The 459,786-nt window shown below is 65.6% G+C and carries 424 protein-coding genes, 7 tRNA genes, 3 rRNA genes, 1 pseudogene and 1 riboswitch (2 of these 436 cut by a window edge); of the genes and pseudogenes, 250 read left to right on the forward strand and 185 right to left on the reverse strand.

Translation table 11 applies throughout. The features are described 5' to 3' along the window. The 3 genes from JVX90_RS01165 to JVX90_RS01175 form a co-directional block, all read right to left on the reverse strand. A protein-coding gene (locus tag JVX90_RS01165) for a 3' terminal RNA ribose 2'-O-methyltransferase Hen1 (protein ID WP_205330668.1) crosses the window boundary here: on the reverse strand, positions 1–938 show its 5' portion. The gene continues 439 nt to the left of window position 1, outside the view; only the first 938 of its 1,377 coding nucleotides appear in the window; the start codon lies at positions 936–938; its stop codon lies off the left edge, out of view. A gap of 153 nt (positions 939–1,091) precedes the next feature. Further along, positions 1,092–2,651, reverse strand: a complete 1,560-nt coding sequence (locus JVX90_RS01170; protein ID WP_205330669.1) for a DHA2 family efflux MFS transporter permease subunit — start codon at positions 2,649–2,651, stop codon at positions 1,092–1,094. Then, positions 2,648–3,121: a MarR family transcriptional regulator gene (locus tag JVX90_RS01175; RefSeq protein WP_205330670.1), complete on the reverse strand. Its 474-nt coding sequence runs from the start codon at positions 3,119–3,121 to the stop codon at positions 2,648–2,650. Before JVX90_RS01175 ends, JVX90_RS01170 begins: the two co-directional genes overlap by 4 nt. A gap of 80 nt (positions 3,122–3,201) precedes the next feature. Here JVX90_RS01175 and JVX90_RS01180 point away from each other — a divergent pair, with 80 nt between their 5' ends. From JVX90_RS01180 to JVX90_RS01195, 4 genes are all read left to right on the forward strand, one after another. Beyond that, on the forward strand, positions 3,202–3,687 hold the full coding sequence (locus JVX90_RS01180) for a glutathione peroxidase (RefSeq protein ID WP_240194001.1): 486 nt from the start codon (positions 3,202–3,204) through the stop codon (positions 3,685–3,687). Between the two features lie 83 nt (positions 3,688–3,770). Then, complete coding sequence (gene purS / locus JVX90_RS01185; protein ID WP_008378528.1) at positions 3,771–4,010, forward strand: phosphoribosylformylglycinamidine synthase subunit PurS; 240 nt, start codon at positions 3,771–3,773, stop codon at positions 4,008–4,010. A 2-nt stretch (positions 4,011–4,012) separates the two neighbouring features. Then, positions 4,013–4,693, forward strand: a complete 681-nt coding sequence (gene purQ / locus JVX90_RS01190; RefSeq protein ID WP_205330671.1) for a phosphoribosylformylglycinamidine synthase subunit PurQ — start codon at positions 4,013–4,015, stop codon at positions 4,691–4,693. Beyond that, complete coding sequence (locus JVX90_RS01195) at positions 4,693–5,985, forward strand: M18 family aminopeptidase (protein WP_205330672.1); 1,293 nt, start codon at positions 4,693–4,695, stop codon at positions 5,983–5,985. The genes purQ and JVX90_RS01195 overlap by 1 nt, the downstream gene beginning before the upstream one ends. A gap of 53 nt (positions 5,986–6,038) precedes the next feature. Here the strand turns inward: JVX90_RS01195 and JVX90_RS01200 are convergent, their stop codons facing one another. Both JVX90_RS01200 and JVX90_RS01205 read right to left on the reverse strand, forming a co-directional pair. After that, positions 6,039–6,236 carry a CsbD family protein gene (locus JVX90_RS01200; protein WP_205330673.1) on the reverse strand — a complete coding sequence of 66 codons (198 nt, stop codon included), beginning with the start codon at positions 6,234–6,236 and terminating at the stop codon, positions 6,039–6,041. Positions 6,237–6,239: 3 nt separating this feature from the next. Next, positions 6,240–6,572, reverse strand: a complete 333-nt coding sequence (locus JVX90_RS01205; RefSeq protein WP_205330674.1) for a GlsB/YeaQ/YmgE family stress response membrane protein — start codon at positions 6,570–6,572, stop codon at positions 6,240–6,242. Positions 6,573–6,773: 201 nt separating this feature from the next. Between JVX90_RS01205 and JVX90_RS01210 the strand changes: the two genes are divergently transcribed. Beyond that, positions 6,774–7,430, forward strand: a complete 657-nt coding sequence (locus JVX90_RS01210; RefSeq protein WP_240194002.1) for a response regulator transcription factor — start codon at positions 6,774–6,776, stop codon at positions 7,428–7,430. 1 nt (position 7,431) lies between these two features. Here the strand turns inward: JVX90_RS01210 and JVX90_RS01215 are convergent, their stop codons facing one another. After that, the gene (locus JVX90_RS01215; RefSeq protein WP_205330676.1) at positions 7,432–7,833 is read right to left on the reverse strand and encodes a helix-turn-helix domain-containing protein; all 402 of its coding nucleotides are present in this window, start codon (positions 7,831–7,833) and stop codon (positions 7,432–7,434) included. Positions 7,834–7,958: 125 nt separating this feature from the next. On the opposite strand from JVX90_RS01215, the gene JVX90_RS01220 reads away from it, so the two are divergent. Continuing rightward, positions 7,959–8,816 carry an NAD(P)H-binding protein gene (locus JVX90_RS01220; RefSeq protein ID WP_205330677.1) on the forward strand — a complete coding sequence of 286 codons (858 nt, stop codon included), beginning with the start codon at positions 7,959–7,961 and terminating at the stop codon, positions 8,814–8,816. 20 nt (positions 8,817–8,836) lie between these two features. Here the strand turns inward: JVX90_RS01220 and JVX90_RS01225 are convergent, their stop codons facing one another. Genes JVX90_RS01225 through JVX90_RS01235 form a run of 3 tightly spaced genes read right to left on the reverse strand, consistent with a single transcriptional unit; the run spans position 8,837 to position 12,357 of the window. Next, entirely contained in the window at positions 8,837–10,132 is a 1,296-nt protein-coding gene (locus tag JVX90_RS01225) for a PQQ-binding-like beta-propeller repeat protein (RefSeq protein ID WP_205330678.1), read from the reverse strand. A gap of 12 nt (positions 10,133–10,144) precedes the next feature. Then, on the reverse strand, positions 10,145–10,801 hold the full coding sequence (locus JVX90_RS01230) for a DUF305 domain-containing protein (protein ID WP_205330679.1): 657 nt from the start codon (positions 10,799–10,801) through the stop codon (positions 10,145–10,147). Then, positions 10,798–12,357, reverse strand: a complete 1,560-nt coding sequence (locus JVX90_RS01235; protein ID WP_205330680.1) for a hypothetical protein — start codon at positions 12,355–12,357, stop codon at positions 10,798–10,800. The genes JVX90_RS01230 and JVX90_RS01235 overlap by 4 nt, the downstream gene beginning before the upstream one ends. A gap of 321 nt (positions 12,358–12,678) precedes the next feature. Here JVX90_RS01235 and JVX90_RS01240 point away from each other — a divergent pair, with 321 nt between their 5' ends. The 3 genes from JVX90_RS01240 to JVX90_RS01250 all read left to right on the forward strand — a co-directional run bounded on the left by JVX90_RS01240 (position 12,679) and on the right by JVX90_RS01250 (position 17,563). Then, positions 12,679–15,225 (forward strand): ATP-dependent Clp protease ATP-binding subunit, encoded by a 2,547-nt coding sequence (locus tag JVX90_RS01240; RefSeq protein ID WP_205330681.1) that lies wholly within the window; start codon positions 12,679–12,681, stop codon positions 15,223–15,225. 179 nt (positions 15,226–15,404) lie between these two features. Then, entirely contained in the window at positions 15,405–16,400 is a 996-nt protein-coding gene (locus tag JVX90_RS01245; protein ID WP_205330682.1) for a hypothetical protein, read from the forward strand. 251 nt (positions 16,401–16,651) lie between these two features. Next, positions 16,652–17,563, forward strand: coding sequence for an SGNH/GDSL hydrolase family protein (locus tag JVX90_RS01250; protein ID WP_240194003.1), 912 nt, complete (start codon positions 16,652–16,654; stop codon positions 17,561–17,563). Positions 17,564–17,620: 57 nt separating this feature from the next. On the opposite strand, the gene JVX90_RS01255 is transcribed toward JVX90_RS01250, so the two are convergent. Together JVX90_RS01255 and JVX90_RS01260 are read right to left on the reverse strand one after the other, a co-directional pair. Continuing rightward, positions 17,621–19,129, reverse strand: coding sequence for an HNH endonuclease signature motif containing protein (locus JVX90_RS01255; RefSeq protein ID WP_205330683.1), 1,509 nt, complete (start codon positions 19,127–19,129; stop codon positions 17,621–17,623). 168 nt (positions 19,130–19,297) lie between these two features. After that, positions 19,298–20,830 carry an acyltransferase gene (locus tag JVX90_RS01260; RefSeq protein WP_205330684.1) on the reverse strand — a complete coding sequence of 511 codons (1,533 nt, stop codon included), beginning with the start codon at positions 20,828–20,830 and terminating at the stop codon, positions 19,298–19,300. Between the two features lie 192 nt (positions 20,831–21,022). Between JVX90_RS01260 and JVX90_RS01265 the strand changes: the two genes are divergently transcribed. The 4 genes from JVX90_RS01265 (at position 21,023) to JVX90_RS01280 (ending at position 24,981) form a co-directional block, all read left to right on the forward strand. After that, positions 21,023–22,063 (forward strand): alpha/beta hydrolase family protein, encoded by a 1,041-nt coding sequence (locus JVX90_RS01265; protein ID WP_205332218.1) that lies wholly within the window; start codon positions 21,023–21,025, stop codon positions 22,061–22,063. 256 nt (positions 22,064–22,319) lie between these two features. After that, positions 22,320–23,267, forward strand: coding sequence for an alpha/beta hydrolase (locus tag JVX90_RS01270; protein ID WP_205330685.1), 948 nt, complete (start codon positions 22,320–22,322; stop codon positions 23,265–23,267). 66 nt (positions 23,268–23,333) lie between these two features. Continuing rightward, entirely contained in the window at positions 23,334–24,146 is an 813-nt protein-coding gene (locus tag JVX90_RS01275) for a mycofactocin-coupled SDR family oxidoreductase (RefSeq protein ID WP_240194004.1), read from the forward strand. A gap of 1 nt (position 24,147) precedes the next feature. Continuing rightward, a complete protein-coding gene (locus JVX90_RS01280; RefSeq protein ID WP_205330686.1) occupies positions 24,148–24,981 on the forward strand; it encodes a mycofactocin-coupled SDR family oxidoreductase in 834 nt (277 codons plus the stop codon). Between the two features lie 160 nt (positions 24,982–25,141). Here the strand turns inward: JVX90_RS01280 and JVX90_RS01285 are convergent, their stop codons facing one another. The 6 genes from JVX90_RS01285 to JVX90_RS01310 are packed head-to-tail and all read right to left on the reverse strand — an operon-like array spanning position 25,142 to position 30,435. Continuing rightward, complete coding sequence (locus JVX90_RS01285; protein ID WP_205330687.1) at positions 25,142–25,999, reverse strand: alpha/beta fold hydrolase; 858 nt, start codon at positions 25,997–25,999, stop codon at positions 25,142–25,144. A gap of 30 nt (positions 26,000–26,029) precedes the next feature. Then, entirely contained in the window at positions 26,030–26,287 is a 258-nt protein-coding gene (locus tag JVX90_RS01290) for a hypothetical protein (protein ID WP_205330688.1), read from the reverse strand. Positions 26,288–26,305: 18 nt separating this feature from the next. Next, positions 26,306–26,674, reverse strand: a complete 369-nt coding sequence (locus JVX90_RS01295) for an SgcJ/EcaC family oxidoreductase (protein ID WP_205330689.1) — start codon at positions 26,672–26,674, stop codon at positions 26,306–26,308. Between the two features lie 28 nt (positions 26,675–26,702). Then, positions 26,703–27,212: a VOC family protein gene (locus JVX90_RS01300; RefSeq protein ID WP_205330690.1), complete on the reverse strand. Its 510-nt coding sequence runs from the start codon at positions 27,210–27,212 to the stop codon at positions 26,703–26,705. Beyond that, positions 27,209–28,885, reverse strand: a complete 1,677-nt coding sequence (locus JVX90_RS01305) for an FAD-dependent oxidoreductase (protein WP_205330691.1) — start codon at positions 28,883–28,885, stop codon at positions 27,209–27,211. The genes JVX90_RS01300 and JVX90_RS01305 overlap by 4 nt, the downstream gene beginning before the upstream one ends. Continuing rightward, positions 28,882–30,435: an FAD-binding protein gene (locus JVX90_RS01310; RefSeq protein ID WP_205330692.1), complete on the reverse strand. Its 1,554-nt coding sequence runs from the start codon at positions 30,433–30,435 to the stop codon at positions 28,882–28,884. Before JVX90_RS01310 ends, JVX90_RS01305 begins: the two co-directional genes overlap by 4 nt. A 200-nt stretch (positions 30,436–30,635) precedes the next feature. On the opposite strand from JVX90_RS01310, the gene JVX90_RS01315 reads away from it, so the two are divergent. Together JVX90_RS01315 and JVX90_RS01320 are read left to right on the forward strand one after the other, a co-directional pair. Beyond that, positions 30,636–32,246, forward strand: a complete 1,611-nt coding sequence (locus tag JVX90_RS01315) for an NAD(P)/FAD-dependent oxidoreductase (RefSeq protein ID WP_205330693.1) — start codon at positions 30,636–30,638, stop codon at positions 32,244–32,246. A 152-nt stretch (positions 32,247–32,398) separates the two neighbouring features. Continuing rightward, on the forward strand, positions 32,399–33,109 hold the full coding sequence (locus JVX90_RS01320; RefSeq protein ID WP_205330694.1) for a PadR family transcriptional regulator: 711 nt from the start codon (positions 32,399–32,401) through the stop codon (positions 33,107–33,109). 46 nt (positions 33,110–33,155) lie between these two features. Here JVX90_RS01320 and JVX90_RS01325 read toward each other — a convergent pair whose 3' ends face one another. The 5 genes from JVX90_RS01325 to kstR all read right to left on the reverse strand — a co-directional run bounded on the left by JVX90_RS01325 (position 33,156) and on the right by kstR (position 38,306). Next, on the reverse strand, positions 33,156–33,956 hold the full coding sequence (locus tag JVX90_RS01325; protein ID WP_008378563.1) for an IclR family transcriptional regulator: 801 nt from the start codon (positions 33,954–33,956) through the stop codon (positions 33,156–33,158). Between the two features lie 261 nt (positions 33,957–34,217). After that, entirely contained in the window at positions 34,218–35,123 is a 906-nt protein-coding gene (bphC, locus tag JVX90_RS01330; RefSeq protein WP_205330695.1) for a biphenyl-2,3-diol 1,2-dioxygenase, read from the reverse strand. Between the two features lie 28 nt (positions 35,124–35,151). Continuing rightward, positions 35,152–36,333 carry a hydroxylase gene (locus tag JVX90_RS01335; RefSeq protein ID WP_205332220.1) on the reverse strand — a complete coding sequence of 394 codons (1,182 nt, stop codon included), beginning with the start codon at positions 36,331–36,333 and terminating at the stop codon, positions 35,152–35,154. 43 nt (positions 36,334–36,376) lie between these two features. Further along, positions 36,377–37,531 carry a Rieske 2Fe-2S domain-containing protein gene (locus JVX90_RS01340; RefSeq protein WP_205330696.1) on the reverse strand — a complete coding sequence of 385 codons (1,155 nt, stop codon included), beginning with the start codon at positions 37,529–37,531 and terminating at the stop codon, positions 36,377–36,379. A gap of 115 nt (positions 37,532–37,646) precedes the next feature. After that, positions 37,647–38,306, reverse strand: coding sequence for a cholesterol catabolism transcriptional regulator KstR (gene kstR / locus JVX90_RS01345; protein WP_205330697.1), 660 nt, complete (start codon positions 38,304–38,306; stop codon positions 37,647–37,649). Positions 38,307–38,431: 125 nt separating this feature from the next. Between kstR and JVX90_RS01350 the strand changes: the two genes are divergently transcribed. From JVX90_RS01350 to JVX90_RS01380, 7 genes are all read left to right on the forward strand, one after another. Continuing rightward, positions 38,432–40,567: an acyl-CoA dehydrogenase gene (locus JVX90_RS01350; RefSeq protein WP_205330698.1), complete on the forward strand. Its 2,136-nt coding sequence runs from the start codon at positions 38,432–38,434 to the stop codon at positions 40,565–40,567. Positions 40,568–40,656: 89 nt separating this feature from the next. Next, positions 40,657–42,864 (forward strand): acyl-CoA dehydrogenase, encoded by a 2,208-nt coding sequence (locus tag JVX90_RS01355; RefSeq protein WP_205330699.1) that lies wholly within the window; start codon positions 40,657–40,659, stop codon positions 42,862–42,864. Next, a complete protein-coding gene (locus JVX90_RS01360; protein ID WP_205330700.1) occupies positions 42,861–43,934 on the forward strand; it encodes an OB-fold domain-containing protein in 1,074 nt (357 codons plus the stop codon). The genes JVX90_RS01355 and JVX90_RS01360 overlap by 4 nt, the downstream gene beginning before the upstream one ends. After that, positions 43,931–44,326, forward strand: a complete 396-nt coding sequence (locus JVX90_RS01365; RefSeq protein ID WP_275889935.1) for a MaoC family dehydratase — start codon at positions 43,931–43,933, stop codon at positions 44,324–44,326. The genes JVX90_RS01360 and JVX90_RS01365 overlap by 4 nt, the downstream gene beginning before the upstream one ends. Then, positions 44,326–45,501 (forward strand): lipid-transfer protein, encoded by a 1,176-nt coding sequence (locus JVX90_RS01370; protein WP_205330701.1) that lies wholly within the window; start codon positions 44,326–44,328, stop codon positions 45,499–45,501. The genes JVX90_RS01365 and JVX90_RS01370 overlap by 1 nt, the downstream gene beginning before the upstream one ends. A 43-nt stretch (positions 45,502–45,544) precedes the next feature. After that, a complete protein-coding gene (locus JVX90_RS01375; protein ID WP_205330702.1) occupies positions 45,545–47,170 on the forward strand; it encodes an AMP-binding protein in 1,626 nt (541 codons plus the stop codon). A gap of 48 nt (positions 47,171–47,218) precedes the next feature. Next, complete coding sequence (locus JVX90_RS01380; protein WP_205330703.1) at positions 47,219–47,569, forward strand: DUF732 domain-containing protein; 351 nt, start codon at positions 47,219–47,221, stop codon at positions 47,567–47,569. Between the two features lie 87 nt (positions 47,570–47,656). Here the strand turns inward: JVX90_RS01380 and JVX90_RS01385 are convergent, their stop codons facing one another. The 3 genes from JVX90_RS01385 to JVX90_RS01395 all read right to left on the reverse strand — a co-directional run bounded on the left by JVX90_RS01385 (position 47,657) and on the right by JVX90_RS01395 (position 52,592). Next, a complete protein-coding gene (locus JVX90_RS01385; RefSeq protein ID WP_205330704.1) occupies positions 47,657–49,282 on the reverse strand; it encodes an ABC-F family ATP-binding cassette domain-containing protein in 1,626 nt (541 codons plus the stop codon). Between the two features lie 603 nt (positions 49,283–49,885). Beyond that, the gene (locus JVX90_RS01390; protein WP_205330705.1) at positions 49,886–51,478 is read right to left on the reverse strand and encodes a VWA domain-containing protein; all 1,593 of its coding nucleotides are present in this window, start codon (positions 51,476–51,478) and stop codon (positions 49,886–49,888) included. 262 nt (positions 51,479–51,740) lie between these two features. Next, on the reverse strand, positions 51,741–52,592 hold the full coding sequence (locus JVX90_RS01395) for an SDR family oxidoreductase (protein WP_205330706.1): 852 nt from the start codon (positions 52,590–52,592) through the stop codon (positions 51,741–51,743). Positions 52,593–52,735: 143 nt separating this feature from the next. Between JVX90_RS01395 and JVX90_RS01400 the strand changes: the two genes are divergently transcribed. Continuing rightward, positions 52,736–53,131, forward strand: coding sequence for a VOC family protein (locus JVX90_RS01400; RefSeq protein ID WP_205330707.1), 396 nt, complete (start codon positions 52,736–52,738; stop codon positions 53,129–53,131). On the opposite strand, the gene JVX90_RS01405 is transcribed toward JVX90_RS01400, so the two are convergent. After that, positions 53,116–53,760, reverse strand: a complete 645-nt coding sequence (locus tag JVX90_RS01405; protein ID WP_205330708.1) for a helix-turn-helix domain-containing protein — start codon at positions 53,758–53,760, stop codon at positions 53,116–53,118. The genes JVX90_RS01400 and JVX90_RS01405 overlap by 16 nt on opposite strands. Then, a complete protein-coding gene (locus tag JVX90_RS01410) occupies positions 53,757–55,301 on the reverse strand; it encodes an MFS transporter (RefSeq protein ID WP_205330709.1) in 1,545 nt (514 codons plus the stop codon). Before JVX90_RS01410 ends, JVX90_RS01405 begins: the two co-directional genes overlap by 4 nt. 117 nt (positions 55,302–55,418) lie before the next feature. Between JVX90_RS01410 and JVX90_RS20660 the strand changes: the two genes are divergently transcribed. Next, positions 55,419–55,553, forward strand: coding sequence for a hypothetical protein (locus JVX90_RS20660; RefSeq protein WP_275889936.1), 135 nt, complete (start codon positions 55,419–55,421; stop codon positions 55,551–55,553). Positions 55,554–55,631: 78 nt separating this feature from the next. On the opposite strand, the gene JVX90_RS01415 is transcribed toward JVX90_RS20660, so the two are convergent. From JVX90_RS01415 to kstD, 3 genes are read right to left on the reverse strand one after another with little or no spacing between them, the layout of a single operon-like run. Further along, entirely contained in the window at positions 55,632–56,063 is a 432-nt protein-coding gene (locus JVX90_RS01415; protein WP_008378601.1) for a hypothetical protein, read from the reverse strand. 14 nt (positions 56,064–56,077) lie between these two features. Next, positions 56,078–56,938, reverse strand: coding sequence for a MaoC/PaaZ C-terminal domain-containing protein (locus tag JVX90_RS01420; RefSeq protein ID WP_205330710.1), 861 nt, complete (start codon positions 56,936–56,938; stop codon positions 56,078–56,080). 1 nt (position 56,939) lies between these two features. Then, positions 56,940–58,637, reverse strand: a complete 1,698-nt coding sequence (gene kstD / locus JVX90_RS01425) for a 3-oxosteroid 1-dehydrogenase (RefSeq protein ID WP_205330711.1) — start codon at positions 58,635–58,637, stop codon at positions 56,940–56,942. 185 nt (positions 58,638–58,822) lie between these two features. Between kstD and JVX90_RS01430 the strand changes: the two genes are divergently transcribed. Continuing rightward, positions 58,823–59,572, forward strand: a complete 750-nt coding sequence (locus tag JVX90_RS01430) for an NAD(P)H-binding protein (RefSeq protein ID WP_205330712.1) — start codon at positions 58,823–58,825, stop codon at positions 59,570–59,572. 25 nt (positions 59,573–59,597) lie between these two features. Beyond that, complete coding sequence (locus JVX90_RS01435; protein WP_205330713.1) at positions 59,598–60,059, forward strand: Rrf2 family transcriptional regulator; 462 nt, start codon at positions 59,598–59,600, stop codon at positions 60,057–60,059. A gap of 38 nt (positions 60,060–60,097) precedes the next feature. Here JVX90_RS01435 and JVX90_RS01440 read toward each other — a convergent pair whose 3' ends face one another. Then, complete coding sequence (locus JVX90_RS01440) at positions 60,098–60,880, reverse strand: VOC family protein (protein WP_205330714.1); 783 nt, start codon at positions 60,878–60,880, stop codon at positions 60,098–60,100. Positions 60,881–61,076: 196 nt separating this feature from the next. Here JVX90_RS01440 and JVX90_RS01445 point away from each other — a divergent pair, with 196 nt between their 5' ends. Continuing rightward, the gene (locus JVX90_RS01445) at positions 61,077–62,513 is read left to right on the forward strand and encodes an FAD-dependent oxidoreductase (protein WP_205330715.1); all 1,437 of its coding nucleotides are present in this window, start codon (positions 61,077–61,079) and stop codon (positions 62,511–62,513) included. Positions 62,514–62,528: 15 nt separating this feature from the next. On the opposite strand, the gene JVX90_RS01450 is transcribed toward JVX90_RS01445, so the two are convergent. Continuing rightward, on the reverse strand, positions 62,529–62,903 hold the full coding sequence (locus tag JVX90_RS01450) for a hypothetical protein (RefSeq protein WP_205330716.1): 375 nt from the start codon (positions 62,901–62,903) through the stop codon (positions 62,529–62,531). Then, positions 62,903–64,069 carry a Rieske 2Fe-2S domain-containing protein gene (locus JVX90_RS01455; protein ID WP_205330717.1) on the reverse strand — a complete coding sequence of 389 codons (1,167 nt, stop codon included), beginning with the start codon at positions 64,067–64,069 and terminating at the stop codon, positions 62,903–62,905. The genes JVX90_RS01450 and JVX90_RS01455 overlap by 1 nt, the downstream gene beginning before the upstream one ends. Before the next feature lie 136 nt (positions 64,070–64,205). On the opposite strand from JVX90_RS01455, the gene hsaA reads away from it, so the two are divergent. The 7 genes from hsaA to JVX90_RS01490 all read left to right on the forward strand — a co-directional run bounded on the left by hsaA (position 64,206) and on the right by JVX90_RS01490 (position 71,555). Then, entirely contained in the window at positions 64,206–65,390 is a 1,185-nt protein-coding gene (gene hsaA / locus JVX90_RS01460) for a 3-hydroxy-9,10-secoandrosta-1,3,5(10)-triene-9,17-dione monooxygenase oxygenase subunit (RefSeq protein WP_205330718.1), read from the forward strand. A gap of 38 nt (positions 65,391–65,428) precedes the next feature. Further along, complete coding sequence (gene hsaC / locus JVX90_RS01465; RefSeq protein WP_205330719.1) at positions 65,429–66,343, forward strand: iron-dependent extradiol dioxygenase HsaC; 915 nt, start codon at positions 65,429–65,431, stop codon at positions 66,341–66,343. Positions 66,344–66,430: 87 nt separating this feature from the next. Beyond that, the gene (gene hsaB, locus JVX90_RS01470) at positions 66,431–67,006 is read left to right on the forward strand and encodes a 3-hydroxy-9,10-secoandrosta-1,3,5(10)-triene-9,17-dione monooxygenase reductase subunit (RefSeq protein ID WP_205330720.1); all 576 of its coding nucleotides are present in this window, start codon (positions 66,431–66,433) and stop codon (positions 67,004–67,006) included. After that, positions 66,997–68,187: a hypothetical protein gene (locus JVX90_RS01475; RefSeq protein WP_205330721.1), complete on the forward strand. Its 1,191-nt coding sequence runs from the start codon at positions 66,997–66,999 to the stop codon at positions 68,185–68,187. The genes hsaB and JVX90_RS01475 overlap by 10 nt, the downstream gene beginning before the upstream one ends. A gap of 32 nt (positions 68,188–68,219) precedes the next feature. Further along, positions 68,220–68,999, forward strand: coding sequence for an SDR family oxidoreductase (locus JVX90_RS01480; protein WP_205330722.1), 780 nt, complete (start codon positions 68,220–68,222; stop codon positions 68,997–68,999). Next, positions 68,992–70,167 carry a sulfotransferase gene (locus JVX90_RS01485; protein WP_205330723.1) on the forward strand — a complete coding sequence of 392 codons (1,176 nt, stop codon included), beginning with the start codon at positions 68,992–68,994 and terminating at the stop codon, positions 70,165–70,167. Before JVX90_RS01480 ends, JVX90_RS01485 begins: the two co-directional genes overlap by 8 nt. 155 nt (positions 70,168–70,322) lie before the next feature. Then, positions 70,323–71,555, forward strand: coding sequence for an Nramp family divalent metal transporter (locus JVX90_RS01490; RefSeq protein ID WP_205330724.1), 1,233 nt, complete (start codon positions 70,323–70,325; stop codon positions 71,553–71,555). A gap of 104 nt (positions 71,556–71,659) precedes the next feature. On the opposite strand, the gene JVX90_RS01495 is transcribed toward JVX90_RS01490, so the two are convergent. From JVX90_RS01495 to JVX90_RS01510, 4 genes are read right to left on the reverse strand one after another with little or no spacing between them, the layout of a single operon-like run. Continuing rightward, positions 71,660–72,748, reverse strand: a complete 1,089-nt coding sequence (locus JVX90_RS01495; RefSeq protein ID WP_205330725.1) for an acyl-CoA dehydrogenase family protein — start codon at positions 72,746–72,748, stop codon at positions 71,660–71,662. Further along, positions 72,745–73,704, reverse strand: coding sequence for an acyl-CoA dehydrogenase family protein (locus JVX90_RS01500; protein ID WP_205330726.1), 960 nt, complete (start codon positions 73,702–73,704; stop codon positions 72,745–72,747). The genes JVX90_RS01495 and JVX90_RS01500 overlap by 4 nt, the downstream gene beginning before the upstream one ends. Before the next feature lie 2 nt (positions 73,705–73,706). Continuing rightward, complete coding sequence (locus tag JVX90_RS01505) at positions 73,707–74,882, reverse strand: acyl-CoA dehydrogenase family protein (protein WP_205330727.1); 1,176 nt, start codon at positions 74,880–74,882, stop codon at positions 73,707–73,709. A 5-nt stretch (positions 74,883–74,887) separates the two neighbouring features. Continuing rightward, on the reverse strand, positions 74,888–75,796 hold the full coding sequence (locus tag JVX90_RS01510; protein WP_205330728.1) for an enoyl-CoA hydratase: 909 nt from the start codon (positions 75,794–75,796) through the stop codon (positions 74,888–74,890). Between the two features lie 49 nt (positions 75,797–75,845). Between JVX90_RS01510 and JVX90_RS01515 the strand changes: the two genes are divergently transcribed. Continuing rightward, positions 75,846–77,240 carry a Fic family protein gene (locus JVX90_RS01515; RefSeq protein ID WP_240194005.1) on the forward strand — a complete coding sequence of 465 codons (1,395 nt, stop codon included), beginning with the start codon at positions 75,846–75,848 and terminating at the stop codon, positions 77,238–77,240. Between the two features lie 18 nt (positions 77,241–77,258). Here the strand turns inward: JVX90_RS01515 and JVX90_RS01520 are convergent, their stop codons facing one another. Both JVX90_RS01520 and JVX90_RS01525 read right to left on the reverse strand, forming a co-directional pair. Next, entirely contained in the window at positions 77,259–77,618 is a 360-nt protein-coding gene (locus JVX90_RS01520; protein WP_205330729.1) for an AraC family ligand binding domain-containing protein, read from the reverse strand. Positions 77,619–77,625: 7 nt separating this feature from the next. Further along, complete coding sequence (locus JVX90_RS01525; RefSeq protein WP_240194006.1) at positions 77,626–78,465, reverse strand: helix-turn-helix domain-containing protein; 840 nt, start codon at positions 78,463–78,465, stop codon at positions 77,626–77,628. Between the two features lie 111 nt (positions 78,466–78,576). Here JVX90_RS01525 and cysD point away from each other — a divergent pair, with 111 nt between their 5' ends. Both cysD and cysC read left to right on the forward strand, forming a co-directional pair. Then, on the forward strand, positions 78,577–79,464 hold the full coding sequence (cysD, locus tag JVX90_RS01530; protein ID WP_240194007.1) for a sulfate adenylyltransferase subunit CysD: 888 nt from the start codon (positions 78,577–78,579) through the stop codon (positions 79,462–79,464). Continuing rightward, positions 79,464–81,329, forward strand: coding sequence for an adenylyl-sulfate kinase (gene cysC / locus JVX90_RS01535; RefSeq protein WP_205330731.1), 1,866 nt, complete (start codon positions 79,464–79,466; stop codon positions 81,327–81,329). Before cysD ends, cysC begins: the two co-directional genes overlap by 1 nt. 76 nt (positions 81,330–81,405) lie before the next feature. On the opposite strand, the gene JVX90_RS01540 is transcribed toward cysC, so the two are convergent. Both JVX90_RS01540 and eccA read right to left on the reverse strand, forming a co-directional pair. Beyond that, positions 81,406–81,693, reverse strand: a complete 288-nt coding sequence (locus JVX90_RS01540) for a hypothetical protein (RefSeq protein ID WP_205330732.1) — start codon at positions 81,691–81,693, stop codon at positions 81,406–81,408. Positions 81,694–81,758: 65 nt separating this feature from the next. Beyond that, on the reverse strand, positions 81,759–83,444 hold the full coding sequence (eccA, locus tag JVX90_RS01545) for a type VII secretion AAA-ATPase EccA (RefSeq protein WP_205330733.1): 1,686 nt from the start codon (positions 83,442–83,444) through the stop codon (positions 81,759–81,761). A gap of 112 nt (positions 83,445–83,556) precedes the next feature. Between eccA and purL the strand changes: the two genes are divergently transcribed. The 7 genes from purL to JVX90_RS01580 all read left to right on the forward strand — a co-directional run bounded on the left by purL (position 83,557) and on the right by JVX90_RS01580 (position 91,309). Then, a complete protein-coding gene (gene purL / locus JVX90_RS01550; protein WP_205330734.1) occupies positions 83,557–85,887 on the forward strand; it encodes a phosphoribosylformylglycinamidine synthase subunit PurL in 2,331 nt (776 codons plus the stop codon). Between the two features lie 113 nt (positions 85,888–86,000). After that, positions 86,001–87,608: an alpha/beta hydrolase gene (locus JVX90_RS01555; protein WP_205332224.1), complete on the forward strand. Its 1,608-nt coding sequence runs from the start codon at positions 86,001–86,003 to the stop codon at positions 87,606–87,608. A 129-nt stretch (positions 87,609–87,737) separates the two neighbouring features. After that, the gene (locus JVX90_RS01560; RefSeq protein ID WP_205330735.1) at positions 87,738–88,421 is read left to right on the forward strand and encodes a DUF805 domain-containing protein; all 684 of its coding nucleotides are present in this window, start codon (positions 87,738–87,740) and stop codon (positions 88,419–88,421) included. Positions 88,422–88,519: 98 nt separating this feature from the next. Further along, entirely contained in the window at positions 88,520–89,602 is a 1,083-nt protein-coding gene (locus tag JVX90_RS01565; protein ID WP_205330736.1) for a diacylglycerol kinase, read from the forward strand. An 85-nt stretch (positions 89,603–89,687) separates the two neighbouring features. Further along, the gene (locus tag JVX90_RS01570; protein WP_205332225.1) at positions 89,688–90,203 is read left to right on the forward strand and encodes a CD225/dispanin family protein; all 516 of its coding nucleotides are present in this window, start codon (positions 89,688–89,690) and stop codon (positions 90,201–90,203) included. A gap of 5 nt (positions 90,204–90,208) precedes the next feature. Next, positions 90,209–90,664, forward strand: a complete 456-nt coding sequence (locus JVX90_RS01575) for a DUF2752 domain-containing protein (RefSeq protein WP_336820157.1) — start codon at positions 90,209–90,211, stop codon at positions 90,662–90,664. Between the two features lie 6 nt (positions 90,665–90,670). Continuing rightward, on the forward strand, positions 90,671–91,309 hold the full coding sequence (locus tag JVX90_RS01580) for a hypothetical protein (RefSeq protein WP_205330737.1): 639 nt from the start codon (positions 90,671–90,673) through the stop codon (positions 91,307–91,309). Between the two features lie 19 nt (positions 91,310–91,328). Here JVX90_RS01580 and JVX90_RS01585 read toward each other — a convergent pair whose 3' ends face one another. Both JVX90_RS01585 and JVX90_RS01590 read right to left on the reverse strand, forming a co-directional pair. Continuing rightward, complete coding sequence (locus JVX90_RS01585) at positions 91,329–91,751, reverse strand: hypothetical protein (protein WP_205330738.1); 423 nt, start codon at positions 91,749–91,751, stop codon at positions 91,329–91,331. 48 nt (positions 91,752–91,799) lie between these two features. Further along, positions 91,800–93,308 (reverse strand): glutamate-cysteine ligase family protein, encoded by a 1,509-nt coding sequence (locus JVX90_RS01590; RefSeq protein ID WP_205330739.1) that lies wholly within the window; start codon positions 93,306–93,308, stop codon positions 91,800–91,802. Between the two features lie 124 nt (positions 93,309–93,432). Between JVX90_RS01590 and JVX90_RS01595 the strand changes: the two genes are divergently transcribed. From JVX90_RS01595 to purM, 4 genes are all read left to right on the forward strand, one after another. After that, positions 93,433–94,290 carry a PHP domain-containing protein gene (locus tag JVX90_RS01595; protein ID WP_240194009.1) on the forward strand — a complete coding sequence of 286 codons (858 nt, stop codon included), beginning with the start codon at positions 93,433–93,435 and terminating at the stop codon, positions 94,288–94,290. Positions 94,291–94,295: 5 nt separating this feature from the next. Then, positions 94,296–94,694 (forward strand): sterol carrier family protein, encoded by a 399-nt coding sequence (locus tag JVX90_RS01600; RefSeq protein WP_205330740.1) that lies wholly within the window; start codon positions 94,296–94,298, stop codon positions 94,692–94,694. Between the two features lie 87 nt (positions 94,695–94,781). Further along, entirely contained in the window at positions 94,782–96,350 is a 1,569-nt protein-coding gene (purF, locus tag JVX90_RS01605; protein WP_205330741.1) for an amidophosphoribosyltransferase, read from the forward strand. Positions 96,351–96,469: 119 nt separating this feature from the next. Beyond that, entirely contained in the window at positions 96,470–97,561 is a 1,092-nt protein-coding gene (gene purM / locus JVX90_RS01610) for a phosphoribosylformylglycinamidine cyclo-ligase (protein ID WP_205330742.1), read from the forward strand. 318 nt (positions 97,562–97,879) lie between these two features. On the opposite strand, the gene JVX90_RS01615 is transcribed toward purM, so the two are convergent. Together JVX90_RS01615 and JVX90_RS01620 are read right to left on the reverse strand one after the other, a co-directional pair. Further along, a complete protein-coding gene (locus tag JVX90_RS01615; RefSeq protein WP_205330743.1) occupies positions 97,880–98,065 on the reverse strand; it encodes a DUF3073 domain-containing protein in 186 nt (61 codons plus the stop codon). A gap of 162 nt (positions 98,066–98,227) precedes the next feature. Next, entirely contained in the window at positions 98,228–99,409 is a 1,182-nt protein-coding gene (locus tag JVX90_RS01620; protein WP_205330744.1) for a folate-binding protein YgfZ, read from the reverse strand. A 23-nt stretch (positions 99,410–99,432) separates the two neighbouring features. On the opposite strand from JVX90_RS01620, the gene JVX90_RS01625 reads away from it, so the two are divergent. The 6 genes from JVX90_RS01625 to JVX90_RS01650 all read left to right on the forward strand — a co-directional run bounded on the left by JVX90_RS01625 (position 99,433) and on the right by JVX90_RS01650 (position 107,049). After that, a complete protein-coding gene (locus tag JVX90_RS01625; RefSeq protein ID WP_240194010.1) occupies positions 99,433–100,278 on the forward strand; it encodes an aminodeoxychorismate lyase in 846 nt (281 codons plus the stop codon). A gap of 155 nt (positions 100,279–100,433) precedes the next feature. Further along, the gene (locus tag JVX90_RS01630; protein WP_205330746.1) at positions 100,434–101,993 is read left to right on the forward strand and encodes a cytochrome ubiquinol oxidase subunit I; all 1,560 of its coding nucleotides are present in this window, start codon (positions 100,434–100,436) and stop codon (positions 101,991–101,993) included. Positions 101,994–102,007: 14 nt separating this feature from the next. After that, a complete protein-coding gene (cydB, locus tag JVX90_RS01635; RefSeq protein ID WP_205330747.1) occupies positions 102,008–103,036 on the forward strand; it encodes a cytochrome d ubiquinol oxidase subunit II in 1,029 nt (342 codons plus the stop codon). Next, positions 103,033–104,742 (forward strand): thiol reductant ABC exporter subunit CydD, encoded by a 1,710-nt coding sequence (cydD, locus tag JVX90_RS01640; RefSeq protein WP_240194011.1) that lies wholly within the window; start codon positions 103,033–103,035, stop codon positions 104,740–104,742. The genes cydB and cydD overlap by 4 nt, the downstream gene beginning before the upstream one ends. Beyond that, entirely contained in the window at positions 104,742–106,403 is a 1,662-nt protein-coding gene (gene cydC, locus JVX90_RS01645) for a thiol reductant ABC exporter subunit CydC (RefSeq protein WP_205332229.1), read from the forward strand. Before cydD ends, cydC begins: the two co-directional genes overlap by 1 nt. A 157-nt stretch (positions 106,404–106,560) precedes the next feature. Continuing rightward, the gene (locus tag JVX90_RS01650) at positions 106,561–107,049 is read left to right on the forward strand and encodes a ferritin (RefSeq protein WP_008378684.1); all 489 of its coding nucleotides are present in this window, start codon (positions 106,561–106,563) and stop codon (positions 107,047–107,049) included. A gap of 59 nt (positions 107,050–107,108) precedes the next feature. On the opposite strand, the gene JVX90_RS01655 is transcribed toward JVX90_RS01650, so the two are convergent. The 4 genes from JVX90_RS01655 to JVX90_RS01670 all read right to left on the reverse strand — a co-directional run bounded on the left by JVX90_RS01655 (position 107,109) and on the right by JVX90_RS01670 (position 110,403). Beyond that, positions 107,109–107,726 carry an FABP family protein gene (locus JVX90_RS01655; RefSeq protein WP_205330748.1) on the reverse strand — a complete coding sequence of 206 codons (618 nt, stop codon included), beginning with the start codon at positions 107,724–107,726 and terminating at the stop codon, positions 107,109–107,111. 368 nt (positions 107,727–108,094) lie between these two features. Next, positions 108,095–108,400 (reverse strand): DUF1416 domain-containing protein, encoded by a 306-nt coding sequence (locus JVX90_RS01660; protein ID WP_008378688.1) that lies wholly within the window; start codon positions 108,398–108,400, stop codon positions 108,095–108,097. Between the two features lie 42 nt (positions 108,401–108,442). Continuing rightward, on the reverse strand, positions 108,443–109,270 hold the full coding sequence (locus JVX90_RS01665) for a sulfurtransferase (RefSeq protein ID WP_008378690.1): 828 nt from the start codon (positions 109,268–109,270) through the stop codon (positions 108,443–108,445). 233 nt (positions 109,271–109,503) lie between these two features. After that, positions 109,504–110,403: a DUF2993 domain-containing protein gene (locus JVX90_RS01670; RefSeq protein ID WP_205330749.1), complete on the reverse strand. Its 900-nt coding sequence runs from the start codon at positions 110,401–110,403 to the stop codon at positions 109,504–109,506. A gap of 89 nt (positions 110,404–110,492) precedes the next feature. Here JVX90_RS01670 and JVX90_RS01675 point away from each other — a divergent pair, with 89 nt between their 5' ends. From JVX90_RS01675 to pstB, 6 genes are all read left to right on the forward strand, one after another. Then, complete coding sequence (locus tag JVX90_RS01675) at positions 110,493–111,194, forward strand: response regulator transcription factor (protein ID WP_205330750.1); 702 nt, start codon at positions 110,493–110,495, stop codon at positions 111,192–111,194. A gap of 125 nt (positions 111,195–111,319) precedes the next feature. Further along, positions 111,320–112,177 carry a mycothiol synthase gene (mshD, locus tag JVX90_RS01680; protein ID WP_205330751.1) on the forward strand — a complete coding sequence of 286 codons (858 nt, stop codon included), beginning with the start codon at positions 111,320–111,322 and terminating at the stop codon, positions 112,175–112,177. Between the two features lie 346 nt (positions 112,178–112,523). After that, complete coding sequence (pstS, locus tag JVX90_RS01685; RefSeq protein ID WP_205330752.1) at positions 112,524–113,597, forward strand: phosphate ABC transporter substrate-binding protein PstS; 1,074 nt, start codon at positions 112,524–112,526, stop codon at positions 113,595–113,597. Positions 113,598–113,599: 2 nt separating this feature from the next. After that, positions 113,600–114,652, forward strand: coding sequence for a phosphate ABC transporter permease subunit PstC (pstC, locus tag JVX90_RS01690; RefSeq protein ID WP_205330753.1), 1,053 nt, complete (start codon positions 113,600–113,602; stop codon positions 114,650–114,652). 1 nt (position 114,653) lies between these two features. Further along, positions 114,654–115,550, forward strand: coding sequence for a phosphate ABC transporter permease PstA (gene pstA, locus JVX90_RS01695; protein ID WP_205330754.1), 897 nt, complete (start codon positions 114,654–114,656; stop codon positions 115,548–115,550). Between the two features lie 3 nt (positions 115,551–115,553). Continuing rightward, the gene (pstB, locus tag JVX90_RS01700; RefSeq protein WP_008378701.1) at positions 115,554–116,330 is read left to right on the forward strand and encodes a phosphate ABC transporter ATP-binding protein PstB; all 777 of its coding nucleotides are present in this window, start codon (positions 115,554–115,556) and stop codon (positions 116,328–116,330) included. 64 nt (positions 116,331–116,394) lie between these two features. Here pstB and phoU read toward each other — a convergent pair whose 3' ends face one another. From phoU to JVX90_RS01725, 5 genes are all read right to left on the reverse strand, one after another. Next, entirely contained in the window at positions 116,395–117,057 is a 663-nt protein-coding gene (phoU, locus tag JVX90_RS01705; protein ID WP_008378703.1) for a phosphate signaling complex protein PhoU, read from the reverse strand. Between the two features lie 76 nt (positions 117,058–117,133). Next, a complete protein-coding gene (locus JVX90_RS01710) occupies positions 117,134–119,392 on the reverse strand; it encodes an LCP family protein (RefSeq protein ID WP_205330755.1) in 2,259 nt (752 codons plus the stop codon). Between the two features lie 83 nt (positions 119,393–119,475). Next, positions 119,476–120,654 carry a tRNA dihydrouridine synthase DusB gene (dusB, locus tag JVX90_RS01715; protein ID WP_205332230.1) on the reverse strand — a complete coding sequence of 393 codons (1,179 nt, stop codon included), beginning with the start codon at positions 120,652–120,654 and terminating at the stop codon, positions 119,476–119,478. An 11-nt stretch (positions 120,655–120,665) separates the two neighbouring features. Then, a complete protein-coding gene (locus JVX90_RS01720; protein ID WP_205330756.1) occupies positions 120,666–121,658 on the reverse strand; it encodes an acyl-ACP desaturase in 993 nt (330 codons plus the stop codon). A gap of 210 nt (positions 121,659–121,868) precedes the next feature. Beyond that, complete coding sequence (locus JVX90_RS01725) at positions 121,869–122,393, reverse strand: nuclear transport factor 2 family protein (protein ID WP_205330757.1); 525 nt, start codon at positions 122,391–122,393, stop codon at positions 121,869–121,871. Positions 122,394–122,670: 277 nt separating this feature from the next. On the opposite strand from JVX90_RS01725, the gene JVX90_RS01730 reads away from it, so the two are divergent. Next, entirely contained in the window at positions 122,671–124,446 is a 1,776-nt protein-coding gene (locus JVX90_RS01730; protein WP_205330758.1) for a serine/threonine-protein kinase, read from the forward strand. Positions 124,447–124,604: 158 nt separating this feature from the next. Then, a complete protein-coding gene (locus tag JVX90_RS01735) occupies positions 124,605–125,264 on the forward strand; it encodes a hypothetical protein (protein ID WP_205330759.1) in 660 nt (219 codons plus the stop codon). Positions 125,265–125,340: 76 nt separating this feature from the next. On the opposite strand, the gene JVX90_RS01740 is transcribed toward JVX90_RS01735, so the two are convergent. From JVX90_RS01740 to JVX90_RS01765, 5 genes are all read right to left on the reverse strand, one after another. Continuing rightward, a complete protein-coding gene (locus JVX90_RS01740; protein WP_205330760.1) occupies positions 125,341–125,973 on the reverse strand; it encodes a hypothetical protein in 633 nt (210 codons plus the stop codon). 32 nt (positions 125,974–126,005) lie between these two features. Further along, the gene (locus tag JVX90_RS01745; RefSeq protein ID WP_205330761.1) at positions 126,006–126,353 is read right to left on the reverse strand and encodes a hypothetical protein; all 348 of its coding nucleotides are present in this window, start codon (positions 126,351–126,353) and stop codon (positions 126,006–126,008) included. A 90-nt stretch (positions 126,354–126,443) separates the two neighbouring features. Then, entirely contained in the window at positions 126,444–126,767 is a 324-nt protein-coding gene (locus tag JVX90_RS01750; RefSeq protein WP_205330762.1) for a hypothetical protein, read from the reverse strand. 283 nt (positions 126,768–127,050) lie between these two features. Continuing rightward, entirely contained in the window at positions 127,051–127,326 is a 276-nt protein-coding gene (locus tag JVX90_RS01760; RefSeq protein ID WP_205330763.1) for a hypothetical protein, read from the reverse strand. A 110-nt stretch (positions 127,327–127,436) separates the two neighbouring features. Continuing rightward, positions 127,437–127,772 carry a WXG100 family type VII secretion target gene (locus JVX90_RS01765; protein WP_205330764.1) on the reverse strand — a complete coding sequence of 112 codons (336 nt, stop codon included), beginning with the start codon at positions 127,770–127,772 and terminating at the stop codon, positions 127,437–127,439. A gap of 139 nt (positions 127,773–127,911) precedes the next feature. Between JVX90_RS01765 and JVX90_RS01770 the strand changes: the two genes are divergently transcribed. Next, the gene (locus JVX90_RS01770) at positions 127,912–128,685 is read left to right on the forward strand and encodes a hypothetical protein (RefSeq protein ID WP_205330765.1); all 774 of its coding nucleotides are present in this window, start codon (positions 127,912–127,914) and stop codon (positions 128,683–128,685) included. Between the two features lie 6 nt (positions 128,686–128,691). Here the strand turns inward: JVX90_RS01770 and JVX90_RS01775 are convergent, their stop codons facing one another. The 4 genes from JVX90_RS01775 to eccCa form a co-directional block, all read right to left on the reverse strand. Then, a complete protein-coding gene (locus JVX90_RS01775) occupies positions 128,692–128,988 on the reverse strand; it encodes a hypothetical protein (RefSeq protein WP_205330766.1) in 297 nt (98 codons plus the stop codon). A 13-nt stretch (positions 128,989–129,001) separates the two neighbouring features. After that, positions 129,002–129,331, reverse strand: coding sequence for a hypothetical protein (locus tag JVX90_RS01780; protein WP_205330767.1), 330 nt, complete (start codon positions 129,329–129,331; stop codon positions 129,002–129,004). Positions 129,332–129,408: 77 nt separating this feature from the next. Next, positions 129,409–130,152 (reverse strand): hypothetical protein, encoded by a 744-nt coding sequence (locus tag JVX90_RS01785; RefSeq protein ID WP_205330768.1) that lies wholly within the window; start codon positions 130,150–130,152, stop codon positions 129,409–129,411. Positions 130,153–130,154: 2 nt separating this feature from the next. After that, complete coding sequence (eccCa, locus tag JVX90_RS01790) at positions 130,155–134,249, reverse strand: type VII secretion protein EccCa (protein WP_240194014.1); 4,095 nt, start codon at positions 134,247–134,249, stop codon at positions 130,155–130,157. A 96-nt stretch (positions 134,250–134,345) separates the two neighbouring features. Here eccCa and JVX90_RS01795 point away from each other — a divergent pair, with 96 nt between their 5' ends. The 9 genes from JVX90_RS01795 to JVX90_RS01835 all read left to right on the forward strand — a co-directional run bounded on the left by JVX90_RS01795 (position 134,346) and on the right by JVX90_RS01835 (position 148,074). Beyond that, positions 134,346–135,665 (forward strand): EsaB/YukD family protein, encoded by a 1,320-nt coding sequence (locus tag JVX90_RS01795; protein ID WP_205330770.1) that lies wholly within the window; start codon positions 134,346–134,348, stop codon positions 135,663–135,665. Positions 135,666–136,091: 426 nt separating this feature from the next. After that, complete coding sequence (locus JVX90_RS01800; RefSeq protein ID WP_240194015.1) at positions 136,092–137,582, forward strand: MinD/ParA family protein; 1,491 nt, start codon at positions 136,092–136,094, stop codon at positions 137,580–137,582. A 57-nt stretch (positions 137,583–137,639) separates the two neighbouring features. Beyond that, complete coding sequence (locus tag JVX90_RS01805; protein ID WP_240194016.1) at positions 137,640–138,848, forward strand: MinD/ParA family protein; 1,209 nt, start codon at positions 137,640–137,642, stop codon at positions 138,846–138,848. Between the two features lie 56 nt (positions 138,849–138,904). After that, positions 138,905–139,591 carry a lytic murein transglycosylase gene (locus tag JVX90_RS01810; RefSeq protein ID WP_240194017.1) on the forward strand — a complete coding sequence of 229 codons (687 nt, stop codon included), beginning with the start codon at positions 138,905–138,907 and terminating at the stop codon, positions 139,589–139,591. 51 nt (positions 139,592–139,642) lie between these two features. Next, on the forward strand, positions 139,643–141,295 hold the full coding sequence (locus JVX90_RS01815) for a DUF4185 domain-containing protein (protein WP_205330772.1): 1,653 nt from the start codon (positions 139,643–139,645) through the stop codon (positions 141,293–141,295). Between the two features lie 247 nt (positions 141,296–141,542). Then, on the forward strand, positions 141,543–141,881 hold the full coding sequence (locus JVX90_RS01820) for a WXG100 family type VII secretion target (protein ID WP_205330773.1): 339 nt from the start codon (positions 141,543–141,545) through the stop codon (positions 141,879–141,881). Positions 141,882–141,934: 53 nt separating this feature from the next. Then, a complete protein-coding gene (locus tag JVX90_RS01825; protein ID WP_205330774.1) occupies positions 141,935–142,243 on the forward strand; it encodes a WXG100 family type VII secretion target in 309 nt (102 codons plus the stop codon). A gap of 115 nt (positions 142,244–142,358) precedes the next feature. After that, positions 142,359–147,458: an RHS repeat-associated core domain-containing protein gene (locus JVX90_RS01830; RefSeq protein ID WP_205330775.1), complete on the forward strand. Its 5,100-nt coding sequence runs from the start codon at positions 142,359–142,361 to the stop codon at positions 147,456–147,458. Between the two features lie 16 nt (positions 147,459–147,474). Next, complete coding sequence (locus JVX90_RS01835) at positions 147,475–148,074, forward strand: hypothetical protein (RefSeq protein WP_205330776.1); 600 nt, start codon at positions 147,475–147,477, stop codon at positions 148,072–148,074. 184 nt (positions 148,075–148,258) lie between these two features. Here the strand turns inward: JVX90_RS01835 and JVX90_RS20665 are convergent, their stop codons facing one another. Continuing rightward, a complete protein-coding gene (locus tag JVX90_RS20665; protein WP_205330777.1) occupies positions 148,259–148,720 on the reverse strand; it encodes a transposase in 462 nt (153 codons plus the stop codon). Between the two features lie 200 nt (positions 148,721–148,920). On the opposite strand from JVX90_RS20665, the gene JVX90_RS01845 reads away from it, so the two are divergent. From JVX90_RS01845 to JVX90_RS01870, 6 genes are all read left to right on the forward strand, one after another. After that, entirely contained in the window at positions 148,921–149,322 is a 402-nt protein-coding gene (locus JVX90_RS01845; protein WP_205330778.1) for a hypothetical protein, read from the forward strand. Between the two features lies 1 nt (position 149,323). Continuing rightward, complete coding sequence (locus JVX90_RS01850; protein ID WP_205330779.1) at positions 149,324–150,256, forward strand: hypothetical protein; 933 nt, start codon at positions 149,324–149,326, stop codon at positions 150,254–150,256. A 188-nt stretch (positions 150,257–150,444) separates the two neighbouring features. Then, the gene (locus tag JVX90_RS01855; protein ID WP_205330780.1) at positions 150,445–152,007 is read left to right on the forward strand and encodes a hypothetical protein; all 1,563 of its coding nucleotides are present in this window, start codon (positions 150,445–150,447) and stop codon (positions 152,005–152,007) included. Positions 152,008–152,107: 100 nt separating this feature from the next. Beyond that, a complete protein-coding gene (locus JVX90_RS01860) occupies positions 152,108–153,055 on the forward strand; it encodes an acyl-ACP desaturase (protein ID WP_205330781.1) in 948 nt (315 codons plus the stop codon). 126 nt (positions 153,056–153,181) lie between these two features. Next, on the forward strand, positions 153,182–154,633 hold the full coding sequence (locus JVX90_RS01865; RefSeq protein ID WP_205330782.1) for a wax ester/triacylglycerol synthase family O-acyltransferase: 1,452 nt from the start codon (positions 153,182–153,184) through the stop codon (positions 154,631–154,633). Position 154,634: 1 nt separating this feature from the next. Beyond that, a complete protein-coding gene (locus JVX90_RS01870; protein WP_205330783.1) occupies positions 154,635–155,126 on the forward strand; it encodes a YfbM family protein in 492 nt (163 codons plus the stop codon). Positions 155,127–155,427: 301 nt separating this feature from the next. Here JVX90_RS01870 and JVX90_RS01875 read toward each other — a convergent pair whose 3' ends face one another. Then, positions 155,428–155,763 carry a hypothetical protein gene (locus tag JVX90_RS01875; RefSeq protein ID WP_205330784.1) on the reverse strand — a complete coding sequence of 112 codons (336 nt, stop codon included), beginning with the start codon at positions 155,761–155,763 and terminating at the stop codon, positions 155,428–155,430. Positions 155,764–155,942: 179 nt separating this feature from the next. Continuing rightward, positions 155,943–157,967 carry an NAD(+) synthase gene (locus tag JVX90_RS01880; protein ID WP_205330785.1) on the reverse strand — a complete coding sequence of 675 codons (2,025 nt, stop codon included), beginning with the start codon at positions 157,965–157,967 and terminating at the stop codon, positions 155,943–155,945. A 66-nt stretch (positions 157,968–158,033) separates the two neighbouring features. On the opposite strand from JVX90_RS01880, the gene JVX90_RS01885 reads away from it, so the two are divergent. After that, the gene (locus tag JVX90_RS01885) at positions 158,034–158,576 is read left to right on the forward strand and encodes a copper resistance CopC family protein (protein WP_205330786.1); all 543 of its coding nucleotides are present in this window, start codon (positions 158,034–158,036) and stop codon (positions 158,574–158,576) included. 4 nt (positions 158,577–158,580) lie between these two features. Further along, positions 158,581–159,459: a CopD family protein gene (locus JVX90_RS01890; protein WP_205330787.1), complete on the forward strand. Its 879-nt coding sequence runs from the start codon at positions 158,581–158,583 to the stop codon at positions 159,457–159,459. 19 nt (positions 159,460–159,478) lie between these two features. Here JVX90_RS01890 and JVX90_RS01895 read toward each other — a convergent pair whose 3' ends face one another. Next, positions 159,479–160,381 (reverse strand): alpha/beta hydrolase, encoded by a 903-nt coding sequence (locus JVX90_RS01895; RefSeq protein WP_205330788.1) that lies wholly within the window; start codon positions 160,379–160,381, stop codon positions 159,479–159,481. Positions 160,382–160,463: 82 nt separating this feature from the next. Here JVX90_RS01895 and JVX90_RS01900 point away from each other — a divergent pair, with 82 nt between their 5' ends. Beyond that, positions 160,464–161,381, forward strand: coding sequence for an alpha/beta hydrolase (locus tag JVX90_RS01900; RefSeq protein WP_205330789.1), 918 nt, complete (start codon positions 160,464–160,466; stop codon positions 161,379–161,381). Here the strand turns inward: JVX90_RS01900 and JVX90_RS01905 are convergent. Then, positions 161,356–164,418 carry an MMPL family transporter gene (locus tag JVX90_RS01905; protein WP_205330790.1) on the reverse strand — a complete coding sequence of 1,021 codons (3,063 nt, stop codon included), beginning with the start codon at positions 164,416–164,418 and terminating at the stop codon, positions 161,356–161,358. The two genes, JVX90_RS01900 and JVX90_RS01905, sit on opposite strands and share 26 nt — an antisense overlap. A gap of 218 nt (positions 164,419–164,636) precedes the next feature. Here JVX90_RS01905 and JVX90_RS01910 point away from each other — a divergent pair. The 5 genes from JVX90_RS01910 to JVX90_RS01930 all read left to right on the forward strand — a co-directional run bounded on the left by JVX90_RS01910 (position 164,637) and on the right by JVX90_RS01930 (position 168,491). Then, a tRNA-Lys gene (locus JVX90_RS01910) sits at positions 164,637–164,709 on the forward strand. Between the two features lie 155 nt (positions 164,710–164,864). Further along, positions 164,865–165,173, forward strand: a complete 309-nt coding sequence (locus JVX90_RS20510) for a hypothetical protein (RefSeq protein WP_240194018.1) — start codon at positions 164,865–164,867, stop codon at positions 165,171–165,173. Further along, positions 165,166–166,578: an amidase gene (locus tag JVX90_RS01920; protein ID WP_205330791.1), complete on the forward strand. Its 1,413-nt coding sequence runs from the start codon at positions 165,166–165,168 to the stop codon at positions 166,576–166,578. The genes JVX90_RS20510 and JVX90_RS01920 overlap by 8 nt, the downstream gene beginning before the upstream one ends. A gap of 144 nt (positions 166,579–166,722) precedes the next feature. After that, a complete protein-coding gene (locus JVX90_RS01925) occupies positions 166,723–167,325 on the forward strand; it encodes an AmiS/UreI family transporter (protein WP_205330792.1) in 603 nt (200 codons plus the stop codon). Continuing rightward, a complete protein-coding gene (locus JVX90_RS01930; RefSeq protein ID WP_205330793.1) occupies positions 167,322–168,491 on the forward strand; it encodes an SLC13 family permease in 1,170 nt (389 codons plus the stop codon). The genes JVX90_RS01925 and JVX90_RS01930 overlap by 4 nt, the downstream gene beginning before the upstream one ends. A 5-nt stretch (positions 168,492–168,496) precedes the next feature. Here JVX90_RS01930 and JVX90_RS01935 read toward each other — a convergent pair whose 3' ends face one another. Continuing rightward, the gene (locus JVX90_RS01935) at positions 168,497–169,564 is read right to left on the reverse strand and encodes a substrate-binding domain-containing protein (protein ID WP_205330794.1); all 1,068 of its coding nucleotides are present in this window, start codon (positions 169,562–169,564) and stop codon (positions 168,497–168,499) included. Between the two features lie 137 nt (positions 169,565–169,701). Between JVX90_RS01935 and JVX90_RS01940 the strand changes: the two genes are divergently transcribed. From JVX90_RS01940 to JVX90_RS01955, 4 genes are all read left to right on the forward strand, one after another. Further along, positions 169,702–170,157 (forward strand): MarR family transcriptional regulator, encoded by a 456-nt coding sequence (locus JVX90_RS01940; RefSeq protein ID WP_205330795.1) that lies wholly within the window; start codon positions 169,702–169,704, stop codon positions 170,155–170,157. Between the two features lie 91 nt (positions 170,158–170,248). Beyond that, positions 170,249–170,321, forward strand: a tRNA-Glu gene (locus tag JVX90_RS01945). Positions 170,322–170,419: 98 nt separating this feature from the next. Further along, positions 170,420–170,493 (forward strand) — tRNA-Asp (locus JVX90_RS01950). Between the two features lie 29 nt (positions 170,494–170,522). Then, positions 170,523–170,596 (forward strand) — tRNA-Phe (locus JVX90_RS01955). A gap of 66 nt (positions 170,597–170,662) precedes the next feature. Here the strand turns inward: JVX90_RS01955 and JVX90_RS01960 are convergent. Continuing rightward, positions 170,663–171,091 carry a DUF4440 domain-containing protein gene (locus JVX90_RS01960; protein ID WP_205330796.1) on the reverse strand — a complete coding sequence of 143 codons (429 nt, stop codon included), beginning with the start codon at positions 171,089–171,091 and terminating at the stop codon, positions 170,663–170,665. Between the two features lie 123 nt (positions 171,092–171,214). Here JVX90_RS01960 and JVX90_RS01965 point away from each other — a divergent pair, with 123 nt between their 5' ends. Beyond that, a complete protein-coding gene (locus tag JVX90_RS01965; protein ID WP_240194019.1) occupies positions 171,215–171,568 on the forward strand; it encodes a helix-turn-helix domain-containing protein in 354 nt (117 codons plus the stop codon). Here the strand turns inward: JVX90_RS01965 and JVX90_RS01970 are convergent. Together JVX90_RS01970 and JVX90_RS01975 are read right to left on the reverse strand one after the other, a co-directional pair. Further along, positions 171,512–172,279 (reverse strand): SDR family oxidoreductase, encoded by a 768-nt coding sequence (locus tag JVX90_RS01970; protein ID WP_205330797.1) that lies wholly within the window; start codon positions 172,277–172,279, stop codon positions 171,512–171,514. The genes JVX90_RS01965 and JVX90_RS01970 overlap by 57 nt on opposite strands. Positions 172,280–172,309: 30 nt before the next feature. Continuing rightward, positions 172,310–172,888 carry a TetR/AcrR family transcriptional regulator gene (locus JVX90_RS01975; RefSeq protein ID WP_205330798.1) on the reverse strand — a complete coding sequence of 193 codons (579 nt, stop codon included), beginning with the start codon at positions 172,886–172,888 and terminating at the stop codon, positions 172,310–172,312. A 212-nt stretch (positions 172,889–173,100) separates the two neighbouring features. On the opposite strand from JVX90_RS01975, the gene JVX90_RS01980 reads away from it, so the two are divergent. Further along, complete coding sequence (locus tag JVX90_RS01980) at positions 173,101–175,797, forward strand: hypothetical protein (RefSeq protein ID WP_240194020.1); 2,697 nt, start codon at positions 173,101–173,103, stop codon at positions 175,795–175,797. 99 nt (positions 175,798–175,896) lie between these two features. On the opposite strand, the gene JVX90_RS01985 is transcribed toward JVX90_RS01980, so the two are convergent. Continuing rightward, positions 175,897–176,502, reverse strand: coding sequence for a CoA pyrophosphatase (locus JVX90_RS01985; protein ID WP_205330799.1), 606 nt, complete (start codon positions 176,500–176,502; stop codon positions 175,897–175,899). Between the two features lie 132 nt (positions 176,503–176,634). On the opposite strand from JVX90_RS01985, the gene JVX90_RS01990 reads away from it, so the two are divergent. The 4 genes from JVX90_RS01990 (at position 176,635) to JVX90_RS02005 (ending at position 180,551) form a co-directional block, all read left to right on the forward strand. Then, positions 176,635–177,186 carry a YceI family protein gene (locus JVX90_RS01990; RefSeq protein ID WP_205330800.1) on the forward strand — a complete coding sequence of 184 codons (552 nt, stop codon included), beginning with the start codon at positions 176,635–176,637 and terminating at the stop codon, positions 177,184–177,186. Positions 177,187–177,290: 104 nt separating this feature from the next. Continuing rightward, positions 177,291–179,009, forward strand: a complete 1,719-nt coding sequence (locus JVX90_RS01995) for an adenylate/guanylate cyclase domain-containing protein (RefSeq protein ID WP_240194021.1) — start codon at positions 177,291–177,293, stop codon at positions 179,007–179,009. Positions 179,010–179,011: 2 nt separating this feature from the next. Then, positions 179,012–179,893 (forward strand): oxidoreductase, encoded by an 882-nt coding sequence (locus JVX90_RS02000; RefSeq protein ID WP_205330802.1) that lies wholly within the window; start codon positions 179,012–179,014, stop codon positions 179,891–179,893. A 28-nt stretch (positions 179,894–179,921) separates the two neighbouring features. Continuing rightward, positions 179,922–180,551, forward strand: coding sequence for an alpha-ketoglutarate-dependent dioxygenase AlkB (locus JVX90_RS02005; RefSeq protein WP_205330803.1), 630 nt, complete (start codon positions 179,922–179,924; stop codon positions 180,549–180,551). 7 nt (positions 180,552–180,558) lie between these two features. On the opposite strand, the gene JVX90_RS02010 is transcribed toward JVX90_RS02005, so the two are convergent. Beyond that, positions 180,559–181,713 carry a pyridoxal phosphate-dependent aminotransferase gene (locus JVX90_RS02010; RefSeq protein ID WP_205330804.1) on the reverse strand — a complete coding sequence of 385 codons (1,155 nt, stop codon included), beginning with the start codon at positions 181,711–181,713 and terminating at the stop codon, positions 180,559–180,561. Between the two features lie 97 nt (positions 181,714–181,810). Between JVX90_RS02010 and JVX90_RS02015 the strand changes: the two genes are divergently transcribed. From JVX90_RS02015 to JVX90_RS02030, 4 genes are all read left to right on the forward strand, one after another. Continuing rightward, positions 181,811–182,785 carry an iron ABC transporter permease gene (locus JVX90_RS02015; RefSeq protein ID WP_240194022.1) on the forward strand — a complete coding sequence of 325 codons (975 nt, stop codon included), beginning with the start codon at positions 181,811–181,813 and terminating at the stop codon, positions 182,783–182,785. Next, positions 182,782–183,843: an iron chelate uptake ABC transporter family permease subunit gene (locus tag JVX90_RS02020; RefSeq protein WP_205330806.1), complete on the forward strand. Its 1,062-nt coding sequence runs from the start codon at positions 182,782–182,784 to the stop codon at positions 183,841–183,843. Before JVX90_RS02015 ends, JVX90_RS02020 begins: the two co-directional genes overlap by 4 nt. Next, a complete protein-coding gene (locus JVX90_RS02025) occupies positions 183,840–184,679 on the forward strand; it encodes an ABC transporter ATP-binding protein (protein ID WP_205330807.1) in 840 nt (279 codons plus the stop codon). The genes JVX90_RS02020 and JVX90_RS02025 overlap by 4 nt, the downstream gene beginning before the upstream one ends. A gap of 65 nt (positions 184,680–184,744) precedes the next feature. Next, a complete protein-coding gene (locus tag JVX90_RS02030; RefSeq protein WP_205330808.1) occupies positions 184,745–185,758 on the forward strand; it encodes an iron-siderophore ABC transporter substrate-binding protein in 1,014 nt (337 codons plus the stop codon). 31 nt (positions 185,759–185,789) lie between these two features. Here the strand turns inward: JVX90_RS02030 and JVX90_RS02035 are convergent, their stop codons facing one another. Beyond that, positions 185,790–187,424, reverse strand: a complete 1,635-nt coding sequence (locus JVX90_RS02035; RefSeq protein ID WP_205330809.1) for a DNA repair helicase XPB — start codon at positions 187,422–187,424, stop codon at positions 185,790–185,792. A 52-nt stretch (positions 187,425–187,476) separates the two neighbouring features. Further along, positions 187,477–189,813 (reverse strand): helicase-associated domain-containing protein, encoded by a 2,337-nt coding sequence (locus tag JVX90_RS02040; RefSeq protein ID WP_205330810.1) that lies wholly within the window; start codon positions 189,811–189,813, stop codon positions 187,477–187,479. A 69-nt stretch (positions 189,814–189,882) separates the two neighbouring features. Between JVX90_RS02040 and JVX90_RS02045 the strand changes: the two genes are divergently transcribed. Continuing rightward, on the forward strand, positions 189,883–190,071 hold the full coding sequence (locus tag JVX90_RS02045; RefSeq protein ID WP_205330811.1) for a hypothetical protein: 189 nt from the start codon (positions 189,883–189,885) through the stop codon (positions 190,069–190,071). Between the two features lie 211 nt (positions 190,072–190,282). Here JVX90_RS02045 and JVX90_RS02050 read toward each other — a convergent pair whose 3' ends face one another. The 3 genes from JVX90_RS02050 to JVX90_RS02060 all read right to left on the reverse strand — a co-directional run bounded on the left by JVX90_RS02050 (position 190,283) and on the right by JVX90_RS02060 (position 192,109). Then, positions 190,283–190,927: a transglycosylase family protein gene (locus tag JVX90_RS02050; RefSeq protein ID WP_205330812.1), complete on the reverse strand. Its 645-nt coding sequence runs from the start codon at positions 190,925–190,927 to the stop codon at positions 190,283–190,285. A 6-nt stretch (positions 190,928–190,933) separates the two neighbouring features. Continuing rightward, a riboswitch (cyclic di-AMP (ydaO/yuaA leader) is annotated at positions 190,934–191,117 on the reverse strand. A gap of 276 nt (positions 191,118–191,393) precedes the next feature. Next, positions 191,394–191,903, reverse strand: a complete 510-nt coding sequence (locus JVX90_RS02055; RefSeq protein ID WP_205330813.1) for a flavin reductase family protein — start codon at positions 191,901–191,903, stop codon at positions 191,394–191,396. Continuing rightward, positions 191,900–192,109 carry a hypothetical protein gene (locus tag JVX90_RS02060; RefSeq protein WP_205330814.1) on the reverse strand — a complete coding sequence of 70 codons (210 nt, stop codon included), beginning with the start codon at positions 192,107–192,109 and terminating at the stop codon, positions 191,900–191,902. The genes JVX90_RS02055 and JVX90_RS02060 overlap by 4 nt, the downstream gene beginning before the upstream one ends. Before the next feature lie 115 nt (positions 192,110–192,224). Here JVX90_RS02060 and JVX90_RS02065 point away from each other — a divergent pair, with 115 nt between their 5' ends. After that, positions 192,225–192,653 (forward strand): cold-shock protein, encoded by a 429-nt coding sequence (locus JVX90_RS02065; RefSeq protein WP_205332237.1) that lies wholly within the window; start codon positions 192,225–192,227, stop codon positions 192,651–192,653. A 69-nt stretch (positions 192,654–192,722) separates the two neighbouring features. Here JVX90_RS02065 and JVX90_RS02070 read toward each other — a convergent pair whose 3' ends face one another. Both JVX90_RS02070 and JVX90_RS02075 read right to left on the reverse strand, forming a co-directional pair. Next, the gene (locus JVX90_RS02070) at positions 192,723–193,316 is read right to left on the reverse strand and encodes a DUF2771 family protein (protein WP_205330815.1); all 594 of its coding nucleotides are present in this window, start codon (positions 193,314–193,316) and stop codon (positions 192,723–192,725) included. 35 nt (positions 193,317–193,351) lie between these two features. Further along, on the reverse strand, positions 193,352–195,244 hold the full coding sequence (locus tag JVX90_RS02075) for an MFS transporter (RefSeq protein ID WP_205330816.1): 1,893 nt from the start codon (positions 195,242–195,244) through the stop codon (positions 193,352–193,354). A gap of 89 nt (positions 195,245–195,333) precedes the next feature. On the opposite strand from JVX90_RS02075, the gene JVX90_RS02080 reads away from it, so the two are divergent. From JVX90_RS02080 to JVX90_RS02090, 3 genes are read left to right on the forward strand one after another with little or no spacing between them, the layout of a single operon-like run. Continuing rightward, entirely contained in the window at positions 195,334–196,104 is a 771-nt protein-coding gene (locus JVX90_RS02080; RefSeq protein ID WP_205330817.1) for a DUF3027 domain-containing protein, read from the forward strand. Next, positions 196,088–198,799: a hypothetical protein gene (locus JVX90_RS02085; protein WP_205330818.1), complete on the forward strand. Its 2,712-nt coding sequence runs from the start codon at positions 196,088–196,090 to the stop codon at positions 198,797–198,799. The genes JVX90_RS02080 and JVX90_RS02085 overlap by 17 nt, the downstream gene beginning before the upstream one ends. Next, entirely contained in the window at positions 198,780–199,394 is a 615-nt protein-coding gene (locus JVX90_RS02090) for a phosphatase PAP2 family protein (RefSeq protein ID WP_205330819.1), read from the forward strand. Before JVX90_RS02085 ends, JVX90_RS02090 begins: the two co-directional genes overlap by 20 nt. Here JVX90_RS02090 and JVX90_RS02095 read toward each other — a convergent pair. Beyond that, positions 199,391–199,639 carry a DUF2530 domain-containing protein gene (locus JVX90_RS02095; RefSeq protein ID WP_205330820.1) on the reverse strand — a complete coding sequence of 83 codons (249 nt, stop codon included), beginning with the start codon at positions 199,637–199,639 and terminating at the stop codon, positions 199,391–199,393. The two genes, JVX90_RS02090 and JVX90_RS02095, sit on opposite strands and share 4 nt — an antisense overlap. Positions 199,640–199,718: 79 nt before the next feature. Between JVX90_RS02095 and JVX90_RS02100 the strand changes: the two genes are divergently transcribed. Further along, positions 199,719–201,164, forward strand: a complete 1,446-nt coding sequence (locus tag JVX90_RS02100) for an NCS2 family permease (protein WP_205330821.1) — start codon at positions 199,719–199,721, stop codon at positions 201,162–201,164. Positions 201,165–201,217: 53 nt separating this feature from the next. Here JVX90_RS02100 and JVX90_RS02105 read toward each other — a convergent pair whose 3' ends face one another. After that, positions 201,218–202,414, reverse strand: coding sequence for a GNAT family N-acetyltransferase (locus JVX90_RS02105; RefSeq protein WP_240194023.1), 1,197 nt, complete (start codon positions 202,412–202,414; stop codon positions 201,218–201,220). Positions 202,415–202,449: 35 nt separating this feature from the next. Between JVX90_RS02105 and JVX90_RS02110 the strand changes: the two genes are divergently transcribed. After that, positions 202,450–203,346: an RNA methyltransferase gene (locus JVX90_RS02110; protein ID WP_205330822.1), complete on the forward strand. Its 897-nt coding sequence runs from the start codon at positions 202,450–202,452 to the stop codon at positions 203,344–203,346. On the opposite strand, the gene JVX90_RS02115 is transcribed toward JVX90_RS02110, so the two are convergent. From JVX90_RS02115 to JVX90_RS02130, 4 genes are all read right to left on the reverse strand, one after another. Next, positions 203,347–204,156, reverse strand: a complete 810-nt coding sequence (locus tag JVX90_RS02115; RefSeq protein WP_205330823.1) for a hypothetical protein — start codon at positions 204,154–204,156, stop codon at positions 203,347–203,349. A gap of 5 nt (positions 204,157–204,161) precedes the next feature. After that, complete coding sequence (sepH, locus tag JVX90_RS02120) at positions 204,162–205,028, reverse strand: septation protein SepH (protein WP_205330824.1); 867 nt, start codon at positions 205,026–205,028, stop codon at positions 204,162–204,164. Positions 205,029–205,196: 168 nt separating this feature from the next. Then, the gene (gene serC / locus JVX90_RS02125) at positions 205,197–206,333 is read right to left on the reverse strand and encodes a phosphoserine transaminase (protein ID WP_205330825.1); all 1,137 of its coding nucleotides are present in this window, start codon (positions 206,331–206,333) and stop codon (positions 205,197–205,199) included. 112 nt (positions 206,334–206,445) lie between these two features. After that, the gene (locus JVX90_RS02130) at positions 206,446–207,114 is read right to left on the reverse strand and encodes a hypothetical protein (protein WP_205330826.1); all 669 of its coding nucleotides are present in this window, start codon (positions 207,112–207,114) and stop codon (positions 206,446–206,448) included. A 61-nt stretch (positions 207,115–207,175) separates the two neighbouring features. Between JVX90_RS02130 and JVX90_RS02135 the strand changes: the two genes are divergently transcribed. The 4 genes from JVX90_RS02135 to JVX90_RS02150 are packed head-to-tail and all read left to right on the forward strand — an operon-like array spanning position 207,176 to position 211,214. Beyond that, positions 207,176–208,636: a PLP-dependent aminotransferase family protein gene (locus JVX90_RS02135; RefSeq protein ID WP_205330827.1), complete on the forward strand. Its 1,461-nt coding sequence runs from the start codon at positions 207,176–207,178 to the stop codon at positions 208,634–208,636. Positions 208,637–208,679: 43 nt separating this feature from the next. After that, the gene (locus tag JVX90_RS02140; RefSeq protein WP_240194024.1) at positions 208,680–209,207 is read left to right on the forward strand and encodes a hypothetical protein; all 528 of its coding nucleotides are present in this window, start codon (positions 208,680–208,682) and stop codon (positions 209,205–209,207) included. A 46-nt stretch (positions 209,208–209,253) separates the two neighbouring features. After that, positions 209,254–209,922, forward strand: coding sequence for a pyridoxamine 5'-phosphate oxidase (gene pdxH / locus JVX90_RS02145; RefSeq protein WP_205332240.1), 669 nt, complete (start codon positions 209,254–209,256; stop codon positions 209,920–209,922). Further along, entirely contained in the window at positions 209,922–211,214 is a 1,293-nt protein-coding gene (locus JVX90_RS02150) for an MFS transporter (protein WP_205330828.1), read from the forward strand. Before pdxH ends, JVX90_RS02150 begins: the two co-directional genes overlap by 1 nt. A 14-nt stretch (positions 211,215–211,228) precedes the next feature. Here the strand turns inward: JVX90_RS02150 and JVX90_RS02155 are convergent, their stop codons facing one another. From JVX90_RS02155 to JVX90_RS02175, 5 genes are all read right to left on the reverse strand, one after another. Next, the gene (locus tag JVX90_RS02155) at positions 211,229–211,852 is read right to left on the reverse strand and encodes a Pr6Pr family membrane protein (RefSeq protein WP_205330829.1); all 624 of its coding nucleotides are present in this window, start codon (positions 211,850–211,852) and stop codon (positions 211,229–211,231) included. 154 nt (positions 211,853–212,006) lie between these two features. Then, a complete protein-coding gene (locus tag JVX90_RS02160; protein ID WP_205330830.1) occupies positions 212,007–212,408 on the reverse strand; it encodes a hypothetical protein in 402 nt (133 codons plus the stop codon). A gap of 104 nt (positions 212,409–212,512) precedes the next feature. Continuing rightward, the gene (locus JVX90_RS02165; RefSeq protein WP_205330831.1) at positions 212,513–213,511 is read right to left on the reverse strand and encodes an oxygenase MpaB family protein; all 999 of its coding nucleotides are present in this window, start codon (positions 213,509–213,511) and stop codon (positions 212,513–212,515) included. 42 nt (positions 213,512–213,553) lie between these two features. Further along, positions 213,554–214,432, reverse strand: coding sequence for a biotin-dependent carboxyltransferase family protein (locus JVX90_RS02170; protein ID WP_240194025.1), 879 nt, complete (start codon positions 214,430–214,432; stop codon positions 213,554–213,556). Next, entirely contained in the window at positions 214,429–215,115 is a 687-nt protein-coding gene (locus JVX90_RS02175; protein ID WP_205330832.1) for a carboxyltransferase domain-containing protein, read from the reverse strand. The genes JVX90_RS02170 and JVX90_RS02175 overlap by 4 nt, the downstream gene beginning before the upstream one ends. A gap of 191 nt (positions 215,116–215,306) precedes the next feature. Between JVX90_RS02175 and JVX90_RS02180 the strand changes: the two genes are divergently transcribed. The 3 genes from JVX90_RS02180 (at position 215,307) to JVX90_RS02190 (ending at position 217,838) form a co-directional block, all read left to right on the forward strand. Next, complete coding sequence (locus JVX90_RS02180; protein WP_205330833.1) at positions 215,307–216,617, forward strand: citrate synthase; 1,311 nt, start codon at positions 215,307–215,309, stop codon at positions 216,615–216,617. A 3-nt stretch (positions 216,618–216,620) separates the two neighbouring features. Further along, entirely contained in the window at positions 216,621–216,986 is a 366-nt protein-coding gene (locus JVX90_RS02185) for an FKBP-type peptidyl-prolyl cis-trans isomerase (RefSeq protein WP_205330834.1), read from the forward strand. 120 nt (positions 216,987–217,106) lie between these two features. Beyond that, the gene (locus tag JVX90_RS02190; protein WP_205330835.1) at positions 217,107–217,838 is read left to right on the forward strand and encodes an enoyl-CoA hydratase; all 732 of its coding nucleotides are present in this window, start codon (positions 217,107–217,109) and stop codon (positions 217,836–217,838) included. A gap of 167 nt (positions 217,839–218,005) precedes the next feature. Here the strand turns inward: JVX90_RS02190 and JVX90_RS02195 are convergent, their stop codons facing one another. Further along, complete coding sequence (locus JVX90_RS02195) at positions 218,006–219,328, reverse strand: D-arabinono-1,4-lactone oxidase (protein ID WP_205330836.1); 1,323 nt, start codon at positions 219,326–219,328, stop codon at positions 218,006–218,008. Then, a complete protein-coding gene (locus JVX90_RS02200) occupies positions 219,325–220,569 on the reverse strand; it encodes an alanine racemase (RefSeq protein WP_205330837.1) in 1,245 nt (414 codons plus the stop codon). The genes JVX90_RS02195 and JVX90_RS02200 overlap by 4 nt, the downstream gene beginning before the upstream one ends. Before the next feature lie 124 nt (positions 220,570–220,693). Here JVX90_RS02200 and JVX90_RS02205 point away from each other — a divergent pair, with 124 nt between their 5' ends. Genes JVX90_RS02205 through JVX90_RS02215 form a run of 3 tightly spaced genes read left to right on the forward strand, consistent with a single transcriptional unit; the run spans position 220,694 to position 224,491 of the window. Continuing rightward, entirely contained in the window at positions 220,694–221,791 is a 1,098-nt protein-coding gene (locus tag JVX90_RS02205; protein ID WP_240194026.1) for an MBL fold metallo-hydrolase, read from the forward strand. Then, the gene (locus JVX90_RS02210; RefSeq protein WP_205330838.1) at positions 221,788–224,289 is read left to right on the forward strand and encodes an HAD-IC family P-type ATPase; all 2,502 of its coding nucleotides are present in this window, start codon (positions 221,788–221,790) and stop codon (positions 224,287–224,289) included. The genes JVX90_RS02205 and JVX90_RS02210 overlap by 4 nt, the downstream gene beginning before the upstream one ends. Before the next feature lie 19 nt (positions 224,290–224,308). Then, positions 224,309–224,491, forward strand: a complete 183-nt coding sequence (locus JVX90_RS02215) for an antitoxin (RefSeq protein WP_205330839.1) — start codon at positions 224,309–224,311, stop codon at positions 224,489–224,491. 1 nt (position 224,492) lies between these two features. Here the strand turns inward: JVX90_RS02215 and JVX90_RS02220 are convergent, their stop codons facing one another. After that, positions 224,493–225,086 (reverse strand): DNA-3-methyladenine glycosylase, encoded by a 594-nt coding sequence (locus tag JVX90_RS02220; protein WP_205330840.1) that lies wholly within the window; start codon positions 225,084–225,086, stop codon positions 224,493–224,495. On the opposite strand from JVX90_RS02220, the gene JVX90_RS02225 reads away from it, so the two are divergent. Beyond that, positions 225,064–225,501, forward strand: a complete 438-nt coding sequence (locus JVX90_RS02225) for an SRPBCC family protein (protein WP_205330841.1) — start codon at positions 225,064–225,066, stop codon at positions 225,499–225,501. The two genes, JVX90_RS02220 and JVX90_RS02225, sit on opposite strands and share 23 nt — an antisense overlap. Before the next feature lie 118 nt (positions 225,502–225,619). Then, entirely contained in the window at positions 225,620–226,573 is a 954-nt protein-coding gene (locus tag JVX90_RS02230; protein ID WP_205330842.1) for a hypothetical protein, read from the forward strand. Positions 226,574–226,609: 36 nt separating this feature from the next. On the opposite strand, the gene JVX90_RS02235 is transcribed toward JVX90_RS02230, so the two are convergent. Together JVX90_RS02235 and JVX90_RS02240 are read right to left on the reverse strand one after the other, a co-directional pair. Next, positions 226,610–229,819: a hypothetical protein gene (locus JVX90_RS02235; protein WP_205330843.1), complete on the reverse strand. Its 3,210-nt coding sequence runs from the start codon at positions 229,817–229,819 to the stop codon at positions 226,610–226,612. Beyond that, a complete protein-coding gene (locus JVX90_RS02240) occupies positions 229,812–231,158 on the reverse strand; it encodes an SWIM zinc finger family protein (protein WP_205330844.1) in 1,347 nt (448 codons plus the stop codon). Before JVX90_RS02240 ends, JVX90_RS02235 begins: the two co-directional genes overlap by 8 nt. 114 nt (positions 231,159–231,272) lie before the next feature. On the opposite strand from JVX90_RS02240, the gene JVX90_RS02245 reads away from it, so the two are divergent. Continuing rightward, complete coding sequence (locus JVX90_RS02245) at positions 231,273–232,745, forward strand: NAD-dependent succinate-semialdehyde dehydrogenase (protein ID WP_205330845.1); 1,473 nt, start codon at positions 231,273–231,275, stop codon at positions 232,743–232,745. A gap of 50 nt (positions 232,746–232,795) precedes the next feature. On the opposite strand, the gene JVX90_RS02250 is transcribed toward JVX90_RS02245, so the two are convergent. Further along, positions 232,796–233,749 (reverse strand): alpha/beta hydrolase, encoded by a 954-nt coding sequence (locus JVX90_RS02250; RefSeq protein WP_205330846.1) that lies wholly within the window; start codon positions 233,747–233,749, stop codon positions 232,796–232,798. A gap of 90 nt (positions 233,750–233,839) precedes the next feature. Between JVX90_RS02250 and JVX90_RS02255 the strand changes: the two genes are divergently transcribed. The 3 genes from JVX90_RS02255 (at position 233,840) to cobF (ending at position 235,577) form a co-directional block, all read left to right on the forward strand. Next, entirely contained in the window at positions 233,840–234,406 is a 567-nt protein-coding gene (locus JVX90_RS02255) for a TetR/AcrR family transcriptional regulator (RefSeq protein WP_205330847.1), read from the forward strand. Between the two features lie 328 nt (positions 234,407–234,734). Beyond that, a tRNA-Arg gene (locus JVX90_RS02260) sits at positions 234,735–234,807 on the forward strand. 2 nt (positions 234,808–234,809) lie between these two features. Continuing rightward, positions 234,810–235,577, forward strand: a complete 768-nt coding sequence (gene cobF, locus JVX90_RS02265) for a precorrin-6A synthase (deacetylating) (protein ID WP_205330848.1) — start codon at positions 234,810–234,812, stop codon at positions 235,575–235,577. 2 nt (positions 235,578–235,579) lie between these two features. Here the strand turns inward: cobF and JVX90_RS20670 are convergent, their stop codons facing one another. Together JVX90_RS20670 and JVX90_RS02275 are read right to left on the reverse strand one after the other, a co-directional pair. Next, the gene (locus JVX90_RS20670; RefSeq protein ID WP_205330849.1) at positions 235,580–236,464 is read right to left on the reverse strand and encodes a DUF4189 domain-containing protein; all 885 of its coding nucleotides are present in this window, start codon (positions 236,462–236,464) and stop codon (positions 235,580–235,582) included. A 95-nt stretch (positions 236,465–236,559) separates the two neighbouring features. Next, complete coding sequence (locus JVX90_RS02275) at positions 236,560–237,300, reverse strand: 3'(2'),5'-bisphosphate nucleotidase CysQ (RefSeq protein ID WP_205330850.1); 741 nt, start codon at positions 237,298–237,300, stop codon at positions 236,560–236,562. Between the two features lie 39 nt (positions 237,301–237,339). On the opposite strand from JVX90_RS02275, the gene JVX90_RS02280 reads away from it, so the two are divergent. Beyond that, on the forward strand, positions 237,340–238,212 hold the full coding sequence (locus JVX90_RS02280) for an Fpg/Nei family DNA glycosylase (RefSeq protein ID WP_205330851.1): 873 nt from the start codon (positions 237,340–237,342) through the stop codon (positions 238,210–238,212). Between the two features lie 27 nt (positions 238,213–238,239). On the opposite strand, the gene JVX90_RS02285 is transcribed toward JVX90_RS02280, so the two are convergent. Beyond that, the gene (locus tag JVX90_RS02285; RefSeq protein WP_205330852.1) at positions 238,240–239,424 is read right to left on the reverse strand and encodes a DUF4185 domain-containing protein; all 1,185 of its coding nucleotides are present in this window, start codon (positions 239,422–239,424) and stop codon (positions 238,240–238,242) included. A gap of 137 nt (positions 239,425–239,561) precedes the next feature. Here JVX90_RS02285 and JVX90_RS02290 point away from each other — a divergent pair, with 137 nt between their 5' ends. Continuing rightward, entirely contained in the window at positions 239,562–240,299 is a 738-nt protein-coding gene (locus tag JVX90_RS02290; RefSeq protein WP_205330853.1) for an SDR family oxidoreductase, read from the forward strand. Positions 240,300–240,341: 42 nt separating this feature from the next. Further along, positions 240,342–242,030: a glucose-6-phosphate isomerase gene (pgi, locus tag JVX90_RS02295; protein WP_205330854.1), complete on the forward strand. Its 1,689-nt coding sequence runs from the start codon at positions 240,342–240,344 to the stop codon at positions 242,028–242,030. An 82-nt stretch (positions 242,031–242,112) separates the two neighbouring features. Here the strand turns inward: pgi and JVX90_RS02300 are convergent, their stop codons facing one another. Continuing rightward, positions 242,113–242,424 (reverse strand): chorismate mutase, encoded by a 312-nt coding sequence (locus JVX90_RS02300; RefSeq protein WP_205330855.1) that lies wholly within the window; start codon positions 242,422–242,424, stop codon positions 242,113–242,115. A 101-nt stretch (positions 242,425–242,525) separates the two neighbouring features. On the opposite strand from JVX90_RS02300, the gene JVX90_RS02305 reads away from it, so the two are divergent. Then, the gene (locus tag JVX90_RS02305; protein ID WP_205330856.1) at positions 242,526–244,325 is read left to right on the forward strand and encodes a hypothetical protein; all 1,800 of its coding nucleotides are present in this window, start codon (positions 242,526–242,528) and stop codon (positions 244,323–244,325) included. Positions 244,326–244,370: 45 nt separating this feature from the next. Beyond that, positions 244,371–246,896, forward strand: coding sequence for a UvrD-helicase domain-containing protein (locus JVX90_RS02310; RefSeq protein ID WP_205330857.1), 2,526 nt, complete (start codon positions 244,371–244,373; stop codon positions 246,894–246,896). A 90-nt stretch (positions 246,897–246,986) separates the two neighbouring features. Here the strand turns inward: JVX90_RS02310 and JVX90_RS02315 are convergent, their stop codons facing one another. Beyond that, a complete protein-coding gene (locus JVX90_RS02315; RefSeq protein ID WP_205330858.1) occupies positions 246,987–247,925 on the reverse strand; it encodes a M23 family metallopeptidase in 939 nt (312 codons plus the stop codon). A 240-nt stretch (positions 247,926–248,165) separates the two neighbouring features. On the opposite strand from JVX90_RS02315, the gene sucC reads away from it, so the two are divergent. From sucC to JVX90_RS02350, 7 genes are all read left to right on the forward strand, one after another. Beyond that, positions 248,166–249,329: an ADP-forming succinate--CoA ligase subunit beta gene (gene sucC / locus JVX90_RS02320; protein WP_008379081.1), complete on the forward strand. Its 1,164-nt coding sequence runs from the start codon at positions 248,166–248,168 to the stop codon at positions 249,327–249,329. Between the two features lie 12 nt (positions 249,330–249,341). Next, positions 249,342–250,244: a succinate--CoA ligase subunit alpha gene (sucD, locus tag JVX90_RS02325; protein WP_205330859.1), complete on the forward strand. Its 903-nt coding sequence runs from the start codon at positions 249,342–249,344 to the stop codon at positions 250,242–250,244. Between the two features lie 82 nt (positions 250,245–250,326). Beyond that, the gene (locus tag JVX90_RS02330) at positions 250,327–250,851 is read left to right on the forward strand and encodes a hypothetical protein (protein WP_205330860.1); all 525 of its coding nucleotides are present in this window, start codon (positions 250,327–250,329) and stop codon (positions 250,849–250,851) included. Then, positions 250,844–251,293 (forward strand): RDD family protein, encoded by a 450-nt coding sequence (locus tag JVX90_RS02335; protein ID WP_205330861.1) that lies wholly within the window; start codon positions 250,844–250,846, stop codon positions 251,291–251,293. The genes JVX90_RS02330 and JVX90_RS02335 overlap by 8 nt, the downstream gene beginning before the upstream one ends. A gap of 109 nt (positions 251,294–251,402) precedes the next feature. After that, the gene (locus tag JVX90_RS02340; protein ID WP_205330862.1) at positions 251,403–252,122 is read left to right on the forward strand and encodes a DUF5336 domain-containing protein; all 720 of its coding nucleotides are present in this window, start codon (positions 251,403–251,405) and stop codon (positions 252,120–252,122) included. A gap of 3 nt (positions 252,123–252,125) precedes the next feature. Then, positions 252,126–252,770: a TetR/AcrR family transcriptional regulator gene (locus JVX90_RS02345; protein WP_205330863.1), complete on the forward strand. Its 645-nt coding sequence runs from the start codon at positions 252,126–252,128 to the stop codon at positions 252,768–252,770. Positions 252,771–252,843: 73 nt separating this feature from the next. Further along, the gene (locus JVX90_RS02350; RefSeq protein ID WP_205330864.1) at positions 252,844–254,331 is read left to right on the forward strand and encodes a cellulase family glycosylhydrolase; all 1,488 of its coding nucleotides are present in this window, start codon (positions 252,844–252,846) and stop codon (positions 254,329–254,331) included. 395 nt (positions 254,332–254,726) lie between these two features. Here the strand turns inward: JVX90_RS02350 and JVX90_RS02355 are convergent, their stop codons facing one another. Further along, positions 254,727–258,272 (reverse strand): indolepyruvate ferredoxin oxidoreductase family protein, encoded by a 3,546-nt coding sequence (locus JVX90_RS02355; RefSeq protein WP_205330865.1) that lies wholly within the window; start codon positions 258,270–258,272, stop codon positions 254,727–254,729. A gap of 229 nt (positions 258,273–258,501) precedes the next feature. Between JVX90_RS02355 and JVX90_RS02360 the strand changes: the two genes are divergently transcribed. From JVX90_RS02360 to JVX90_RS02415, 12 genes are all read left to right on the forward strand, one after another. Continuing rightward, entirely contained in the window at positions 258,502–260,079 is a 1,578-nt protein-coding gene (locus tag JVX90_RS02360) for a carboxyl transferase domain-containing protein (RefSeq protein WP_205330866.1), read from the forward strand. Positions 260,080–260,102: 23 nt separating this feature from the next. Next, a complete protein-coding gene (locus tag JVX90_RS02365) occupies positions 260,103–262,187 on the forward strand; it encodes a biotin carboxylase N-terminal domain-containing protein (RefSeq protein ID WP_205330867.1) in 2,085 nt (694 codons plus the stop codon). Between the two features lie 115 nt (positions 262,188–262,302). Further along, on the forward strand, positions 262,303–263,451 hold the full coding sequence (locus JVX90_RS02370; RefSeq protein WP_205330868.1) for an acyl-CoA dehydrogenase family protein: 1,149 nt from the start codon (positions 262,303–262,305) through the stop codon (positions 263,449–263,451). Then, on the forward strand, positions 263,448–263,936 hold the full coding sequence (locus tag JVX90_RS02375; protein ID WP_008379062.1) for a MaoC family dehydratase: 489 nt from the start codon (positions 263,448–263,450) through the stop codon (positions 263,934–263,936). Before JVX90_RS02370 ends, JVX90_RS02375 begins: the two co-directional genes overlap by 4 nt. Before the next feature lie 6 nt (positions 263,937–263,942). Further along, positions 263,943–264,776 carry a CoA ester lyase gene (locus JVX90_RS02380; protein ID WP_205330869.1) on the forward strand — a complete coding sequence of 278 codons (834 nt, stop codon included), beginning with the start codon at positions 263,943–263,945 and terminating at the stop codon, positions 264,774–264,776. Positions 264,777–264,795: 19 nt separating this feature from the next. Further along, positions 264,796–266,457, forward strand: a complete 1,662-nt coding sequence (locus tag JVX90_RS02385) for an AMP-binding protein (RefSeq protein WP_205330870.1) — start codon at positions 264,796–264,798, stop codon at positions 266,455–266,457. Beyond that, a complete protein-coding gene (locus tag JVX90_RS02390; RefSeq protein WP_205330871.1) occupies positions 266,454–268,388 on the forward strand; it encodes an acetoacetate--CoA ligase in 1,935 nt (644 codons plus the stop codon). The genes JVX90_RS02385 and JVX90_RS02390 overlap by 4 nt, the downstream gene beginning before the upstream one ends. A gap of 110 nt (positions 268,389–268,498) precedes the next feature. After that, on the forward strand, positions 268,499–269,470 hold the full coding sequence (locus JVX90_RS02395) for a DUF5336 domain-containing protein (protein WP_205330872.1): 972 nt from the start codon (positions 268,499–268,501) through the stop codon (positions 269,468–269,470). A 22-nt stretch (positions 269,471–269,492) separates the two neighbouring features. Then, the gene (locus tag JVX90_RS02400; protein ID WP_205330873.1) at positions 269,493–270,926 is read left to right on the forward strand and encodes a DUF6350 family protein; all 1,434 of its coding nucleotides are present in this window, start codon (positions 269,493–269,495) and stop codon (positions 270,924–270,926) included. A gap of 178 nt (positions 270,927–271,104) precedes the next feature. After that, positions 271,105–271,737, forward strand: coding sequence for a phosphoribosylglycinamide formyltransferase (gene purN / locus JVX90_RS02405; protein WP_205330874.1), 633 nt, complete (start codon positions 271,105–271,107; stop codon positions 271,735–271,737). Next, a complete protein-coding gene (purH, locus tag JVX90_RS02410) occupies positions 271,734–273,299 on the forward strand; it encodes a bifunctional phosphoribosylaminoimidazolecarboxamide formyltransferase/IMP cyclohydrolase (protein WP_205330875.1) in 1,566 nt (521 codons plus the stop codon). Before purN ends, purH begins: the two co-directional genes overlap by 4 nt. 3 nt (positions 273,300–273,302) lie before the next feature. Next, on the forward strand, positions 273,303–274,052 hold the full coding sequence (locus tag JVX90_RS02415; protein WP_205330876.1) for a sulfite exporter TauE/SafE family protein: 750 nt from the start codon (positions 273,303–273,305) through the stop codon (positions 274,050–274,052). 78 nt (positions 274,053–274,130) lie between these two features. Here the strand turns inward: JVX90_RS02415 and JVX90_RS02420 are convergent, their stop codons facing one another. Genes JVX90_RS02420 through JVX90_RS02430 form a run of 3 tightly spaced genes read right to left on the reverse strand, consistent with a single transcriptional unit; the run spans position 274,131 to position 276,165 of the window. After that, entirely contained in the window at positions 274,131–274,850 is a 720-nt protein-coding gene (locus tag JVX90_RS02420; protein WP_205330877.1) for a hypothetical protein, read from the reverse strand. After that, positions 274,847–275,782, reverse strand: a complete 936-nt coding sequence (locus JVX90_RS02425) for an ABC transporter ATP-binding protein (RefSeq protein WP_205330878.1) — start codon at positions 275,780–275,782, stop codon at positions 274,847–274,849. Before JVX90_RS02425 ends, JVX90_RS02420 begins: the two co-directional genes overlap by 4 nt. Continuing rightward, entirely contained in the window at positions 275,779–276,165 is a 387-nt protein-coding gene (locus JVX90_RS02430; RefSeq protein WP_205330879.1) for a GntR family transcriptional regulator, read from the reverse strand. Before JVX90_RS02430 ends, JVX90_RS02425 begins: the two co-directional genes overlap by 4 nt. A 95-nt stretch (positions 276,166–276,260) precedes the next feature. Here JVX90_RS02430 and JVX90_RS02435 point away from each other — a divergent pair, with 95 nt between their 5' ends. From JVX90_RS02435 to JVX90_RS02480, 10 genes are all read left to right on the forward strand, one after another. Then, positions 276,261–276,641 (forward strand): YchJ family metal-binding protein, encoded by a 381-nt coding sequence (locus tag JVX90_RS02435; RefSeq protein WP_205330880.1) that lies wholly within the window; start codon positions 276,261–276,263, stop codon positions 276,639–276,641. A gap of 85 nt (positions 276,642–276,726) precedes the next feature. Further along, a complete protein-coding gene (locus JVX90_RS02440; RefSeq protein ID WP_205330881.1) occupies positions 276,727–277,080 on the forward strand; it encodes a metalloregulator ArsR/SmtB family transcription factor in 354 nt (117 codons plus the stop codon). Next, on the forward strand, positions 277,077–277,568 hold the full coding sequence (locus JVX90_RS02445; protein ID WP_205330882.1) for an SRPBCC domain-containing protein: 492 nt from the start codon (positions 277,077–277,079) through the stop codon (positions 277,566–277,568). The genes JVX90_RS02440 and JVX90_RS02445 overlap by 4 nt, the downstream gene beginning before the upstream one ends. Then, positions 277,565–278,134 (forward strand): TIGR03086 family protein, encoded by a 570-nt coding sequence (locus JVX90_RS02450; RefSeq protein WP_205330883.1) that lies wholly within the window; start codon positions 277,565–277,567, stop codon positions 278,132–278,134. The genes JVX90_RS02445 and JVX90_RS02450 overlap by 4 nt, the downstream gene beginning before the upstream one ends. Before the next feature lie 251 nt (positions 278,135–278,385). Continuing rightward, on the forward strand, positions 278,386–279,198 hold the full coding sequence (locus JVX90_RS02455) for an ABC transporter permease (protein WP_240194139.1): 813 nt from the start codon (positions 278,386–278,388) through the stop codon (positions 279,196–279,198). A gap of 5 nt (positions 279,199–279,203) precedes the next feature. Continuing rightward, positions 279,204–280,274: an ABC transporter substrate-binding protein gene (locus tag JVX90_RS02460; RefSeq protein WP_205330885.1), complete on the forward strand. Its 1,071-nt coding sequence runs from the start codon at positions 279,204–279,206 to the stop codon at positions 280,272–280,274. Next, positions 280,255–281,082, forward strand: coding sequence for an ABC transporter ATP-binding protein (locus JVX90_RS02465; RefSeq protein WP_205330886.1), 828 nt, complete (start codon positions 280,255–280,257; stop codon positions 281,080–281,082). The genes JVX90_RS02460 and JVX90_RS02465 overlap by 20 nt, the downstream gene beginning before the upstream one ends. Positions 281,083–281,110: 28 nt before the next feature. Continuing rightward, a complete protein-coding gene (locus JVX90_RS02470) occupies positions 281,111–282,082 on the forward strand; it encodes a TauD/TfdA family dioxygenase (protein WP_205330887.1) in 972 nt (323 codons plus the stop codon). A gap of 39 nt (positions 282,083–282,121) precedes the next feature. Next, complete coding sequence (locus JVX90_RS02475; RefSeq protein ID WP_205330888.1) at positions 282,122–283,561, forward strand: magnesium chelatase; 1,440 nt, start codon at positions 282,122–282,124, stop codon at positions 283,559–283,561. Further along, the gene (locus JVX90_RS02480; RefSeq protein ID WP_205330889.1) at positions 283,551–285,521 is read left to right on the forward strand and encodes a VWA domain-containing protein; all 1,971 of its coding nucleotides are present in this window, start codon (positions 283,551–283,553) and stop codon (positions 285,519–285,521) included. The genes JVX90_RS02475 and JVX90_RS02480 overlap by 11 nt, the downstream gene beginning before the upstream one ends. A gap of 2 nt (positions 285,522–285,523) precedes the next feature. Here JVX90_RS02480 and JVX90_RS02485 read toward each other — a convergent pair whose 3' ends face one another. The 3 genes from JVX90_RS02485 to JVX90_RS02495 are packed head-to-tail and all read right to left on the reverse strand — an operon-like array spanning position 285,524 to position 288,905. Beyond that, positions 285,524–286,366, reverse strand: coding sequence for a transglutaminase family protein (locus JVX90_RS02485; protein ID WP_205330890.1), 843 nt, complete (start codon positions 286,364–286,366; stop codon positions 285,524–285,526). Further along, positions 286,363–287,319: an alpha-E domain-containing protein gene (locus tag JVX90_RS02490; protein WP_205330891.1), complete on the reverse strand. Its 957-nt coding sequence runs from the start codon at positions 287,317–287,319 to the stop codon at positions 286,363–286,365. Before JVX90_RS02490 ends, JVX90_RS02485 begins: the two co-directional genes overlap by 4 nt. After that, positions 287,316–288,905 (reverse strand): circularly permuted type 2 ATP-grasp protein, encoded by a 1,590-nt coding sequence (locus tag JVX90_RS02495; protein WP_205332243.1) that lies wholly within the window; start codon positions 288,903–288,905, stop codon positions 287,316–287,318. Before JVX90_RS02495 ends, JVX90_RS02490 begins: the two co-directional genes overlap by 4 nt. Before the next feature lie 98 nt (positions 288,906–289,003). On the opposite strand from JVX90_RS02495, the gene mug reads away from it, so the two are divergent. Both mug and JVX90_RS02505 read left to right on the forward strand, forming a co-directional pair. Further along, positions 289,004–289,567 carry a G/U mismatch-specific DNA glycosylase gene (gene mug, locus JVX90_RS02500; RefSeq protein ID WP_205330892.1) on the forward strand — a complete coding sequence of 188 codons (564 nt, stop codon included), beginning with the start codon at positions 289,004–289,006 and terminating at the stop codon, positions 289,565–289,567. A gap of 37 nt (positions 289,568–289,604) precedes the next feature. After that, on the forward strand, positions 289,605–290,552 hold the full coding sequence (locus JVX90_RS02505) for an endonuclease/exonuclease/phosphatase family protein (protein ID WP_205330893.1): 948 nt from the start codon (positions 289,605–289,607) through the stop codon (positions 290,550–290,552). Positions 290,553–290,560: 8 nt separating this feature from the next. Here the strand turns inward: JVX90_RS02505 and JVX90_RS02510 are convergent, their stop codons facing one another. After that, on the reverse strand, positions 290,561–291,493 hold the full coding sequence (locus JVX90_RS02510; RefSeq protein WP_205330894.1) for an AEC family transporter: 933 nt from the start codon (positions 291,491–291,493) through the stop codon (positions 290,561–290,563). Positions 291,494–291,667: 174 nt separating this feature from the next. On the opposite strand from JVX90_RS02510, the gene rpmF reads away from it, so the two are divergent. The 4 genes from rpmF (at position 291,668) to JVX90_RS02530 (ending at position 297,266) form a co-directional block, all read left to right on the forward strand. Continuing rightward, entirely contained in the window at positions 291,668–291,841 is a 174-nt protein-coding gene (gene rpmF / locus JVX90_RS02515; RefSeq protein WP_008379013.1) for a 50S ribosomal protein L32, read from the forward strand. A gap of 192 nt (positions 291,842–292,033) precedes the next feature. After that, positions 292,034–294,205 (forward strand): choline BCCT transporter BetT, encoded by a 2,172-nt coding sequence (betT, locus tag JVX90_RS02520; RefSeq protein WP_205330895.1) that lies wholly within the window; start codon positions 292,034–292,036, stop codon positions 294,203–294,205. Continuing rightward, positions 294,202–295,707 (forward strand): aldehyde dehydrogenase family protein, encoded by a 1,506-nt coding sequence (locus tag JVX90_RS02525; RefSeq protein WP_205330896.1) that lies wholly within the window; start codon positions 294,202–294,204, stop codon positions 295,705–295,707. Before betT ends, JVX90_RS02525 begins: the two co-directional genes overlap by 4 nt. Continuing rightward, complete coding sequence (locus JVX90_RS02530) at positions 295,707–297,266, forward strand: GMC family oxidoreductase N-terminal domain-containing protein (protein WP_205330897.1); 1,560 nt, start codon at positions 295,707–295,709, stop codon at positions 297,264–297,266. Before JVX90_RS02525 ends, JVX90_RS02530 begins: the two co-directional genes overlap by 1 nt. 10 nt (positions 297,267–297,276) lie before the next feature. On the opposite strand, the gene JVX90_RS02535 is transcribed toward JVX90_RS02530, so the two are convergent. Then, positions 297,277–298,050 (reverse strand): SDR family oxidoreductase, encoded by a 774-nt coding sequence (locus JVX90_RS02535; protein WP_205330898.1) that lies wholly within the window; start codon positions 298,048–298,050, stop codon positions 297,277–297,279. Between the two features lie 145 nt (positions 298,051–298,195). Between JVX90_RS02535 and JVX90_RS02540 the strand changes: the two genes are divergently transcribed. The 7 genes from JVX90_RS02540 to JVX90_RS02570 all read left to right on the forward strand — a co-directional run bounded on the left by JVX90_RS02540 (position 298,196) and on the right by JVX90_RS02570 (position 305,127). Then, positions 298,196–299,110, forward strand: a complete 915-nt coding sequence (locus JVX90_RS02540; protein ID WP_205330899.1) for a diiron oxygenase — start codon at positions 298,196–298,198, stop codon at positions 299,108–299,110. Then, the gene (locus JVX90_RS02545; protein WP_205330900.1) at positions 299,110–300,684 is read left to right on the forward strand and encodes an FAD-dependent oxidoreductase; all 1,575 of its coding nucleotides are present in this window, start codon (positions 299,110–299,112) and stop codon (positions 300,682–300,684) included. Before JVX90_RS02540 ends, JVX90_RS02545 begins: the two co-directional genes overlap by 1 nt. Positions 300,685–300,734: 50 nt before the next feature. Then, the gene (locus tag JVX90_RS02550) at positions 300,735–301,424 is read left to right on the forward strand and encodes a response regulator transcription factor (RefSeq protein WP_205330901.1); all 690 of its coding nucleotides are present in this window, start codon (positions 300,735–300,737) and stop codon (positions 301,422–301,424) included. Beyond that, positions 301,425–302,867, forward strand: coding sequence for a HAMP domain-containing sensor histidine kinase (locus JVX90_RS02555; protein ID WP_240194027.1), 1,443 nt, complete (start codon positions 301,425–301,427; stop codon positions 302,865–302,867). It begins immediately after the preceding gene. Positions 302,868–302,946: 79 nt separating this feature from the next. Beyond that, on the forward strand, positions 302,947–304,398 hold the full coding sequence (locus JVX90_RS02560; RefSeq protein ID WP_205330902.1) for a trypsin-like peptidase domain-containing protein: 1,452 nt from the start codon (positions 302,947–302,949) through the stop codon (positions 304,396–304,398). A 17-nt stretch (positions 304,399–304,415) separates the two neighbouring features. Next, the gene (locus JVX90_RS02565) at positions 304,416–304,982 is read left to right on the forward strand and encodes a molybdenum cofactor synthesis domain-containing protein (protein ID WP_205330903.1); all 567 of its coding nucleotides are present in this window, start codon (positions 304,416–304,418) and stop codon (positions 304,980–304,982) included. Continuing rightward, on the forward strand, positions 304,972–305,127 hold the full coding sequence (locus JVX90_RS02570; RefSeq protein ID WP_205330904.1) for a hypothetical protein: 156 nt from the start codon (positions 304,972–304,974) through the stop codon (positions 305,125–305,127). Before JVX90_RS02565 ends, JVX90_RS02570 begins: the two co-directional genes overlap by 11 nt. Before the next feature lie 61 nt (positions 305,128–305,188). Here JVX90_RS02570 and JVX90_RS02575 read toward each other — a convergent pair whose 3' ends face one another. The 3 genes from JVX90_RS02575 to JVX90_RS02585 all read right to left on the reverse strand — a co-directional run bounded on the left by JVX90_RS02575 (position 305,189) and on the right by JVX90_RS02585 (position 307,510). After that, entirely contained in the window at positions 305,189–305,857 is a 669-nt protein-coding gene (locus JVX90_RS02575) for a biliverdin-producing heme oxygenase (protein ID WP_205330905.1), read from the reverse strand. A gap of 123 nt (positions 305,858–305,980) precedes the next feature. Continuing rightward, positions 305,981–306,775, reverse strand: coding sequence for a large-conductance mechanosensitive channel protein MscL (gene mscL, locus JVX90_RS02580; RefSeq protein WP_205330906.1), 795 nt, complete (start codon positions 306,773–306,775; stop codon positions 305,981–305,983). 96 nt (positions 306,776–306,871) lie between these two features. After that, entirely contained in the window at positions 306,872–307,510 is a 639-nt protein-coding gene (locus JVX90_RS02585; protein ID WP_205330907.1) for an SAF domain-containing protein, read from the reverse strand. 113 nt (positions 307,511–307,623) lie between these two features. Here JVX90_RS02585 and nhaA point away from each other — a divergent pair, with 113 nt between their 5' ends. After that, positions 307,624–308,874: a Na+/H+ antiporter NhaA gene (gene nhaA, locus JVX90_RS02590; RefSeq protein WP_205330908.1), complete on the forward strand. Its 1,251-nt coding sequence runs from the start codon at positions 307,624–307,626 to the stop codon at positions 308,872–308,874. A gap of 132 nt (positions 308,875–309,006) precedes the next feature. Here the strand turns inward: nhaA and JVX90_RS02595 are convergent, their stop codons facing one another. Beyond that, positions 309,007–310,563, reverse strand: a complete 1,557-nt coding sequence (locus tag JVX90_RS02595) for an alanine/glycine:cation symporter family protein (protein WP_205330909.1) — start codon at positions 310,561–310,563, stop codon at positions 309,007–309,009. 170 nt (positions 310,564–310,733) lie between these two features. Here JVX90_RS02595 and JVX90_RS02600 point away from each other — a divergent pair, with 170 nt between their 5' ends. After that, the gene (locus tag JVX90_RS02600; protein WP_205330910.1) at positions 310,734–310,997 is read left to right on the forward strand and encodes an FmdB family zinc ribbon protein; all 264 of its coding nucleotides are present in this window, start codon (positions 310,734–310,736) and stop codon (positions 310,995–310,997) included. A 23-nt stretch (positions 310,998–311,020) separates the two neighbouring features. On the opposite strand, the gene JVX90_RS02605 is transcribed toward JVX90_RS02600, so the two are convergent. Together JVX90_RS02605 and JVX90_RS02610 are read right to left on the reverse strand one after the other, a co-directional pair. Continuing rightward, on the reverse strand, positions 311,021–311,380 hold the full coding sequence (locus JVX90_RS02605; protein ID WP_205330911.1) for a hypothetical protein: 360 nt from the start codon (positions 311,378–311,380) through the stop codon (positions 311,021–311,023). Positions 311,381–311,385: 5 nt separating this feature from the next. Then, positions 311,386–311,973: a 5-formyltetrahydrofolate cyclo-ligase gene (locus JVX90_RS02610; RefSeq protein ID WP_205330912.1), complete on the reverse strand. Its 588-nt coding sequence runs from the start codon at positions 311,971–311,973 to the stop codon at positions 311,386–311,388. A 76-nt stretch (positions 311,974–312,049) separates the two neighbouring features. On the opposite strand from JVX90_RS02610, the gene JVX90_RS02615 reads away from it, so the two are divergent. The 6 genes from JVX90_RS02615 (at position 312,050) to JVX90_RS02640 (ending at position 317,297) form a co-directional block, all read left to right on the forward strand. Continuing rightward, complete coding sequence (locus tag JVX90_RS02615) at positions 312,050–312,979, forward strand: UTP--glucose-1-phosphate uridylyltransferase (RefSeq protein WP_205330913.1); 930 nt, start codon at positions 312,050–312,052, stop codon at positions 312,977–312,979. Between the two features lie 73 nt (positions 312,980–313,052). Continuing rightward, entirely contained in the window at positions 313,053–314,357 is a 1,305-nt protein-coding gene (gene glp, locus JVX90_RS02620; RefSeq protein WP_205330914.1) for a gephyrin-like molybdotransferase Glp, read from the forward strand. A 29-nt stretch (positions 314,358–314,386) separates the two neighbouring features. After that, a complete protein-coding gene (locus JVX90_RS02625) occupies positions 314,387–315,046 on the forward strand; it encodes a GNAT family protein (protein ID WP_205330915.1) in 660 nt (219 codons plus the stop codon). Between the two features lie 149 nt (positions 315,047–315,195). After that, entirely contained in the window at positions 315,196–316,359 is a 1,164-nt protein-coding gene (glpR, locus tag JVX90_RS02630) for a gephyrin-like molybdotransferase receptor GlpR (RefSeq protein WP_205330916.1), read from the forward strand. Positions 316,360–316,428: 69 nt separating this feature from the next. Further along, positions 316,429–316,608, forward strand: coding sequence for a hypothetical protein (locus tag JVX90_RS02635; protein ID WP_205330917.1), 180 nt, complete (start codon positions 316,429–316,431; stop codon positions 316,606–316,608). Beyond that, positions 316,608–317,297: a hypothetical protein gene (locus JVX90_RS02640; protein WP_205330918.1), complete on the forward strand. Its 690-nt coding sequence runs from the start codon at positions 316,608–316,610 to the stop codon at positions 317,295–317,297. The genes JVX90_RS02635 and JVX90_RS02640 overlap by 1 nt, the downstream gene beginning before the upstream one ends. Here the strand turns inward: JVX90_RS02640 and JVX90_RS02645 are convergent. Genes JVX90_RS02645 through JVX90_RS02655 form a run of 3 tightly spaced genes read right to left on the reverse strand, consistent with a single transcriptional unit; the run spans position 317,291 to position 318,714 of the window. Beyond that, positions 317,291–317,428 carry a hypothetical protein gene (locus JVX90_RS02645; RefSeq protein WP_205330919.1) on the reverse strand — a complete coding sequence of 46 codons (138 nt, stop codon included), beginning with the start codon at positions 317,426–317,428 and terminating at the stop codon, positions 317,291–317,293. The genes JVX90_RS02640 and JVX90_RS02645 overlap by 7 nt on opposite strands. Positions 317,429–317,468: 40 nt before the next feature. After that, positions 317,469–317,978, reverse strand: a complete 510-nt coding sequence (locus JVX90_RS02650) for a CGNR zinc finger domain-containing protein (protein WP_345891086.1) — start codon at positions 317,976–317,978, stop codon at positions 317,469–317,471. 52 nt (positions 317,979–318,030) lie between these two features. Continuing rightward, the gene (locus JVX90_RS02655; protein WP_205330921.1) at positions 318,031–318,714 is read right to left on the reverse strand and encodes a TetR/AcrR family transcriptional regulator; all 684 of its coding nucleotides are present in this window, start codon (positions 318,712–318,714) and stop codon (positions 318,031–318,033) included. Between the two features lie 70 nt (positions 318,715–318,784). On the opposite strand from JVX90_RS02655, the gene JVX90_RS02660 reads away from it, so the two are divergent. Then, complete coding sequence (locus tag JVX90_RS02660; RefSeq protein WP_205330922.1) at positions 318,785–320,308, forward strand: M28 family peptidase; 1,524 nt, start codon at positions 318,785–318,787, stop codon at positions 320,306–320,308. Beyond that, positions 320,305–321,465, forward strand: coding sequence for a lipase family protein (locus tag JVX90_RS02665; RefSeq protein WP_205330923.1), 1,161 nt, complete (start codon positions 320,305–320,307; stop codon positions 321,463–321,465). Before JVX90_RS02660 ends, JVX90_RS02665 begins: the two co-directional genes overlap by 4 nt. Before the next feature lie 81 nt (positions 321,466–321,546). Here JVX90_RS02665 and JVX90_RS02670 read toward each other — a convergent pair. The 6 genes from JVX90_RS02670 to JVX90_RS02695 all read right to left on the reverse strand — a co-directional run bounded on the left by JVX90_RS02670 (position 321,547) and on the right by JVX90_RS02695 (position 327,475). Continuing rightward, positions 321,547–321,619, reverse strand: a tRNA-Ala gene (locus JVX90_RS02670). 467 nt (positions 321,620–322,086) lie between these two features. Next, positions 322,087–322,854 carry an HNH endonuclease family protein gene (locus JVX90_RS02675; RefSeq protein ID WP_345891087.1) on the reverse strand — a complete coding sequence of 256 codons (768 nt, stop codon included), beginning with the start codon at positions 322,852–322,854 and terminating at the stop codon, positions 322,087–322,089. Positions 322,855–322,889: 35 nt separating this feature from the next. After that, a complete protein-coding gene (locus tag JVX90_RS02680; protein ID WP_205330925.1) occupies positions 322,890–324,569 on the reverse strand; it encodes an alpha/beta hydrolase in 1,680 nt (559 codons plus the stop codon). Next, on the reverse strand, positions 324,566–324,859 hold the full coding sequence (locus JVX90_RS02685; RefSeq protein WP_205330926.1) for a hypothetical protein: 294 nt from the start codon (positions 324,857–324,859) through the stop codon (positions 324,566–324,568). Before JVX90_RS02685 ends, JVX90_RS02680 begins: the two co-directional genes overlap by 4 nt. 143 nt (positions 324,860–325,002) lie before the next feature. Continuing rightward, positions 325,003–326,454, reverse strand: a complete 1,452-nt coding sequence (locus tag JVX90_RS02690; RefSeq protein ID WP_205330927.1) for an FAD-dependent oxidoreductase — start codon at positions 326,452–326,454, stop codon at positions 325,003–325,005. A gap of 7 nt (positions 326,455–326,461) precedes the next feature. Beyond that, positions 326,462–327,475, reverse strand: a complete 1,014-nt coding sequence (locus JVX90_RS02695) for a diiron oxygenase (RefSeq protein ID WP_205330928.1) — start codon at positions 327,473–327,475, stop codon at positions 326,462–326,464. Positions 327,476–327,655: 180 nt separating this feature from the next. Here JVX90_RS02695 and JVX90_RS02700 point away from each other — a divergent pair, with 180 nt between their 5' ends. After that, entirely contained in the window at positions 327,656–329,392 is a 1,737-nt protein-coding gene (locus JVX90_RS02700) for a cation:proton antiporter (protein ID WP_205330929.1), read from the forward strand. 41 nt (positions 329,393–329,433) lie between these two features. On the opposite strand, the gene JVX90_RS02705 is transcribed toward JVX90_RS02700, so the two are convergent. Further along, positions 329,434–329,718: a hypothetical protein gene (locus JVX90_RS02705; protein ID WP_205330930.1), complete on the reverse strand. Its 285-nt coding sequence runs from the start codon at positions 329,716–329,718 to the stop codon at positions 329,434–329,436. Positions 329,719–329,897: 179 nt separating this feature from the next. On the opposite strand from JVX90_RS02705, the gene JVX90_RS02710 reads away from it, so the two are divergent. Together JVX90_RS02710 and JVX90_RS02715 are read left to right on the forward strand one after the other, a co-directional pair. Next, positions 329,898–330,764 carry a universal stress protein gene (locus tag JVX90_RS02710; RefSeq protein WP_205330931.1) on the forward strand — a complete coding sequence of 289 codons (867 nt, stop codon included), beginning with the start codon at positions 329,898–329,900 and terminating at the stop codon, positions 330,762–330,764. After that, positions 330,761–332,041: an MFS transporter gene (locus JVX90_RS02715; RefSeq protein WP_205330932.1), complete on the forward strand. Its 1,281-nt coding sequence runs from the start codon at positions 330,761–330,763 to the stop codon at positions 332,039–332,041. Before JVX90_RS02710 ends, JVX90_RS02715 begins: the two co-directional genes overlap by 4 nt. On the opposite strand, the gene JVX90_RS02720 is transcribed toward JVX90_RS02715, so the two are convergent. Next, positions 331,977–333,524 (reverse strand): phospholipid carrier-dependent glycosyltransferase, encoded by a 1,548-nt coding sequence (locus JVX90_RS02720; protein ID WP_240194140.1) that lies wholly within the window; start codon positions 333,522–333,524, stop codon positions 331,977–331,979. The genes JVX90_RS02715 and JVX90_RS02720 overlap by 65 nt on opposite strands. Before the next feature lie 224 nt (positions 333,525–333,748). Between JVX90_RS02720 and JVX90_RS02725 the strand changes: the two genes are divergently transcribed. Next, positions 333,749–334,372: a TetR family transcriptional regulator gene (locus tag JVX90_RS02725; protein ID WP_205330934.1), complete on the forward strand. Its 624-nt coding sequence runs from the start codon at positions 333,749–333,751 to the stop codon at positions 334,370–334,372. Between the two features lie 52 nt (positions 334,373–334,424). After that, positions 334,425–335,273, forward strand: coding sequence for a 16S rRNA (cytidine(1402)-2'-O)-methyltransferase (gene rsmI / locus JVX90_RS02730; RefSeq protein WP_205330935.1), 849 nt, complete (start codon positions 334,425–334,427; stop codon positions 335,271–335,273). A gap of 7 nt (positions 335,274–335,280) precedes the next feature. Here rsmI and JVX90_RS02735 read toward each other — a convergent pair whose 3' ends face one another. The 5 genes from JVX90_RS02735 to JVX90_RS20520 form a co-directional block, all read right to left on the reverse strand. Then, positions 335,281–336,432, reverse strand: a complete 1,152-nt coding sequence (locus JVX90_RS02735; protein ID WP_205330936.1) for an aminodeoxychorismate synthase component I — start codon at positions 336,430–336,432, stop codon at positions 335,281–335,283. Then, positions 336,429–337,979 carry a methionine--tRNA ligase gene (gene metG, locus JVX90_RS02740; RefSeq protein WP_205330937.1) on the reverse strand — a complete coding sequence of 517 codons (1,551 nt, stop codon included), beginning with the start codon at positions 337,977–337,979 and terminating at the stop codon, positions 336,429–336,431. The genes JVX90_RS02735 and metG overlap by 4 nt, the downstream gene beginning before the upstream one ends. Before the next feature lie 113 nt (positions 337,980–338,092). Further along, positions 338,093–340,540: a glycosyl hydrolase family 65 protein gene (locus JVX90_RS02745; protein WP_240194028.1), complete on the reverse strand. Its 2,448-nt coding sequence runs from the start codon at positions 340,538–340,540 to the stop codon at positions 338,093–338,095. A gap of 10 nt (positions 340,541–340,550) precedes the next feature. Then, positions 340,551–341,270 (reverse strand): beta-phosphoglucomutase family hydrolase, encoded by a 720-nt coding sequence (locus JVX90_RS02750; protein WP_205330938.1) that lies wholly within the window; start codon positions 341,268–341,270, stop codon positions 340,551–340,553. Next, positions 341,246–341,698: a hypothetical protein gene (locus tag JVX90_RS20520; RefSeq protein ID WP_240194029.1), complete on the reverse strand. Its 453-nt coding sequence runs from the start codon at positions 341,696–341,698 to the stop codon at positions 341,246–341,248. Before JVX90_RS20520 ends, JVX90_RS02750 begins: the two co-directional genes overlap by 25 nt. Before the next feature lie 168 nt (positions 341,699–341,866). Here JVX90_RS20520 and JVX90_RS02760 point away from each other — a divergent pair, with 168 nt between their 5' ends. From JVX90_RS02760 to JVX90_RS02780, 5 genes are read left to right on the forward strand one after another with little or no spacing between them, the layout of a single operon-like run. Beyond that, a complete protein-coding gene (locus JVX90_RS02760) occupies positions 341,867–342,718 on the forward strand; it encodes a PhzF family phenazine biosynthesis protein (RefSeq protein ID WP_205330939.1) in 852 nt (283 codons plus the stop codon). Between the two features lie 38 nt (positions 342,719–342,756). After that, on the forward strand, positions 342,757–343,608 hold the full coding sequence (locus JVX90_RS02765) for a TatD family hydrolase (protein WP_240194030.1): 852 nt from the start codon (positions 342,757–342,759) through the stop codon (positions 343,606–343,608). Positions 343,609–343,666: 58 nt separating this feature from the next. After that, positions 343,667–344,779 (forward strand): resuscitation-promoting factor, encoded by a 1,113-nt coding sequence (locus JVX90_RS02770; protein ID WP_205330941.1) that lies wholly within the window; start codon positions 343,667–343,669, stop codon positions 344,777–344,779. Positions 344,780–344,796: 17 nt separating this feature from the next. Then, positions 344,797–345,672, forward strand: coding sequence for a 16S rRNA (adenine(1518)-N(6)/adenine(1519)-N(6))-dimethyltransferase RsmA (gene rsmA / locus JVX90_RS02775; protein WP_205330942.1), 876 nt, complete (start codon positions 344,797–344,799; stop codon positions 345,670–345,672). Then, positions 345,669–346,586, forward strand: a complete 918-nt coding sequence (locus JVX90_RS02780; RefSeq protein WP_205330943.1) for a 4-(cytidine 5'-diphospho)-2-C-methyl-D-erythritol kinase — start codon at positions 345,669–345,671, stop codon at positions 346,584–346,586. The genes rsmA and JVX90_RS02780 overlap by 4 nt, the downstream gene beginning before the upstream one ends. Positions 346,587–346,597: 11 nt before the next feature. On the opposite strand, the gene JVX90_RS02785 is transcribed toward JVX90_RS02780, so the two are convergent. Further along, positions 346,598–347,152, reverse strand: coding sequence for a hypothetical protein (locus JVX90_RS02785; protein ID WP_205330944.1), 555 nt, complete (start codon positions 347,150–347,152; stop codon positions 346,598–346,600). A 951-nt stretch (positions 347,153–348,103) separates the two neighbouring features. On the opposite strand from JVX90_RS02785, the gene JVX90_RS02790 reads away from it, so the two are divergent. From JVX90_RS02790 to JVX90_RS02870, 17 genes are all read left to right on the forward strand, one after another. Then, on the forward strand, positions 348,104–349,420 hold the full coding sequence (locus JVX90_RS02790) for an AarF/ABC1/UbiB kinase family protein (protein ID WP_240194031.1): 1,317 nt from the start codon (positions 348,104–348,106) through the stop codon (positions 349,418–349,420). A 105-nt stretch (positions 349,421–349,525) separates the two neighbouring features. Beyond that, positions 349,526–350,533, forward strand: coding sequence for an alpha/beta hydrolase fold domain-containing protein (locus JVX90_RS02795; RefSeq protein WP_205330946.1), 1,008 nt, complete (start codon positions 349,526–349,528; stop codon positions 350,531–350,533). Beyond that, positions 350,530–351,360 carry an ABC transporter permease gene (locus JVX90_RS02800; RefSeq protein ID WP_205330947.1) on the forward strand — a complete coding sequence of 277 codons (831 nt, stop codon included), beginning with the start codon at positions 350,530–350,532 and terminating at the stop codon, positions 351,358–351,360. Before JVX90_RS02795 ends, JVX90_RS02800 begins: the two co-directional genes overlap by 4 nt. Then, the gene (locus tag JVX90_RS02805) at positions 351,360–352,226 is read left to right on the forward strand and encodes an ABC transporter permease (RefSeq protein WP_205330948.1); all 867 of its coding nucleotides are present in this window, start codon (positions 351,360–351,362) and stop codon (positions 352,224–352,226) included. The genes JVX90_RS02800 and JVX90_RS02805 overlap by 1 nt, the downstream gene beginning before the upstream one ends. Positions 352,227–352,230: 4 nt before the next feature. After that, a complete protein-coding gene (locus JVX90_RS02810) occupies positions 352,231–353,283 on the forward strand; it encodes an MlaD family protein (protein ID WP_205330949.1) in 1,053 nt (350 codons plus the stop codon). After that, positions 353,280–354,284 (forward strand): MlaD family protein, encoded by a 1,005-nt coding sequence (locus JVX90_RS02815; RefSeq protein WP_205330950.1) that lies wholly within the window; start codon positions 353,280–353,282, stop codon positions 354,282–354,284. The genes JVX90_RS02810 and JVX90_RS02815 overlap by 4 nt, the downstream gene beginning before the upstream one ends. Further along, the gene (locus JVX90_RS02820) at positions 354,281–355,318 is read left to right on the forward strand and encodes an MlaD family protein (protein WP_205330951.1); all 1,038 of its coding nucleotides are present in this window, start codon (positions 354,281–354,283) and stop codon (positions 355,316–355,318) included. Before JVX90_RS02815 ends, JVX90_RS02820 begins: the two co-directional genes overlap by 4 nt. 1 nt (position 355,319) lies before the next feature. Beyond that, positions 355,320–356,453, forward strand: coding sequence for an MlaD family protein (locus tag JVX90_RS02825; RefSeq protein WP_205330952.1), 1,134 nt, complete (start codon positions 355,320–355,322; stop codon positions 356,451–356,453). Then, a complete protein-coding gene (locus JVX90_RS02830; protein ID WP_205330953.1) occupies positions 356,450–357,448 on the forward strand; it encodes an MlaD family protein in 999 nt (332 codons plus the stop codon). Before JVX90_RS02825 ends, JVX90_RS02830 begins: the two co-directional genes overlap by 4 nt. Further along, complete coding sequence (locus JVX90_RS02835; RefSeq protein ID WP_205330954.1) at positions 357,449–358,402, forward strand: MlaD family protein; 954 nt, start codon at positions 357,449–357,451, stop codon at positions 358,400–358,402. 17 nt (positions 358,403–358,419) lie between these two features. Then, positions 358,420–359,136, forward strand: coding sequence for a hypothetical protein (locus JVX90_RS02840; protein ID WP_205330955.1), 717 nt, complete (start codon positions 358,420–358,422; stop codon positions 359,134–359,136). Between the two features lie 117 nt (positions 359,137–359,253). Continuing rightward, positions 359,254–360,834, forward strand: a complete 1,581-nt coding sequence (locus JVX90_RS02845) for an NAD(P)/FAD-dependent oxidoreductase (protein ID WP_205330956.1) — start codon at positions 359,254–359,256, stop codon at positions 360,832–360,834. Beyond that, positions 360,831–361,688 carry an SDR family NAD(P)-dependent oxidoreductase gene (locus JVX90_RS02850; protein ID WP_205330957.1) on the forward strand — a complete coding sequence of 286 codons (858 nt, stop codon included), beginning with the start codon at positions 360,831–360,833 and terminating at the stop codon, positions 361,686–361,688. Before JVX90_RS02845 ends, JVX90_RS02850 begins: the two co-directional genes overlap by 4 nt. A 12-nt stretch (positions 361,689–361,700) precedes the next feature. After that, positions 361,701–363,290 (forward strand): NAD(P)/FAD-dependent oxidoreductase, encoded by a 1,590-nt coding sequence (locus JVX90_RS02855; RefSeq protein ID WP_205330958.1) that lies wholly within the window; start codon positions 361,701–361,703, stop codon positions 363,288–363,290. After that, entirely contained in the window at positions 363,290–363,622 is a 333-nt protein-coding gene (locus tag JVX90_RS02860; RefSeq protein WP_205330959.1) for a hypothetical protein, read from the forward strand. The genes JVX90_RS02855 and JVX90_RS02860 overlap by 1 nt, the downstream gene beginning before the upstream one ends. Beyond that, on the forward strand, positions 363,588–364,292 hold the full coding sequence (locus tag JVX90_RS02865) for a TetR/AcrR family transcriptional regulator (protein ID WP_205330960.1): 705 nt from the start codon (positions 363,588–363,590) through the stop codon (positions 364,290–364,292). The genes JVX90_RS02860 and JVX90_RS02865 overlap by 35 nt, the downstream gene beginning before the upstream one ends. Next, positions 364,289–364,912 carry a TetR/AcrR family transcriptional regulator gene (locus JVX90_RS02870; RefSeq protein ID WP_205330961.1) on the forward strand — a complete coding sequence of 208 codons (624 nt, stop codon included), beginning with the start codon at positions 364,289–364,291 and terminating at the stop codon, positions 364,910–364,912. The genes JVX90_RS02865 and JVX90_RS02870 overlap by 4 nt, the downstream gene beginning before the upstream one ends. 30 nt (positions 364,913–364,942) lie before the next feature. Here the strand turns inward: JVX90_RS02870 and JVX90_RS02875 are convergent, their stop codons facing one another. Further along, positions 364,943–365,518, reverse strand: coding sequence for an SRPBCC family protein (locus JVX90_RS02875; RefSeq protein ID WP_205332246.1), 576 nt, complete (start codon positions 365,516–365,518; stop codon positions 364,943–364,945). After that, positions 365,518–367,050: an NAD(P)/FAD-dependent oxidoreductase gene (locus JVX90_RS02880; protein ID WP_205330962.1), complete on the reverse strand. Its 1,533-nt coding sequence runs from the start codon at positions 367,048–367,050 to the stop codon at positions 365,518–365,520. Before JVX90_RS02880 ends, JVX90_RS02875 begins: the two co-directional genes overlap by 1 nt. A gap of 108 nt (positions 367,051–367,158) precedes the next feature. Here JVX90_RS02880 and JVX90_RS02885 point away from each other — a divergent pair, with 108 nt between their 5' ends. The 3 genes from JVX90_RS02885 (at position 367,159) to JVX90_RS02895 (ending at position 371,117) form a co-directional block, all read left to right on the forward strand. Then, entirely contained in the window at positions 367,159–368,112 is a 954-nt protein-coding gene (locus JVX90_RS02885) for an SDR family NAD(P)-dependent oxidoreductase (protein WP_240194033.1), read from the forward strand. A 118-nt stretch (positions 368,113–368,230) separates the two neighbouring features. Beyond that, on the forward strand, positions 368,231–370,036 hold the full coding sequence (locus JVX90_RS02890; RefSeq protein ID WP_205330964.1) for an ABC-F family ATP-binding cassette domain-containing protein: 1,806 nt from the start codon (positions 368,231–368,233) through the stop codon (positions 370,034–370,036). An 85-nt stretch (positions 370,037–370,121) separates the two neighbouring features. Beyond that, positions 370,122–371,117 (forward strand): enoyl-CoA hydratase/isomerase family protein, encoded by a 996-nt coding sequence (locus tag JVX90_RS02895; protein WP_205330965.1) that lies wholly within the window; start codon positions 370,122–370,124, stop codon positions 371,115–371,117. Positions 371,118–371,171: 54 nt separating this feature from the next. Here the strand turns inward: JVX90_RS02895 and JVX90_RS02900 are convergent, their stop codons facing one another. From JVX90_RS02900 to JVX90_RS02910, 3 genes are all read right to left on the reverse strand, one after another. Then, complete coding sequence (locus JVX90_RS02900; RefSeq protein ID WP_240194034.1) at positions 371,172–371,801, reverse strand: hypothetical protein; 630 nt, start codon at positions 371,799–371,801, stop codon at positions 371,172–371,174. A 1-nt stretch (position 371,802) separates the two neighbouring features. Beyond that, complete coding sequence (locus JVX90_RS02905; protein ID WP_205330966.1) at positions 371,803–373,416, reverse strand: peptide chain release factor 3; 1,614 nt, start codon at positions 373,414–373,416, stop codon at positions 371,803–371,805. Between the two features lie 92 nt (positions 373,417–373,508). Next, positions 373,509–374,528, reverse strand: a complete 1,020-nt coding sequence (locus JVX90_RS02910; RefSeq protein WP_205330967.1) for a beta-ketoacyl-ACP synthase III — start codon at positions 374,526–374,528, stop codon at positions 373,509–373,511. A 154-nt stretch (positions 374,529–374,682) separates the two neighbouring features. On the opposite strand from JVX90_RS02910, the gene JVX90_RS02915 reads away from it, so the two are divergent. Further along, complete coding sequence (locus JVX90_RS02915; protein WP_205330968.1) at positions 374,683–375,678, forward strand: ATP-binding cassette domain-containing protein; 996 nt, start codon at positions 374,683–374,685, stop codon at positions 375,676–375,678. Further along, the gene (locus JVX90_RS02920) at positions 375,675–376,436 is read left to right on the forward strand and encodes an ABC transporter permease (RefSeq protein WP_205330969.1); all 762 of its coding nucleotides are present in this window, start codon (positions 375,675–375,677) and stop codon (positions 376,434–376,436) included. Before JVX90_RS02915 ends, JVX90_RS02920 begins: the two co-directional genes overlap by 4 nt. Positions 376,437–376,511: 75 nt before the next feature. Here JVX90_RS02920 and JVX90_RS02925 read toward each other — a convergent pair whose 3' ends face one another. The 5 genes from JVX90_RS02925 to JVX90_RS02945 form a co-directional block, all read right to left on the reverse strand. Further along, positions 376,512–377,630 (reverse strand): beta-ketoacyl-ACP synthase 3, encoded by a 1,119-nt coding sequence (locus JVX90_RS02925; protein WP_205330970.1) that lies wholly within the window; start codon positions 377,628–377,630, stop codon positions 376,512–376,514. A gap of 51 nt (positions 377,631–377,681) precedes the next feature. After that, positions 377,682–378,959, reverse strand: coding sequence for an MFS transporter (locus JVX90_RS02930; RefSeq protein WP_205330971.1), 1,278 nt, complete (start codon positions 378,957–378,959; stop codon positions 377,682–377,684). Then, positions 378,956–380,308 (reverse strand): GH1 family beta-glucosidase, encoded by a 1,353-nt coding sequence (locus JVX90_RS02935; RefSeq protein ID WP_205330972.1) that lies wholly within the window; start codon positions 380,306–380,308, stop codon positions 378,956–378,958. Before JVX90_RS02935 ends, JVX90_RS02930 begins: the two co-directional genes overlap by 4 nt. Before the next feature lie 202 nt (positions 380,309–380,510). Then, complete coding sequence (pth, locus tag JVX90_RS02940; protein WP_205330973.1) at positions 380,511–381,077, reverse strand: aminoacyl-tRNA hydrolase; 567 nt, start codon at positions 381,075–381,077, stop codon at positions 380,511–380,513. 16 nt (positions 381,078–381,093) lie between these two features. After that, a complete protein-coding gene (locus JVX90_RS02945) occupies positions 381,094–381,696 on the reverse strand; it encodes a 50S ribosomal protein L25/general stress protein Ctc (RefSeq protein WP_205330974.1) in 603 nt (200 codons plus the stop codon). A 159-nt stretch (positions 381,697–381,855) separates the two neighbouring features. Between JVX90_RS02945 and JVX90_RS02950 the strand changes: the two genes are divergently transcribed. Further along, a complete protein-coding gene (locus tag JVX90_RS02950) occupies positions 381,856–382,287 on the forward strand; it encodes a limonene-1,2-epoxide hydrolase family protein (protein ID WP_205330975.1) in 432 nt (143 codons plus the stop codon). 15 nt (positions 382,288–382,302) lie between these two features. Here JVX90_RS02950 and arsC read toward each other — a convergent pair whose 3' ends face one another. The 4 genes from arsC to JVX90_RS02970 form a co-directional block, all read right to left on the reverse strand. Beyond that, positions 382,303–382,644, reverse strand: a complete 342-nt coding sequence (gene arsC / locus JVX90_RS02955; RefSeq protein ID WP_205330976.1) for an arsenate reductase (glutaredoxin) — start codon at positions 382,642–382,644, stop codon at positions 382,303–382,305. Positions 382,645–383,217: 573 nt separating this feature from the next. Further along, positions 383,218–384,195, reverse strand: coding sequence for a ribose-phosphate diphosphokinase (locus JVX90_RS02960; protein WP_205330977.1), 978 nt, complete (start codon positions 384,193–384,195; stop codon positions 383,218–383,220). 3 nt (positions 384,196–384,198) lie between these two features. Beyond that, positions 384,199–385,671, reverse strand: coding sequence for a bifunctional UDP-N-acetylglucosamine diphosphorylase/glucosamine-1-phosphate N-acetyltransferase GlmU (glmU, locus tag JVX90_RS02965; protein ID WP_205330978.1), 1,473 nt, complete (start codon positions 385,669–385,671; stop codon positions 384,199–384,201). Between the two features lie 44 nt (positions 385,672–385,715). Then, positions 385,716–386,399, reverse strand: a complete 684-nt coding sequence (locus tag JVX90_RS02970) for a GntR family transcriptional regulator (RefSeq protein ID WP_205330979.1) — start codon at positions 386,397–386,399, stop codon at positions 385,716–385,718. A gap of 90 nt (positions 386,400–386,489) precedes the next feature. On the opposite strand from JVX90_RS02970, the gene JVX90_RS02975 reads away from it, so the two are divergent. Next, positions 386,490–386,561, forward strand: a tRNA-Gln gene (locus JVX90_RS02975). Between the two features lie 49 nt (positions 386,562–386,610). On the opposite strand, the gene JVX90_RS02980 is transcribed toward JVX90_RS02975, so the two are convergent. Beyond that, a complete protein-coding gene (locus tag JVX90_RS02980; RefSeq protein ID WP_205330980.1) occupies positions 386,611–387,063 on the reverse strand; it encodes a MarR family transcriptional regulator in 453 nt (150 codons plus the stop codon). A gap of 74 nt (positions 387,064–387,137) precedes the next feature. Here JVX90_RS02980 and JVX90_RS02985 point away from each other — a divergent pair, with 74 nt between their 5' ends. Then, positions 387,138–387,515 carry a cupin domain-containing protein gene (locus JVX90_RS02985; protein WP_205330981.1) on the forward strand — a complete coding sequence of 126 codons (378 nt, stop codon included), beginning with the start codon at positions 387,138–387,140 and terminating at the stop codon, positions 387,513–387,515. Here JVX90_RS02985 and JVX90_RS02990 read toward each other — a convergent pair whose 3' ends face one another. Both JVX90_RS02990 and JVX90_RS02995 read right to left on the reverse strand, forming a co-directional pair. Then, positions 387,516–388,904, reverse strand: a complete 1,389-nt coding sequence (locus tag JVX90_RS02990; RefSeq protein ID WP_205330982.1) for a DUF2252 domain-containing protein — start codon at positions 388,902–388,904, stop codon at positions 387,516–387,518. It lies immediately after the preceding gene. Positions 388,905–388,918: 14 nt separating this feature from the next. Then, positions 388,919–390,043 (reverse strand): PLP-dependent aminotransferase family protein, encoded by a 1,125-nt coding sequence (locus JVX90_RS02995; protein ID WP_205330983.1) that lies wholly within the window; start codon positions 390,041–390,043, stop codon positions 388,919–388,921. 70 nt (positions 390,044–390,113) lie between these two features. On the opposite strand from JVX90_RS02995, the gene JVX90_RS03000 reads away from it, so the two are divergent. Together JVX90_RS03000 and JVX90_RS03005 are read left to right on the forward strand one after the other, a co-directional pair. Continuing rightward, a complete protein-coding gene (locus tag JVX90_RS03000; RefSeq protein ID WP_205330984.1) occupies positions 390,114–390,548 on the forward strand; it encodes a MarR family transcriptional regulator in 435 nt (144 codons plus the stop codon). A 30-nt stretch (positions 390,549–390,578) separates the two neighbouring features. Then, positions 390,579–391,025 (forward strand): NUDIX domain-containing protein, encoded by a 447-nt coding sequence (locus tag JVX90_RS03005; protein WP_205330985.1) that lies wholly within the window; start codon positions 390,579–390,581, stop codon positions 391,023–391,025. A gap of 37 nt (positions 391,026–391,062) precedes the next feature. On the opposite strand, the gene JVX90_RS03010 is transcribed toward JVX90_RS03005, so the two are convergent. After that, on the reverse strand, positions 391,063–391,668 hold the full coding sequence (locus tag JVX90_RS03010; protein WP_205330986.1) for a TetR/AcrR family transcriptional regulator: 606 nt from the start codon (positions 391,666–391,668) through the stop codon (positions 391,063–391,065). A gap of 121 nt (positions 391,669–391,789) precedes the next feature. Between JVX90_RS03010 and JVX90_RS03015 the strand changes: the two genes are divergently transcribed. Further along, complete coding sequence (locus tag JVX90_RS03015; RefSeq protein WP_205330987.1) at positions 391,790–393,181, forward strand: lipase family protein; 1,392 nt, start codon at positions 391,790–391,792, stop codon at positions 393,179–393,181. 55 nt (positions 393,182–393,236) lie between these two features. Here JVX90_RS03015 and JVX90_RS03020 read toward each other — a convergent pair whose 3' ends face one another. Beyond that, positions 393,237–394,451 carry an oxygenase MpaB family protein gene (locus JVX90_RS03020; protein WP_205330988.1) on the reverse strand — a complete coding sequence of 405 codons (1,215 nt, stop codon included), beginning with the start codon at positions 394,449–394,451 and terminating at the stop codon, positions 393,237–393,239. Positions 394,452–394,575: 124 nt separating this feature from the next. Between JVX90_RS03020 and JVX90_RS03025 the strand changes: the two genes are divergently transcribed. Further along, positions 394,576–395,247 (forward strand): TetR/AcrR family transcriptional regulator, encoded by a 672-nt coding sequence (locus JVX90_RS03025; protein ID WP_240194035.1) that lies wholly within the window; start codon positions 394,576–394,578, stop codon positions 395,245–395,247. On the opposite strand, the gene JVX90_RS03030 is transcribed toward JVX90_RS03025, so the two are convergent. Then, positions 395,205–396,278, reverse strand: a complete 1,074-nt coding sequence (locus JVX90_RS03030; RefSeq protein WP_205330989.1) for a DUF6670 family protein — start codon at positions 396,276–396,278, stop codon at positions 395,205–395,207. The genes JVX90_RS03025 and JVX90_RS03030 overlap by 43 nt on opposite strands. Positions 396,279–396,806: 528 nt before the next feature. On the opposite strand from JVX90_RS03030, the gene JVX90_RS03035 reads away from it, so the two are divergent. The 4 genes from JVX90_RS03035 to JVX90_RS03050 all read left to right on the forward strand — a co-directional run bounded on the left by JVX90_RS03035 (position 396,807) and on the right by JVX90_RS03050 (position 402,958). Further along, positions 396,807–398,326, forward strand: a 16S ribosomal RNA gene (locus JVX90_RS03035). 450 nt (positions 398,327–398,776) lie between these two features. Next, positions 398,777–401,909 (forward strand): 23S ribosomal RNA (locus tag JVX90_RS03040). Between the two features lie 114 nt (positions 401,910–402,023). Next, positions 402,024–402,140: ribosomal RNA gene (gene rrf, locus JVX90_RS03045) — 5S ribosomal RNA — on the forward strand. The 16S, 23S and 5S rRNA genes sit together here, the layout of an rRNA operon. A gap of 83 nt (positions 402,141–402,223) precedes the next feature. Then, complete coding sequence (locus JVX90_RS03050) at positions 402,224–402,958, forward strand: TetR/AcrR family transcriptional regulator (RefSeq protein ID WP_205330990.1); 735 nt, start codon at positions 402,224–402,226, stop codon at positions 402,956–402,958. Here JVX90_RS03050 and JVX90_RS03055 read toward each other — a convergent pair. Next, positions 402,927–404,297, reverse strand: coding sequence for an amino acid permease (locus JVX90_RS03055; protein ID WP_205330991.1), 1,371 nt, complete (start codon positions 404,295–404,297; stop codon positions 402,927–402,929). The two genes, JVX90_RS03050 and JVX90_RS03055, sit on opposite strands and share 32 nt — an antisense overlap. Before the next feature lie 42 nt (positions 404,298–404,339). Between JVX90_RS03055 and JVX90_RS03060 the strand changes: the two genes are divergently transcribed. The 5 genes from JVX90_RS03060 (at position 404,340) to mfd (ending at position 410,848) form a co-directional block, all read left to right on the forward strand. Further along, entirely contained in the window at positions 404,340–404,861 is a 522-nt protein-coding gene (locus tag JVX90_RS03060; protein ID WP_205330992.1) for a GNAT family N-acetyltransferase, read from the forward strand. A 19-nt stretch (positions 404,862–404,880) separates the two neighbouring features. Beyond that, positions 404,881–405,453 (forward strand): hypothetical protein, encoded by a 573-nt coding sequence (locus JVX90_RS03065; protein ID WP_205330993.1) that lies wholly within the window; start codon positions 404,881–404,883, stop codon positions 405,451–405,453. Positions 405,454–405,582: 129 nt separating this feature from the next. Continuing rightward, the gene (locus tag JVX90_RS03070) at positions 405,583–406,101 is read left to right on the forward strand and encodes a copper chaperone PCu(A)C (RefSeq protein ID WP_205330994.1); all 519 of its coding nucleotides are present in this window, start codon (positions 405,583–405,585) and stop codon (positions 406,099–406,101) included. Continuing rightward, positions 406,098–407,222 carry a Dyp-type peroxidase gene (locus JVX90_RS03075; RefSeq protein WP_205330995.1) on the forward strand — a complete coding sequence of 375 codons (1,125 nt, stop codon included), beginning with the start codon at positions 406,098–406,100 and terminating at the stop codon, positions 407,220–407,222. The genes JVX90_RS03070 and JVX90_RS03075 overlap by 4 nt, the downstream gene beginning before the upstream one ends. 62 nt (positions 407,223–407,284) lie before the next feature. Further along, the gene (gene mfd, locus JVX90_RS03080) at positions 407,285–410,848 is read left to right on the forward strand and encodes a transcription-repair coupling factor (protein WP_240194036.1); all 3,564 of its coding nucleotides are present in this window, start codon (positions 407,285–407,287) and stop codon (positions 410,846–410,848) included. A 10-nt stretch (positions 410,849–410,858) separates the two neighbouring features. On the opposite strand, the gene JVX90_RS03085 is transcribed toward mfd, so the two are convergent. Beyond that, entirely contained in the window at positions 410,859–411,422 is a 564-nt protein-coding gene (locus JVX90_RS03085) for a TIGR03086 family metal-binding protein (RefSeq protein ID WP_205330997.1), read from the reverse strand. Between the two features lie 241 nt (positions 411,423–411,663). Here JVX90_RS03085 and JVX90_RS03090 point away from each other — a divergent pair, with 241 nt between their 5' ends. Beyond that, positions 411,664–413,358 (forward strand): ATP-binding cassette domain-containing protein, encoded by a 1,695-nt coding sequence (locus JVX90_RS03090; protein WP_205330998.1) that lies wholly within the window; start codon positions 411,664–411,666, stop codon positions 413,356–413,358. On the opposite strand, the gene dapA is transcribed toward JVX90_RS03090, so the two are convergent. Then, positions 413,330–414,232 carry a 4-hydroxy-tetrahydrodipicolinate synthase gene (dapA, locus tag JVX90_RS03095; RefSeq protein WP_205330999.1) on the reverse strand — a complete coding sequence of 301 codons (903 nt, stop codon included), beginning with the start codon at positions 414,230–414,232 and terminating at the stop codon, positions 413,330–413,332. The two genes, JVX90_RS03090 and dapA, sit on opposite strands and share 29 nt — an antisense overlap. Positions 414,233–414,305: 73 nt before the next feature. Here dapA and JVX90_RS03100 point away from each other — a divergent pair, with 73 nt between their 5' ends. After that, a complete protein-coding gene (locus JVX90_RS03100; RefSeq protein WP_205331000.1) occupies positions 414,306–415,196 on the forward strand; it encodes a LysR family transcriptional regulator in 891 nt (296 codons plus the stop codon). Here JVX90_RS03100 and JVX90_RS03105 read toward each other — a convergent pair. Beyond that, positions 415,193–415,705, reverse strand: a complete 513-nt coding sequence (locus JVX90_RS03105) for a DUF4822 domain-containing protein (RefSeq protein ID WP_205331001.1) — start codon at positions 415,703–415,705, stop codon at positions 415,193–415,195. The two genes, JVX90_RS03100 and JVX90_RS03105, sit on opposite strands and share 4 nt — an antisense overlap. A gap of 119 nt (positions 415,706–415,824) precedes the next feature. Beyond that, positions 415,825–416,269: pseudogene (locus JVX90_RS20675) on the reverse strand (LysR family transcriptional regulator). A gap of 102 nt (positions 416,270–416,371) precedes the next feature. On the opposite strand from JVX90_RS20675, the gene JVX90_RS03115 reads away from it, so the two are divergent. After that, the gene (locus tag JVX90_RS03115; RefSeq protein ID WP_205331002.1) at positions 416,372–417,496 is read left to right on the forward strand and encodes a MazG family protein; all 1,125 of its coding nucleotides are present in this window, start codon (positions 416,372–416,374) and stop codon (positions 417,494–417,496) included. Here the strand turns inward: JVX90_RS03115 and JVX90_RS03120 are convergent, their stop codons facing one another. After that, positions 417,497–420,586 carry a DUF3427 domain-containing protein gene (locus JVX90_RS03120; RefSeq protein WP_205331003.1) on the reverse strand — a complete coding sequence of 1,030 codons (3,090 nt, stop codon included), beginning with the start codon at positions 420,584–420,586 and terminating at the stop codon, positions 417,497–417,499. A 628-nt stretch (positions 420,587–421,214) separates the two neighbouring features. Between JVX90_RS03120 and JVX90_RS03125 the strand changes: the two genes are divergently transcribed. Then, entirely contained in the window at positions 421,215–421,664 is a 450-nt protein-coding gene (locus JVX90_RS03125) for a pyridoxamine 5'-phosphate oxidase family protein (protein WP_240194038.1), read from the forward strand. On the opposite strand, the gene JVX90_RS03130 is transcribed toward JVX90_RS03125, so the two are convergent. Continuing rightward, complete coding sequence (locus JVX90_RS03130; RefSeq protein ID WP_205331005.1) at positions 421,644–422,882, reverse strand: hypothetical protein; 1,239 nt, start codon at positions 422,880–422,882, stop codon at positions 421,644–421,646. The genes JVX90_RS03125 and JVX90_RS03130 overlap by 21 nt on opposite strands. Positions 422,883–423,293: 411 nt before the next feature. On the opposite strand from JVX90_RS03130, the gene JVX90_RS03135 reads away from it, so the two are divergent. Further along, the gene (locus JVX90_RS03135) at positions 423,294–424,625 is read left to right on the forward strand and encodes an HNH endonuclease signature motif containing protein (protein WP_205331006.1); all 1,332 of its coding nucleotides are present in this window, start codon (positions 423,294–423,296) and stop codon (positions 424,623–424,625) included. 46 nt (positions 424,626–424,671) lie between these two features. On the opposite strand, the gene efeB is transcribed toward JVX90_RS03135, so the two are convergent. The 6 genes from efeB to JVX90_RS03165 form a co-directional block, all read right to left on the reverse strand. Next, positions 424,672–425,967 (reverse strand): iron uptake transporter deferrochelatase/peroxidase subunit, encoded by a 1,296-nt coding sequence (efeB, locus tag JVX90_RS03140; RefSeq protein ID WP_205331007.1) that lies wholly within the window; start codon positions 425,965–425,967, stop codon positions 424,672–424,674. After that, positions 425,967–427,193 (reverse strand): iron uptake system protein EfeO, encoded by a 1,227-nt coding sequence (efeO, locus tag JVX90_RS03145; RefSeq protein WP_205331008.1) that lies wholly within the window; start codon positions 427,191–427,193, stop codon positions 425,967–425,969. Before efeO ends, efeB begins: the two co-directional genes overlap by 1 nt. A gap of 43 nt (positions 427,194–427,236) precedes the next feature. Beyond that, complete coding sequence (efeU, locus tag JVX90_RS03150) at positions 427,237–428,157, reverse strand: iron uptake transporter permease EfeU (RefSeq protein ID WP_205331009.1); 921 nt, start codon at positions 428,155–428,157, stop codon at positions 427,237–427,239. A gap of 93 nt (positions 428,158–428,250) precedes the next feature. Further along, a complete protein-coding gene (locus tag JVX90_RS03155; RefSeq protein ID WP_205331010.1) occupies positions 428,251–429,360 on the reverse strand; it encodes an SRPBCC family protein in 1,110 nt (369 codons plus the stop codon). Further along, positions 429,357–430,580, reverse strand: coding sequence for an oxygenase MpaB family protein (locus JVX90_RS03160; RefSeq protein ID WP_205331011.1), 1,224 nt, complete (start codon positions 430,578–430,580; stop codon positions 429,357–429,359). Before JVX90_RS03160 ends, JVX90_RS03155 begins: the two co-directional genes overlap by 4 nt. Positions 430,581–430,644: 64 nt before the next feature. After that, complete coding sequence (locus tag JVX90_RS03165; protein ID WP_240194039.1) at positions 430,645–431,238, reverse strand: TetR/AcrR family transcriptional regulator; 594 nt, start codon at positions 431,236–431,238, stop codon at positions 430,645–430,647. A 112-nt stretch (positions 431,239–431,350) separates the two neighbouring features. Between JVX90_RS03165 and JVX90_RS03170 the strand changes: the two genes are divergently transcribed. From JVX90_RS03170 to JVX90_RS03190, 5 genes are all read left to right on the forward strand, one after another. Continuing rightward, on the forward strand, positions 431,351–432,100 hold the full coding sequence (locus tag JVX90_RS03170) for a lytic murein transglycosylase (protein ID WP_205331012.1): 750 nt from the start codon (positions 431,351–431,353) through the stop codon (positions 432,098–432,100). 99 nt (positions 432,101–432,199) lie between these two features. After that, the gene (gene eno / locus JVX90_RS03175) at positions 432,200–433,477 is read left to right on the forward strand and encodes a phosphopyruvate hydratase (RefSeq protein ID WP_205331013.1); all 1,278 of its coding nucleotides are present in this window, start codon (positions 432,200–432,202) and stop codon (positions 433,475–433,477) included. Between the two features lie 19 nt (positions 433,478–433,496). Then, the gene (locus tag JVX90_RS20535; protein WP_240194040.1) at positions 433,497–434,084 is read left to right on the forward strand and encodes a septum formation initiator family protein; all 588 of its coding nucleotides are present in this window, start codon (positions 433,497–433,499) and stop codon (positions 434,082–434,084) included. Beyond that, the gene (locus JVX90_RS03185) at positions 434,081–434,602 is read left to right on the forward strand and encodes a DUF501 domain-containing protein (RefSeq protein ID WP_205331014.1); all 522 of its coding nucleotides are present in this window, start codon (positions 434,081–434,083) and stop codon (positions 434,600–434,602) included. Before JVX90_RS20535 ends, JVX90_RS03185 begins: the two co-directional genes overlap by 4 nt. Further along, positions 434,599–435,549: a Ppx/GppA phosphatase family protein gene (locus JVX90_RS03190; RefSeq protein WP_205331015.1), complete on the forward strand. Its 951-nt coding sequence runs from the start codon at positions 434,599–434,601 to the stop codon at positions 435,547–435,549. Before JVX90_RS03185 ends, JVX90_RS03190 begins: the two co-directional genes overlap by 4 nt. 8 nt (positions 435,550–435,557) lie before the next feature. On the opposite strand, the gene JVX90_RS03195 is transcribed toward JVX90_RS03190, so the two are convergent. After that, positions 435,558–435,995 (reverse strand): MarR family transcriptional regulator, encoded by a 438-nt coding sequence (locus JVX90_RS03195; RefSeq protein ID WP_205331016.1) that lies wholly within the window; start codon positions 435,993–435,995, stop codon positions 435,558–435,560. Positions 435,996–436,154: 159 nt separating this feature from the next. Between JVX90_RS03195 and JVX90_RS03200 the strand changes: the two genes are divergently transcribed. Beyond that, positions 436,155–436,937, forward strand: coding sequence for an alpha/beta hydrolase (locus JVX90_RS03200; RefSeq protein WP_240194041.1), 783 nt, complete (start codon positions 436,155–436,157; stop codon positions 436,935–436,937). 14 nt (positions 436,938–436,951) lie between these two features. Here JVX90_RS03200 and JVX90_RS03205 read toward each other — a convergent pair whose 3' ends face one another. Next, positions 436,952–437,521: a TetR/AcrR family transcriptional regulator gene (locus tag JVX90_RS03205; protein WP_205331018.1), complete on the reverse strand. Its 570-nt coding sequence runs from the start codon at positions 437,519–437,521 to the stop codon at positions 436,952–436,954. Between the two features lie 58 nt (positions 437,522–437,579). On the opposite strand from JVX90_RS03205, the gene JVX90_RS03210 reads away from it, so the two are divergent. Next, positions 437,580–438,011, forward strand: a complete 432-nt coding sequence (locus tag JVX90_RS03210; protein WP_205331019.1) for a PaaI family thioesterase — start codon at positions 437,580–437,582, stop codon at positions 438,009–438,011. After that, on the forward strand, positions 438,008–438,487 hold the full coding sequence (locus JVX90_RS03215; protein WP_205331020.1) for a pyridoxamine 5'-phosphate oxidase family protein: 480 nt from the start codon (positions 438,008–438,010) through the stop codon (positions 438,485–438,487). The genes JVX90_RS03210 and JVX90_RS03215 overlap by 4 nt, the downstream gene beginning before the upstream one ends. A gap of 18 nt (positions 438,488–438,505) precedes the next feature. Here the strand turns inward: JVX90_RS03215 and JVX90_RS03220 are convergent, their stop codons facing one another. The 4 genes from JVX90_RS03220 to JVX90_RS03235 form a co-directional block, all read right to left on the reverse strand. After that, positions 438,506–439,018 (reverse strand): DUF4395 domain-containing protein, encoded by a 513-nt coding sequence (locus JVX90_RS03220; protein ID WP_205332251.1) that lies wholly within the window; start codon positions 439,016–439,018, stop codon positions 438,506–438,508. 130 nt (positions 439,019–439,148) lie between these two features. Beyond that, entirely contained in the window at positions 439,149–440,981 is a 1,833-nt protein-coding gene (recQ, locus tag JVX90_RS03225) for a DNA helicase RecQ (protein WP_205331021.1), read from the reverse strand. 3 nt (positions 440,982–440,984) lie between these two features. Continuing rightward, positions 440,985–441,242, reverse strand: coding sequence for a hypothetical protein (locus JVX90_RS03230; RefSeq protein ID WP_205331022.1), 258 nt, complete (start codon positions 441,240–441,242; stop codon positions 440,985–440,987). A gap of 49 nt (positions 441,243–441,291) precedes the next feature. Next, positions 441,292–441,783 carry a nuclear transport factor 2 family protein gene (locus tag JVX90_RS03235; RefSeq protein ID WP_205331023.1) on the reverse strand — a complete coding sequence of 164 codons (492 nt, stop codon included), beginning with the start codon at positions 441,781–441,783 and terminating at the stop codon, positions 441,292–441,294. A gap of 54 nt (positions 441,784–441,837) precedes the next feature. Here JVX90_RS03235 and JVX90_RS03240 point away from each other — a divergent pair, with 54 nt between their 5' ends. After that, complete coding sequence (locus JVX90_RS03240; RefSeq protein ID WP_205331024.1) at positions 441,838–442,701, forward strand: AraC family transcriptional regulator; 864 nt, start codon at positions 441,838–441,840, stop codon at positions 442,699–442,701. A gap of 7 nt (positions 442,702–442,708) precedes the next feature. On the opposite strand, the gene JVX90_RS03245 is transcribed toward JVX90_RS03240, so the two are convergent. The 3 genes from JVX90_RS03245 to JVX90_RS03255 are packed head-to-tail and all read right to left on the reverse strand — an operon-like array spanning position 442,709 to position 445,946. After that, complete coding sequence (locus JVX90_RS03245) at positions 442,709–443,641, reverse strand: alpha/beta hydrolase (RefSeq protein ID WP_205331025.1); 933 nt, start codon at positions 443,639–443,641, stop codon at positions 442,709–442,711. Between the two features lie 31 nt (positions 443,642–443,672). After that, positions 443,673–444,827, reverse strand: a complete 1,155-nt coding sequence (locus JVX90_RS03250) for an acyl-CoA desaturase (RefSeq protein WP_205331026.1) — start codon at positions 444,825–444,827, stop codon at positions 443,673–443,675. Positions 444,828–444,872: 45 nt separating this feature from the next. Next, positions 444,873–445,946, reverse strand: coding sequence for a ferredoxin reductase (locus tag JVX90_RS03255; RefSeq protein WP_205331027.1), 1,074 nt, complete (start codon positions 445,944–445,946; stop codon positions 444,873–444,875). Between the two features lie 172 nt (positions 445,947–446,118). Here JVX90_RS03255 and JVX90_RS03260 point away from each other — a divergent pair, with 172 nt between their 5' ends. The 4 genes from JVX90_RS03260 to JVX90_RS03275 all read left to right on the forward strand — a co-directional run bounded on the left by JVX90_RS03260 (position 446,119) and on the right by JVX90_RS03275 (position 450,097). After that, complete coding sequence (locus JVX90_RS03260; protein WP_008380993.1) at positions 446,119–446,742, forward strand: TetR family transcriptional regulator; 624 nt, start codon at positions 446,119–446,121, stop codon at positions 446,740–446,742. A 54-nt stretch (positions 446,743–446,796) separates the two neighbouring features. Beyond that, complete coding sequence (locus tag JVX90_RS03265) at positions 446,797–448,227, forward strand: serine/threonine-protein kinase (RefSeq protein ID WP_240194042.1); 1,431 nt, start codon at positions 446,797–446,799, stop codon at positions 448,225–448,227. Positions 448,228–448,239: 12 nt separating this feature from the next. After that, positions 448,240–449,142 carry a hypothetical protein gene (locus JVX90_RS03270; RefSeq protein ID WP_240194043.1) on the forward strand — a complete coding sequence of 301 codons (903 nt, stop codon included), beginning with the start codon at positions 448,240–448,242 and terminating at the stop codon, positions 449,140–449,142. A gap of 103 nt (positions 449,143–449,245) precedes the next feature. After that, entirely contained in the window at positions 449,246–450,097 is an 852-nt protein-coding gene (locus JVX90_RS03275) for a hypothetical protein (protein WP_205331029.1), read from the forward strand. 39 nt (positions 450,098–450,136) lie between these two features. Here JVX90_RS03275 and JVX90_RS03280 read toward each other — a convergent pair whose 3' ends face one another. The 4 genes from JVX90_RS03280 to JVX90_RS03295 are packed head-to-tail and all read right to left on the reverse strand — an operon-like array spanning position 450,137 to position 453,655. After that, a complete protein-coding gene (locus JVX90_RS03280) occupies positions 450,137–451,489 on the reverse strand; it encodes a dipeptidase (protein ID WP_205331030.1) in 1,353 nt (450 codons plus the stop codon). 5 nt (positions 451,490–451,494) lie between these two features. Beyond that, positions 451,495–452,253, reverse strand: coding sequence for a pirin family protein (locus tag JVX90_RS03285; protein ID WP_205331031.1), 759 nt, complete (start codon positions 452,251–452,253; stop codon positions 451,495–451,497). Beyond that, a complete protein-coding gene (locus JVX90_RS03290) occupies positions 452,250–452,687 on the reverse strand; it encodes a MarR family transcriptional regulator (RefSeq protein ID WP_205331032.1) in 438 nt (145 codons plus the stop codon). Before JVX90_RS03290 ends, JVX90_RS03285 begins: the two co-directional genes overlap by 4 nt. Beyond that, positions 452,684–453,655: a pirin family protein gene (locus JVX90_RS03295; RefSeq protein ID WP_205331033.1), complete on the reverse strand. Its 972-nt coding sequence runs from the start codon at positions 453,653–453,655 to the stop codon at positions 452,684–452,686. The genes JVX90_RS03290 and JVX90_RS03295 overlap by 4 nt, the downstream gene beginning before the upstream one ends. A gap of 135 nt (positions 453,656–453,790) precedes the next feature. On the opposite strand from JVX90_RS03295, the gene JVX90_RS03300 reads away from it, so the two are divergent. Genes JVX90_RS03300 through JVX90_RS03310 form a run of 3 tightly spaced genes read left to right on the forward strand, consistent with a single transcriptional unit; the run spans position 453,791 to position 455,870 of the window. After that, entirely contained in the window at positions 453,791–454,192 is a 402-nt protein-coding gene (locus JVX90_RS03300) for a hypothetical protein (RefSeq protein ID WP_205331034.1), read from the forward strand. Between the two features lie 40 nt (positions 454,193–454,232). Continuing rightward, positions 454,233–455,000, forward strand: coding sequence for an aquaporin Z (aqpZ, locus tag JVX90_RS03305; RefSeq protein ID WP_205331035.1), 768 nt, complete (start codon positions 454,233–454,235; stop codon positions 454,998–455,000). 42 nt (positions 455,001–455,042) lie between these two features. Beyond that, positions 455,043–455,870: an alpha/beta hydrolase gene (locus JVX90_RS03310; protein WP_205331036.1), complete on the forward strand. Its 828-nt coding sequence runs from the start codon at positions 455,043–455,045 to the stop codon at positions 455,868–455,870. Positions 455,871–455,882: 12 nt separating this feature from the next. On the opposite strand, the gene JVX90_RS03315 is transcribed toward JVX90_RS03310, so the two are convergent. The 3 genes from JVX90_RS03315 to JVX90_RS03325 form a co-directional block, all read right to left on the reverse strand. Further along, the gene (locus JVX90_RS03315) at positions 455,883–456,704 is read right to left on the reverse strand and encodes an SDR family NAD(P)-dependent oxidoreductase (RefSeq protein ID WP_205332253.1); all 822 of its coding nucleotides are present in this window, start codon (positions 456,702–456,704) and stop codon (positions 455,883–455,885) included. A 52-nt stretch (positions 456,705–456,756) separates the two neighbouring features. After that, the gene (locus tag JVX90_RS03320; RefSeq protein WP_205331037.1) at positions 456,757–456,918 is read right to left on the reverse strand and encodes a hypothetical protein; all 162 of its coding nucleotides are present in this window, start codon (positions 456,916–456,918) and stop codon (positions 456,757–456,759) included. Positions 456,919–457,000: 82 nt separating this feature from the next. Continuing rightward, entirely contained in the window at positions 457,001–458,407 is a 1,407-nt protein-coding gene (locus JVX90_RS03325; RefSeq protein WP_205331038.1) for a cellulase family glycosylhydrolase, read from the reverse strand. Positions 458,408–458,492: 85 nt separating this feature from the next. Between JVX90_RS03325 and JVX90_RS03330 the strand changes: the two genes are divergently transcribed. Further along, positions 458,493–459,644, forward strand: coding sequence for a DUF3089 domain-containing protein (locus JVX90_RS03330; protein ID WP_205331039.1), 1,152 nt, complete (start codon positions 458,493–458,495; stop codon positions 459,642–459,644). A 57-nt stretch (positions 459,645–459,701) separates the two neighbouring features. Here the strand turns inward: JVX90_RS03330 and JVX90_RS03335 are convergent, their stop codons facing one another. Continuing rightward, a protein-coding gene (locus JVX90_RS03335) for a hypothetical protein (protein ID WP_205331040.1) crosses the window boundary here: on the reverse strand, positions 459,702–459,786 show its 3' portion. Its footprint extends 605 nt past the window's final position; only the last 85 of its 690 coding nucleotides appear in the window; the start codon falls outside the window, past its right edge — the gene reads right to left on this strand; it ends in the stop codon at positions 459,702–459,704.

The raw sequence follows: 459,786 nt of genomic DNA on the forward strand, positions 1-459,786 counted from the left end.
GTGGACACATCACAGCCGGCCACGCGTGAGACGTTTGTGCGCAGCAGCTTCGCCAGGAGGCGTCCGGAACCGCAACCGAAGTCGATCACGGAGTCGGGTCGGAGGCGATCGATCTCCGCGAGCACCGCGTCGTGCCGCTGTTGGTTGAGCGGCGCCGAGCGCGGCACCAGGGGGAGATCCTCGGGAGTCTCGCCGGGCGCGTCGTCGAGCTCGGCGAGCCGCGCTCGTGCAACGCCGGTGAGTCCGCTGGTGCGGGCCAGGTAGCGGGACACGATGGTGTCGCGCGCTGGGTGGGATGCCAGCCAGTCGCCGCCTGCGCGCAAGAGCTTGTCGACCTCGGCCGAGTCCTGCCAGTAGTGCTTCGACGAGTCGAACGCGGGCAGCAGCACATAAAGCTGGTTCACCGCGTCGGCGAGCCGGACGTCGCCTTTCAAGTGCAGGCGGACGTACTTGGAGTCTCCCCAGTCCGGAAAAGCCGGATCCAGAATGATCGGGTCGGCGTCGACTTCCCATCCGAGGGGAGAGAAGATCATCCGCGCGAGGTCCTGCCCTCCGTGGCAGGGGAGCACGGGGACCGTGACCTCAAGCGGGAGAACCGAGTCGGCGAGTGCTTGCCGCGAATCGCAGCGGCCGGTCCGCGCGGTGCGGAAGACGCGGCCGAGCGCGACCGCGAGAAGGGACGTCGCGGCATACGGCCGGTCGTTCACGTACTGCGCAAGAGCGAAATCAGGTGATCGCCGACCGCGGGAACGAGCCAGCGCGATGGGGTCGACGTCTAGCATCAAGGCCACCGTGCAGCGATCCTCATCCGCATCGGGGTAGAAAACTGTCGCCGAACCGAACGATTCCGAGAACGTCTGAACCCGATCTGGATGCTTGTGCAAGAGGAACCCGAGGTCGGTGGCGGGCTGATGCGTCGTCGAAATGGTCAGGATCACCGGAGAACATTCCCCTGAATAGTGCGGATACGGACACTCAATGTCTATCCCGGCCGCAACTCTCGGGCAACTGCATAACCGGGAAAACGAACTCGGCACTCTCCACCGCGCCATTGCGTGGTGAAGAGTGCCGAAGTCGAAACGCCGGTGCGATCAGTGCATCGCGACGGGGATCTTCTGCTCCTCGTCCGCTCCCGCTGCCACCAGCTTGCGGCGGGGGAGGAAGAACGCCGGGATCAGTGTCAGCGCGACGAGCACCGTGGCCACGATGAACGTGTCGCCATAGGTGGACGCGATGTCGGAGATCACGCTGCCGCCGGCTTCGGCGACCGCTGCGGGGTCCTTGACGTCGACGCCGTTCGCGACCATCGCCTCGCCGACCTTCGCCTGGTCGCCACCGGCCTGCATGACCGCCTGCGACAGCGGCATCAGCATGGTGGTGAAGATGACGGTGATGACGCCGGTGCCGATGGACGACGCGGTCTGCTGGATGGCATTCATCAGCGTCGAGCCGTCGGCGATCTCCGAGCCGCGCAGGGTGGCCAGCGCGGCGGACATGATCGGCATCATCGTCATGCCCATGCCGAGACCCTGGACGAACAGGGCAGCGCACAGGAACCAGTACGAGGTGTCGGTGCCGAGTGTGATGAACGCGGCGACGCCGATTCCGATCAGCAACAAGCCGCCGAGAACGAACTTGCCCGGACCGATCTTGTCGGTCATCTTGCCCGCGATCGGCATGGTCAGCATCGCGCCGAGCCCCTGGGGTGCGAGCAGCAGGCCTGCCATCAGTGTCGACTCGCCGCGCACGATGATGAAGTACTGCGGGTACAGCAGCGATGCACCGAAGAAGGCGACCGCGAACAGCGACATCGTGATGACGGAGACCCTCAGCGTCGGGTTCCTGAAGAGTCGCAGATCGAGCAGCGGGTTGGTCGTGCGGAACGCGTGCCGGATGAACAGTGCGATCAGGATCGCGCCGATGATCATCGGGATGTACACGCGCGGTGCGTTGAACGTGCGCTCCTCGGCGCTCGAGGAGACGCCGAACAGGAACAGGGCCAGACCCGGGGACAACATGAGCAGACCCGGGACGTCGATCTTCTTACCCGGCTCCTGGTCGTTGGCCGGAAGTGCGAACCAGGCGTAGACGAGGGCGACGACGCCGATCGGGATGTTGATCAGGAACACCCAGTGCCACGACGCGATCTCGATCAGCCAACCGCCGAGGATCGGGCCCATGATCGGGCCGAGCAGCATCGGGATGCCGAGCACGGCCATGACCGAGCCGACACGCTCCGGACCTGCGGCGCGAGTCATGATCATCATGCCGATGGGCATGAGCAGACCGCCGCCGAAGCCCTGGATCACACGGAAGGCGACGAGCGAGCCGATGTTCCAGGCGAGTGCGCAGAGGACCGATCCGATGAGGAACAGGACGAGCGACGCCATGTAGACGCGCTTGGTGCCGAAGCGGGACGCGGCCCAGCTGGCGGTGGGGATGACGGCGGCGAGGGCCAGCGTGTAGCCGGTCATCGACCACGCGGCGCCTGCCGACGTGGTGCCGAACTCGGTGATGAAGGTGGGCTGCGCAACCGAGACGACGGTCACGTCGAGAATCGACATGATCGCGCCGAGCACGATGACGCCGGCGACGACGAAGACGTCGCGGCCGAGTTTGTCCGGCGCGGACGCCGAAGCAGGTGAGGTCATGAGGTCACTTTCTCTGGTGAGAGATGGATCAGAGCGTCGGAGAGGGCGTCGTGCAGACGGGCCCGGACTTCGGTTGGCAGGCGCGTGACCATGTCTTTCAGGTCGTCGTCCTTGAGTGCGAACTGTTTGTCGAGGAGTTCGGTGCCCTTGTCGGTCAGTGAGAGGCGCTTGACCCTGCGGTCTGTGGCGTCCTCTCGGCGATCGACGAGTTCGATGCCGACCAGTCGGTCGACGCCTCGCCCGGCTGCGGCGAGCGACAGACCCACCTCGTCGGCGAGGCAGTTCACCGAGATCGCTTCACACTTCTGCCGGAGCACAAGAAGCATCCGTACCTGCGAGAGTGTGAGTTCCGTGGTCGCGATGGTGTTCGCGGTGCACCGTCCGTGCATTTCGGCGAGGTGCTCCAGAAACCTCCGGAGTACCGCGGAGGTACTGCGGACGGTTTCGTCGACGGGTTCGATTGAAGGCACTGAATTAAGTTACGTCCACGCAACTATTGCTGCAACACAATTAGTGGTGAGGTTGCTCACCGCCCACTACGCTGAGCGACATGAGTCACTCTGTGAAAACTGTGCCCGTTGCCGCTCTGGACGGGTCGGCGCTCGACCTCTCCTCCTTCGAAGGTCCGCTCCTCGTGGTCAACGTCGCCTCCAAGTGCGGTCTCACCCCGCAGTATTCGGCCCTGGAGAAACTGCAGGAGACGTACGGGCCGCGCGGCCTCACGGTCGTCGGCATGCCCTGCAACCAGTTCATGGGCCAGGAGCCCGGCACCGCCGAAGAGATCGCGACGTTCTGCTCCACGACGTACGGAGTCAGCTTCCCGCTGCTTGAGAAGGCCGACGTGAACGGCGACGACCGCCATCCGCTCTACGACGTGCTCACTCAGGCCGCCGATGCAGAAGGGGAGGCGGGCGACGTCCAGTGGAACTTCGAGAAGTTCCTCGTCGGATCCGACGGTGGCGTGATCGCGCGTTTCCGGCCCCGCACCGAACCCGATGCACCAGAGGTGATCACCGCGATCGAGGCCGCGCTATAGCGGCTCAACCGGTGGCACGCCACCGCCGTCGGGGCGGGTAGGATACGTCCGTAGGACTTCACCACAGAAGGAGCGATGCCGCGATGGCGCGTGTAGTTGTCGATGTGATGCCCAAGGCCGAGATTCTGGATCCGCAGGGACAGGCCATCGTCGGTGCTCTGGGCCGTCTCGGATTCTCCGGAATCGCCGACGTCCGGCAGGGCAAGCGGTTCGAACTCGAAGTCGACGGCACCGTCGACGACGCTGCGCTCGAGCGCATCGCGGAAGAACTCCTGACCAACACGGTCATCGAGAACTTCAACGTTTCGCGCGTGGCGGAGTGAGCATGACCGCCCGCATCGGAGTCATCACGTTCCCCGGAACCCTCGACGACGTCGACGCTGCACGCGCTGTGACCGCCGCAGGCGGCGAAGCCGTGTCCCTGTGGCACGGTGACGCGGATCTGAAGGGTGTCGACGCGATCGTCGTCCCCGGCGGCTTCTCGTACGGCGACTACCTGCGTGCAGGCGCCATCGCGAAGTTCGCGCCGGTCATGGGCGAGGTCGTCAAGGCCGCCGAGCGGGGCATGCCGGTCCTCGGCATCTGCAACGGCTTTCAGATCATCTGCGAGGCGGGACTCCTGCCTGGCGCGCTGATCCGCAACGAAGGCCTGCACTTCATCTGCCGCGACGAGTGGCTGCGCGTCGAGTCGAACACGACAGCCTGGACCAGTCGCTACGAGGTGGGCGCCGAGATCCTGATCCCGCTCAAGTCGGGTGAAGGTCGCTACGTCGCGTCCGACGAGACGCTCGAAGAGCTCAAGGGCGAAGGTCGCATCGCGTTCACGTACGCGGGGGACAACCCGAATGGTTCGCAGCTCGACATCGCGGGCATCTCGAGCGCCAACGGTCGCGTCGTCGGTCTGATGCCGCACCCGGAGCACGCGACCGAGGCTTTGACCGGCCCGTCCGACGACGGTCTTGGACTGTTCTACTCGGCGCTGGACTCGGTGCTGTCGGCAGTCTGATGGCGGTGAACACGTCTGCGACGGCGGCGGGGCTCGGTGACTTCATCGACGCCTCGCCGTCGCCGTTTCACGTCTGTGCCACGGTCGCCGCGGAACTCGATGCGGCAGGCTATGTGCGCGTCTTCGAGGATCGGCCCTGGTCGACGACGGTCCGCGGTTATGTGATCCGCGGCGGCTCGATCATCGCGTGGGACGCGTCGGTGCTGGAAGGCCTCAGCTCGCGTGCGCCGCAACCGTTCCGCATCGTCGGCGGCCACACGGACAGCCCGAACCTACGGGTCAAGCAGAACCCGGACCGGACTGCCGCTGGCCTGTCGACGGTGGCGCTCGAGCCGTACGGGGGTGCGTGGCTCAACTCGTGGCTCGACCGGGACCTCGGCCTCTCCGGCCGACTCGCGTACAACGATGGCGGACGCGTGGCGCACACGTTGGTCCGCATCGACGAGCCCGTCCTGCGCGTACCGCAGCTCGCGATCCACCTGTCCGACGACCGCAAAGGTGTTCATCTCGACCCCCAGCGCCATGTCGACGGGATCCGCGGCGTCGGAGAGGCTCGGCCACTGCTCGAGTACGTCGCCGAATACGCGGGGGTCGATCCGGCGGGTGTGCTCGGCTGGGAGTTGATGACTCACGACGTCACACCGTCACGCATCATCGGATCTGCGGGTGATCTCCTCAGCGCGCCCCGTCTCGACAATCAGGGCACGTGTTACGCCGGACTGCGCGCGTTGTTGGATGCCCCTCGGCTCCGCTCGGGAGACGGAGGCGGCATCGCGATGCTCGCCCTGTTCGACCACGAAGAAGTCGGATCGGGTTCTGAGCGTGGAGCGTCGTCCGACTTCCTGGTCACCGTGTGTGAACGGATCGTCGGCGCTCTCGGAGGCGACCGTGACGAGTTCCTGCGGATCATGGCGTCGAGCATCTGTGCGTCGGGCGACATGGCCCACGCCACCCATCCCAACTACACCGAGCGGCACGAGCCGAGTCACCACATCGCGGTGAACGGAGGTCCGGTGCTGAAGGTGAATCAGAACCTGAGGTACGCGTCGGACGCGATCGGTGAGGCCGAGTTCGCGTTGGCGTGCCGCGATGCCGGTGTCCCGTTGCAGCGGTACATCCATCGAGCCGACCTGCCGTGCGGTTCGACGATCGGTCCTCTGACTGCGACCCGTACCGGTCTGCTGACAGTCGACGTGGGCGCACCACAGCTCGCCATGCACAGCTGCCGTGAACTCATGGGTGTCGACGACGTCGCCATGTACTCCGCCGCACTCGCCGCGTTCCTGCGCTGAAACAAAACGATGGGCCCCGATCTGTGATCGAGGCCCATCGTGGCAGATGAAAGTCAGGAACCGGTGATCTTTCCGATCACCTCATTCGCCTTGTCCTTGACCTCTTCGATGCCCTTCTTGACGGCCGAAGTGGCCTGATCGGCCTTTCCCTCGTTCTTCAGGTCGTCGTCTCCGGTCGCGGCGCCTGCGGCCTCTTTCGCTCGGCCCTTCAGTTCCTCGGCCTTGTTCTCGAACTTGTCGTTGATGCCCATTGATCATTCCTCTTTCGTGATGGATCGATTGTCATCAGTGCGAGTGGAGTCGGCTTCCGTTCCACTGCGAACGATCGCTGCGCACAGGCCGGCCGCGAGCAGGAGGGCGCACCCTCCGGCGATGGCCCCGAGGATGCTGAACAGCCATCCCCCTTCGGCGGCGTCGACGCCGATCCTGCGGATGACGGAACCGCCCGACACTCCTCCTGTCGCCCCCACCAGCAGGTATGCTCGCCGGTTTCGGTGAGTGGACTCCTGGAGTATTCGAGCGGCAATCCACCCGACGGCGCCTCCCACGGCACCCCAACCGAGCGCAAGACCCAAGGCCGCCGTCATCGCAGTCCTTCTCGTGATGGTGCACGACCCGGTCGGGACTACGCCCGACCTCCTGTGACGCGTCGACTGTTCGCACTCCTCTGGCGAGCGCACAGTGCGCCGAGATCCTCCTTCTCGGCGCTGGATCGAACATTACGGAGAGTGAATGGCGCCTGTCTTCACCCTCAGGGGTGAAAGATTCAATTGAGTATTGTGAGGCACGTGAATGCGATTCGAATTGCGATCGTCGACGATTACGAAGTCGTCGTGCGCGGTCTCGCCGCGATGCTGCGCGCCTATGCCGATGATGTCGAGATCGTCGAACTGAACGCGAACACAAGGGTCGACGACCATGTCGACATAGCGCTGTACGACTCTTTCGCCAACCCTCAGGGCGACAAGGACCAGGTCCGTGAGTTGGCCGCGAATCCCGCGGTCGGACGCGTTGTGGTCTATTCGTGGAACGTCGAGAGCCGCCTGGTGCGCTCTGCGCTCGCGAACGGTGCCGGCGGATACATCGCGAAGGGGCTGCCGGCCGCGAAGCTGGTCGCCGCGCTCCGCGCGGTGCACGACGGGACGGCGACGGTTCACCTGGGCGGAGCCCGTACGAAGATCGCGGCAGGCGACTGGCCGGGTCGAGAAGAGGGCCTGACACAACGCGAATCGGAAGTCCTCGCGCTGATCACTCAAGGGATGAGCAATGTCGAGATCGCGGAACGGGCCGGCTTGTCGATCAATTCGGTGAAGACGTACATCCGCAGCGGTTACCGCCGCATCGGCGTCTCGACGCGCGCGCAGGCCGTCATCTGGGGTGCGGGCCACGGTTTTCTGCCCGATCGGATCCGGGTCGACGAGCCGGGGACCGAACTCGCGGATTGATTCAGCCGTTGCGCCGCGCGTCGTGCGCTTCCTGTGACTTGTGAATCTCTGAGATATGTCCTTCGACGAGGTCGATGAGGTCCGACAGTCGCTGCGCCGCCGCGGCTCCGAGCTCTGTGAGCGAGTATTCGACGCGTGGCGGGATCGCCTGCAGCACTTCCCGATTGACGAATCCATCGCGTTCGAGCGACTGCAGGGTCTGCGACAACATGCGCTCACTGACCCCGTCGACACGTCGGCGCAGGGCACTGAATCGGAGGTCGCCGTCGCGCAGTGCCACAAGGGCGAGCAGGCCCCATCGGCTTGTCGCATTCTGAAGGACGGCGCGGGACGAACAGTTGCGTGAGAACACGTCGGCCTCCAGCGTCGGGTCGACGTCGGCGGGGATCGTGTTCTCGGTCATGCGTCACATTCTAGCCCCACGTGAGCGACTGTGTTGACAGTTGGTGTTGCACTGCACGAAAAGTAAGTGCATGATCATGAGGTAGCGATCAGCCGATCGCCGGATGAACTCTCGAAGGGGCAACCATGACGACGTACGCAGTGACCGGAGCAACGGGTGGACTCGGTGGGGCCGCAGTGGCCGCGCTCATCAAACGAGGCGTGGCAGCCTCGGACATCGTCGCGATCGTGCGGGACACCACGAAGGCGGGAACGCTCACCGAGGCGGGTGTCGTCGTGCGCACCGGAGACTACGAGAAGCCGGAGACCCTCGCGGGTGCGCTCGCAGGTGTCGACAAGCTCCTGTTCGTGTCCGGATCAGAGGTGGGGCGTCGTACCGCGCAGCACACCAACGTGATCGAGGCCGCGAAGACCTCCGGTGTCGGTCTGGTCGCCTACACGAGTCTGCTGGGCGCACCGACCTCGCCGCTGATGCTGGCGGCCGAGCACCGGGAGACCGAGAAACTGCTCGCCGACAGCGGTCTCGGTGTGATCCTGCTTCGTAACGGCTGGTACTCCGAGAACTACGCCGCATCGGCGCCTGCCGCGATCGACAGCGGCGTCTTCTACGGATCGGCCGGGACGGCGACGGTCGCACCCGCGGCACGCGCCGACTACGCCGACGCTGCCGCGGCGGCACTCATCGGCTCGGCGGCCGGGTCGGTCTACGAACTCGCGGGGGCTGAGCACCTGACCTACGCGGACATCGCCGCAACCTTCGCCACGGTGTCGGGCAAGGACGTCGTGTACCAGGACCTTCCGGTCGCCGACTACGCAGCCGCCCTCGTCCAGGCGGGCCTGCCGGAGGGCGCGGCGCACGTGTTCTCCGACTCCGACGGCGGAGCCGCGCAGGGTGCTCTCGACTCGGACTCCACCGACCTCGCGGATCTCCGCGGCGCCGCGGGGACGACGTTCGCCGAGGTCATCGGGGCAGCGTTGGCGTGATGTGCCTAGATCGACATGACCTAAGGCGCGAGGACAGTGAGTGTTGATCCCTGTTGGAGGGCGATCCGGCCGTCGATGTCGTAGGCGGTGCCGCCGATGGGATACGTCCACGCAACCGAGCCGGTCGACGGACGGTACGCGGTGAGCTGACTCCCGTCGGTGAAGACGGCGATGTCGTCGGAGGCGCCGACACAGGAGAGCTTGTCGATGTCTGCAGACGGGTCGCCGAACGCAGGTGGTGGAAGCTCACCGGTCACGGACCCCTCCGCGAGCGACAGGAACACACGCGAGCGGTCCTTGCGGGCGACGGTGACGAGCGGACCGCAAGGTCGGGTGTGGACCTTCGACAGTTCTTTGTCGTTCACCTGCCACAGCGCGTCACCGGTCGCTGGGTCGACGACTTGATAGCGGCCGTGCGTGTCCATCGACTGGTCGCCCGCAGCACCGAGTACCGGCAGCGTCGACGGCCCCGACACGAGCGACTGGCTCTGCGCGGTGCGCACGGATTCGGCTTCGACGACGCCGTTCACAACGGGATGGAAGTCGACGGACGCGCGGCCGAGCGGGTCGTGGGACACGAGCACCCCGGTCGGGTAGGTCTGCACCGTGCACGTCCGGCAGGCGACGACGTCGTCGCCGGTCAGCGGATCGATGACTTGCGCGCTGCCGTCGGTGTTCTGGACGACCAGCACGCCGTCGGTGTACGACGGGGTGGCCGCCGACGCGAAGGTCCGACTCCACCGGACCTCGCCGTCGACCGTGCGGCGTGACACCTGGTAGCGGGTGCTGTTGACGTGCACGAAGTCGGATGCGAGGCCGACGAGGGCCGACGTGTCGGTCTCGTCGGTCTGGCGCTCGAGTGATCCGGAGTCGGAGACGAGGTAGAACCCGTTGTCGGGTCCGTCGGTGCGGGTGCGGACGGCGCAGCCCACCTGGCCTGCGTTGTTGAACGCGCATGCACCGAAACCCGCGTTGACCGGTGCGTCCCACCGAAGCGACCCGGTACCCGCGTCGACCAACACGTACTGGCGCCGGATGCCCGCCGTGTACGACACGAGCCAGTCCCCGCGGTGGACGTCGGCGATCGTTACGTCTCCGTCGCCGGTGAGTCCGGGCAGCGACGTGTCGTCGAGAGTCCACTGTTCGGTCGGCGCCGACGTGTACTCCTCGAGCACACCGTGCGCGGCGTCGTCTGACGACACGGAGTCGCCAGGCATCAGGACGACACCCGCTGTCACGACGAGGGCCACGGCACCGACCGCCGCCACGGTTCCCATCCCGAACGGCATACGTGCGAGGGTGCTCCGGATCGACATGCGATCAGTACATCACGCGGGCGGAAGGGGCTCGGCGTCCCGCGCCTTCAGCATCAGGGTCATCTGGCCGATCTCGTCGCCCTGTTCGGTGATCATGGCGAGCGCCAGACGGCGGGTGGCGCCGGACGCCTCATCGGAGTTCTGTGCCGCGGTGGCCATCTCGATGCCTCCCTCGTGATGTCGGATCATCAGTCGGAGAAACCACACCTCGGCGTCCACTCCGCGGGCGGAGGCGAGGTGGGCGAGGTCGTCGGAGCTCGCGAAGCCGGGCATCGGCGGAGAGTCGTCGTCCATCGGCGGGGTCGAGCCGTGGTCGTCGTGCTCGGAGGGATGCATCCACGACATCGGCTCGTTGGAGGTGAGTGGTTCGCCGAACCAGTCGAGCCAACCGCGCATGGTCGCGGCCTCCGCGGTCTGCGTCGCGACGATCCGGTCGGCGAGGCCGCGAACGTCGGCTTCAACGTCGCGGGAGAGAGTCTGCGCCATCAGGATCGCCTGATCGTGATGGGTGCTCATGTCCTGCGCGAACCCGACGTCAACGAGCCGTGGTTCGTGGGAGCGGGCCTCGGTGCGGTGGTTCTCCCAGGCGATGCCCGCGAACAGGCCAGCGATCACGAGCAGCACTGCGACGCCGACTGCGCACGCGGCAGTCATCGCACGTCGGGTCATCCGATGGTCGACTCCTGGTCGGCGGGCGGCGTGTAGATCCGTGGACTCAGCTCCAACGCGTAGAAGCCGCCGTCGGCGCACGTCGTCCACACCTGCTGTCCGTGGAACTCCGGAGGCGAGAAGCACCAGTCGGTCGACATGTCGCCGCCGACGATCATCCCGGAGCGAGGGCCGAGCGCATCGTCGAGTTTCACCTTTCCGTTGACGATCGACATGCCGAGACTGAGGAACTCGATGGCGGGCACGCCGATGATCGATCCGAGGACGTGCGGCGAGTTCGGCAGGTCGGCGATCGTCGCGTTCTTCTGGGCAGGCGGGTTGTAGTAGCCGATCTCGGAGATGTTCTTCAGGTTCCTGATGTCGAAGACCCTGATGCCCGACGACTCCCACGAGCAGGCGAGAGTCGTCGGCTCGTTCGGGCGGTCGACGGCACAGTAGTGCGGGTTGGACGAGAACAAGCTGCCGCCCATCGACGAGCGGAGATTGGTGTCGAGGTTCGCCGGAAGATTCACCTCGAGTTTGATCTGCGCGACGTACTTCGGGCTGTTCACCTTCGTCACTTCGAACACCTTGACGCCGCCGGAGCCGCCCTCGTCGGCCGTGATGATGTGCGGTCGGTCGCCGATCATCACCGGTATCGAGTGCTGGTTGAGTTGCCCGTCCGGCCACAGATAGGCGGCGAGGTGCTTGACCTGGGGGAATCGCGCGCGCCGCTGAACCGAGCTGATGTCGAGGACGGTGATTCCGGCCATGTTCGACAGGTACATGCGGTTGCCGTCGGGAGAGATGCCGAAACCATGGCCGAGGAAGCTGTGCAGACCCTGCCAGATCACCCTCGGCGATCGCGGATCGGAGATGTCGATGGCGCTGAGGTGGCCGGGGAAGACGCCTGACGCCCAGTACGTCTTGCCGTCGGGAGAGAATCCGCCCTCGTGCGAGGTGAACGGCAGTGGCGTGGCGGTTCCGGGACCGGAGTTGAGGAGCTTCGGGTGCTCGCAGTCGGAGATGTCATAGACGGCGAAGAATCCACCGCCCCACAGCAGCGGGACGGCCGTCGCCGCGAGGAGCTTGCGCTTCCGGTTGACTTTCAACGTCTCCCACGTGCCGCCGCGCATGGCGGGCGATGTCAGTGATCCGACGACCTTCGGGTTCGCCGGGTCGGCGACGTTCACCACCTGCACACCGGGTTGGCGGACGAGGTTGTTGCCGGGGAACAGGCTGCCCGTGTAGCTGCAATGGTCGTAGGTGGCCGAGACGATGCCGCCTCCGGCGCCTCGGACCCCGCCGACCTTCGACACGTTGCAGCGATAGCCGAGACGCGACCGGCCCGAGTTCCGGTCCTCTGCGCTCACCAGGCCCTGCATCCCCTTCTCGGGAAGCGACCCCGGACCGCAGTCGGCGCGGTCGACGGCGACATCGGAGATGTCCGGGAACAAGTGGTTGGCGGCCTCGGCCGGCGGCGCGGAGAGCATCGACCCGGCAAGAGCCAGAATCACCGCGAGTGTGATCGGCGCGAACCGTGTCCGCGGTCGTCTCCGAGCATGATCGATCCGCATTCCGCCCACCCCGTCTGAGAAGTCGTGCTCGTCTCGGACGCTAACACTCCCGACCTGCGCGCTGTGGCCCGTTCGGGCCAATTCGAGGGATCCGATGCGCGCATTGAGTGTCGTTCGCTCACGGCGTACATGTTCGGGAACATCGTGCCTGCGTGCGACGTTGTCAACCTCAGACCCCCATCGCGGGCCTTGGCATCCGTCAGGGGCATCCGTAATGCAGGCACAGTTCGGCCAGAGCACTAGAGTGAAGGCAGGGCTGGTCGTATCTACAGCCACGGCTGACGTGGCAGCGACCGGGGCGCAAGCAATCGAGGGAGAACAATGTTCGAACGGTTCACCGACCGCGCACGCCGGGTTGTCGTCCTGGCGCAGGAAGAAGCGCGGATGCTCAACCACAACTACATCGGCACGGAGCACATCCTGCTGGGCCTCATCCACGAGGGTGAAGGCGTGGCGGCGAAGGCTCTCGAGTCGCTCGGCATCTCGCTTGAGGCCGTCCGTAGCCAGGTCGAGGAGATCATCGGCCAGGGCCAGCAGGCCCCGTCCGGGCACATCCCGTTCACGCCGCGCGCGAAGAAGGTTCTCGAGCTCAGCCTCCGCGAGGCGCTGCAGCTCGGTCACAACTACATCGGCACCGAGCACATCCTGCTCGGACTGATCCGCGAGGGCGAGGGCGTCGCCGCCCAGGTCCTCGTCAAGCTGGGCGCCGACCTCAACCGGGTCCGCCAGCAGGTGATCCAGCTGCTGTCCGGCTACCAGGGCAAGGAGCCGGAAACGGCAGGCACCGGCGGTCGCTCCAACGACTCCGGAACGCCGTCGACGTCGCTGGTCCTCGACCAGTTCGGCCGCAACCTGACCACGGCGGCGTCCGAGGGCAAACTCGACCCGGTGATCGGCCGTGAGAAGGAAGTCGAGCGGATCATGCAGGTCCTCTCGCGTCGTACCAAGAACAACCCGGTCCTCATCGGCGAGCCCGGCGTCGGCAAGACCGCCGTCGTCGAAGGCCTCGCGCAGGCCATCGTCTCGGGCAATGTCCCCGAGACGCTGAAGGACAAGCAGCTGTACACCCTCGACCTGGGTTCCCTGGTCGCGGGCAGCCGCTACCGCGGTGACTTCGAGGAACGCCTCAAGAAGGTCCTCAAGGAGATCAATACCCGCGGCGACATCATCCTGTTCATCGACGAGCTGCACCAGCTCGTCGGTGCCGGCGCCGCCGAGGGTGCGATCGACGCAGCCAGCATTCTGAAGCCGAAGCTGGCCCGCGGTGAGCTGCAGACCATCGGCGCCACGACGCTTGACGAGTACCGCAAGTACATCGAGAAGGACGCTGCGCTGGAACGCCGTTTCCAGCCGGTCCAGGTCGGCGAACCGTCGGTGGAGCACACCATCGAGATCCTCAAGGGTCTGCGCGACCGCTACGAACAGCACCACAAGGTGTCCATCACCGACGGTGCGCTCGCGGCCGCCGCATCGCTGGCCGACCGCTACATCAACGACCGCTTCCTTCCGGATAAGGCGATCGACCTCATCGACGAGGCCGGCGCGCGCATGCGCATCCGCCGGATGACCGCGCCGCCAGACCTCCGCGAGTTCGACGATCGCATCGCCGACGCCCGCAAGGAGAAGGAGTCCGCGATCGACGCGCAGGACTTCGAGAAGGCGGCCAGCCTCCGAGACAAGGAGAAGAAGCTGGTCTCCGAGCGGGCCGAGCGTGAGAAGCAGTGGCGTGCAGGCGACCTCGACATTGTTTCCGAGGTCGACGACGAGCAGATCGCCGAAGTCCTCGGCAACTGGACCGGCATCCCCGTCTTCAAGCTCACCGAGGAGGAGACCAAGCGTCTGCTCCGCATGGAGGATGAGCTGCACAAGAGGATCATCGGCCAGGAGGACGCCGTCAAGGCCGTCTCGAAGGCGATCCGTCGTACCCGCGCAGGTCTGAAGGACCCGAAGCGTCCGTCGGGCTCGTTCATCTTCGCCGGCCCGTCCGGCGTCGGTAAGACGGAGCTGTCGAAGGCTCTTGCGAACTTCCTGTTCGGCGAGGACGACGCGCTCATCCAGATCGACATGGGTGAGTTCCACGACCGCTTCACCGCGTCGCGTCTCTTCGGTGCGCCTCCCGGTTACGTCGGTTACGACGAGGGCGGGCAGCTCACCGAGAAGGTTCGTCGTAAGCCTTTCTCCGTGGTCCTGTTCGACGAGATCGAGAAGGCGCACCCGGAGATCTACAACACGCTGCTTCAGGTGTTGGAGGACGGCCGTCTCACCGATGGTCAGGGACGCACAGTCGACTTCAAGAACACTGTCCTGATCTTCACGTCCAACCTGGGAACGTCCGACATCTCGAAGGCCGTCGGAATGGGCTTCAGCAAGGACGACGGCAAGGGCTCGAACTACGAGCGCATGAAGAACAAGGTCAACGACGAGCTGAAGAAGCACTTCCGCCCCGAGTTCCTGAACCGCATCGACGACGTCATCGTGTTCCACCAGCTCAAGCAGGACGAGATCCTGGAGATGGTCGACCTGATGATCGGTCGTGTCGAGAAGCAGCTCAAGAACAAGGACATGGAGATCGAACTGACCGAGAAGGCGAAGAACCTGCTCGCCAAGCGCGGTTTCGATCCGGTGCTCGGTGCTCGTCCGCTGCGTCGCACCATTCAGCGCGAGATCGAGGACCAGCTGTCCGAGAAGATCCTCTTCGAGGAGATCAAGGGCGGCCAGATCATCCTGGTCGATGTCGAAGGCTGGGACGGCGAAAGCGACGGCGAAGACGCGCACTTCACCTTCACCGGTTCGGAGCGTCCGCGGAACATCCCCGACGACGCTGTGGAATTGACCAAGACCGCAGGTTCGGGCGACGACGTGGCCTGATCTGCAATAGATCCAGCAGTACGGCGGCCGGTGGGTGCACTTCCCACCGGCCGCCGTCGTCTGTCGCGGTCGAGTGAACGAATGACCTCGTTCGAGCGAGAGTGGCGGGCGTCTCCTAGAGTGATGAGTCAGCGCACCCCTGTCGGGTGCATGATTCGTCACTACGTCGGGGAGATTCCATGACTTACGGTCCGCCCAACCCGCAGTATCCTGCGGGACCGAATCCTCAGCAGCCGGGACCTCCACCGTTCGGCGTGGCCCCAGTGAAGGCTTCGCCGGTCCAGGCGATCCTTGCGCCGACCGCCGCGCCGAATCAGAAGAGCTTGATCGTTGGGGCCGCGGCAGCCGTCATCGGCTTGCTGCTTGTCGTGTTCAGCTTCCTCACGTGGGCGTCGATCTCAGTCAATCAATCGAACTCGCTCGGCGGCGAATCGATGACGGTGAAGATTGAGATGTCGATCAGCGGCCTCGGCGATGCGGATGTCTCGACTGATGTTGACCTTCCCGGATCGTTGCCGGACTCCGTCAAGGACGAGATCCTCAAGTCTGCGCCCACCGCTGACGAACTGAACAGTGACGAGGACGGCCCCGGCAAGCCCGGCGTGTGGATGATCGTTTTCGGTGTCCTCCTGATCGCAGGCGGAGTACTCGTCGTCATCCGCAAGTTCCCCGGCATCGGTGCTGTGATCGCGGCTGTCGCGGGTGTCGCTGCGACCATCACCGCGATCGTGTTCGTCGCTGACCCGATCGGTGCGTTCGGTGGCACGATGAATGACACACCGGCCGGTGCCGGTGTCGACAGCGGAGCGTCGTACGGTCTGTGGCTGACGTTGTTGGCCTCGCTCGCGGCCCTCGCGGTGGGAGCCCTGGCAGTCTTGCTGACAGTGGCGCCTGAGAAGTTCGGTGGATCGCGAGCCGGTGCTATGTTCACCGGCCCGGCTGCGCCTGGTGGTGCTCCTGGCTTCGCACAGGCCGGACCTGCGCAGCCAGGTCCGGTACCGCCTGGTGCTCCGAACCTCGGCCAGCCGAACTACGGGCAGCAGCTGGGCCAGCCGCAGGGCGGTTTCCCACCGGTGCCGCCGCAGGGTGCTCCGGGGCAGCAGTATCCGGGGCAGCAGCCGCCGCAGGGCTACGGCCCGCCGCCGCAGGGCTACGGCCCGCCGCCGCAGCACTGACGTCATCTTCCAGAAGAGGGTCCGACCGCATCGGTCGGGCCCTCTTCGCTTCTTCCGGCGCCCCGAGCGGTCCGATGAGGCGAGTTACATCAGGAATGGCGTCAATGTCCGATCGGCGACGCTGGGCGCTCACACACAGGTGCCTAGGGGTCGAGTGAACGGCGCGGCCGCCTCGATGCGCGGCAAACATCACACACTCGGTCGTGTCGACGTTCGGCAACTTCACAGGTTCTCATGGGAAACTAGCCGTCATGTCCTCGTCTCGATTCCAGCTGTCGCGCGTCATGATCGTCATCGTTGCGATGGCGCTTGTGGCGGGTCTCGGCGTGGCGATCGCGACTTCCCGGGACGCTCACAGCGGTGCCTCGACAACGCCGACGATGGCTGCAGCACATCCGAAGGCAGAGCTGCCGAAGTACGTGGCGATGGGAAGTTCGTTCGCTTCGGGGCCGTCGTCCAACAAGCGTGGCGTCAACAACTGTGGACGCAGCGACGACAATTACCCGAGTCGTGTCGCCGAGACCATGCATTACCGGCTGATGGACGTGACCTGCGCCGGATCGACGACGTCAGAGATTCTGGAGCCGTCTAAGCGGTATCACAAGCCGGCCCAGATCAACGCCGTCACAGCAGACACGTCTCTTGTCACGATCACGAGCGGCGGCAACGATGTCGGCTACATCGGCCGCCTCGGCGTGCAGAGTTGCGTGAACCTGGCGATGTCGGGCCTGACGCCGGTGCACTGCAATGCGTCACGAATTCCGTCACCGGCACCGACACCCGCTGACTTCGCGACGGTGGAACAGAACCTGATCGCCATCGCGCGGGAAGTTCACAAGCGCGCACCCAAGGCACGGATCGTGTTCGTCGACTACCTGCCTGTCGTATCTGCTGCCGACATCGTCTGCCCGGGACTGCCGCTCGCCCCGTGGGAGGTCCTCGAGGCCAGCGTCGTGGCCGATACTCTCGCGGGAGTCACGGCTCGCGCAGCGCGTGCGACCGGTTCTACCCTCGTGCAGGCGTCACAGGCAGGTAAGGCGCACACCGTGTGCTCGCCCGAGCCGTGGCTGCAGGGTTTCCCCGGCCGCCCGCCGTACCATCCGACAACCGCTGGCAAGGCCGGCGTCGCGAAGCTCGTCGAAGACGCTCTCCGTCCGCGCTAGTTCTCGGGCCTCGTTCCACGTGAGCTTTAGGTATGGCGGTGTCCCCGCTTGACCAGCTCAGGCGGGGTACCGGACCACGTCGGCCCCTGGTGGGGCCGGCGGTCCCGGCGGGGGTGCCGGGATTCGGCACGAGAGCCATTTCTCCACCGCCGACCCGGACTTGGTGGCCCGGATCGCCGGGAGGAGTTTCTCCGGTTGGAGGGAGTGGTTGACTGTCCACGGCTGGTTGGAGCCGGTGGGTCGCCATCCGACCCGGCCTTTGAAGGGGCCGGTGGTGAGGATGGTGGTTTCCCATCCGCCGGGCTTGGTGGAGACGCTGCGGTTATGCCTGCCGCAGGCCCCGCCCAGATGATTGATGTCGGTGGGTCCGCCGTCGTGCCAGTCGGGCATGTGGTGGGCTTGGGTGCGTGACCACGGGGTGGTGCAGCCGGGTGCGGTGCACCCGCGGTCCCTGCCGAACAACGCGAGTCTCTGGGCCAGTGACGCCAGGCGGCGGCCACGCCCGAAGTGCAAAATCTGCGAGGACTGGCCTTCGAAGACTTCGAGCCATGGGGTGGCGTCGGCTGCGATGTCGACCAGATCGGTGACCGGGAGGCGCGTGCCGGTCGCGGTGACCGCGACACCTGCCCGGTTTTCGAGGTCTTCGAGCGATGCGGTGACCACCAAATGTGAGGGGAGGGCGACGGAGTCGCCGAGGGCGCCGTTGGCGAGGAGGTGGTCGAGCATTGCTTCGAGTGCGTCATGGTTGCGCTGGGACTGCGACCGGACATCCCGTTCGCGGGCGGCGGAGAGTGCCTCGGCGTCGGCGCCGTAGGCGGCGCCGCGGGGTGATTCGGGGTCGTCGGGGTTGTTCATCCCGGGTTCTGCCCAGAGGGTGAGGATTGCTTCGAGCTTGGCTCGAAGCGCCGGCGACAGTTGTGCCCGGATCTTGGACATCAGGCGCTTGTCCTGCGGTTGGATCGCGAATCCGCGGGTCCGGGCGCGGTCGGCGTCGTCAGTCAGGGAGCCGTCGGGGTCGAGGTGAGCCAGGATGCGGCGTCCGACTTCGCGGGTGCCCTCCGGGGTCAGTTGGCGGGACAGTTCGGCGAGCTCGGCCTCGGCACGGGCCTTGTCGTCTGCCGGGATGGCGGCGGGGATCTCCTCGATCACGGCGACGATCTCGTTGACGTGGTCGACCGAGAGGTCGCCGTCGGCGACCGCGGCTGCGGTGGCCGGCAGTGTCGGGTCGAGTTGGTCGCCGGAGTAGTTGTACATCGGGGCTAGCGCCAACGCCGCGGCCAGACGGCGCTTGCTCGCGCCGATGCCCAGGCGCAGCGCGGAGGTCAGGTACTTGCCCGGCGTCTGGGCACCTGCTTTGCGGTACGCGCCGCGCGTGGCCACCTCGGCGAAGAGGCGGGCGCCGATGCCGTCGGACCGACGGTTCGAACGCTCGAACACGTCGGACATGTGCAGCACGTCGTCGTCGGTCATCGGGGTCAGCGACACCGACGACAACTTCACGGCCACCGCGTCCTGCAGGCGGGCGAGTTCAAGAGGCGAATCGGGTAGATCGAAGGTACTGGTCATGGCGTTCGCCTCCCTCCAATGGGCCTCGGAGCGTGTCCGGTTTTGCTGTTATCTCCAGTGTAGGCTATTGTGGCAAAAATCATAGTGCTCTCGTCAATTAGTTCGATCAGATGTCAAAAGCAACGCCCGGCGACAATGTCGCCGGGCGTTGATGTGAGGGTCGAGCTGTCAGTCCTTCTTGTCGATAACGCTTGCGGAGGTCTCGTCGTCGACGGGGATGTCGGTGACGGGATCGTCGATCTCATCCACCTGCGACGGTGCCGGCTCAGCAAGTGCCGCGGAGTGATCGGCTGCGCGCTCTTCGCGAGTCTCAGACAACTGTCTGGTGGCGACAACGGCGGCCGACCATAGGAGCAGAACGCCGATAGCGGCGATGAGTGAACCGATCGACGTGTCGGCCCACTCGCGGAGTGCGGCCCCGACGGCGATTGCGCCAATCGCGACAGCTGCGGACTTGGCCGGTGTCTGCTTGCGCCAGTCTTCGCGTTCGCGACCGGTGGTCACCAGGCTCACCGGGCTGCGGCGTAGCACTTCGGCGAGGAAAACGGTCAAGATCAGCGTGATGACGTACGTGATCAAGATGTTCATGCCCAGCGACAAGTTGTCCCACCGGCGGGTGGTCGACATGACCTCTGACAGCACGATGACGTGACCGAGGTAGATCGCGAACGAGCGGTCCGAACCCTTGCGGAGAATCGTGTCGGCCAGCGATCCCGGGCGGCGTCGTGCCTGCCACGCCATTCCGCCGATGAAGAGGATGCAGATCACCGACAGGAAGAGGAACGCATTGTGCAGCATGAATACGTTCGTCGCGCGGAACATCTCTTCGGTGCCTGCGGCCGGGTCGGGCATGTCGACTGCGCCGTTCGCCTTGCCCTTGAAGTACACGAGCGTTGCGATGATCGTCGCCGAGGCTGCGCCGACTATGTAGAAGCGGTACTTCTGCATGAAGCCGGTGAAGGCTTCGAAGTGGTACGCGGCGAGGCAGCCGGCAAAAATGAAGAACTGGTACGGCAGGATTGTGATCGGCAAGTACCGCCACAGTGTGCCGAGCGGTGTGTCTTCGAAGAGTGACGAGACATCGAGGCCGAGGAACGACTTCGGGTAGTCGCGGACCATCTGGAACATGAACCACGCCTGGATTGCTGCGCTCAGAGCCAGCAGATAGCGGTGGTAGCCCCAGGTCCGCTTGATGACCCACAGGACCGCAGGGAACACGACGTAGATCTGCATGCTCACCGAGAGGAAGTACAGGTGGTACGCGGCGTGACCGGTGATGAGGTCGTACGCGAAGCTCTTGATCGCGAGTCGGATCGTGTGACTGTCGTCGAAGATCGCGAAGACGTTGTCGACGCCGCCGTTCTGGTAGTGCTTGTTCAACCAGTAGAACAGCGACCACACAAGGAACGGCAGGCCGATCAGCTTGAAACGACGACGCCAGAACGTCGGGGCGTGGAGATCACGGTTCCGGTACTGGTAGGTCAGAACGAACCCGGTCAACGCGAAGAAGCAGTACCGGGTGTACCGCAGGATCAGGCCGGCCCCCTGGGCGATGATCGCCGTGTACGGCGCCATGCCCAGGATCACGTGGTCGAGGATCACTCCCGCGAACGTCACCAGTCGAACGAAGTCGATCTGATAGAGGTGGCGGTCCTTCTTCGCAGGCTTCTTCTCTGGAGTGCCTGTTTCGGTGTCTGACATGTCGCGTTGAAGTCCGTCTCGTCTGGCGTGGCGCCTCTGCGGGCGCGGTTCTGGCTTGTTGGAACGTTACTAGTTGCCCTCGCCAACTCCCGCATTGAAACCCACCCCAGAGCTGTTCTGTCGTTTCCTGTGAGCGCGTCAACGCGCTAGAATCTGTGACAGTTGTTTCGCATGAGGCTAATGGGGTGGATGATGCGACGGTCTGTTGTACGAGGAGCGGTAGCGCTGACGGTGCTGGCGGTGGCCTGCGCAGGAACCGGCGTCGCGTCGGCCGAACCGGCGGTCACGCCGTCGTCGACTGCGCCAGCGACCGCGCAACTGCCGTCGCGGATCGTGACGAAGGCCGTCGTCGCAGGGCAGGAGACGCTGCTCGAGGTGTACTCGGCGTCGATGGGGCGAGTCATTCCCCTCACTGTCCTTCGCCCTAAGGACACGTCTCGTCCGGCACCCGTCCTCTACCTCTTGAACGGCGCGGGCGGAGGCGAGGACTCGGCGACGTGGAAGGCGAAGACCGACTACCAGAAATTCTTCGCGGACAAGCACGTCAACGTCGTGACCCCGAACAGCGGGGCGTTCTCCTATTACACCGACTGGCAGAAGGACGATCCGGTACTCGGGCGGAACAAGTGGCAGACGTTCCTCACGCAGGAACTCCCTCCGCTTGTAGACGAGGCGTTCAACACGACCGGTGCGGATGCGATCGCGGGCATCTCGATGGCGGGCACGTCGGTGTTCAACCTCGCGATCGCCGCGCCGAAGTTGTACCGCTCCGTCGCCGCGTTCAGTGGTTGCGCGCGAACGAGTGATCCGCTCGGCCAGGCGTACATCCGGACCGTTGTCGGCGACCGCGGCCGCGGCGACATCACCAACATGTGGGGACCGCTCGACGGCCCCGGTTGGAAGGACAACGATCCCTTCCTCCACGCGGACAAGTTGAAGGGCGTCAAGGTCTACATGACCACCGGCACCGGACTGCCCGGTCGGTACGACGTCCCGAACGCACGCCTCATCGACGGGAACCCGGCGACGCTGATCGATCAGGTGCTGATGGGTGGAGTCATCGAAGCGGTCGTCGACAGCTGCACACAGCAGATGCAGCAGGCGCTCGTCGCGAACGGCGTCGACTCGACCCTCACCGTCCGGCCGACCGGGACCCACTCATGGGAGTACTGGGAGCGTGAGCTCCACAGCACCTGGCCTGCGCTTGCTCGGGATCTCGCAGCGCAGGAGTAACTCAGGAGTAACCGCAGACTTGTGAGGGTCGGCGCACTCTGCAGCGTCGTGTGCGCTGGTCCCCAGATCGAGGCGTCTTCAGGTCGGCGGGACGTTTCGCCGCCGACTCGGGGAGCATTCCACGCCGCTGGACTCGCAAGAGAGTGCGGAGTTGCTCGGGAGCTTCGCGCGGATCTGATCCCGCTGGGCGGGAGCGGGCGTCGAGGTTGGCCTTTCCGCCGCGTTAGCGTGCGGTGACCGCCGACGAGGAGACGACATGGGCACACGCCGAACCGACCTGCATCCCGACGTTGAGGAGATGCTCGCACGACTCGACGAAGGGTTTCCGACGGTGTCGCAGATGACGGGCGCCGAGGCCCGCGCCGCGATCGAAGCACGCCGCGGACCCCGCGTCACCGAACCCGATCTCGCGTCACTGACCGACCTGTCGATCGACGGACCGGGCGGACCGCTCGCGCTCCGCGTCTACGTCCCGCATCGGCAGGAGCGGACCGGAGCGCTGCCCGTCATCGTGTTCGCGCACGGCGGCGGCTTCGTGTTCTGCAATCTCGACACTCACGACGAGTTCTGCCGGGCGATGGCGCACAACACCGAGACCGTTGTCGTGTCCGTCGACTATCGGCTCGCACCGGAGAATCCAGCCCCCGCCGCGATGGAGGACATGTATGCCGCCGTCGAGTGGGCTGCGGCGTCGATCGGCGAGTTCGGAGGCGACCCGTCCTGCATCGCCGTCGCCGGAGACAGTGCCGGAGGAAACCTGTCGGCGACAGTCAGCATCGCGGCCCGCGACCGGGGCGGGCCGCGGATCGCCGGCCAGATCCTCATCTACCCGGTGCTCGGGGAGGGCTCGGGAACCGCGTCGTACACGGAGTACGCCAAGGGCTACTACAACGACGTTGCGTCGCTCGAGTGGTACTGGAACAACTACGCTCCCGCCGGGCGTGACTCGTCGCTTGTGGACCCGACCCGGGCGTCCTCGCACCAAGGGTTGCCGCCAGCGGTGATCGCTCCAGCCGAACTCGACGCCTTGTGCGACTCCGCCGAGGAGTACGCGGACACACTCCGCGCTGCGGGAGTCCCCGTCGCCTTCCATCGCTTCGACGGACTGTTCCACGGCGTCCTGACGTTCGCGCAGTTCTCACTCACTCCCGCCGCTCGCGCACAGATGTGGGCGCTTGTCCGAGGCCTGCCCGGCTTCGCCTGACACCTTAGGTTCCGCTGATCGGGACGGACACCCATTCGGGTGCCCGTCCCGATTTACATTCGGCGAATGACCTCATCAACAAAACGAATGGACGGAAAGGTCGTGCTCGTGACGGGCGCGGCGAGCGGCATGGGCCGGGCCCATGCGGTCCGGCTGGCGCAGGAGGGTGCGGAGATCGTCGCGCTCGACCTTCCCGCCGCGGACGAGGGCCTTGCCGAGACAGCCGATCTCATCGCAGGTGTCGGCGGCCGCTGCACCCTCGGGCACGCCGATGTGACCTCGCAGGACAGCGTTCGGGACGCCGTCGAACACGCCATCGGCGCTGACGGACGGCTGCACGCGGTAGTGGCGAACGCCGGGATCTACCCGACAGCGGGCCTGTCGTGGGAACTCGACGACACGGACTGGCAGCGGCCGATCGACGTCAACCTCACGGGCGTGTGGAACACCGTCAAGGTGACGCTGCCGCACCTGAAGTCGGGAGCGTCCATCGTCATCATCAGTTCCGTCAACGGGCACAAGGGCGGCGCACGGGTGGCGCACTACTCCGCGGGCAAACACGCGGTGGTCGGACTCATGCGGACGCTCGCCAACGAACTCGGCGCCTCCGGAATCCGAGTGAACACGGTGAACCCCGGCTCGGTCGCGACGCCGATGATCCTCAACGACGAGGTGTTCGCCAAACTGCGTCCCGACCTCGACAATCCCACCCTCGACGACGCGGCGCGCGAACTCGGCGGCCGAAACCTGCTGCCGGTGCCGTGGGTGGACGCCGAAGACGTGAGCAACGCAGTCCTCTTCCTCGCATGCGACGAGTCCCGCTACGTGACGGGAACCCAGATCGTCGTCGACGCGGGCCTGACCCAGAAAGTGATCTGACATGAGTGGACGTCTAGAAGGAAAGGTCGCGCTGATCACCGGCGCGGCACGCGGCATTGGACGCGCGCAGGCGGTGCGCTTCGCGCAGGAGGGCGCCGACGTGATCGGCGTCGACCTGTGCGGTCCCGTCGACACGGTCTCCATCCCGCATGCGACGCGCGACGACCTCGCTGAGACCGCGGCGGCTGTCCGCGCGGAGGGACGACGGTTCGTCGAGGGCGTCGTCGATGTCCGCGACGGCACCGCCTTGCGCGCTGCCGTCGACGCCGGCGTCGCCGAACTCGGCGGGCTCGACACCGTGTGCGCGACCGCGGGAATCACGTCGCGCGGCATGACGTCGGAGATGACCGACGATCAATGGCGCACCATGATCGACGTCAACCTGACCGGCGTCTGGCAGACGACGAAGGCCGCCGTGCCGCACCTGATCACGCGGGGTGGCGGATCGATCACGTTGATCAGTTCCATCGCAGGTCTGCGCGGACTGTACGGAGTCGGCCATTACGTGGCGGCCAAGCACGGTGTGGTCGGTCTGATGCGCTCACTTGCGCAGGAGACGGCCGAGTATGGGATCCGAGTGAACACCGTGCATCCGACCAACGTGAACACGCCGATGATCCGGAACGACGTCGTCGCTCGCGGGTTCCGGCCCGACCTCGACCGGAGTCCCACCGAGGAAGAGTTCGCGGCATCGGCCAGGACGATGAACATGCTCGACATCCCGTGGATCGAGCCGGTCGACGTCGCCAACGCATGCCTGTTCCTGGCCTCCGATGAGGCCCGCTACATCACCGCGGTGACTCTCCCCGTCGACGCGGGCAGCACTCAGCGGTGAGGTCACGGCCTTTCGGCTCGTTTCGCGGATCCTGAGCGAAGCGCAGCGAGACGAAGGGCGGTCAAGGAGCAGTAGGAAGCTCGGAGCAGTGAAAACTCCGCTCGAGGAACGCACGTTCCTCGAGCGGAGTTCGCTTCTGCGTCGAAAGGTCAGTTACTGATCAGGACTCGAGCAGGAAGCCCATCACGGTGCGTTCGAATGCCGCTTTTGCCTCGATCATCGCCCAGTGTCCGCAGTTCGGGAACACGTGGAGCTCGGCGTCGGGGATGGTGCGCATCGGCACGAGGGCCATGTCGAGTGGGCTCACACGATCGTCTCGACCCCAGGTCAGAAGGGTCTTCGCCGACACTTTGTGCATCATCGCCCATTGCGGGGGCGCGTCCGAGGCGTTCATCGCCTGGATCATCGCGGCGAACGCGGCCTTGCCGTACATGCGGCGCGCGCTCTCCAGCGTGCCGGGTTCGGTCGCGAGCGCCCAGCGCTCCTCGATGAGCTGGTCCGTGACGACAGCTGGGTCGTAGACCATCGAATGCAGCCACTGGATCAGGCCCTCGCGGGTGGGGTTCTCAGTGAACTCCTGCAGGAGCTTGATGCCCTCACCGGGACCCGGGCTGAAGATGTTCCGCCCGATGCCGCCGATGGTGACGAGCCGTCGGATGCGGCCCGGGTTCGCGATGTCGTAGCCGATGCCGACGCCTCCGCCCATCGAATTGCCGACGACGTCGAACGTGTCCAACCCGAGCGCATCGACGAACGCGCCGAGCGCCGCTCCGGCGGTGACCATGGGATGGCCGCCCCAGTCGTCACTCACGCCGAAGCCGGGGAACTCGAGGACGAGGCACCGGAAGTGCTCGCCGAACAGGCCGAGGTTGCCGCGGTAGTTGCGCCAGCCGGTCACGCCGGGGCCCGAGCCGTGCAGCAGCACGAGGGGAGGGCCGTCGCCGTACTCGTGATAGCGCAGCACACCCTGAGGCGTCTGCAGTTCACGAAGAGTGGCGTCGTAGTCGACGTCCGTCATGTTTCTACTCCTGAAGTGGATGTTCTGGTGTCAGCCGATGAGGCCGGGTACGGGCTCCCGACGGAGGTCGGCGGTGCCGAGCCTGCCGTCGCGGACGGCCCCCTCGATGGCGTCGCGCAAGGCGATGCACGTGGGGATGTTCTGAGTCTTCTCGCCGCGCGCCACCCGCTCTGCGAACTCGTGGCATGCGTTCTGCGAATCGTCGAGCCACTGCACGCTCGTGTGCGTCGGGCTGAACTTCTCAACCAGGACCCTATTTGTGCAGGTCCCGCAACTTATCTCGTGCATGTTTCACACCTTCTCTGCTCAGGCGACGGTCATGTCGGACGGCGCCCAGAAGGCACGCATCGACGTGATGAGGCCGTCGGCGTCGAACGTCATGACGTCGATCGGTTCGACGACGTACTTCGCATCGCCTGCGGTCGTGACGACGCGGAATGCGAATGCGGCCTGCAGTCCGCAGACACGCGCGGTCAGCAGCTCTGTGGTGAGTTCGGCGCCTGCGAGGCCGCCGTAGAACTCGGCGATCGCGTCGCGGCCACGCCGGACGTCGGAGCCGACCGGGTCTTCGAGGGTGGCGTCGGGTGCGTAGAGCGCGGCGACGGCCGCAGCGTCGCCGGTGGCGACGGTGTCCAGGTAGGTGCGGATGGTGGCGTGGATGTCGGGTTCGGACATGTGGCTCTCCTGTGTGGTTGGGCTTGGGTCAGCCGAGTTCACGGACGGGATCGGTCCCGTCCCAGTGGCGGGCGGCGGCGACGCCCGCGGCGATCAGTTCGCGCATCATGCCGCCCTCGATGTACTCCACGACCAGACCCGGCTGGTCAGCGGATTCCAGGTAGGCGACGCGTGTCATCTCGTTGCCTGCGCGGAACAGGACGGACAGTCCGCTGCGTTCCGCGGCGGCGATGGAGGCGTCGAGGTCGTCGGTGATCCAGGCGACGTGGTGGAGCCCGAGCAGGGGAGACCCGTCGTCATCGGCGTACGGAGAAGGGGTCGACGACGTGATCTGCATCAGCTCGACCTGCAGCTCGCCGCTGTAGCCCATCGCGACGTTCATCGTCACTGTTGTGGTCTCACCGCGAAACTCGCCGTCGAGTGTGACGTTGCGGAACACTGTCCACGGTCCGATTCCGGTGGTCCGGATCCAGTGTTCGACGGCAGCGTCGAGATCGTCGACGACGTATCCGTTCTGGACGATGTTTCCGGTGGTCATTCGGAGACCGCCGGCTGTGCGGTCCGCTGCTCGGCGGGCTTGTCGGCGGCGTGATTGGCTGCGATCCACCCGAATGTCATCGCGGGTCCGATCGTGGCGCCGGGGCCCGCGTATTCGTTGCCCATCACCGCGGCGGATGTGTTGCCGACGGCGTACAGGCCGTCGATGATCGAGCCGTCTGCACGCGTGACCTGTGCGTTCTCGTCATAGACGAGGCCACCCTTGGTGCCGAGATCCCCGACCCGCATGCGCATCGCGTAGTACGGCGCACGATCGACCGAGTCGAGCACGGGATGTGGGAGCGAGGGGTCGCCGTAGTACCGGTCGTACGCGCTGTCGCCCCGGCCGAAGTCGTCGTCGTGACCGCGGTCGGCGAGTTCGTTGATGCGGGTCACCTCGGCGCCCAGACCCTCCGGGTCGACGCCGATCGACTGTGCGAGTTCGGTGACGGTGTCGGCGGCGTGGATGAGGCCGTCCTCGATCCACGACGCCGGGAACTTCTGGCCGGGCATGATGCCGCCGACCGGGTAGCGGTTCTTCGCCCGCGAGTCGAAGACGAACCACGCGTCGACGTGTCCGCCTTCGAGCTGCGCGTGAGTGAACGTGACGTACGGGGACGCCTCGTTGGTGAATCGACGGCCGGAGGTGTCGACGATCAGCGAGCGGGGGATCGACCTCTCGGCGACCAAGACCTGCATCACGCCGTTCGGAAGCTGCATCGACGGCATCCACCAGGCGTCGTCCATCAGATCGACTGCGGCGCCGACCGCCTGCCCCGCGCGGATTCCGTCTCCGGTGTTGTCCTTCGACGCCGCACTGTAGTTCGGCCCGGCTCCGTCGGGGAGGTACTGATCGCGCATCTCCTGGTTGTGTTCAAACCCGCCGGTCGCGAGGATCACGCCACGACGTGCGGTGAGGGTTAGACGAGAGCCGTCGCGCGTCACCTCGACACCCGTGACGGCTCCGGTCTCATCGGTGACGAGAGACTCCATCGGAGTGCTCAACCACAAGGGGATGTGGGCGTCCTTGACCGCCAGCCGCAGTCGGGCCGCAAGCGCCCGACCGAGCGTCTCCATGCGGGCTTTGCGGGCTACGGCGATGACGGCGGCGACGCCGGTCTTCAGCGCCTGCCGCCTCGCCTTCCACGTGCGCGTCACCATGTTGAGCTGCACGAAATCCTTCTGCGTGATGTACAGCCCCGGGGGAGTGGCGAGGGCCGCCGAACGCAGTAGGTCGGCGTCCTCGCCGAGTGCCCGGATGTCGAACGGCAGCGGCTCCACCGAACGACCTTCGGGCCTGCCGCCGGGATTCTCCGGGTGGTAGTCGCTATAGCCGGTGCACCACTGGAACTTCAGGTGCGGACTGCGGTCGAGGAAGGCCATCATCTTCGGGCCTTCGTCGATGAACGCGTCGAGATTCGCCGACGGGACGTGATCTCCGACGATGGAGTCGAGGTAGCCGCGCACGCTCTCCCGGCTGTCGACGATGCCGATGCGCTCCAGTTGGGGGCTGTTCGGGATCCACACGCCGCCGCCCGACAGCGCCGTGCTGCCGCCGTAGACGTCGGCCTTCTCGATGATGAGCGTCGACAGACCCCGGTCCGCGGCGGCCAAGGCCGCAGTCAGTCCGCCCGCACCACTGCCGACGACGATGACGTCGTATTCGGTCTTCATGCCGAAACCTCCTGCTTCGCGTCGGCCATCGCACGAACGGCCAGGTGGCTGAACAGCATCGACGTGCCGATGGGGTTGCCGCCACCGGGGTAGACGGTGCCGCTGGGCGCGGCCATCGTGTTGCCCGCCGCGTACAGGCCCTTGATCGCGGAACCGTCGGCGCGGAGCACGTTGCCCGTGACGTCGGTTGTGAGCCCGCCCTTCGTCCCCAGGTCAGAGACGCCGAACGCCGCAGCGTGGAACGGCCCCTGGTCCACAGTCACCAGAGGCGGTTCGCCGCCGGAGAAGGCTCGGTCGTAGGCCTCGTCGCCGCGCCCGAAGTCGGGATCGACACCGGTCGGGACGTGGCCGTTGTACTTCTCGACGGTGGCGACGAGAGCATCAGCGGGGACGCCGATCTTCGCGGCGAGCTCCTCAAGGGTGTCCGCCGTGTGCCACAGGCCCGCGTCGACGTACTCCTGGGTGGGTGAGAACGACACGTTCGGCGCCTTGCACGGCGGCACCACGCCCTCCTTGTCGTCGTAGATCATCCAGAACGGGAGCGTCACCTCGCCGGCGGCCATCTGATCGAGGACGTCGCGGCCGAGGCGATCGTACGGCGCGGACTCGTTCACAAAACGTTCGCCGTTCTGGTTGACGAAGATGCCGCCGGTGAACCACAGCGCGAACGCCGACCGGCCGTCCGGGTGCGTCAGACCGGGTGACCACCACGCCTGATCCATGAGGTCGGTGTCTGCACCAGCGGCGATGCCGGCCCGGTGGGCCTGTCCGGTGTTGGTCGCCGGACCCATCGTGTCGCGGGCGACGCCGGGCACACCGTACTCGGCGCGCATGGTGTCGTTGCTCTCGAACCCGCCGGTCGCGAGCAGCACGCCGCGGCGAGCGCGGATCGCCTCACGCTTTCCGTCGCGCTCGACGATCACGCCGGTCACTTCGCCGTTCTCGGTCACGAGGTCGACGAGAGCCGTGTTGAGCTGCAGCGTCGCGTTGTGGCGGGGTTCGAGAGCCATCAGGAAGCGGGCGACCAGAGCGCGTCCGCCGATGTAGTAGTCGGGGGTCGGAGCCCCGAGCCGGTCGACATCGAGCGGCCCGCGCACCACGTCTTTGTAGGCAGGTGCATCGGAGACGGGGAACGGCGTCGGCATCGTGTGGCGCTGCCCGTCGAGGCGGGCTTTCGGCGCCTTGCCGAAGTAGTCGGGCCACGGCAGCATCTCGAACTTCAGGTTGTCGTCCTGTTCGAGGTAGTCGATGAGCGGCGCGCCGCCGCGGACGTAGGTCTCCTGAAGGTCGGCCGGGGTGCGGTCGCCGACCACCGATCGGTAGTAGGTGAGGGCGTCGTCGATCGTGTCGTCGGTTCCCGCCCGCATCAACACTGGATTGCACGGGAACCACACGCCTCCGCCTCCCGAGTAGGCGGTGGTTCCGCCGAATTTGTCGGACGCCTCCACCAGGAGGACCGACAGGCCCTCACGCGCGGCCGTGTAGGCGCCGCACATGCCGCCGCCTCCCGATCCGGCCACGATCACGTCGTACTCCTGCGTCCAGTCCACGCTCAACGGTCCACTCCTGACTCATGACGAAAATGTCGTTCGACGCCGACGTTAAGCCGCACGGCTACACCGGAGGCCGCGGATTCCCGGTGACCGGGACGTACCGGTGAGCGGGAACGACGCTGTCGTCTCGGCGGTGAGGGTCCTAGCGTCGTGGCTGTTGATCGGGGAAGTCCCGGCACAGTGACGAGAGGCGCAGCGTGAGTGAGACTGTGGAGTCCGTAGACGTCGACGTGGTGGTTGTCGGTGCAGGTTTCGGTGGGCTGTACGCTCTGCACCGCCTGCGTTCGGACGGCAAGAGCGTCCGGCTCTTCGAGGCGGGCGGCGGCATCGGCGGCGTCTGGTACTGGAACCGTTACCCCGGCGCACGCTGCGACGTCGAGAGCGTCGACTATTCGTACTCGTTCGACGAGGACCTCCAGCAGGAGTGGGACTGGAGTGAGAAGTACGCGACCCAGCCCGAGATCCTCCGATACGTCGATCACGTCGCGACACGTTTTGACCTGTACCGCGATATCAGCCTCAACACCAGGGTGGAGCAGATCGCCCTCGATGAGGACACGCTGACGTGGACGGTGGAGACCGACACCGGTGAGACTGTGACCGCTCGGTGGGTCGTCCTGGCACTCGGGCCGCTGTCGAACTCGAACATCCCCGCCATCGACGGGATCAACGACTTCGCCGGGCCTGTTCTGCACACGGGACGCTGGCCGCACGAAGAAGTCGACTTCACCGGGCAGCGTGTCGGTGTCATCGGAACCGGATCGTCCGGAATACAGTCGATTCCCGAGATCGCCAAACAGGCCGATCACCTCACGGTGTTCCAGCGCACCGCAAACTACAGCATCCCCGCCGGGAACCGCCCGCTGTCGGACGCGGATCGCGCCGCGCAGAAGGCCGACTACGCGGAGCGGCGTCGACTGTCGATGGCCAGCGGCGGCGGCTCGCCCCACATGGCGTTCCCCAAGAACACGCTCGAGGCCACCGATCAGGAGCGGCAGTCCGCGTACGAGGAACGTTGGGAGTTGGGCGGCGTGCTGTTCAGCAAGACGTTCCCCGACCAGCTGACGTCCCTCGAAGCCAACGGTCCCGCCCGCGAGTTCTGGGAGTCGAAGGTCCGCGCGGTGATCGACGACCCCGATGTCGCGGCCGACCTGATCCCGTCGGATCATCCGATCGGCACCAAGCGGATCTGCACCGACAGCGGCTACTTCGAGACGTACAACCGCGACAACGTCGAACTGGTGAACCTGCGGAAGGCCCCCATCGAACGGATCGACGCGACGGGTGTGGTCACCGCCGACGGACGGCATCACGACCTCGATGCGCTCGTCCTTGCAACCGGCTTCGACGCGATGACCGGCTCGGTCGCCAAGATCAACATCGTCGGACGCGGCGGTCGGACCTTGAACGACGAGTGGGCTGCCGGGCCACGCACATATCTCGGGCTCGGCATCTCCGGGTTCCCGAACCTGTTCAACCTGACCGGGCCCGGCAGTCCGTCGGTGTTGGCGAACATGGTGCTGCACTCGGAACTGCACGTCGACTGGATCTCCGACGCGATCGCTCATGTCGACGAGGCCGGTGCCGCGGGCTTCGAAGCCCGCGCCGAGGCGGTCGACGAGTGGGTCGCCGAGTGCAGGCGTCGCGCCGAGGGGTCGCTCATGGTGCAGGCCAATTCCTGGTATCTCGGGGCCAACATCCCCGGTCGTCCGCGAGTGTTCATGCCGTTCGTCGGCGGGTTCGGAGCGTACGGCGACATCATCGCGAAAGTCGCAGCAAACGACTACGACGGCTTCCAACTCCTCTGACCAATGTGAGACTGTTCGTCCCCTAAACTCGGCACCCGCCGCCGCTCGATGCGGTCGACGGGTGCCGAAGTCGTCTGCAAGCTGGGACGACGGGCCTCCCGGTCACTGGTTGCAGCCACGAGCGCGCGTCGCTGCGTTGTTACGATTGGGAAGTGCAGGATGAATCCGACGGCGAGAGCCGGCCTCTCCCCGACATTCCGCCAACCGGGTGGGCGGTCCTCGGTTTGCTCAGCTCCAACGAGAGCGGATCAGGCTACGACGTGAAGAAGTGGGCCGACTGGTCGATCGGCCACTTCTACTGGAGCCCGTCGTTCAGCCAGGTGTACAGCGAGATGAAGCGCCTCGAGAAGCTGGGCTTGGCGAGGTCGTGGACGGAGAAGAGCGCAGGCGAGCGGTCGCGTCGGTTGTACGCGGTCACTGAGGAAGGTCACCGAGCGCTCGAAGCGTGGGTGATGACGGGGCCGGTAGACCTGCCGATTCTGAAGCACCCGGTCCTGATGCGCATCTGGCTCGGGCACCTGAGCTCTCCGGACCGTCTGAAGGCGATTCTGACCGATTACATGGATCAGCTTCGTGACCTGATCAAGACGGCCGAGAACGACGGCGAGTTGGCGACGATCGAGCCCTCGTGGGCGTATCCGAGGCTTGCGCTTCGCTGGGCGCATCGGCACTACCAGGCGGAACTGGAACTGGCGCAGGACCTCTACGGCGAGATCGACGCGACGTACGAGGCGTTGACGCCTGCGCTCGATGAGAACGGGCGCCTCATTCCGCCTGCCCCGGACCGCTGGCGTGAGGTGGACGCGATGGCACGAGCCGCCGCAGAGGCCTCGACATCGACGAACGACGCCGCCCCCGAGTGATCGGGAGCGGCGTCGGATTGATCTGATCGAATACGGGCCGTCGCGGTCAGGCGACGGGTCGCTGGGCTGCGGGGAGGAAACCGCGCCGTTGCTGAAGCGTCGGCGTGATGCGGACCGCGTCGTCCGCGGTGTTCCGCCAGATGCCGAGGGCTGCCATTCGCAGGGGTGACGCGAGACGATTGTCGAAGGTCATCTTCTCGATCGGACCGCACATCGAGATCGCGGCGACGGCCTGTCCGGGTTCGCCGATCGGCACGGCGACGCAGCCGAATCGTGCGACGGCCTCTTCCCGCTCGAAGGCGACGCCGTGCGCGCGGACCTTCGCGAGTTCAGCAGTGAGTGCCGACGACGATGCGATCGAGAAGCGTGTGCGGCGTTCCAGCGGTGCGCTCTGGTCGATGTCGTCCGTGTGCGCGAGCAGTGCCTTGCCGATGGCCGTGCAGTGTGCGGGCTGGCGACCGCCGACACGGGTCGGGAGCGCCTTGCCGAGACCTTCGCCGATCTTCTCGAGGTACACCACGTCGCTGCCCTGCAGGACTGCGAGGTGGATGACGAAGCCCGTCATCCGGTGGAGCTCGTGCAGGAACGGCATCGCGGCCGAGTGCAGGCGGTCCTGGTGCACGGCGAGCGAACCCAGTTCCACCAGGCGCATGCCGAGTTCGTAGTCGCGGCCGTCGCGGCGTAGCCAGCGGAGTGCAACGAGACGTTCGAGCATGCGGTGGGCGGACGACCGGGGCAGTCCGGTGCGGCGGACGATCTCGGCGAGGTTCTGCCGGGCATGTCCTTCGAAGGCGTCGAGGACGAGGGAGACGCGGTCGAGGACGGCGTTGGGAGTGTTGTCGGTCATGACTCTCCAGGAGGGTGGGGGCTGAGTGTCATTGCCTACTCGACCGCAGTCAAGGCTGTGACCTCGGTATTTCGATTAGGCATATTGAGAATAGCGCTCGATGAGGCCTGTGTCACTTTTTTCTTCGAATATGGCGTGGGCATCACCGAAAGCGCAGGTCAGCGCCGTTGTCCGGATATGAGAAAGGAGCCGTGCTCCCCTCGTGGGGTGAGAAGCACGGCTCCCTTGCGCGTCATGACTCACGACGTGTGAGTCGCGCCGTCACATCGCTGCGAGCGGCTCGCTTCCGGACCAGTCGTGGCCCCAGTAGCTGTCTGCGGTGATCTCTTCCGACGTGTAGTGGGCCTCGTCGACCTTCATGCCCTCACAGCCGAACTCGATGTCCCAGCCGCCGGGTGCGCGGACGTAGAACGACACCATCTTGTCGTTCGTGTGGCGGCCCAGCGTCGACGACAGGGAGAACCCGTCCTTGACGACGCGGTCGAGTGCCTGGCCGACGGCGTCGAGGGTGTCGACCTCGACCATCACGTGGATGAGGCCGGGTGCGCCGCCGTGCGGTGCCGGGCACAGCGCGAGGCTGTGGTGACGCTCGTTGACGCCCATGAACCGGATGCGGACCGGTCCGAACTCCGGCGGCGCCGGGATGCGCATGGCGCCGCGGGGGAGGAAGCCGAGCACGTCCTGGTAGAACTCGAATGCACCGTTCAGATCCATCACCGGGAGCACGACGTGGCCGAGACCCTGCCCGCCGGTCACAAATGTGGAACCGAACGGGGTCACGATCGGGCTGTGATCGAGGATTGGTCCGTGGAAGACCTCGAGAGTCGCGCCGGCGGGGTCGGTGAACGAGATGCCGGCTTCGATGCGGCGGGCATCCGCCTCCTCGCCTGACAGGTCGGTGACGCTCACGCCTGCTGCGGTGACGGCGTCGCGGACGCGTGCGAGCGCCTTGCCGTCGCGGACCTCCCAGCCGATGGTGACGATCTCGTCGGTCTCGCCCTCGACGATGACGATGCGCGCTGCACGCTCGTCCATCCGCAGGTACAGAGCGTTCTCGTCGGGGCCGGAGCCCTTCGCGAAGCCGAGGACGTCGAACGCGAAAGTGCGCCAGCGGTCCATGTCGTGGGTCTGGACCTTGATGTAGCCAAGGCTCTTGATGTCGGTCATGTTGCGGTCTTTCTGTGCGGGGAGGGAGTCAGATCATCGAGCGGAGGTTGTCTGGAACCTCCAGGCCCATCGAGGCCAGGGCGGACGCGTGGTAGGGGGTGCTCGGCACGTGAATCGCGTGGTTCAGACCCGCGTGCACATCGCGCCAGAAGCGCTGGAGCGGCTTGTCCATGCGGAGTGCGTTGCCCCCGGATCGCGCGTAGATCTGGTCGACGGCCATCACTGCGCGCCAGGCGGCCCGGATCTGAGTGCGTCGACCTGCTGCGCGATCGGCGAAGGTGATCTCTTCGCCTGCCTCGACCATGTCGAAGATCCGGTCCACGTTCGCCAACAGTTCCTGGCGGGCGGCGTTGATGTCGGCCGCCGCCTCGCCGATGGCGAAGAGGTTGTACGGATCGTCCTTGACCGCGACTCCCTGCGCACCGACACGGTCGCGCTGGTAGTCGAGGTGGCAGGCGAGGGCGCCTTCGGCGATGCCGATGACGGCGGAGGTGATGCCGAGCGGGAACATCGACGACCACGGCATCTTGAACAGGGTCTTCGTCATGCCCGCCTGAGCCTGCGCGGTTCCGTCGATGACGTGGTCGCCGTTCATCACGCGGTATGACGGGACGAACGCGTCCTTGACGATGATGTCTTTGGAGCCGGTGCCCTTGAGGCCGACGACGTTCCACGAGTCCTCGACGATCGTGTAGTCGCTGCGCGGCAGGATCATGTGCAGCATGGTCGGCGGCAGCGCCATGTCGCCCTCGGGAGTGCCGAGCATCGCTCCGAGGAAGATCCAGTCGCAATGGTCGGTGCCGGAGCTGAACTGCCACCGACCGTTGAAGATGTAGCCGCCGTCGACCGGGCGTGCGATGCCGGTCGGCGCGTACGGCGAGGCGATCCAGGTGTTGTCGTCCTCACCCCACACCTCCTCCTGCACCTTGGGGTCGGCGAACGCCATCTGCCACGGGTGGACGCCGACGATGCCGCACACCCATCCGGTGGCGCCGTCGAGGCTCGCGGCCTTCATGACGGTCTCGGCGAACTCGCGCGGATGTGCTTCGAGGCCGCCGTACTGTGCGGGCGCGAGCAGCTTCATCACGCCGGATGCCTTCAGCTTCTTCGCGGTCTCGTCGGGCAGCTGGCCGAGTTCTTCGGCCTCGGGGCCCTGATCGCGGATCTGATCGGCGATCGCTTCGATGTTCTCTATGGGTCGGGTCATGATTCCTCGTTCGGATGGAGTGTGAAGAGAGGGAGTGGGGGATCTGTCAGGAGACGGTGTTGACGACACGGCCGGCTGCGATGTTCTCGGCCACTTCCTTCTCCCAGCTCTCGACCGCACGGGTGGTGTCGATCTCGAATTCGAAGCGGTTGGTCATGTCGTCGGTGATGTCCTCGACGTCGACGTAGAACTGGTTGTACCAACGGCGCATCTGGTAGACGGGGCCGTCCTCCTCCGACAGCAGCGGGTTGTCGATCGGCGCCTTGTCGCGCCAGATCTCCACATCCTGCTCGAAGCCCACTTTCACGCCTTGGGAGAATTGCGCGGCCATGGCTTCGGCGTCCTCGGGCGCCATTCCCGCGGGCTTCTTGACGCTCGCGCCGTACATGAGGACGAACGAATTGTTGTCGATCGGGTAGTGGCAGTTGATGAGATTCGTTTCGATCACCATGCCGTTGGCGTAGCTGCGGAGCACGTCGATCATGTACGACGGCCCGTAGTAGTACGCCTCGGATTCGAGACGGGAGTCGGGATCGTCGTAGTTGGTGCCCACCGAGACGTCGTCGCGGGGTACCGAGTGCATGATCTGGCCTGCGACGTGACCTTCGAAGATGTTCTTGAAGAACTTCGGGAACGAGTAGTGGACGTAGAAGAAGTGAGCCATGTCGACGTTGTTGTCGACGATCTCTCGGCAGTGCGAACCCTCGACGACGATCGAGTTCCAGTCCCAGTCGGTCCACTCGTCGGTGCCGTAGCCCTCGATGACCGGAATCGTGACGTCGTCAGTCGGCTTGGACCCCTGGGGGTCGTTCCATACGAAGAGCTGGCCGTTGCGTTCAAGCGTCGGCCACGATCGGGTCTTTGCGACCGGCGGCACGCGGCGTGCGTACGGGATGCCGGTGCAGCGGCCGTTGCCGCCCCACCTCCAGTCGTGGAACGGGCAGGCGATCGAGTCGCCCTTCACCTGTCCTTTCGCGAGGTTTCCGCCCATGTGACGGCAGTAGGCGTCGAGCACCTTCAGCGACCCGTCGCTCTCGGTCTGGAAAACGACGAGCTGGGTGCCGAACGCCTTGATCTGGTGCGGCTTCCCGTCTCGGAAGTCCTTCAGCAGGCCGAGGCAGTGCCAGCCGCGCGCGAATCGAGTGGGGGCTCCGGCGGATTCAATCGACCGGAACTCTTCGTCCTGGGTGGGTGCAGACATGGTGCGTGTCCTCCATCGAGTTCTTCGGCAGGGCCGGGGAGGGCCCTGATGACTCGATAGTGACCTCGGTCATGTCGCTGGAGGTGACGCGTTCCCGTTGAGCGGGAAGCCTGCTCTATTTGTCGAGCAGGAGGCGGATCGTCAATGCCATGCGGGTGGTGACATCGGTCGCCGACGCGCGACGGGTGAGCCACTGCACAAGATTCGACATCCACACGTCGGAGATGACTCGTGCGATCGCGAGGTCGTGTTCGGACGGCTCGGCCTCGGCGTCGGCCGGGTCGAGCATCGCGCCCGCGAGGAGGCGGTCGATGGTGTTGGCGACTCGGTCGACCTCGCTGGTGGCCGATGCGTCGGCGAACATGAAGGCCCGCGTCATCGCCTCGGTGAGCAGGGGATCACGCTGCATCGCGTAGGTGATCATGTCGAGCACGTGGCGCAGTCGAGCCATCGGGTCGTCGCCTGGGAGCTGTGTCCGGTCGACGCGACCCTCCACTCGTTCCAGTTCGCGCGCGAGCGCGGTGACGAGAAGGTGGACCTTCGACGGGAAGTAGCGGTACAGGGTGCCGACGGCGACGTCGGCCTTCTCGGCGACGGTGCGCATCTGCACCGCGTCGTAGCCGCCCTTGGAGGCGAGTGCGAGTGTGGCGTCGAGAATCCGCCTGCGCCGTTCGCGCTGCGCAGCCGATCCGACCTCGGCGCCCGAGGTGGGTGCCGGAGTGGGCGGCGGTGTCGGTGCTTCGACGTCGCTTGTGCTGGTGGCCGGGCCTGCCATGTGCGGATTCCCCCTCGATATCGGGCGGCCGCTGGTTGGCAGCGGCACTTCGATGGTGTACACCCTAGGTGTCATTAGAACAGGTTCTAATTGCTTGCAACAACCGAAACGCAGAGGAAACTCCCGTGAGTATCGCCACGTCATCCGACCAACGAGTGGTAGCCGACAGCGTGACCGATTGGGCGGCGGCCCGATCCGTCGCCGAGGCCGTCCGAGCCGACATCGACGGCGGGGGCGCTTCGTGGCGCGAGTTCTTCGGTCAGATCGGTGAACTCGGTGTGTTCATGGCCGGTGTCGCCGAGGATGCGGGCGGCGCCGGCGGCAGCCTGGAAGACGTCGCCGTGATGCTGGAAGCGTGCGGATCGTCGCTGGTCCCGGGGCCGTTGGCGCAGACCGTCGCAGGCGCGTACGTCCTCGCCGCGCAGGGTTCCGAGGCCGCCGAAGCGCTCATGACGGGGGAGCGGCCCGTGGTGATCCCGGCATCGGCGATCACCGGGACGGCGCCGTTGCCGCTGACCGACGGATCGGTTGACCTCGGTCCGGTGCCCGCATGGGTTGACGGCGCCCTCGTGCTGGCCCCGCTCGTCGTCGACGACACGAGCGGCTGGTTCGCCATCGAGCCCGCAGACGTCGACGCCGCCACCATGGACGGTCCGCTCGACGGCACGGCGATCCCGCATCGAGTGCGCCTCTCCGGCCTGACGGATGCGTCGCTCACCCGGATCGACGACGCAGAGCTCCTCGTCGACTTGCTCGTCCTCGGCTTCACCGCCTATCAGTCCGGCGTCGCACGGCACGTCCTCGACGTGGCAGTCGACTATGCGAAGGTCCGCACTCAGTTCGGGGCGCCGATCGGATCGTTCCAAGCCGTCAAGCAGATCTGCGCCGACATGCTGTGCCGCAGCGAGCAGCTGACCGCGGCCGCCTGGGATCTGGCGTCGGCGATCGACGACGGGGACCGTGCGCAGGCGGCCTTGAGTCGACTGGCCGCGTCGGTGCTCGTCGCCGATCTGGCACCCGCCAACGCGAAGGACGCCATCCAGATCCTCGGCGGTATCGGCTTCACGTTCGAGCACAACGCGCACCTGTACCTGCGGTCGGCGCTCGCCACCCGCATGCTGCTCGGTCAGGGATCGGCCGCACGTGCCGAACTCGCCCGCCTTGGGCGGGAGGGGTCGCGACGCGAGTTCTCGCTCGACCTCGAGTCCGTGCAGGATCGTCGGCCGTCGATCGCCGCGGCGGCCGACGAGGTCGCGGCCGCGCCGGAGTCGGAGCGTCGTGCAGCGCTCGCCCGGACCGGACTGCTCGCACCGCATTGGCCGGAGCCGTACGGCCTGGCCGCCGATCCGGCACTCCAGTTGCTCATCGACGCAGAACTCGACAGGGTGGGCGTCGCCCGTCCCGATCTGGTGATCGCGGGCTGGGCGTTGCCGACGATTCTCGAGCACGGCACCGACACTCAGCGCGAGAAGTTCGTCGCGCCGACCCTCGCGGGCGACATCCGGTGGTGCCAACTGTTCAGTGAGCCTGAAGCGGGCTCGGACCTGGCGTCGCTGCGCACCAAGGCGGTCCGCGCCGACGGCGGGTGGCGTCTCACCGGTCAGAAGATCTGGACTTCAGAGGCGCACATGTCGCAGTGGGCCGTCTGCCTGGCCCGCACCAACCCCGATGTGCCGAAGCACAAGGGCATCACATACTTCCTCGTCGACATGGCCGGCGCGGGGATCGACATCCGCCCGCTGCGTGAGCTGACCGGTCGAGCGATGTTCAACGAAGTGTTCCTCGACGACGTGTTCGTTCCGGACGAGATGGTCGTCGGACCCGTTGACGGCGGCTGGCGACTCGCGCGCACAACACTCGCGAACGAGCGCGTCGCCATGGGCGGTTCGGGTCTCGGCAAGGAGGTCGACGCCCTGCTGCGTCAGATCGACGGTGTGGAGCTCAGTGCGGAGCAATCACGTGAACTCGGTCGGATCGTCGCCGACGCGCACATCGGACGAGTGCTCGACGCGCGATCCGTGGTGCAGCGGCTGTCCGGAACCGATCCCGGCGCGACCTCGAGCGTCCGGAAGCTGATCGGAGTTGTGCATCGCCAATCGGTCCCGGAGTTCGCGACCGATCTGCTCGGTGTCGAGGCTCTGTCGAGTTCGTCTGCGACCGAGTTGCTGCTGCTCAACCGTTGCCTCTCGATCGCGGGCGGAACCACTCAGATCCTCAAGAATGCGGCCGCGGAACGCATTCTCGGCCTCCCACGAGGCTGAGTGCACGCGAACCAAGCAAGTGCTAGGTAGAGGCCTTCGCCATCTGCTACAAATGGAACACGTTCTAATTTACCTTCAGGAGGTGCCGGGTGGACTTCACTCTGGACCCCGCGGCCGCAGCCGTGTCCGACGTCGCCGACGACGTCGTCAAGCGCTTGCAGCCGGACTGGGAGACAAAATTCGCCGACGGCGGTTTCGACGCTGCGGCATGGCGTGGCTTCGTCGACGCCGGCGTCACCGCGATGCCGCTCAGTGAGGAGTTCGGCGGTGACGGCCTCGGTGTCGACGCGCTCCGTCCGCTCGTTGTGCGTGCAGGTCGCGACGCCGTCGTCACACCGCTGATCGGCACACTCGCCGCTGGCCTCGTGGGGGCGTCGACCGATCCGGCGGGTCGGTTCGCGGCTGCGGTCGGTGAACAGGGCCGAGCTCTCGGTGAGGAACTGTCGACGACGCTTGTCGACGGGGTTCTGTCCGGTGTCAAGACGGGCGTACTGCACGCCGACGGGGCCACCGCGCTGGTCGTCGCCGCAGCCGGCGGCATCGCCGTCATCGATCCGGCAGCCGACGGCGTCACCGTCACCCGGACCACCGCATCGTCCGGCTGGGGCGAGTACACAGTGCGGTTCGCGGGTGCTCGCGCCGACCGGGTGGTCTCCGACGATCCGCAGCCGCTTGTCGACGTCTACCGAGCGCTGCTGACCGCCTACGCCGACGGTCTGCTGGCTGGTGCGATCGCTCGCACGGCCGAGCATGTGTCCACGCGGCATCAGTTCGGCAAACCGATCGCCACGTTCCAGGCAGTCGGGCAGCAGTTGGCCGACGTCTACGTCATCTCTGCGACCCTCGGGCTGGTGAGCACGGCTGCCGCCTGGGAACTGTCGCAGAGCCGCGACGCACAGGGCGATCTCGCGACGGCGATGTACTGGATCGCGTCCGAGCTCCCGGCGACGATGCGGACCATGACACACCTGCACGGCGGGATCGGCGTGGACGTCACATACCCGCTGCATCGCTACTTCTCCATCACCAAGGACCTCGGTCGTCTAGTCGGCGGGGCCGATCGCACACTCGTGGTCCTCGCCGACACCGACTCGGCAGGATCGAACACCGGGGCCGACACCGGCGACGGCATGTTCATCGCGTTCACTGAGGCTCAGCTCGCTCTCCGCGACGAACTGCGCACCTATTTCTCCACCCTGATCTCCGACGACGATGCGCGCACCATGCGCGTGGAGCGGCACGGCCCCGCGTACCGCAAGGTGATCAAGCAGATGGGCGCCGACGGCTGGCTCGGCGTCGGCTGGTCCGCGGAGTTCGGCGGAAAGGGCTTCGGTGAGATCGAACAGCAGATCTTCACCAACGAGGCCGTCCGCGCGGACGTCCCGCTGCCGTCGGTCACCCTGCAGACTGTGGGGCCGACGCTGCAGAAGTACGGCACGCAGGAGCAGAAGGACCTGTTCCTTCCGCGGATCCTCGCGGGCGACGTGCATTTTGCGATCGGCTACACCGAACCCGACGCCGGCACCGACCTCGCGTCGTTGACCACGAAGGCGACGCTGGATGAGACCGGCGAGAACTACATCGTCAACGGTCAGAAGATCTTCACCACGGGTGGACACGACGCCGACTACATCTGGCTCGCCTGCCGGACTGATCAGGACGCCCCCAAACACAAGGGCATCACGATTCTGATCCTGGATACCCGTGATCCCGGTTTCACGTGGACCCCGATCATCACCGCGGACGGTGCGCATCACGTGAACGCGACGTACTACAGCGACGTGAAGGTTCCCGTCTCGATGCGGGTCGGCGAGGAGGGTGACGGCTGGAAACTGATCACCACCCAGCTCAATCACGAACGTGTCATGCTCGGCCCGTCGGGTCGCATCGGTGGCGTCGCCGACCGGGTCCGCGACTGGGCCGCCAGCGCGCAGGTCGACGGTGAGCCGGTCACCAGCCGTGACGACGTCCGGCGCACTCTCGCCACGATCGGCGCCTACGAGCGTCTGAACGAACTGCTCAACTGGCAGGTCGCATCGAGCGGTGAGATCTCGATGGCGTCGGCCGCGGCGACCAAGGTGTTCGCCACCGAGCGTGTGCAGACGATCCACCGGATGGCCGACGAGATCGTCGGACGATACGGCGACTTCACCGACGAGGCGACGGCCGACCTCGTCGACTGGCTCGATATGACGGCCAAACGCAACGCCGTGATCACGTTCGGCGGCGGCGTTAACGAAGTGATGCGAGACATGATCGGCACCGCCGGTCTCGGTCTGCCGAGGGTGAAGCGATGACGATGACGCACGACGAGATCCGCGCCGCAGCGGATGCGATCAAGGCCAAGGGCGCGAGTGCCCCGAAGAAGGGCCGCGATCCGATCAACCAGCCGATGATCCACAACTGGGTCGAGGCGATGGGCGACGACAATCCGATCTACGTCGACGCCGACGCGGCCCGCGCGGCAGGTCACGACGGAATCGTGGCCCCGCCCGCGATGGCTCAGGTGTGGACCATGCGCGGGCTGCACGGCGTCCGCGCCGACGACGATCCGCTGGGTCTGGCGACGGAGCTGTTCGACGAGGCCGGCTACACCTCGGTGGTCGCGACCAACTGCGACACCGTCTACCACCGCTACACCTCGCCCGGCGAAGAGGTCACGATCTCGTCAGAGCTCGTCGACGTCGTCGGCCCCAAGAACACAGCTCTCGGCGAGGGGTGGTTCTTCACGACGAAGAACAACTGGTGGGTGAGCGGAGCGAAGGGAAATGGCGAGGTGGGTGACGAACTCGTCGCGGAGATGCACTTCCGTATCCTCAAGTTCCGGCCTGCCGCGAAGAGCGAACCGGTGAGCGCGACGCCCGACCTGGATCCGGCCAAGCTCATCAAGCCGTCTAAGTCCCGCGACACGGCCTTCTTCTGGGACGGTGTCGCAGCCCATGAGCTGCGCATTCAGAAGCTCGACGACGGGTCGCTGCGTCATCCGCCGATCCCCGCCACGTGGAAGCCGCGCGGCGAGGACGGTGAGTTCGGGACCACCGACTACGTCGTGTCTTCGGGCCGCGGAACCGTGTACAGCCACGTGATCCATCACGCGCCGAAGGTGCCGGGCCGCTCACTGCCGTTCGCGGTGGCGCTGGTGGAACTCGAGGAGGGCGTCCGAATGCTCGGTGAACTCCGCGGGATCGACCCCGCCGACGTTCGCATAGGGCTCGAGGTCGAGGTGACGTTCCTGGACTTCCCTGCGGGCGAGCGAAGCGACGGGGGATCCACTGCGGGCGAGCGAAGCGACGGGGGACCCACCACTGACGGAGGCACCGACGCGTGGACTCTGTACGCCTTCACTCCGGCAGGAGCAGCCAAGTGACCACGATCGCCGTCGGCGCCGCGCTGCCGCCGCTGACAATCGACGCCACCCCGACGTTTGTGGTGGCGACGGCCCTCGCGACCCGTGACTTCCAGGACGTGCATCACGACCGGGACCTCGCGCATCAGAAGGGCTCGAAGGACATCTTCGTCAACATCCTCACCGACACCGGGCTGGTCGAGCGGTTCGTCACCGACTGGGCGGGACCGTCGGCGCGGATCGGGTCGATCAACTTGAAGTTGGGCGTGCCCTGGTACGCCTACGACTCGTTGACGTTCACCGGCGAGGTCACCGCTGTCGAGGGCGATCGGGTGACAGTCGCCGTCACGGGCACCAACTCGCTCGGCAAGCACGTCATCTCGACTGTCGTCTTCACCAGAGCGGAGGCGTGATGAGCAGGACTCTCTCCGGTAAGGCTTCGATCGCGGGCATCGGAGCCACCGACTTCTCGAAGAACTCCGGTCGCAGTGAGCTGCGGCTGGCGGCCGAAGCCATCAATGCCGCATTGGCCGACGCCGGCCTGACCGCCGACGACGTCGACGGCCTGGTCACTTTCACGATGGACACCAACACCGAGATCGCCGTCGCTCGCGCGGTGGGGATCCCGGAGCTCAAGTACTTCTCCCGCATCCACTACGGAGGCGGTGCGGCGTGCTCCACGGTCCAGCAGGCGGCGATGGCGGTGGCAACCGGCGTGTGCGACGTCGCGGTGGCCTACCGCGCGTTCAATGAGCGGTCGGGAAACAGGTTCGGCCAGGTCAGTGCTGCTGTCGCCAACCAGGAGAACTCCTCGGGCACCGACAACGCTTTCTCGTACCCGCACGGTCTGTCGACGCCCGCGGCGTTCGTCGCGATGACGGCTCAGCGGTACATGCACGAGTACGGAGCGACGAGTGAGGACTTCGGCCGCGTCGCCGTCGTCGACCGCAAGCACGCAGCGGTGAACCCGAACGCGTTCTTCTACGGCAAGCCCATCACCCTGGAGGACCATCAGGCGTCGCGGTACATCGCCGAGCCCCTCCATCTGCTCGACTGCTGCCAGGAGTCGGACGGCGGTGTTGCGATCGTCGTCGTGTCCCCTGAGCGCGCCAAAGACCTCAGACGCAAGCCGGTGTCGATTGCGGGCGCGGCGTCCGGCAGTGGCCGCGACCAGTTCATCATGACCAGTTACTACCGCGACGATCTGCCCGCTCTGGAGGAGATGGGCCTTGTCGGACAGCAGTTGTGGGCGCAGTCCGGACTCCGGCCTGACGACATGGACATGGCGGTTCTGTACGACCACTTCACCCCGTACGCGCTGATCCAGCTCGAGGAGCTCGGATTCTGCGGGCGCGGTGAGGCCAAGGACTTCGTCCGTGAACCCGGAGCCCTCGAAGTCGGCGGCCGACTGCCCTTGAACACACACGGCGGTCAGCTCGGTGAGGCCTACATCCACGGGATGAACGGCATCGCCGAGGCCGTCCGCCAGTTGCGAGGCGACTCCGTCAACCAGGTCGAGGGCGCATCGCAGGTCCTCGTCACCGCAGGCACGGGTGTTCCGACGTCCGGCCTCGTCCTCACCGCTTGACCACCACCCGAATTGCTCGGCCCTCCCAAGGAGATCTAGAAAGATGAAGTTCAACCTCGCAGACGTCTTCGAGACCGTTGCGGACGCCGTTCCCGAGCGTGTGGTCCTCACGTGGGACGGCACCGACATCACCTACGCGGAGCTGGACGGGCTGGCCAACCAGGTGGCGCACAACTTCGCCGCACACGGTGTCGGCAAGGACGACAACGTCGCCCTGTACCTGAAGAACAGCGTCGAGCACGTGACGTCGCTGCTCGGTCTGATCAAGATCCGCGCAGTGCCGGTGAACGTGAACTACCGCTACACCGACGCCGAACTCGAGTACATCTTCGACAACTCCGACTCGGCGGCGATCGTCGTTGAACTTCCGGAGCACCAGCGCAGTGTCGCCGAGCTGATGGTGAAGCTGCCGCTGCTGCGCACGGTGTTCGTGATCGGCGACGTCGTCGACGAACTGACCGAGGCCGCCGCCGCCCTCGAGGGTCGCACTGTTGAGATCGTCGACTTCGACGGCTACAAGAACCAGCAGTCCGCGCGCGATTTCGACGCCCGCAACGGCGAAGAGATCTACATGATCTACACGGGTGGCACCACCGGGTATCCGAAGGGTGTCATGTGGCAGCACGACGACTTCTTCCGCAAGCCGATCTCGGGTGGCAACCCGTACGGTCCGCCGCGCGCCGACTTGGAAGAACTCGCGCGTGAGGTGCAGAACTTCCCGTCGATGTCGTTCCTCATCGCCGCCCCGCTCATGCACGGCGCAGCGTCGTACTCGCTGTTCACGTTCATCTCGCTCGGCAGCCGCCTGATCCTCGAGCGCGACTTCGACGCCGAGAAGATGATCCGCAACATCGGCCGAGACAAGACTCAGATGATCCTCATCGTGGGCGACGCGATGGGCATGCCGCTCGCCGACGAGATGGAGAAGCAGAAGGACACCGCCGACTTCTCGACGCTGTTCTCGATCACCTCGGGTGGCGCGCTGTGGAGCCAGAGCGTCCGCGACCGCATGCTGGCCGTGAAGCCGGAACTGCTGCTGCGCGACAACTTCGGAGCGTCGGAGTCGGGCAACGACGGCGAGATCAAGATGGACGAGAACGGCAACCTCATGGTGCCGCCGACCGACCGCATGATGGTCGTCGACGAGCAGTTCAACCGGATCACCACACCCGGCGAGGTCGGCCACATCGCCCGCATCGGCAACATCCCGCTCGGGTACTACAAGGACCCGGAGAAGACCGCCCGCACGTTCCCGACCCTCGAGGACGGCACACGCATCTCGGTGCTCGGCGACATGGGTTATGTCCGGGAGGACGGCAGCATCATCTTCCTCGGTCGTGGCAGCCAGTGCATCAACACCGGTGGTGAGAAGGTGTACGCCGAAGAGGTCGAGGGTGCGCTGCACGGTCACCCGGCGATCGCCGACGCGCTCGTCGTCCCGGCGCCCGACCCGAAGTACGGCCAGCGAGTGGCGGCTGTCGCGTCGCTGAACCCCGGCTTCGACGAGCCGACCCTGGAGGACGTGCAGGAGCACTGCCGTCAGACACTGGCCCGATACAAGGTTCCGCGCACGGTGGTCTTCGTCGACGAGGTCAAGCGCACCCCGGCGGGCAAGGCCGACTACAAGTGGGCCAAGGCCACGGCGGCTGACGCGGTCCCGGTGTCCTGACCGGCGCCCGGTACTCTCGTCACGCCTCCTACAGATCGGACAACCTCCATGCGTGCACGACTGCTCTTCATCGCCCCGGTGATCGCCGGAGCGGCGTTTCTCGGAGCGTGCGGTGACGACGGTTCGTCGTCGGACTCGACCGAGCGCGCCGCGTACCTCAAGGCGCTCGAGGCTTCCAACATCACCTTCTCCAACGACGACGAAGCCGTCGCCGTGGGCGAGCAGGCATGTGCGGACCTCAAGGCGGGCAAGTCCGTTCTCGAGGTGGCTCAGCACATCGAAGGCAAGGATGCCGGGCAGGGCGCGATCATCGTCGGCGCCGCGACCGGCTCGTTCTGCCGCGATCAGATCGGGATGAACCTTCCGGAGTTGTCGACCATCCCCGGTCTTCCCGGCTGACACCGCTTTCACGCCCCAGGCGTCGATTCCCGCTCGCAGATATCTCGTGAGCGGGAATCGACGCCTGATGCGTTTGTGCCTCGAGAACTACTCGGGGAGCTCCGCGCGCTGGGTGAGTGAGCCGTCGAGTCCAAGCTCGATGACGGTGTCGACGCCGATTCGTCGGAGGAAACCGACGTCGTGGCTCACGACGATCAGCGCCCCGCGGTAGGCGTCGAGGGCCTCCGCCAGGTGTTCGACGCTCGCGACGTCGAGGTTGTTGGTCGGCTCGTCGAAGATCAACAGCTGACTCGGCGGTTCGGCGAACAACAGAGTCGCGAGCGACGCCCGGAATCGTTCTCCTCCGGAGAGCGTGGACACGGGCCGGTCGACGGCCGCGCCTCGGATGAGCAGCCGAGCGAGACGGTTTCGGACGTCCCCCGGTTCAACGCCCGGGGCCACCGCTTGGACGTTCGCCATCGCGCTCGCCGCATCGTCGAGGCCGTCGAGCCGCTGCGGAAGGTAGCCGAACGACGACGTGAGCAGTCGCCCCGACGCACGTCCGCCGTCGGGTTCGGCACCCGAGACCAATTGGGTGAGCAGCGTGGTCTTGCCGGAGCCGTTCGGCCCGACGATCGCAACACGCTCGGGGCCCGCGATGACAACCGTCCCGGAAGCGGTGGAGTCGGCGCCGGTGAACTCGGCCAGACGTCGGCTCCGTGGCAGATCCGGGGCGGGCAGCACCAGTGAGATGTGGTCGTCGTCGCGAATGCGGGCGTCGGCGGAGTCGGCGGCGGCTTGAGCGTCGGCGATCTTGTCGTCCAGGGTCGTCCGCAATGCACCCGCCGACTCCTGTGCGCGGCGCTTACGGGCACCGGCGAGGATCTTCGGCAGTCCGCCGTCGACCTGCGCCTTCTTGCCGACCTTCGCGCGGTGAGCCAATCGTGTCTCGGCTTCGACTCTCTGCCGTTTCTCGGCTTTGAGGGTCTGCTGTGCCGTGCGTGCCGCCTGCTCCGCGGCGGCCTGCTCCGCGTCCAGATGTGCACGCCACTCGCTGTACGGTCCGCCGAAGACGGTCACCTCACCGTTGTAGAGCTCCGCGGTGGAGTCCATGTGGTCGAGGAGTTCCAGGTCGTGGCTGACGACGATCAGCGTGCCGGGCCAGTCGTCGACCATCGCGGCGAGCTTCGCGCGAGTGGGACGGTCGAGGTTGTTCGTCGGTTCGTCGAGCAGGGTGATCGGAGTGCGCCGCAGGGCGAGCCCGGTGACCGCGATGAGCATCGCCTCACCTCCCGACACCTCGGCGACTCGGCGGTCGAGGTCATCGGAGCTGAACCCGATCCGGTCGAGAGCCTGCGCGGCACGGGCCTCGATGTCCCAGTCGTCGCCGACGGTCTCGAAGTGGACCTCGTCGACTTCGCCGGCTTCGATGGCCCGCAGCGCGGCGAGCGTGCGGTTGATGCCGAGGAGCTCGGCCACGGTCGTCTCCGTGGTGAGTGTGAGGGTCTGGGGCAGATAGCCGACGTCGCCCGCGGTGTCGATGCGCCCGGCTGTCGGAGTGAGCAGCCCGGCGATCAGCCGGAGCAGCGTGGACTTGCCGGAGCCGTTGCGGCCGACGAGGCCGGTGCGGCCTTGGGCGAACGTCCCGTCGACGTGCGACAGGGCGATGGCGCCGTCCGGCCATGCGAAGGAGAGATCACGCAGGGTGACGGCAGAATTCTGGGGTGCAGACATGTGGAGACGACTCGATTCGTCGAGCGCCGGAGGGGCGGCCCTGGGCGCGGATGGAAAGAGAGCATCGGACACACAGCCAGGCGGGCCGTCGACAGACGGCCGTTCGTTCATCGGACTGTGGTGTGCCCGCCGGGGTTCGGCGGGCTAGACATCCTCGATCGCAAGCAACTCCACGACCAGTACGGTACCCGGGCTCCCAGGGCGTCCGCATCTCATTATCTGCGTAGAACCGTCACGGAACCGAATGAGATTCTCGATTGTCATCGGTCGGACGCCCCCCCCTAGTGTTCGATTTACGAATTAACGCAAGCATTAGGTGCTATGAGCGCATCATCGGGGAATGGACTCGGGGGTGGTCAAACGGGGAAGGCTGCTTGATGTCATTGGGCGACGCGAGCTCGATCGTCTGATCGCAGAAGGTTCACTGCTGCCGATCAGGCACGGCTGGCTGGCGGAGCCCTCCGCTGACTAAGCAGTGGTCAGGGCATTGCGGATGGGCGGTGTCCTGAGCTGTGCATCCGCGCTGAGATCCGTCACCGTTTCGCCGAAAGATGGCGCCTGTCAGCCGATGGTCGGATCAATGCGTGACGGATTCACGGGCCGTCAGGCGCCTTCGACGCGGTACGACACCGCGCGGAGCAGGATGGCGCCGATGTCCTTCGGGTCGAGTGCGATGAAGGAGCTGCCGCCGGTGGCGTCGGAGATCTTCTTCAGTGCGTTCACGTCGGCGTCCTTCGAGATGCCGACGGTGATGATCGGGATTCGCCTGGCCGGGTTCTTCATGATGTTGAGCTCGGACACCAGTTGCTCCAGCGTGATGCTGTTGCCGTCCTCGTTCCGGCCGTCGGTCATGAGGATGACGCTGTTCGAGTACGCCGGGTCGTATGTCTCGTACACCTTTTTGAACGATGCGAGCGCGGTGTCGTACAGGCCGGTGCCGCCGTGCAGATTCGACAGACTGTTGTCGATCGCCGCTGCGAGGAGATCCTTGTTCGACTTGCCGTCAGTGGTTCCGAGCACCGGACCGATCGGCACGACCTCGCGATAGGGGATGCCTTCGCCGCCGCGGTCACTGCTGAACTCCCAGTAGCCGAGGGACGTGTTGCGCGGGAACTTCGACAGTCCGAACACCGACGCGTCGCGAAGCAGTTCGGCGCGTGACTTGCCGCCCGCGTCCTGTTTCATCGAGCCGGACACGTCCTGGACCACGAGCGCACGGATCGGCAAGGTCAGCGCGGTCCACTTGCGCTGGATGTTGTCGACGAGCTGGCGGTTCGGCGGAACGATGATGTTGGCGTTCCCGACACCGCGGTTGTCGGGCAGGGGAGAACTGTCGGCGGGCCTGATGTTCTCGGACTCGCGGATCTTCTTGCCCTCGTCGGTCTGCAAGACAGAGGTGAGGGCGACGATGGCGTCGTCGGCAGGCGCCTCGCGGTCGCCCTGTGCGACGTTCGCGATGCGGTAGTCGAGGGCCACGGTGCCGGACTGCGGCACAGCCGCGTTGATCGCGGCGTCGGGCTCTGCCGCTTTGAAGGCCGCGAACACTCGTTCGGTGGTGAGGGCGAGGGACGGTTTGTCACTCGCGGCCATCGCCTTGAGGTCCGGCGCCCCGTCCTCGTCGTTCATGCGGAGAGCGCGCATCGTCAGGGTGTCGATGAGCTGTTGGTGGGTCATCGAGCCGGATGACATCTCCGCCAGCGCTCCGACGACGGCGGCGTTGCTGACGTCGCTCTTGGCGGGCGGGTCGACCCGCAATGCGGGCATCGTGAGGACCTTCGACCACGACGGCAGGTCCGGGAGTTGGTGGCCCGCGATGACGACGGGTGAGGTGCCGAGCGATGGGCCGATGTCCGACCACTTGCGCCCGAGCGTGTTGGCCACCTGGCGGACCCGAGTCGGCGACTCCGCAACCCAGATGTCAGGCGCTTCGGCCTGAGTGAGCCTGTCGTTGACGTGGCTGGCGGGAACGGCTTCGACGGTGTAATCGATGCAGTTGTTCTTCTCCGCCTGGTCGGCGAGCTGGGTGACGTATCCCCCGAGGTCGCCCTCGACGATGACCGAGATCGTGCTGACGTCGCCGCACTCGCCGTGCTTGGCATCCCAGACGGCGTAGGCGCCGCCGCAGAGTCCGACGACGAGCGCGATTGCGAGACCTGCGCGCAACCCTTTCTGGGGTGCGGTGGTGTGTTGGCCCATATTTATGGCTCTCCTCGCAAAAAAACGTCGTGAATGCGAAGAGGCTAGCGTATGCGGGTGAGTCAACGCACATGAGTCACGAGTCGTGGCGCATTTGGTTGTACTTCGCGTGTCGCCGCACGTCACAGTGTGCGGTCCGATGCACCGGCGAGAACGCCCTCGGTGGGTGGGATGTCCGCTAACCGGGCGTCAACAGCAAAACTGCTGACAGAATAATATGCAGGTACAAGTAGCAAATATGTCGCGCACGAACTGGTGCGAATCAATCCCGCTGTCTGGTGACGGAGCGTTCGTACGCGTCCCTCGCGTTGGACCCGGAAACCGCCTCGACCTGATCCGGCACGGCGAAACGCATCATTCGATCGCGCAACGGCTGCGGCAGGATGCCGCTGATCGCGATGAGCGGGCTGATCTTCCCCGGCACCCACACGTGGAAGCGGCGGGTGCCGAGAGCTGCGAGCACGGCGTCCGCAACGTCGTCGGGCTGGAGTAGGGCGACCGAACCTGTCGCCGCGCCGGTGGCGAGTTCGGTGTCCACGACGGTCGGCATCACGATGGTCAACGTGACGCCACTGCGGCGGAGTTCCTCCCGGACGCCGGTGAGGTAGCCGAGCACCCCGTGCTTGGTGGCGGCGTAGGTCGACATTCCGGGCGGCGCGAGGCGGGACGCCGACGACGCGATGGTGATGATCTGTCCACGGCCTCGGGTCCGCATGGCCGGGGCGGCGAGGCGCACGCCGCGGATCACTCCGAGCAGATTGACTGCGACCATCGCCTCCGATGCGGACGTCGGCTCGTCGTCGAACGAGCCCACCCACATCACTCCCGCGTTGTTGACGAGCACGTCGACCGGTCCCAGATCGGTGGCGACCGCGGTGAGGAATGCGGCGAACGACTCGTCGTCGGTCACGTCGAGCCGATAGCCGCGACCTCCGGGCACCGTGGACGCGGCCGCTGTGGCGGAGTCCGCGTCGAGATCACCGATCGCGACTCGCGCTCCGCCGGCGGCGAGACGCCGGGCCGTCGCGAGCCCGATCCCGCGTGCCGCGCCCGTCACCGCGATCACCAGACCGTCGACATCGGGCTGCTTGGACTTCAGGAGGGGGATTCGCACTCACTCATCATGTTGCCTCGGGCTGTGGCGCGCAACGGTGCGCAGTTCGCGACGCCGAACTGGAGGAAGATCTCGGCACGATTCGAAACACGGTGTCCGAAACGTTCATGACAGTCGACGCCGGCGCACATAGCGTGAGTGTCATGACTTCTTCACCGCGACTGAACGCGATCAGCATCGTCTGCGACGACCTGTTGATCTCTCTCGACTTCTACCGGCTGCTCGGGCTGGACATTCCCGAGACCCCGGCCGATGCGCCGCATGTCGAGGTGGATCTCGGCGGCTTCCGCGTCCTGTTCGACCCGGTGTCGACGATCATGTCGTTCGATCCGGCGTGGACACGATCGGCGCCGGGGTCGTCGGCGATGAGCCTGGCGTTCGAGTGCTCGACTCCCGCCGAGGTGGACGCCGTCGCGGCGAAGGCCGCGGAACGCGGTGGTGAGGTGGCCAGGGCGCCGTTCGACGCGCCGTGGGGCCAGCGGTACGCCACGGTCCGCGACCCCAACGGCAACGAGGTGGACCTCTACGCCGGCCTCTGACGAGACTGCCCAGGCCTGAACTGTGCCGGCCGACGACCCGTGAGCCGGACGATGTCGCGGTACAGGTGCGGGTAGTCGGCGTATCCGGCGGTCGCCGCAGCGTCGGACAGGTCGACGCCGGTCCGCACCAGATCGATGGCGCGGTCCGCCCGCAGAATCACTTGGAGCCGACGCGGACCGTACCCGAACGCTGCGACGGCTCTCCGGTGCAGCGTCCGTTCGGTGAGTCCTAGGCGATCGGCCACATCGGCGACCGAAGCACCCGAGACCAGAGCCTGGACCGTGGGCGTCACCCATCGATCGACGTCCAGCCGTGATGCCGTCAGGCGGGCGCGCTCGGGAGTGCCGAGCGATCGGACGAGAGACGGCCCGACATCGGCGAGGGGCACCACCGAGTCGGTGAGTTCGTCGGCGGGGACACCGAGCAGCGAGGGCAGCAGCCCTGGGGCGAAGCGGATGCCGGAGATCTGCGAACCGGCTTTGCGAGTCACGGCCCGAGGGCCGGTGTCGGCGCCGGCAACCCAGACGCCGTCGTCGTCCCACACGAGGTCCATGCAGCCGTCCGGATAGACGAGGACGGATTCCTCGCCCACGCGGTGCGACCAGGACTCGATGCGGGGCATGGTCATGCCTCGGGCGGGGCTGCCGCGTCGAGATCGCGCGGTGTGAACCATCCGAGGAACACCGCGCCCGCGGCGAGGACGCCGCCGAGCACCAGACATGCGGTCTGCATCGGTGGCAGGAACGCCGCCTGCGCGCCCGACGTGATCGCTTCGGCCAGACGTGCACCTTCAGGCGGCAGGCTCTCGCTCACCTTGACCGCGCCCGCGAGCGACCCGCGGATCGCCTCCTCGGCGGCACTGGCGGCCGCGGGGTCCTGCATGCCGATCTGGGCCTTCGCTGCGTCTGCCGTCGCGCCGATCCGCTCCTCATAGCCTGCGGCCATGATGCTGCCTGCGAGGGCGATGCCGATGGCTGCGCCGAGTTCGCGTGCGGTGTCGTTCACGGCAGAGCCGACGCCCTGATTGTCGAGCGGAGTGTTCGACATGATCGCGGTGGTCGACGGAGCCGTCGCGAGACCGATGCCGATCGCGCAGACGCCGAGCAGTGCGCCGACCTTCCAGTACTCGTCCGTATCGACGATTCCGAGAAGCAGCACACCGAGCGCGGCGATCGCCACGCCGACGCCGAGCACGAACTTCAGCGAATACCGCACCGCCACCCAGTTGCCGATCATCGCGAAGACTCCGACGCCCGCCACCATCGGGAACAGGGCGACGGCGGATTTGAGCGGCGAGTACCCGAACACCAGCTGGAGCTGCTGGAGGACGAGGAAGAATACCCCGAACGACGCCAGGAACTGCAGGCCCACCGACAGTGAACCGGAGGCGAACGCGCGGTTCCGGAACAGGTCGACGTCGAGCAGGGGATCGGCCCGTCGGTGTTCGACGACGATGAACACCGCGACGAGTGCGACTCCGCCGATCAGGCAGACGAGGATCAGGGGATCGGCCCATCCGCGGTGCGGTGCTTCGAGAAGACCGAACACCACACCCGCGACGGCGGCCATCGAGGTGAGGGAGCCGACGATGTCGAACCGGCCGGGATTCTCGTCTTTGGACGACCCGATGGTGAACGTCAGCGCGAGGACCGCGGTGGTCGAGATCGCGAACGTGATGAACACGGAGTGCCAGTGGAAGAAGTTGAGCAGCACCCCGGTGACGAAAAAGCCTGCGATCGCGCCCGCACCCGCGACTGCCGCCCAGATGCTGATTGCGACGGCGCGACGCTCGCGTGGCACACCCGCGGTGATCAGCGACAATGTCGTCGGCATGATGAGGGCGGCGCCTGCACCTGCGACGATGCGCGTCGCGATCAATTCGGTGGGACTGTCCACCCAGATCGCCGCCAGGGAGCCGATCCCGAAGATCACGAGTCCGACGAGCAGAACTCCGCGGCGACCGAATCGGTCACCGATCGCGCCTGCCGGAAGCAGGAGGGCGGCGAGCACCAGGGTGTAGCTGTCGAGGATCCACGTCATCTGTGAATTGGTCGATCCGGTGTCGGCGGCGATGCCGGGCAAGGCGGTGTTGAGGGCGGCCATGGCGGCGACGACCAGGCTCACCGCACTGCAGGCGATCAGGATCAGCCACGCAGTCCGGAACGTCATCGACTTGTCATCTGTTCGATCGTCGACACGCACCATCACTTCACCTGTTTCATTTGTAACTTGTGTAACTGTAGTAACACGGATCGTAGAGCCGAACATGAGTGGAAGTGGATCATCATGGCTGCACAGCAGGTCGCATCATCGGCGCGGATCGAGAATGCGCGTCTCCACATCGGGCGAGTGTTGATTCTGTTGGCCGGAGTGATCGGCGTGATCGCCGCACTCCTGATCATCGTCACCAGCGCTGCCTGACCATAACTGACATTACGGCAGACGCCGCCCGAAGCACAGAGCTTCGAGCGGCGCCTGAAACGGGAGTGACCGTGTGGGTCAGCCCGCGTACTTCTCGATGACGCCGCCCACCGCGGGGAGCGCCTCGACCACATAGTTCTTCGCCTTGCCGCGAACGGCCTTGTAAGCCTTCGACAGGGCCGCGGGAGCCGACTCGGTACGGCTGTCGGTCACTGCGAGGAGCGCCTCGGTGGCGGCGTCGCTGTTCGCCGCCAGATGCGCGCCGAACGCGGTGCCTGCGGGCTTCGAGTCCCACAGCGGTGAGAGCGCCGTCAGGAACTCGGGGAGCATCTTGTTGGTCGCACCGACCACCACGCCCGGCTTGAACTTCTGCGCCGCACCGTACGCGGCCTTCAGCGTCGTGCCGGACAGGCCCGACTGCTTCTTCACCTCCGCATCGATCACATCGGCGAAATCGGCGGCCATGGCCTCACGGTTGTCGTCGAGAACAGGAAGCAGAGACGTGGACATGCAAGTCCTTTCAACTAGACAGTGCTGAAGATGACGTTGCCCAGGGCAGCCGCGCCGTCACGTTCGACGACGCTGGTTGTCGCGAGCAGTCGATCGCCATCTTCCCAGGCTTCGATCCGAAGTGTCTCGCCGGGGAACACCACACCCGCGAAGGTCACCGAGTAATCGACCACCTTAGTCGCATCGCCGCCGTACACGGCGTCGATGACGGCGCGACAAACTGTGCCGTAGGTGCACAGACCGTGCAGGATCGGTCGCGGGAACCCCGCACCTTCGGCGAATGCAGGATCGCTGTGGAGCGGATTCCGGTCGCCGCACAGGCGGTACAACAGGGCCTGTTGGGGCAGGGTCGGCACGGTGATCACGTGGTCGGGCTCGCGGTCGGGGTAGTCGACCCGGTTCGACGTTCCGCGCTCGCCGCCGAAGCCGCCCTCACCTTTGGCGAAGATCGACGAACGGGTGGTCCACAAGGGCTCACCGGATTCGTCGACGGTCACGGCCTCCTGAACGATGACGGCGGCCGAACCCTTGTCCTGCAGTTCGGAGATCCGAGTGCGGGTGGTCGCGGAGCCTGCCGCGGGGATCGGCCTGTGCACGCGGACCTGCTGGCTGCCGTGCACGACCTTCGCGAGGTTGATGTCGACGCCCGGGAACACGACCTTCGGCGCCTCGGTGGCGAAGAAGTTCGCGGCGACCGTCGCGAACGACGGCAGCGACTTGGGGGCCGCGTCGTCCACGTACTGCAGTCCGACGACGTCCATGGGGTCGGCGGCCGCGCCGACGGCGAGGTTGTACGACGCGATCTCACGAGCGGTCCACGAGAACGACTGCTCGCCGAGATCGGCGCCGAGAGCGATGGAGGGATCGATGGGCATGTCAGGCTCCTGCGTGAGTGACGTCGCCCTGGCGCGCCTTGTCGGCGGCGTCGAGGGCGGCTAGGTATCCGAAGACCATGGCGGGTCCGATGGTGGCGCCGGGGCCGGCGTACGTGTGGCCCATGACCGGCGCGCTGGTGTTGCCCGCGGCGTACAGGCCGTCGATGACGCTGCCGTCGGCGCGCAGTGCGCGTCCGGCGACGTCGGTGTCGATTCCGCCCTTGGTTCCGAGGTCGCCCGGAACCATCTTGACGGCGTAGAACGGGGCCTTGTCGACAACGCCGAGGTTCGGGTTCGGCTTGTTGGTCGGGTCGCCGTAGTAGTTGTCGTAACCGCTGACGCCGCGACCGAATTCGCTGTCGACACCGCTGCGGGCGAAGCCGTTGAAGCGCTCGGTGGTGGCCGTCAGCGCGTCCACCGGGACGCCCATCTTCTCGGCCAACTCAGCGATGGTGCTCGCCTTGACGATCACACCCGACTCCAGCCAGCTGCGCGGGATCGGCTGCCGTGCGGGCAGTCCGGCGAAGAGATAGCGGTTGCGGCAGCGCTGGTCCATCACGAGCCAGGCCGGGATGTTGGCGCCGGGGCCGTCGCCTTGACCGAAGTCGCCGCCGTACATCTGGTGGCCCGCCTCGACGTAGGGGAGGGACTCGTTCATGAAGCGCACGCCGTGCTCGTTGACCATGAAGGTGCCCGGAACATTGCGCTCGGACAGCGCGAACCACGGGCCCTTGGGCAGCGGGATGGTCGGGCCCCACCAGGCGTCGTCCATCAGTGACACGTCGGCGCCTGCGTCGAGCGCCGCGCGGATCCCGTCGCCGGTGTTCGACGCGGCGCCCGTGGTCCACTCGGTGCCGATCGGTGCGCGCTGGTACTGCGCACGCATCTCGGCGTTGTGGTCGAAGCCTCCGCTGGCCATGATCACGCCGTACTTCGCGCGGATCTCGGCGGGCGCGCCGTCGGACTCGATCTTTGCGCCGACGACCTTCCCGTCCTCGACGATCAGGCCGGTGAGCGGAGTGCTCAGTCGGATGTCGACGCCCGCTTTGCGGCAGCCGATCAGGAGCTCGGCGGCGAGCGCCGCGCCCATCGCGATCATCTTCTTGTTGCGGCTCTTGGACCAGGTGAAACGCCCGGCGACCTTCGCCATCTTGGCGATGCCGCGCCAGTGGCGCATGCCCACATTCATCCACTTGTAGTCACTCTGCAGCACCACCATGTTGAGGGGCGCCTTGGTGTACTGCGGGTGCAGCGTCGCGAGGTCGTCGCCCAGGAGGCGGGCGTCGAACGGGCGCGGCTCCACGCTGCGTCCACCGACGCGTCCGCCAGGCGCCTCCGGGTAGTAGTCCGAGTATCCCTTGACCCATTCCAGGTTCAGCGGGGAGTTCGCCATCAGATAGTCGAGCGCTTCTGGACCACGGTCGATGTAGGCGTCGATGCGGTCGGCGGGTGCATGCTCGCCGATGATCGAGTGCACGTAGGTGCGGGCCGCGTCGACGGTGTCCTCGACGCCGTCGCGCTTGAGGACACTGTTGTTCGGGATCCAGACGCCGCCGCCGGAACGGGAGGTGGAGCCGCCCCAGTACGGCGACTTCTCGATCAGGACGGTCTTGAGGCCCTTCGTCTTCGCGGTGAGCGCGGCTGCCAAGCCTGCCCCGCCCGCTCCCACGACGATGACGTCGAACTCTTCGGTGGCCATGTGTTTCCCTTCGACTTCCGTTCGGCGGACGCCGCCAAAACTAGAACACGTTTCAGTACAGGGTAAACCACCCCACGGCGGACGCGGAAGGTCGGATGCCCGCCGAGTGGGATCGGCGGACGTTGACCCGGAAGGCCTTATCTGAGATAACTAGGATGTTAGTAATCCAAGTTGAAGGGAACGGTATGAAGATCGCAGTGATCGGCAACGGATTGATCGGACGACAGCTGGCGACCCGCCTCGCCGCACGCGGTGTCGACGCCACCGCCTACGGGCGAGACGACGGAATCGACACGACGACGGGTGCGGGTTTGGCGGAGGCGCTCGCCGGCGCCGACGTGTCGGTCGATCTCACCAATTCGCCGTCGTGGGCGGACGAGGACGTGCTCGCCTTCTTCCGCGACTCGTCGACAAATCTTGTACGGGCAGCCGATGCCGCGGGAGTCGGCCACCACGTGATCCTGTCGATCGTCGGCGCCGATCGACTCACCGATTCGGGGTACATGCGTGGCAAACTCGCGCAGGAGGCCGCCCTCGAAACCGGGACGGTGCCCTACACGATCGTGCGGTCGACGCAGTTCTTCGAATTTGTTCCGGGCATCGCCGATGCTGGAGCCTCCGGCGACGGCGTCCGAGTGACCGACGCAGCGCTGCAGCCGCTTGCCTCGTCTGCGGTCGTCGAACGGCTCTCCGACATCGTCGTCGGACCGGCCGCGGACGGTCGGGTGGAGATCGCCGGACCCGAACGCATCGGCATCGATCACCTAGTGCGGCGCTACTTCGCGGCCACCGGCGACAGTCGCCGCGTGATCGTGGACCGGGCCGCGGGCTACTTCGGCGCGCGTTTGGACGACGACGCGCTCACACCTGCACCTTCCGGCGGCGCCTGGCTGTCCGAGCTCACATACGACGATTGGTTGCGCTCTCAAGCCTGACGAGGGCTCCGGATAGATTGATGCCATGAAACTGTCGGCAGGCGTCGAGTGGTCTATCCACTGCTGTGTCGTGCTGAGTCAAGCGAACCGGCCGACTCCCGCGGCGCGGCTCGCCGAACTCCACGGCGTCTCCGCGACGTCGCTCGCCAAACATCTCCAGTCGTTGGCGAAGGCGGGCATCGTGTACCCGGTCGAAGGCCGTGACGGCGGCTATGCGTTGACCCGCGCCGCATCCGCCGTCACCGTGCTCGACGTCGTCCAGGCCATCGATGGAGTGCAGCCGGCGTTCCGATGCACCGAGATCCGGCAGCGGGGAGAGTTGGCCTGCGCGCCCGACGACTGTCGCGCGCCGTGCGGAGTCGCTGCAGTGATGGCGCGCGCGGAGGCGGCCTGGCGAGGAAGTCTGCAGAGCGTGACCCTGCAGGATCTGGCAGACACCATTGATGTAGACGCGTTGCGTGCGATTCTCGCAAGAACTGGTGAATAACTGCTGCTGTACAGCAGATATTCACCAGTTCTCCGCCGTCACATGTCAGCGGGTGGCGTGGCGATGCAGATCGCTGCGCCGAGCGGGTCCTTGAAGGACGCGAGAACTCCGAACGGAGTGTCGTCGGCCGGCATCAGCACGGTGCCCCCGAGTTCGGTGACACGATCGAGTGTCGCGGCGACATCGTCGACGGTGATGTACACCTGCCAGAACGACGGGTGGTCCTCGCCGAGCATGCCCGCCGCGGCCATGATCCCAGCTTGGGCCTCCCCGTCGATGAGGACCTGCGAGTACTGGTTGGGCCCGCCCTCGGTCCCCTCTCCGATCTCGACCAGAGACCAACCGAAGACCTTCTCGTAGAACGCTTTGGACGCCGCGTAGTCCATGCTCATCTCGTCGAACCAGTACGGCGCCCCGTGCTCGCCCATGGTCGCGAAGCCGGTGTGCAGACCCGGCTGCCAGAGACCGAACGCGCCGCCCGCGGGATCGGCGAGGACAGCCATCGACCCGAGGTCGCCGATCGGCATCTGCGGGGCGAAGACTGTTCCGCCTGCCGACTCGGCGGCTGCGACTGTAGCGGCGAGGTCGTCGGATCGGAAGTACACGGTCCAGACCTCCGACGGGCTGCCGTCCATCGCCGGGCCGAGGCCCGCGACAGGTTCGCCGTCACGGAGGAAGTTGCGGTACCCGCCGAACTCGGCGGCGGGTTCGTCGGCCGTCCAGCCGAACAGGGCCGTGTAGAAGCCGGCAGCCCGATCGGGGTCGGACGATGCGAGGTCGAACCAGATGGGCGCTGTGGGGGCGGGCGTGTGAGCAGGCATGACGGACTCCTCGTCCAGGGGTGATGGGCACCCTTGATTCTTCGCCCGGTCGGCCGGTATGTCGACTGGTTCGCACATTCGGTTCTCGACGGTTCGGCAGGCTGCGTCCCACTCGGCGGGACCTGTTGTTGCCGATTCCTTCGGTGCCACAGAGTCTGCAGGTAGGAGTTCGATCGGACGACGGGACGGGTGAACGATGACGGAGTTCAGTGAACAGTACGACGTGGTGGTGATCGGGTCCGGCGCCGCAGGGTCTGCGGCAGCACTCGAGGCGAAGGCGAACGGCGCGTCCGTGCTGGTGGTCGAGAAGTCGCCGGAATCGACGGCGGGCGGCAACACGCGAGTGTCCGGCAGCGGATGGTTCGTGAACCGGGACGCCGACCGTGCCGAGGTCTTCCTGCGCACGTTGAACGGGCCGTTCCCCGTCGCCGACGACGTGGTCGAGGCGTGGGCACAGGCGACGGTCGGACTGTCGGACTGGATGCGTTCGATGGGCGCCGACGTTGGACGCAGCGGCGACTTCCACACCGAGCCCGAGTATCAGGAGCTCGACGGCAGCGACTGCTACGCCGGTATGGACACGATCGGCGGCCGGATGGGCGACGGACTCCTCCACGACTTCCTCCGCCGCGCACTGGACGAACGCGGTGTCGAAGTGCGGTTCGACACTCGCGCGATCGCATTGATCACCGACGGCGAGGCGGTCGTCGGAGTCGAGGTCGACGGTCCTTCCGGGCGGTCGCGGATCGGCGCAGAGGGCGGTGTGGTGTTGGCGACCGGAGGGTTCTCCGCGAATCCGCGAATGGTCCGCGACTACCTCCGCGTCGAGGAGCACGTGCTGTGGGGATCACCGGCGTCGACCGGTGACGGCCACGCGATGGCCCAGCAGATCGGTGCCGATCTGTGGCACATGGACAACATGATGACGATCGCCGGCATTCGCGGCGATGACAAGTTCGGTCATTTCCTCGCGCTGTGGGGCGCGCAGAGTTACTTGTGGGTCGGCGACGACGGTCGACGCTTCATCGACGAGACCGCAACGCCGAAGCACGGGCACACGGTGCGCAGCGGACGGTACGAGCTGTTCCCGACGAGGGCGTTCCACTTGATCTTCGATGAGGCCGTCCGCTCCGCCGGACCGCTCAGCCCCACGCCGGACGTGCTGCCGGTGGGCTGGAACATGTTGATGAAGAGCACTCGGTGGAGTGCCGACAACAGGGCAGAGATCGAGTCGGGGATGATCGTTCGTGCCGACTCCGTTGCCGAACTGGCGGCCGCGATCGGTCTTGACGCCGAGGTGCTCGTGCGCAGTGTCGATACGTACAACACTGCGTGCGACGAGGGTGTCGACGACAGTTTCGGCCGTCCGGCGTCGACGCTGGCCGCGGTTCGCCAGGGCCCCTTCTACGCGCTGCGCGTGACGCCGCTGCTCGGATGGAGCAACGGGGGGCCGCGCCGAGACGGTCGCTCCCGCGTACTGCGGGCCGACGGGTCGGTGGTCGACGGGCTCTACGCGGCAGGTGAGGTCAGCTCGACGTACAGCTGGCGGAAAGACGGCGGCTTCCACATCGCCGACGCCCTCGCGTTCGGCCGGGTCTCCGGCCGAGACGCCGCTGCTCGCGCAGCCGACTGACGGCGGGTCGAAGCGTCACCAATACCCGTCGGGATCGGTGATCGGCGACTCCTTGGGAATGATCCCCTCGGAAACGCCGTGGTCGATGCTGGCCGACATGCGCGGGCATGTCGGCAGCATCGCGGGGTTGCCGCCCTCGGCGATGATCGTGGAGATCTCCGAGCATCGAGCACGGGCGGCGTCGTTCCACTGGACGCTCGTGTGATGCGGGCTCGTCTTCTTCACGAGCACACACGCGTGACAGGTCCGGCACTCGATCTCCGACATCCCGCCTGCAAGATAGTGCTTGCGGTCGCGAGCGGTCGCGTCGGCGATCGACGACAGCCGGGCGGGGTCGTCGGTGTAGTCCGGCGCCTTCGCCCAGCCGCCGCCGGGTGCCACGGCGGTCATCAGACCGACGCGCCCTTGTCGGCTTCGGCGGCCTCGGCTGCCGCCTTCTCGCGCGCCTGGATCTCGAGGTTCTCCTGAACCTCGATGTTCCAGTTCTCCAAGGCCTTCTCGGTGTCGATCTCGTACTCGAAGCGGCCGACCATCTCGTCGGTCACATCGTCGACGTCGACGTAGTACTGCTCGTACCAGCGGCGCAGCTGGTACACCGGGCCGTCCTCTTCGACGAGCAGCGGGTTGTCGATGCGGGTCTTGCGCTTCCAGATCTCGACGTCCTGCATGAAGCCGACCTCAACACCCTGCGTGATCTTCTTCGCCATCTTCGCGCCCTGCTCCGGCGAGAATCCCTCGGGGATCTTCGCCATCACGCCGAACATGAGGACGAACGAGTTCGAGTCGATCGGGTAGTGGCAGTTCGTGAGGATGGTCTCGACTGCGTACTCGCCGTAGTACTGGACCATCGGGTTCAGCATGTAAGACGGTCCGTAGTACGCGGCGATCGACTCGAGGCGGGTGTCGCCGTACGCCGTCGACAACGCGATGTCGGGGCGGCCGTGCGAGTTCATGTACTGCGCGGCGGTCTGCCCTTCGAAGACGTTCTTGAAGTAGTCCGGCAGGGCGTAGTGCACGTAGAAGAAGTGCGCCATGTCGACCACGTTGTCGATGATCTCGCGGCAGTTGGAGCCCTCGATGACCAGCTTGTTCCAGGTCCAGCTCGTCCACTGGCCGTCGCCGAATTCGGCGAGCTCGGGGATGATCACGTCCTCCGGCGGCGGATTGCCCTCGGGATCGTTGTAGACGAACACCTGGCCGTTGCGGATCATGGTCGGCCAGGTGCGGGTCTTGGCGAGCTTCGGGTGACGCTTGGCGTAGGGGACGCCTGCGCAGCGGCCCTTGCCGTTCCACTGCCATCCGTGGAAGGGGCATGCGATGTTGTCGCCGCGAACCTTGCCCTGTGACAGATCGGCGCCCATGTGGCGGCAGTACGCGTCGAGGCACTTGACCTCGCCGTTGGTGTCGGCCCACACGACGAGCTTGGTGCCGAAGATCTCCAGCGAGTGGGGCTTGCCGTCGGTGTACTCGTCGACGAGGCCGATGCAGTGCCAGCCGCGGGCGAAGCGGGTGGGCGGGGTGCCGGTGTCGATCTCGCGGATTGCGGTGTCAGTCATCTCGTTGCTCCTCGTCGATGTCTGCTCGTTCAGTGCTCGTATAGATCGATAGTAGAACATGTTCCACTCAAAACGAGAACGTGTTCTAATATTGGTCATCGACAGGCATTCGGCCCGATGGAACAAGGAGAGTCACATGGGAGCACAGCGGAGTGAAGCCGCACAGCAAGTGCTGAACAAGATCGACGCATTGCTGCCGGAGCTCGCGCAGCGCGCGCAGTCCACCGAGGATGCGCGTCGCGTTCCCGACGAGGTAGCAGAACTGCTGGCCGAGACCGGTTTCTTCAAGCTCATGCAGCCCGCACAGTGGGGCGGCCACGAGGTCGACCCGGTCACCTTCTACGAAGCGGTTCGTCGAATCGCGACCGCATGCGGATCGACCGGCTGGGTCGCGGGCATCATCGGCATCCACAACTGGCACCTCGCACTCTTCCCTCAGCAGGCGCAGGAAGACGTGTGGGGTGCGGACACCAGTGTCCGCATCTCGTCGTCGTACGCGCCTATGGGCATGGGCGAAGTCGTCGAGGGCGGCTACAAGGTCAACGGTTCGTGGGCGTGGTCGTCGGGCAGCGACATCGCCGACTGGGTGGTCGTCGGCGGTCCGGTGTTCAAGGACGGCAAGCCGGTCGACTTCGTCAGTTTCCTGATCCCGCGTAGCGACTACAACATCAAGGACGTCTGGAACGTCGTCGGCCTACGCGGTACCGGCTCGAACACCATCGAGGTCAAGGATGCTTTTGTCCCCAGCCACCGCATGTTGAGCTTCCGCACCATGAGCATGGGCCAGGCTCCGGGGCTCGAGCGCAACACCGCGCCGGTCTACAAGATGCCGTGGGGCACCATCCACCCGTCGACCATTTCGGCACCGATCGTCGGCATGGCGTACGGCGCGTACGCCGCGCACGTCGAGCACCAGGGCAAGCGTGTCCGTGCCGCTTACGCGGGTGAGAAGGCGAAGGACGACCCGTTCGCCAAGGTCCGTCTCGCCGCTGCCGCCAGTGACATCGACGCCGCGTGGCGCCAACTGTCGGGCAACCTGCAGGACGAGTACAACCTCATCCTCGCGGGCGAAGAGGTTCCGATGGAACTGCGTCTGGCCGCTCGCCGCGACCAGGTGCGAGCCACCGGCCGTGCGATCGCCTCCATCGATCTGCTGTTCGAGAACTCCGGCGCGAATGCACTGGAGAACGGCACCCCGATTCAGCGTTTCTGGCGCGATGCTCACGCCGGCCGCGTCCACGCCGCCAACGATCCAGAGCGCGCCTACCAGGCGTTCGGCAACGGGGAATTCGGCATCCCCATCGGCGACACGATGGTCTGATTCGCTGGAACTTTCAAAGAACCCCAAGGAAAGAAGCAATGACTGACGACCAGAGCCCCATTCGGTCTCTCGGCTACATGCGGATCGACGCCACCGACATGGATGCGTGGCGCGAGTACGGACTGAAGGTCCTCGGCATGGTCGAGGGCGCCGGAACCATCCCGGGCGCCCTCTACCTGCGAATGGACGACTTCCCGGCGCGTCTGGTGATCGTCCCCTCCGACCGTGATCACCTCGCGTGCTCGGGTTGGGAGACGGCGAACGCCGCGGCGCTGCAGAACGTTCGCGATCGCCTTACTGAGAACGGTGTGGAGTTCCGTGAAGGCACTGCCGACGAGATCGCCGACCGCCGTGTCGCCGAGCTCATCGTGTTCTCGGACCCGGACGGCAACGTCCTCGAAGCATTCCACGGCGTCGCACTGCAGCACCGCCGCGTGGTGAGCCCCTACGGTCACAGCTTCGTCACCGGGGAGCAGGGCCTCGGCCACGTGGTCCTCACCACCACCGACGATGCGAAGGCGCTGGCCTTCTACCGTGATGTGCTCGGCTTCCGGCTGCGTGACTCGATGCGTCTGCCCCCGCAGATCGTCGGACGCCAGGAGGGTGAGGAGCCGGCGTGGCTGCGCTTCTTCGGCTGCAACCCGCGCCACCACTCGCTGGCGTTCTTGCCGATTCCGAACAGCACAGGCATCGTCCACCTGATGGTGGAAGTGCCCGAGGCCGACGACGTGGGCCTGGCTCACGATCGTGCGCTTCGCAAGAAGGTGCCGATGTCGGCGACACTCGGCCGTCACGTCAACGACCTGATGCTGTCGTTCTACATGAAGACGCCCGGCGGCTTCGATGTGGAGTTCGGCTGCGAAGGACGCCAGGTGGACGACGACGAGTGGATCGCCCGCGAGTCGACGGCCGTGAGCCTCTGGGGCCACGATTTCACGATCGGCTTGAAGTAACACCCTCCCGCTGGGCGGATGACGGACTACCCGCTCATCCACCCGGCGGGTCTTCTTTCTTTCAGACGACAACACGAAAGAGATCGCATGGCACCGCAATCGCCGTACGGCACCGACGAATTCGATTCCCGACAGTTCCGGACGGCGATGGGGCAGTTCTGCACCGGCGTCACGGTCATCACGACGCTCGACGCCGACGGCAATCCCGTCGGTTTTGCATGCCAGTCGTTCGCGGCGTTGTCGCTCGACCCGCCGCTCGTCATCTTCTGTCCGATGAAGACCTCGCGCACGTGGCCGGTCATCGAAGAGCGCGGATCGTTCGTGGTGAACATCCTGTCGAATCGGCAGCAGGACGTCAGTGCGACGTTCGGCGCTCCCGGCCAGGACAAGTTCTCGAAGATCGAATGGGATCCGTCGCCCGCCGGGCTCCCCGTTCTGCGGAACAGTCTCACCTGGGTGGAGTGCACGGTCGAGACCGTCAACGACGGCGGCGATCACCACATCGTGATCGGTCGTGCCGACGTCCTCGGCGAGGTCTTGCAGGACAAGCCGCTGCTGTTCTACCGCGGCGGATACCTGTCCACCGAGCATCCGCGGGTGACACCCGCTCAGGAAGAGCTCGAGAACTTCATCACCTGGAACGGCGGGGACACATGGCTGTGAACGAAACCGTCTCGGTGACCAAGCCGTTCACCGACGCGATCGCCCAGGCCGAGTCGATGGTCGCCTCGGCGGAGTTCGCCGAGACCGACGCCGACCGCGCCGAGGGGCTCGACTACCTGGCCGGTGGAATCTCGTCGATCCTGCAGCTCGCCCGCTCGCACAGCAGGAGTCACCCGTACTTCGTGACGTCGACCGGTCCGTACTCGAAGATGGGCCTGGACAACCCGGACACGCTCTACTACCACGCGACTGTCGAGCCGGACGCCACCTACGTGGTGCGTGGAGTTCGTGGCAGCACGGTCGATCTGAGCTTCCAGGTGCTGCGTGGCGACTACACGCCGACGAACGTCCCCGGTGGCGACGACGCGTTCGACGACCGCCGCATCAACATCGACGACGACGGATCGTTCGAGATCACGTTCGGTCCGGCCCTCGACAGCGCGCCGGACGGATACTTCGTGTTGGGCGACGGCGCGTCGATGCTCGCGGTGCGTGAGGTGTACGGCGACTGGGCGACCGAGACCAAGGGGTCGGTGACGATCGAGCGCGTCGACACCGTCGGCACCGCGCCCGAGGAGCCCGACACCGCGAAGGTGGCGCGCCGCTACGCGATCGCCGCGAAGATGCTGACCGCGCGCATCAACACGTGGTTCAACTTTCCGAAGTGGTTCTACCTCGACGAGCCGGTCAACACGTTCACCGCGCCGCGCACCACACCGGGCGGTCTGTCGACGCAGTACTCCTCCGTCGGGCACTTCGACCTGCCCGCAGGCAAGGCGATGGTCGTCACTGTCCCGAAGTCGGATGCGCCCTACCAGGGTTTTCAGCTGGGGAGCCTCTGGTACATCTCCCTCGACTACGTCAATCATCAGACGTCGTTGAACTCGGCGCAGGCGCAGGTCGACCCCGACGGCAACATCCGCCTCGTGATCTCGGCGAACAATCCCGGCGTCGCGAACTGGATCGAGACCACCGGCCGCAGGCGTGGCATCCTGCAGTTCCGCTGGCAGCGCACCGATGTGGCGATCGGCCCCGAGCTCGGACCGACGGCGGTGGTCGTCGACGACGCCGACGTCGCAGCTCACCTCCCGTTCGCTGACCTGAACCGGATCGACGCGGACGGTTGGGCGCAGCGGATCGCCGTCCGCCAGCGTGCCTTCGCCCGCCGCATGCTCGGCTGACCGTAATTTCCGGCCTATCTGAAAGGACCCACATGTCTCTATTGCAAGACAAAGTCGTCGTAGTCTCCGGAGTCGGGCCGGGTCTCGGTCGATCGTTGTGCCTACGGGCGGCGACGCACGGAGCTCGAGTGGTCCTCGCCGCACGTACACGGTCCCGCCTGGACGAGGTCGCTGCGCTGGTCCGTGACGCCGGAGGCGAGGCGCTTGTCGTCCCGACCGACATCACCGACGATGCGGCTGTCGAGTCCCTCGTCGAGGCGGTGACCGCCGAGTACGGCGCCGTCGACGCGTTGATCAACAATGCGTTCGCGATGCCGTCGATGAAGCCGCTCGCGCGCACCGACTTCGACCAGATCTCGTCGAGCCTGGATCTGACGGTCCTCGGCACGTTGCGCGTCATCAAGGCGTTCACACCCGCGCTCGAGGCGTCGAAGGGATCGATCGTCAACATCAACTCGATGGTGATCCGGCACTCGGAGCCGCGGTACGGCAGTTACAAGCTCGCGAAGTCGGCGCTTCTCGCGATGTCGCAGTCGCTGGCCACGGAGCTCGGCCCGAAGGGCATCCGCGTCAACAGCGTCGCTCCCGGCTACATCTGGGACGACCAGCTCAAGTGGTACTTCGGAGAGATCGCGAAGAAGTACGGGATCACTGCCGAGCAGGTGTACGAGCAGACGGCCTCCAAGAGCGACTTGAAGCGACTGCCCGAGCCCGACGAGATCGCGGACGCGGCGGTGTTCCTGGCGTCATCGATGGCGGCCCCGATCACCGGCCACACCTTGGACGTGAACTGCGGTGAATACCATGACTGAACCAGGACGCCGGGAGCGGAGCGAACGGGTCCCCTCTCAGGTGCGTACTTCTGTTGGAACAGTCGAGGATCTGCACGCCGCGGCCACCCGCACCGTTGGACTCGACGACTTCGGCGATCAGGACTACCTGCCTGCACTCGCAAAGCTCCTGGAGTCGTATCGGGTGGACGCCGGTCTCACCGAACTCGGCAGCAAGATGTTCCGGTTCTTCCTCAAGGGTGCGCTGATCGCTCGGCTTCTGAGCGAGGCCGGGTGGAAGAACAATCCGCAGTACATCGACGTTCCCATCGAGCGGCCGGTGTTCGTCACAGGTCTTCCGCGGACCGGCACGACTGCGCTGCATCGTCTGCTGGCGGCCGACCCGGCTCATCAGGGGCTCGAGATGTGGCTGACGGAGTTTCCCCAGCCGCGTCCGCCGCGTGACACGTGGGAGGACAATCCCGTCTTCCAGCAGATCGAGGCCGGCCTCAACCAGCATCATGTGGAGAATCCCGAGTTCATGGGCCTGCATTACATGAGTGCCGGTGAGGTGGAGGAGTGCTGGCAGCTTCTGCGCCAGTCGGTCATGTCGATCTCGTACGAGTCGCTCGCGTACCTTCCGACGTATTCGACCTGGCTGGCCGACCAGGATTGGACACCCGCGTACCAGCGGCATCGTCGAAACCTGCAATTGATCGGCCTCAACGATCCTGGCCGACGCTGGGTGCTGAAGAACCCGAGCCATCTGTTTGCGCTCGACGCACTGATGGCCGCATATCCGGACGCCCTGATCGTGCAGACCCATCGGCCGCCGGAGACGATCATCGCGTCGATGTGCAGCCTCGCCGAGCACGCGACGGAGGGCCATTCGACGGTCTTCACTGGGGACCGCATCGGCCAGACCCAATTGGACCTGTGGTCGCGTGGGCTGCGGTCGTTCTCGGAAGCGCGGGCCAAGTACAACCCGGCCCAGTTCGTGGACGTTCAGTTCGACGAACTCCGTGCTGACCCGTTCGCTGCGGTCGGCCGGGTGTACGAGGCTCTCGGCACACCGCTGTCGGCGGAGGGTCGTGCCGCGATGGTGGCGCTCGACGCCGATTCCAAGTCGGGCGACCGCAAGCCGCAGCACAAGTACTCGCTCGCCGACTACGGGCTCACCGCCGAGCAGGTGGCCACTGCGTTCGCCTGACCGCTCGTTCAACCATTACCGCTCAGCGCCGGAGCCGCTCCCCGGAGGCCTCTCGCCGCTGAGCGGTGATGGTTAGACGGCGTCGCCAACGTGGCGGACCTCCCATACTCAGAGTTCGGTTGACCGAACATTCTGATTCGATCTACCCTTACCTCGTGTTGAAACAACGAACCTCCGGGCGGATGCGATCGGTGGGCCTGCTCGGTCCCGCGTTTGTCGCGGCGATCGCCTATGTCGACCCAGGAAACGTTGCCGCCAACATCACGGCAGGCGCCAAGTACGGGTACCTGTTGGTCTGGGTGCTGGTCGTCGCCAACGTGATGGCCGTGATGATCCAGTACCAGTCGGCCAAGCTCGGAGTGGTGACCGGACGGACGCTGCCGGAGACGATCGGAGGCAGACTCGGTCGTCGTGCGCGCATCGCCTACTGGCTGCAGGCGGAGGCGGTCGCCGGCGCCACCGACATCGCAGAGGTCATCGGTGGCGCCGTCGCCCTGTATCTGCTGTTCGGCCTGCCGCTGCCGCTCGGTGGAGCCATCGTGGGCGTGGTGTCGATGGTCCTGCTCACGGCCGCCAACCGGAGATTCCAGCGGCGCTTCGAGGCGATCATCGTGGTCCTGCTCGCGGTGATCGTCGTCGGGTTCATCGCCGGTCTGCTCGTCGAGCCACCCGCCGCGGGCGACGTGATCGGCGGACTCGTCCCTCGCCTGCAGGGCACCGAGACCGTCCTGCTCGCCGCGTCGATGCTTGGTGCCACGGTGATGCCGCACGCCATCTATCTGCACTCCTCGCTCGTGGTCGACAGGCACGGCCGATCGATCAGCGAAGGTCGGATCACGTCGTTGTTGAAGGCCACGCGCGTGGATGTGGTGATCGCGCTGGTCGTCGCGGGCACGGTGAACATCGCGCTCCTGGTCCTGGCGGCCACCAGCCTGTCCGGGCGGGACGGCACCGACACGATCGAGGGCGCGCACAGCGCAGTGCGCGATGCGCTGGGCCCCGTCGTTGCGGTGATCTTCGCGGTAGGCCTGCTCGCGTCGGGCATCGCATCGACCTCCGTCGGCGCGTACGCGGGCGGCGCGATCATGTCGGGTCTCATCCGACGTCGCATCCCGATGCTGGTCCGCCGGTCGATCACCCTGGTACCGGCGATCATCGTGCTCGCCGCGGGCGTCGATCCGACCATGGCCCTCGTGATCTCGCAGGTGGTGTTGAGCTTCGGCATCCCGTTCGCGCTCATCCCGCTGCGCCGCTACACCTCCGACAGTGCACTGATGGGCACGTTCGCGGACCGGGCGCCGCTGCGCTGGGGCTCGTTCGCCTCAGTGGTTGTGATCGTGGTGCTGAACGTCGCGCTTCTGTTCCTTCTCGCCACCGGCGCGGGATGAGACTCGAGGCGACGGCCTAGTGTCGCGTGAGCGGGTATACGAGGGGCTGTACGTCCACGTGCATCCGCTCACGTGCACATTTCGCACGTGAGGTCGGCCGCTGGTCACAAAGTGACGAGCTGCAGAGCCTCGGTGGGTCGACCGAACAGTTGAGCGTCGGCCTGTGCTCGTTTGAAGAAGAGCCCGATGTCATGTTCCCAGGTGATGCCGATGCCGCCGTGCAGTTGGATGGCTTCGCCGGTGATGCTCATGTACCGCTCAGAGCAGTAGACGTGAGCGGTGGCGGCCAGTTCGGCCGCGTCCGAGCGGCCGGCGACGAGGGCGGCGATCGCCGCCGCCGAGATCGATCGCATCGCTTCCACCTCGACATACATGTCGGCCATCCGGTGCTTCAATGCCTGGAACGAGGCGAGGGTGCGTCCGAACTGCTTGCGGGCCGACGTGTACTCGACAGTCAGAGCGAGAGCGCGTGCAGCACCACCGACCTGCTCTGCCGACAACAGTGCCCAGGCGAGTGTCCGGATGCGCTCCGCGATGTCGCCGGGGGCGGTGATCGCAGTCGACGGCGTCTCGTCGAACGAGACTCGGGCGATCGCGCGAGTCGGATCGAGCAGGGGCAACGGCGTCACGGTGACGCCCGGTGCGGATGAGTCCACTTCGTGCAGTGTCAGGTGCGACGACAGTGCGTCCTCCCGGCCTGCGAGAACGATGAAGGTGTCGGCGGTCTCTCCGTCGAGCACGTATTCGGCGGTGCCGGACAGCAGTCCGGCCTCGGCGGTCACCCCGGGTGCATCCCATCCGGCGTGCGACGCCCAGCAGAGCGCCCCGATCGTCTCTCCGGAAGCGAGACCCGGCAGCAGGCGCGTTGCGGCTTCGGCGTCGCCGGACGCCAGCACGGCGCCTGCAGTGAGGACGCCTGACGAGAACACCGGTACCGGCGAAAGAGTGGCGCCGAGTTCCTCAACTGCCAGGGCGGCCTCGGCCCACGACGCGCCCGCACCGTCGTACTCTTCGGGAACAGCGAGCGCTGCGACGCCGATCTCGGCGCACAGGGTGCTCCACAGATCTCGGTCGATGCGTCCGTCGGCCTGCATGGCGCGACGGACGGCCTCGGAGTCGGAACGCTTCCGCAGCACGTCACGGATCGAATCCGATAGTGCCGCTCGGTCTTCTGCGCTGATCGGGGAGGTCACAACGTCTCCAGGATTCGTGCGCGGTGGTACGCGGGAGTGCCCCACGCCGACAACAGTGCGCGGGTCTTCGTCAGGTAGAGCGAGAGGTCGTGCTCGGCGGTGTAGCCGATCGCGCCGAGCACCTGAAGACCACGGCGTGACGCCAGGTAGGCCGCGTCGCCCGCGGCGACCTTTGCGGCCGCGATGTCGCGCGCGACGTCGGTGCCCTCGGGCGACTGGCCGTCGAGGCCGACCGCCGCGCCGTGGACGAGTGGGCGGGCCATCTCGATGGCGATCGCCACGTCGGCGAGATGATGCTTCACGGCCTGGAACGAGCCGATCTCGCGCCCGAACTGCTTGCGCGATTTCGCGTAGTCGGCGGCCATGTCGAGCATCGCCGATCCGAGTCCGAGGAACTGGGCGGCGGTGGCGAGCGCGCCGAGGTCCGCGGCCGCTGCGGTGTCGGCGTCGCCGACGCGGTCGCCCGCGGTCAGTTCGGCCACTCGTCGGGTCGGGTCCACCGACTCGAGGAGTTCACCGTGCGACGCGGTGAACACCGCGCCGTCGGCCAGCAGGTACGGCGTCGCGACGTCGGGGTTGGTGGCTCGCGGCGCGACCGGTGCGAGCGCGCACGTCGCAGGCGTTCCGGACAGCAGCGCGTCCAGCTGCGACGATGCGCCGAGAGTGGACGGCACGACGGCGAAGGTCTCGGCGACCGGACCCGGCAATGCCGCGCGCCCGATGCGTTCGAGAGCGACCACCATCTCGGTGGCTCCGGCGCCGCTGCCGCCGATCTCGTCGGGCACGATCAGGCCGGTGATCCCCGCTTCGGCGAGCTGGCGATAGACGGCGAGCGCCGGAGCGGTGTCGCCGTTGTCGGCCCACGCGCGTGCGACGGTGACGCCGCCCGCACGCTCGAGGATGTCGTCGACCGTCTGGGCGAGATCGGTGTGGATGTCGTTGAGCAGGAAGTCCATGACTATCGATCTCCGCGGGGCAGGCCGAGGAGTCGCTCGGCGATCACATTGCGTTGAATCTCGTTGGTGCCGGCGTAGATCGGGCCCGACAGCGAGAAGAGGTATCCGTCCGACCATGATCCGGCGAGTTCGGCGTCGGCGCCGAGCAGGTCGAGTGCGGTCTCGTGGGCGGCGATGTCCCACTGCGACCAGAACACCTTGTTGATGGACGACTCGAGGCCGAGCTGTCCGCCTGCGGCCAGTCGGCTGACTGTCTGATATGTGGAGAGCTCGTAGGCTCGAGCCCCGATCCACGCATCCGCGACAGCGGCGTCGGACGTGGGGACCTCGTCGCGCCGGCTACTCGGGCGGGAGGTGGACTTCCACAATGCGACGAGGCGGTCGGTGGCGGCGAGGAAGCGGCCGGGCGAGCGCAGCGAGAGGCCGCGCTCGTTGGCGGCGGTGCTCATCGCAACCTTCCAGCCGTTGTTCACATCGCCGATCACCCCGGACTCGCCGGGGTTGGACGGGTCGTCGGGGACGAACACGTTCTCGAGGAACAGTTCGGCGAAGCCCGCCTCGCCGTCGAGCTGCGCGATCGGCCGGACGGTGACGCCCGGTGCGCGCAGGTCGAACATGAAGTAGGTGATTCCACGATGACGCTGGGCGTCCTTGTCCGAACGGAACAGGCCGAAGCCCCAGTCGGCGAAGCTCGACCGCGAGCTCCAGGTCTTCTGGCCGTTGAGCAGCCAGCCGCCTTCGGTGCGGGTGGCAGTGGAGCGCAGCGATGCGAGGTCGCTGCCCGCTTCGGGTTCGCTCCACGCCTGGCCCCAGATGTCTTCCGACCTGGCCATGCGCGGCATGATTCGAGCGAGCTGCTCGGGGCTCGCGTGCTCGAACAGCGTCGGCGCCAGCAGGAAGATGCCGTTCTGGCTCACGCGTCCGGGAGCGCCCGAACGGTAGTACTCCTCTTCGAAGATCAACCAGTGCAGCAGCGGGACGTCTCGGCCGCCGAACTCTTCCGGCCAGGAGACCACCGACAGTCTGGCGTCGGCCATCTTCTGCTCCCACGCGCGGTGGGCTTCGAAACCTTCCGCGGTGTCCATCGAGGGAAGCGGCTCAGTCGGAACGTTGGCGTCGAGCCACGTCCGGACTTCGGTGCGAAACGCCTGCGCGGCGTCGTCGAACAGCAGATCCATGACGATCAGCCCTTCTTCTCGGCGCTGGCCTTCATGGACTTCGCGTCCATGCCGCCGAGCGAGTCGCCGGAGTCGGCGTCGTTTGCGGCGTGGGCGAAGTGATGCCAGCCGAACACGGAGTCCATCGCGTTGCGCATGCCCATCTGGTCTTCGCAGATGTTGACGGCCTTCTTGGACAGGAACAGGCCCTGCATCGGCATCTCGGTCATCTGCGCGCAGATCTCGTCGACCTTGGCCTGCAGTTCGTCGCGCGGGACGACGTGGTTGACCATGCCCCAGTCGAGCGCCTGCGCCGCGGTGAACCGCTGGCCGGTGAAGAGGATCTCCTTGGCGCGCCGGGCTCCGAGTACGTAGGCGTGCGCGAAGTACTCGACACCGGGGATGCCCATGCGGGCGACGGGATCGGAGAAGAACGCGTCGTCGGACGCGACGATGAAGTCGGCGGCCCACGCCAGCATCAGGCCGCCCGCGATGCACGCACCGTGCACCTGGGCGATGACCGGCTTGGGGATGTCCCGCCAGCGGCGGCACATGCCCATGTAGACCTCGATCTCGCGAGCGAGTCGCTGGTTGCTGTCGAGCGCGGCGCCGTCCTGGCGGGTGTGATCCCAGTGCAGCGTCGCGGTGTTCGGGTAGAAGGTGTTGAAGTCGCGTTCCGGCGTGCCGATGTCGTGGCCCGCGGAGAAGTGCTTGCCGTTGGCGCGGAGCACGATCACCTTGACGGACGTGTCGTCGACGGCCTTGCCGAAGGCGGCGTCGAGGGAGTAGGTCATCACCGAGTTCTGCGCGTTGCGGTAGTCGGGACGATTCAGCGTCACGTAGGCGACGGCCCCGTCGGTCTCGTATGCGACGGGCGACGTGTCGGGGCCGAGGTCGTCGGGCCCGAGGGCGGGTGGAATCACGACGTTGGTCATACCTGCGACTCTAACCTAGCAAGTGCTTGGTTGGTAGTCCGGGTGAGTGATGAGTGATGGCTTCGTGTCGGTGGCCGGGATCAAATGGGGCCGACGCCGCAGCGGTCTATTTGATCTGAGGGGTGCTCCAGATCAAATACGCGGATACTATAGGCAACGTATCCGGGTTCTCGCGAGAAGGGACGAGATGGCGTACCGGACGTTGAAGTCGATCTTCCACGAGCGTGATCGCGCCGGGGCGGATGGTGAAGAACGGTCTAGGCGGGACTCGCCCGCGGCGATCGAATGGGACCTTCTCATCGGCGAGCACTCGATGTTCGCCCTGATGACGCCTCAGATCGTCGCACTTGTCGAACGAATCATGGCCTATGAACCGCGGATCCGACACGAGTGGGATGGGCTTCCCGGGCGCGCGCGGGACGACTACCTGGACGGCATGATCATCGATGAGATCCAGGCGACCAACGAGATCGAGCAGGTGCGGTCCACTCGGAAGGAGATCAGCGCGGCGCTGAAGGCGCTGGCTGAAGAACAGGCGGTCGGCAGTCGACGATTCGTCGAAATGGTGCGCCTTTATCTCGGCATCGAAGAGCCGGACACTCGAGGTCCGCAGACGCTTGATGACATCCGGACGGTGTACGACGCGGTGACCGCTGGTGAGATCAGCGCCGACGACGCCCCTGACGGCGAGAGGTTTCGAGCAGGCCCGGTGTTCATCGAATCGGGGTCGGGGACCGTGCACAGGGGGCTTTCTCCCGAATCCGCGATCAACGACGCCCTGACCCTGATGGTGGCTCAAGGGCGGAACGACGAGATTCCGCTGTTGATCCGGGCGGTGGTCGCCCACTTCGTCTTCGAGTACGCACACCCGTTTTATGACGGCAACGGTCGCACCGGGCGGTACCTGTTGGCGCTGGACCTTCGGCAGGTGCTCGCGCCCTATGCGAGTCTCGCGTTGTCTGCGACGCTCGCGGACAACAAGGACCGCTATTACCGTGCATTCCTCGATGCCGAGGATCCGCTGAACCGGGGTGATCTCACGCCCTATGTCGCGGTCATGCTCGACCTCATCGCTCAAGCTCAGCATCGATTGCTCGTCGACCTCGCGGATCGGCGACAACGGATCCAACAACTGGAGAATCGCATTCGGTTCCTGGTGGACGACGACCTCGCTGGAAACCTCGGCCTGCCAACGCATGCGATGTCGGACGCAGAGGACGTCGGCTCGCTCCTCTACACCCTCGGTCAGGCGTGGCTCTTCGATGTGAACCGTGCCGTCAAGCTCCAGAGCCTGGCCGATGCCGCGGGTCGGTCCACGCAGTTCATCCGTCCGCGACTGGCACTTCTGGATGAGGCCGGCGTGATCGAGACGGTTACGAGGAAGCCGCTGCGTTTCCGCCTCTCGAGCCGCGGTGCGGCTCTTCTCGGCGTGGCGCCCGGATAGCGGTCGGTGGGCGCGGACTCAGTGGTTCGGCGGCGACTCGATCGTCAGGGTCGGTTCGCGGTGGTTGTGGATCGTAAGGTAACTGAGGCCGTCGTCACCCGCGGTGATCGATCGGTGTGATCGACGCGGGAGCCACAGGAGATCTCCCGCGGTCACGTCGAGTTCGCGGTCACCCGATCCGATGCGACCCGATCCGGCGATCACGTGGACGATCACGTCGACTTCGCCGCCGAGATGTCCGCCGATCTCGCCGTGGGCGGGGAGCCTGATCAGATTCGAGTCGAGGTCGCGGGGCGCTTCGTCGAGCTTCCACGCAACGGTGTTCGCATCAACGGGCTCACTGGTCATGTCTGCGGTGTTGGTGAGTTTGTGCGGCATGGTTCTCTTATACGCCGACGGACTCGGCTGCGGCGACCGTCAGCGCTCCCCATTCGCGCAGCTGGCGGCCCGACATCGTGGTGTGCGGGCACGACACGATCGCGCCGACGACAGCTCCGGACGCGTCCCGTATCGGAGCACCTATGGTGACCGCTCCCGCTTCGGTGCCGTCGGTCAGCTCGTCGGCGAGGTAGTCGATGGCGGAGAGCTCAGTGAGCAGGCTGCCGACCCGCGCCCGAAGGGCGGTAGGCACCGAGTCGAGTGCCGACAGCGCGTCGATCACCGCACGATGCCCGTCGGTGATCCGCTCGATCGAGAACCCACGCGATTGGATCTCGGTGAGGGCGGCCCTGAGTCTGGCCCGGTCGGATTCGGCCGCGGAGGCGATCCAGGCTTCCCGAGTCGCCGGCTCCGACCACGCCACGAACTCGCGGCAGATCGGCGGCCGAAGACGGATCGGCCGGTTCGGCTTCATCCACTCGACGTCTGCACTGTGCTCGACGAGCACGGACGGGGGCCAGCAGTACTCGATGACGGTGATCGTCTCGTCGTCGATGCGGCGAGCCAGAAAGCAGGGGGCTCCGGTCTGAGCGACGAGGGTCTCCATAGCGGGGCGGGCGTCCAGCGCGAGGCGATCGGCGCCGACGGCGCGGCGTGCGGTGTGCAGGAACGCGGGGCCGAGGCCGACTCCGCCGGTGTCGGCCCGGCGTGTGAGCCACCTGGCGTCGACCAGTTCGGCGACGATCGCGTGCACGGTTGCGCGCGGCAGCTGTGTGTCGCGCACGATGTCGGCCAGAGTGGGAGGGTGACCCGCATGCGCGACGATGTAGTCGAGCACAACGGTCACCCGCCTGGTCGGTGGGGAAGGTTGACGTGCGCTTCCACTTTCGCTTACCGTCGGTGACACATTTGCAACACTAGGTGTCGAATATTCGACACGTCAAGGAGGCTTCCCGCAGTGATAGCCGAACTCGAAGCCGAATCGGTGCACATCTTCCGCGAGGTCGCGGCCCAATTCGAGCACCCGGTGATGCTGTTCTCCGGCGGCAAAGACTCCGTCGTCATGTTCCACCTCGCGCGCAAGGCTTTCTGGCCCGCACCCGTGCCGTTCCCCCTCATGCACATCGACACCGGTCACAACTTCGACGAGGTCATCGAGTTCCGGGACCGCCTCGTCGAGCAGACCGGGGCGCGACTCGTCGTCAGCAGCGTGCAGGACGACATCGACGCCGGTCGGGTCGTCGAACAGACCGGCCCCGGCACCTCGCGCAACCGGCTGCAGACTGCGGCACTCCTGCGTGGCATCCGCGACGGCAGGTACGACGCGGTGTTCGGAGGAGCTCGGCGAGACGAGGAGAAGGCCCGCGCGAAGGAGCGGGTGTTCAGCTTCCGCGACTCGTTCGGCGCGTGGGATCCGCGGAACCAGCGACCAGAATTGTGGAACCTCTACAACGGGCGGCACGCCCGCGGGGAGCACATCCGTGTGTTCCCGCTGAGCAACTGGACCGAACACGACATCTGGGAGTACATCGCCGCCGAGCAGATCGAGCTCCCGTCGATCTACTACGCACACGAGCGGCTGGTGGTACCGCGTGACGGCATGCTGCTCGCAGACACCAGGTTCCTCGAGAAGTACCCCGGTGAGACGGCGCACGTGGAGCGGGTGCGGTTCCGCACCGTCGGCGACGCCACGTGCACCGGCTGCGTCGAAAGCGCCGCAGACACCCCGGAGAAGGTGATCGACGAGGTCGCCGCCACCCGCGTGACCGAACGCGGCGCGACCCGCGCCGACGATCGGATCTCCGAAGCCGGCATGGAAGACCGCAAGAAGGAGGGGTACTTCTGATGAGCACCGCCCACAACGCCGAGCGCGGCCGTGACGATCTGCTGCGCATCGCCACCGCAGGCAGCGTCGACGACGGCAAGTCGACGCTCATCGGACGCCTCCTCTACGACTCGAAGTCGATCTTCACCGACCAACTCGAAGCGGTCGAGCGGACCAGCGCGCAGCGCGGCGACGAGACCGCCGACCTCTCGTTGCTCACAGATGGTCTCCGCGCCGAACGTGAGCAGGGCATCACGATCGACGTCGCCTACCGCTACTTCTCCACGCCAGCGCGGAAGTTCATCATCGCCGACTCTCCGGGGCACGTGCAGTACACGCGCAACATGGTCACCGGGGCCTCCACCGCGGACCTCGCGATCATCCTCGTCGACGCACGCAAGGGTGTGCTCGAACAGACTCGTCGACACGCGTTCCTGTCGTCATTGCTCGGAATCCCTCACCTGACGGTGTGTGTCAACAAGATGGATCTCGTCGACTACTCCCAGGGGCGGTACGAGGAGATCGTCGACGAGTTCACGGCATTCGCGGCGAAGCTCAACGTCACCGATGTCATGTTCATCCCGATCTCCGCGCTCCGCGGTGACAACGTCGTGGACAAGTCGGAAGTCATGGACTGGTACACGGGCCGACCGCTCCTCGGGCACTTGGAGACGGTGCACATCGCGTCCGACCGCAATCTCATCGACGCGCGCTTCCCGGTTCAGTACGTGATCCGCCCACAGCGCGGGGACGGTTTCGACCACCGTGCGTTCGCTGGAACCGTCGCGGGCGGAGCGCTCGCAGTCGGCGACAAGGTGGTCGCACTCCCCGGCGGCTTCGGTACCGAGGTCGCGAAGATTTGGGGTCCGGGAGGCAGCGAGATGACCGAGGCGGTCGCGGGAGCGGCGGTGTCGATCGAGCTGGCCGACGAGATCGACATCGTGCGAGGCGACATGCTGGTCCGTCCGGGCAACCGGCCGCACGTCGGCAGGGACCTGGACGCCATGGTGTGCTGGTTCTCCGAGTCGACGGTTCTCGCCGAGGGCAACACGTACCTGATGCTGTGCGGAACCAGGGAGACGCGGGTGTCCGTCACCTCGCTGACCTATCGCCTCGACGTCAACACCTTGCATCGCGATGCCGATGCCGACCTGATTGAGCTCAACGAGATCGCTCGTGTGGAACTCCACTGTCAACATCCGATGATGTTCGACGAGTACCGCCGCAACCGGGCGACCGGCAGTTTCATTCTGATCGACGAGTCGACGAACGCGACGGTCGCCGCGGGCATGATCGGTGCGCCCGTCAGCCACGACACCAACGTGGTGTGGCAGGCGACGAAGGTGTCGCGCGAGCACCGCTCCTACCGCGGAGCGACGATCTGGCTCACGGGTCTGTCGGGGTCGGGCAAGTCGACGTTGGCGACCGAACTGGAGCGACGCTTCGTCGCCGAAGGCCGTCCGGCGTACCTGCTGGACGGTGACAATCTCCGACACGGGCTCAACGCGGATCTCGGATTCGGTGATGACGATCGGCGCGAGAACATCCGCCGGACAGCGGAGGTCGCCTCACTCTTCGCGGACTCGGGCGCCGTCGCACTGGTGTCGTTGATCAGTCCGTTCGCAGCGGAACGGCAACGTGCCCGCGAGATCCATGCCGCGCGGGACATTCCGTTCTACGAGGTCTTCGTCGACACGCCGCTCGATGACTGCGAAGCCCGCGATCCCAAGGGGCTCTATGCGCGGGCTCGTGCGGGTGAGATCACGCAGTTCACCGGCATCGACTCACCGTATGAGCGCCCCGTGACGCCCGAACTGGTGATCCGTCCCTCAGACGGCTCCCCGTCCGACATCGCCGACCTCATCCTGGAGAGGCTGGGCCTATAGGCCGGGAAGGCTCCGACTTGGAAGCGTTGCTCGCTTCTGCGACGGTGACGCCGCCGACGGTGTCGTGAGCGATCGGTCAGCGCAGACCGTCGAGTGCGCGTGCCTGGGTGCGGAGCACGTGTCCCTTCAAGACCAGGACGAACGCGATCGTCGCTGGGATTCCGACAAAGATGAGTCGACCACTGAGATAGCTGGCGAGGTGCTGTCCCGGATCGACGGTCCCGTTCGGTAGGGTCAGAATGTCGGTGAGTAGGAAGCCGATGGTGGCGCCGAGCACCGTGAACGACGTGATGAGAAGGGCTCTGGCCCGAAATCGAAGCTGTCGAGCCCGGCGGTCGGACTCGGTGTCGGAACTGGATGCCATACAGCAAATGCTAGCAAACAATTTGCTGTAGCAAGCACGCGCGACAGTGGGTGCCGCGCAGTGCTTCAGCGACGCGTGGGTGCGAGACGAGAGAGTGCCGCTCGAACGTCGGATGCGGCGAGGGTCATCAGGTCGATGTCCGTCAAGGTGTCGAGGCTGCCCGACGACGCGAGTCGATGCTCGCGTTCCTCCTCGGCGGCCTCGATCAGGTTGCGGGCGTGCCTGCCGTTGCCTGCGACGTCGATCGCCGGACGTGATCCGATGCTCGAGGAGCAGAGCAGGCCGAACGACTCCTCGAGTGCGTGAACTGCACCGGGATCGAGACGCGAGTCGCGCGACAGTGCGATCGACTCGGCGATCTGCACCAACTCAGTCGGTGTGTAGGAGTCGAACCGGAGGCGGCGGGAGAAGCGCGACGCGAGGCCCTCGTTGGCGGCGAGGAGGCGGTTGATCTCGTCGTCGTACCCGGCGATGATCACCACGAGCCGGTCGCGGTCGTTCTCCATCCGAGCGAGGAGAGTGTCGACGGCTTCGCGACCGAAGGCGTCGCCGCCGGACAGGCCTTCCTGAATCAGCGTGTACGCCTCGTCGATCAGCAAGACGCCGCCGACTGCGGAGTCGATGACGGCCGACGTCTTGGGCGCCGTCGAGCCCAGGTGTGTGCCGACGAGATCCTTCCGGCTGACTTCGACCACGGTGTCGGAGTCGAGGACGCCGAGTGCCCGGAACAGTCGTGCGATAAGACGCGCGACAGTCGTCTTGCCGGTTCCGGGTGGCCCGGTGAACGCCAGATGCAGACTTCGTGACTGGGTGCGCAGTCCTTTCTCTGATCGGACCTGCGCCAGGCGCGATGCCGACCGCAGTCGGTCCACCTGTGCCTTCACCGCAACCAGGCCGATCTGCGCGTTGAGTTCGTCGATGACGGCGACCGCTGCAGCGTCGTCCGGCGAGGTCAGCGTCTCGGTCGTACTCGTCTCGGTGCCCTCGACGGCCAGTCGATACCGGGGATCGGCGAGCGCGTCGGCGGCCTCGGAGAGCATCGGGTCGAGGGCGTACGCCTCTTGAAAGCATGGCAGTGCGGCGTCCTCGTCGCCTCTGGTCCGCAGGGTCATGCCCATCATGAACAGCGCCTGCGCGCGGGCGTTGACCAGCCCGGAGTCGCGTACCGACATCAGGCGGCGCAGGCCTTCGTCGAACAACCCGAGATGCGCGCACGCCGTTCCGGCGAGGAAGTCGCAGGCAGCACGCAGGTACTCGTCGGATGACGGCGAGCCGGAGAGCGCTTCGAGGACGTTCCGCCACTGTCGGCGAGCCAACGCGATCAGCGCCCGGCAATAGGGCGTCGACGGTCCGTCTACGTCGGCGTCGAGGACGTCTGCTGCGCCGTCCGGGTCACCTCCGGTAAGCAGCGAAGCCGCGTAGACCACTGCGGCGTCGGAAGCCGTCGACACCGGAAGGTCGATGAACATGCCCGTCGGGAGATGCCCGACTAGATGTCCGGCCGCCAGACCGATACGTCGTTGATCAGCACCGATCCTTGCCCGCGAGCGGTACAGGCCGAGCACGCATGCTCCCGATCGGTCACCGGCGGCCGCGCGTCCGAGCCAGGCGTCGCCCATCGTCGGGTCGATGTCGGTGGCGAGTGTGAAGGCCGCCAGCGCTCGATCCCGATCGGGTGGCGTCTCGGCGACGAGCACGCCGAGTGCTCCGAGGCCCGCTGTGAAATAGTCGCGCGCACTACCGACATTCATCGTGATCCCCCCGAATCGACTGTCCGATACGACTGTAGTGGTGACGCCTTCCCGATGCAGTCGATCGAGCCGTATTGGGTGATGGACCGGAGCACTCGCGCGCTGACATAGAATGTCTGCTGTGAGCGCCCAGGTAGATACCGTTTCCCACGCCGCCGAGACCCCCGACACACCGCAGCCGTACGCCGAGCTCGGTTTGAAGGACGACGAGTACGCGCGTATCCGCGAGATCCTGGGCCGTCGTCCCACGGACGCGGAACTCGCGATGTACTCGGTGATGTGGTCCGAGCACTGCAGCTACAAGTCGTCGAAGGTGCACCTGCGTTACTTCGGTGAGACCACCACCGACGAGATGCGGTCGAGCATGCTCGCGGGCATCGGCGAGAACGCAGGCGTCGTCGACGTGGGTGACGGCTGGGCCGTGACGTTCAAGGTCGAGTCGCACAATCACCCGAGTTACGTGGAGCCCTACCAGGGCGCGGCCACCGGTGTCGGCGGCATCGTCCGCGACATCATGGCGATGGGCGCCCGCCCGATCGCAGTGATGGACCAGCTGCGTTTTGGTGCCGCCGATCATCCGGACACCCGTCGCGTGGTCGACGGCGTGGTCCGCGGCGTCGGGGGTTACGGCAACTCGCTCGGCCTGCCGAACATCGGCGGCGAGACCGTCTTCGACGCCAGCTACCAGGGCAATCCGCTGGTCAACGCGCTCTGCGCCGGTGTCCTCCGCGCTGAAGACCTGCACCTCGCTTTCGCGTCGGGTGCGGGCAACAAGATCATCCTGTTCGGTGCCCGCACGGGCCTCGACGGCATCGGCGGCGTGTCGGTCCTCGCGTCGGAGACCTTCGACGATGCGGACGCCGGGAGCGAAGCGAGCGGGTCCGATGGTTCAGCGGGGAATCGTTCCTCTCGCAAGAAGCTGCCGAGCGTCCAGGTCGGCGACCCGTTCACCGAGAAGGTGCTCATCGAGTGCTGCCTCGACCTGTACCGCGAGGGCCTCGTCGTCGGCATCCAGGACCTCGGCGGCGCCGGACTCTCGTGCGCCACGAGCGAGCTCGCCGCCGCGGGCGACGGCGGCATGCACATCGACCTCGAGAAGGTCCCGATGCGTGCCGTCGGCATGACGCCGGCCGAGGTGCTGTCGAGCGAGTCGCAGGAGCGCATGTGCGCCGTCGTCACGCCCGAGAACGTCGACAAGTTCATGGAGGTGTGCCGCAAGTGGGACGCCCTGGCCACCGTGATCGGCGAGGTCACCGACGGTGAGCACCTCCAGATCACCTGGCACGGCGAGACCGTCGTCGACGTGCCGCCGCGCACCGTGGCCCACGACGGCCCGGTGTACAACCGTCCCGTCGAGCGCCCCGATTGGCAGGACGACGTCATCGCGTCGACCACCGCAGGTCTGAAGCGTCCGGAGACCGGCGACGAGCTGCGCGAGACGTTCCTGAAGATGGTCGCCAGCCCCGCGTTGTGCAGCCGCAAGTTCATCACTGAGCAGTACGACCGCTACGTCCGTGGCAACACTGTGCTCGCTGAGCACGCCGACTCCGGCATGGTCCGCATCGACGAGAAGACCGGTCGCGGCGTAGCGATCTCGACCGACGCGTCGGGCCGCTACACCTACCTCGATCCGTACAACGGCGCGCAACTCGCGCTCGCCGAGGCGTTCCGCAACGTCGCGGTGTCGGGCGCCAAGCCGAGCGCGGTGAGCAACTGCCTCAACTTCGGTTCGCCCGAGGACCCGGCCGTCATGTGGCAGTTCAGCCAGGCCGTCCGCGGCCTCGCCGACGGCTGCGCCGAACTGGGCATCCCGGTGACCGGCGGCAACGTCAGCTTCTACAACCAGACCGGCTCGACGGCGATCCTTCCGACCCCGGTGGTCGCTGTGCTGGGTGTGATCGACGACGTCCGTCGTCGCATCCCGAACGGCATCGGCACGGAGCCGGGTGAGACGCTCATCCTGATGGGCGACACCCTCGACGAGTTCGACGGTTCCATCTGGTCGCAGGTTGAGCACGATCACCTCGGCGGCGTGCCGCCGAAGGTCGACCTCAAGCGTGAGCGCCTGCTCAGCGACATCCTGATCGCCGCTTCGCGGGACGGTCTTGTGTCGGCCGCGCACGACCTGTCCGAAGGCGGCCTGATCCAGGCCGTCGCCGAGGCGGCTCTCGCCGGTGAGACGGGCTGCCGCATCCTGCTGCCGGAGGGCGCCGACCCGTTCGTGTGGCTCTTCTCGGAGTCGACCGGTCGTGTGCTCGTCGCCGTTCCGCGGTCGGAGGAGACCCGATTCACGGGCATGCTGACCGCGCGTCAGATGCCGTGGACGCGCATCGGCGTCGTCGACCAGGGCAGCGATGAACTCGAGGTCCAGGACCAGTTCTCCGTGAAGCTCACTGAACTGCGGGAAGCGCACGAAGGCACACTGCCGGAGCTCTTCGGCTGAGTCTCCTCGACCTTCGCGCGCTGCCTTCGCCTGCTCGTCGCGCGGCAGACTCCATCGGCTCGCTCCTACGGGTCCCGACAGCGGGACTCGTGGGGGCGACGCTGTTCCTGTGGATGTCGTTGACACCGTCCCTCCTACCGCGGGACTGGATGTTTCAGGGCCTCATCGGCGGGATCAGTGCGGCGATCGGTCACGGGATCGGGATCGTCGTCGCCGGGGCGGCGCGACGCTGGCTGGTTCCGAGGCTGGGATTCTGGCCGCCGTCGACAATCGTGCAGACGAGGATCCGGTTGGGGATTCACACGATCTGTGCGGTGGGCACCGTGCTCATGCTGGTCGCGGCGGTGCGGTGGCAGCGCCAGATCGCCGACTACATGGGCACCGTCCCGCCCACCGTCCTCGGCTACTCCCGGACGATAGTGTTGAGCGCCGTCATCGGCCTGATGATCCTCGCGACGGCCCGTGGCCTTCGCGACGAGAGCAGGTGGGTTGCCGGGCTGCTCATCAGGCGGTGGCGGTTTCCGCGGCGCGCGGCCGTTGCTGTCGGCGCGGTCGCCGTTGCGCTCGTGACGTACCTTCTTGTCGCCGGTGTCGGGGTTCGAGTGGGATATGCCGCGTTGAACTGGGCGTTCAGCGCGCAGAACGACACCACTCGCGACGGGGCCGTGCAGCCGACACTGCCGGAGAAGTCGGGGAGCCCGGCGTCGAGGGCGTCCTGGGAGTCGCTCGGATTCGAGGGCCGGAACTTCGTCTCAGGTGGAGTCCGCGCCGCCGAGTTGAGTCGACTGACGGGCCGCCCGGCGAAGGAGCCGATTCGCGTTTACGCAGGCCTGGAGACCGCTGGCGACACCGATGCGCGGATGCGGGTGATCGTCGACGAACTCGAACGCACCGGCGCGTTCGACAGGAAGACGCTCGTCGTCATTCCGACGACAGGCACGGGATGGGTCAATCCGACCGCTGCGCAGACGATGGAACTGGTTGCGGACGGTGACTCGGCCCTCGTGGCCGCGCAGTATTCGTATCTGCCGAGTTGGTTGTCGTTCGTCGCCGACCGGCAGGCCGCCGCCGACGCCGGGCGAGCCTTGGTGACCGCCGTGCACGATCGGTGGCTCACAAAACCCGCAGGCCACCGCCCGAAGTTGTTCGTCTACGGCGAGAGCTTGGGGACGCAGGCGGGTGAGGGAGCGTTCGACGGCCTCGCCGAGATCCGGGACACCGTCGACGGTGTGCTGTGGGTGGGTCCGCCGAACTCGAACCCTTTGTGGCGCAGTCTCACCGACAGGCGCGATCCGGGGACGCCGGAGACGGAGCCGACGTACGCCGACGGCCTGGTGGTTCGGTTCGCGAACGACGCCGAAGGCATCACACGGAATGCACGAGAGTGGTTGGCGCCGCGGGTCCTGTATCTCCAGCATCCGTCCGACCCCGTTGTCTGGTGGTCCACTGACCTGCTGTTCTCCGAACCGGACTGGCTCGCCGAACGGACTGCCGGCAACGCCTCCGCCATGCGGTGGTACCCGATCGTCACGTTCTGGCAGGTCAGTGCCGACCTCGGAAACGCGGCAGGCGTGCCCGACGGTCACGGACACAACTACGGCACACAGATCCTCGACGGTTGGGTCGCGGTGACGAACCCAGACGGTTGGACTGCCGCCGACACCGAACGCATCCGCAACGCGCTCCACGAACTCCGGGGGCATGACGGACCGGAGAAGTAGCGATCCCAAACGGTCCATGCCCCGTCGTACGACCGGATGAGGTCAGGGCGCTGAATGGGTAATCTCTGCTCGACTCGTCAGAGCCAGTTACGATTACGTCTCCATGATCCGAACCGAACAGGACCGACCATGACTTATCCGCCTCAGAACCCCGGCGATCCGAACGCACAGCCGGATCCGTTCGGCCAGACTCAGTTCGGGCAGACGCCGAACTTCGACAAGGGACAGCCTCAGACCCCGCCGCCCGCCTACGGTGCGCCCCAAGGCCAGCCGTCGTACGGGCAGCAGCCCCCGGTGTATGGTCAGCCGGTCGGCGGGTACGACCAGCAGCAGGGCGCCTTTCAGCCGCCGGCCGCGGCACCCCAGAACCCGTACGGCGCGCCGAATCAGTTCGCGGGTCAACCGACCCAGGGCGATCCGGGAACTCTCGATCTCCCCTGGTACGGAATCGGTTTCGCCGATGCGGTGCGTCGTGTCTTCCAGAAGTACGCACGATTCGACGGCCGAGCCAGCCGTGGCGAGTACTGGTGGTGGGTGCTCGCGAACTTCCTGATCGTCCTTGTTCTGGAGATCCCGCTGTTCGCGGCCGGCGACAGCGCGATCGGCGTGGTTTTCGGACTGCTTGTGCTCGTCTACGTGCTTGCGGTGCTGGTGCCGTCGATCGCGGTCGGCGTGAGGCGACTCCACGACGCAGGGTACAGCGGCCTGATGTACCTCTTGGTCCTCATCCCATTCGTCGGTGGACTGGTCGTGCTCGTTCTCATGTGCATGGACAGCAAGCCCGAGGGCGCTCGCTTCGACCAGCGACGCTGATGCTCAGTCGAACCGCGCCGGGGGCTCCGCCCCGGCGCGGTTCGTCGTATTCAGGCCAAGTCGCCCGCCGATGGAGTGACGCGGCATAGCGTTGGCTCATGACATTGCGAGTTGTGGAATGGTCCACCGGAACCGTTGGCCGACATGCGATCACGGGGATCGACGCGCACCCCGACCTCGAATTGGTCGGTGTGTGGGTGTCGGATCCGGCGAAGGTGGGGAAGGACGCAGGGCGTCTCGCTGGACTCGGCAGGGACCTCGGAATCGTCGCGACGAACGACAAAGACGCACTTCTTGCGCTGAAGCCGGACGCGATAGTTCACACGGCCATGACCGACGATCGGGTGGCTGAGGCGATCGCCGACCTCACTTCTTTCGTCGAGGCCGGAATCAACGTCGTGTCGTCCGGGCCGGTGATACTCCAGTTCCCATACGGTGTGCTGCCCGAGTCGATGATCGAGTCCGTCGAGAATGCTGCGCAGGCGGGCGGTGCGAGCATTCACGTCAACGGCATCGACCCGGGATTCGCGAACGATGTGCTTCCACTGTCGATGACGAGCCTGTCGCAGGAGATCGACGAAGTTCGTTGCATGGAGATCGCCGACTACTCCACGTATTACCAACCTGTCGTCATGGCCGAGTTGTTCGGCTTCGGAAAGCCCCTCGACCACACCCCGATGCTCTTGATGCCGGGTGTCCTGTCATTGGCGTGGGGCAGCGTCGTCCGTCAGATCGCGGCGGGACTCGGTGTGACGCTCGACGAGCCGCTCGTCGAGCGGCACGAGAAGGTCGCGGCGTCGGTCGACGTCGACACAGTGTCGGTGCAGATTCCGGCGGGCACGATGGCCGCGCTGCACTTCGAGGTGGTCGGGCAGGTCGACGGCGTCGATCGGATCGTGCTCGAGCATTACACCCGTACACACCGCGACCAATGTCCAGAGTGGCCGCGCCCGGCCGAAGGGGACGGCTGCTACCGGATCGTCATCTCCGGCGAACCGCATATGAGCGTCGAGATGACTCACCACGGCCGCGACGGCGACCACAACGTGTCCGGCATGATTGTGACTGCGCAGCGGCTTGTGAACGCCGTGCCGGCTGTCGTCGCGGCTCGTCCGGGACTGGTCACGGCTTTGGATCTGCCGCTCGTGACGGGACGAGGGCTGGTCGCCGGATCCAAGTGACACCAGGCGCGAAACGGCAGGGCGCAAATCTTTAGCTAACTAGCTAGAGTGTGAACATCAGAACTGAGGGGACAATCGAACGGTGATGACCAATCCCGACGGCGTCGAGCCTGACAAACCAGATACGCCCTCTGGCGAGGGCTCGCCCGATTCGAGTGAGCCGAAGGTTCCCGACCCGCAGTTCGGGCAGGGTCAGTTCGGCGCGCCGCAGCAGGGATACGCCCAGCAGGGATACGCCCAGCACGGGTACGTTCCGGGTCCAGGGCAGGGCTATGTCCAGCCGGGATTCGCACAGCCGGGTTACCCGGCGGGGCCTCCTCGTGTCGCGCAGCCCGATGACTATCTCGTGTGGGCGATTCTGTCGACGGTGCTCTGCTGCCTGCCGCTCGGGGTGGTCTCGATCGTCAAGTCGACGTCGGTCGGCAAGTTGTGGGCCATGGGCGACTACGCAGGCGCCCAACGAGCGTCTGACGATGCGAAGAAGTTCGCGATTTGGAGCGCCGTCGCGAGTGCGGTGGTCTACGTCGCTGTGATCGTTGTGTACGTGGTGTTCTTCCTCGTCTTGTTTGAGACGGGAAGCAGCTCGGGCACTTCGATTTGAGTCAGATGCCGAACCAGCGGCGGCCGTCGACACTCGAACGTCGCATGTCGACGATCGCCAATCATCGTGTGCTTACTCCCGTCCTCGGGGTGAGTGCGGCTATTGCGGTCTCGGTGCTGGTCTGGGTGGGCGACCCGACAACTCCGGGTGGCGTTCTGCCTCCCTGCCCGACGAATTCCCTGCTGCACGTCAACTGTCCCGGATGCGGATCGACGAGAGCGCTCTACAGTCTGCTGCACGGTGACGTCCCGGCTGCCCTGCACTACAACGCGCTCGGAGTTGTCGCGATGATGTTGATCGTCGCGGCCTTCGTGATGCACGTCGTCGGCCTCTGGCGTGGCCGAAAACTGCGCAGCTGGCAGCATCTTCGATACACGCCCTGGATTGCGCTGGCGGCGACGGCCGTCTGGTTCGTCATCCGAAACCTTCCGTTTGCGCCCTTCTCCGACCTGAAAGTATGAACGCCCATGACTGAACCGAACGACCCGCTGGACAAAAACGCGGCGAAGCAACCGAACGACGACTGGACCGCATACGACGAGACCCAAGTCGGCAAGCTGTCGCTGGAGAAGAACGAGTTGGCTGACCCCGAGGCGTACGCGCAGACCATGTTCAACGAGGTGCCGCCGGTGGCCCCGCCTTACACTCCGGCACCCGACCCGTTCGCTCAACCGGAGAGCGCTGTCCCGCCTCAGTACGGTCAGCCCCAGCCTCAGTACGCGGTTCCCCAACCCCAGTACACCCAACCCCAGTACACCCAGCCGCCGTTCGTGCAGCAGTATCAGCCGATGGGATTCGGTCAGCCGATGCCGCGTACAGCGCAGACGTCGGCGATTCTCGCGACGGTGTTCGGCGGTCTCCTGGTCGTCGGCTGCTACACGACACTCATCGGGCTCGCTCCGCTGATCTTCGGCATCATCGGGATCACCAAATCCAACTCGGTGACGAGCCTGTGGGGGATGGGTCAATACGACGCCGCACGCCACGCCGCAGTCGAATCGGAGAAGTACGCGCGCTGGGCGTGGATCAGCATGGCCATCGGGTTCGCCGTTGTCGTCCTGATCATCGTCGTCATCATCGCGATAGCGGCGGCGAACTCGAACTGACCAGGTCAGGCGGCGTCGGTCAGTACTGGACGCCGCTGAGGTTGCGGGCGTACGCGACGCGGTTGTAGACGTCCATGACGTTCGACGGGTCGAAGACCGGGACTGATGTCGTGTGCATGAAACCGCCGCTGGTCACCGTCACCTGCACAAAGCCAGTCGTCCGACGTTCCTTCGCGAGCAGGAAGAACAGGCTGAAAAGGCAGACCACGAACGCGCCGACGATTGCACAGACGATCGCCCACGTAGGGATCTCCTCCGACGTGTGCGACATGTCGGTCACGTGCCAACTCGCACCGGCGATAGGCACGGTCCCGCTCGGCGTTACGACGTGTGTCTGGGTGCACGAGATGTCGCCGATGGCCACCAGTGGGGGAGCCGGCGGAGTCGGCTGCTGGAAGCCGTTGTTCTTCTCCCACGGATTCGGCGGGTACGGGCTGGTCATGGCGGATATCGTACGGCCTGCACGACTCGGACCCGATGACTACCCGTTCTACAGCGGCCAGTTGTGCACAGGCTCGCCCTCGTGCATCAAGGTCTTGTAGTCGAGCAGCATGCCGTGGAGCGCCTGCTGGCGCGTCTCGCCGGCCTCCTCGCGAGCGAGGACGGCGCGACGCTGCCACACCGAACCGGTCTGTTTGGTGACGCAGCGACCTTCGATGACGCCGAGATAGCGACGCTTCGCCTTCTCCGACACCCCGAAGGAGGTCAAGCCCTTCTCAGCGAGTGGCAGCAGGCGGCGCAGCGTCAACTCGTCGGGGCTCACCCACCCGATGTTGGGCCAGTACAACTGCGAGTCGAGGCCCCACTGGGCTCCGGCGGCGAGGTTCTCGCGGGCCGCGTCGAACGACATCTGCGACCACAGCGGGCGGTCCGACTCGACGAGGCCGCGCACCAGACCGTAATAGAACGCGGAGTTGGCCATGATGTCGACGACGGTCGGGCCCGCGGGCAGCACTCGGTTCTCGACACGTAGATGCGCCTGCCCGTCGACGACGTCGTACACGGGCCGGTTCCACCGATACACCGTGCCGTTGTGCATCCGCAGTTCGTCGAGGTCGGGGATCCTGCCTGCGTCGAGTTCGTCGATCGGGTCGATGTCCGTCGACACGGGAAGCAACGCCGGGAAGTAGCGAGTGTTCTCCTCGAAGAGGTCGAAGATGGTGTTGATCCATCGTTCGCCGAACCATACGCGCGGCCGGACGCCCTGGTTGCGGAGTTCGAGCGGCCGAGTGTCGGTGGCCTGCTCGAACACCGGGATACGGGTCTCATGCCACAGCGCCTTGCCGGACAGGAACGGTGAATTGCCCGCCAGTGCCACCTGGATCCCCGCGATGGCCTGGGCGGCGTTCCAATGTGCGGCGAAGTCTTCCGGGGCCACCCGCAGGTGCAACTGTAGTGACGTGCACGCAGCTTCCGGCAGGATCGAGTCGGTTGTCGTCAGCAGTCGTTCGGCGTTGAACGGCTCCGACAGTGGGACACCGGTGATGTCGAGTTCCAAATCCTCGCCGCGTGCGGCGAAGATCTGCTCGTTGAGCAGGCTGTAGCGGGGATTTGTCGAGATCCACTGCCCGGCGAAGTGCTCGTGCCGCAGTGTCGGCAGCATCCCGATCATCAGCAGGTGATTGCCCGTCGACGCCGCCCGTGCCTCGGCGCGGTTCAGCGACGTGCGCAACATCTGCTCCAGGCTCACCGTGTCGCCACCGACGAAGGGCCGAGGCGACACGTTGATCTCGACGTTGAACTGGCCGAGCTCAGTCTGGAAGTCGGGGTCGGCGATCGCCTCGAGAACCCGGGTGTTCGCCATCGACGGCTCGGCGTTCTCGTCGATCAGATTCAGCTCCACCTCCATTCCGAGCAGCGGCTCCGGAGGCCGACCGTGGTCGGTGAACAGTCCGTCGGCGAGCATCCGCGCGATCGCGTCCGTGCCCTTGGACACCTGCGACCGGAACCGCACCCGATCGGCACCGCTGAACTTCTGATGGTCAACTTCCGCACCCATGACGTCATGGTGCCGGAAACGGCGACACCGACGCGGCCGTTCGCCCTAACCTGCCCTTCGGTGTCGCCTGCTGACACCGAACGACAGGTTAGTGCCGCCCGTGCTGTGGAATAGCATTCCAGGCATGATGACCGCGGATCTGCATGTGCATACTCACTTCTCCGACGGCACCGACACCCCGGAGGAGTTGTTCGCGGCGGCGAAGGCGGCGGGACTGACAACACTCGGGCTCACCGATCACGACACGTCCAAGGGGTGGGAGCCGGTCGCGGCCTCGGTGCCTGCGGGTATGCGAGTCCTGCCCGGTGCGGAGTTCTCCACGAAGCACCCGGCGGCCGACGGGTCGTTGGTGTCCGTCCACCTGCTCGGGTACCTGTTCGATCCGGCATCGCCCGCGATCGTCGCGGAATGGCAGCGGATGAAGGACGACCGCCGACTTCGTGGCGAGAGGATCGTCGAGAAGCTGATCGCCGCCGACTACCGGATCGACCTTGAGCGCGTTCGTGAGATCGCCGGGCCGAGCAACATCGGTCGACCGCACATCGCTCGTGCACTCGTCGAGGCGGGTGTGATCTCCACAGTCGGGGAGGCGTTCAGCGGATTGCTCGACGACGACGGGGACTTCTACGTCGCGCTGCGCTCCACAACGCTGGTCGAAGGCATCACGATGGTCAGCGAGGCCGGGGGAGTCCCCGTCGTCGCGCACCCGCGCGCCCGCGCGGCGGCGGATGTGCTGACAGCGGAGGTGCTCGAAGAGCTCGCCGACAGGGGACTGCAGGGCATCGAGGTCCGCCACCCCGACCACAACGACGCCGCGCGCGCGGAACTCGGCGGAATCGCAACCGACCTGCGCCTGTTGCAGACCGGGTCGAGCGACTACCACGGCGGCAACAAGACACTTGTCATCGGACAGGAGCGCACGTCCGACGACGTCGTCGACACGATCATCGAACGCGGCGCCGTCGCGCCGTTCGTCGGCTGACGACCATGGGGCCGAGGGACAAGGTCGACGCAGCGCAGACCAGGGCCGCGGTGCTCGCCGTCGCAGACTGGTTGCGCGACGGGACGCTCCCGACTCCACCGCGTCCCGCGCTCGCCGCGGCCGTGCGCACCACCGCGCGGACAGTTGCACAGGACGCGCCGGGCAACTCCGTTGAGCTCCGGGTGCCGCCATTCGTCGCGGTGCAGTGCATCGAAGGCGTCCGCCATACCCGGGGGACACCGCCGAACGTCATCGAGACCACTCCCCGCGCCTGGCTGCTCCTGGCGACCGGACTCGCTCGGTTCGACGACGCCGTGGAGACCCACGAGGTGAGCGTGTCTGGGCATCGGGCAAGCGATGTCGCGGCGTTCCTGCCCGTCGTCCCGCTCAAGCCGCAGGTGTGACGTTCTCGGCTGAACTTCTGTGGAACACCGGGTGGCAGGTACCCTTGGGAAACGCCCGTCCAGCCCACGAAACCGGAGCGTCGCATCGTGACTGACCTGTCGATTCATTCTCGCAACCTGCTGGATTCGCAGCAGCCTGACGACGTCTCCGAGAACGAACCCCGCGAGGAATGCGGAGTGTTCGGTGTCTGGGCGCCGGGCGAGGACGTCGCAAAGCTCACCTACTACGGCCTGTACGCACTGCAGCATCGTGGGCAAGAAGCAGCAGGCATCGCCGTCGGCGACGGCTCGCAGGTTCTTGTGTTCAAAGACCTCGGACTCGTCAGCCAGGTGTTCGACGAGCAGACGCTCGCATCCATGATCGGCCACGTGGCCGTCGGACACTGCCGCTACTCGACCACCGGCTCGACTACCTGGGAGAACTCGCAGCCGATCTTCCGGCACACCGATGCGGGCAGCGGCGTTGCGCTCGGCCACAACGGCAACCTCGTCAACACGGCGGAGCTCGCGGCGCGTGCTCGTGATCTCGGCCTGTACGGCCCGACCGATCGTTCCGCTGCATCGTCCGACTCCGACGTCGTCGGTGCGCTGCTTGCGCACGGCGCGGCGGACAAGACGCTCGAGCAGGCGGCCGTCGAACTGCTACCGACGCTCAAGGGCGCGTTCTGCCTCACCTTCCAGGACGAGACCACGCTGTACGCGGCACGCGACCCGCACGGCATCCGTCCGCTGTCCCTCGGACGCCTCGACCGCGGTTGGGTCGTTGCTTCGGAGACCGCTGCCTTCGACATCGTCGGCGCGTCGTTCGTCCGCGACATCGAGCCCGGCGAGCTCCTCGCCATCGACAACAACGGTGTCCGCAGCACTCGCTTCGCGGAGGCCACGCCCAAGCTGTGCGTGTTCGAGCACGTTTACCTGGCTCGTCCGGACAGTGTGATCCACGGCCGCTCCGTGCACTCCGCACGCGTCGACATCGGCCGCCGTCTCGCCCGAGAACAACCCGCCGTCGGCGATCTCGTGATTCCCGTCCCGGAGTCGGGTACTCCGGCAGCCGTCGGTTTCGCGCAGGAGTCCGGGATCCCATACGGCCAGGGCCTGATGAAGAACGCCTATGTGGGACGCACCTTCATCCAGCCGTCGCAGACCATCCGTCAGCTCGGAATCCGGCTCAAGCTGAATCCGCTCCGCGAAGTGATCCGCGGACGGCGTCTGGTGGTCGTCGACGACTCCATCGTCCGCGGCAACACCCAGCGAGCCCTCATCCGCATGCTCCGTGAGGCCGGCGCCGCGGAGGTGCACGTCCGCATCGCATCCGCACCGGTCCGCTGGCCCTGCTTCTACGGAATCGACTTCGCGTCGCCCGCCGAGCTGATCGCCAACGGCATGGAGTCGGAGGAGCACATGGTCGACGGTGTCCGCCAGGCGATCGGCGCCGACAGCCTCGGCTACATCAGCGTCGACGAGATGATCGCAGCGACCGGCGAGGAGCGCTCCAACCTCTGCGCGGCCTGCTTCGACGGCAAGTACCCGATAGAACTGCCCGGCGAGACGGCGATGGGCAAGGCGGTCCTCGAAACGATGATGTCGAGCGATGCCACCCCCGCAGATCCGCTGATCGCGCAGAACGACAACGTCAGCGCCGTCATGCGGCCGTGACCGCAGTCGGTCGCGACAAGAGATTCCACCGAGCACTCGGGTAGCGTGAGTGCGATGAGCACGGCGGACGGCCCTCACGGCCGGCGTCGAAGAACACGATGTGTAGGAGAAGTACGACGATGACGGACGGGTCTGCCGCCAACCAGGCATCCGGGGGCGGTGCGTCGTACGCGGCCGCCGGTGTGGACATCGATGCAGGTGAGCGCGCAGTCGAGCTGTTCCTGCCGCACGCGAAGCGAGCTACCCGACCCGAGGTCCTCGGCGGGCTCGGCGGATTCGCGGGCCTGTTCTCACTGAAGGGCGACTACCGCGAGCCGGTTCTCGCCGCGTCGAGCGACGGCGTCGGCACCAAGCTGGCAGTCGCACAGGCGATGGGCATCCACCACACCGTGGGCCGTGACCTTGTCGCCATGGTCGTCGACGACCTCGTCGTCTGCGGCGCCGAACCGCTGTTTCTCCAGGATTACATCGCCGTCGGCAAGGTGATCCCGGAGATGGTCGCCGACATCGTCAAGGGCATCGCCGACGGTTGTGTCGACGCGGGCTGCGCACTCCTGGGCGGCGAGACAGCCGAACATCCGGGTGTCATGGAAGACGGCCACTACGACATCTCCGCGACTGGCGTCGGTGTTGTCGAAGCTGACAACATCCTCGGCCCCGACCGCGTGCGTCCCGGGGACGTCGTGATCGCGATGGGCTCGTCGGGCCTGCACTCGAACGGCTACTCGCTCGCCCGCAACGTGCTCCTCGAACTCGGTCACCTCGACCTCGAAGGTCACGTCGAAGAGTTCGGTCGCACCCTCGGTGAAGAACTCCTGGAGCCGACCCGCATCTACGCGAAGGACTGCCTGGCGCTTGCCGCAGAAGCCGATGTCCGCACGTTCGCGCACATCACCGGCGGCGGCCTCGCCGACAACCTCGGGCGAGTGCTCCCCGTTGGACTCGAGGCGGTCCTCGAACGCAACTCGTGGACGCCCGCCCCGATCTTCTCGATGATTGCTCAGCGCGGCCGCGTCGAGCGCCTCGAGATGGAGCGCACGTTCAACATGGGCGTCGGGATGGTCGCAATCGTCGCACCCGAAGACACCGACCGGGCACAGGCGGTTCTCACCGCTCGCCACGTCGACAACTGGGTGCTCGGATCGATCACTCGCGGCACCGACGGCGCTGCAGGCCGCGCCGAGCTCGTCGGCGACCACGCACGCTTCTGACCGGTCCGCCCTCAAGACGCTTCGACTCGCTCTGCCCGCTCAACGAGCAGTAAACGCTACTGCCCGTTGAGCGAGCGTGTTGTTTTCTGCTTGTTGAGTCAGGCGTGCGCCCTTACCGCTCGCTCAACGAGCAGGTGGCGAGGAGTGGGCTTGACATACACGAGAGCGGGCCCGGTCAGGATCGACCGGGCCCGCTCTCGTATGCATGACTGTTCCGTTCAGCACTCACCAGGGGCCGTTCGGGCGCGCGGAAACGAGAATTCTCATCGCGTCAGAAGGCGTGGAACGAGGTGAGGGGAGGAGTCGAGTGTGCGCGCCTCAGGCGCGGTGCCACTCGTCTTCGCTGTTCCGGGAGTCGTCGTCCGACCAAGTGTCGGTCACGTACGACTGCCCTTCACCGTTGGACAACTCGCGCTGCAAGCTGTCGAAGTCGGTGTTCGGAGCAGAGTACTTCAGCTGTCGAGCAACCTTCGTCTGCTTTGCCTTAGCCCGGCCGCGGCCCATATGGGACCCCCTCGCACAATGACGGGGCGGCCAACGTGGTGGCGGCCCCGTTCTATTCGTTAGTAATTCTCGTACCAGCAGTCTAGCGCGTGCTGACGACAAAAGCTCCTCAGCCCCGGGCGTGGAGTGGCGAGAGACGTCACACCTGGGCCGAGAGCGAGGTCAGGACCGCCCGCGGAGACGATCCTGTGCCGCACGACCTGCCGGAACGGCGTCGTCTGGCACAAAGAGGTCGTCGTCGATACGGGCCGCAGTTCCGACCTCCGGAGCGCCTGCGACCAGGTCGGCGTCAACCGGGACCGCGCGTTTGACCAGAGCGAGTGCGATCGGGCCGAGCTCGTAGTGATCGATCACGGTGCCTATGCGTCCGACGCTGCGTCCACCGACGGACACCGGGTCGCCGGTCGCGGGCCGTGCGTCGGTGGCGCCGTCGAGATGCAGAAGCACAAGACGGCGAGGTGCCCGTCCGATGTTCGCGACGCGTGAGACCGTCTCCTGGCCGCGGTAGCAGCCTTTCTCCAGATGGACGGCGCCCTGTTGGTCGGGCCCGCCGATCCAGTCGGCTTCATGCGGGATCGTTCGATCATCGGTGTCGATGCCGAGCCGAGCGCGCCCGGCGGCCACCCGAAGCGCGTCGTACGTCCACATGCCTGCTGGCTGTGCACCCGCGCCGGTGATCTCCGTCCACCACGCCGCGAGGTCGTCTCGCGGCACCACGACATCGACGACGGGTGTGGTGCGTCCTTCACCGATCGGTGGCATCACGCGCCAGAATCCGAGCGGCTCCTCGTCGTGGTGCCGCTCGGGAAGGTCGCCTGCCGCATAGACGTCGGCGTCGGACGGGATCTCGAGGAGTTCCGCGACGGCACCCGTGCGCGCCGCCGGGCCGATCAGCGTCAGGACCGCCATGTCGGCACGTGCTGCGGGCGTGACCTGCGCCCAGAACACCATCTTCGTGAGGAAGTCGGCGAGCGCGGCGCCGCGGAACTGCTCGGTGTCGACCCACGTGACGTCGTTGATGTCGGTGATGACGAAATGGTCCTCGACGCGGCCGTTCAGGTCGAGGGACAGATTCTCGGCACTGCGTCGGTCGGGGAGTGCCGACACGTGCTGCGAGGAGATCGTGTGCAGCCATGTGAGTCGCTCGGGGCCGGCGAGTTCGATGACGCTCCGATCGCTGCGATCGACCACGACCACCCCGCGTGATGCTGAGCGCTGCTCGCCGAGCGGGTCGCCGTAGTGCCAGGCGACACCGGGACTGAGGTCCCCGTCCGGTGTGGGGACCGCGTCGACGGACGCGGCCAGAATCGCAGAGCTCACCGGTCGAGAAGAATCCGCAGACATGACGTCAGTCTACGGTGGTGGATGTGATCGTGGTTGACGCCGAGGGCCGGGTGCGAGACGCGGACGTTCCGCTGCTGTTCGCGGACGATCTCGCTGCTTTGAGGGGCGACGGCGTCTTCGAGACGATTCTCATCAGAGATCGATCCTCTCGCCTGGTCGACGAGCATCTGAGTCGTCTGCACGACGGGGCTCGGGCCCTCGACCTGCCCGCGCCCGACACCGACGGGCTGCGTCGAGCGATCACTGTGGCCGAGCGTGAATGGGCGTCGCCCGATGACGCGTGCCTGCGCATTCTGTACTCGCGTGGGCGAGAGTCGGGTGGGCCGCCGACCTGCTACCTCACGGTGACCCCGGTCCCGGAGCGCTCGGCGACGGCCCGGCGTGACGGCGTGCGGGTCACCCTTCTGCCGCGTGGCGTCGAACCGTCGACGGAACAGCCGTGGGAGCTCGCGGGCGCCAAGGCGCTCAGCTACGCACGGAACATGGCTGCGCTGCGTCATGCGCAGCGCTACGGGTTCGACGACGCGATCTACGTCTCCGCCGACGGGCTGATCCTCGAGAGCCCGCGGGCTTCGGTCGTCGCCGTTGTTGATGGATCGCTGACGACGCCGCCGCGCGACGAGGGCATTCTGCCCGGCACCACGCAGAAGGCGCTCTACCGGGTGGCTGCAACCGCGGGCGTGTCGATTCGCGAGGCCCGGATGACACCGTCCGATCTTCTGTCGGCGGACGGCGTCTGGCTGCTGTCGTCGTTGACGCTCGCCGCGCGGGTCACATCGGTCGACTGCACGCCTCTGCCTGCGCCGTCTGCGGCGGCTCCCGATGTGCCGAATCTGGTGTCACGGGCCATCTCCGAGCGGATGATGTGACTGTGGGTACAGGACGGACGACCTGGTAGGGCAGGGTCTTTCGTCTCCTGCGTCACGATGGTCTTGTATTCCACAGGATCGCTACTACGCTCTGTAGTAACGCTCCGGAACAGAACTCAACGACGAGTTCGGGACAACACGATTGTGAGGCGAGCGTGAATGTCGTAGACATCTCCAGGTGGCAGTTCGGAATCACGACGGTCTACCACTTCATCCTGGTGCCGCTGACGATCGGACTGGCGCCGCTCATCGCGGTGATGCAGACCGTGTGGCATGTGACCGGCAACGAGCAGTGGCTGCGGGCCACCAAATTCTTCGCGAAGATCTTCCTCATCAACTTCGCGCTCGGCGTCGCGACGGGCATCGTTCAGGAGTTCCAGTTCGGCATGAACTGGAGCGAGTACAGCCGGTACGTGGCCGACGTCTTCGGCGCGCCGCTCGCCATGGAAGGCCTCGTGGCGTTCTTCCTGGAGTCGACGTTCATCGGACTCTGGATGTTCGGCTGGGGCAGACTGCCACGTCGGATTCACCTCGCCTGCATCTGGCTTGTCGCGATCGGCGTCAACGCGTCGGCCTACTTCATCATCGCCGCCAACTCGTGGATGCAGCATCCGGTCGGCGTTGAATGGGATGCGGTCCGCGGACGTCCGCAGATGACGAACTTCGTCGCGCTGATCACCAACAACACAACACTCGTCGCCTTCCCGCACGTCATCGCGGGCGCGTTCTTGACGGCGGCGACGCTCGTCGCGATCGTCGGCATCTGGTGGATGGCGCGCAACACCGTCCGCGCCCGCAAACTCGACGAGGCGATCGCGTCCGGTGATCACTCCGATGTGCCCGAGACCTCGTCGCCGAGCCAGGTCGACCGCACTCCGGAACAACTGCGTCACGACAACGCGACGCTGTGGAGACCGGTCACCCGGATGGCGCTGTGGGTGACGATCGCCGCCGGCGCTGCACTGTTCATCACGGGTGACATGCAGGGCCAGCTGATGTTCAAACAGCAGCCGATGAAGATGGCAGCCGCCGAATCGCTGTGTGAGACGGAGACCGGCGCGTCGTTCTCGGTGCTGAGCATCGGTAGGCAGAACAACTGCGACTCGATCGAGCACGTCATCGCCATCCCCAACATGCTCTCGTTCCTCTCCGACCACACCTTCGACAGTGAGGTCAAGGGCGTCAACGAGTTGCAGGAGATGTACCGCGAGAAGCTGAACATGCCTAACCAGAACTTCGCGCCGAACCTGTTCGTCACGTACTGGAGTTTCCGCGCGATGATCACCTGGGCCCTCGGTTCCGTGGTGGTGGCGCTCGGCGGCCTCTGGTTCCTCCGCAAGGGTCGGAGCGAGGTGCCTCAGAAGTTCGGTCGCCTCGCCCTCTGGATGCTTCCGACTCCGTTCCTGGCGAACGCCTCGGGCTGGATATTCACCGAGATGGGTCGACAACCATGGGTCGTGGTGCCCAACTGGGCAGACGCGGACGGCGACCCGCTGCGGATCCACATGCTCGTCCAAGACGGCGTCTCCAACCACACACCGCCGATGGTGTGGACCACCTTGATCGGATTCACCCTGCTCTACGGCGCTCTCGGCGTCGTGTGGTTCTACCTGGAACGCAAGTACGTCATCGCCGGGCCGAGCGACAAGGACGGCCAAGCGCCGGACGTCGGAGCAGACGACGACTCCGACAAACCCCTGTCGTTCGCGTACTGAGGAGGCTGAGAGAAATGACTCTGGAACACTTCTGGTTCGCGACGATCGCGGTCCTGTTCGTCATGTACTTCGTCCTCGAAGGCTTCGACTTCGGCGTGGGCATGCTGCTGCCGTTCCTCGGCCGATCGGCGGAGCCCGACGGTGACAAGCGCCGTCGACTCCTCTTGAACACGATCGGGCCGGTGTGGGACGCCAACGAGGTGTGGCTGCTGACCGGCGGCGGCGCGATGTTCGCGGCGTTCGGCGGGTGGTACGCGACGATGTTCTCCGCGTTCTATTTCCCGCTGTTCCTGATCCTGATCGGGTTGATCGTGCGTGTGGTCGCCATCGAATGGCGAGGCAAGATCAACAACCCGCGCTGGCGCGCGTGGTGCGACGTCGGCATCGGTGTCGGTTCGTGGGTTCCCGCGATTCTCTGGGGTGTCGCGTTCGCGAACGTCGTCCGCGGACTGCCGATCGATGCAGACCACCAGTACACGGGCGGCTTCTTCAACCTGCTCAACCCATACGCGCTGCTCGGCGGCGCCACGACATTGCTCGCCTTCCTCACCCACGGCGCGCTGTTCATCGGGCTCAAGACGAGCGGCGTGGTGCGCGACGAAGCGCAGACTCTCGCGTGGCGTCTGTCGATCCCGACGGCGGCGGTCGCCGCAGGCTTCCTGCTGTGGACGCAGATCGCCTACGGCAAGCCGTGGACATGGGTGATCGTCGCTGTTGCGGCCCTCGCCGCAGTGGTGCTCGTCGTGGCGGCTTACGCCCGACGCGAAGGCATTGCGTTCGCCGCGACATCGGTGGCGATCATCGGCACCGTGTCGATGCTGTTCAGCGTGCTGTTCCCGAACGTCCTGCCGTCGACCACCGACGCCGCGTTCAACCTCACGATCGAGAACACGTCGTCGAGCCACTACACACTCGTCATCATGACGTGGGCCGCAGGCTTCATGACCCCGGTCGTGATCGCATACCAGGCGTGGAGTTACTGGGTGTTCCGCAAACGACTCTCCGTCGACCAGATCCCGCCGTCCGTCGGGCTCCCTCTGTGACAATCCGCTCGACGAGCAGAGACGGGCGCGGTGAGGCTCCGTTCGATCGGCGACTCCTGACGTACTCGCCGTCGGCGCGCAGGTACACGATCGCACTCGCGCTGTTCGCGATCGTCGACGTGATCGCGGTGATCGCGGGGGCCGTCGCGATCGCGGGTCTGCTGTCCGACCTGGTGACCGATCCGTCGGAACGGTCGTTCGGCGCGCAGGGGATGCACCTCGCGGTGCTCGTCGGCGCCTTCGCGACCCGCGCCGCGACGACGTTCCTACGCGACAGGTACGCCCACCGTGCCGCGCTGCAGACGATCGCCGAACTCCGATCGGCGGCCGTCGACGCGCTGACCGACCCCACGCGCACATCCCCGCACCGGTTGGCGGCCGAGCGCGACCGGGCGTCGACGGTGCTTCTGCGCGGACTCGACGCTCTCGTCGACTACCTGGCCGACTACGTTCCGGCGCTGCTGTCGACAGTGGTCATCACACCTCTGGTGATCGCGGTGGTCTGGTGGGCCGACTGGCCGTCTGCGGTGATCATCATCGTCACAATGCCGCTGATCCCGCTGTTCATGGTGTTGATCGGCATGCTGACCCGTGACCGCACGCGCCGCAAGCTCGACGCGATGAGCGCGCAGAGCGCTCAGCTCCTCGACCTGCTGACCGGCCTGCCGACATTGAAGGCGCTCGGGCGTGCGAACGGCCCGGCGGCGCGTGTCGAGACGCTCGGCGCGAACCTGACCCGCAGCACGATGTCGTCGCTGCGCATCGCGTTCCTGTCGGGTGCTGTCCTTGAACTCCTCGCGACCCTGTGTGTCGCTCTCGTCGCCGTCGGGATCGGTCTGCGTCTCGTGTTCGGTGACATGAGCCTGTACGCGGGCGTTCTGGCTTTGGTCCTGGCACCGGAGGCGTACCTGCCGCTCCGTCGGATCGGCGCCGCGTTCCACGCCGCAGAAGACGGCAAGGAAGCCTCCCGCGAAGTGCTCGCGCTCCTGTCATCCGCGGCCGATGCGGCTCCGGTCGCTCGCAGAGACCGCACCGTCGCGGCACCGCTCACCATCACCCTGGACGATCTTGGAGTGCGCGGACGAGACGGGTGGACGCCGCGACATCTCACAGCGACCCTCGGACCAGGTCAGGTGACCGTCCTGACCGGTGCCAACGGCGCCGGAAAATCGACAGTGCTGGCGGCCGTCCTCGGCCTCGAGAAGGCGGAGGAGGGCTGTGTCCGAATCAACGGCGTTGAGGTCGGCATCCTCGATCTCGACGACTTCCATACGCACGTCGCGTGGTTGCCGCAGAACCCGGTGATCGAACCGGGGACGGTCGCCGACAACCTTGCGCTCTTCGGCGACCTCGATCCGGAACTCGTCGCTGAGGTCTCACATGCGGTGGCCTTCGACTCGGTGGTCGCGGAACTTCCCGCCGGACTCGAAACGACCATCGGCGCGGGAGGCAGTGGGATCTCGGCAGGTCAGCGGCAGCGTCTCGCGCTGGTCCGGACTCTTGCGTCGAATGCGCCGCTGCTCCTGCTGGACGAACCGACAGCACACCTCGACGACGAGACCGCCTCTCGCGTGATGACCACGATCTGTCGACGCGCGGCTGCGGGAGCGACTGTGATACTCGTATCGCATCGGGTCGATGATCTCGACGCGAACGTGGGTCGAGGGGACGTCGTGGACGTGGCAGGCGAGGCTGTGGTCCGATGATGCGCAGCGACCCGCTACTGCGGGCGTTCGACTTCGTCGGCCTGCGTCGGCGTTCCTTGGCGGCATCGGTCGGCCTGGGCGCCGGCGGCGCGTTGTCGGCGCTCGGACTGGCCGCGCTGTCAGCGTGGCTGATCACCAGGGCATGGCAGATGCCGCCCGTCTTGTACCTTTCGGTCGCGGTGACCGCGGTCCGGGCGCTGGGCATCTCGCGGGCGCTGTTCCGCTACCTCGAGCGCTTGGCGTCGCACCGCGTCGCGCTGGACGCGATGGCGTCCGCCCGCAGTCGCGTGTACCGCGCTCTTGCAGGCGGATCAGGAGTCGGCGCGCGACGATCCGAGCTGCTCGCGCGGACGGCCGACGACGTCGACGAGATCGGCGACGCCGTGGTGCGCGGCGTGGTCCCGATGGCGGTCGGCGCCGTGACGGGACTGGCCGCAGTTGTGATCATGGCCGTCGTGTCGCCGCTGTCGGCAGTTGTGCTGGCCGGTGCGCTGTTGATCAGCGGAGTCCTCGCGCCGTGGTGGGCGGCGCGGGCATCGGTGGCCGTGATCACCGACGGTGCCGCAGCCAGGCAGCGGACAGGCCACGCGGTGACCAATGCGCTGTGGCACGGTCCGGAGCTTGTGGTGGCGCGCCGACGCAGAGTTGTCCTCCAGCGACTCCGCGACGCCGAGAACGATCACGCGCACGCTGTCGATGCGGGTATGGCTCGGCAGGCCCTCGCCGCGTCGATGACACCCGTGGCGATGCTCGTCAGCGTTGTCGCGGCAGCGGTGATCGCAGTCGACCTCGCATCGGGGCTGAGCGGCTCGCTCGCCAGTGCGTCGTCGTCCGACGGAGTGATCACGCCGATGCTGTTCGGCGTCCTGGTCCTGCTGCCGCTGTCGGCGTTCGAGACGACCGGGCCGCTGACCGACGCCGCGATCGCCTGGCAGCGTGGCCGCCAGGCGGCCGCGCGCGTCATGGCATTGGTCGACGACGCAGGCTCGGTACTCGACCTCGACAGGCGTTCGGACCCGGTGTTCAGCGCCGCCCCGCAGTCCGTGACTGTTCGCGGGTTGCAATGGGGACACGATCGCCCACTCGGTCCAGCGGGCGGCATCGACCTCGATCTCGCACCGGGTGCGCGGATGCTCGTCGTCGGACGCAGTGGCGCAGGCAAGTCGACGTTGGCCGCGACCATTGCCGGCCAACTGCGTCCTCTTGCCGGCTCGGTCAGTTCAGAACCGGCGCCCCTGCAATGCAGCGTGGCCTACTTCGCCGAAGAAGGCCACCTCTTCTCGACGTCGCTGCGCGAGAACCTCCGCGTGGCCCGCGGAGACGCCACCGACGACGACTTCGCTGACGCACTCACCGCGGTCGGGTTGGGGGACTGGCTCGCAGCGCTGCCCGACGGGCTCGACACGGATCTGGGAGGCGGCGGCTCCGCTCTCAGCGGCGGTCAGCGACGACGGATCCTGCTCGCCCGTGCCGTCCTTCATCCGGCGCGGGTTGTTGTTCTCGACGAGCCGACCGAGCATGTGGACTCGGACGACGCACCTGCGCTGCTGCGCCGGATTCTTGATGCCGATGGTCTGTTCGGATCAGAGCGGACGGTCATTGTCGTCACCCATCAGAATGTCGAGGAATTCAATGTTCTCGTCGTTTCCGTTGGTATGTAGCCTTCCCTTTCTCTTCTGAAGTTAGGCTCAGCTTTGCCCAGGTAGGAGGCATTTAGGCATGCCGAACCTCGCTGGAATCATTCCAGAAAATGGCTATTCTGGAATGAGTCAGAAGCCGCAAGGAATCGTCCCGCCAGCGAAAGGTAAGGCAATCCAAATGAAGATGAGCGAAGAGCTGGAAGTCGAATTCGCCAAGCAGATCACACGCGAATACGAGTCGTCGTTCCTGTACCGACAGCTTGCGATCGAGGTGGAACTCCGCGACCTGCCCGGCATGGCGTCGTGGCTGCGCGCGCAGTCGGCCGAAGAGCTGACTCATGCCGACCGTCTGATCAAGCACCTCACCGACCGTGACAATCATCCGGTGATCGGTGACATCAGCATCCCGTCCATCAAGGTGGAAGAGGTCGCCGACGTCTTCGAGATCGCACTCGAGGCCGAACGCGCCGTCTCCGAGGGGATCCGGAACCTCTACATCCAGGCCGAAGCCGAGCACGACCTCGATTCGCGGCCCACGATCGACTGGTTCATCTCCGAGCAGGTGGAAGAGGAAGCGACCGTCAGCGAGATCCTCGGCCGTCTGCGCCTGGTCCACGGCGACGGATCGGGCCTCCTGCGCATCGACGCGGAGCTCTCCGCCGCCTGAGTAACAAAACAGCGTCGGCACTCCCGTGGAGTGCCGACGCTGTCTTTTGTTCCTAGAAGTCAGCCGATGACGCGACGGAGTTTCGCGGACAGACGCGGGGTGAGTTCACCGTCGGCGTCGACGCGCTCCTCGACATATGCGAGGTCACCGTCGGGAACGAGGCCGTAGAGACGCTTCGCGCCGCCGGTGTGCACACCGGTCTCTGTGCGGAGCGTGACGTCGGTGGTGAGGTTCCAGGACGTCTGTGTCAGCGGACGACCGTAGAACAGCTCGATGACACCTTCGGCGTGAGTGAGCAGCAGTTCGATCTCGTCGTCTTCGCTGATCCGCCAGAAACCGGACTCGCGCTGGTCGGGTTGCACGTATGCGCCGTCGTCGTCGACGACCCATGAGCGCGACTGCCAGACGAGGTAGTTACCGCCGTCATGAGTGACGGTGATCTGCTGGCCGAACTGGTAGTCGTCGCCTGTCAGGGGGTTGTGGCCTTCGCCTTCCCCCTCCCAGACGCCGACCAGCGGCAGCAGTGCGAGGAGCCCCGCATGAAGATCGGGGCCTTCGCGCAGATTGGCGGTGTCGATCGGGAGCGGAAGGTCGCCGATCGTGGGCACATTGAGGGATGCGGTCTCCTGGGCGCGCTGCTCGGCGTCGGAGATCGCTTCATTGCCCGAACGGGTCATGACTCGTCGTTCACCAGTCGGTAGACCGTGTAGAGCGCGAACCACACGATGAGGAGCGACGCCAGACCCAGGAGGATTTCGAAGAAGAGGACCACGCCTCGACTTTACCTCGCCAGGGCGGGCGTCGATAACTCTGCTCGGGCGAGTGGCTGATAGATCACACCTTTCGACCCGCACGCCCCACTGCTCCTTGAGCGAGCGGAGCGAGTCGAAAGGCCTGGACGACGAACCCAGCCCGCCCGCGGGATTGCTCGGGGGGCGGACCTTTCGACTCGCAAGCTCGCTCAAGGAGCAGTGGGGCGGGGCGCAGACGACGAAACCCCGGCCCGCTCGAAGCGGACCGGAGTTCCGGCGAAAGACGTTGTCGTTTACTTGGCGACGACCACGTCGTGGTTGTGGACTCCGGGTCCTTCCGGCGAGACGGCGATGTCACCGTTGCCCTGTGCGCTGAGCGCGCGAAGGGTCCAGTTGCCGGGGGCGGCGAAGAAGCGGAAGTCGCCGGTGGCCGAGGCCACGACCTCAGCCGTGAACTCGCCCGTGCCGTCGAGCAGACGCACGAACGCGCCGGCGACCGGGTTGCCCGAACCGTCGAGCACCTGGCCCGTCAGCACGGTCTCCTTCTCGACGTCGACGCCTGCGGGAAGGGTCTGTCCCTGCTTGGGTGCACCACACATGATGAAAGTTCCTCTCAGAAAAGTCTCGCCGAAAGAGGCGAATCAGAGCTCGATCGGGGCGCCGACCAGCGAGCCGTACTCGACCCAGCTGCCGTCGTAGTTCTTGACGTTGGTCTTGCCGAGCAGCTCCTGCAGAACGAACCAGGTGTGGCTCGAGCGCTCGCCGATGCGGCAGTACGCGATGGTGTTCTTCGAGTCGTCGAAGCCCTTCTCGGCGTACAGGGCGTTGAGGTCCTCGTCCGACTTGAAGGTGCCGTCCTCGTTCGCGGTGGTCGACCACGGGATGTTGATGGCGCCGGGGACGTGGCCGCGCTGCTGAGCCTGCTCCTGCGGGAGATGTGCGGGCGCGGCGATCTTGCCTGCGAACTCGTCAGGGCTGCGAACGTCGACCAGGTTCACCGAACCGATCGAGTCGATGACCTCGTCGCGGAAGGCGCGGATCGAGGTGTCGGCGGCCTGTGCGGTGTACGTCGTGGCCTCACGGGTGACGGTGTCCGAGCTCAGCTCGCGACCGTCGAGCTCCCACTTCTTGCGGCCGCCGTCGAGCAGGCGGACGTCCTTGTGGCCGTAGATCTTGAAGTACCAGTACGCGTAGGCGGCGAACCAGTTGTTGTTGCCGCCGTAGAGGACGACGGTGTCGTCGTTGGCGACGCCGCGCTCGGACAGGAGCGCACCGAACTGCTCGGCGTTCAGGAAGTCGCGACGCAGGCCGTCCTGCAGATCCTTCTTCCAGTCCAGGCGGATGGCGCCCGGGATGTGGTTCAGGTCGTAGATCGAGGTGTCCTCGTCGACCTCGACGAAGACGACCTTGTCGGTGTTCAGATTCTGCTCAGCCCAATCGGCGCTGACCAGGACGTCGGAGCGTGCCATGTGTGTTCCTTTCACAGGGAGACGTATGCGACACCGACGACGGATGTCGGGCGCATGCCAGGGTGGAGAAGTGCCGAAATGCCGGGATCGCCGACGCGGCGGAAGGGAGAGTGCCGTTCAGACGGCTAGAGACAGCAACAGTTGGCGGTTCGACACAAGTCGATCGCCAGGCGGCGGGTGAGCATCAGCTCACTGCGGTGTTGCATGGCCACGACCCTACAACACGGGTTCGCTCAGGCGGCCGACGGAATGCGGGCGAAGTCTCTCACGACAAGTGTGCTTCGGCCGGCGTCGCCGATGACGACAAGATCACTTCCCCTGCTCAGGGACCTGTTCGGGACCACGTTCCACGCAGTCGGCAGAGATGGGAGCACCACGGAGAAGCGCTTCAGAACGTGTGCGTAAAACTCTTCCGGGACGTCCGCTGAGTAGTGCTCTTCCGGACCGTCGTAGATCCCGGTGGCCTCGATGTGGACACGACCGCCTGCGACGAAGGTGCGCGCCGAGACGCTGATCTTGACCTTCGGGAACGTGTATCCGCTGGCCGACGGCGGGAATCGGCCGTCGTACTCCGGTGAGCCGGGGAGCGGGACCGTGCCGCTGAGCATGATGCCGTCGGTCCGTTCGAGGAGCCCGTCGCCCGGGCCGCCCGCACCGACCTTGCCGTCGGGGGCCGGCGTATTGATGTACAGGTCCGTGATCCCCATCAGACGGCCGAGATTGACCGAGTCGATGCGAGTCTCGGTTGTCACCTGTTGGACTGTGATCGAGGTGTCGGCACCGAGCTCCCAGATGTTCCCGAGATCGGGCTCGGTGAGGCGGGCGTCGAGGGTTGCACGGGACGTGCCGCGACTCCCGCCGTCCAGGACGACTCCGCGTGCGCTGATCGTGACCTGTGGGAATCGGCCGGACGACGCCTTCGCCAGGAACGGGAACCCGCCGATCGTGACTTCGGGTTCGAACTCGACACCGGCCGACGACTCCAATGCGCGGGCGAAACGATGTTCCGCGCGAGACGCGGTGACATTATCGACAATAAAGCCTGTGACCAGCAGAATCACGACCGCGACGGCCAACCATGCGAGTGCCCGCAGAGGGCGTTTCGGCAGGTGGATTCGGGTTGTCGCGGCCATCGGGTCTATTCTGTCATCACACCTTCACCGAGCTGCGACCAGCGTCGATCGACAGTTCACAAGAGGCCACGACGAGATCGGAGTGGTTAGTGGACCTGTTGTTGTTGACGTCGGAGGCGTCCCCGGACGCCGTCCTCGAGTCACTCACCCTGTTGCCGCACGACGTGCGTCTGGCGCCTGCCGACACGTCGTCGTTGGTGAACGCCGCCGAGTCGGACCTGGTTCTGGTCGATTCGCGTGCCGATCTCGCCGCGGCCCGAAGCTTGTGCCGGCTCCTCGATTCGACCGGCGCGCGCGTGGTCGCGGTCGTCGGCGAGGGCAGTCTTGTCGCGGTCAATCCGGATTGGGGGATCGACGACTTCCTCCTGCCCGGTACCGGCCCGGCCGAACTGGACGCTCGGCTGCGGCTGATCTCGTCGCGCGGAGTGGAGATCGAACCGGAGCAGTCCGACAAAGTGACTCTCGGTGAACTCGTCATCGACGAGAACACCTACACCGCACGTCTGCGCGGCAAGCCGATCGACCTCACGTACAAGGAGTTCGAACTCCTCAAGTACCTGGCGCAGAACGCGGGCCGTGTCTTCACTCGCGCCCAGTTGCTGCAGGAGGTGTGGGGTTACGACTTCTTCGGCGGCACCCGCACGGTCGACGTCCACGTCCGCCGCCTGCGAGCCAAACTAGGGTCCGACCACGAATCGCTGATCGGCACCGTGCGCAACGTCGGCTACAAGGCCGTCAAGCCCTCCGGCGCGCGCGCCGCCGACGAATCGGGTGCGGGCGAGCCCGACTAAACGAAACTCACGACGTGGCAGGAAAGTAACACCGGGGTGCGTTTCGTACGCCGCCCGTACGTGACTTTTGCGGCGCAGCGGCTCGTCGAGCGCAGGCGAGGCGTCGGCGACTACGCTCGGAACGCATGACAGACATCCGAATCGTGCGTGGACATCTCGCCCCTGATGACGTCGAGCACGCGCTCGCCGCGAACGCAGCGGCCGAGCAGACTGACGGGATCGATGCTCTCAGCGAGCAGCACCGGCATGCGGTGCGCGGTGAAGGTGTGCACGTCTTGACAGCTGGTGGCTACGGCAACGTGATCGGTCCGATGGCCGAGGCCGTCGTGCACCCCGAACACCGAGGTTTCGGGCAGGGGCGTGCCCTGGTCTCGGCTCTTCTCGACGTGGCTTCCGACGCCGGCGACGACGCTCAGATATGGGCGCACGGTGATCTGCCCGCCGCGGCGTGCGTAGCCGAGGCTCTCGGGCTGAGCCGCGAGCGTGAACTGCTGCAACTGCGACGTCGCACGTCCCAGGTGCTGCCCGAACTGCAGAGCCGTGACGACATCGTGGTTCGCACGTACCGCGAGACCGACGACGCCGAGATCCTCCGCGTCAACAACGCGGCCTTCGACTGGCACCCGGAACAGGGCGGCTGGACGCAGGATCAGATCACCGAGCGCACGACGTCGGACTGGTTCGACCCGGCCGGAGTGTTCCTCGCGTTCGATCCGAGCGATCCCGACCGGCTGCTCGGCTTCCATTGGACGAAGGTCGACAAGCCCGGGCTCGGCGAGGTGTACATCGTCGGAGTCGACCCGGCCGCCCAGGGCCGCGGCCTCGGCCGCCTGCTGACCCTCGCCGGGTTGCACTACCTGGAGGGGCGGGGCGTCGACGAGGTGGAACTGTACGTGGAGGGCGACAACACCGCAGCACTCCACACGTACGACCGACTCGGGTTCCGTCGGTACCGCGCCGACATCACCTACCGTCGCCTGTAGCAGACCACCGGCTCGTTGACGCGGGCGCGACGCCGCTGCTCGTTTGACGGGGGCGCGACCTCCACTGCTCGTTTGACGGGGCGCGACCCCCACTGCTCGTTTGACGGGGCGCGACCCCCACTGCTCGTTGAGCGAGCGGAGCGAGTCGAAGCGACGGGCCGACTGTCGACCCACTGCTACTCGGGCGCCAGGAGCGGGGCCAGCGAGTTCGTCTGGACGACACCTGATGTTCGTCGTCCGGATCCGACTGTTCGGAATTCGGCCACCGACGCGTCGCCGAAACCTAACCGGGCGTCGATAGCTTCGCTTCGTTACCCCGAAGCAAATCGAAAGGCCATCGACTCCCATGAGCGTCAACCCCAAGCTCGTTCGCAGCGCCGGTGCCGCGGCCGCCACCGTCGTGGCGGCATCCCTCGTCCTCACCGCGTGCGGCGGTTCCGATTCGGACGCCGGGTCCATCACCGGTGAAGGCTCCACCGCGCAGCAGAAGGCGATGACCACGTTCGCCGACGTCCTCACCGACAACGGTGGCGTCAACCTCGATTACACCGGCTCCGGCTCGGGCGCAGGCGTGAAGAAGTTCATCGCAGGCGACGTCGACTTCGCAGGCTCCGACTCGGCTCTCAAGGACGACGAGATCGCCCAGGCGAAGGCCCGCTGCGGCGGCAAGGACGCATGGCACATCCCGCTCGTCGCGGGCCCTGTCGCCGTCGCCTTCAACGTCCCCGGTGTCGACAACCTGACTCTCAACGCCTCCACCCTCGCGAAGATCTTCGACTCGAAGATCACCTCGTGGGACGACGTCGCGATCAAGGCTCTCAACCCGGGCGTCGCACTGCCCGCCACGAAGATCATCCCGGTCCACCGCAGCGACAGCTCGGGCACCACCGACAACTTCACCAAGTTCCTCAACGCGAACGTTCCCGCCGACTGGCCGTACGAGCCCAGCAAGGAATGGGCGGGCAAGGGTGGCTCGGGCGCTGCCAAGTCGACCGGAGTCGGCGACACCGTGAAGAAGACCGAGGGCTCGGTCACCTACGTCGAGTGGGGCTTCGCGAAGGAGAATGATCTGGGCATCGCCAAGGTCGACTTCGGCAAGGGTGCGACCGAACTGACCGCGGAGACCGCAGGCAAGGCGCTCGACCTGGCGAAGTTCAAGACCCCGGGTTCCAAGGACCTCGTCGTCGACACCAAGGCGCTCTACAAGACTCAGGAAGCCGGCGCCTACCCGCTGGTCCTGACCACGTACGAGATCGTCTGCTCGACCGGCGGCTACTCCGACTCGAAGGTCTCCGAGAGCCTCAAGACGGCGTTCACCACGATCCTCGAGAAGGGCCAGGACAAGCTGGCTGACGAGGGCTACGTGCCGCTGCCCGCAGCGTTCCAGACCACCTTGCGTGGGACGATCGACGCGCTGTGACGATGTCTGACACCGCCGCCGTCGATTCCGTGAAGAACGGGGATTCGACAGCGTCCGAGGCGGGGCGGGTTGCCGGTGGGCAGCCCGCCCCGCCTTCGGGGCGTCGGGACTCCTCCGCGCCCTCGGGCTCGGCGGTGTCTCGAACCGGGGACCGCGTCATGCGGACCCTCGCCACCGGATCGGGCCTGCTCGTCTCCGCCGTCATCGGCCTGATCGCACTGTTCCTGCTGCTGCAGGCGATCCCGGCGCTCGCCAAGAACACCGAGAACTTCTTCACCTTCGAGGGCACCTGGGTGGTGTCCGGTGACGATCTGAAGTTCGGCATCCCGCAGCAGTTCTACGCCACCGCGCTCGTGTCCGTGATCGCACTCGCGATCGCGATGCCCGTTGCGCTCGGCATCGCTCTGTTCATCACCGAGTACGCGCCCAAACGCGTTGCAGGTCCGATCGCGTTCACGGTCGACCTCCTCGCCGCCGTCCCGTCGATCGTCTACGGTCTCTGGGGCATCCTGGTGCTCGGCCCGGCGATGGTCGGCCCCAACCAGTGGCTCGTCGACAATCTCGGCTTCCTGCCGTTCTTCCAGCAGCCGCAGAACGCGGCGAACATGTCGACCGGCGGCACGATGCTGACCGCGGGCATCGTCCTCGCCGTCATGATCCTGCCCGTCATCACCGCTGTGACGCGTGAAGTGTTCGCGCAGACCCCGCACGGGCACCGTGAAGCCGCGCTCGCGCTCGGCGCCAGCCAGTGGGAGGTGGTCCGCTTCGCGGTCCTGCCGTTCGGGTTCTCCGGCTACATCTCGGGCGCGATGCTCGGTCTCGGCCGTGCACTCGGCGAGACGATGGCGTTGCTCCTCATCATGTCGACGGCAGGACCCATCGACTTCAACGTCATGGAGAGCGGTCAGACGTTCGCCACGATCATCGCGAACAATGCCGCCGAGTTCGACAATCCGCTGAAGACCGGCGCCTACATCTCGGCGGGCCTGGTGCTGTTCGCCCTCACCTTCATCGTGAACGCGGCGGCGCGCGCGGTGATCGCTCGGAAGGCGTGACATGGAACTGACGAAGACGAAAGAACCCGTCGCACCCCGCCCGGCGTTGCCGGGTGCGATGTCCACGCGCCGCAAGGTGACCGACCAGACGGCGCGGGTGGCCGTCACGCTGTCGGTGCTGCTCGCCGTCCTGCCACTCGGCTGGCTCGTGTGGACCCTGGTGTCCCGCGGCATCGGCCCGATCGTCGACATCGACTGGTGGACGAAGTCCGAACGCTACGGCGGAGCATCGAACGCCCTGGTCGGAACCCTGATCCAGACAGCGCTCGCTGCCGTCGTCGCGGTGCCGGTCGGAGTGCTCGTCGCGATCTACCTCGTTGAGTACAGCTCAAGGAAGAGCCTCCTCTCGCGGGTCACGACTTTCATGGTGGACGTCCTCGCCGGCGTCCCGTCGATCGTCGCGGCGCTGTTCGTGTACGCCGTCTGGCGGACGACGCTCGGGCTGCCCCGCTCGGGCCTCGTCGTCGCCTTGGCACTTGTGCTGCTGATGGTTCCGCTGGTGGTGCGTGCCACGGAGGAGATGCTGAAGATCGTTCCGCAGGATCTCCGCGAGGCCGCGTACGCGCTCGGCGTGCCCAAGTGGAAGACGATTCTCCGGGTGGTGCTGCCGACGGCGATGTCGGGCATCATCACCGGCGTCATGCTGGCGGTGGCCCGCGTGATCGGCGAATCGGCACCGGTGCTCATCCTGATGGGCGCCACTCGCGTGATGAACGTGAATCCCTTTGCAGGGGACCAGCAGTCGCTGCCCCTGATGATGCTGCAGAACTACAACAAGGGCCCGAGCGGCTACGAGACGGTGTGGGGAGCGGCGCTCACCCTGGTGATCGCCGTGGCGGTCGTCTACATCCTCGCTCGTGTGCTGTCCACATTCACCGGCCCCAAGACAGGACGCTGACCCATGGCCAAGAGCCTGACCATCGAAGACCTGAACGTCTACTACGGCGATTTCCATGCCGTCCAGAACGTGTCGCTCAAGATCAAGCCGAAGTCGGTGACGGCGTTCATCGGCCCGTCCGGCTGCGGCAAATCGACGGTTCTGCGGACCCTCAACCGCATGCACGAGGTGACGCCCGGTGCCTACACCACCGGGTCGGTGAAGCTCGACGATCTCGACCTGTACGGCAAGGGCGTCGACCCGGTCGGTGTCCGTACCACTGTCGGCATGGTGTTCCAGCGAGCCAATCCGTTCCCGACGATGTCGATCCGCGACAACGTCGTCGCCGGACTCAAGCTCGGCGGAGTCCGTGACAAGGCGAAGCTCGACGAGGTGGCCGAGGCCAGCCTGCGCGGCGCCAACCTGTGGAACGAGGTGAAGGACCGCCTGGACAAGCCGGGCGGCGGACTGTCCGGCGGACAGCAGCAGCGTCTGTGCATCGCACGCGCGATCGCAGTCTCTCCGCAGGTGCTCCTGATGGACGAGCCGTGCTCGGCCCTCGACCCGATCTCCACGCTCGCCATCGAAGACCTGGTGTCGGAGCTGAAGAACGACTACACGATCGTCATCGTCACACACAACATGCAGCAAGCCGCGCGTGTCAGCGACCAGACGGCGTTCTTCAACCTGTCCGGCGCCGGCAAGCCCGGTGAGCTCGTCGAGGTCGGCGCCACCGAGAAGGTGTTCTCCAATCCCGACCGCAAAGAGACCGAAGACTACATCTCCGGCCGCTTCGGCTAGCGAGCCCGCTCACGTACTGAGGCCCGGCACGATGTGCCGGGCCTCAATTCGTTTGTCGAAGGGTCTACGACGCTTCGAGAAGCTGCTCGGGGGTCTTTCCGGTTGCCTGGAAGACGACGCGGCGGGCGATGAGGACGGCGTGGTCGGCGTATCGCTCGTAGTAACGGCCGAGGAGAGTCACGTCGACGGCGGCGGACACGCCGTGAGCCCATTCGCGGTCCATCATGACCGTGAAGAGGTGGCGGTGGAGGTCGTCCATCGCGTCGTCGTCGTCCATGAGACTGAGGGCGTCGTGGTAGTCCTGCGACTCGAGGACCCGGTGCGCGTTGTGCGCGAGCTCCACGGCGAGGCGACCCATCTCCTCGAAGTAGCCCGCGACCTCTTCGGGCAGCACGTGGGCCGGGTGGCGGCGTCGTGCGACCTTCGCGACGTGCAGGGCGAGGGCGCCCATGCGGTCGATCTCGGACACGAGTTGAAAACCGGACACGATGGAACGCAGGTCGCCCGCGACGGGGGCCTGCAGAGCCATCAGTTTGAAGGCGAGGTCTTCGGCTTCGACGGACTGCTCGGCGATCGCGTCGTGATCGGAGATCACGCGTTCGGCGAGTTCGAGGTCGGCTTCGAGGAGCGACCGGGTGGCCATCTCCATCGCACGGCCGACCTCTTCGACCATCTGACCGAGGACCGTGTTCAGGGCAGACATCTGCTCCTGGTAGGCGTCACGCATACCGCGAATTCTACTGAACGTGCCGGTCGAAGGCTTGCCGGGCAGGGTGAAGTCGGCGTGAACAGTCGGCAGCGTGTCAGCTGCAGGTGGTGTCGCCCGCGTTGGTCACGGCGAGGTCGTTCGGCAGGTTGCTGCTGTTGACGTTCTCGGGGAGGTTCTCCACCGACAGCGTCGAACCCGCGGCCGGAACCGAACCCATTGTCTCGACGCCGCCGAAATCGGTGCCGAGGATCACCTGGACACCCGACTTCACGGACTTGTCGAGCTGAATCTTCGCGCCGGGGAACAGCTTGGCGATGGTCGCGGCGGAGTCGCGTTCACCGGTGCCGTATCGCACCACGGTGTCGGTGCGCTGTTCGGATGCGTCACCGATGCCCGACACCTCGACGCTCTGGCGGATCAACTCGTCCATCACGTTCGAGGCCATTCCGGACTGCCCCGTGCCGTTGAGGACACGCGCGGTGATGTTGCTCGCGTGCTGCGCCGTCATCTCGATGTTGACTGGAGCCTTCGCGGTCGGAGTGGGCGCATCGGCTGGTCGCTTCTTCTTCTCGCCCGGCAACGGCTGGTCGTCGATGATGGCGTTGAAGATCGCATCGATGTCTTCGGTTCGCGGGATCTCGTTGTTCTGCCCGTCCTCCGACGTCCCGGAGGTGGGAACGGTGAGGAACGTGACCGCTCCGGCGTCCATGCCTTGCATGGAGTCGGCGAGGTTGATGAGCGCGTCGGTGTCGACGCGGTCGACGTAGCTGTATTTGATGAACGTCTTGACGATGCCGTTCAGCTTGTTCGGATTCGACAGCACGTCGCCCGACAGCGTCGATCGGAGCAGTGACGACATGAACAGCTGCTGGCGCTTGATGCGGCCGTAGTCGCCGTTGCCCTCCAGTGCGATGTGGCGGGCGCGCACGTAGTTCAGCGACTGCTTCGGAGTCAGCTTCTTACGGCCCGGGGTCTTGACGATGTAGCCGATCTCGTCGTCGAACAGCGGCACCTTGGAGCAGACTTCCACGCCGCCGACGGCGCGGACCACGTGCTCGAAGCCTGCGAAGTCCATGGCGATGAAGTGGTTGATGTTCAGACCACTCATCTGCGTGAGCGTCTTGACGATGCACGACGGTCCGCCGTCGGCGAACACACCGTTCAGCTTCACGCTGGGCGCCGCGGGGAGCACTCCGTCGTATTGTTTTGTCTCCGAGTTCCAGTTCTGACACTCGGGCCGGTCGACGGCGAGGTCTCGCGGCCACGACACCGCGACCACGCGGCTGCGGTCGGCCGGGACGTTGACCAGGAGGATCGTGTCGGCGCGGGCGCCTTCCACGGTGTCGGCCTCACCGGCGCCCACCTTGGCGTTCTGTCCGCTCCGTGTATCGGTGCCGACGATCAGGTACGTCTCGTCGCCGTATTGGGCGTCCTTGTTGCGGACGTCCTTGTTGTTCGGGTCGATGGCGTCGACGATGTTCCAGTTGCCGTTCCAGATCCGGTTCATGTTCCACACGTATCCGGTGCCGACGAGCGACAGGATGCACGCCAGCGCGACAAGGGTGCGACCGGTACCGGTCGCGACCTTGCGGGCGCGGGCCTTCTTCGTCAGGGGTGCCTTACGGGGACGAACTCGTTCGATGACCTGGGTGAGGTCCGGAGTCGGTTCGAGAGGCCTGCGACGGATCCTGTTCGGGGCGTCGACGACGTCACCGGGCGCCTGCTGGGCTGCTGCCGGTGCATCGTCGGAGGGAGCCTTGGGCGGCGTGGGGCTCTGGGCCCGCGACTCGTCGGACGCGCGTGATGCGGTCGTCGTGTCGGAGAGGTCGACCGGCTCGAACTCGAATCCGGCGATGGGTGGGATCGCTTGCGTCGCCTCGGGCTTGGGCGCTGCCGGGCGCGGCTGCGGTCGTGCCGCCGGCGGGGTCGCCGGTCTGCGCTGCGGCGCCGACGGTGCAGGGGTGGGCGTTTGGGATGTCGGCGGTCGCGGTGCCGCGGGCCGAGGCGCCTGGGCGGCCGGCGGCGGCGTCGTGCGACGCGGGGGAGTCGGCGGCGGGGTGGCGCGGCGTCGTCCGGTTGCGGGCGGCTCGGCCTGCGCGGGCGGAAGCGTGCCCGCCGACTCGTCGACGCCCATCTGATCCATGAGCTGCCGGACGGTGAGACGGCCGCGGGGGCGCACGTACTGCTCGCGGCCGGTGGGTTCGCGCAATCCTTCGGCCCGGGGGTGCCGGCCGGTGTCGCCGAAACGGTCGCGGAAGTCGTACGAGTCAGACGATCGACCGGCACGACGAGATCGCCGAGGTGACGACGGCTGGTCGTCCGGGCGGTCGGCGCCGGGGCGGTCTGAACTCACGATAACCTCACTGGTCAGGGACTTCGGACATGATAGTGGCCGGACCTGAAAGTTTGATGATCGACCAGCTCAGGACGGCGCTGTCAGCCTCCCGAGTGCATGATCTCGGCGCCTTCGGGGACGATGTCCTCCTCCGGATCGTCGAGCCATCCTTCGGGCAGCGCGACCGATGCGGGGGAGCCCTGACGCCCGCGCGGACCGTGCGCATCGCGGGGGAACGGCGTGTCCGCGGGCAGGGTGTCGATGAGTCTCCGCAGGTCGTCCATGGTTTTCACGAGCGACAGCTGCGAGCGGAGGTCGCCGCCCGCCGGGAAGCCCCGCAGGTACCAGGCGATGTGCTTGCGCATCTCGCGCATACCCTTGTCCTCGCCGTGATGTGCGGCGAGTAGGGTTCCGTGGCGGAACATGATCTGGCCCACTTCGCCGAGATTCGGTGCTGTCGGGGCGTCGACGCCGCGGAGTCGGGCCGAGAGTTCGGCGAACAGCCACGGTCGTCCGAGGCAGCCTCGGCCGATCACAACACCGTCGCAGCCGGTCTGCTGCATCATCGCGACGGCGTCGTCGGCCTCGAAGATGTCACCGTTGCCGAGCACCGGAACCGTCGTCACGTGCTCTTTGAGGCGTGCGATCTCGTCCCACACCGCGGTGCCCGAGTAGCGCTGGGATGCGGTCCGCGCGTGGAGCGCGACGGCCTGCGCGCCCTCGTCGGCTGCGATGCGGCCGGCGTCGAGGTGCGTGTGGTGCTCGTCGTCGATGCCGATGCGGAACTTCACGGTCACCGGGATGTCGGTGCCCTCGGTGGCGCGGACGGCGGCGGCGACGATGTTGCGGAACAGGCGGCGCTTGTACGGGATCGCCGATCCGCCGCCGCGCTTGGTGACCTTGGGGACCGGGCAGCCGAAGTTCATGTCGATGTGGTCGGCGAGGTTCTCGTCGACGATCATCTTGGCGGCCTTGTAGGTGTACTCCGGGTCGACCGTGTACAGCTGCATGGACCGCGGCGTCTCCGTCGGGTCGAACGTCGTCATGTGCATCGTCACGGGGTGACGCTCCACCAGAGCGCGAGCCGTCACCATCTCGCACACGTACAGGCCGGACACGGTGCCGGTGCGCTGAGCCTCGAGCTCGCGGCACAGCACGCGGAAGGCGACGTTGGTGACGCCTGCCATCGGTGCGAGCACCACAGGACTGGCGAGTTCGATCGGGCCGATACGCAACGGATCCCGACCGGTCAGGAAGTCCGGTCGGGATGGCGTCGGCAGAGTTGCGGTGCTCAGGATGCTTGCTGCTCCCGCTTGCGGGCCTCACGGGCCAGGGCGCGGTCGCGCATCTCTTCGAAGCGGGTCGCGTCCTTGTCGAGCTGGTCGAGGAACGCCGCGAGCTCCTCGCGAGTCTGCTCGCCCTTCGGGCCGAAGTCGGTGCGCTCGAAGACGTTCCACTTGCGCAGGACCGGCTGGATCACCTCTTCGAGGTGCTGACGGAGGTCGTAGATGCCGTGCTTGGCCATGAGAACGCCGTGACGACGGAAGTTCGGCATGCCTGCGCCGGGCATCTGGAAGTTGGTGACGATGTCGGCGACTGCGCGGAGCGTCTGGTCGGGCGAGATGTCCATGCCTGCACCGCAGATGTTGCGGTAGAAGATCATGTGCAGGTTCTCGTCGGCAGCGATGCGCTGAAGCATGCGGTCGGCGATGGGGTCGTTGCAGGCCTTGCCGGTGTTGCGGTGGCTCACGCGGGTCGCGAGTTCCTGGAACGTCACGTACGCGACCGAGTGGAGGAGGCCGATCTCTTCACCGTTGGCGGCCATCTCGTCGGCGCGATCCGCTGCCGCGAGCATCGGGTCGTAACCGTTGGTCATGTGGATCATGCGCGCCTCTTCGAGCGCGTTGGGGTCGACGCCGCGCGTCACGACCAGGTAGTCGCGCATCGCGATGCCGTGGCGGTTCTCCTCGGCGGTCCAGCGGCCGACCCAGTGGCCCCACGCGGAGTCCATCGAGAAGTTGTCGGCGATCACGCGGTGGTACGAGGGCAGGTTGTCCTCGGTCAGCAGGTTCGTGATCATCGCGGCCTTGGCGACGTCGTCGAGCTTCGAGTCCTCGGGGTCGTAGTCCTTGCCACCGAGCTCGGCGAAATTGCGGCCCTCATCCCACGGCACGTAGTCGTGCGGGTTCCAGTCGCGCGCCGTCTTCAGGTGTCGGTTGACGTTGTTCTCGGCGATCGGCTCCAGCTCCCGGAGCAGCTCGAGTTGAGTCAGTTCGCGTGCCATCGGTGATTCCTCCGGTCGGTTCGGTGCGTCGGTCGGGCGGCAGTGCCGCCGCGGGGAGCGTCGACGTGCGCGTATCCCTTCAGGCTACGTCACGGTCGTAACGGTCCCAAGTCCATCTGTCACGGGTTTCATCGCTCCGCACCGTGCCTATGTTACGGATGAGTAGCTTGTGGTTACGCGATCGTAGGTACCGAACTGCCGGCGCGCGAGCTACGAGCGAGTGGACCGCGGCGCGAACATCTTGCCGACTGTGTCCATCCACCGACTGGCCGGTTCGTCGAGCGTTCCGAGTTCGGCTGCCCGCTGGCACCATTGGTAGGTCATCTGCCCGAACTTCATCGGGTTGTAGATGTCCTCTTCGCGGCTCCACAGACCGTCCCCCGCGTAGGTCAGGATCGTCATGTTGGTCGCGGTGAAGACGGATCCGTCGCCGGGGTCGCGCATCGGGTTGTCGATCTCGCAGATCACGCGGCCGGTCTCGGGATCGGACACGTGCCAGAGCGACGGGTACTCGGTCATATGGCTGCCCGGGAACGCGAACATGGTCTTCTTGACCCATGTGCGGATCGCCTCGCGGCCCTTCATGGTGCCGTACGCGTGCTCGACGTAGTCGGCGTCTTCGGTGAACTGATCAGCCCAGACGTCCCAGTCGTCGCTGATCGCGACCTCGGCAGTGGTCCTCTGGAACTGGGCGAACGCAGCGTCGAGCTCGTCGGCGGTGAAGCGGGGAGTCATGACTGCCGATCGTAGGTGGGTGAGCACGAAGAATGAAGGGGTTCAGGCGGTTTCGTCTCGCGATCCACGCGAACTGGAGGACCTGCGGACTGCCTTGCGGTTTGTCGGCTGCCCTCGACGAACAGGGGCTCGACGAGTAGGGAGGGGCCACCGCCGTCGAGCGAACAGATGCACTACGCCGAAGCGCCTCGCGAGTATGGTGACCAGGACAGGTGCACGTCATTCGGTCGGTTGTGCGGGCGCAGCCGAATTCGGAAGACCCGGTAGCATGCGGCGCATGTTCGAAGTCGGGGAAGAGATCGCGGGGTACCGGGTCGAATCAGTGCTCGGCGCCGGCGGCATGGGTGAGGTGTACCGGGTGCGGCACCCGCGTCTGCCGCGCAGCGACGCGCTGAAAGTCCTGCGCTCCGCCCACGCGGACAGCCCCGTCGTGCGGGCGCGGTTCGAGCGGGAAGCCGACCTCGTCGCGCCGTTGACACACCCCAATCTGGTGCGCGTCTACGACCGCGGTGTACTGAACGATCTTCTGTGGATCGCGATGGAGATGGTGCCGGGCACCGACGCGTCGCGGATCATCAAGCAGTCCCCGGGCGGGCTCGACGCCCGATTGGTCGCCAACATCGTCGATGGCGTCGCCGCGGCGCTCGACGTCGCGCACCGCAACGGGATCCTGCACCGTGACGTGAAGCCGGCGAACATCCTCATCACCCCCGGCCCGGACCCGATCTTCCCCGAGGCCATCAAGGTGACCGACTTCGGCATCGCGCAGGCGATCGGCGACGCCGAAGGCAACCTCACCGGTACCGGGACCACTGTCGGCACGATGCGCTACTGCTCGCCGGAGCAGATCGACGGTCGTGCGGTGGACGGTCGCGCCGACCTCTACTCGCTCGCTGCGACCGCGTTCGAGCTGCTCACCGGCAGCTCTCCTTACGATTCGCAGAGCCTGCAGGGCTTGATGACGGCGCACATGTTCGCGGAGCCGCCGCGGGCAAGCGAACGCAACCGGTCGTTGCCGCCCGCCGTCGACTCGGTTCTCGCCGCTGGTCTCGCGAAGGATCCGAGCCAGCGTCCCCCGACGTGTGGGGCATTCGCTCACGCCCTGCGAATCGCCCTGTTCGAGGGCCGAGCGGTGGTGGTCCCACCGTCGTTCGCGAACACTCCGGGCGCGCCAGTCCGCCAGGGGAATCCGGCCGCGTTCGCTCCGAACTTCGCGCGTACCGGCGCTTTCCAGAGCCCGCAGCCGACCTCGCCGGTGAAGTGGTACCGACGGACTCCCGTCCTGGCGACGGCGGCGATCGCTGTTGCGGCGGCCGTCGGTATCGGCGCAGGGTTCTTGTGGATCTCCGGTACCGCGCTCGACACCCCGGCCGACTTCACTGCGGAATCATCGGCGCAGGGCGTGGAACTGTCGTGGGACAGGGTGTCCGGCGCAAACGAGTACGTGGTCATGGAAGACGACGTCGTGGTGCGAACTGTCAGCGACACCAACGTCGTTCTGAGTGCGCCGCTGCCGGGGGAGCACGTGTACTCAGTGGCAGCGCGGAGCACTTCACGAGGAGGCTCCGATTTCGCCTCCTCAGATCCGGTCAACGTGACGCTGACCTGGGGTGCATTACGTGAGGTGGTGGAAATGTTCCCCGAACTGGTGCCGGCAACCCCGGTCAGCACTAACGGCTTCGAGGCGATGAAGTGCCGCGGGTCGGGGCCGGATTTCTCCACATCGCACCCGTCGTCGATGATTCTCTGCCAGAAACAGGACGGAGAGGACATGCTCTACCAAGTCCGGATCGTGGCATTTGCAGATGCGGACACGGCCGGGCTCGCCTCGCAGAGCGAACTGTCGTCGTCCACGGCGAAGACAGAGTTCAATATCAAGTCGGCACAGAACAGTGTTGGCCGGGCACGGACGGGAACGCAGGGCGGCGAAGCACGGTCACTCTGGATCTTCGACGATGAAGACAAACGGGCCAGAACGTTTGTGGAGGTCGTTTTCCCGGATCCACGAGACACCGCGAAAGCACGCGAGACGCTGGGAAGGCTGCCGTTCTGATGATTGGTCGATCAGGAGACCGTTCCAATACCGGCCCGGCAGGCGGGCGCCCTCACATTGCACTCATCGGAGCTTCCGCTGCCGTGGTGCTAGTGGTTGCGCTCCTTGTAGTCCGATTCGTCATCGGAGGGGGTGGCTCCGTTGACGCGCCCACCGGTGTGAGCGTCTCCGCCAACGGCGTTGTTGTGAAGATCGCATGGACGGGCGTTGACGGTGCGGATTCGTATGAGGTGGTGCGTGACGGATCGGCGGTGGTGTACAGCGGGAGCGACACGGCCGTGTCCGACAAAACCGCGACCGAAGGGAAGCACACCTATATAGTCCGCGCCATTTCCGACGGCGTGACGTCGGCGCCTAGTTCTTCCGGCGACGTGACCGTGGGCCCGAGCTGGGGCGAGTACTCACCCCTGGTCGCACTGTTGCCCAAGCTGCTGCCACAGACACCAGATACCACGGGTTGGAACGACATCAACTGCTCGTGGCTGTTGTCTGGTTTTGACGATGAGATGGGACCGGCAGACCAAGGGAGCGGAAAGATATACGCACGCGCACGTATGGCGTGTGCGGGCCCGACGACTCTGCTGGCGCTGGCATGGCTGGTCTCGAAGGACGCCACGGACTCGGTATTCGCCGCTGCCTCGCGGAAACCGGGAGCACAAGCCATTCGGTGGCGATTCGGTACCGGATACCTCGATGAACGGAATGGAGTCGCATACCTCCGGCCCGACACATTGGAGAACGTCTGGCTCGCAGTTGGCGCGCAGGGTGCGAAGAAGGACCAGATACTTGCGCTTGCGAATCAGCTGCCGTTGGAGTAGGTGCGCCGATTTCTGACTTCTAGGTTCGGTGTTGGGCGACGCTTTCCTTCGCGTGTTCGCTTCTGTGGTTGTCGAACTATGTATCGCGCCCGGAACCGAATCCATCGGTGCGGAACTGTTCGTAGTATGAGTCGACGCGTCGCACGTACAGCCATCCGGCGCAGCACCAGGCCATCCCGATTGCGACGCCAAGCAGTGTGATCGCCGCTAGGATGTAGACCGTTGCTTGTGCGGCCCTGACGCTGGTCGACGTGATCGAGTCGACGGCGAAGATGCCTAGAAATGCTCCAAGGTTAACCGCCGCGACGATGAGCGCCGTCCGCAACCCGAACCCACGAAGTGGAACGCGGATTCCAGCAGATACCAGACGTCGGCGGCGCGTGAACCACTCAGCCGCCGCGACGAGGCCTCCGATGAAGAACAGGAACGCTGCCAGTGCGAAAACGATAGCGATAGGAACTGTCATCGCCGACAAGGCGTTTTTGTCAATGGAGAGTGCGAGGAATATCGCGCCGAAAAGGACGAGTAGGCATGAGATCCCCGCTCCCCGGATCCTCTCGCTGAGGCGGAAATGTGGGTACCTCACTATCCTGCCTATGCGAAAGGCCACCCAAAGCGTGCCTGCTCCAACCAATGCAGAAAACGATCGTGTGGAGACCTCCTCGGGGACACTCAGGGGTACAGTGAAGTTATGCTGGATGAGTGCCAACTTGCTGAGAATGCCAGTTGCGTACTGTGCCGTCACAGCGAAAGGGCCAACGTCAACGCCGCGACTGTGGCGACCGCGGGGCCAGTCCACGGTCGGTCGTGGCCTCGCACTGCGGAACCAACGCGAAAAAGAACCTGACTGGCCATCCAGAATACACAAATGATGCCCGACCAGGTCATAGCTAGACCGATGGCAGACGTCGGGTCGTCGGTCTCGCCGAGGGCGCTCATTCCGTACCAGTAGAAAACGCCGACGGCCACGCCGACGACCACCAAGAAAACTGAAAGGTCAGAGAACAATTTCTTAACGACATAGCCGTGCATCCGCACTAGCCGAATCACTCCTGCGACCGCGGCCTCGATACTCGAGACGAACTGCACGAAATGCTACACGTTCGGTAAATTCCGGAGGCGACGAACTCGGCGAGCGGCAGATCGCTGTCGATTTAAGGCTCGAATAAGCGTTGCCCGTCAGGGCGCAAACAAAGTCTCAGCAGTTATCCTGTGTCCGCCGACGATTGCGACTACGGCTGCGAAATGATCCGAGGCAATTTTGTCGACGCAATCATCCAACTCTTTGTTTCCGACGATTGATGTCGCGCTCGAAAAGTCTTCCATGCACAATCGATCGGCGGCCAGCCTCCGGCGATGAATCTCTAGCATTGCTGTCCGCTGGAATGCGACGTCCCATCGTGCTGACTTCATCAGAGGTGCGCCTAGTCCCAATATGAGTAGCGCGTAGGCGACGATGGGGGTCGGAACGACCGACACGACAATGGTGTGAACTGCATCCATGGGGTCAGAGAGTAGACGAGCCTTCTGACAATTCCGGTTCTCAGAAGGGCTGAGCGTCTCCCTGGGCGCTCTCGGGCTCGGAATTCTCCTTCTCCAACTGACGGACCCGATCGATATCAGAGACCGTTTCCACACCAGGGACGGCAGTCTGGCCGTCCTCGAATCTGCGTACCCAGCTCCGAAGTGTTTCGGGATCGAGGTATAGCTGACTGGCGATCCGGGCGATCGCGCCTGGACCGGTCTCCGGTCCTTTTAAGCGTCGAACGCCATCCGAGTTGGACGGTCACGCAACTCCGGTGAGTACTGCGATGGGCGCGGCCGTGGAAGTCAACCACCCTGCCAGACGCCGATAGATCTTGCCGCGGAACGCATTAGCTTCAGGACCCTGAAGATCACTGGAATCCAAGCGCCGTAACACCCGCACAGCCGTCTCGCAGTCCTCCGCGAAATCGGCGTACCGCATCGCACCACCGGTCACCGACGCCGGATTTCTCGTCAACCGCAGCGGCTGCCCCTTGACGTTGAACGTCGCCAACGGATCAAGCTTGGAAACAGGCATCGGTGGTGGCCTTCATTCGGCGAGCCCACAGTGAGCCGAAGAAGGGGATGGGGCGACGCCATCGCCGTCGCGCATTCGACGGCAACGGGTAGTGGAACTGGACTGACCGGTCAGATCGATTCGACGTGGAAGTCCATCTGACCCCCGCGGGTCTGCGCCTGCTGAGCTTGGTCCTGACGGCCCTGCTCATACTTGTCGCCGGCATCTTCGGTTCGCAGACCGAGATCGTCCAGGGCCTTCGTGATCTGGTCGTTCGCACGAACCCACTCTTGAGCGAGCCTGTCGATGGCTGTCGCGCCATCGCCTTTGGCAACTGCGACCAGTGCCTTCATGCCAGAATCGAACGTCTTCGCGCTTGAGGTGAAGTTCTGGACCGAGTTCTGCAGGTCCCCACCCATCGACTTGACTGCCGCCGGTTGGACGACGAGCCGATCACCTTCTGCCATCAGATACTCCCCCTTGAATCCGAATACCGCACCTGAAGTCTCGTCCGGTTTGTCCCGGCGCGGTTTCCAACCTATCGGGTGCATGCGGTGAGTACAACGCGACGCCTGGCGGTGTCGTTCGAACGACTACCATCAGGTCATGAGGCTCGCTTCAAACTCAACGAGAGCGTTGCCCGCACAGGCACGTCTCGAACGTCGGCTCGCGGGTGGAACTGACCGCCCGGCACTCGTCGTCGTGCTTCCGCTCGATCAGCGCACAGCGACCACTCCGATCTCAGCAGCTCTGGCGGTCCTTCTTCAGTCTTTGTCGTCTTTGCCGGTCGCGGCGGTGGATGCCGACGGGACCGCTCAGCCGCTGCGGCGGGTGCTCGGATCGAATGGATCGGGCGACTTGATCGGCCTGGCCGCATCGCACAGTGCGACGCTTGGGCGTCGAACCGTTGAAGACTATGTGGACATGACTGCACGGGTGCCGCTCGCCTCATGCTGGTTCGAGGGACCCGGTGCCGTGCCGCCGAGTACGTTGCGAGACGCAGTGTGGAAGTTGGAACGTCGTTTCCCGAGCCTGGTGATCGACGTTCCGCATGGGGTACCGATTCCCACGATCGCGTCGGCGTCCGACTTGGCGTCGCACATCGTGCTGGTAGGAGACCGCTCGGACATCGCACACGCCTGGTTGCACGACGGGAAGTCGGTGGCCGGACGTCTGGCAGATCGCGGCGGAGTGACGGTCGTGGCTGTCGGCGGTGACGATCGGACGCGACTCGAGTGCCAATACGGGGACATCGTTCCCATGCCGACGCCGCTGGTCGCTACGCCGGAAGGATCGCTGCTCGACGACCCCGCAGTGGTGTACGGGATAGGCGAAGTCATCGCCAGAGTGATCGAAGCGGGAGGATCGGTTACCGATTGAGGGCTATCAGCCGAGAGCCTTCATGATCTCGTCGCGATACTTCTGAACCGCATCGTTCGATCCGTCGACAAGTTTTGAGATTCCGTCGAGGACTTGGAACACGCCGTCCGCGGCCTTGTGCCAGTTGTCGAAGATGAGGCGGAAGGTCTCTTCCTCATATCCCGACCACGCGCCGGCGTCCTTCGCGGAGTTGACCTGCGCGACGAGGATCTGCAAGTGCACAGTCAGGAGAGTCTTCGCGACATTGACCTGAGTGACAGTCCCGTCGGCGACGCCGTTGTCCCAAGCGAATAGGTCAGGCATGGTGATCGCTCCGTTACACGTGGAAGTTAAAAGAGGACAGCTGGTTAGCGGCGTTGTTTCCGGCTTCGGCCACCTTGCCGTCGATCTCGGCGGCACCGACTCCGATCGCCTTCGCTAGATCGCCGGTCCCGCCGATTGCCTCGATCAGCATGTCGATGGACGTCTTCCAGGCATCGACAAAGCCTTCTTCAGCAACCTGTACGTGGTACTCGCCATGTCTGTCGTCGAGACCGTGAACGACACGGCCGTCATTCTTCTGGGCCTCAAGCATGTCGCGAATGCCATTGAGAGCATTGCCGAGCGAGATCATGTCCTGCGGCGGTACCTGGATGAAACTCCCCACGTCCACTTCCTCCCCGATTCGTGTACCGGCCCGAGGCTAGCACCAAGTCTGAACTGCGACCATTCGACGGCGCAGCGTCAGGTACCGATCACGTGATCGACGAGTGCGATCGCTTCGTCGAAGTCGAGCGGTTCGAGTGACGGCGACGCCGACTCTTGCGTTGCAGCCGCAGTGTGGTCGGACGGGGTCCTGACGCTGGAGACACATCGGATCACCATGTCGACCAGCTGCTTCTCCAAGTCGACCTGCGGCGTTGTGACGCCGACAGCGAGCGTCCACGTGGTGCCGGCCATCGGCAGGAAGCCCTGAACCGACAGCACCTCGCGCGTTTCGGCGCCGTCTCGCTGCTTCTTCCGTACGGTCACCGTGCCGTACGCGCTGCCGCTCGGAGTCGTTCGTTCGACATACGTCTCCGTCGACCCGAAGGCGCGCTTGACCGGAGCCATCGACGCCAATCGCGGTGAACTCGACGAGAAGATCAGATTCATGGCGATGTTCGAGACGCGCCCGTCCTCATCGATCGCGGGTTTCACCAGAGTCAGGAGAACCTTCTTCTGCTGTGCCGTCGCGACCGCGTCGCCGAGCGACCGCAGCAGCGCGTTTCGGACCTTGCTCGGCACGCGCCGACCGTCGAAGAAGTCGTCGACGATCCGTTCGTTCTGACGTTTCCACCGCGTGGGGTGAGTCTCGATCACGGCCCAATCCGGCGGCAGTTGGACGATCCACTCGAACGGAGGTCGGAGAGCATCCGGGTGCCACTGCACGGACAGCGGCCGAGCTTCCGTCTGATCGGTCTGAGGCGTTGATTCGTCAGTGCTCACGGTCATCCTTCGGCGGTCGGTGCGGTGTGCTTGTCGAGGGCAGCGGACACGAGTAGGGGAGACGGTGTGAAGGCCACCTGAATCCGCTCCGGCAGTTTGCCCGGCCTGATCAGATCCCCGCGCCCGGGCGGAAGATGCTGCAGCCAGGCTTTCGGCCAGATCTGTCCCTCTTGCCTGTCTCCGGACAGTAACAGGCCAGTGCCGCCGCTCTCCTTGATGCCCTGCATGACGTGCTCGTATGCGGCGCGCGCCGCGCCTCCACTGCGGCGCAAGACCACGAGGTGGACCCCGAGATCGCGCGACTGGGACAGGAACGGCACCAACTGTCGCAGCGGGCTGTTGCCGCCTTCGATCAGGTCGTAGTCGTCGGCGATGATGACCACCTCGGGTCCCTTCCACCACGAGCGGTCTCGAAGCTGCTGCGGAGTCACGTCGTCCGGGGGCTGGCGCCGTACGAGTTCCTGCGCGATCGATCCCATCAATCCCGTCGCGGCGCCTCCAGTGCCTGCGTACCCGCCCAAGAACTGGGGCGGGACCGCGTCGAGCAACTGACGCTTCGGGTCAATGACGGCAAAAACCACCTGGCCTTCCTTGTACGCGGGGCAGATGTCGTTGATCAGCGTCCGGACAAGGGAAGTCTTGCCCGAACCGCTGTCGCCGAACACGAGCAGGTGAGGGTCAGTGCCGAACAAGTCGATCGAGGCGGGCATCAAATCTGCCTCGGCCAGGCCGATCACCGCTCGCGGAGCCGTTGGGTGATCCGATCGGATCGTCGCCAGAGTCACTTCGTCGGGCAGCATCCGGACCGGCGGGATCACCGGACCGGTCCACGCGTCGGCGATCGCGCGCAGCGACGCCTCGGCGCCACCGATGGAACCGCCCACCTGGGGGAGGGCGATCTGCCCGAGGAGTTTGTCCTGCGTGGCGCATCGTCCCTGGTCCTCGGGCCGGATCGACGCGAGCGTACGACGGTCGATTGTCGACTCGAGCGCGTCGTTCAGCCGCAGCTCGACGCGGGTGCCCAGCATGCTCTGCATCTGGAGCCTGAAATCGGCCCACCGGGACGACGTCAGGATCACGTGAACCCCGTAGCCGAGCCCCCGAGCGACGATGTCCTGGACCTGCTGGCTGAGGGCCTCGTACTCCTCACGGAATGTCCACCAACCGTCGATGACCAGGAACACGTCGGCGCATGCGAGTTCCGGCAGTGCGCCGCGCCGGTGGGCCTCCCGCATCGCCTCGGCAGTCTCGATCTGGTGATCAGCGAAGATCCGCTCACGTTCGGCCAGCTGGAAAGCGACTTCGGCGACGCTGCGGCGCAGTTTGTCCGACTCGAATCGCGTCGCGACATCACCGACGTGGGGGAGGTTCGCCAGCGGGCTCAACGAGCTTCCGGCCATGTCGATCACGTAGAAACCGACTTCGGTCGCGGTATGGGTCAGGGCGGCGCCCATCACGATCGCTCGGACCGCAGTGGTCTTGCCCGACTGCGGTGAACCGAGAAACACCACGTGCCCGCCCGATCCTCGAACATCGAGGGTGAGCGGCCCCTGCCACTGTTTGAGGGGCTGATCCTTCAGCCCGATCGGGAACTTCAGCTGTCCGCACATCGCGGTGTCGACAGCCGACAATCCGCGACCGCGACTGGGCGCGACATCGCCGAGGACTTCGCCGATCGGGATCGAGTCGGGCAGCGGCGGCAGCCAGATCTGGCGGACCTTGTCGGCGTGCTCGCCGAGCCGTCGAGCCACCATGTCGAGCGTGGTCTCGACGAACGGGTCGTCCTCGTCGGCTGGTGCGACGTTCTTCTGGACTGCGAGTTCGTGCTCGAGCTGGCGTTCGTGAAGCCAGTGTGAGGTGTCGTTCCCCAACTGGAACGGCATCGGAACGGGTGGAAGCTGCAGTTCTTCGGCTGCTCCCGCAGGCACATAACGCCCGGACACGTATGCGGCCTTGAACCGCTCGTACAGGTCGGGGTCGACCTTCAGGATCCCGGATCCGGGAATCGGTGGAAGCTGGTGAGCGTCAGTGGTTCCGATGACGGTGCGCGACTCCTGTGCGGAGAAGGTGCGCAGGCCGATCCGGTACGACAGATGGGATTCCAGGCCGCGGAGTTTGCTCTCCTCGAGCCGCTGCGTGGCGAGCAGCAGATGCACGCCGATCGATCGGCCGATCCGGCCGATCTGCACGAAGAGGTCGATGAAGTCGGGTTTGGCCGCGAGGATCTCACCGAACTCGTCGATCACCACCAAGAGGTTCGGCAGCGGTTCGAGGTCTTGCCCTGCATCTCGGCGGCGGTTGTACTCGGTCACGTTCGGGAGCGACCCCGCAGCCTGAAGGACCTGCTGACGACGCTGCATCTCGCCGAGCAGCGCGTCGTGAAGGCGGTCGACGAGGCCGGCCCCGTCCGAAAGATTGTCGACCATCGCGGTGGTGTGCGGGAGTTGGTCGAGCCCGGCGAAGGCCGCGCCGCCCTTGTAGTCGACGAGGACGAGCGCCAGCCGATCGGGGGAGTGGCACACCGCCTGTGCGAGAACCATCGTGCGGAGCACTTCGGACTTGCCCGATCCGGTGGCGCCAATGCACAGGCCGTGCGGACCCATGCCCTCCTGCGCGGACTCCTTCAAGTTCAAATGAACCGGTTCGCCGTTGCCACCGACCGCGAATGGAACGTTCAGGAACTCGTCGAGCGGCCGTGGGGACCACATCTGGTGCACGTCGTAGGTGCCGAAGTCGGAGATGCCGAGCAATCGATCGAGGGTGATCGTCGATTCGAGCGGTGTGTCGGGCGCCGCGTCTTCGATTAACCGGATGGGCGCGAGTCTGCGGGCGATCGTGGCAGCGAGTGTCTCCGACACCGCGTCGAGCGAACCACGATCAGCACCGCGCACCAGACGACGTGTGCGACGCTGCGCAGCGTCGACCCGCGCATTCGACTCGGTGTCGTCGCCGAAGATCTCGACCTCGACGGATCTGTTGTCGGCGATGGTGATGCGGGCGTCGACATGGCCTGGTTCAAGAGTCCGCTGTTCGTTCAGCACCACTGCGACGACCTTCATCGCCTGCAGGTCACGACCGCTCAAGACACTGAGAACCTCCCTGCCGTGCTGGTCGTCGGAGTCGATCACCACAACGAGATGCGGAGCGTCGATGCCCTTCGACGACGAGGCGGAACGTTTTGCGATCTCGTCGACAAGCCGTGCCCGCTCATCGATCTCATCGATGAACGAGACGAGGTCGTCGGAATCTCGCGACGTCATCCTGCGTCCGATAGGACCGTCGAATCTGTCCGGGTCGAGGATGTGGGGGAGCCACATGGCCCACTGATACGCGGTCGACGCACCGGCCGCCGGAAGCGCCAAGTGGAAGCGGACGTCGTCGGGGGCGTGGAGGGCTCCGACCTGCGTGAGAATTCCGCGGACCGCCTCGTACGTCAACTCCGCAGGACCGACGATCGACACGACGCCTGCGAGCTGCACCGCAACGGGAAGGTCCTCGATCCGTTTCGTCGCCGAGATCAACCTGTCGAGGTGCGCCTGCGCGATCGGCTCTGGCTTCTTCAACGGGTCGGCCTGATCGGGTACGTCGACGTCGCGCGCGAGGGGCCCGGTGCCGCGTCCGATCCGGGCGACGAGGAAGTCGTCGTCGTGCGGTCGCCGTTCCCACAGCCGTGAAGGGTCCCGAATCAGATTGAGAAGTGCGCGGGGCTCGGGATGCCTGCGGACCGAGACGGCCCGTTGGTCGGCGCTCTCTTGATCAAGACGCTGTCGTGCCTCGGCGACGAACTCGACGTACACACCGCGCTGTTGCTCGGCCTTCTTACGACCGCCGCTCTTGGCGTAGATGAACATCGCGATGCCGCCGATGACGGCCGCGGTGACCATCGCGCCGCCTGCGATCATCCTGATCGGGTTTCCCGACGACATCATCATCGCCATCATGCCGAGTCCGGCGAAGATCGGGAGGATCGCGCGCATCGCCATCATCGGGTTGTTGTTCCCGGAGTCGATGGCAGGTGCCGGCGGCAGTTTGAGCGGCTCGGACGGCAGCGGGTCGACCTTGAGTCTCGCCGGTCGGTGGACTAGGCGGGTCCCCACACTTCCCCCTCGTGTCGGTCTTGTCCGTCGTGTCGTGCTGTGCGCGCACCACGGGCTCGATCGGTCTGGTCGGCACCGGGGTGCCATGATGGACGCATGGGTGCCAACTTCGTTCGACTGACCGTCGTTGCGGATGACAACCAACTCGACGTGAGTCTTCCGGCGCAACGTCCGGTTGTCGAGTATATCGATGACGTGCTGGGACTGCTCGGCCCGACCGCCTCCGCAGGCGGCGCCGTGTGGACGCTGTCGACGCCCGCGCTCGGGCCGATCGACCTCGAAGACACGCTGGCCGATCATCAGATCGTCGACGGCGCGCGGTTGCACCTGACGAAGGCTCCGGAGGCTGCGCCGCCGCCATTCGTTGACGACGTGCTCGCCGAGATGCGTCGTGGGGTCGACGCCCGATTCCGAACGTGGGATGCAGGCACGCGCCGCACCTGGATCGGCGTGTCGGTCGGTGTGGTCGTCGCGCTGGCCTCAGCTGTCGTCGCCGGGGACGACGCACGGCAGGCTGTCGTTGGAGTTCTCGGGGGATTGGCGCTGTTGTGCCTGCTCGCCGGGGCTGCGCTGCGAGGACCGTCCGTCGGGAACGCGGCCTGGGTTGCCGTGATTCCGGCTTCCCTCGGAATGTGGCGTGCCGCAGAGGAACTCGGGACAGCGGAACAAGTGGCCTTCACCGTCGCCGTCGGTTGTGCGGTCGTCGCATCGGCTGCCGCGATCGTGCTTCGCTCGTCGCCGGTCTCGATCGCCGCATGTGCGACGGCAGGCGGCTGCTCGGTGGCCGGTGGAGCGTTCCTCGCGGGCGCGAATGCGGTCGCCATGTCGGTCTGGGTGCTGCCCGTGCTGGTCGTCGCGGTGATCGTCGCGCCGAAATGGGCGTTGGCGTCGTCGGGCCTGCTCGCCCAGGTGCGGTTGAGCGAGCGGATGGAGCTCGCGGATCGGGATGCCGTCGCTCGCGGATTGACGCGGGGGCGGCTGACCGCCGATGTGCTCGTGTGGTCGTCATCGGTCCTCGGGGTGCTCGCGGTGGCGACGATCGCCGCGGACGGAGTGTGGGAGCAGGGCCTGGCCGCGGCGATCATGGTCGCGATCTGGCTGCTCCGCAGTAGAAATTTCACACATGCTCGTCATGTGGCCCCGATGATCCTCGCCGCTGCCGCGAGCACGGTGTTCTTGGCTGCGGGTGCGATTCGCTGGTTCGGCGCTGCCGGATCGTCGTACGTTCTCGGAATCGGAGCAGCGGTGGTGGTGCTCGTCCTGGTGTTGGCGGCCTGCGCTCTGCCCACACTCGACGAGGTCACGGCGGCGCGTGTGCGGCGCCTGCTCGACGCGGTGGACATCCCGTTGGCGGTCGCCTTTGTTCCAGTCGTGTTCTTCGCGCAGGGGGTCTACACGCTCGTGTGGCCTCGCTGAGTCAGCGTCGCCGGGCTGCGATGAGATCGATCACGTAGCCGCCGATGACGATTCCGCCCGCAATCACCGCAGCGATCACCAACGAGATGATCAGCACTCGTACGGTCATTGAATGTCCCCGGTTGGCGGAACTTCCGTGCACAACGGCGTCCGCGGCCAAACGCGTCCGCAGCTTGTGCGCTTGCAGGACTGTTCGGGGGTCATTCGTATCCACGGCCATGTTCGCCAGCCTAATATTCGTACGCTCGAATCGCACTCGACCGGAGGCAGGCACTAGTCTGGGCCTCGCCGATGGGCTGGTAGCGGCGAAAGAGCCGCTCATGGCGAACGAGGGGATTGCATAAGATGCCAGATGCGACAGGTTCTGTTCCGCCTCCGTGGCTTCGCAATGACGAGGACGCGGATTCAGGTTCTACGCACGATGCGATGACGTCTGTCGATACCGCTGCATACGACAGTCCGCAGTCGGTCACTCCGCCAACTGAATCGGGCACCTTCGCGCAGGACGGGACGGTCTCCGTGCCCCCGATCCCAGAGATCCCCGGATCGCGCCCGGCGCGGGGATGGTCGCCAGTTGACGAGTCGAACTCCGACGCACTCTCGAGTGACGAGCCTGTGGCCGTTCCCGTAGAGGACGACGCCGTCGCCGCGGCACCTTCCCGACTGCCGTCGGCGAAGGTTGATTCCCAACCGCCTGCCGCCGACATTCCGGCATCTGCCTCGGAGGTAGGTGTGCACCAGCAGCAGCCGCCCGTCTACCCGGCCTACTCGCAGGCCGCTCCTGGGCCGCAGTATGTCGCTCCTCAGCAGTTCGGCCAGCAGATGCCGCCCGCCGCGCCGCACTACATGCCGCCCCAGCCGTCGCACAACCCGCCGCCTCCGGGGGCCGGCGCGTACGTCGCTCCGCAGCAGGTGCAGCACCAGCCAGGCGTCCAGTTCCCCCAGAATCCCCAAGCACCGCAGAATCTCGCGCCCCCTCCGGGGCTGGATGCGCAGCGGCTCGTTCCCGCCCGGCAGACTCGCGCGCCCGGCAACGGGTGGCGCCGCACCCTGCACACGGTGTCCGGCGGCCTGATCACGTTCGGCGCCAGCAAGTCGCAGCAGCAACTCGACATGATGGTCCAACGTGTCCGTCAGCCTGTTCGTGGAGACTTCCGCCTGGCAGTCCTATCGTTGAAGGGCGGCGTCGGCAAGACCACCACAACACTTGGACTCGGGTCGGCCTTCGCATCCCTCCGTGGCGACAGGGTGATCGCCGTTGACGCGAACCCAGATCTTGGGACGTTGGCGAGTCGGATTCCACAGGAGACTACGTCGACGGTGCGCGATCTGCTCAACGATGAGGCGCTGCACCGCTACACCGACGTGCGCAGACACACGAATCAGGCGCCGAGTCGACTCGAAGTGCTTGCGTCTGAACGTGATCCGGCGATCTCGGAAGCCTTCAGCGCCGATGACTACCTTCGCGTGGTCGGGATTCTCGAGAACTACTACAACATCATCATGACCGATTGCGGAACCGGTCTCATGCACTCGGCGATGCAGGGTGTTTTGAGCACAGCCAACGCGATCGTCGTGGTCACCTCGCCTGCGGTCGACGGCGCTCAGAGCGCTTCCGCGACGCTCGATTGGCTGAACGCTCACGGCTACCAGAGGCTGGTGAGCCAGGCGGTGGTTGTGATCTCCGCGTCGAAGCCGGGTGGTGCACCTGTCGACATCGAAGTGCTCACCGAGCACTTCCTCGGGCGGTGTCGTGCGGTGCAGATCGTGCCCTACGACAATCATCTCGCCGCCGGGGCGCACGTCGATCTCGACCAAATGCACAGGCATACGCGGACCGCGTTCCTAGAACTCGCGGCGACTGTCGCGGACTCGTTCTCGACGACCACCGTGCCGCCGCGCGAATCACGTCCATGAATCGCCTGTCACAATCCATCCTGCCAACGTATGCCTGACCAGAGGGACTGACTACTCGTGGAACACGATCAGCAACCGAACAACGCGGCACTGCCCAGCTGGGTGCCCGCCGCAGACGACCAGGGACAGCAGCAGGCAGCTCCGCCTGCGCCGCCAGTTCAGTCGGGGGCCAACGGACCTCAGGCTGCGCCGGTTTCACATCAGCCGCACTACGGCGGACCAGGTTCCGCCGCGCCGCTGTCTGGATACGGCCAACAGTCGCCCCAGCAGCAATTTGGGGGAGCGATCGGTGGGCAGCAACAACCTCAGCGGGTTGGGCCACCCCCGTCGATCGACGACGTGGCGTTCCTGAAACGTGCCCGGCGTGCACCCTCGACGGGCTGGCGTCGCGCCGTTTACAAGATGACTGGCGGAACGGTGAACCCGGGTGAATCACAGGACGGGATCCGGTACGAGGCGCTGGTTCAAGCAGTGAATCAGCCGATTCGCGGTGACTATCGCATCGCGGTGCTGTCGCTGAAGGGCGGCGTGGGAAAGACGACGACCGCTGTCACACTCGGCTCCACGCTCGCGTCCCTGCGTGGCGATCGCGTGATCGCTGTCGATGCCAATCCAGACCTGGGCACTCTCGCCCAACGGGTTCCGCAACAGACGTCGTCGACTGTCAGAGATCTGCTGAATGACTCGAACCTGAACAGGTACTCCGACGTCCGGGCCCACACCTCGCAGGCGCCGAGCCGACTTGAGGTGCTTGCCTCAGAGCGTGATCCGGCGACCGCTGAGACGTTCAACGAGGAGCAGTACCGCGGAGTGATCGCGGTACTGCAGCGCTTCTACAACATCATCATCACTGACTGCGGTACCGGACTGAGCCATTCGGCAATGGCTGGTGTGCTCGGCGCGGCGAACGCGATCATTCTCGTCAGCTCACCTGCGATCGATGGAGCTCGGAGCGCTGCGGCGACCCTTGATTGGCTCGAAGCCCACGGCTACGGACATCTCGCGTCTCGTGCGGTTGTTGTCCTCAGCTCGGCGCGACCCGGCTCGTCAAGTATCGACACTGATCAATTGGGCGAGCACTTCCGAGCGAGAACCCGTGCAGTGCATCGGATTCCGTTCGACGACCATCTCGCGGAAGGCGCTGAAGTCGATCTGGAATTGGTGAGCAAGCCGACCCGAATGGCCTTTGTCGAGCTCGCCGCGACGGTCGCGCAGGACTTCAGTGGAACCCTGTCACGCCCGGCGCCTGACTCGACTGCGCTTTGAGTGATATCCGACACTGGCCGAATGAGACATTCGGCCAGTGCGGTAGCGTCCTGGCCGTGCATAGCCGTCAAGTGACGCGGGGGCGCTTGATTCTGATCGTCGGAGTCGTGCTCGCCGCAGTAGTTCTGTCCGCGTGTTCGCCGCGTCTCGATAAGGAAGACGAGGGCGAAACGCAGCGAGATGTGCCGTCGATTCAACTGCAGGCGTGGGCCGAGCTCCACAGTGACCCGTACGGGATCCCGAAACGGGCCCTGCAGTCGTACGCGTACGCGGCGGCCGCGATGGCCAAGGCCAACCCTCAGTGCAGTCTCGGCTGGTCGACGCTCGCTGCGATCGGAAACGTGTCGAGCGACCATGGTGAGGCGGGCAACTCGTCCATCGGTTCGGACGGACGAGTGACACCCGAGCTCCGCGGCCTCCGCCAGGCCAACCCCGAACGGGCGAAGCCTCGTGCCGACACCGACGCCGGAACCTACGACGGTTCGACGCGCATCGACGTCACGATGGGGCCGATGCAGATCCTGCCGAGCCGCTGGGAGCAGTTCGCGACCGACGCCGACAACGACGGCAAGGCTGATCCGGACAACTTCGACGACGCCACGCTCACCACAGCACGTTTCCTGTGCGCTGCCGGCGGCGACCTCCGCCAGTCGGATGGTTGGGCACGCGCCGTCACGCAGTTCAACGGAACGCCCGGATTTGTGCAGAAGGTGCATGCCCAAGCAGCCGTTTACGGGCGATGACCCGGCGAATCAACTGAGTCTGACATGAGTGATTACGAGGGGAATTACCCGATGACAACCCGACGCGCCCCTGGGCGTGCAAAAACGGCGCTGGCAGGGGCTGCGGTCGCGATGGTCGCCGTCCTCACCATCACGGCCTGTTCGTCGTCGAGTCCGTCGAGCAAAGACGAGGCGATCGACCTCAACGCTCAACCGCAGTTGACGGTGCCGAACGTCGAGCAGGCGAACATGATCATTCCGCCGGCGCCAGTGGTGCCGGAGCTCCCGACGAAACCAGCGGAGAACGACGACACCGCCCCGACGGGGCCTGGCGTGACACCGGATGCGCCGACCGATCTGTACCCGCGACCGAATCCCGAGGATGTCGGAGAGAAGCGCGGAACGGGGCAGCCCATCACCAAGGGCGGCGTGACGAACGCCTTCGTCGCGAAGCTGACAGGCGCCGACTCCGCCGATCACACAGACACCAAGTGGGGTGTCGCGGGCAGCGGCAACGCGGTGATGTGGGACAACGGCAACGGCCAGGTCATCACGATGTTCGGCGACACCTTCGGAACTCCGCGTCCGACGGGTGAGAACAGTGATCAGCCGCCACTGGTGAGCGGTGACGGATTCAATCTGCCGATCATGCCCAAGCAGATCCCTTTCCCCGCACTGCCGTACGTGAACATCACGCAGGGCGGCCAGCAGGGATCGGGCTTCGCCGGAGACACGGGAACCAAGGCCCCCACGGGATTCGACTGGCGTGTGAACACGCTCGCCTACAGTTCGTCGAAGGATCTCCGTCAGTTCAGTTACAGCGGGTTCCTGACCAACCGCGCGAATCATGCTCGGGAGATCATCCCGGCTCGGCGCGTGAACGGCAGCGAGATCACGACTCTTCCGACGTCGGGCATCTCGATCGGCGGGCGGCAGTACATGTCGTACGCGTCGATTCGACAGTACGGCCCTGCGCCGGGCTCGTGGACGTCGAACTACGCGGGCATCGCGGTGTCGACGGACAACGGCGCCACGTGGCGAAAGTCGGGGAATGCCTTCTGGACGAACGCCGGCCCTGCGAGGAACTTCCAGATGCCTGCGCTCGCCAAGAAGGGCGGCATGGTCTACATGTTCGGCACCGAACAGGGCCGAATTGGTGGCGTGTACGTGGCGCGGGTGCCGGAGAGCCAGATCCTGAACAAGTCGGCGTATCAGTACTGGACGAACGGTCGGTGGGTCCGCGGTCTCCGTTCGGAACCGACTCCGATTGTGTCCGGCGGAATCGGCGAGGTCTCGGTCCAGTGGAGCCCGTCGCTCCAGCGCTGGCTGATGCTGTCGACAGACGTCTTCAACAACGGCATCGTCCTGCGCCAGGCGGCCACGCCCGGAGGCCCGTGGACGAAGCCGCAGGTGGTCGCATCGGGTAAGAACTACCCGTCGATCTACGGGGCGAGCATTCACCCGTGGTCGAAGGGGAACGACCTGTACTTCACGATGTCGCAGTGGAGCAGCTACAACGTCTATCTGATGCACGCGACTGTGACGCGTCAGGGTATCCCCGGGCCTCGCCCACGAGTCCCGGAGATCCCCTTGCCCGGGAATGCGCGGATCCCGGGCGGACCGATGCCTGATCTGGGGTCGCCGTCGCTCCCGACATTGAAGCTGCCGGACTCGATGCAGGGGCCTCGCAGCAATCCGGGGGCTCCGCGCGGTCCCGGCAACTGAACGAATCTCTCGTCGCGAAGCCGCTGCAGTGCGCCTGGTAAGCGAAGGGCACTGCGGCGGCTTCGTGCGTCCGGCAGGTTGAAGGCCGAATTTCGGTCTGCACCTGCGGGTTTCGCATCTGAGGGGAGTCGTTCAAACAGCTTTCTCCCTGTTGCACCGGCTCGGTTCGCCCGATATGTTTGGGTGGTGCTGTCGGGCGACCGGTCCGTCAGAGTTCGTGAAATCCAAGCATTGGGGAGGTGGCCTCATGACCACTGGTGGGGCATGGTCTGTCGATACGGCAGCCGTCAAGAATCACTCGGGAAATCTTGAAGACGCGTTGTCGCAGTTCTCGTCGAATTCGAAGGAATTCGACGATGCGATGAACGACCTGCTGGGCACGGGAATGAAGGACGGTGCCGAAGAGGCGTTCCGTGACCTGCATTCGCAGTGGATGGAGGCTGGAACTCAGGTCCAGAAGGGGCTCGAGCAGCTCGGCCTGCGCACTGACGATGTTGCGAAGGCTTTTGATCAGGGCAAGCAGGATCAGGCCGATCAGGTGCGCTCAGCCGGCGCCCAGATGAACTTCCACGTCCAGAACGTCTGACGACGACTCCGGCATCACCGTAGACACATCTCGCTCGTAGGGGGCACACAGACATGACCACTGACGGATCGTACGGATACGACCCGGCCGCTGCGCAGGCGGCCGAAGACCGGGTGGAGACTGCGGCGACGAGCCTGCAGGGCTCGGTTGACGAGCTGAAGACACAACTGCAGACGCTGTCGGGTTCGTGGGACGGCGACGAGCACGAGCAGTATTCGGGTGTTCATCAGAAGGTGAGTGATGGATTCGAGTCGATCACTCAGACGTTGAGCCAGATCAAAGCGGCGCTTGGGGACAACACGCAGGCTGTCGCGGCTATGCGACAGGGTGTTCAGCAGTCGATTACTGGCGGCAAGGCCTGATTGTGGGCTGCGGGCCGACCACTGGGTGACCGGTGGTCGGCTTTCTTTCTATTCGAGTCACTTCTAGTTCGAGTCTTGTCCCGTGGCCTGCGGGATTTGAGGGGGTCATGTCGTTATGCCTGCTGAGTTGCTTCCCGGCTTGGAGACGTTCACCAGTCCTGGGCGTCCGATGTATCTCAATGGCGAGCCGTGGGCGGTGTTGGCGGGTGCTCAGCGGTACACCAAGTTTGCGGCTGATTGTGTGACGGCTGCGTCAGTGATTCGCAGTTTGGATTCATCCCGTTTTCAGGGGGATGAGGCTGAGGCGTTTCGCGATAAGTTGGACGATCGTCTGCCGGGTTGGCTGGATGTGACTGGGCGTGCTCATGAGGTTGTGGGTGCGGCGATCAAGACGTTCGGCGGGGTGTTCGAGGGCGACCATTCGCATATGCAGGTGATTCGTTCGCAGGCACCGGGTTCGCATGGTGCGGTGCAGACGGCCGCGACGAATGTCAATCGTTTGGAGATTCAGCTGGTTGCTGACCGTGCGGCGGAGTCGGTGGCTCAGGCCGATCATGCGGCGTCGGCGACGGCTGCGGCTGCGGGTGCGGCGACGCCGGCCGGGCCGGGGTTGGCGGCCAAGGAGGGGCAGGCTGCGGCTACGGCGTCGGCGGCGACAGCTAAGGCGAATGAGACTCAGGCAGAGTTGGCTGCTGCCTGGGCGGAATATCGCCGTGCTCGCGGTGTGTGGGATGCGTTGTTGGCTGATGCCGAGGGTATTCAGGTGACGATGCACGATGCGGCGACTGCGGCGCAGAACATCATCGATGGGCAGAAGGACACTCCGTTCGAGGAGAATCCGTCGGGTATCAAGGCATTCTTCGGTGCGGTGGGGGATTGGATTGATGAGCATGCCGACATTCTGAAGTTGATCTCGGAGATCCTGGTGACGGTCGGTGGGATCGTTGCGATGTTCCCGGGGATCGGTACGGCGATCGGCGCGGCGTTGATCGGTGTCGGCATGTTGATGAAGTTGGCGTTGACGTTGAACGGGAACATGTCGTGGGGCGAGTTCGCGATGTCGTCGTTGGATGCGATACCGGGGCTGGGTAAGGCGACGCAGGTTGCCAAGCTCGGCAAGTTGGGCAAGCTCGGGCGTGCGTGTGCGAATGACCCGGTCGACGTGTTCTCCGGTGATGTTGTTGATGTCGAGGTCGATTTCCGGATTGACGGTGCGTTTCCGTTTGCTTTTGAGCGCGGGTTGATGACGTCGTTCCGTGCGGGTCGGTCGTTCGGTCCGTCGTGGGTGTCGGTGTTCGATTCGTGTGTTGAGGTGACCGAGTCCGGGGTGGTGTTCATCGGCCCTGATGGTCTCGGCGTTGAGTTCGATCATCCCGTCGGCGACGGCGAGGTGGGGTCTGTTGATACTGCTGGCTGGCGGTTGTCGTTCGTTGATGGCGCGTACCGAGTTCGCGACGTCGCGACTGGTGTGACGTATGTGTATTCGATGGTTGGCGAGTTCTCGTCGGTCACGATGCCCGACGTCGAGGACGGCGCGGCGAAGGCTGACGCTGACGAGTCGTGGGAGTCGTCGGCAACGATGTCGGGTTCGTCGTTGGCTGCGGTCACCGGCTTTTCGGTGGTGGTCGCGTTGACGGCGGCGGTTCACCACAGTGGTCATGGCTACGAGGTGGAGTACGACAGGCAGTCTGGTCTGCCTGATCGGGTTCGTCTGACCGGCGGTGCGGTGGTGTCGGTTGCGTGCGATCGGGTGTCGGGCAGGGTTGTCGGGTTGTCGGTCGCCGATGAGGGCGGCGTCTCGCTTGCGGTGGTGCGGTACGAGTACTCGATTAGTGACGAGCTGGTTGCCGTGTTTGCCGGTGAGGGCGTGCCGTTGCGGTATACGTACGATTCGGCCGGTCGTGTGTCGTCGTGGTCTGACCGTAATGGGATGACGTATCGGTACGTGTATGACGAGGCCGGGCGGTGTGTGGCTCAGGCGGGCACTGGCGGTGTGTATGCCAATGCCACTGTGTATCTGCCTGACGCTGGTCCCGGTGCGGCTGCTGGCGGGCGTTTGTCGGTGATGATTCAGACTGCGGCGGCGTTGGATGTCGGCTCGCGCGGTGATGATGCTGCGGCGATTGCTCGGACGCTTGAGGCTGTTGATGCGCTTGATCTGGTGGCTGCTCTGACCGAGCGCGGTCTGGCCGGTGTTGGGATCACTCTGCCTGATCGTGTGATGGCGGGCGGTGCTGATCATCGTGATGCCGCCGGACGTGTGTTCGCCGATGTTGACCCGTCGTTGTGGCGTGATGAGGTCCTCGGTGATGTTCGGTGTGAGATCTACCGGTGTGATCGTGATGGTGATGTGTGGCAGTCGATCGATGCTGCCGGCGGGGTCACTACTCGTGAGTTCTCTCGTCGTCTGGTGGTGCGTGAGGTCGCCCCGGATGGTGGGGTGAGCGTCCTCGAGCGTGATGCTGATGGTCTGGTGCTTGCTGAGTCGGGTCCTGGCGGGGTGTCGGTGCGGGTGGACTACGGCGGGTTGGGTGTTCCGACTCGTGTTGTTGATGGGGCTGGTCGGGTCACTGAGTTCGAGGTTGATGCGGTCGGCAATGTGGTGTCGGTGACCGATCCTGCGGGGTTGGTGACGCGTCGGGAGTTCGAGTACCGGGTGTCGGGGTCGGTGCTGTCGCGGATTGTTGATCCGTCGGGTGCGGTGACGGAGATCGATTGTGATGGTGCGGGTCGTCCGGTGCGGGTGATCGATCCCTCGGGGCGCGCGGTGAATTATGACTATGACGTGTTCGGCAATGTCACCTCCATCATGGATCCTGATGGCCGTCAGACGCGTCAATCGTGGAACGCGCGCGGTGACCTGGTGGAGCGGGTTCATCCGGATGGTTCGCGGGAGAGTGCGACCTATGACGCTGAGGGAAACCTTGTGGCGTCGGTGGATGAGGTCGGTGGTCGTCGGACGTCGTTGTTCGGACCGATGGATTCGCCGGTGGAGATGGTTGATGCTGCTGGTGGTCGTATCCGTGTGCGGTATGACACGCAGTTGCAGGTTCAGGAGGTGGTCAACCCGGACGGGCATTCGTGGACGTTCGATTATGACCGTGCGGGCCGCCTGATCGGCGAAACGGACTACAACGGTGCGCGTACGTCGTATCGGTTGGATGCGGTTGGGCGTGTGGTTGAGCGGGTCGACGCGTTGGGTCGGGCGGTGGTCAATGAGTATGACGCTGCCGGCCGGTTGTGGGCGTTCACTTCTGATGTTGATGGTCGGACGGAGTTCACGTTCTCGGCTGCTGGGCAGATGGTGCGTGCTGTTAATGCTGATGCGGTTGTCGACTTCGAGTACGACCCGGCCTCTGGTGTGTTGGTCGGCGAGACGGTGAACGGCATTAGTGCGCGGTGGCGCCCTGATCCTGTTGGGCGGACGTCGGTGCGGACGGTGGAGTTGCCTGCTGAGGTTGCTGGTGGCGGCAGGTGGGAGTCGTTGTTTGTGTGGGATCAGTCGGGGTTGTTGCAGCAGGTGGCTACGACTGCGGATCGGTCGACCGCGGGTGTGGTTGATGGGTTGCGTTTTGCTTACGACGGGTCCGGGCGTGAGGTGTCGCGGGCCGTGGGTGCGCGGGCGGTGGTGGCGCAGCGGTTTGATGTGCGGGACCGGTTGATTGAGCAGGTGGTGTCGGCGTTGCCGGCTCCGACTCCGGCTGCGGCTGGTGCGGGTGTTCGGGCGTCGGGTCGGCAGGCCGCGGGTTCGTTGTCGGTGGTGGCGGGGCGGTCATGGTCGTATCGGGCTGATTCGTATGTGGAGTCGGTTCGTGATGTGCGTGGTGGTTCGGCGGGGTTCTCGGTGGATGCGCAGGGGCGGATCACTGCGGCGGTTCCTGCTTCGGGTGCGGGGGCCTCGGGTGCGGTGGTGTCGGAGGGGTTCGGGTATAGCCCGGCGGGTGTTCTTGATCGGGTCTCGGGTGGTCTTGGTGTTGCCGGGGTGGCGTCGTCGCCGCGGTCGGGTCCGGCTGCTTCTGGTGGTGATCGGTCGGTTGCGGTGTCGGGGACGTTGGTGACGCGGATTGGTGCTGATCGGTTTGTCTATGACGGTGCTGGGCAGTTGGTGGAGCGTCGTCATCAGAGGTTGTCGCGTAAGCCGGAGGTGACGCGGTTTACCTATACCGGGGCCGGTCAGATTCGGTCGGTGGTGACGCCGTCGGGTTCGGTGTGGCGGTATGGGTATGACGCGTTTGGTCGGCGGGTGTCTAAGACGCATACCGGTGCTGATGGGGCGGTGCTGGATGAGGTTGTGTTCGGGTGGGATGGCGATGATGTGGTGTCGCAGACGTCGATTGCGTGTTCGGATCGTGCCGGGGCGGTGTCGGGTGCGGCGTCGTCGTTGGTGTGGGTGTATCACCCGGATACCCGTGAGCCGTTGGAGCAGCATGCCCGGCATGTGACACCCGATGGTGCGGCGGGGTCTGGCCGTGTCGAGTCGGGTGGGCGTGTTGAGGGGTGGTCGCAGGCTCGGGTTGATGATGAGTTCTTTGCGATTGTGTCTGATTTGGCGTTGGCGCCGACGGAGCTGATTGATCCGGGGACGGGTCAGGTTGTTGGTGTTGCGTCGCGGTCGGTGTGGGGTCGGACACGGTGGTCGGGTGTGTCGACTCCGTTGCGGTTTGCTGGTCAGCAGTACGATCCGGAGTCTGGTCTGCACTACAATCGCCACAGGTTCTATGATCCGGAGACGGCGTCGTATACGAGTCCTGATCCGTTGGGTGTGGCCCCGAATCTGGCGTCGGCGACGGCGTATGTGCATAACCCTCATACCTGGGTCGACCCACTCGGACTAAGAAAGTGCACGGATGGTGTCGTATACCTGCGGACTAATGCGCGGACGGGGAAAGAGTACGTCGGGCAGGCGAAGAATCCTGCAAGATTTAAGGCTCGTCAGTGGTCACATAACGCGAAACTAAAGGTCACGACGGGAAATCCCCGTGCGAAGTATAGATTCGACGTGCTGGGTCGTGGAGATCAGAATATTAGCCTATCGCGGCTTGAGCAGCACCATATTAACGATCGAAACGGCGTGGGCGGGCATGGTTTCGGAATTTTGGAGAACAAGAGAAATCAAATGATTGAATCGAAGTATCTGAAGGCCGGCGGCGATCTTTCATCGAATGAACTTGCTGCATCGCGGTTTAAGATGGGTAAGGGTGTCGATTTTGTCTAAGGATAAGAAGGGGCGAGTGAATTCGCCGTTCTCTATTGGTGAAGTCCTCGGGTACAGGTTGCCCAGTGGGAAGATGGCGCTGACTCAAGTCTATGCCCAGAACTACGTCCTGGGCGTGCCAGGGGATCGAGTCGTCCACTTCTCGGACTCGTACAGCACGGATGCCCCGATCTTTGTTGCATTCAGGGATGGCGGGACGGAAATTGAGTACGACAAGGCGTCGAGTCGGCTTGATCGTGAGACGGTGGTCGATGTCATCTCTAGTCCAGTGGTGGCGTGGGAGTGGATAATTCCCCGGGTTCGTGGCGGCTGGGGGGACGATTGGTGCCACATAGGCGTCTTCCCGATTATGAACAGATTGAATCTTCCGCTGTTCTTGAACGGCTCAGAGCTGGGCGAAGAAGTAGAGCTTGTGGATCTATTCACGGAGGCAAGGACAACTATTTCTGGCCCGGTTTCTCGGAATGCTTATCGGACAACTGGGGCCAGTACGGTAGGTGTACTCGATTCCATACTGCAGATCGCTACGAGTGATCCAGATGAATACGATCCAGAAACTAGAGACGCCTTATCTCAGAATCCTGAGGGAATTCGTGCTCCTTTCAATCTAGGTTGAGGGGCCTTCTGTGTCGTTAGAGTATGTCGGCGACTGCGTATGTGCATAGCCCGCATACTTGGGTCAACCCACTGTCCCGGGTTCTCCGGAGGGCTCAGATTGTGAGTGCTTCTGTGGTGCATTTGGCGGTATCCGTACACGCTGTAGTTCTCGGCGTGAATCCGATGCATGTCCTCGATCAGCATCACATCGCGCACCGCTCGAGTTCTGGTCGGCCGAGCTTTGGCGGCTCGATAGCCGCGTGAGGTGAGAAACCCACAGTCTGCCGTCTGGAGTACCCGGCAGATGGCCTCGACCGGAGAACTGATCGCGGTACTTGTCGATGAAGGCGATCATCTCGTCGTGGGGCGGTCGGTTTCCGCGGTGAAAACGCTGAGGCTGCTCTGAGGATCTCGTTCGCTCGGCGTGACTCGGCAAGTTCACGGCGGAGTCGGCGATTCTCCTGCTCGAGCGACTCCTGCGGGTCGGGGTGCGCATCGGTCGGACCGTGTCGGTTGCACCAGATCCGCAGGGTTTCCACGCCGACCCCCAGCTGCGGTGCCACTGCCCGGGTCCACTCTGCTCGCGGACCGCCTTCCAAGGCCTGACGGTCGTAGACCATCCGGACCGCACGGTTACGGGTCTCCGCACTGAACTTCTTGGGCAACTTCCGATTCTCTTTTATGAGACTCGGAACTAAACCCCGGGCGCTTCATATACGAGTCCTGATCCGTTGGGTGTGGGACCGAATCTGGCGTCGGCGACGGCGTATGTGCATAACCGCACACGTGGGTCGACCCTCGTCGAGTCGACCGGGCGGTACTCTGTGAAAGGCTGATTACTCCCGTCGACGCGACCAGGGGAAGAATGCGTTTCAAGAAGATCGCTGCAGTAGTGGCAACTGTCGGTGCGTTGACGTTCCTCGCCGCATGCGGCGACGACACGGCCGCTGAGGCGCCGCAGACGACGGCGGCGACCGTGCCCGACGGCTTCCCGAAGGACGTGCCGGTGGTCGGGGCGATGTTCACCAGCTACGACTCGCAGGTCGAAGACGCCGTCGGCATGGAAGTGGTCGGGGCGACCGCGACCTCGTTCGACGATGCCGTCAAGAAGCTCCGCGCAGCGAAGTTCGAGGAGGTTCTGTCTCCGGGCCCCGCGAGACAGCAGCGGGATGCGACGTTTGCGAACCCGAAGTACACCGTCGCAGTGTCGGGTGTGGAGTCCGCAGGTCGGTTCCGGCTGACGTACAGCGTCATCGTCGCGGGCTGACGTGGGCATCTTCGGTCGCCGCCGGAGCGGACCGTCTGCGCCGGAGCCGTCCGACCGGCCCGACCAGGTGTTCGGCCGGTTGTCGGCCGGTGACGTCGCCTGGATCCGGGGCCTTGCTCAGCGGACTCTCGGCGAGAACGGGGTGGAGGCGATCGTCGACGAGACGGGTGCCGATCTGATCGGGTCTGACGGTATGCGTTTCGCGCTCGACAACGTGATGACGACCTGCGCGAGTGCGCCGCGGTCTGACTGGCCGCAGATCGTCACCCATCACTTCGCGGCGATGGCCCGGACGACGGGCGCGCCGGGCGTGCGTGACCTCGGCCGGGACGAACTCTTTCAGCGTGTCCGGACCAGGCTCCTGCCCGTCGACGCCCTGCACATGAATGGCCTCGACCTCGCGACGCATTCGCGTCCCGTCGCCGCAGACCTGGCCGCGGTCTTGTGCGTCGACTTCCCGGAGACGGTCAGTTACTTCGACAGCACCGTCGCCGAAGGGCTGCCGATCGACGAACTGTTCCGAGCAGGACAGATCAATACCGATGCCGAACCGATCGAGGAGATCGGGACCTCGGACGACGGTGTCCTCACCTTCGTGGCCGGATCCGTCTACACGGCGTCGAAGACTCTGTCGATGGCGAACCTCGTCGATCGGGTGTTCGGCCGCGACATGCCGCACGGAGTCGTGTTCGCCGTTCCCGACCGGAACTGCGTGCTGTTGCATCCCGTGGAGTCCATCGACGTGCTCGGTGCGATCTCTCATCTCGCCGGTACCGCAGAACGGATCTTCACCGACGCCGCGTGGTCGGTGTCGCCGAACGTCTACCACTGGTATCGAGACACGATCACCAGGATCTCGACAGTCGATGATGAGCGTCTCACCATCGTGCCGACCGAAGAGCTCGTCGAGATTCTCGGGCGGCTCGCGGGCTGACCCACTCGGCCGTTTTACGTTCCCCGGATAGGTGGATATCGCCCCCGGATTACGACGTAATCCGTGAAATCGGGGAATGTTGGACGCCCGCGGCGCGTCCGACACACAAACGACCGGAATGACGTTTCTGGACGGAAACGTGAGACAGTCGACGTCAACTCAGTCGTTGTAGTGGGGAGAACTACGTCGTGGGCAAGAAGCTGATCATCGCTGGTGGGGCGGCGGCCGCAGTCGCAGTCCTGCTCGGAGTCACGTTGTCCGGCGTTCTGGCGCCGTCCATGGACGGGACTCCCGCGCCGAACGAGGCCATGCGTGCCCTGCAGGGTGTCAACACGGCGTCGTTGTCACTCGCCGAGGCGCCAGGCGCCACGTACGACGGCACGATCACGCTCGGCGGCAGCACCGGGTCGAAGTCGACGATCGACATCACGAAGATGACAGTGACCGCGACGGGCGACCTCCGCGGAAAGCTCCGGCAGGGCGGCGGCTCCGCCGAAGTCCTGCAGATCGGAAACATGACTCTCGTCAAGGGCGACTCCTCCTTCTGGTCCGCCCGGCCCGGCCCCCGGCAGCCCGCAGGTGTGCTGACCGAGAAGTCGCTGTCCGACAAATGGGTGACCATCGGTACGAAGTTCCTCGACGTCGACCTCGGTGTTGCACTGCTCCCGTCCCGGCTCGGCCTGCTCCTCGGCCAACAGGACGCGATCCTCGGCGACGCTGAGGTGACCGGCACCAACGTCGGGCGTCTCACCGACACTCCCGACCGCCGGGTCGCGTCCGGAACCGACCGCCCGAACATCACCGAGGTGGAAGTAGAGGACGCCGACGGCGGCGTCGCCGGCACCCGCAGGTTCACCGCCTCCTCGATGAGCATCGGCGTGGACGACACCGGAACGCTCACCGCATTGCGCGGACCGATCGGGCCGCGCGTCGACGCAGACCTCCGCGTCACACCGGCCACGTCGGTCGCAGTCCGAGACTTCTACTCCTCGGCGAAGTCCGCCGTCGCCGAGGGCCGGATCGGGTCGTCGACGATGACAATCGGCGACCCGACAGGCAGCCTGGACTGCAACGGGCCGACCTGCTTCGTCAACTACGACCTGACCAACGCGAACTCCGGGCTCGTCGGCGGAACGGTCACGATCGGGCTGACCGCAGACTTCAAAGCGGGCGATCGGAAAGTCGGAGCGTGCAGCGGAAGCGGAACGATGCCGATCAACGGTCGTGGCCACGTCACGTGCACCATCCGGTATACGCAGACCTCAGACATGACGTCGCAGTCCCGGTTCACCGTCACGGTGAACGGCACCGTCGACCCTGCCGTCATCGATACCGCGGCCACCACCGGCAACCGAATCGCCGAAGCCGCCAAGGGCTGGCAGATGACCGCTCCGAAGGCGAGCGAGCCCGCCCGCCGTTACAACCGTCAGATCGCACACGCCCCGTCTGGCTACACGCTCAAAGTCGGTGGCTTCAACTTCGACGGCCGCGCGAGCGACGGCACACTGCTCCTCTCCTACGGCGCCGGGTACGACGGGCACCTCCTGCCCGACGGCGCGATCGATCCGGCGTGGCAGGGCACCGAACAGATCCTGTCGCAGGCCCGCGACGCCCTCACCGCGGCAGGCGACACGCAGGTGCGTCTGGTCTTCGCCGAACAACGCGCCGCCGACGCGGTCAGGGGGCTCCTCATCGCGAACAAACTCGAGCGCGTCCAAGTGGTCTTCGTCTCACTCAACGCGGAGGCGTAGTGGAGGCAGGTGGTCGCGACACGCGCGTCGAAGTTGCGGACGCCACGAACCTCCCATAGTGTGCGGCCTGTCACATTGCTAACCGACGGAGGCCGTTCTCGTGTCTGACCTGACTCAACTCCAACTGCTCAAAGAGCTGGAGCCCGTCGCCGAGAACGAGCTGAACCGGCACCTGTCGTTGGCCCGCGAATGGCATCCGCACGATTACGTCCCGTGGGACCAGGCCCGGAACTTCGCGGCGATGGGCGGCGAGGACTGGGAGCCTGAGCAGTCGCAGCTCAGCGAAGTCGCCAAGGCGGCGATGACGTTGAACCTTCTCACTGAGGACAACCTGCCGTCGTACCACCGCGAGATCACCGACTACTTCTCGCCGGACGGTGCATGGGGAACCTGGGTGGGACGTTGGACCGCCGAAGAGAACCGCCACGGCATCGTCATGCGCGATTACCTCGTCGTCACGCGCGGCGTCGACCCCGTCGCGCTCGAGAACGACCGCATGGCCAACATGACCAAGGGTGCGCACTCGGACGACCTCAGCGGACTCCTCAAGGGCGTCGCATATGTGACCGTCCAGGAGCTCGGAACACGCGTCAGTCACCGCAACACGGGTAAGGCGTGCAACGATCCGGTCGCCGACCGAATGCTGCAACGCATCGCGGCCGACGAGAACCTGCACATGATCTTTTACCGAAACATCTGTGCCGCCGCGCTCGAACTCGCACCGGACCAGGCGATGGAGGCGATCACCAGCGTGCTGGTGAACTTCGACATGCCGGGAATCGGGATGCCGAACTTCCGCAAGATGAGCCTCATCATGGCCAAGCACGGAATCTACGACATCCGCCAGCACCTCGACGATGTCGTGTGGCCCGTCATGCGCAAGTGGAACATCTTTGAGCGCAACGACTTCGGGGCCCGCGGCGAGAAGGCTCGCGAAGAGCTCGCGGCGTTCCTCGAGCAGACCGAACTCGACGCCAAGCGCTTCGAAGAACAGCGTGAACGGTTCCTCGCACGCGAAGCGGCCCGTCGGGAGAAGGCGTCCGTCTAGGGACGTGTCGAATGTCGCCATGCGGCGATGGCATCGCGCGGGCTTCCCGGCGCTACTGTGAGACAGCATGGAATTGGAACATGTTCCTCAGTGCATCAGTAGGCAGTCGCAACGTTAGGGGCCCACATGCAACGGTTGAGTGGTCTGGACGCGTCATTTCTGTACCTTGAGACCCCGTCCCAGGTGATGAATGTCGCCGCGATCCTGCAGCTCGACCCGTCGACCGTGGTCGGTGGTTACTCGTTCGACAAGATGCGCAACGAGATGGCGCGTCGCGTCACCGCGATGCCGTCGCTGCGTCGCAAGCTCGCCGATTCCCTGACGAACGTCGACCATCCGGTGTGGATCGAAGACGACGACTTCCGCATCGAACGCCACGTCCACCGCATCGCGGTCCCGTCTCCCGGCCGCGTCCAGGAACTCGCGCAGATGTGCGGACACCTGATCGGTCAGGTCCTCGACCGCAAGAAGCCGTTGTGGGACCTGTGGGTTCTGGAAGGCATGGAGGACGGCAAGATCGCCGTCATGCTCCGGATGCATCATGCGGGTGTGGACGGTGCGACGGTCGCCGACATCCTCGGTGAACTCGCGACCCTCACCCCGGAGCCGCCGGAGCTCGACGTCGAGAAGATGGCCCGGACCGCTGGGCCTGCGTCGCGCCGCGACATGGCTGTCGGGGGCGCGGTCAACTACTTCCTGCAACGACCGGTCGCAGCGTTGAAGCTGATCCCGAAGACGGTTCCGGTTCCGTTCGAGTGGATCCGCAGGGTCCGTTCCGGCGAGGGCATGCCTGCGCCGTTCCTGGCGCCTCGGACCAGGTTCAACGCGCCGCTGTCGCCGCGCCGATCCATCGCGCTCACGCAGCTGCCGCTCGACGACGTCAAGAAGGTCAAGGATCACTTCGGCGTCAAGATGAACGACGTCGTCCTGGCGATGGCAGGCGGCGCGCTCCGCGAGTACCTCGCCGCTCACGACGAACTGCCGACCGAACCGCTGGTGGGGATGGTTCCCGTCTCGGTCCGCGGTGCCGAGGAGAAAGACCTCGTCGAGACCGGAACCAACAAGGTCACGGGCATGTTCACACGACTTCCGAGCGACGTCGAGGACCCGCTCGAACGACTCCGCGAGGCAGGCGTGTACGCGACCATAGCCAAGCAGCACCTCCAGGACATCGACGCCAACATCCTTCGCGGGTTCGCCGAGTTCGCGCCTGGGAACTCGATGGGCGCGCTGATGCGGCTCTACGGCGATCGGCGCCTGTCAGCGCTGCACCCGCCGGTGTTCAACGCGATCGTGTCCAACGTCGCCGGACCCGCGTTCGACATGTACATGCTGGGCGGACGTGTCGAATCGGTGTACCCGCTGGCACCGATCTTCCACGGCCTCGGCCTCAACATGACGGTGTTCTCGTCGGCTGGCAAGCTCAACGTCGGCCTGTTGACCTGCAGCGACCTCGCGCCCGACATCTCGACGATGACTCAGGCGTTCCACGATCAGCTTGATCTCCTCCTCGCTGCCGTCGAGCGCGGTGAGCAACTTCCAGAGCCCGCGTACGAGACTGAGCCGACGGAGGGCTGACGTGGGACTGCTCGCTGTGTACCTCGGCGTTCCGCCCGACGCCGACGAGCGTCTCGGCGACCTCGATCCCGACGGCGTCGTCGACTTCGTCGAAGGGCTGCTCGAAGGTGGGGCGCCGTCGGTCGACGTCGACAAGGCGTGGGACGGCCTGCACTTCCTGCTGACCGGTACCTCGGCGTCCACCCCGATCGAGGACGACGCACTCAGCGAAGCGGTCGTCGGAGTGTATGAGTTCGAGAGTGAGGACTTCCTCGGGCTCACACCGGCAGCCGACCTCCCTCGGGTGATCGCGGCTCTGGAAGCAGTCGACATCGACGCACTGCTGTCGTCTGCCGACTTCAGCGCATTCCACGCCGCCGAGCTGTATCCGAACATCTGGACCGACGAGCGCGCAGCCCTCGAGTCGATGCTCCGTTCTGCATTCGGCGACCTTCTGGCGGTCCACCGTCTCTGCCTCGCCGACGGCCTCGACCTCTTGGTCTCGATCTACTGACCTCTCCCGTTGAGCCGCCTCGCGGACGTCTGCTTCCCTGCTCGTTGAGCCGCCCCACGGACGCTGCCTCCCTGCTCGTTGAGCCGCCTCCGAGGCGTTAGCCGAGGTGGCGTGTCGAAGCGTGGTGAGGTGTGCTGGGTCGCAGTCGCCGGAGTGGTACGGCTCGGGGTTGGCGAGGCGCTATAGAACGTCGGACGTCTTGTGCGGTACCACTCGCGCGAGTCGGCTCGCTTCGACACGGTCCTGCGCTATCGCTCCGGTCCGGCTCAACGAGCAGTGGGCTACTCCGAGGCGGAGCGTGTCAACCCTCGTCGAGCACCTCGTCAATGATCTGGAGCGCGGCTGGATAGTCGAGCGCGTAGGCGAGGTCGACCATTCGCAGGTACAGGCGCTCGTCTGCTTCGGCGAGCGAGGCACCGACCGTGCCGTCGAGAATGACAGCCGCCCAGGCGCAGATGTCATCTGTGCCTACCAACGCCCGATCGAACCGAGCGAGAATCATTCGTACAGTTGCGACGAGAGACGGTGTGCCGTTCGTGCTGGCCGCCAGCGCCGCGAGGCGGTCCTCGAAGATTCGACACTGCTCACTCGACACGGCGTCATTCCGGTCGGATGCGATGGCAACTGTGATCTCCACGTCCCAGGCGAGTTCCGCGAGCGCGTCGATGAAACAGTCTGCCTCTGAGGAAGCCTCCGTGAGCGACAGCAGTTCTGACGCCAGATCGTAGGCATGGGGTGAACTGAGTGGACGATATCGACTGCATAGTTCGCGAACCACCTGTGCTCGGTGCCACTCCGTGCTCGTCAGAGGTTCGATCACCGATCGGCGTGGAGCTCTCGGAGCCAGGCGGTGGCGGGAGCGTCGGAGGGGGAGCGCCAGTCGCCGCGGGGCGAGAGGGAGCCGCCGGACCCGATCTTCGGGCCGTTGGGCATCGCGGTGCGTTTGAACTGGTTCGACATGAACCGCTTCAGGAACACTTCGAGCCACTTGTCGATGGTCTCGCCGGTGTACTCGTTGCGCTGATCGTCAGTCATCATGTCCGACCACGGACCTCGGGTCTTGTCGCCCCATGCCTGCCGCGCGAGATACGCGATCTTCGACGGCCGGTAGCCGAAGCGGGTGAGGTGATAGAGGAAGAAGTCGTGCAACTCGTATGGGCCGACGGTGTCCTCGGTGCTCTGCACGTTGCCCGCGGCGTCGGCGGGAACGAGTTCCGGCGAGATGACGTCGTCGACGATCTCGCGGAGCGCCTCGATCGTGGCGTCCGCATATCCCGACGTGGCGATCTTCCACCGGATCAGGTGCCTGACCAGTGTCTTCGGTACCGATCCGTTGACGTTGTAGTGCGACATCTGGTCGCCGACACCGTAGGTGCACCAGCCGAGCGCGAGCTCCGACAGGTCGCCGGTGCCGAGAACGATCCCGCCCAGGTAATTGGCGAGGCGGAACAGGTGCGATGTGCGTTCGCCCGCCTGAACGTTCTCGAACGTGACGTCGTAGACGGGCTCGCCGTCGGCGAACGGGTGACCGAGGTCGGCGAGCATCTGGGTGCACGACGGTCGGATGTCGAGTTCGTTCCCCGTGACACCGAGCGAGTCCATCAGGACATGGCTGCGGGCGAGGGTCGCGTCACCGGTGGCGAAGCCGGGCATCGTGTACGCGTGAATGTCGGTGCGCGGCAGTCCGAGGAGATCGAACGCCTGCACTGCGACGAGCAGTGCGAGGGTCGAATCGAGTCCGCCGGAGACCCCGATGACGATCTTGGAGATGCCCGTCGCGCGGAGGCGGGCGACAAGCCCCTGGACCTGGATGTCCAGCACTTCGCGGCATCGCTGATCGCGGTCGGCGGCGCCGGTCGGCACGAACGGGAATCGCAGAACGGTCCGCTTCAGATCGTCGACGCCGTACTCGGCGTCGAGCTCGAACGGGATCCGGCGGATCGCGCGGGCCCGGTCCGAGAAGTCGCCGACCTGGTCGCGCATGCTGATCAGTCGTGAACGCTCTTGACGGATGCGGTCGAGGTCGATGTCGGCGACCACCAGTTGCGGGTCCATCGAGAACGTGTCCGACCGCGCCAACAGGGTCCCGTTCTCGGCGATCAGTGCGTCACCGTCCCAGGCGAGGTCGGTCGTCGACTCGCCGAAACCCGATGCCACGTACAGGTGCGCTGCCACGTTGCGCGCCGAGTGCGACGTCGCGAGCGCCCGGCGGTACTCCTCTTTGCCGACGGTCACCGGGCTGCCCGAGAGATTGACCAGCAGCGTCGCGCCGGCGAGTGTCGCCCACGTCGACGGCGGGATCGGCACCCACCCGTCCTCGCAGACCTCGACGTGGAACCGCAGGCCGGGGACGTCGACGGCCTCGAATACAAGGTCGGGCCCGAACGGCACCTCGTACTCGCCGAGCGTGATCGAGTCGACCACGGCGTCACGGGCCGCAGCGAAGTACCGCTGCTCGTAGAACTCGCGGTAGTTCGGGAGATACGACTTCGGCGCCACACCGAGGACCTCACCGTCGTGGATCACGACGGCGCAGTTGTAGAGGCCGTCGTCGATGCGCAGCGGTGCGCCGACGAGAACCACTGACGACACTCGCCGCGTCGCATCGACGACAGTCATCAGAGCGTCCATCACGTCGTCCAGAAGCGCATCCTGCTGGACGAGGTCGTCGACGCTGTACCCGCATAGGCCGAGTTCCGGGAACGCGACAAGCGCCGCACCCTCGTGGTGCGCACGGTTGATCAGTTCGACCGTGCGCGCCGCGTTCTCCAGAGGATCGGCGAGGGCGACGGGTGGGACAGCGGCTGCGATACGGGCGAATCCGTGTGAGTAGACCGACACGCCTACAGGTTAGTGCCCGTGGGACGATGGACTCATTCCATTCGTCACCAGTCAGGGGTGTGTTTCATGTTCGGTGTCGTCAAGCGGTCGGCCGTGGTGGCCGTCGTCATCGCGTTCGCGGCCCTGATTGCGGGCGTTCTCGCGGGACCTGCCGCCGCCCATTCGGCCCTCACCGGATCGTCGCCGGAGAACGGCGCGTCGATCGCCACGGCGCCAGACAAAGTGACGCTGACGTTCAACGAAGACCTGCAGCCCGCGTTCGCCACCGTCAAGGTGGTCGGGCCCGACAACAACTTCTGGCAGACGAGTGAACCGATCATCGAGGGCCGCACGGCATCGGTGACGCTCAACGGTCTCGGCCCCGCGGGCGACTACGAGGTGAACTACCGCGTCACGTCGGCCGACGGGCACCCGGTGTCCGGGCAGACGACATTCACCTTGACCAAGGCGGGAACCGGCACACCGGGCGCAGCGGTACCGGCCGACTACCAGGCGCCTGAATCGAGTGAGCACGGAGTCAAGGCGTGGCCGATCGTCCTCGGCGTTGTGGCCGCAGTGATCGTCATCGGCGGCGCGGTGGTGTTCACGCTGGTCAAGCGTCGCCGATGACTCGGTGACACGCTCACGCGCGGGAGTCGTCGCGGCGTCGGTCGTCGCGGTGTTCGTCGGTGTCGGGACAGCGGTGGTTCTCGCCACGCCGGAGCCTTCCGTGTGGGCCGACGGCCTCGCGCTCTCGTCGGTCTGCCTGTTGTTCGGACTCGGCTTGCTCGGTTTTGTCGATGCGGAGCCGTCGCCGAGCGTGATCGCGGCCGTCGCCACGGTGTGGGGTGTGACGTCGCTCGTGTCTGCGTGGTTGCAGGTGGCGCAGCGGGCGGGTGTCCCTGCCGGGGATGTCGGCGTCGGCGATTTCACGGTCAGCGTGGAGACAGGACTTCCCGTGGTCGTCAGTGTCGTCGGGGCCCTCGCGGTGTTGGCCTGGGCGTGGTGGACCCCGTCTGACGTGTACGTTGTCGGCGCCATCGCGGCGGTCGGGATTCTGTCGACGTCCGTGACCGGCCACGCCGGGCAGTCGACGTGGATCCCGATCGCCGTCGGTGTCCATGCACTGGCCGCGGCCTGGTGGATTGGGACCCTCGGCGCGCTGGTCCTGACTGTTCGTGGACGCGGCGGGTGGGCGAGGTCGCTCCCGGTGTTCTCCGATCGTGCACTGCCCGTGGTCGCAGTGCTGACCGCGACGGGCCTGATCGCCGCGGTCGGGCGCATCGGACTCGACGCGGACTGGTGGCAGACGGGCTACGGCCGCGTACTGCTTGCGAAGATCGTGCTGCTCGCCGCGGTGGCCGCGGTGGCGAGATGGCATAGGACGGTGTGGGTCGCCAAAGCACGACGCCACGGCGCGGACGAACTGCTGTCCATCCGGAACGCCGGCATCGAGATCGTTCTCCTCAGTGTTGTCCTCGGCCTCGCCGCCGCACTGTCGGTGACGGGGTAGCTTCGAGTCGACGCGTCCGTCAGCTCCACGCGGCGAGGAGGGCGTCGAGGATCTCGATGGCGTGATCGAGGCCCGACAGGTGACTCTGGCCCGGCATCGAGTGAAGCTCGGCGTTCGGCAGGAGCGCGACCATGTGAGCGCCGTGCTCGTACGGGATGATGTTGTCAGCGTCGCCGTGCCACCAGTGGATCTTGGCCTGCACGTCGCCGATCCGGAATCCCCAGTCGCGGACGAACAGTTTGAGGTCGGCGAACGGCGCCTCCATGCGGCGGCTTCCGCCGTGTAGGAGATCGTCGAGGAACATCGCACGGAACTCCGGACGCGACAGCAGTTCACGGTCGGCTTCGGGGGAGAGCCTGCCGTAGATGCTGATGGCCGGATCGGCGATCGGACGCGCCACGCCGAGCGCCATGCTGAGCGCTTTGCCGATCGGGCGACCCGCGACGTTGAGCAGCGGCACGGCGTACTTCGCGATGTCGACGGCGCCGCCTGCCACCGCGTCGGGGCCGTTCACGGGCGCGACACCGCCGATGATCGCGGTCGAGACGATGCGGTCCGACAGCACGTGGGACACGGCGAGCGAGTACGGTCCGCCGCCGGACAGTCCGATCACCGAGAACTTGTCGATGCCGAGGGTGTTGAGGACGGTCTGGAAGTCCTGTGCGAAGTCAGCGATGGAGTCGTACGAGTGGGCCGTCGACGAGCCGACTCCGGGCCGGTCGAGGCCGATCAGTCGGAAGCCTCGGATCTCGGCGTATTCGCGTGCCTCGGACGGGATCTGGCGTCGGGCGCCGGGCGTGCCGTGCAGCCAGACGATCGCCGGGCCCTCGGGGTCTCCGAACTCGGAGAAGCCGATGCGGCGGGTGCGGGTGTCGCCGACGGCGATCGAGCCTTCGAGCTTGGGGCGATCGATGGGAATCACGACGCGCAGTATGTCAGACAAACGGCCGAGATTGATACGGATTCACAGATTCGTCCAAGGCGTCGCGTGTATTTTCGATCGCATGATCGAGTCATCAGTCGCGGGCATCCGTCGTCGTCTCGCGGACGCTGTGGGCACCGCCCGGCGCGGCGTGGGGCACGCACTCCGGCCGTACCCGGTCGCCGACCTGCCCACCGGCCGTCGCATCGACCTGCCCGGCCGCGGCACCACGTACGTGACCGAGTCCGGGCCCGTCGACGCCCCGGTGGTCTTCCTGCTGCACTCGGTCAGCACAACCGGACTGCTGTGCTGGTACCCGGTGGTGCCGAAGCTGGCACAGGATTATCGCGTCGTCACGATCGACCATCGATGGCACGGGCGTGGCATCCGATCGGCCGATTTTACGCTCGCGGACTGCGCCGACGACGTCGTCGCTGTCGCCGATCAGCTGGGCGTCGACAGGTTCATCGCGGCCGGATTCTCGATGGGAGGCGGCATCGCACAGCTCACGTGGCAGCGTCACCCCGATCGTGTCTCCGGACTGGTCCTCTGCTCGACGGGCCCGTACTTCTCCAGCATCGATCCGCGACGGCTGGAAGCCGAACGACGCATCGGGCGCTGGCTCCGGCCGGTGGACAAGATCCTCCCCACTCCGTCGGACGCCCGCCTCGACAACTGGCAGGGAAGCCCACTGCTGTGGGCTTTAGCCCACGTCGTGTCGACGCCGCTGAGCCATCAGGGCGACTTCTCCGCGGCCATGGCCGCGTTCGACGCGCGCCCATGGCTTTCCGAGATCGACGTACCCACCGCCGTCGTCGTCTCGACGCGCGACAAGATCGTCCAACCCGAACGTCAGCAGCTCCTGGTCGACGGGATTCCACGGGCGCAGCGGTTCGACGTCGACGGCGGACACGCCTGCTGCGTGATCGGTGCCGAACTGTTCATCCCCGAGTTCCTCAAGGCCGTCGACGCCGTCAGCCGCGCCCACGTGACGAACTGACCGACGGCCACCACATCCGGTCACCCAGGATCACCATCGTTGCCGGGACCAGCACGGACCGGACGATCACGATATCCAGGAGCAGTCCGAGTCCGACGGTGAAACCGATCTGCACAAGATTCAACGTGGTGCCGCTCATCAACGCGAACATCGTCAGGGCGAACACCACACCCGCGGTCGTGATGACGCCGCCGGTGCTGCCGAACCCGCGGATCATGCCCTGCATCATTCCTCGACCCGTCGACTCCTCGCGGATCCGTGACGCGAACAGCATGCTGTAGTCGGCGCCGACGGCGATGAGCGCCATGAACGAGATCGGGGCGACAGACCAGTCCAGCGGGATGCCGATGACGTGTTGCCACACTAGCGTCGACACACCGAGTACGGCGGCGAACGACAGGACGACCGTCGCGACCAGGATCAACGGTGCGACGATGCTGCGCAGCAGGACCGCGAGGACGATCGTGACCGCGAGGATCGCCACGAGACCGAACACCAGCATGTCGCGGGTCAGCTGGTCGTCCATGTCAGCTGACAGCGAGGCGAGGCCGGTGCTCGTCACCTCTGCGTTCGAGAGTCCGGTACCCGCGAGAGCGGCGGCCGCGGTCGGTGCGACGTCGCGGCTGCGCTCAAGGGCCTCTGGCCCGTACGGGTTGACCGACCACGTGACGACCATTCGCGCCGTTCGACCGTTCGGTGAGATCAGCAGCTTTGCACCCTCGACGAACCGGGGATTCGTCAGGGCCTCCGGAGGGAGATAGAAGCCGCGGCCCGGGCCGTCGGACGTCGCAGCACTCATGTCCGTCAGATAGTCCGTGGCGGTCCGCAGCCCGGCGTGGAGCTTGTCGGTCAGCGAGGTGAGCCTGGCGGTGCCCTCGTTCACCTGGTGGAGTCCGTCGGCGAGCTGCGCCATGCCGGTGGACAGTTCGCCGACGCCCGACCGGAGTCGGACGAGGTCGGAGCGAACCTGGCCGGGGGAGCGACCGTCGAGTTGCCCGAGCAGCCCCTGCAGCCGTCCGAGCAGGTCTTTCAACGCGTAGACGGACCGGCCCGCGCGAGCGGACGCTTCGGCCGGCACACCTGCCGCGCTGCGAAGAGCTGTGAGCGTCGTGCGCGCCCGACCGCCCGTCGCCGCGTTCAAGCGATCGAAGGCCGCGCGTGCCGCTGCACAGGCCGGGTCCGACGAGCACGTTGCAGAGCTGCGGGATCGCAGCAGAGGGCCGAACAGTTCGTCGAACTGGTCGAGCGAGGGCTGGACTGCGACTGCCGTCCTCCGGAGATCGGCGAGGACTGGTCCGATGCCGTCGAGTCCGGCGCGGAGTTCCGTAGTGGCGCCGGCCAGGTCCGTGCGCGAGTCGGTCGCCGCGGCGACGAACCGTTCCGCGGAATCGAGGGCGTCGAGGACCCCGGTGGCCATACTGATGACCTGATCGGTGCCGTCGACGAGTTCGGGCATACGCGCGTTCGCGGAATCTGCGCCGTCGGTGAGTTGCTGTACCCCCGATGCGAGTTTTCTGAGGTCGGGGCGTGCGTCGCCGAGTTGTTTCGCAGCGTCGCCCAGCTGCGATCCGACCTGGCCGGGGACGTAGCCTGCAGCCGACTCGGTGAGCGGTTTGCCGTCTGGGCGCGTGATCGAGCGGACGGAGGCGACTTCGTCGAGGCGTGCGACGGCGTCCGCGGCCAATTCGAGAGCCGCGAGATCTGAGGTGTTCCGAAGGTCGTGATCGGCACGGACGATCAGGTATTCGGGCGCGATCGCATTGTTCCCGAAATGCTTGTAGACCTCGTCGTACCCGCGCGTGGAGTCGTTGGCGTAGACGAACATCGACGACTCGTCCCAGTTGCGCTGGTGCGTGAACAGGATCGCCGAGCACGACACCAGGAAGATCAATGACGCCGCAGCGTATACGCCGGCACGGCGGACGATGCGTGTTCCTCGTCGCTGCCATCGACGCTCCGACGCCGCGCCGGGTTCGGCGAGTCCACGTCGTCCTGCGAGTGAGAGCAGGGCAGGCGGCAGCGTCAGGGCGATCAGCAGCCCGACGATCACGGCGATGGCCGTCGGCGGCCCCGCTGTGCTGAACATGCCGATCTTTGTGAAGATCATCGACGTGCACGCGACCGCGATGGTCAGGGCGGAGGCCACCAGGATCGGCCCGGTCCGGCCGCTCGCCATCGCGACGGCGTCGCCGACGGGCAGCCCCGAGCGTCGCCCTTCGTGATACGCGGAGAGCGTGAAGATCGCGTAGTCGGTGACGGCGCCGAGCACAAGCGCGGTCATGATCGCGATGGTGAAGTTCGAGACCGACAGCAGGTTGTGGCCGCCGAGAAACGAGATGATCGGCCGTGTCACGGCCAGACCGACACCGAGCGTGATCAGCGGGATGGCGGCGGTCGCGAATCGTCGGTAGACCGCGAACAGGATCAGGGTGATCAGCACGATCGAGACGCCGGTGATGATGAGCAGCGAGACGTCGATCGCCGAGAAGAGGTCGGCGAGAGCGGCAGTCGGACCGGTGTAGTCGACCTGCAGGGTCGACGGCGGTTCGGCATCGTCGATCACCTGCCGGATGCCTTGTGCCGCATGGTGAGCGCGTGTCGAACCGACCGACCCCTCGGCTGCGACGAACAGCGTGATCGCCTTGCCGTCGGGACTCGCGGCGGCTTCGCGGGTGATCGGATGCCCCGCGAAGTCGAGGAGATAGGCGACGTCATCACTGTGCAGGAGATGGTCGACCAACCGGCCGTAGTACCGCTCGTCCTCCTCGGAGAACCCGTCCTCGTCGACCATCACGATGCTGCTGACCGCGTTCGACTCGGGTGACCCGAAGTCGCGCGCCATCTGCTCGAGATGCTGGTTGGAGGGGAGTGACCGGGGCAGGAAGTCGGCGGACGTCTTCGACACCGTTGTCTCGATCTGGGGGATCGACAGGTTGAGCACTGCGGCGAGCAGCACCCAGAATCCGACGACGATCCATGCGCGGCGATGGGTGAATGCTCCGAGTCGGGTGAACGTGCGGCTTGGGCCGTGTGCCATCTGCTGTCCTCTGCTCCGTGGATTGCTGTGACCTTAAGTCACAGCAGAATGATCGGTCTACGGCGAGCGCGTCACTCCCGTGCGTGAATGTGAGCTGAGTCTCTGACTGGCCATCGAGGGAGGTCGGGGCGTCGACGGCTGAAGCCCTCGTGTGCATGCGCATCGCCAGGCTCCGGCGCGTCGGTGTGTGGGCGCCCTGTAAGGTGGACTCGCTGCACGCCCCTATAGCTCAGTTGGTAGAGCTACGGACTTTTAATCCGCAGGTCGTAGGTTCGAGCCCTACTGGGGGCACCGCACAGCACGAGGCCGGGCCGGGGATCTCTCCCCGGCCCGGCCTCATTCTTTGACTGTCTTCCGTCGTGGGCGCTGCGGCGTGGGTTGCACGGTCCGCTGCGGTTCCCATCGAGGCTTGCTGACCTGCTGGAAGTCTGTCGACGCAGTGATTTATGCCATTCGCCCACGGCGTCGTCGACAATCTCCTACATTTGCAAATGTTCCATATGGAACAAATTCAGATGATCGTAATGAGCCTGGTGCGGCCCGCCGACCGGCCCGGATCGAATGGAGAACAGATGACGCTGTCCATCAAGGACGCTCTGGCTGCCAGGGGTGTCGCCCCGACGGTTGACGAGCTGAAGAAGATCGAAAGCAAGTGGTCCGAAATAGTCGCGCTCAAGGGCGATCTGGACATCATCGCCATCGACGATGCGGACATCTCGCTCCGCAACATCCCTGGAGGCGATCACATTGGCTGATGACCTGCTCAAGAAGTCCGCCACCGAGATCGGTGACTTGATCCGCACCAAGGAGATCTCACCCGTCGACGTGACGCGACGCCTTCTCGACCATGCCCACGGGCTCAACGAGACGGTGAACGCCTACGTCAGCTTTCGGGACGACGAGGCGATGGCCGAGGCGAAGAAGGCGGAGACGGAGATCGTCTCGGGTGACTATCGCGGACCGCTGCATGGCGTTCCGATGGGTCTCAAGGACAACCTGTATGTCGCTGGCGAAGTCACGACGATGGCGTCGAAGATCCACGGCGATTTTGTGTCCAATGACGATGCCACCGTCGTCAGCAAGCTTCGGGACGCGGGCATCGTGCTCACCGGCAAACTCAACATGCATGAGTACGCATGGGGGATCGACAACAACAGTCCGCATTTCGGGCCGGTCCACAATCCATGGAACCTCGACAAGGTTCCGGGTGGGTCGAGCGGCGGCTCAGGCGCGGCGGTCGCCTCTGACATGTCGTTCACGACCCTCGGCACCGATACCGCGGGTTCGATCCGCATCCCGTCGTCGGCGTGCGGACTCGTCGGTCTCAAGCCGACGCACGGCCGGGTCGCAAAGTTCGGCTGTTACCCGCTCGCCTGGTCACTGGACCACATCGGTCCGATGGCGAAGACTGTCGAGGACGCGGCAGTTGTACTCCAGGCCATCGCGGGCTTCGACCGTCGTGACCCGACGTCGGTCGACGTCCCGGTCGGTGACTACCGTGCTGCGCTGGGTGGCGACCCCAAGGGGCTCGTCATCGGTGTGGAGGAGGACTACTACTTCCGTGGCGTCGACTCCAGCGTGGAGCGTGTGGTCCGTGCCCGGATCGACGACCTCGTCAGCCGTGGAGCGACGGTGAAGAAGGTCTCGATCCCAGCGCTGAAGTACTCGGAGTGGACCGAGCTCGCCACCAGTCTGTCGGAGGCGTCCGCGATCCATCACCGAGACCTCGAGGCTCGGCCGGAGGACTTCGGCGCGGACATCAGGTTCTTGTTCTACCTGGGAGAACTCTTCTCGTCAGTCGACTACCTCCAAGCGCAACAGGTTCGGCGGCAGATCAAACGAGAGTTCTCAGCCGCTCTCACTGACGTGGACGTCCTCATCGCGCCGACGCTGCCGGTCATGGCCCCGGACATCGGCTCGGCCGTTGCCGATCTGAACGGCGACCCAGTGGATCTCGTCGACAGTTTCATCCGATTCACCGGACCGAGCAACTTGACCGGTTTGCCTGCGATGACAGTTCCCGGTGGCTTGAACGACGGGCTGCCCGTGGGTGTTCAAATCGTTGGCAAGGCGTTCGACGAGGCGACCGTCCTGCGGGTGGGTCGCTTCATCGAGGAGTCGGATCCGATGCAAGGACAACGCGCGCCGATCGGCGCCTGATCGACCGATGGTGATCTGGCCCGCGAACGAGGAGCCGCTCACGCCTCGCTCGCGGGCCAGTCGTCGTCACCCTGGAGAGTCGCCGGTCGATCTGGCGACAGTCGCACTCCGCCCACCTCCCAGCCCGAACCGAAGGGTCCATCGATGTCCAGTCTCGCACTTGTCTTCGTCGGCGCAGTTCTGCTCGCCAACGGCCTCGTCTTCCTTGGACGCATGTCCCCACGCGCCGCGATTCCAGTGAACCTCCTGGTGGGGGCGTTGATCGTCACCACGGCGCTGCTCGGAGCCGTGCCTGCAGCACTCGACGAGCGCGCGATGCTGTTCGGGGCACTCGGCTTCAGTGTCTTCGGTTTCACCTACCTGATCGTCGCGTTGAACTCTTTGCTCGACGCCGACGGTTCCGGTGTCGGGTGGTTCTGCGGATGGGCGGCGATCGTTTCGTGCGTGCTCGCCATGGTGAGTTTCGGTGACGGCGACCCGCGGCTGGCGTGGCTGTGGGTCTCGTGGGTTGTGCTGTTCACGGCATTCTTCCTCGCCGCGACCGTCGACGACGCCCGATTCGGTCGGGCCGCCGGTGTCGTCGCGGTGATTCAGTCGGTCACCACGGGCACGATTCCCGGCCTGTTGATGGTCGGTGGCACGTGGGAAGATCTGTCCGTGACCGTCATTGCAGCTGTGCAGATCCTCGGAGTGGTCGGGTATCTCGCCACGCTCGCACGACCAGCGCGCGTCGTCCAGCACGCGTGACCGCCGCATCGGGTCGGTGGTGGCTTGTCGGGGCGTCGGTTGTCGCCGGAGGCGTGCTGGTCGCAGTGTCGCCCGACGAAGCGCGCAGTCTTCTCGAGCGACTCACGCCTGTGCTCGTGTTCGTCGCCGCGATGTCGATCGTGGTCAACACCGCGGCCGACGCCGGCGCATTCGACGCGATCGCGGCGGGCCTGCGACGCATCGCATTGCCGAGGCTGTCCGCGCCCGCGGCGACCTGGGTGCGAGTAGTTGTCCTCGCGCTGGTCAGCACAGTCTTCCTGTCCCTTGACACGACGGCAATCATGGTGACTCCACTGGCGGTCGCCCTGGCTCGACGGGCTGGAGTTGGAATCGCCGCCATTGGTCTCGCCGTGGTGTGGATCGCCAATATCGCGTCGCTGCTGCTCCCGGTATCGAATCTCACCAACCTGTTGGCGGTGTCGGGGGAGGAGTTCGTCGGCACCGGCGACTACTTGTCGGTGATGTGGCGCCCCGCACTGGTCGCGACGGCGACCGCCGTGCTGGCATCGTGGATCGTCTACCGTTCGTCGGCGCGAAAGCCGGACGCAGCCGAGGTGGAGCATGACAACGTCGCGGTCGGCGATCGAGACCCGCGGCTCCGCACCAGCCTCGTCGTGTTGGGGTGCATGCTCCCTCTGTTGGTGTCTCCGATTCCGTACTGGTTGACGGCGAGCGTCGGCGCGCTCGTGTTGGTGGTCGTATCGCTGCGGGACGGGGTGCCAAGGGTGTCGCACTCGTCCATTCCCTGGCATTCATTGTTCTTTGTCGTCGCGCTCTCCTCGGCAGCAGCCGTACTCCATTCTCTCGGTGCGACGGACTGGTTGGCCCGAATGCTCAGCGGAAGCGATGAGTCGACCGGTGGTCTGCTGTTTGTCGGCGGTGTGGGTGCCCTGCTGTCGAATCTCATCAACAACATCCCGGCGTTCCTCGCCCTCGAAGCCGCCGTGGACGGGCATGCCGGGACCGCAGCGCTCCTCATCGGCGTCAACGTCGGTCCGATCATTGCGCCCTGGGCATCACTCGCGACCCTGCTCTGGCACGACCAACTGCGTCGTAGCGGCGTCGACGTCCCGTGGCGCCGTTACATCCTCGCCGGCTGCATCTTGATGCCCTTCGCGGTGATCGCGCCGATCTTCGCGATCTAGCGTCGCTACAGCGTCTGGATCACTTCGAAATCGAAGGCGTCGGCGCGGGCCAGATTCACCGATTGCACGGCCTGGTTGCCGTGGTACCGGACGATGCCGCGCGGCCCTTCGAGCACCAGACCGTCGATGACGTCGTCGAAGGCGGCCACGGTGAGGGAGTCAGCGCGCTGCGAGAGCCGAACCAATGTCTGAATTCCCTGGTAACACGACTGCGCCATATTGTTCAGAGCCGGTGCGGCCGGTCCTCCGGCTGACACGTAGCGGCTCAAGAAATCCAATGCGTCGGCACTGGTCAGACTGTTGAAATATGAGGCCGAGCAGTACAGGTTCTCGGTCGCTTCGGCACCACTGGCCAACAACATGTTCTCATCCATCAGGGGGCTGTACCGAGTGATTCGGCGATGCAGCCCGGCGTCGGCGAATGAACGGTTGAACGCCACCGCGTCCTGGCCGACGAGCAGCATCAGGACACCGTCGCACCCGCTCACGGCCACGTCGAGTGGCAAGAGCGGGTCTGCGCCCGACCCCATGTCAACAAAGGTGCTGCCGACGATTTCGACGTCCATCGTCGATGCCGACTGGATCGTCTTCTCCATCGACCGGACCGGCCAGACGTACCGCGCGCCGACCACATGCCACCGTCGGATCCCGAGGTTTCGGCGCAGCCACTGCATGGCCGGGAACACCTGCTGTTCCGGGGTCTCGCCGCTGCAGTAGACGCCCGGCGCGTGCTCGCCGCCCTCGAACAGCGACGTGTAGACGTACGGGACGCGTCCACTGACGATCGGCGCGAGAAGGCGTCGGATCGATGAGATGTGCCACCCGGTCACGGCGTCGATCAGATCGTCCTCGATGAGGCGTGCTACCTCCTCGGCGACGCGCTGCGGGCTCTGTCCGCCGTCGATGTACACCAGTTCGGCTTGCCGGCCGGCTACGCCGTCATCCCGGTTGATCTCGTCCTTCGCCATTTCGCACACGGAGATGCACGACGGACCGAAGATGCCGCCGGGCCCCTGCAGCGGGATCACAACTCCTATCCGAAACGACTGAGCGGCAGGTTGCACCCGCGGCATCGGGCCTCCTCCGCGACGACGGACCTCACAGCCCGCGCGTACTTTGGGGTGTTTCACAGCGACTGCACTAATCTGTAGGGTAACTGCCTGCAAGACGTCGGATCAACGAATCTCCGGCCGGGAGTACGAGGTGCCAGATGAGCGACGCAGCAGGACCTGCGGTGGCCGCCACCGGCTTGGAGTCGTCCACGGATCTCGTGAAGAATCTGCTGTTGGGAGCACACGCGACCGCGGCGAGCCTGGCCGCGATCGGTACCAATCGCGAACTCACCGTCGACGAATGGCTCATCCTCGACGCGCTCGGCAACGCGGACGGACTGTCGATGTCGACGCTTTCTCGGCGCACACTCGCCTCCGGGGCGTCGTTGACTCGTGCGGTCGACAAGCTCGTCACCGCGTCGCTGGTCTACCGAGCCCCCAGTGCAACCGACCGCCGCAAAGTCGAAGTGCGAATCAGTGAACTCGGGAGGGAGCGTCACGCCGAGATGAGCGATGAGGTGCGCGCACTCGACTCGACACTGAGGTCACTGATGGGCGCCGACGCCGACATCGTTGCCGACGTGCTCGGGCGAATCGGCGTCAATCTCGGGTGAGCGCTGCTGAAACGACCGCTGGCCTGCGGATTTGTGTTTCTCTGAGCGCGTGCCATAAAGTAATCCTCGCTCCCAGCGGGAACAAGCACCGGCCCCCTTCGTCTAGCGGCCTAGGACGCCGCCCTTTCAAGGCGGTAGCGCGGGTTCGAATCCCGTAGGGGGTACGCAGATCGGTTCTCACCGAGAAGCGCCTGAAACACCGATTCGGTGATCAGGAGCGGATCGGCTAGGATCGAAACGCACAAAAGATACAAAAGAATATGGCCCTGTGGCGCAGTTGGTTAGCGCGCCGCCCTGTCACGGCGGAGGTCGCGGGTTCGAGTCCCGTCAGGGTCGCTAGGTTTCGGTTTTAGCCGACGCCGTCTGGCCAGGTAGCTCAGTTGGTACGAGCGTCCGCCTGAAAAGCGGAAGGTCGTCGGTTCGATCCCGACTCTGGCCACAAGAAGAACCACCCGGTAACGGGTGGTTCTTCTCGTATCTCGGGTGCTATTCATGCAGTTGCGGGTCAGCCGCGCAGGGTGATCCCGAACGGGTTGTCGATCACGTATCGCCAATAGCCGTCGGCACCTCTCCGAGCCACGTCGGTAGCCGTGCCGCGGAGGTCGATCGACTGTCCGGACTGTGAGCGCCCGACGATCGCCCAGTCGACGATGAGCAACGCAGTGTCGCCGGACTGGATGACATTTCGGGGATTGACGGATATCGGAATTCCCAGGGAGAGATGTTCGGTGAGGGCGGCCTGGCGGTCTGCACCGACGGCGAGTCTTCCCTCGTCGGTGACCAGCACCGCGGACTCTTCGTAGACGCTCTCGACGATGGCAGGGTTTCCTGACTCGATAGAGGCCGCGAAGGCACGGGCGAATGCGGCTGGGTGGTCGTCGGGAGTGATGGCCAACTCGGGGGTGGCCGACGGTGGCAGACTATTCGTATCCATCAACTGAGCGAATCAGGGAGCGCTGTGGCTCACCAAACGGTAAGGGCGGTTGAGTGGGACCCGGAGCTGGTCCCCACCGCGGACGGACGCACAGTTCGCCCCAGTGGGCAATGCCCGGTTGAAGTGGCGCTGGCCGCTATCGGTGGACGATGGACGACCCTGATCCTGCGTGACCTTGCAGTCGCAGACGGCCCCGTGTCGTACTCGGCGTTGGCTGACGGGCTTCCGGAGTTGAGCGACAAGGTCCTCGCTGAGCGGCTCGCAAGACTCACCACGGACGGCTACGTGAACCGGGAGGCGACCGGCGGCTATCCGACACGTGTCCACTACCGAATCAGCGCTCGTGGGAGGTTGCTGAGACCACTGCTGATCGAGCTCTACCGAACCGGGACGGTGTTGAAGGAGACTGATCGACCTGTCTCACACGGCTTTGAGGGTGCCTCCGTCGGCGATGAAGTCGGCGCCGGTGAGGTTTGACGCGCGCGGTGATGCCAAGAAGGCGATGAGGGCGGCGGTCTCCTCCGGCTCGCTCAACCGTCCCGAAGCGATCGACATCGCCTCGGGCACGGCTCGGACGAACTCGTCCAGAGACACTCCGGCTTGGTCTGCGAGGTGCCCGGCGTAGCCGCTCGGGTCGCCCCAATTCGCGGTCCGCGTCGGTCCGGGGGTGACGGTGACGGATCTGAGTCCCTTATCGCCGAACTCCTCCGACAGCGCCTTGCTCATGTTCGTCAGTGCGGCCTTGGCTGCGCCGTAGTCGACCGGCTGGTACGCGGCACGGGCGCCGATCGACGAGACGTTGACGACCACACCGCGGCGCGACAGCAGCGACGGCAGAAACGCCTGGGTGACTCGCACTGTGGCGAAAAGATTCAACTCAAACGTCTCGCGCCAGGCGGCGACGTCGAGCGCGAGAAATCCCCCCGCATCCATACTTCGGGGTAGTACCGCGCCTAGGTTGTTGACCAGGATGTCGACCGGACCGATCATTTCGGCGAGGTCGGCGGCCGCCGTCTCGTCGGTGAGATCTCGGGGCAGGAAAGAGACTCCAGCAATCGGAGCAGGCAGGGTCCGCGCGATGCCGTGCACCGTGGCGCCCTCGCGGGCGAGCAGCCGGGCAGTCTCAAGTCCGATGCCCTTGCTGGCACCGGTCACCACCGCAGTTTTGCCGGTCAGTTCGAGATCCATGGTCGCTCCTAGGTGATTGCTGTGCTGTGGTCAGAGTCCGAGCAACGCTGCGTCGGCCAGGGCGGCGAGTCGCGTCGGCGACGGGTCGACACGTGCGAGCACCCGGATCCCGTTGACTGTCGCGACGAGGAGGTTGCCCATCGATGTGCTGTCGACAGCGGGGTTGATCTCTCCGGTGACTTGTCCGTGCGCGATAGCTCGGCTGAACGCCGCGACCTGGTCGTCGACCACCTGGGCTAGTAGCGTGCGCACCTGTTCGTCGTCCCGTGCGCGTTCGATCGCCGCATTCGTCACCATGCAGCCTCGCCGTTCGGCATCGAGCAGCGACAGGTCAACGACGCGTTCGATCGCCGCGCGAAGCTTGGGCAGCACGTCGCCAGGCTGATCAAGGAGCTCGATGACCTGTGAAGACTCGTCGCGGATGTATCGTTCCAGGGCCCTGAGATACAGGTCTGACTTGCTGCCGAAAGTGTTGTAGAGGCTACTGCGTGCGATCCCCATGCCCGCTTCGAGTGCCGCGGGCGTGGCGTCGGCGTATCCGCGTGACCAGAAGACGTCCACAGCGGCGTCCGTTGCAGCGTCCGGGTCGAACTTCTTGGGGCGTCCCATGTGGCTCAGGATAACAGTTATGTACCTCAAGGTACATAACTGTTGGGAGATTCTGAGTAGTAAGGCCGGTTTCTGCGTAGCGTGAACCGACGCTCGTGGAGCCCGTAAACCGTTCGCTCAATGTTGTTTTGGACTCAAAGCCGCATGCCGCGGTGAACATCGAGTCAGGCTGTGGAAGTGTGGACACAGTCGAATACCCGTGTCGAGGAGAGATGATGACCGAAGGCGCCGACCAGGACCCCACAAATCCTGAGTTGACCATCGTCGACAACGTCGTCGACCGCGAATACACGGTCGAGCGGCTCGTCGAGAACCCCGTCGAAACAGTGATCGACAAGCCGATCACCCTCGAGCGCATCGTCGAACGCCTGGTGATCGACACCGTCGACACCGTCATCGACAAGCCTGCCACCGTCTCCCGCCTCGTCGAGAAGCCGGTCGTCACCGTCGTCGACGAAGTGACCGACAAGCCAGTGACGCTCAAGCGGATCGTCGAACGTCCCATCGTCACGGTCGAAGACGAACTGACCGACAAGCCGGTGAACGTCCAGCGACTTGTCGAGCAGCCCGTTGTGACGATCGTCGATGACGTCGTCGACAAGCCCGTCGACGTCGCACGACTCGTTGAACACCCGATTGTCACCGTCGTCGACAACGTGGTGGAGAAGCCCGTCGACGTGCCGCGCGTCATCGAGCAGCCGGCCGTCACCATCACGGACGAGATCGTCGACAAACCTGTTGAACTCCCGCGCCTTGTCGAGAAGCCGATCGTCACCGTGTACGACGAGATCGTCGACAAGCCCGTCGAAGTGGCGCGACTGGTGGAGAAGCCGATTGTCACAGTCGTCGACGAGATCGTCGACACCCCGGTCGAGCTGACGCGCATCGTCGAGAAGCCCGTCATCACGGTGGTGGACGAGATCGAAGACGTCGCTGTGGAACTGCCGCGTCTCATCGAACGTCCCATCGTCACCGTCGTCGACGAGATCAAAGAGACCGAAGTCGAGATCTCGCGTCTCGTCGAGAAGCCGATCGTCACCGTCCTCGACCAGATCGCCGACAAGCCCGTTGAGATCCAGCGGCTCGTGGAACGCCTCATCGTCACTGTCGTCGACGAAGTGATCGAGCGGCCAGCCGAGGTCCAGCGCGTGATCGAGAAGTTGATCGTCGACATCACCGACACAGTCGTCGAGAAGCCGATCACCGTCGAGCGCATGGTCGAGAAGCCCATCGTCACGCTCGTCGACAAGATCGTCGAAGTACCGGTCGAGTCGATCGTCGAAAAGGTCATCGAGAAGCCTGTCGAGAAGATCATCGAGATCACCGTCGAGAAGCCGGTCGAGAAGATCGTCGAACACATCATCGAAGTCCCCGTCGAGAAGAACGTGTACACGACGGTCGAGAAAGAGATCGAGGTCCCCGTCGAAGAGGTGATCTACAAGACGGTCGAGAAGCCCGTTGAGAAGATCATCGAGGTGGTCGTCGAACGACCCGTCATCAAGGTCGTCGAAGTGCCCCGCGAGGTGGTCGTCGAACGACTCGTCGACAAGCCGATCGAGAAGACCGTCGATCACGTCATCGAACGCATCGTCGAGAAGCCGAACGTGGTGGAGAAGGTGATCGAGAAGCCCGTCGAGAGGATCGTCGAGCGCATCGTCGAGAAGCCCGACATCGTGGAGAAGGTGATCGAGAAGCCCGTTGAGCACGTCCTCGAGCGAGTCGTCGAGAAGCCAGAGGTGATCGAGGAGATCATCGAGACCACCGTCGAGCGAGTCGTCGAGCGTGTTGTCGAGATGCCCAACGTGGTCGAGAAGGTCGTCGAGAAACCCGTCGACCGTGAGGTCGAGCGTGTCGTCGAGGTTCCGAACGTGGTGGAGAAGGTCGTCGAAAAGCCTGTCGACCATGTGGTCGAGCGGATCGTCGAGAAGCCGAACGTCATCGAGAAGGTCGTCGAAAAGCCCGTCGACCACGTCGTCGAGCGTGTCGTCGAGGTTCCGAACGTGGTGGAGAAGGTCGTCGAAAAGCCTGTCGACCATGTGGTCGAGCGGATCGTCGAGAAGCCGAACGTCATCGAGAAGGTCGTCGAGAAACCCGTCGACCACACGGTCGAGAAGATCGTCGAAGTCCCCAACATCGTCGAACAGATCGTCTCTCGACCCGTCGACCACGTCATCGAGAAGATCCTCGAAGTCCCCGAGATAACCGAGGAAGTAGTAGAGCGTCCCGTCGAGAGGACCGTCGAGAAGGTCGTCGAGAAGCCCAACGTCATCGAAAAGATCGTCGAGAAGTCGGTCGATCACGTCGTCGAGCGCATCGTCGAGAAGCCCAACGTTGTGGAACAGATCGTCGACAAGCCGGTCGAGCACATCGTCGAGAAGATCGTCGAGCGGCCTGAGATCGTCGAGAAGGTGATCGACACCCCGGTGCACCGCGAGTTCGAGAAGCACGTGCAGACGCCGGTGCTCGTCGAGAAGGTCATCGAGAAACAGGTCAACGTCGTCTCCGAGCGGATCATCGAGAAGCCTGTCGAACACGTTGTGGAGAGGGTCGTCGAGAGGCCCGTCTATCGCGAGGTGGAGCGGATCATCGAGAAGCCGATCGAGAAGATCGTCGAGGTGGTCGTCGAGAAGCCTGTCATCGTCCGCAGGATGGTCGAGAAGGAGGTCGAGCGAGTCGTCGAGGACGACACGTCGACCCGGACCGTCACTCACGACGCGTACGCGGGCGAGCCCGTGCAGCCGCACTTCCTGGACAAGGCGCCGTCGAACGGTGACCGCTGGGTCGAAGCGGGCACCGGCAAACACCCGGATGACGGGACCGCCGGCTCGCAGTCGGAAGAGGCGATCGCTCGCGATCGTGTGGAACCGCAATACCAAGCCCGCCGCGCCAAGCACCGCTCGGCTGACTAGCGCTACAGGTACCTCACAGCCCGTCCGATGCCTCAGGGAGGCACGCACGGCCTGTGAGGTGCCACTCGCGCGACGTCTTGACCCTTCAGTGGGCGGAGTTCAGCGCCAGGCGAAGACCGGTTGGTCGTAGTCGACGACGCGGACTGGATCGCCGTGCAGCGCGACCCGTGCGAACTGATAGATAACGGCGGCCGTCGGGGCATGGATGCGCCGGCCGATGATCGGCAGTGACATCACGGGGCGATCAGACTCGGGAATGGCCTCGAAGATCGGCTCCACGGTGGCCAGTTCGTCGAGATCGATAAGAAACACGCGCTCCACCTCGGCTGGATTGGGACGGGGCGTCATCTCCTCGTTGCACCACACGACAGTCGGGGACATCACAAAGCCGGACCTCGTCGCGTAGTCGTCGAGGTCGCCGAGGATCGATTCCGGGCCCAGGCAGATCCCCATCTCCTCCTCCAGTTCGCGCAGAGCCGCGTCGTGCGCGGTCTCCCCGTCGTCGAGACGTCCACCCGGCAGCGCGAACTGCGCAGCGTGGCGACGCATGTCCGACGGGCGACGTGTCAGCCAGATGCCTCGTCGGCCGTCCGCGGCCGGCGCCACGACGATCGCCACGGCAGCAGCCCGGGCATCGGGTCCGAGGGGGATCCTGCGCACGTCGAAACTGTCGAGTCGAGCGCTCAGGTCATCACGTAGGCCCATCGCTCCAATGTAACGTCCATCACACATGGAAGTAAACGGACCGCGGTCCGGTTACATTGATTGCAAGCGATCGCCACGCGGCAGACCGCAGGCCCAGAACCTCATCAACGCGCACTTCCCAAGGAGACAACGATGACCACCGCACTCGCACCCGCCGAACTGACCGCAGGCACCTGGAACATCGACCCGACGCACTCCACAGTCGGCTTCACCGTTCGCCACCTCATGGTCTCCAAGGTCCGCGGCACCTTCGGTGCATTCACCGGCACCATCGAGATCGCCGAGGACGGCAGCCCCGCAGTGAACGCCACCATCGACGTCACCTCGATCGACACCCGCAACGAGCAGCGCGACCAGCACGTCCGTTCGGCCGACTTCTTCGATGCCGGAAACCATCCGACCGCCACGTTCGTCTCCACGTCGGTCGAGGCCGACGGCGACGACTACCTCGTCCACGGCGACTTCACCCTCCGCGGCGTCACCAAGCCCGTCACCCTCCAGATGGAGTTCAACGGCGTGAACCCGGGCATGGGCCACGGCGCCGTCGCTGGTTTTGAGGCCAAGACGGTGATCAACCGCAAGGACTTCGGCATCGACATCGAGATGCCGCTCGAGACCGGCGGCACCGTCGTCGGCGACAAGATCACGATCAACCTCGAGATCGAAGCCGTTCGCGCCGCCTGACCTCAACGCATGATGCGCGGCGAGTGATCGCGCACACCCTGTCACCTCCCAGGTATTCGGTACTCTCTCCAGAGATCGAGACAACCTGGGAGGTGATGCGTTTCATGACAAAACGTCAGCGAGAGAAGGCGCATCGCATCGCCGACCGGATGGATCGCCGTTTCAAGACGATGGTCATGCTCGGCGGGCTGAACGCCCAGGGGCGCGACCGTGACGAGGTGGAGATCCTCGAGCTCGACCCGCAGACCCGCAAACGGTTCGCTACTCGTGGACTGCTCATCGGCGGCATGATCGTCGCCGGCGCCAAGGTGCTCATCGGCATCGAGACGTTCGTCGCGGTGCTGCTCGCCTTCAACGGCGGACGTTTTGAGATCCACACCGACGCCGACATGGGCGCCGTCCTGGCCGCCTTGCTCGTCGGCACCGTCGCCAGCGTCCTCGCATCGATCTTCTTCCTTCTCCCGCAGTACCGCTGGTTCGTCACTGCGGAGCCCGCCGACGCACGTCGCAGACGGGACGTGGTCCGCATACCTGCGAGTCTGGTCGTCGCCGACCTCCTCGGGTGGATGACGGCGTTCGGCGTGTACGTCACGATCTCGGACATGCGGCTGGTGTTCGTGCTTGCAGTGGGCGGCGCGTTCGGCCTCGCCGCGATCACCTCGTGCTCCCTCACGTACCTCTTCGCCGAGAGCGCCGCCCGCCCGCTCGCCATTCTTGCGATGCGCGGGTCCACGTCGACCCGCGTCGTCCACGGCGTCCGCGAGCGGATGATCGTCGTGTGGGTCGTCTCGTCGGCAGTGCCGATGGTCGGCCTGCTGCTGGTGAACCTCGGCCGTGGACTCGGCTGGGTCCCGCCCGTCGCGGGCACCGTCGACTGGACGGTCATCCTGCTGGCGATCATCGCGCTGACATCCGGCGCGCGCGTGGTCGGCCTGGTGAATCGCGCTATCGCCGACCCGTTGAACGACATGCGCGAAGTGGTCGAGGCCGCGCGCAACGGCGACATCTCGCAACGCGTCGCCGTCTACGACGCCTCCGAGCTCGGCGTGCTCCAGGCGGGCTTCAACTCGATGCTCGACGGTCTGGCCGAACGGGAAAGGATGCGCGACATCTTCTCGCGGCACGTCGGAGACCACGTCGCTCAGCTGGCACTCGAGCAGGACGGCGAACTCGTCGGATCCAACACCGACGTCGCCGTCATCTTCGTCGACATCACCGGATCCACCGCATTCGCCGCAGACCGTGATCCGCGTGAGACGGCCGTCGTCCTCAATGCGTTCTTCTCGATCGTGGCCGACGTCGTCGACCGGCACGGCGGCTTCATCAACAAGTTCGAAGGTGATGCCGCGTTGATCGTCTTCGGCGCGCCCGCGCCCCTGGGCGACCCGGCGCTGGCTGCGTTGACCGCGGCCCGTGAACTCGGCGCGGAGCTCAGTGAGCGTCTGCCTCTCGAATGGGGGATGGGCGTGGCCTACGGCCGCGTGTTCGCGGGCAACATCGGCGCACGGACGCGCTACGAATACACGGTGATCGGGGATTCGGTAAACGAGTCGGCCCGCCTCTCCGACCTGGCGAAAGAGGGCTATTCGTCAGTCTATGCGAGCCGTGCCGCGATCGAGGCGGCCGCTGAGGATGAGGCTGCGCGGTGGAAGCGGGTCGACCGTCAAGTGCTGCGCGGACGTGCTCACGTGACAGAGATCTTCGCACCGTCCGAGCTGCTCGTTCGCCACGAGCCGCCGTCTCTCGGTAGTGTTCTCGCCGATCTGGTCAAGTTCGCCATGCCCGGCGAGCGAGCGTCGAGGGTCACGACCAAGGAGGCTTGAACGTGGGTGGTTGGAGCCGCGACGACATCCCCGCACAGCACGGCCGACGTTTCATCGTCACCGGCGCCAACAGCGGGCTCGGTGCCGAGACGGCCAAGGCGGTCGCCGCAGCGGGTGGACGCGTGACTCTTGCCTGCCGCAACGTGGCCAAAGCGCGGACGGTCGCCGAACAGATCGGTCCGTCTGCTACCGTCGCAGAACTCGACCTCTCCGACCTGGCCTCGGTGCGTGCCTTCGCCGACACCGTCGACGACGCAGACGTCCTGGTGAACAACGCGGGCATCATGGGAGTTCCCTACGGGCGGACGACGGACGGCTTCGAGCTCCAGATGGGCACCAATCACCTGGGGCACTTCGCTCTGACGGCGCTCATGCTTCCGAAGATCGCCGAGCGAGTGGTGGTCCTCTCGTCGATCGCGCATCGCTTCGCCCGCATCGACGTCGACGACCTCGGCTATGACCGGCGGACGTACCGCCGCGCGATCGCGTACGGCGACTCGAAGTTCGCGAACATGCTGTTCGGGCTCGAACTCGCCCGCCGGTTCGAGGTGGCGGGTTCGTCGAAGATCGCGGTTCTGGCCCATCCCGGCTACGCGTCGACGGGGCTACTCGGCAAAACCGAGACCACATTCGACTATGTGATGAAGGCGGGCGATCTGCTTCGCGTCGGGCAGACTCCCGCGATGGGAGCTCTGCCGCAGCTCTTCGCGGCCACGTCGCCCGCGGCGCAGAACGGCGCGTACTACGGCCCTCGGGGTCTTGGAGGACTCCGTGGCAAGCCGACGGCGGCACGGACCAGGCGGGGGGCATCCGATCTGGACCTTCGTGATCGACTGTGGGCGGAGTCGGAGCGATTGACGGGAGTCGAGTTCCCCGCCGTATGACGTTTCGAACAGGTGTACGATCATCTGTATGGCCGCGGGACTCCAGGCGTCGTTGTTCGACACGGACTCAGACGCGCCTGCGCTGACCTCGCTCGCGCGCGGCGCACGGCGGACCGAACTGGCCGACGGCGCGTGGGTTGATCTGCGGCCCGGTTGGCTGCAGGGGTCGATGGAGCTGTTCGACGGTCTCCGCGCCGACGTGCCGTGGCGGGCCGAAGAACGCCGGATGTACGACGCGACAGTCCCCGTCCCACGCCTGCTCGCGATGTACCTGGAGCGGGATCGATGGCCGCACCCGATCCTCGACGCTGCGCGAGTCGAACTCAGCGATCACTACCGCGCCGAGCTGCCGTCGGGCTTCGCGACGGCGGGTCTGTGCCTGTACCGCGACGGTTCCGACAGTGTCGCGTGGCATGGCGATCGCATCGGCAAAGGCCGATCGCAGGACACCTTGGTCGCCATCCTGTCGCTGGGAGCTCCCCGGCCGCTGTTGCTGCGCCCGCGCGGTGGGGGAGCGTCCCGCCGATTTGTCCTCGGGTCGGGCGACCTCCTCGTCATGGGCGGCAGCTGCCAACGGACGTGGGACCACGCGGTCCCGAAAGTCGCCGGCGCAGGCCCGCGGATCAGCGTGCAGTTCCGTCCGTCCGGCGTCTTCTGATCGGCTTCTACAGCGTCCGTAGGCGACGTGCGGCTTCGGCGATCGCGTCGTCGCTCTTGGCGAACGCGAAGCGGACCATGTGACGCCAGGGGCCGGCATCGTCGACGAACGCGCTGATGGGAACGGCGGCCACGCCGACGCGTTCGGGGAGTTCACGGCAGAACGCATCGCCGTCGGTGATGCCGAGCGGCCTCGGGTCCGCGCACACGAAGTAGGTGCCCTGGCTTCGGTGAACGTTGAAACCGGCGTCGGCCAGGGCGGCCGACAGCATGGTGCGCTTCTCGCCGAGGGCGACGGCGTCGTCACGCACCCAGTCCATCTCGTTCCGCAGCGCGTGGGCGATCGCCGGCTGGAACGGCCCGCTCCCGACGTAGGTCAGATACTGCTTGGCGGCCCTGGCCGCGGCGATGAGCTCCCGCGGACCGCTTATCCAGCCCACCTTCCACCCCGTGACGTGGAATGTCTTGGCCGCACCGGAGATCCGGAGAGTCCGCTCCTTCATTCCGGGGAGAGTCGCAAGCGACCGATGGGCGGCTCCGTCGAAGACGAGGTGCTCGTACACCTCGTCGGTGATCGCGACGACGTCGTTCGCGATGCACAGTCGTGCGATCTCGGCGAGGTCGTCGTCGGAGAGGATCGTGCCGGTCGGGTTGTGCGGCGAGTTCACGATCACCGCGGTGGTCTTCGGGCCGAATGCTGCGGCCAGGGCGTCACGGTCGAGTCGGAAACCGTCGCCGTCCGGAACCAGGGAGACGGTTCGGCGGACGCCTCCTGCGAGGGCGACGGTCGCCGCGTACGCGTCGTAGTACGGCTCGATCATCACCACCTCGTCGCCTGCTTCGACGAGTCCCAGCACGGCGCCTGCGATCGCTTCGGTGGCGCCGACAGTGATCAGGACATCGGTGTCCGGGTCGTAGGCGAGGCCGTAGTCGTCGAGTTGCTGGGCGGCGACCGCCTCGCGCAGTTCGGGGATCCCCGCACCGGGCGGATACTGGTTGAATCCGTCGGTGATTGCGGCACGCGCAGCGTCGAGCATCGACTCCGGGCCGTCCGAGTCGGGAAACCCCTGCCCCAGGTTGACGGCGTCGTGCGCCACGGCGAGTGCCGACATCTCCGCGAAGATCGTCGACGTGAACGGCTGCATCCGGGCGACCATGGGCATACTCCAAGCCTAGGCGCATCGCAGCGTGGTCCGTGCCGGGCGCGGACGAAGAGGGATTCAGTGGTATTGCTAGCCTACCCTTATGTCCAGGCCGCGGATGTTAGCCGCACTCAGCGTTCTGCTGGTCGCAGCTGCCACCGCGTCGATCCTGTTCGCGACTCGATCGGTGTCGGTCGCCGAAGTCGTCACCTCCCTTTGGCATCGCGACCCGACAGACGATCTCTACATTCTGGTCCGCGACGAGCGGATACCCCGCACCCTGATGGCGATCGTCGTCGGCGGTGCGATGGCGGTCGCCGGCGCCGTGATCCAGGGTTACACCCGGAATCCGCTCGCCGACCCCGGCATCCTAGGCATCTCGAACGGTGCCGGTTTCGCGGCGGTGCTCGCCGCGATGCTGTTCGGGGCGCAGAGCGCCGGGATGTCAGTGCTGTTCGGGCTGGCTGGAGCCGCCGTCGCCGCACTGCTGGTATTCGGCATCGGGACCCTCGGCGCGGGCGGGGGCCCCATGTCATTGGTGCTGTCGGGAGCAGCGCTGACCGCGTTCTTCGTCTCGGCGACAACTGCGGTGGTACTCGCGAACAAAGAGAGTCTCAATCAGTACCGCTTCTGGAATGCGGGATCGCTCGTCGGCCGAGGACTCGACGTCCTCGGCCCGGTAACTGTCCCTGTTCTCCTTGGGCTCGTGTTGGCGTTCGCCGTGGGGCCGGCCTTGAATGCGTTGGCGGTCGGAGACGAAACAGCCACAGCGCTCGGCATCCGTATCGGCTGGGTTCGCGCAGCGTGTTTCCTTTCCATCACCCTTCTCACTGGTGCGGCCAGTGCGGCGGTCGGCCCGATCGTGTTCGTCGGGCTGGTGGTCCCTCACCTGATCCGTGCGGTGACCGGCCCAGACCATCGATGGCTTCTCCCGTTGTGCGTTCCAGCAGGTGCGGTGTTGGTGCTCGTGTCGGATGTGATCGCACGGATCGTCCTCCGCCCGGCGGAGGTGCCGGTCGGCGTTGTGCTGGCGTTCGTCGGCGTGCCGTGCTTCATCTGGTTCATTCGACGACGGAAGCTGGTCGCAGCATGAGCGCGGAACTGACGACGCCGGCTCCGCTGCCTCGACGTGGCGAGGTCGTGCTGCCAGTCCCCAGAATGCGAGTCCGCTGGTACGGCGTGGCGGTCGCCGGGATCCTCACTGCGGTCCTGCTCGTGGAGATCGCGTTGGAACTGTCGATCGGTGAGTACCCGATCGCCCTCGGCGACGCGTTTCGGATCATGTTCGGTGGGGGCGACGACATCGAACGCCTCGTCGTCGACTCCCGGCTCGCGCGGGCGCTCGTGGCACTCGGTGCGGGAATCGCACTCGGCTCGGCAGGCGCCCTGACCCAGACGATGGCGAAGAATCCGCTCGCCAGCCCCGATGTCATCGGAATCACCATGGGCGCAAGCGCAGCCGCAGTCTTCGTGCAGGTGACCGCTCCGAACTTCGCGGGCGTGTGGAGCGTCCCGATAGCGGCGATGGCGGGTGGAGTGGCCACCGCGACCGTCGTCGTTCTGCTGTCGGCGGGAGGCGGAGTCGACACCATGCGACTAGTTCTCGTCGGCGTGGCAGTGAACGCCCTAGCCGCAGCTGTGGTCTCGTTCCTTCTCGTCAGCATCGATCTGCAGGACGCATCGTCCGCCGTCTCATGGCTGGCGGGGAGTGTCACCAACAGCACGTGGGTCGAGGTGGGCCCGCTGTGGGCGGTGATCGCCGTGTGTGCGGTAGTCGCGGCTGCGACATCGTTCGACCTGCGGGTGATGCGTCTGTCCGACGCTTCGGCACGGGGTCTCGGTGCCCCGGTCGGTGTCCTCACACTCGTCTACTGGGCCGTTGCCGTCTTGCTCGTGTCGGCTGCGGTCGCGGCGTCGGGACCGATCGGCTTCATCGCACTGGCCGGCCCTCAGATCGCACGCCTGATGTTCCGATCGCCGACACCCCCGCTGATCGGTGCCGCGCTCACCGGGGGTGTGCTTCTGCTGGGTGCGGACCTTCTGAGTCGGCTCGTGCTGTCTGATCTGGCAGTCGGTGTGGTCACTGGAGTCCTCGGCGCACCGTTCTTGCTGGCGTTGCTCGTGATCATGCACAGAAAGGCCACGGTATGACGGAGAAGTCCCCACCCGACTCGTCGGCGGCGCCTGGACTCTCGGCGCAGAGGATCAGGGTCGCGTACGGCGACCGCACCGTCATCGACGACCTGTCGGTGAGCATCGCGCCAAACGCCCTCACCGGGGTCGTCGGACCGAACGGGTGCGGAAAGTCGACACTCGTCAAAGCGCTGTCGCGGCTCAATCCGCTTTCCGCAGGGGCAGTCATGCTCGACGGCGAGCCGATCTCGGCGATGTCGACTCGAGCCCTCGCCCGGGCGATCGGCGTACTGCCGCAGAACCCGATCGCGCCCGAGGGGATTCAGGTCGCTGATCTTGTCGCCTTGGGGCGGCATCCTCACCAGAACTGGATCCGGCAATGGTCTGGCCGGGATTCGGATGAGATCGTTCGTGCCCTCGAACAGACCGGTGTGGCCGACCTGGCGGACCGACGCGTGTCGGACCTGTCTGGAGGTCAGCGGCAGAGGGTCTGGGTTGCAATGGTCCTCGCACAGCAGACAGACATCTTGCTGCTCGACGAACCTACGACGTTTCTCGACCTCGCACGCAGCCTCGAGTTGCTCGACCTTGTGGACATGCTCCATGCCGAGCAGGGCCGGACTGTCGTGATGGTGCTGCACGACTTGGCTCTCGCCTGCCGATACTGCGACGAATTGATCGTCATGCGCGACGGATCGATCGTCGTCCAGGGCGCGCCGCAGGACATCGTCACCGAGGAGTTGCTCTGGGATGTCTTCGGTCTCCGCAGCAGAGTCATCCCCGACCCCGTGTCTGATCAGCCGCTGGTCGTACCTGTCGGGGAGCGGCGAGTGCGCCGCAGTATCGTTTCTTAATTAGGTAACGCTCACCTATGCTTGGGCGATCTGATGCTCAACGACCACACATTCCTGGAGGACATATGACCAACCAGTCGAGGCGCACGATCGGTGTCATCGCCGTCGTCATCGCACTCATCGCGGCACTCGTTGCCTGTGGAAGCGGCGACGACTCGACCGACGGGTCGAGTCAGGTGACTCCGGAAGCGGGCGCTCTGCCGGTGACCCTGAACCACAAGTTCGGGCAGACGACAGTGACCAAGGCACCCAGCCGCGTCGTGTCGCTCGGCTACTCCGATCAGGATGCGCTGCTTGCTCTCGGCATCACGCCGATCGCTGTTCGCAATTGGGAGGGCATGGCCCCGGAGGGCGAACCCGCCGGTCCGTGGGCGATCGACAAGGTGACCGGCGACAAGCCGAAGATCATCACCTCCGACACCGTCTCGTTCGAGGAGGTCGCGGCGCTCAAACCGGACCTGATCGTCGCTGTCTACTCGGACGTCGACAAGTCGTTGTACGACCAGCTGAGCAAGGTCGCGCCAGTCCTGGTCCAGAAGGGAGAGTTCGACGACTACCAGCAGCCGTGGGACGTCACGACTGAGGAGATCGGCAAGGCTGTCGGCAAACCCGAAGCCGCGAAAGCGCTCGTCGCAGGTGTGAAGGGTCGCATCGCAGACCTGGCCGCACGACATCAGAACTGGAAGGGCAAGACGGTCTCGATCGCCACCTACGACGGGACTGATCTCGCCGCATTCGCAGGGGCGGATCCGCGAGTCGCGTTCTTCAAGGCGCTCGGCTTCGCGCCGAATCAGGCCGTGGACGCGGCAGCGGGTGACAAGTTCTACGCCAAGCTCTCGATCGAAGAGGCGCGGAAGCTCGACACCGACGTCATCGTGTGGGATCAGTTGTCCTACGCGCCGAAGGGCAAGGCGACGATCACCGAACAGTCCACGCTCGCGAATCTCCCGGCTGTGAGGGATGGGCGGAGTGTGTTCCTCGAGGGCGAGCTGGAGAAGGCGTTCGGTTGGCAGACCGTGCTCAGTCTTGGCTTCGTCGTCGACAACATCGAGCAGCCGCTGGTCGCCGCGACCAGCTGAACTCGGCCGTGCTCGGCAAACGGTCGACGAATTAGAGGTCGGCGGCGTCGATGATGCGGTAGGCGTAGCCCTGTTCGGCGAGGAAGCGCTGGCGGTGGGCTGCGTAATCGGCGTCGAGGGAGTCGCGGGAGACTACGGAGTAGAAATGCGCCTGCCCGCCGTCGGCCTTGGGGCGCAGGAGCCTCCCGAGGCGCTGCGCCTCCTCCTGCCGTGAGCCGAACGTACCCGACACCTGCACGGCGACGGACGCCTCGGGCAGGTCGATGGAGAAGTTCGCGACTTTGGAGACGACAAGCGTCGACAGTTCGCCGCGACGGAACGCGTCGAACAGCTTCTCTCGTTCGGCATTTCGGGTCGACCCCTGGATCACCGGGCAGTTCAGCGCTTCGCCGAGTGCCTCGAGCTGATCGATGTACGCGCCGATCACCAGAGTCTGGGCGCCGGAGTGACGGTCGAGGATCGACTTCACCACCGACATCTTCGATCGCGCCGTCGAGCAGAGCTTGTACTTCTCCTCGGCTTCGGCGACGGCGTACTGGAGACGCTCCTCGTCGGTCATCGTCACGCGGACCTCAACACAGTCGGCAGGGGCGATCCACCCCTGCGCCTCGATGTCCTTCCACGGTGCGTCGTACCGCTTGGGGCCGATCAGGCTGAACACGTCGCCTTCCCGGCCGTCCTCACGGACGAGTGTCGCCGTGAGCCCGAGCCTGCGGCGCGACTGGAGGTCCGCCGTCATTCGGAACACAGGTGCCGGAAGCAGGTGGACCTCGTCGTACACGATGAGGCCCCAGTCCCGAGAGTCGAAGAGATCAAGATTCTTGTACTCGCCCTTCGACTTCCGAGTCACCACCTGATAGGTCGCGATGGTCACCGGGCGAATCTCTTTGCGTTCGCCCGAGTACTCGCCGATCTCGTCCTCGGTGAGCGACGTGCGAGCAACGAGTTCACGCTTCCACTGCCGACCCGCGACGGTGTTCGTCACCAGGATCAGGGTGGTGGCAGCGGCCTTCGCCATCGCCGCGGCGCCGACCATCGTCTTACCCGCACCGCACGGCAGGACGACGACTCCGGAGCCGCCGGCCCAGAACGAGTCGGCCGCGAGTTCTTGGTAGTCACGCAGAGCCCAGCCGTCCTGTACAAGATCGATCGGGTGCGCCTCGCCGTCGACGTACCCGGCGAGGTCTTCGGCAGGCCATCCCACCTTGAGCAGCACCTGCTTGAGTCGTCCGCGCTCGGACGGGTGCACCACGACGGTGTCGTCGTCGAGGCGATCGCCCAGCATCGGTGCGACCTTCTTGTTGCGGAGGATCTCCTCGAGCACAGCACGGTCGAACGACACCAGCGTCAGGCCGTGTGCAGGATGCTTCACCAGTTGAAGCCTGCCGAACCTGCCCATGGTGTCGACGATGTCGACGAGCAAAGGCTGCGGGACGGGGAACCGGGAGTAGGTGACGAGAGCGTCGACAACCTGCTCGGCGTCGTGGCCCGCGGCTCGCGCATTCCACAGTGCGAGCGGAGTGACCCGGTAGGTGTGGATGTGTTCGGGCGCGCGCTCGAGTTCGGCGAACGGAGCGATCGCCGCCCGCGCCTTGGCGGCGTCCGGGTGATCCATCTCCAGCAGGAGGGTCTTGTCCGATTGCACGATCAGCGGTCCGTCAGTCACCCGACCATTGTTCCTTTCTCGGGAGGTCCCGGCCACCTCGGGTCGGTTCGGGCTACAGGAGTTCGACGCGGGTGATGCGGTGGAGGGCGAAGCGGATGTCGGTGTCGCCCGCCTCCTCGTCGGCGACGAGTTGCCCTGCCGCCAATGATCGAGCCTTCACGACGTGTCGGCTCGCACCGCCCTGGGCGTCGACGTAACCGATGCGAAGCCGCCGACCGGTCTGGAGCGCGAGCTGGATCAGCGTCGACGTCGTCTCGCCCGAGCCGGATGTCGCGTGCGCGGTGATCGGTCCGTCCGCCCGGTCGGCGGTCCGCATGCGCGAAACCACGGTGCTCGCCTGTCCGGGGCCGATCCGCCCTCGTTTGGCGGGTCGCCTGGAGCCCGATTGACGTGCGTGCACACGGACACCCGTGCTGCGCAGGTCGACGAGTGTGCCCGACGAGTCTTCGCCCGCGGGCGCGAAGCCGGCGCCGCGGAGACGCTCGATCACTTCCCGCAGTGGCGCCCCCGACACTGCGACAGTGGGCGCCAGCGCTCGGAGGGCGAGCTCTGCGGCGGCGTCGCTGCGCAGGACTTCGGTGAGCATCGCGGCGTCGTCGCAGCGGACGAACGACGACGCGACACCGACCCGGAGACTGCCGTGACGCCGCGCGACGTCGTCGATGAGATACGTCAAGGACTGCGGCACAGGAGTTTTCGAGTGTTCGGTGAACAACGCCGACAGTTCTGCCGCGGTGCGTCCAGCGTCCAACGCGCGGCGTACACCGTCCTCGGTGACGCGGTACACCGACGCGGCACCGCCTGATTCGAGGTCGGCGACCAACGCGAGTCGGTCGGCGAGCGACTGTGTCAGCGGGCCGGGGACGGTGACCGTGAAGTCGGCCTGGACCAGGAAGTAGTCGATCGGTTCGGGCAGTGACGACGCCATCGCGGCGACGAGCGCACTGGAGTCCTCGGCGTCCGGATCCGACTCGAGCAGCGTTCGGCCGGCCGATGTGAGACTCCCGTGGGCCACCAAGCCGAGTTCGGTTGCCTCGCGCAGAGTCTCACCGACCACACGACGTGACAGCCGCCGAAGCTGGCGCGGATGCCGCCAGCCGAGCAGCGCGACAAGGTCGTCGACGGTCACCGGTACCGATGGCCGGGTCTCGGTCAGTGGCGCGAGCACTGTGCGGCGCAGCAGCGGCGCAGCGGCGTCGAACGACTCCGACACGAGTGCCCCGATGATCGCGCCGTCGCGGTCGGTTTCGCCGATCTGCCACGGGCGACGAGGCAGATCGAGCCACGCGGCGGACATGGTGGCCCAGCGGCGTTCCGGATCCTGGTGTCGCCAACCGTCGAAGACCGTGGTCGGCGCGAACACCTCGTCGGTCGACAACACGTCCATCGTCTCGGGCACACCGGCGCCGATCAGGCGGGCGGCGGTGAGGAGCTCAACCAGCAGGCCGACGCGGGTGACGCTCACTCCGAGGGTCTTGGCGAGACGGCGGAGCTCACGCACTCCCATGCCGCCCGACCGTAGGACCGCGGCCGGGGCCTCGCCGAGCGCTCCGACCAGATCCGCGGTGTGCCGGAGCAACTCCAGTGCTTCGCCCGCACCGGCGGCGTCGACGTCGAATCGGGACGGATCCCCGGCGAGTACCGGTTCGCGGAGCGTCGCCGTGATCAGTGGCGGTTCGCCGCGCAGCACCTGCCCCACCTGCGGAGGAAGCTCGACTGTCTGCTCGTCGACTCGAGCCAACAGATCGGCGGCGAGGAGTCGGGGGACCGGTGCGGAGGCATCGGCGTCCGGTGCGGCGTCCCGCGACCGTCCGAGGGCCGGTCCCTGCGCCAACGTGCTCAGAAGTTCGCGCGGTCGCTCGTCGAGTGCGGCCACGCGCTCGGCGATGTCGGATGCGTCGACGGACGCCATCGGCCCGAGGAGATGGGGAGCACGCCAGGGGAGTGCGGACGGGAGGTGGCCCGCCGCAACCCAGCTCGCCGCCTTGCGGCCCGACGACGGCCCGGACGGCCAGATCAGGGCCCGCTCCGACAGATACGTCAGTCGTGCGTCCACGTCGGCGCGCAGCGCACGCCGGCCGAGTCGGGAGACGATGTCGTCGCGGCTCACCGGTCCGAGCAGATCGTGGTGGCCGTCCCCGGGTCGCTCCCTCTCTGCGAGGCGGGCGCAGTCGAGGAACGCCTCGACGACCGCCACGCTGAGAAGGTCGAGGCCTTCACCTGCGAGCGCGATGGACGCCGCCGACATGGCGCGCTGCGCCAGCACGCCGGTGCCGCGAGGCGGCGGCGACGCGAGGTCGGGGCGTCGGACCAGAAGTTCGACGAGCTGATCGTCCGACCGCGACGCCAACTCGTCGGATGACGTGCGCAACGACGGGTCCGGACTCATTCGGTCCATGTTACCGATCGGGACAGATGTACCCGGGTGTGTAGGCCCGCCGGGCCGTCGCATGGCAGAATGGTCGACGTGGCTAAGAAGAATGGATACGTGGACGCGGGTTGGCCCGAAGAGGCCGGAGACGACCACGCTGTGACCGAGCTCCTCGCGCACCTCTCCGGTGCACTGTCCCCGTTCGGCGACACGCAGTTCCCGCTGCCTGTCGACGACCTTCCGTACATTCACGCGAAGACCGTCGTCAACCGCTGACGCCACTCGCAGACAATCCAACGGCCCCCGCTCAATGAGCGGGGGCCGTTGTTGTTGTGGAGACGCCTCACGACCTTTCGACTCGCTGCGCTCGCTCAAGGATCAGTGGGGACGCCTTCCTGCTTCTTGAGCGAGCGCAGCGAGTCGAAAGGCGAAGACCCCCGCTCCGGAGAATCGGAGCGGGGGTCTTCGGGTGATGCCTGGGTGAGGATCAGAACTTCAGGAGGCCCTTGTTCTGGTTGAACAGCTTGACCTGGTCCTTGGTGAGGTCGTAGCCGGAGTCCTTCGCGGCCTTCCATGCGTTGCGGACCTCGGGGCTGACGTTCGAGTCGTCGAGCGCCTCGTCGACCTGCTTCTTGGCGTCGTCGCTGGTCTTGGCGTCGCCGGCCTTCGACAGGTCGAAGCTCTTGTCCTGGTCGGCCTTGGGAGCAGTCTTGGGGGCGGCCTTCGGGGTCGCGGGAGCGGTGCGTGCGCTCGGGCCCGAGAGGACGGTGCCGCAGGTGGGCCATGCGCCCTTGCCCTGGGTGGCGAGAACGCGCTCGCCGATGGCGATCTGCTGCTCGCGGGTGGCCTGGTCAGCGGTGGGGGCGTACTGGCCGCCACCGTTGGCGGTCCAGGTGCTCGGGCTGAACTGCAGGCCGCCGTGGTAGCCGTTGCCGGTGTTGATGGCCCAGTTGCCGCCCGACTCGCACTGTGCGACCTGGTTCCACTCGGCGTCGGTGGCAGCCGAGGCGTGGCCTGCTCCGCTGAGGAGGGCTGCGCCGCCGCCGATGCCGCCGATGACTGCCGAGGTGACGGCGATCTTGGCGAAAGTCTTGGTGTTGCTGGTCGCCTGCTTCGAGTGACGTCCGGTCATAGTGTGTTTTCCTCTCTCCACGCGCCTACGAGGTGAGCTGTCGGGTTCGGGCGAGAGGTGCCCGGCCGACGGTTCGGTGTGTGGCCTTGCCGTCGTACTTAACCCCAAGGCGGTCGATTTCTCGTCCGCCGGGTCTCACGGGGAGATGGTGGGTCCCCCGTCCTCGCTCCTGAATTGCTGTGTTCGTTTCCCTGTCCGGCGGAGCGAGGCTTGGCGCGGTCAGACGGGGCTATTCGGTTGAGTGGACATCACCCTTCGATGACGACCGACCTGAACACTACGGGTTGGTACTCGCCAGTTCACCCGTTGTTTCGAGGAGCATTTCTACCGGCGAGTAACGCGTTTCGGACAGCTTTCGGCGTCGTCGCAGTTCACGCAGCTGACACCCGGTCCGTATCCGGTTCGTTATCGTCTTGTTATGTGACAAGGATCACATTCAGATTGAGACTCGCGCCACGCCGTTGGCTCAGGATTGTGTCCGGCGGGCTTCGAGAGCGCGGAATGTCGACGCGTGAAAGACAAGCGGCTCGACGCTCGGATCGCTGCGCAGCGCATGAATCTGCAGGAGGACGACGTAGTGATCGCCCGCCGGTACCTCCTGTAGCACCGAGCAGTCCAGATGGGCCGCGGCCCCGGTGATCATCAGGGCGCCCGATGCTGTGACGAATCGTTTCACTGAATCGAACCGCTGCTCCGGAGGGCCGGCCAGGCGGCGGCAGATCTCGCCCTGGTGTCCGGCGAACACGCTGACGCCCAGCCGGTCGGCGGTTGTCAGTCGAGGCCACGTCGTCGACCCGTCACGGACGCACACCGATACGAGCGGTGGATCGAGAGAGACCGTGGCGAACGAGCTCGCCGACATCCCGATGTCTTCGCCGTCAGAGGTTCGGCGGCATACAGCGACGACACCGGTCGGGAAGCAACTGAAGGCCCGCTTGAGTGCGGATTCGTCTGACGCCGGCAGGAGGTCGGTCATCGACTTCGCCGTCCCGAGCGCAAGGCGAAGACGAGACCGAGCAGGAAACCGGCCGGAGCCCCCAACGCGAGGATGTACAGGGTTGTCACCAGGACGGTTGAACTGTCGCGAACCGGTGGCAGGAGGAGGGTCAACGACGCGACCATGCCGATTGCGAACAGGATCACCGCAGTGGGCAACAGGCGCGACGGCTTCTGGGTCTCCATGACTTCCACGGTAAACCAGCAGAGTAGAATCGGTTCCAGTGCGTCTCCGCTCTCCTGTCAGCGAGCGAGGGCGCTTTTTCATAGCTGACAGTAGAGATCATTGAGGGTGAGTGCTGTGCCAACCGGCCGAGTGAAGTGGTACGACGCCGACAAGGGCTTCGGGTTCCTGTCGCAGGACGACGGTGAGGACGTATACGTCCGTGCGGACGCGCTGCCGTCCGACGTCGCCGACCTGAAGGCCGGTCAGCGAGTGGAGTTCGACATGGCCGCAGGTCGCCGCGGCCCGCAGGCTCTTCGGGTGTCGGTGCTCGAGCCCGCCCCGAGTGTCGTCAAGAACACCAGGGAGGCGTCACGTCGGGAGCACAAGCGCCCGGACGTCGAGCGTAAGAGCCCCGACGAGCTTCACGGAATGATCGCCGACCTGATCACGCTTCTCGAGGGCGCCGTCCAGCCCAGCCTGCGCAATGGCCGATACCCGGACCGCAAGACCTCTCAGCGCATCTCCGAAGTGGTCCGCGGCGTCACGCGCGAACTCGACCGCTAGATCGCCGATTCAACGACGAACGCGGCCTTCACGAAGGCCGCGTTCGTCGTCGACAGGGGTCTGCTCCGTTCAGGCGCGGATGTCGGGCAGTTCGGTGACGTTCTTGACCGTGTAGCCGTCGGGGCGGGCGTCGACTGAGAAGACGCCCCGCATCAGAATCGATCCGTCGGGGGAGTTCAGGCCGTTGGGAGAGTTGTCGAGGACCGTGGCCACCGACTGAATGTCGACACCGAGCAGGACCCGATCGGGGGAGCTCGTGAGTTCCATCGTGTACAGCGAGTCGGAGCGATTCAACGTGACGACTCGCTGCAGGCCGTCCGGCGTGGCGTACTGCGCAAACGCGAACCACGGTCCGGACGCGATCTCCTCGGGCACCGTCAACAGCATCGTGGAGTCGATCGGTGTGGCCGCACGGGCCACCTGAGTCGGGACCTGCTTCGCGGTCCGGGGATCCGCGGGCGTGCAGTCGGTCATGTCTCGTTCGCACCAGTACGCGGGCTGCACCTGGACAAAAGTGTCGCCGGCCTGGACTGAGACGGTCGGCACGTGATCGTCGTCGGACGTGACGACGAGGACCGCGGTGAGCCCCGCGATGAGGACGACCACGGCCGCCGCTGCAGCGGCGAGGATCGTCAATGCCTTCTTGTCTCCGGGGTGCTGCACGAGAAGTCCTGTCGGTCGTTCGGTGGGATCGAAAGTCAGCGGGTGGTTCGGCGTGTCGGTGCGCCGCTCGGTCCGGTCGGCGGCTGCGCCTGGAACGGAACCGTGGGTGCGGCATGATCGGGCCTGCGGCCGCCGAAGCCGGGAACCATCGTCGCACCGCGGCTGGTCAGGACGGTCTGCACGAATCCGATTCCGACAAGCACCGCGACGACGGTGAAACCGATCGAGAGTGTGGTCGGCAGGACCACGCCGAGGCTCGCGCCGATCACCCAGCACAGCTGCAGGACGGTCTCAGAGCGGCCGAACGCCGATGCGCGGGATTCTTCGGGCAGATCGTCCTGGATCGCCGAGTCCATGCAGACTTTCGCGATCGCGCTGGTTGCCGAACCGATGAAGCCGGCCACCACCACGAAGACGAGCGAGCCGAAGATCGCCGCGAGTACACACGCGACGAAGGTCGCTCCGGTGGCGAGGAGCACGATCTTCGTCGGATGCTTCAGTTCGAGGCGTGTGCCGAGACCGTTGCCGAGGAAGTTGCCCACACCTGCCGCCGCTCCGACTGCGCCGAGCATCAACATCTGCTGCCAGCCCGACGTGGTGGGCTGTGCCTTCGCGTAGAAGGCGATGTACAGCGTCAGGAACCCGGTCAGAATGCGGATGGTGCCATTGCCCCAGAGGCCGGTGACCACCGTGCGGCCGAGCGGTTGGCGCATTTTGGCGGCCAGTTCTCGTGAGAAGCTGCCGCCCTTGGACGAAGGAGCGGAGTCCTCGTCGTTCGGGTTGCCGCGGTAGGTGATCGTCGTCGGCACCTCACCCTCCGTCGACTCCACCCAGGCAGGGATCTTCATGCAGAAGTACGCGCCGGCGGCAGCGACCAGGCACAGCCAGACCATGGCGCCGGGAACATGGAACGGCAACGCCTTGGCCAGCAGGAGTTCGAGGATGCCCGCAATCGCACCGCCGACCATCGTGCCCGCGACCAGCCCGAACGTGGTGAGACGCGAATTGACGCGCACGAGGTCGATACTCGGCGGAAGCACTCGGGGCGCAACCGCGGATTTGAGGACGCCGAACGATTTCGACAGCACCATGAGACCGAGGGCGGCCGGGTACAGCACCCAGGGCTTGTACTCGAGCTGCATCTTGTCCGAATCCCACGATGAATTCACGATGATCAGCAGGCCGAGGACGACACGGAGTCCGAACGTCGTCGCCATGGCGATGCGCCGCCCATGCTGGAGCCGGTCCAACACCGGCCCGATCAGGGGCGCGATCAGCGCGAACGGTGCGATCGTGATCGCCAGGTACAGTCCGACGCTCACCTTCGACTCACCGGTCGCGGCGGCGAAGAACAAGGTGTTCGCCAAGGCGATGGCCATCGCCGCGTCGACGGCGGTGTTCGCGATCACCGGCAGCGTCAGAGCGGTGAGGCCCGAACGGTCGGCGCCGTCGGCAGTCGCCGCGCGGTGCACCATCTGCGCACCGCGTTCGGTGAAGTACTTCGATCGACGCGCCATCACGCGGACGACGGTTACCTTCTCCGGCGGAACGTATTCGGCGCCCTTGCGGCGGCCTGTGCCGTCCCGGTCGAAGGCCTCGGTCTGTTCGTCGAGTGGGTCCGACTGAGGTGGGAGTGGCGGGAGGTGCGGATTGTGGGTGCGCGGTGGCAGGTACCCGTTGCTCGCGGGACGGCCGTGATGTGCTTCCGGCGCATCGAACCGCTGGGTGGGAACACGAGGTGACCGGCGCGGAGCGTCGGCCGGATAGTTGGCCTGGCCCGGATGCGGTGCCGGGCGGCGGGGACGCCGAGCCTGCGGGTCCTGCGGCGTCGGGTTCGGCCGGCGGGCGCCGCCGGGCTGGGGATCGCCGGGCGGGGGATTCTGGCGACCGGCCGCCCCACGGTCGTCACGAGATCCACGGGTGTTCACACCATTGATTGTTCCTCATCGACCCGACAACGGTGGGAACCCATTCCCCTGACGTGCGTCGGTGGGCCCGACTATTGCACACTGGACGGGTGACTGTTGCATTCGAATCTCCTCGACTCGTCGATGCGGTCGACGTCGCGCGCTCCGCGCTCGTCGCCGAAGGTGAGCAGCCGGGCGCACACACTGGTGCCCGAGCCGAGGGCGACTACGCCGCGACGCACTACTTCGACGCCGAGCTGCCCGGTTACCGCGGGTGGCAGTGGTGCGTGGTCGTGGCGGGTGCACCCGACTCGTCCGAGGTCACAGTCAGCGAAGTTGCCCTTCTACCGGGTGGCGGCGCGCTCCTGGCCCCCGACTGGGTGCCGTGGGTGGAGCGCATCGCGCCGGGCGACCTCGGTCCCGGTGATCAACTCGCCGCGCCCGCCGACGATCCTCGCCTGGTGCCCGGCCACATCGACACCGAGGACGTCAGCCTCATCGACGCCGACGAGATCGGTCAGGTCAACGCCGAGATCGGTCTGGGTCGCAAACGGCTGCTGTCGTTCGAGGGGCGTACCGACGCAGCTCAGCGATGGTTCGACGGCGAGTACGGCCCGACGTCCACGATGGCCCGCAACGCGCGGCACTCGTGCGGTACCTGCGGTTTCTACCTGCCGATCGCAGGCGCATTGCATTCCGGATTCGGAGTCTGCGCCAACGAGTTCGCCGCAGACGGCCGTGCGGTGTCCGCCGAGTACGGATGCGGTGCGCATTCGGACGTGACTGCGCCGACCGGTGCGGGCAGCCCTGCCTACGACGCGTTCGACGATGGCGCGATCGAGATAGTCGCACAGGCCGCGCCCGGTGCCGCCGACGCCTGATCGACTCACCGCCGATCCTTTCGGAACGGCGGCCCTCCGTGATGCCACGTTGCGTGCGTGGGCGTCGTCACCGACTCGGATGGCCGAGGACGCGGCGGCCGAGGCCGAGCTCGCCGACATCGGGTATCGCGGCCGACTCCTGACCGAGCTCGCCGCCAACGCCGCCGACGCCGCGGGGGACGACGGCGTGCTGTGGATCCGCCGCGACGGCGACGAACTGCGCTTCGCGAACACCGGAGCCCCGTTGACACGCGACGGCGTCGAGTCGTTGACTGCGCTGCGCGTGTCACCCAAATCGCATGCGGAGACGGTGACCACCGTCGGGCGGTTCGGCGTCGGGTTCCGGGCGACGGCGTTCGCCGACACGGTGACAGTCGCCTCCACCAGCGGGTCGATCGAGTTCAGTCGGGCGCGGACCGTCGCCGCGGCCGGATCGCACGATGCTCCGGCGCAACGTCTCGCGTGGCCGTCCGCCGCCGAACCGCCTCGCGGATTCACCACGGAGGTGTCGATCGACGTCGGAGAGGACGCGGCTGCGCTGTTCGACAGCTTCTCCGCGCAGGTTCCCGACCTGCTGCTCGAACTCAAGGCGCTGGCGCGCATCGAGGTCGACGACACGGTGTTCACCCGCATCGTCGACGGCGACGACGTTGTCATCAACCGCGGCGGCGCGGAGCTGCAGCGTTGGCTCACCGCGCGGGTGCATGGGACATCGTGGATGGTGCGTGTCGTCGACGGAGCAGTGGTCCCGTGCAAGGACGAGGTGCTGCGCAGCCCGACACCGACCGGCGTCGAACTGGCACTGCCGGCGCGTGTCATCACCGACCTTCCGCTGACCCCGGATCGGCGTGACGTCCATCCGGATGCCGACGTGGCGAAGGCCGCCCGGGGGTACGCCGACCTCGTCGCACTCGCGCCAGACCGAGACAAACATCTCCTTGTGCCGCGCCCGACATTGGGTGCGGGACGGGTGGACGCCGAGTTGCGCTCGGCGATCCTGTCCGACCTCGCCGACGCAGGATGGGTGCCCGCTGTCGGCGGCGCCGCTTTGGCGCCCAAGCGCACGTGGGTGCTCACCAACGTTTCGGAGCGGTTGGCTGACGTGCTCGCCGAGGTGATGGTTCCGCTGGCGCATCCCGACGTGTCCGAACGGGTGAGCGCAGCCGCACTCGTTCGGCTCGGCGCCCGGGAACTCGGGCTCGCCGACATCGCCGACCTCCTCGGTTCCACCGTGCGTGAACCCGCATGGTGGGCAACGCTCTACTCGGCTCTCGCCGACCGCGTCCAGACCGGCGACGACGCGGCCGAACTCGGCGCGCTGCCCATCCCTCGCATCGACGGTCGCACTCACATCGGTGCGCGCGGCCTAGTGGTGGTTGACGGACTCGGCGCGGACGACGCCTCACCGGACTGGATGGCGATCGTCCATCCGGACGCGTACGACCCGCTCCTCGATCGGCTCGGGCTCCAGCACTGCTCGATCGCCGACGTTCTCGCCGATCCGGCGCTTGCGGCCGCGATCGGTTCCGCCGACGACCACGCAGAGCTCGCCGACTCCGTTCTGCGTCTGCTGAGCGCCGGGGGAATAGCGGAACAGCAGCCCGGGCTGGGTCGGATCGAGATCGCGGGAGCCGACGGAGACGAGTGGCCCGCAGACGAACTGCTGCTGCCCGACGCCCCGATCGCTGAGCTCCTCGGCGAGGATTCGCCCTTCGGGGTGGTCGCTGCCGGCGTCGTCGAGCGGTATGGGCGGGCCCCGCTGCGCGCACTCGGAGTCGGATGGGCTTTCGGGACCGTCCACGACGACGTGCCTACCGGCCCCGACCACGATCTCCCCGACGAGGAACAGTGGTGGGACGAGTTCGACGTTCCTCCAGAACGTCTCGACGCGGTCCGAGATCTCGACCTCGTCGAGCCGGGGAGGTGGACCGACGCACTGGCGCTCCTCGCTGACGACCCGGCGACTTCGCAACTGCTGGGCAGCGGGTACACCAGGTGGTGGTTGCGGCGATACGCTGAGATCGACGGGGTACCGCTTCGCAGGCTCCGGGGTGCCGACGACCGACGCTTCGCCGGCCTCTTCGATGTGGCGCCGGACTCGGACAGGTACCCGTCGTTGCTCGTCGGCGACGGCCCGGACGACTCCGACGACGCCCAGGACTGGATCGACGCGCTCGCCGACCCGGATCGTCAGGTCAGCGCGGGAGTCGCTGCTCGCGCGCATTCGGCGCTGATCACCGCGGTCCGCGACGGGCGGGTGGATCCTCGTCGTCTCGAGCCTCCCGACGGAATCCGGGCCCTCGACGGATCGGTCACCGACCGGCCCGTGGTGATCGATCAGCCGTGGTGGGCCGCCGTGGTTCCCGCGGACCGAGCCGTGCTCCCGGGGCCGTTGGTGTCCGAGTCCGATGCGCAGGTCCTCGGCGATCTCCTCGACGTTGATCTAGCGAGCCGACTGTGTCGTGCGATCCCGGTCGGCCAGGGGCGAACCGTGGACGTCGACTCCGCCGAGGCGGCCTGGATCACCGCGGTCAGCGGTCGAGAGTCGCGAGGACCGATCGTCGTCCACGACCGGCTGGTTGTCGCCGTTGACCTCGACGGTGAGGAGCGCCATGTCGCTGTCGAGCAGTGGGTGGACGACGCCGGAACCACACACTCGGTAGGTTGGACGCGTGATGGCTCCGTTCAGCGTTGACCACCGCGTGACCGACGCGGTGGTGTCCGGCCGTCACGAACCCTGGACGTCGCTCATGCAGTTCATCACCGTCTGGGGCGACACGCTGACCCTGTCTCTGATCGTCATCGGCGTTGTGATGTTGTCGTGGCTCGCCGGACGCATCGACTTCGCGGTGCTCATCGTCGTCGCGTCACTCACCGGCTACGGGCTGATGGTGCTGCTCAAACTGATCTTCTCGCGTGATCGGCCACCCGTCGCGGACCGCCTCATCGACATAGGGAGCGCGTCGTTCCCGTCCGGACACGCGATGATGTCGATGATCATCTACGGTCTCGGCGCGATCATCCTGCACCGTGTGTACCCGCGTGTACGACGTCATGCATGGTGGCTGCTGGCCGCGCCCCTTGTGGTGGCCGTCATCGGGTTCAGCCGCATCTACCTCGGCGTTCACTGGTTCAGCGACGTCATGTTTGGCTGGCTGTTCGGCCTGATCTGGGTCGCGGTGTGGGTCGCCGTTCACATTCAGGGCTCCAAGCGGAGACAAGCGGCCCGCGCCGCGGCACGTGCGGCCGCCACCGAGCGGACCGCACGCATGGCGAGCCTCTCGAGCTAGTCGAGACCTTCTTGGGCGCTCGTCGAACCGCGACGTACCGCGGCCTTCTGCGCGAGGACCAGAACGGTGCCCGCGACACCGACGACCAACCCCACCAGGCATACGATCAGCGCTCGATCGCCGCCCAGATCCGTCAGCCAGACCACAACCGTCGCTATGAGCCACGCCACCATGCCGACGACGATCACCGGCTCGGGGGCGCGGAGTCGCGCGGGAAGCTCGGGGATCGGTGTCTCATCGGCCATGCTCACAGGGTAGCTTTTCACCAGTGGTGCGCAGTTCGCGCACCGACGTTCCTGCATCCGTTACGTGAAGGGTGAACTGATGACCGATGCCGCTGGAAAGCCTGCCGGTGGTGTGCTGGACCGCTATTTCAAGATCTCCGAACGAGGGTCCACGATCGCCAGGGAGGTTCGCGGCGGTCTCGTCACGTTCTTCGCGATGGCGTACATCGTCGTCCTGAACCCGATCATCATCGGCGGTGAACACAACACCGACGCCGCCGGGAACTTCCTCGATCCGACTCAGGTGACCGCTGTGACGGCGCTCGTCGCGGGTGTCATGTCGCTGCTCTTCGGTTTGATCGCGAACTTCCCGTTCGCTTTCGCCGCCGGGCTGGGCATCAACAGTCTCCTCGCCGTGACGATCGCGCCGCAGATGAGCTGGCCCGCGGCGATGGGGCTGGTCGTGATCGACGGCATCATCATCGTGATCCTCGGTTTCACCGGTGTGCGCACCGCGGTGTTCAACGCGGTCCCCAACGAGTTGAAGGCTGCGATCGCGGCGGGCATCGGCGCGTTCATCGCGCTCGTCGGCCTCGCCAACGCGGGATTCGTCACGCACGGCCCCGAGCACGGACCGCCGGTCAGCCTCGGTGTCGACGGTTCGATCGCCACCGTCCCGACTCTGCTGTTCTGCATCGGTGTGCTGCTGATGGGCGTTCTTGTCGTCCGAAAGGTTCCGGGCGGTCTGTTGCTCGGCATCGTCGTGATGACGATCGTGTCGATCATCGTCGAAGCCGTCCTCGACCTGAAGTCGGGTGAACAGGGCGGATGGTCGATGAACGTCCCGAAGCTTCCCGATGGCGTCGGAGGAGTCCCCGACCTCTCGCTCGTCGGCGACGTCGACCTCTTCGGCGCCTTCACCGGAGCGTTCGAGCACGTCAGCATTCTGATCGCCTGCGTCTTCGTGTTCAGCCTCGTGCTGTCGAACTTCTTCGACGCGATGGGCACCATGACCGGCCTCGGCAAGGAAGCCGGCCTGACCGATAAAGACGGAAACCTGCCGGGCATCGGCAAGGCCCTGGCAGTCGAGGGCGTCGGCGCCGTCGCCGGCGGTGTCGCATCGTCGTCGTCGAACACGGTGTTCGTCGAGTCGTCGTCGGGTATCGCCGAAGGCGCCCGCACCGGTCTGGCGAATGTCGTGACCGGCGTGCTGTTCCTGGCCGCGATGTTCTTCACGCCGCTGTACAAGATCGTCCCGATGGAGGCCGTCGCCCCGGCCCTGATCGTGGTCGGCGCTTTGATGATGGCGCAGATCAAGGAGATCGACTTCAGTCGATTCGACTACGCGCTTCCCGCGTTCCTGACGATCGTCGTCATGCCGTTCACGTACTCGATCGCGAACGGTCTCGGAGTCGGCTTCATCGCATGGGTCGTCATGCAGTCGGCCCGCGGCAAGATCCGCCAGGTGCATCCGCTCCTGTGGGCCGTGGCGATCCTGTTCCTCGTGTACTTCGCTCGCGGACCGATCGAGAATCTGATCAACTGACGCGCCCGCGTCGTTCAACCATCACCGCTCAGCGGTAATGGTTGAACGGGAGTTCAGAAGAAGGTTCCCGCAAATGGGGCCCGCGGCACATCGAACATGCGGGTCAGGACCGTCAGGCACTCGTCGCTCGTCTCGATCCGACCTGCCAAGGCGAGTTCACGCGCCGACACCCCACCGAGGTAGACGCTCGACAATGTCGCGATGTCGAGTGCGGCGTCGGCCGGTTGATCAGTGCGTGAGACCGTCGCACGTCCGCCTGTCACGACGATCTCGTAGCGGCCTGCGCGATCGGAGTAGGTGTCGGCGACGTCGAGCACGATCGATCCGTCGACGCCGTAGGATCGACGGCTCAACGCGTCGACGACGTCCAGGATCGACACCCAGAGGGTGTCGGGGCGGCCGGTGACGGTGACCGATCGTGTGTTTGTCACCAGGTGTCCGAGGACATCGTCTACTGGTACCGATGCGTGGATCGCGGTGATGAGGTCGAGGCCCGTGAGAACCCGCCACAGGTCGTCGTGTGCCTGCGGCGTGACGGCGACGAAGTCTTCCACAGTCGCAGTGTGGTGGCGGGTGTCGGTCCGATAGGAGGCATAACCGTCGGCGTGCAACAGGTAGTGCAGGCATGACGTCTGCGAATCTCGTCGGTATGGGCGATCGGCGAGGATCGACGGCCACCAGCTGGCGGGGCGGCCGAGAGCGCCGGGGTGAGTGACCGCCCATCTCGCGTGGATCTCAGGTACGCGCGTCTTCACCTCATCGGGCATGGCGTAGCGGACACGGGAATCGGCGGGAGCAGGATCCCTGAACTCGACGGCTGAGGGGTCTATGCGGATCTCGTGTGCGAATACAGCCGGTCCGAAACCGAATCGTTCGTAGATCGTCGCCTCTGATGCAGTGAGGATCGCGATACCGAGGTCGGATGCGCGCCAAGCGGCGAACTGCGCGTCCATCATGGTGCGGAGGATGCCCCGCCGACGGTGTGTTGCGGCGACGGCAACCCACGACAGACCTGCGGTCGGCACAACGTCGCCGCCCGGCACGGTCAACGGAATGGGGAAGTACATGGAGAACGCGGCGAGGCGGCCGTCGTCGCGGACGACGAACGTGGCATCCTCCGGGAATCGGGCGCGGAACTCGGCGATCTCGTCGTCCGGTAGTGGAGCGGGGAGTACGAATGCACGTGCATCCGATCCGATGATCTCAGGCCAGTCGGCTTCGGTCGCGGGGGACATCGTCAGCGAAGTCACATCACTACTCTGTCATTTTCTCCGCAGGCGTCCGCATGTGCCACCGTATAGACGTGAGCACCCGTGCAGCCATCGAGGTTATCGACATCACCGACCCGTTCGACGTGCGAGTCGACGACTTTCGTGACCTGAACTCAGTCGACCGCCGTCCCGACCTCCCCGCCTTGCCCGGGGGACGGGTCGGTAAGGCGTTGGTCATCGCCGAGGGCGTCCTGGTGGCGCAGCGGATGATCGCGTCCCGGTTCGCGCCGCACGCCTTCTTCGGCGTGGACCGACGCCTGGCCGAACTCTCCGACGACGTCGTCGAGCAGCCTGGCGGAGTGCCGTTCTATCGTGCGAGCGCCGACGTGATGGCCGAAGTCATCGGCTTTCATCTCAATCGTGGGGTGCTCGCGGCAGCACGCAGGCCGGAGGCACTCTCGGTGTCCGAGGTCATCGAATCGGCGCGCACGATCGCCGTTCTCGAAGGCGTCAACGATCACGAGAACATCGGCAGCATCTTCCGGAACGCCGCAGGATTGGAAGTGGACGCCGTGATCTTCGGCGCAGGATGCGCCGATCCGCTGTACCGACGCTGCGTCCGCGTCTCGATGGGGCACGCGTTGCTGGTGCCGTTCGCCAAGTCGGACAACTGGCCTGGCGATCTGGAACTCCTGCGCGAGAAGGGGTTCCGCACCATCGCGCTGACGCCGGGGGAGGGGAGCGTGCCGCTTCGTGACGCCGTGACAGGCCCCTCGCGCGTGTCCTTCAACTCCCCGAGCCCCGTTGAGGGGAAGCTCGCCTTCCTCGTGGGCGCAGAGGGTCCGGGTCTGAAGGAGCACACGATGCGTTCGTGTGACGTGCGTGCGCACATCCCGATGAGTCGGGGAACCGACTCGTTGAACGTCGCGACGGCGGCCGCAGTCGCGTTCTACGAGGCGCTCAGCAGGTAGTCAGAGTCGACCGCGGAAGCCGAAATACCGGGAGATCGGACCCGGTGAGCGGGTGGTCTGCGCGGCGTCGTCCACGTCCACTCGCGCGATCGGCATCGTCACCTCGACGTCGGGCGGACTCTCGACGACGGCGGTTTCACGCGCGGGGGCCTGAGAGGCAGGTGACCAATCGGCCCCGGACGGCCGGATGGTGTACGCGTAGACGGGGATCCGGTCGAGTGCGGTGTCGTCGTCGCCGGATGGCGGGGTGAACCGGAACCCGAGCCATCGCCGGTTGGCCTCCTCGGCGAGCTCTGCGGGATGGAACGGCAGATCAAGCGGGTCGGGTTCGGCGTCGGGAAGATACTGCAGGGGTCGATCGCCTGCCCAGAACTCGCTCTCGAACGGGTACGGCAGACCCTGATCGTCGTGGATGGTCGCCGGAGACGCCGCGAACGAGCGGACCAGGCGACCGTGTTCCCACCGGGCGAACGTTCCGGTGGAGGTCTCCGGGTTGAGCGACAGCAACAGCACCGTGCGGTCGGGGGCCAGTCCGGCGACGAACTCGGTGAGTTCGGCGGGCGACGTCGTCGACAGCGATCGTCCGGCCAAGACCGTCAGGTCGCCGAAGTGACCGGCGAACACCTCGTCGTCACCTGCGGTCACCAATGCGGACAGGTCCGTCGAAGCCACCGCAGACGGTGAACTGTCGACGAATGCGCGTCGAATGAACTCATCGGTCCGATCGGGATCGGCGACAACGCCGCGCCGCAGTTGTTCTGCGGGATCGGGACATGCGACCAGCCACAAGGTGGTGGTGTGAACGAACACCTGCTCTACTCTCCGGGATGACTGCGGACGCCGAGGAGGACATCTTCCCACGCCGGTACTGTCGGGGTCGCGCGCTTGGAGCTGCGGTGCTTCGGAAGCGACTCTCCCGCAACCGAATGCGGCACGGAATCGTCGAACTCGAGTTCCAGCGGGGCGGCCGGCTCAGTGCGTTCGCTGCGGCTCTGACGTTCGATGAGCCGATCGGCGTCGACCGTCACCTCCTCGTGTCCGTCGGGCAACACCTCGCGCTGCGGGCGCGGAGCGGGAGGCGGTACCGCCGCCATCACGGATCGTCGTGCGGCACGGGCTAGTTCAGGTTCGGTGAGTTCGACGGCGAGGTCGTCCAACGGTTCGGTGACGCCGCCGTGAGAGCCGGGGGTGAATCGCCAGTGGGCGAACTCGACGTCTCCGGCTCCCGGCCAGCCCACCTGGACCACCCAGCGGCCGTCGTCGGGTCGCCACGCGTCCCATTCGGCATCCGACGACGCGCTTCCGCGCAGAGCGAGGCATTCCGCGACGAGCTCACCGAGCGTCGACGAACTGGTGCCGTCGATCCCCGACGGGTGCGAGGCTCGGGCGAGTTCGGCGGCACGCATGCGTTCAAGGAGGACCGGGTGGGCGAATCGATGGATCTTGTCTTCCGGCACCCCGGTGGCAGCAGACAGTTCGGCGACAGTCGCACCGGCCCGGATGCGGGCCTGGATCTCGCGCGGACTCACCTCGACGGCCGGAACTGTCGGCGTGGCCGATGCGGGCAGAACCGCAGCTCGGAGAGTGTCGTCAACGGCCAGGGTGAACTCTTCGTCCGATTCGGGATCGATGCAGATCACCGAACCGTCGGGTTCGACGCGATCTGCTTTGAGCTTCCGCACGCGACCCTCCTCCGGTCCCCTCGTACACGGATGTTCTCCCCAGCGTAGGTCACCGTGCTGATAGAAGACTGATGGACACGCGGCGAACATCTCGACTGCGCTCGATGAACGAGGGCAAACGTCGGATCTGCGGCGTGTCCATCAGTCGGACTACGGGTGGCCCCTGGGTCAGAGGCGCTCGACGATGTAGTCGATGGCCTGCGTCAGCTTCTGGACGTCCGACGGGTCGATGGCCGGGAACATGCCGATGCGAAGCTGGTTGCGGCCCAGCTTGCGGTACGGCTCGGTGTCGACGACGCCGTTTGCGCGGAGGGTCTTCGCGACGGCTGCGGCGTCGACGGAGTCGGCGAAGTCGATGGTGCCGACCACCTGGCTGCGGTGCGCTGCATCGGCGAACGGCGACGCGTACTCACTGGCGTCTGCCCACGAGTAGAGGATGTTGCTCGACTCCGCGGTGCGGCCCGTGCAGAAGTCGAGGCCGCCGCCCGCGTTCATCCACTCGATCTGGTTCTTGAACAGCAGCAGCGAACCGAGTGCCGGGGTGTTATAGGTCTGGTTCTTCGAGCTGTTGTCGACCGCAGTCGGCAGCGACAGGAATTCGGGGCACCAGCGGCCCGACGCGTTGATCTCCTCGACTCGGGCGAGCGCTGCCGGGCTCATGATCGCGACCCAGAGGCCGCCGTCCGAGGCGAAGGATTTCTGGGGAGCGAAGTAGTAGACGTCGGTCGCGCTGATGTCCACGGGCAGGCCGCCCGCACCCGATGTGGCGTCGATCGCGATGAGAGCGTCGCCCGCGGCTTCGGGACGCAGGACGGGAACGGCGACGCCGGTCGATGTCTCGTTCTGTGCCCAACCGATGATGTCGACGCCTTCGACGTCGGCCGCGGTGATCGCCGCGGGGTCGGGAGCGGTGCCTGGATCAGTCGAGATCACCTTCGGGTCGGCCAGGAACGGGGCCTTCTTGGTGACGGTGGCGAACTTCGACGAGAACTCGCCGTAGGTGAGGTTCAGTGCGCGCTCGCGGACGAGGCCGAAGGCGGCGGCGTCCCAGAACGCGGTGGTGCCGCCGTTGGAGAGGACCACCTCGTAGCCCTCGGGAAGAGAGAAGAGGTCGGAGAGACCTTCGCGGATCGCGCCGACGACGTTCTTGACAGGCGCCTGGCGGTGGCTGGTGCCGAACACGGACGCGCCGGTGTCGACCAGCGACTGCAACTGCTCGGGACGGACCTTCGACGGACCGCAGCCGAAGCGGCCGTCGGCGGGCAGGAGGTCGGCGGGGATGGTGATCGCAGCGTTCTCGGTCATACCGAGGAGTGTAAAGCGTGTGCAAGCCGTCGGCCGATTCGGAACGATTCGCATCTCACGCTCGCAGTATGAAGAGAACAGATAGGTTCCCGCCGGCGGCCCACCCGCAGGGCTATCCCTGCCGAACGCGCTCGGCCGACGGCGTCGCGGCCGAGCCCTCCGTCCGCGGCGACGAGTGCCCAGACACCGCGTCGCCGACCTTCAGGAGTCGGGCGAACACCTGGATCAGCGGTCCGACGCCGAGTGCGTACAGGACAGTGCCCACGCCAAGGGTGCCGCCGAGCGCGAAGCCGACGACCACCACGGCCACTTCCAATCCGGTGCGGACGAGGCGGACCGACCAGCCGGTGCGGTTCACGAGGCCGGTCATCATGCCGTCCCTCGGGCCGGGACCGAGCCGTGCTCCGATGTACATCACCGTCGCGAAGGCGTTGAGCACGATGCCTCCGAGCATCATCGGGATCGCGACGACGAGGGCCGGACTGTCCGGAAGGTGGGGTGCGACGAGGTCGAAGACGATGCCGAGCACCAGGACGTTCGACACGGTGCCGAGCCCGGGGCGTTGGCGCAGTGGAATCCAGGCAAGCAGGACCGCGGCGCCCACGATGATCGACACCGTGCCGATCGAGAGGTGCGTGTGTTCGGCGATGCCCTGATGCAGAACGTCCCACGGCATGTTGCCCAAGCCTGCGCGCAAGATCATCGCCATTGATGCGCCGTACAGGGCGAGTCCTGAGTAGAGGAGGACGATGCGGCGGGTCCACGAGAGTGTGTTGGTCATGCCCACCATCCTCCGGCGTACTGGACTGGTAATCCATAGCCAGTTGGGTAACACTGGACCTATGATCACGGCCACTGGCTCCATCAGCGCGCAGACTCTCGCCAAGCGACTCGGAATGTGGCGGCCGGACGGTCCGCGACCGGCGTACCTCGCATTGGCCGATGCAATGCGCGTGCTCCTGCTCGACGGGCGGGTGGCCGTGGGCACGGCCGTGCCGAGTGAGAGGGCGTTGGCGCAAGCGCTCGACGTCTCCCGGACGACAGTCGCCGGCGCGTACTCGACGTTGCGCGAGTCCGGCCATCTCAACTCGCGACAGGGAGCGAGGAGCGTTCTGAGCCTGCCGGTAGCTGTGCCTGCGGAGCCGTTCGAGATCGGCGCCGAGGCCGACATGTGCAAACTCAACATCGCAGCGCCTGCGGCTCCCGACCAAGTGGTCCACGACGGCTATCGGCACGCGCTCGAATGCGCGCCCACCTACCTGACCGGCACCGGTTTATACCCCAACGGGCTTCGTGCGCTGACCGAGACCATCGCCCGTCGCTACTGCGAGCGTGGACTGCCGACGACTCCGGAACAGATCCTCGTGACCTCAGGCGCCCAGCACGCGTTGCGGTTGGTCCTCGACATCCACGTGTCGCCGGGGGATCGGGTGGTGGTGGAGCAGCCGACCCATCACGGGACGATCCTGGCGCTGGCCCGACACCGAGCACGACCGGTCGCGCTTCCATTGGACTCGGAGTCGGGGTGGGACCTCGACCTTCTGGAATCGATCGTCCGATTGCAGCGGCCGAGCCTGATCTTCATGATCCCCGACTTCCACAATCCGACGGGTCTCCTGCTCGACGTCGAGGGACGACGTCGGCTCGCCGAGATCGCGGCGCGGCACCGCGTCCCGCTGGTGATCGACGAGACGATGGTGGAGATCGGACTCGATGAGGACGCGCCTCCGCCGGTCGCCGCGTTCGCGCCGCGCGGCGCGCAGGTCATCACCCTGGGGTCGGCCAGCAAGACCGTGTGGGCGGGTCTGCGTGTCGGCTGGATTCGCACCGAGACGCCGCCGGACCCATACGTCCTCGCCCGCTACGAGCTCGATCTCGGTGGGGCGGTGATGGAACAGTTCGCGGCGCAGTATGCACTCGATCACCTCGACGACTTCCTTCCCGCCCGCCTCGACGGACTGCGCCTCGCACGTGCCGCGGCACTCGCGTCGATCGACGAATACCTTCCGGGCGCGACGGCGGTCCGCGGCGTCGGAGGCCTCACGCTGTGGGTCCACCTGCCAAGGCCCGTAGCGACCGTCACAGCGGCGGCGGCCGCCGGACTCGGAGTCCGGCTGACACCGGGTAGTTCGTTCGGGCCCGACGGCGGTCTCGAGAGCCACATACGCATTCCGTACACACTGCCGATCGACCACCTCGTCTCCGGAATCCGGGCAGTCGGGCTGGCGTACCGTCGGTCGGTCGGCGTCGACACAGTTGCGGCTTCGGCGGACGTTGACTTGGCGGGTCGGCTGGTCGTGTAAGTCGGTTGCTCCACCGAGTTCGACGGGCGACGATGAACGTCTCATGGAGATCACGTTCACCAAACTCGCCGGCCGGTACGACATCGCGGTGCACCGCGATGTCGGGCACGCGCTCGCTCCACGCAACGGGCCGGGATTCCACGACGCGGTGCCGCACGACGTCGCACATCTGATCGTCGAGTCTGAATGGGGCATCCGCGGCGGTGTGTACGGTCGGCTGGCCGCCGCCGACGGCGATGACGGGATGTTCTGGGCAGCTGATCCCGCGGTGAAGCGGAAGGCCACGAAGAATCGTCGTACTCCGACGGAGTCGGAGTCGGTCGACATGGCGAAGTCGGAGCGGTTGGCGTCGCTGACCGTCGCCCTGTGGGAAGTCGCGCGCGGGCGTCGGCGCCCTGATCCCGCGTGGCCGGGTACGGAGGCCGCATCCGGTGAGAGCCCCGAGCTCCTGCAGCAGGTCTACGACAGGTATGACGACTTCGCACGTACCTGGTCGTCACTGCCGATCGGGAGATCGGTGACCATGCCGTGGCCCTTCCCAGAAGGCGTCGGCAAGAGGGCCCGACGGTGAGGCGAATAGCATCGCAGGGGTGAACGACGAAGTGGATCTGCCGAGCATGCGCGTCGGATATGGCGCTGCGGACCCGACGGGGAAGGACGGTGTCGCAGCGAATCTCGACCCGTCGTGGCTGGTAGGCGATCCGCCGTGGCGCTCCCTGTTCGACACGTGGTTGGCCGACGCGATCGCCGCGGGTGTCGTTGAACCGAACGCGATGATCGTCGGGACCGTTGACGCTGACGGCCGTCCGGCTACCCGCACGGTTCTGTGCAAGGGTGTGTCCGACGCTGGGATCGTGTTCTTCACCGGCTACGACTCCGACAAGGGGCGTGCGATCGCCGCTCATCCGTACGCGTCGGCGACATTCCCGTGGATCGCGATGGAACGGCAGATCCACGTCCGCGGTCGCGTCGCGAAAGTGGACCGGGCCGAGACCGAGGCCTACTGGAACTCCCGCCCCCGCGGCTCCCAGCTGTCGGCGACGACGTCTGACCAGTCTCGCCCGATCGCCTCCCGCGGCGCGCTCGAAGCGGCTGCGGCGGCGGTGTCCGAGGAACTCGGCGGGTTGTCGTCGTCGACACCCGTCCCCGTGCCCGAGAATTGGGGCGGCTACCGGATCGAGCCCGACGTCGTCGAATTCTGGCAGGGCCGAGCCGACCGTCTGCACAACCGGGCTCGCGCCGTCCGCGACGGTGACGGTTGGCGCGTGGAACGCCTGCAGCCCTGATGGGAAGACTTCTCGCCGACACGACGCCACTGGCGAACACGCATTTCCGCCGACTGTGGTGGGCCAACATCATCACGGTCATCGGAGCACAGCTGACCGTCGTCGCGGTTCCCGCGCAGATCTACGCGATGACCGGCAGTTCTGCGTACGTCGGGCTGACCGGAGTGTTCGGGCTCGTGCCGCTCGTGGTGTTCGGCTTGTGGGGCGGTGCGCTCGCCGACGTGTTCGACCGTCGGCGGATCCTCCTGGTCACCACGGTCGGCCTCATCGCGACGAGCGTCCTGTTCTGGGTGCAGTCGGCGGCGGGTTGGGGCAACGTCTGGATCCTGCTCGGGGTGTTCGCACTTCAGCAGGCGTTCTTCGCCGTCAACCAGCCGACGCGATCGGCGGTTCTGCCGCGGATCCTGCCCGCCGACGAACTTCCTGCCGCGAACTCCCTCAACATGACGGTGATGCAGGCCGGCGCGATCGCCGGTCCGCTCGTCGGCGGCGCGCTGATCCCCGTCTTGGGCTTCTCGCTGCTGTATCTGGTCGACGCGATCTGTCTGCTCGCCACACTCTGGGCCGTGATCGGGCTGCCGTCGTTGGTCCCGGAACTCTCCGGCGACGAACGGCCCAAGACACCCGGTCTCAAATCGGTGATCGACGGGCTCGGTTACCTGCGCGGACATCCCGTGCTGCTGATGTCGTTCGTCGTCGACCTGATCGCGATGATCTTCGGGATGCCGCGCGCGCTGTTCCCGCAGATGGCGCACGAGAGCTTCGGCGGCCCGTCGGATGGCGGCATCGCCTTCGCCTTGTTGTTCATCGCGATCCCGCTGGGCGCCGTTGTCGGAGGCGTCCTGTCCGGATGGGTCTCCCGGGTGCAGCGACAGGGTCGGGCCGTCGTCATCTGCATCATCGTGTGGGGTCTGTCGGTGACTGTCTCCGGCGGTCTCCTGTTCTTCGCGCACGGCTCGGCACTGCCGATCCTGCCGCTCGTCGTCGTCGCGCTGATGGTCGGCGGCGCCGCCGACATGGCGTCGGCGGCCTTCCGTCAGACGATGCTGCAGTCCGCTGCCACCGACGACGTCCGCGGACGACTGCAAGGTGTGTTCATCGTGATCGTCGCGGGCGGACCGCGCATCGCCGATGTCGCACACGGTGCGACGGCCGCGGTGGCCGGCACCGCGGTGACGGTCGCAGGCGGCGGCATCGCAGTCGTCATCGGAACCGTTCTCGCCGCGCTCGCCGTCCCCGCCTTCTGGCGCTACCGGGCGTCCGTCCGCGAGGAGGGGCCGAAGATCGGCTGATCCATCGATCGATCTCAGGGAGCCGGTGCTGCGGTCCGTCTCGCGACCCGGTCTCCGGCGCGGTCGACGAGGAAGGCGAACAGTGCCATCGCAGCGAACACTCCGACAAGGATCGCCGACATCACCGTGTACCCGTGCTCGCGCGGGTCGATGAACGGGTACGGGTACCAGTCGACGATCGGTCCTCGGACCAGTGTGTACACGCCGTAGGCGAGTGGCGCGATCAGCCACTGCGCCCACCTCGACCTGCCGCCGGGTGCGCCGGGGACCAGCAGCCAATCGAGGGCGAGCACGATCGGGAGCACCAGGTGCATCACCCGATTGATCCACATGACGTTCAGCTGCACGTCGATCCCGGACAACAGCGCCGCGTAGACGACGCCGGTGATGACCATGCACGTGGTCGCGAGACCTCTGATCCACGTGAAACTTCGCGATTCCGGAACTGGAGCGACAGCGCACGTCAGCAACGTCCCGACCGCCAGCACATTGCTGAGCACGGTGAAGTAACTGAAGTAGTTCCCCAGCCCGAATCCGGGGTTGTCCCAGCTCAGGATCGGAAGAACGACGAGTGCAACGCCGCCAAGGATCGCGGCGGCGAGTCGGAGCGCTCGGACGACGAGCGAGTCACCTGTCATCAGTGCAGTCTGACTGGTCGGTCCTTGTAATGGCGGCGAATGCCGCAGGCGTGGCACTGCGAGCGTTCACGCATCAGGCGTCTGTTCCCGCTAATGGTCTGACTATTAGCGGGAGTCGATTTCTGCAGCGGGAAGCCTGAAGGTGTTGCTGTAGTTACCTCGTCCAGCGAGTCCGGATGCCCGGCACGAGCAGCCAGTCGAGCACCATCAGGATCGGAAGCATGACGTACACCACTTTGATCATCAAGAAGACGCGCACCTGTCCGTCGAGTTGCGACAGCAATCCCGTCTGGACCAGGCCGGTGACCACCATGCACGCGGTCGGCACGCCTCTCATCCACGTGAACCCCTGCGAATCCGGTTCTGCCGAGACTGCGCACGCCATCAAAGTCACTACTGCCAGGACGCTGCTCAACGCGGTGAAGAAGTCGGCGAAGCTTCGGAACTCGAATCCCGAAACGATCAGCATCATGAGCGAGAACAACCCGAGCGCCGTGCAGCCCACAGCTGCGGCAGCGAAACGGACTGCTCGGACGATGAAAGAGTCGCCTGTCATCTGTGCAGTCTGACTCGTCGGTCCCGATGGTGGCACCGAACGCCGCAGATGTGCCCGGGGACGGCTTACACATTAGGCGTCTGTTCCCGCTAATGGTCTGACAATCAGCGGGAACCGATTTCTGTAGCGGGAGTCGGGGCGGCGGTGTCGTTGCTCTGCCAGGGGAGGTTGGCGCGGCGGGCGGCGGTGACGGGGCAGTAGTGGATCGGGCTGTCGCGCTCGGCGCCGGTGGGGAGATTGCGGACGGGAGTCTCCAGGAGCGGAGCGTCTGCGGCGACACGACCGGTCAGACGGTCGTCGGCGTCACGAGCTCTCGGGTGGCGGCGGTACCGAGCCGGAAGCAGCTTCATCCCCGCGTTGACGGCCTTGCCGAACATGCGGAACCGTCGCTGGTCGGCGTCGGTCCAGGTCAGGCCCATCATCTCGCGGACCGGTTCGTCGTACAGGCCGGTCGTGATCCACAGGAACATCCGTTGGACGACGGCGACCTGCCGCGTCCACAGCCACGCGGGCATCCAGGCCGCGGCCCACGGTGGCGGCGGCAGAACGGTGATGTCCAGGACGGTCCGCACAGCCTCGTGGTCGCGGAGCACTCGGCGGCACATGTGGTCCCAGTACTCGAGGAACTCCTCGTAGGTGTCGGGGCACGGCCGCATGCTGACGCCGTACATCGAGTACCACGCGCGTGACTCCTCGAAGAGGCGTCGCTTGTCCGCCTCGGAGATCGGTGGGCCGAACGCCTCGGCGCAGCGGATGTTGCCATACCAGAACGTGGCGTGCGCCCAGTAGAAGACGTCCGGGTCGAGCGCGTGATAGCGCTCGCCGTCGTTCATGGTGCCCTTGATGGTCCGGTGGTAGTCGCGGACCTGCGCGCCGGTCTCCGGCGTCTGGTCGAAGACGACGCCGCTGATGGGGTACAGCGACCGCATCAGACGCTCCCAACGTTCGCCGAAGAAGTCGGAGTGATCCCAGACGCCGGCCGCGAGCTTCGGGTGCATGTTCTGCATCGAGCCGGACCACAGGCCCATGAGCATCCCGCGCCAGTCGCCGAAATAGCGCCACGTCACGGAATCGGGCCCCAGCGGGGGCAGCACCTCAGTCATGAGACGGAACTCTATCTTCGTCTCAAACTGGTGGCAAGGGTGTCAGCCGACCACAAATCTGACCGAATCGCCCGACACCAGCTGAGCCGCACGGATCAGTGATGCGGGAGTGAGGACGGCGACGGTCGGGTATCCGCCGGTCACCGGGTGGTCGGCGAGGAAGATGACGGGCTGGCCGCTCGGCGGAACCTGGACGCCGCCGAGCGGAACACCCTCGGACCGCAGTTCGGGCAGATCGCGGTGCACAAGCGGCGGTTCGGTCGACTTGGACGGCCGGTCGAGGCGGACTCCGATCCGGTTGGACGCGGGGTTCACCTGCCATCGACCGATCACGAGTTGACCTGGGTCGACGAGCCGGTCTGCGCGGGGGCCCGGCCGGACCGGCAGGATCACGGCGGGCTCGGTCCCCGCTGCGGGCGGCGGCGCGAGCATCACCGCGGGCCAGTCGCCCGACAGGTCGCCGACTGCGAGGCGGTCCTTCACGCTCAGCGGTGGGGGGCCGAGACCGGACAGGGTGTCCGTCGACCGTGATCCGAGTTCGGGTGCGGCGTCGAACCCGCCCCGAACTGCGATGTAGTTCCGGCAGCCGTGGCGCGGCGCGGTCACCGACACCGACTGCCCGTTACGCAGTGGAATCGCGGAGTGGCTGCCGACGTCGTGCCCGTCGACCCGGACCCGGGTGGCCGGGCCGGTCACGGCGATCAACGCGGTTCCGTGGACTCGAGCGGAGAATCCGCCGAGCGTCACCTCCACGCAGGCGGCGTCCGGGAGGTTTCCCACCAGACGGTTCGCCAGCCCGAACGACTCGGAATCGGCGGCACCCGACCGCGGCACGCCGAGGTGCGCATTGCCTGGCCGCCCGAGATCCTGGATCGTCGCGAGTGGTCCGGTGGAGCACACCGTGAACTCGGCGGGTGTCACTCGACCACCTCCTCGGCTCGCACGAAGCGGACTCGTGCGCCCGCGGACAAGATCGACGGGGGAGTGACGGCCGAATCCCACAGGACCATGTCCGTCACGCCGAGAAGGTGCCAACCCCCGGGGCTCACGCGGGGATACACCGCGCTGTAGCCGGCCGCGACCGCCACCGAACCGGCGGGCACGCGGGGGCGTGACTCCTCGCGTCGAGGGAGCTGATCGAAGACGGCCGTCAACGAGGGATCGCTGCCGTCCTCCGGCACCAGATACCCGAAGCCGGGAGCGAAGCCCATGAACTGCACCGTCCACGTGAGATGTGTGTGCGCCAGAACCAATCGGTCCGTCGAGCACCCGGCGGCATCCGCTGCGGACGACAAGTCTGCGCCGTCGTAGCGGACCGGGATCACGATCGCCGGCCGCACGGAACCGTTGCTTTCATCGTCCGGAACTGTTGAGGCGAGCAGATCGTGGACGACGCGGCGTACCCCGAGTTCGTTCAATCCGGTGCCCGGAAGTGCTTCGACGAGAACGGTTTCCGCGCAGGCCACAACGTCGGACAAGGCAACTCGGCCGTCTGCGGCAGCACCCAGTAACGCGTCGGCCACCCGTGCGGCAGTCCACGCGGGACGATCCGTGGAACTGAAGTCGAGGAGAAGTCCGTCGTCTCCCGCAGGGCGCTCGCGCATGCGCTCAACGCTACTGGGCGCGCAAGCGGCTGCGGGCCGTATGAGTAAGCTGAGCGGGCGACGAGAGAGTCGTCGGCCGCGCGCATGAGGAGCCTGTGGAGATCCCCAAGGACCCTCGTTGGGCGGCTGAGTCGAAAGACGACTAGGTTGTTACCCAACAACTGCTCACCCGCGATTGCTAAGGGGTTTGTGTGTCCGTGGAGAATGGCGCCGCCGAACAGCAGAACGGTACTTTCACCTACCCCGGTGGAAAGATCGACCTGCCGATTCTGAAGGCTTCGGAAGGCAGTGACTCGGTCGCACTGGGCTCGTTCCTGTCGCAGACCGGTATGACGACCTTCGACGGAGGCTTCGTCAACACCGCGTCGACCAAGTCGGCGATCACCTACATCGACGGCGATGCGGGCATCCTGCGTTACCGCGGTTACCCGATCGACCAGTTGGCCGGAAAGTCGACGTTCATCGAGGTCAGCTACCTCCTCATCTACGGCGAGCTGCCGACGCAGGCACAGCTCGATGAGTTCACGAACAAGATCCAGCGCCACACGCTGCTTCACGAGGACCTCAAGCGGTTCTTCGACGGCTTCCCGCGCAACGCGCACCCGATGCCCGTCGTGTCCAGCGCGGTCAATGCGCTGAGCGCCTACTATCAGGACTCGCTCGATCCCAAGGATCCCGAGCAGGTCGAGCTGGCCACCATCCGCCTCCTCGCGAAGCTGCCGACCATCGCGGCCTACGCGTACAAGAAGTCGCAGGGCCAGCCGTTCCTCTACCCGGACAACTCGCTGAGCCTGGTCGAGAACTTCCTCCGCATGACGTTCGGCTTCCCGGCCGAGCCCTACGAGGTGAACCCGGACGTCGCCAAGGCGCTCGACATGCTGTTCATCCTCCACGCCGACCACGAGCAGAACTGCTCGACGTCCACCGTCCGGCTGGTCGGCTCGTCGCAGGCGAACCTGTTCACGTCCATCTCGGGCGGCATCAACGCACTCTGGGGCCCGCTGCACGGCGGCGCCAACCAGGCCGTGCTCGAGATGCTCGACGAGATCCGCGCTTCCGGTGGCGACACCAAGGCCTTCATGAACAAGGTCAAGAACAAGGAAGACGGCGTGAAGCTCATGGGCTTCGGTCACCGCGTCTACAAGAACTACGATCCGCGCGCCGCGATCGTCAAGGAGACCGCCGACCAGATCCTCGCGACCCTCGGCGTCCAGGACGACCTCCTCGACATCGCGAAGGGCCTCGAAGAGGTCGCTCTCAACGATGAGTACTTCATCGAGCGTCGCCTGTACCCGAACGTCGACTTCTACACCGGCGTCATCTACCGCGCGATGGGCTTCCCGACGCGCATGTTCACCGTGCTGTTCGCCCTGGGCCGCCTTCCCGGCTGGATCGCCCACTGGCGCGAGATGCACAACGACCCGACCACCAAGATCGGTCGCCCGCGGCAGCTGTACACCGGCTACACCGAGCGCGACTACCAGTCGATGGGAGATCGCTGAACCATGGCCGACAACACCAAGCCCGAGGTCGAATTCCCGGAAGGCCCCGCTCCGGCGGAGCTTGCGATCACCGACATCATCGTCGGTGACGGCGCGGAAGCTCAGCGCGGCGGCATGGTCGACGTGCACTACGTGGGTGTCGAGTTCGAGACCGGCGAAGAGTTCGACTCCTCGTGGGACCGCGGCCAGTCCGCGAACTTCCCGCTCGACGCGCTGATCCCCGGCTGGCAGGAAGGCATCCCCGGCATGAAGGTCGGTGGCCGTCGTCGCCTCGTCGTCCCTCCGCTGCTGGCGTACGGCCCCGAAGGTGCGGGACACCGCCTCTCCGGCAAGACGCTGATCTTCGTGATCGATCTGCTCGGCGCTTAATACATCTTGACTCCGCTCGATGAGCGGAGAAGAAACCCCTCGACCGCTCCCCGAGCGCAGTCGAGGGGTTTTCTCGTATCCGGGCACAAAACCCTCGGCGGATGTCGGTACTCTGCCGTCATGATCGTGAGCACCGCAGACGGATATGTGACGACCATCGAGTTGGCCCGTGAGGCCAAGCGCAACGCGCTCGACTACAACATGCTGCGCGACTTGTCGCAGGCGTTCACCGACGCAGTCGAGTCGGGAGCACGCGCCATCGTCCTGACCGGACGCGGAAGTGTGTTCAGCGCCGGAGCCGACTTGTCGGGGCCCGTCTACGATCCGGAGTTCCCGGAGAAGCTGGTGGCCGTCATCGCTCAGATCGAGTCGACGCCGGTCCCGGTGATCGCCGCCGTCAACGGCCCTGCGCTCGGTGGTGGGCTGCAGCTGGCGATGGCCGCTGATCTCCGTGTGATGGCGCCGGGATCCATCGCGGGCATTCCCGCCGCGAAGATCGGCGTTGCGCTCGACGAGTGGACGATCAAGCGCCTCGTCTCCCTCGTCGGGGGAGGGCAGGCCCGCGGCATGCTGCTCGGGTGTGATCCGCTGACGGCCGATCGCGCGTACAGCCTCGGATTCGCGAACCGCATCGGCGATCTGGAGGACGCCAAGCACTGGGCCGGCACGATCGCCGGTTTCGCCCCGCTCACCCTTCGCCACTACAAGATGGTTCTCACGGGAGACGGCGCCCGCGACGAGGCGCCCGCCGACCGTCACGAAGCGATGCTCGCCGCCTGGATGAGTGAAGACGTGAAAGAGGCGCGCGCCGCTCGCGAGGAGAAGCGGGCACCCGACTTCCAGGGAAAGTAGTCGGCATCGATGCTGCTTGAGTGACCGCAGCTTTACTGATCCTTGAGCGAGCGGAGCGAGTCGAAAGGCGGTGAGGCCAGGGCCTTTCGACTCGCAAGCTCGCTCAAGGAGCAGGGGCGGCTGCTCGCCTCGGGGAGCTGGGACGGGCTCGCGTAAGGGCAGGGGCGTCAGCTGCCGAGTGTGGTCTGCAGGTAAGGGTTCGTGAAGGTCCGCTGCGGGTCGAAGCGGTCGCGGACTTCGAGGAACTCGTCGAAGCGCGGATACACGCTGCGCAGGTACTCGGCGCCGCGCGTGTGCATCTTGCCCCAGTGCGGACGGCCGGCGTACGACATCACGATGTCCTCGACGTCCCGGAAGTAGGCTTCCGATGCCGTGAGGTCGTCGCCGGAGAAGCGGTGGACGGCGATGTAGCCGGAAGCGCGGTCGGATGCGGTCGACAGCATGAGGTCGTCGGCTGCGGCCGCGCGGACCTCGATCGGGAAGCTCACCTTATGGCCGCGGCGGTCGATCATCGCGCGGATCTCCCGCAGCGCGTCGGGTACGGCTTCGAGCGGAACCGCGTACTCCATCTCGCGGAAGCGGACGTCGCGGTCGGAGATGAAGATCCGGTCGGAACGGTCGGTGTACGTGCGAGCCGACAACGCGCGTCCGACGACCTGGTTGATCGACGGCACGGTGCGCGGCGACCGGGCTCCGACCTTGCACAGGGCGCCGAGCAGCTTGTTCGACAGCAGTTCGTCGTCGATGTAGCGACGGAGGTCGCTGGGGCCGGTGGCCGGGGTGTCGCGTGGGACGCGGGTGTTGGTCTTCACGAGTGTCTTCGTGGTGTGGGGGAACCAGTAGAACTCGTAGTGATCAACGTTCTCGACTCGTTCGAGGAACGTCGAGAACGTCTCGTCTGCTTCGCCGGGTCCCTCCTCGGCTCGGATCGAGAACGCGTCGACGCACTGGATGGTGATCTGCGTGAGGACACCGAGCGAACCGAGCCCGAGAGCAGCGGCCTTCAGGTCTGGATCGTCTTCGCCGATCACCCGGACGGTGCCGGTGCCGTCGACGAGAGTGACGCCACGGATCTGGGTCGAGATCCCGCCGAAGGCTCCGCCGGTGCCGTGTGTGCCGGTGGACGTCGCGCCCGCGAGGGTCTGCTTGTCGATGTCGCCGAGGTTGGCCATGCCGAGCCCGAGCGGTTCGAGGATCGCCGGGATCTCGTGAAGATGGGTGCCCGCGCCGAGAGTGACCTGCTTGCGGTCGGCGTCGACGCTGATGAGTCCGCGGAGTCCGGACAGCTTCACCTGGATGCCGGGCGCGACGGCGATCTGCGAGAAACTGTGCCCTGCGCCGGCGGGCTTGACCGTCTGACCGTTCGCGGCGGCCGTGCGCACCGCGTCGGCGAGTTCGTCCACGCTCTGCGGCGTGATCAACTCCGTAGGAGTGCACTGCGCAGTGCCGCCCCAATTGGTCCACGCCGCGGCTGCTGTCGTCTGGCTCACAGAAAGCACTTCCCTTCTCCGCGGTAGGTCGGGACCACGTCTACGACGTCGGCGACTCCACTGCTGTCACGTTTGATCAAAGCTACGCGAGCGGCGCGTTCGGCCACCTCGCCCGACTTGGTGTGGCGGAACCACACACGATCGCCCACGGAGAGGCCGCGGGCAGCGGCTCCGCTGAGCGGAGTCTGCACTTCACCGGCCGATTCGGTGCTGATGTACTCGAGCCCTTCGGGCCACACGGGCTTGGGCAGGCGGTCCAGTGCGGGGGGTCCGGAGGCGATCCATCCGCCGCCCGCACACGTCACGATTTCGTCGTCCGGGCGGCGCAGAACGTCGAGTCCGAACGCCATCGCGGGCGCCGGGCGGAAGTGGCGGTAATTGTCGAAGAGGTGCCCGCCGAACAATCCCGAGCCCGCGGCGATGTCGGTGACGGACTTGTCCTTGGCGGTCTCTTCGAGGGAGCCGGTGCCGCCCGCGTTGACGAACTCGAGGTCCGAGATCTCGCGGAGAGCACTGATCACTTTGCCGCGACGATGGCGGATCTCTGTCATCGACACGGCCTGGATGGCCGATACCGCTGTGTTCATCGCGAACTTGCCGTCTACGTCGTTGCCGAGTCCGGCCACTTGCGCTTCGTACGACATCACGCCCACGAGATTGAAGCCGTCGCGTCCCGCGATGGTACGAGCCAGTGCGGTCGCCTGGTCGACGCTGTGGATGGGCGATCGGCGGACACCGAGGTGGACGCGTCCTCCGACGGCGCGAAGGGATGCGTCGAGGTCGATGGCGACGCGCACCACCGGCCGCTTCGCGGGCGGCAGCACGGCGTCGATCAGATCGAGCTGAGCAACGTCGTCGACGAGGAGTGTGACCCGCCGACACGCGAGTTCGTCGGCGAAAAGCGTTGCGAGCGCTTCCTTTTTGGCGGTCGGGTACCCGAGCAGCACATCGGAGACGCCGGACTCGGTCGCGAGCCAGTGGGCTTCGGCCACGTCGAAGGCGAGGACTCCCGCGTACCCGTCGCGCGAGAGCACGTCGTCGATGACGGAGCGGACACGAAGTGACTTCGATGCGACGCGAATCGGCACGCCGGAGGCACGTCGTCGCAGGTCGGCTATGTTGTGCTCAAGCAGATCGAGGTCGAGGGTCAGGACTGGGGAGTCGAGCCCGGCACGTTGTACGGCGTCGTCGATCGCGGCCCAGTCCGGGCGCGGGGTGTCGACCGCGGGGGTGTCAGTCACGGGTGTTCTCGCCTTCGGTGAACCTGAGTGGATCAATCGATCAACTGTTGTCGAATACAGCATAGGGCATAGTCGGACGAAAGTGTGTCCGAGGCCACCCCGGTTCGACGATTACGCTGGTCGGGTGACCTTCACTTCAACTGTCAGACGCCTGCCTGCACCGGCGCCCCTGCGCGCGATGGGCGCGTCCGCCGAGGCGATCGCCGAAGCGACATCCGGCTCGCCGAACCTCGTCGCCGGAGTCTTCAGCAACATCGAACCGGTTCCCGACACCGAGGGGCCCGGTGCCGGGACCTTCGTCGACATGCTGCGTCGGCCTGGCAAGCCGAGCGGCGTCCTGCCAGTGCTGCGCCCGGCGTTCGCGGACAAGCCGTCGGGGCTGACCATCACTTGGCTCGGACACGCGACCGCGGTTGTCGACATCGACGGAGTTCAGGTGCTTCTCGACCCGGTGCTGAGCGATCGATGCTCACCGTCGCAACTGGTCGGTCCCAAGCGGATGCACCGGGTCCCGGTGACGGCTGCCGACCTGCCCGCGATCGACGTGGTCCTTCTCAGCCACGATCACTACGACCATCTCGACTACCCGACGATTCGTACGATCGCAGCCGCCCAGCCGCAGACGCGATTCGTCGCGCCGATCGGAGTCGACGCGCACCTGCGGTCGTGGGGAGTGGCCGCCGACCGCATCAGCACCGCTGACTGGAAGGGCGACGTGACGCTCTCGGTTCGGGGAGTCGACGTGCGTTTCGGCTGCGAACGAGCCCGACACTTCTCGGGGCGTGGTCTCACCCGCAACCAGACGCTGTGGGCGAGTTGGGCGATCGTCGGGCCGTCGCACTCGGTCTTCTTCTCCGGCGACACCGGTTTCACCGACGCGTACCGCGAGGTGGGTGAGCGATACGACCCGTTCGACGTGACGCTCATCGCGGTCGGGGCGTACGACGTCCTCTGGCCCGACATCCACCTCAACCCCGAGGAAGGCGTCACTGTTCACGGTCTGGTCAACGGGGGTGATCGAGGCGGTCTCCTCATCCCCATCCACTGGGGTACGTTCAACCTGGCGCGGCATTCGTGGGGTGACCCGATCCAGCGACTGCTGCCCGCAGCGGAGTCGGCGGGGGTCGAAGTCTGTGTGCCCCGGCCCGGCGCCGCGCTCGACGTCGACGCTCGTGTCGGCACGGCTTTCGACGATCCGACCTGGTGGGAGCGCTATCTATGACTTCGACGACCGACCGTCTGCCCGGACTGACCGCCTCGGAGGTCGCTGAGCGCGTCGCCGCCGGTCAGGCGAACACGATGCCCGACAAGTCGGGTCGCAGTGTCGCCGACATCGTCAAGGCGAACGTCTTCACGAGAATCAACGCGATCCTCGGTGTGCTGTTCGCTATCGTCGCGTTCACCGGGTCGTTCATCAACGGGCTGTTCGGTCTGCTGATCATCGCCAACAGCGGCATCGGCATCATCCAGGAGATCCGCGCCAAGAAGACGCTCGACCGTCTGGCGATCGTCGGCCAGACCAGGCCAGTTGTTCGGCGTGACGGTGTCGCCACCGAGGTGGCGCCCGATCAGGTGGTCCAGGGCGACATCATCGAACTCGGCCCCGGCGACCAGATCGTGGTCGACGGCGAGACCGTCGAATCGGAGGCGTTGGACGTCGACGAGTCACTCCTGACCGGTGAGGCGGACGCGGTCGACAAGTCGCTCGGCGACCCGATCATGTCGGGAAGCTTCGTGGTGTCCGGGTCCGGTGCGTACCGTGCGACGAAGGTCGGCGCCGACGCGTACGCCGCGCAGCTCGCCGCGGAGGCCAGCAAGTTCACGCTAGTCTCGTCTGAACTGCGCTCCGGAATCGACCAGATCCTCAAGGTGATCACTTGGCTGCTGATCCCGGCAGGCATCCTGACGATCATCAATCAGCTGTTCATCAGCCAGAACGGCCTGCGAACCGCACTTCTGGGCATGGTCGCGGCCCTCGTTCCGATGGTCCCCGAAGGCCTCGTGTTGATGACCTCCATCGCGTTCGCCGTCGGTGTCGTCCGGCTCGGACGCCGCCAGTGTCTCGTCAACGAACTGCCGGCCATCGAGGGCCTGGCACGCGTGGACGTCGTGTGCACCGACAAGACCGGAACGCTCACCGAGAACGGCATGCGTCTCTCCGAGATCCGCGTCGTCGACGATTCAGTGAGCCCGGAGTCCGTGCAGACGGCGATGGCAGCGCTCGCGGCCGCGGATCCGCGGCCCAACGCGTCTATCCAGGCCGTCGCCGAGGCGTACCCGGACGCACCCGGATGGTCGACGTCGGCGATCCTGCCGTTCAGCTCGGCCAACAAGTTCAGCGGCATCTCCTTCGTCGACGGTGACGGCACCGACCGAGGCAACTGGTTGATCGGTGCGCCCGACGTGCTGCTCGATCCGGAGTCGGAGATCGCGCAACTCGCATCCGACCTCGGGTCGACGGGCCTGCGCATCCTGCTCGTCGCAACCTGCGACGCACTCGTCGACACAGCACCTGCCGCGGGCAGCAACCTGCCCGGCGTGATCACGGCCGTCGGCCTCATCGTGTTGGAGCAGCGCGTACGCCCGGACGCCAAGGACACGATCGAGTACTTCGAATCGCAGAACGTCGCGGTGAAGGTGATCTCCGGCGACAACGCGCTGTCTGTCGGAGCGGTCGCCGCGTCGCTCGGTCTCGGTGAGCCTGAGCAGGCCGTCGATGCCCGGAAGCTGCCGACCGATTCGGTCGAGCTGGGCAAGGTGGTGGGCGACGCCGATGCGTTCGGCCGCGTCCGCCCCGACCAGAAGCGTGCGATGGTGCAGTCGTTGCAGGGGAACGGGCACACCGTCGCGATGACGGGTGACGGTGTCAACGACGTGCTGGCGCTCAAGGACTCCGACATCGGTGTCGCGATGGGCTCCGGTTCGTCCGCCGCTCGGTCGGTCGCTCAGATCGTGCTGCTGGACAACAAGTTCGCCACGCTTCCGTACGTTGTCGGCGAGGGCCGACGCGTCATCGGCAACATCGAGCGCGTCTCCAACCTGTTCTTGACCAAGACCGTCTACGCCGTTCTGCTCGCGCTGCTCATCGGCATCGGCGGTCTTGTCGCGAAGGGATTCGGTTGGGCGCCCATCAGCTACCCGTTCCAGCCGATCCACGTGACGATCTCCGCATGGTTCACCATCGGCATCCCGGCGTTCGTCCTGTCGCTCGCGCCGAACAATGAGCGCGCTCGTACCGGGTTCGTGCGCCGAGTGCTCACGCAGGCCGTTCCGAACGGGATCATCATCGGCCTGTCGACGTTCGTGTGCTTCCTGCTCGTCAACCGCGACTACACCGGTGCGTTGGCGAGCTACACCGGGAACGTGCTGCTCTCGCCCGCAGACACCGCCGCCGCGATCGCCGGTGCGTCGCAGACCATCGGTGCGCAGCAGACCCAGGCGGCGACAGCGGCGCTCGCGACGATGATCGCTATCGCGGTGTACGTGTTGGCCGTCGTCGCACGCCCGTACACCTGGTGGAAGACGGTGCTCATCGGCGTCTCCGTGGTCGCCTACGTGCTGATCTTCACGGTGCCGTTCAGCCAGCGGATGTTCCACCTGGACTCGTCGAACGCCGGCATGATGGCCGTCGCCGGGGTGTGCGCCGTGGTGGGCTGTGTGGCCGTGGAGGTCAGCACGAGGGCGCTGAAAGCGGCTCTCGACCGACGCGCTTCGGCTTGAGCGGTACTAAGATGTCGGCATGGATCTCTCAGGACTGGTCAACAAAGCCAAAGCCGCTCTCAAGTCGAACCCCGACCTGATCGAAAAGGGTGGTGACATGGTCGACAAGGCGACCGGAAACAAGTACGCCTCGCAGGTCGACAAGGCCCAGGACGCAGCCCGCAAGGCGGTCGGCGCTCCGGAGAAGGACGCCGACAAGTAGTTCAGAGGCGAGGAGCTTTCGGGTGACGGCGATACGCCGACACCGAGGGCTCGCCGTCCATCCAGAAGCGCCATGGCCGATCAGCGGCCAGACGCACACCGACACGCGGCCCGGCGACGACATCGCCGGGCCGTTCGTCGTCGCTGGGAAGGAGATGGACGCCGTACGGCGCGGTCACGTCGGTGCCGAGATCGGCCTTGGTGATACCGAGCGCTCGGGTGAGATTTCCGGGGCCGCGGGCCAGGAGGTCGTCGGAGACGTGCGCGCGCCGTTGTCGTGCCAGGTCGAGACCGTCGACGATCCGCCCCGCGCGTATCAAGACTGCCGAGCCCTGGCCTTCGGGGCTGGTGACGATGTTCGCGCAGTGGTGGCCGTGCATCTGGTAGACGTACAACCGCATCGGCGGGCCGTACATGATCTCCGACCGGGGTGTCCGCGTGTAGGCGTGCGATGCGGGATCGTTCGGGCCGTCGTACGCCTCCACCTCGGTGATCAGCAACGACACGCCGTGGCCGACCAGTATGCGGTACAGCAGGTTACAGGCGTCGGCGCAGACGCTAGGCTCAGGGACCATGGCCAAGACCAGTGACTCCATCCATGTCGACCTCTCGCCCGAGGATACCTTCGCGGCGGCTGCCGACCTGTCCCGCTACGACGACTGGCTCGTGATGCACGACGGCTGGCGCAGCGAGCTCCCGACTGCCGATCAGCTCGGCAAAGGCACCAAGGTGTCGTCGGTGATCAGCGTGAAGGGCGCCCGCGTGCGCTTCGCCTGGGAGATCGAGAAGTTCGACCGTCCCCGCGAAGTGGTCCTCAAGGGCAGCGGCAAGGGCGGCGTCAAAGCGAAGATCAACTTGACCGTCGCACCCGACGGCGACGGATCGACCATCACGTTCCTCATCGACCTCGGCGGCCTCCCTCTGATCGGCCCCGCAGGCAAAGCCGCCGCGATGGCCGTCAAGGGCGACATCGCCAAGTCCCTGGAGAAGTTCACCGTGCTCTACGCCTGACTGAAATCCTGCGTGTAGATCGTTACCCGAATCGGGTAACGATCTACACGCATCTTGTCTACAGGGCTGTGGACAACGGGGTTGGCGGTTTCGGCTCCTTGCGCGCACACTCTGCCCCATGGGGGACGAACGTGCATTGAGGGTTCTGATCGGACTGCAAGACGGCGTCATCGCCCGGACGCAGGTTCTCGAGTGCGGGTTCGGGTCGGCGTACGTCAGGCAACAGCTTCGATGTCGAGCATGGGTCGCCGTCTACCCGGGGGTGTATGTGACGCATACCGGCGCGCTCTCGTGGCATCAGCGCGTGTGGGCCGCGATCCTCGACGCGCACCCTGCCGCCGTCAGTCACGAATCTGCGCTCGCGGTCGTCGGCGTCGGCCGCGAGCCACGTCAGGACGATCCGATCCATGTCGCCGTTGACGCCGGGAAGAAGGTCACCCGACGCCCCGGCGTGATCGTTCATCACCGGTCACTGTTCAACCAGGACGTCCTGGATCACACGACTCCTCCACGAGTCCGTCTCGAAGAAGCGCTCATCGATGTCGCGAGCGAGACTCTGAACGAGATGAAAACCATTGCGACGTTGTCCGACGCGGTGGGGTCACGTCGCACCACGCCAGATCGGTTGTTGAGCGCGGTCGTCAGACGAACTCGCCTTCGGCATCGAACGCTGATCGAAGGGTTACTCGCAGATCTGCGAGACGGCGCGTGTTCGGCGCTGGAGCACAGCTATCTCACCCGAGTGGAGCGCCCACACGGATTGCCGTCGCCGGTGAGGCAGGCGCCGACAGGAGCTGGTCGACCCGGTTTCCGAGACCTCGACTATCCGGACTGGGGCCTGGTCGTCGAACTGGACGGGCGAGCTCACCACGAAGACGCGCGTGATCGCGACCTCGACTTGGAACGCGATCTGGACGCCGCTGTCGTCCTCGATCGCCATACGATTCGGCTCGGTTGGGGACAGGCGCATGTCCGATCGTGTTCGACCGCGGTGAAGGTAGGGCGATACCTGTCGTTGCTCGGCTGGCCGGACAGCCCGCATCCGTGCACGTCCCCGAACTGTGTGGTCTAAGACGTGTGTAGTTCGTTACCCGAATCGGGTAACGAACTACACACGTGATCGGTCGCGAAGGGCGCGCGCCTTGGTGATGGCGGCGGACTTGCCGGGGGCGTCGGCGAGGGCGTCGAGACCGGGCCAGATTGACGCGTCGGCGGGAGCGAGGCCGCGGGAGACGGCCTCGTCGAGCTGCGGTGCGACGGTCTGGGCCAGATCGAGGACGCGGTTCGCCCATTTCGGTATCGAGCCGCCGGCGCGTACGGCGTCGCCCGCGTGGCGGATAGATTCGGTCAAGATCGGCCAGAGGGCGGGCAGGGAACGTGGCTCGTGCTCGATGGCGCGGACCATTCGCGCCGGACTGATCACCGGGTGCGGCAGCAGCAGCCGCATCGCAAGGCTGACGCCTTCGGCATGAAGCACTCCGTCGAGCGCACACGACGCCACCGTCCACCGGGCGTCCTGCGTCTCGTTGATGAGCGTGGCCAGCAGCACAGCGGTCATCACCACCGTGACAGGGGGTTTCGCGCCTGACGAAGCCTGATCCCGGTTGTCGCGGACAGCGATACCAGTGCCGTCCCACTGCAGCCAGACGTCGAGGCCGCCGTCGGACGCCCGGCACTGGCCCTCCTGTTCGATGTCGTACGTCCAGCCCTTGCGGATCGTGAACACACGATCCGGCAGGTGTGCGAATGTCGCCGTGATGACGAGTTCACGACTCTTCGCGTCGGGGTCGAACCAGTCGATCGCGACCGACGCACGGTCGTCGACGGCGGGTGCACTGCCCACGCCGTCGGTCCACACGTCCGACAGGTCGAAACGCGGTGCCACGACAGTGGGCTCCGGTGAGCGTGACGGCGCGGGAAGGCCCACCGCCAGAGCACGGGCACCCTTCACCGCCACCGACGACCCGGTCCGATCGGCGAGCGTCCGGAGGCCGGGGAGATCCAACGCCGACGGGTCGGCGAGACCCTCTGCGACCGCCGCCTGCACAACGGGCAGCACTGTCGCCATGACGTCGACGACGGTCTCGGTACCCGACAGGAGACGCTTTTCGGCTGCGGAAGCGGCGAGCAGGTCGTCGAGGATCGGCCAGACGACGGCCGTCAACCCGCCCTCGGCGAGCTCGGACAACGTGCGGGCGAACGCCGCGATGGACGACGGTGTGTCGGCCCAGTCGAGATACCGCACATCGGCGGCTCCGGGACGGAGCAGGCCCCGGTCGAACGCCTCGTACACCGCCGCCTGGCCGTCCGCGGCGTCGCGCGGGTGAAATCGGCGTTGAGCTGCGAGCAAGTTGACAGCCGCACCCGGCGCCAACGGGTCACGGCGACGTGCGGCCTGCCGGAGCGTGGGCCCATTGCCGTGATACTCGTCGAGAACGGCGACCGGCGTCATCGCGGTGTCGCCTCGCCAACACGGGAACACCCAGAACTCGGCGGTCTCGCCGTATTCGGAGGCTATCGGTTCGAACTCCTCGAGCCAGTCGGGTGCCACGATGTCGCCGGGCGTCCACCGCCGCCATCCGCGACCGGACACCAACCCCGGATCGGCGACGGGCTGGGTGAACGCCGCGGCCGCCAGCTGTCCAGCAGTCCGCTCGAGAACGGTCCCGTCGAATGCGACCACCTTGGCGTCCAGCCCAGTGAAGTCGACGGCGGGCCCGGCGTCGACGTCCATCCGCAGCAGTGCAAGAGCCAGGTCGGAGGCCGCCGCCGCGACGCCGGATCCGCCGTACTCGCCCAGCCGGGCGAGCAGATCGGCCGGGTCCACACGCAGGTCGTCCCACGACGGTTGCGAGAGAACACAAGGCAGTTCACCGTTGCGGAGCAGCAGCTCGGCGTCACGCCGACGGATGATGGGCGCCCACGATTGCGGATACTTCGCCATGACTTCGGCGAGGTCGCCGTCCAACCACGATCGGACCACCGACAAACCGGCGGTGGCGGCATTGGGGACCCCGGCGAGGGCAGTGCGTACGGCGTCCGGAGACTGTGCACCGAGAGATGCCGCGCAGGCATGGAACTGCTCCACCACCACATCGGCCGCGGTCGCCTCACCCCGTTCGAGGAGCTTGCGCGCAAGGTCGGTGAGGGCCTCGGACGACACCGGGCCCGGCTCGAATCGCGGCACGTCCCACACGTCGGGCACCAGGCGCCAGACGGCGAACGACGCGGCGGACTCCTGCACAGGGGCCTCCACCTTCCAGGCCGTGGCGAGTGCAGCGAGAGGTTTGGCCAGTTGCCGGGCACCCGAGAGAGCATCGAGTTCGGCGAGCACGTCGTCGGAGTTGGACGGCACAGGCCGGGCCGCGAGCGCGTCGACGACGATCCGCCTGGTCTTCGCAGGCTTTGCAGTGAGAGATGCGGACACGACATCGGGGAGGAGGCCGTCGTCGACGGCTCCGATGAGGACTGGGGCGACGCGGTCGGTGACGGCGGGAACACCCGCGGTCAAGAGCGGGATCAACTGCTCGGCGCGGTCCGCGATCTCCGACGACGGTACGGCGAGGTCGTCGAGCAGGAAGCCGAGCCAGCCCGCGAGGTCGCCGGGGCGGACCGCGGATTCGAGCCCGTCGAACGCCAGCGACTGCGCGACGACGGAGTCGAGGAGGCCTCGTTCGACAGCCGCGGCCAGAGCCGGGCGCATCGGTCCGGTCATCGGAACGTTCATGGCCGTCGCCGCGCGAGCGTACTCGCCGAACCGCGGTGCGACGACGTCCACGTCGAGTCCCGCTTGTGACCAGAAGTCGGTGCGATCGCCGGTGAACGCGGCGTTCGAGTGGACTGCCCAGTCCTTCAGGAACTCGATGTTCATCGGGACTTCGGCGGACGTCAGCTCGACTGCGACGATCGCGGCAGCGCCGAATCCGGACGGGCCGTGCGTGAGGCCGCGCCGCGAACTGACGCATGCGCGTTGCACGAATTCGGTGGCATACGCGGCCCCTCGGTCGGCGACGATCCGACCGAGCACGTCGGGTGGAACGTTGTACTCGAGCACACTGACCGCGCGTCGGGCGTCCACTCCGACGGTGATCGCGAACAGCGCGAGCTTCGACGCCGAACGTCCGCCGATCAGTGACACTCGCCCGTAGGAGCCGCTAGAGGTCTCGGCGAAGTCGATCCAGGTGCCCTTACGGAGCCCGCGCAACGCCGTCGCGCGGTGCTCGGTCGGGCAGCGTTCGGCTGTGCGAAGGTCGGCGAAGTCCAACGACTCCCAGCCGACGGCGTCGTAGACGGCGAGAGCGTCGTCGAGGTCAGTCATCGTTCTCCTCAAGGGATCCGCCGCAGGTCAGGTACACCGCGAGGACATGCTTGCACGGTCCTCGGGCGGTGCCGTGCTTCATGTACCAGACACACGTGCACCGACTGCCGTCGACGCCGCTGGTCGGGCCGAGAGACACCCGGTACGTTCCGCCGGACGGGTTCGCGACAGTCCAGGCACCGTCGGACGCCGACACCGCACTCGTCTCGACCAGAGCACGGGCGGCGACGAGGCGTGGATTGTCCTTGCGGACACGGTCGGGATCGTCGGGCAGTTCGCGGTGGAACCATGATTCGTCGTGAGCGTCCCAGCCGACGCGACCAGACGACGCGAGCACCCCGAGAGCAGCCTCCACCCGTGCGGATGTCAGAGCGGTGTCTCGACTGAGCCGGCCGACGTCGATGGTCGGCTCGAATGCGAGGAGCGCAGACACGAGGTCGGCGTCGTCGAGAACGGTCGGCGACGCCAGTGCCTCGAGCAGGCTGCCTTCGCCGGAGAAGCCTCGCCACGGTTCCTCCGTGAGACCGAATGACAGTCGTGCTCCGGGCAAGTCGATCTCGATGACACTCGGGGACTCGCCGACGTCGAGTGCATACGCGGTCAGTCCGGTCGCGTGCACCAACATGCGCTTCGCGGCGGCCAGTCGGTGGAGTCCGTTGACGTAGACGCCGCCCGGTACAGGTCGCGGGGACAGTCGTGCGCCGGTGCGGTCGGGGACAAGCCATCCGCGTTGAGCCGCAGCCGTCGCATGCGGCAACGAACCGAGGAACGCGCGGGCCTGCCGCCTGTCGAGGGTGAACGCCGACACCGCGGGCCGATGCATCTGGGCGACGTTTCCGAGTGCCCGGATCCACCGATCGGGCATCTCGACGGGCCGTTCGTGCGCGTGAGAATCGGGGGTCGCGACACGCAGCCCGTCGTCGCCGACGTCGACGTGAAGCAGTTCGGTACGTCGGACCTGTGCGAGTGCACTACGCATCGTCGGATTCACGTCGACGTTTGTGGTGCCGTGGCCGATATCGCCGCCGTCGAAGCCGGAACCCAGCAGGTCGAGGCGCGCGTACACGCCGTTGCACGCGGAGAAACACTCGGCGCGCAGCCGGTCGCCGTGCGCAGTGAGCACCGGATCTCGCAGGTTGGACGGCGTGTACTGGAAGTAGCGCGTCGCGGTCACCTCCGCGAGCGTCAACAGGCCCTGCGCGAAGACCGCCGGGTGCGTTGCGAATCCGTGAAAGAAGCTCGGCCGGTCAGCGACCCCGCCGGGAGTCAGCGCCGGCGCGAGCGCCAGCCCCACACCGGTGTCACCGACAGCGGACTCACCGCTGAACGTACGACTCATGCACTCACTCTAGAAGAGCCCTCCGACGCTCGGCGGAACCAGCTCAGTCGTGACTACCCTGGCGGAAGTCCATGTGATGTGGGCCGACGAACCTGCTACTGAACGGAGACGAAGATGACTGTCAGCAGCGCCGACGAGCGAGAGCTCATCGACTCCCTTCCCGTGAACCTGCACATCGGCGGGGTATGGCGGCCCGCGTCGGGCGGCAAGACCTTTTCCGTCGACGATCCGTCGACCGGCGAGCACCTGGTGGACGTCGCGGACGCAGACGCCGTCGACGCTGCTGCAGCGCTGGATGCCGCCGTGGCTGCGCAGGACTCGTGGGCCGCCACACCACCGCGCGAGCGCAGCGACATCCTGCGCCGAGCGTTCGACGCGGTGACCGCACGCACCGACGACTTCGCGCTGCTGATGACCTTGGAGATGGGGAAGTCGCTGGCCGAGTCGCGCGGAGAAGTGGCCTACGGAGCCGAGTTCCTTCGCTGGTTCTCCGAGCAGGCGGTCCGTATCGACGGGCGGTACACGACCGCGCCCGACGGCAAGTCCCGCCTCGTGACTGTGAAGAAGCCGGTCGGGCCCTGCCTGCTCATCACGCCGTGGAACTTCCCGCTCGCCATGGCGACGCGCAAAATCGGTCCGGCGCTCGCGGCGGGCTGCACCATGGTGGTCAAGCCCGCATCGGCCACCCCGCTGACAACTCTTCTGTTCACGCAGGTTCTTCACGAAGCAAGCGTCCCGGACGGTGTGGTCAACGTGATTCCCACGTCGAGCGCCGGTTCGACAACCGGGCCGCTGATCGGTGATTCCCGTCTTCGGAAACTGTCGTTCACCGGCTCCACACCCGTCGGGCAGGCGCTGCTCGCGCAAGCGTCCGACAACGTGCTGCGAACGTCGATGGAACTGGGCGGCAATGCTCCGTTCCTCGTGTTCGACGATGCCGACGTCGACGCTGCCGTCCAAGGAGCTGTCGCCGCGAAACTTCGGAACATCGGCGAAGCGTGCACGTCTGCGAACCGCTTTTACGTGCACGAGGCCATCGCCGACGAGTTCTCTCGGAAGCTGGGCGAGGCGTTTGCAGCCAAGCGAGTCGGCAGAGGAACTGAGTCGGGCGTCGACCTGGGGCCGTTGATCGACGACGACGCCAAACAGCGGGTGGCGGGTCTCGTCGACGACGCCGTCGGCCGTGGAGCAACCGTCGTCACCGGCGGGGCAGCAGTCGACGGTCCTGGCTACTTCTTCGAGCCGACCGTCGTGACGGGCGTGCCCGCCGATGCGCGGGTGATGTCCGAGGAGATCTTCGGTCCGGTGGCGCCTGTCGCCCGGTTCTCAACGGAGGACGAGGCGATCGAACTGGCGAACTCGACTCCGTTCGGGCTGATCGCGTACGCCTACACGACTGACCACGACCGGATCCTCCGGCTCCCGAACCGTCTGGAGACGGGAATGCTCGGCATCAACTCTGGAGTCATCTCCAACCCGGCGGCGCCCTTCGGCGGGGTCAAACAGTCTGGCCTCGGGCGCGAAGGCGGGTACGAGGGAATCGAGGAGTACCTCGAGACCGTGTATGTGAACATCGCCCTGTCCTGACCGGGCGGGCCCGACCTCCTGGATGCGAGGTCGGGCCCGTCCGGATCGGGTCAGCTGAGCAGTGCTCGACGCAGGGCCGCGATCGCGATGTCGAACCCGGCCTGAGCGCCGTTCGTCTCGCGCATCGAGTTGATCATCATGAAGTCGTGGATCACCCCGCCGATCCGAACAGCGGTGACGTCGTTGCCGGCCTCCCGCAGCTTGGTCGCATATGCTTCGCCGCCGTCGCGAAGGACATCGGCCTCGGCTGTGATGATCGTGGCGGGCGGGAGTCCGGTCAACTGCTCGATTGTCGCGCGCAGCGGCGACGCGTAGATCTCGTCACGCTGTGCCTCGTCGGTCGTGTACTGGTCCCAGAACCACTGCATTCCATCGCGCCTCAGAAAGTAGCCCTCGGCGAACTGATGGTACGAGTCGGTGTCGAAGTTCGCCTCGGTGACGGGGTACAGCAATACCTGTGCGGTGAGCGGCACGTCGCCGCGGTCCTTGGCCTGCAAAGCGAGGACGGCAGACATATCGCCGCCGACGGAGTCGCCGCATACCGCGATCCGACTGCCGTCGAGGTGCTTGTCCGCACCTGAGTTCACGATCCACTGCGCGACGGCGTAGTTCTGCTCGATCGCGACGGGGTAGCGGGCCTCGGGGGAGAGGTCGTACTCGGGGAAGACCACAGCCGCACCGGTGCCGACAGCGAGCTCGCGGACCAGACGATCGTGCGTGTGCGCGTTGCCGAACACCCAACCGGCGCCGTGGATGTACAGGATCACCGGGAGCTCGCCGGTGGCTCCGGCGGGTCGAACGATCCGCGTCCGTACTTCACCGGTCGGTCCACCGTTGACGGTGATCCACTCCTCGTCGACGGGAGGCAGGTCGACGTCACCGGACTGCACCTCGATGACTGCGGCGCGGCCTTCCGATGGACTGAGTTCGAACAGGTAGGGCGGGTTCGCCGTAGCGTCTGCGAATGCCTGGGCTGCGGGCTCGAGAACGGTTTTGATGCTCATGGCTGCTCCTTCGCTACACGGAGAACGGGCGTTCTCCGTCTGCTTGCTAGAGTAGGGGAACGATCGTTCTCGCGCAAGGGGTAGTGGAGTATGGACGCCGATCAACAGCGGGCAGCAGTGCTCGGCGCTGCGGAGAAACTGTTCTACGGACGTGGGATTCAGGCGGTCGGGATGGACGAGATCCGGACCGCCGCAGGTGTGTCCTTGAAAGCCATCTACAAACTGTTTCCGTCGAAGGATTCGCTGGTCGCACAGGTTCTGGCGATCCGGGACCGTCGATGGACGGAGGGGCTGCACCGACACGTCGACCGCGCCCACGACCCCGAGGCGAAAGTGCTCGCGATATTCGACTGGCTGGACGAGATGTTCGCGGAGGACGACTTCCGCGGATGTTCGTTCATCAACAGTTACGGAGAGATGGGTGCAACGTCGCCGACGGTCGCCGAGGCCGCGCAGCACAACAAGACGTGCTACCAGGACGAGCTGGCAGGGCTCGTCGCCGATGCCGGCCTGCCTGACCGAGTGGCGGTCCAGGTCGGGCTGCTGACCGAAGGTGCGCTCGCGACGGCCGCGATCCTCGGGCCGGACGGTGTCACCGACGGTGCCCGCGACGCGGCCCGGGTGCTCATGGACGCGAATCGCCGAGTCGGCTCGTGAGGGCGGACTGAGCGTTGGACAAAGCCGGGCGTCCAGTTCGCCAACTCGGCCGATGGTCACGACTTCCTGGGGTGACCTGAGATTCTGTTCGAGCCCGCGTAGACGTACTGACCGCCCACGCCTTCGGTGGCCGCGCTGTTCGGAATCCCCGCGCTGGAATACGTCCCAGGCGAGGTCGACGGCGGCGAGTTCACCGGTTTCGACCGTCGGGATCGACCGGCACGGGCGACGCTCGGGACGCAATCGGTGTCACGTAGACTTCTCGCGTCGGGCCGCGCATCCCCATCGCAGCCCGTGCGGTCGTGCACCATCAACGCGAACCGTTCTCGCTCTCGTAGCTCAGGGGATAGAGCACCGCTCTCCTAAAGCGGGTGTCGCAGGTTCGAATCCTGCCGGGAGCACAATGACTTCGAATCAGCATCAGACCCTCCGCGTGATCGGCATCGGCCCAGGTGGTCCTCGCCAGATCACCCTGGAGGCGGTCGACGCGATCGCGATGACCGATGTGTTCCTCATCCTGGACAAAGGGGAGAGGACGGCGGAGCTGACGGCGGTGCGCACCCGGATGCTGGACGCGCACGCTCGTGCCGGCCATCGGGTCGTCGTTGTGGCCGACCCTCCGCGGGATCGAAATCCCGACGACTACGAGGCCGAAGTCCGGCGCTGGCACACGGCGAGGGTAGACGCGATCGGCGCCGCACTCGACGACAACCTGTCTGCGGGCGGAAACGCCGCGATCCTCGTGTGGGGCGATCCGGCTCTCTACGACTCCACTCTCCGGATCACCGACCGCCTCGTCGATCGGCGCGCCGATCTGACGATCGAGGTGATCCCCGGAGTCACCAGCGCGTCCGCATTGACCGCCGCGCACGGCATCGTGGCGCACGGAGTCGGTGAACCGATCACCACCACCACCGGCCGCAGGCTCGCGTCGACTCCAGAGGGCGCGGACCTCAACCAGATCGTCATGCTCGACTCCGCGCTCGCCTTCCGTGAGACGGCGTCACCGGACGACCTCGTCTATTGGGCGGCATACGTCGGTACCGACGATCAGATTCTCGTGAGCGGACGGGTGGGCGACGTCACCGACGAGATCGTCGCCAAGCGCGCCGAGGCGAGGGAACGGCTCGGCTGGATCATGGACATCTACCTGCTGCACAAGCGCGGCTGAGCTCAGGCGGAACCGCCCGCGCGCGAGTCGCCCGCGTTGATCGTGCACTGCGTCGTCAGGACTTTGGGGTCGGCACCCTTCACCTGCGACGTGGCCTCGTCGATCGCGCCCTGTCGTGTCGTCGCCCATCCCCAACCCCAGTACAGGTTGGCCTGTGACTGCGCAATCGAGCCGCACGCGTTCCAGAATCGCAGCACCGTGGTGCACGACGACGCGCTGCACTGCGCCAGCGCGGCGCTGTCGGCCGCCGTCTGAGTTCTGTTGTTGATCGAGTAACCGACATCGCCGGTGGACGTCGACATGGCGATCGCGCCGTAGTAGATGTACGACGACGACGTCGACGTCGTGGGCGGGGTGTAGCTGGTCGACGGGTCGTACGTGTAGGACGGGTACGAGGGATACGAGTATGACGGGTAGCCGCTCGACGAACTCGGGGTGCCGCTCGACGACGACGCGGCGGTGACGTTCTTCGGCGAATCGTCACGGACGATCAGCCATGTCACAAGTCCTCCGACGAGGAGGACTGCGCCGACAAGGGCGATCCAGATGATCGCCTTGTTCGATCCGCTGGGCGGCTGACCGCCGGGCGGGTACTGGCCGGGGAACTGCCCGTACGGCTGTTGGCCGTACTGGCTTTGACCGTACTGGGGCTGGCCGAACTGCGCGCCGTACGGCTGCTGCGGCTGGCCGTACGGCGGCTGCGCGCCGTACTGGGGTCCACCCGGCGGAGGTGCCGCTCCGTACTGCTGAGTCTTGTCGTACGGGTTGTCACTCGGCGGGGGCGTGTGGCCGTGCTGGGTCGGATCGTACGGGTTGTAGCCGCCCGGATTCGGACCCGGTTGCTGCGGATCGCCGTTCGGCCAGTGCGGCCCGTTCGTGTCAGCCATGTCACTCAGAATGGCACCGGCGGGGCGGTACGACCAGTGCGAATATCGTCGTGAAGCGGTCCAACTGCGCAAAATTTCCCAGGGTGTGTCAGTCATCACCAGGGAGTGCTGACCGCGTCGAGGACATCGTCGGCGATCTCCGGCCGACAGATGACGAAGTCAGGCATGTACGGCTGCGGGTTGTTGTAGACGATCGGGCGGCCGTCGAGGCGGCTGCAGTGCAGCCCGGCCGCGAGCGCGACCCCGACCGGCGCACAGTTGTCCCACTCGTACTGCCCACCGGAATGCACGTACGCATCGGCATCGCCACGGACCACGGCCATCGCCTTCGCGCCGGCCGAACCGATCCGGATCGCATCCATGCCGAGTCTGTCGGCCACGGCGGCCGAATGGTACGAATGGCCGTACCGGGAGACGGCGAGCCTGCCTGTCAAAGGGCCGTCGGCGAGCTGTACGTCGTCGCTGCGAAACAGTTCGCCGTGAGCCGGAAGGGACACCGCGGCCACGTCCGGTTGACCGTCCACCGCAAGTGCGACGTGCACCGCCCAGTCGGCAGTGCCCATCGAGAACTCGCTGGTGCCGTCCAACGGGTCGATGATCCAGACTCGGGACGCCGTCGACCGGTCGCCGACGTCGGCCGCCTCCTCGGACAGCACCGCGTCGTGGCGGCGGTGGGTCCGCAGAACGGTCGAGATCCAGGCTTGCGCGAGGGTGTCGCCGACGTCACCGAGAAGCCGTCCGCCGATCAGATCGCCGTGCCGGATCCCGCTCAGAACCTCGCCGGCGCCCACTGCGATACGGGCGGCGAGCTCGGCGTCCGACAAGCGATCAGTCATCCACTTACCAAATCACATCCCTTGCAGGACACTGGTGACATGCCGGAACTCCCCGAAGTCTCCGCGATCGCGGCCTACCTCGACTCTCGCATGGCTGGGCTGCCGATCCGTCGGGTCGACGTCGCATCGCTGTCCGTGCTCAAAACCGCGGACCCGCCGTACTCGGCACTTGTCGGACGAGTGGTGACAGCAGTCGACCGCATCGCGAAGTACCTCGTGATCCGCACCGACGGGGACGACGGGGAGATCGACCTCGTCGTCCACCTCTCACGGGCCGGGTGGGTGCGATGGAGCAGCGACCTATCGCCGAGGCCGCTCAAACCGGGCGGCAAAAGTCCCATCGCACTGCGCGTCCACTGCGGTCTGCCCGGAGAAGGATTCGACGTCACCGAGGCCGGTACCCAGAAGCGACTCGCCGCGTGGATCGTCCGCGACACGTCCGACGTGGAGCGGATCGCGACACTCGGCCCCGACGTTCTGCAACTCACACGAGACGACTTCGGGACGATCCTGACCTCCCGCACGTCCCGGATCAAGAACCTTCTCACCGACCAACGGGTGGTCAGCGGCGTCGGCAACGCGTACTCCGACGAGATCCTGCACACCGCGAAACTGTCGCCGTTCGCCACCGCCAAGACGCTCTCGGACGATCAGGTCGACGCCCTGTACAACGCGATGCGGTCGGTTCTGCTCGACGCGACCCGCCGGCTCGAAGACAGCGAGGTCGCAACGATGAAGTCCGAGAAACGGACCGGGCTTCGTGTCCATGCCCGCACCGGCATGCCGTGCCCCGTGTGCGGCGACACCGTCCGCGAAGTGTCGTTCGCCGATCGATCGTTCCAGTACTGCCCGACGTGCCAGACCGGCGGCAAGATCCTCGCCGACCGCCGGATGTCTCGTTTGTTGAAGTAGCCTCTCGACTCCGCTCGAGGAGCAGGATCAGCGGACGCGGGTCTCGATGAGGGCGACGTTGTAGTCGTCCCACCGGGAGGCGTTGAAGTACAGCTCCGAGCCCGTGCCGCGCAGTGCGGGCGATGACGGAAGCATCATCGGTGCGTACAGCTCGAGGCTCGGCGGCGTGATTCGGCGAGCCGCGCTCCACGGGCCCTGCGGATGACTCGCGGTCCGCAGTCTCACTCCGTGCGGGCTGTCGAGCATCACGTACTTCCGCAGAACGGGGCTCCACTGGACGGACAGTTCGGTCACCGGGCCTCGGACGATCGGGGCGGGCCGCGAACCGGCGCCGCCCCAGCGGGAGCCGGTCCAGTACTGGTAACGGCCCAGATTCAGGATGTCCGACGGCCGGAAGCGAGCCACGTATGCGTTGCCGAATCGTCCGTTCGGTGTTCCGTACTGGTAGATCCACCCGGCGTCAGGACCCGCACCCTTCACGTAGGCGCTCTGCTGGAACACCGAGTCGATCGGATTCCACGGCAGATTCGGCCGGACAGTCGACTGGGGTGTCACCCAGGAGCGGCCGTTGTTCGACGACACCGCCGTGCCCGAGTAGTTGGTGTACCAGCGGCTCGGCGGCCCCCACGCGCGGACCGACATGAAGTTCACATACTGCTTGCCGCCGATCGACACGCCCGCCGTAGGGATCTTCGTCTTCTCGACGCCGGAGAAGCCGAGCGCTCCGAACATCGGGCCCGCATAACCGGATCGCTGCAGCGTCAGTCCGTCGGACAGATTGCGGTCCGTCGAACGCAGGAGAGTGTTGTTCCGCCAACCGAGGCCTTGTCGGAGGCAATTGCCGAACGTGTCGCCGAACGCCATCAACGTCTGACCACGTCCGTTGTCCCAGGCCACGCCGACGTCAGTGCCGGAGATCCCGAACCGAGTGAACGTCTTGTTCCGGCTGAGCGGACCGGTGACCCACGAGACGGTCCTGGTCCGGCCGTTGTTGAAACCGGGGAGCGGCTTCTGTGGCCCTTCGGCTGCGCCGCCGCGGGGCAGGCCGAGCGATCCGGTGTTGAACGGCAACCGGATTCCGGTGCCGGAGTTGCTGCACGCACCGGTCGCATCGGCGGTCGGGATAGGAGACATCGGCGACAACAGCGTCAGGGTCGCGGCGACGGCGGTTCCTATTCCGGCCGCGGACAACAGTCGGGGCGTTCGGCGCATGAGAGATACCTCGGTCGAATGGACGACATGGTCACCGCCATTCTTACCGGTCGGGACCGGAATTCGTGGCGATTCTTACCAGTCGATCGTTATCGGCGGGACTTGGCGTCACGGTCGGTGCAGGTAGATTCGGTGTCGTGACTCGCGACAAGATCATCATCACCGGCGCCAGCTCCGGACTCGGCGAAGGAATGGCCCGTGAGTTCGCCTCACGGGGGCGCAGCCTCGGGCTGGCGGCACGACGACTCGACCGCCTCGACGCGCTCGCCGCCGAGCTGACTTCCTCACCGAAGATCGCAGTCGCTCGCCTCGACGTGACCGACACCGACGCTGTCCGCACCACGTTCCGAGCCCTCACCGACGACCTCGGCGGCGTCGACCGGGTGATCGTCAATGCGGGCCTCGGCAAGGGCGCTCCGATCGGCACCGGCAAGGCTGTGGCCAACATCGAGACCGTCCAGACCAACCTGATCGGGGCGCTCGCGCAGGTCGAGGCCGCGCTCGAGATCTTCCGCGAACAGAACCACGGGCATCTTGTTCTCGTCAGCTCGATGAGTGCCGTCCGCGGACTCCCCAAGGCGCAGGCCGCGTACTCGGCGTCCAAGGCCGGACTCGCGACACTCGGGCAGGGACTGCAAGCCGAGCTCGCGGGTACGCCGATCAACGTCACCGTCCTGCTACCGGGCTATATCTCCACCGACATCAACCGCGGCGTGAAGACGTCGATGATGACCGACCTGGACACCGGTGTCGCATCCATGGTCAAGGCGATCGAATCCGAGCGCACCCGAGCTGCGGTTCCGGGCCTGCCGTGGACACCGATCTCGTGGGCGCTGAGGCACCTCCCGGATGTGATCACGCGACGAATGGTCTGATGCGGTCAGGCGCGTCACAGCGTGACCACATATGGTGGATAAATGTTGGGCCGCGTCAATGGACATCCAGACAATGGTGATGACTTCGACATCACTGCCACCGTGTCGTGGCATGCGCTCGCTGCGCATCAGCAGCACGTCTACTCACTGCACCTTCGAGAACTGTTCGCGATGGATCCCGAACGGGGATCGTCGCTCGTCGTCGACGTCGCCGACCTGCACATCGACTACTCGAAGCACCTGATCACCGCTGAGACGATCGAGTTGCTCGCCAGCCTCGCCCGCGAAGCGGGGCTCGAGGAGAAGCGGGACGCGATGTACGCGGGAGCGCACATCAACACCACCGAGGACCGTGCGGCGCTGCACACCGCGCTCCGCCTCCCGCGCGACGCCGAGCTCGTCGTCGACGGGCAGGATGTGGTCGCCGATGTGCACGAGGTGCTCGACGCGATGGGCGACTTCAGCGAACGCGTTCGCGACGGCTCGTGGGTCGGCCACACCGGACGACCGATCACCGATGTCGTGAACATCGGCATCGGCGGCAGCGACCTCGGTCCGGCGATGGCCTACCAGGCGCTACGACACGACCGCCACGAGCGGATCTCGTGCCACTTCGTCTCCAACATCGACCCGTCGAACCTGGTGTCCGTCCTCGATCACTGCGATCCAGCGACCACCCTGTTCATCGTCGCCTCGAAGACCTTCACAACACTCGAGACCATCACCAACGCGGTCAGTGCGCGTCGCTGGCTCGTGGGCGCGTTCGACGGCGACGCCTCCGCCGTCGCGAAACACTTCGTCGCCGTCAGCACCAACGCCGACGAGGTCGAGAAGTTCGGCATCGACACAGCCAACATGTTCGGGTTCTGGAGCTGGGTCGGTGGCCGGTACTCGCTCGACGCGGCAATCGGGCTGTCGTTGATGATCGCGATCGGTCGCCGCCGATTCGACGAGTTCCTCGACGGCTTCCACCTCGTCGACGAGCACTTCCGCACCGCGCCTCTCGAACGCAACGCGCCTGCACTGCTCGGCCTCATCGGCCTCTGGTACTCCAACTTCTGGGGTGCGCAGACGAAGGCCGTGATGCCGTACGCGGACGATCTCGCCCGTTTCCCGGCGTATCTGCAGCAGTTGACGATGGAGTCGAACGGCAAATCGGTGACGACGTCCGGACGGCAGGTCACCTCACCGACCGGCACCATCTACTGGGGAGAGCCGGGGACAAACGGTCAGCACGCGTTCTACCAGCTGCTACACCAGGGAACATGGCTGATCCCGGCCGACTTCATCGGATTCGCGATCCCGACCGACGACCGCGAGACGGTCGACGGCGGCTCGATGCACGACGTCTTGATGAGCAACTTCTTCGCCCAGACAGAAGTTCTCGCGTTCGGTAAGACGGCGGAGGACATCGCCGCCGAAGGTGTCCCGCCCGCGCTGGTCCCGCACAAGGTGATGCCGGGCAACCGCCCGTCGACGACGATCCTGGCCCCGCAGATCACGCCGTCTGTGCTGGGCCAGTTGATCGCGCTGTACGAGCACGAGACCTTCGTGAAGGCGATGATCTGGGGCATCAACCCGTTCGACCAGTGGGGTGTGGAGCTGGGCAAGGACAAGGCGAGCGCGCTGCTCGGCGTCGTCTCCCAGGCGGATTCGCCCGCGCCGCAGCCGGACTCGTCGACCGACGCGCTCGTCCGCTGGTACCGATCACACCGAGGGCGCAAGGGCTGACGCGCGTCGAACCATTACCGCTCAGCGAAAGCAGGGCTCCGACGAGAGGCGTCGGCCCTGAGCGGTAATGGTTGGACGGAAGTCAGCGGCCGAGGGGACCGCGGCCGAGACGGAGCAGGAGCATCGCCAAGGTGTGGCCTTCGGACCCGAGCGCGGAGAAGCGGTCGAGAACCTTCACCTCGCGGCTGTGGACCAGGCGCGGACCGCCGGTCGCCATGCGGTGAGCGCCGATCTTCTTCGACACCGCGCTTCGGCGCTGGATGGCGGCGAGGATGATCGCGTCCATCCGGTCGATCTCCTGACGCAGGGTGTCGATGTCGTCGGGAAGATCTGCGACATCGGTGCTCAGACCGTCGACTCCCAGGTCCTTGTCGGATTCGCTTGACTCGCTCACGGTTCACGATCTTGCCATGAACGCCGACGCCGAGAGCTCGGGCCCGCCGGAAAACGTGTGGCGCGGTGTGCATTCCGGACACGGTGCGCGACAATGCAGGAATGCTGGAAGCCAGGAAGATCACCGCCCTCGCCGCAGCGCTCATCGTTGCACAGACGATCGTGCGGGCCTGGCTCGTCATCCGGGGCGATTTCTACGGAGACGACCTGCTGCTCATCGGCCAGGCGTCCACCCACGACACTCTCAGCTGGGCCTTCCTCGGCCAGAACCACGACGGGCATCTGATGCCGGGCGCGTACCTGGTGGCTGCGCTCTCGACGCACATCGCACCGCTGCAGTGGTGGCTGCCCGCCGTGACACTGATGGTTCTGCAGGTGGTCGCCTCACTCGCGGTGTGGCGTGCGATCAGGATCATCGCGCCGAACGCGAGAGGCGGCGCGCTCGCAGCATTGGCGTTCTACCTGTTCGTACCGATGACGGTGACCGCGTACGCGTGGTGGGCCGCGGGCCTCAACACGTTGCCGTTCCAAGCGGCGCTGGCGTGGGTGGTCGGCAGCGCCGTGGTACTGGTTCGTGACGAGCCGACCGGACCGCGTCGGACCCGACTGATCGTCGGAGCGGTCGCCGCGTTTGCCGTCGGACTGGTGTTCTTTGAGAAGTCGTTGGTGATCCTGCCGGTCGCCTTCGTCGTCGCGCTGCTCGCGGTCCGATACGAGCGGCGGGCAGGCTCACTCGTCACCGAGGTGATCGGCAGGGCGAAGCTGCTCTGGGCGGCTATGGGCGTTGTGTTCGTCGCCTGGGCGGCGCTGTTCTTCACAGTCACCACGACGGGAGACGGCGAGCGCTCGGCATCGCAGATGGTCGAACTCGTCTGGCGCAGCGTGAACAACGCGATCGTCCCGTCGTTCGCCGGCGGTCCGTGGGTGTGGGAGCTGTGGCCGCCCGCCCCGCCGATGGGGCTGGCACCGGTCTGGATGATCGTCGTCGGCTGGCTGGTCGTCGCGACGCTCGTTGCGACGACGGTCCGCGCCAAGCGCGGCGCGGCCACCGTCTGGGTCTTCGCCGCCGCGTACGCAGTCGGCGTGCAGGTCCCCGTCATGTGGTTGCGGTCAGGTGAGAACACCGCGCTCGAACTGGCCCAGACTCTGCGGTATCTGCCCGACACCGCGCTGGTGTTCGCCCTCGCCTTCGCGTTGATCGCCGCCGCCCCGGCCTCCGGCGGGTCACACGCGGCGAGGACCGAGCCGAACCGCAGGCTTTCGATGGCCGGGGCCGTCGGGTGTGGACTGCTGGTCTTGTCGGCGATGGTCGGCACCTCGTCGTTCTCGCAGTCGTGGAATGAGGGGCCCACCGGGGACTACCTGGCCAACGCCCGACAGGCCATGAAGGACAATGCCGGGCGTGTGATGTTCGACCAGACCGTTCCCATCGAGGTGCTGCTCCCCGTCACATTCCCGGACAATCAGATCAGTCACATCTTCGGCAGCCTGGACGACCGCCCCGATTTCGGCGGATACACCGACAGGCTCGTTGTGCTGGCCCCTGACGGACGCGCAGTACCAGGTGCGGTCACGAGGTCCCGCACCATCGCGCCGAGTCGTGGCACGTGTCGGAACCCCGGCATCGCGGGCCCACAACGGCTCCGGCTCGACGGTCCGCTGATCAACATCCAGTGGACGATCCAGCTCAGCTACTGCGCCAACATGGGCGGAGAGGTGGAAGTCCGCCTGGAAGGCGGGGAACCGCTCCGCGTCAAGGTGAAGCCCGGGCTGCACGCCGTCTACCTACAGGTGAGCGGGCAGGGCGACAGGCTGCACATCCGCCCGGTGACCCCCGGCCTGCGGCTGAACACCGGCGAGGGACGTGTAGGACTACCGGTGATGGCCGACCTCGCGCCCTGACGTGTCGACGGGACTGTCGTAGGTCGCAGGTAGCCTGGCATGGCCATGAACAGCTCTGTCACCAACACCTCTGTCACCTCTGCCGCCAGCCCCTCCGACGCGGACCTCTCCGAGCGCGGCCGGGAACTGCTCGACGGGCTCAACCCGCAACAGCGCGCCGCCGTGATCCACCAGGGTGTGCCGCTGCTGATCGTGGCCGGAGCCGGTTCGGGCAAGACCGCCGTCCTGACTCGCCGCATCGCATTCCTCCTGGCCGAACGTGATGTGACGCCGGGGCAGATCCTCGCGATCACCTTCACCAACAAGGCCGCCGCCGAGATGCGCGAGCGTGTCATCGACCTTGTCGGTCCCCGTGCCTCCTACATGTGGGTGTCGACGTTCCACTCGACCTGTGTCCGGATCCTGCGTGCGCAGTCGGCGCTGCTCGGCAACCGGAACTCCAACTTCTCCATCTACGACGCCGACGATTCACGTCGACTCCTCGGGATGGTGATCCGCGATCTCAACCTCGATCCCAAGAAGTTCAGTCCGCGCGGAGTCGGAACGCTCATCTCGAATCACAAGAACGAGCTGGTTGATCCAGAAGAGGCGGCGGCGCTCGCAGCGGGTGACGACGGCGATCTGACCGCTCAAACGGTCGCCCAGATCTACGCCGAGTATCAGGCGCGGCTCGCCACGGCGAATGCCTTCGACTTCGACGATTTGATCGGTGAGACGGTGTCGCTGCTGCAGCGGCACCCCGACGTCGCCGAGTACTACCGCAGGCGCTTCCGTCACATCATGATCGACGAGTACCAGGACACGAACCACGCGCAGTACGTCCTCGTCCGGGAACTCGTCGGCGACGCGGAGACGGCGACCGGTGGCGTCGAACCGTCCGAACTGTGCGTGGTCGGTGATGCGGACCAGTCGATCTATGCCTTCCGAGGTGCGACGATTCGCAACATCGAAGAGTTTGAGCGCGACTATCCCACAGCCGAGACCATCCTCCTCGAACAGAACTACCGCTCCACTCAGACCATCCTGTCGGCCGCCAACGCCGTCATCTCCCGGAACACCGGTCGCCGCGAGAAGCGACTCTGGACCGACTCGGGAGACGGCGAGCTCATCGTCGGCTACGTGGCTGACTCCGACCGCGACGAAGCGGCGTTCATCGCCAAGGAGATCGAGCAACTCGTCGACTACTCGATCGGTGGGTCGGCCAGCCACACCTACTCCGACATCGCGGTCTTCTACCGCACCAATACCGGCTCGCGCGCGCTCGAAGAGGTGTTCGTCCGCCACGGCATGCCCTACAAGGTTGTCGGCGGCACGAAGTTCTACGAACGCAAGGAAGTCCGCGACATCGTCGCCTACCTGCGTGTGGTGGCCAATCCCGACGACCAGGTGAGTCTGCGTCGAATCCTCAACACCCCGCGCCGCGGAATCGGCGATCGCGCGGAAGCGTGTGTGGCGGTGCACGCTGAGAATCTCGGGGTGAGCTTCTACCAGGCGCTCATCGACGCGACCGAGGGCCGAGTGGCTCTGTTGAACACGCGCGCGGTCAAGCAGATCACCGGATTCGTCGAGCTGATCGAGGGCTTGCGCACCGACTTCCTGATGTCCTTCGGCGCAGTCGGCGGGGAGGCGGACGAGGCGGTCGCGGACGCCACCACCGAGGGCTCCGACATCGGCGAACTCGTCGACGCGATCGTCGAACGCAGCGGCTATCGGGCCGAGCTCGAGGCGTCCAACGACCCGCAGGACGGTGCTCGGCTGGACAACGTCAACGAACTCGTCGCCGTCGCTCGGGACTTCAGCCTCGAAGCAGCACAACGCGCGGAGGACGATCTCGACGATTCGTCTGACGACGACGTGCCCAGTCCCGCCGAGGACGGCGAGCCGGAGCCGGGTTCACTCGCGGCGTTCCTGGAGAAGGTGTCCCTGGTGGCCGATGCCGATCAGGTCCCGGACGAGGGCGAAGGCGTCGTCACGATGATGACGCTGCACACCGCAAAAGGCCTCGAGTTCCCCGTTGTGTTCGTCACCGGATGGGAGGACGGGCACTTTCCGCACATGCGTGCGCTCGGCGATCCGAACGAGCTCAGCGAGGAGCGTCGGCTCGCCTACGTGGGTATCACCCGTGCCCGGCAGCGTCTGTATTTGACGCGTGCCATGTCCCGGGCGTCATGGGGCCAGCCGGTGTCGAACCCGGAGTCGAGATTCCTACAGGAGATCCCTCAGCACCTCATCGACTGGCGACGCACCGAGCCGCGTCGTGCACCCCGGGAGTTCGGCTCTCGGTCGGGAGGGTTCGGCTACGACTCCGGACGCGGTTCGTCGAGCAGTTTCGGCGGCGGTGAGTCGTTCGGCCGTGGTCGGTCGTCGTACTCCTCCGATCCGACGAAGGGCCGAAACAAGCAGGTCAACTACGAGATCGGCGACCGCATGAACCACCCGAAGTTCGGGATGGGGAAGGCAGTGGCGAAGGAGGGGAACGGCATCACCGAACGCATCACCTTCGACTTCGGCGGCAACGTCGGCCGTGTCACCCTCATGACCGCCGGTGGCCTGCCGGGGGAGAAGCTCTAGCCGCGACGGTCCTGCTCCGCTCGCTCGAGGAGCGGTGTGAGCCCGGCGGCGCTCATAGAGCAGTGTGGCCGACTCGCCTATGGAGCAGGTCTATCCGGTCAGTGCGGAGAGTTTGACGCCGTGCTTCGCGAGCCAGGGCGCCGGGTCGATCTTGAAGTAGCCGCCGCCCTTGGGGATCCAGACCTCGACGTGTACGTGAGGTCCGGTGGAGAATCCTTCGTTGCCGACTAGGGCTATGACGTCACCCGCGGTGACCTTCTCGCCCTTGGTCACCTTCACTCCGCTGGACGACATGTGGCCGTACATGGTGATGGTTCCGTCTGCGCCCTTGACCTGGACCCAGTTGCCGTAACCCGATGCCGGGCCGGCGTCGACGACAACACCGTCGGTGACCGCGTGGATCGGCGTGCCGAGCGGGGCCGCCATGTCTATGCCGCCGTGGAACGTACCCCAGCGAGGGGCGAACGCAGAGGTGAGGTGATAGTCACCGAATGCGATCGGACTGACGAACATAGGCCGGCGCGCTGCATCGTCTGCGGCAGCCCTCGCGGCGGCGATCTGCTTGCCCTGGGTCAGCTGGTTCGAGAATTCGCTGAAGTCCGGAGCCGCATCCGACTCGGTGATGCCGGGGCCGAGGTCGTCGGACGAACGGGCGAGCTCCGGGGAGGCTTCCGCGGGCTCGGGAGCCGAAGCCACATGTGCCGCCTGGTCGACGCCGGAACCGACGATGGCCACGGCGCCTGCACCTGCGGCGATCGCCACGAGGGCGGTGCGGGCCTTGAGTGCCGACGACGGGGGACGCAGGCGATGACGGCCGCTCGGCTTCGACTCGGCCCGGGACTTGGCGAGCGCGGCCTCGGTCACGGGAGTAGAAAGATCGTCGTCGGTCACCGGGATCTCGGTGGTGCGGACGTTCGAGATCGCGGCGTCATCGGAGCGGAGACCGAGCCGGAGGGCACGAGACGGGACGGGGATGTCGCGTGTGACCGGGGCGTCGACAACGGCTGAGGCGTCCGCCTCGGGGTACATAACGTCCCGTGTCGTCAAGTGCTCGTCACCTCGTATCGCGTCCTGTGGAATGTAACCATCTCGTTATCAACCTCCACGACGGTAACCAAGTGTCCGCCCTAAGTCCACCTTCGGCCAGAACTCAGTGAGATGGGGCACAAGCTTGGGGCTGCTTGGGTCGTGGGAGCGTGACAGGATTAGAGTCCGATATGGCCCGCGTTACACCGAGGCGGGCAAAACTTACTTCAGATGGTGAGCTGAATGGATCTCTTCGAATACCAGGCGAAGGAACTGTTCGCCAAGCATGGGGTACCCACCACACCCGGTCGGGTGACCGATACTGCCGCCGATGCGCGGGCGATCGCCGAGGAAATCGGCAAGCCCGTCATGATCAAGGCGCAGGTCAAGGTCGGCGGTCGTGGCAAGGCGGGAGGCGTCAAGTACGCCGCTACCCCTGATGACGCACAGACACACGCCGAAAACATCTTGGGCCTCGATATCAAGGGCCATGTCGTAAAGAAGCTCCTCGTCGCTGAGGCCAGCGACATCGCTGAGGAGTACTACATCTCGTTCCTGCTCGACCGGTCCAACCGCACCTACCTGGCCATGTGCTCGGTTGAAGGCGGCATGGAGATCGAAGAAGTCGCAGCGACCAAGCCCGAGCGTCTCGCTCGCATCGCCGTCGACGCCGTCAAGGGTGTCGACCTGGCGTTCGCACGCGAGATCGCCGAAGCAGGCCACCTGCCCGCAGAGGTCCTCGACGCCGCAGCCGTGACCATCCAGAAGCTCTGGGAGGTCTTCGTCGCCGAAGACACCGTGCTCGTGGAGGTCAACCCGCTCGTCCGCACGCCGGATGATCAGATCCTCGCCCTCGACGGCAAGGTGACCCTGGACGAGAACGCAGACTTCCGTCAGCCCGGCCACGCCGAGTTCGCCGACGTCGACGCCACCGATCCCCTTGAGCTCAAGGCCAAGGAGAACGACCTTAACTACGTCAAGCTCGACGGCCAGGTCGGCATCATCGGCAACGGCGCGGGTCTGGTCATGTCGACCCTCGACGTCGTCGCCTACGCAGGCGAGAACCACGGCGGCGTGAAGCCGGCCAACTTCCTGGACATCGGCGGCGGCGCGTCGGCCGACGTCATGGCCGCGGGCCTCGACGTGATCCTCGGCGACGAGCAGGTCAAGAGCGTCTTCGTGAACGTCTTCGGCGGCATCACCGCGTGTGACGCGGTCGCCAACGGAATCGTCGGCGCACTCGCCAAGCTGGGCGACAGTGCGAGCAAGCCGCTCGTCGTGCGCCTGGACGGCAACAAGGTCGAGGAGGGTCGCAAGATCCTGGCCGAGGCCAACCATCCGCTGGTGACCCTGGCGGAGACCATGGACGAAGGCGCCGACAAGGCCGCCGAACTGGCGAGCAAGTAGGAGTCGAAGAACATGTCGATCTACCTGAACAAGAACAACAAGGTCATCGTCCAGGGCATCACCGGCGGCGAAGGCACCAAGCACACCGCATTGATGCTCAAGGCGGGCACCAACGTCGTCGGCGGCGTCAACGCACGCAAGGCCGGCACCACCGTGTCGCACGTGGACGCTGACGGCAACACCGTTGAGCTCCCGGTCTTCGCATCGGTCGCCGAGGCCATGGCGGCCACCGGCGCCGACACGTCGATCGCATTCGTCCCCCCGGCCTTCTCGAAGGACGCCATCATCGAGGCCATCGACGCGGAGATCCCGCTGCTCGTGGTCATCACCGAGGGCATCCCCGTGCAGGACTCGGCGTACGCCTGGGCGTACAACGTCGAGAAGGGCGAGAAGACTCGCATCATCGGCCCGAACTGCCCCGGCATCATCACCCCCGGTGAGGCGCTTGTCGGCATCACGCCGAACAACATCACCGGCAAGGGCCCGATCGGCCTCGTCTCGAAGTCGGGCACCCTGACCTACCAGATGATGTACGAGCTCCGTGACCTCGGCTTCTCGACCGCCATCGGCATCGGCGGCGACCCGGTCATCGGCACGACCCACATCGACGCCATCGAGGCGTTCGAGCAGGACCCCGAGACCAAGCTGATCGTCATGATCGGCGAGATCGGCGGCGACGCCGAAGAGCGTGCGGCCGACTACATCAAGGCCAACGTCACCAAGCCGGTCGTCGGCTACGTCGCGGGCTTCACCGCGCCGGAAGGCAAGACGATGGGTCACGCAGGTGCCATCGTGTCGGGCAGCTCCGGCACCGCGCAGGCCAAGAAGGAGGCCCTGGAGGCCGCAGGCGTCAAGGTCGGCAAGACCCCGAGCGAAACCGCTCGCCTCGCCCGCGAACTCTTCGAGGCGCTCTGACTCGCATAGCGACTCATCACAGAACCCCGGTCCGGCACGAGAGCGCCGCACCGGGGTTCTGTGCATCTGACATGATTTACCGATGATCTCGAAGCTCGTGTCCGAAACGGTCGGCAAGGCCGTATCCGTTCCGGGCAGCACTGTCCGGTTCGTGCTGTCGGAGGCGTTGACGTTCCTCACCGAGGAGATCGACGCGACGCAGATGCTGATGGACGCGATCGACCTCAACCGAATCGTCGGAACGCTCGACCTCAACCCGATTGTCGAGAAACTCGACATCAACGCAGTCCTCGACACCGTCGACCTCAACCGCCTGATCGCCCGCCTGGACATCAACGCAGTCCTGGACCAGGTGGACCTGCCGAAACTGCTGGAGCGGATCGACCTGAACGCGCTCCTGGCCGACCTCGACCTCGACGCAGTACTCGCCCGAGTCGACGCGAACGCATTCCTCGACGGCGTCGACATGTCGTCGGTGGTGCGCGGAGCGAGCACCACCGTGACCACCGAGATGATCTCCGACGTCCGGACGGGCAGTGAACGCGCCGACGACGTCGTCGAGGGCATCGTCAATCGCATGCTCGGACGGAAGCAGGGCAATGACTGACGCGGCTGCTCCTTCGGGGGAGACGACGATTCGCGATGCGGGCATCGTGTCCCGGTCGATCGCGGCCGGTATCGACTTCGGTGTCGTGATCGGGTTGATGGGCATCGGGTACCTGTCGATGGCGATCATCCTGTTCGCCGTCGACTTCCGCGAGTTCCGATTTCCCGAAGTGATGTGGATCTTCACCGCGACGGGGTTCTTCGTCACCGCGGTGCTGTATCTGTTCGTCTGCTGGGCAGTCACCGGTCGCACCGTCGGTTACGCGTTCCTCGGACTCAGGCTGGCCAACACGGCGGGCGACAACGTCCCTGTGGTGCGCATCCTTCCGCGCGCTGCGTTCTGCGTGGTGTTCCCGTTCGGACTGGCGTGGGTGGTGCTGTCGCCGAAACGGAAGTCGTTGCAGGACATCGTGCTCCGCACGCGAGTGATCTTCGCCGACTGACCTTCGTTCCGTTCTCGACAAGGCTGCCGTGTATGTCGTTCGAACGAAATCGACAAGCCGAGGGGGTCTGACTGGTGAATACGGGACAATCGAGTGGTTCAATACACGCATGACGCAGCCGCCGTACCCGGGTCAGCCGGGCAACGTCCCCAGCAACCCCAACATCCCGACGGGTGGCTTCGACGCCACCACGAACATCGAGCAGCAGGGGCAGCAGTGGGGCGCCCAGCCCGCACCCCAGAGCCAGCCGTTCCCTGGCCAGCAAGTGCCCGGTCAGCCAGTGCCCGGGCAGTACGGCCAGCCCATGCCCGGCCAGTACGGACAGCCCGCCTTCGGGCCGCCCATCCCGGCTCGACCGTCGTTCCTGGCGATGCTTCCGTTGCCGTACAAGCTGACGCTCGGCTCCGCGGTCGCCGGTGTCATCACGTTCTTCATGGGCTTCCTCGCATGGCTGACGATCGACGACAGCATCGAGCGCGACGCAGACAAGTGGGCCTCTGACCTCAACGGTTCGGTCGACATCCCGGCGTTCTTCTCGCCGACCCTTCTGCTCAGCGTCGGCTGGTTCTTCGTCCTCCTCGGTGCGGTCGCGATCGCGACAGTCGCACTCATCGCGCCCAAGTGGCGTAAGTTCCTGCCATACCTCGCGTTCGGCGCCGTTGCCGGCTGGCTGGGCATCTTCGCGGCCTCGATGGGTTTGCCGCCGTTCATCGGACTCGGCGCCGGCGGCATCATCGCGCTCATCCTGGGGTTCGTGCAGGCGGCGCTGCTGGTGGCCGCGGTGATCATCGAAGGTCTCGCCGAGGCGAAGAACCCGCCGCAGAACTGATAGATGGCGGACGCTGAGCACCCCGTTCCCGGTACCGCAGTCGCGGCGCCGGGAACAAAGCGCTCCCAAGCCAAGGCGGCCCGACGCGCGGAATTGATCGCGGCCGCCGCCCGGCAGATGGCCACCCGAGGTTTCTCCGGCGTGCGGCTGGAAGACATCGGAGCCGAGGTCGGTGTCAGTGGTCCGGCCATGTACCGGCACTTCTCATCAAAGACCGACCTGCTCGACCAGATGCTCCTCGACATCAGCGAGCGGCTGCACGCAGGAGGCGACGACGTGGTCGCGGCGGGCGGAGAGCCCGGCGACGTGCTGCGGCGGCTCATCGACTTCCACATCGACATGCTCGTCACCAAGCCTGACCTGATTGTCGTGCAGGGACGCGACATGTCGTCGATGACTCCCGACGCCAACCACCGCGTCCGATCGTTGCAGCGACGCTACGTCGAGAAATGGGTCGACATCCTGCTGGCGGCTGCCGGGGAGCCACTGAGTCGCGAGCAGGCGCGAGTGCGTGTTCACGCAGGATTCGGACTGCTCAACTCCTCACCGCGGCTCCCGGCGTATCCGCCGGATCAGCTCGGACCGCTTCTGGCGGGCATGGCGCTCGCCGCGCTGTACGCGGATGCGCCTGCCGAGACGGTCGACTAGTCCACCACGCATTTTCGTGCCAGTCTGAAACCCGTTCCTGTTCGATCGATCAACTTCGCGATACGTTCAAGTGATGGTCACCTCAACGCGCTCATGGGTTCGCAGCATCGCGGCGACGGCGACGTCGATCGCGGCGCTCGTCACCGTGCTCGCGGTACCCGCAGCAGCCGAGTCGCCGTCGAGTGGCTGGACGATGCCCCGGCTGACCGTTGCGCATCGAGACATCACCGACGTCACCGGCCGTACCGTGATCTTGCGTGGAGTGAACGCGAATCATCTCGTCGAGTACGCCCAGAACGGGCAGCCGTTGGACACCGTCGTACCGGAGTCCGACGTCGACTACGCCGACATGGCAGCCCTCGGATTCAACGTCGTCCGGCTCAACATCTCATGGTCGCGTCTCGAGCCGACCCGCGGCTCTTTCAACACCGCCTACGTCGATCGCATCCGGCAGTCCGTCGACCGGGCGAAGGCCCACGGGATCTACACGGTGCTCGACATGCACCAGGACGCCTGGGGGCCGACGATCGGAACGCCGCGCGGCGCGAAGTGCCCAGGCCCGCTCCAGCGCGGTGTCGGTTGGGACGGGGCACCCGCATGGGCGACGATCACAGACGGCTGGACCACCTGCACCGTCGGCGGGCAGCGGGAGGCCGCGCCGGCTGTGGCCCGCGCGTTCCAGAACTTCTATGACGACCGCAACGGCATTCAAGGTCGCCTCGTCTCCACCTGGGCGCGACTGGCAGGCGTCTTCAAGAACGAGCCCGCGGTCGCGGGTTACGACCTGTTGAACGAGCCGAACCCTGGCCTTCGCGAACCAATCGGCGCCGCCGACCAGATCGGCCGGTTCTATCAGCGCGCCATTCGTGCGATCCGCGTCGCCGAGCGCGGCGGGTTCCCGCATCTCGCGATCGTCGAGCCCAGCGCTCTGTGGTCCGCCTTCGGCACCGATGTGCTTCCGCCTGCGAAGTACCTCACGGACTCGCGTGTGGTCTTCTCACCGCACCTGTACAGCGGGTCGATCAACGTAAGCAACGACATCCCGTCCGTGGAACAGGGCTTCCAGATCGCGAAGAACGCGGCCGCCGTGTACAACGCGCCGCTGTGGACCGGCGAGTGGGGCTGGTGGAGTGACCCCAGCCGTCGTGCCTCGGACGTCGCGCGTTTCATGCGCTCAGCCGACGCTCACCGGATCGGCGGCGCCTGGTGGTCGTGGGCCCAGGCATGCGGCGACCCGCACGCGGTGAAAGGCGACGACACCCTCAACGACCAGCACCACCTCAACATCGTGAGCTGCCCGTCGGGCGACATCGCAGGTCTCGACCGCTCCGTCGCAGCGGTCCTTCGACAGGCGTTCCCTCGGGCCGTTCCCGGACGACTCACCCGCACCGACAGGCGTGGATTCGCAGGTGTTGGAACCGGCCGAGTGGAGGCGTGGATCCCCGGCGCCGCGCGACCGGCAGCGAGAACTGCCGGCCTGTCCGACGTCGAGGTCGTTCAGGTTGACGGAGGATGGCGGTTCATCGCCCGCTCAGCCGGGCGGTATTCGGCCTCGTTCTGAGTCCGCCACGCGGACTTGAGCGACAACCGCTGCACTCCTCGACGTAGATCGACGCTTCAACGACAAACGCGGCCTCCGTGAAGGCCGCGTTTGTCATGGATGGTCGCGGCGCCGATTCCAGACCTCAGGAAGCAGACCATTGAGCGGAACCGGATGGCAGCCTTCCCGTAATAGCGCTTTTCAAGAGCGCTCCCGAAGGGAGCGAGCGTATGCGAAAGACGCTCGGACAGACACGCGGCCACTCGGTTGCGCTCGACGCTCGGCTTGCCGATGTCTGAACGGCTTGCCGCGACCCTCACCGACAAACGCGGCCTTCCCAGAGGCCGCGTTTGTCGACGAAGCGTCGATTTGTGTCGGCGAAAGCCGCGTCTGCCGTCGACGGCCGCGAACGGTGGCTACAGGGCGCGAAGTTGGCGTGCCATCTCCGCGCGGTAACGGGCGACGTTGCCCATCTTGACTCCCTCGTAGCCGCGGACCATGTCCGGCAGGTCGGCGATCGCGGTGGCGGCGGCGATGCGCTCAGGCGCCGGGTAGGTTCCGAGCGCGGCGACGACCAGGTCGACGGCGCGACGGTACTCCACGATCAGCTCACGCTCGGTGCGGCGGACCTCGCCGTGACCGAACGGATCGAGCTTGGTGCCGCGCAGACGCTTCATCTTCGACAGCCCCGTCATCGCAGGGGACGCCCACTGGCCGAGCGACAGCTTCTTCTTCATGCCCATCTCACGCAGCATCGGCGGGTGCAGGCGCAAAGACACCTTCGCGTCGTCACCCCACGTGTTGGAGATCTCCGCCGCGAACGCGGCATCGTCGGCGAGACGTGCCACCTCGTACTCGTCCTTGTAGGCCATGAGCTTGTACAGGTTCCGGGCGACGGCGGACGTGAAGTCGTCACCGTAGCCGCCGCGATGCACACGTTGAACGTCCGCCAGCCAGGCGTCGGCGTACTCAGTGCTCTGGTAGGCGACCAGCTCGTCATAGCGCCGCTCGACGATCGCCGTCAGTTCCTCGCCTGCGCCGGTGAGCGTGGACGCGGCCCTCGTGGCGTTTGCACTCGGTGAGTACGTCGGGACCTGGACGCGGACAGACTCGGCAGCGGCGACGACGTCGTCGGGTGCGACGACGGCCTGGCGACCACGACGGAATGCCTGGATGTTCACCTCGACAGCGACGCCGTTGAGTTCGATGGCCCGCTCGATCGCATCGGCCGAGATGAGCAATGCGCCCGTCTGGTACGCCGCGCCGACCATGAGCATGTTCGCGTACTGCTCGTCATCGAACAGGTCGTCGGACAGTTCACCTGCATTCAGGTAGACCGAGCGCGCGACGTGATCGTCGATGGCGGTGCGGACCGCGAGAGCCTCCGGGAAAGCGACGGATGTGTCGATGACCATGGAGCCGGTCGGCACCTTCGCTGTTGAGACGATGGCGACAGTCTTCCTCGGCGACGCGACCTTCAGGTTCACCGGATCTGCACCCACGAGCTGATCGCAGGCGAGGTACACATCGCAGTCGCCGGATGCGACCTTTGCCGCCTGCTCCACCGGCGACGCCGACACCTTGATGTCGCTGACGACGGCGCCGCCCTTCTGGGCGAGTCCCGTCATGTCGACAGTTCGTGCGCTGTGACCGTCGATCACCGCGGCGGTGGCGAGCACCTGGGACACTGTCACGACACCGGTGCCGCCGATGCCGGTGACTCGGATCGTGAAGTTTCCGTTCATGGTCGGAACCAACGTCGGTTCCGGGATGACCGAGCCGGGGATGGACGCGACCTTCTCGCGGCTACGAGCGGTGCCGGGCACGATGCTGACGAATGCCGGGCAGTCGCCCTCGAGGCACGAGAAGTCCAAGTTGCACGAGCTCTGATCGATCTGCGTCTTGCGGCCGAACTCCGTGGACACCGGATGCACCGACAGGCAGTTCGACTTCGCGCCGCAGTCGCCGCAACCCTCGCAGATGCGTTCGTTGATCATCACCCGCTGCTTCGGGGTCTTGAACTGGCTGTTCTTGTCAGTTCCCTTGTCGCGCTTGCGCTTACGGCGCTTCTCCGCGGCGCAATGCTGATCGTGGACGAGGACGGTGACGCCGGAGATCTCGGCGAGCTCTTTCTGAACGTCGAGCATGTCGTCTCGGTGGCGGACGTCGACGCCCTTCGGCAAGCCCAGCGACTTGGTGCGCGAAGGATCGTCCGAGGTGACGACGATCTTGGCCACACGCTCGGCCTGCAGCAGGGTGAGGATCTGGGGGAGTGTCATCTGCCCGACCGGATCCTGGCCGCCGGTCATCGCGACGGTGCCGTTGAACAGCAGCTTGTAGGTGATGTTCTCACCTGACGCGACCGACGAACGGACCGCGAGCGATCCCGAGTGCATGAATGTGCCGTCGCCGATGTTCTGAACGAAGTGCTTCTCGGTGACGAACGGCGCCATGCCGAGCCACTGGCTGCCCTCGCCGCCCATCTGGGTGACGCCCGCGATGTCGCCGACCTGTTCGGGCTCCATCAGGAGGACCATCGCGTGGCAGCCGATGCCCGCGCCGACCAGTGTGTCGTCGGCGACCTTCGTCGAGCTGTTGTGCGGGCACCCCGAGCAGAAGTAGGGGGTGCGGACGGCGAGTGGCAGCATGATGCGCTCACGTGTGGCGTTGCGCTCGTCCATCCATCGCTGAGCAGGCTCGATGTGGTGGTGCTTGCCGAGGCGGGCGGCAAGGCCCCGGGAGACGGAGTCGACATCGAGCTCACCGAAACGCGAGAACAGCGTGGACCCGTCCTCGTGGGTCTTGCCGACGATCGCGGGGGCGTCCGGACGGCGGAACAGGATGTCGCGCATCATCGTCTCGATGAAGTCGCGCTTCTCCTCGATGACGATCACTTCGTCGAGCCCGGCGATGAAGCGGTCGAGGATCCCTCGCTCGATCGGGTAGACCATTCCGAGCTTGAGGATGCGGATGCCGAGGCGGCCGAGGTCGGCGTCGGAGATGCCGATGAGCCGCAGCGCCTCGCGGAGGTCGAGGTACGTCTTGCCTGCGGCGACGATGCCGATGCGGTCGTCACCGGTCGACTGGACGATGTTGTTGAGACCGTTGAGGCGCGCGTACTCGACGGCGCGCGGGATGCGGGTGGTGAGCTGATTCTGCTCGAGCTCCATCAGCGTCGGACCGAGAAGACGGCCGGACGGGATGTGCGGACTGGTGCCGAGGCCTCCGTAGTCGACGCTGAAACGATCGAGATCGATCTCGGCGGTCGAGGAGCCGTCTGCCACGTGTGCAGAGATCTTCATCGAGGTCCACAATCCGGAGACGCGGCTCATCAGGGCTGCGTGGATGCCGAAGTCGAGGATGTCGGCGCTGTCGGCCGGATACAGGATCGGCATGTACAGGTCGGCGAGGGCCATCTCCGATGAGCAGGGGACCGTTGAGCTCTTGGCGCCGGGGTCGTCGCCGACAAGAGCGACGGCGCCGCCCGCCGAGTGAGTGCCGATGATGTTGGCGTGACGCAGTGCGTCGGTCGCGCGATCCAGGCCGGGGGCCTTGCCGTACCAGTATCCGACGACGCCGTCGCGCTGCACGCCGGACTTGTCGGCGGCGAGGTGGCCGACTCGCGCCGCCACCTGTGAGCCCATCACCGACGTCGCGCCGATCTCTTCGTTGAGGCCGGGACGGTGGACGATGTCCCATTTCTCCAGATGCTTGCGGCGCCGGGCGATCTCGAGGTCGTAGCCGGCGAGCGGCGAACCCTCGTATCCGGAGATGAACGAGGCGGTCTGCAGGCCGTTGCGGCGGTCGAGGACCGCGCGGTCGCGCACGGTGCGGACGAGGGCCTGGATGCCGGTCAGATAGATGCTTCCCGACGCGCGTGTGTAGCGATCGTCGAGGGAGAAGTGCGAAGGGCTGCTCGCAGTGGTGGAATCCGCGTGGGCGCGGTCGTCGGCGACGGTCATGGGTTCACCTGGCCTTGCTGTATTCGGCTCAACGCGCAGGCCAAGGGTGATAGGCGTGCGGTCGAGAGCGTTATTGATGGCGCCACGAGGGTGTGTGGCTTGCTCCCACCCTAACGGTTCCAGTGAGCTGCGTCACCAGTGATGGAACAATCGATTTCGGATCTGGCGGATGTGCGTCGGGTCACGTATGGTCAATTCGGTTAATGTCGAATAACTGAAAGGTGCGGTGATGGTCGACCAGTTTCTCGCCCCGCGGGACGCTCATCGGTCCAACGTGGACGAGCTCCGCGAACGACTGCTCGCGGCCGCGGCCGGAGGCGGCCAGAAGGCTCGGGACCGTCACGTCGAGAGGGGCAAACTGCTCGCCCGCGACCGGATCGACGGCCTCGTCGACCCCGGCTCGCCGTTCCTCGAAGTCGCGCCCCTCGCCGCCTATGGGATGTACGACGGGAAGGCGCCCAGCGCAGGCGTCATCGCCGGCATCGGCCGCATCCACGGCCGCGAATGCATGATCGTCGCCAACGACGCGACGGTATCCGGCGGCACCTACTACCCGGTGACCGTCAAGAAGCACCTGCGCGCGCAGGAGATCGCCGCGGCGAACAGGCTGCCCTGCATCTACCTCGTCGACTCGGGCGGCGCGATGCTCCTCAACCAGGACGACGTGTTCCCGGACCGTGAGCACTTCGGCCGGATCTTCTTCAACCAGGCGAACATGAGCGCTGCCGGGATCCCGCAGATCTCGGCCGTCCTCGGTTCGTCCACTGCAGGCGGTGCGTACGTTCCCGCGATGAGCGATGAGAACGTCATCGTCCGCAATCAGGGCACCATCTTCCTGGCAGGCCCGCCGCTGGTGAAGGCCGCAACGGGCGAAGACGTCACTGCCGAAGACCTGGGCGGCGGGACCATGCACTCGTCGATCTCCGGCGTCACCGATCACCTCGTCGACAACGACGAGCAGGCGTTGGAGAAGGTCCGCGAGATCGTCGCGACGTTCGGTCCGCGTGCGGCGGCTCAGTGGGAGACGTCGCCCACTGTGGCGCCCCCTCGCGCACAAACCGACCTGTACGACGTGGTCCCCACCGACCCGAAGATCCCGTACGACGTCCGACAGGTGATCGAGATCCTGACCGACGGCGGTGAATACACGGAGTTCAAGGCGGAGTACGGAACGTCACTGGTCACCGCTTTCGCCACTCTGCACGGACATCCCGTCGGCTTCGTCGCCAACAACGGCGTGCTGTTCAGTGAGTCCGCGCTCAAGGGCGCCCACTTCATCGAATTGTGCGACCAGCGGCGCATCCCACTCATCTTCCTGCAGAACATCACCGGATTCATGGTCGGCCGCGAGTACGAGGAGGGCGGCATCGCGAAGAACGGCGCCAAGATGGTCAACGCCGTCGCCTGTGCGAGCGTTCCGAAGCTGACCGTCATGATCGGCGGCTCGTTCGGTGCGGGCAACTACTCGATGTGCGGCCGCGCCTACTCGCCGCGCTTCCTCTGGATGTGGCCGAACGCTCGCATCTCGGTGATGGGCGGGCCGCAGGCCGCCGACACCCTCGCCACAGTTCGCCGCAAGGGCGTGGAACGTGCCGGCGGAACCTGGTCGGACGCCGACGAAGAGGCGTTCAAAGAGCCGATCCGTGCACAGTTCGCCGAACAGTCCGACGCGTACTACTCCACCGCCCGACTGTGGGACGACGGGATCATCGACCCCGCCGACACCCGCACAGTTCTCGGCCTCGCCCTCGAAGCCTGCCGCTACTCGCCGCTGCCCGAGCCGCGCTACGGCGTCTTCCGGATGTGATCACCATGAACCAGGAGTCCCCAGTGAGCACCAGTTCCCCCAGCGCCTCGAGCGGTTCTCGAGCGGAGTCGAGAGGCGGAGTCGAGAGGCGGCGCATCCGCAAAGTCCTCGTCGCCAACCGCGGTGAGATCGCTGTCCGGGTGATCAACACTCTCGACCAGATGGGCATCGAGTCGGTCGCCGTCTACTCCGACGCCGACGTCGACGCGCCCCACGTCGCCGCGGCAGGCGAAGCGGTACGTCTCGGCCCGGCTGCCGCGTCGCAGAGCTACCTCGACATCACCAAGGTCGTCGCCGCAGCGCAGGCGACCGGCGCCGACGCCGTCCATCCCGGGTACGGCTTTCTCTCCGAGAACCAGGCGTTCGCGGCCGCATTGCACGATGCGGGCATCGTCTTCATCGGCCCGCCTGTCCGGTCGATCGCCACGATGGGCGACAAGATCACCGCCCGTGCAGCCGTCACGGAGCGGAACGTCCCGGTGGTCCCTGGACTGTCGAGGCCAGGACTGACCGACGCGGAGCTGATCGAGGCAGCGCCGGGGATCGGTTTTCCGGTGCTGATCAAGCCGAGCGCCGGCGGCGGCGGCAAGGGTATGCATCGTGTCGAGAACATCGATGATCTGCCCGCGGCGCTGATCACGGCACGACGAGAAGCCGGAGCGGCGTTCGGCGACGACTCGCTGTTCCTCGAACACTTCGTCCTCACCCCGCGCCACATCGAGGTGCAGGTCCTCGCCGACACTCACGGCAACGTCGTCCACCTCGGGGAACGCGAATGCTCGTTGCAGCGGCGGCACCAGAAGGTGATCGAGGAGGCTCCGTCAGCACTGCTCGATGCGGCCACCCGCGCGCGCATCGGGCAGGCCGCATGCGATGCGGCACGCAGCGTCGGCTACACCGGCGCGGGCACGGTCGAGTTCATCGTGTCCGCGCGTGATCCCGAGAACTTCTACTTCATGGAGATGAACACTCGTCTGCAGGTGGAGCATCCGGTGACCGAACTCGTCACCGGTCTCGACCTGGTGGAACAGCAGGTTCGCATCGCCCGCGGTGAGACGCTGTCGTTCAGTCAGGACGACGTCACGATGACCGGCCACGCCATGGAGGCGCGTGTCTACGCCGAGGACCCGGCTCAGGGCTTCCTCCCGACAGGCGGCGAGATCGGGGACCTCGCATGGCCGCGGTCGGCACAGACCCGGCCCGCTCACTTCGTTACCGGCGCCGTGCGTATCGACTCCGGTGTCGTCGCAGGTTCGGTCGTCGGCAGCGACTACGACCCGATGCTCGCCAAGGTGATCGTCCACGGTGCAGACCGCGACGAAGCCGTCGAACGTCTCGATGAGGCGCTGGCCCAGACTCGACTCACCGGTGTCGTCACCAATATCGACTTCTGTCGTCATGTCCTCGCACATGACGCCGTTCGAGCGGGCGACCTGGACACCGAACTACTCGACCGGATCGTCGTCGACTATCAGGCTCCGACTCCGCCGCCGGAGGCGCTTGTCGCCGCATCGCTCGGAGTCCTCGACCTCGGCGACCCGGACGACCTGTGGTCGAGCGCGCTCGGCTTCCGTGTCGGAGCGCCGTCGCCGTACGTGTCGCGTCTGTCCGTCGTCGGCGCGGGGTACACCGTGTCGTCGCTCCTGCGGCGCAGCGGTTCGAACGGGCGAGCGGTGGAAGCCGACGTGACCGTGCAGTCCGACGGCCGCGACCCGTGGAATGCGCACGCGGTGATGACGCCGTCGGAAGGATCGGCGCTCACCCTCACCTGTGACGGTGTCCGCAAACGCTTCACCGTTCGTGACGAGTGGGTCGCGGGTGACGACGGAACGTGGCTCGTCGATCCGCTGCGAGCACTCTCCGACGGAGACGCTGCGGACGCGGTCGGTGACGTCACCAGTCCCATGCCCGGAACCGTCGTCGCGGTGCCCGGAAGCGATGGGGAAACCGTCGCCGCCGGCGATCCGCTCGTCGTCGTCGAGGCCATGAAGATGGAACACACTCTCCGCGCGCCGGTCGACGGCGTCGCGAGCATCACCGTTCGAGTCGGCGACAAGGTCGCCTCCGCCCAGGTGATGGCTCACGTGTCGACACCAGCTGGTCCTTGAGCAACGCGTGACATCCCCGATCCGCGACTTCCCGCTCAAGGAGCAGAGGGGGGGTCGCGCGGGGAGTGAGCAAGTTGTGGCAGCAGCGGAAGATACATCGAAAGAAGGAACAGACATGGAATTGACCCAGGAATACACCGACCTCGTCGACAGCGTGCGGGACTTCGCGCAGAGCGTCGTCGCACCGGTCTCGGCGCAGCACGACCGCGAGAAGACCTTCCCGTACGAGGTCGTCGCCAAAATGGGCGAGATGGGCCTGTTCGGCCTGCCGTTCTCGGAGGAGTTCGGCGGCATGGGAGGCGACTACTTCGCGCTGGCCCTCGCGCTCGAGGAACTCGGCAAGGTCGACCAGTCGGTGGCGATCACACTCGAAGCAGGTGTCGGCCTCGGCGCGATGCCGATCTACCGCTTCGGCACGCAGGAACAGAAGGAGCGCTACCTGCCCGATCTGCTCGCGGGCAAGGCTCTCGCCGGATTCGGTCTCACCGAACCCGGCGCCGGGTCCGATGCGGGCGCCACCGCGACGACCGCACGCGACGAGGGCGACGAATGGGTGATCAACGGCGCCAAGCAGTTCATCACCAACTCCGGCACGGACATCACATCGTTGGTCACCGTCACGGCCGTGACCGGCGAGAAGGTAGGCGGCGGCAAGGAGATCTCGACGATCATCGTGCCCGCGGGGACTCCGGGATTCACCGCTGAGCCCGCCTACGACAAAGTCGGCTGGCACGCGTCGGACACACACCCGCTGAGCTTTGACGAGGCCCACGTCCCGCGTGAGAACCTCCTCGGTGAGCGTGGCCGCGGCTACGCGAACTTCCTGTCGATCCTCGACGAGGGACGCATCGCCATCGCGGGCCTCGCGACCGGCGTCGCGCAGGGATGCGTCGACGAGTGCATCAAGTACGCGCGCGAACGGAAGTCGTTCGGGAAGGCGATCGCCGAGTACCAGTCGGTGTCGTTCGCGATTGCCCGCATGGAGGCGCGCGCCCACGTCTCCCGCATGGCCTACTACGACGCTGCAGCGCGCATGCTCGCCGGAAAACCCTTCAAGAAGGAGGCGTCGATCGCGAAGATGATCTCCAGCGAGGCCGCGATGGACAACGCTCGCATGGCGACGCAGATCCACGGCGGGTACGGATTCATGAACGAGTACCCCGTGTCGAGGCACTACCGCGACTCGAAGATCCTCGAGATCGGCGAGGGCACCACCGAGGTCCAGCTGATGCTGATCGCACGCTCGCTCGGGCTCCCGGCATGAGCGAGGGCAAGCGCGTCCCGCAGCGCGGCCTGTGGTTCGAGGAATTCGAGATCGGCACCGTGTACGAACACCGTCCCGGACGAACCGTCACCGAAGCCGACAACGTCCTGTTCACGACGCTGACCATGAACACCCAGGCGCTGCACCTGGACGCCGCGTGGTCCGCGCAGCAGCCGGGATTCGGCGGGCAGCGGCTGATCAACTCCATGTTCACCTTGTCGACGATCGTCGGACTCTCCGTCTCGCAATTGACCCAGGGCACTCTCGTGGCGAATCTCGGGTTCAGCGACATCGCGTTTCCGCACCCGCTCTTCGCAGGCGACACCTTGTACGCGGAGACCGAGTGCACCGGAAAACGCGAGTCGTCGTCACGTCCCGGCGAGGGGATCGTCCAGATCACGCACATCGGCCGCAACCAAGACGGTGTCATAGTGGCGAGAGCGTCGCGTTCGACGCTCGTCCGACTCGCACCCAAGGAGAACTGAACTCGCATGACTGTCGAATCGTGGACACCCGCAGGACCGGCACTCTTGTTCTGCCCGGCTGATCGCCCCGAGCGCTACTTGAAGGCGCTCGATCGCGCCGACATGGTGATCTTGGATCTTGAAGACGCCGTCGCGCCCGTCAACAAGGCTGCCGCTCGCGAGGCGCTCGTCGCGAATCCGGTCCACCCCGACCGGGTCATCGTCCGCATCAACCCGGCGGGCACCGAGGACCACGAGCTCGACTTGGCCGCGGTGCAGGCCACGCCGTATCGAGTGCTGATGCAGGCCAAGGTCGAGGAGCCCTCCCAGATCGCCCACCTGCCGACGATCGCGTTGATCGAGACGCCGATGGGTGCACTCCGCGTGGAGGAGATCGTCGCTGCTCCGAACTGCGTCGGTCTGATGTGGGGAGCGGAAGACCTTGTCGCAGGTCTGGGCGGCACATCGAGCAGGTTCGGCACCGGCGAGCCGTACGCGGGAGAGTACCGCGATGTGGCCCGTCACGTTCGGTCGCGCGTGCGGCTCGCGGCAGGCGCGTACAAGAAGGCGGCGATCGACGCCGTTCACATCGACATCGCGGACGTCGACGGACTGGTCGCCGAAGTCCAGGACGCGGTCGCTCTCGGTTTCACCGCCACCGCGTGCATCCATCCGTCTCAAGCAGGGCACATCCGGGACGGATACGCGCCGGCCCCGGAGCGTGTCGAATGGGCGACGCGAGTGCTCCAGGGCGCCGTCGCCTACGACGGTGGCGTCTTCCAACTCGACGGCCAGATGATCGACGGCCCGGTCCTGGCGCAGGCACGCGCCGTCCTGTCCCGCGCGGGCGTCACGCGGTAAATCACTCTCGGAGGAACTCATGGCTGACCAGAAGTACACCGACACCGACTCCTATGCTCGCGGCGAGGCGGAGCCGGCACTGTTGACTCAGACGATCGGCGCAACACTGGCCGCCACCGCGGAGAGGTTCTCGGACTCGGCCGCGCTCATCGACGCGAGCGTCGACAGGCAGTGGACCTACCGTGAGTTCCGGCGCGACGTGCGAGCTCTCGCCGCAGGCCTGCTGCGTCTGGGCGTGAAAACCGGGGACCGCGTGGCGCTCTGGTCGCCGAACCGGTTCGAATGGGTGCTGACGCAGTTCGCCGCCGCAGAGATCGGTGCGATCCTCGTGGTGATCAACCCCTCGTACCGTCGCCACGAACTGGCTTACGTACTCGGACAGTCGGGCACCACCGTGGTGCTCGCGGCCGAGCGGTTCCGCGACTCCGAGTACGCGGTGATGCTGGGCGACGTCGGGGAGCAACTCCCGGAGCTGCGCCACGTGGTGCTGTTCGAGTCGGACGAGTTCACGGCTCTGCTGGCGGAGCCCAGCGCGGACGAGCTCGCCGCGGTCGACGAGATCGCATCGCGACTCGACGCCGACGACGCCATCAACATCCAGTACACGTCGGGGACGACTGGTTCACCGAAGGGTGTCACCCTGTCGCACAACAACATCGGGAACAATGGGTTCCTCGTCGGCGAGTTGGTGAACTACACCGAAGCCGACCGGATCTGCTTGCCGGTGCCGTTCTACCACTGCTTCGGCATGGTGATGGGCAATCTCGCCGCGATCTCCCACGGTGCGGCGATGGTGATCCCGGGTCCGGCGTTCGATCCGGCGACAGCGCTCGCCGCCGTCGAGAAGTACAGCTGCACCAGCCTTTACGGCGTGCCGACGATGTTCATCGCCGAGTTGGCATTGCTGGATACCGGCGCGTCGTACGACCTGTCGACGTTGCGGACGGGAATCATGGCGGGTTCGCCGTGCCCGGAGGCCGTGATGCGACGTGTGATCGACGAGATGAACATGGCCGAAGTGTCGATCTGCTACGGAATGACCGAGACCAGCCCGGTCTCCACACAGACCCGCGCGGACGACGAGCTGGAACTGCGTGTGGGCACCGTCGGCCGGGTCGGTCCGCATCTGGAGATCAAGATCGTCGACCCGGTCACGCGCGAGGTGCTTCCGCGCGGCGAGACCGGTGAGTTCTGCACGCGCGGCTACTCGGTGATGCAGGGCTACTGGAACGAACCGGAGAAGACCGCCGACGCGATCGACGATGACGGTTGGATGCGCACTGGCGACCTCGGTGTGATGGGCGACGGTTCGAACGGCGACGCGGGCTACGTCCGGATCACGGGCCGCATCAAGGACATGGTGATCCGCGGTGGTGAGAACATCTATCCCCGCGAGATCGAGGAGTTTCTCTACACGCACCCGGACATCGTCGACGCCCAGGTCATCGGCGTGCCGGACGAGAAGTACGGCGAAGAACTGATGGCGTGGGTCCGGGTCCGCGAGGGCGCCGCATCGTTGGACGCCGACGCAGTGCGCGAGTTCGCGACCGGTCATATCTCGCGGCACAAGATTCCACGCTATGTCCACGTGGTGGAGGAGTTCCCGATGACTGTGACCGGCAAGGTGCGGAAGGTCGAGATGCGTGAGAAGTCGATCGAGTTCTTGGGACTCGGCAAGTGACCGACTCGCAGATCGCGCGCTTCGCCGAGACATACGGTGCCCGGGTCGGCCGCGATCTGACTGAATACGATGCCCTCTGGGAGCAGTCGGTAGCCGATCTACCGGGCTTCTGGCGAGCCGTGTGGGACCACTTCGCTCTCGACTCCGTCGCCACAGCGCCGCTCGCCGGCGGCGACGACGCCGTGCTCGCGGACCGTGCGATGCCGGGTGCCCGATGGTTCCCCGGTGTGGAACTGAACTACGTCGACGCGGTGCTCGCCCATGCGGGACTCGACGGCGCCGCGATCGTCGGGATCACCGAGGACGGAACGCGCACCGAGATCTCCTGGGCGGAGCTCCCCGGCCTCGTCGGCGCCGTGGCGCACACGTTGGCTGAGGCGGGTGTGGGGCGAGGAGACGTCGTCGCCGCCTACCTGCCGGACGTCCCGGAGACGGTGATCGCGTTCCTCGCCACCGCGTCGCTCGGCGCGCTCTGGTCGGGATGCGGTCAGGACTACGCCCCGGAAGGGGCCGCCGGGCGCATGGCTCAACTCTCCCCGAAGGCGCTCTTCTCGTCGTCGGGCTACCGGTACAACGGCAAGGACGTCGACAAGCGGGCTGACTCGGCAGAACTCGCCGGTCTCCTCCGCGTCTCGACGCACATCGTGATCGGAGAGCCGGTCGCCGGTGCGGTGTCGTGGGACGAGGCGACCGCCGACCGCTCCCAGCCGGTTGCACCGGTGAAGGTGCCGTTCGACCACCCGCTGTGGGTCCTGTTCTCCTCCGGGACCACCGGCAAGCCGAAGGGCATCGTCCACGGGCACGGCGGCGTGGTGCTCGAGCACCTCAAGTCGGCAGGGTTGCACGCCGACCTCCGTCCCGGCTCGGTGTTCTTCTGGCAGACGGCGCTGAGCTGGATGATGTGGAACTTCCAGGTCGCCGGGCTGCTCGTCGGCGCGCGGATCGTGACCTACAGCGGATCGCCGTTGTATCCCGACGCGGACACACTGTGGCGGATCGTCGAGGCCGAGAAGGTCACGTACTTCGGCACGAGCCCAGGTCAGTTGCAGGCGTCGCGCAAGGCCGGGCTGTCGCCCGGGACCGACCACGACCTGTCGGCCTTGCGGACTCTCGGCAGCACCGGCTCGACGTTGGCGGCAGATCTGTTCACCTGGGTGGACACGAACGTCGCCCCCGGACTGCCGATATCCTCGATCAGCGGCGGCACTGACGTGGTGTCGGCGTTCGCGGGCGGTTCGACGGGCGTCCCGGTCGTCGCGGGTGAACTGTCTGTGCGGTACCTCGGTGTGGCTCTGGAGAGCTGGTCGCCGCAGGCGAAGCCGCTCATCGGCGAAGTCGGGGAGATGGTCGTCTCCGCACCGATGCCGTCGATGCCAATCCACTTCTGGGACGACCCAGACGGTGAGAGGTACCGGAAGGCGTACTTTGCGCACGAGTGGGATGCCGACGACGTCCCGACCGTCTGGCGACACGGCGACTGGGTGACGGTCACCGATCGCGGGTCCCTCATCATTCACGGACGCAGCGACGCGACCCTCAACCGCAACGGCATCCGAATGGGTTCGGCCGACATCTACGAGGTTGTCGAGGGGATCAGCGAGATCGCCGAGGCGTTTGTGCTCGGCGTCGACGGTCCGGGCGGTGAGTACTGGATGCCGCTGTTCGTCACCCTGATGCCAGGTGCAGAGCTGACCGACGAGCTGACGGCCCACATAGCGTCGCAGGTCAAGACGCGCCTCTCGGCTCGACACGTACCCGATGAAGTGATCGTCGCACCGGGGATCCCGCATACGCGCACGGGCAAAAAGCTCGAGGTCCCGGTGACGGCGATCCTCGCCGGCCGGACCGAGGTGAACATCGACCCGAAGTCGGTGGACGACTACGCGCTGATCGACTGGTACTCCGAGCAGGGGCGCGCGCACCGAAGCTGAGATCGGAACGCGCCAGTACACGCATGCCGGACCCTCTCAGGCGACGTGTATTAGCGTGGACTGCGTTCGTCGGAACGGCCGACGCGAGTTCGACGTGAGGGAGCGACACGATGACCTACCCGCAGTCCGGCGGTTACGGCTACGGCCAGGATCCGCAGGGGGCCCAGAACCAGCAGTACGGCCAGCAGGGCTACGACGCCGCGCAGGGACAGTACGGCCAGGCCGCTCAGTACGGTCAGCAGGCACAGGACCCCTACGGCCAGCAGGCGCAGTACGGCTACGGCGCTCCCCAACAGCCGGTTCCGGCCCCGAGCCAGGGACTTCCCGCCAACACCCCGGTCATCGTCGCCGCCGTCATCGGCGCGCTCGGTGTCATCACGCTGTTCTGCGGTTTCCTCGCCGGCTACTCATTCGACGGCGGCGAGTACTCCTCCCGCGATTCGGTGAAGATCTTCGAGACCAGCTTCGGCGTTCCGTGGGCACTGCTGGCCGTCGCCGGTCTCGTCGCGCTGACGACGTTCGCGCTCGGCGTCGAGAAGTGGGTCGTCGGCTCCGTGCTGGCACTGACGGTGGTCTCCGCGTTCGGAACAGTCTTCATCTTCGCGGGCGCCGACGCCGGTTCGGCGTCGAACGGTGCGGGGGCGATCGTCCTCCTCATCACGTCGATCCTGTCGGCGATCGCGGCGGTCGTGTGGCTGCTGATCGAGGGCGGCCAGATCAAGTTGGCTCCGGCCGATGCTGCAGCGGCCGCAGGTTCGGTCGGCTACGCGGCACCCGCCGCCGACCAGTACACCGCTGCACCCCAGACCGCAGATCCGTACGCCGCACAGCAGCAGGCAGCGGCCCAGCAGGCGCAGCAGCCTGCTGCAGGTTACGGCTACGGATACGGCCAGCAGGGCCAGGCTGCCGCAAGCCAGCAGCCCGAGGCGCAGGGCTACACGCCCGCCACCCAGGCGATTTCGACCAACCAACAGCCTGCAGGCGGATACGGTCAGCCCGCTGGTGATGTGAATGCCACCACTGCGTTCGTCAAGCCGAACACCGACCCGGGCGCGGCGTCCCCGCAGTCCGAGCAGCAGTAACACCCAGGTTCGCCGCGACCGCGTGAGTCCAACGCCGAACTCCCTGGCCGCCCGCCTCCGGCAGGTGCGCCTCACTCGTCGTGCCGACGTGACCCCACGGAAGGCGGCGACGTGGGATCTCGTGAAAGTCGCACTGCTGTCCCCGATGATCACCGTGATCGTGATCGCGGTGATCATCGGGATCATTCGCCTTCTGGCGGGCGACGGTCTGTCTGGTCTCGGCTCCGCAGTCGCTGCGGGATGGCTCGCGGTGAACCAGGTCCCCGTCACCATCGGCGGCATCACCCTGGGAATCCTTCCACTGCTGCCGACCCTGCTCGCTGCCGCGGGAACGGCGAAAGTCGTCGCCGAAGGCGCATCGACGGCACGGGAGCTTCCCGACCTGATCGGCATCGTCGGCGCCGCCCTCGGCGGTTCGATGCTCGTCACCACGCTGTCACTGGCCGTGATCGCCGACGGTTCCGCGGTGACGCCCATCGGGCAGCCCGATTCCCTGCAGGCCTTCGGTTACACCCTGTTGGTGCAGGGAGCGGCGGTGCTGGTCGGCGTAGCGATTCCGAGTCTGAAGCCGATTCTCGCCGAGTTCGCAGTGCCGGCCACCGAGCGCGTCGGCGCGCGCGGCGGACTGATCGCATTCGGACTGCTCGCCGCGGGCGGCGCGGTCGCGGTGTTCGTCGGACTCGTCACCCACTGGGGTGCGATGAAGGCCATGATCGCCGACGGGAACACCGTTGACGGATATCTCGGGCTCACTGTGCTGTCCGTGCTGTACCTGCCGAACATGATCGTCGGCGCGACGGCGATCAGCACCGGGGCGAGTGCTCAACTCGGAACCACGATCCTCGACGCGTTCGACGTCGCTCGGGGCGAAGTCCCGCCGTTGCCGGTCGTCGCTGCGCTCCCGGAGACGAGCATCGGCTCGCTCGGTGCGCTGTTCTTCCTGGTCCCGTTGATCGCAGGAGCCTTTCTCGGCTGGTACTGCCGCAGCGACGATCCGGTCCGCCACCTGCGTGCGATCGGCATCGGCGCAGCCGTCGCCGCCGCACTGATGGTCACCGTCGCGTGGGTCTCCGGCGGTCGTCTCGGCGAACTCGGCCATTCCGGCGTCAACGTGCCGACCACCGGTGTCTTCACCTTCGCCTGGCTCGCACTCGGCGGGGCCCTGGTCGTCGCAGTCCTGTGGCTCGCCGATGGTGGGCTCACCGGCCGCCGTCGAGCGGCCGACGAGATCGGCGACGACCTCGACGACTGGTTCGACGTCCCCGCATCAACCTCCGATGACGCCCCGGACGCAGGCGATGCATCCGACGACGTTGTCCCCGACGTTGCCGAACGGAAAGCGGCCGATGACGATGCGGCTCTCTCCGACGACACGTCCACGCCGGGCCCGGATGCCACCGACGCTCCCGGCTTCGGCGCTGATCCACCTACCGAGACCAACCCGGGGAAGCACTGACTTCCGCGACTAGGACTACGGCTATGATACAAGTCACCTTTGACGAAACGGGTGTTCGATTGACGGCGGCGAGATGCCGCCCAATGAACGCAGTCGACCACGCCCTGATGGCGATCTCGCCAGGGCAGAGGCGGGGCGGACGGCGACGTGGCCTGCGGCACGCCCTAAACTCGTTCCTGTGACAGGCACCCAGGACACAGCGCGCACCGAGAAGTCGCCCGTTGTGGTCCTCGCCTCCGGAACCGGCTCGCTCTTCGCATCGATTCTCGAGCACGCGAGTCGCCCCGATGCGTCGTTCACCGTGGTCGGTGTGGTCGTCGACCGAGACTGCGCAGCTGTCGACATCGCCGACGCCGCCGGAGTGCCAGTGACCCGGTGTCGTCTCAAGGATCACCCGGACCGTGCCGCGTGGGACGCCGCACTGGCCGACGACGTCGCGAGCATGCGCCCGGAATGGGTCGTGACCGCGGGCTTCATGAAGATCCTCGGCCCGGCGTTCCTCAACCGTTTCGGCGGAACGATCGTCAATTCGCACCCAGCCCTGCTGCCCGCCTTCCCCGGCGCGCACGGTGTCGCCGACGCGCTCGCGTACGGCGTCAAAGTAACCGGAACCACCGTCCACCTCGTCGACGGTGGTGTGGACACCGGTCCGATCCTGGCTCAACGAATCGTCGAGGTCAGCCCTGACGACACCGAGGCCTCCCTGCACGAACGCATCAAAATCGTCGAGCGCGCTCTGCTGCCGGAAGTAGTGGACGCGCTCGCCGCCCGTGGCGTTGTCACCGATGGACGAAAGGCACACCTCAAGTGAACGCAACTGCAGATCGTCGCGCTGTCAAGCGCGCCCTGGTCAGCGTCTACGACAAGACCGGACTGACCGAGCTCGCGACCGCGCTGCATGCAGCAGGCGTGGAGATCGTGTCGACCGGCTCCACCGCGAAGACGATCGCCGGAGCGGGTGTCCCCGTCACCGAGGTCAGCGAGTTGACCGGCTTCCCCGAATGCCTCGAGGGCCGCGTCAAGACCCTGCACCCGCGCGTGCACGCCGGCGTTCTCGCCGACACTCGCAAAGACGATCATCTCCGTCAGCTCGACGAACTCGGCATCGCGCCGTTCGAGCTGGTCGTGGTGAACCTGTACCCGTTCACCGAGACCGTCGCGTCCGGTGCGACTCCGGACGAATGTGTTGAACAGATCGACATCGGCGGACCGTCGATGGTCCGTGCGGCGGCCAAGAACCACCCGTCGGTGGGTGTTGTGGTCGACCCGTCCGACTACACGAAGGTCACCGAAGCAGCAGCCGCGGGCGGTTTCACACTCGCCGAGCGCAAGGCCCTCGCCGCCAAGGCGTTCCGCCACACCGCTGACTACGACGTCGCGGTCGCCTCGTGGATGAGCAGCGTCGTCGCTCCCGATCCTGAGTCCGACTTCCCGGTGTGGGCGGGCGCGACGTGGGAGCGCGCCGACGTGCTGCGTTACGGCGAGAACCCGCACCAGGCCGCGGCCCTGTACACCTCGACGAACGGCCCGGCAGGCCTCGCGCAGGCAGAGCAGCTGCACGGCAAGGCCATGTCGTTCAACAACTTCACCGACGGTGACGCCGCATGGCGCGCCGCATACGACCACGCCGATCCGGCCGTCGCGATCATCAAGCACGCGAACCCCTGTGGGATCGCGGTGGGCGCAGACATCGCCGAAGCGCACCGTCGTGCACACGCATGCGACCCGGTCAGTGCCTACGGCGGTGTCATCGCCGCGAACCGCGAGGTGAGCGTCGAGATGGCCGAGCAGGTCGCCGACATCTTCACCGAGGTGATCATCGCGCCGTCGTACGCCGAGGGCGCCGTCGAGGTCCTCTCGCGCAAGAAGAACGTCCGGATCCTCGTCGCCGAGGCGCCGAGCGAGAAGGCCGCCGAGATCCGACCGGTGTCCGGCGGAATTCTCCTCCAGCAGCGCGATGTGATCGACGCCGAAGGCGACGACCCCGCCAACTGGACGCTCGCCGCGGGTGACGCCGCCGACGAGAAGACCCTCGCCGACCTGGTGTTCGCGTGGCGTGCCTGCCGCGCGGTCAAGTCGAACGCGATCCTGCTCGCCGCTGACGGGGCGTCGGTTGGCGTCGGCATGGGCCAGGTGAACCGGGTGGACTCGGCACACCTCGCCGTCAACCGTGCGGGCGATCGTGCCAAGGGCTCCGTCGGCGCGTCGGACGCCTTCTTCCCGTTCCCCGACGGCCTGCAGGTGCTGCTCGACGCCGGTGTCCGGGCCGTCGTTCAGCCGGGCGGGTCGATCCGAGACAACGAGGTCATCGAGGCGGCCAAGGCTGCGGGCGTGACCATGTATCTCACCGGATCGCGCCACTTCGCGCACTGATCGATGACGCCCGCCGACCTGGTGCTCCTCGTCGGGGCGGGCTTCGCCGCCGGGCTCGTCGGATACGTGACGGGCCTGGCGTCGATCGTCAGTTATCCGGCGCTTCTCCTTGTCGGGCTGTCGCCGCTCTCCGCCAACGTGACCAACACGGTGGCGATGGTGGCAGTCGGCGTCGGGAGTTTCGCCAAATCGGGACGTGAGCTCATCGATTACGTCGGACGACGATCTCTCGCCGCCAGTGGAGCCGCGGCTCTGTTGGGCGGAGCGGTGGGTGCAGGCTGCCTGCTCGTGGCACCTGATGCGGTCTTCGCTGTCCTCGTCCCGTATCTGGTGGGCGCGGCATCGGTTGCGCTGCTGGTGCAGCCGAGGCTGCGCACCTGGATCGCCAGTGACGCCGACCAGCCCGTGGTATGGCTGATCGGCGTCTTCGCAGTCTCGATCTATGGCGGCTATTTCGGTGCGGGTGCGGGCGTCGCCTTCGTCGCCCTCGCACTACTGGTCACATCAGTGCCGCTGCCCAAGGCGATCATCTACAAGTCTGCACTCCTCGGCGTCGCGAACGCTGTTGCCGCTGTCGGATTCATCGTGTTCGGTCCGGTGCACTGGACGGCCGCTGCCGCGATGGGCATCGGTTGCCTGGCGGGAGGTTGGGCCGGACCGCCCGTCGTCGACCGCCTGCCGGTGACACCGCTCCGCATCACGATCGGTCTCGCGGGGCTGGGTCTTGCGGTCTGGCTCGCTGTCTCGTCGTAATACCAACGCGTATACGCGGAGAGTCGGGCTGATTCGCCGAAAACGACTGGAATACGTGTTGGTACTACGAGATCAGGGTCAGGGGATCGCGCGGCGGATCGTCAGGTACGACAACCCGGCGAGTACCGCGTCCACGACCAGGATCAGACCCGCGGCTTCGAGGGGACGCAGGTCGGCGAGCCAGCGTCCGAGGGCGGGCCACTGATCGGCGAAACTGATGGCGAACGCCGCGACCAGGATCGCCAGGACAATGCCGATGCCGGTTGCGATCAGCCAGACCAAGCCGAACCGCTTGTAGAGGGTGGACGCCCAGAATCCGATGGAGAACGCCAGCATGGCGATCGCGAAGTACAGGATCATCGCTGCGATCGGTCCGGAATCCCAGATCCACGGAAGATAGAAGAAGTAGCCGTCGAAGCCCCATCCGTCGGTGGCCCGCTCGATGCCGCCGCCCACGATGAAGGCCGCGGTGAGCGTGAGGGACGTGATGCACGCTGTCGCGAAGGTGCCGATGAAGAACTCGCGTCTGCTGATGCTCAATGCCTGTGAGAACGGGAACGTGAACGATAGGGCTTGCACGCCGACCACCAGGAAATACCAGAGCGGGGCCTGGGACCCACCGCCGTACATCGGTTCGGTGCGGTCGCTCGCCGAGAACGCGACGATTCCGTAAACGAGCATCGTGATCGTGAATGATGCACCGAGGATCAACAGGGGTATCCAGACGAAGGTGTGCTTGTTGATCAACTGCATGCGGATCACCTTGCCGGTGCGCAGGGTGGGGGTCGCGGTGGTCATCGGAGTGCTCCTCTCGCGTGCGCTCGGCTTCGGGCGCCCGACGTCGTACGGGTGGTGTCCGCGTGTTGGGTGAAGCGGACGATCAGTTCTTGGAGAGAAACCGGCGCGGTGTTCAGGTTCAGCTCGTCGATGCGTCGGAGGTCCTGGACGTCGAGTGCGCCGAGGACCGTTGCGGATGCGACGGAGCCGAGACGTTCGCGGTGGAGCTCTTCGCGTCCGCCCACGAATTCGTCGACGGCGCTCTCCGCGCCGATCACGGTGACCGCTCGACCGCGGAGGTCGTCAGCGTCCTCGTCGAGGACGATCGATCCGTCGTCGACGACAAGAACTCGTTCGATGAGGTCGGAGATCTCGTCGATCAGGTGGCTGGACAGAACGACGGTGCGGGGGTGTTCCGCGTAGTCGGCGAGCAGGCGGTCGTAGAAGATCTGCCGCGCGACGGCGTCGAGTCCGAGGTACGGCTCGTCGAAGAAGGTGATCTCGGCGCGCGTCGCGAGTCCGATGATGACGCCGACAGCGGACAACTGGCCGCGCGACAGCTTCTTGATCCGGGTCTTGCAGGGCAGCCGGAACTCGTCGATGAGTTGATCGGCGAGGTCGTCGTCCCAGTTGGGGAAGAACAGTTTCGCGGCGGCGAACGCGTGTGTCGGCCGGGTGTCTTCAGGGTACTTCTGGCTCTCGCGGACGAAGCAGATCCGGGAGAGGACGCCCGGGTTCTCGTAGGGGTCCTCGCCGAAGATTCGGGCGTCGCCCGCCGTCGCGAAGTTCTGCGCGGTGAGGATCGACATGAGCGTGGTCTTGCCTGCGCCGTTGCGTCCGAACAGTCCACAGATCGTGTTCTTCGGGATGTCGAAATCGACGGAGTCCAGAACTGTGTTGTGGCCGTAGCGTTTGGTGAGGCCGCGTGCGCTGACAGCCGGGGTGTTCGTCATGTCAGGTCTCCTTCGAGTGCGGTGGTGTGGGGTGCGCGGTCGCGGATGAGGGCGACGAGGTCGTCTGGTTGGAGCCCGAGCCTGCGGGCCTCGCCGAGCAGCGGCTCGATGAATCGGTCGGCGAACGCCTGCTGACGTTCGCGTCGGAGCGTGTCGCGTGCGCCGGTGGCGACGAACATGCCGACGCCGCGCTGCTTGTAGAGGATTCCCTTGTCTACCAGCATGTTCACGCCTTTCGCTGCTGTTGCGGGGTTGATCCGGTGGAAGGCGGCCAGCTCGTTCGTGGACGGCGCGCGGGTCTCCTCCGCGAGGGTTCCGTCGATGATCGAGTCGGCCACACTGTCCGCGATCTGCTGGAAGAGGGCCCGTCCGTCGTCGATCATGGGCGCCTCCTGTTCTTTGGTTAGTTACTTGACTAACTAACCATGACACGTGGGTTGTCCGGGTGTCAAGGGCGTCGTCGTGTCAGGGTGGAGTCGTGAAAGAACGACGATGTCCGTGCGGCAGTGGCGAGAGCCTGGCCGCGTGTTGTGGGCGATTCCTGTCCGGCGGGGCGGCGCCGACCGCCGAAGCCCTGATGAGAAGCCGGTTCACAGCCTTCGCCGTCGGTGATCGCCAGTACCTGCTCGACACGTGGCATCCGTCGACCCGTCCATCGTCGTTGGGCCTCGACGATGGAACGCGCTGGCTGCACCTGGAGGTCGTCGAGGTTGTCGACGGTTCGCCGTTTCATGTCGGTGGAGTCGTCGAGTTCACCGCGGTCTATCGCGATGCCGACGGCAGGGGTGAGATGACCGAGCGCAGCACATTCGAACGTGTCGACGGACGGTGGCTCTACGTGTCCGGCGTTCATCGATGAAACCTTTCTCAACCAAATGGTTGACAATAGTGCGGAAGAGGCGTGTACTAGTTATCAACCGGATGGTTGAACAAGGAGGTCGGTGATGTCGGATGATCAGCTCTCGCGAGTGTTCTCGGCACTCGCCGATCCGACCCGACGCGACATGATCGCCCGGTTGACCACGGCAGACGCCACCGTGAACGAACTGGCTGAGCCGTACGACGTGAGTCTGCAGGCGGTGTCCAAGCATCTGAAGGTGCTCGAGGACGCAGGTCTGGTGACTCGAACCCGCGACGCCCAGCGTCGTCCAGTCCACCTGGAAGCGGAGGTGTTCGACCTGATGACCAAATGGATCGAACGCTATCGGCAGCAGGCGGAGGCGCGGTATCGGCGACTGGACGCGCTGCTCGCCGAGATGAACCCACAGACCGACTCGTCAGAGGAGAACGCATCATGACCACCACCGCTCCGGCCGCCATCGAGGCCGACAAGAACCTGCCCGTCATCCGCATCACGCGCGACTTCGCCGCCACCCCCGCACAGCTGCTCGCTGCTCACCTCGACCCCGACCTCTTCGCCCGATGGGTCGGACCCGACGGCATGGACACCCGGATCGTCGTGTGGGATGCGCGCGACGGTGGGGAATGGCGCTACGTCGCAGGTAGGGACGGCGAAGAGTACGGATTTCGGGGATGCTTCCACCGTATCGGCGACGACACGATCGTCCAGACGTTCACCTTCGAAGGCATGCCGGAGGACGTCTCTCTCGAAACGCTTCGTTTCGAAGACCTCGGCGACGGACGAACTCGTCTCCACGCGCAGTCGTTGGTCGACACCTTCGAAGGCCGCGACGCCTGGCTGGCGTCGGGCATGGAGGTGGGCGTTGACCAGGGATACGCAAAGCTCGACGCGATGCTCGCCGCGGGTGAGGTGACGGGCGCATGACCGCACTCGCTTCCGCGTCTCCCGCGGACCGCCACCGCATCGTCGCAGAGGGATTCGCGGCCGAGATCGTGGCGACGACGGACTGGGCTGCGGCGGCGCCTGTCGACGGATGGGCCGCCCGGGACGTCGTCCGGCATCTCGTCGAGTGGTTCCCCGCGTTCCTCGAGGCCGGGGGAGTGTCGCTGCCAGCTGTCGCTTCCGTCGACGACGATCCCGTGGCCGCATGGTCCGCACGATCGAAGGCCGTCCAGGAGATCCTCGAATCCGGTGATGCTGCAGGGGACTTCACCCATCCGCGGCTGGGCACGATGCCGCTCGAGCGGGCGGTCGACCAGTTCTACTCCGCCGACGTTTTCATGCACACGTGGGACCTCGCACAGGCGGGTGGCCGTCGTCCGGCGATGGACTCGGAGTTCGCGGCCGCGCTCCTCGCCGGAATGGCTCCGATCGAGGAGATGCTTCGTGGCTCCGGCCAATACGGTCCGGCGTTCCCGACACCCGACGAATCCGATCCCGTCGTCTCTCTCGCCGCCTTCATCGGTCGAGATCCGTCATTCGTCGCCTGACCCGACGCTTGACGTCAACCGGCGTCACAAACCTGGAGTTCGGTGTCATCAGGTGACACCGAACTCCAGGTTTGTGCGTTGACCTGTGGAGATACCGCTGTATACGCGACCGCGGCAGGATCTGGGAAGTTTGACGGGGCCTTAACGCCACGCTGATCGCAAGGCTGGGCCGCTCCACGTCGGTCAGCCATTCTCGTCGGGTGAGTACAACACAGACCGACGTCGACGCCCCGTCGCCGATCGACGACGAGATAGCCGAGCCGAGAGGCTTGTGGCGGCATCCGGCCTTCGTCAAGGTCGGGTTGCCCGTCCTGTCGGCGGCACTGTTCGCAGTCCTGTGGCAGGTCGCCGCGTCGAGCGGCATCTGGTCGGCGACGTTCGTTCCCAGCATCGGATCGATCTGGAAGGCGTTCGTCGACATGTCGACCACGCACGACGGCGTCCGCGGCTACGGCGGGTACCTCCTGTGGGAGCACCTGTACATGACCCTCCGGCGAGTGCTGCTCGGTGTGACCGTCGGTGTGGTTCTGGGTGTGCTGCTCGGCCTCTCGATGGGCGTGGTCCCGTGGTTCCGTGCGCTCGTCGAGCCGTGGCTCACGTTCCTGCGGGCATTGCCGCCGCTGGCCTACTTCTTCCTGCTGGTGATCTGGCTCGGCATCGACGAGGCGCCCAAGGTGACTCTGCTCGCGCTGGCCGCACTGCCGCCGGCTGCGGTCGCGACCACCTCGGCCGTCGCCGCGACGCCGATCGCATTCGTCGAGGCGGCGAAGGCACTCGGAGCGAATCGCCTCCAGGTGCTACGCGACGTGGTGATCCCGTCCGCGCTGCCCGAGACGTTCACCGGCATCCGGCTGTCCGTCGGCATCGCCTACTCCTCAGTGGTGGCGGCCGAACTGTTCAACGGCATCCCCGGCATCGGCGGCGTTGTGAAAGACGCCAGCAACTACAACAACACCCCCGCGGTCCTGGTCGGCATCCTCGCCATCGGGCTCTCCGGGCTGGTGATCGACGGAATCCTGCGCGTCATCGAACGACGCGCAGTGCCATGGCGCGGAAAGGCGTGACTGACATGACCACTTCGACTCGCTTCGCTCGCTCAAGGGGCGGAATCAAGACGAGGCTCCTCGCGGCAGTGGTGGCCGTCGCGGCCGTGGCCGGGCTGTCCGCCTGCGCGATCGGCGACGGCACCGATTCGAGCAAGCCGACCATCCGCCTCGCGTACCAGTCGTTCCCAAGCGGTGATCTCATCGTCAAGAACAATCACTGGCTCGAAGACGCGTTGCCCGATTACAACATCGCCTGGACCAAGTTCGACTCCGGCGCCGACATCAACACTGCTTTCGTCGCGGGCAAGATCGACTTCGGAGCCATCGGGTCGAGCCCGGTGGCGCGTGGCCTGTCCGATCCCCTGCGCATCGACTACAAGGTCGCGTTTGTGCTCGACGTCGCGGGTGACAACGAAGCCCTCGTCGCCCGCAACGGCAGCGGCATCAACAGCGTCGCAGACCTGAAGGGCAAGCGCGTCGCGACAGCGTTCGCGTCCACCGCGCACTATTCGCTCCTCGCTGCGCTGCGACAGGCGAACGTCGACCCGGCATCCGTCGACCTCATCGACCTGCAGCCGCAGGCCTCGCTCGCAGCCTGGCAGCGTGGAGACATCGACGCCGTCTACACCTGGCTCCCGACGCTCGACGAACTCCGCAAGGACGGAAAGACGCTGATCACCAGCCGGGAGATCGCAACCGCGGGTAAACCGACCCTCGATCTCGCAGTGGTCTCCGGATCGTTCGCAAAGGACCATCCCGACGTGGTCGACACCTGGCGCAAGGTCCAGGCGCGGGCGCTGCGCCTGATCCACTCCGATCCGGCCGCAGCAGCCAAGGCGATCGCCGCACAACTCGGGACCACCGAGGAGGACGCCGCCGCACAGCTCAAGCAGGGCACCTATTTGACGCCTGAGGAGATCGCATCTCCGGAATGGCTCGGCACCGACGGAAAGCCCGGCCGTCTCGCGTTCAACCTGTTCAGTGCCGCGCAGTTCCTCGCCGAGCAGAAGCAGATTCCGACCGCGCCGAGCGAGCAGGAGTTCGGTAACGCGCTGTACACGAAGGGATTGCCCGATGTCCTCGCTGACAAGTAGGAAAGCGCTTCCGGAGCCGGTTGTGACGACTGGGCCGACCCCGGACGTCGGACGTGTTGAGATTCGGGGCCTGGAACGTCGCTTCGGAGCCGGCGCCGACCGGATCACCGCGCTCGGACCCATCGACCTGGACATCGCACCGGGAGAGTTCCTCGTCCTGGTCGGTGCATCCGGTTCGGGGAAGTCGACGCTCCTTCGGCAGGTGGCGGGGTTCGACTCGCCGACCAAGGGGACAGTCACCATCGACGGCGGCGCGCCACACGCCGGTCGTACCGCAGGAGTCGTGTTCCAGCAGCCGCGCCTGTTTCCGTGGCGGACGGTCCGCGGCAACGTCGAACTGGCACTCGGATATGCCGGCGTCGCACGATCGCAGCGGCACGCCAAAGCCGACGAACTCCTCGAGAGAGTCGGACTCGAAGGCACCGCGAAGCGGCGAGTGTGGGAGATCTCCGGCGGTCAGCAGCAGCGTGTCGCCATCGCACGCGCACTCGCCGTCGAGACGCCCGTCCTACTGATGGACGAGCCGTTCGCGGCACTCGATGCACTGACGCGCGAACGACTCCAGGACGACGTCCGGCTGGTCAGCGCCATCACTGGGCGCACAACGATCTTCGTCACCCACAGTGCGGAAGAGGCGGCGTTCCTCGGCACCCGCATCGTCGTCCTGTCGAAGCGCCCGGGACAGGTGGTGGCCGACATCACGTCGCCCCTGGCGCGCGACGCCAAACCCGAACACGTCCGCGACTCGCTCGAATTCTCGGCGCTTCGCCAAGAGATCTCGACGGCGGTCAAGTCCGCCGCGCAGTGACCATTCTCGACATCGGAAGGAACCTCCCATGACTTCATCGATCAACGGCTCCGCTCAGACCACGACTCGAGCCTCGGACAACATCTCTTCGGGTGTCGAGTTCGACATCACTCCGATCGGCCCGACCCACGGCGCCCGCATCACCGGTTTCGACATCGTCACCGCGTCGGACTCCCAGATCGCGGCGCTGCGCATCGCGCTCGCCGAACACAAGGTCCTCGTGCTGAACGACCAGCATCTCGACGACGATCAGCACGTCCGTTTCGCCGCACGGATCGGTGATCTCACGGCCGGGCATCCGGTCTGGGACAGCGGTGCCGACCTGCCTGCCGAGGTGTACTCGCTGGACAGTACCGACAACGGGTTCGCCGATGTCTGGCACACCGACGTCACATTCATGCAGCGTCCGCCGGCCGCGTCGATCCTTCGTCCGCTGGTGCTCCCGCAGCTCGGCGGCGACACCAACTGGGCTGATGGCGAAGCCGCGTACGCGTCGCTGTCGTCGCCGATGCAGCGGCTCGCGGACGAACTCGTCGCGGTGCACGACGGAAACCGGGAATTCGGCTACTACCTGCGGCATCGCCGGTCAGGGAAGGGCAACGTGTGGGACGGAGAAGAAGTCACGGGTCTGAGTCCGGTGCGCCATCCCGTGGTCCGGATCCATCCCGTCACCGGGCGTAAGGCACTGTTCGTGAACCCCGGGTTCACCTCGCACATCGCCGGCGTCTCCGAGGCGGAGAGCCGCGGCCTGCTCGATGCGTTCTACGGCCACCTGACCAAGCCCGAACACATCGTGCGCCACAGTTGGAGCCTCGGCGACGTGGTCCTGTGGGACAACCGGAGCACTGCCCACTACGCGAACCGCGACTACTCACAGCGGCGCATCATGCACCGCGTGACTCTTCGCGGCGACCGCCCCGTGGGACCCCAGGGCCACGTTGAGCCGTTCGGCGACGAATCGGGCCACTGGTGGGCCGCGGAATCCAAGTCCGTCGGCTGAGCCGAACGTCGAGGACCGGCCACGGGTAACGTGGGTCACGTGGCAGATTCCAGCAATCCTCCCCAGATCCACACCCTCGGCGAGCTGCGCGCGTCCGATCACATCGAACGCGATGTGCGGGACGAGATCAGGCACAACCTCCTCGCCGCACTGCGCAACGGAGACGATCCCTGGCCCGGTGTGGTTGGCTTCGACGACACCGTGATACCGCAGCTCGAGCGAGCCCTGATCGCCGGGCATGACGTTGTCATGCTCGGCGAACGCGGGCAGGGCAAGACGCGTCTGCTGCGCACACTTGTCGGACTCCTCGACGAGTGGACACCCGTCATCGACGGTTCCGAACTCGATGAGCACCCGTTCTCGCCGATCCTGCCGGAGTCGATCCGGCGGGCGGGTGAACTCGGCGACGCGTTGCCCGTCGCGTGGCGGCACCGCACTGAGCGGTACCGAGAGAAGCTCGCGACTCCCGACACGTCGGTGGCCGACCTCGTCGGCGACATCGATCCGATGAAGGTGGCCGCGGGTCGCAGCCTCGGCGACCCGGAGACCATTCATTTCGGGCTGATCCCGCGGTCGCACCGCGGCATCATCGCCATCAACGAGCTGCCCGACCTCGCCGAACGCATCCAAGTCTCGATGCTGAACGTGATGGAGGAACGCGACGTGCAGGTCCGCGGCTACAGCCTGCGTCTGCCGCTCGACGTTCTCGTCACCGCCAGTGCGAACCCGGAGGATTACACGAACCGCGGTCGCATCATCACACCGCTCAAGGACCGGTTCGGCGCCGAGATCCGCACTCACTACCCGCTCGACCTGGATGACGAGATCGACGTCGTCGAGCAAGAGGCCGACCTCGTCGCGAGTGTCCCGACGCACTTGATCGAGACGCTCGCTCGGTTCACCCGTTACGCGCGCGAGCACCCGTCGATCGATCAGCGGTCCGGTGTGTCCGCCCGGTTCTCGATCGCGGCCGCCGAGACGGTCGCCGCCGCGGCCCTGCACCGCGCCGCAGTGACCGGAGAGGATCTGCCCGTCGCACGTCCGGTCGACCTGCAGTCGGTGATCGAGGTGCTCCGCGGCAAGATCGAGTTCGAGTCCGGTGAAGAGGGACGCGAACTGGAGATCCTCGACTACCTTCTCCGCAAGTCGGTCGCCGACGTGGTCCGCGCGCATCTCGGCGGTCTCGACATGCGCCCACTGGTGGCAGCTCTCGAGGCGGGCCATCCGGTCCTGACCGGCGACCGCGTGCCCGCCGCTGAGGTCATCGGTGCGATCGGTGACGACTCCGAGGTCCTGGCCGTACTCGACGAGATCGCGGCGCGCCTCGACTCCGACGACGACGCCGAACGCGCCAGTGCCCTGGAACTCGCATTGGAAGGGCTCTTCCTCGCGAGGCGGATCGGGAAGGACGAAGACGAGCAGGGACGTACGTCGTACTCGGTCGTGATCGACGACGAACTCGAACGTGATGGCGCGTAATCGATTCCACCGCTCTCGGTACGGTCGCTACACCGGCGGGCCGGATCCGCTCGCGCCGCCGGTCGACTTGAGAGAGGCGCTCTCGGCCATCGGCGACGACGTGATGCAGGGAGTGTCGCCGGAGCGTGCCATGCGCGAGTTCCTACGTCGCGGCGGGGCATCGTCGCGTGGGCTGGACAGGCTCGCCGAAGAGGCCAACAGACGTCGGCGGGAACTGCTGAAGAACCGGAATCTGGACGGCACGTTCGACGAGATCCGGGAACTTCTCGACTCCGCAGTCCTAGCCGAGCGGAAACAACTCGCCCGTGACCTCGATGACGATGCGCGGTTCGCCGAGATGCAGATCGGCAACCTTCCCGCATCGACGGCGAAAGCAGTCCAGGAGCTGTCGGACTACAACTGGCGCAGTCCGCAGGCCGGGGCCGAGTACAAGAAGATATCTGATCTCCTCGGCCGTGAGGCGCTCGACCAGCGTTTCGCGGGCATGAAGGAGGCACTCGAAGGTGCGACACCGGAGGACCGGCAACGGATCACCGACATGCTCGCCGACCTCAACAACCTGCTCGCGAAGCACAACAACGGCACCGACACGCAGCAGGACTTCGATGAATTCATGAATGCGCACGGCGAGTTCTTCCCGGAGAACCCGCAGAACGTCGACGAACTCATCGACGCTCTCGCCAAGCGGTCCGCCGCCGCGCAACAGTTCTTCAACTCGCTCACTCCGGAGCAGCAGGCCGAGCTCGCGGGGCTCTCGCAGCAGGCGTTCGGCTCACCGGACTTGATGAACGCGTTGTCGCAGATGGACGACGCACTGCGGCAAGCCAGACCCGACCTGAATTGGGGCGGATCGCAGGAGTTCTCCGGCGACCAGCCGATGGGCATGGGTGAGGGTGCGGCGGCGCTGAGGGACATCGCCGAACTCGAAGAACTCGCCGAACAACTCTCGCAGTCGTACGCGGGTGCGCAGATGGAGGACATCGACCTCGACGCGCTCGCGCGACAGCTCGGCGACGACGCCGCCGTCGACGCGCGGACGCTGACCGAACTCGAGAAAGCCCTGCGCGACCAGGGTTTCTTCCGGCGTGACCCGGATGGATCGATGAAACTCAGCCCGAAGGCGATGCGCCGTCTCGGTCAGTCGATCTTGAAGGACGTCGCCGCGCAGCTGTCGTCTCGCGGCGGCGACCGTCGGACCGATCTGGCAGGCCGACTCGGTGAGCCGACCGGCGCCAGTCGGGAGTGGGCGTTCGGCGACACCGAGCCCTGGGACGTGACTCGGACTGTCACCAACGCCGTGCTCCGCACGGTCGCCGAACAGAGCGACCCGGCCCGGGGAGTGCAGATCGACGTCCGTGACGTCGAGGTGACCGAGACCGAAGCGCGAACCCAGGCCGCGGTGGTGCTGCTCGTCGACACGTCGTTCTCCATGGTCATGGAGGGCCGTTGGACGCCGATGAAGCGAACCGCACTCGCGTTGAACCAGCTGATCTCCACTCGCTTCCGGTCCGACGAACTGCACCTCATCGAGTTCGGCAGGCACGCACGGTCGACGACGGTCGACGAACTCACCGGGCTGGAACCGAGGATGGAGCAGGGCACCAACCTCCATCACGCGCTCCTATTGGCGCACCGCCATCTGCGTCGGTTTCCGAACGCCCAGCCGGTGGTTCTCATTGTCACCGACGGTGAGCCGACGGCTCATCTCGAGCCGGACGGTGAGGCGTTCTTCTGGTATCCGCCGCACCCCGAGACCATCGGGAAGACAGTTCACGAGCTCGATCACCTGTCGCGGATGGGCACGCAGATCACGTTCTTCCGACTCGGAGACGATCCGGGACTGGCGAACTTCATCGACCGTGTCGCGCGCCGCATCGGCGGCCGGGTGGTGGCGCCGGAACTCGACGGGCTCGGCGCCGCCGTCGTCGGCGACTACCTCCGGGCTCGTCGTTCCGGATGAGGTCACGCCAGCCGAGTCATGCGAACTCTCACGTCTAGACCTGAGCTGCCGCCGCCGGTGACAATCCCTTTGACAGGAGTGACGTCGGCGTAGTCACGACCGGTGCCCACCACGACGTGGTTGGTGCCGATCTCAATCGCATTCGTCGGATCGATGCCACACCACTGCCCGGTCCAGGTCTCGATCCAAGCGTGGGATTCGCCGTCCACAGCCTCGCCGATGTCCGAGTCGGACCGGGGGAGAAGGTAGCCGGACACGTAGCGGGCGGGGATCCCCAGGCTCCGGATCATCGCCAACGCGATGTGGGCGTAGTCCTGACAAACACCTGCGCGCCGGTCCCACGCGTCCGGAGCTGTCGTGTAAACCCCCGTGCTCCCCGGACGGTACGTCATCTGATCGTGTACGGCGGCGACCACGGCGACGACCGCGTCGGCAGGTGTCAGTCCGCCGGTGATGCCTCGTGCGAAGTCGGCCAAGTCGTCGGTGAACGGCGTGTAGTCGGTCGCCGCGAGCATCTCGTCGAAGTCGTCCACAACAGTGTCTGCATGCAGCGCGGCCCAATCGATCGAGTCGGTGCGCGGCGTGGGCGACGCGGTCTCGACGACAGTTGTGCCGGTCACCTCGAGTCGATCGTGAGGTGTGTGCACGTCGAATGCGGTGACCAGCGTTCCCCAGTAATCGGTGTATCGGAACTGGTGGACCGGAGGGGAGGTGTCGATGTGCGACGCGACGACATTCTGATGGGAGTCGGTGCGCGGGGTGAGGCGGGCTTCGTTGTACGACGACGCGACAGGCGAGGTGTAAGTGAACCCGGTGGTGTGGACGACTCGGAGTCGGGCAGTCATCGGACCTCCAGAGACAGGCTCGCATCAGTCCACGAGACGAAGGGTGCAGGGTGGAAGTGCTCCGCCGATATCGACTCGCTGACAGCTCGACAGGTGTCTTGCAGCAGGCTGAGATGTGTCGACAGGTCAGCGGTGAGAGTCGACGCGTCGACGAACTCGAGGGAGCTTCGTGCGCGCCCGAGGAGCGTCAGAGCTCTGGATTGAGCGCCGACGCGGTCCGGTGTCCGGTCGAGCGCCGCGAGATTGAGTTCCGCCGAACGGAGGGCGTGGAACACCGAACGTGGAAACAGTCGATCCAGCAGGATGAACTCAACGACGCGCTCGGCGTCGAGGCTCCCGCGATGTGTTCGGATGAAGGTGTCCTGCGCGCCTGCCGCGATCAGGACGCTCATCCACGACGGCGCGCCTCCCGCGCCACCGGATCTCGCGTGGAGCATCCGGACGATCATGTCGACCCGCTCGACGGAACGTCCGACGAGCAGGTAACTGTAGCCGTCGTCGTGGCTGAGGGTGGCGTCGGTCAGTCCGGCGAACATCGCGGTCCTCGCTTTGATGTAGCTGAGGAACTCGTGCGGCCCGAGTCGTCGGGCTCGTAGTTCGGCGTCGCCGAGGTCGTTGTAGGTGGCGTTCAGGCATTCCCACATCTCGCCGGAGATCACTTCGCGAGCGCCGCGGGCATTCTCGCGGGCGGCCCCGATCAGTCCCACGATCGACCTGGGGTCGGACCGGTCGTAGGCGACCTGTTCGGTGAGGCTCCACACCGTCCGGTGCCGATCGAGCTCAGGAGTGAAGCCGAGGACCGTGGTGACGTGCTCGACGGCGGCCGCCACATCGATGGTCGGGTCCTCGAGGAGTTGGTGAACGGCGACGTCGAGGATGCGCGACATGTCGTCAGCTCGTTCGGTGTACCTGCCGATCCAGTACAGCGACTCGGCGTTTCGAGAGAGCATCATCGAGAACCTCCGGTACAAGACGACTGCTGCTGCTGACGCTCCTGTTCGGCGACAACGGGCGCGGAAGCAGATGGCATCGGGCGGAGCAGTTCCAACTGATCGTCGACGGCGGCCGGTCCAGGAGCTGTCGGTTTCGGACGGGTCGCCAGGACCCACGTGTCTTTGGATCCGCCGCCCTGGGACGAGTTGACGACGAGGGAGCCTTCGTTCAGTGCGACCCGCGTCAGGCCGCCGGGAAGCACCCACACCGACGAGCCGTCATTGACGGCGAAGGGACGAAGGTCGACGTGCCGCGGTGCGAGTCGATCGTCGATCATCGTCGGGTTGGTCGAGAGCGAGATCATCGGCTGAGCGATCCAGCCGCGCGGGTTGGCCCGGATCGCTGCGATCGCGGATTCTCTTTCGAGGGGTGATGCATCCGGTCCGAACACGATCCCGTAGCCGCCGCTGCCCTCGACCGGTTTGACGACGAGCTCGTCGATGCGGTCGATCACTTCTTCGCGTTCGTCGGGCAGCCAGCACCGCAGGCTCTCCACGTTCCGCAGCACGGGCTCCTCGCCGAGGTAGTACCGAATGATGTCGGGCACATAGGTGTAGATGAGCTTGTCGTCGGCGACTCCGTTGCCGACGGCGCTTGAGATCACGACGTTGCCTTCGCGCGCCGCGTTGACCAGGCCTGCCACGCCGAGCATCGAGTCGGGGCGGAAATGCATCGGATCGAGGTAGTCGTCGTCGATGCGTCGGTACACGACGTCCACGCGGGTGTCGCCCGCGGTGGTTCGCATGAAGACCACGTTGTCCCGACAGAACAGGTCACGCCCTTCGACGAGTTCCACGCCCATCTGCCGGGCCAGCAACGAATGCTCGAAGTACGCGGAGTTCGCGACGCCTGGGGTAAGCACGACCACGGTCGGGTCGGCGACATTCGACGGCGCCGACGCCCGCAGGGCTCGCAGGAGATGGCGGGGATAGTCGCCGACCGCGCGTACGGCGTGGGTCGAGAACAGGTCTGGGAAGATTCGCGCGATGGTTCGCCTGTTCTCCATCACGTAGGAGACTCCAGACGGCGAGCGCACGTTGTCTTCGAGGACGCGTAGTTCGCCCTGCTCATCGCGGATCAGATCGATTCCCGCAACGTGGATACGGACACCGTTCGGCGGCCTGATTCCTGCGGCCTGCCGGTGGAAGTGTTCGCACGAGTGGATCAGCCGGCGCGGTAGGACACCATCGGCGAGGATCGCCTGTTCTCCGTAGACGTCGTCGAGGAACTTCTCCAAGGCCCGCACACGTTGGGCGACCCCACGTTCCACAGTTCTCCACTCTGCCGCGTCGATGATCCGGGGAATCGGATCGAGGGGGAGCGGCCGTTCGGTGCCGGACAGCGTGAACGTGATGCCCTGGTCTGCCAGGGCCCGGTGCAGGGCGTCGAGGCGAGCACGCAGATCGGACGGTTCCAGCGCCCGCAGAGCACCGTCGATCCCGCGGTAAGGGGGACGCACGCTGCCGTCGCTTCGATACATCTCGTCCACCGCATCGGCCGTCGGAAGATACGGTGCGACAGGAGTCGGGGCCGTCGAGGACTGCATCGAGGCGTTCATGAACGCATCGTGCTCTCGGAATATTGCGGAAGCAGTCGGAAATGTTGCGGCTGAGTAACCATCCGCGCAGTGGTAGTCGTAGATGAGTGAGCTTCTCGCGTGCAGAACTGCTGAGCTACACCGACACGACTGTCCCCGACCTGATCGGGCCCGACTGTCGGCTGTTGATCTCCGGCATCAACCCGGGACTGTGGACGGCGGCGACCGGCGCACACTTCGCGCGGCCGGGCAACCGTTTCTATCCGGCGTTGTACGCCGCGGGGATCACGGAGCGGCTGATCGACGCATCGGCGGGGATGAGCGACGACGATGCCCGCGCGCTGACGGCTGCCGGCGTCGGGATCACCAATGTCGTCGCGCGCGCCACCGCGAAGGCGTCGGATCTGAGCCGCGCCGAACTGGAGGTCGGCGGTCGGAACCTCGTCCGAACGGTGGAACGGGTACGTCCACGGGTGCTGGCAGTGCTCGGAGTGACTGCCTACCGCTCGGCGTTCGGGGAACCGAAGGCGACTGTCGGCGAGCAGGACCGCCAGATCGGCGATGCGACGATCTGGGTGCTGCCCAACCCGAGCGGACTCAACGCCCACGAGACCGTCACGACTCTCGCGGCCGCGTATCGGAGAGCAGCGGAGGCCGCAGGAATCGTCTGACCCGGCACTGAATACGAATTCTCGGCAGAATGGCCGGATGAGACTGTTCCTCCGGAAGGCTGTCGTCGTCGGCGGAGCCGTGGCGCTGTTCGCGGCGGTCGTCGCTGTCGGGAGCCGGTACTGGCCCGGTGCGAGTGTGCCCGTGATCGCCGCGGCATCGGTGTCGCAGTACGTGTTCGTGATCGCGATCGTCGTCGCGGCCGCTGCTGTGTTCGCGCTGCGCGGCCGTACACGGTGGGTCGGCGGAGCGATGGTCGCAGTTGTCGCGGTCTCCGGGTTCGCGGTTCACGCACCTCTCTTCGTATCGGACGATCCGCCGACGGGTGAGGCGCTCACGGTGCTCACCTCGAACATCCAGTTGGGAATGGGCGACATCAACGAACTGGCGTCTCTCGTCCGAGAGAACCAGGTCGACGTGCTCGCGGTCGAGGAGCTGACCCCGGACGCGGCACAGCGGATATCCGAGTCGACAATCGCGCGGGATCTGCCGTACTCGTTCGTTCGGCCTCGCGCACTCGCCGGTGGAACCGCGATCTACAGCAGGAACGAGCTGTCCACGCCGGCCTCACTCGACGGCTTCGGGTTGGAGAATTTGACTGCGGTCGTCACGGTGCCGAACGTCGGCGAGGTGCAGGTGTTCGCCGTCCATCCGGTGCCGCCCAGCTTTCCGTCCGATTGGGCGGAAGAGCTCGATCGGCTGCACGCCGCCATCGAATCGGCGCCCTCTGAGCGGCCGGTCATCGCGCTCGGTGACTTCAATGCCACCACCGACCACACGCAGTTCCGACGACTCCTGTCCGGTGGGTTCGCCGACGCAGCAGACCTCGCAGGGGCTGGTCTGCTCCGCACCTATCCCACCGACAAGTGGTACCCGCCGGTCGTCGGCATCGATCACGTCCTCGTCCGTGGATTCGGGGCGTCAGCGGTGACGACACACACGATCTCCGGTGCCGATCACCGCGCGGTGCTCGCGAGGCTCGGCTGAGCATGTGGCTACGCCAACAGCAACGCGATGAGAGCGATGACCGGGATCGACAGGATCGTGGTGATCAGCGCGGTGTCGCGGGCCAGGACGACACCGCGGCCGTACCTGGTGGCGTAGACGAGCACGTTCTGTGCGGTGGGCAGGGCCGCGATCACCACCTGGGCGAACAGGTCGTGTCCAGTCATGCCGAACATCCACCGGGCGACGACGTACGCGAGTGCGGGCATCACGATCGCCTTGAGGAACGACGCCACGGCGACGTCGCGTCGGGGACTCTCGCCCTTGGCGAAGATCGTGGTGCCCGTGAGGGTCAGGCCGAAAGTCAGGAGCGCGAGCGGCACCGACGCCTGGCCGAGCATGTCCGCGGGTTCGAGAATCGCCTGCGGCGGCGTCCATCCACTCAACGACAATGCGAGACCGATCACCCCGCCGATCAGGATCGGGTTGCGTAGCGGGACGGCGATGGTCTTCCACACCGACCCGCGATGGGCCGAGTCGAGGGCCGTCAGGTCGAGCGTTGCGAGTGCGATGGGCGAGTAGAACACGATCTGAAACAGGAGCAGCGGCGCGATGAACGACGCGTCGTCGAGCACGAAGATCGCGATCGGCAGGCCGAGATTGACGCTGTTCACGTATGACGCCGACAGTGCTCCGATCGTCACTTCTGGGATCGGCCGCCTGAGCCAGAAACGCGCCACGAGCAGATAGATCAGGCCCATCGTCAGTGCAGAGACGGACGCGACGGCGAGGGTCGGGGAGAACACCACCGACAGGTCGCTGGTGGCCAGCGAATGCAGAAGTAGTGCGGGGGTGCAGACGAAGAACACGAGGCGAGCGAGGGTGGTCGACGCATGATCGCCGAGGGCCCCCGTTCGCCCCAGGATGTAGCCGAGGCCGACGACGAGGAAGATCACTGTGAACCCCGAGATGACGCCAGACACGCGGGCAAGAGTAGGCCCGGTCGACTCGTTTTGCCACAAGGGCTCTCGGCCGGTTAATCTGTTCAGGTTGTGTGCCGCGGACGGATTGCCGTGGATACAGGCGATCAGCGGGTTGTGGCGGGTCGGGAGAGACCCGGACCCATGCCCGCGCCGAACGTGAGGAAGGCGAGAACCATGGCAGTACCGAAGCGCCGGATGTCGCGGGCGAACACCCGTAGCCGTCGTTCGCAGTGGAAGGCGGATAACGTCACCCTGCAGGAAGAGAAGATCAACGGCGTGTCGCAGCGTATGCCGCGTCGCCTGGTCAAGGCTGTCAAGCTTGGCCTGGTCGATCTCGACCGTCGCTGAGCGTAGCTCGCGACAACTGAACTACAAAGGCTGCGGCCGGTGGGATCTCCTACCGGCCGCAGCCTTTTGTCGTCACAAAGAAGTCTCGATGCTGTCACGACCCCGATGCATCGGGCGGCTTCTGCGTAGGTTGGGCACGGAACGAAACCGGAAACTCACGTAACGCAGACACAGTTCGTCAGGGGAGTGGTCGTGACGCAGGTTCAGCAGTCGGCATCGGACGATCCGGACGGCGTCGAGCCCGCCGTCCCGCCCTCGATTCCCGTCAACAAGAGGGTGTTCTTCGGAGCGAGCGCCGGAGTGGTTGCGATCATCGTGTGGGCGCTGGTCGACACGGCCGGCGCGGACCGCGTGATTCAAGCGGCTGTCACCTGGGTCGCGGACGAACTCGGATGGTTCTACATCGCCCTGGTAGTGGCGGTCCTGCTGTTCGTTCTGTGGGCGGCCTTCTCTCGGGTCGGTGGCGTGAAACTAGGACCCGACCACTCCAAACCCGCGTACCGGCTCTTCTCCTGGACGGCGATGCTTTTCGCGGCCGGCATCGGCATCGACCTCATGTTCTTCTCCGTCGCCGAACCGGTGACGCAGTGGATGGCGCCGCCCACCGGACAAGGACAGACGATGGAGGCCACACGGCAGGCCGTCGTATGGACCCTGTTCCACTACGGAATCATCGGATGGGCCCTGTACGCGCTGGTCGGCATGTCGTTGGGCTACTTCGCCTACCGGTACAACAAGCCGCTGAGCCTGCGGTCGGCGCTGCAGCCGATCTTCGGAGACAGAATCGACGGTCTTCTCGGCGACTCCGTCGACATCGCCGCACTCCTCGGCGCGATCTTCGGTCTCGCCACCAGCCTCGGCATCGGTGTCGCACAGCTCAACGTCGGCCTCGAGGACTTGTTCGGAATCGCACAGAGTCATTGGGCGCAGGCCGGTCTGATCGCCGTCGCCGTGGTCATCGCGATCCTGTCTGCGGTGTCCGGCGTCGACAAGGGCGTGAAGCGGCTGTCTGAGATCAATGTGGTGATCGCGATCGGACTGCTGCTCTTCATCCTGATCGCCGGATCGACGACCTACCTGATGAACGGGCTCGTCCAGAACATCGGCGACTTCGCGAGCCGTTTCCCCGGCATGGCGCTAGACACCTTCGCCTACCAGGACACTGGCGAATGGAAGGCGACGTGGACGCTGTTCTTCTGGGCGTGGTGGATCGCGTGGGCGCCCTTCGTCGGACTGTTCCTCGCCCGGATCTCCCGAGGTCGGACCATCAGGCAGTTCGTCCTCGGCACTTTGACAGTGCCGTTCGCGTTCATCCTCATCTGGATCTCCGTCTTCGGGAACAGCGCACTCGAAGTCGCCCGACGTGACGGCGACTTCGCGACGACCGCCGTCGACACCCCGGAGAAGGCGTTCTACGCCCTGCTGCACGAGTACCCGGCCGCGCCGCTGCTCGTGGTCATCGCGACATTCACCGGGCTGCTGTTCTACATCACCAGTGCCGACTCCGGTGCGCTCGTCATGGCTCACTTCAGTTCCCACATCTCCGACAACGAATCGGACGGTGCGAAGTGGGTCCGGATCTTCTGGGCGCTTGCAACCGGAGGCCTGACGATGGCGATGCTGCTCATCGGCGGCATCACCACCCTGCAGAACGCAACGGTCATCATGGGCCTGCCGTTCGCCGTCGTCGTCGCGCTGATGATGCTCGGACTGTTCCGAGCGTTGCGGGCGGAAGGGCACTGGGTCGCTTCGCGTCGCGAGGCGATGACACACGCGCTGTCCCACCGTGCGTCGGGCGGGACCGCCCTCAATTGGCGGCAGCGGGTCGAGCGGCTGGTGCACTATCCCGACCGAGACGATGTCGCGCGGTTCTCCGAATCGGTGGTGCGGCCTGCGCTCGCCGACGTCGCGGACGAACTGGTGCGATCGGGGATGTCCGCGGTGGTCGGGTCGGCGTACGTCGACGCTTACGACCTCAACAGCCATCATCTGGACGTGGACCTCGGCGACGGGCCGAGATTCCACTATCAGGTGTATCCCACCCGGCATCCCACCCCGGTGTTCGGCCGGACCCCGGAGAGCCGGGACAAGTTCTTCCGGCTCGAGGTGTTCACTGCTCAGGGCAGCGAGGGGTTCGACGTGTACGGGCTCACCAAGGCGCAGATCAGTTCGAATGTGCTCGACCACTACGAGCGACACCACCACTACATCGAAGGCGTCAACAGTGCGTCGGCGACAGTGTCCAACGAACAGACCGTCGACTGGTCGGCCGACTTCGTGGAAGAGATGCTCGAGGCGGAACAGGCCGAACTCGGCGGACCAGACCGACAAGCGACAAGCGGACAGACCAAGGAGGTCAAGTGAACGCACAGACCCTGTTCATCGACGGTCGATGGGAGGCCTCGGCCGATGGGGCGACTCGCGAGATCCGCTGTCCGGCGGACGGATCGCTCGTCGGAACAGTCAGTGAAGCCGGGTCGGCAGACACGGTCAGGGCGATCGAGGCCGCCCGTCGGTCGTTCGACGATCGGCGATGGGCGTCGGTGCCCGCCGGACAGCGAGGCAAGCTGCTCGCCGGCCTGGCGGCAGGGATCCGCGAGCGACAGGAGGAGTTCGCCCGCGCGGAGTCGTTGGACACCGGCAAGCGGATCGTCGAATCCCGGATCGACATGGACGACATCGCGAACTGCTTCGACTACTTCGCCGAACTCGCATCGAAGGACGCCGGACGGCTGGTCGACGCAGGGTCGGAGAGTGTCGTCAGCCGAATCCAGTACGAGCCGGTCGGTGTGTGCGGACTGATCACACCGTGGAACTACCCGCTGCTGCAGGCGGCCTGGAAGATCGGGCCCGCGCTCGCCGCCGGGTGCTCGTTTGTCCTCAAACCCGCAGAACTGACACCGCACACGGCGATCCTGACAATGCGCCTGCTCGACGAGCTGGGACTGCCCGCAGGCGTTGCGAACCTGGTGACGGGCGCAGGCGCGACGGCGGGCCCTCCGCTCTCCGGTCACCCCGATGTCGACCTGGTGTCGTTCACCGGCGGACTCGTCACCGGACGGGTGATCGCGGCGTCGGCGGCCGCGACAGTCAAGAAGGTGGCGCTCGAACTAGGAGGCAAGAACCCGAACGTCGTGTTCGCCGACGCCGACTTCGACGCCGCCGTCGACAACGCGCTCAACGCCGCATTCGTGCACTCCGGGCAGGTCTGCTCGGCGGGTGCGCGCCTCGTCGTCGAGGAGTCGATCGCCGAGAGGTTCGTCGACGCATTGGTCGAGCGTGCGGGCCAGATCACGCTCGGCGGACCGTTCGACGACTCCGCGGAGACCGGTCCGCTCATCTCCGCGGCGCACCGAGAGAAGGTGCACGCCTACGTTCAGGCGGGCGTCGCCGAAGGGGCTCGCCTGAGATGTGGCGGTGACTACGCGACGGGCACCTCGGGGACAAGCGACCTCGATGCGGGCTTCTACTACCGGATGACAGTGCTCGACCAGTGCAAGCGGGGCATGTCGGTGGTGACCGACGAAGCCTTCGGCCCCGTCGTCACCGTGGAGACGTTCACCGACGAAGACGACGCCGTCGCCATCGCCAACGACACGGTCTACGGGTTGGCCGGGGCCGTGTGGACGGAGAATGCGGGCAAGGCGCAGCGCATCGCGAACCGCCTGCGACACGGAACCATCTGGATCAACGACTTCCACCCGTACCTTCCGCAAGCCGAATGGGGTGGCTTCGGGCAGTCCGGCGTCGGACGTGAACTCGGACCCACCGGCCTGGACGAGTACCGCGAGGCGAAACACGTCTACCAGAACATCGCACCCGAGGTCACCGGCTGGTTCGCTGACCGACGGCCCGAGGAGGACTGATGACCACGGATTCTTTCGACTATGTTGTGGTCGGCGGCGGCTCCGCCGGCTGTGCGGCTGCGGCACGACTGTCCGACGACCCGTCGGTGCGCGTCGCGCTGATCGAGGCGGGACCCGACGATCGAGGCATTGACGAAGTGCTCCGGCTGAACAGGTGGATGGAACTGCTCGAATCCGGTTACGACTGGGACTACCCGGTCGAACCGCAGGCGTCAGGCAACTCGTTCCTGCGGCACGCGCGCGCCAAGGTGCTCGGCGGCTGCTCGTCTCACAACTCGTGCATCGCGTTCTGGCCGCCGCGTGAGGACCTGAACGAGTGGGCGACCACGTTCGGCGCCACAGGCTGGGACGCCGACGCCATGTGGCCGGTGCTCGCACGTCTGGAGACCAATGAGGACGCGGGCCCGGATGCTCCGCACCACGGCGACAGCGGCCCGGTTCATTTGATGAACGTGCCGCCCAACGACCCCTGCGGGGTCGCACTGCTCGAAGCGGCGGCCCAGGCCGGAATCCCGACAACCCGGTTCAACACGGGGACCACCGTCACTCGCGGTGCGAACTTCTTCCAGATCAACCGACGCGCAGACGGCACTCGCTCGTCGTCGTCGGTGTCGTACATCCATCCGATCGCCGACCGCCCGAACTTCACCCTTCTGACCGGATTGCGGGCCACCCGTCTGATGTTCGACGGCACCCGGTGCACCGGCGTCCAAGTGGTCGACAACCAGTTCGGACGAGCTCGGACGATCACCGCGGAGCGGGAACTCATCCTGTCGGCGGGCGCCATCGACACCCCGAAGCTGCTCATGCTGTCGGGCATCGGACCTGCGGCGCACTTGGCCGATCACGGGATCGACGTACTCGTCGACTCACCCGGGGTGGGGCTGAACCTGCAGGACCATCCCGAGGGCGTCATCTCCTGGGTCGCGAAGCAGCCGATGCCCGTCGACTCCACCCAGTGGTGGGAGATCGGCGTGTTCGACATGGTCGACGACGGCCTGGATCGGCCGGATCTGATGATGCATTACGGCAGCGTGCCGTTCGACATGCACACGGTCCGGCAGGGGTATCCGACAGCGGACAACGTGTTCTGTCTGACGCCGAATGTGACACACGCTCGATCTCGAGGCACCGTCCGACTCCGGTCGTGCGATTTCCGCGACAAGCCGCTCGTCGATCCTCGCTATTTCAGCGACCCCGAGGGATATGACATCCGAATCATGACCGCCGGCATCCGCCGGGCCCGCGAGATTGTCGCCCAACCGGCGATGGCGCAGTGGGCGGGCGACGAACTGTTCCCCGGTCCGGGTGTGGTCGACGACGCCGATCTCGCAACGTACATCCGCGCCACCCACAACACCGTCTATCACCCTGTCGGGACGGCGGCCATGGGGTCCTCGGACGACGCTCCCGTCGACGCCCGACTACGGGTCAAGGGCGTCGACGGGCTCCGCGTCGCGGACGCGTCGGTGTTTCCCGAGCACACGTCGGTGAATCCGAACATCACGGTGATGATGGTCGGTGAACACTGCGCCGATCTCGTCGCAGCAGACCGCTGACGGCGGCGCCCTACTGCGCCAGCAGTTTGTTGACGCCGCGGTTGAGGACGTTCGGGATGAACTTGGCCGCGTTGCCGAGGATCGTGGTCTGCACTCCGACGGAGTAGCTGGTCCGTGACAGGAGACGGTCGACAGTCGATGGATGCACCGACTCCCACACCTTCGCGGCGACGTCCTCGGCGGTCAGCCGGACGCCGAGGGTGCGGGTGCTCTTCGCGTCCGTGTCCTCGGCGAGTGCGGTCTGCGCCCAGAGCGGCCAGATGGAGACCACCCGGATGTCGTCCTGCTGCCATTCGAGTTCGAGGGCTTCGGTGAGGCCGGCGACGAAGAACTTCGTGGCGCTGTACGTCGCGATGCCGGGCTGGCCGTAGATCGCCGAGGCCGATGCGATGTTGACGAGATGACTGTCCGGCGTCGCCTTGAGGTACTTGTGCGCGGCGCGGGCGCCGAGTGTGACGCCGAGGGCGTCGATGTCGATCTGTGTTTTGATCGCCTCCGGGCTGATGTCGGCGAGATTCCCCGACAGCAGGATGCCGGCGTTGTTGTCGAGGACGTCGAGCTGTCCGTCGGTGTGCGAAGTGAAGTCGGCGAGGGCCGCGTCCCACTGGTCGGGGTCGCGGACGTCGAGAACACCGGTGATCAACTCGGGGTCGTCGGCGGCAGCTGAGGCGAGAGCGGCCTTGTCCACGTCGTAGATGCCGACCGTCCAACCGTGGGAACGGAACAGCTTGGCGGTGGCGAGTCCGATTCCGGCGGCTCCACCGGTGATGACGATTGACGGCATGACGTTCTCCCTCTATGTGCTGACCTGCGTGTCTGTGCCCTGAACCCTACTTACTCGCTGGTAGGGAAACTAGGCTCTATGAAGCTCATCACACGCGTGTTATCGTGACAACAAATATTGTCACATCGGTAGATGGGAGGTCGAGATGACCATTCTTGAGAACGACTCGATGAGCACACCTGACCGCGGGGTGGACGAAGTGTCGCAGCGACTGGTGGAGTCCGCCGCACGACTCTCTCGAAACGCGATGACCGAGATCGACTGGTCCGAACCGATGGACCCGGCGCAGTACGGCTGCAGCCCGGAGTGGTCGACGCTGTACGGCACCGACTACTGGAATGAGCTGACCGTCGAGCAGCAGGTGACACTGACTCGCCACGAGTTCGCGTCGATCATGAACGTCGGCATCTGGTTCGAGATGATCCTGCAGGAGCTGGTGCTGCGCGACCAGTACCTCGGCCGCTACCACGAGCCGGAATTCCAGTTTGCGCTCACCGAGATCGCCGACGAATGCCGCCACTCGATCATGTTCGCGAAGGCATCGTCGAAGATGGTCGGCACGTCGTACCACCCGCCTCGCCGCATCGGTCGTCTCGGCAAGATCTTCCAGCACACGGCACGCGGTGCGGTCTCGTACGCAGGCATTCTTGTCGCCGAAGAGATCCTCGACGTGTTCCAGCGCGGCTGCATGCGGGACGAGCGAGTGCTCCCGTTCATCCGCACGATCAACGAGATCCATGTGCTCGAAGAGTCTCGGCACATGAAGTTCGCCCGTGAGCAGGTCCGCGAGTCGATGGCCGGCATGAGTCCGCTCAAGCGGCGATTCTGTGCGCTCTACACCTCGCTCGGTGCGCTCTACATCGTGTCGAACCTGGTCCAGCCGCAGGTGTACGCGAACGCGGGACTCGACGTGGACCGTGCGCTCGCGGAACGTCGCACCAACAAGCACTTCCACGCGATGGTCCGCAGCAACTGCACTCACCTGATGGAGTTCCTCGACGACGTGGGGCTGCTGACGCGGGCCGCGCGGCGCAACTACCGCCGCGTCCACATGATCTGATGGCACACGTCATCACCCAGTCGTGCTGCAGCGACGCGGCATGTGTGTCCGTGTGCCCGGTGAACTGCATTCACCCGACTCCGGAGGAACGAGGGTTCGGCTCGTCGGACATCCTGCACATCGATCCCGTGGCCTGCATCGACTGCGGCGCCTGCGCAGACGCGTGCCCTGTCGACGCGATCTACCCGGCCGATCGCCTCGGTGAGCGCGACTCGGTGTTCATCGAGGTCAACGCAGCGTTCTATCGCGACAACCCGGATATCTCATCGGGGTGGTCGGACATCGTCTATCCGGTGATCCCGCGTCTGCCGGACGGTCTGCGAGTGGCCGTCGTCGGCACCGGGCCGGCAGGCGGGTACGCCGTCCGGACGTTGATCGGCCGGACTGACGCCGACGTCACGGTGATCGACAGGCTGCCGACTCCCGGAGGTCTCGTCCGCGCAGGCGTCGCGCCCGATCACCCCGGCACCAAGGGAGTTCTCCGCACGTTCGACATGCTGTATCGCGATCGACGGGTTCATCTGCTCGGCGGAGTCGAAATCGGAGACGGCCCATCGGCCGTCACTCCGGGGGAGCTCGCCGACCATTTCGACGCGGTGTTCTACGCGGTCGGTGCACCCGATTCTCGGGTACTCGGGGTGCCCGGTGAAGACCTGCCCGGTTCGGTGGCTGCAACCGATCTGGTCGCCTGGTACAACGCCTACCCGGGTGCGCAGGGTCCTCCGATCCCGGAAGACGGAGTGGGACGCGCCGTGATCGTGGGAACCGGCAATGTGGCGCTCGACGTCGCGCGGATCCTGGTGTCGTCGCCGGAAGCGCTCGCCGCCACCGACATCGCCGATCGCGCATTGACCCTCCTGGAGAGGCAGGACATCCGCGAGGTCGTGCTGCTCGGTCGTCGCAGTCCGTCGGACGCCGCGTACACGGCCGCCGAGTTCAGGGCTCTGCAAGAACTGCCCGGAGTTGACGTGATCGTCGCCGACCGCCCGGACGGACTCGGCCTCCACCATCCGCCCGAACCCGACCGACGACGCATCGTCCTGCTCTTCAACAGCGCGGTCGAAGGAGTCGTCGCAGGTGACCGAGGGCATGTCGGAGCCGTCGACGTGGCGACCGGCGATCTGGCGCATGAGATCACGACCGATCTTGTGGTCCGATCCATCGGGTACCGCGGAGTGCGCATCAACGGTCTTCCTTTCGACGACGCCCGCGGTGTCATCCCCAACTCCGACGGCAGAGTGATCAACGAGACAGGCGACGCGATACCCGGCGTGTACGCCCTCGGATGGGCTGCGCGCGGGGCCACCGGAGGAATCGGCGCCAACAAAGCGCACGCGATCACCACCGTGGAGGCGTTCATCGACGACGCCGCGGCCGGACGTCTGACCAGGACGGCGCATGCCCCGGACGACTTCCGCAGGCTCGCGCAGCGCAGGTCGCCCGACCTCGTCGGATATCGCGGAGTGCGGTCCATCGACCGTGCCGAGCGGGCGCGAGGGCAGGCCGCCGGACGGCCACGGATCAAGTTCACCGAGGTGTCGGACATGCTCGCGGTGGCTCGCCGACGACGGTGACCCGCGTGTTTCTCAGCAGGATCTGAAGTAGAGACGATAAGACTGTAGGCATGCGCATACTCGTGGTCGACGACGATCGGGCCGTCCGAGAGTCCCTTCGTCGGTCCCTGTCCTTCAACGGCTACACCGTCGACACGGCGGGTGACGGTCTCGAAGCACTCGAGAAGGTGATCGCCGATCGCCCGGACATGCTGGTGCTCGACGTGATGATGCCGCGCCTGGACGGTCTGGAAGTGTGCCGCCGACTCCGGTCCGCGGGCGACGACCTGCCGATCCTGGTGCTGACCGCCCGCGACTCGGTGTCGGAGCGGGTGTCGGGGCTCGACGCGGGCGCCGACGACTACTTGCCCAAGCCGTTCGCCTTGGAGGAACTCCTCGCTCGAGTCAGGTCGTTGCTGCGCCGTACGGCACGCGAAGACGAGGAGGGCTCGGAGGCGGTCAGCTTCACCGACCTGACCCTCGATCCGGTGACCCGCGAAGTGACGCGCGGCGAACGCCAGATCAGTCTCACGCGAACCGAGTTCGCGCTGATGGAGATGCTGATGTCGAACCCGAAGCGGGTCTTGACGCGCAGCCGCATCCTGGAAGAGGTGTGGGGCTACGACTTCCCGACCTCGGGTAATGCCCTCGAGGTGTACATCGGCTACCTGCGACGCAAGACCGAGGCAGACGGCGAACCGCGACTCATCCACACTGTGCGCGGCGTCGGCTACGTGCTCCGTGAGAGCTCCGCGCCCTAGATGACGAGCCGAGCACACCGCCCGATGCGGGCGCCGAACGCGCTGACCCGCTCGGTGTCGCTGCGGAACCGTGTCGCGTTGCTCGCCGCCGCCGTCGTCCTGCTGTCGGCGACACTCATGGCGGGCGCGGCGTACTTCGTCGTCTCCCGATCGCTGTACCGCGACGTCGACACACAGCTGATCACTCGTGCCGATGGGATGACGGTGCTGTCGAAGCTGGGACGTCTCAGCAACGGTCCGGAGGATCTCCTCGCTGGAACCGTCTTCTCGACGTCGATCTCGATCGCGCTGGTCGAGCCGACTGGGCACACGCTCATGCTCGGTGAAGTCCCGTACGGCGACACCGAACGGCAGATCATCGGATCGGTGAACCCGCCTGGAAAACTGAACCAGAGTCTGCGTACCTCGTCGAACCACAGGATTCTCGCCCGCAAACTGTCGAACGGCAGCACATTGATGCTCGCCGAGTCGCTCGACCGCACCGACGCCATCCTGAAGCGTCTCGCGTCCGTCCTGTTCGTGGCGGGTGGCGTGGGAGTCGCGTTCGCGGCACTCGCCGGAACGGCGGTCGCGCGGGGCGGTCTGCGGCCGGTCGGCCGCCTGACCGAAGCCGTCGAGCGTGTTGCGAAGACGCAGGATCTGAGACCGATTCCGGTGACCGGAACAGACGAGCTCGCCCGCCTCACCGAGAGCTTCAACACGATGCTCGGCGCGCTCGCCGAATCCCGTGACCAACAGGCACGGCTCGTCGCAGACGCAGGGCACGAGCTCAAGACACCGCTCACCTCTCTGCGGACCAACCTGGAACTGCTGATCGCTTCGTCTGCGCCGGGTGCGCCCCCGATCCCCGCATCAGACATGGTGGAGCTGCGCTCGGATGTGATGGCTCAGATCGAGGAACTGTCGACCCTGGTCGGCGACCTCGTCGACCTCGCGCGTGACGACTCCCTCGACACCGTCCACGAAGAGGTCGCTCTCGAGTCAGTCATCGACGACGCCCTGCTCCGCGTCCGACGCCGCCGCGCAGACATCGAGTTCGACGTCCAAACGTCGCCCTGGTTCGTGTTCGGTGAGGAACACGGCCTCGCCCGCGCTGTGCTCAACGTGCTCGACAACGCCGCCAAATGGAGCCCGCCCGGACGGACCGTCCAGGTGCGTCTCCACCAAGTGGGACTGCAGGCGGCCGAACTGTCCGTCGCCGATGCGGGGCCCGGTATTCCGCCGGAAGACCGCGAGCGGGTGTTCGAGCGGTTCTACCGAGCGGACGCCACCCGGTCGATGCCCGGATCGGGTCTCGGGCTTGCGATCGTCCGGCAGGTGGTGGTGCGTCTCGGCGGTTCCGTCGTCGCGGAATCGTCATCGGAAGGCGGAGCGTTGATCCGCATGCGCCTCCCAGGGTCGGCGCTGCACACCGAGCCCGACCCCGTTGTCGTCCGTCGGTGAAGTAGACGGCGTCGGTCATGGGACGGATTCCCAGGATCCTTTGACCGACTTCACAGTGTCCTGGCCTAGGCTGACAATCATGACTGACGGCGGATACCCCTCGGATCGACAAGACGACTTCACGGCGCAGAACAATCCCGCGCCGACTCCGTACTCGAAGCTTCCGCCGCTTCCCGGCAGCGAGAATCGTCCCGCGTCGAGCCCGTTCGACGCGCCCACGGGCGTGACCTCGACCGGTGGGTTCGCCGCCCAGCAGCCGACGACGGTGACTCCTGCGTATCAGCCCGCACCGTACGGGTCGGCGCCTACGACATCGCCGTACGGCGCACCATCGACGGCGCCCTATCAGCAGCCGTACGGCACCGGCCAGTTCGCCGCTGCGCCGCCGAGCGGACCTCCGACCGGGTCGCTCCCTCCGATCGGCTCCGACCCGGGTCCCGGTGCAGGCGGCTCGGGGCGCGGCGGATCGGGGAAAAAGCTCCTCGTAGGTGCGGCGGTGGTCGCAGTCCTCGCCGGTGGTGTGGGCGGTGGTGTCGGCTATCTGGTCTCCGATCGCAACGGGTCGTCGAACACGGACAGCACCTCCATCGCGACGGGCCCGACGCAGGCAGCACAACCTCCCGCCGCCCCAGGATCGGTCCAGGAGACCGCGGCGCGTGTGCTTCCGTCGGTCGTGTCGATCACCGTCTCGAACGGGCGGGAAGTCGGATCCGGATCGGGTGTCGTCCTGTCCGAGGACGGCACCATCCTGACCAACAATCACGTGGTCGGCGGACCGAACATGCAGGTCCTCGTCAGCTTCAGTGACGGGTCGCGAGCCCGGGCGCGAGTACTCGGCGCCGATCCGGTGTCGGACATCGCGGTGATCAAGGCCGACAAGACCGGCCTCACACCCATCACGATCGGAAAGTCCGACAACCTGACCGTCGGTCAGAACGTCATCGCCATCGGTTCGCCGCTCGGCCTGGAGGGCACGGTCACCACCGGGATCATCTCTGCACTGAACCGTCCGGTGTCGACGTCCGGCACAGACGGCCAGGACTCGGTGATCGACGCGATCCAGACCGACGCCGCGATCAACCCGGGCAACTCCGGTGGAGCGCTCATCAACTCTGCGGGCGCGCTCATCGGCATCAACACCGCGATCGCCACGCTCGGCGCGAGCACCGGCTCGGAGTCTGGCAGCATCGGTCTCGGCTTCGCGATCCCTGTCGATCAGGCGATGCGTGTTGCGAACGAGTTGCGGACCTCCGGTAAGGCGACCCAGGCCAACATCGGCGTCTCGGTCCGCCCCGCCGTTGATCTCGAGAAGCCGGGAGCCGTCGTCGCGAACGTCGTCCGCGGCGGACCCGCGGAACGCGCAGGGATCCCTGTCGGTGCGCTCATCACCGCAGTCAATGACCGTCACATCACGTCGGCGGATTCTCTCGTCGCCGCCGTACGCTCGAACGCTCCGGGGGATACGGTGAAGGTGACGTACACGGTGAACGGTGACAGCAAGACCGCCGAGGTCACCCTCGGCACGCTATGACTTCCAGAGAGGCAGACATGACTGACATCCTCGACGACGCCGACGCCCAGGCCGCAGACGCGGCGGCTCGTTCGACCAGCCCGGGGCTCGCAGCCGCCGCACCCGGAGACGGGTTCGCCCGTTCACTCGTAGTGGTCGTCGACGACCGTGTTGCGCACGGGGAGGGTCCAAGCTCGCTCGGTCCGCTCGTGGGCGAGCTCCTCGAAGAGGCCGGATTCCACGTCGACGCGACCGTCACAGTCCCCGGTGACGAGGTCGAGATCCGGAACGCGCTGAACACTGCGGTCATCGGTGGTGTGGACCTCGTGGTGTCGGTTGGAGGCGTCGGTGTCGCAGCACGTGATGTGACCCCGGAGGCGACCGAACCGCTACTCGACCGTCGTCTGCAAGGCGTCGAGGAGGCGATTCGCAGTTCGGGCCTGTCCGCGGGAGCCACCGACGGTGGACTCTCACGCGGCCTCGCCGGCATCTCAGGTCAGACGGTAGTGGTCAACATCGCCGACTCCCGCGCCGCCGTCCGCGACGGCATGGCGACACTGTTGCCGCTGGCCAGGCATGTGATCGGGCACATCAGTGACATCTGACGAGGCCGACTGGGAACGTCGCCGCCGCCTCGATGCGGTGTTCGGCGACGACCTGCCGGAGCAGATCGTCGAGCCGGGCGAGAGTCGGCACGGCGGCCGGGGCCGCGAGTGGTACGACGAGAACCGCCCACCGCATCACGGATGACGACAAACAGAAAGGACGGCCCACATGAGTGAGGCCGTCCTTTTGTTGTGCGGTAGGGCGTTCAGGCCGGGAACAGCCGACTGAGCTCGGCGAACAGTGCCTGGTTGAGCCGGAAGGCGACCTTGACCTCGTCGACGAGACGCGCGCGCTCGTCGGCGGTCAGCGTCGCACCGATCTCGTCGAGGTGTGCACGGTAGGCGTCTTTGTACGGCTTGACCTTGCCGACCTCGCTGAAGTCGTAGAACGCGATGCCCGCGCCGTCGAGTTCGAAGTCTCGGTCGAGGATGCGTCCGATCGCCTGTCCGCCGGACAGGTCACCGAGGTATCGGGTGTAGTGGTGCGCGACGAACGCGCCAGGCCAGGCCGCGGAGGTCGTGATGCGAGCCGCGTATTCGTCGGCGGCGGGGGAGTCGTCGGCGTCCTCGATGTCGTCCGGCGCCCAGTGGGCGAGGTCGGCGTCGATGGTTGCGAGACGGCTCAACGCGGGGTCGATGACCTTCGATGCGATCGGATCGCCTGCGAGCGCCGTTGCTGTCGACTCCAGAGCGGCGTAGACGGGACGGAGGCGTCGTAGGTACGCGACGTACCCGGCGGCCGACATGCGGCCATCGAGGAGAGCAGACATGAACGTCGATCCTTCGGCCTGCTCGTGCTCGACGGCGGAGCCCTTTTTCATCGCCGCGGACAACGTGTCCTCGGTTTCGACGATCGCGGGTGCGTCGACGGTCATGCGGGGCCTCCAGGATCAGGGCGGTCAATCGATGGAAGGTAAACCTAACATCGCCCGATCGAGAACGCGAAGAAGGCTCCGTTCCGGCACAAAACGGAGCCTTCGTCGAGATCGATCCGGGTGTCAGCGCGAGTGGCGCGGCCCGTCATTCGGGAACTGGCCCTGCGGGAACTGGCCCCCCTCGGGCGGCGGCGGGTACTGGCCCGGTGCGTACTGACCCGGGGGGAGATTTCCGGGCGGCGGGTACTGACCGGGAGCCGGGTTCGGCGTCGGGAAGCCTCCGCTCGGCGGGCCGGACGGAGCCTGCGGCTGGCCATAGGGCTGCTGGGCCTGCGGGGGAGCGGTGAACTGCTGCGTGACGCCCGGCTGGCCGTAGTTCGGCTGCTGTGGCTGCTCGGGGAACGGCGAGCTGGGCTGCTCCGCGGCGTCGAAACGCGCCGCGTCCTCACGGGCGCGCAACTCGTCGCGCAACCGTGTCTCCTCGGCTTCGGCAGCTGCCTTCGCCGCTGCGGTCTCGGCCGCCTTGCGCTCCTTGGCTCCGGGATCGAGCAGGTCGCGGATCTCGGTCAGCAGCGAGACCTCGTCCTCCTCCACCTCGGCATCGCCGAGCTTACGGAGCTCGGACAGCTTGTTGTAGGGCATGACGATCAGGAAGTAGACGACCGCGGCCACGATCACGAAGTTGATCAGGGCGGTGATCACCGCGCCGAAATCGACGAAAGTCTCGGGCATGCCGTCGCGCAGACGGATTCCGAGCCCGGCGTAGTCGGTGCTGATCGGAATAGACGCGATGAGCGGGTTGACGATCTTCTCGGTGAATGCGGTGACGATCGCGGTGAATGCGGCGCCGATGATGACCGCGGTGGCCAATTCGACGACGTTCCCCCGCATCAGGAAGTCTTTGAATCCTTTGAGCACGAGGCTCCCCCTAAGCTATTCGATGTGCCGTGACGTCGCTGAGTCTAATGCAGTGCGGCCGTCATTTCGCGGCAACATTCGGCGCGTTATCGAATTTCAATGCAATACAAAAGTGATCTGTTCGCGCAATCCAGCCGACGCGACTCGGTGCGCAGCATTCGCGGGTAGTGCCACGAGAACAGGTCCGGGGCGGCCTGAACTGTCGACCTGGGGTGTCAGCGCGACGATCGCTGCGCGGGCCAGGACGTCGCCGTTCTCGGTGAGCAGATCGACGGTGTCGCCCGGCCGCATGAAGGCCGTCGACGACTCATCCGCTGGCCGGACTGGAACGAGTCGTGCCTGATCATCGCCTGTCATCTCGGCGGGCAGTCGTGGATCGAGGAGGCGATGACGTGCGATGATCTCGCCCGAATGGACGGGACCGGTGACGTGCCGGCCGGTCACCGCCTCGATGTCGGGCGAGTCGTCGGGCATCAACTCCGCCGGCACCGGGACGAGCCGGACGTCGGAGGCGGTGAGGACTTCGCCCGGCTTCAGATCGTGCGCCGCGACGAGGGCGGTCGGAGAGGTGGGGATGCGGTTGTCGATGACTGTCAAAGCTCCGGCGCCGACCATGAGGAGCACCGCGACACAACGGCGGAATGCGACGGACCTCACCCATGTGGGAGCGGTGAGTCCTCGGACTCGATCGACCGCTGTCGGATTGAGAGTGTGTGCACCGTGGTCGTCGCTCATGCCGGAAATGTACGTCGGAGCCGTATTGCGAAGCGGTCGGATCCTGGGACTGTGGACAACCTCGTTGAGTTGTTGCCTTCGTCCACAGCGGCGACGTCTGAGAAGGTGGTCATATGGAACAGACGCCTGCGAAAACTGGATCGGTTGATCGTTTGAGGGCGTGGGTGGGTGCGGACACGACGGGCGGCGCTCTGCTGATGGCAGCCGCCGTGATTGCTCTCCTATGGGCGAATTCGCCGTGGCGCGACGCCTACCACGATCTCCTCGCCGTCACGGTCGGGCCCGAGTCGATTCACCTGAACTTGACTCTCGCTCAGTGGGCTTCCGACGGTCTGCTTGCGATCTTCTTCTTTGTCGTCGGCGTCGAGCTGAAGCAGGAGTTCGTCGCGGGGAGTCTGCGCAATCCGCGAAGTGCAGGCGTTCCGATCGCCGCTGCTGTCGGCGGAATGATCGCTCCGGCGCTGGCCTATGTGGCGATCGTCGGGTCATTCGAGCCGGAGGCGTTGCGCGGCTGGGCGACGCCGACCGCGACCGACATCGCATTTGCGCTCGCCGTCCTCGCAGTCTTCGGGCGCGGCCTTCCTGTCGCTCTACGGGTGTTCCTGATGACCCTCGCCGTCGTCGACGACCTCCTGGGGATCGCAGTGATCGCCACCGTGTACACCGATTCGATCGACTTCGTGATGCTGGCGGCGGGTCTCGCCTGCATCGCCGCTTTCGGAGTGGCGGCGAGGATGGTCCGAGTCCGCGTCTGGCTGTTGATCCCGTTGGCACTCGCCGCGTGGGGCTTCGTCCACTCGTCAGGAGTGCATGCGACTGTGGCGGGCGTGCTGCTGGGATTCACCGTCCCGGCGATCGCCAGGGCGGGCGAGCAGCATCCGCGGACCGAGTCGATCGGTGAGCGGGTGACTCCGTACTCCACGGCGATCGCACTGCCGCTCTTCGCATTCGCGTCCGCAGGCGTGACGGTCGTCGGGCTCGGGCACATCGTGCAGCCGGTGAGCGTGGGCATCTTCGCCGGCCTCGTCGTCGGAAAGGTGATCGGGGTGATGGCGACGGTTGCGATCGTCACCCGGATCACGCCCCTTCGTCTGCCCGATGCGATCGGCCTGCGTGACCTGCTGCCCGTCGGTCTGCTCACTGGTATCGGCTTCACCGTCGCGCTGCTCATCGCCGAACTGTCGTTCTCCCCGGAGTCGGGGCTGTCGGCCGACCACCAGCCCGCGGCCAAGGTTGGGATTCTTCTCGGTTCGCTCGCCGCCGCCGTCCTCGGCGCGGTGCTGCTGCGGTGGGACGCCTCGCGGGCACGCTCCGATGACGAGAACCGCGACGGGGTGCCCGACATCGACAAACGAGTCATCTGACTCTCCCGGGTCGCCGTCACCCAACGGTGGAGGCGTTCCCGCTGTCCGATAACGGGCAACGTGCTGAAGGGAAAAGAACGGCAGCCCCTCGAGAAGTGTCGAGAGGCTGCCGATGGTGGAACGGGGAGCGAGTCAGACGTCGACCTTCTCCTTCTTCAACGCCGGCGGAACGTAGGTCTCCCAGAACGTCGCGCCGATGATGCCGAGCTTCTGCGGGTCGAAGACCGGGTCTGCGCCCATCTTCTTCTGCTGCTCGTAGTCGCGGAGCGCCTTGTAGGCCGGAGCCTGCAGAATCAGGATGCCGATGATGTTGAGCCAGGCCATCGTGCCGACGCCGATGTCGCCGAGCGCCCAGGCGTCCTTCGCGGACGCCATCGCGCCTGCGAGGACTGACAGGCAGATCACCAGCTGCAACAGGCGAGTGACATTCCCGCCGACGGTGTCGTCGATGAAGCGCAACGGCTTGGTCGCGGCTCGACCGAGCATGTACCGGAGGTTGGTCTCCGCCATGTAGTAGTACGCCACGATGGTGGTGAAGCAGAAGAATCCGAGTGAGATTGCGACGAAGGACGCACCGGCTCCATCCCACAGGGTGTCCATGCCTGCCTGAACGTACGACGCGCCTGGCCCGTCGCCTGCCTCGACGCCGGCCTGGTCCAGGACTGTCGAGGGCCGCATGATGTCGCCGTCGGCGGACTCACCCGAGTACACGCGGTACGCGCCGGTAGACAGGATCAGGAATCCGGTGGCCGAGCAGACGAACAGCGTGTCGATGTAGACGGCGAAGGCCTGGACGAGGCCTTGTTTCGCGGGGTGGCTGACCTCGGCGGCTGCCGCCGAGTGCGGCCCGGTGCCCTGGCCCGCTTCGTTCGAGTAGATGCCGCGCTTGACGCCCCACATGATCGCCGACCCGAGAATCGCGCCGAACGCCGCGTCGGCGCCGAAGGCGCTCGAGAAGATCAGGCGCAGGACCTCGGGGATCTCGGAGGCGTTTGCGATGACGACGATGATCGCGATGAGGATGTAAACGACAGCCATGAATGGGACCACGATGCCGGCGAAGGTGGCGATTCGCTTCACACCGCCGATGATGACGAAGGCCAGCAGGAGCATGGTGATCGCACCGACCAGCCACTTCTCGGTGCCCCAGGCGTTGGCCGCGCCTTCGGCGATGGAGTTCGACTGGATGTTCGGCATCAGGACGCCGCACGCGATGATCGTGACCGCGGCGAACACCATGCCGTAGACCTTGAACGGGGTCGACGCCTTGGTGTGGGCGAGCGCGCGGCTCAAGTAGTACGCGGGACCGCCGCGATACTCGCCGGTCAGCGGGTCCTTGACCTTGTAGATCTGACCGAGTGTGCACTCGACGAACGACGTGGACGCACCGAGGAACGCGACAGCCCACATCCAGAACAGAGCACCCGGTCCGCCGAATGCGATCGCGGTGGCGACACCGACGATGTTGCCCGCACCGACACGTCCGGCCAGCGACATCGCGAGAGCCTGGAACGATGAGACGCCCGACTCCGACTTCTCGCCGACGAACATCAGCCTGATCATGTGCCCGAAGTGCCGGACCTGCAGAAAGCGGCTGCGGATCGAGAAGTACACACCTGCGCCGAGGCACAGGAAGATCAGGCCTCGGCTCCAGATCCATTCGTTTGCTGTGGCGAGCAGTTCGCTCATCAAGACTCCATGTCAGTGACTGTCGTGGTTTCGGACGACCATCAGAATGGCATGACGTGTGTCACATCGCCCAATTTTCCGATACTCCGGATCACTGCCGGGCTGGCACTCGGAATGACGGAGTGCCAGGACCGGTTACACTGAGTGTTCTGACCGACCGGAGGTTTCCCGTGCCCACCTACAGCTATGCGTGCACCGTGTGCGACAACAAGTTCGACATCGTGCAGTCGTTCTCGGACGATTCGCTGACCGTCTGCCCCGAATGCGGCGGCAAACTGCGGAAGCTGTTCAACTCGGTCGGCGTCGTCTTCAAGGGCAGCGGCTTCTACCGCACCGATTCCCGCTCGGGATCGGGTTCGGTGCCCGCCTCGTCGTCGACGTCGGACTCGAGCAGCAGCTCCGCCTCGTCCGACTCCGGCGCAGCCAGCGCCTGACTCTCCCCGCAGCCCTCGATGGGTCAGGCCGCCGGATCGCCGCCCAAAGCGAGGAGAATGCTGACGACTCCGAGAATGACCTGCATGGTGAGAAACGCTTTGGCGGCACCGACTGCAGGCGTTCCGCGTCGATGACTGGTGACAGTCCACACGATTGCGACGACCAGCAAGATGATCGATCCCACGCCCGCCGTCGCAACTGCGGCTGACTGTGCACGGTCGTTGCAGTCCGCCAGTTCGCCGTCGGCGTCGGTAGGGCACGAGGTGAGACTCAGCGCCGCGGTGATGGCCGTCAACACGAATGACAAAAGCCCCGCCAGCGCCTGAACGATCAGTAGTCCTGCCTGGACGAGTGGCGCGGAGTGACTGGGTGCGTCGTCCATGTCGGCTACTTTGCGGTGTGCGGTGTGCGGAGGAACCCGCCGCCGGGCGTGAGGACCCAGTCGACGGGGACGTCGTTCGGCTCCTGGGGGATCGACTCGAGAAGTTCGTCGTCGTAGACGACGGCGATGATCGGCGCGTGGGTCCCCTCCAGCGTCCTGTCGTAGTAACCCGCACCGCGTCCGAGTCGGCCGCCTGCACGATCTGCGCCGATCGCCGGGACCAGAATCGCCCGAGCTTCGGCCACCGCGTCGACCCCGAGGGGATCGGCCGGTTCGAGGAGATCCCACCGCCCGTCGACGAGGGACTCCTCGCCGTGGAATTCACCCCAATGCAACGCGGTGGGCGCACCGGCCGGGACCACGGGGAGAAGCACCCTCAGGCCCCGGTCGACGAGGGCGTCGAGCATCGCGGTCCCGCCGGGTTCGTCGCCGACTGCCACGTACGCCGCGACGGTGTCGCCCGGGGCCACCGGGACCGGCAGTGCATACATCCACTCGGCCAACTCTGCGTTCACTTGCGCGATCACGAACGGCGACATCCGCCCGCGCGCAGCGAGCAGGTCGGCCCTTCGATCCTTCTTCGTCGCAGTCACGATGTCGGTGCCCTCTCAGCGAACGTCCAGTGGTGCGTGGCCGATCCTGCCAGAACAAGCATCTAGACTCAGGGCCATGCCCAATCCCGTCTCGTCCACGTCCGGTGCGACCGGCCAGCCTCGCATCCCGCACACCGCGGTGGTGCCCGCGGCCGGACTGGGAACGCGCTTTCTGCCCGCCACCAAGACGGTTCCCAAGGAACTGCTTCCCGTGGTCGACACGCCCGGCATCGAACTCGTCGCGGAGGAGGCCAAGTCGGCAGGCGCCGAACGTCTCCTCGTGGTGACCTCGCCCGGCAAGGACGGCGTCGTCGCCCACTTCGTCGAAGACCTGGTCCTGGAGCACACGCTCGCGTCGCGTGGCAAGGAGGCGATGCTCGCCAAGGTGCGGAACGCACCGTCGTTGCTCGAAGTGGCGTCGGTGATCCAGGAGCAGCCGCTCGGCCTGGGGCATGCGGTCGGCTGTGTTGAATCGCAGCTCGCCGACGATGAGGATGCTGTCGCGGTGCTCCTGCCCGACGATCTCGTCCTGCCCGGCGGTGTGCTCGGCGCGATGGCGCAGACTCGCGCCCGCTACGGCGGCAGCGTGTTGTGTGCGATCGAGGTGCCCGACGAGAAGATCAGCGCCTACGGCGTCTTCGACGTCGAAGACGCCGACCCGGCGTCACCCGACGTGAAGCGGGTGCGCGGAATGGTCGAGAAGCCGCCCGCGGACCAGGCGCCGTCGAACCTCGCAGCTGCCGGCCGTTACATTCTGGACCGCAAGATCTTCGACGCACTCCGTGAGATCACACCGGGAGCGGGCGGCGAACTCCAGCTCACCGACGCCATCGCCCTGCTCATCGAGAAGGGTGAGCCGGTGCACGTTGTGGTGCACCGCGGCACCCGGCACGACCTCGGAAATCCCGGCGGGTACCTGAAGGCCGCCGTCGACTTCGCGCTCGACCGCGACGATTACGGTCCGGAGCTGCGCGCCTGGTTGCAGGACCGGCTCGCCCAGGGCTGAAGTCCGCGCGCCTGCGCCGGTCCCACGGGTGTGGGCATTACCCTGGCGGGGCGAAGACACGACAGGAGAGACGATGCGATCGGTCGAGGACCATTTGAGCCTCGTGACTGCGTCAGTGGTGGCACCGCGGCCGATCCAGGTCGCGATCTCCGAGGCGCAGGGGCTGCTGTGCGCGGAGGAAGTCGTCACCACTGATCCGCTGCCCGGGTTCGACCAGGCCGCCATCGACGGGTACGCGGTGCGTGCTGTCGACGTGGTGTTGGCCGGTGCCGAAGAACCCGACGACATCGCGGATCTCGACGACGAACCCGTCGACGTCAGCGTTCTGGAGGGATCGGGCCGACTCGTGGTCCGCCTGCCCGTGGTCGGTGACGTCGAGCCGGGGTCGCGCACCCCGACCCGGCTGCAGCCCGGTCAAGCGGTTCGGGTGGAGACCGGTGCTCCGATGCCGACGCTCGCCGATGCCGTGGTGCCGCACCGCTGGACCGACGGCGACGACGATCGGGTGATGATCGGTCATGCTGTCGAGAGCGGCGACTACGTGCGGCGGGTCGGCGACGACGTACAGCCGGGTGATGTCGCGGTCCGGACCGGCACGGTCATCGGTGCCGCTCAAGTGGGTCTGCTCGCAGCCGTCGGACGGGCACGTGTGCTCGTCCATCCGCGTCCGCGCGTCGCCGTCATCGCCGTCGGCAGTGAACTCGTCGACATCGACCGTGATCCGGGTCCCGGCCAGGTGTTCGACGTCAACAGCTATGCCCTCGCCGCCGCGGCTCGCGACGCCGGTGCAGAGGTCCATCGTGTCGGCATCGCCGATCGCGACCCGGACCGACTGCGTGAAGTGGTGGAGGCACAGACCATTCGCGCCGAGATCGTCGTGATCTGCGGCGCCGTCGGCGGTGCCGCGTCGCGCATGGTGACCGAGACGCTCGAGGGGCTCGGCGACCTCGAAGTGGGGCGCGTGGGCATGCATCCCGGTTCGGTCCAGGGATTCGGGCGGTTGGGCCGCGACGAGATCCCGACCTTCCTCCTGCCGTCGAACCCGGTGAGTGCACTCGTCACGTTCGAGGTCATGGTCCGACCGCTGATCCGCATCGCGCTCGGCAAGAGGCAACCGATGCGTCGGACGGTCACGGCACGCTCGATCGGTCCGATCGCATCCGTCGAGGGCCGACGCGGCTTTCTGCGAGGCCAGTTGATGCGTGACGAACGTTCCGGCGAGTACCTGGTCCAGGTGATCGGGGAGTCCGAGTCGGGCACGTCGCATCTGCTCGCCGAGCTGGCTGAGGCGAACTGCCTGATCGTGATTCCGGAGGACGTCGAAGAGGTGAACACCGGCGACCGCGTCGAGGTGTCGTTCCTGGCCGAGCGCGGCTGACCGCGAACCCGACGAATAGGCTCATCGACGTGTTCTCCTGGCTGGTCGACTCCGCAAAGCACCCCGGCTGGCCGACGACCGTCGGGCCGGTGCGCCTGCAGGCGGGGCTGCTGACCCTGCGGCCGGTGAAGATGCGCGACGGCAACACGTGGAGTCGCCTGCGCATCAGTAACCAGAACGAGCTCCTCCCGTGGGAGCCGACCGGCGTCGGACAGTGGGAGCGTCGACATCAGGCCTCGGCGTGGGCGCCCCTTCACTCGGTACTCAAGAGTGAAGCGCGACGCGGAGTGATGCTGCCGTACGTCATCGAGTTGGACGGTCGTTACGTCGGCCAGCTGACAGTCGGCAATATCCAGCGTGGTGCCGTTCTGAGCGCGTGGATCGGGTACTGGGTGGACCGTGAACACACCGGTCGCGGCATCGCGCAGGGTGCAGTCGCGCTGGGCGTGGACCACTGTTTCGGGCCGGTGGGACTGCACCGCCTCGACGCGACTGTTCAACCGGACAATGTCGCATCTCAAGCAGTGTTGAAAGCGATCGGCTTCCGTGAGGAGGGTCTGCTGAAGCGGTACATGGACGTCAATTCGCGATGGCGTGATCATCTCCTGTTCGCGATGACGTCCGATGAGGTGGTCGGCAGTGCCGTCGACACTCTCGTCCGATCGGGGCGCGCGCTGGGTCGAGTCTGACCTCGCCGCACCCTTTGTTGCTGGTGTGACTACTGTGAATTCTGTGATTTCGCTGGTGTTGCGGCGCGCCGCCGGGACTGAAAGGTCGTGCGTCCCTAGGGTGTCCAGTGGAGACTCGTCAATCGACTCGAAGAAGGAGGCCGCCCGACATGCCTAACTCAGTGCTGTGGGTGTTCCTGATCGTGGTCTGGTTGTTCGTGCTGGTGCCGATGGTGCTGCGTGGACGGCCGGAGGCTCGCAAATCGACTGCTGCGGCAGCGCAGACCCGCGTGGTGCACCGCGGCGGCAGTCGTGGTGCGGCCGCGCGTCGTCGCGCCGCGCAGGCGCGGTCGACTCGAGTCGAGAGCGCTGCGAAGCGCCTCGCCGAACGGAAGGCGGCCGCCGAGTCGACTGACGACGCGGCGGACGCAGCCCCCGACGACTTGGTGACCGACGCGGACTCCGAAGTCTTGGACGCCGAGATCGTCGACGACAAGTCTGTCGAGGACACGACCGACGAGGCGGCCGAGAGCGATCTCGACGTACTCGACGCGGAGATCGACGACGCAGGCCTCGAAGAAGCCGAGGGCGACGACGTGGACGAGGTTGCCGACGCGGAACCCGTGACCCTGCGAGCCGAGGCCGAGAGCCCGCTCGAGGTGACCGATGTGTTCGAGCCGGTGGACGTCGACGTGGTCGACATCGATCAGGCACAGGCCGCACGTGCCGACGTTGTTACACCGCATGACGAGGAAGACGATCTCGACGACTCCGACGCAGCGTTCGACATCCTCGACGATGAGGACGACCTCGACGAATCGGCCGAGATCGAGGATGGGGACACCGTCGTTCCGACGCCGCGCGAGATGCGGGGGACCGGCGGATACGGACCGGGTCGAGCGCAGGACTACGACGACGCCTCGTACCGTGAGCGGCGGCGGGTGCTGGCGACTCTGACACTGTTGACGCTCGCCGCCATCGTGTCGGCGTTCTTCGTGCAGCCGCTCGGTTACATCGCGGCAGGTGTCATGGTCGCGGCCTTCGCCCTGTACCTCGTGTTCCTGCGCCGTGCAGTCCGGGCCGACCAGATCCGTCACGCACAACGCATGTCTCGGCAGCGTCGTCGGCAGGCCGAGGACGAGCGTGTGGAGCGTGTCCATGCCGAGCCCGGCTATGTCGCGCCGCCGGCCCGCTTGCGTCGCCCCGGTGGTGCGATCGTCCTGGAGATCGACGACGGCGACCCGGCGTTCGAGCATCTCCCGACGTACGACTTCGCGTACCGCGAGGAGTACGGCGCCGACTACGGCGACGTCGCTCACCGCACTGCCGTCTGACCCGCCTCGAGGGGCGCGCCCAGCGCGAGACAAAGCGCGCACACGAGCGCGGTGCTCTACGCTGAATGCATGGCTGATGACACGCAGTGGTACTACCAGATCTCGACGGGCGCGGTCACCCAGGGCAAGGTCGGGGATGTCTTCGACCGCATGGGGCCATACCCGGACGAAGCGTCGGCGCGTCGCGCTCTGGAGATCGCGGCGGCGCGGAACGCGGCTGCTGACGCACAGGACTCGGACGACGACTGATGGCGTTGACTGACGCTCGACTGGTCGGTGTCCTAGACCGGACGGTTGCGTCGATCGATCAGATCCTCGATGTTCTGGCGACTGCCGACGTGTTCGACCTGAAGCGGCGGTCCTGCCTGCTCTCGGCGGTCGATTGGCCCGGGACGCAGGGATGGAACGAGCTCTCGATCAATGAGCGCGCGGACTGGTGGGTCACTCGCGTCGGCGCGGTCACCACGACCGCGGTCGCGTTTCCCGGCATGTTCGGAGTCTGGGCGCGCTGGCTGCCGATCGGCGCGTATCTCGGCGTCGCAGGCCAAGCTCTGGTGCTGAGGGCGGTGGCGCGCGAGTACGGCGTCGACTCTCGTGAAGCGGGCGTGGTGATGCTCGGTGAGATCCTCTTCAAACGTGATCTCTCACCGGTGGTCGCAGGGCTCGACGACGGAGGCGATCCGATCGTCGCACCTGACGCCGACAGTGTGGTCGAGGTGACGGTCGGGGTCGGCCGGACCCTCTACGATCTGTCATCGGCGTTGGGGGAGCGACCGGGGCCCCCGTCCCTGGCCCGGTGGGCGTCGATGGTGCCCCTGATCGGTGGTCCGATCACCTATGTGGGTGAGCGGATCGCTCTCCGGCATGCTGTTGATGCGGGTCGGAAGTGGATCGTCGAGCATCCGACGACGGTGAAGGCATCTGCGGTCGATCACTGACCGTCGGGAGCGAGGCTGTTGAAGCGGCGCTCGACGACCCGGTACTGTCCCGATTCGTTCCGCTGGTAGGCGATACGCCCGATGCTGGTGGTGTGGCTGGAGACGGTGGTCCAGGTGGAGTCTGTGGTCATATCGACCACGATGGTGCAATGAGTCAGATCAGTTCAACCATTACATGGTCAGTCGGGCTTTGGATCGATGGCGGCTGACGGCGTCAGTGTTGCCGCATCGTGCGCTGCAGTAGGCGCGTCGACCGTTTCGACTGACGTCCACGAAGACTCGAGCGCAGCCCGAACGTGTGCAGGCGCCGAGTCGTCGGCCACCGGCTTCGACAGTGAAGACTGCGAGTCCACCGGAGGTCACGGCCATCACGCGGCTCACCACGTCTCCGTCGTCGGGCGCGAAGTGCAGGTGAGGGCGGAAATGGCCGTGGCTGGTCAGGTACACCTGGCCGGCGCCGTCGACGAGCAGGGCGTTGATCGCGTCGCAGGTGGCGTCCTCGTCTGCTGCTTCGAACGCCGTCCGCAGGCGTATTGCCCATCGTCGTAGTTCGGCGAGCCCGCCGTCGTCGATGTCGGGCCGTCGGATCGTGTGCTGGGCGAAGGCCTGTGCGACCGTCTCGGCCGACCACCCGTCGCCAACAAGATTGACCAGGTCTGCCGACAGCAGCGGACCGGTCATGTTGTCATGGTCGAAGCTCACTGGACCATTTCACCATGTCGAAGGTTGATGATCAGCTTCGGCGCAGACTTCGGGTGAGCCATGCCGACAGCGGCGGTTCGAGGTGCCGGAGATCGGTGATGTCGGGATCGTCGAGGGCGTCGGATGCGAGCTGGCGGAGGGCGTAGACCATCGCGAGGAACACGCTGGTCGGAAGATCCGGGTCGAGCGACGGGTCGAGTTCGGCGAGGCGGCGGTGCTCGTCTCGTAGGACGGTGGCGATGAGCCCGAGTGCGTCGCGTCGCCGTCGACGGGATGCCGGTCCCGCTGCGTCGAACTCGAGCTGGAAGGTTCGCGCGACCACGAGGTCGAACTGCAGTGCTTCGAGGTACGACAGGATCACTGTCGGAACCTCGTGGCTGACGTCGGTTGCTCGGAGTCGTTCGGTCATCGTGCTGACCAGCACGGTGATGAAGCGCTGATAGGCGGCGTCCGCGCATTCGTCGAGATTGTCGAAGCACTCGTAGAAGGCGGTTCGCGACATGCTGCTGCGTGCGACCACGTCGCGGACCCCGACTGCGTGATAGCCGCGGGCCGCCACCAGCTCCGTGTAGGCGATCATGAGTCGCTCGCGCTGGATGGTCCGCACCTCGTCGCGTGTCAGCCCGTGGGGGCCGCGCGGCAGCCGTTGGGGAGTGGTGAAGAACGCCCCTTCGGTGATCCGTGGGATATCGGGATTTTGCGGACTGGCACTCATCTGAAAGGCTCCGTGTATAAGGTAACGCTGCGTACTTTACTCGTGGTCGTCATAGGAAAGGGGCACGTCGGTGTTCACAAAGGTAGTCGGACGGGGCAAGACTCTCGTCGCGGTGGTCACCGTTGGCGCGGTGGTCGGCGGGGGAGTCCTCGCCCCGGAGGCGTCGGCGTCGCCCGCCGCGCCGCTCACCGCGACATCGATGATGTCGACGGTGCGCGATCTCGTGGACATGGGTCCGCGCACGACGGGGTCACCTGCCGGGCGTCGCGCGTCCGACTACGTCGCTCAGCGGTTTCGCGACGCAGGACTGACTGATGTCCACTTCGAGGAGGTCACGTCGTACGACTGGAAGCCGTCGAACGCGGGCCTGCGCGTGGGGGCCACCGCGGTCGACGCCTTCCCGGTCTCGCACTCCTTCATTCCGGCCGACGCAGGACCGGGCGTGCGGTCGACCGGAGCAAACGGGCTGACCGCGCCAGTCGTCGACATCGGTCGCGGCAAGATCGATGGCCGAAACGTGCGTGGCAAGATCGTCATGTTCGACCTCGCGTTCATGCTGCCGACCGCGGGACTGCTTCCGTTGGCCGAGTACATCAACGATCCGGACGGAACCACGTTCGACCCCGACGTCATGTTGAGTGCGAACCCGTACCTGACGTCTCTCGAGTCGACGATTCGAGCTGCTCAGAACGGCGGGGCCGTTGGTTTCGTCGGTGTCCTCAGCGACTACTTCAACTCGAACCGCTACCACAATGAGTACTACCGCAAGCTGGCCATGCGGATCCCGGGCATGTGGGTCACGCGGTCGGCGGGCGCGCGGATGCGGGGCCTGCTCGCGAAGAACCGGAACCGTGCGCGGATCGATCTGACGGTCACTCGCAGTGCTGTCACCGGCCGGACGGTCATCGGCATGCTGCCGGGCGCCACGACGGACACGGTGATGGTGCAGTCGCACCACGACTCCGTGACCACGGGCGCCGTCGAGGACGCAACCGGTACCGCCGAGGTGATCGCGCTCGCCGAACACTACGGTCGCCTCGCGCGCACTCCGGGCAAGCGTCCGCGACGCAAGAGCATGATGTTCGCGACGTTCGACACGCATTTCACCGGGTACCAGTCGCATCAGGCGTTCGTCGACAAGTACATCGTGCGTAAGCAGTCCAAGTGGAACATCGTCGCCAACACCACGATCGAGCATGTGGGGCGCCGCGCCAAGCGTGCATCGAACGGGAAGCTCGTCACCACCGATCAGCCGGAGACCAAGGGGCTGTTCGAGAACGTCAACCTCGCGCTCAAGGCTGACCTAGCGTCGTCGTTGACTCGGAACAACGTGCGGTCGACGACGATGCTGAACGCCGCTCCGTTCCAGCTCATCCAGATGGGCATCCCGACCGACGCGTCGTTCCTGCTGGTCGCCGGGGTACCAGTGGTCAGTTTCATCTCCGGCCCGCTCTACATGTACGACGACGCCGACACCATCGACAAGGTCGACGTCGGGCAGATGGCGCCCGTCGCGCGGTTCTTCCGCGACACCCTTGATCGGCTCGACCGTGAGCCTGGCCGTGCCATCGGATTGATCCCGGGTTCACGATGATCCGCGCAGCGGCGGGCGTGATGGCGGCGGCCCTTGTGGTGTCGCTCGTCGGGGCCGGGTCGGCGGAGGCATCGCCGACCGTCCTCACCCAGCGGGTCGTGACCGATCCCGTCGTCGCGTTGCCCGCCGCCGCGTCGACCACCGTGATCCGATACCGATCGACATCGGTGCGCGGACGGCCGACCACGATGTCGGCCACCGTGCTGCTGCCGCGGTCGAAGCCCCCGAAGACGGGGTGGCCGCTCGCGGTGTGGAGTCACATGACTGTCGGTGGGGCCGACAGATGTGCACCGTCGGCTGCGCGGCGTGGTGATCCGGAACTGCCACACATGACGTCCGGCGACCAGATCGTCGGAAGGCTCCTGCGTGCGGGCTTCGCTGTGGTCAGGCCCGACTTCGAGGGAATCGGAAGCCCCGGTCCGCATCCGTATCTGATCGGGTCGTCGTTGGCGACATCGGTGATCGACGCTGCGACGGCCGTGGCTGCATTCGATCGGAGGATCGGGCACGAGGTTGTTGTCGCAGGCCATTCCGAGGGCGCGGTGGCGTCGCTGTTCGCGGCGGCACAACCGGCCTCGCGGTGGGGGAGTCTGCGGCTGAATGCGGTTGCTGCGGTGACCCCGCCGACTCAGATGGGGGTGATCGTCGACACCGTCGCACAATCGGCGGTCGGCGGCGGTCCCATCGCCGACCTGACCGGGCTTGCGGCGCTCCTGGTGTCGGGGGCGTCGGCTGCCGATCCCGCATTTGATCAGTTGGCGCGTGACGGTGGCCTGAGCAGACGTGCGCTCACTCTGATGCATCACGTCGACGACCGCTGTTACGGAGGGCTGACGGCGGACGACTCGTTCGGCGGCATGGCGCCGTCGGCGATGCTCGGTCCGCGGGGTGCACGCCTGAAGTCCGAACTCGTCCGCATAGTCGAGGCGAACGACATCGCCGGCCTACGCCTCCCGGCGGGTCTGCCAGTTCGGATAGATGCCGGCTACGTCGACGGAGTGGCGCCGTACCCGCTTGTCGCGGGATTGGCCGACACCTACCGCTCACGCGGATCACGGGTCGCATTCGTCGGCCATCCGGCAGGACACACTCCGGTTCCGACCTCCCAAGGGACTGCTGAGTCGATCGCGGCGTGGTTGGTTCGACGAGGTAGATAAACCGAGCAGATCTGTGATCAGCGGATCCTGCGGCAACACGGACAAACCCAGGTCAGATGTGCTCTGACCTGGGTTTTCTTGTGGAGCTAGGGAGAATCGAACTCCCGACCTACTCGATGCGAACGAGTCGCGCTACCAACTGCGCCATAGCCCCGGGTGTCACCTGAGTGAACCGAAGCCCACTATAACAGCGACGTCGACGCTCGACGGCATCCAGGTTCCCTGGAGGGGGAGGCCCGGATGCCGTCGTCCGTCGAAGACGGAGACTACTTGCCGAAGCCGAAGGTGAACGAGAGCGACAGGAGGTCTCCGCCGAAGATGGTGAGGTCGTTGAAGAACTGAGTCAGTGCCGGGAAGGTCACGATGATTCCTTTCGTGGGGGATGCGATCGTTCGTCGCACCGGAATCGTTACACGAAATCGCCCGTTCGGCACGGTTGCAAACGTGAATCACAGCCAGTGGCATGTGTGGCGTGCATCTCTCTTGAATCCGACAGGCCCCTGACCTGCACTTAGGTTACCCTAACCGACGTTTGGGGTGGTGGAATCGCGATGCCGTATCGAACGATCGTGAACTTTTCTCGTCGGTCGCGGCCAGTGAAATCTTAAGGGGCACTTGAGGTCAGCAGGATGAGAGGACGCGCAGCATAGCGTCGCGTTCGGCGGCCGTGACCCATAAGCGGTAGCGAGCCTTCACTTCGATCTGCCGGGTGACGTAGGTGCAGCGGTAGGCCTTGTTCGGTGGCAACCAGGTCGCGGCGTCGGACGCGCTCTTCTTCTGATTGGTTGGGCCGTCGACGGCTTGAAGGTTCAACGGATCGTTGGCGAGGTCGGTGCGCTCCTCCGAAGTGAGCTGCTGCGCGCCTTTCTGCCACGCGTCGGCGAGCGCGACCACGTGATCGATCTGCACTTTCGACGACGTGCTCTGGCCGCGAGTGAAGGAGATGGTGGTTCGCGTGTACGGGTCGTTCAGGGTGCCGGTCAGCACCACGCAGTCGCGGGTCCGGGGCTTGAACGTGATGTCGGTCAGGTCGCGGTTCAAGATGTCGTTGCGGGTGTCGCAGCCGTTGTGTCCGCCGTCGACGTTCACGTCGTCCGACCACGACTGCCCGAACAGATCGCGGGCGTAGCCGGTCTTCGGCGCGCGGCCTTTCACCGGAAGCGAGTCGAGGGTCGCCAGAGCGCTCGATGTCGACGGTGCTGGTGGCGTGCTGCTTGTCACGACAGATGCCTCTGGGGAGTCCTCGGCGTATGTGGACCCCGGCGCTGTCGTCGATGTCCACTGAACGTCCGTGCGGTCCGCGGTCACGGGTGCGCACCCGACAGTTCCGACGGTCACCGCGCCGAGCACAACGACGGTGAGGGCACGGATGACGGGGGAGAGCTCCATACCGACCATTGTGCCGAGACCCTCTGACATTTCCGTCATCCGACCAGGCGGAGAACACCTCCGATCGTGTCTTTGAACCCGTCGACGACGCCGTCGAGCACTTCATCGGCGATGATGACCGGCGCGAGTTCCGGTCTCTCCAGGATGCGTGGCATATCAGGTGCGCGGTCGACGTACGGTGCGGGCTCCTGTCCGGCGATCACCTTCGCGAGCGCGGTGAACGCATCCGAGTCGAAGTCGTTGAGATAGTCAGTGTGCGACGACGTTCCCTGGAGCAGTCGACGTTCTCCGTCGTCGTCCGGGGACAGGTACCCGGAGTCGAGGCGGGTGACCCCTGGCCCGACATCGGGATCGCCGCCGTGCAGGAACGCGCCGTACTTCTGAGCGAGGTGGATCGGGTCGCCGGGCGGCGTGATCGAGTAGCGCTTGACGTCCGATTCGGGGTTGCTCCAGACGCGGTCCGGGTCGACGCCGGTGCCTGCGGCCGATGCGTACACCACGCGGTCGGCGCGCATACCCAACTGTTCGGCCGTCCCGACAATCGATCCGCCGTACGAATGCCCGATGACAGTTGTCTTCGCATCGGGCGCGACGGCCCCCAGCTCGGAGTCCAACGCACGCGTGAACTCGACGAGTCTGGGCGCGTTCACTGCAGCGAGTGTGGGATCGACAGCCATTTCAATGGACTTCGTCGTCCTCGGATCGGCGACGATGTGCTGGGGGAACGGACCGTCGGCCCACACGATCACGGGCGCGTTCGACTTCTCACTCAGCTTCAACGCCTTCTTCCGGAGCGAGTCGATGTCGTCGAGTCCTGTGCCGGTGCCGGGGACGAAGACGCCGACATTGGTGGTCGTCGGAGTCAGCTCGCCGACGATCTCGATGAACTCGCCCGTGTCCGGGCGGAAAGCCAAGAAGGTTCGACCGTCGGCGAGCATCGACCTGAGCCGTTCCGCACGATCGTCGTCCACATTTCCCGTCCATCCTTCGCCCAGTGCTTCGCGAAGCTCAGCTCGGATCGTCACCTCGTTCGCCACGGCGCGGTCGGCGAACGGAATCCCGTCCAGGTTGCCGATCACCGTGGACCTGTCTTTGATGATCTCGTTTCGTTCGGACTCGGAGAGCGACTCCCACGCCCGACGACGCATCTCGACATCAGTCATCTGGGAGAGCAGGTCTGCCGCGCGTTCCGGTGTCACGACCGCGCCGGACGGCAGGACGACGGCGTCCGGGTCCGACCCCGTCAGTTGGGCTGCGAAGGAGTCGAGTGCGGCGCTGTGTGTTCGATCCAGACGCGTGGCCTGCTCGAGCAGACCCTGGATCTGTTCGCCGGCGTCCAATGCGGCGGCCCGACGATCCGGGTCCGGATGCGTGACTCTCCCGTCGGGAGTCAGCAGGAATCGATCGGCGCGAAGTCCGTCCACGGCGCTGCGCAGGACCGTCTGAAGATCGGCGAGCTCCGAGTACGCGGTCCGTACTGACTCGGCCGCGTCGTCGACGGTGTGGGCGGTGCGGACGATCGATGCGGTTACTGTGCCGATCCTGGTGCGGGCGGCCACCTCGGTGACACCTCGCCACTCTCGGTCCTTTGATGCGCTGCGCTCGCAGGTGCGCCCGGTGTCGATGAGACGGCCGGTCAGGGTGGTCAGTGATGAGGCGGCCGCGGGGAGCCCGCTCAAGTCCCAGCCGATCACCTCGTCGACCCCGACGGTCATCGTGGGCCGCCGACGGACGCAGTTGAGAGCGCTGCGGCGGACGCGCGGTCGGACTCCTCAGTGAGCGCGTCGAACCGTGCCAGGGCGTCGCCGAGGGCTGTCAGCCGGTTGGCGTCGGCTGTTGTCGCCTTCGACGCCGCTGAACAGAACGTGGCGCATGCGGCGACGACGCGGCTGGAGCCTGATCCGGTGGGAGGTGACGGCCGTTCCGCAGAGAGCGCTTCGCCGCCGGCACGCCAGTCCGCCGCGATCTGAGCGACCTGGCCGGGTGTGATCCCGAAGTTCGACATGGCGTTCCCCGTCCTTGGCCCGGTGCCGGGCCTCTACTACTTAGACGCACGGGACACCAGGAGCGGTTCTGCCGAATTCCACAGCCTCTCGACTCGGCTCGAGGAACAGGAGATCCCGCTCCTCGAGCGGAGTGGAGAGGAGGTCAGGCGTGGACGCCTGCCTCGATGTCGGCGAGGAGATTGGCGACGGTCTCGCCGGAGTCGGTCTTGTTGGTGCCGATGAATCCCGACGGACCGCGTTTGATCCAGCCCGTCACATACATGCCTGGCGTGTCGACGACGCGGCCGGCGACGTTGGCGACGGTGCCGGTGTCGTCGTCGAACGGGAGGCCGGGGACCGGGACGCCGCGGTAGCCGATCGAGGTGAGGACCAGGCCGGCCTCCACAACGGTCTCGGTGTCGGCGCCGGTCCGTGCGAAGCGGACTCCGGTCGCCCGCGAATCGCCTTCGATCGTGAGGGGCGTCTGCCCGAAGGCGAGGCGGATGAACGGCTCGGCCGGCTTCTCGCTCTGCGAGAGTTCCTGCAGGAGAGATACCTTCGCGGCGATCGTCGGGTCGTCGATGCCGTCGACGGACGCACCCTCCAGGTCGGCCGGGTCGACCCACACTCGTGCCTTGCCGTCGGCCAGGCCGATCAACTCGGGCAAGGTGAACGCTGCGTGCTCGGGGCCGCGTCGAGCGGCGACGACCACTTCCTTGACCTTCGACTCTCGCAGCACGGCCAGAGCCGCGGGCGAGATGTCTGTCGCCGCGAGAGCCTCGACGTCCGCGGTCAGGATGCGGGCGACGTCCAGAGCCACGTTGCCGTTGCCGATCACCACAACACGCTCGGTCGACAGGTCGGGCACCGCGGACGCGAAATCAGGATGGCCGTTGTACCACCCGACCAGAGCTGTGGCGCTCTGAACGCCAGGCAGATCGGCGCCGGGCACGGGCAGCGGCTTGTCGGTCGGTGCTCCGCCCGCCCACAGCACCGCGTGGTGCTTGGACCGCAGCTCGTCGAGCGTCACATCACGTCCCACCTCGGTGTTCAGCAGGATCGTGATGTTCGGATGGCGAGCGACCTCGTCGAACAGGTCCATCACCAGACGGGTCGACTTGTGGTCGGGTGCGACGCCGAACCGGGACAGGCCGAACGGCAGGTTCAGACGCTCGTACACGGTGACACGCACACGCGGCTGCTTGAGCAGCTCGTCGGCGGCGTACATCGCTGACGGTCCGGATCCGACGATCGCGACGTCGACAACGGCCGGTCCGCCGCGAAGAGCCTTCGGCTTGTCGATCGGGGCGAGCGGCAGACGCCAGTCCTGCTGGACGGGAAAGCGGACCGAATCCTGTTGCGTGTAGCCGTAATGCGCGGCGTTCACGTCGACGAATCGGGCGGCCTTCTCCTCAAGGCGATGACCGGGGACGATCGCGCCGACCGGGCATGCAGACACGCATGCGCCGCAGTCGACACACGTCGACGGGTCGATGTAGAGCATCTCGGCGATGCCGAAATCCGGCTCGTCGGGAGTGGGGTGGATGCAGTTGACAGGGCATGCGTAGACGCACGAGGCGTCGCCGCAGCACGCCTGGGTTACAACGTGGGGCACCGGCGGGTCAGCTCGCGTTGTATGCGGGCTCGCTGCGGAATCGCGACTCGCGGCCGTCGATCTTCATCGCACGCCACACCTGGCGGGAGACCGGATTCATCAGGCCGCACTGCTCCGACAACATGCGAACGTCGCCGAACACTCCGGAGAGGAACACGCGCGACTTCTCGGACTCCCAGAAGATGTCCTTCATGACCTCACGGGGGACGTTGAACTCCTTGCGGAACTCGTTCGGCGGGATGACGATCGCGTCGCAAAGGATGCGCATGACGATCGGCATGAACACCGACAGTGCGAACTTGGTGAGTCGGCCCTTCGCGGGGATGGTCGCACGCAGGTGATTGTGAGCGAACGAGATGTGGCGTGCTTCTTCGGCCACGTGGAGTTCCATGACCGCCGACATCGCGGGATGCATGTTCGACTTCGGGCTGCGCAGGAAGTCTTTCTGGATGTGGTCGATGGGCTCTTCGCCCGCGAGCACGCCGAAGTAGAAGATCGTCGGCGTGATCGTCGAGAACAGCGGGATGATCGGCGAGATGGCGCGCAGCCAGGTGCGCATGCCCGGCGTCTTCATGCCGATGCGGTTCACCAGCTCCTGGAACATGAGGGTGTGGTTGCACTCCTCCTTGGCCTCATGGGTGGTGTATCGGAATCGCTTGTCTCCGTTGGGAAGGCGGTCCGCGTACTGCATCAGGCCGCGGATGAGGATCGACTCGAACTGGAGGCCGACCTTGGCGACGTTCGCCTGGCGCCACATGCCGATGCGAATCTGCTCAGACTCGGGGAGCGCCTGGTACCACGGGTGGCGGCCGATCGGGTCGACCTCGTAGTTGAGGATCCAGCGGGGATCGTTCTCGAAGATCTCGAGCTCGGGGGAGTCCCACGCGATGTCGAGGTAGGGGTCGAAGTTCCGATGCACCGACGCCGACGACAGGTCGTCGAGGACCTGCTCGTAGTTCAGTTCGGCTGCCTGCTTGGCCGGCGGCTGGTACGCGGTGGGCCGGGGCTGCGTCGACGTCATTGTCGTGTCCTCTCGCTATCTCGACGGGATGTCCGTCGAAGCAACTTCTCACTGACTACCGTGACACTCTTCATTGATCTTGTCAATGGGCAATGGCACGATCGCCGGCGATGAATGCCCGGTGAGCCACATCACTCGGAGATGGAGGGGAGACGCCTCCTCGTGGGAGAAGATATCCGTATGGAAGCAGTGCTCATCGTCGTCCTCTGTGTGCTCGCGATAGCCGCCGCGAATCAGCTCGCGCCTCGGTTGCGATTGGCCGCCCCGCTGTTGCTCGTGCTGGTCGGAGTGGTCGTCAGTTACCTGCCGAACGTTCCGAAGATCGACGTCGACCCCGAGATCATCCTGATCGGTGTCCTGCCTCCGCTCCTGTACGCGGCCGCTGTCGCAATGCCGACGATGGAGTTCAAGCGCGACCTCCGAGCCATCAGTGGTCTTGCGGTAGTGCTGGTGGTGATCAGTTCGCTCGGGCTGGGGCTGGTGTTCATGTGGATCCTGCCCGATGCCGACTTCGCGACCGGGGTTGCGCTGGGAGCCATCCTCAGTCCGACCGATGCCGTCGCGACGACGACGGTCAAGCGTGTCGGCGCACCGAACCGCCTCATCACCGTGTTGTCGGGGGAGAGTCTGTTCAACGATGCGAGCGCGCTCGTGCTGTTGCGGGCGGCGATCGCCGCGATGGCCGCCAGTGTCTCCCTGTGGGGCGTCGCAGTGTCGTTCGTGTGGGCAGTGGTCGCGGCGGTCGGTGTGGGCGCCGCAGTCGGGTGGATCGTCGTCCGTGTCCGCGCGATGATCTCGAATACCGCGGTCGCGACAGCGGTCTCGTTCGTCACGCCCTACCTCGCGTATGTTCCCGCCGAACTCCTCGAGGGCTCCGGACTCGTCGCCGCCGTCGCGGCGGGTCTGGTGACCGGTCGCGTCGGCGTTCGCCGACTGACCGCTGCGCACCGACTGTCCGACGTCCAGAACTGGCGGATGATCGAGCTGCTCCTCGAGGGCGGGGTCTTCCTGTTGATGGGGCTCGAGCTCAAAGCCCTGGTCACGGAAGTGAACGAGTCCCACGAATCCGTGTGGCACGCTGCCTGGCCTGCCGCACTCGCGTTTGTTCTACTCATCGTGTTCCGGTTCATCGTCGTGATGCCGCTGGTCGCGTGGATCGAGCGGCGAGCGCAACGAGTGATCTCCCACGAGGACAAACTGGCACGGATCCAGGAGACGTTGGCGGGTCCCGACCTGCCGGAGCGATTCACCGAGCGGCGCACCGAGATGGTGCGCACACGTATCGACCGGAGGCTCGCCGACATCGCCTACTACCGCGCGGAGTCGATCGGCGCTCGGGAGGGGTTCGTCCTGGTGTGGGCGGGCATGCGGGGAGTCGTCACGCTTGCTGCGGCACAGACGTTGCCGACCGACACTCCGTACCGGGCGATGCTGGTGCTTCTGGCGTTCTTCGTCGCGGTCGGATCACTGGTGATTCAAGGGACGACGCTCGGAGCGTTCGTCCGGTGGATGAAGCTTCCTGACCACGGCACTCAGGTGGAGTCCGAGCGGCGAGAGCTCGGCCGTGAGATGGCGGCGTTGACGGCCCGGGTGATGTCCGACCCGAAGGTCTGCGGCGCCGACCCCGACATCGCGCTGCGCATCAGGACTCTGCGTGAGCTGGAGGCCACCGCAAGCGACGCCGATCTCGGCGAAGACGCCGACACCGCTCCTGACGTCCTTGATCGTCGAATCGCGACGGCCGACCGGATGCGTGTGATCCGCCGCCACGTCATCGACGAGCAACGCAGGCATCTCCTGGACTTGAGTCAACGCGCCGCCTACAGCTCCGAGGCGCTCACCGCTGTCCTCGACAAACTCGACGCCGAAGAGATCAGTCTCGACGCGCAGACACCGGCTGACGCTGACCGCACGTGAACGGCACGTTCCGGCGTTGTTGCTCGGGGAGCGGGAAGGCGTCAGGAGACGAGGGCGGGAATCGCGCCGAAAACCCAGACGACGGTCGTGGCGAGGAGGAAGATCGAGGCTCCCTGCCAGATCTGCCATCCGCTGTCCGCGCGCCACGCGAGAAGCGTGCGACCCATCGCCGTGACGGCGCCGAGGCCGACGGCCACCGGCCCCGCGATGATGAACGCAGTGTGGACTCCTCCGGTCGTGTTGACCGCTATGACAAGCAACACGAAGCCGATCGCGTACGTCGCGCAGACGTGCAGGGCCGCGCTCTTGCGCTGGTCAGTGCTCACCGGGGTTCCGCCTTTCAAGGCTCAGGAGAATATGCGGCTTTCGCCTCCATTGTATCGAGGGACGTTCGGCCCACCGGTGTCGATGCATTTCGAGAGTGATTGGGACAGAATGAAAGTGAGGCGCAAGACGGGGACCGAACTGCGGTCCCCGGGCCGGTCCGTGAAGGAGTGCATGAGCGATGAGCTTGATTCTGGTCGGAGTGGACGGATCCGAAGCGTCGACGGACGCGGTGAAGTGGGCGGCCCGGACCGCACAAGCCGAACACTTGCCGCTGAAGATCGTCGCAGCGTACACATCCACCACCAGCGACTACGCGCCCGGACTGGTGATCCCGCAGGACGTGATCGATGCGATCCGCAGTGAAGCCACCAAGGCTGTCCAATCGGCTGCCGAGACGGCCCGCGAGGAGGTCCCCGGCATCGAACTGAGCGGATCGATCGTTGAAGGCGACGCGGCGCGCGTGATGCTCGAGCTCGGCGGACAAGCACAGACCATCGTCCTCGGAACGCGTGGGCTCGGCAGTGTGAAGGGTCTGTTCCTCGGGTCCGTCAGCACCAACGTCGCGGCACACGCGAAGGGTCGAGTCGTGATCGTGCCCCACGGCGCCCTCGGCGGCGACGGTCCAGTTGTCGTCGGCGTCGACGACTCCGCGATCAGCGACCCCGCGGTCGCCGAGGCCTACCGTCAGGCTGATCTGCGGTCGCGACCGCTCGTCGCGGTCCACACGTGGACTCCGCTCGACGCCGACGCACTCCACGGATTCGGACTCGACGAGACCGAGATCGACGAGATGTCCAAGCAGGCTGTCGAAGCCGTTGCAGAACGGATGGCCGGCTACTCGCAGGACTACCCGGACGTCGACGTGCAGCGCGTGGTGATTCCCGAGGAGCCCGCCAAGGCGATTCTCGATGCGGCAGGCGACTCGGCGTCGCTCATCGTGATGGGCAGCCGCGGGCGCGGTGGATTCACCGGACTGCTCCTCGGCTCACGAAGCCAGAAGGTGCTGCACCACGCCAAAGTGCCGGTGATGATCGTCCGTAAGTGAGTTCTAGACCCCTCGACGCGCGGGGCGGCCGCACAGGGTTACCGCGTGGACTGTGGGTGTTGTTGGCGGCGAACGTCGTCATCGCACTAGGCTTCGGGCTGATCGCTCCGGCGCTGCCGATCTTCGCCAGTGAATTCGGCGTCGGGGTGACTGCCGCGACGGCCGTCGTCTCGGCGTTCGCTGTGATGAGGTTGGCGTTCGCGCCGACTACCGGGCGGCTCGTCACGAAGCTCGGCGAACGCCGAATCTATTTGACCGGGCTGCTGATCGTCGCCCTGTCGACGTTGGCGTGCGCGTTCGCGCAGGACTACTGGCAACTTTTGGCCTTCCGCGCGGCAGGCGGTGTCGGATCGACGATGTTCTCGGTGTCGGCTATGGCGCTGCTCATCCGACTGGCGCCGCCGGAGATGCGTGGGCGCTCGTCCGGGTACTTCTCGGCAGGCTTCCTCGTCGGCAGTCTGGCCGGGCCGCTGATCGGCGCCGCCCTTGTCGACTTCGGGCTGCGTCTGCCGTTCATCGTGTACGCGATCGCATTGCTCATCGCGGCGGCCGTGGTTGCGACGAACATGCCCGCGGCACCCGCCACAGCCACGTCGACCGACCCGGACAGTGCAGAAGCGCCCGCCGCCGGATTCCTCCAAGCGCTCCGCTGGCCCGAGTACCGGGCGATCCTGGCGTCGAACTTCGCACAAGGCTGGGCGTCGATGGGTGTCCGCATCGCCGTGGTCCCGTTGTTCGTCGGTCAAGGTCTCGGTCGGTCGGCAGGCTGGGCGGGTGTGGTCCTCGCGTGTTACGCGGCAGGCAACATCATCGCGATCCTGGTGTCCGGCCGTCTCTCCGACAAGTTCGGGCGACGGCCCGTGATGATTCCGGGACTGATGATCGCGGCAGCATCGACCGCGGTCCTCGGCTTCTCGCCGAACATCGGCACGCTACTGGTGCTGACGGCGATCGGCGGGGTCGGGTCGGGTCTGTTCGCGCCGACTCATCAGGCTGCGCTGGGCGATCTGCTCGCCGACCGTCAACGCGGGGGATCGGCGCTCGCCGCCTACGGGATGTCGTCCGACTTCGGAGCGGTGAGCGGCCCCTTGGTCGCGGGGGTGATCGCGGATCGATGGGGTTATGGGCCCGCGTTCGTGGTCACCGGCGGGGTCGTCGCCGTCGCGCTGGTGCTGTGGCTCGTCGCCGGAGACCCGGCACGACGATCACGCCCTACGACCAGCTCGGAAGCCACATCTGTCGACCCCACTCCACATCCGAGATCGGAGCTCCAGTGAGGATGGGCCACAGCCAGACGAAGTTGGCGATCACCAGCGCCGCGTAGAAGGCGACGATGAGAACGGAGATCGTCTGACGATCGGACCGTTGTCGTCGCGCTCCGGCCGACAGGATGTCTCCGCAGACCAGAGCCAGGCCGATCACGAGGAACGGCGCCATCGCAGTGGCGTAGAAGAAGTACATCTGACGGTCGAGCTGGGTGAACCACGGCAGGATCGCCGCGCCGTATGCGACGAGGACGGCAGCGTATCGCCAGTCCTGTCGCGACGCGATGCGCCACAGTGCCCACACGATCATCGGTAACGCCAACCACCACAGCGCCGGAGTGCCGATCAACATCTGCGCTCGGACACATTCTGAGCCGCCGCACTGGTCGGGGCCGTAGTCGATCGCATACAGCATCGGACGCAGGCTCATCGGCCACGTCCACGGCTTGGACTCCCACGGGTGATGATTGCCCGCCGAATTCGTCAGACCTGAATGGAATTCGAGGATTCCCGACTCGTAGTACCAGAGCGATCGAAAAGCGGCAGGTACCCACGCGAACGCTCCTCCGGTCCCGACCTCCGTGCCCACCACATACCGGTACACCGAGGTCTCCGACGACAGCCATGCGGCGAACGTGCCGAGGTAGATCACCACTGGCATCACGGCGAGCGACAGTCCAGACGGGATCACATCGCGTCGAAGGACCCCCATCCACGGTCGTTCGACGTGGTAGGCACGACGCGCAGCGACGTCGAATGCGAGCGACAACAGGGTGAAGAACACCACGAAGTAGAGGCCCGACCACTTGGTGCCGCAGGCCAGGCCGAGCATGACCCCCGCTGCGAACCGGTACCAGCGGAAACCGAAACGCGGTCCGAAAGGCGAATCGTCGATCCGTCCCTCGACGAACACTCGGTGGAGACGAGCGCGCATCTGGTCGCGGTCGGAGATCAGTGCAGCGAACGCCAACACCACGAACAGCACCTGAAAGATGTCGAGCATGCCCATCCGCGACTGGACGAACAGCACACCGTCGCAGATGGCGAATAGGGCGGCCAGCGCGCCCACCAGCGTCGACCGTGCCATCCGGCGAGTTGTCAGATAAACGGCGAGCACAACGATCACACCCGATACCGCCGACATGAAACGCCAGCCCATCGGCCCGTACCCGAAAAGAGCTTCGCCGAATGCGAGCATCCATTTGCCGACCGGCGGGTGGACCACCAGGCCGTAGGCCGGATTGTCCTCGATCCAGTTGCCGCCCGTGAGCAGTTGCCAGCCCTGCGGGACGTAGTGCTTCTCGTCGAAGACCGGGGTGCCGTCGTCGGTCGGGTGCGTGAGGTCCCAGAATCTCGTCACCACCGCGAGCAGCGTGATGACGATGCCGACGATGAGCCCACGTCGACGGTCCGGTGCGCCGAAGACCGGCTCGGGGATCACCGGGCCGGGGCGAGAACCGAGTTCCTCGGTCTGCGGTCGCGGCGCGTACTGCACGCGGTCGTCAGTCGGGGCGTCAGGGGTCACCCGACCAACTGTAGTGCCACCAGTCTCCGTGCCCCACCGTCGACGGCGTTCGCCTGTCGGTGTCGGAGTTGAGCGGACACGTACGGCTCCTGTGCCACAAACAAGGGGCATTGTTGATATTTGCAGGGTCGGGTGACTACCGTCACGGTTGTGTCGATCGACCGATCGGCCTGGCGCGGAACGAGGTTCACCTGATGGCACGGCTGTCCCTGGAGCAGCGACGGCAAGCGGCGATCACCGCGACACTGCGCGTGATCGGCACCGATGGTGTGGAGGCCGCGACGACCCGTCGTATTGCGGCCGAAGCGAAGATGGGCCAGTCGAGCATCTTCTACGCGTTCGCATCGCGCGACGAACTGCTCGCGGCAGTGGTCGAGTACGGCGTCGCCGAAGAGCTCGCTGCGATGGACGGATGGTTGCAGTTGCTCGCCGAGTTCCCGACGAACGATGCGCCGATCGAAGACCTCATGCGGGGTGCCCTGCAGTCGTTCGCCGAGAACGCGATCAACGACTCCGCCCGTCAGCACGCGCTCATCGGATTGGCGCTGTACGCGCGCCGGACCGAAGGGCTCGAGTACCTCGCAGAACGCCTGTACGACGGCTACTACGCAGTCGCGGAGCGCCTGCTCGACGAGGCCGCCCGTATCTCCGGCGTCCGATTCACCAAGTCGACGCACGAGCTCGCGCCGTCCGTCATCGCGATCACCGACGGGCTGACGCTGTGCTGGCTGGGAACCGCGTCGCGGGAGCAAGTGGACCGTGTCATCGAGACCGGCGTCTCGCTGTTCATCGGTTTTGTGGAGAGCGCCGACGCCTGACGCTCCGACCGAGTGCGGTACCCGCCGGAGGGGTGGTCGTAGGCTGAGTGGCGTGACTGGGACTCTGATTCTGGCCGGAACTCCGATGGGCCAGCCGGGCGACGCGTCGACCCGGCTCCGTGAAGCGCTGGAGACCTCGGATGTGGTCGCGGCGGAGGACACGCGCCGGACAAAGGCGCTCGCGGCGTCGTTGAACGTCGAGATCACCGGTCGAATCGTCTCCTACTACGACCAGGTGGAGGCGGCGCGAGCCCCGAAACTCGTTGAGGCCGTCGCTTCGGGGGAGACCGTCCTGCTGGTGACCGATGCGGGGATGCCGTCGGTCAGCGACCCCGGATACCGCCTCGTCGTCGCATGCGCGGATGCGGGGCTGCCGATCACCTGTCTGCCGGGACCGTCGGCTGTCACAACTGCCCTCGCATTGTCGGCGATGCCGTCGGAGCGATTCGCGTTCGACGGGTTCGCGCCGCGGAAGTCCGGTGCCAGGAACGACTGGCTGACCAGTCTCCTGCACGAGCAACGGACCGTGGTGTTCTTCGAATCGCCCCACCGTCTCGCACAAACGCTCTCCGACGCCGCCGGCGTGCTCGGCACGGATCGTCGTGCCGCCGTCTGCCGGGAGCTGACCAAAACCTATGAAGAGGTCAAGCGCGGTGGCCTCGGAGACCTTGCCGCGTGGGCGGCGGACGGCGTGAAGGGCGAGATCACCGTCGTGATCGCGGGTGCGGCCAAGATCGATGCGTCGGTGACGCTCGACGACCTCGTCGAACAGGCGCAGGAACTCGGCGAGTCGGGAGTCCGACTGAAGGACGCCTCCGCTCGGGTCGTCGCAGGCACGAAGTTCTCCCGGCGCGACGTGTACGAGGCCGTCCTCGCCGCGCGCGACGCCGCAGACATCTAGGTCGACGTCAGCGGGAGACGATCGAGGAAGCCTTGTCGAGGCATTCCTGCCACTCGGCGTCCGGGTCGGAGTCGATGGTGATGCCGCCCCCGACGCCGAGGGTGAGTTGACCGGACGCGGTGACGGCGACGGTTCGTATCGCAACCGAGAGGTCGAGGAGGCCGTCGGGCCCAGCGACTCCGATCGCTCCGCAGTAGACGCCGCGTTCGGCGCCCTCCCAGTCGGAGAGCAGCTCGGCGGCCCTGATCTTCGGGGTGCCGGTGACCGACGCAGGCGGGAAGGCCGCGGAGAGCAGATCCCGGTTCCCGATCTCGGGACGCAATTTCGCCTGCACCGTCGACACCAGATGCCATACGCCGGGCGCGGGCGACACCGAGAGGAGATCGGGGACCGTCACCGATCCCGTCTGGGCGACACGACCGAGATCGTTGCGCACAAGATCGACGATCATCACGTTCTCGGCGACGTCCTTCGTCGACGAGATGAGAGACGCCGGATCAGCGTGCACGGGAACTGTGCCCTTGATCGGCGACGACGTGACGACGTCTGACCGTCGGTTCAGGAACGATTCTGGACTGAAGCTGGCGATCGAGCCGAACGAGCCGGTGAGCCATGCGGCCTTCGCCGGGTGGGTGGCGGCGGCGACGTCGCAGAAGAAGTCGAGCGCCGAACCCTCGAGTGTTCCGGTGAATCGAGTGCAGACGCAGGCCTGATACACCTCGCCCGCGGCGATCGCGTCGAGGCACTGGTCGATCGCGTGAATGTGTGGCGCCTTGTCGGGTGGCGTCCACTGCGTTGTCCACCCGTGTCGTTCGGCGTGTTGATGGAGGCACTCGTGAACCCATGCAGGGCAGGGGGATCCGTCAACAGAGCGCCATTCCCACGCACCGTCTCGCAGAAACAGGACACCGTCGGTGAAGCCGCCCACCACCCGGCCCGGCGTCCCCGGGGGCGTGAAGTCGAGTGCTCCCAACCAGAAGCGATCGGGATGATCGGGTACCTCGACACCCTCGCGGATGGTGATGGACGGTGCGATCACCGCGTCGGCGTCGGCCCAGTCGCCGACCAGTGCGGCCGGCGGGGGAACACGGTCCCGAGACGTCCGTGCGGCCAGCGCTCGGACGACGTCGAGTGCCGTCGCGCCGGCCGCGCGGCTCATGCCTCGTGGCGGGGGAACACCGGCTTCGGCGTCGGGAGTGCGGTGCCGGGCACGATCCTGGTCGTCACGTCCGCGAACGTTCGAGCGTCGGCGTCCACGGACAGCAGGTCGAGCAGCGTCGACGTCGACGACGGCATCACCGGCTGAGCGAGCAGCGTGACGATGCGGATGACTTCTGCGCACACGAACAGAACGGTGCCCGTCCGTTCCACATCGGTCTTGGCGAGCTTCCACGGCTCTTGCGCCGAGATGTACCGGTTCGCGTCGGCCAACACAGTCCACAGCGCCTCGAGGCCGAGGTGGATGGCTTGGACGTCGAAGTGTCCGCGGACCCGTTCGAGCAGGCCGTCAGCCGAGTCGAGGAGGGCGCGGTCGTCGTCGGTGAGGTCGCCGGGTGTGGGGACGACGGAGTCGAAGTACTTCCCGATCATGGACAGGCTGCGCTGCGCGAGGTTGCCGTACTCGTTGGCGAGGTCGGAGTTCTTGCGGGACACGATCGCCTCGGCCGAGTAGGAGCCGTCCTGCCCGTACGACACCTCTCGGAGGAAGAAGTAGCGGACCGGGTCGAGCCCGAACTCGGCGATGAGATCGTGGGGGTCGACGACGTTCCCGACCGACTTGCTCATCTTCTCGCCCTTGTTGAACAGGAACCCGTGTGCGAACACCCGCTTGGGTGTGGGGATCCCGGCGGACATGAGGAAGGCGGGCCAGTACACGCAGTGGAAACGGATGATGTCCTTGCCGATGACGTGCAGATCGGCAGGCCAGTACCGTTCGAGCGTTGCGGAGTCGTCGGGGAAGCCGACGCCGGTCAGATAGTTGGTGAGAGCGTCGACCCACACGTACATGACGTGACCGTCGGCACCGGGGACCTTGACTCCCCAGTCGAACGTGGTGCGCGAGATCGACAGGTCTTTCAAGCCGCCCTCGACGAACTTGGTGACCTCGTTGCGTCGAGAATCCGGGCCCATGAAGGTGGGGTTGTCGCGGTAGAACTCGAGCAGCGGCTCGGTGTACTTCGACAGGCGGAAGAAGTAGGTCTGCTCCTCCGTCCAGGTCAGGACGTGACCGTTCTCGGTCGCGATGCGCTCTCCCGCATCGCTGACGCTGGTCTCGTCCTCGGTGAAGAACGCCTCGTCGCGGACGTCGTACCAGCCGGCGTAGGAGTCGAGATAGATGTCGCCCGCTGCTTCCATCCGCTTCCAGATCTCCTCCGACGCACGATGGTGATCGGCGTCAGTGGTGCGGATGAAACGGCTCAGATCGGTGCCGAGTGCGGTGTGCAGCGATTCGAATCGGTCGGAGTTGGTCTTGGCCAGTTCAGCCGTCGAGACGCCTTCCTTCTCGGCGGTCTGCTGCATCTTCTGGCCGTGCTCGTCCGTCCCCGACTGGAAGCGCACGTCGAAACCGTCGAGCGCCTTGAAGCGAGCGAGGGTGTCCGCAGAGATGAACTCGTACGCGTGCCCGATGTGTGGTGCGCCGTTCGGGTACGCGATGGCGGTGGTGATGTAGTACGGCGTCGACGCGCCAAAGGACTCGCTCGGCATAATGTCCACGATTGTACTGGTCAGCCGAGGCACGGAATTCGCCACATGGCCGGAAAGTCACGCGGTGGCGTTGTACGTTCCCACCCCCGGCGTGACTTTCGCGGCACGACGGATCAGAGGGAGCGGCGGTAGGGCTCGCAGCCGGGGGGAGCGGACGGCGCCTGCTGAGGTGCTGGAGCTGGGATGCTCCGCCGAACGGGGACGTCGCCGAGGACGAACTTCTCGCCGTGATGCGCGAGTTCGATCGTCGGGCCCGACAGCAGTCGGTACGTCGCCGACTCGGCGTCGATCGCGACGACGATCCTCGACTCCCGGACCACCATGCGGAAGCTCATGTACGTGAGCTGTCGGGGGAGTTGAGGCGCGAACGTGATCGAGCCGCCGAAGTCGCGCATGCCGCCGAAGCCCGCGACACAGTCGGTCCACGCGCCCGCCAGAGCCGCGATGTGCAGACCCGACGACACATTGCTGTGCAGGTCGTGCAGGTCGGTGAACACAGACTCGCTCATCAGGTCGTACGCCAGGTCGAGGTAACCGACCTCTGCGGCGGTCACGGCCTCGCAGCACGCGGACAGCGACGAGTCGCGCACGGTGATCGGGTAGTAGTAGTCGAAGTTCTTGAGCTTCTGCTCGGGCGTGAATCGATCGCCGAACAGGTACATCGCGAACACGAGGTCGGCCTGCTTCACGACCTGCTTGCGATAGAGGTCGTAATACGGATAGTTCAGCAGCAGCGGGTATCGGCCGCGCGATCGTTCGAAGTCCCACGGGGCCAGCAGGGTGAAGGCCTCGGACTGCTGGTGGACGCCCAAGGCGTCGTCGTACGGCATGGTCATGTCGTCGGCGCACGACGTCCAGAGGGCCGTCTCGGCGGCGGTGACTCCGAGTTCGCGCGCGACCGCGGGCTGGCGTCCGACGGATGCCACCGCGTCGCGCAACGCCTGCTGGGCGGCGAGGTTGGTGAACATGTTGTTGTTCACGATCGCCGTGTACTCGTCGGGACCGGTGATGCCGTCGATGCGGAACTGCCCGTTGGCGTCGTGATGGCCGAGGCCTGCGAAGAAGCGGGCGATCTCAACGAGGAGTTCCACGCCGCACTCGACTTCGAACGCCTCGTCTCCGGTGGCGCGGATGTACTTGGCGGTGGCGTTCGCGATGTCGGCCGAGACGTGGACGCCCGCCGTTCCCGCAGGCCAATAGCCGGAACACTCGTCACCGTTGATGGAGCGCCACGGGAACATCGCGCCTGACTCGCCGAGCTCGGTGGCGCGAGCCTTCGCCTTGTCCATCGTGCCGTGTCGCCAGCGGAGTTCCTCACCGGCGGCGGCGGGCACCGTGTAGGTGAGCATCGGCATGATGAACGTCTCGGTGTCCCAGAAAGTGTGGCCGTCGTATCCGGGGCCGGTGAGTCCCTTCGCGGGGATGGCGCGGGACTGTCCGCGCGCACCGGCTTGCAGGACGTGGAACAGGGAGAACCGAACGGCCTGCTGCATTTCGGCGTCGCCGTCGAGTTCGATGTCGGCGTCGCGCCAGAAATCGGCGAGGTACGCGGCCTGCTCCTCCTTCAACGCGTCCCAGCCGGTCTCTCGAGCCATGGCGATCGCGGCGTCCACCTGTGCGCGGAGGGCGGGCACACTCCGGCGTGCCGACCACCCGTACCCGAGGAACTTCGTCAACACGATCTTGGTGCCCTGCGGCACGGTCGCGGCGACGGTGAGTCGTGCGAGGTCGCCGTCGGCGCGGATCGACGTGTCACCGCTTCCTGGGAGCTCGAGCTCGTGGTCCATCGCCGCGGCGACGGTCAACGCCGACTGGCGGGTGTGGTGGACCAGGACCGCCGAGTAGTCCTCGCTGTCGGCCAGGTCGGCGACGAGCGGCGCGTCCAACGCGGCGGCCAGACGCGGATCGTCCGCGGCCGACTTGCCGCCGGCGCCCGCCAGGGGTTCGTTGGCGAGAAGGTCGGACTGCAGCACCAGCTTCATGTCTTCGCCGATCGGCTCCACCTCGTAGCGGATGGCGGCGACGGTCCGCTTCGTGAACGAGACGAGGCGCTCCGACGTGATCCGGACAGTGCGGCCGGTGGGCGAGGTCCACATCGTCTCGCGCCGCAATGTGCCGGTCCGGAAGTCGAGGACCCGTTCGTGTTCGACGGTGCTGCCGTATCGGAGGTCCATCGGCTCGTCCTCGACGAGGAGGCGGATGATCTTGCCGTCGGTCACGTTGACGACGGTCTGGCCGGACTCGGGATAGCCGTAGCCGCTTTCTGCGTACGGCAGGTCCCTCAGTTCGTAGAAGCCGTTGAGATACGTGCCCGGGACATCAACCGGTTCGCCCTCCTCGAACGTGCCGCGCAGGCCGATGTGCCCGTTCGACAGCGCGAACAGGGCTTCGGTTCGGCCGATGGTGTCGATGTCGAACCCTCGCCACCGCAGTTCCCACGGGTGGACGTCGAACCCGTGGTCGGGACGGGTGCCGTGCGTGGGGACGTGCAGCGTGTCGGGGTGGCTGGAGGTGTCGCCGTGGGTGGTGTGCACGAGCCCGGCTGCGTTCGATTCGATCACGGGAGTCCCTTCAGTTCGTCAGGAGATCGTCGAGGTCGGCGACGACGATGGAGGCGCCTGCGGCGCGCATGGATTCGGCCTGGGACGACGACGCCGACGCGTCGCCCACCCTGTCGATACCGACGACGTAACCGAACGATCCGGCGTGACCTGCGGCGACACCGGAGATGGCGTCCTCGAAGACGGCCGCCTGTGCAGGTGCGACACCCATCAACTCTGCGCCCCTCAGGTACGAGTCGGGTGCGGGTTTGCCCCCGAGCCCTTCGTCGACGATCGTGTTGCCGTCCACCCGGTGCTCGACGTAGTCGGACAGGCCCGCGGCTTCGAGGACCTTCGCGCCGTTCTTCGACGACGTGACGACGGCGATCCGCAGACCCGCGGCGCGTGCTGCGTCGAGGTACCGGACCGATCCCGGATACGGGGTGACACCGTCTCGGTCGATCGCGGCGAGGAACTCGGCGTTCTTGGCGTCGGCGATCGCGGTGACTGTGGACTCGTCGGCGGTGATGGACCGCGACGCGAGGAACGCGCGCACGCCGTCGAGTCGAGGTCGCCCGTCCACATACTGCAGATAGTCGTCGGCGGTGAACGGGCCGGACGGATCACCCTGCGCGAGCAGGTACTCGTCGAAGGCGTTCTTCCACGCCGACTCATGCAGCACGGCGGTGGTCGTCAGAACGCCGTCGAGGTCGAACAGTGCAACGGTCACGTCATCGGGGAGGCCCAACATTGCCGCAACGCTACCCGGCAGAGCGCTACGGTGCCGGTTGACCCGGTGTTGATCGAGTTCGGGTGTCTGGAGTCGACAGTGCGGTGTGCCACCAGCAGTTCGATGCGCAGGCGTGCCTCGTCGCGTCGGTCGACCGGCCATCGAGCGAGGTATCGGGTCATCGAGTCGGGGAGTGCGGCGATGCCCGCGCGGACGATCTCACGGAACTCCGGCTTGAGCGCCGTCGCTTCGTCCCACGCCCGGAACAGTCCGTCGTTCGTGGCGAACCAGTCGAGTGCCCCGCTGACCCAGCCCGCAAACTCGATCTCGCCAAGCGCTGCGGCGCCGACGTGGTGCTCGAATCGGGTCCCGGAACCGCTCAAGAGACAAGAGCTCGCGTTGATGGAGGCGGCACTGCGCGAGGCGCTGGACGCAGGCTTCGTCGGCATGTCGTCTGAACCGCACCCTCCGACGCAGGGCTGCGATCCTCGCGGCGGTGGTCGACGTTGGGTCCCTCTCGGTCAAGTCGCACTGACCGTGGCCGATCCTGAACGTCTCGGTGAGACGTTGGAGCCTGCGTGGAGATCTTGCTCCAAGCACGACGGCACAATGAGCGAATGACTACTCGCACGAGGCCGTTCGATCAGGTGGACGTCTTCACCGACTCTCCGACACTCGGCAATCCAGTAGCCGTCGTCTTCGATGCCGACGACCTGTCCGACGCGCAGATGGCGGCCTTCGCGCGCTGGACCAATCTGTCGGAGACGACGTTTGTGCTGCGTCCCACCGATCCCGCGGCGGACTACCGCCTGCGAATCTTCACAACAACCGGCGAACTGCCGTTCGCAGGGCATCCGACGCTCGGGTCCGCTCACGCCTGGCGCGAGCGCGGCGGTGTGTCACGCCGAGAGCACATCGTGCAGGAGTGCGGCATCGGTCTGGTCGACATCAAGGAGGAGTCCGGCAGGCTCGCGTTCGCCGCGCCGCCGCTGACGCGATCCGGGCCGGTGGAACCCGAGGTGTTCACAACGGTCTGTCGTGGTCTGCGAGTCAGTCCCGACGAGGTGGTCGCCGCCGAGTGGATCGTCAACGGACCGCAGTGGATCGGTGTGGTGCTGCGCGACGGCGGCGCGGTCCTTCGCCTCGATCCCGACATGGGTGCGCTCGGCGATCTTGACGTCGGAGTCATCGGCGTCTGGCAGGCGGATCTTGCACGCGAGAAGGGCGCCGACGTCGAAGTCCGCGCGTTCGTTCCAGGCGACGGTGTGCCGGAGGATCCGGTGACGGGCAGCCTCAACGCCGGTTTTGCGGTCTGGCTGCGCAGGACGGGCACCCTTCCGGCGTCGTATGTCGCGGCGCAGGGGACACTGCTCCAGCGGTTCGGGCGCGTGCACGTCGTCGACGACGGGACACACATCTGGGTGGGCGGCGACAGCGTCACCGTCGTGTCGGGCACAGTGGTTCTGTGAGTTCAAACAAGGGTTCTGTGAGTTCAAGCAAGGGTTCTGTGAGTTCCAGCAAGAAGGACAAGCGTCGTCTGCCCCCGCCCGACCCGGAAACGTTGCCCGGCCTGATCGACGCGCACACACATCTGGCGGCGTGCGGCGGTCGGACGCCGGAGGCGGTGAAGGAGATCCTCGACCATGCGGAGGCGGTTGGCGTCTCCCACGTCGTGACGGTCGCCGACGACATGGTCGACGCCCGATGGGCGGTGCAGGCCGCGAAGTGGGATTCCCGGGCGTTCGCGGCAGTGGGACTGCATCCCACACACGCGGCCGACCTGAACGACGAGACGCGCGCCGAACTCGAGGAGATGCTGAACGACGAACGGGTCGTCGCCGTCGGAGAGACCGGCCTCGACTACTACTGGACCACTCGCTCCGAGGACTGCGCCGATCCGGCGACACAACGCGACGTGTTCGCCTGGCACATCGACGTGGCCAAGCGCACCGGCAAGGCGCTGATGATCCACAACCGGGACGCCGACCGGGACCTGCTCGACGTGCTGAAAGCCGAAGGCAGCCCGGACACGGTGGTGATGCACTGTTTCTCCGGGGACCGTCACATCGCCGCCGAATGCGTCGATCGCAACTACTACTTGAGCTTCTCGGGCACTGTGACCTTCACCAATTCCGATGAGTTGCGTGCGGCGGCGCACATCACGCCTGCCGAGCTCATGCTGGTGGAGACGGACGCACCGTTCTTGACGCCGCATCCCTACCGTGGCCAGCCCAATCAGTCGTATTGCGTGCCCTACACGGCACGTGCGCTGGCCGCGGTGAAGGGTCTCGACGACGGTGAGATGGCGGCGATTCTGGGCGCGAACGCACGCCGTGCGTACTCGTTGCCGTTGCGGTAACAGCAGTCTGTTCGTTACCGTATCGTGATCGAAGAATCACCCGTCAGGATGAATTAGCTTGTCTGCTTTCACGAGAATCAATCAGTCCACGTCGATGCGCGCCCGTCTCGCGGTCGCCGCCGTCACCACCACCGTCGCTGCGGGCGCGGTCACCGGTGCAGTGATGCACAAGGAAGTGACCCTCGCCGTCGACGGTGAGACGACCACTGTCAGCACCATGGCGTTCTCTGTCGAGGACGTCTTGCGTGACAACGGTGTCGACCCGGCAGCGGGAGATCTCGTCAGCGTTTCCCTGTCGAGCGCACCTCGGGACGATCAGACCATCGTCGTCGACCGCCTCAAGAAGGTCGAGCTGATGATCGACGGCAAGCGTGAGGTCGTCACGACCAACGCGTCCACCGTGCGCGGTGTTCTCGCCGAGAAGGGACTCGAGTCCAGCGCGGTCGACGGCAGCCTCGACGCACGACTGCCCGTCGACGGCGGCGACGTCGACGTGACGCTGCCCAAGCGGGTCGTCCTCACCGACGGAACCGACACGACCCGCCCGACGATCGCCGCGAAGACGGTCGGCGACCTGCTCGCTCGTGCTGGAAACCCGCTCGAGCCGACCGACACCGTCTTTCCCGCCGCAGGCACCCCGGTCAGCAAGGACATGACCATCAAGGTGACCCGTGTCCGCACCGAAGACGTGACGCTGGATGAGGACGTCGCGTCGCCGCAGGTGAAGAAGAAGGATCCGACCCTGATCTCGGGCCGCACAGTGGTGCTGAAGAAGGGCACGCCGGGCAAGGCCAAGGTCAAGTACTCGGTCACCACCCGAAACGGCAAGGTGATCAAGAAGGTCAAGCTCGACGAGCAGGTGTTGGTGGCCGCCACCCCGACCACCGTTCGGGTCGGCACGAAGCCGGGCGCGCCGTACGTGCCGTACGGCGTCTGGGACCGCCTCGCACAGTGCGAGTCGACCGGCAACTGGGCCATCAACAACGGCAACGGCTACTACGGCGGCATCCAGTTCGACCAGAACACCTGGGACCGCTGGGGAGGCCAGGAGTACGCTCCGCGCGCCGACCTCGCCACCCGTGAGGAACAGATCGCGATCGCGTCGAAGACGCAGGCCGCACAGGGCTGGGGCGCATGGCCGTCATGCACGTCTCAGCTGGGCATCCGCTGACGCCTATCCTTGGGGGTATGCAGAGTATCCCCCGACTCCTCGGTCCCGCCGAGATCCGCGCTTTGGCGGCGGAACTGGACGTCCGACCGACGAAGACGCTCGGGCAGAACTTCGTGCACGACGCCAACACGGTCCGCCGGATCGTCACGACGTCGGGTGTGGGTCCGGACGACGTGGTTCTCGAGGTGGGGCCGGGTCTGGGATCCCTGACCTTGGCACTGCTCGGCGTCGCAGGTCGTGTGGTCGCCGTTGAGATCGACCCGAAGTTGGCGGGGCGTCTTCCGCAGACGATCGGCGAGTTCGCGCCGGACGCCGCGTCGAACTTCGACGTCGTGACCGCCGACGCCCTCACCGTGACCCCTGACGACCTGCCGGTGACCCCGACCGCACTGGTCGCGAATCTGCCGTACAACGTCGCGGTGCCCGTACTCCTGCATCTGATGGCGGAGTTCCCCACTCTGCGCACGGCACTCGTGATGGTTCAGGCAGAGGTCGCGGATCGTCTCGCCGCCACACCGGGCGGGCGCATCTACGGCGTGCCGAGTGTCAAAGCGCGCTACTACGGCGATGTGACGCGCGCCGGCGCCATCGGAAAACACGTGTTCTGGCCGGCGCCGAAGATCGAGTCCGGACTCGTCCGGATCGAGCGCACGGATCCCTATGGTCACGACGCGGACCATAGGCGTCGGACGTTCGCCGCCATCGACGCCGCGTTCTCTCAGCGTCGGAAGACGATGCGGTCTGCGCTCGCGACCTGGGCGGGCAGCCCTGCGCGCGCCGAAGAGCTCCTCCGCAGCGCGAACATCGACCCGAGCATCCGTGGGGAACGGCTCGAAGTCGACGACTTCGTGCGTCTGGCCGAATCGGCTCAGACGGCGGAGACCGGCCGGTGATCGGCGGGGCGACCGCGAGGGTCCCCGCCAAGATCAACTTGCATCTCGGTGTCGGGCCGCTGCGTGACGACGGCTTCCACGAACTCTCGACGCTCTTCTGTGCGTTGTCGATGTACGACGATGTAACGATCCGACCGTCCGACGAGCTCACACTGACAGTCACCGGTGAGAACCGCCGCGAGGTCCCGGCGGACGCCACCAACCTCGCTGCGCGCGCGGTCATCGCACTCGCGGAACGGACCGGGAACGATCCAGCTGTCGCGATCGCCATCGACAAGCACATCCCTGTCGCAGGTGGGATGGCGGGTGGGTCTGCCGACGCCGCGGGTGCACTCCTGGCCGCAGCGCGGCTGTGGCGCGCTGATCTGCCGCGCACCGAGCTCCTGGAGATCGCCGCCGAGTTGGGTTCCGACGTGCCGTTCTCTTTGACCGGCGGTGCGGCACTCGGTACCGGCCGCGGGGAGAAGCTGCTCCCGGTCCTTCATCGCGGAGAGTTCCACTGGGTTCTCGCCGTCTCCGGCACGGGACTGTCGACGCCAGCGGTGTACCGCGAACTGGATCGTCTCCGAGTCGACGGAGAGCGCACCACCGACGCCGGGACTCGGCGACCCGACGAGCTGATGGTCGCGATGGCTTCGGGCGACGTGCACGCAGTCGCGCCACTGCTTCACAACGACCTGCAGCCCGCCGCACTGTCGCTGCAGCCGATGCTGCGGCGGACGCTCCGAGCCGGTGCGGAGGCGGGTGCGCTCGCAGGGATCGTCTCCGGTTCGGGCCCCACCTGCGCATTCCTGTGCGCGGACGCCGACTCGGCCGTCAGCGTTGCGGCGGAGCTGTCCGGTTCCGGCGTTGCGAAGGCGGTGCGGACCGCGTCCGGCCCCGTCGCCGGCGCACGGCTAGTCCCGCAGACCTGACGACTGTCCGATCAGAATTCCGACTTCAAGAAGAAGGTGATGACCGGTCGGACGAACACTGCGGTCCACCGGAGAGGTAAGAAGCCGATGAATCGTGGCTGAATCGCCAGCGAGTAGGTAACTCTGCTCGAAGATTCGTTGACGGGTGCGACCGTCAGGCGCTCAGCGAACGATTTCACTACGACGGGTATCGAGATCGCCGATCCGAGCGTAGTGATCGAGGACCGGTTCGACTGCTCGACTACCTCTGCTGTCGCGGCGATGATCCCGTGGTAGGTCCGTGTGACGCCGACGACTGTCGGTCCGTTGAGCACCGGCCCGATGGACACGATCGGACCGTCGAGTATCTGCTGCCAGGCGGCGTCGACAGATCGTCGGACATCGAATTCGACGGTGGCCGCCCATGCGGCGTCGCGGTCGATGAAACGCGCGGTGTCAGCGGGCGCTGACAATGAGAATCGGCGCGGGCCTTTCTCCCCGGCAGACAGAGCCGCGAGCGTGAGCACACCGATCAAAGCGGCTGCGGCGACCGCGACGACGATAATCACAATGGTCGATGTAGACATGAGCGTCCTATCCGTAGGGTGGTGCCGCCGACTGGCTGTCGGCCTTCCGTCCGGCTCCGAAGGGCCGAACCGATCCCGTTCACATTAATGGAACTGATGTATCATGTCACTAATATGACAGCAATCATGAGGAGGCGGCCAATGACGGGGATCCGACACGACGAGACCGCGGTTGAAGGCCCGGCCGTGGCGTATCGCATCGACCTGCCCGGGCAGATCCGAGCCGCGACACTCGTGCGACGGATGGACAAGATCGTGGCGGGTTCGTCGGTCGACGCGGCTTCGAGGCGTTCGCGCACAGTGGTCTCCATCGCTGATTGCGGCACGACTCTGGTGTGTGATCAGCGTTTCATCGCTTATCGTGGTCGCTTCCGAACGGTGTCGTGTGTCGTGTCTGAATACTGTGCGGATCAGCTGGTCCGACAGGGCGACGCGCGTGTGATGGGGCAGTGGCCGGCGGGTCGGTCGGCTGACTTGGGGCGGAGTCTCCTCGGACTCGTTCAGGGGTTCGCCATTGCGGACGAGTTCGTTTCCGAGCGCCCAGCCGGGATCGCCGGCCCTCGTGTCGACCTTGCTCAGCGATCTCCGTCAGTCGTGTCGGTCCGCACTCCGACACGGCGATTCGTCGAAGGCGTGCGTCGCGACGTGGTCCCGATCGAGATGCGCGCAAGTGCGTCGTTAGGCGGGCGTAGGCGGATTCGTCCTCGCCGGCCATACGCGGTGTTGTACGTGGATCCGGCGGCTGAGCCTTGTCGGGCGGGGTCGCGACTGGTGGGCGCGACCTTCTCGATCAGGGGCTTAGGCAACGGAGAGAACGGTTATCTTGAACTCGACAATTGAGTGCGATCGGCGTTGAAACTGTGGTCAGAGTGTGCGGTGGCTCAGGGGGTTGTGGTGGCTGGACCTAGCGGACGTGGTGCTCGCCTTCGTCGGGGTGGGCGACTCGGGGGTGTGGCGGCTCGGCATGCCGTGCGAGTCGCTGCAGGCGCGGCGGCTGCGCGATTCCGTACCGATGAGGAGATCGACGCCGCGCGGGACCGCGCTGCTCTGGATCTTGCGGACGACATCGTCTCGGTTGTTGGAGGAATGCGCGGTGCCGCACACAAACTCGGTCAGCTGATGGCGGTCATCGACGTCGGGATCGCCTCGCGCGGCGCCCGTGAAGAGTTCAGCCGTCGACTTGAGCCCCTTTTCGCAGCGACACCGCCGTGGAACGAGCGAACCATGATGCGGGCCTTGTCGAGCTCGCTCGGTGCACGTCGTGCCGACATCGTCGACCTCTCGGGTCCGATTGCGGCGGCTTCGATAGGGCAGGTCTATCGCGGCACACTGGCCGACGGCCGTGACGTGGCCGTCAAGGTGAAGTACCCGGACGTCGACATGATGGTCCGGGCCGACTTCAAGAATCTCGCACTGTTCAGCCGCATGCTTGCGAAGTACGTTCCCGCCGACAATGTGGAGAATCTAGTCGACGAGGTCCGTCGACAGATTCTGAACGAGCTCGACTTTCACGCAGAGTGTGCGTCGCAGCGTGAGTTCGCGGCACGGTTCGCTGGTCATCCCGGATTCTGTGTGCCCGACGCTGTTCCTGAACTGTGTACCGGCGATGTCCTGGTCACGGAGTTCGTCGACGGGATGACATTCGACGATGCGTGTTCGCTCGACCAGAACTCACGGGATCGGATCGGTGAGGCGGTGTACCGCTTCTACTGCGCGGAGATGTTTACGAGCGGGAAGTTCTCCGCTGATCCGCATCCCGGCAACATGATCGTGATGCCAGACGGGCGAGTCGCGTTCCTGGACTTCGGTTTGACGGTAGAGCTGTCGGCCGACGAACTGGCTGTCGAGAGGTCTGTGTTGGCGGCGATCCTGGACGGCGATTTCGACGAGATGTATCGCGTGATCGTCGGGTCGGGGTTCATCACGGATCCACAGCGGCTCACTCAGCAACAGCTGGTCGACTACGTGTTGGGCGCGGTCGGTTGGCATGTAGTTGATGGCCGCCGGACGATCAGTGCGACGGTCGCGAGGCGTGCGGCCACTGCTGCGCTGTCGCCCGCCGGTGGCCACATCGGGAACATGGGTCGCCAATCGATGGTGGAAGGCCACGGGTTCGGGCGGCGCAACGAACTGGCCACGGTGGCGCTGCTTGGGCGGTTGAACGCTACCGGTCCCTGGTCGGACATCGCGCGCGAAGTTCTGGGCCTAGCCGGTCCGGCGACTTCGATGGGCGCGGCCATTGAGGAGTGGACAGCTGCTCGCTCCTGAGCGGCTGCCATTCGATTGGTGAACGAGTCATGCGAAAGTCTAGACAATTAACCGAATGGTGTGTCAGTCTACAAAAGAACGAACGTTCCGTGAAGGGGAGAGACGATGCGTAGTCAAGGGGCGAAGGGCGATCCGACGGTGTGGACGTACCCGGGTCAGAGTGCAGGTGCGCGGCTCGTCGCCGCGGCTGCGCGGATCTTCGTGCGGCCGGTCATCAGCGTGTGGGCGAGGGTCCCGTTCGCGCCGTGGCCATACTCGTTGCTCGAACTCTTCGCCGTGCTGCTGCGACCCGTGGGCGGGGTCCGCCGTACTCGCGTCGACCTCGCACACTGCGTCGCCGAGCGGACCTCCTCGGAAACAGGAGGGCGCGAAGACTCGGCAATCCTGTATCTCCACGGCGGAGCCTTCCTCGTCGGGGGTGTGAAGAGCCACCGGCGACTCGTCTCTCGGATCGTGCGCAACACCGGGATTCCGGCGTTGGCCGTCGCCTATCGACAGTTGTCCGACGGTGCATCCGTCAGCACATCGCTCAGCGACTGCATGGAAGGGCTCCGAGCGCTTCTCGCGAGTGGCGTCCCGATCGACCGGATCGTTGTTGTCGGTGATTCCGCAGGGGGGTATCTGGCACTCAACGTTGCTCTGGAAGCACGTCGATCCGGGCTCGGCCTGGTGGGTGGCATCGGAGCGATGTCGCCGATAGTCGACCTCGATCCGGCGACAAAACTGACTGGTCCCGGACCCGAACTCGATCGCGACGCGTTGTTTCCGCCGCGGGCCCTGACTGCGATATGGGCGTCGATACAGCGCGCCGAGAACGAACCGGACGCATGTGTCAAATTGCGGGATTTCATCGGACTCACCTCGACTGAACTCGCAGCTCTGCCGCCCCTGCTGATCCAGGCCGGGTCCGACGAGATCCTCCTGCCCGATGCGAAAGCCCTCGTCGTATATTCTGCGGCGGCAGGTGGCGACGCTCGGCTCGAGATCTACCCGGGTCAGGTGCATGTCTTTCAAGCAGCAGCGGACGTCATTCCCGAAGGCAAGGTGGCGATCAACCGGATGTCGGCGCACATCGCCCAGGTGCTGGACCGTTCTGGAAGTGTCGCTGCGTGACCGGGCTCGCAGTCCGGTTGTTCGATCGGGCCGACGAGTACGTCCAGAAGACGGTGGTCGACTCGCTCGCGACGTTTGGGCGCAGCGTTCAACTCGCCGTCGCCGTCGGAGTGTCAGGCGTCGTTGATGCAGCGCGTGGACGATTTCCTTGGCGTGACTTCGCGTCGTTGACCTGGTTCATCATCACGGTCACCGCCACGCCCACGATCCTCGTGTCGATTCCTTTCGGCGTGATCGTATCGATCCAGGTGGGCAGTCTCACCCAGCAAGTCGGCGCGACGTCGGTGTCTGGTGCAGCTGGCGGACTCGGAGTCATACAGCAGGGTGCCCCGATGGTCGCGGCGTTGCTCCTCGGTGGCGCCGCGGGTGCCGCGGTGGCGTCAGACCTCGGTGCCAGGGTGATGCGCGAAGAGCTCGACGCTCTTCGGACGATGGGCATCGACCCGGTACGTCGACTGGTTGCTCCCCGGGTGGCCGCGATGCTGGTCGTCGCGCCGCTCATCTGTTTTCTCACGATTGTCATGGGTCTGTCGACCGGCTATCTGGTCGCTGTGACGATGCAGGGTGTCGCGCCGGGCTCGTTTCTGACGTCGTTCGCCTCGTTCGCCTCGTTCAGCGATATAGGGATCGCAGTCGCAAAGTCAGTGGTGTTCGCCTTCGTGGTCGCGATCGTCGCCTGCCAGCGAGGTTTGGAGACGGGGCACGGCGCAAAAGCGGTAGCCGACTCGGTCAATGCGAGCGTGGTGATCGGCGTCGTCGCCTCGTTCGCCTTGAACTTGGCGATCACACAGGTCACCACCATGTTCTTTCCCCCGAGAGTGTTGTGATGGCGTCCCGATACTCGCCGCCGGGCCTCGGCACGGTGGCCCGCGTGTCACGGACTGTGACTGCCGCCCCGCTCAACGGATTAGCACTTGTCGGTCACCAGGCGTACTTCGTGGTGCAGGTCTTCCGGTCGCTTCCGACCGCTCTGACGAGGTATCGCAAACAGGTCCTCGTCCACATCGGATCGATTACGTTCGGGAACGGATCTGTGATCGTCGGCGGCGGAATGCTCGGCGTTCTGCTGTTCCTCGGATTGGCAGTCGGCGGTACGGTCGGCATCCAGGGTTTCGCATTGCTCGACATGGTGAACATGGGGCCATTGACCGGTTTCGTCTCCGGGTACGCGACCACGCGCGAGCTCGGGCCGTTGATCGCCGCAGTCGGCTTCGCTGCGCAGGTCGGCTGCAGGATCACTGCCGAGGTGGGCGCAATGCGGATGTCGGAGGAGATCGACGCCCTCGAGGCGTCGGCGATTCGACCGATTCCGTTTGTCGTCTCTTCGCGTGTTGTCGCGGGTGTCCTGACGATCGTTCCGCTCTATCTGATGACACTGATGGCTGCATACATTGCATGCGAGGTCCTGGTCTCGGTGTTGCATCAGCAATCCAGTGGGACATACGGCCACTATTTCGAATCGTTCGTCCAACCGGCCGACGTCGCGTATTCGATTGTCAAGGTCGTCGTTTTCGCGATCGCGATCGTGTTGATCCACAGCTATCAGGGCTACTACGCAATGGGTGGGCCGGAAGGTGTGGGTATTGCGGCTGGGCGCGCGATCCGAGCGAGCTTGATCGTGGTGGTGTCGCTCGACATGATTCTGACCATTCTGCTCTGGGGCTTCGACTCCAGCGTCCGGGTCTCGGGGTGATCCGATGGCACTGTGGATCGATCCGGCCGGCCGCGAGCCGAGCGTGCCCGCCCTGCGAGTCATCGGCCTGGGGATGACGGTCGTCCTCGTCGCGGTGGGATCACTGCTCGGATTCTGGTCGACTGGCGGCTTCGCCGACAGGCCTCACCTGATACTGGTCACCGACCGAGTGGGCGACGGGTTGGCCGTTGGAGCCGACGTCAAATATCGCGGATATCGGATCGGGAGCGTCGATTCGATTGAGGTGCAGCGCGACGGCGGACAACGAGTCGATCTCGCCATAGATCCAGGACAGTTCGGCGGCGTCACCGTGGATGTGGTCCCGGCATACTTCGCGCCGAACATGTTCGCAGGGACCGGCGTCGAGTTGGTCCCGACCGGACATAACCCTCGACCGGTTCGCGACGGACAAGAGCTGAGGGTGGCAGGCAGCAGCACGTCGCTGGGGACCCTGACGAGTGTGCTCGGCCGGGCCGGGCGACTGACCTCGACACTAGGTGATCCCGCGGTCTACGGGTCGGTGGACACCCTGCTGCGATACTCGGCACCCGGAGTCCACGCGATAGGCGACGTGATGCCGCTGCTTCGGCAGATCGTGGCGGACCAACGAATGACGCTGACCGAGGCGATGTCCGATCTGACTGCCAAGCTCGACGCGATCGGCCCGGCTGTGCTGCCTGCACTGCGGGTGGTCGACGGCGCACTGGACCACGCGGCGTATCTCGATCAGCCCAACGGTCTGCGTGATGTGCGAGGTGCCGTCGACGGGCTGAGCAAACGTCTCGTGGTGCCGCTCGGGGACATCCTGGGGCGCAATCAGAAGCCCCTGCTCGCCCTCATCAACCTCGGCCTCGATCTCGGGGTTCCGGTGGTCATGTCGCTTGGCACCGCCCCTCAGGCCTACGCGAAGCTCACATCGCTGATTCGAGCGACAGGCGACGCGTTCGCGGTCCAGGACGACTCAAAGGTGAGACTGCTTGTGGAGGTGCTCTTGGCTGACGCCCCGCAGATCACGACACCGCTCTTGTCGACGACAGTACGAGGGGGACGACGATGAAGTCAGCACGCAGGGCGACGTTTCTCGTGATGGCGTTTGTCATGGTCATCGGCGCCGCGATGTATGTAGTGGTGAGAGTAATGGTGGAGCCGGTGCCCGGCGACAAGGACCGATACACCGCGATGTTCACCGACGTGTCCGGTCTTTTCGACGGCGACGCGGTTCGACTCGCCGGTGTCGCAGTCGGAAAGGTCGAGTCCATCGATCTGGACGGAGGGGCAGCACGCGTCGCATTCACTGTCGTGCGTGAGCATCGCCTCGACGACAACTCAGTGATCGCCGTCCGCTACCAGAACCTTCTGGGTCAGCACTACCTCGAGGTGGTTCGCCGGCCGAAGCCTGGAGGCCCGCAGGACACGGCGCACACGATCCCGGTGGCGCGCACCGTGCCGTCGTTCGACGTCACCGACCTCTTCAACAGCGTCCTGCCGCTGATCAACGATGTGGATCCGGGAGTCTTGAACACGTTCGCCGAGAACATCGGCTTGCTCCTCCAAGGAGACGGCCGCGGGCTCGCCCCGGCAGCGAATGCCGTCAAGTCGATTCTGAGCACGGTCAACCGACGAGACGTAGTGATCATTGCGATGATCGACAATCTGAACCGTCTGGCCGACCAGATCGGCGGACGATCCGGCGACGTCGGGAGACTGGTTGAGCAACTCAATGCGTCGATCAGCAGATTCACTACCAACGTCGAGGTCGTCAAGGAATCGCTCTCATACGGAGATCGAGTCCTCGTTCCATTCGTCGACCTGCTCGAGACGATGCAGGGGAGTTATGACGACAACTTTGGCCCGCTCGACGCATTCTTCCGACGGGTGGTGCCGTTCACACCTCAGATTCTTGACGCGCTTGGAGCGATTCCGGGTCTGCTCTCTTCGATCGCAGGAATGGACGCGAGGGCGGCGTCGGCTACGTTCAGCTGTCGGAACGGTCGGCTCGACCTACCGGTGATCACCCGTGTCCTGATCGGTGGCCGAGACGTGGTGGTGTGCCGATGAACGATCGGACTGCAGCGGAGCTGGTCCGCGACGTCATCGGGCTGGGACGTCCGAGGGACGACGTTGAGGCGCGACGCAACCAGATCGGGCTCGGTCTCGTCGCCGTCGCCGTCGTGTCGATTGTGGCGCTGGCGCTCGGCTACTTGTACCTCCGGCCCGTCGGCTACCGCCAGTACTCGGCGTGGTTCGTCAACTCTTCCGGTGTTCGGAGCGGGGACCAGGTCAGGGTCGCCGGCATCACTGTCGGCAGGGTGGACTCGCTCGAGATCGAAGGCGATCACGTACGAGTCGGATTCAGCGTGAAGCGAGACGTCGAGATCGGAGCGGACACGTCGATAGCAGTGAAGTTGTTGACCCCGGTAGGCGGGCGATTCTTGCAGGTGGCGCCACAGGGAGACCGTCCACTCGGCGGTGGAGTGATTCCGCCGGAGCGAGTCACCGGAACCTACGACCTGTCGACCGTGCTCGAGCACGCGACGCCGAAGGCCGCGGCGCTACAGGGCCAGAAACTGCGGGAGATGATCGTGAGCATCCGCGAGGGGATGGATGCTCAGCCGATGCTCGGTCGTGATCTCCTGGACGCCACCGACGACCTCACCACCAAGTTGGCCGCTCGATCGGATCGGCTGCACAACGCTCTGGCGGTGTCCGACGAGTACGTCCGTGCGACAGCGGGGGATCGCGAGATCCTGTTCACACTCGTCGCGAGCCTTGGCCGGATCGGCACTGAACTCGGAGTGCGGCACGCTCAGGTTCGACGAGTGTTCAATCTTCTGAAGCGTTTGTTCCTCTTCCTGGAGAGGCCGATCGTCGCCTACTCGCAGTCGATCGAGCCGGTGGTCAATGACCTCGAAGCGATCCTGGACCGCGTAGAGCCGAGCGTTGCGAGGGTGGAGGCCAGCGTGGCGAGTGTGGAGGGGGCGCTCGCGACGGTAGATCGTCTCGTGAGTGGCGACGGCGTGCACATCGACCAGCGGGACTCCGTTGTCACCGGAATGAACCTGTGCGTTCCCACAGCGGAACGGGGGTGCTGAGATGGCCACGGCCCACGAGACGAACACGGAGTCGGCCAGGCGTCGGCGACATCTACTCGCGTACGTGGGAATCTGCTTGATCGGGTCGATTATCGCCGCGGTAGCAGTCATCGTGTTGTGGAAGCCGGTGAGCAGACAACTCTTGACGCGGCCCATGTGTGCCGACTTCACGGACTCAGTCGGTCTCTATGTTGGGAATCAGGTTGCGCTCATGGGACTGTCCGTTGGGCGGGTCGAGTCGATCGAACCCCGCGACGGGGGCGTTCGCGTACGGATGGCCGTCGAACGTGACCTGAAACTTCCCGTCGATGTCGGAGCAGTCGTCATCGACAGTTCGATCGTTGCGGACCGCCGGGTGGAGTTCTCGGCTCCCTATCGGTCCGGTCCGTTGTTCGACGGTCGACAGTGCATCCCGGTCGGTCGAACAAAAACCCCCAGGGGAGTCAGCGAAGGGTTCGCCGCTGCGGACCGACTGCTCACCGACGTGCTCGGGCCCGACGCGAACCTGCCGAGCTTGGGCCGAACGGACGACCTTGCTCAGGTGATGAAGGGTGTGGATCGAAACTTCGGCGGAGCTGAGAACGAGGTGGTCCGCATCTTGCAGAGAATGGTGGCTGCCCAGGGGGATCCGCAGCAAGCCGACGCTCAGATCCGACGCCTGCTCGAGAACAGCGAGACCTTGATGGCCGAGGCGAGCAGTCGGTGGCCCGATCTGGCACGGGTGATCGCGACGATCGACGACTCCGGCAGAGCTCTGACGGGGTTCTCGCAAGAGTTTGCCGGTGCCCTCGCTTCCGCAGTACGTTTCGTCCCGGTTCTGGGCCGAAACATGGCCAGGTACGGCGACAGGATTCTGTCCCTTCTCGATCTGGTGACGCCGTGGGTTCGGCTGCTGGCGCCGTTCGCGACTCGACTAGCGCAAGCCGTGGCGCAGCTCCCGGGTCTGGCCGCGGCGACGGATTCGCTGTTCGACCCGGTGACGGGGGCGTTGCGTGCGCGTTGGACTCCGCCGGTCGTCTCTGTTCCGCGCCACGCGGCGCCAGGGGTGTGCGCGGTCCTCGGGCAGAGTCCGGACTGTGCTTCGAAGGCGAAAGCCGGCGAAGGTCTGATCTCGATGATTCTGGCGGCGTCATGAGGGCATTACGACGTATCGCGTCGATCACGTTGGTAGCTGCAGTCCTGTCGACTGTCGGGTGTGCCGCCGTCACCGGGGGTGCGGACCGCTCGACCACGTACCGGATCGCCATCGAGTTCAGCAATGTCCTCAACATTCCCTCGGGCGCCCGTGTGCTGGTGGACGGCGTGCGGTCGGGGATGCTCGCCGACGTGACACTGCGCGGTGACCGGGCGATCGCCGACGTGGACATCGACCGGGACGTCCGACTGACGACGAACACCCGGGCAGAGTTGCGTCAGGAGACTTTGCTCGGCGATCTGTACATCGCGCTTTCCACCCGGCGCGGCTCGGCGACCGACGCGACACTTGTGGACGGTGGCCGAATACCGCTCAGTCAGACGTCGCCTCCGGACAATGTCGAGACGGTGATGCTGAGCGTGTCGCAGTTTCTGAACGGCGGTCTGATCGGTCGGATTCAGACGTCGCTCGCAGAAGTGAACGCCGCATTGCCGTCGGACAAGGGCGAGCTGTCGGCCCTCACCAAGAATGCGGCGAGACAGCTCATCGAGTTGGCTCACAACGCTGACCGGCTCGATCGAGTGATCGTTCGCGGCTCCAGCATCGTTCGCACTCTCGCGGACAACCGCGAGACGATCGAGCGGGCGTTCACCGTCGGGCCCCGTCGGTTCGGAAAGATGCAGGACATGTTCCTGTCGCTCGTCGGCTTGATATCTGACCTGCGCATACTGACGAAGCCTGGCACCGCACTGCTCGCGGAACCGACCTATTCCGATGTCAAAGCGATGTTGTCGACCGTCGACCCGTGGCTCATGGAGATCGCCAATTCGGACCGGTCCCTCGGCGTGAACGCCGTAGCCGTACGCGATCTGATCACGCGGCGGATCGTCCCCTTTCTCTCCGGTGGAGGCGAGATCGACTTCACCCGGACCACCGACCTTCAAGGGCGCGCGTCCGCGCTTACCGATGTGCTGCGCGGAATCGGGGTGGTGTGAATGACCATGGGAAAGGGTTTGCTGGGTTGTGGGGTGTTGATCGGGGTGTTGCTCGTCACGGTGTCGTACATAGCGGTCGGGGTCCTGGGCATTGATCCCCGAGAACAGACGTACTCGGTGACTGTGACCATGAACCAGACGTCAGGGCTGATGGCCACCTCGCCGGTCGCGATGCACGGCATGGAGATCGGCGACGTCGACTCGATATCGACGGGCACGAGGGGCGTCACGGTGAGGCTCCGCATCAATGAGCGATACCGGGTCCCTGCTTCGAGCCGCGCGATCGTTCAGAACCTGTCTGCCGCAGGTGAGCAGTACCTGGACTTCCGGCCAGCCGGTTCTGCCGGCCCGTATCTGTCCGACGGCGCCACAATCCCGGTGTCGCAGGTCGACGACGCACCGACGATCGGCTCGGTGCTGTCCAAGGTGGACCGACTCGCTGAGCTGATCGATCCCGACGTGGTCATTCGGTTGGGCGCGATGCTCAAAGCCGTGACTGCCGACGAATCGGTGTTGGCGGAAGCCGCATCGACCGTTGATCTGATGCGGGCGACAGTGCGCGACAAGACTCCGATCATCAGCAGCATGTTTCGCCTGGGACAGGAGTTCGACCGTCGGATCATGGCAATGGACGGCCCAGGGCGGTTGGCGCCGGTGGGCGCGACCCTGGAACGGCTCGAGCCGGCTTTGAATTCAGTGCTGTCCGAACTCGGCGCGTTCGGCGCGATGAGCGCGAGGACGGATGCGTGGAACGGTCAGATCGGTCCGTTCATGGACGGGCTGCTGACGAGGCTGTCGGTGGTGGTGCCCGAGTTCGGCGATATCGCGGCAGCGCTTTTGCCGGTGACCGGGCAACTCCGAGGGATTCGAGTCGACGCAAACGCGTTCACCGACCTATGGGGTCGTGCGTTTCCGCCGGGTGGCCCGATGCGTGTGGAAGTGACAGTCCGATGAGTGAGGAGGAAGGCGTCGTGATGGTTGAAGATGTACAGATGGCGGCGATCGAAGACAAAGTGGCGACCGAGGGTGTGCCCGTCCCGGACAAACGGCCGTCGAAGAAGTCCCGACTCCGCGAGGAGGCGGCGCAGGCGCGCGCGGAGGTCAGCCGATGGCGGGGTGTATCGATCGGCGTGAGTGTCCTGGCGGCCATTCTGCTTGTCGCACTGGCCGCCGTCACCTGGAACCGGATGTCGACGGCGCAGGAGTTGGCCGACACTCGTGCTTCGGCGCAGTCCGGACGGGACGATCTGGCCGCAGCCGCCGGCGCGGCGAACGCCTACGCGAAGAAGTCGTTGACGATCGACTCCACACGCGCCCGTGAATACGTGAAGGGGCTCGCGGAGGGGACCACCTCATCGTTCGGAAAGACGTTCGACCTTACGGCGCAAGGTGCCGGGACGCTCACTCTCGAACTGATCCAGCAGCTCAAGATGCAGTCGACCGGGGAGATCGCGTACACGCATTTCGACGGAGACGTGGACGCGCCGCCCGGCGACGGTCAGCCGTGGAACTTCGTGGTCACCGCCAAGCAGACCGCGACGACGGTGCAGCAGCCTGAGCGCACCACTTCGGCTGTCATCCTGCGGGTGGTCGTCGTGCGCATGGATGGTCGGTGGTTGGTGTCGAGCTTTGCTCCCGACCCGAAGATCCAGGTGGATCAGGGCGCGGTCGTGCCAGGCCCGAAGTAGGTCCCACAGACGGATGTTCGGCAACGAAGCAAGGCTCTTGAATTAATGGAACTGATGTGTCAGTCTCAGTGTGTTGGACAAGTTCCCAGTGAGTCGGATCAATCGAATGGAATAGGCATGGCAACACCGAATCGTCATCTGGTCGCCGTCATCGGTGCGGGCCCAGGCGGCATCTGCGCGTCGGTCCTGTTGAAGAAGCAAGGGATCGAGGACTTCGTCATCATCGACCAGGGGGACGATTTCGGCGGGAGTTGGCGGGACAATCACTACCCGGGGCTTGGTGTCGACGTTCCGGGATTCACATACCAGTACTCCTTCGCCAGGAACCCGGACTGGACGCGGATGTTTCCCACCGGGCCCGAGGTGCACAGGTACCACTGCGACGTGGCGAAACGTTTCGATCTGAACAGTCACGCGAGGTGGGGAAGGAGGGTGGCGCGCGAAGAATGGGATGACGCGCTGCAGACCTGGGCCCTGCATCTGCACACGGGCGAGGTCATCTACGCGAAATACGTCATCTCGGCGATCGGCGCCTACCTGCGCGCCAAGGAAGATCCGGGAATTCCCGGCTATCGTGACTTCGAGGGCCGTGTTCTCCGCCCGAACGCCTGGGACCATGAATATTCGCTGGAGGGCAAGCGCGTCGGCGTGATCGGCACGGGTGCGAGCTCAGTCCAGATCACGCCCGCCATCGCACCCCAGGTCGACCACCTGGACGTTTACCAACGAACACCGGTGTGGGCACTGCCGAAGCCGGATTTCGCGATGAATCGACTCATGCGAGCCGGAATGCGGATGCCCGGCGTGGGCCCGTTGCTGAGTGCGATCGCAAACGTTGTGGTCGAAATCGGTCTGCGCATCGTTTACCAGACTCCGCGGTCGATCTTCAGATTCGGGGCGCCGGTCTTCGATCGCGTCGCGCGCGCCGTCTACCGTCGCTATCTGCGGGCCGTGGTCGACAGTGATGACGACCGGTCGGCGCTCATGCCCGGCTACGGACTGCTGGGCAAGCGCCCCACTCTGTCCAACCGGTTCCTGCAGGCGTTCAACAGGCCGAACGTCGGGCTCATCGACGCGCCTATCGACAAGATCGTCTCCAACGGAGTCGTGACCGTCGACGGCACGCTCCGGGAGTATGACGCCCTGGTGATGGCTACCGGCTACCACCTGTTCTCGGACCCGGAGAGTTACCTCGAAGGAACCGTCGTCGGACGCGACGGCTTCGACCTCGGGATCTTCTACAACACCGAACGCCTGCAGGCGTATCAGTCGGTGGCGGTGCCGCGGCTCCCGAACCGTTGGATGCTCGTCGGGCCGTACTCCTGGATCGGCACGGGGTGGCACGAGCTGGTCGAGATCTCTTCGACCCACGCGGTGAACGTCATCGCGGCGACCGAGGCGCAAGGTGGAGAGTCGGTCGAAGTGACCGAGAAGGCGCACGACGACTATCACCGCATGATTCGGCGTAATGACGAGAACATCGACTACTACTTCACGACGGTCAACGCCGGGCTCCGGACGTACTACGTCAACTCGGCCGGCGACATGCCGTACATCCGCCCGACCAGCCTGTTCGGCGCACGTCGACAGAGCCGCAACGTCGACATGTCGGCGTATCGGATCACCCGCAGACGTCCGTCCCCCACGACGGCAGTGATCGACGGTGTCGATCGGGACAACACGGAGGTGTCGGCATGAAGTTCACGCCTTTCCCCCTGGACGGGACCGTCTCCGTTGTGACCGGCGGGGCCAGGGGCATAGGTCTGGCGATCGCCCAACGCTTGGCGCGTGAGGGTGCGCAGGTGGTGATCGTCGACCTGGACGCGAAGGCCGCAGAAGTCGCGGCGCGGCGCATCGTGGGTGGCAATGCCGTCGGGATGAGCGTCGACGTGGGTGACCGAGCCGCGTTCGCGGTGCTCATCGATGAGATCGAGACGTCGATCGGACCGATCGACGTGCTCGTCAACAACGCGGGGATCATGCCCGTCGGTGCTCTCGTCGACGAGGAGGACGGCGTCGCCGAAGCCGCGATGCGAGTCAACTTCTGGGCGCACTACAACTCGTACCGGACCTTGGCTCCGCGGATGGTCGCGCGAGGCCGCGGACACTTCATCAACGTGACGTCGGCGGCCGGCGGTATCCACTCTCCGGGCCTCGCGACGTATGTCGCGACCAAGCACGCGGCAACAGGATTTGCGCGGAGCGCGCGAGAAGAGCTTCTCGGTACCGGCGTCACCATCAGCGTCGTGATGCCCTCGGCGGTCAAGACCGAACTCGTGGACGGCATTCGTTTCAGCTGGTGGGAGCGGTTGGGAATCATCTCGCCGGATAGGGTCGCGCGGCGTGCGTTCGCCACGCTCCGGCGGCGACCGGCCGTGGTCGGGGCACCCGCAGGCACGGTCCCGCTCCTCCGGTTGCATCCCCTCGTCCCCGAACCGCTCTGGCTGCTCGGCCGCAAGGCGGTCGGCGCGGATCGGACGCTCGAACCGATCGACCGGGTCGCGCGAGCGGCCTACGACGGACGCATCGAACAACAGGTCACACATGATTGAGGGAGTAAACGAATGGTGAGAAAGAAGAAGCGGACCACTGTGCCGGATTCGGGTCCTCGGCCCGATCATGAGGTGATCGTGATCGGTGCGGGCTTCGGCGGGCTCGGCATGGCGATTGCACTCGCGAAGGCGGGCATCGACGACTTCGTCGTGCTCGACCGTGCGGACGGAGTCGGCGGCACCTGGTACGCCAACACCTACCCTGATGTGGCCGTCGACGTCCCCGGCATCGTCTACCAGTTCTCATTCGCGAAGAACCCCGGGTGGACACGAACGTTTCCGAAGGGCGCCGAGGTCAGGCAGTACATCGACGACTTGGTCGTCGAATACCGGCTGGCCGGCCACCTCCGTCTTCGCCACGACGTGATCCTGCGCGAGTGGGACGAGTCCGAACAGCTCTGGCATGTCGGACTCGCCGACGGCCGAACCCTCAAGGCGCGTTTTGTCGTCAGTGCGATCGGTGCATTCGTAGAACCGCGACTGCCGGACATTCCGGGACTCGATGACTTCGAAGGTCAGGTGATCCAGACCCAGCGGTGGGACCACGAGTACAACTTCGAGGGCAAACGCGCCGCTGTGATCGGGACCGGTGCGACGTCGGTACAGCTGGTACCCGCCCTCGCCGATCAGGTCGAGCATCTCGACGTCTATCAACGACGTGCAATCTGGGTGTTCGCGAAACCGGACTTCACGATTCCGCAGTTCATCCGGACCGCCTTCCGGGTCGCGCCGTTCCTGCAGACCCTGGTTCGAGGTGTGGTCGCGGCCGCAGTCGAGGTGGGACTCGTCGGGATCACCGTCTACGGCAAACAGGTCGCGCCTCTGACGCTGATCCCGAACTGGGCCTGCCGCGCCTTCCTGTTCAGCCAGGTGCGTGATCGAAACCTGCGCAAGAGCCTGACCCCGACGTATGGGTTCGGGTGCAAGCGGCCGAGTGTGTCGAACGTCTACTACAAGACCTTCACTCGTGAGGACGTCGACCTGGTCACCGACCCGATCGAGCGAATAACCCCGACTGGGATCCGGACCCGGTCGGGAGCCGAACGTCGGATCGACGTTCTGGTGCTGGCCACGGGATTCGAGATGTCGCAGAGCCCGGCACCGTATCGCTGGCGTCCAGTGCGCGGACGGAACGGCTTCGACCTCGCAGACTTCTACGAGAACAACCGGGCGAAGGCGTTTGAGGGCGTGTGCATGCCAGGGCTCCCCAATCACTTCATGGTGTTCGGACCGTTCGCTTGGAGCGGGAGCAGTTGGCACGTGATGGTCGAGAACGCCATGCGGATCACCACCCGGGTGATCTCCGAATGCCGATCGCGCGGTGCCAGCTCGGTGGCAGTCACCGACGAGGCGAACGACGCGTTCTTCGACTTCATCTCCGAACGTGGCAAGGAGACTCTCATGCATGGACGTTCGTGCGTCGACGCCAACTCCTACTACATCGACAAGCACGGCGACTTCGGCTTCCTGAGGCCGACCACGGCGTACCAGTCGACGCGTGCGAGCAGGCGGCTCGACATGAACGATTTCGCCTTCCAATACGGCCCGGAGTCACAGGCTCCGGCCGAGGAGACCGACCGGCGAGAGTCGGTGATCGGGTGATGAGATCGGCGGCTGCGACGACGGCGCGCAAGGTGAAGGTGAAGAAGGTCGCGGACGCCGGATCACGAGTGTCCGGGGTGGTCATCGCTGCTTCCGGGGTGGCGCACTTCATCCTTCCGTCTGTGTTCGTGTTCATCTCCCGGTGGCTGTTTCCGAAGGATACGAAGACGATGGTGCGGATCAACGGTGCCGCCGAGACCGTCATCGGCGTGGCCATCGTCAACCGCCGCACCAGGGTCTGGGGATTCCTCGGTCTGCTGGGGTACACCGCGTACCTAGGGGATAGAGTGGTTCGCGATGTCATCAGACGAATCGGGGTCTCCCGTCGATAGTCGGCCCGCCCGCCGAGGCCGACCTAAATCAGTCGGCCTCGGCGAGCGTCGACGTGCCGAACTCACGGAGGCGGCTTACGAGGTCTTCTCCGAGTTCGGATACGACGAGGCATCTGTCAGCGACATCGCCAAACGTGCGGGAATGGGGCAAGGGACCCTTTACCGGTACGTTGAGGGAAAGCGTGAGCTCCTGGATCTCGTCGTCGACCTATGCATCGATCGGCTGATGGGCGCCATAGCGGTCGACGAACTCTACGACGCTGTTCGAGGGTCAGATCCGGCGGTCGCGGGCCGGATCTTTCGAGATGTCGGCGACCGCCTGTACCGACTGGTTGACGATGACCCGCGACTGCTGAAGATACTGACAGCTCAGGTCAGTGCTGTTGATCGGGAGTTCCGGTATCGAGTGACAGGCTTGTACAACACGATCGACGGCGCCATCACACGATTGATCGGCGACGTTAGCGAGCGCGGGTGGCTGACGATCGCCCAGGATCAGGCACCGGTGCTCGCAAGGATAGCTCCGTCCATGGGCATGCCGGGGCTGCTGCTTGTTCTCACGGGCGACCGGGATACGCCGGCACGTCGTGCGTCGTATCTCGACACCGCCGTCCGGATTGAGCGCCAGGGAATGCTCAAGCGTCCCGCAGAGCCGGAGCCCCAGACATGACGGCGATCCGCACGCGCTCGGACGAACTGCTCGACGCGGCGCTGTCAGAGTTCGTCGCCGTCGGCTACGCGACGACTGGTGTCAAAGAGATCACGGCGGCCGCGGGCGTCAGCCACGGGACGTTCTACAACTACTTCGAGAACCGTCGCCAGATGCTGGCAGTCCTGGTGGAGCGCGAGTTCACCGATTTCTTCGCCTTGCTCGACGGTGTTGTGGCAGAGCTTCCGCGGCCTCTCACGGAGGACTCGCTTCGGGACGCGATGACGGTCGCGACGCGAGGAGTCCTCGAATTGGTGGCGCGTCGCACCGACTCGCTGCGTTTCATCCTCATCGACGTCCCAGGGGTGGACCAGGACGCGTTGGACGGTCATCTCGAGCTGTTCCGTCGCATGTCCGCCCGTTTCGAGGCGATCGTGACCGCCGGCGTCGAGGACGGGATCGTCGAGCCGACCTTGGATCTCGAGTACACCGGTCAGGCATGGACCTCGTGCGTGCTCGGCGCCATTGCGCCGATCGTCATAGACGACCGAGAGACAGCGGACGCTGCAACCACGTCCGCTGTCATCGTCGACTTCTTGTTGTACGGATCGCCGACCGGGGCCGAGGCTCTCCGCGGCTGAGCGGTCCTCTCGACGCGGCCACGGGCGGGGTCAGCGGTGGACACGCCCGATCATCGTTGAGTGGACGCCCTCGAGGCCTGTGCCGTACTCCCGCCGAACTCCGCGGAGTCCGAATCGGAACACCTGTTGCATGATCGGCGTGAGCCATCGCTGCGGAAGCCAGCCGAGGAACCTCACGCGCACCCCCATCGTCCATCGCAGACGGGAGCCGCCGCCCGGGCGCGGCTCCACACGGTACTGCTCGCACCATGTCCCGAAGAACGGGAGTGTCGCATCGGTCGCCGTATAGACGAGGCGCTCGTTGGGCTCCCAGATCAAGATCTGCTCGCGCTGTGCGTAGACGAGCCAGTGGTGGACATACATCTGGAAGTCGCGGATCACACCTGGTTCCACCGCGTCGACATCCGGGTACCGGCAACCCCACACCGTGGGGAGCCAGGACCACATGCGGTCCGACGAGACCACCGACCAGAGGTCGGGGAGTTCGATGTCGGGGAAGTCGTAGTCGACGTGGGTGCGGAATGGAGCTGTCCGAAGGAAGTCGGCGGCAGTGTCGGCGGTCACCGGCGCAGTGGCCGCGAATCGGAGGCGTGCGAACGGCTGCATCATTTGGTGACCTTCTCGAGGGCGTTGGTGAATGTGTAGTCGTCACGATCGAAGCCGACGCTGCGCTTTCGTGACTGGTAGATCGTCCAGGGCCGGACATAAACGGCCTCGCCGTGCGAATTGACGAAGTACGTGTTCGAGCCAGCGCAGTGGACACCGAAGTAGTGAGCGAGGTTGGCGCCACGTTCGACCATGTCAGTGTGGAATCGCTGCTGTGCGTGCGGTGTCACCTCGACGCGAGTCGCGCCGCGAGAGCGCGCTTCGTCGAGTACCGCAGTGATGTGCCGTACCGCGTTCTCGAGGATGTAGTGAAAAGCGGTGCCCGTCCAGGAATAGGGGCCGACTAGCAGCCACCGGTTGGGAACTCCCGCGACCGAGGTGCTGTGGTAGGCGCGCAGCCCGACGGTGTTGTAGTACTCGCCAAGGTCGAAACCGTCCGTGCCGATCACAGTTCCTGTCCGGTACGACTCGGGATCGGAGAACATCTCATACCCGGTGGCGAGGATGAGTGCGTCGATCGGTCTGCGGACACCGTCAACAGTGACGATGGCGTCGGTCTCAATGTGATCGATCGAGGTGGTGTGCAGTGACACGTTGGGCCGGTTGAATATGGAGAGGTATCCGCCGCCGAGGGTTCCGCGGGTGCATCCCGGCCCGTACTGGGGGCGAAGTTTGTCGCGGACATCTGCTTCTTTCACGCACAGTCGTAGCCAGAGGTCGTAGAGCGCGAGGCCGGCGCGGTCAAAGGCATTCGCGCCGAACCGGAACAGTGGAGCGGGGGTGTAGATCACCGTCCGCAGACAGAGTTCTAGCACCGCGAGGATCGCCTCGTGCAGTGCTCCTGACAGACGCGGCACGCGCAGTGCCGTCTTCATCCACGTCGGTGTTCGGAAGTCGGGTTTGGGGAAGTACCACTGCGGAGTGCGTTGGTAGACGTCGAGGTGAGCGGCCTGTTCTGCGATCGCCGGGGCGATCTGCACAGCACTCGATCCGACGCCGATCACGGCGACCCGCTTGTCGGCGAAGTTGTAGTCGTGATCCCACGCCGAGGGGATCATCGTTGTCCCGGCGAAGTCGTCGAGACCGGGGATGTCGGGCTTGTCCTTCGGGTTCAAGTAGGCGCCGACGGCGCTCAACACGAACCGAGCGGTGATCGTCTGGTCATCGGAGGTGTGGAGCACCCAGTGGTTCTCCGATTCGTCCCATTGCTCTCGGACGATCTCGACACCGAACACGGTCTTCTTATCGAGGCCGGCATCGACGGCGAGGCCGACGTGGTACGCCTGGATCTCATCGCCCTTGGCGAAGAAGTTCGACCAATCGTGCTTCGGTGCGAATGAGAACTGGTAGGCGAGAAATGGCAGGTCCGCGCCCACGTTGGGGTAGGTGTTGGCGCGCCAGGTGCCGCCCATGCCGTCGCTGCGTTCGATCAGCAGGATGTCGGTGATCCCCATCTCCTGAAGCTTGATGCCCGCGCATATGCCTCCGGCTCCGGCTCCGATGATGGCGACTTCGCAAGTGGTGTCGTGCATGGCTCTGAGTTCCTCTCGACTCTCGTACGTCTGACACGGAGCAAGCTATCATAGAACTGACGCATCAGTTCTATTAAATACTACAGCGAACCTGGAGGCCCCATGAGAGTGAGCGGATTCAAGCGGATGGCGTCGCCGGTATGGTCGGCCCGGCGCGGTGTCGGACGTTATGCGCGCGCGGCGGCCGGTCGCGCCGTGCGGTTGGGGGCTCTCGACCTCAACGGGTGTGTTGTGCTGATCACCGGGGCGTCATCAGGGATCGGCAAGGCTGTTGCCGGGCGATGTGCTCGCGCGGGGGCCACCGTGGTTCTTGTCGCGCGCTCGGCCGACAGTCTTGCGGAGGCCGTGGACGACATCGCCAGTGAGACGGGCTGTCGGGATCGGCTCCTCGCTCTGCCGTGCGACGTCACTGACGGGGCCGACGTCATCCGCGCGGTTGCCGAGGTGGAGGCGCGATTCGGGAGGATCGACGTACTCGTCAACAACGCCGGACGGTCTATTCGCCGAGCCACGGAGAACTCGATCGAGCGTCAACACGACTACCGGAGGACGATGGAGGTCAACTTCTTCGGAGCGGTGACGTGTGTGCTCGCGGTACTGCCAGGAATGCTGGAGAGAGGCGAAGGCAGGATCGTCAATGTGTCGAGTATCGGCACGCAGGTGAGAAGTCCGCGATTCGGGGCCTACCTTGCGAGCAAGGCGGCCCTCGACATGTTCGGCGACGTGCTCGCCGGCGAGGTGGCGTCGCGTGGCGTGACCGTGTCTTCGGTGAAGATGCCGCTCACGCGGACTCCGATGATCGCGCCTACCGGCGCGTATCGAGGTGCGTCCACGATCAGCGCGAATCAGGCTGCCGTCCTCGTCGAGCGGGCGATCGTTCACGGTCGCCCACGGGTGTCGACCGCGGCCGGTTCGGTCGCTGGTGGAGTCACGGCGCTTCTGCCGGGGTACACCACGCTGCTTCGGCAGATCGAGTTCCTGGCGGTGCCAGAATCTGCCGCCGCGCTTCGCGAGAGCCGAGCGACCGCCGAGACCCGCGGTGGGCGCTCCGAGGGCGAATGACCCGCCCCGATATAGTGGAGTCTGATCCGCAGGTCGTGTACGGACCGACTCTTCAGCGGAGTCTCGTCTGCGGTGTGTGACGCCCGACCGTGCCAGACAAGACGAAGGACCGCCCCTGATGGCAGCCAATCCCGGCACCAACACGTCGCTGATCACCGCCGAGAAGATCAGCAAGAGTTTCGGCATCCGTGCCCTGCTCGACGACGTCAGCGTCGGTGTGCACGAGGGGGAGCGGATCGGCGTCGTCGGCCTGAACGGCGGCGGCAAGACGACGCTGCTCGAGATCCTCGCAGGCATCACCGAGCCGGACTCCGGCCGAGTGTCCCGCGTCGGCGGCGCAGTCGTCGCGACCGTCACCCAGCGAGGTGAGATGCCCGACGATCACACCGTCGCCGATGTGGTCGTGGGCGTCGGTGTGGCAGAGCACGAATGGGCGTCGGACGCACGGATCCGCGGAATCCTGACCGGGATCGGCATCGACGGACTGCTCGACCGGAAGGTGACGGAACTGTCCGGCGGCCAGCGGCGTCGCACAGCGCTTGCGGCAGCGCTCATCACCGATGCCGACCTGCTGATCCTCGACGAGCCGACCAACCATCTCGACATCGAGGGCGTCTACTGGCTTGCCGAGCACCTCGTGTCACGCCGCAGCGCGCTCCTCGTCGTGACGCACGATCGCTGGTTCCTCGACACCGTCGCCACCCGTACGTGGGAGGTCCACTCGGGTCGGGTCGACGAGTACGAGGGCGGCTACAACGACTGGGTGTTCGCACGCGCCGAGCGGAACCGGCAGGCCGACGCCGCCGAGGAGCGTCGCCGCAACCTCGCGCGCAAGGAACTGGCGTGGCTGCGTCGCGGGGCACCCGCTCGCACGTCGAAGCCGAAGTACCGCATCGAGGCCGCAGAGAAGTTGATCTCCGACGTCCCGCCGCCCCGCGACAGCGTCGCGCTGTCGGCGTTCGCGAAGCGTCGCCTCGGGAGGGTCGCGATCGAACTCGAGGACGCACGGCTGACCACACCGTCGTCTGACGGCGAACCCGGACGAGTGCTGCTCGACGACACCACCTGGCGCCTCGCTCCCGGTGAGCGGGTCGGCCTGGTCGGAGTCAACGGCTCCGGCAAGACCACACTTCTGCGAGCTCTCGCAGGCGACGTACCGGTCACGCCCGGCAAACGCATCGAAGGAAAGACGGTCTCCATCGGGTGGCTGAGGCAGGAACTCGACGACCTCGACGAGTCGCTGCGGCTGATCGAGGTGGTCGAGGCCGTCGCCGGTCACATCATGCTCGGCGACAAGGAGATCTCGGCGAGCCAGCTCTGCGAACGTCTCGGATTCTCACCTGCTCGCCAGCGGACGCCGGTCGGTGACCTCTCCGGCGGTGAGCGGCGTCGTCTGCAGTTCACGGCCGTCCTGATGAGCGAGCCGAACGTCCTCCTGCTCGACGAGCCGACCAACGACCTCGACATCGACACCCTGCAGCAGGTGGAGGATCTTCTCGACTCGTGGGCCGGAACGCTCGTCGTCATCAGTCACGACAGGTACCTCATCGAGCGGATCTGCGACTCGACGTGGGCGCTGTTCGGTGACGGCAAGCTGACCAATCTGCCACGCGGAGTGGACCAGTACCTGGAACGACGAGCCGAGGACTCCCGCCCGGCCGCTCCGTCGAAGCCTGCCGCGAGTGCGACGGCTCCGGCGACGAGCGCCGCCGAGCATCAGGCCGCGCGTAAAGAGTTCAACGCTGTCGAGCGCAAGATGGAGAAGGTGAACACGCAGATCGCGAAGCTGCACGAGAAGATGGCCGCTCACGATCAGAGCGACTACACGGGCCTCGGTGACCTCACCGCCAAACTCCACGCCGCACAGGCCGAAGTCGACGAGCTCGAAGAACGCTGGTTGGAACTGTCCGAGCTCGTCGGCTGATCTCTCCGGCGGCGTGGCGCAGAACACGCCGGGATTTACTTGGACGCCCAACCATCTGGGGAGGGCCTGCGATAACGTGGCGTTCATGTCGTATATCCGCACCACCGTCGCGAACGGTGTCGGGGAGATCGTCCTCGACCGCCCGAAAGCCCTGAACGCCCTCGATCAGACGATGATCGACGATCTGCACGAGATCCTCGAACGCTGGGCTGACGACGACACCGTCGAGACGGTGCTCGTCACCTCGGCGAGCGACCGCGCCTTCTGCGCGGGCGGCGACATCCGGGCGATCCGCGACAGTGCGATCACCGGCGACGCTGCGGCCGTCACCAAGTACTTCGCGAGTGAGTACCGCGTGAATCAGATGATCGCCGAGTACCCGAAGCCGTACGTCGCACTGATCGACGGCGCCGCGATGGGCGGCGGACTGGGAATCAGCGTGCACGGCGAGATCCGCGTGGTCACCGAGAAGGCCGTCATCGCGATGCCCGAGACGGCGATCGGATTCTTCCCCGACGTGGGCTCAACCTACTTCCTGCCGCGGCTGCCGCGCGGTGTCGGCATGTGGCTCGGCCTCACCGGTGCACGCCTTCGCGGCGCGGACGCCGTCGCCGTCGGCCTTGCGACGCACTACGTTCCGTCGGCCGAACTCGGCGCCGTGGCCGACGCCATCCGCTCGGGCGAGGGCCTCGCCGCGGCGCTCGTGGATCACCGCGACCCGGTCGAACCCACTCTTCCGCTGACCAAGATCGCGGACTACTTCGGTGACACGAGTGTCGACGCGATCATCGGCGGCCTCCGCGGTGCAGTCGGAGACGAGTGGGCGACCGAGATGCTGACGCTCCTCGGTTCGGCGTCGCCGACCAGCCTGTTCGTGACCGCAAAGCTCATCGAGCTCGGCACTACGTCGTCGTTGGCGGAGTGCCTGGAACGAGAGCTGTCGACAGCCGAGCGCATCACGGCACATCCCGACTTCGCCGAAGGTGTCCGCGCGGTGCTGGTCGACAAAGACCGCAACCCGTCGTTCGCTCCGCGCACCATCGAGGAGATCGACCCCGCCGCGATCGGCGAGATCGTCTAACGCCTTAAGGTGTGATTCGGTGTCACCAGGTGACACCGAATCACACCTTAACGGTCAGTAGACGTCGAACCGCCCGGACAGAGCCGCTGCCGTGGCCGGGGGAGAAGCCGGTGGATCGTCGAAAGAGACGTCATCGGACGGGTCGAACGGATTCGCGGTCTGAGCGAGCGCCTGCGGACATGAGAACCGTCCGGCCGCGCGCCGGGAATTGCTGACCGTCAAGGTCAATTCGCAGGTCGTCGACGTGTAGTAGACCCCGTTGATCGACACGCCGACAGTCGCGTTGATCGGATGGTCGAGGCGCCCGAGCGGACGGGTGTCGGGGAGCTTGCCGCCGGCCAGGTCGACGGCGCGGAACTCGACCTGGGCACCGTCGCCGCGTCCACCGGAGAAGTAGTACAGCAGTGAGTCCGGTGGAACGTCGATGTTCGCGTTGCCCCATTTGGCGAACTGCACACACCGCTCGGCGCGGCCGTCTCGGAGCTTGATGCGGATCGCGCCGCGCGTGAACCGGAGGTCGTAGCCGAGTCTGTCGATCTTTCCGGTCGGCGTGGGCTCATCGCACTTCTCGGCGGCGAGCGCCTTGACGGGGCGGGGCGCCGGCGCCTGGTCGACGGCCGTGTTCGACGAGCAGCCGACCAGCACGACTGCCGCGGGGACGATGACCGCAGCGAGGCGACGCACGCTAATCCGCTGCAGCGACGAGCGGTTCGAGGTGGAGATCTTTGTGCTCCTTCTCGATGTACTGCAGACGCCACTTGTCGCTGAACAGTGCGAGGATCGCACCGTCGCTCCGAGTGAACACCTCGACGCCGCGCTGACGATTCAGCTCGGCGACGCTGGCCTCATCGGTGCGGCGGGCGAGTGCGTAACCGAGCGGCTCGATGATCGTGTCGACGTTGAACTCGGCTTTCATACGTGCCGTGACGACCTCGAACTGCATGGGTCCGACAGCGGCGAGCACAGGCGAGGCGTCACCGCGGATGTCGTTGCGCAGCACCTGGACCACACCTTCGGCATCGAGCTGGTCGATGGCCTTGCGGAACTGCTTGTACTTGTCCGCGGTGGTGACGCGCAGCGACGAGAAGTGCTCCGGCGCGAACGACGGGATCGGCGGATACTGAACCTTCGGGTCGAGATACAGCGTGTCGCCGGGAGCGAGGGTCATGGCGTTGACCAGGCCGACCACGTCGCCGGGGTACGCGGTGTCGACGGTGGCGCGATCGCGTCCGAAGACCGCCTGCGCGTACTTGGTGGCGAACGGCTTGCCGGTCTGAGCGTGGTTGACGACCATGCCGCGCTCGAACTCGCCCGACACGATGCGCATGTATGCGAGCCGGTCGCGGTGCGACGAGTCCATGCCCGCCTGGACTTTGAACACGACCGCGCTGAACGGGTCGGTGACCTCGCGCGCGGTGCCGTCGATCGATTCGCGTCCGCGGGGCGGGGGAGCGAACTCGACAAGCGTCTCCAACAACTGGCGGACGCCGAAATTCAGCATCGCCGAGGTGAAGATCATCGGAGACGTCTGACCCGCCAGGAACATCTCCTGGTCATGGTCCTGACCGAGTTCGGAGAGGAGTTCGCTCTCCTCGGCTGCAGCGGTCCAGGCGTCGCCCTCGGTGGACAGCGCGGCGTCGGCGTCGAGCAGTTCCTCCGGTGCGATCTTGGCGCCGCCCGCGGTGCGCGTGAACTTCACGTATTCCCCGGTGCGACGGTCGAGCAGACCGCGGAAGTCACCCGCGATGCCGACGGGCAGGAACATCGGGGTCGGGATCAGACCGATGCGTTCGCTGATCTCGTCGATCAGTTCCAGCGGCGTCTGACCTGGCCTGTCCCACTTGTTGATCACGGTGATCACCGGGATCCCGCGGTGGCGACACACCTGGAACAGCTTCAGCGTCTGCGGCTCGAGGCCCTTCGCGGCGTCGATCAACATCACGGCGGCATCGACGGCGGTCAGCACGCGGTAGGTGTCTTCGGAGAAGTCCGAGTGGCCGGGGGTGTCGACCAGGTTGATGACGTGCGGGAAGTCTTTGTCGTCGCCGGTCGCCTCGCACGCGTACTTGAACTGGAGGGCCGTCGAGCTGACTGAGATGCCTCGCGCCTTCTCCATCTCCATCCAGTCGGAGACGGTGGAGCGTCGTCCGCCCTTGCCGTGGACGGCGCCCGCCTCGCTGATCATGCGGGCGTGCAGCGCCAGCGCCTCCGTCATCGTCGACTTGCCCGCGTCGGGATGGGAGATGATGGCGAACGTACGACGGCGCTTGACCTCGCGCCCGATGACCTCGGAACTCACTCGTCTACGCTATCGGTCCGCAGGCAGTGGCGGCAAAAGCGCTCATGGTGTCGTTCGGTGTCACGTGGCGACACCAAACGACACCCTGACGGTCATTCGAAGGGAATCGGAGGCATCGTGACGACCTGGGCGGCGTAGCTCAGGCCTGCACCGTAGCCGAGGAGCAGGGCGGTGTCGCCCGGCTTGGCCTGCCCGGTCGACAACATCTGCTCCATTGCCAACGGAATCGACGCCGCCGACGTGTTCCCGGTGTTCTCGATGTCGTTGGCGACGCGGGTGGTCTCGGGGAACTTCAGGCTGCGAGCGAGCAGGTCGTTGATGCGCGTGTTGGCCTGGTGCGGGACGAACACGTCGATCTCGCTGGCGTCGACTTTCGCGACCTCGAGCGCGCGTTGTGCGGCCTTGCCCATCTCGAACGCGGCCCAGCGGAACACCGCGGTGCCCTCGAGTCGGAGGTACGGGCGTGCCGAGTGGTCGTCCTGGTCCATGTACGAGATCCAGTCGATGTCCTGGCGGATCGCGTTGAACTGCGTGCCGTCGCTGCCCCACACGACAGGACCGAGTCCCTGCCTCTCGCTCGGGCCCACGACCACGGCCCCTGCGCCGTCGCCGAAGATGAAGCAGTTGGTGCGGTCGGTCATGTCCATCGTCACCGACAACTGTTCGGCGCCGACGACAAGAACGTTGGTCGCGCTGCCGCCGCGGACCATGTCGGAGGCGAGCGACAACGCGTAGCCGAAGCCCGCGCACCCGACGGTCACATCGAAGGCGGGGACACCGTTGGCACCCAACTCGGTTGCGATCTTCACCGCGCCCGCGGGCGTCAGGAGGAGATGCGTGTTCGTCGCGAGGATGACCGCATCGATGTCTGCCGGAGAGAGCAGCGCATTCGCGATCGCGGTGCGTCCGGCGTTGACGCCCATTTCAACCACGGTCTCGTCGCGTCGTGCGAAGCGGCGCGTCTTGATTCCCGTGCGGGTGAAGATCCACTCGTCGGACGAGTCGATGTTCTCGCAGATCTCGTCATTGGTGACGACGCGTTCGGGTCGGTAGGCGCCGATGCCGAGCATGGAGATGTTCTTGACGCCGACGGCTTCGTGAAGGTCCACCATGGGACTGCTCCTTCGATCACGGTTCTTCAACTGTGGGCACAGCTGCCTCCACAGTCTCATGTGACTCCGGTTACTCGAAAGTATCGAACGGATTTGTCGGTGCCGTCGGGTAGACACAGAGGACAACCTTCACCATGACAGCGAGAGGCGTCACATGATCCATGCCAGAGGTCTGGTCCAGACCTTCACGACCGGCAGAGGGAAACAGGCGAAGGAGGTGCGGGCCGTCGACGGCGTCGATCTCGACATCGCCGAGGGAGAGGTAGTCGGATTCCTCGGGCCGAACGGTGCGGGCAAGACGACCACCCTGCGCATGTTGACCACGCTGCTGAGGCCAACCGCGGGCACAGCGACGGTCAACGGGTACGACGTGCTCACCCAGTCGGTCGACGTGCGCCGCAGCATCGGGTACGTGTCCCAAGCTGGATCGACGTTCTCCCAGGCCCTCGCCGGGGACGAGGTGAGCGACCACGGCCAGCTCTACGGCATGAGCAGGCGAGACGCCGTCGCCCGAGGCAAACAGCTCTTCGACGAACTTCAGCTCGACGGACTCTGGGACCGTATGCCGAAGAACATGTCGGGCGGACAGAAACGCCGCCTCGACATCGTGATGGGGTTGATCCACGATCCGACGCTCGTCTTCCTCGACGAACCGACCACCGGCCTCGATCCGCAGGCTAGAGCCAATCTGTGGGAGCACATCGCCAGACTTCGGACCGATCGCGGCGCGACAGTCTTCCTCACCACGCACTACCTCGACGAGGCTGACGCGCTCTCCGACCGGATCCTCATCATCGACAATGGGCGGATCGTCGCCGCCGACACCCCGGACAATCTGAAATCGCAGGTGTCAGGCGACCTCATCCGACTCGAATTCGACGACACCGCACATGTGCCCGGCGTGGCCCAACTGCTCGACGGGGTCGGCTCGGACGTGGTGGTGGACGGCGGCACAGTCAGCGCTCGTGTCCGCGGATCTGGGCGAATCGTGCCGGGGCTGCTCCGCGACCTCGAATCGCGCGGCGCGACGCTCGACTCGATCGAGATCGTCAAGCCGACCCTCGACGACGTGTTCCTCACTCTCACCGGGCGGTCGTTGCGCGACGAGACGTCCACGCCCGACGCCGCAGACCAGGAGACCGCACAATGAGCTTCTTCACCGAGTCGTACATCGTCTTCCGACGCCAGTTGCGGATGAATCTGCGCAACCCGGCGTGGGTCCTGATCGGCATCATGCAGCCGGTGATGTACCTGGTCCTGTTCGGTCCACTCCTCAAGCCTCTGGTGGCTCAGTTCCCAGGCGCGGGCGACAACGCGTACACGTTCTTCGTTCCGGGTCTGCTCGTCCAGCTCGGCATCTTCGGTGCGATGTTCGCGGGGTTCAGTCTCATCGGCGAATGGCGCGAAGGGGTCATCGAGGCCGAACGAGTGACTCCGGCCAGCCGGACGGCGCTGCTCTTCGGCCGAATTCTGCGTGACCTCCTGCAACTGCTGGTGCAGGCGTTGATCCTCGTGGGTCTCGGCTACGCGATGGGAATGCGCGGTCCTATCGGCGGGGTGTTCGTCGGACTGATCATCACGCTGCTCGTCGGCGGAGCGTGTGCCGCCGCGTCGAACGCTCTCGCCCTCACCACCAAGAGCGAAGACGTGATGGCACCCGTGATCAACATGGTGATGATGCCGATCCTGCTGCTGTCGGGCATCCTGCTCCCGATGACGATCGGCCCGGACTGGCTCAAACGAGTCAGCGACTTCATCCCGTTCCGCTGGATCACCGACGCGGTCCGCAGTTCGTTCCTCGGCGACGTGCTGACCACCCAGGTGCTGTGGGGACTCCTCGCGTCCGTCGTCCTCAGCGCTCTCGCCGGTTGGTGGGGGACGTCGGTCTTCCGCAAGGAGAACGCCTGAAGTCCCTTTCGACTCGCTCCGCCCTTCGACTCGCTCCGCTCGTTCAGGAACTGCGGAGCGAGTCGAAAGGGCCGATCAGCTGATGCGCAGGTGCTTGGCGAGGGGACCGGGGACGGCGTCGTCGAGGCCGTCGAAGCTTGTCACCTTGGGTGCCGGGGGCATCGTGACGACTCCGCCCGCGTAGGAGAGGCCTGCGCCGAACCCGAGGATCAGCGCGGTCTGGCCGCCCTGAGCCTTTCCGGTCGCGAGCATCTCCTCCATGGCGAGGGGAATCGACGCGGCCGACGTGTTGCCGGTGTTCTCGATGTCGTTGGCCATCGGCAGATCGTCCGGGAAACCGAGGTTCTTCTTCATCAACTCGTTGATGCGAGCGTTCGCCTGATGGGGGATGAAGACCTCGATGTCGTCGACACCTGCACCCGACTCGGTGAGCATCGTGGTCAGAGCCTTGGGGAGAGTGATGGCGGCCCAGCGGAACACCCGGGGGCCCTCCATGCTGATCACGAGACGCCCGACGGGGTCGGTCTCCGGGTCCTTGCCCTGGTACTCGACGGCACGAGCCATGTACTCGACGGTGTCGCGGTTCTGACTGATCGCCTCGGCGTTGTCGCCGTCACTGCCGGACACCATCGGGGAGATGCCGTTCACGTCACTCGGGCCCACGACAACTGCGCCGGCGCCGTCTCCGAAGATGAACCCGGTGCCGCGGTCGGTCACGTCGAGACCGACGGACATCGTCTCTGCGCCGATGACGACCGCATATGTCGCGCTGCCTGCGCGGATGGCGTCGGCGGCGACGCTGAGCGCGTATCCGAAGCCGCCGCACCCGGCGGAGACGTCGAACGCCGAGATGCCGTTGATGCCGATGTCGGAGGCGATGATCGGCGCGCCGTGGGGCACGTTGTAGGGCCAGCTGCTAGCCGCGAGGATCAGCATGTCGATCTTCTCGCGGTCGACCCCGGAGTTGATGATCGCGCGCTCGGCGGCAGCGGCCGACATCGACCGCATCGTCTCGTCACCGCTGATCCAGCGACGGTTGTGGATGCCGCTGCGCTCGAAGATCCACTGGTCCGACGAGTCGAGCACGGTGCACAATTCGTCGTTGGTCACGAGCCGCTTGGGTCGGTACGCGCCGATGCCGAGCATCGCCACATTCGGATGTCCCGAGGGTGTCACCAGGGTCGCCACGTGCATCGTCCTTCTGTAGAGCGCAGGGTTGTCGCCTGTCCGGTCGAATTTCCACCGTCAGGTGGAACTGATTCTAGTGACTGCCGGAACCTTGCGGGCACCCAGCGTCACCAGAGCGCCGACGATCGACAACACGAAGCCCATGAAGAACACCAACCAGAAGCCGCCGACGAGCGATACGAGGCCGGCGCCGAGCACGGGCCCGACGAGTTGGCCGAGAGCGGCGGTGGTGTTGACGATGCCGAGATCTCGACCGTGGTCGTCCTCGTGGGGCAGCAGGTCGGTGGCGTAGGCGAGACCGACGGTCGAGAATGCGCCGTAGCCGACGCCCATGAATGCGGCGCCGATCATCGTCGCCGTGAAGGTCGGGCTGATCACGATGATCAGTCCGGACAGCGACTGGATGAGGGCTGACACGATCGTCAGGCCTCGACGGTCCCACCCGCGGTCGGCGAGCGAACCGGAGACGATCGACGCGATCACCACGAACACCGTGTAGACCACGACGAGGAGGATCAAGTTGCCCTCGGCGGTGTCCTTGTCCTGATCGAGTCCGTACAGGAGGAAGAACAGGAACAGTGACGTGCCGAGCGCGTTGCCGACGTTGGCGATGAAGCGCCCCGCAAGCATCCACGAGAAGTCTTTGTCTCGGAACGAATCCCAACGTCCGCGGTCGGGATCGAGTGAACTGCGGCCGGTGAGGTGGTCGACCGGCGGGTCGGGCAGCCGCAGCGTGGCCCAGGTGCCGACGACGGCGATGAGGACGGCGAGGATCAGGTATCCGGCCCACGGGTCGAGACCGAGACTGCCGATCACGCCCACGCCGACGACGATGCCGAGGGCCTGGGATGCGCCGACTGCGGCGGATGCGGACCCGCGTTTGTCGTCGGGCAGCTGGTCGGCGATGAGCGCCGTGAATGACGCCGATGCGACGCCGACACCGATGCAGACACCGATCCACGCGCCGCCGATGATCCAAGTGGAGTGAGTGACGCCGACGAGCACGAGGAACACCGCCATCAGCCAGGTGCCGATCAGCGACCACACGCGGCGTCGTCCGCCGAGCCACGCGGGGAGACGCGAACTGTCAGTGCGATCCGACCATCCCCCCGCGAGTGGGCCTGCGATGACACCGGCCAGTCCGCCCGCGCCGAGGATCAGCCCGGAGATGACGACTGTGTGGATCCACTCGTCGCCGCCCTGCGAGTTCTCCTGATCGAGCTGTAGAGGCAGGAGCAACTGGAGGGGGGTCAACTGAACCATCCAGATGACGAGCCAGGCGACGGTGAACAGGGTCAGCCAGCTGCGGCTGCCCGCCTTCAGTGCAGTGCTCACTTGCGGTTCTCCGCGATCACTCGGCGATACCAGTCGTACGACGCCTTGGGCGTGCGCTTCGCGGTCTCGAAGTCGATGTGGGTGAGGCCGAAACGCTGGGTGTAGCCGTCGGCCCATTCGAAATTGTCCAGCAGCGACCAGACGGTGTACTCCTCGATGTTCACCCCGGCGCTCATCGCTTCGCCCACGGCACGGATATGACCGTCGATGTAGGCGATGCGCTCGACGTCGTTGATGCCGTCGTCCGCTGTGTCCGGTTCGGGGAACGATGCGCCGTTCTCACTGATCACGATGGGCGGGAGGTTCGGGTAGCGGCCGGTGAAGTCGATCAGAAGGTCGCGTAGCGACTCGGGTTTGATGGCCCACTCGTCGCCGAACCCGGTGTACTCCACGTTCGGGGTGGGAACGATGTCGAACGGGATGGGGACGTCGGGTGCGGGGGCGGTGACCGTCGTCGGGTTGTAGAAGTTCACCGCGTAGAAGTCGGGGCGGGTCGCGATGATCTCCATGTCGCCGTCACGCACGGGCAGGTCGACGCCGTACACCGAGAGGTCCGGGTACTCGCCGGTCAACACGGGATCGGCGAACAGGCGGTTGTGCAGGGCGTCGTAGGCGAGTGCTGCGGCGCGATCGCCTTCGGAGTCGGTGAGCGGGTAGACGTGCGTGTGGTTGTTCGCGACGCCGACCGCCTTTGCGCCGTTCTCGCGGAGCACACGAGTCGCGTGGCCGTGGGCCAGCAGTTGATGGTGTGCGGTCGGTATCGCGTCGAAAAGCAGGAACTCGCCGGGAGCAAGCGCCCCGACCGCGTAGCCCTGGAGCGTTGTCATCGCGGGCTCGTTGATCGTGTACCAGTTCTCGACTCGATCGCCGAGGCGCTCTGCGACGAGGGCCGTGTAGTCGACGAACCGTTCGACGATGTCGCGGCCGGTCCATCCGCCTGCGTCGTGCAGAGGCACGGGGAGGTCCCAGTGGTACAGGGTCGGGAACGGTGTGACGCCGGCGTCGAGCAGGCCGTCGACCAGCCGTGAGTAGTAGTCCAGGCCCGCGCTGTTGGCCGGTCCGGTTCCGTCCGGCTGGATGCGCGTCCATGAGATGGAGAAGCGGTAGCGATCGAGTCCGAGACCCTTCGCAAGCGTGATGTCCTCGGTCCAGCGGTGGTAACTGTCGGCGCCCGGTTCGGCGCTGGAGCCGTCCTTCACCTTGTCGGGTGTGTCGACCCAGGTGTCCCAGACAGAGCGTCCACGCCCGCCTTCGGTGCGTGCGCCTTCGATCTGGAACGCGGCGGTGGCGGACGACCACCGGATGCGTCCGGGCAGCGTGGGCAGGTCGGGTGGGGCGGCGCTCGACATGGTCGGCTGTCTCCTGAGTCCTCAGTCACTAGTGGATCATTCGATCCAGTTTGTGAATGCTAGCCCAGATATGGCCCCCGTGACGAGCATCACGAGGTTCATGCCGGTGAGGCGCGTCCAACTATCGCTGGGAAACGAACTTCGGCACCCGAGTCCCGGCCGTTCTGCCTGGGTCGAGTGCCGAAGTGGAGTCAGCGGGTGATCACCATGCGTGGACGGTGTTCTGCGCCCCTTCGAGTCCGTTCTGGACAAGCAGCTCCGCCGCGTCGACACCGTTGGCGATGAGGAGTTCCACGTCGTTCTTCGCCGCCGACGGGAAGGGCTTGAGCACGAAGTCAGCCGGATCTTGGCGGCCGGGAGGACGACCGATGCCGAGACGAACGCGGAGATAGTCACGCGTACCGACGGCTGCGGTGATGGACCGGAGTCCGTTGTGGCCGCCTTCGCCGCCGCCCTGTTTGAGCCGGACCTGACCGAAGTCGATGTCCAACTCGTCGTGCAAGACGATGAGGTCGGCGGGGGCCACCGAATAGTAGGCGGCGAGCGGGCCGATCTGGCGGCCCGTCACGTTCATGTATGCCCGTGCTTTCGCAACGAGGACGGGTTCGCCGCCGATGCGGACGGTTGCCGTCTCGGCGCCGGACCGTTTGTGAACGGAGTACTTCTCTCCATACGAGAAGACCAGGCTGTCGGCGACCATTGCGCCGATGTTGTGCCTGGTCTTCTCGTAGGAGGGACCGGGGTTACCCAGTCCGACGATCAGTTTCACTGATGAAGCGGTAGATCTACTCTGCGGCTGCTTCTTCTGCGTCGCCCTCGGCGTCTGCGTCGTCCGAGCTGGAGCCCTTGGGCTCGTTGACGGCGACGATCAGGGTGCCCGGGTCCGAGACCAGGATGCTGCCCTCGGGAAGGTCGAGGTCGGCGGCGGTGATGGCCGAACCCGCACCGAGGCCCTCGACCGAGACGACGATCTGCTCGGGGATGTGCAGAGCCTCTGCCTCGATCTCGACGACGCTGGCGTCCTGAACCACCAGGGTGCCGGAGACGGCGTCACCCTCGACGGCGATGGAGACCTCGACGGTGACCTTCTCGCCGCGCTTCACGACGACCAGGTCGACGTGCTCGATGTAGTTGCGCAGTGCGTGGACGTCGACCTGCTTGGTGAGTGCGAGCTGGCTCGCGCCCTCGATGTCCAGGTCGACGATGGCGTTGAGACCGTTGTTACGCAGGATGGCGGCGAGGTCGCGTGCCGGCAGAAGCAGGTGCTGCGGGGTGGTGCCGTGGCCATAGAGAACGGCGGGGACCTGGCCTTCGCGGCGGGCGCGGCGGGCGTCGCCCTTGCCCTTGCCGGTACGGACGGAAGCAGACAGCTTCGAGGTGTTGGACATGGTGTCCTCCAATCGGTTTCGAGAATCGGTGGCGCCGCGACTAGCGGCTTCGACACGCGATCTCATCCGCACAAGGCAGTGGAGGTCTGCGCAATCGCGCCGATAACGGTGATCAGATCACCCTCGCCGTGACAACGGGAGACACCATACCATGGGGGGATGACCTCACAGAATCCTGCTGACCTGGTCCGACACTTCCTCACTGCGCTCGCCCGCGGCGACGTCGACTCCGCGCTCGCCGACGTCCACGACGAGATCGTGTACACGAACGTCTCTCTGCCGACGGTGCGTGGGATGCGCCGCTTCGCGCCGGTGATGCGGAAACTCAACTCGCCTGGAATCGGTTTCGACGTCGAATTCCTGTCCGTCGCGGCCGACGACGCCGTTGTCCTCACCGAGCGGTTGGACGAACTGCGGGCGGGGCCGTTGAAGATCCGGTTCTGGGTGTGCGGTCGATTCGAGGTGCGTGACGGTCAGATCGTCGTCTGGCGCGACTACTTCGACTTCTTCGACTGCACCAAGGGCTTCGCCCGCGCCGTCGTCGGCGTCGTCGTTCCGAGCCTCAACCGCTCGATCCACGGCGTCGGCTGACTTACCGGCCGAAGGTCAGAGGATCTCGTCGACGTTCTGCAACGGGCGGGCCAGGCGGGTGCCCTTGTCGGTGACCACGAAAGGGCGCTCCACCAGGACCGGATTGGTGACCATCGCGTCGAGGATCTCCTCGTCGGAGGCGTCGGCGAGCCCGAGTTCGGTGTACAGCGACTCCCGCTTGCGGACAGCCTGCCCCGGAGTCAGTCCGGCGTCGTGGAAGAGTTTCTGCAACTGCTCTCGGGTCCAACCCTCGGTGAGGTACTTGACGACGGTCACCTCGACGCCGGCTTCGGTGAGCTTGTCGAGAGTCTTCCGCGACGTCGAGCAGCGGGGATTGTGATAGATCGTTGCGTCCACGAGACAAGCCTAGCGCTGTGGGGTTTCGCGTTACGGTCGGATCATGAGGGGACTGTGGAGGATCGCGCTGATCATCGGGCTGGTGGCGACCACCCTGGGGGCCTCCTGGGTCACGGCAGGGAAGGCGTGCGCGTGCAGTTGCGCCGACAGACCCCGCCGACGAAGTCGTGGCCGACGCCTCGGCGATCGTTGAGGGTCGGGCGGTCTCAGAGTCGGTTGAGGGGACCAGTCGCACGTACCGGTTCGAGTCGACCGTTCATACAAGTCTGAGGTCAGTCGAGTGATCGCGGTGACGACGCACCGGGACAACCCGACCTGCGGGGCGTCGTTGCCGATTGGGCAGGACCAGCGGGTAGTGCTGCACCGAGACGACGGCGCGTGGACGACGACGCTCTGCAGTTCCTTGTCGCTGCGGTCGGGCCCGATGCCGGCTTCTGCCGGGAAGCCGTTCACCCCGGTCGCAGCGAGTTCGTCGTCCGACGCCGCAGATGACTCACGCCTGATGCGTTGATTCCCGCTCACGAACAATTCGTGAGCGGGAATCGACGTATCAGGCGTGAAGAGTTCCGGGCGTTATGCGACGCCGTTGAACAGGCTGGTGACCGAGCCGTTCTCGAAGACCTCGCGGATGGTCTGGGCGAGCAGCGGTGCGATCGACAGCACGGTGAGGTTCTCGAACTGCTTGTCCTCGGGGATCGGCAGGGTGTCGGTGGCGATCACTTCGCGTGCGCCGCAGTTGGCGAGACGCTCAGCAGCCGGGTGCGAGAACACGCCGTGCGTGGTGGCGATGATGACGTCGCCCGCACCGGCCTCCTTCAGGACGTTGACGGCGCCTGCGATGGTGCCGCCGGTGTCGATCATGTCGTCGATCAGGACGCAGGTCTTGCCCGCGACGTCGCCGACCACGCGGTTCGACTTGATCTGGTTCGGCACATCGGGGTCACGCGTCTTGTGGACGAACGCCATCGGCGCGCCGTCGAGCGAGTCGGCCCACTTCTCGCCGACCTTCACGCGGCCGGCGTCGGGCGACACGACGCAGATGTTCTCGGTGCCGTAATTGTTGCGCACGTACTCGGCGAGCTGGCCCTGAGCGTGCATGTGATCGACCGGGCCGTCGAAGAAACCCTGGATCTGGTCGGTGTGCAGATCGACCGTGATGATGCGGTCGGCGCCCGCGGTCTTGAACAGGTCGGCGATGAGGCGCGCGGAGATCGGCTCGCGGCCGCGGTGCTTCTTGTCCTGGCGGGCGTACGGGTAGAACGGCAGAATCGCAGTGATGCGCTTGGCAGACCCGCGCTTGAGTGCGTCGATCATGATGAGCGTCTCCATGATCCACTGATTCATGGGGTACGGGCAGCTCTGCAGGACGAATGCGTCGCTGCCGCGGACCGAGTCCTCGAAGCGGACGAAGATCTCGCCGTTGGCGAAGTCGCGAGCAGTCTGGGGCGTGACCGGGACGCCGAGGGCGTCGGAGACCGCCTGCGCCAGCTCGGGGTGCGCCCGACCGGCGAACAGCATCAGATTCTTCTGGTTGTCGGTGGTCCAAGTCATCAGCTAGCTCTTATTCTCCTGATCGAGGTCGTTCTTGGCGCGGACGGCCGCGTCTGCAGCCGCCGTTCCGGGGCGCTTGGTGGGCACCCAGTCTTCAATGATGCGCTGTGATCCAGCTGACACCGCGAGTGCACCCGCAGGCACATCCCCTCGGAGCACGGTACCCGCACCTGTGTACACACCGTCACCGATCGTGAGCGGTGCCACGAACATGTTGTCCGAGCCGGTCCGGCAATGGGAGCCGACGATCGTCTTGTGCTTGTGCACGCCGTCGTAGTTCACGAAGACGCTCGATGCGCCGATGTTCGTGTAATCGCCGATCTCGGCGTCGCCGACGTAGGTGAGATGCGGGATCTTGGTGCCGGTGCCGATCTGCGCGTTCTTGGTCTCGACGAACGCGCCGATCTTCCCGGAGTCGCCGAGGTCGGTGCCTGGCCGCAGGTAGGCGAACGGGCCGATGTCGGCGCCTGCGCCGATGATCGCACCGGACCCGTGCGTGCGGATCACTGAGGCTCCCTGTCCGACGACGACGTCGGTCAGGGTGGTGTCCGGGCCGATGACGGCGTCGTCCGCGATCACACATCGGCCGCGGAGCTGGGTGCCGGGCTCGATGTGCACATCCTGGCCGAGCACTACGTCGACGTCGATCCAGGTCGTCGCCGGATCGACGACGGTGACGCCTGCGAGCATGTGGCGTCGGACGGTCCGTCGATTGAGTTCGGCTCCGAGGTCGGCGAGCTGTGCGCGGTCGTTGCAGCCTGCGACGACGGACGGATCGTCGACGACGTGTGCGCGGACCACACGTCCGGCGTCACGGGCTATCTCGACGACGTCGGTCAGGTAGAACTCGCCCTGCGCGTTGTCAGTCGACAGACCGGCGAGCGCGGTGCGGAGGACGTCGGCGTCGAATGCGTAGATGCCCGCGTTGACCTCGGTGATCGCCAGCTCGGCGTGAGACGCGTCCTTGTGCTCGACGATCGCGGTCACCGCGCCGTCGGGGTCGCGCACGATCCGTCCGTACCCGGTCGGATCGGCGACCACGAAGCTCGTCAAGGTGACGGCCGCACCGTCTCCTGCGGTGTGTGCGTCGACGAGTGCTCCGAGGGTCGCCGCATCCAGCAGGGGAGCGTCGGCGACGGTGACCAGGACGGTGCCGTGGAAGTCGGGCAGCGCGTTGAGGCCGACTCGTGCGGCGTCGCCGGTTCCGCGCGGCAGATCCTGTTCGGCGATGAGGATGTCGCGTCCCAGCTCTCCTGCGACGGAGTCGATCTCGGCGATCACACGCGCTCGTTCATGACTGACGACGCCGACCAGGGCATCGGGTGAGATCCCGTTCGCGCCGTGCATGGCGTGTCCGACGAGGGACCGTCCGCCGATGCGGTGCAGAATCTTGGGGGTCTTCGACTTCATCCGGGTGCCGGCTCCGGCGGCCAGGACGACGACCGCGATTCCCGTTGTCGCGGGCAGACTGCTCATCGGTGATCCTTCGCTTCAGGCGTTGTCCACTGCGGTGACGAATCCTACGCACTCGAGGAGGCAGTCCAGAATCCGACGGATTCCAGATGCTCCACCAGCCGGTCGCGAGCGTTGCCGAACTGGGTGCGGATCTCGTCGGCGATGCCGTCCTTGTCGCGGTCTGCCAGCAGGGTGATCAGGCGGCGGTGGCTGGCGACGGCGCTCTCGCCCCACGCATGGTCGTGCACGTACACGTCGTACGGGCTGTAACGGCTGGCGGCGGTCAGGAACCACGCGACCTTCTTGCTGTCGGCCATGATGTTGATGGTTCGATGGAAGGTGAATTCGCCGGCGATCACATCGTCGGGCGCGCCGGCCTTGACCGCGGCCTCGATGTCGTCGACGATCGCCGTCAGTTCGGGGAGGAGGTCGGGGATGTCGTCGGAGTCGGCTGCCTGCGTTGCCAGACGAGCCGACAGTTCCGCCTGAATCCAGAAGATGTCCGTGACGTCTCGCCTGGTCAGCGCCTCAACGATGAAACCGCGATGTCGCGAGGATCGCACGAGCCCCTCCCCGCGCAGGGTCACGAGAGCCTCACGGACCGGCGTGACGCTGCATCCGTAGGCGATTGCGGTCTCGTCGAGCCGGACAAAATCGCCGGAGCGCAGGCGGCCGGTCATGATCTGGATCCGCAGGTCGTCAGCGACGACCTCCGTTATCTGTCGTCGCGGCATGCTGGGGCGGGACATCGCTCCATTCTCACAGCAACTGTCGAGCGAAGTCGAGAGGTCGACGAACGTGGGTCCGGCAGTCCTGTGGCAGAATCTTCATCGCAGCATTCCGCCGTGGTGTAATCGGCAACACTCCTGATTTTGGTTCAGGCATTTCAGGTTCGAGTCCTGGCGGCGGAGCACTGGTGGACACTCCATGTCCGTGTCAGCGCCGAGTTCGGCGGGTGATTCACTCCCAGTCGGACAGATCGGTGTCTGGGCGTCCGTCGGCGCCGATGAACGTCAAGGTTGCGAGCGTGATCGTGACGGCGTCGTCTCCAGCGGCCGCTCGCCACTGACCGATCTCGTGTCGGAATCGGTCGGCCGAGATCTCGAGCAGTCGGTGGCCTCGGGGACTGACAGTGATGATGCGTTCGCGGCGATCGTGTTCGTTCTGCCGTCGCTCGATGAGTCCGAGTGATTCCAATGACTGTGCGGTCTTCGTCGCAGCTTGTTTGGTTACTCCGAGTCGTGACGCGAGATCGACGCTGGTGCATCCGGTGCCGATCGCTTGCAGGGCGAAACCATGGGTGGTGCGGACGCCGGAGAAGCCGTGGTCGGCGAGATGTTGGTGAACGGCGTCGACGAGGCTGCGGAAGGCTCGCATCAGTAGGAATGGGGCCGCGGAGTCGTCGGAGATCACAGGAAGCATCGTATCGCGATGTCGACAATGTGGTTGACTATAAGTCGTCAACCACATTGTCTATCGGAGTTCTCATGGCACACCTGACCACCACCAATGCTCGACGCTTCGACGTGCACGGAGTCGAATTCACGTCGTTCGTGTCTAGCTCGAGCGGATCGACATCTCTTGCGGCGTGGCGTGCCGACTTCCGCCCGCGTACGCCGGGCCACACCCACACGATGACCCGTGAGGAAGTCCTGTACGTCGTCGACGGCGTACTCGATCTGGAAATCAACGACGAGAGCTTCGCCGCGGTCCAGGGCGACGCAGTCCTGGTACCTGCAGGGGCGATCTTTCGTGTGAGTAACAATTCCGAGAAGGCTGCCAGTGCGTGGGTGACGACGACCCTTGGGATGACCGCGACGATGCTCGACTCTGGGGCCGTCCTTGCCCCGCCCTGGGCCCAGTGACTACTGTCCCGGCCAACCCTCCACTGCGTCGACGGTGCCGTCGTCGACCGCCTTCGCGAGTTGGGCGTGATCGCGGTCGTTCTGATCTGCGTAGGCGAACGCGAACCTTCCGAAGGAGTCAGCGGCCTTGTCGGAACTGCCGAGGTAATCGTGGATGGCCTGGACGTCACCGCTGCGCGCGTGGGCGCGGGCGAGCACGTGGCCGCACGCGGTCGCGAACTGTGACAGGCGAGGCGCGATCATCTCGCCCTTAGGAATCACCTTGCCGTCGCGGAACTGACGGACGTAGAAGTCCATTCGCTGGTCGGTGTCGTCGCCGATCGACGTCCACCCGACGAACATGTCTGTCGCGCTCTGGATCATGCGCTGCCCGTGGATCACCCGAGAGCCGTGATTGTCGTACGGGCTCTCCCCGAGGAACTGCTCATACACTGAGGGCGCGGCCTGCTTGACCTGCAGGAACATCGGGTCGCCGGTGCGTCGCTCCTCGCTCAAGGTGAGGAACACGCGCATGCCCACGCTGCCGACCCCCACCACCTGCTGTACCGCGTCGACGAGGTCGAAACGCGACCACAACGATGAGATGTGGTCGGGCACAGACTTCTGGTACTGGGTGATGATCGATTCGAGCTCCGCCAAGTGATCCCTGAGGGCGTGCGTTCGGTACGGCGGGTCCTCGGTGATGCGCTGGACGCCGTCGACGACGTCGGTCAGCTTGCGGAACGCGCCACGGCTCGAGCGCTTCTCGGCGCGCTTCTCGATCAGCTTGTCGAGCTTGTGGTCGTCGTCGTCGGTCGCGTAGTCGAGGAGTTGTTCGGTGCTGACGCTGTCGTACCAGATGTCGATCTCGGGCCACGTCGAATAGCGCGCGATCCAGTCCCGGTAGCCGGCGAACCCCGCCGCGACGGCCGCCTTCGCATGCTCCTCGACGCCGTTTGCTCGAGCGAGGATCACCAGACTGGCGAGGAAACGCTTGACGTCCCATTCGAACGGGCCGGGGAGCGTCTCGTCGAAGTCGCGCAGGTCGAATGCCAGGTTCCGCTCGGGCGTCTTCCACAGGCCGAAATTGAGGACGTGCGCGTCGCCGCACAGTTGAACAGTGATGCCGGTGTTCGGCGCCGATGCGAGGTCGGCGGCCATCACGGCCGCGGCGCCGCGATAGTAGGTCCACGGGGTCGCGGCCATTCGGCCGTGGCGGAGCGGTAAGAGCCGCTGATCGCGAATCGTGTTCTGCGCCAATATTGTTGCGAGCGCGTCGTGCCCACGCGTTTCGGGCTTCCAGTCGCCGAGCGACTTTCGTCCGACCACCTTGCGCTGCGCTGCACCATCAATGCTGACGATCTTGTTGGGACGCGAGAAGAATGCCTGCTCGCCCTGCCAGAGGTTCATCCGCACATCTTGCCTCACGAACCTCGCTGATCGAAGTGTTCGGCGACCAAGTCGGCGAGGATCCGAAGGCCGCGGTCGGCGTCGTCGTGGTCGGCGTGGCTGAAGTTCAAGCGCATGGTGCCCAACGTTGGCGGACCCGCGTAGAACTCCTCGCCGGGCATGAATGCCACGCCACGGTCGACGGCCTCGTCGAGTAGTCCGCGCGTGTCGATCGGCTCGCGCAGTCGGAGCCAGAAGAACAGCCCGCCCGGCGGGCTCGTCCAGTCGGCGAGGTCGGCGAAGTGCGTGTGGAGCAGCCCGTCGAACCGGTCGCGTCGGTCGCAATAGAACGCGACGAGAGAGTCCAGACGCTCCTGCCAGCCGGAGTCGGTCATCGCTTCGAGCACGATCTGCTGGGACAAGCGCGAACTGTGGAGGTCGACGGCCTGCTTGAGCATGACCAAACGATCGAACAGATCTGGTGACGCGGTCATGAAGCCGAGCCGTAGGCCCGGGGCGAAGGTCTTGGAGAACGAACCCTGGTAGATCCAGGAGGCGCCGTGCATTCGCGCGACGATCGGTGTGCGGTCGACGTCGGCGTACGCCAGTTCACGGTAGGGGTCGTCTTCGAACAGGACGGTCCCGCCTTCACTGCAGATGCGGGCGATGCGATCGCGCTCGTGAGCCGACGCGCACGCTCCGGTCGGGTTGGCGAAAGTGGGGACGACGTACGCCAACGACGCTTCGGCGAGGCCTGCGTCGTCCAAGCCGGTGAAATCGGCGCCGTACAGGCGAAGGACCTGTAGGGCGGCGAGATACGTCGGGTCGTCGACAGCGGTGATCGACCCCGCGTCGACCATCAGTTTTGCGACGAGGTCGATACCCTGTTGGCTGCCGCTGAGGATGATCACCCGATCGGCAGTCGTGTCGACACCGAGGGTGCGGAGGTGGTCGGCGACTGCGCGTCGCAACGCGGGTTCGCCCTCGCTGGCGCCATACTGAAGCGTCTCCGGGCCGACGGTGCCGGACCAGTCGGGGAGCACTGCGGTCGCGGGCAGCCCGCCTGCGAATGACACCATGCCGGGACGATCGACAACACTCAAGACGGTTCGGATGGGGGACGGACGGAGGTCGTCGATACGATCGGAGAACGTCGGCATGGCAATCCTCTTTCGACAATAGGTCAAACAGGTTGTCGTGATTCTGCGCCGTCCCGGGAGGTACGTCAAGGTGTTTGACCAAAATCGTGAGACGGCGCTTCGCCAGGCGATCGAAGACCTGTACTTCGGCTATCGTGCGTTCACCGCACTCCCGGACGAGATTCTGGCGGCATCCGGGCTGGGCCGTACGCACCACCGAGTCCTCTACTTCGTATGCCGCCGCCCCGGCATGTCCATCGGGGAACTGGTGACCCTTCTCGACGTGACCAAGCAGGCTCTACACCGGCCGATCAAAGACCTCGAGGAGCGCGGCCTCGTGGTCAATGCCGCGGATCCCGACGATCGACGGGTGCGCCGACTCGCCGCGACGGACGCGGGCTCCGACCTCGAGCGACGTCTCACGCACACACAGATGGTGATGCTCGACGAGGTCTTCGCCGACGGAGACGGCGACTGGTACTCCGTGACGCGCAGAATGGCGAAACTGTCGCGCGAGAAGAGGTGACCCGTGGGCTCGCCGGGATAGCCTGGGCGTATGCACTTCACCGAGTACCACACTCGCCTGGCGTCGTATGTCCTTCTCATTGACGGTGAACAGATTCTCCTGTCCCGGTTTCGGGGCACGGCGACTCAGGCTCCGTGTTGGACGATGCCCGGCGGTGGAGTCGAGTTCAACGAGTCGCTGCACGATGCGGCGGTTCGGGAGGTCTACGAGGAGACCGGATACCGCATCGAGCTTGGCGCGATGCTCGAGGCCGACCACTTCACAGTGCCGGGCTCGGCGACGAGAGGGCCGGTCCGACTGCAGCGGTTCGTGTTCGCGGGAGCGATCACCGGCGGTGTCCTCGGCACCACGGAAGTCGACGGAACCACAGAACGCGCTGTGTGGATGTCGATCTCTGAGGTGCGGGCCCTTGAGGCGTCAGATCGTGCGGACGTCGTCGACCTCGCGCTTGCGCACGTCGTCGCGTCGTCTGCCTAGACGTTGAACGCCGACGGCGTCGGATGCGGCGTCCGTCTCACTGCCGCGGACCGAGGGCCTGCGGCAGAAACTCGGTGAGGACTGCGCGCGTCAGTGATCGATCGCCGGTGACGACCTGCTGCAGCATGAGTCCTTCGTGAAGCGCGACGATGAATGTCGGCAGGAGTGCCGCGCGATCGGCTTCGGCGCCTGATCGCTCGAGGACGGGTGCCAGGGCCGATTCCAGGCGAGTGGCCAATGCGTCCTCGAAGGCGGTAAGTCGCTCGGCCAGCGCCGGGTCGCGGGCTGCGGCGAGGGTGAACTCGGTCGACACCATCGCCCACTGGCGCGACTCCTGACTGTTGGCGAAGAGCGACTCGAGCGTCGAGAGGAGCGCGGCGTCCACATCGCCTGCGGTGCTGGTGACAGCACTCTCGATCCGCGCGACCTCGCGTTCCGCGTGCTGTTCGAACAAGGCCAGAAACAGGGCCTCCTTGTTCTTGAAATGGAGGTAGAACGTACCTCGCGACAGTGCCGCGGCCGAACAGATCTGGTCGATCGACGTGGCGTGAAACCCTTTGCTCGCGAACAGTTCCCAGCCTGCGCTCATGATCGACGCGACAGTGCGGGTGCGGGTCGGTACGCCCTTGGCCAAGTCGGCCACCGTCCTTTCCATTGACTTCGACATCGGTCGATGGCAGTCTATCGCTCCATAGATACACATCATGTTCATTTATGGCGGCATCGGGGCCGCCCATGATGGTGTCGATGGGGAGGATCTTCAGATGGTGAGAACACTGACTCGGTGGCTCGTGCCTACCGCGGTCGCAGTGCTGACGCTCGCGATTGCGCCGGTGACCGGAACGCCTCAGGCGTCGGCAGCACCGCACCAGCCGACCACCGGATTCTTCGCGGCCCCGGCCGGCGTCGCCGATCTGAAACCGGGAACTGTCATCCGATCTCGGCGTGTTGCGGTGAAGAGTCTTCAGGCGCTCCCGCTGAATGCGGACTCGTGGCAGCTGCTGTATCGGACGACCGATATGCAGGGCGCCCCCGACGTCACGACCACCACGGTCATCGTCCCGAGGGGTGAGCGGCCATCGAAGCTCCTGTCGTACCAAGCAGCGACCGACGCGGTCGATTCGACGTGTGCACCCTCGCACCAGCTGACCAAGGGTGCGCCCATCGACCTGACGACGCCGAAGGGGCCGGTCACGTTGAACAATCCGGCGGCCGAGATGCTGCTGGCGTCGGCGGGTCTCGCGAAGGGCTGGGCGGTCGCGATTCCCGATCACGGTGGATCCCGCAACACCTTCCTCACGCCACATCAACCCGGGTACGCGGTGCTCGACGGCATCCGGGCCGCGCAGTCGTTCGCGAAGACCGGACTGTCGGCGTCGAGCCCCACCGCGCTGTGGGGATACTCCGGCGGTGCGATCGCCAGCAGTTGGGCGGTCGAGGAGCAGCCGACCTATGCGCCGGAGTTGAACATCGTCGGCGCAGCGTTCGGTGCACCCGAACGCGATCTCGCGGCGTCGTTGAAGTCGGTCAACTTTACCCCGCTCGCCGGACTCATTCCGATCGCCCTCGGCGCTCTCGGCAAGGACTCGTCGGAGTTCAAGACGGCGTTGAACAAGTACCTGACTCCCGCGGGCAAGGCCAAGATCAAGCGCACCCTGAGTCGGTGCGTGGTGGAGAACATCGTCGAGAACCTGTGGTTCGACTACCGGAACTTCCTGACCAAGCCGGTGAACGTGGTGCTGCAGGACCCGGTGATCAAGAAGACCATCGCGGCGCGCGGCGTCACCGGACGCGGAAGCAAGGTGCCCCTCTACATCTACAACGGGATCACCGAGGAAGTCGCGCCGATCACCGGCACGGACAAACTCGTCCGCTCGTACTGCCGGGCGGGCAGCCGGGTGACGTACCGACGGGAACAGCTGCCGCCGAACCCGATTCCGCAGATCAGCTCGACTCACGGAATCGAACTGATCCTCGGCGGGCCGGCGGCACTGTCCTGGCTCGATCGCCGGATGGCCGCTGTGCCTGTTGCGACTGGATGCGACATCAAGACCACCCCGAGCACCTTCGCCACCGCAGGCGCACTACGTGAACTCGGACCGTCGTTCATCGTCAATCCGCTCGCTACGATGCTGGGACTCCCCATCGGGAAGTGACTGACGTTACGGCCCCGCACTCGCCATCGAGTGCGGGGCCGAAACGTATGCGGCTCTACTTGTAATGCGGATTGTTGCCGCCGGGCAGCTCGATGCTGATCGGCATGCGCAGCTCGGCCATGTACAACAGCACGAACTGGCGGAGCATCTCGTCGAACGTCCAGTACGCCTCCTTCGGCATGCCGGCCTGAAGCACGCCCTCCCGCACCAGGATGAACGGGCCCCAGGCCGCATTCAAGAGTGGATCCCACACGGGTTCGCGCGGAATCCGCAGGTCGTTCGCGATCTTGTCTCCGAGCATGAAACGGGTGAGTGATCCGAGCACACCGCGGCTCAGGAGCGTCAGGTCGAGCTGCATGCCGAGATCGCGCAGCATGTCGGCGATCTCGATGCCCTCGGGGGTCGCTTTCAGAACGGGGTCGAGAACCTGCTTCGCCTGCGCTTCGGCGGTCGTCCACGTCGCCGGGATGTACTGGTCCTCGATGCCGAGCATGTGGCCCGCCACCTGCCACGAGTGCAGGAAGCCCTCCGATTCGGCGTGCTTGAGGGGAACCTGCCAGCGGTTCAACATGCGCATGACCGTCGTCGGCAGGCTGTGCCAGGTGACCATCATGTCGGCCTGCGTGATCGGCACCGTTTGGCCCGACACGCTCGACCAGTGCGCCGACTGGGGGAGGAGATGCCGGACTGCGGAGTGGATGAGGCGTGTCTTCACGCAGGTCACGGACATCTCGCCGGACGGTGCGTAAGCGTTCAGCGAGCCGATGTCGTAGCCGAGTTTGGCCGTCTTGGAGATGCGGTCCTTCATCTGGGCGCCGCCCCGCGAGTAGTAGACGGCCCGCGCTTCATGCGGAATGACCGCGCTCATCATGCCGCTGGCGAAGCCGTACAAGGCGCCGAGATACGTGCCGCGCTTCTGGTTGAACGTCACCGCGTCCGCGAGCTTGTCGCGATCGGCCCAATCCGGAAGGCGCCGAGATCGTTCGACGAAGTCGCGCAGATCACCGGACAGGCCTGCGGGAAGCGGCTGCTCATTCTTCGTCCACGCCCGCAGTGCACGGTTGACCTTGCCGACGTCGCCGCGTTTGTAGACGTCGGAGATCAGTTCGTCGGGTTCGGGGTCCCAAGCCTTCTTGGGATCGGCGCCGGTACCGGTACCCGGAACCGACCCGGCAGGAGACCAGGTCCACGGTGTCGCGGATCCCGCGGCCAGTAGTGCCCCAGCTCCGGCGGTTGCCTTCAACACGTTGCGCCGTGTCACATGCTCCATGCTCATACCCTTCGTACGCATCCCCGACAGATGCCGATGTAACAACTTCTCAGTATCTGTAACATGGATAGCACCTCGTGACGGCGATCACAAGGAGTTGGTTGGAAAGGGTAGGGTCGACGCGATGACGGCAGACGAGAACGACGCTCCGCGGTCGTTGATCGAGCGCGCGACGCGACGCGCAATCGACGGACTGGGCCCGCGCCCGGTCGACGCCACTCGTGACAAGCTCGTAGACGCGGCGTTCCATCAGTTCTGCATCGACGGCATCGCGCGAACGTCGATGGAAGACGTCGCTAAGCGTGCGGGGACCTCGCGAATCACCATCTACCGCAAGTTCGAGAGCAAAGACGCACTCGTCGACGAAGTCATCGGCCGTGAACTCGAGGCGTACTTCAACTTCTTCACGCAGGCGATGGCGGAGTCGGAGTCTCTGGCCGACCGTGTGGTGACAGGCTTTGTGACGTCGGTGCAGAGGATCTGGTCGAACCCGTTGATCAAACGACTGATCAACGACGACCCCGCGCTTGTGCCCGGGCTCGTAGGAGGCGGCGACGGGCACAACATGTATGTGGTGAGCGCCTTCGTCGCACGAGCCCTGCGGAGCGAGCAGAGGGCGGGCAATCTCGACTCCGGCGTCGACCCCGACCTGGCGGCGGAGATGATCGCGCGGATCACCGGATCGTTCGTAACGACACCCGGCGGTTTGGTCGACCTCGACGACGCTGACCAACTCGCGGCTGTGGCTCGCGACTATCTGTTGCCGATGCTCCGCGTGTCGACCCACTCCATGTAGCCCGAACCCGCCACCGAGGCGCCACGGAACGTGCCGTCGTAGGAGTAGGCGGCGACGTATCCGCGGCCATGACCGAACCGGAGCGGACTGTCGACAGTCGCGTCGATGCGGAACACCACGGTGGCGCCGTCCCGAACCGTCCACCGCATCCTCTGCGGAACACGCATGGTCCGACCCCACTGGTCGGTCTGCGGCCGGTCCCATGCAGTCACTTCGAACGTGACGTCCTCGTAGACCGACGTTTCCTCTCCGAGGACACGCACATGCAGGAGGCGGCACGCGGTGCGACCGCGGGCCTGGACGTCGGTGAGAAGGAGCTGCGTCCGATCGTCGAGTTGGATCACCTGATAGGTGAACAGGTCGACAGGAAGCTTCAAGGCATTCGGCAGCGCCCTCGGCGACCCCGCCTGGTGCCCCATCGCCCTGGCGTACTCAAAAGTCCCCAGACCCGAAACCGCGGTGGACCCCGTCGAATCGCGGATCGTTCCCGTATACGGAGCGAGCAGGCTCAGGTGTTGGTAGACGGGGGTGCGCACGAAGTACGACACCTGGTCGGTCAACCGGAGGTCCAGGTCGACATCGAAGGTCTCGTACCGTCCAGTCACATGAACGCGCTCTCCGTCGACGGTGAGTGTCAGATCGTCACCCCACCGCAAGATCGAGCCGTCCGCGGCGAAGTCGCAGTCCGCACCGGAGTCGTAGGCGGCGTAGTGGTGATGGTCGATCGACGCTGTGGAGGACAGCACCGTTGCGAGGTTTCGGGCGTCGGAGTCCACGAGTCCGTCGTTGTCGAACGCTTCGGTTCCGGTCGGGCCGATGAACGTCATCGTGTTCACGTAACGGTAGGGATCGGGGAGGCGCGGAACGAACACTCCGTAGTGAACGACGGACCAGAGGCGAGAAGACGGGTAGGGCCGGAACGGCTCACCGCCGTCGAACGGCCGGCCCGATGCGGCGATCCGAGAATCGACCAAGGGACGCGCTGCGTCGAGGAACAGTCGTGACGCGAGGCCTGAAAGCACCTGATTCATGGACCCATGGTTGCAAGAATCCACGAACCTCGGCAGTCCACCTTCCTGACCTGCAGATTTGACGTCCAGTTCCACGATGCGTAACTTATGTCGAGTCAACAGCGGCCAGGCCGCGGAAGACAAATTCCCTTCAACTTCTTCACCGGGTCGTGAGATTCCGGTGGTGTTGCGATGGGGCCGGTCACGGCCGGCACGCTGATTTGCACTGCGGAGCGGCGTGTGGCTAGACTGGAAGAGTTGGCCCGAAACGGTCGGCGGATAATTGAGTTCACTGGAGTTCGGCCTGTGTTTGTGCGGGTTGGTGCTGGTGGGTGTGTGTTCTTTGAGAACTCGATAGTGTGTAGATAGATGTTCTTGTGCCACATTATTTTTGTTTTGTGGCATTGAGGATGTTGTGACGGACAAGAATTTGTTTTTGTTTTGTTTATGATTGAATCTTTGTCAGTTTTTTGGATTTGGTCAGGTTTTGCTTTCTGGCTTGTGCTGAAATCGCGCACTCTTTTTGGGGGTGTGTTTGTTTCACATTTTTTGTTGGAGAGTTTGATCCTGGCTCAGGACGAACGCTGGCGGCGTGCTTAACACATGCAAGTCGAACGGAAAGGCCCCTTCGGGGGTACTCGAGTGGCGAACGGGTGAGTAACACGTGGGTGATCTGCCCCAAACTCTGGGATAAGCCTGGGAAACTGGGTCTAATACTGGATATGACACTTCGCTTCATGGTGGGGTGTGGAAAGCTTTTGCGGTTTGGGATGGGCCCGCGGCCTATCAGCTTGTTGGTGGGGTAATGGCCTACCAAGGCGACGACGGGTAGCCGACCTGAGAGGGTGATCGGCCACACTGGGACTGAGACACGGCCCAGACTCCTACGGGAGGCAGCAGTGGGGAATATTGCACAATGGGCGCAAGCCTGATGCAGCGACGCCGCGTGAGGGATGACGGCCTTCGGGTTGTAAACCTCTTTCGCTAGGGACGAAGCGCAAGTGACGGTACCTAGAGAAGAAGCACCGGCCAACTACGTGCCAGCAGCCGCGGTAATACGTAGGGTGCGAGCGTTGTCCGGAATTACTGGGCGTAAAGAGCTCGTAGGCGGTTTGTCGCGTCGTCTGTGAAATTCTGCAACTCAATTGCAGGCGTGCAGGCGATACGGGCAGACTTGAGTACTACAGGGGAGACTGGAATTCCTGGTGTAGCGGTGAAATGCGCAGATATCAGGAGGAACACCGGTGGCGAAGGCGGGTCTCTGGGTAGTAACTGACGCTGAGGAGCGAAAGCGTGGGGAGCGAACAGGATTAGATACCCTGGTAGTCCACGCCGTAAACGGTGGGTACTAGGTGTGGGGCTCATTTCACGAGTTCCGTGCCGTAGCTAACGCATTAAGTACCCCGCCTGGGGAGTACGGCCGCAAGGCTAAAACTCAAAGGAATTGACGGGGGCCCGCACAAGCGGCGGAGCATGTGGATTAATTCGATGCAACGCGAAGAACCTTACCTGGGTTTGACATACACTAGAAAGCTATAGAGATATAGCCCCCCTTGTGGTTGGTGTACAGGTGGTGCATGGCTGTCGTCAGCTCGTGTCGTGAGATGTTGGGTTAAGTCCCGCAACGAGCGCAACCCTTGTCCTGTATTGCCAGCACGTAATGGTGGGGACTTGCAGGAGACTGCCGGGGTCAACTCGGAGGAAGGTGGGGATGACGTCAAGTCATCATGCCCCTTATGTCCAGGGCTTCACACATGCTACAATGGCGCGTACAGAGGGCTGCGAGACCGTGAGGTGGAGCGAATCCCTTAAAGCGCGTCTCAGTTCGGATTGGGGTCTGCAACTCGACCCCATGAAGTCGGAGTCGCTAGTAATCGCAGATCAGCAACGCTGCGGTGAATACGTTCCCGGGCCTTGTACACACCGCCCGTCACGTCATGAAAGTCGGTAACACCCGAAGCCGGTGGCCTAACCCCTCGGGGAGGGAGCCGTCGAAGGTGGGATCGGCGATTGGGACGAAGTCGTAACAAGGTAGCCGTACCGGAAGGTGCGGCTGGATCACCTCCTTTCTAAGGAGCAAACAACAATACCGATGCTCAACCCGAATGCGGTCGAGATCGGTGTTTGTTCAGGGTGAAACACAAGACGCGCCTGCGGCGAGCACAATTATGTGTGGTCGCTTTTATGTGGGTGGAGTCATGCGGGTGACTGCATGGCTGCTAGATACACACTATCGGGGTTCTGAGAGAACACACCGGCCGGCGGATTTTTTCTGTCGGTTGTTGTTGTTTTTTCTGCTGCTCGCTGACTTTCCGCCTCTGTGTTGGGGTGTGGGGGTGGGTGGGTGTGTGTTGTTTGAGAAGTGGATAGTGGATGCGAGCATCTTGACACGTTCAAGGTGTATTGTATTGCAATTTCAAAAAGTATGTTGAATCTATTGTGATGTCCACATTCGTGTCACAGTGGTGGCTGTCCTGTTTTGTGGGGTGGTTGTTGTTGTGGTGTGTTTGTGGGTGTTGTTGTAAGTGTTTTAGGGCGTTCGGTGGATGCCTTGGTACCAGGAGCCGATGAAGGACGTGGTAGGCCGCGATAGTCCTCGGGGAGTTGTCAAACGAGCTGTGATCCGAGGGTGTCCGAATGGGGAAACCCAGCACGAGTTATGTCGTGTTACCCACTTCTGAATGTATAGGGAGTGTGGAGGGAACGCGGGGAAGTGAAACATCTCAGTACCCACAGGAAGAGAAAACAATAGTGATTCCGTGAGTAGTGGCGAGCGAAAGCGGATGGGGCTAAACCGCGCGTATGTGATACCCGGCAGGGGTTGTGCGTGTGGGGTTGTGGGAGCATCATGTCATCGTCTGCCGGCGGTGAGGTCAGTAAGAAAATCATGGGTTAGGTGAAGTGGCCTGGAATGGTCTGCCGTAGGGGGTGAGAGTCCCGTAACCGAAAACTTGTGGTCTGGCTTTGGTGTTTCCCAAGTAGCAGCGGGCTCGTGGAATCTGCTGTGAATCTGCCGGGACCACCCGGTAAGCCTAAATACTCTCTGGTGACCGATAGCGGACTAGTACCGTGAGGGAAAGGTGAAAAGTACCCCGGGAGGGGAGTGAAATAGTACCTGAAACCGAGCGCTTACAATCCGTCAGAGCCTCCCTTTGTGGTGGGGTGATGGCGTGCCTTTTGAAGAATGAGCCTGCGAGTTAGTGCTCAGTGGCAAGGTTAACCCGTGTGGGGTAGCCGTAGCGAAAGCGAGTCTGAATAGGGCGAATGAGTCGCTGGGTCTAGACCCGAAGCGGAGTGATCTACCCATGGCCAGGGTGAAGCAGAGGTAAGACTTTGTGGAGGCCCGAACCCACTTCAGTTGAAAATGGAGGGGATGAGTTGTGGGTAGGGGTGAAAGGCCAATCAAACTCCGTGATAGCTGGTTCTCCCCGAAATGCATTTAGGTGCAGCGTCACGTGTTTCTTACTGGAGGTAGAGCTACTGGATGGCCGATGGGCCCTACAAGGTTACTGACGTCAGCCAAACTCCGAATGCCGGTAAGTGAGAGCGTGGCAGTGAGACTGCGGGGGATAAGCTTCGTAGTCGAGAGGGAAACAGCCCAGATCGCCGGCTAAGGCCCCTAAGCGTGTACTAAGTGGAAAAGGATGTGGGGTCGCGAAGACAACCAGGAGGTTGGCTTAGAAGCAGCCACCCTTGAAAGAGTGCGTAATAGCTCACTGGTCAAGTGATCCTGCGCCGACAATGTAGCGGGGCTCAAGTACACCGCCGAAGCCGCGGCACTCACACATGTACATCGGCAACCCTCTTTGGGGGGTTGTCTAGTGGTGTGGGTGGGTAGGGGAGCGTCCTGCATCCGTGGAAGCCACAGAGTGATCTAGTGGTGGAGGGTGTGGGAGTGAGAATGCAGGCATGAGTAGCGAAAGACAAGTGAGAAACTTGTCCGCCGAATGACCAAGGGTTCCTGGGCCAGGTTAATCCGCCCAGGGTGAGTCGGGACCTAAGGCGAGGCCGACAGGCGTAGTCGATGGACAACGGGTTGATATTCCCGTACCCGTGTATCCGCGCCCAGTGGCGAATCATCTGTACTAACCATCCAAAAGCATTGCTTCAGCCTTTCGGGGTTGTCTTAGTGTGGCTGCGTGGGACCTTGGGTGTAGTAGTCAAGCGATGGGGTGACGCAGGAAGGTAGCTGGGCCAGTCAGTGGTTGTACTGGTGTAAGCCTGTAGGGAGTGACATAGGCAAATCCGTGTCACATTGATCCTGAGAGGTGATGCGTAGCCGTTATGGTGAATTCAGTGATCCTATGCTGCCGAGAAAAGCCTCTAGTGAGTTGGTGCACGGCCCGTACCCCAAACCGACACAGGTGGTCAGGTAGAGAATACTAAGGCGATCGAGATAACTGTGGTTAAGGAACTCGGCAAATTACCCCCGTAACTTCGGGAGAAGGGGGGCCATGGCTGGTGATCACCTTTGCGGTGTGAGCTGGTTGTGGTCGCAGAGACCAGAGAGAAGCGACTGTTTACTAAAAACACAGGTCCGTGCGAAGTCGTAAGACGATGTATACGGACTGACGCCTGCCCGGTGCTGGAAGGTTAAGAGGACCGGTTAGTGGAGTAATCCGCGAAGCTGAGAATTTAAGCCCCAGTAAACGGCGGTGGTAACTATAACCATCCTAAGGTAGCGAAATTCCTTGTCGGGTAAGTTCCGACCTGCACGAATGGCGTAACGACTTCTCTGCTGTCTCAACCACAGACTCGGCGAAATTGCAGTACGAGTAAAGATGCTCGTTTCGCGCGGCAGGACGAAAAGACCCCGGGACCTTCACTATAGCTTGGTATTGGTGTTCGGTACGGTTTGTGTAGGATAGGTGGGAGACTGTGAAGCTGGCACGCTAGTGTTGGTGGAGTCGTTGTTGAAATACCACTCTGATCGTATTGGGCTTCTAACCTCGGACCCTGATCGGGTTCAGGGACAGTGCCTGGTGGGTAGTTTAACTGGGGCGGTTGCCTCCTAAAATGTAACGGAGGCGCCCAAAGGTTCCCTCAGCCTGGATGGCAATCAGGTGTTGAGTGTAAGTGCACAAGGGAGCTTGACTGTGAGACGTACATGTCGAGCAGGGACGAAAGTCGGGACTAGTGATCCGGCACCGGCAAGTGGAAGCGGTGTCGCTCAACGGATAAAAGGTACCCCGGGGATAACAGGCTGATCTTCCCCAAGAGTCCATATCGACGGGATGGTTTGGCACCTCGATGTCGGCTCGTCGCATCCTGGGGCTGGAGTAGGTCCCAAGGGTTGGGCTGTTCGCCCATTAAAGCGGCACGCGAGCTGGGTTTAGAACGTCGTGAGACAGTTCGGTCTCTATCCGCCGCGCGCGATTAGAAACTTGAGGAAACCTGTCCCTAGTACGAGAGGACCGGGACGGACGAACCTCTGGTGTGCCAGTTGTTCCGCCAGGAGCACTGCTGGTTAGCTACGTTCGGAAGGGATAACCGCTGAAAGCATCTAAGCGGGAAGCCTGTTCCAAGATGAGGTTTCTCACCACCTTTCGGGGTGGGTAAGGCCCCCTACAGACTATGGGGTTGATAGGCCAGAACTGTAAGCATAGTAATGTGTTCAGGTGACTGGTACTAATAGGCCGAGGACTTACTAACAACACTCACACACATTTTGTTTGATGTCTGTGATGGTCGCATCCACTATCTACTTCTGAAACAACACACGATCACGACCGTTTAGGTTTGTGGTTGGTGATAGTTTCATATTGTTTCGGTGGCTATAGCGGAGGGGAAACGCCCGGCCCCATTCCGAACCCGGAAGCTAAGCCCTCCAGCGCCGATGGTACTGCACTTTAGTCAGTGTGGGAGAGTAGGACACCGCCGAACTCAACTCTATTCGAGCCCCTCAACCCTTGTGGTTGAGGGGCTCGAATACTTTTCGGGGCTTCACAGCCAGATAGACTGGACTCATGGCGATCGACAGGCCGGCCAAAGGCGCCGCAGACGTGGTGAAGGCTCCGCGAGCACGTATGACGGGAGCACAGCGTCGTCTGCAGCTCATCGAAGTTGCACGCGGCCTGTTCGCCGAGCGAGGTTTCGACGGCACGTCGATCGAAGAGATCGCCCAGCGGGCCGGCGTCTCCAAGCCGATCGTCTACGAGCACTTCGGCGGCAAAGAGGGGCTGTACGCGGTTGTCGTCGACCGTGAGATGGACAAGCTACTGGAGATGGTGACTGCGTCGCTCACCCAGAACCGGTCGCTGTACCGCATTCAGCAGGTCGCGCTTGCTCTCTTGACGTACATGGAGGAGCGGACCGACGGATTCAAGATCCTCGTTCGTGGCGAGTCACCTGTCGGAGACGGCGACACACGATATTCAAGCCTGTTGAACGATGCGATTAGCCAGGTGGAGCATATTCTGGCGAGCGACTTCGACCGTCGTGGGTTCGACCCCAAACTTGCTCCGCTTTATGCACAGGCGCTCGTCGGAATGGTGTCGGTGACCGCCCAATGGTGGCTCGACGTTCGGGAGCCCGCGAAAGAAGTCGTTGCAGCCCATCTGGTGAACCTGTGTTGGAACGGGCTCACTCGACTCGACCCGGAACCCGTTCTCGTCGACTCCGCATACAAGGAGTCGACGCAGGCGACAGTCCACCCGAACCTGAACCCGTCTACCGCCCACGCAGCGAACGACGATGGCTGATCGTTCCAGCGCCCCACAACAGAACCGCTAGAACTGCGGTCGAGACGATCTGACCGCGCACCGCATCGGTCGTCAATCCGAGCACGACGATGCCGACCAGCGCGGCGAACGTGATCCACGAGAGATACGGATAGCCCCACATCTTCATCGGAAGTGTGGTGCCGTCTTTCTCGGCGCGGCGTCGAAGGACGATCTGCGCGACGGTGATCGCCATCCACGTGACGAGCAGCGTGGAGCCGACGAGCGAGAGAAGTTTGTCGAGCACCTGGCCGCCCCAGAAATAGGTCGCGGGGACAACGAGGAACCCGACGAGCACACTCGCGAGGACGGCGACCCACGGGACGCCGTTATCTGCAGTGCGCATCGCAGTACGAGGCGCCATGCGTCGCGCGCCGAGCGAGAACAACATGCGAGACGCGCCGTACAGATTCACATTCATCGAGGACAACAATGCGATGACGATGACGGCCCCGATCGCCGACGCGACAGCCGGTAGACCCGCCTGCTCCAGGACGCCGACGAATGGACCGGACTCGAGGCGCTCGTCTCCGACTGGGAGCACCAGCATGATCACGAGCACAGAGCCGATGTAGAAGATCAGAATCCGCCACACGATGGTCCGGATCGCCTTGGTGACGCTGGGGCCGGGGTCGTCTGTCTCTGCGGCCGCGACGGCGATGATCTCGATGCCACCGAAAGCGAACGCGATCACGAGGAGGGCCGCGCTGATGCCGCCGATCCCATTCGGCATGATCTCGCCGACATTGCTCAGCCCGGGGGAGGGTTCGGACAGCCAGCCGAAGAGATACGCGGCTCCCAACGCGAGGAACACCACGATGAACAGCACCTTGATGAGCGCCAGCCAGAACTCTAGTTCACCGAAATGTGCTGCGCCGCTGAGATTCAGGATGCTGAAGACAGTCATGAAGATCAGCGCCCACGCCCATGTCGGCAGCACTCCGATCAGCCCGTGCAACCCCTCGGCCGCCGCCAACGCCTCGGCGGCGACCACCACGGTCATCTGGATCCACCACAGCCAGCCCATCATGAAGCCGGCACCGGGACCGAGAGCCTTGCCCACGTAGTACGAGAACGCTCCGGGATTGGGGTCGGCTGCTGCGAGTTCACCCAGCATCCGCATCACGGAGACGATGATCAGGCCGATGATCGCGTACGACAGCAGGGCGGCCGGGCCGGCAAGCGTGATGCCCTGCCCCGATCCGACGAACAGTCCGGCGCCGATCGCCGAGCCGAGACTCATCATGATGAGATGGCGGGGCCGAAGCCCCTTCTTCAGGTGCCCGTCGGCATCAGTGTGATCTCGCGCGGAATCGCCCATTCACTAGAGCCTAGTGGGGCGTCCATGCGGGAGAATCGACGGATGCTCACTCTGCGCACCGCTGAACCCGCCGATTGCGCGGCGTTCGCTGAGATCTACCGCCACTACGTCGAGACGTCCGTCGCCACGTTCGATCACGACGCGCCCGACGTCGACGAATGGCGTGCCAAGCTCGCGGCGACTCTTGATGCCGGCCGACCGTTCCTGGCAGCGGAGGATCCCGACATCATGCCGGGTGTGATCGGATACGCCTACCTCGGCGCCTACCGAGGTAAGGCAGGGTGGGGATGGACCGCTGAGGACAGCATCTACCTCCGGCCGGAAGCATCGGGTCGTGGGCACGGCTCGACACTCCTCACCGCGCTCATCGAAGCGACCGACACATCTGTCGTGCGCAACATCATGGCCGTCATCTCCGAAGAAGTGCCCGCGTCGATCAGACTGCACGAACGGGCTGGATTCATCGAGGTCGGACGGTCCGCGGGAGTGGGGTACAAATTCGATCGTTGGCTCGGCTGCGTCTACATGCAGCTCTCCCTGGCGGCCGGGGACCCGCAGGAGTGATTGGTAGTCTCAATGGGTGATGATCAGCCCGAATACCACTGAGCCGCCGGTGCACGCCGCGACTCACGGGGTGCTCGCGGCTGCGGCGTCGGTGATCCTCGGGGTCGCCGCGCACGTGCTCGGAGGAGGCTTCGGCGGTCACGGACCGTCCACCGCACATGTCCTGGTACTGATCGCGCTGGCAATGGTCGTCGGTGTCGTCCGAGCCAACCAGGTCCGCGTCACCGAAGAGCGGCGCTCCCGCGGCCACATCCGCAACGGCTGGATCGGTACTGCGTCCGCTCTTGTCGGGGGCCAGATCGCCGCCCACCTGGCGTTGTCCATGCTCGGCCACGGCTCGTCAGTCGTGCCGGATGGACGCATGACCGCGTGGCACGTCATCGCCGTGCCCATCGTGGTTGTTGTCCTCGTCCTCGCCGAGCGTGTGGAACGGGCCTTCGCGTCCCGGGTCGCTCACCTGACAAGGGTCGCGGCCGGAGTGGCCGTTGGCGCCGAGGTCTCGTGGACGGCCGTTTTCGTCGACGTCCGACGCTGCGTCCCCCGAGACGTCTTCTCCTCCGCGGGTATCCGCGGTCCTCCCATGAGTGTGTGACCTCTCGACTCGCTTCGTTCGCTCTTGTTGGAGGAGCACGAAGTCCTCGTGTCCGTTTGAGAACGGGCCATCTCTTCGCGCCGGTTCATGTTCGGCGCGGACACACACTCGCAGATTTCAGGAGAACTCATGGCACGCAGCCAACTGATCCGCTCGGCCGGATTGACCGCATTCACGGCAGTCACCGTCGCATCCGCCGCACTTCTCGGAGCGTGCGGCACCGATTCCGCCGACACCACTCGAAACGCGGACGCGATCAGCGTCTCGCAACCATGGGTGAAGGCAGCCGACAGCGGGATGACCGCAGCATTCGGTGTGCTTGAGAACAGCACCGAATCGGACGTCCGGCTCGTGTCGGCTTCGAGCGACGTCGCCGACAGCGTCGAACCGCACGAAGTGATCGACGAAGGCGGCACCACCACGATGCGCGCGAAGGCAGGCGGCTTCGTCATTCCGGCGAACGGCTCGCTGACTCTGGACCCCGGCGGAGAACACCTCATGTTCATGGGTTTGAAGAAGCCGGTCCGGGCGGGCGACTCGGTGCGGGTGACCGTCCGCTTCGCTGACGGCTCCACCACGAACATCGACGCGATCGCTCGCGACTTCGACGGCAACCAGGAGAATTACGCGCCGTCGGAGCACAAGTGAGTCGTGTATCGCGGCGCACCCTCCTGACTGGCGGTGTCGGTCTGGCGGGGCTCGGGGTCGGGGCGGCAGCGGTCGGCGCGGGGCGCGAGATGTCGTCCCCCCAACCGGAGGCGTCGACGCTGCCGTTCTTCGGCCGGCACCAGTCGGGGATCGTCACACCGATGCAGACCCACGCCAGCTTCATCGGGATCGATCTCCTCGACAAGGCCGATCATCAAGCATTGCAGGGGATTCTGCGCATGTGGTCGCAAGACGCCGCCAACCTCACCCAGGGGAAGCCGGGGTTCTCCGACACCGAACCGGAACTCGCCACCGCGCCCGCACGATTGTCGGTGACGGTGGGTCTTGGACCCGGCGCGTTCACGTCGTCTGCACTGGCGGAGCGACGGCCGTCGTGGCTCGCGCCGCTGCCGCCATTCGCCATCGACCGATTGCAGGAGCGTTGGGGACAGACCGATCTGGTGGTGCTTGTCGCGTCGGATGATCCGATGTCGCTCGCGCACGCCGTCCGTGCCGTGATCGCACCCGTTCGCAGGCGAACCCGCCTGAAGTGGGTTCAGCAGGGGTTCCACCACGGTCGGAACCTGTTCGGCCAGGTGGACGGCACCGTTCAACCCGCCGACGACAGGCACGACGACCTGGTGTGGAACGACGGCGCCGAGCAGAAGTGGTTGGCGGGCGGGACATCACTCGTCTTACGGCGTATCGCGATGAACATGGACACGTGGGAGGCGCTCGACCGGCGCGGTCGTGAACTGTCCACCGGGCGCACCCTCGACAACGGGGCGCCCTTGACCGGCGTCGACGAGCACGACGAGCCGGTGTTCACGGCCACTCGCGGCGGCGTTCCGGTGATCCCGGAGTCGTCCCACATCGCGCGAGCGCACCAACGGTCCGATCGCGAGCAGTTTCTGCGAAGGCCGTACAACTACGACTCGCCGCCAGACAGCGGCCTGATCTTCGCCACGTATCAGCGGGATCCCCTGGTGCAGTACGTGCCCGTTCAGCAGCGGTTGTCCGACCACGATGCGCTCAACGAGTGGACGACCCCCATCGGATCGGCGGTTTACGCGATGCTCCCGGGAGCGAAGGAGTACCTCGGGGAGACACTCTTCGTCTGACCGTGGTCGGGCGGGGTCGCGGCGAGTCGGCGGTGTCAGAGCGGGCGAATAGAATGATCCGAGTGTCGACTTCGGAATCCTCTCTGTCCGCTCTGACTCCGCTCGCTCTGCGGGACGGCGCGTTCGCGTCGGTCCGCGAGCGGGCGGGGCGAACGCGTCTGGATGTGAGTGCACCCGACGCGGTGCGGCCGTTCCTGGTCGCTGCTCTCGCCGACATCGATGCAGCTCCGGTGCTGGTTGTGACGCCCAACGGCCGTGAAGCAGACGATCTGACGGCTGAGCTGAGCGAGCTGCTGCCGAGTCGGAGCAGCGTCGCGCAGTTCCCGTCGTGGGAGACACTGCCGCACGAGCGACTCTCACCGAGCGCCGACACCGTCGGCGCACGGCTCGCGGTGCTTCATCGACTCGCGTCACCGGGAACAGACCCGCTCAAGGTGGTCGTGACGACTGTTCGGTCCCTGGTTCAACCGATGGCGCCGGGACTGGGCGGCCTCCGGACGCTCACCTTGACCGAGGGCGTCGAGTTCGAGTTCGACGTGCTCATCGAGCAGCTGGTGGAGATGGCGTACGAACGTGTCGACATGGTCGGGCGTCGTGGTGAGTTCGCGGTGCGAGGCGGCATCCTTGACGTGTTCCCGACAACTGCCGACTATCCGGTTCGTGTCGAGTTCTGGGGCGACGAGATCACGGAGATGCGCGCGTTCTCCGTCGCCGACCAGCGGACGCAGCCGGAGGTCAACGCGTCGGCAGTGCAGATCCATCCGTGTCGCGAACTGGTGTTGACCGCACAGGTGCGCGACCGCGCGGACGAGTTGGCGCAGTCCACGTCGGACGAGAGTCTGCGCGAGATGTTGACGAAGCTCGCCGTCGGCATCCCGGTGGAAGGCATGGAGGCGCTGATTCCTGCGCTCGTCGAAGGCGACATGCAACTGTTGACCGAGGTGATGCCCGAGGGGATCCGGGTGTTGGTCCTCGACCCGGAGAAGGTCCGGACGCGTGCGACCGACTTGGCACGGACCGGTGAGGAGTTCCTCGAGGCGTCGTGGAACGCCGCGGCGCTCGGCGCCGACGCTCCGGTCGACGCCCGCGCGATCGACCTCACCGCGAGCGCGTATCGCGGAGTCGACGACGTCGAGTCGGCGACGCTCGCCGCGGGGCATAAATGGTGGACGCTGAGCCCGTTGGCGACCGGCGCGGGCGACGAGCTCGTGCTCGACGTCGCGCCTGGTCCCGCACCGCACGGTGACGAGAAGGAGCTTGCCGCGTTCATGCAGTCGTTGCGCGCGCAGGTGGTCTCGGGTGGGCGCGCCGCAGTCGTCGCGGCCGGACGCGGAACCGCTGTTCGGTTCGTCGAACGCCTGGGCGAGGCCGAGGTACCTGCTCGCCTCGTCGATGCGGGTGAAGACCCGCCGACCGATGCGGTGGGCGTCTACCACGGCACGCTGCGACGAGGTGTGGTGTTCCCGTCGGCCCAGGTGGTCATAGCCACCGAGGGCGACATCACGGGTGCGCGCGTCGCCAGCGTGAAGGACGGACGCCGACTTCCTGCCAAGCGTCGAAACCAAGTCGATCCTCTTGCCCTGACTGCAGGCGACATGGTCGTCCACGACCAGCACGGCATCGGCAAGTTCGTCGAGATGATCGAACGGACTGTCTCCGGTGCGCGTCGCGAGTACCTCGTCATCGAGTACGCGCCGGGCAAGCGGGGCCAGCCGGGCGACCGGTTGTTTGTGCCGATGGAATCCCTCGACCAGCTGTCGCGGTACGTCGGCGGTGAGCAGCCGTCACTGAGCAAGCTCGGCGGTTCCGACTGGGCGAACACAAAACGTAAGGCGCGCAAAGCGGTTCGTGAGATCGCGGGCGAGTTGGTCCAGCTGTACGCGGCACGGCATGCGGCACCGGGTTTCGCGTTCAGTCCCGACACCCCGTGGCAGCGGGAGATGGAGGACGCGTTCGACTACACCGAGACCATGGACCAGATGACGGTGATCTCCGAGGTCAAGGCCGACATGGAGAAGCCGGTGCCGATGGACCGGGTGATCGTCGGCGATGTCGGCTACGGCAAGACCGAGATCGCAGTACGAGCGGCGTTCAAGGCCGTGCAGGACGGCAAGCAGGTCGCAGTGCTGGTCCCGACGACCATCCTCGCGGGCCAGCATCTGCAGACGTTCACCGACCGCATGGCCGGTTTCCCGGTCAAGGTGAAGGGCCTGTCGCGCTTCACCGACGCCGCGGAGTCGAAAGAGATCATCCGGCAGATGGCCGAGGGTGAGGTGGACGTTGTCATCGGCACGCACCGACTCCTGCAGACAGGAATCCGCTGGAAGGACCTCGGTCTGGTCATCGTCGACGAGGAACAGCGCTTCGGAGTTGAGCACAAGGAGCACATCAAGGCGCTCCGCACACACGTCGACGTGCTGACGATGTCGGCGACGCCGATCCCACGAACCCTCGAGATGTCGATGGCCGGAATCCGTGAGATGTCCACGATTCTCACGCCGCCCGAAGAAAGGCACCCCGTCCTCACCTACGTGGGGGCCTACTCGGCCAAGCAGGTGGCTGCGTCGATCCGGCGTGAGCTGCTACGCGACGGCCAGGTGTTCTTCGTGCACAATCGCGTATCGACGATCGACAAGGTCGCCAAAGACATCGCGAACATGGTGCCCGAGGCGAGGGTTGTCGTCGCACACGGGCAGATGGGCGAAGACCAGCTCGAGAGCACCGTCGACGCCTTCTGGAACCGCGAGTACGACGTGCTCGTCTGTACGACGATCATCGAGACCGGCCTCGACATCTCCAACGCGAACACCCTGATCGTCGATCGTGCAGAGAACTTCGGCCTCTCGCAGCTGCATCAGCTGCGGGGGCGTGTCGGCCGATCGCGCGAACGCGGCTACGCATACCTGCTGTACAGCGGGGAGAAGCCGCTCACCGAGACCGCCTACGACAGGCTGGCGACGATCGCCCAGAACAACGAACTCGGCGCCGGCATGGCCGTCGCGCTGAAAGACCTCGAACTGCGCGGCGCGGGCAACGTTCTCGGCGCACAGCAGTCCGGCCACGTCGCGGGGGTCGGCTTCGACCTGTACGTGCGCCTGGTCGGCGAGGCCGTCGAGGCGTACCGCGCCGCAGCCGACGGTCAGGTCGTCGAGTCGCAGGAGTCGGCGGAGGTCCGCATCGACCTTCCAGTGGACGCACACATCCCGACCGAGTACGTGGAAGCCGACCGCCTGCGCCTCGAGGCGTACCGCAAGCTGGCGTCCGCGACCAGCGACTCCGACGTCGACGAGGTGGTCGCCGAACTGAACGATCGCTACGGTCCGCCGCCGGAGGAGACCCTGCGACTCGTGGCGATCGCCCGCCTCCGACTCCGGTGCCGGGAACGCGGGATCACCGAGGTGACCCTGGCCGGGCAGTCGGTCCGGGTGGCACCGATGATCCTTCTCGACAGCCAGCAGGTACGCCTCAAGCGCATGTACTCGTCGGCCAACTACCGGGCGACGACGCACGTCGTGACGCTTCCGATCCCGCGTACCGCGGGTGTCGGATCGGCACGGCTCCGCGACAGCGAACTCGTCGACTACCTCGTCGCCTTCCTCCGCGCCGTCCTTCCGTTGGAGTCGTAGGGCTTCCCGGTCAGACGCGTGGATCACGCCCCGACAGGGCGACGAGGCGCTCGAGGGCGGGCGCATCGTCGGCGATGTCCACCCGTGGGCCGAATGCCTTGCCTTCGCCCTGGAAGTCGGGTGTGAGCATGCCGGGGGCGAAGGCCAACGACGCTTCGAGGCCGTCGTCGGCCGGGGCCCAGCTGACGCCGACTGCGTGCGCGAGGTCCCATCCGTGCACCTGGTACTCCCACAGGATCATCGATGCGGCCATGTCGCCGGGCATGGCGGCGTCGCCGATTTTGAGTGGGTTCGTCAGTGCCGCGGGGAACACTTCGGCGAGCCGTGCGGCGCAGCGTCGAACCTGATCGGCTCCGCTGCCTTCGACGATGACGGCCTGTGGGTCGCTGCATAGATGATCGTCGGACGTGTAACCGTCGGTGAACGCCGTGAGCCATCCGACGATGTGGGCGCGTAGCCCTGCGACGTCGAAGTCGGTGCACGGCGTCGATGCGGTCGGGGGTGTGTCGGCCGTCTGGTCGAGAAGGTCGGCGAGTTGATCGAGGACGCGCAGGATCGCTGTTGAGGTTTCCATGTGTTCGACGTTACGAGGGTCGGCGCCCTTCACATTGAAGATTCGCGACAGATCGCAGTGATCGGTTGAGTCGCCCGTCGAAAAACTCAGTGGCGGTGGACGGGGGAGCGAACTAACGTGCTCGTCGTGGGAACACTGCACTGGTAGAACGGGACGCCGCGTAGAGCATGCTCCGCGGCGGGTTCTTGCGCGACCCCATCCGTTCCACCTGCCCGCATCCGACGGGCGGAGAGGTCTTCCGATGACCCGATCATTTTCATCCCACCGTTCCTGTTCACTCCGTGGTGCCGCCGTGCGGTTCGGCGCAGAGCCCGTCCTCTCCGACGTCGACCTTGTGGTCGGGCCGACAGACCGCCTCGCGGTGATCGGCGACAACGGCGCAGGCAAGACGACACTTCTGCGCATGCTGGCCGGGGCCACTGAATTGACCGCGGGAGAGCGGGACGTCACATTGCCCGGAGGCATCTCACACGCCGAGCAGCGGCCCTACTTCCCCGAGGGCGCATCGGTCGCCGAGGCGTGCGACGCTGCCTTGTGGCACGTCAGAACTCTGGAGCGCACGATCGCATCCATCTCGGCTGAGCTCGCCTCCGCCGTCTTGAACCCGACCCTCGTCACCGAACTCTCCGACGCCACCGACGCGTTCGAGGCCTGCGACGGTTACCTCGTCGACCAAAGGCTCGATGAAGGACTGCAGCAGCTCGGTCTCGGATCGATCGGCCGCGACCGGCCTGTCGACACCTTGTCCGGGGGTGAACGTGCCCGTCTCGCGCTCGCCGCGACCGTGGCATCCTCCGCTGAGCTCCTGCTGCTGGACGAGCCGACAAACGACCTGGACGAGGCCGGTCTCGCATGGTTGGACAGCCGACTGTCCGCACACCGCGGGGCGATCGTCGTCGTCACTCACGACCGGGTGTTTCTCGAACGATTCGCAACGGATGTGATCGCGCTCAGAGGTGGTCGGCTACGTCGATACGGTGACGGGTATGCGGGATACCTCGCCGCTCTCGCCGCTGAACGGCGGGCCGCCGCCGAGCGCTGCGACAGATGGCTGGCCGAGCGTCGTCGGATGCGTGACCTGTTGGACGCGAACGTGTTTCGTCTAAATAGGATTCCGAGAAAGGCCGAGAAGCCGGGGTTCGGTCACGGCGCGTTTCGTTCACGCAGTCGTGACCACGGTGCGGTCGGCCGAATCCGAACGGCGAAGGAGCGCCTCGACCGTCTCGACCAGAACCCGCCGCCCGCTCCAGTTGAGCCACTTCGGTTTCGAGGCTTCGATGCGGCAGACGCCACGTGCGGACCGACCATCGTCGCGCCTGGTCTCACGCTTGCCGATGGCAGTCGGATAGTGGTCACCGGACCGAACGGCGCGGGAAAGACGACGATGCTGCGGATGCTCGCGGGCGAGATCTCGGGACCGGTGGAGCGGGCGAACGGTGTTCGCATCGGGTGGCTGCGGCAGCAGTCTCGATTGCCGATCCGACCGACAGGTGCCGAGTACTTCGCCGCCGTCACCGGTCGCTGTCTCGACGATGCGAAGGCTCGACTTGAAGCGATGGGGCTGCTGGTGCCGGACGTTCTCACCAAACCCGTCGGTGACCTATCGGTCGGTCAGCAGCGGCGCCTCGAGTTGGCGGTGGTCGTCGACGCCCCGAACAATGTGCTTCTGCTTGACGAACCGACGAACCACTTGTCACCCGACCTTGTTGATCAACTGCAGTCCGCGTTGGAGGACTTCGCCGGTGCTGTGGTCACCGTGACCCACGATCGGCGGTGGATTGAGAGCGCCGACGCCGACGTGATCGACGCCGGTTGCGAGAGTCTGTGGTGGCTGCGACGCGCGGACCGACTTCTGGGTGTTTGCGATGAACGGACCGACGGTTCGGGTCGCGTTCACCGCGATGTTGTCACGCCGACGCCGGGACTCGATTCTTGAGGGCGGCGAGCACGAGTGCGGCCTCGGCCCCGGTCGCCTGCTCGAGAGGCGGGCGAACCGTGGCGGAGGTGATGACGCGGAGCTCGACCAGAGCCAGTTTCGTGGTGACGGGAGCTGGCGCCGCGCCGTTCAGAGCAGCGGTCGTGTTGATGATCGCGGCGTTGATCGACCGTGCGGACACGAGGTCGCCTGCGCGGACCGCTGATATCAGGCGGGCTTCGTCCGCTGCGAGGGCCGCGCCGACAACACTGACGATGCCGATGGCGCCTGCGGCGAGGAACGGGAGGTTGAGTTCGTCGCTGCCGCAGTAGAACTCGAGAGTCGACGTCGCCATGATCGCCATGGCGCGCGGGATGTCGCCGGTCGCGTCCTTCACGGCGAGGATTCGCGGGTGGCCGGCGAGCTCGATGAGCGTGGCAGGGGTCATCGCCAGACCGGTGCGGTGGGGGACGTCGTACAGCATGACGGGGAGGTCGGTGGAGTCGGCGATCGCCGAACAGTGTGCGACAACCCCGGACTGCGTCGGACGTGAGTAGTAGGGCGTCACGACGAGGAGGCCGTCGGCGCCTGCGTGGGCGGCGAGGCGAGCTCGGCGGACGCTCGACATCGTGTCATTCGTTCCGACGCCTGCGACGATCTTCGCTCGGCCCGCCGCTGCGCTCACCGACAGCTCGATGAGGTGGACGAGCTCGTCCTCGCTCAGGGTGGGAGATTCGCCAGTGGTGCCCGCGACGACGATGCCGTCGCACCCGGTGTCCACGAGGTGCTTGACCAGCGAGGCGATTCCGGCGTCGTCCAGCGAGAAGTCAGGGTTCATCGGTGTCGGCATGGCTACCAGATTGGTGCCGAATGCGCGCGCGGATGGAGTCGTCATACCCACTATGGTCCCGCCGCTGACCGTCCAGGACAAGCGAACAGTTCTTGGCGTCAACGTTTACGATCACTTCATGATTGACGTGTCTGCCCTGCAAGCGCTCCGTGCACTGGCTGATCTGGGGACGATGAACCGTGCGGCCGACGATCTCGGCTACACAGCGTCTGCGATCTCTCAGAAGATCAAGCGCTTGGAGTCGGAGGTCGGCGTGAAACTGATCGCCCCGGCGGGACGTCGGGTGGTGCTGACGCCTGCGGGGCGTGCGCTCGTGGAGACGACGCCGATGGTGGTGCAGGCGCTGGAACGGTCGATGTCGGCGGCACGATCAGCGGACGCCGGGATCCCGCGTGGTCGTTTTCGGATCGTGTCGTTCTCTACCGCGGTCCGTGGCATCGTTGCGCCGGTGTTGTCCGATCTGGAACGGAGCTATCCCGACCTGCGAGTTGAAGTGACCGAGGCGGATCCCGTCCCGGCGGTGTACGCGGTGGAGTCCGGCGGCGCAGATCTCGCATTGGTCCACGACGCGGACGGTGTTCCGACCCCGGTCTCCGCGGGTGTGCGGCCGTCGCTGCTGCACACCGACGTCGGGGACCTCGCAGTGCCCGCCGACCATCCGCTCGCCGGCCACGAGGGGCCCGTCGGCCTCGAATCACTCGACGGCTGCCGCTGGGTGACGAGCCCACCCGGAACAGTCTGTCACCAGTGGTTCCGTCGTATGTTCGCCGGAGACGGCCCGGAACCCGACGTTGTGCATTCCGTCGACGACTTCAGCACGCAGCTCGCACTGGTCGCATCGGGTGGGGTGGTCGCGCTGATTCCGCGGTTGGCTCGTCCCGCAGTTCCCGACGGGGTGGCGATCCTTCCGTTGCGTCACGCACCGCGCCGCGAGGTGTACGCGGCGTGGCGACGCAGCGCGGAAGACGATCCCGCGCTGCGCGCCGTTCTGGCCGCGCTCGGGCGTTAGGCCTTCGGCTGCGCGTGGTCGGTCGGGGTGTGGATGATGTCGACGTAGGTGGCCTTGTCGCCCTCCACTGGGTAGGTGCGATAGGTGAACTCGGACGATGTGAGCGTGATGATCTCGGAGTCGCGGGTGAACTTGACCGTGCCCTTGTCGTCCTTCGAGACGATGGTGCGGATCTTGCCGTCTGCGGATACCTTCCAGTCGCCCTGCATCTTCGGTGCGTCCTGCAGGGTGTACATCTGGAACGTGCCGTCGGCGTTGAAGTAGGCGAACCCGACGTAGTTGGAGGCCGACTTGTCGGTGAGTGGAACGTCTTTGCCGTTCTGGTCCTTGGCGCCGGTGGTCTCCCACGCGGTGGACGAGAGGATCGACGACGGGGTGACGTCCTGCGTGGACACAGACGACGTCGCCGAGTCGGCGGAGGTTGAACTGTCGTTATTGCTGCACGCTGCGAGCGGGACTGCGATGAGGGCTGCCGCGGCAGTTCCGGCGAAGATCCGGGAAAGATTCATGGGGTGCCTTTCAAGGGATGAGGGGCACGGTTGCCGCCTCGTGACTAGATAACTTCCACGATCCGGAATTTGTTGGATAGCGTCAAAGACTCGTTATCGATAGTCCTGATAGATGTCGTCTATGCGCCGCGGTGTTCGGTGACGAGTTCCCGAACGATCGCGTCGAACGCTCGGGATGCGCTCGACTGGTAGTCGGAGTCACGGCGCAACACTGTCACATCCCGCGTCGGCAATTGGGGCGTCACCGGAATGCGTTCGAGTTCAGTGTGATTCAGGGTGATCGCGTATGGAAGCACCGTCAGCAGCGGTGCGCTCCGCACGGCCTCGATCAGGGCGCTCGCTGAGCTCACTTCGATGAGTCACTCGCGGAGGGTATGCCTCGCCCGCGTCGGTCAGGCGGACTGCGCGGCCTGACCGGTCCACGAGGGCCACGCCGAGCGACTTCTCGAGCTGCCGGATCTGCTGGGACAGCGTCGGCTGGGGGATGTGAAGCGATTCCGCGGCCCGTGTGAGACTGCCGTGATCGGCCACGGCGAGCAGGTATCGGATGTGCCGCAACTCCATTCGTCGACGATAGTTCGTGTCGCGCGTCGTTGAAGCGCTGACCGGCGACGTTCACCGACTAGGGTCATCTACGAACTGGTATGTCTGCGTGGAGGATTGATCATGACCGTCGTTCTGCTCGACCCGTCGCGCCCCGACTTGGTGCCGGCAGGCGCCGTGGCACTTCTGTCGACGACGGTCGCCGTCACTGAAGACGTGCACCCGAATCTGTTGTGGCAGTTGGGCGACTACGTTCTTGTCGGCGCTGACGAGCGCAAACTCGAAACCGTCGTCACCTCCGACCCGACGCATCCGGTAGTCCGAGCCCGTATCGCCGCGGGAGAGCGTGTTGTGCAGGGTGAGGTGGTGCGCGGAGCCCCGTTGATGCGGGCGGTGGATCTGATGGACCGCCTGCGCCGCACCGGGCCGTGGGAGAAGCGGCAAACACACGACTCGCTCCGCCGCTACCTGCTGGAGGAATGCTACGAACTGCTCGATGCGATCGAATCGGGGACGCGCGACGAACTGCGGTCCGAACTCGGCGACCTGCTTCTCCAGGTGTTGTTCCACGCGCGTATTGCTGAGGATTCAGCAGACGGCGCGTTCGACATCGACGACGTGGCGCAGAGCTTCGTCGACAAGGTGTCGTATCGGACCCCCGGAGTCCTCGACGGTGAACATGCCGACCTCGAACGGCAGATTCAGGAGTGGGAGGCCGCTAAGGCCGCTGAGCGCGCGAAGGGCAGCGTTCTCGACGGGATCGTCACGACCCAGCCCTCCCTCGCGCTCACACAGAAGCTGTTCGAGCGACTCGCCGGTGCAGACTTCCCGATCGTCGCCGTAAGTCCGTCGCTCTACTCGGTGAACGTCCCGTACCGTCGCCACGCGACCTCCAGTGTGGAAGACGAGCAACGCCGCCGTGCGGTGGCGCTGATGGACCTCGTGCGTGCCGCAGAGGAAGCCGCGACCGCCGACGGCGTCGCGCTCCGCGATGAGAACACCTGGCGCAAGTACCTCGGGATGGACTACGACGAGTCACTGTTCGGCGATGATCTCACCGACACCGGCGAGATCCCCATCGTCGTTGTCGACGAGCCCACCGAAGACGACGTTGAATACGAAGACGTCTCGTTCGACAAAGACCCCATCGTCGCAGGTAAGAAGCCGAAGAAAGTCAAAGGGATCGCAGTCGGAGCCGTCCCGCCTGTAGTCGTTGTCGAGAAGTGGAGTGCTGCGGAGGAGGGCTGATCAGCCTGCGGTTACCTTGGCTTCGTTGAAGAACTCTGCCGGCATTTCGCGGTGGAGCCTCCATATAGCTGAAATTGGACGTTCCCCCTCGTGGCTGACCAGCGTGGCGGGCCCGAGGAAGGTGTACGGATTCGGCCCGAGCTCGTTTGACGTGGTGTGGCGAATGAATATGAGGATTGTCGATGTTCCGTTGACATAGCGTTGCCCGGCCGGTGAACTCAGCGATGTTCTGTTCTGGGATTCCCAATGGATGAGCGACCGGCTGATCGGGTAATCGCGGTACATGGTTGACGGGGAGAATGACTTTTCGGTCTTCTGAAGACTGATGAAGAGCGCATCAGAATTTAGGTGCTTGACGTACTTCACTCCTTCAACGAACGAACTGGGCTTAAAGTCGAACGATGCAACATCTAGGCCAGCAAGGGCCTCTTCGCGCGAGTATCGAGCGTGGACGCGTAGAGGAAGATGGGACAAAGTGCCTTCCAGCGGATGCGTTTCGTGACGTGCTTCGCCGAACGCAACATCGACTACATCGAGGATGTCTCGTTGGATCGCCACATCCGCTCTAAGTGCCTGCAGGCCGGCGTCAAAAGTTGCGTGACCACCCCCGTTGGGCCACACACTGAAGTGCATCATGCGAGCGAGTAGGCGGGTCTGGTCATCCAGTGTGTCGTACGACAGTCCGCTGGTAGTGAGCAATGCCCGATAGGTGTGTGCGCGCAGAGCGTCGTCGACGTGGGCAAATGCTTTGATGCGTTTGAGTGTGTCTGCCTCGATCTCGCTTGGGGTGGACCCGATCAACCCCGCGTCGCGCCGAAGTTTCGCCCACGATCCGCGATTTTTGCCGGACTTGAGGATGTCAACAAGTGTGAGGCCAGTGTCGCCGAGGTATTTGCTGAGCGGCACGTCGCCGATGGTGCGAAGTTCGGACACCATATCGGGCCAACGCATCGCCAGCTGATTCTTGAGATTTGCGATCACTGACGCCTGCGTCTGCTCGTCCAGGACGATTCGGCACCCCGACGGAAGGTATGGGAAACGATTCTTGGCGGCGTCGATGATCCGGCCGCGTGGCAGGCCAGTTATCGACCGGATCCGACGGTCCCAACGGAACTCGTCGCGCTGGACTCCGACGAAGTCGAGAACCGTGAGGACGGGCTTGTCTGGCCGGCTGCGGAGTCCTCGTCCAAGTTGCTGAAGGAAGATTGTTGCGCTTTCGGTTGGGCGCAGCATGAGGATCGTGTCGACGTCGGGGATATCGAGACCTTCATTGAAGACGTCGACTGAGAAGATGACGTTGACACTCCGAGTTCGGAGGTCTGCGATTGCAGTCGCACGAGCTGCTGGGTTTGTGTGGCCGTGAACGGCCACGGCGCGGATTCCTGCCGCATTGAATCTTTCGGCCATGTACTCGGCGTGGGCGATGCTGACGCAGAACCCGAGGGCGCGCATGGATGATGGCGATACGATCTTGTCCGCGACCGCGGTTAGGACCATGCGTACTCGCGCGTCGTCGCCCGTGTAGAGCTTCTCGAGCTGCGCTGCGTCGTAGCTTCCCCTTAACCACGTAACACTTGACAGGTCCGTTCCATCGGCGATACCGAAGTAGTGGAACGGACACAGGATCTGTGCGCCGAGAGCATCCCAAAGCCGGAGTTCGCTGGCGATTCGACCGTCGAAGAACGCTCGAACGTCTACGCCATCCGCTCGTTCGGGCGTTGCTGTGAGTCCGACGAGTTCACGAGGCTGAAGGTGGGCGAGGATTTTGCGATAGGTTGCTGCTTCGGCGTGATGGAACTCGTCGATGACGACGATGTCGAAATGGTCTGCAGGGATCTTGTCCACTCCATACGCGGTGATCGACTGAACGCTCGCGAAGACGTGGTTCCAGCGTTCCGGCCGGGCGCCGTCGACCCACGTTTCGCCGAAGTTGGCATCACCGAGCACCTCCCGGAAAGTGCGGAGGCTCTGTTGAAGGATCTCCTTGCGGTGAGCCACGAATAGAAGGCGTGGCGGTAGGTTGCTGGCCTCGGCGAGGTGTCGGTAGTCGAGTGCAGCGAGCACGGTCTTGCCGGTGCCTGTGGCTGCAACGATCAGGTTCTTCGTTCGATTGTGGACACTGCGCTCTGCCCACAACTGTTCGAGCATCGCTTGCTGATACGGGTACGCCCGCACGTCTAGGTTCGACAGGCTCAAGGTCGCGCGATCGGTAGTGACTCCACCAGTCGCAGATGCGCGGAGTGCATCGTCGAGGCGGTCTCGGTGCACGTCCGGGAGGTACTCCTCGAATGCAGGGTCGTCGTTCCAATATGTATTGAACGTCGACGCGAAGCGATCGAGCAGGCTTGGCGTGGCGATCCGGGACAACCGAACGTTCCATTCGACCCCATCGATAAGGGCAGCGTTCGACAGGTTGGAGGACCCGATGTAGGCCGTGTCGTACCCGCTGTCGCGGTGGAACATCCAGGCCTTCGCGTGGAGTCGAGTTCGCAGTGGATCGTATTGAACGCGGATCTCGGCGCCGAAGCGTCGCACCATTCGGTCGAGCGCTTCGCGTTCGGTCGAGCCTAGGTAGGTGGTTGTGATGATCCGGAACGGCTTGTCCGCCTCCGCGAGTTGCTCGAGTTCCCTTTCCAGCAGGCGAACGCCACTCCATCGAATGAATGCGCACACTAGGTCAACCCGGTCTGCTGAGGCGATCTCTGTGGGGAGCTCGTGGCCTATCGAAGGCTCGCCGTTGCCAGCATTCGTTAAGAGCGCAACCTCAGACAAGGGAGTCTCTGGACGGACCGCAGTGCGGTCGAGAACACCTAACGCAGGTTCGACGAAAACCCTGGTCAATTGTTCAGCTGGGTCGACAGCGGAGTCTGCTGGCGAATCGATCGCACGGAGGATCCGGTTGGCGATGGATACGCGGTCGCTGGCCTTCGCGGAAGCGAGGGCGCGAAGGACCTTGTCGCCAACGTGACGTGCGAGGACGTGGGCCAGATCGGCTGGATCGACCTTCGCAGTCTGGTGCTGCGCATCCACTGCGGTGAGGTCTGAGCGCAGCGATTGCGTGACGAGTCGTTCGTAAATGCCTGGTTCCACGACGTCAGTGTGTCACTCGCCACCGACAGAGTGTCCACGGCCTAGCCACGGGTGCTCGGTATCGACGATGACTTCGTTTTGCTTGGTGAAGCGCCATAGATCGCCGATCTGTCGGTCCGTTGGGGATTTGCGTATCGATCGCATTCTTGACTACCTGGCTGGTTGAGGTTAGCTGCCCCAGCGCGTTGGCGATTGTTGCCGAGAACCATCGACAGTTGGTGGTTTGGTGGCGCGGCGCCACATGATGGAGGTAACGCGAGGAGGGGCGATGGCTGCGTACCGAGTGAACTTGGTCGAGACGGTCCGTAGGACGGCAGTCATCGAAGTACCTGACGGGTTCAACCCTTTCGGCGATGACGGGCGTGAACGGCTCCTAGATGCTGCCCGCGACGTCGCAGTGGAGGTCGAGATCGAATTGACTGATGCAGTTGTGATGGAAAGTGGTCCACGCGACCGCGTGGACTATCGGCTGTAGAAGTCCGTAGGTTGCAGAGTCGAGCCGTTCGGCGATGGTCTCCTGCAGAAGCGAACCGCAGACCGTCATGTGGATGGTGTTTGGAGGGTAAGTCCTCGGCGATCTGAAGCCGCCATCCCACCGTTTGGTGGACGTGCAGCGCGATCTGTGGTGATGATCGAAGTACGTACCTACGTCGAAGGGACCGCGATGCCGGAGATGAGCAAGCAACAGGCCGAGGATTTTCTGCGAGACGTTCACGTTGGGGTGTTGGCCGTGGAGCGGAAGTCGAACCCGCCGCTCGCCGTTCCGATCTGGTATGACGTGGACGAAGCCGGTGACGTCTTCGTCTGGATGGATGAGAGCTCGTTGAAGGCCAAGCTGCTGCGCAAGGCGGGGCGGGCGACGTTCACCGTCCAGAAGGAGATCGACGGCTACGCCTACGTGAGCATCGAAGGTCGGGTGACCTTCCTTCCGCCAGACATCGCAGTGATGCAGCGGATCGCCATTCGATACCTCGGGCCCGAAATCGGCGCGCAGTACGGCGAGAACAGCACGGAAGACGGGGCGACGATCGTCGTCGTCCACGCGGACCGCGTCAGGTCATTCGACTTCGCCGGCTGACGGACGGCGCACCAACTCCAGCGCCACTGACAGGCACACGAGGGACACGAACAGCCAGCCGATGGAGTTCATCGTCACCGGCCTCAGCAGGACGAGCAACACAAGGCCGAAAGCTGTTGCCCCGCCGACGATCGCCGACCGGAATCGGTCGACGACGCGACCGAACGCGCCGGTGTCGCCACCGTTTTGATCGAGCGCAGCGCGGACACGGGCGAAGCCCGAGCCCACGACGGTGCGGAAGGCCGTGGCGAAGCGTGACGGTCCGTGGAACCATGCGGACACGGCTACGAGGGCCCCGAGAACCGCCAACACGCGCACCGTCGTTGATACAAGAACGGTCAGCTGGACGAATACGATGTCTGCCACCGCGGCAGGCGCGTAGGTAGGGCTTATCGCGTCCGCGAATGCCAGACCGGCCCAATGGATGGTGATGGCGAGCGCCACGAACAACACCGCGAAGATGGCGGCCGTGATTGACAACGCGCGACGCCGTCGATTCGCGACCAGCACACCGGCGGCCAGCAGGCCGAGCGAGACCCACGGCAACCAGTAGCCTGCGACGACTGCGTCGCGGTAGACCAAGCGGGCAGTCCCGAGGTCGACGGACTGTACGAGCACAACCGGCTGCACCTGGACGTTGACCCGATCTAGGAATGTCAGTCCACGATCGATCAGGATCGACTTCAACGATTCGACGAACGGCTCGAGGTGCAGTGTCAGGTCGCCGCCATCGGAAAGCTGGACGGCGTGGTCGGGATCGGCGTCCAGCACTGCTGTCACGTGCAGATGGCTCAACCTCAGGCTCGACTCCCAGAGTTTTGAGAATTCAGGGCTTCTCACCAGTCGCTCGGCGGTCGAGCTCATCAGCGAGCGGACGCCCGCGACGGCCGGCCCCTGCAAAGCGTCGAGGGCAGACTGCAGCGCAGGCGGGGCCCCATCGGTACTGGCTCGTGTGAAGAGCCCGCCGACCAGGCCTGGAACATCCACCTGACTCTCCACTTGGGCGACGATCTGATCGGCCACGTAGTCCTGGACCGCGACCTCGTCGGCTAGTGGGGCGAAGGTCGACACGAAGCGCTCGGTATCGACCAGATGTGAGTGCGCCCACGAGCCGATGGTCGCGACCGGAGCCAGGATCAGTCCGGAGGCGATCATCACGAACGCCAGAGCGGCACGGATGCGGGACGGGCGGGGGCGTGCCTCGGTGGGAGTCGTCACCGAGTAATCATCGAGTAGCGCGGGTGGAAAGACTACTGGGATCGTCGAAATAGGTTCCAATGCAACGTGTTTGGCTATTGAATCGATGATGGTGAAATCGAACGTACGTTTTTGTCAGGGGTGATCTATATCATGTTGGTAGTTCCCGGTTGACGCCGGGGCGCAGGTTCTTTGACAAGTCGATAGCGCGCTGCAGTCAGGCGAACCCGTTACAGACTGCTCGTTCCTCGGGTGAGAGTGCGGGCCGGGGGAGACTCGCAGCGGCACAGGCCGGGCTGGTGACCCGGCACTTCGTGACCGCCGACGGGCACCACCCGGCTTTGGGTGGGTGGTGTCGTCGGAGGTTGCTGCCCTGGACCGCACGACGGTTCGTTCTGTTGCCACACACCTTTGGCTTGAAGGGGGTTTGTCATGTTCACGTCTATTGTGCGCGAGCTCACCGACAGAATCGTCGACGAACTCGCACCACCCACCACCGCCGAGATCGACTCCGGGCAGTCGCCTCGGTTGGCGTGCCGACTGGCGTCGGCGAGCAAGGTAGGCACCGATGACGCCGAGATTCTGTCGGCGATCGTGGGAGTCGCCCGGGCCCGCAATGTTCTCGACGCGGCCCAAGCGCAGTTGGTGCGCGCCGCTGAGCGGGCGGGGATCCCGTTCCGCACACACCTACGGTCAGCGAAGATGCTGCTGACCGAGATCGGCGTCCCGCCTGCCGTCGCGGCCCGGACGGTCCGCAATGGGCATCATGCGGAGCGGTTTGAGAACATCGCGCGTGGGATGCGGGACGGGTCGATGTCGGCGGAGATCGCCGATGCGATCGGAATCGGTGTTGAAACCGTTGCCAAGCGGGTTCCGCTCGATCCGGACGAGCAGCAGCGGTTGGCCCGCAAGCTCGCGTTGAACACCACACCCGCCGAAGTGAAGACCGCGGCAAAGCGGGAGGCGATCGTGTTGGCCGCAGACTCCGACGATCCGGATCTGGTTCCGGCATCAGAGAACCCGGAACTCAATGAGATGGCGTTGTATGTCAACGACGAGGGGCGCGTCGAGGCCGCCCTTGATCTCGACGTGGTGACCGGTGAGGAGTTGAATGCGGCTTTGGATCCGTTGTGCAGGCCGGTCCCTGAGCCGGACGGGTCACCCGATCCGAGGTCGGCCCGGCAGCGTAGAGCTGATGCGCTCGGGCAGATCATCCGGACGTACCTGTCCGGATCGGACAGGCCTACCAGTGGCGGTGTCCTGCCGCACGCGTCGATCGTCATACCCGCAGTCGGTTCACCAGGCGATGGGGTCGCCAGGCTCGGGTTCACCGGGCCGGTGTCTCCGGCGACGGTCGCGTTGACCTTGTGCACCTCAGCGGTCGCCAGGATCACCGTCGACGGCGACGGTGTCCCGCTGGATGTGGGGCGTGAGCAGCGGTTGATGACACCAGGTATCCGCAAAGCCCTCGCCGCGAGAGACTGCGGCTGCGCCTTCCCCGGGTGCGGGCGACCCGTGACCTGGACAGACGCCCACCACTGCACACCCTGGTCAGAAGGAGGGGCGACCAGCCTCGGCAACGGAGTCCTGCTGTGCAGGATGCACCACACGTTGATTCACCAGACCGGGTGGGAGGTCTTCATCGGCCACGACGGCCACCCTTGGTTCCTCGAACCAGCCGACCCGGCACGACCAGGTCGGCCGCGAGTGCCGATCAGATCGCACGCCCGACGGACGATGACCGCGGATCCTGCGGCCGCGTGATTCGCCGGCGAGTAGAAAGGTCGCCCGGCGGCAGCAGCGGCTCAGGTCAGGAGAACAGGTGCTGGCCCCACCACTCGCCGTCCTTGAGGCCCGGCGGGATCGCGAACAACGCGGAACCGTTGGGGATCAAGTACTCGGTCATCGCGTCCTTGCGTGACAGCTGGTGCTGCATGGGAACGAACTGCTTGAACGAGTCTCGGTTGAACGCGATGAAGAACAAGCCGGCATCCAAGTGGCCGAAGCCGTCGGAACCGTCGGTGAAGTTGTAACCACGGCGGAGGATCTCCACGCCGTTGTTCGCAGTCGGGTGTGCAAGCCGAACGTGGGCCGTCTTCGCGATCAGCGGAGCGCCCGAGGAGGTGATCTGGAAGTCGGGTTCGTCGAACTCGCCGTCCTGGCCGATCGGGGCGCCCTCACCCTTGGTGCGGCCGATGATCGTCTCCTGCTCCTGCAGGTTCGCCCGGTCCCACGGCTCGATGTCCATGCGGATCCGGCGCGCGACGAGGTACGTCCCGCCGGTCATCCACTGCGCGGCAGGCGGGTTGTCGCTGTCGCCGACCCAGACCCACTTGTCGAGAGTGTCCGTGTCCTCAGCGCGGATGTTCGCAGTGCCGTCCTTGAACCCGAACATGTTGCGGGGAGTGTCCTGCGAACGGGTCGTCGCCGAGGTGCGGCCGAACCCGAGCTGCGACCAGCGGACCGACACCACACCGACACCGATGCGGGCGAGGTTGCGGATCGCGTGGACAGCCACCTGCGGGTCGTCGGCACAGGCCTGAATGCAGATGTCGCCGTACGAGCGCGACGGTTCGATCTTCTCCGTCGCGAACGCGGGGAGATCGGCGAGAGCCGCGGGTTTGCGCCCGGCGATGCCGAAGCGGTCCTTGCGGTTCGGGTCCGAGGCGCTCTGCCCGAACAGGCCGGGGCCGAAACCGATCGTGAGGGTGAGATGGGCGGGGGAGAGCCCGAGAGCTTCGCCGGTGTCCGCGGGCGGCGTGTACTCGCCGAGCCCGAGGGCACCGTCTTCGACAGTCTCTTGTCCGCGCGTCATCCGCTCTGCTGCGGATGTCCACTTCTTCAGCATGTCGATCAGATCGTCACGCGAATCGGTGATGACGTCGAACGCCGCAAAGTGCAGACGGTCCTGTGCGGCGGTGACGATGCCGGCCTGCCGGTCGCCGCGGAAGGGCACCGTCCGATCCGTATCGCCCTCGGCGGCGTCCGACGACGCCGAGTAACCGCCGAACGCGCCGACAGCACCGCCGACGACGATGCCGGCACCGGCCGCGCCGAGAACTGCGCGTCGCGAGAACTGGCTCTGCGAGCCCTCCCCGTCAGCCATTACTTCTGCAGGACGATGCCGGGAACCTGCGACAGGCTCGCCGACAGCGCGTCGATCTTGTCCGACAGGTCGCGACGCGTCGCGGCGTCGACCTTGTCGTAGGAGCGGTATCCGTCGCCCTCGCGCAGCGCGTTGATCGCGGAGCGGATGGCCTCGAACTGCTGGGTGATCTTGTTCATCAGCTCGGGGCTCGACTTGGAGATCATCGGCTGCATCTCGGCGATGAGAGTCTCGGCGCCGTCGATGTTGGCGGCGAAGTCCCACAGGTCGGTGTGGCTGTAGCGGTCTTCCTCGCCGCCGACCTTGGTGGCGGCGATCTCGTCGACCAGCGCCTGCGGGCCCTTCACGAAGCTCTGCGTCTCGAAGACGAAATCGTCCTTGTTGATTTCGGTCTGCAGCACCTTCACGTTCGCGAGCAGGCCGTCCGCGATCTTCGCGATCTGGTCTTTGGTGTCCTTGACCTTCGCGTCAGCGGCATCGGCCGGCGAGATCTGTCCCTCGGCCTCACCGATCTGCGAGGCCTGCGGCGGGAACAGGAAGCGTTCGATGCGGTGGAAGCCGGTGAACTCGACCTTGCCGTCCTCGGTGTCGTCCCAGCGCATGTCGATCAGCGGATCGAGATCGGGGAAGCTCTCCGCGACCGGCTCCACGCGCTCCCACGAGGTGCGAACCTGGCCGAAGGTGTTGCGAGCGGTCTCGAGGTCGCCGGACTTCACGGCGTTGACGAAGGTGTCGGTCTGGGCGACGAGGGCGTCGACCTGGCCGCGGACGTACTCGAGGTAGCGAGCCTTGGCGGCTTCGACGTCGGCGGGAGCCTCGCTCTTCGCCTTCTTCTCGCCGGTGACCTTCAGATCTTGACGGATGCCGCTGCCGACCATGCCGGGCTTGCACGCGACCGTGTAGGTGCCTGGCTCGACGATCTCGACGCCGAGCTTGCCCGTGAGGCCGGGGCCGATGTTCTCGACTTCACCGAGCACACGATTGTTCTGCGCGTAGATGTAGAACTCGGTGACCTTGGCACCGGAGTTCTTGACCTCGAAGTTCACCTGGCCGGTCTGGGCCTCACTGGTCGACAGGGTGCAGCCGTCGTCGGTCGAGGTGACGGTGATGGCGCCTTCGCTGTCCGACTTCGCCTCACAGGCGGCCAGCGCGATCGGCGTCGCGGCGGCAAGCCCGACGATCGTCGCAGTGCGAAGACCGCGAGAGAACGTTGACGAGATAACCATTGGGTGATTCCTTTCGAGGGTCGAACTCGGGGGGAGCGGAAGGTCAGGACGAGGCGACGGTCTCGTCGTCGGCCTCTGCAGGTGCGGCCGACGGCGGTGCGTCGGTCTTCGCGGGGGCGGGTGTACGGCCGCGTAGGACGAACGCGGTACCGACGATGACGATGTATCCGACCCACACGATCACCTGCAGCCAGGACGGCTCGGGCCGGAAGTTGAAGATGCCCTGCAGTACCTCTCCGTACCAGGAGCTCTGGTCGTACACGGAGGTGATGTCGAAGGCGGTGTTGTGCAGGCCCGGAAGCCAGCCGTACACCTGCAGCGCGTGGACGCCGTACGACGCGATACCGGCGGCGACGACGATCAGGAACAGTCCGGTGTAGAAGAAGAACCGGTTGAAATTGATGCGGATCGCGCCGCGGTACAGCAGGAACGTCAGGCCTACGGCGACGAGAACACCGAGGAGAAGGCCGATCAGCGGCCACGGACCACTGTCGCCGCTCTCCGCATAACCCACCATGAGCAGGGCCGTCTCGAATCCTTCGCGCCCGACTGCAAGGAACGCCAGGCCGGTGACGGCGGCGCCGCCCGCACCCATGGCGTTCTCCAGTCCGGACTTGAGTTCACCGGAGATGCTCGCCGAGGCCTTGCGCATCCACAGGACCATGAATGTCACGATCACCACGGCGACTAGCGAGGCGAGGCCCGCGATCAGCTCGGCCGCCAGCGACGACATCGTCGACGTGCCGAACTGGATGATGAGGAAGGTGCCGATCATCAGAGCGAGCGCGCCCGCCACGCCGAGCCAGATCCATTTGAGCGCGTCCCGCCGGTCGGATTTCACAGCGAACGCGACGAGGATCATCACGACGATGCCCGCCTCGAGGCCCTCGCGCACGCCGATCAGCCCACTGCCGAACATCTGTGTGGCGACGGACGGTCCAGCGGAGTCGGCGAGCGTGATCATCGGTGTCGGCTTTCATGAGGCTAGGCGTGCCTTATGGCAGCGACTCAGAATAGCGCAGCCTCAGCTATGTGAAAACCGCCGACAGGACGAAAGTCAGGACGCCTTTTCCAAGGCCCTGGCGAATGCCTCGAAACGGTGTCGTCCGACGTCATAGCCTTTTCGGGCGAGAAGCGAGTCCCTCAGCTGCGGATGGACTCTCGCGGCCAACCCGGTCCACCACGGCTTGTGGGAACGCGGGAGGTCGGCGATTAGCAGATCGGATGCTGCGGTGAAGACGGGCGAAAGTCGAAGATAGTCGGGACGAAATGCCCGCAGGTCGACGTCGCCGTATCGCATGCGGTGAACGTCGGCGAGGGCCCTGGGCAGGTCGGCATCGATGTGCGCAGCAACGCCGGCGAGTAGTCCGGACATCACCGGAACGTATGGCCGACGCTCATCGTTCCGCTCACACGTCGACCACGCCCGCTGCCACATCGGCTCGCATTCTCGTCCGGCCTCGTAGTCGGACAGGTTTCTCGTGTAGTACTCGTCGAACACCGGAATGAGATCGAGAACCCAGTCTGGATTGTCGACCTCGCCGCGGTCGCAGGCATTGATCATCTCCTCGGTGACGTAGGAGTAGACGCGTGCGAACCACTGCTTCGGGTCTTCCTCGGCGGCGAGACGTCGGGCCGTCGCCCGTTGGGTGTCGAGAACGGTGAGCGCCTGCGCACGCAGTGGCACCGCGTCGCGCCTGGTCCTCACCATGATGTTCGGGGGATCGACGGCTTCGGGAGGTTCAAGCAGAGCGAGTGTGTCGAGTGACTCGCCGAGCTGGCGCTTGATCGTGCGCGCGACCGCAGCGGTGATGACGGCGGACACCAGCTGCATTCGTACTGTCCACGTGACGCGGCACCCGTCGGAGGTGGTGGCGAGCGCCAGTTCGCCGCGGTGGTCGAGCAGGGCCGGCCCGCCGTCGTGCACTCGATACGCGAAGTGCGATGGGAACTCAGAGCTCTCGACGACTTCTTTGAGTCGGGCACGGCCGCCCGGAAGCGTCACTGTGCGCAGTGTGCCCACTCCGTCGGATCGGTCGCCGACGCCGGGCTCGAACAGATCGATGCGGGCCGTGGACCATCGGTTCATCTGCTCCGGGACGGTCAGCATCGTCCATGCCTGTTCGCGTGAACACCGGAGCGTCCGCGTGACGGTGAAGGTCGTCATGCGACGCCCCGGTACCGGTCGGCGTCGGGCGAGGTGAGGTCCAGGCCCAGTTGTGAGGTGACGATCCGCAGTTCGCGTTGCGCGACGGCCACGTCGGACCCGAGTACTCCCAGTGTTCGGAGGACCTCACGAGACCGGACGAACGGCCGTGCGAGGACCACGACGTTGCGAAGCGGCGTCGCCCGCAATCCCATCGCGGTCGCGATCTCCGGTTCCACCCATCGGGTCGAGACGCCGGCGAAGAGCGGCCGGAGGATCGGTCGCGTGACCGCGTGGACGGCGCCGTTGATCGTGGCGGACATCGGACGGAGGATCCGAGGGAGTGGGACCTCGGTGCGGTAACCGTCGGCCAGTAGTGCGGTGACCAGGGTCTGTGCCTGCTCGTCCGGTTCCATCCGGAACTCGCGGGCGACGACGTCGATCTCGCGCGCGTCGGCGAAGTTCCTCGGAAGCAGCTCGTCGTCGACGCCCATCGTCCATCCGATCCATCGCCAGAGATGCGTGATCGCCTCCTTGTCCGCCTGTGAGTAGTGGAGGCCGAAGTCCCCGGCGATTCGCAGCGGCAAGGCGAGGAAACCCGCGGTGATCGTGAACTGGCAGTACGTCTGATTGATCGGCACGCCCCACCGCTCGACGTCCCAGCCCTGCCTTGCGATGAGGTGATGGCGAACCAGGGCGTGGACGAGCCGGATCCGCAGCGTCTGGATCCATCCGGGGCCACCGACGTCCATCAGTCCGGGAGCTGTCGCCAGGGCCACCCAGCGTGCCGTGCTCTGCACCCGGTCCCAGGTTCCCTCGGTGAGGCGGCCGGTCTCCGTGAGAGGCCGGGTGAATCCGCGTGCCTGGTAGCCGTAGATCAGTGACTGGTAGAGCGTCGACGACTGCAGTGAACCGAATCGCCACCATGCCGTGGCTCCGGCGTGGGCGAGTGCGGGGTCGAACCAGGACGGGGGCTGCGATGTGTGCGCGATGAACTGTGCAAGGGCCGCCGGCATCGGCGACGTCGGTTCGTCGAGGGCTCCCACGACGTCGCTCCAGTGCATCGCTTCCGGAGTTCCCTGTGCTGCGACGTATTCGGCGACCACCGCGTCGGCGAGGGCGTCGCCGCGCATCAGTCCGTCGGCCATCGCCGACGCCCGCTCGGGATGGGCTTCGGCGACGGTGTGCCAGTTCTGTGCGCCGGTGATCTCCGCTGCCTGGTCGGATGTGATCGTCCTCATAAAAGACAGTGTGTCCTTTAGTGAGACGGACGTCAAGAAACGTCTCTGTTCGGCGTCGTGCCGGTCACGGATTGGCGGCGGACAGTCCTGACCACAGGAGATCTGCCACGTGGTCCACGAGCTCGTCTCGGGGAATGTCGCGGGTGATCGACCACCACTCGACACTCGCTGCGACCGCGCCGATCATCGCCCGTGCCCACACCGGCGCGGGAGAGGGATCGAGGGACCTCGCCACGAATCCCGCAGACAAGACGTCGGAGAGCATGGACTCCACGAACGAGCGTCCGTCGGTCCGCCAGCGCGTGGCGAGGGCGCCCGCGAGCTCGGGAGAAGATTCGAACCAGGTGGCGAGCAGATCGACCGATGCTCGGGTCTGGTCGCGCGGGGTGGCCGAACTGCCCGCGACGTCGCGCATCGAGCCGACCAGACGTACCGCGTGTCGCGCCGCGAGAGCGTCCAGAAGTGCGTCACGGTCGGCGAACGCCGCGTACACCGCTGAACGCGTCAGCCCGGCTCGGCGTGCGACCTCGGCGAGCGACACGTCGGCTCCCGACGACGTGATCGCATCTTCGGCAGCGTCGAGAAGCGCTTCACGTCTGGCGTCGCGGTCCAAGGGAGGACCAGGCGGTCTGCCGCGTCTGCGGTTGATGTCGCTCACAGATGAGACGGTACGGGGAACCTCGGCGGGTCGGCTGGCGTTGTCTGACTGATGTGGCACGCTTGTGCCCGGCCCGGTAGTGGCTCGATTTCCTCGGAAGGACTGATCAGCTGTGTCGACGGCTCGACTCGTGCGACGCCTCGCGCTTCCTGCGGCGACTGCCGTCGTCGCAGTGACGGTGAGTGCCTGCAACGTCGAGATGCCGTGGGACGGCCCCGAGATCCCCGACGGCGTACCGCCGGGCCCCGGCGTCCAGCAGCCGTTCATCAACATCCATTCGCCGGGGCGGACAGCCGACCTGATGCGCGACTGGGCGTCGCCGATCTCCGAGGAGACGCACATCCCGCTGACGTCGCTGGAGGCGTACGGCAACGCGGCGGAGATCCAACGACAGCAGTACCCCGAATGCGGCATCACGTGGACGACGATCGCCGGGATCGGCGGCGTCGAAAGCAAACACGGAACGCACAAGGGCGCGGACGTCGAGCCCAACGGCGACGTCACCCCGCACATCCGTGGACCGCAGCTCGACGGAACCAACGGAAACTGGGAGATCCTCGACACCGACAACGGGGTTATCGACGGTGACAAGAAGTACGATCGTGCTGTTGGCCCGTTTCAATTCATTCCCGAGACGTGGAAACGGTTCGGTGTCGACGCCAACGGCGACGGCAAGGCCGACCCGGACAACATCGACGACGCAGCGTTGTCTGCGGCGCGCTATCTGTGCGTCTCGTCCGGAGGAGACATGACCACGCCGGAGGGCTGGGAGAAAGCCGTTCTGACGTACAACAATTCGATGGACTACGTGCTGCGTGTGCGCAATCACGCCAACGCGTATTCGGTCAACGTCAGGTACTGAGTGTTGCCCGTCGCGGCAGCCATTACGCTAGAGCCTGTACCCGCCGACAATGCTCCCAGCAGCGGAGTCGGCACGACCATCTGAATGGGGTTGGAACAAGTGGCAATTATCGAGCAGGTCGGCGCGCGCGAGATCCTCGACTCCCGAGGCAATCCGACGGTCGAGGTGGAAGTGGTCCTCGACGACGGCACGTTCGCTCGCGCGGCGGTCCCGTCGGGCGCGTCCACCGGTGAGCACGAGGCAGTCGAGCTTCGTGACGGCGGTGATCGCTACCTGGGCAAGGGTGTCACCAAGGCTGTTGAGGCAGTCCTCGGCGACATCGCCCCCGAGGTGATCGGCATCGAAGCAGACGACCAGCGAGTCCTCGACCAGACTCTGGTCGACCTGGACGGCACCCCCGGAAAGTCCCGCCTCGGAGCGAATGCACTGCTCGGCGTCTCGCTGGCGGTGGCCCGTGCGGCAGCCGAGTCGGCAGGCCTGCCGTTGTTCCGTTACGTCGGCGGCCCGAACGCCCACATCCTGCCCGTTCCGATGATGAACATCATCAACGGCGGCGCACACGCCGACAACGGCATCGACTTCCAGGAGTTCATGATCGCCCCGATCGGTGCTCCGACCTTCAAGGAGTCGCTGCGCTGGGGTGCCGAGGTGTACCACGCGCTCAAGTCGGTGCTGCACAAGCAGGGCATGAGCACGGCGCTCGGCGACGAGGGCGGTTTCGCACCCGATCTGCCCAACACCGAAGCTGCCCTGAACGTGATCGCTGAGGCCGTCGGCAACGCCGGTCTGAAGTTCGGCAGCGACGTCGTCGTCGCCCTCGACTCGGCATCCACCGAGTTCTACCGTGACGGCGCCTACCAGTTCGGCGGCAAGGCCCTGGGCGCGCAGCAGATGATCGACTTCTACGGCAAGCTCATCTCCGACTACCCGATCGTGTCCATCGAAGACGGGCTCGCCGAGGACGACTGGGCCGGTTGGGCAGCGCTTACCGAAGCGGTCGGCGACAAGGTCCAGCTCGTCGGTGACGACCTGTTCGTGACCAATCCGGAGCGCCTCGAGCGCGGCATCAACGAGGGCATCGCAAACGCCCTCTTGGTGAAGGTCAACCAGATCGGCACCCTGACCGAGACTCTCGACGCCGTCTCCCTCGCTCACAACAACGGCTACAAGTCGATGATGAGCCACCGCAGCGGCGAGACCGAGGACACCACGATCGCCGACCTGGCAGTCGCATGCGGCTCCGGACAGATCAAGACCGGCGCACCCGCTCGTTCGGAGCGCGTCGCGAAGTACAACCAGCTTCTCCGTATCGAAGAGGGGCTGGGCGACGCCGCACGCTACGCCGGTGACCTGGCGTTCCCGCGCTTCACCGTCTGATCGTGCTTAGCTGAAACACATGGGAGGATCGTCGTCCGGGCGCAGCAGTCGGGACCGGAGTGACCGTCGGACGCCAGAGTCCGCACGGTCACGTCCGCGCACCCGACGCGCCCGGTCACGATCCGACGACGACCTCGACGTCCTCGTCGACGCCGTCGCGGATAAGCGGCCGCCGACTTCACGGGGCTGGGCGTCGCGTGAGACGTCGCGGCCGTCGCGCGTGTCGAGGTGGGCTCGCGTGGATCCGAAGCGGGCCGCGATCATCGGAATCGTCGTCGTCTTCCTCGCGCTGACGCTGGCTGTGCCGCTGCGGACCTACCTGGCTCAGCGGTCCGAGTTCAATCGGTTGCAGGAGTCGAATGCGGCACTGTCCGCAGAGGTGGCCGACCTGCAGAAGAAGGTCACCGAGCAGAACGACCCGGCATACATCGAGGCGCAGGCGCGCGCCCGACTGCAGTACGTCAAACGCGGCGAGAAGCAGGTCGTCGTGATCGCGCCGAACAGAGAACAACAAGACGCCGCGGACGAGGCGGAGCGAGTGCGCGCCGCCAACCCGTGGTACCAGAACATGTGGGATGCGGTGTCTACACCGCCGGAGGGCAAGTGAGCGTTTCGGACAACGACCTGGCAGCCGTCGAGAAGCAACTCGGCCGGACTCCGCGAGGCGTGCTCGACATCAGTTATCGAACACCGGACGGGCAGCCCGCGGTGGTGAAGACCGCACCGCGACTGCCGGACGGCACACCTTTCCCGACCCTCTACTACTTGACCGACCAGCGGCTCACTGCAGCCTGCAGTCGCCTCGAATCGGGCGGCGTGATGCGGGGAATGCAGGCGAGGCTCGCTGACGACGCCGATCTCGCCGCAGCGTACAAGGCGGCGGGGGAGAGCTATCTCGCTGAACGCGACGCCATCGAGTCGCTGGGCACGGACTTCACCGGCGGCGGGATGCCGGACCGGGTGAAGTGCCTGCACGTTCTCGTGGCCCACGCGTTGGCGAAGGGGCCGGGCGTCAATCCGTTCGGCGACGAGGCCGTCGCGATGATCGCCGACGAGGACAAACTGCGCGGCATCGCGGTTCCTGCAGACTGGCCCACGTTCAGCGACGCGGTCGAGACGCCGTGACTCGAGTCGCCGCCGTCGACTGCGGAACCAACTCGCTGCGTCTGCTGATCGCTGAACCGGCATCGGACGGGTCACTCGTCGACGTCGCTCGCGACATGAAGGTCGTCCGTCTCGGGCAGGGTGTCGACGCGACCGGTGAGTTCGCGCCGGAGGCCATAGAACGCGTCCGTGTGGAACTCGACGGTTACGTCCAGCGGATGCTGGACGCCGGAGTCGAACGGGTCCGCATGGTCGCGACGTCGGCGACTCGTGATGCCGGGAACCGGGACGAGTTCTTCGCGATGACTGCTGACTCGCTGGGCCGTGTTCAGCCCGGTGCCGTCTCCGAAGTGATCTCCGGCGACGAGGAGGCCAGGCTGTCGTTCCGAGGCGCGGTCGGGGGGCTCGATGCGGCCGACGGGCCATTCGTCGTCACCGACCTCGGCGGTGGCAGCACGGAAGTGGTTGTAGGCGACCTGTCGACCGGGGTGCATGGTGCTCACTCGTCGAACATCGGGTGCGTCCGCCTCACTGAGCGCGCCCTCCACTCGGATCCGCCGACGCTCGACGAGCGCAACGCCGCGGTCGGCTACGCGCATGACGAACTAGCTAAAGCGTTCGACGCAGTCGACGTCTCCTACGCACGGACATGGGTTGGTGTCGCGGGCACGCTGACGACGTTCGCGGCGGTGCACGCGGGCTTGGATCACTACGATCCCGAGGTGATCCACCATTCGCGGATCGGTCTCGCCGAACTGCACGCACTGTGCTCACGCATCGTCGCGATGACCCGCGACGAGCGGATGGACCTCGGGCCGATGCACCCAGGGCGCGCCGATGTGATCGGCGGTGGCGCACTGGTCACGCAGGAGTTGGCCCGCAACTTCGCCGATCGTGCCGGGATCAGCGAGATGGTGGTCTCCGAGCACGACATCCTCGACGGCATCGCACTCGGTCTCCTGGACTGACTCGGAGTTCAGCGCAGGGCCGAGGCGACGTCAACGAGAAAGCGGTCGACGATGTCCATCTCATCAGCGCTGTAGCCGTTGGCAGCGTCACGGATCCGGTTGAAGACAGGCTCGAAGAATGATTCGCCTAGATCACGAGCTGCCGGCGTGACAACTAGGACGACCCTACGTCGATCGACGTCGTCCCGGCTGCGTGTGACGAGTCCGCGACGGACGAGCCGGTCGACCAACGCTGTCGTCGATGCAGAGTTGACGGCGAGATGCTCTGCGAGCCAACCGGGGGTGGCTTGCAGGCCGGATCGTTCGCGGTCGAGCAGCCCTATCAGCGCGCGCACATCTGTGGTGTTCAGCGCGTTCGCTCGTGCGAAGTCGGCCGCGAGCATGTTCGTCTGCAATGTCACTGCCCGCAGGAGGTGGATCGTTCTCATCGCGGTGTCTGACGTCATGTCTCGATGCTAGACAATATTCACTCGACAAACTAGTCTCTCGATTATCGAGAGAAATTGGAGTCTGCGGTGAGAGTTTCCCAATCGACTGGCGTCGAGTTTCAGCGACGGTACGAGGCGGTTCTGGCGAAGTGGCCGTCAGGTGTCTCAAGTCGTGTTGTGTCCAGCCGCTTCGGAAGCACTCGGGTGAACGTCTGTGGCGCCGCGGACGGACGCCCGACGGTTCTGCTGTCGGGTGCCGGTGCGACATCGACGGTGTGGTTTGCCAACGTTGCGGCCCTCGTTGACGATGGGCATCGTGTGTATGCGATTGACATGATCGGTGACGTCGGCGCCAGTGTCGCCACGAATGCGCCGTCGACGACGGGCGAACTGGTCGACTGGCTGTCGGACACGCTCGACGGACTGGGGATCAGGGCTGCATCGTTCGTAGGCCATTCGTACGGCGCGATGGTCGGGCTCGCCTTTGCCCTGGCCTCACCGGGCAGGGTGCACAACCTCGTACTGCTCGACCCGACCTCGTGTTTTGCAGGGATGGCGATTCGGTACCTGCTGCATGCGCTGCCGGTGTTGATCCGGCCCTCCGCCGAACGCCAATCCGCGCTCCTCGTATGGGAGTCGGGCGTGGGTCTCGACCCGGATTGGATCGCGCTGACTTCCTATGGCACGGAGCACTGCGCGACCGCGAAGACGGTGGTCCCCAGACGGCCGTCGCGCGAAGCGCTCGCGGCGCTGTCCATACCGACAACGGTTGTTCTGGCGCCGGACAGTCGCGTGCACGATGTCCGAGCCGTGGAGCAAGGAGTGCGCCGCAGTCTGCCGGAGGCATCTGTGACAATCCTGCCGTCGGGGAGCCACCACGGCTTGCCGATCGATCCGGCGGACGACGTGAACGCCGCGATCATTGCAGGCCTGAGTGTCGGGCCCGGCCTCGTCGACTGACGGTGCTCATCCGGTCACCTGCCGACGAGGACGGCCGTTGCAAGACCGCGGACGAGTTCGATCTCACGGTCGCCGGGTGGTGTGCCCGCCTGAAGGCGCCGCCGGACGACCGCCAGGGGCAGTTCGGTCATCACGAATGCGATCTCGTCCCCGGTAGCGGCGGTCTGGCCGGTCAGTGATGTGACGATGGTCCGCAGGTCGGCTTCGGTCGTGGTCTCGTCGGACCGCTGAGCAGGTTCGCCGTCGGCGTCGAAAGTGCGTGGCCCGGCCTGGAGGACTTGGGCCTTCTCCAAATTGTCTCGGCACCACTCGACGACCCACGTCGACGCCTCGACGGCGTCATGGACTGTCGGGCTTTCGCCTACCGCCTCCAGGTACCTCTGGCGGAACTCTGCTGTGGTGCGCAGCCAGACTGCCTGCAACAGGCTCGCCCGGTCGGGGAAGCGGTAGTAGACGGAACCGTTCGTCGCTCCGAGCCGGTCCGCTACCGCTGCGAGTGTCACCGCGCGGACGCCCTGCGCGGCGAATACTGAAATGGCGGCGTCGATGAAGTCGTCGGCGTCGTGCTTGGCAGGCCTTCCCATAGTTGTGGAGTATATGCTCTACTAGTTCTAGAGTGTTCACTCTATTAGGAGGTGTGACATGTCGTCACCGAACTTCGGCTTCGCCGCCGCTGCGCAGGTCCTAGCCTCGCAGCCGTTCAACAGCCTGGTAGGCGCCACGATCGAGCGGTTCGGCGGAGGTGGAGCGGTCCTCGAACTGGAGATCCGAGACTGTCACCGGCAGCAGTACGGCATCGTCCACGGAGGCGTCGTCGCCTATCTGGTCGACAACTCCCTGACCTTCGCGTGCGGCACGGTCCTCGGCGCCGACATCATCACCAGAAGCGTGTCCGTCACCTATCTGGCGGCAGCCAGGGCTGGACTCCTGCGGGCCACGGCCACTGTCGCGTCGCATGAACCGTCGGCTGCGACGGCGACGGTTGTGGTCCACAACGTGATGCCGGACGGGACGGAGCGCGAGTGCGCCGTCGGGCAGGGAAGTGCAGTCGTCACCGGAGGTCGGCCTTCATGATCACCGATCGCCAGTGGACACAGGCGAGACAGATCACCCGTCGTGCAGTGCGGTCGTCGTTGCACTGCAGCATCGCGAGCGTCAACGCCGACGGAACGGCGCATGTCACCCCGATCGGCTCGCTTCTGCTGGGTTCGCTCGGCCACGGGATCTACTTCGACGTGTTCAACGCCCGTCTCTCGGCCAACGTGGACGGGCGGCCGGAGGTGACGATCCTCGCCGTCGACAGCGGGCGGATGGTCTGGGGGCGGGCGCTGCTGAGTGGACGGTTCTCACGGCCTCCGGGGATTCGGCTGATCGGTACGGTCGGCCCGCGACGGCCGAGCTCGCCCGAGGAGATCGCACGGTTCCATCGCGCCGTCGGCCCGCTGCTGCGGACGAGAGGCGGGGCCGCCGCGTGGGCTTCGCTCACGCGAGTTCGTGACGTGCACGTCAACCGGATCGAGAAGATCCGGATGGGGCAGCTAACTCCGTGACGCGATTCGACCCGGAGACTACGAACGTCGCAGGAGCGTGACGTCGTTGCAGGCTTCGCACACGTCGTCGGGGATGACACCTGCACGCTGCAGGTAACCGAAGGCGATGCAGCCGAGGCAGATGCCGAACGCGAACTCGAGGAACGCCGCGGCGATGAGGGCGCCGACGACGATCTGGGCGGCGAGGCCGAACCCGAACAGCGAGAGCACAAACGCGGTGCCGGAGAACACGAGTCCGACGGTCTGGGCGAACCGCTTCGGCGGGCCCGGCACGGTCTTCTCCTTGCGCCACACCTTGGGTGCGATCACGTGGACGGCGAGACGTCCGAAGGGTGAGTACCGAGGGCCGCCCGCCACGCGCAGAACGAATCCGAGTGCGAGGACGCCGTACAGCCACGGCTGATTCACCACGATCGACACCACCGCGAGAGCGATCACCAGGCCTGCCGTCGAACGCGCGGCGTAGTCGTTCACCGGGTTCGGGAAGTCCAAGACGCCTCGATGCCACGACGGCTTCGACTCGACAGCGATCGACGAGTCGACCTTCGTGAACGGTGGCGGCGTGGCGGATTCGGTGCTGGACACGGGCTGCTCCTTCGATCGAGACGGCCCCACAGTACGGGTGTACTGATGCCGCGTCGAGGGTTTAGCGCACCACGCGTCAAGCCCCGCCGTCGTACGCGCTGATCACCTCGAGCACCGCGTCGCCGTACCGTTCGAGCTTCGCTTCGCCGATTCCGTTGATCGCCAACAGCTGACCGCGCGTGGACGGCCGGATGTGCGCGATCGCTTCGAGGGTCTTGTTGCCGAGGACCGTGTATGCGGGAAGCTCGGCCTCTTTGGCCACGGCCGCCCGCCACTTCCGCAGAGACTCGAACAGCGCGGCGTCGTCCTCGGACAGATCTGCCGTGACGGCGGCCGCTCGGGCGGGCCGAGACGAACGGCCCGCCTTCTTCGCGTCCTCGCGGAACTCGAGCGGAACTTTGCCGTGCATGACGGGCACACCGGCCTCGGTGAGGAAGTACTGACCGTACTCGCCGCGCGTCTCCAGATAGCCCGATGCGAGAAGCTGTCGTACGACGCTGCTCCACCCGGCGGCGTCGAGTTCGGTGCCGATGCCGTACGTCGACAGGTTCTGGTGGCCGAGTTGCTCGATCCGCTTGTTGGAGACGCCTCGCAGGATGTCGATGAGATGACCGGCGCCGTAGTGCTGGCGGTACTCGCGGTCGAGCCGCCAGATGGTCGCCATCAGCTTCTGGGCGGCGACGGTGCCGTCCCAGGTCTTCGGTGGCGTCAAACAGGTGTCGCAGTTTCCGCACGGCCCGCTGTCCTGGTCGAAGTACCGCAGCAGCTGCTGACGACGGCACGACGCGGTCTCGCACAGGGCGAGCATCGCGTTCAGGTGCGCCGACTGCGACCTGCGGTGGGCGGCGTCGCCGTCGGACATCTGAATCAGTCGCTGCTGTTGGACCACGTCGGCCAGGCCGTACGCCATCCACGCCACCGACGGCAGCCCGTCACGGCCCGCGCGACCGGTCTCCTGGTAGTAGCCCTCGACGCTCTTCGGCAGGTCGATGTGCGCAACGAACCGCACATCGGGTTTGTCGATGCCCATTCCGAACGCGATGGTCGCAACGACGACGATCCCGTCTTCCCGAAGGAACCGGTGAAGGGTCTCGTCGCGGAGTCGTTTGTCCAACCCCGCGTGGTACGGCAGGGCATTGATCCCGTTCTTGACCAGGTAAGCAGCCGTCGACTCGACCGACTTGCGACTGAGGGCGTAGACGATGCCGGTGGCCTGTTCGCCGTCGACGACGCCCTCGGTGCGGATGAAGTCGAGGAGTTGTTTGGTGGGCTGATTCTTAGGCTCGATGCGGTACGTGATGTTGGGCCGGTCGAAGCTCGAGACGAAATGTCGCGCGTTCTGCAGATGCAGCCGTTCGGTGATCTCCTCGTGAGTCCGACGTGTCGCTGTGGCGGTGAGCGCGATGCGTGGGACGTCGGGCCAGAGTTCGGCGAGATCGCCGAGGGCGAGGTAGTCGGGCCGGAAGTCGTGGCCCCACTGCGACACACAGTGCGCCTCGTCGATGGCGATCAACGACAGCGTGCCCCGAGACAGGAAGTCCCGCGTGTACGGCCGACTGAGGCCTTCCGGCGCGACGTAGATCAGGTCCAGTTCACCGGCGAGGTACGCACGCTCGGTGGCGGATCGTTCCTCGGGCGACTGGGTGGAGTTCAGGTAGGCGGCGCGGACGCCTAGTTGACGCAGGGCCCCGACCTGATCGGACATCAGCGCGATGAGCGGTGAGACGACCACGGCGCAGCCCTCGCGGATGAGCGCGGGCACCTGGTAACAGAGGCTCTTTCCTCCTCCGGTCGGCATCAGGACGACGGCGTCGCCGCCCGACACGACCTGCGAGACGATCTGCTCCTGGTCGCCGCGGAACTGTTCGTAACCGAAGACGGTGCGGAGCACCTCGTGCGGAGTCGACACAGATCAGACGTCCTCGTCGTCGGCGTCGTAGCCGTTCACCGAGTCGAGTTCCAATGCGGGTTTGCGTACGGGCGCCTCGTCTGCGCTCGCGGCCTTCGCTGCTTCGCGCATCTCGAAGCCGTCGGTGACGAGCTCGCCGATCTCATGGGCGACGGCCGCGACCGCAGTCGTGATGATCGACGCGATGTTCCCGACCCGGCGTGCGGTGCTCTCCACCACTTCCTGCGCAAGGTCCTTGTTCCGTTCGAGTCGACCGACCACGACTGCTCCTCCCGATGTAGCTGCTCCCGCGAGGATAGTTGGTCCGGCGTCAGAACATCGAGTTGCCGTTCGCGGATTCGGCGGGCACGTCCTGGATCACGTCCCAGTGTTCGACGATCTTGCCGTCGGCGACCCTGAATATGTCGACGACGGCCTGCCCTCGGTCACTCGGGCCGGATGCCGAATGCACATGGAGGTATACGAGGTCGCTGTCGGTGGCACTGCGGACGATCCGGTTTGTCGCCTGCGGGTTGGCCCGGAAGTACTCGGCGAAGTAGGAGACGAACGGCGCCTTGCCATCCGGAACCTGCGGGTTGTGCTGCTTGTAGTCGTCGGCGACCACGGTGGCCGCGTTGACATCGTGACGGTTGAAGAAACTGTTGTAGAAGTCGACGACGAGTGTGCGGTTCGCCTCTTGAGCAGTTCTGCCGGCGTCGGCCGACTGATCGGAGTCGGATGATCCGCACGCTGCGAGCGCTACTGCGACGATCGCGGCGGACGCAGTTGCAAGGAGGGCCCTGACCAGCTTCGATGTTTTCATGTCTGCCACCGTATGTTTGTCGGTACCTGTCAACCAGGTCGTATGGTGACAAGAGTGGGTGACTTTCAGACATCGATACGCGACGTCGGGTACTCGCCCGACCCAGGAGTCGGATCAGTCGACGTCGCTGCGATCGCCGACATCCGTGACGCCGCCGCCGAGGGGGAGTTCACGGGATCGCAGCGACTCGGCTTTGAACTCATCGTTGCGGTCGAGTCCGGCGTCACCGAGCACGATGTCGACTTCACTACGTACTCGCTGGCCGCGGGGCACGTTCTCTGGGTGCACGCGGGCCAGGTTCAGGAGTGGGGAGACATCCACGCCATCGAAGGCGTGATGTGCATGTTTCCGACAAGGATGATCACTCCGGTCGACTCGGACGTGGTCGGGATACACGGTGGTTGGCGTCGATCCCACTGGGCGCCTTCTGACGGCCGGTTCACGCGCGACTTCCGCACGATTCTCGATATGCAGTCGCGGGTGGCCGGTTCCGCTTTCGGGGACACGATCCTTGCCCATCTCCTGTCGGCGACGGTACTCGCCATGGCGACCACCGCAGACGACCCGCAGCGGAGTGTGCTCGGCGACGACAGAGTGCGGCAGTTCAGGAACGATGTCGACACGCACTACCTGACGGACAGATCCGTGAGCTCCTATGCCAGACGGCTCGCGTGTTCCGAACGATCGTTGCACAGACTGGTGACGGCGGGCACCGGGCTGACGCCGCGTCAGGTGATCGAACAGCGGATTGTCCTCGAGGCGCAGCGGATGCTCGTGCACCAGGACTCGCCGGTCGCGTCGATCTCCCGAGCGCTCGGTTACGACGACCAGTCGAACTTCGCGACGATGTTCAAACGTGTGGCAGGGGAGACGCCGTCGAAGTTCCGCGAACGGCATCGCGCCGCCGACATGCGGTGATAAGCGGTCACCCGTCGATCGCGCGCTCAACGAAGTCGATCACCTCGGACTCCACGTCGTCCCGGATCTCTGGTTCGTTGTGCACCTCGTGGCGGAAGCCCGAGTAGACGTGGGTCCGTACGCTCGGATGTCCACTTGCGACCAGTTTGTTGGCCACGTGGTATGCGCCCTCGCCGTAGTTGGTGACGGGATCTTGGTCGCCCGCGAGAATGAGAACGGGCAGGTCAGCGCGCACCGATGTGTACCAGTCGTCACTGTTGGCCTGGTCGTACACCTCCACGAAGCCCTGCAGGAAACGGACGCTCATCGGAGCGCCGAAGTTGTTCAGCGGGTCGACCGCGTGGTCGGCGACGACCTCCGGGCTGCGGGCCACCCAGTCGGTCGGGCCCGCGCCGTCTCCATATCGCGACACGAACCCGTCGAAGAGAGCTCCGACGTACGCGAGGTCGGCGGCGCCGGCGCGGTCTGGTTCGGCAGCGAGCGCGGCGCGGTCGAAGGTGTCGGCTCCTGGAATCTGGGCTGCGATGCCGCAGAGGATCAGGCCGGCGAGATCGTCGCCGAGGCGCGACGCGAGAGGCCGGGCGATCATCGAACCCCATGAGTGTCCGAACACGACGTACGGCAGGTCCGGGTACAGCTCTCGGACCTTGGCACGAAGCGTCTGCTCATCGGCGACCGCGGTCTCCGCGCCGTCGTCACCCGAATCGGCCCAGACCCCCGACACGGCCGCCGTCTTGCCGTGGCCTGCGTGATCGTCCGCAGCGACGACGAACCCGGCGTCGAGGAGTCGCGTGATCAGATGCAGGTAGCGGCGAGAGTGCTCACCGAGACCGTGGATCAGATGGACGACTGCTCGCGCCGGGCGCGTCGGTTGGTAGATCCAACCGTGGATCGTGTCGGAACCGTTGTGCGAGGGGAACGTGATCTCGTGGAGGGCCATGGCCCGCACCTTATCCCCGCAGGCGCGGCGATCAGGCCGCTTCGACGGCCTTGGTGCGCTCGATGTTGACGACGACGTTGTTGTCGTCGCGCGTCATCCAGTTGGGGAGCGACAGCTTCGCGATCTTCTTCCACGTCGATCCGAGCTGGGCGCTGAGTGATCCCGTGTTGTACGGCAGGCCGTACTTCTCGCAGATCGCCTTGACCTCCGGAGACATCTCCGGGTACCGGTTGGCAGGCACGTCGGGGAAGAGGTGGTGCTCGATCTGGTGTGACAGGTTGCCGCTCATGATGTGGAACAGGCGGCCGCCGTTGATGTTGGCCGAGCCGAGCATCTGTCGGATGTACCACTGGCCCTTGGTCTCGTCGATGCAGTCCTCGGCCTTGAACGTCTGCGCGCCGCTGGGGAAGTGGCCGCAGAAGATGATCGAGTACGTCCAGACGTTGCGGATCAGGTTGGCCGCCGCATTGCCGACAACGGTGGTGAGGAAGAACGGGCCGGTCAATGCCGGGTAGATGATGTAGTCCTTGGCGACCTGCTTGCTCGCCTTGCGCCACATGCCCTGAAGCAGACCCTTGACGTCGCTCCATTTGCGCTTGCCCTGGATGATGTTCTCGACCTCGAGATCGTGGAGCATGACGCCCCACTCGAACAGCAGCATCAGCGCGGTCGCGTAGCCGAGGTTGCCCAGGTAGTAGGGGTTCCACTTCTGGTCGCGGTCCATGCGGAGGATGCCGTAGCCCACGTCGCGGTCCTCGCCGAGCACGTTGGTGTACGTGTGGTGCATGTAGTTGTGGCTGTGCTTCCACTGCTCGCCCGGGCAGACGGTGTCCCAGTCGAACTCGCGGGAGTTGTAGGTGTCTTCACGCATCCAGTCGTACTGGCCGTGCATGACGTTGTGGCCGATCTCCATGTTGTCGAGGATCTTCGAGACGCCGAGTGCGGCGACGCCCGCCAGCCAGACCGGCGGCAGGAACGGCACGTACATTGCGGCGCGGCCCGCGAACTCCAGCTTCCGCTGAATGCCGATGATCTTGTAGATGTAGTCGCGGTCGCTCTCGCCGACGTCGGCCATGATGCGGGCGCGAAGGGCCTCGAGTTCGGCGCCGATCGCCTCCACCTGGTCGAAGGTGAGGTCGATCTCGGTGGGCTGCTTCTTGCGGAGTGCGAGGGGTGCGATGGTCATGAGAGTGATCCTTCGTTGTCTCGGTGAGTGGGCGGCTGGCGCTGGTCAGACGTCGATCTCGACGTCGCCGCACGGCGCCGTGACACAGATCTGGATGTGCTTGTCGGGTTCGGAGTCGAGGTCGCCGGTGACCACGTTCCGGGTGGTTCCGGTCTTGCGGACCTTGGTGCAGCTGAAGCAGATGCCCATGCGGCATCCGAACTCCGGCGTCAGGCCGGCGGCTTCGGCTTGTTCGAGGATGGTGCGGCCGTCGTTCTCGGCGGTCACGTTCGACTTGGCGAACACCACGTCGCCGCCCAGTTGATCGGCGGAGGCCGGTGTCGGCGCCTCGATGGTGAATGCTTCGGAGTGGATGCGGTCGGAGATGCCGACGGTGTCGGCGTACTCACGGACTGCGCTCATCAAGGCGGCCGGGCCGCACACGTACACCTGTGCACCGTCGCGCTCGGCCACGTCGCTGATGTGGTCGGCGACGAAATGTTCGGGCGACGCGGTGCGGGTGTAGTGCAGCCGCACCTCGACGCCGGGAACCGAGCGGGCGATCGCGTCGAGTTCAACGCTGTACGGCACGTCCTGCGGGCTGCGTGCGTAGTGCACGAAGGTGATCGGGCCGGTGTGGCCCTCGGAGACCAGCGTGCGCAACATTGAGAGGACAGGTGTGATGCCGCTTCCCCCACTGACGAGGACGACCTCGGCCGGACGCTGAGCGGGCAGTGCAAACGTTCCGCCCACGGTCTCCAGGCTGAGGACGTCGCCGACGCGGACGTTGCTGCGGAGGTGCTTCGATACGAGCCCGTTCTCGTGGACGGCGACCGTCAGCTCGATGTCGCCGCGCTGCGCCTCGGCGTTGGCCGGCGAGTAGAAGCGACGATGGCGAATGCCGTCGATAACCACTCCGACCTCGACATACTGCCCTGCGGTGTGGCCCTTCCACTGGTGTGTGGGACGCAGTGTCAGCGTGGTCGAACGGTCGGTCTGGCGGCGGATGTCGACGACCTTGGCGCGGGTGTCGCGCCAAGTGAGCATGGGGTCGATGAACTCCAGGTAGCGATCAACCGGGTATGGGGTCGCTGTGGCCTCGATGAGTGATCCGACGAGAGTCGCGATGCGGTTTGCCATGTCGGGTCTCCTTCATTTCGTTCAAGATTTCAGTGAACATCTGTACACAAAAAAGAATGGCTGCTGTACGGGTGACTGTCAAGCGGCATCCGATGTGTCGGTCATCACCGGTCCGGGTGTCGTCGTCGGCGGTGCCGACGTGCGTGAATGCGGGGTGAACTAGACTGCACCGGTGGCCGGAAGCCGAGCGGAGAAGAAGGAACAGACTCGGCAGGCGCTGCTCGACACCACCATCGAATTGGTGGACGACCGTTCATTCGGAAGCATCAGCCTGCGGGAAGTCGCACGCGGAGCGGGCATTGTGCCCACCGCGTTCTATCGCCATTTCGCCTCCATGGAGGATCTCGGCGTCACTCTCGTCGAAGACGCCATGCGGGTGCTGCGCGGAGCTCTGCGTGAGGCTCGGCGCGACTTGGCCGGGCGCGGGATGCCGACCGCGAGGGACTCGCTGGCGATCCTGCTCAAGAAGGTGAAGTCTGACGAGAAGCAGTTCCGCTTCCTGGTTCGTGAACAGCACGGAGGGGTCACCGAGGTCCGCCGGGCGATCGGCACCGAGCTTCGGCTGTTGTCGCGTGAACTCGCGATCGACCTTGCGCGCACGCCTGCCCTCGTCGCGTGGGAGGCCGAAGACCTCGAAGTGGCCGCTGATCTGATCGTCACGATCATGATGACCGCTGTTGCCGAACTCCTGGACGGGGACGGCCGCGAGTCGTCCGAGCGCAGTCTCGTCGCGCGCGCCGAGAAACAGCTCGTCATGGTGTTCCTCGGCATGGCGCAATGGCGTACGAACGGATGACAGTCGTCTAGACGAGTGTCGAGACTGTCGGACTCATGAGGAATGATCGTCGACATGAACGAAGACTCCGACTTCGGTCCGTACCGCCTCGGCGCCGTCATCGGCAAAGGCGGGATGGGACAGGTGTACCGCGCGTTCGACACCGCCCGCGACCGCGAGGTAGCGCTGAAACTGCTCAAGACCGAGCTCGCTGAGGACGAGACGTACAAGGAGCGGTTTCGGAGGGAGTCGCAGGCCGTCGCAAAGCTCGGCGAGCCGCACATCATCCCCATCCACGACTACGGCGAGATCGACGGTGTCCTCTTCCTCGACATGCGCCTCGTCGATGGCCGAGACCTGCGTGCCGGACTCCGTTCGGACGGCGCGATGGCGCCCGGGGACGCCGTCGCCATCATCGAGCAGGTTGCGGCCGCGCTCGACGCGGCGCATTCGGCCGGGCTCGTCCACCGTGATGTGAAGCCGGAGAACGTCCTGGTCACGTCGGCGGGCTTCGCGTATCTCGTCGATTTCGGCATCGCCCATCACGAGGGCGACGCACATCTGACGCGGACCGGGACGGCGGTCGGGTCGATCGCGTACATGGCCCCCGAGCAACTCGACAACGTGCCGATCGGACCCGCGTCCGACGTCTACTCGCTGGCGGCCGTTCTGTTCGAACTGCTCACAGCGCGGCAGCCGTACCCGGGCGATTCGGTGAGCGCCGTCGTCAAGGCGACGGTGCTGGGCGCCGTGCCTGCGCCGAGCTCCATCAGCCCGAACGTCCCACCTTCGCTCGACGCAGTCGTCCGGCGCGGTCTCGCCAAGGAGCCCGGCCAGCGGTTCGGTTCGGCGGGTGAACTCGCGGCCGCCGCGCGTGCCGCCTTGTCCGGGGCGCCGATGGATCCCGCGTTCAACCGCACGATGGTCGGACCGTCCCTGGTCAAGCGGCAGGCGACGGAATCGCATGCGCCGACCGAGCACATCTCGTACTCGGGCCCGCACGGCTACCCGGCGCAGCAAGTGTTCACGGGACCGCAAGGCTATCCGAGTGGCCCGGTGTATCCCGGCCAGTACGGCGCGGCCGGAGGGAATCGTGCTCTGCACATCGTCCTCGCGGTCCTCATCGGTCTTCTCATCGCGTCGCTGATCGGGCTCGGCGTCTATTGGGTCGGCTTCCGTGATTCATCGGATTCGAGTGCGTCACCGTCGTCGACGACGACTGTCGTCCAGACGGTGCAGCCGGCGCCGACCACGACCGTGATTCCGACGCCGCCGCCCGGGACGTTGTCGTGCGGCGGTGGTGTTGGTGTGGCCGGCGGTGTCACGACGTGTGCCTTCGCGGCGAATGTCGGTGCGGCGTACCTGGGTTCGGGTGTGAAGGGGGATGCGCGCACCGTTGTCGCGTCGAGTCCGGTAACGGGCGTGAGCTATACGATGTCGTGCACGCCGGAGACCGGTGTTGTCGTGTGCCGAGGCGGCAACAATGCCGTGGTCGTCATTTACTGAGGGGAGCGGCGCGTGGCGTCGAAGGGTGTGAAGGTCGGATCGTTGGTCGCTGCGGCGGCGCTGGTGGTGCCGTTGGCGGCCTGTGGCGATGGCTCGTCATCGGACTCGGTCGCGACGGTCACTCAGACGGTGACAGCCGGGGTGACGTCGACGTCCGTTGCGGCGGTGTCGCCCTCGACGTCGGGCTCGAGGTCGACGGCGAAACTCTCCGCGAGCTTTGACGCACTGGCGTTGTCTCAGCCGGTCGGGCTCGCGGTCGTTCCGGTAGGCGGCGGTGACCCTCTCTTGTTCGGTGATCAGACGCCGCAGGTCGCGTGGTCGACGATCAAGGTGCCGCTGGCGCTCGCTGCGGAGCGGAAGAACGGTCCGAGTTCCGCAGAGTCCGCGGCTATCACCGCGTCCGACAACGCGTCGGCGGAGGCGCTGTGGGCGTCGCTCGGTGGGGGTGAGCAGTCGGCCCAGGCGGTCACCGCTGTCCTTCGCGAAGGCGGCGACACAGAGAGCGCCGTCCCGTCGCAGAAACTGCGTGGTGAGTTCACGATCTTCGGGCAGACCACGTGGCCGCTTAAGAATGCCGCGACGTTCACCTCGAACCTTCCCTGCCTGCCCGGCAGCAGGCATCTTGTGTCCCTGATGGGGCAGGTCGCCGGTAACCAGCAATGGGGAGTCGAGACGGTCCGCGCGAAGTCGACGGCCGTCAAGGGAGGTTGGGGCCCGAGCGTGTCAGGAGGGTACGTCGTCCGGCAGATTGGGCTGATCACCAAGCGTGACGGGTCGCGGATCGCCGTCGCAATGAGTACCTACTCGCCCGGCGCGTCGATGGAGTCGGGCATCGCTGTCCTGAACCAGGTTGGCGGCTGGATCGCGGCGCACCTGGCCTCCCTGCCGTCGGGAAAGTGCTCGTCGGGCCGGTAACAGTCCGACAACGCCCGCGTTGCGGGTGGGGCACGCGCCTTGGTCGCCTCGCCGCCAGTTGACTAGCGTTACCCGTGTTACGCATGTTGCTGAAGGGGTTTATGTGATTCGTCGCGGTCTGGTGTCGTCGTGTGTCGCTGTTGTTCTCGCAGGCGGGTTTGCGCTGGGTGCCGGCGCCGCGGGCGCGTTGCCAGGGTTGCCGAACGTCAATGTCAGTCCACCTGCCTCGAAGGCGAAGCTCGCGAAGAGCTTCACCCGTGCGACCAGGGGACTGTCGGGACCGGTCGGGCTCGCCGTCACTCCAGTCGGCGGCGACTCGACGATGTTTTTCGGCCAGGTCCGAACCGCGCGTGCGTGGTCGACGCTGAAGGTTCCGGTGTCGATCGCGGCAGAGCGGGTGAACGGCCCGAGCGTCGCAGGTGACATTCGTGCAGCGATCCGTCGTTCCGACAACACCGCGGCAGAGAATCTATGGGATTCGATGCGGTCGAACGATCGCGCGGTCGACGAGGTGACGGCCGTTCTGCGCGAGGGGCACGACTCGCGAACTCACGTCTCATCTCAGATCGACCGGCCTTCTAGCTATCCCGGCGCCACCCAGTGGACGCTGGCGCGGCAGGCTCGTTTCGGTGCGCACCTCCCGTGCCTGCGCGACTCGGATCGGGTACTCGGGCATATGGCGGCCGTGGAGTCGAATCAGCAATGGGGAGTGAAGATCTTGCGCCAGCGCGGGGTGTCGACCGCGGTCAAGGGTGGCTGGGGGCCGGTGTCCGACGCAACGGGGAAGTATGTCGTACGCCAGCTCGGAGTCGTCACCACCCCTCGTGGCGCATTCGCGGTGAGCATGGCGGCCCTGCCGTCGAGCGGTTCGTTCGACGACGGGATCGCCATGCTCAACCGTGTCGGCCGATGGGTCGGTTCCAACATCGGCTCGATGCCGGTCGGCACCTGTTAGTTCGTTTGTGCAGAACCGGACCGACCGACGACCGCGTGGTCAGCCCGTGAACGAAGTCAACAGCAGCGCCTCAGTGAGCGCGGTGCGCGTGATCTCGGCGGGATCGACGGACTCGTCGGGTGCATGGATGTGGCACAGCGGCTCCTCGACGCCGAGCAGGGCGATCTCCGCGTCGGGGTGAGCCTCCGCGAGGACGGTGCACAGCGGGATCGAACCGCCCTGGCCTGCATAGAAGATGCCGTCGACGCCGTACGCGGTCTTCATCGCGTCGGTGAGCGCCTGATAGCCGGGACCGTCGGTATGGGCCCGGAACGGGCGTCCGAAGGCGTCCGGCTCCACGTCCACCCGCACACCCCACGGGATGTGCGACTTCAGATGCGCGACGAGTGCGTCGTAGACGGGCTGCGGCTCCATACCCGGTGGGATGCGCAGATTCAGCATGGCCGACGCCTGCGGAATGATCGCCGCAGCGCACTCGGCGGTCGACGGCGCGTCCACCCCGATGACGGTGACGGCAGGCCTCGCCCACGCCATTTCGGCGGGCGTTCCGCTGCCGAGGATCTCGGTGCCGGGCAGCGCGCCGACGTCCTTGCGGAACTGCTCGTCGGAGTAGACGACACCCTCCCACGTCTGATCGTTGGGGACGCCGTCGATGGTCGTGTCGCCGCGGTCGTTGCGCAGTGACGCGAGACCCGCGACGAGTGCGGCCATCGCGTCCGGTGTCGGACCGCCCGCAGCACCCGAGTGAATCGCCGTCTCCAACGCCGACACCGTGAGTTTCACATTCACGACCCCTCGGAGGCTGGTCGTGAGCGTCGGAAGTCCGGCGGCGACGTTGCCCGCGTCGCCGATGAGGATCAGGTCGGCGGCGAACAGTTCGGGGCGAGTCTTGACGAGGTCGTCGAGGCCCTCGCCGCCCGCCTCCTCCGAGCCCTCGATGATGATCCGGACATTGCATGCGAGGTCGTCGCCCGCCGCTCGCAGCGCCGTCAGGTGCGCGACGACGTTGCCCTTGCAGTCGGCGGAGCCACGGCCGAACCAGCGGCCGTCGCGCTCGGTCAACTCGAACGGCGGCGACGACCACAGCGCATCGTCGCCGGCCGGCTGCACGTCGTGATGGCTGTAGAGCGCCACTGTCGGTGATCCTTCAGGGCCCGGTCGGTGGCCGACGACGGCGGGGGAGCCGTCACTGGTCACGATGACCTCGGCGCTGAAGCCCAGTTCGGCGAACGCTGCGGCCACCCACTCCGCACTGGCGCGACTGGCGTCGGCCTTCGACGAATCGAGATGCACCGAGGGGAAACCGACGAGGGTGCTGAGATCCTCGCGGGCGCGGCCCATCAAGTCGGTCACGGATGCGGTCAGACGGTCGGTGATGCCGTTGGGACTCATGCCTACTAGGGTCGCACGAGATCGAAGGTCGCGTGCATCTCCCAGTACAGGATCTCCGGGCGGTCGCCCGAACCCGAACGGACGACAACGTCGCCCGAGTCGACGAGACGAGCGGCGTCGCCTTCGGCGAGTTCACGGGTCTCGCCGTCCACCTCGACGGTTGCCGCGCCGCGAGCGACGAACAGGTGGCCGTAAGGCGCGCCGGGGAGGGTCACGACTGCGTCGAGGAGTGGTCGGGCGACCCACAGTGCGGCGTATCGATTGTTGATGCGCGCCACGCCGAGGTCCGCGTGGGCGGGCCGGCCGGAGGCGACCAGAACTGGCTTCCCGGCGTCGACGGCATCGGCCACGTCATGCTCGGAATGGCTCGGTTCCAGTCCGTCGGTGTGGGGCGCTACCCACATCTGGATCACCCGCAGCGGCTCGCGCTGTGCACGTGACGACGCGTTCTTCTCCGAGTGGGTGATGCCGGTTCCGGCGGTCATCCGTCCCAACACTCCGGGACCCAGGGTGACCTCGTGACCGAGCGAATCACGATGAGTTACACCTCCGTCGAGCACCCAGGTGAGGATCTCCATGTTCTGGTGATGATGGGCGTCCAGCCCTTCGCCCGGGTCGACGATGTCGTCGTTGTGCATGACGAGCACACCGTGCGCGTTGCCGAACAGATCGTAGTTCCCGGTGCCGGGGAACGACTGTCGGGACGTGAGCCACTCGTTGGCCCAATGCAGGCGGTCGGCGGCGTTGATGACGGTCATGGTCATGTCAGGTCGTCTTTCGTCGATGCGTCGGCGACGAGCCGCATCACTCGAGCGAGTGCGGCTTCGTCGTCGTCGGAGAGGGCGGAGTGGAAGAGTTCGTCGACGTCGGCGGAATGACGACGGGCCGCCGCGGTGAAGGCGGCGACTCCTGCGTCGGTGAGACAGGCGTAACTGCCCCGTCGATCGCCGGGGACGGGTTCGCGGCACAGCCAGCCGCGGTCGGCGAGGATCCGGACCTGGTACGACAGACGCGACGCGGAGAACACCATGCGCTGGGAGAGGTCACGCATCCGGAGTCTGCGGTCCGGGGCCTCCGACAGCAGAAGGAGCACGTGATAGTCGCTCAGTGTCATGTTGTTCCGGGCGCGGAGCCGCTCGTCGAGCTCGGTTTGCAGCCGCGCACTGTTCTCGATGAACAGCCGCCAGGCGTTGCTCATCGGACCCGGTGCGGGCGCAGTGCGTTCGGCGGAACCACACCGAGTCGGCCGGCCTGGAAGTCTTCCATGGCCTCGATGACCTGCTGTCGGGTGTTCATGACGAACGGTCCGTACTGCGCGACGGGCTCGCGGATGGGCTGTCCACCGAGCAGCAGTACCTCCAGAGCGGGGCGGTTCGAGTCCTGCCCTGCATCGGCGGCGACGGTGATCCGGTCGCCCGCGCCGAGTACCACGAGTTGGCCGCCTTCTACAGGTCGCCGCTCCGCGCCGACGGTGCCCCGGCCGGACAGCACATACACGAGTGCATTGAAGTCCGGCTGCCACGGCGTGGACAGTTCGGCTCCGGGGGCGATGGTCGCGTGGGCGAAGGTGATCGGCGTGTGGGTCGCTCCGGGACCGACATGACCGTCGAGGTCGCCCGCGATCACGCGGACGAGGCTGCCTCCGTCGGGCGACGACAGCAGGAGCACCTGGCCGCCCTCGAGGTTCTGATAGCGCGGAGCGATGAACTTGTCGGTCGCCGGGAGATTCACCCACAACTGGATGCCGTGGAACGTTCCGCCGGATTCGACGAGCTCAACCGGCGGCGTCTCGATGTGCAGGACACCTGCACCGGCCGTCATCCATTGAGTGGCGCCGTTCTCGATCAGTCCGCCGCCTCCCGCCGAGTCCTGGTGCTGGAACCGACCGTCGATCATGTACGTCACCGTCTCGAATCCGCGGTGCGGATGCCAGTCGGTGCCGCGGGGCTCGCCGGGCTGGTACTCGACTTCGCCCATCTGATCCATGTGGATGAACGGGTCGAGCGCGGCTTGCGAGACGCCTGCGAATGCGCGGACGACGGGGAAGCCCTCACCCTCGTGGCCGCGCGGGCCGGTGGTGACCGACCGCACTGGGCGCTCGGTCTGCTCGATGGTGGCGGCGGAGATGCGGGGCAGAGTCAGGGTGTCTGCGGTGACTGCGGGCATGACGTTCTCCATTTCCTTAAAATTTGAACGATCTGGCCGAATCAACCACCGCCGTGGGGGATTCATTCCCGAGTGATGCGGACTTGTGTCCGAACCGAGTCAGCGATCGCTGAAGAACCGGTCATACTGAGACCCATGGCCATCAAGTCCTCGGCGGACTCCGAGCGCACTGGCGCGGACCGGCAACGCCTTCGCAAGCTCGCGCAGGCGGCGCTCAACGCCGACCAGACGGTCAACCAGGTCGAAGACCTCCTCAGCGAGATGGGCCCGGTGTTGACGGGCTTGGGCAAGACGACTGCCGATCTCGACGGGACCCTCGAGAAGCTCGAGGTAACCCTCGACAAGTTCGGGACCACCCTGGTCCGCGTCGACGAGACGGTCACACGGATGGCGAGCGTCGTCGCGCGCCTCGAAGCGGTCGTGAGCCGCGTCGAGAGCGTCGTCGTCATCGCCGAGACCGCATTGCGTCCCATCGGGATGGTGGAGTCCGCAGGTCGGGCTGTCGCCGAACGGCTGGGCATCATTCACACCGACTGAGCACGGGGCCGGCCGGTGATCAAGGAGAGAAGGAGCACGTATGAGCGACACCATCTCGACGCCGGCCAAATGGCTGGCGGAATTGTTCGGAACCTTCTGGCTGGTCTTCGGCGGCTGCGGCAGTGCGATCTTCGCCGCCAAAGTCGTCGCCGCCGATGAGGCGACGAGTTCGAGCATTCAGCTCGGCATCGGATTCCTCGGTGTGGCACTGGCCTTCGGTCTCACTGTCGTGACGATGGCATACGCCGTCGGACACATCTCGGGCGGGCATTTCAATCCCGCCGTCACGCTCGGCGCCGCAGTCAGCGGTCGCCTTCCGTGGCGTGAACTGCCGGGATACTGGGTCTCGCAAGTGGTCGGGGGTCTGCTCGCCGGCCTGGCGCTGCTCGTGATCGCCAAGGGGCAAGACGGCTTCACCGCCGAAGGCAATATGGCGGCGAACGGCTACGGGGAGCACTCGCCCAACGGTTACGCCCTCGGCGCGGTGATCCTCGCCGAAGTGATTCTCACGGCGTTCTTCCTGATCGTGATCCTCGGTGCTACCGACGGCCGCGCGCCGAAGGGCTTCGGACCGTTGGCGATCGGCCTGTCGCTGACGCTCATCCACCTCATCTCGATCCCGATCTCCAACACCTCGGTGAACCCGGCCCGATCGACAGCCGTCGCATTCTTCAACGGCAACGGCGCCCCCGGACAGTTGTGGGTGTTCTGGGTCGCACCGCTGATCGGCGGACTCATCGGCGGGCTGCTGTACCCGCTGCTGTTCGAGAACGGAAAGCTCGCCATCGGCGGAACCAAGGAGGAATGACCCCGAGGGGAACGACAGTGTGATCGGCGCTACTCTGCTCTGATGCAGACTTCGACAGCGTCGATCACCGGTCGCCACGACAACACCATCGTCTACGACGTCCACCGGCCCGACATCGAGCCGGTGGGCGTCGTTGTCATCGCCCACGGACTCGGCGAACACGCAGGTCGGTACCACCACGTCGCGCGAGCGATCACCGACCGGGGCTATGTCGCGGTGATCCCGGATCACGCAGGGCACGGACGCTCCACCGGAAAACGCTTGGGCGTCACCGACTTCAGCGACTTCATCGCCGACCTGCACAGTGTGATCGGAGTGGCCGCCTCCGACCGCAGGCCGCGTTTCCTGATCGGCCACAGCATGGGCGGCGCCATCGCGCTGTCGTACGCTCTCGATCACCCGGAGATGCTCGACGGACTGATCCTGTCCGGACCGGCGATCGTGCCCGGAGCCGATCTGCCCGCTCCGCTGATCAAGCTCGCGCCGATCCTCGGCAAGATCGCGCCCTGGCTGCCGTCGGCAGCCTTGTCTGCGTCAGCGGTCAGCCGCGATCCGGAAGTCGTCGCCGCCTACGAAGCCGACCCGCTCGTCTGGCACGGCAAGATCCCCGCCGGTTTGGGCGGAGCGCTCATCGGTGCGATGGCGACGTTCCCCGACCGCCTCCCGACTCTCACCATGCCGACGCTCGTCCTGCACGGCGGCGACGACGTCCTCGCCAACCCGGAAGGCAGCCGGATCGTCGAACGGCACGCGGGGAGCAGCGACCTCACGGTCACGATCCTTCCGGGGCTGTACCACGAGATATTCAACGAACCTGAACGCGACGAAGTGATCACCACCGTCACGGACTGGATCGTCGCGCATTCGTAGACGCTCAGCGAGTCAGATGCCGGAGCGGCCGATCAGGCGGTTGACAGTGCGCGGGGAGAACACGCCGACTGCCCGTAAGACGACCGCATAACGCGGATACAACTCGGCCGGCCGCTGCTCGACGGCTCTCAGCAGCCACTGGGCGGCCTGCTCGGACGTGAGAGCGGGGGCGTCGTCATACGATGCAGTCGGCGCGATCATCGGTGTCCGCACCAACGGGAAACCCGCATTGGTGACGACAACTCCGGTGCCCTCGCACTCGCCGTCCAACGACCGCCCGAAGGCCGCGAGTGCGGCCTTCGATGCGTGATAGGCCGCGAACTTGGGCATCGCGCCCGCAGTGACGCCCCACGTGACTACGTTGACGATCTGACCGCGGCCGGCGTCGACCATCGCGGGCAGCAGCCCGAGGATCAGGGCGACAGGCCCGAAGTAGTTGAGCGCCATGGTGCGCTCGTAATCGTGGAACCGGTCGACGGTGTCCAGGGTGCTGCGACGGATGGACCGACCGGCGTTGTTGATCACCACGTCCGGCGGACCGAACCGATCGAGCACGTCGGCCGCGAGCCTGCGGGCGTCGTCCGGGTCTGAGAGATCGGCCGTCATCGCGTGCGCCGAGCCGTGGGCCGCCACTATCGCATCACACGTGACTTGGAGTGCTTCAAGATTGCGGGCGACGGCAACGATGGTCGCTCCACGCGAAGCCAGCAGATGCGCTGCGGCTTCACCGATCCCAGACGACGCGCCGGTCACGACGATGGTCTTCCCCGTCAGGTCGACCGGGCCGTCGATGATGCGTCGAAAGTCGGAGAGGCTGCGCGGCGGATTCAGCATGGCGTCGACCGCGGTGTGCAACACGGACGAGACCAGCCCCGGCGCAGACACGCTACTTGTACTTCTTGACGATCTGCAGAACCTCGTCGGCGTCGATGTTCTTCGCGATGAGCTTGCCGTTCTTCACCTTCCGAATGCTGTACAGGTCAGCCTTCTTCGCGACGGCCACATGGAGTCCGGCCTTCTTCGCCTTCTTGTTCAGATCTTCCAGCACGACTGGATGGTAACCGGTGAAAGTGAACGGCAACGCACTGTCCCGCATGAGGGCCAGAACTGGCCGTGAAAAGGGATGAGCATCACTTCGCGGTGACCGACACGGAGACCGGTCCGGAGCCGTCTGCGGACACGTGGAGACGACCGTCGGACGCCGTCGTGTACTGTCCGCCGGTCACCTGGACGTTGTATCCGTTCGGGTAGTGCACCGATGACGGGTAGATGACCGTGGGAGCGCTGATCGCCGAGTTGGGACGGTAGGTGAACGAGAACGCGCCGGTCGACGTGTCGAACGTCATTGCGCCGGGACGTCCCGCGGTGGCCTGCGGGTATGTGCGAACCAGTTGGCGGGCGACTCCGGACAGCGACTGACCGCTCGTGTAGTGCCAGTACGTCCAGCCGACGAACCGCTTGTCTGCACGATCGAGAGTCTGGCTCAGCACCGTCGAGTCGACGTCGCCGAACTCGGTGATCACCACGGGTTTGCCGGTGCGGCGGAACACCTCGTCGACATGCGTCCACGTGAGGCCCTGTTGCGCCGAGCACAGTGAGCGCAGTCCCGCCGGCAGCCCGAGGTAGATCGCGAGCTGCGACGGGATGCAGTAGTCGTGGGGTGCGATCACCACGTTGCGGTCCTTGATGCGCTTGAGACCCATGTACGACGGCATCATCTGATTCCAGGTGACGTTCGGCTCCCAGTAGACCGGAACCGTCGGGTCGCCCTGACGCACATACCGGGTGAGCTTCGACATCGTGTTCTGATACTGCACGTCGAACAGCGGGCAGCCGATCGGGAAGCAGGTCAGAGCCGCTGTGCCCGGCCACGGCTCGTTGAGAAGTTCGATGCCCATCACTCCCGCGTGGCCCTTGAGCCCCGCGGCGAGTGCCTTGAGTGCGGTGCCCAGGTGGTCGACGATTCCGTTGCGGTTGGTCCACACCTCGTCCCACGCGGCGTTCATGCTGGGCATCAGGTAGTACAGCGGAAAGCCGGGGTTCGGCTCACCGGGCAACGGGCGTGACTTCACGGCCCACGCGGGGAACCCATTGCCGCCCCACGGCGACGACATTCCGTCCTGGTGATTGTCGAGAAGCGTGCGGATGCCGTGATCGGCGAGCATGTCGACCACGGCGGTCACGCGCCCGATGTAGTCCTCGTCGACGTTGCCCTTCGTCGGCATCAGGGCGTCGAACGAGACGCCGAGGCGCACGGAGTTGAATCCGTACCCGGCGAGTTTCGCGGCGTCGGCCGCGGTGACGGTGAATCCGTCGCCGGCCTTGAGGTACGGCGCCTCCTTGTCGACGTTGTTCACACCGTGATTCAGCACCACGCGACCTGCTGCGTCGACGATCGAGGTGCCGCGTGTGTGCAGCGCACTCACCGCGAGAGGGTCGGCGGGAGCGGCGGCCGCCTGCGGTGCGACGACCAGGGTGGACGACACGACGGCGCCGACGGTGACGATGAGCGCGGCGATGCTGCGAGGCAGAGACATGGCCGCACCCTACTCATGAGTCAGATCACTGTGACAGTGTCTAGGGGTCGAATGTCACAGATCGCATGCCTGGAGAGGGATATTCATGCCATTTCGTCGTAACGGACCATTCTTCGTACTCGTGGCGGCTGTCGCCGTCGTGGCCGGTCTGCTCGTGGTTCCGCCGCCGCCGGCGTCCGCCGCGCCCGCGGTGCAGTGGTTGTGTCGCCCGGGGGCCCTTGACCCCTGTGATCTGAAGAACGATCGCACGGACCTCCTCACACGGAAGACTCATCCGGCCACCGTGACGCCGGAATCGGCGAAGAAGGCCGACTGCTTCTACGTCTATCCGACCGTGACCGACCAGCCGTCCCTGCTGGCCGACAAGAAGGCCGTCCCGTCGGTCCAGTCGATCGCTCGTTTCCAAGCAGCGTCGTTCAACGACCTGTGCCGCGTGTACGCGCCGGTCTACCGCCAGATGACCCTGTGGGGTCTCAGCCCGGCGATGATGGCGTCCTGGGTCGGCAACCGCGACATCCCCAACACGTCGTACGGCGACGTGAAGCGCGCGTGGCAGAAGTACCTCCGCGACGACAACAAGGGACGACCGGTGATCTTCATCGGACACTCGCAGGGGACCATGATGCTGCGCAAGCTGATCCGCGAGGAGATCGACCCGAAGCCGGAGTTGCGCCGCAAAATGGTCGGCGCCTTCCTGATGGGCGGCAACGTGATGACGGCGAGGGGGAAGACCACCGGAGGTGACTTCCGGAACACTCCCGTCTGCACCCGCCGTGCGCAGACCGGCTGTGTGGTCGCCTACTCCACCGAACTGGTCGGCCTCCCGTCGTTGTTCGGCAACAGCAGTCTCGATGCGCTCAGCAGCCCGATGAACCTGCCCACCGGTCCGGCTTTCCAGGTCGCGTGCACCGATCCGGACAAGCTCAGCGGCGACTACAGCCCGGCCGCCGCCACAGTGCCCAGCCGTCCGTATGCGGCGAGCATGATCGCATTCCTGATGAACGTCTCGACGTTCCCGGGGACCCTGCCGACGTCGAAGTCGACCTGGACCACCGGGCCCGGTCGGTGGAAGGTGAACTGTGTGAACCCGAACGGATTCCACCGCCTGCACGCAACACCGGTGATCCCGCAGCATTTCAACGAACTGCCGCTGTTCGATTCGCACCTCGTCGACTTGAACCTCGGCATCGAGAAACTGCACTCGATCGCGGCTCAGCAACTCGCCGCCTACCACTGACTCACGTTGGCGGCGTTTCTCAGAGCTGGGACGGGAAACGCCGCCAACGTTCGCGCCCTAGTCGGCGGGGCCCGACTCCAACGCTGCGCGGACCCTGATCTCCAACGCCGAGGTCCCCGCGGCAGGCAGGTTGATCAGGCCG

The sequence above is a fragment of the Gordonia sp. PDNC005 genome, from assembly GCF_016919385.1.
Classification (GTDB): Bacteria; Actinomycetota; Actinomycetes; order Mycobacteriales; family Mycobacteriaceae; genus Gordonia.

Bases quoted from the DNA above. Each gene is read 5' to 3' on its own strand.
- purS (WP_008378528.1), top strand. From the start codon at position 3,771: ATGGCGCGTGTAGTTGTCGATGTGATGCCCAAGGCCGAGATTCTGGAT.
- JVX90_RS02575 (WP_205330905.1), bottom strand. From the start codon at position 305,857: ATGACCGTCGACGCACCCGCGATCGTCGAAACCGAGGACACGTTGTCC.
- JVX90_RS02420 (WP_205330877.1), bottom strand. From the start codon at position 274,850: ATGACCACCGCGACCCCCACCCTGCGCACCGGCAAGGTGATCCGCATG.
- kstD (WP_205330711.1), bottom strand. From the start codon at position 58,637: ATGGCCACCGAAGAGTTCGACGTCATCGTCGTGGGAGCGGGCGGGGCA.
- JVX90_RS02250 (WP_205330846.1), bottom strand. From the start codon at position 233,749: ATGAGCATCAAAACCGTTCTCGAGCCCGCAGCCCAGGCATTCGCAGAC.
- JVX90_RS01770 (WP_205330765.1), top strand. From the start codon at position 127,912: ATGAGGCTCGCTTCAAACTCAACGAGAGCGTTGCCCGCACAGGCACGT.
- JVX90_RS01750 (WP_205330762.1), bottom strand. From the start codon at position 126,767: ATGGATGCAGTTCACACCATTGTCGTGTCGGTCGTTCCGACCCCCATC.
- JVX90_RS01445 (WP_205330715.1), top strand. From the start codon at position 61,077: ATGACGGAGTTCAGTGAACAGTACGACGTGGTGGTGATCGGGTCCGGC.
- JVX90_RS01660 (WP_008378688.1), bottom strand. From the start codon at position 108,400: ATGTGTGGTGCACCCAAGCAGGGACAGACCCTTCCCGCAGGCGTCGAC.
- JVX90_RS02395 (WP_205330872.1), top strand. From the start codon at position 268,499: ATGACCTACCCGCAGTCCGGCGGTTACGGCTACGGCCAGGATCCGCAG.
- JVX90_RS02140 (WP_240194024.1), top strand. From the start codon at position 208,680: ATGGAGATCACGTTCACCAAACTCGCCGGCCGGTACGACATCGCGGTG.
- JVX90_RS02335 (WP_205330861.1), top strand. From the start codon at position 250,844: ATGACTGACGCGGCTGCTCCTTCGGGGGAGACGACGATTCGCGATGCG.
- JVX90_RS01435 (WP_205330713.1), top strand. From the start codon at position 59,598: ATGAAACTGTCGGCAGGCGTCGAGTGGTCTATCCACTGCTGTGTCGTG.
- hsaB (WP_205330720.1), top strand. From the start codon at position 66,431: ATGGCACCGCAATCGCCGTACGGCACCGACGAATTCGATTCCCGACAG.
- JVX90_RS02555 (WP_240194027.1), top strand. From the start codon at position 301,425: ATGACGAGCCGAGCACACCGCCCGATGCGGGCGCCGAACGCGCTGACC.
- JVX90_RS02870 (WP_205330961.1), top strand. From the start codon at position 364,289: ATGACGGCGATCCGCACGCGCTCGGACGAACTGCTCGACGCGGCGCTG.
- JVX90_RS02465 (WP_205330886.1), top strand. From the start codon at position 280,255: ATGTCCTCGCTGACAAGTAGGAAAGCGCTTCCGGAGCCGGTTGTGACG.
- JVX90_RS02010 (WP_205330804.1), bottom strand. From the start codon at position 181,713: ATGCCCATGGTCGCCCGGATGCAGCCGTTCACGTCGACGATCTTCGCG.
- JVX90_RS02220 (WP_205330840.1), bottom strand. From the start codon at position 225,086: ATGGAGTCACTGGTCTTGGCCATGGTCCCTGAGCCTAGCGTCTGCGCC.
- JVX90_RS02045 (WP_205330811.1), top strand. From the start codon at position 189,883: ATGGTCGACGTGGCTAAGAAGAATGGATACGTGGACGCGGGTTGGCCC.
- JVX90_RS01600 (WP_205330740.1), top strand. From the start codon at position 94,296: ATGGGGCCGAGGGACAAGGTCGACGCAGCGCAGACCAGGGCCGCGGTG.
- purL (WP_205330734.1), top strand. From the start codon at position 83,557: ATGTCTGCTGTGAGCGCCCAGGTAGATACCGTTTCCCACGCCGCCGAG.
- JVX90_RS01665 (WP_008378690.1), bottom strand. From the start codon at position 109,270: ATGGCACGCTCCGACGTCCTGGTCAGCGCCGATTGGGCTGAGCAGAAT.
- JVX90_RS02495 (WP_205332243.1), bottom strand. From the start codon at position 288,905: ATGCAGTCCTCGACGGCCCCGACTCCTGTCGCACCGTATCTTCCGACG.
- JVX90_RS02945 (WP_205330974.1), bottom strand. From the start codon at position 381,696: ATGTCCAACACCTCGAAGCTGTCTGCTTCCGTCCGTACCGGCAAGGGC.
- JVX90_RS01520 (WP_205330729.1), bottom strand. From the start codon at position 77,618: ATGCCGCACAAACTCACCAACACCGCAGACATGACCAGTGAGCCCGTT.
- JVX90_RS02090 (WP_205330819.1), top strand. From the start codon at position 198,780: ATGGCTCCGTTCAGCGTTGACCACCGCGTGACCGACGCGGTGGTGTCC.
- JVX90_RS02450 (WP_205330883.1), top strand. From the start codon at position 277,565: ATGACCGCACTCGCTTCCGCGTCTCCCGCGGACCGCCACCGCATCGTC.
- JVX90_RS01825 (WP_205330774.1), top strand. From the start codon at position 141,935: ATGACCACTGACGGATCGTACGGATACGACCCGGCCGCTGCGCAGGCG.
- JVX90_RS02340 (WP_205330862.1), top strand. From the start codon at position 251,403: ATGACGCAGCCGCCGTACCCGGGTCAGCCGGGCAACGTCCCCAGCAAC.
- JVX90_RS02275 (WP_205330850.1), bottom strand. From the start codon at position 237,300: ATGACTGATCGCTTGTCGGACGCCGAGCTCGCCGCCCGTATCGCAGTG.
- JVX90_RS02990 (WP_205330982.1), bottom strand. From the start codon at position 388,904: ATGAACCTCTGGCAGGGCGAGCAGGCATTCTTCTCGCGTCCCAACAAG.
- pstS (WP_205330752.1), top strand. From the start codon at position 112,524: ATGAGCGTCAACCCCAAGCTCGTTCGCAGCGCCGGTGCCGCGGCCGCC.
- JVX90_RS02480 (WP_205330889.1), top strand. From the start codon at position 283,551: ATGGCGCGTAATCGATTCCACCGCTCTCGGTACGGTCGCTACACCGGC.
- JVX90_RS02605 (WP_205330911.1), bottom strand. From the start codon at position 311,380: ATGGACGACGCACCCAGTCACTCCGCGCCACTCGTCCAGGCAGGACTA.
- JVX90_RS02425 (WP_205330878.1), bottom strand. From the start codon at position 275,782: ATGACGAACACCCCGGCTGTCAGCGCACGCGGCCTCACCAAACGCTAC.
- JVX90_RS02565 (WP_205330903.1), top strand. From the start codon at position 304,416: ATGACTGACATCCTCGACGACGCCGACGCCCAGGCCGCAGACGCGGCG.
- JVX90_RS01235 (WP_205330680.1), bottom strand. From the start codon at position 12,357: ATGCGGATCGATCATGCTCGGAGACGACCGCGGACACGGTTCGCGCCG.
- sucC (WP_008379081.1), top strand. From the start codon at position 248,166: ATGGATCTCTTCGAATACCAGGCGAAGGAACTGTTCGCCAAGCATGGG.
- JVX90_RS01830 (WP_205330775.1), top strand. From the start codon at position 142,359: ATGCCTGCTGAGTTGCTTCCCGGCTTGGAGACGTTCACCAGTCCTGGG.
- JVX90_RS02505 (WP_205330893.1), top strand. From the start codon at position 289,605: ATGAGACTGTTCCTCCGGAAGGCTGTCGTCGTCGGCGGAGCCGTGGCG.
- JVX90_RS01515 (WP_240194005.1), top strand. From the start codon at position 75,846: ATGAGTGATGGCTTCGTGTCGGTGGCCGGGATCAAATGGGGCCGACGC.
- serC (WP_205330825.1), bottom strand. From the start codon at position 206,333: ATGACCGAGAACGCTGCGATCACCATCCCCGCCGACCTCCTGCCCGCC.
- JVX90_RS03265 (WP_240194042.1), top strand. From the start codon at position 446,797: ATGAACGAAGACTCCGACTTCGGTCCGTACCGCCTCGGCGCCGTCATC.
- JVX90_RS02545 (WP_205330900.1), top strand. From the start codon at position 299,110: ATGGCACACGTCATCACCCAGTCGTGCTGCAGCGACGCGGCATGTGTG.
- JVX90_RS01380 (WP_205330703.1), top strand. From the start codon at position 47,219: ATGCGTGCACGACTGCTCTTCATCGCCCCGGTGATCGCCGGAGCGGCG.
- JVX90_RS02795 (WP_205330946.1), top strand. From the start codon at position 349,526: ATGCGTAGTCAAGGGGCGAAGGGCGATCCGACGGTGTGGACGTACCCG.
- JVX90_RS02635 (WP_205330917.1), top strand. From the start codon at position 316,429: ATGGCTGATGACACGCAGTGGTACTACCAGATCTCGACGGGCGCGGTC.
- JVX90_RS02185 (WP_205330834.1), top strand. From the start codon at position 216,621: ATGGCCGACAACACCAAGCCCGAGGTCGAATTCCCGGAAGGCCCCGCT.
- JVX90_RS01430 (WP_205330712.1), top strand. From the start codon at position 58,823: ATGAAGATCGCAGTGATCGGCAACGGATTGATCGGACGACAGCTGGCG.
- cydB (WP_205330747.1), top strand. From the start codon at position 102,008: ATGACTCTGGAACACTTCTGGTTCGCGACGATCGCGGTCCTGTTCGTC.
- JVX90_RS03135 (WP_205331006.1), top strand. From the start codon at position 423,294: ATGTTCACGTCTATTGTGCGCGAGCTCACCGACAGAATCGTCGACGAA.
- JVX90_RS20520 (WP_240194029.1), bottom strand. From the start codon at position 341,698: ATGCCGACGAAGCCTGCGTCCAGCGCCTCGCGCAGTGCCGCCTCCATC.
- JVX90_RS01725 (WP_205330757.1), bottom strand. From the start codon at position 122,393: ATGACTCCCCGCTTCACCGCCGACGAGCTCGACGCTGCGTTCGCCCAG.
- JVX90_RS01885 (WP_205330786.1), top strand. From the start codon at position 158,034: ATGTTCGGTGTCGTCAAGCGGTCGGCCGTGGTGGCCGTCGTCATCGCG.
- JVX90_RS02360 (WP_205330866.1), top strand. From the start codon at position 258,502: ATGGTCGACCAGTTTCTCGCCCCGCGGGACGCTCATCGGTCCAACGTG.
- JVX90_RS01560 (WP_205330735.1), top strand. From the start codon at position 87,738: ATGACTTATCCGCCTCAGAACCCCGGCGATCCGAACGCACAGCCGGAT.
- JVX90_RS01245 (WP_205330682.1), top strand. From the start codon at position 15,405: ATGACTTACGGTCCGCCCAACCCGCAGTATCCTGCGGGACCGAATCCT.
- efeU (WP_205331009.1), bottom strand. From the start codon at position 428,157: ATGATCACGCTCGCCGACTCCGCTGGACCGTCCGTCGCCACACAGATG.
- JVX90_RS01200 (WP_205330673.1), bottom strand. From the start codon at position 6,236: ATGGGCATCAACGACAAGTTCGAGAACAAGGCCGAGGAACTGAAGGGC.
- JVX90_RS01420 (WP_205330710.1), bottom strand. From the start codon at position 56,938: ATGCCCATCGATCCCTCCATCGCTCTCGGCGCCGATCTCGGCGAGCAG.
- JVX90_RS02835 (WP_205330954.1), top strand. From the start codon at position 357,449: ATGACCATGGGAAAGGGTTTGCTGGGTTGTGGGGTGTTGATCGGGGTG.
- JVX90_RS03215 (WP_205331020.1), top strand. From the start codon at position 438,008: ATGATCACCGATCGCCAGTGGACACAGGCGAGACAGATCACCCGTCGT.
- JVX90_RS02445 (WP_205330882.1), top strand. From the start codon at position 277,077: ATGACCACCACCGCTCCGGCCGCCATCGAGGCCGACAAGAACCTGCCC.
- JVX90_RS02535 (WP_205330898.1), bottom strand. From the start codon at position 298,050: ATGCCGTCAATCGTCATCACCGGTGGAGCCGCCGGAATCGGACTCGCC.
- JVX90_RS03055 (WP_205330991.1), bottom strand. From the start codon at position 404,297: ATGGGCGATTCCGCGCGAGATCACACTGATGCCGACGGGCACCTGAAG.
- JVX90_RS02985 (WP_205330981.1), top strand. From the start codon at position 387,138: ATGGCACACCTGACCACCACCAATGCTCGACGCTTCGACGTGCACGGA.
- JVX90_RS01505 (WP_205330727.1), bottom strand. From the start codon at position 74,882: ATGGATCTGCTGTTCGACGACGCCGCGCAGGCGTTTCGCACCGAAGTC.
- JVX90_RS20670 (WP_205330849.1), bottom strand. From the start codon at position 236,464: ATGGCTGACACGAACGGGCCGCACTGGCCGAACGGCGATCCGCAGCAA.
- JVX90_RS03085 (WP_205330997.1), bottom strand. From the start codon at position 411,422: ATGGAAACCTCAACAGCGATCCTGCGCGTCCTCGATCAACTCGCCGAC.
- JVX90_RS02725 (WP_205330934.1), top strand. From the start codon at position 333,749: ATGGCACGGCTGTCCCTGGAGCAGCGACGGCAAGCGGCGATCACCGCG.
- JVX90_RS02615 (WP_205330913.1), top strand. From the start codon at position 312,050: ATGCCCAATCCCGTCTCGTCCACGTCCGGTGCGACCGGCCAGCCTCGC.
- JVX90_RS01720 (WP_205330756.1), bottom strand. From the start codon at position 121,658: ATGGCACGCGAACTGACTCAACTCGAGCTGCTCCGGGAGCTGGAGCCG.
- JVX90_RS02960 (WP_205330977.1), bottom strand. From the start codon at position 384,195: ATGACTTGGACCACCGACAACCAGAAGAATCTGATGCTGTTCGCCGGT.
- JVX90_RS03070 (WP_205330994.1), top strand. From the start codon at position 405,583: ATGGCACGCAGCCAACTGATCCGCTCGGCCGGATTGACCGCATTCACG.
- pstC (WP_205330753.1), top strand. From the start codon at position 113,600: ATGTCTGACACCGCCGCCGTCGATTCCGTGAAGAACGGGGATTCGACA.
- JVX90_RS01375 (WP_205330702.1), top strand. From the start codon at position 45,545: ATGAAGTTCAACCTCGCAGACGTCTTCGAGACCGTTGCGGACGCCGTT.
- JVX90_RS02095 (WP_205330820.1), bottom strand. From the start codon at position 199,639: ATGGCCGATGAGACACCGATCCCCGAGCTTCCCGCGCGACTCCGCGCC.
- JVX90_RS01760 (WP_205330763.1), bottom strand. From the start codon at position 127,326: ATGCCTGTTTCCAAGCTTGATCCGTTGGCGACGTTCAACGTCAAGGGG.
- JVX90_RS01370 (WP_205330701.1), top strand. From the start codon at position 44,326: ATGAGCAGGACTCTCTCCGGTAAGGCTTCGATCGCGGGCATCGGAGCC.
- JVX90_RS02640 (WP_205330918.1), top strand. From the start codon at position 316,608: ATGGCGTTGACTGACGCTCGACTGGTCGGTGTCCTAGACCGGACGGTT.
- JVX90_RS02355 (WP_205330865.1), bottom strand. From the start codon at position 258,272: ATGACCGTCGCCGACGACCGCGCCCACGCGGATTCCACCACTGCGAGC.
- JVX90_RS02375 (WP_008379062.1), top strand. From the start codon at position 263,448: ATGAGCGAGGGCAAGCGCGTCCCGCAGCGCGGCCTGTGGTTCGAGGAA.
- JVX90_RS01765 (WP_205330764.1), bottom strand. From the start codon at position 127,772: ATGGCAGAAGGTGATCGGCTCGTCGTCCAACCGGCGGCAGTCAAGTCG.
- JVX90_RS02650 (WP_345891086.1), bottom strand. From the start codon at position 317,978: ATGACCGGTCCGCTGCTGTCGGCAGACCTGGTCAATCTTGTTGGCGAC.
- JVX90_RS01250 (WP_240194003.1), top strand. From the start codon at position 16,652: ATGTCCTCGTCTCGATTCCAGCTGTCGCGCGTCATGATCGTCATCGTT.
- JVX90_RS01815 (WP_205330772.1), top strand. From the start codon at position 139,643: ATGACAACCCGACGCGCCCCTGGGCGTGCAAAAACGGCGCTGGCAGGG.
- JVX90_RS01985 (WP_205330799.1), bottom strand. From the start codon at position 176,502: ATGGGCCTACGTGATGACCTGAGCGCTCGACTCGACAGTTTCGACGTG.
- JVX90_RS02850 (WP_205330957.1), top strand. From the start codon at position 360,831: ATGAAGTTCACGCCTTTCCCCCTGGACGGGACCGTCTCCGTTGTGACC.
- JVX90_RS02700 (WP_205330929.1), top strand. From the start codon at position 327,656: ATGGAAGCAGTGCTCATCGTCGTCCTCTGTGTGCTCGCGATAGCCGCC.
- JVX90_RS03020 (WP_205330988.1), bottom strand. From the start codon at position 394,451: ATGGAGCATGTGACACGGCGCAACGTGTTGAAGGCAACCGCCGGAGCT.
- JVX90_RS03300 (WP_205331034.1), top strand. From the start codon at position 453,791: ATGGCCATCAAGTCCTCGGCGGACTCCGAGCGCACTGGCGCGGACCGG.
- JVX90_RS03290 (WP_205331032.1), bottom strand. From the start codon at position 452,687: ATGAGCAACGCCTGGCGGCTGTTCATCGAGAACAGTGCGCGGCTGCAA.
- bphC (WP_205330695.1), bottom strand. From the start codon at position 35,123: ATGACCGACATCAAGAGCCTTGGCTACATCAAGGTCCAGACCCACGAC.
- JVX90_RS02285 (WP_205330852.1), bottom strand. From the start codon at position 239,424: ATGCGCCGAACGCCCCGACTGTTGTCCGCGGCCGGAATAGGAACCGCC.
- JVX90_RS02210 (WP_205330838.1), top strand. From the start codon at position 221,788: ATGACTTCGACGACCGACCGTCTGCCCGGACTGACCGCCTCGGAGGTC.
- JVX90_RS03090 (WP_205330998.1), top strand. From the start codon at position 411,664: ATGACCCGATCATTTTCATCCCACCGTTCCTGTTCACTCCGTGGTGCC.
- JVX90_RS01290 (WP_205330688.1), bottom strand. From the start codon at position 26,287: ATGCACGAGATAAGTTGCGGGACCTGCACAAATAGGGTCCTGGTTGAG.
- JVX90_RS01280 (WP_205330686.1), top strand. From the start codon at position 24,148: ATGAGTGGACGTCTAGAAGGAAAGGTCGCGCTGATCACCGGCGCGGCA.
- hsaC (WP_205330719.1), top strand. From the start codon at position 65,429: ATGACTGACGACCAGAGCCCCATTCGGTCTCTCGGCTACATGCGGATC.
- JVX90_RS02530 (WP_205330897.1), top strand. From the start codon at position 295,707: ATGACCACGGATTCTTTCGACTATGTTGTGGTCGGCGGCGGCTCCGCC.
- JVX90_RS02050 (WP_205330812.1), bottom strand. From the start codon at position 190,927: ATGACCGGACGTCACTCGAAGCAGGCGACCAGCAACACCAAGACTTTC.
- JVX90_RS02895 (WP_205330965.1), top strand. From the start codon at position 370,122: ATGTCGTATATCCGCACCACCGTCGCGAACGGTGTCGGGGAGATCGTC.
- glmU (WP_205330978.1), bottom strand. From the start codon at position 385,671: ATGAGCAGTCTGCCCGCGACAACGGGAATCGCGGTCGTCGTCCTGGCC.
- aqpZ (WP_205331035.1), top strand. From the start codon at position 454,233: ATGAGCGACACCATCTCGACGCCGGCCAAATGGCTGGCGGAATTGTTC.
- JVX90_RS02110 (WP_205330822.1), top strand. From the start codon at position 202,450: ATGTGCCACCGTATAGACGTGAGCACCCGTGCAGCCATCGAGGTTATC.
- JVX90_RS03280 (WP_205331030.1), bottom strand. From the start codon at position 451,489: ATGAGTCCCAACGGCATCACCGACCGTCTGACCGCATCCGTGACCGAC.
- JVX90_RS02005 (WP_205330803.1), top strand. From the start codon at position 179,922: ATGGCCGCGGGACTCCAGGCGTCGTTGTTCGACACGGACTCAGACGCG.
- hsaA (WP_205330718.1), top strand. From the start codon at position 64,206: ATGGGAGCACAGCGGAGTGAAGCCGCACAGCAAGTGCTGAACAAGATC.
- JVX90_RS01255 (WP_205330683.1), bottom strand. From the start codon at position 19,129: ATGACCAGTACCTTCGATCTACCCGATTCGCCTCTTGAACTCGCCCGC.
- JVX90_RS02675 (WP_345891087.1), bottom strand. From the start codon at position 322,854: ATGGAGCTCTCCCCCGTCATCCGTGCCCTCACCGTCGTTGTGCTCGGC.
- purQ (WP_205330671.1), top strand. From the start codon at position 4,013: ATGACCGCCCGCATCGGAGTCATCACGTTCCCCGGAACCCTCGACGAC.
- JVX90_RS01260 (WP_205330684.1), bottom strand. From the start codon at position 20,830: ATGTCAGACACCGAAACAGGCACTCCAGAGAAGAAGCCTGCGAAGAAG.
- JVX90_RS03325 (WP_205331038.1), bottom strand. From the start codon at position 458,407: ATGTCTCTGCCTCGCAGCATCGCCGCGCTCATCGTCACCGTCGGCGCC.
- JVX90_RS01270 (WP_205330685.1), top strand. From the start codon at position 22,320: ATGGGCACACGCCGAACCGACCTGCATCCCGACGTTGAGGAGATGCTC.
- JVX90_RS01775 (WP_205330766.1), bottom strand. From the start codon at position 128,988: ATGCCTGACCTATTCGCTTGGGACAACGGCGTCGCCGACGGGACTGTC.
- JVX90_RS03315 (WP_205332253.1), bottom strand. From the start codon at position 456,704: ATGCTGAATCCGCCGCGCAGCCTCTCCGACTTTCGACGCATCATCGAC.
- JVX90_RS01170 (WP_205330669.1), bottom strand. From the start codon at position 2,651: ATGACCTCACCTGCTTCGGCGTCCGCGCCGGACAAACTCGGCCGCGAC.
- nhaA (WP_205330908.1), top strand. From the start codon at position 307,624: ATGGAACAGACGCCTGCGAAAACTGGATCGGTTGATCGTTTGAGGGCG.
- JVX90_RS01240 (WP_205330681.1), top strand. From the start codon at position 12,679: ATGTTCGAACGGTTCACCGACCGCGCACGCCGGGTTGTCGTCCTGGCG.
- JVX90_RS03205 (WP_205331018.1), bottom strand. From the start codon at position 437,521: ATGGGAAGGCCTGCCAAGCACGACGCCGACGACTTCATCGACGCCGCC.
- JVX90_RS01230 (WP_205330679.1), bottom strand. From the start codon at position 10,801: ATGACCCGACGTGCGATGACTGCCGCGTGCGCAGTCGGCGTCGCAGTG.
- JVX90_RS02995 (WP_205330983.1), bottom strand. From the start codon at position 390,043: ATGCCGACGTTCTCCGATCGTATCGACGACCTCCGTCCGTCCCCCATC.
- JVX90_RS02440 (WP_205330881.1), top strand. From the start codon at position 276,727: ATGTCGGATGATCAGCTCTCGCGAGTGTTCTCGGCACTCGCCGATCCG.
- JVX90_RS01195 (WP_205330672.1), top strand. From the start codon at position 4,693: ATGGCGGTGAACACGTCTGCGACGGCGGCGGGGCTCGGTGACTTCATC.
- JVX90_RS03195 (WP_205331016.1), bottom strand. From the start codon at position 435,995: ATGACGTCAGACACCGCGATGAGAACGATCCACCTCCTGCGGGCAGTG.
- JVX90_RS01400 (WP_205330707.1), top strand. From the start codon at position 52,736: ATGACTTCTTCACCGCGACTGAACGCGATCAGCATCGTCTGCGACGAC.
- JVX90_RS02810 (WP_205330949.1), top strand. From the start codon at position 352,231: ATGGCACTGTGGATCGATCCGGCCGGCCGCGAGCCGAGCGTGCCCGCC.
- JVX90_RS01325 (WP_008378563.1), bottom strand. From the start codon at position 33,956: ATGACCGACAACACTCCCAACGCCGTCCTCGACCGCGTCTCCCTCGTC.
- JVX90_RS02230 (WP_205330842.1), top strand. From the start codon at position 225,620: ATGGGGGACGAACGTGCATTGAGGGTTCTGATCGGACTGCAAGACGGC.
- JVX90_RS02135 (WP_205330827.1), top strand. From the start codon at position 207,176: ATGATCACGGCCACTGGCTCCATCAGCGCGCAGACTCTCGCCAAGCGA.
- JVX90_RS01575 (WP_336820157.1), top strand. From the start codon at position 90,209: ATGCCGAACCAGCGGCGGCCGTCGACACTCGAACGTCGCATGTCGACG.
- JVX90_RS01795 (WP_205330770.1), top strand. From the start codon at position 134,346: ATGGGTGCCAACTTCGTTCGACTGACCGTCGTTGCGGATGACAACCAA.
- JVX90_RS02350 (WP_205330864.1), top strand. From the start codon at position 252,844: ATGGTCACCTCAACGCGCTCATGGGTTCGCAGCATCGCGGCGACGGCG.
- JVX90_RS03065 (WP_205330993.1), top strand. From the start codon at position 404,881: ATGATCAGCCCGAATACCACTGAGCCGCCGGTGCACGCCGCGACTCAC.
- JVX90_RS01285 (WP_205330687.1), bottom strand. From the start codon at position 25,999: ATGACGGACGTCGACTACGACGCCACTCTTCGTGAACTGCAGACGCCT.
- glp (WP_205330914.1), top strand. From the start codon at position 313,053: ATGCGATCGGTCGAGGACCATTTGAGCCTCGTGACTGCGTCAGTGGTG.
- JVX90_RS02330 (WP_205330860.1), top strand. From the start codon at position 250,327: ATGATCTCGAAGCTCGTGTCCGAAACGGTCGGCAAGGCCGTATCCGTT.
- JVX90_RS02060 (WP_205330814.1), bottom strand. From the start codon at position 192,109: ATGGAGACCCAGAAGCCGTCGCGCCTGTTGCCCACTGCGGTGATCCTG.
- JVX90_RS01510 (WP_205330728.1), bottom strand. From the start codon at position 75,796: ATGACCAACGTCGTGATTCCACCCGCCCTCGGGCCCGACGACCTCGGC.
- JVX90_RS02255 (WP_205330847.1), top strand. From the start codon at position 233,840: ATGGACGCCGATCAACAGCGGGCAGCAGTGCTCGGCGCTGCGGAGAAA.
- JVX90_RS01485 (WP_205330723.1), top strand. From the start codon at position 68,992: ATGACTGAACCAGGACGCCGGGAGCGGAGCGAACGGGTCCCCTCTCAG.
- JVX90_RS01225 (WP_205330678.1), bottom strand. From the start codon at position 10,132: ATGTCGATCCGGAGCACCCTCGCACGTATGCCGTTCGGGATGGGAACC.
- kstR (WP_205330697.1), bottom strand. From the start codon at position 38,306: ATGGCAGGCCCGGCCACCAGCACAAGCGACGTCGAAGCACCGACACCG.
- JVX90_RS02245 (WP_205330845.1), top strand. From the start codon at position 231,273: ATGACTGTCAGCAGCGCCGACGAGCGAGAGCTCATCGACTCCCTTCCC.
- JVX90_RS01450 (WP_205330716.1), bottom strand. From the start codon at position 62,903: ATGACCGCCGTGGCACCCGGCGGCGGCTGGGCGAAGGCGCCGGACTAC.
- JVX90_RS01990 (WP_205330800.1), top strand. From the start codon at position 176,635: ATGACCACCGCACTCGCACCCGCCGAACTGACCGCAGGCACCTGGAAC.
- JVX90_RS01905 (WP_205330790.1), bottom strand. From the start codon at position 164,418: ATGGCACACGGCCCAAGCCGCACGTTCACCCGACTCGGAGCATTCACC.
- JVX90_RS02025 (WP_205330807.1), top strand. From the start codon at position 183,840: ATGACGGAGAAGTCCCCACCCGACTCGTCGGCGGCGCCTGGACTCTCG.
- JVX90_RS02875 (WP_205332246.1), bottom strand. From the start codon at position 365,518: ATGCAGCCGTTCGCACGCCTCCGATTCGCGGCCACTGCGCCGGTGACC.
- JVX90_RS02865 (WP_205330960.1), top strand. From the start codon at position 363,588: ATGTCATCAGACGAATCGGGGTCTCCCGTCGATAGTCGGCCCGCCCGC.
- JVX90_RS01555 (WP_205332224.1), top strand. From the start codon at position 86,001: ATGTCGTTGACACCGTCCCTCCTACCGCGGGACTGGATGTTTCAGGGC.
- JVX90_RS01390 (WP_205330705.1), bottom strand. From the start codon at position 51,478: ATGGGCCAACACACCACCGCACCCCAGAAAGGGTTGCGCGCAGGTCTC.
- JVX90_RS01800 (WP_240194015.1), top strand. From the start codon at position 136,092: ATGACGTCTGTCGATACCGCTGCATACGACAGTCCGCAGTCGGTCACT.
- JVX90_RS01415 (WP_008378601.1), bottom strand. From the start codon at position 56,063: ATGTCCACGTCTCTGCTTCCTGTTCTCGACGACAACCGTGAGGCCATG.
- JVX90_RS03125 (WP_240194038.1), top strand. From the start codon at position 421,215: ATGATCGAAGTACGTACCTACGTCGAAGGGACCGCGATGCCGGAGATG.
- JVX90_RS02860 (WP_205330959.1), top strand. From the start codon at position 363,290: ATGAGATCGGCGGCTGCGACGACGGCGCGCAAGGTGAAGGTGAAGAAG.
- JVX90_RS02710 (WP_205330931.1), top strand. From the start codon at position 329,898: ATGAGCTTGATTCTGGTCGGAGTGGACGGATCCGAAGCGTCGACGGAC.
- JVX90_RS02310 (WP_205330857.1), top strand. From the start codon at position 244,371: ATGAACAGCTCTGTCACCAACACCTCTGTCACCTCTGCCGCCAGCCCC.
- JVX90_RS01565 (WP_205330736.1), top strand. From the start codon at position 88,520: ATGACATTGCGAGTTGTGGAATGGTCCACCGGAACCGTTGGCCGACAT.
- JVX90_RS02680 (WP_205330925.1), bottom strand. From the start codon at position 324,569: ATGACCGTCGGGGTCGACGAGGTGATCGGCTGGGACTTGAGCGGGCTC.
- JVX90_RS01615 (WP_205330743.1), bottom strand. From the start codon at position 98,065: ATGGGCCGCGGCCGGGCTAAGGCAAAGCAGACGAAGGTTGCTCGACAG.
- JVX90_RS03160 (WP_205331011.1), bottom strand. From the start codon at position 430,580: ATGAGGACGATCACATCCGACCAGGCAGCGGAGATCACCGGCGCACAG.
- JVX90_RS01410 (WP_205330709.1), bottom strand. From the start codon at position 55,301: ATGACGTTCCGGACTGCGTGGCTGATCCTGATCGCCTGCAGTGCGGTG.
- JVX90_RS02950 (WP_205330975.1), top strand. From the start codon at position 381,856: ATGACCTCACAGAATCCTGCTGACCTGGTCCGACACTTCCTCACTGCG.
- JVX90_RS02825 (WP_205330952.1), top strand. From the start codon at position 355,320: ATGGCCACGGCCCACGAGACGAACACGGAGTCGGCCAGGCGTCGGCGA.
- JVX90_RS02665 (WP_205330923.1), top strand. From the start codon at position 320,305: ATGATCCGCGCAGCGGCGGGCGTGATGGCGGCGGCCCTTGTGGTGTCG.
- JVX90_RS02160 (WP_205330830.1), bottom strand. From the start codon at position 212,408: ATGACAGGCGACTCTTTCATCGTCCGAGCAGTCCGTTTCGCTGCCGCA.
- glpR (WP_205330916.1), top strand. From the start codon at position 315,196: ATGCCTAACTCAGTGCTGTGGGTGTTCCTGATCGTGGTCTGGTTGTTC.
- JVX90_RS01300 (WP_205330690.1), bottom strand. From the start codon at position 27,212: ATGACCACCGGAAACATCGTCCAGAACGGATACGTCGTCGACGATCTC.
- JVX90_RS02305 (WP_205330856.1), top strand. From the start codon at position 242,526: ATGCTGGAAGCCAGGAAGATCACCGCCCTCGCCGCAGCGCTCATCGTT.
- JVX90_RS01205 (WP_205330674.1), bottom strand. From the start codon at position 6,572: ATGACGGCGGCCTTGGGTCTTGCGCTCGGTTGGGGTGCCGTGGGAGGC.
- JVX90_RS01180 (WP_240194001.1), top strand. From the start codon at position 3,202: ATGAGTCACTCTGTGAAAACTGTGCCCGTTGCCGCTCTGGACGGGTCG.
- JVX90_RS01455 (WP_205330717.1), bottom strand. From the start codon at position 64,069: ATGACTGACACCGCAATCCGCGAGATCGACACCGGCACCCCGCCCACC.
- JVX90_RS02855 (WP_205330958.1), top strand. From the start codon at position 361,701: ATGGTGAGAAAGAAGAAGCGGACCACTGTGCCGGATTCGGGTCCTCGG.
- pstA (WP_205330754.1), top strand. From the start codon at position 114,654: ATGGAACTGACGAAGACGAAAGAACCCGTCGCACCCCGCCCGGCGTTG.
- JVX90_RS01595 (WP_240194009.1), top strand. From the start codon at position 93,433: ATGATGACCGCGGATCTGCATGTGCATACTCACTTCTCCGACGGCACC.
- JVX90_RS02585 (WP_205330907.1), bottom strand. From the start codon at position 307,510: ATGAGCGACGACCACGGTGCACACACTCTCAATCCGACAGCGGTCGAT.
- JVX90_RS02345 (WP_205330863.1), top strand. From the start codon at position 252,126: ATGGCGGACGCTGAGCACCCCGTTCCCGGTACCGCAGTCGCGGCGCCG.
- JVX90_RS02915 (WP_205330968.1), top strand. From the start codon at position 374,683: ATGATCCATGCCAGAGGTCTGGTCCAGACCTTCACGACCGGCAGAGGG.
- mshD (WP_205330751.1), top strand. From the start codon at position 111,320: ATGACAGACATCCGAATCGTGCGTGGACATCTCGCCCCTGATGACGTC.
- JVX90_RS01340 (WP_205330696.1), bottom strand. From the start codon at position 37,531: ATGTCTGCACCCACCCAGGACGAAGAGTTCCGGTCGATTGAATCCGCC.
- pdxH (WP_205332240.1), top strand. From the start codon at position 209,254: ATGCGCGTCGGATATGGCGCTGCGGACCCGACGGGGAAGGACGGTGTC.
- JVX90_RS01570 (WP_205332225.1), top strand. From the start codon at position 89,688: ATGACCAATCCCGACGGCGTCGAGCCTGACAAACCAGATACGCCCTCT.
- JVX90_RS02315 (WP_205330858.1), bottom strand. From the start codon at position 247,925: ATGTACCCCGAGGCGGACGCCTCAGCCGTTGTCGACGCCCCGGTCACA.
- JVX90_RS01730 (WP_205330758.1), top strand. From the start codon at position 122,671: ATGTTCGAAGTCGGGGAAGAGATCGCGGGGTACCGGGTCGAATCAGTG.
- JVX90_RS02235 (WP_205330843.1), bottom strand. From the start codon at position 229,819: ATGACTGACCTCGACGACGCTCTCGCCGTCTACGACGCCGTCGGCTGG.
- JVX90_RS02815 (WP_205330950.1), top strand. From the start codon at position 353,280: ATGAAGTCAGCACGCAGGGCGACGTTTCTCGTGATGGCGTTTGTCATG.
- JVX90_RS03025 (WP_240194035.1), top strand. From the start codon at position 394,576: ATGACGGCAGACGAGAACGACGCTCCGCGGTCGTTGATCGAGCGCGCG.
- JVX90_RS01865 (WP_205330782.1), top strand. From the start codon at position 153,182: ATGCAACGGTTGAGTGGTCTGGACGCGTCATTTCTGTACCTTGAGACC.
- JVX90_RS03050 (WP_205330990.1), top strand. From the start codon at position 402,224: ATGGCGATCGACAGGCCGGCCAAAGGCGCCGCAGACGTGGTGAAGGCT.
- JVX90_RS01925 (WP_205330792.1), top strand. From the start codon at position 166,723: ATGTCCAGTCTCGCACTTGTCTTCGTCGGCGCAGTTCTGCTCGCCAAC.
- JVX90_RS01620 (WP_205330744.1), bottom strand. From the start codon at position 99,409: ATGTCTGCGGATTCTTCTCGACCGGTGAGCTCTGCGATTCTGGCCGCG.
- cydC (WP_205332229.1), top strand. From the start codon at position 104,742: ATGCGCAGCGACCCGCTACTGCGGGCGTTCGACTTCGTCGGCCTGCGT.
- JVX90_RS02470 (WP_205330887.1), top strand. From the start codon at position 281,111: ATGACTTCATCGATCAACGGCTCCGCTCAGACCACGACTCGAGCCTCG.
- JVX90_RS02130 (WP_205330826.1), bottom strand. From the start codon at position 207,114: ATGACCAACACACTCTCGTGGACCCGCCGCATCGTCCTCCTCTACTCA.
- JVX90_RS02805 (WP_205330948.1), top strand. From the start codon at position 351,360: ATGGCGTCCCGATACTCGCCGCCGGGCCTCGGCACGGTGGCCCGCGTG.
- JVX90_RS01580 (WP_205330737.1), top strand. From the start codon at position 90,671: ATGACTGAACCGAACGACCCGCTGGACAAAAACGCGGCGAAGCAACCG.
- JVX90_RS02385 (WP_205330870.1), top strand. From the start codon at position 264,796: ATGGCTGACCAGAAGTACACCGACACCGACTCCTATGCTCGCGGCGAG.
- JVX90_RS02925 (WP_205330970.1), bottom strand. From the start codon at position 377,630: ATGCACGTGGCGACCCTGGTGACACCCTCGGGACATCCGAATGTGGCG.
- JVX90_RS01305 (WP_205330691.1), bottom strand. From the start codon at position 28,885: ATGAAGACCGAATACGACGTCATCGTCGTCGGCAGTGGTGCGGGCGGA.
- cobF (WP_205330848.1), top strand. From the start codon at position 234,810: ATGACTTCGAATCAGCATCAGACCCTCCGCGTGATCGGCATCGGCCCA.
- JVX90_RS02760 (WP_205330939.1), top strand. From the start codon at position 341,867: ATGACTACTCGCACGAGGCCGTTCGATCAGGTGGACGTCTTCACCGAC.
- JVX90_RS01585 (WP_205330738.1), bottom strand. From the start codon at position 91,751: ATGACCAGCCCGTACCCGCCGAATCCGTGGGAGAAGAACAACGGCTTC.
- JVX90_RS02910 (WP_205330967.1), bottom strand. From the start codon at position 374,528: ATGGTGGACCTTCACGAAGCCGTCGGCGTCAAGAACATCTCCATGCTC.
- JVX90_RS02550 (WP_205330901.1), top strand. From the start codon at position 300,735: ATGCGCATACTCGTGGTCGACGACGATCGGGCCGTCCGAGAGTCCCTT.
- JVX90_RS02785 (WP_205330944.1), bottom strand. From the start codon at position 347,152: ATGTCTACATCGACCATTGTGATTATCGTCGTCGCGGTCGCCGCAGCC.
- JVX90_RS01480 (WP_205330722.1), top strand. From the start codon at position 68,220: ATGTCTCTATTGCAAGACAAAGTCGTCGTAGTCTCCGGAGTCGGGCCG.
- JVX90_RS02280 (WP_205330851.1), top strand. From the start codon at position 237,340: ATGCCGGAACTCCCCGAAGTCTCCGCGATCGCGGCCTACCTCGACTCT.
- JVX90_RS03235 (WP_205331023.1), bottom strand. From the start codon at position 441,783: ATGAAAACATCGAAGCTGGTCAGGGCCCTCCTTGCAACTGCGTCCGCC.
- JVX90_RS03115 (WP_205331002.1), top strand. From the start codon at position 416,372: ATGACCGTCGTTCTGCTCGACCCGTCGCGCCCCGACTTGGTGCCGGCA.
- pgi (WP_205330854.1), top strand. From the start codon at position 240,342: ATGTTGGGCCGCGTCAATGGACATCCAGACAATGGTGATGACTTCGAC.
- phoU (WP_008378703.1), bottom strand. From the start codon at position 117,057: ATGCGTGACGCCTACCAGGAGCAGATGTCTGCCCTGAACACGGTCCTC.
- JVX90_RS02020 (WP_205330806.1), top strand. From the start codon at position 182,782: ATGAGCGCGGAACTGACGACGCCGGCTCCGCTGCCTCGACGTGGCGAG.
- JVX90_RS01960 (WP_205330796.1), bottom strand. From the start codon at position 171,091: ATGGATACGAATAGTCTGCCACCGTCGGCCACCCCCGAGTTGGCCATC.
- JVX90_RS02830 (WP_205330953.1), top strand. From the start codon at position 356,450: ATGAGGGCATTACGACGTATCGCGTCGATCACGTTGGTAGCTGCAGTC.
- JVX90_RS01440 (WP_205330714.1), bottom strand. From the start codon at position 60,880: ATGCCTGCTCACACGCCCGCCCCCACAGCGCCCATCTGGTTCGACCTC.
- JVX90_RS02935 (WP_205330972.1), bottom strand. From the start codon at position 380,308: ATGTCGAGCGCCGCCCCACCCGACCTGCCCACGCTGCCCGGACGCATC.
- JVX90_RS01385 (WP_205330704.1), bottom strand. From the start codon at position 49,282: ATGTCTGCACCCCAGAATTCTGCCGTCACCCTGCGTGATCTCTCCTTC.
- efeO (WP_205331008.1), bottom strand. From the start codon at position 427,193: ATGGTTATCTCGTCAACGTTCTCTCGCGGTCTTCGCACTGCGACGATC.
- JVX90_RS01590 (WP_205330739.1), bottom strand. From the start codon at position 93,308: ATGGGTGCGGAAGTTGACCATCAGAAGTTCAGCGGTGCCGATCGGGTG.
- JVX90_RS01670 (WP_205330749.1), bottom strand. From the start codon at position 110,403: ATGGCCGCGACAACCCGAATCCACCTGCCGAAACGCCCTCTGCGGGCA.
- JVX90_RS03250 (WP_205331026.1), bottom strand. From the start codon at position 444,827: ATGACCATCGCACCCCTCGCACTCCGCAAGAAGCAGCCCACCGAGATC.
- JVX90_RS02560 (WP_205330902.1), top strand. From the start codon at position 302,947: ATGACTGACGGCGGATACCCCTCGGATCGACAAGACGACTTCACGGCG.
- metG (WP_205330937.1), bottom strand. From the start codon at position 337,979: ATGCCGAGCGAGTCCTTTGGCGCGTCGACGCCGTACTACATCACCACC.
- JVX90_RS02890 (WP_205330964.1), top strand. From the start codon at position 368,231: ATGGCAGCCAATCCCGGCACCAACACGTCGCTGATCACCGCCGAGAAG.
- JVX90_RS02175 (WP_205330832.1), bottom strand. From the start codon at position 215,115: ATGCGCGAGCGCCCTGCGGGAGACGACGGACTTCTCCTCGACTTCAGT.
- JVX90_RS01995 (WP_240194021.1), top strand. From the start codon at position 177,291: ATGACAAAACGTCAGCGAGAGAAGGCGCATCGCATCGCCGACCGGATG.
- JVX90_RS02165 (WP_205330831.1), bottom strand. From the start codon at position 213,511: ATGACTGAGGTGCTGCCCCCGCTGGGGCCCGATTCCGTGACGTGGCGC.
- JVX90_RS01275 (WP_240194004.1), top strand. From the start codon at position 23,334: ATGACCTCATCAACAAAACGAATGGACGGAAAGGTCGTGCTCGTGACG.
- sucD (WP_205330859.1), top strand. From the start codon at position 249,342: ATGTCGATCTACCTGAACAAGAACAACAAGGTCATCGTCCAGGGCATC.
- JVX90_RS03330 (WP_205331039.1), top strand. From the start codon at position 458,493: ATGCCATTTCGTCGTAACGGACCATTCTTCGTACTCGTGGCGGCTGTC.
- JVX90_RS02100 (WP_205330821.1), top strand. From the start codon at position 199,719: ATGACCGATGCCGCTGGAAAGCCTGCCGGTGGTGTGCTGGACCGCTAT.
- JVX90_RS03295 (WP_205331033.1), bottom strand. From the start codon at position 453,655: ATGCCCGCAGTCACCGCAGACACCCTGACTCTGCCCCGCATCTCCGCC.
- cysC (WP_205330731.1), top strand. From the start codon at position 79,464: ATGAGCACCGCCCACAACGCCGAGCGCGGCCGTGACGATCTGCTGCGC.
- JVX90_RS02040 (WP_205330810.1), bottom strand. From the start codon at position 189,813: ATGAGTCCGGACCCGTCGTTGCGCACGTCATCCGACGAGTTGGCGTCG.
- JVX90_RS01360 (WP_205330700.1), top strand. From the start codon at position 42,861: ATGACGATGACGCACGACGAGATCCGCGCCGCAGCGGATGCGATCAAG.
- JVX90_RS02880 (WP_205330962.1), bottom strand. From the start codon at position 367,050: ATGCACGACACCACTTGCGAAGTCGCCATCATCGGAGCCGGAGCCGGA.
- JVX90_RS02030 (WP_205330808.1), top strand. From the start codon at position 184,745: ATGACCAACCAGTCGAGGCGCACGATCGGTGTCATCGCCGTCGTCATC.
- JVX90_RS02460 (WP_205330885.1), top strand. From the start codon at position 279,204: ATGACCACTTCGACTCGCTTCGCTCGCTCAAGGGGCGGAATCAAGACG.
- rpmF (WP_008379013.1), top strand. From the start codon at position 291,668: ATGGCAGTACCGAAGCGCCGGATGTCGCGGGCGAACACCCGTAGCCGT.
- JVX90_RS20660 (WP_275889936.1), top strand. From the start codon at position 55,419: ATGGCTGCACAGCAGGTCGCATCATCGGCGCGGATCGAGAATGCGCGT.
- JVX90_RS02845 (WP_205330956.1), top strand. From the start codon at position 359,254: ATGGCAACACCGAATCGTCATCTGGTCGCCGTCATCGGTGCGGGCCCA.
- JVX90_RS02240 (WP_205330844.1), bottom strand. From the start codon at position 231,158: ATGAGTCGTACGTTCAGCGGTGAGTCCGCTGTCGGTGACACCGGTGTG.
- JVX90_RS03015 (WP_205330987.1), top strand. From the start codon at position 391,790: ATGGTGAGAACACTGACTCGGTGGCTCGTGCCTACCGCGGTCGCAGTG.
- efeB (WP_205331007.1), bottom strand. From the start codon at position 425,967: ATGGCTGACGGGGAGGGCTCGCAGAGCCAGTTCTCGCGACGCGCAGTT.
- JVX90_RS02215 (WP_205330839.1), top strand. From the start codon at position 224,309: ATGGATCTCTCAGGACTGGTCAACAAAGCCAAAGCCGCTCTCAAGTCG.
- purM (WP_205330742.1), top strand. From the start codon at position 96,470: ATGACGGACGGGTCTGCCGCCAACCAGGCATCCGGGGGCGGTGCGTCG.
- JVX90_RS01820 (WP_205330773.1), top strand. From the start codon at position 141,543: ATGACCACTGGTGGGGCATGGTCTGTCGATACGGCAGCCGTCAAGAAT.
- dapA (WP_205330999.1), bottom strand. From the start codon at position 414,232: ATGACGACTCCATCCGCGCGCGCATTCGGCACCAATCTGGTAGCCATG.
- JVX90_RS03100 (WP_205331000.1), top strand. From the start codon at position 414,306: ATGATTGACGTGTCTGCCCTGCAAGCGCTCCGTGCACTGGCTGATCTG.
- JVX90_RS02190 (WP_205330835.1), top strand. From the start codon at position 217,107: ATGATCGTGAGCACCGCAGACGGATATGTGACGACCATCGAGTTGGCC.
- JVX90_RS02595 (WP_205330909.1), bottom strand. From the start codon at position 310,563: ATGAGCGAACTGCTCGCCACAGCAAACGAATGGATCTGGAGCCGAGGC.
- JVX90_RS01405 (WP_205330708.1), bottom strand. From the start codon at position 53,760: ATGACCATGCCCCGCATCGAGTCCTGGTCGCACCGCGTGGGCGAGGAA.
- JVX90_RS01980 (WP_240194020.1), top strand. From the start codon at position 173,101: ATGATGACCGAAGGCGCCGACCAGGACCCCACAAATCCTGAGTTGACC.
- JVX90_RS01975 (WP_205330798.1), bottom strand. From the start codon at position 172,888: ATGGGACGCCCCAAGAAGTTCGACCCGGACGCTGCAACGGACGCCGCT.
- JVX90_RS02225 (WP_205330841.1), top strand. From the start codon at position 225,064: ATGGCCAAGACCAGTGACTCCATCCATGTCGACCTCTCGCCCGAGGAT.
- JVX90_RS03310 (WP_205331036.1), top strand. From the start codon at position 455,043: ATGCAGACTTCGACAGCGTCGATCACCGGTCGCCACGACAACACCATC.
- JVX90_RS02685 (WP_205330926.1), bottom strand. From the start codon at position 324,859: ATGTCGAACTTCGGGATCACACCCGGCCAGGTCGCTCAGATCGCGGCG.
- JVX90_RS02655 (WP_205330921.1), bottom strand. From the start codon at position 318,714: ATGAGTGCCAGTCCGCAAAATCCCGATATCCCACGGATCACCGAAGGG.
- JVX90_RS02150 (WP_205330828.1), top strand. From the start codon at position 209,922: ATGGGAAGACTTCTCGCCGACACGACGCCACTGGCGAACACGCATTTC.
- JVX90_RS02735 (WP_205330936.1), bottom strand. From the start codon at position 336,432: ATGAGCCGCGCGGCCGGCGCGACGGCACTCGACGTCGTCCGAGCGCTG.
- JVX90_RS01845 (WP_205330778.1), top strand. From the start codon at position 148,921: ATGCGTTTCAAGAAGATCGCTGCAGTAGTGGCAACTGTCGGTGCGTTG.
- JVX90_RS02820 (WP_205330951.1), top strand. From the start codon at position 354,281: ATGAACGATCGGACTGCAGCGGAGCTGGTCCGCGACGTCATCGGGCTG.
- JVX90_RS02920 (WP_205330969.1), top strand. From the start codon at position 375,675: ATGAGCTTCTTCACCGAGTCGTACATCGTCTTCCGACGCCAGTTGCGG.
- JVX90_RS03005 (WP_205330985.1), top strand. From the start codon at position 390,579: ATGCACTTCACCGAGTACCACACTCGCCTGGCGTCGTATGTCCTTCTC.
- rsmA (WP_205330942.1), top strand. From the start codon at position 344,797: ATGCAGAGTATCCCCCGACTCCTCGGTCCCGCCGAGATCCGCGCTTTG.
- JVX90_RS03060 (WP_205330992.1), top strand. From the start codon at position 404,340: ATGCTCACTCTGCGCACCGCTGAACCCGCCGATTGCGCGGCGTTCGCT.
- JVX90_RS02380 (WP_205330869.1), top strand. From the start codon at position 263,943: ATGACTGTCGAATCGTGGACACCCGCAGGACCGGCACTCTTGTTCTGC.
- JVX90_RS03285 (WP_205331031.1), bottom strand. From the start codon at position 452,253: ATGACCATGACCGTCATCAACGCCGCCGACCGCCTGCATTGGGCCAAC.
- JVX90_RS03155 (WP_205331010.1), bottom strand. From the start codon at position 429,360: ATGACGACCTTCACCGTCACGCGGACGCTCCGGTGTTCACGCGAACAG.
- JVX90_RS01295 (WP_205330689.1), bottom strand. From the start codon at position 26,674: ATGTCCGAACCCGACATCCACGCCACCATCCGCACCTACCTGGACACC.
- JVX90_RS20510 (WP_240194018.1), top strand. From the start codon at position 164,865: ATGCCATTCGCCCACGGCGTCGTCGACAATCTCCTACATTTGCAAATG.
- JVX90_RS01970 (WP_205330797.1), bottom strand. From the start codon at position 172,279: ATGGATCTCGAACTGACCGGCAAAACTGCGGTGGTGACCGGTGCCAGC.
- JVX90_RS20535 (WP_240194040.1), top strand. From the start codon at position 433,497: ATGGGAGGATCGTCGTCCGGGCGCAGCAGTCGGGACCGGAGTGACCGT.
- JVX90_RS02055 (WP_205330813.1), bottom strand. From the start codon at position 191,903: ATGACCGACCTCCTGCCGGCGTCAGACGAATCCGCACTCAAGCGGGCC.
- JVX90_RS01940 (WP_205330795.1), top strand. From the start codon at position 169,702: ATGAGCGACGCAGCAGGACCTGCGGTGGCCGCCACCGGCTTGGAGTCG.
- JVX90_RS02540 (WP_205330899.1), top strand. From the start codon at position 298,196: ATGACCATTCTTGAGAACGACTCGATGAGCACACCTGACCGCGGGGTG.
- eccA (WP_205330733.1), bottom strand. From the start codon at position 83,444: ATGAATGTCGGTAGTGCGCGCGACTATTTCACAGCGGGCCTCGGAGCA.
- JVX90_RS02430 (WP_205330879.1), bottom strand. From the start codon at position 276,165: ATGATCGACGACGGACGGGCCCTCTTCCAGCAGATCGCGGACAGTGTG.
- pstB (WP_008378701.1), top strand. From the start codon at position 115,554: ATGGCCAAGAGCCTGACCATCGAAGACCTGAACGTCTACTACGGCGAT.
- JVX90_RS01650 (WP_008378684.1), top strand. From the start codon at position 106,561: ATGAAGATGAGCGAAGAGCTGGAAGTCGAATTCGCCAAGCAGATCACA.
- JVX90_RS02750 (WP_205330938.1), bottom strand. From the start codon at position 341,270: ATGTTGGGCCTCCCCGATGACGTGACCGTTGCACTGTTCGACCTCGAC.
- JVX90_RS01900 (WP_205330789.1), top strand. From the start codon at position 160,464: ATGATCGAGTCATCAGTCGCGGGCATCCGTCGTCGTCTCGCGGACGCT.
- JVX90_RS03210 (WP_205331019.1), top strand. From the start codon at position 437,580: ATGTCGTCACCGAACTTCGGCTTCGCCGCCGCTGCGCAGGTCCTAGCC.
- JVX90_RS01265 (WP_205332218.1), top strand. From the start codon at position 21,023: ATGCGACGGTCTGTTGTACGAGGAGCGGTAGCGCTGACGGTGCTGGCG.
- JVX90_RS02155 (WP_205330829.1), bottom strand. From the start codon at position 211,852: ATGACAGGTGACTCGCTCGTCGTCCGAGCGCTCCGACTCGCCGCCGCG.
- JVX90_RS02485 (WP_205330890.1), bottom strand. From the start codon at position 286,366: ATGACTGCCCGACTCCGAGTCGTCCACACCACCGGGTTCACTTACACC.
- JVX90_RS01475 (WP_205330721.1), top strand. From the start codon at position 66,997: ATGGCTGTGAACGAAACCGTCTCGGTGACCAAGCCGTTCACCGACGCG.
- JVX90_RS02645 (WP_205330919.1), bottom strand. From the start codon at position 317,428: ATGACCACAGACTCCACCTGGACCACCGTCTCCAGCCACACCACCAGC.
- JVX90_RS03030 (WP_205330989.1), bottom strand. From the start codon at position 396,278: ATGAATCAGGTGCTTTCAGGCCTCGCGTCACGACTGTTCCTCGACGCA.
- JVX90_RS03255 (WP_205331027.1), bottom strand. From the start codon at position 445,946: ATGGCAAACCGCATCGCGACTCTCGTCGGATCACTCATCGAGGCCACA.
- JVX90_RS02490 (WP_205330891.1), bottom strand. From the start codon at position 287,319: ATGATGCTCTCTCGAAACGCCGAGTCGCTGTACTGGATCGGCAGGTAC.
- JVX90_RS02370 (WP_205330868.1), top strand. From the start codon at position 262,303: ATGGAATTGACCCAGGAATACACCGACCTCGTCGACAGCGTGCGGGAC.
- JVX90_RS03105 (WP_205331001.1), bottom strand. From the start codon at position 415,705: ATGAATCTTTCCCGGATCTTCGCCGGAACTGCCGCGGCAGCCCTCATC.
- JVX90_RS01935 (WP_205330794.1), bottom strand. From the start codon at position 169,564: ATGCCGCGGGTGCAACCTGCCGCTCAGTCGTTTCGGATAGGAGTTGTG.
- JVX90_RS01215 (WP_205330676.1), bottom strand. From the start codon at position 7,833: ATGACCGAGAACACGATCCCCGCCGACGTCGACCCGACGCTGGAGGCC.
- JVX90_RS01220 (WP_205330677.1), top strand. From the start codon at position 7,959: ATGACGACGTACGCAGTGACCGGAGCAACGGGTGGACTCGGTGGGGCC.
- JVX90_RS01500 (WP_205330726.1), bottom strand. From the start codon at position 73,704: ATGGACTTCCTGCTCAACGACATCCACACCGATCTCGCCCAGACGGTC.
- JVX90_RS02695 (WP_205330928.1), bottom strand. From the start codon at position 327,475: ATGACGTCGACGCAGCCCCGGCCCACCGCGTACCAGCCGCCGGCCAAG.
- JVX90_RS03245 (WP_205331025.1), bottom strand. From the start codon at position 443,641: ATGGCCCTCCACGAGATCACGTTCCCCTCGCACAACGGTTCCGACACG.
- JVX90_RS02415 (WP_205330876.1), top strand. From the start codon at position 273,303: ATGACGCCCGCCGACCTGGTGCTCCTCGTCGGGGCGGGCTTCGCCGCC.
- JVX90_RS02015 (WP_240194022.1), top strand. From the start codon at position 181,811: ATGTTAGCCGCACTCAGCGTTCTGCTGGTCGCAGCTGCCACCGCGTCG.
- JVX90_RS01655 (WP_205330748.1), bottom strand. From the start codon at position 107,726: ATGACCCGTTCGGGCAATGAAGCGATCTCCGACGCCGAGCAGCGCGCC.
- JVX90_RS02970 (WP_205330979.1), bottom strand. From the start codon at position 386,399: ATGTCCCGCCCCAGCATGCCGCGACGACAGATAACGGAGGTCGTCGCT.
- JVX90_RS01540 (WP_205330732.1), bottom strand. From the start codon at position 81,693: ATGGCATCCAGTTCCGACACCGAGTCCGACCGCCGGGCTCGACAGCTT.